We start from the raw sequence: 461,373 nt of genomic DNA, 5'->3' as shown, positions 1-461,373 counted from the left end.
GTACCCGCCTAAGACCAGTGCAGGCCATATCCATCGATACGATTCAGGCAGCAGATAGAATGCCGGGATGAAGAGCACCGGGAAATACAATATACACTCCACTAATCCCTGCAAAAAAGCCCTTATAAATCCGGAGCCTCGGCTGGTCATGCGGACTCCTCCTTCGCGGGAGAAGGCACGTCGCTGAGAAGGAATACCTGGATCGTGTGCCCGTTATCCCGGAATCGCTGAAACATCTCTTCCAGCCTGGGACTGACGTAAGTGCTCAGAATGAGGATATCTTTAGCTTCTTCATGCCGCGACAGCTCGTGGGCCAAATAATCATGAAAAGAAAGCCGGCGGGTCAGCTCCAGCCTGGCCAGCATTTCGAATATCAGCTCCTGCTGCATCATGCCGCCTGCGACCGGAACAAATGCTTCATCGCTTGAATCCTCGCCAAGGGTTCCATTGGTCCCCATCCCGATCTCCATGCCCTGTGACAATAAATGCGCCGTAATGCCGGCAGCCAGGCGGATGCCATATTCAATGGCCTCCGGACGCGTTGCCTTGCTCCACATCTGCTCATGATCTTCAATATTCAAATAGATGAAGAGCCGGCTGTCCGCGGTCGTATCCCGCCTGTGAACCTGCAGGGTTCCCGTCCGTGCAGTCGCTTTCCATTGGATATCCTTCAGCGGATCACCGTCCCGATATTCGCGAACGCCCGATATCAGGAACGGATCCTCCATGATCCATCTGCGGACCAGCATCTCCCCCATCCAGGTCTGAACCGGGAGCTCCATGTCCGACGCATCCATCGGCATCGGATACACGATAATTCCGCCGGACAGGGTCTTGCTCTGGACAACCGACTCCATGCCGACCAGATCCCCTGTCGTCATCGATACCGTTCCCAGCTTGTACAAACCTCTTCTTTTCGCGGTAATTCGATGTCTTCGAAGAATCTTGGTCCACGGCAGCAGACTGAAGAAGCTTTTATGGTTCTGATTGAATTGCCCCTCGCTGATGTCCAGGTTCAATTGGTTATCGAACGCCAGACCCGAGCGGAACTGGGATTCTACCCGAAGCCAGGGCACCGGCAGCGCTTTACGGTTCTCGATGATTTCGATCAATTCCACGGAATCTCCCTCATAGCAGGTCGATACCTTGAAGGAACGGCTGTAGTTCAGCTTTTGGAGTGCCGTCCGTTTGAAAATCTTGCCCTGCACGACTACAACTACAGCAGCGATCAACAATATCCAGTAGGCTCCCATCGCCATCGCCCCCTACGACGAGATGCCTTCTTCTGTCGGTACGGCAACCTGCTGCAGCAATCGTTGGATCACTTCTTCTGACGCAGTCGCGCCGCCGCGGTTGTGGAGCGTCCCCCGCAGCTTCAAGCGGTGCGCCCACGTCGGCACGGCGAGCTCCTTCACGTCATCAGGCGTAACGAACTCTCTCCCGTTCAGGACGGCCTGTACCTGCACCGCCTTCAATAATGCCTGGCAGCCCCTCGGGCTTACGCCGGAGGCGACGGCTTCATCCCGTCTCGAATGCTCGGAAAGTTCGACTATATAAGCCAACATCTCATCGCTGACATGTACTTTGCTGACGATATGCCTGGCTTGTACGATGCTGTCGGACGCTGCGATGGCCGTCAGGGATTCCAGCGGCTGTTCGTCTTTGAAGCGCTTCAAAATATTCACGCTTTCCTCCGAGGTAGGATACCCCATGTTCAGTTTGAATAAAAAGCGGTCCAGCTGTGCCTCCGGCAGCGGAAACGTTCCTTGCTGCTCCAGCGGGTTCTGCGTGGCGATGACCAGAAACGGTTCTTTCAGTTGATGGGTTACTCCGTCGATGCTGATCTGGCGCTCCTCCATGCACTCGAGCAGGCTGGACTGCGTACGAGGCGTGGCCCTGTTGATTTCATCAGCGAGCAGGATATTGGTGAACAGCGGACCGGGACGGAATTCAAACGTCGCGGATTGTTGATTATAGAAATAAATGCCGCTCAGATCGGACGGCAGCAAATCCGGCGTAAACTGTACTCGCTTAAACGTGCAATCAATCGACCTGGAGATGGATTTGGCCAACAGCGTCTTCCCGGTTCCCGGAACATCTTCCAGCAGAACATGACCCGATGTGACCATGGCAATAAACAATCTGTCGATCAACTGCTCCTTGCCTACCATAACTTTGGAAACGTTTGCCCGAATGTCGTCGGCAAGACGGCGGACGCCATGATAATCTGTAATGATTGTAACCACCCCTTATGTAGTTTAACTTAACAACAAAGTTCGTCACGACATCCCATAATTCCTGTTATTCGGGACAAAATAAGACCGATTAGCCAAGTTTGGCCAAGCCTTCAATGACCAGGGCGTGCCTCTTCCAATAACGCCAAGAAGCCGTCCAAGGACGGCTCCCGGGAAATCACCCTCAGTAGGGGATACTCATGCCGTGTTGTATTAGCCGATAAAATGAAGCCCATTTTATTCTGACGGCCTGTTTTCCTCGGCGGAATCCGAGCCGCTTTCCGGAATCAACAGTTTAGCCAGCTCCGATTCCGCCTGCTCTCGGCTGTCGATCCGGATGTCGATATAATGCTTGACCTCAGGCGCCTTTGCATAAAACGGTTCCAGAGAGGCAACCCATTTCTTATAGTCCGGGTGCCCGCGGAAGCCGATCAGGTGATCCTTAATGCCGCTCCAGCGGACAAGGAATATATATTCATCCCGGTTCTCCACGCACTTGTGAAGTTCATGGCCTACATACCCCTTTTTGGATAACAATACGCCGGAAGCCTCCCGAAAGGCACTTTCGAATTCGCTTGCCAGCCCAGGTTTAATATAAAGAATGGCTGATTCCAGTATCATAACGTTCCCCCTCTTTCGACATCGATCCGATCAACGGTAAGGCAGCGCTTCAGACTTCGCAGCACCAGGCTATGAAAACAAGTAGGTGCAGTCAAGTATATGCTGGTATAATGAGAAGAATGAATATACGAATGAGGATGAGACTAACATGGCATTCGGCATCTCGAAGCAGGAATTACAGCAATGGAAACAGAAAGTCGCCAAAGGCGATATCGCGTTTTTAACCCATTATTGGTACGACAAGCGGTTTCCGGAGTTTCATACCGTAACCAAAGTAGGCTGCTCGGATATTCAGCGCCTGAAGGACTGGTGCATATCCAATGGATTAAATCCGCAGTATATCCATCACCGCCAGCCATACCCGCATTTTGACCTGATCGGTCCCAAGCAAACGGAATTGCTGCAAAAATATAAACTCGAAGATCATATCACGAGATTCGGTCTGTCATAACGTCTAGTCGCTCGACTTGAATTCAAGGTGACAGTCCGCTGATAGCACAGAAAACCCGCCTTGATCCACGGTATCGCTCCATACATTCCGTGCCCGATCAGGCGGGTTCTTTAGTCATCATGTCAAGGCCTGGACCATGCCAATATTCCAGCCTGGCTCATAACATTATGTTACGGCTTGGCTTGTCATCTTTTTCAGCGTTTTATGGATCCAGATCGCAGCCGTTGCGCCTTCCCCCATCGCCACGGTGGTTAATTCGGAATGGACGCCCAGGTCGCCTGCAGCCCACAGCAGTTCGACGTTCGTCATTTTGGATCGGGGATCGGTCTTCACATGCCGGTTGTGCTCCAGTTCCGCCCCCAACTGCTCGGCCAATTCGGAATAGATCATGTTCCCTCCAAAGGAAATGAAACCGCGCTCCGCGCGGATGATGCTGCCGTCTTCCAGCACGACAGCCGATAGGATGCCCCCTTCCTCCTGAATTTCGGTTACTCTTTTCTCTATATACGGAATCCCAAGATTCGCTAACTGCGTCATGTTCTCGGACGAAGCCGGCTGTCCCTCATGATTGACATAGATGATTTCCTTCGCCCGCTCGGATAACAAAATGGACATATTGGCACCGGGATCGCCCGATCCCAGCACAACGGTTTTTCGATCCTGAATTTCATACCCATCGCAATCGGGACATACAAAAACGGATGTGCCTAGCGTAGACATCAGGCCCGGCAGCTTGGGAAAGCGATCCATCAAGCCTGTTGCAAGCAGCATGCTTTTTGCCCTGTACCTGGTTCCGTCTTTACCGGTTAACACAAAACACTTCGCTTCATCCCGTTCGGCCTTCCGTATATCATCGGCTGCAAACGCAACGCCCACGGCCTCCGCCTGCTTCCGCCCTCGCTGTCTGAGCTCTTCACCGGACACCCCTTCCGGCCATCCTAGTATGTTGCGGTAGCTCTTGCAGATGGTGGAACGCCCCGTTCCCCGGTCGATGACCAGTACATCGTAGGCCGAATACCGTCCCAGTTGTATAGCTGCCTGCAGACCTGCAATTCCGCCGCCAACAATAATGCAATCTTTCACGTCTCTGTCCATCATGTAGGTTTATCCACTCATTTCTGTATCGAATTAAGAGCTAAAAACTCTTGTGATCAACGCATGCTTCCCGAATAGAGATACACCCTAATATTTAACCAATCCGATGCGATTTACTCCTGATCAATCAAATAACCCCCGGCACATCATGCCGAGGGCTATTCAATAAGGCCTTTACAGGAGAAACTGTCCTGCTAATGCGCCAATGATGACAACTAGCCACGGGGGACTCTTCCAGAACATCAGCATCCCGAACAGTCCCGCGCCGATCACAAATTCAAGCGGGCCGTGGATGGAGGAAGTCCATATGGGATGGTACAAAGCGGCCAGCAGAATTCCGACCACAGCCGCGTTCATGCCTGTCAGCATGCCCTGCAGTTTCGGGTTTCTTCTGATAAAGTTCCAGAATGGCATGGCTCCTACAATGAGCAGAAATCCGGGCAGAAAGATGGCAAGCGTGGCAACGATGCCTCCGGGTATTCCCTGAATCAGGACCCCAAGATAAGCGGCAAATGTAAACAACGGGCCAGGAACCGCTTGTGTCGCCCCGTAACCGGTTAGAAAATCCTCTTTAGACATCCATCCGTTCAGTACCGTCTCGCTTTCCAGCAGCGGAAGAACGACATGCCCTCCGCCGAATACAAGCGATCCGGCACGGTAGAAGCTGTCCACAATGGCTACCCATCCATTATCGGTTATCCCTTTAAGGAGCGGGAGACCTACTAACAGAACGACAAACGCTCCCAGGCAAAAGAGTCCGGCTCTCCGTCCGATCGGCATTTTCATCTCGGGTGTTGCCTCTTCGTTTGCTTGACGTTTGAACAGCCACAATCCCGATAGGCCGGCTAGAGCGATCACCGTCACTTGAGACACGGGACTCTGCCACAGCAGCACGACGGCCATGGCGATTAACGCTAAAGCTGCCCGGACAGGGCCTGAGGCCAGCTTTCCTGCCATACCGAGCACCGCTTGCGCTACGATGGCTACCGCGACGATTTTAAGTCCCTGAATCCAGCCTGCCGAGCCGGGATCGAAGGTTTGCATCAGATAGGCAAAAATCATAAGCATGAGCACGGACGGCAGCGTGAAGCCGAGCCAGGCGACAAGTCCGCCCCAGAGTCCGGCTCTCATAACCCCAACGCCAATGCCTACCTGGCTGCTGGCAGGTCCGGGAAGGAACTGGGCCAAGGCCACCAGATCCGCGTAGCTTTTCTCATCCAGCCATTGTTTGCGCCGTACGTAGGTCTGGTGAAAGTATCCGAGATGGGCAATCGGCCCGCCAAATGAAGTAAGTCCCAGCTGCAGAGCAGTCCACCAGGTTTCGCCGAGCGCACGCCACCTTCCGGACGGTTGTCTGTTGCCAACTTGAGACTGTGTTTGCTCTTTATGTGTCTGTAGATTCAAGATACCATCGCTCCCCGTTTGCTTGGTGTAATGTGATAGAACTCTTAACCCGTTCAGTCTTAAGTATACAGATCATCTTTATCAAATTTCAGAGTATACCATATTCTCATGATCAATCTACCCATTTATGTAAACGCAATGTAAATTTTTCAGACTTGAATGCTTCGCGTGAAAGTCCGCACATGCATTAAAAAAAGAGCGATCCAACTGGAGTATCTCCATGGATCGCTCTTCATATCGTTCTAATAGCATGATGCATCACCAGATGCTGACTTCTGCAGCTTTAAGCCTCCGTCTTCGTTTCGTCCGGAACGGACAGATAACCTGGCTTCGCTGCCCCAAAACCAAAGATGAACAACACCACGACGACGGCGGACAGCACCGTCAGAGGCACCTTCCACCCTCCCGTTGCGTCATGCAGGAACCCGATCAGCATCGGACCGACGGCAGCCAGCAAATAACCCAGCGACTGGGCCATGCCCGATAACGCGGCGGCTTCGTGGGCCGTTTTGGTACGAAGGGTGAAGAACATCAGGGACAAACTGAAATTCGCCCCGCCCGAAATACCTACCAGCATCACCCATAGGAGATTCAATGAAGACATGCCGGATAACAAACCGGCATAACCGATCAGCATGGACAATGCAGAGATCGTTACCAGTACGCGCTGGTTCGGATTCCGGCCGGCCAGGACTGGAATGATGAAGGAAAATGGCAAGCTGACAAATTGGAGAATCGAGAGCATCCATCCTGCGGCGCCGTAATCCATGCCTTGGCTTCTCAGAATTTCTGGCAGCCAAGAGATGTTCACGTAGAACGTAAACGATTGAAGCCCCATAAATAAAGTAATATACCAAGCAAGCGGCGACTTCAGCACGCTCTGCTGCTTTCCGACAGCCGAACTGACCTCAGCGGTTTTTCCGGAACTGCTGCGTTGGATCAGCCATACGATCATCGCCAATATGGACAAGGATCCCCAAATTAACAGGGAGCCCTGCCAACCAAGCCCGGCTTGGGTAGCCAGCGGAATGCTGACCCCCGATGCAATCGCGGCGAGCAGGTTCATCGAGGCGGAGTAGGTGCCTGTCATCAAACCGATATGGCGCGGGAAGTCCCGCTTGACCAGACTCGGGAGCAGCACGTTCCCGACGGCTATGGCCATACCTAGAAATGCGGTACCTATCAACAGCGTGTAGGGAGACGATATCGAGCGTATGCCGATGCCGAAAGTCAGCACGACCATACTCAGCAGAAGGGTTGTCTCCAGTCCCCATTTTTTGGCCATGGCCGGCGCCATCGGCGACAGTAAAGCAAAGGCTAATAGCGGCAGCGTTGTCAGCATGCCTGCCAATGTGTTCGAAATTCCCGTATCCTCTCGAATAATTCCGATCAGCGGACCTACCGAAGTAATCGCCGCCCTGAGGTTAATGGCAATAAGGATGATGCCTGCAAAGATCAACCATGTGCGCCCTGTGGAATTGGTGTTTGGATCTATCGATGTTCTTGATGTCATGACATGGACTCCTTACTTTTCATGCGATATGTAAAAATAAACTTATCCGAGTTTATCACAAACCCGGACTTTAGGCCATAGCCCCGGGAGGTCAACATCCTGGCGGCAATGTCATGTAATAACGCATGGACGCACGAAGAGCCCTACACAATCGGGCTCCAGGCATACACGGATAATTTTTGGACATCGCGAATCAGTTCATTATACCGTTTTAGTATATCCTCGGTTGCAGCATGGCGGAACTGCTCAAAGATCCCCATGCACCGCAGCATCCCTCTGTCACTATTGATTTTTATCGAGTACTCCATGCTGTCAACGATATAAACTAAACCACGGTTAAACTTTTTGGAGTTCAAATAGTATATGCCTAGCTCGGTAAGGAGGCGAGCATGTTGATTCATCGTAACTTGCTCACTTACCTTGCCTAGTTGATTTCGTTGTGGTTTATATATTAGATACTCCCGAAACCGCTCTATAATATAATCGATGTTGATGCGATGTCGATTAGCTGCTACCACAATATTGCATAAGGCCGGAAAAATTTCATCAGTTCTAGATTCAACATAGTTTACATATTCAGAAAGAGCGTCAGAATGTCCAGACATTAACCTATATAGGTAGCGATTCGCTCTCGCCCATTCTTTAAACTGTTTAATAATTATTATTTCCTGTTCTGAGGGTGTCTTTATCCAATCCGGGTTCTCATACAGGGACAGGTAACTTAATGCTTCTCCAAAGTTTCCAGATTCACGACAGACACTCGCCAGAATGAGAAATGAATAGAGTATGTAAAAAACTATAGGCTTTTCCTGTTCATCATTCATGATTGCAGAGTTAAAGTTATTCTTATATTGCAGTCTTGCTATTTGACCCATTTTTTTAGCCAGGACTTCCACAGTATCCCACCGTAGAAGTGAAATGTTCACATTAATAAGTTTTCTATATGCGTCTAATTGGTAATTTTCATCTAACCTATTGATATATTGCTCAAATGATACTGCCAGTTTTAAGTTATCATCCACGTTATCACTTAACCCCACCATAAAGAGACGATAGTGACATAGTGCAAGCCTTTCTGAATGTTGGAATTTTTCACTTTCAGCCACACATTCATAAAGCAATGCAGCAGCTTTATGCTTTTCTTCTTTAAAAAACAACTCCGCCATATCGAAAAGCATTGGTACGTAAATGATATTTTCCAACGTCATTCGTGCTGCTCTATGCAAACAATCCAATTTATCCAGTTCAGCACACCGCTCAAGAAAAGGCCCAAGCCTCCGCCAATCCGGAGTGGTACGAAAAATACTTTCCGTTATGTAAAGTTCATAGAAGTGCCCCTCTTCAAACTCCATCCCTTCGGTAATCCAGTCTAACTGGTTCATAGACATGGGACGATTACCATTCAAGATATTACTAAGTGTTCCGCTGTTGATGCCGGATATCCTGGCGAATTGGTTAATCGTCATACGATGATTCTGCAAATACCTTACTATTTCTCCGCGAATCGTGGCTGTCGTCTCCAAGTAACAACACCCCCAGATGGAAAACCAAATATTAGTAATTAAATGCTATTATTTTATAACATTAGAATCAACCATTTTTAAGAGGTAAATCTGAAATAAATAGTTTAGATTCCTTCCTCACTTCAATGATCAAGATACAAATAAAAGATGACTTCAGAATATCCGAAGTCATCACATTATGAAGATCATCTTCTATAAAATTATGTAGATAGCTAAAAGCAAGCATTAAAAACTTAAGTTGTTCCTATTCCATGATTACTTAAAGACTTCATCATTTCATTATTAGGGATATTACTTTCTGCATTTACAATTAAACTTGGAGTTGCAATCGTTAAAATAATGCTACAGAGGATAAATAGAGAAGCCAATCTTCTTTTCATTAATGTATTCACCTCGCAAATTGATTTTATCGCATTTTTTGTTCAATCTAGTGGAATACGACGAAACTTCGCAAATATTCACGAATTACGCCTTGTATAATTGTAATAGAATCTACCAGGCTTTCCAAGATAATTATGCTACATTATGATAACAAAAATCTAGACTGAAGATTAAGATAAGAGATTTTCTTAGTTAATACTTAAGGGCAAGACCTATTTTTTCTTCATTCAACTTCTGTACTTCACATACTAATTTTCTATATTTTTGTTGTAAGTCAATTGTAGAAAACTCTCGGAATTGTTCAAATAATGCCATACATCTTAACATTCCATTGTCATTGTTTATAGCTATTGATTGCTGTAAACTTTCTAAAATAAATTGTAACCCTTTTTCAAAGTGCTTTAAATTCAAATAATATATTCCCAATTCTGTTAACAACCTTGTATATCGATCAGCAGTAATTTGTTGAATAATTTCCCCTATATGATTCCGTTGCTCTTTGAATTCAATATATCCCTTAAATCTTTCTAAAATATGGTCAACTTGCAGTTGATATCTATTTGCAGCAATCATGATATTACAAATTGCAAGAAATATTTCGTCTTCCTTATCAGCAATGTAATTTACATATTCAGAAAGAGCTCCGTTATTTCCAGCCATTAGTTTATAAAGAAATCTGTTTGCTTCCGCCCACTCATTAAATTGATTAATAATACGACGCTCTTCTTCATTTGGCTGTTCTTTGAGCCATTCCGGTTCGGAGTACATTGAAACATATTCCAATGCTAAATCAATTTCTCCACGTTCATAACAAACAGTGGCTTTTACTAAGTATGAATATAACATATAGAACACAACTGGTTTCTTCCCACTAACTTCTTGTCCAACCCTTCCTACTTCAAATTGATACTGAATTGAGGCAATTCTTCCCATCTTATGGGCTAACTCTTCAACTTTGCTCCACCTATTTAACGATACATTTAAGTTAATAAGCTCTTTTAGCGCATAAACTTCATCTAATCGATCAATATAAGGTTCGAAGTATACTGCAGCCCGCGAATTCATTTCCTGATCATCCGTAAGCCCAAGCGTAAACAACCGATACTGACAAAGGGCCAGCCGCTCCGAATGCTGGAATCTTTCGCTCTCAGCCACACTCCTGTAGAGCAGCACGGCCGCCTCATGCTTTCCCTCTTTGAAAAAAACCTCGGCTGTTTCAAAGAGCAGCGGGGAGTAAGAAATATTATCCATCGTCATTCGGACAGCCTTGTCCAAACAATCCAGCTTCCCCAGTTCCGCGCACCTGTGAAGAAACGGTCCCAATCGACGCCAATCCGGCGTAGCATGAAAAATACATTCATCTATGTACAACTCGTAGAAATAACCCTCTTCCAGACCCATGCCTGACGTAATTCGGTCCAGTTGCTGCATGGAAATCGGGCGGTTCCCATTCAGAATATTGCTGAGTGTGCCGCTGTTGACCTCCGATATTTCTGCAAACCGATTAATCGTCATTTCGTTCTTATGTAGAAACTCTTCCATTTGTTCGCGAATCGTGGCTGTCATTTCCAAGCTAACACCACCCTCCAGGATCAGAACCCAAATATTAGTATATTTCTCTATACAGTAATCATATTGATTAATATTCCAGCGGTCAATACTTATTTACGTCATTTTTTTACATAAAATACCCAATAAGATTTAAAAATGCCAATTTCCTTGCAAATCTTATTCTATTTATATATCGTCAAATGAAATGACACGATGAGAAAAAGCGCTCCGAAATTTTCGGAAGCGCTTTTTTTGCTGAATTTATGAACATCTTATTAATCATCTGATCAAAGATTCCTTGTCTTGAAGTAGAATTTCACCCCAGAACCAAACGATCATCGGACAGCTTGTGACCGCTAATCTGCTCAAATTCCCCAAGCAGCTGCTCCACGGTCAGGGATTTCTTGCGCTCTTCGTCCACATCCAGAATGATGCGCCCCTTATCCATCATAATAAGGCGATTGCCAAGACGGATGGCTTGCTCCATGTTATGTGTAACCATGAGCGTGGTCAGCTTCATGTCGCGTACGATGTCATCGGTTATTCGGGTAATCAGCTCCGCACGAGCCGGATCGAGCGCTGCCGTATGTTCATCGAGCAGCAGGATTTGGGGCTGCGTGAAGGTTGCCATCAGCAAACTTAACGCTTGACGTTCCCCTCCCGACAGCATCCCTACTTTGGCTCGGAGCCGATCCTCGAGTCCAATGCCAAGCCGCTCTAAATGTTTGCGGAAGCCGGCCCGCTTGGATGCTGTAACGCCTATGCTGAGCCCGCGGGATTGGCCGCGACGATATGCCATCGCCAGATTCTCTTCAATGGTCATATGCGGCGCTGTGCCCGCCATCGGATCCTGAAATACCCGGCCGATCCAGCGGCTGCGACGGAATTCCGGCAGATGGCCGATCGAAGTGCCGTCAATGCGCACTTCACCCGCGTCCGGCTTCATTACCCCGGAAATGATATTCATCAGCGTGGATTTGCCCGCACCATTACTTCCGATAACCGTCACGAAATCCCCCGGCTTCAAGTGAAGGTTGACATCCATCAAAGCGATCTTCTCATCCACCGTCCCCGGGTTAAACAGCTTGGACACATGGTTCATTTCCAGCATCAGAGCGCACCTCCTTTGGTCTTCCCTTGCGTAGCTAACAGTTCGGTTGAGCGCCTCCGTGCCTGTGAACGCTGCTTCATCGCCCGATTGATGGTCGGAACCACGAGAGCGATAATGACGATGATCGCCGTGATCAATTTTAAATCCGAAGCTTCGAGCCATGGAATCTCATAAGCAGCAGCAACGACAATCCGATAGATAATCGAACCGCAGACGACAGCCAGCGTTGTCCGGAATACCGAGCCGGTTCCCAGAACAGCCTCACCAATGATAACGGACGCCAAGCCAATGACAATCATTCCAATACCGGAGCCGATGTCCGCAAAACTTGATTGCTGGGCAACCACAGCGCCGGATAAGGCCACCAGCCCGTTCGAGATGCTTAGCCCCAGAATGGTTGTCGTGTCCGTGTTGGCACCAAAGCTGCGGATCATCCGCTTGTTATCGCCGGTCGCGCGGAGCGCAAGGCCAAGATCCGTGCGGAAGAATGCATCCAGCAGCAGCTTGCCGATGATCACAATCACTAACATAATATAGATCGGATCAATGGATCCGAAGATATTCGCTTCCTGGCTCAACGAAATATTAGGCTTGCCCATGATCCTCATATTAATCGAGTACAGCGCAATCATCATAATAATGCCCGAGAGCAAACCGTTGATTTTACCCTTGGTGTGCAGCAGGCCTGTACAGATACCGGCTAACATACCTCCGGCAAATGCGGCCAGCGTGGCAAGCCATGGATTCACACCGTTGGTAATCAGAATCGCCGCAATCGCCGCGCCTGTCGTAAAACTTCCATCCACCGTCAGATCCGGAAAATCCAGAATCCGGAACGTAATATACACGCCAAGTGCCATCAGCGCATACAGCAGCCCCAATTCAATCGGACCATCCAGCCTCATCACGAAATCCAGCATGTCATGACCTCCTTAAGGATTAAGAAGTAAGGCGCGGGCTGTTATCTCCGCGCCTTACCGTTACTCGATGATGTTGTTGTCCGGGTCCTTGACTTCCTGTTTCATGGCGTCGGTCACTTCAATTCCATATTCAGCCGCAACCTTCGTGTTCAGGATCAGATCCAGCTTATCCGGCTTCGTGATTTCCATGTCCCCCGGGTTCTTGCCGTTTTTCAGTATCTCTACGGCCATCTGGCCGACTTGATATCCATGATCGTAGTACTTGAATCCAACTGTTGCAAAAGCTCCCTTCTCCACCGTATCGCGGTCACTGGAAAAGAACGGTATTTTGTTTTTTTGTGCTGTCTGAATAATTGTCTCGACTCCACTTACCACGGTATTATCCAGCGTGATATAAAAGGCATCGACTTTACCGACTAGCGATTCCGCTGCTTGCTTCACTTCCGAAGTATTGGTAACGGCAGCTTTCACAAGCTCGATTCCATGCTCCGAAAGCACCTCTTCTGCCGTGTTGGCCATAACAACCGCATTTGCTTCTCCTTCATCTAAGACCAAACCAATCCTCTTAACATTTGGAAAATGAGTATTTACAAAATTCATCAATTGTTTGGTTGCTTCCGGGTTCGTGTCAGATGCCCCGGTGATGTTGCCCCCTGGTTTCTTCAAATCGCTGACCAGCTTCGCATCGAGCGGATCTGTTACAGCTGCGAACAAGACCGGTTTCTCCTTCACGTTCTGCGCCACAGCCTGTGCCGAATCTGTTGCAATTGCGATCACCAGATCCGCTTTCGTATCCTTCAACTTCTGTCCGATCGAGAGGTTGTTCGCCGGGTCACCTTGTGCATTGTTGTAATCAATCTTCAGCGTTTTGTCATCCTCCGAGATTCCAGCGTCCTTCAATGCTGCCAGAATGCCTTCCCGCGTTGCATCCAAGGATGGATGCTCTACGATCTGCGAAATCGCGATGCTGTAGGATTTCTTCTCGGCATCTCCGCCGCTGCCCGTTTGAGTCGTTCCGCCGCCTTCCGGCTTGTCCCCGCAGCCTACTGCCGTAACCAGCAGCGCGGAGAGTGTAAGTGATAACCACATTTTTCTCTTCATTATGAATCCCCTCTCTTTTATTAACCGCTTCAATAATTTTCTACATAAAGCGACAACGCTTCCCCGCTTTCATAGACGAAAGCATTAAAGTCAAAAAATAAGTCGTTCCTATTGAACAACGGTCTATTATGAACATTTTATATGTACCCAATTGTATTCGTCAATCAAGATTTTCTAAGGGAGGATGCTTTCCATAAAGAACATCCCCGGATGTCATACGTCTCCGGGGATGCCAGTATAACGAAACCATATTTATATAGTAGAAAAAATCTTATAATAACCTCTACAGAATGGAACGGCCCTGCATGGTCGCAAGCCAAGCATCTGCCATAAGAGCATGCCCTGCAGGCGATGGATGCACGCCATCGGGCGCCCAATAACTCATCTCAATCTTGGAGCTGGCCGCAGCGAATATGCCGTCGAGCGGAACGTACAAGGTTTCAAATTCGCGCGACAATTCGCGAACGGCCTGAATTTTGGGATCCAGATCTTCTCGCCATTCCTTCTTCGCTTCCGTAACGGGCAGCAGGAAGGGCTCCATGAGAATGAAACTGGCGCCGGTCAGCTCGCGGGTTTGGATTAGCAGCTCCCTGTAGCCTTCATAATAAGCTTCCACGGACGTGGTTTCGCCGCGATTAAACCTCCTGCCGGTTTCATTGATGCCGACCAGGATGGATACCCATGTCGGATCCAGATCGATGCAATCTTCCTCCCAGCGCCCCCGCAGATCGACGACCCGGTTGCCGCTGATTCCCCGGTTTACAAAACGCAGCCTTTTCAAAGGCAGCTCCATACCAAGCCGGGCAGCAGCCATCAGCGCGTATCCATGCCCCAAACTGTCCGACTCCTCGTAATTTCGCCCGCAATCGGTGATGCTGTCGCCTTGAAACAATACGAGTGCATTTTGCTCGATATGTACCATGCTGTTCAACGCCTCCAATAATGAAAGTGTTCACCTGCTCACCCCTTCATCATAACCGCTTTCAAGCATTCGTGAAACCCCTTAAATTCACATAACATGGCAAACTTTCTATACATTTAAGTTGACTATGTGGAATGAATTCACTACAATTCTATAGGTATACGTATGGCTGAATCTTAAAAAGAACAGGTGATTAAATCATGTCAGAGCAACAGAACTATCAGATCCTTCTCTATTATAAATTTGTTCAAATCCCGGACCCTGAAGCGTTCAAAGACGAGCATCTGCAATACTGCAAAGATCTCGGGCTTAAAGGACGCATCCTGGTTGCCTCCGAAGGCATCAATGGTACGGTATCCGGTACGGTTGAACAGACTGAGCAATATATGCAGGATATGCACGCCAATCCGCTATTTGCGGATATGGTGTTTAAGATTGACCCATCCGAAGGGCATGCCTTCAAAAAGATGTTTGTCCGTCACCGCGAAGAACTCGTTACGTTCCGTGTCGAGGATGAACTCGACCCTAACGTGGTCAGCGGAAAACGCCTATCGCCCCAGGAATTCTTTGAACACTTGCAGCGCGATGATGTCATCGTCATCGACGGACGGAATGATTATGAGTATGATATCGGCCATTTCCGCAATGCGATAAGACCCGAGGTCCAATCCTTCCGGGAGTTTCCGGAATGGATTCGCGAGAACCTGAGCGAGCACAAGGATAAAACCATCCTGACTTACTGCACAGGGGGCATCCGCTGCGAGAAGCTGACCGGCTTTATGCTCAAGGAAGGCTTCAAAGACGTTGCCCAGCTTGAGGGCGGCATTGTCACCTACGGGAAAGATCCTGAAGTACAGGGCCGTCTCTTCGACGGAAAATGTTATGTATTTGATGAGCGCATTTCCGTTCCGATCAATCAAACGGACGAGGATGTTATCGTGGGCAAATGCCATCATTGCGGAAAGCCCGAAGATCGGTACATCAACTGCGACAATGACGCCTGCCACCTGCAGCATGTGTGCTGCGAAGAGTGTGAGGAGCTTCATCATGGCTGCTGCTCCGCGGAGTGCGAAGAAATTGTTGCTGCAAGCCACAATGCTTCCTAATCCAATCAAGGCATGTATCAATAACCAAACGAAAGGGCAAGGCGCGAATCATTCGCGCCTTGCCCTTTTACTATACGTTCTCGTCTGCATGCAGACGTATTAAATATCGTGGAAAACAGCCAATTCAGCTTCGATAGCAGCTTTGATCTTCTCGACGCATTCTTCCGTCGTTGCCGCGAATACACGTTTACCATTCACCAGTGCATATGGCCGCAGCTTGCATAGACCGCAAAGATTCATGCAATCCGCCCGCAGGACAGCGATTTCGGGATACAATTCCTCAAGATGCTCAAGTTCCAAAGCACTCATCAAGTTGCTGTCGCATATTTCCACAACAACAATCCCCATCCCCATCTTTATCACCACTATTCATTTGACAATTCGTTCATTCATTATGAGGAAAACGCCCGGATTTGTCAAATCGATCGTAGGGTTTGATCAATGGATGAGGGATTCCGCACCATCGATATAAATTTCCGTACCGGTAATATGGGAAGCATCATCCGATGCCAGAAAGGCTACGAGCTGAGCAACCTGTGATGGCTGTCCCGGTCCGTCCGCCAAAGGCTGGTCTCCCTCAGGGTATTCAATCGGAATCGTCACCTCGTCCAGCTCCGGCTTCGCAATGGTGCTCTCATCAATATTCGTTGCAATCGCACCTGGGCAAATAGCGTTCACCCGGATTTTGTAACGGGCGAGCTCCAGCGCCGCCATCTTCATGAAGGCCACCTGTCCCGCCTTCGTGGTGCTGTATGCGGAGAAACCAAACCCGGTAAATACCCGGTTTCCGTTAATGGAGCTCGTAATGATGATGCTGCCGCCATGATCCTTTAAGTAAGGAATCGCGTATTTTACCGTAGCAAACGTTCCTCTCAAATTCGTGTTAATGGTAGCATCCCATTCATCCAGCTCCATGATCTCGATCGGAGCTTTGGTCCCATTAATACCGGCATTCGCAAATACGATATCAATCTTTCCCCACTGCTCGGTGGCTTGACTGAAGCAATCCTTCAGCGATTCCGCTTTGGAAATATCGCAGTTGCCCGTGAGCACTTCGCCCCCGCCATCTTCTATGGTCTTCTTCACTTTCTCTACGCGTTCACGATCGATGTCGATCAACAGGAGTTTAGCTCCTTGCTCTGCCATAAGAAGGGCTGCGGCCCGGCCGATTCCGGAACCAGCACCGGTAACGATGGCTACTTTACCATCCAAACGTTGATTTGTTGTCATTGCCACAACCTCCTCGTTTAAGTTTTCATGATTATAGATAACCCAACGAGTCCGTATCTGAATCTTGGCAATCCGAGCCTGCCGTGCAGCAAGCAGCAAGCAAGCATATCCCAGCGGTAATGCCTAACCCGATGAAAAAAAGAAATCGTCCCCCGCCTCATGGTAACACCTTACCACACGAGCCGTAAGAACGATCTCTTTGCATTCATTTCCTATGAGAGGATCAAGTCTTCCAGGCCTATTGTTGGAATACCGCAGGTTTAACGCATACCGGCTTGGATTGCGAAACCGTATACCCGGTAAAGTCAAGCTTGCCGTCTTCCGGATTCACGTTAAACAATACCAGGTTATTCCCGTCCCGATTGGCAACGATGAGGAATTTCCCCCCCGGCATGAGCGTAAAATGACGCGGATGGCCGCCCTCCGTCGAAATATATTGCACCGGGCTTAAACGACCGGTATCTTCATGCACGTTAAATACTACAATGCTGTCGTGTCCGCGGTTCGATCCGTATACCGTTTTGCCATCCGGGGACACGGCGATTTCGGCACAATAGCTCTCCCCGTCAAAATCCGCAGGCAGTGTCGATACCGTTTCCAGCACCTCTAAACGTCCCGCTTCTTGATTGTAGCGAAGAACCGTGACACTGGAATTCAGCTCGTTGATGACATAAGCATAGGCACCGCTGGGATGGAAAGCCAAATGACGGGGCCCTACGCCCGCGTCCAGCTGGGTTTCGCCGTGAAAGCTCAGCTCTTGCTTATTCTCATTTATCGTATATGCAAGAATCTTGTCCAATCCCAAGTCCTGTACGAACACATATTGACCATCCGGACTGTAAAATGCCGAGTGCGCTCTGGATTGCTGATCATCACGCACTGTCACGAGATCCGTATGTTTCTTCTCATCCAGCAGTTTGCCGGCTTGTCCATTCTCATCGATCGAATGAAGACCTACCAGGCCTCCATGATAACTCGAAACAATCAGATACTTGCTGGATTCATCACGCTGAATGTGGCAAGTGGAGCTGCTGACACTGCGGGTACGATTCAATTCGGTCAGTTTGCCGGCCTCCGGGTCAATTTCAAAGCTGATGACCTCGGCTGCTTTGCCGCCTTGATCTGCAATTTCGCCGATGGCATACAAACGTCCGTTATCCGGATCGACGTTCAAGAAAGTGGGATTTTTAATGCCGGATACTTCATCAAGCAGCTTCAGCTCGCCGCTGTCCTCGTTAAATTCATAAACACATACCCCGCTTTGATTATCTTCCGCATACGCACCTGTAAACAGCAGTGTGCGCTGTGATGGATTCGCCATAAAATCCGATCTCTCCTCTCGTATATCTATCATTTCATGTCCTATGTAGTGATGCTTTCAGTTACCATGTTAACTTCAACCCTGATGAAAATCAAATGACTCGCCGTTTGCAGCCTGTTTGTCTTTTGCCATACCGGGTATGTATGTATTACATTGACTGAAGGAGGTATTCCCATGAAACAACCGAACAGCGAAGAAGTACGCAATCATCAGGACACGGAGAACGACTCCCAGGAACAACGCGACAAGGTGAAGAAGCATCAGGATGTGGAGCCTCAGGCTGAGAATTGGAATCCCCGGGATCTTCCCGATCCAGACGATAAAAATCAATCTAAATCCTAATCGCGCAATAAGAAAGGCCGCATGGACACTGCCATGCGGCCTTCTTATATAGGTGAGTCTCTTTGGCTTGGATGATTATCCTTCCAGAAGCAGCGACTCCGGATCTTCGAGGAGCTCTTTCACGGTTACCAGGAAGCGAACCGCCTCGGAACCGTCAACGATCCGATGATCGTAAGACAATGCGATGTACATCATCGGACGATTTTCCATGCGTTCAGCATCAATCGCTACCGGGCGAAGCTGGATTTTGTGCATGCCGAGGATACCCACCTGAGGCGTATTCAGGATCGGCGTAGACAACAGCGAGCCGAAGACGCCGCCATTCGTAATCGTAAACGTACCGCCTTGCAGCTCAGACAAGGACAGCGCGTTATTGCGGGCTTTGGCAGCCAGATTGCCGATTTCCTTCTCAATCTCGGCAAAACCAAGACGATCGGCATCGCGAACGACCGGAACGACAAGCCCTTCTTTGGCGGATACCGCAATACCGATATCATAGAATTTCTTCACGACGATATCGACGCCGTCGATCTCGGCGTTCAGATGCGGGAATCTCTTCAACGCACCCACAACCGCTTTGGTGAAGAAGGACATGAAACCGAGCCCTACGTCATGCTTCTCTTGGAATGCTTGCTTACGACGCTTGCGCACGTCCAGGATCGCGGTCATATCCACTTCATTGAAGGTCGTCAGCATGGCAGCCGTATGCTGCGCTTCGACCAAACGATTCGCAATCGTTTGACGACGGCGGGACATGCGGGTACGTTCAACCGGTTTGCCATACTCGGCAGCAGGTGCTTGTGCTGCCGGTGCAGGCGTTGAAGCTGCCGGCTTGCTAGGTGCCGCAGACGGCTTAGCTTCGTTATGATTCTTCACATCATCATGGTAAATCCGACCGATCGGGTCGCGGCCCTGTACCTGGTCCAGATCAATCCCGCGTTCACGAGCCAGTTTGCGTGCGGATGGCGATGCAGTCAGACCTGCTCCTTCCTCGTTCTGAGCCGGTACCGGAGCTTGCGGTTTCGGTGCTTCTGCGGCGGGTGCCGAAGCAGCTTCCGTTTGCACGGAGGCTGGAGCTTCAGCCGCCTTCGGCGCCGATGCACTTGGAACGCCTTCCTGCGGAGAAATTTGACCGATCACTTCGCCGATCGTTACGTTCTCCCCTTCTTGACGAAGGATTTTTTCCACAACGCCTTCAGACTCTGCGCTAATTTCAAGATTAACCTTATCCGTTTCTAACTCGAGCAGCACATCACCGATGTTGACGCTATCCCCTTCTTTTACGTGCCATTTGAATATCGTTCCTTCGGTGATGGATTCGCCCATAGCTGGTACAGTAATTTCGCTCACAGCCGCTACCTCCCCAATGAGATCTCTTGATTTATAGTTTTACGATTAAGGGCAAAAGAAATGATGGTCTGTTGCTCATAAGCATGAACATCCTGATATCCGCTAGCAGGGCTCGAACGCTCAGGACGTCCGCTGTAACGGACCTCTGTGCCTTTAGGTGCAATTTCACGAATTCTCGGCTCCATGAAGCTCCAGCCGCCCATGTTCTGAGGCTCTTCCTGAACCCACAGAATCTCTTTCAGGTTCGGATACTTCTGCATCACACGGGAAATTTCTTCTTTAGGGAAAGGATACAGCTGTTCCACACGAAGAATGTGGATCCAGGATTGGTCCTCACCCTTCTGCTTATCCAGCGCGTCTTCCAAGTCGATCGCGATTTTCCCCGAGCACAATACAAGGCGTTCCACCTTCTTAGGTGTTTGACCTAGACCCGGCTGTTCCATTACCTTCTGGAAACCGCCCTCGCTAAACGCGTTCACAGGCGACGCGACACGCGGGTTACGGATCAAGCTCTTCGGAGCCATGACCACCAGCGGCTTGGCATCGTCCGTGTTGGTCAGGGAAGCCTGTTTGCGCAGCAGGTGGAAATATTGGGCGGCCGAAGTCAGATTCGCAACCGTCCAGTTATCCTCGCCGCTCAGCTGGAGGAAGCGTTCCAATCTAGCACTGGAGTGCTCTGGGCCGTTTCCTTCATAGCCGTGAGGAAGCAGCATCACCAAGCTGGACTTCTGTCTCCACTTCGAACGGCCCGCCGTAATGAACTGGTCGATGATCACCTGTGCACAGTTGACGAAATCGCCGTACTGCGCTTCCCAGATCACCAAAGTCTCGGGAGAGTACACATTGTAGCCATATTCAAATCCAACGACCGCAGCTTCGGTCAGCGGGCTGTTGTGGATCGCGAACGATGCCTTGGCTTGCGGCAGCCGGTGCAGCGGGCAGAAGGTTTCTCCATTAACCGCATCGTGAAGCACCAGGTTTCGATGGGCAAACGTTGCACGTTCGGCATCCTGTCCCGTGATCCGGATCGGCTTGCCGTCAGCGAGAATCGTAGCGAAGGCCAGCGTTTCGGCATGACCCCAGTCCACCTTCTCGCCCTCGTCCAGCGAATTGCTACGCCGCTCGAGGATGCGTTGAAGCTTTGGATATACCGTAAAGCCTTCAGGCCACTGCAGGAGCTCGCGGTTAATGCCGCGCAGCACCTCTGCAGATACATTCGTCGCGGCTTCCGTCTTGGATTTGCCGTCCGTAGGGTTCAGTCCGAGCAGAATCTGATCAACCGGATCCTTCGTCTTCACGTTCTCGTAAGAGTTCTTCAAGACCTCCACGACGCCGTTCTTCAAACCGTCCACTTGTTCTTGGGTCAGAATGTTTCCATCCACCAGTTTCTTCATATAAATCGTGCTGACGGTTGGATGGTTCTTCACCTTCTGGTAGATCAGCGGCTGGGTCGTTTCCGGATCGTCCGTCTCGTTGTGGCCATATTTCCGGTAGCCGACAAGATCGATCAGAATGCTCTTCTTGAACTTGTTGCGGTAATCGCTGGCAAGACGGGCCACTGCGATACACGCTTCCGGATCATCCGCGTTCACGTGGATAATCGGAATCTCATAACCTTTTGCCAAATCGCTCGCATAATGGGTCGATCTGGAATCCTTGCCTTCCGTCGTGAATCCGATGCGGTTGTTCACGATGATGTGAATCGATCCGCCCGTACGGAACGCCGGCAATTTATTGAAGTTCAAGGTTTCCGGCACGATGCCTTCGCCAGGGAACGCGGAATCGCCATGAATCTGAATGCTCAGCGCTTTGTTCACATCCTGCTTCGGATAACCCGCTTCGCTGCGATCCTCCTGGGCGGCACGAGCAAAGCCCTCTACTACCGGATTGACGTATTCCAGGTGACTCGGGTTGTTCGCAAGCGTGATCCGAACCTGCCGGGCTTCATCCTTCTTCAGGTAACGGTCCGCGCCCAAATGGTACTTTACGTCGCCCGTCCAGCCGTAGTTGATGCCCATGGAGCCTTCGGACGGCACCAAATGTTTATTCGGCGAGTGCATGAACTCCGAGAAAATCTTGCCGTAATCCTTGCCCAGCACATGAGCCAGAACGTTCAAACGTCCGCGGTGCGCCATACCCACGAGAATGGAGTTGACATCCGCTTCGGCCATTTGGCGAACGATCTCGTCGAGCAGCGGCACGAGTGCCTCGTTGCCCTCAACCGAGAAGCGCTTCGCGCCTACGAACGTGCGATGCAGGAATTCCTCGAACTGCTCGGCTTCGAGCAGCTTCTTCAACAATCCCCTGCGCTCTTCAACGCTCATGTCGGACAAGTAGCGGCCTGATTCGGCCTGCTGGTTGAGCCACTTGCGTTCTTCTTCATCGTGGACGTGGCTAAATTCATAGGCAATGGAGCCTGTATATAGTTGCAACAGCCGCTGGATTGCCTCTAAGCCGTTCTTGATATCGCCGGGAGCCTCCTCCCAGACGATCTCTGCAGGCAGGGCGGCCAAATCCGCTTGGCTGAGTTGGTAGCTTTCCGGTTGAAGCAGACGCGTGTCGGCTTCGTTTCCGATTCCAATCGGATCAATGTCTGCGGCCAGATGACCGTAGGTTCTAATGTTCCACACCAGTTTGCCGGCAGCTACCCCTTTTTTCATCAATTGCGGGTCGTAGCTTACACCTTGTCCCTGCGAATCCGCTTTCTTTTCATTGTTTTCCAAAGATGGAGGCGGTCCCCAGCTTGCGAACAGCTCGCGGTATCCTGGCTCCACAGATTGCGGGTCTTGCAAAAACTTCTCATACTGATCTTGAATGTACCCCAAGTTCGGACCGTGATATTTCTGCCATGGTCCCTCTGTCATTCTGTCAAGGGTCTTCATCGCTGACTCCCTCCGTCAGATTATTTTGATTGCTCAAGGACGGAATTTCTAATTTTACATTTTGCATACTACATTTTACATTAAATAAACGTTTTCTTACGATTACATTATAATACACTTGGCCTCAATACCGAAAATACCCTTTATATATAATAATGATCTCAGAAACAGATGAATTTGCGTCAATTTTTTGACGATTTGTCCGCTCGTTCACCAGTTCCCTGTATGGGGTTCCATTTAAACCCATTTATTCGGAAAAAATATCCTCTTCCAGCCAGTCCATCTGCCGCAGCGGCTCGGGGCCGGTGTTCATCCCCAGCAGTTGAAGAAGCTGTTTGGCGTTGTCGGAAGCATCGCCTCCCGAATTGTTGTTGAAGATAATCCAGCACTGCTTCGCTTTCTTTAGCAATTGCTCTATCCATCCTCTCAGCTGTTCCAATTCTTCCGGACTGTAACGGTACAAATACCGGACCTCTCGCCAGTTGGGCTGACCGCTGGAATGCCACCCATCGGCGTTTCGTCCGTGCATCCGGATCATCACGGCCTCCGTGCCCGATGTCTCAAGCACGACCGGCACCGATCCGATACCGGCTTGCGGCTCGTCGGCTATGCTGTGGATCCAGCCCTCGCTCCGCATAAATTCGAGGGTCTTCTCACGAAACTCCGGCGCATACCAGCTCTGATGGCGAAACTCCAAGGCTACCGGAACGTCCTTCATCCATTCCCGCGTACGCTTCAGAGTGTCCACATGCTTGCGTTCGCAACCAAACCATGGCGGGTATTGGAATAGCACGGTCCTTAATTTGTCCGCCGCTCGCAATTCTTCGACCGATGCAAGCAAATGATCGAACATCGCTTTTACGCTGGGATATCTGTCCTTGCCCTGTCCGCGGGCATGTCCTGTCATGCCCTGATAGGCCTTTACAATAAAACCGAAATGGTCCGGGACGGCTGCCGCCCATTTTGTCATTTGTTCCGGGGAGGGTATGGCATAGAACGAATTGTCCATCTCCACGATGGGAAAATGCCTGCTGTACATTTCCAGCTTATCTGCAGGCCTTGCCCCTTCGTCGTACAGCTTGTCATGATCCCCCCACCCGGACAAACCTACCTGAATCACATCTTTTTGTTTATCTTCCTTTGACATAACAATCCTCACATCCACATGATTTACCATATCGGGGACTTCTATTAATTAACCTGATACGGGTGATTTCAAAAGCAGGCAGCCCCATACTGATTTTACCAATGCCTTGATTTCGTTCACTTCCGATCATAAAAAACATGATGGGCTTCCAGGTTACCGTCCAGGATCTCGATCCTTCCATGCGAATAACGGGGCTGCCGCCTTTTATCCGTAGCGGAACCGGGATTGAACAGCAGGACCCCCTGTACATCTTCTTTAAAGGGAATATGGGAGTGGCCGAACAAGATGCAGTCCACCTCCGTATCTGCAAAAGCTTTTCTGGCTCGTGATGGCGTCGTTCCGCCTTGACCGTGTCCGTGCACAATCCCGATGCGCTTGCCTTCGATTTCAACCAGTCTTTTATACCCAAAGCGTTCCACGATCCGCGCGTCATCCACATTCCCGGCCACGCCATCCACGGGAGCATATTGACTTAACAGCTCGTAGAGCGCCCAATCGGACCAGTCTCCGGCATGAACAATAAGCTCCGATTGCCGTAAATCTTCAAGCAGCGGGTCTGGCAGTTCCTTCGCCTTTTTGGGCATATGGGTGTCTGACAATACCGTAATCCGATATGGGCGACTCATTGGGATGCACCTCTTCTTATGGTTATGTAATGCTGCAATACCAGCCATCTGACATTCATCTATATCCTATCAAATAAACGAAATCAAATAAAACCGCGCAGGGAGCTGCGCGGTTTTTCACGTCTTTTTAAGGCAGAAAAAATTCCCAATCCAGTTTTAGTTTGTCCGCCTGCCGAATACAATGTACGAGCAAGCAGGTACAAGCTGTGGTATCCATGTTCCAGACGAGAGGTGGAAGTTGATGAGTATTCTAATTAGCTACATGATCCTTGGCCTTTCCCTATCAGCCCCCGTTGGTCCGATTAATGCGGCGCAGCTTGATAAGGGGATCAAGAAAGGGTTCTGGCATGCTTGGCTGTTCGGCATTGGTGCGGTCCTTGCGGATATCCTGTATATGGTCCTCGTCTATCTCGGCGTTGTACATTTTCTGAATACGCCGTTCATGCAGACATTCCTCTGGCTGTTCGGCGCTTTTGTCCTTATCTATTCCGGGCTGGAAAGCATCCTGAACGCCAATAAAGTGACGATCAGTCAAGAAAAAAGCGATGATTCGTTATGGAAAAGCACGCTCTCCGGGTTTCTCATGTCCGTCTCGAATCCGATGACGATTCTGTTCTGGCTCGGCATCTACGGCTCCATCCTGGTCAAAACGGCTGCGGACGAAGGGTCCGGGAACCTGTTTCTCTACAGCGTTGCCGTCATCGCCGGGGTCGTGCTGTGGGACTTGTTCATGGCCGCGCTCGGCAGCGTATTCCGCCGATATTTAAACGAGCGGGCGCTTTCTCTCATTTCGGTGCTTTCCGGGATCTCGCTAATCGTGTTTGGCGTTTATTTCGAAATTCGAGCTCTGGCATTACTTTACCCGCTCGTATTCTAACGGGCCGGTTTGGGGCTAAGCTTGCGCTTTTCCCTCTCCATCGCGCGGCCCTGACCGGATTTCTTCCACACGGAGCGCATGCATAATACGACCAGTCCGATTAACAATATGAACCCGAGACTGATCCAGAGTCCCGGCCGACTCGTCGGGTGCAGGGCGGTTCCGCTGACGGCAGCCGCTATGAGTATCATACCGATGTATCTTTTGACCTTGCCCCATCCCGTAAGCTCCATCAGCCGGCCGGCCGATATCAGGATAAAAAACCAGTTATACAGCAGCATAAGGCCTGCCGCAGTTGTCAGATACTCGTAAATCTTGCCGGGCATGAGCAGAGACAGCACGATGGATACAATCAACCCGGCGGCGGTTAGGGAAAGGGAGAAGATGGGCGTATCGCGCTTAAACATTTTTCTGGAAAACAGCTTGGGCGCATCCTTATCCTCGGATAACGTGACCAGCATCGTGGTTACGGCATACAGCGAGGCAACCATCGTCGAGAATCCGGCAATGATTAAGACCGCATTGAATATATGGGGGATAAAAGGCAGCTGATACGAGCTAAGCGCCACAACGAAGGGGCTTTTCGTCGTGGAGAATCGATTCCAGATTACCATCATCACGGCCATGCCAATAGACAGTACATATACGACGGACAGCAGGAGAATCATCACCTTGCCCGATTTCGGCGCTTCCTTCGGATTCTTCAAGCGGACGGCCATCACTCCCATGACTTCAATTCCGCCGAAAGCATAAAACGCAAAGATCAAGGACGACCATACGCCTTTACCGCCCGTCGGGAATAAGGCGTTCATGCTGCCCGGAACATGGGGCTTATTCCCGCCTTTCAACCATCCCATCCAAGCGGCGGCGGCAATGACAAGAAACATGACGATGGCAGCGACCTTAATAACAGCCAGCACATTCTCCAGGCGGTCGAAGCCCTTGGTGCCGATCCATATGACAAAAAGCCCCAATACGGCATAACCTGATGCGAATATCCACATCGGAACGCCAGGAAACCAAAAGCGGGAGAATATCGCCAGCGCCGTCATCTGGCTTCCCATGATCAACACTTCGGAGCACCAGTACATCCACCCTGTTGAGAAGCCTGCCCACCGGCCGTAGGCTTTTTTGGCGTAGGTTCGGAACGAGCCTTTTTGCGGATCCTCCGCCGTCATTCGCGCCAGCACATCAAACACGAAGTAGGTGGCCGTCGCCGCCAATATAATAGAAAGAAGAAAAGCCGGGCCCCCAAGCCGGATACCCAGCGCGGATCCGAGAAAATACCCCGTGCCGATCGTTGATGCGACTCCCAGCAGCGATAGCTGCCACCACTTCAGATTCCCTTTTGCTTCCCCTGCCTCCGTTTTCGCTCCTCTGTTCACGGTTATGTCCTCCGGATATCGTGATGTGTTCGATCAAAACTTTCCTTATTATGAAGGGATTCTCCGTGATTTATGTACCACGCCGCCGAGCCTAAAAATGCCTTTTAAGTTCATGATGAAAAAACGAGCAAACGGTTCATGCAGCCCGAGGCTGGATGCTCTCGCATATTTTGGCTGTTCCCCGAGAAGTATAAACGGAAGAAAGCAGAATTGGGGGATCACACACATGTCATTAGCTCGCGGTATTCCAACGAATCAGGCGTTTATGATTATGATGCTCACGGCAGGTTTGACCAATCATGTCATGATCATCCCTGTGCTTCTGGAGAAGTCCGGACGGGATGCTTGGATCACCATTCTCGTGTCGGCCGTGTTATTCATGCCCTGGATTCTGCTTATTTATGGAATCATCAAAAAAGTCGGCTCCCGTTCGATCAAGCAAGCGTTGGACGAAAGCAGCGGCAGGGCGGTTCGCATCGTTGCGATGGGCATGTCCGGCTTGTATTTCTTCGCTTTTGCCTTCTATACCTTGAAGGAAGTCATCGATTGGACGAAATCGACCTACATGATCCAAACCCCTGTCGTTGCCACCGCATTCGTGCTCATGATGCTATGCCTTATCAGCATTAACCACGGGATCAAAACCATCGGCGTTGCCGCCGGCATCTTGCTGCCTTGCGTCGTCTTGCTGGGCATATTCGTATCCGTGTCCAATCTGAAAGTGAAAAATTACAGTTACTTGCTGCCTGTCCTTGAGGACGGCTTCATGCCGGTTCTCAGCGGAGTTCCTATCATGCTCGGAGGGCTGTCCCAATTTATCCTGATCTTGTTTCTGCGACCTCACCTGCAGAAAAAACCCGGTTTTCTTACGATCCTGCTCATCCATCTGGTTCTCATCTTCCTCACGTTTGGACCCACGATCGGCGGCATTGCCGAATTTGGTCCGGAAGAAATGAAGCTTCAGCGGTACCCCGCCTATGAGCAATGGCGTCTCGTGAAGCTGGGCAAATTCGTGGAACACGTCGATTTTTTATCCATCTTCCAGTGGCTTAGCGGAGCTTATATCTCCATTTCCATTTCGATTTTTTTGCTCTGCGAAACCCTTCTTCCCAAGTCCAGACAGAGCGTTGGCGTATTAGCCGTCACCACGCTGCTCATCATACTGTGCGCCTCACCGATCAGCAATTTGAAAATGTATTATGCCATGGCCGATTATTTCTTGCCCGCATCCGCCGTTTATATCACCATCCTAAGCCTCCTGTTATTCTTCCTGATCCGCAAACCGAATCAGCAAGAGCCGCAGGATGCCAGTTCCACGAAAGGAGAAACGCCGCAATGAACATGACCGAACAGCAATTGCGCGATCGTTATGCCGATTCCGATGACGTCTATATAACGTCCTACCCGGGAATGGATGAAGAGCCTTGGGCGATTATGGTTTACAGCCCGATGATGTGCGATTCGAAAGTGTTGTCCGAGGTCTTTTTGCCTGTCATCAGCAAGGAATGGAATACTTCCGTTTCGCAAAAGCATCCGTTTGACCCGACCAACCTTGAATATTATCTTACGCTGGATGTCGCCGATGCCGATTTGGAGTCCGTCGATGACATTGTTTATTCCGGCTACGTTGCCCTGTATTTCCCTAAGGACGATAAGCTGTATTCGTACAGCGCCGGCAAAACCATCGGCCGAACGCCGGAAGAAAGCGCCACGGAAACCTCGGTCAAAGGACCTCGCGACGGGTTTGTCGAGGAATTGGATATCAATGTAGCACTTATCCGCAAAAGGCTGAAATCACCGGGACTTGTCTATTCCTCCTTTAAGCTTGGAGACAAAAGCAAAACCACCGTCGGCATCATGTATTTAAAGGACAAGGTCATACCGGAGACCGTCACGGCCATCGTGGACAAGCTAAACCATTACGCCGGGGATCCTCCCGTAGGGATCGGCGAGCTTGCGGAGCATCTGACTCCGTACAGGTACAGCGTGCTTCCCATGTTTGACTACACGGGGCGGACGGACCTGGCATACGACTCTCTGACTCGCGGCCGTTTGGTCATTATTATGCAGGGAAGTCCCGTCCTATTGATCGCGCCTGCGAGCTTCATGCAGCTGCTGTTCGCTGCCGAAGACCCCCAAATGCCGTTCTATTTCGTGATGCCCTGGAGAATTCTGAGAATGTTCGGGTTCCTGATTTCCATTTTCCTTCCCGGCTTCTATATAACGCTATTAGCCTTTCACCAGGATCAAATCCCTTTTCCGCTGCTGGCAACGGTTGCGAATACCAGGCTCGGCCTTCCGATCCCGACCGGGTTTGAGATGCTGATCATCCTGTTTCTCCTCACTCTGCTGCGGGAGGCCGGCATGCAGATGCCTTCTCCGATCGCGTCGACCATTACGGTGGTTTCCGGTATCATTATCGGCGACGCAGCTATTCGGGGCGGTTTTTTCTCGCCGACGATGACCGTCATCGGCGCCCTATCCTTTGTGGCGGGGTCTACCCACTCCAATCAGGATTTTGTTGTCAGCCAAACGATCTTGCGTTTCTTTGTCCTTACCCTGTCCTCGATGTTCGGGTTATTCGGTTTCTTCATATCGGTCTTCATGATCGTTCAATATGCAGCCAACCATAATCCGTTCGGGCAGCCGTACCTTGCCCCTTTCTCGCCCTTCTCCATATCTAAAATCCTGGGCAATCTCTTGCGATTTCCGGGGAAACGGAAAAAAGGCGGCGCGTTATGAAGCGGGTATGGATACTCGTATGCCTGACATCTCTGCTGCTCTCAGGCTGCTGGGACAACAATGAAGTCCAGGATATCAACTATATCACGGCTTTGGGCGTGGATTACAAGGACGAGAAATATATCATATACGTGCAGATGCTTGACTTTGCCACGATTGCCAAACAAGAATCCAACAAACAGACGGAGAAAGCGCCTATCTGGGTTGGCCGTGGAACCGGCACCACGTTGACTGAAGCCCTCGTTGATCTGTACACGTCGAGTCAGCAGCGGGTCTCCTGGGGTCATGTGACGGCTTTGGTGCTTACGGAAGCCGTGTTAAAACCTAAGCAGTTGTCGCAAGTGTTCGACCTGACCAACCGCTCGCAGGAAATCCGGTATACGAAATGGATATACGGGACCAAGGATAAGATGGAGGATCTCTTTACGGTGTCGCCGTTCTTTCAGCTCTCCCCCCTGCACTCGCTGCTTCATGAACCCAGGGAAAGCTATGTCCAATTCTCGTTTATACGTCCGATCCAATTCGTGAACTTTATTCGTCTCTATCGGGAAAAAGCTGCAACCGTTCTGCTTCCCTCCCTTCATATTTCGACGCAGAACTGGTCGGAAAATCTGAAGCAGCATCCGATATTGGAAGTGAACGGCGGATTTCTGATCAAGAACAAAGAATTGATGGGCTGGCTCCCACGATCCGATCTGCTGGGGACCCGCTGGTTAGCATCGAATAATACTCACGCTGCCGTCGTCGTTCAGGCGGACGGTGAAGCAGTCGGGAGCATTCGGCTGGAGAAGCCCCAATCTACCATCGAAGTCATCCGGAAGCCAAACGATGCTTCGTATCGAATCAAGCTGAACGTCATTGGCACGGTACAGAATATATACAAGCAGGTGGGGATTAAGGAAATGAAGCGATTAACGGAAGATACCCTGCGTAAGGAATTGCAGAACACCTTTCATAAAGCAGCATTGATCCACGCGGATCCTTATGAACTATGTCTCCAATTGTACCGAACAGACCCCATGCTTTGGAAGAAATTAGTGGAACAGAAAAAGGAAATCTACGACGAAACGCCGCTTGAGCTTGATGTCAATGTCAACATCCGGTATTGGGGACAACGTAAAAGCCTGAACCGATAATGAACCTGTGCAAAAAAGAGAAACCCTGTGCTTGGAATAGCACAGGGTTTCTCTCGTTAGCAGCAGCTGCCGCCACATTTACATCATTTTTTTGATTTCGTCTTTAATGGATTCCGCCTGCGGTCCGAATACGACCTGAACCGCGCCTTGACCCAGACGCATGACACCGGATGCGCCTAATTTTTTCAACTCCGAATCCTTAACGGCCTTCTCGTCTTTAACGACGAGGCGCAGACGCGTGATACAAGCATCGATGCTGGTAATATTATCCGCACCGCCGATGTTTTGCAAAACCTTGGCCGCTTTGGACTCATTGGATGCCGCGCCGGATGGAGCCGGGGCAGCTGTATCGCCATCGTCAGAAACCGTATCCATGTCGTCGTCTTCCTCGCGTCCAGGCGTTTTCAAGTTCAGCTTGACAATGAGGATTCTGAACAGCAGATAGTAAACGACTCCGAAAGCCAAGCCGACCGGCAGAAGCAGCCAAGCATTGGTAGACAGCTTCAGATTCACCAGGTAGTCGATCAGGCCCGCCGAGAACGAGAAGCCCAAATGCACATCCAGGACATACATGATCAATCCGGAAAGACCTGTCAAAATCGCATGCACTACATACAGTACCGGAGCAATGAACATGAACGCGAATTCAAGCGGTTCGGTGATCCCCGTCAGGAACGACGCCACTGCCGAACCGATAAAGATGGAGCCGACGAGCTTGCGTTTGGACGGCTTGGCGGTATGCATAAAGGCCAGCGCCGCAGCCGGCATCGCAAACATCATGATCGGGAAGAAACCGGACATGAACATGCCTGCCGTCGGGTCTCCCGCAAAGAAACGCCACAGGTCGCCGTGAACGACTTCGCCCGCGGCATTCGTGTAATCGCCGATCTGGAACCAGGCGATGGAGTTTAATACGTGATGCAGACCCAGAGGGATCAGCAAGCGGTTAGCCGTACCGAAAATGAACGAACCGATGCCTCCCAGACCGACAACCCAGTTGCCGAAGGCGGAAATGCCATCCTGGATCGGACTCCAAATCATGCCGATCAGCACTGCCAGCACCATCGTGGAGGCCGCCGTGATGATCGGTACGAAGCGTTTACCCGCAAAGAAGCCCAACCAATCCGGCATCTTAATGTTGTGGAATTTATTATACAGGTAGGCGGACCATAGACCGACAAAGAAACCGCCAAGAACGCCCATATTCAGCTTTACGTCATCCGGTATAAACGGCATTTGCAGCGGCACCTGCGCCAGCACTCTTGTAAGCACCATGTACCCGATAAGAGCGGAGAGACCCGCAACGGCATCCCCGGCGAATCCGATCGCAACGCCGATCGCAAAAATAATCGGCAGATTATCCAGAATGGCAAGGGCGCCTGAAGTCATGAACGGAGTTACATATTGATTCAAAAAAGCTCCGAGAGCTCCCAATGGTATGTCTTTTTGATAGTCGATCAATCCAAGCCCCTGCAAGATACCTGCCGCAGGCAATGTGGCCACCGGCAGCATAAGGGACTTACCCAGCTTTTGCAATTTAGCCAGCATGTCAATCATCCTTTCAACTTCAATAATTTAGCTTCTGCTGAAACCGTTTACATAATGCGTCGATATAATAACCACTTCTTCCCATTCACTCCGGAACAGAAATACCTCAGAAAATCCTCCTCCTTGCGGGCTCTTGTATTCATCATTTTAAGGCGGCATGGAAACCATCATCATTCGAAGTCAACAAAAAAAGCCAAGAAGAACGGCGACTATGCATTAAATAGTCCGTTTCTTCTTGGCTCATGCCCATGTTTATGGTAACACGCCTTAAACGTATTCATTTGATGTTGTTATCTTAATTCACGTCTTCACGTTTTGTCAATAACCAATATTTATTTCCTTATCGAATGAAAACTATTTCAATTCGATGGTCAAAACAGGATTTTGGCCGGACACGACGTCACCGGTCTGACCGTCCACCTTGGAAGCCACTTCATCCGCATTGGTTACGATAATCGGCGTAATCGTCGGATAACCGGCGGCCCGGATCGCAGCCATGTCGAATTCGATGAGCGTCTGGCCCGACTTCACCTGGTCACCGGCTTGAACATGGCTTGTAAAGCCTTCACCCTTCAAACCGACCGTGTTAATCCCGATATGGAACAAATACTGCAGGCCGGTTGCGGGATCCTCGAGCATGACGGCATGCTTGGACTTGATGACATGCGCAACGGTCCCGTCAAACGGCGCGATTAATTTGCCCTCGGAAGGCTCGATGGCGATGCCTTGGCCCATGTGTCCGGCAGCAAACGCCTCATCGGGCACTTGCGATAAAGGCACGGCTTTACCCGACAATGGGGCTGTGAGTTGAATGACAGTAGCTGTTTTTTTCTTTTTCCAACGATCAAACATGTTAAGATTCCTCCCTGGGTTGATTCTTTTGCTGTAGTCGGCCTGTGAAGAGCCGGTATAAATGCATAGCCAGAAAGCAGACCTCCGCTTCGGGCACTTTCTTGCCAAGTTCTTTCTCCATCATGCCTGCGAGACGTGTTGCCAATCCGTATTCCTGCGTGAACTTGGAGCGGATCTGTTCCGCGAACGGATTATCGACATGGATTTCCTGATTCAGAATGCGGTCTACCGAGAACCTTAAATGCATGAGCAGACGAACATAATCCATGCTTCCCCGGTCAAAGGCGACCTGCCGCTCCTCTTCAATATACTTCACCAGGCTTCCCACCACGTTCGATGCCTTGACCAGATGGCCAACGGGTACATGACTGACGGCCGAATACACATGATAGGTCAAGAAGCCAATCTCATCCTCGGGAACCTCTATATCGAAGGTCTTGCCGATCAATTCCGCTGCCTTGGCTGCGATATCATATTCTTTTGGGAAGCTGATCCGGGTTTCTTCAAGGAAAGGATTGATAATATCCATGCCTTTGCGGATTCTGTAGATCGTAAACTGGATATGGCTTGGAAGCGCCAGGTATACCTTATCATTCAATGTGCCCGGAAATTCCTGTCCGATGAGATTCAGTATTTGATCCGTAATCTCCATCACCTGCGGATCAAATTCTTCCAGCAGATGGTGAGCTTGGCTCCACTGCTCCCGATCCTCCAGCCTGAACAGCTTTTCAATCCGCTTATCGTCCGAAGCGATCGTACCGCCTATTTTTGCGCCGAAGCCAATGCCTTTGCCTAAGATGACATATTCCGATTCTTTTTTGCCGCCAGTAACCATCACGACATTGTTACCAATAACACGAACGACTGTAAACAACTCGATCCCGCTCATTAACTTCCCCCTTTCCTTTAAGTTTAAACAGTGTTCCGCCATAGGATTCATTTGCGGAGAAATACTCCCACCGCATGAACATTGAAAAAGCCAAGAAAAGACCCCCTTAAATAAAGATGTCTCTTCTTGGCTCATGCCCTGCTTCAGGTAACACGCCGTTTTATGTTTCTACTATGTTTCCATCATAAAACAACCCGCTTGCATTCGTCAACTTACGACATGCCCTTGCAAGGAACAGCACATTAGCGCCGTCATATCCGGGACTTGACTTGATCGCTTATTACCCTATCCATTTCTGAAGGATAAGGATGACCTCGCGGAGTTGGAGCGGCTTGTGAAGATAGCCGTTCGCACCTTCTCCAAGGTATTGATCCGAATCCCTCATCGCATTCGAGCTCATGACGATCAGTGGCAGATCGCTCCACTCCGGGTTCTCCCGAATCCGCTTCATCGTTTCGACGCCGTCCATTTCAGGCATGACCGTATCCAGCAATACCGCATCGATGGATGAATGTTTGCTTAACAGCTCCAAGCACTCGAAACCGTTCTGGGCTGTGTGCACGGTCAACTGGAGTTTCTCCAGCGCATTGGTCAAAGCGTACACATTCCGTATATCATCATCGACGATCAATACGGTTTTGTTCTCCAACCGGCTAAGCTCCTCCTGTTCGTACTCTTCCATCCGGATATCGTTCAAGCTGTTGTCGCTTGCCGTGGCAGCCACTTCGGGCAGCATAAACAGGCTGTCGACTGCACCGCTCTCCGTGACGAGCGGCAAATATAATATAAAGGTGCTGCCGATTCCTACTTCGCTCTCCACGGTTATATACCCGCCAAGCAGTTTGGCTAAATGCAGCGATATGGATAAGCCGAGACCCGTGCCTCCGAATTTTCTGGCGGTGGTTTCTTCGCCTTGCTGGAATGCTTCGAAGATCGGCTGTAGATGCTCTGCCGCAATCCCGATGCCGGTATCCTCAACGGAAAAAGCAATGACGTCGCCGCTGATAATGAAATCCGAAGTGACAATCGAATTCATTTTCTTTACCTTCAGCTTCACGCTGCCGCTCTCCGTAAACTTAATCGCATTGGAGAGCAGGTTGCGCAGGATTTGATGAAGGCGCATCCCATCGCTGTACATCATGTCGGGCAGGTCATCCGCCATCTCGATATCAAATTCCAGATTTTTGGATTCCGCGCTTTTGGAGAAGTATCCTTCCATCAGCTCCGGCAGCTCCGTCAAGTTCACCAAGTCCATTTCGATCTGCATCTTACCTGCCTCGACCTTGGACAGATCCAGGATATCATTGATCAAATTCAACAATTCACTGCCTGAATTATGAATGACGGTAGCGTAATGCTGTTCTTCCTCCGTCAGATTCCCCTGCTTATTCTCCGCCAAAATCTGGGAGAGGATGAGCATGCTGTTCAGCGGCGTCCGCAGCTCATGGGACATATTGGCCAGGAACTGCGATTTATATTTAGAGCTCTTCTCCAGCTCCTTCGCGTATTTTTCCAATTCGCTGGCTGCGATTAAAGCCGCTTCCTTTTGGGCTCCCAACCGTTCATTCAACAGATGCATTTCCACGGAGTGCGTTTGAAGCTCCTCGGTCTGCGCTTGCAGCTCTTCGGTCTGGCTCTGCAGTTCCTCGTTCAGCGTTTGTGATTCATGATACAGCTGTTGGATTTCCATTTTGCTTTGAATCGAATTCAAGGTCACTCCAAGCTGAAAATTCAACTGTTCGATCAGTTGAATCTCCAGCTCATCGAAGGGTTTGAACTTGGCCAATTCGATCACGCCGAGAACTTGTCCCTCGAACATCACGGGCGCCAGCAGCAGCGTCGAAGGCTCGGCATCGCCGAGTCCAGATTCGATTCGCACATAGTTGGGCGGTATATCGTCCAGTATGATCATGCGCTGCTCCAGCATGCACTGCCCCACCAAACCTTCGCCCGGCAGGAAGCGATCCCTGACCTTGTTCCAAGGCTCTCCGTCCGGGTCGGCAAAAGCAGCAGCCTTAACCAGTTCCGATCCTGACCGGGTAATAAACACCGCCCCGTACGGAAGCTTCATGATCAAAGCCAGCTTATGGATGAAAAATTGCACGGCCGTCTCCACGCGATCGGACGATTGAAGAATCGTCGACATGACCGAAACATGGTCCTTGGCCCAGTTCTGCCTGCCAACCTGTGCGAGCAGTTCGTTGGTTGTATCGGCCAACTGGCCGACCTCGTCATTGGAATGCACATGGATTCGCTGGGAGAGGTTTCCTCCCTTGACAATGTCGGAGATGACGTTGGTTACTTGATTGATCGGCTTTACGATGCTTTTCGAAATGACCCAAGCCGCACATATGGTGATCAGTGCCGCTCCGGCCCATAACAGGTACATCGTGTACAATAAACGGGCATTGCTCTCCTTCATTTCTTCGATTCTGCTGGTTGTCAGTTCACGTTCCTTGCTTCGAAAGGAGAGGAACAGCTCATGAATGGAATTCATCGCTTGCTTTCCGGGATCGTTAATAAAGAAATGAAGGGCCTCTTCATCCTGTCCCAGCTGCATGAGTTGAACCGCAGGCTGTCCGGCGTTGGTAATCCACTCTTTGATATTCTCCTTAATATTTTCCAGATGATTGGCTTGCTCCGAGTTATCGCTCACAAGCTTGTACAGCTTGTTATAATTGATCTGCCAGGACGACAGCGCTTGGTTGAACGGCTCCAGGTAGGTTTCATCGCCCGTAATGACATACCCTCTCTGGCCGGTTTCCATCTCCAGCATATTCTTCTCGATTTCATGCGTGAGATTATGTACTTCGATATCATGTTTCTCTATAAAATCCGCTTCTTGCTGCAGGGAAGAGATACGGTCGGAGACAATCCAGAGAAAAGCTCCAAGACACATTAATATCAATAAATAGCCGATGACAATCTTGCTGCGGATGTTGAATTTCAGGTTGTTAGACATACGGCTAACCTCCCTTGTTATCGATCAGTATAAGTCTGCTCATATTCTCATAGTAATTGTTATGAAAATGGTTTACAAGCAAAACCAGTTTTCATGACATTCAATGATTCTTTAGTCGTAGGCAGTCAGATTTATAAACGTTTGGGCATATATTGTTAGGGGACGTGCTTGTACACTTTTTAATATATTCCAGCTAAAAAAAGGAGGACCGCTCATATGAGGAACGTCACAGCGTTTGCGGAGACACTGCGGTGACAAGGCATGTATATCATTCCAGGAAACAGGCTGAACGTACTGCCGGTCGAGGAGCAGCGAACGTGTCGTCCCTGGAGCTGCCCCTTCTGCAGGGCATGTTCATGTCGGAAATCCATCTCGGCCGCGGTGAGGGGCTTCCGCCTCACGGCCATCCGGATACCGATGAATTGTGTTACATCATTCAAGGAGACATCAGTTATTCCCTGGTGGATCCCGCAAGTCACCGGAATCTCGTGTTTCAAGCCGTACCCGGTCAGGTGGTACATGCCCCGATCGGTTGGTGTCACTGGATTACATCGCTATCCCCCGGGACAATCCTGCTCTTGATCTATCGGACCGGGCATCCGCACCAAATCGATTTTGCACCGTTATGGCCATATTCGCTTTTCGAAGAAGATGCCTATGAAGGTAACGACCCGAACAAGCAGCTTTACTCGAAGACACTCCTTACGCCCGTCCCGCTGCAAAACAGGATCGAGAGCGTGACTCCGGAGAAGCCTCTGCCGGGGCCGCCATGGCTCAAAACCGGGCACCTAAACAACAAAACCACACGCAGCCGGTGATCGGCCGCGTGTGGTTCTTGTTGCTGGGACACTTCTTATGTAATGATTTCGCTCGCATCGTATGGCATTAATCAATATAGAATCTTTGTTCTGGGCGGATCTGCTTCTTCAGAAGCCGCAAGTCGGCTTCCAGCTTCGCCACCGTCTCTTCGATCTCTTCGGGATTCAGTGCCGGACGCTCAGCTTCTGGCTTAACGCCAGCCCTCAGATCGCGAATGGTGATCTGCTGCTCCTGCCATTTATCCATCAGATCGGAGATGGTGGCATAGAACCGCTCATAATCTTGAATCACTTCGTCCAGAAAGGAATCCACTTCCTCCTGATCGTAACCCCTCAGTTTATTCGAAAAATTCTTTTCATGGATAGACAAAGCGTCCAGTTGAATGCCTAGCTGACGAAAAAGCTTTTTCTGTTTATCCAATCGGCGTTTCATGTGTTCATCCATAATGATTTACCTCCAAATATTGGTGCAGCCCTTCTTCCTAGCCTTCTCTCTATCATTGTTTATATCATATTAAGCACCGTGATTAAAACACTCCGGGGCTTTTTTGGAGAATGTTCCAAAAACGGCAGGCCGTCATTCCCATGCTTCATGTGATTGTTACCAATCCATTTCGGGTATTGAATTTACATAAGAAGTTTCTATTGTGCACATAACCCAGAAAGGAGCGACTATTCCTATGACCAGCATGACAAAACAACAATACAGTGAACTAAGACAACGGTTGCTCAGTGATAAAGAACGGTTGGAAAATCAATTGGAGTCCCGGGAAGACACCAACAAGGATCTTTCCCTGCGAGACTCCACGGGAGAGCTGAGCGCTGCCGACAACCATCCCGCTGACGTGGGCACCGAAGTTTTCGAACGCGGTCGGGATTTGGCCATTCAGGAGACGCTCGAGCGTGAATTGGAGCAGATTGATGCTGCCCTGCAGCGTATGGACCAAGGCGAATACGGAACCTGCGCCGAATGCGGACGGGAAATTCCGTATGAGCGGCTGGAAGCTTTGCCTTATACGGCCTATTGCCTCGAGCATACTCCCCGAAAAGACATCAACGACAACCGTCCGGTTGAAGAGGATGTCATGACCCCGCCCCCATCAGGCGCCGGCGTCAACCGCCAAGCAGCCGACGGTAAATTTGATGACGCCGGCGCCTGGGATGCCGTGGAAGATTACGGAACCTCCACATCGCCCGGCATGTCCATTAAACCAGGACAAGACGATTATAAGAAGAATGTATGAATTGATTTGGCAAATTAGAAGGGAAAGCTGGTACCTTACGTTCGGGTACCAGCTTTTTTTGCGTAATCAAGATTCTTTATGGTTCCGAACATTGGAAGCAAAAAACTCGTATTCGTCAAATTCTTCCCCGCGCTTCTTTTTATAAGGGGTCAGCATTTTATCCAGCTCAACAAATAACTCGCGCGCTTCATCTTCGCTCATATACAAGGTGGTATTGGTCAACATGGACGTCGCTTCGCCATCCTGGCTCATATTTTTAAAGAAACGGTCTCGATTCTGGTCGAACAGCTCGGATAATAATTTGTTCGTTTCGGATCGAATCAATTCCTTGATGACCGGCTCGTCGGAATCCGCCCCACGCTTGATCTTTACCGTACCGACAAAAGGCTCGTAATATTTAGCGATAATTCCGTTGATCTCTTTCGTCGATACGATCTTGACCAGGCCGATCCGCTCCAGCTTCTTCATATGATAATGAACCTTCGCAGGCACATCCCCGATCTTGTCCGCGACCTCCTTTACGGTTGCCGGACGATCCATCTTGTTTAATACATTCAAAATCTGGAGCCGATAGGGATCTGAATATATTTTGATCTCTTCCAGTGTAGTCAATTCCTTCGTTTCCACACCGTACACCTCAGCTTCACGTTAATTTTTCACCTTTTCATTATAGGCCGAGAATGTCGAAATTACAAAAACGGCGATGGGTTCAGATGGCACGGAAACTCTTCTTTCGAATCAGGAACAGCACGGGCACCAGCATGACGAATCCCATCAACGAGAAGAGCGCGGGAGGGGATTGATGCTCTGCCACAACGCCCGTTATCAGGCTTCCGACAGGAATTGCAGCCGTGCACACTACCGTCATCAGGGCGCCAATTCTGCCCAGCATATGCCGCGGCGTTACTTCCATCAGATACGTCGAGATCGGGGCATTCAGCATGGAGACGGCAAAACCGGCAACAAACATGCAGACCGCCGCGGACTCCACGCGCCACGCCGGGAGATGTCCTGGAATCCCTAATGCAAAATATCCGATCCCGAGCATGATCGATCCTGACATGATCAAGGTGCTCTTTTTGAAACTTTTGCCGTAGCGACCAATCCATAGCCCGCTGCAAATCATACCGATCAGAAGCGCCGTTCCCATTACGCTCAGACCTCCCGCTCCGGCACCCAATGTCTCCTTGACGTAGACCGGCTGCAGCACGTTCAACGGTGCCAAGCAGAAATTATTGATCATCGCCAGAACCGTCGTGATGAGAAGCAGCGAATGCTGCTTCACAAACAGAAGCGCCTCTTTGATGTCGCCGAGCACCGTTCTGTTCTTCTCAGGCACCGGTCCAGGGAATTCGGACTTGTCTTCGGCCTGTTCGGCCGCTTCCGGATTCGGCATGAATGCAATAATAACCGCGGCAATTAGAAACGTCACGGCATCGATCAGGATCGTTCCCGAGATTCCGATCAAGGCGATCAGGGCTCCGGCAATGGACAGACCGATTAATTCAGCGCTGCGGCTAACGGATGTGGAGAAAGAATTGCCCGCGAGCAGCTGTTCCTTGGGGAGCAGCCGGGGAACGATGGAGGTTTCGGCGGGTCTGGAGAAACATTCGAGCGTTGAATTCAGGAACGTGAAGACAAACAGATGCCAGACTTGAAGAGAACCGATCGCATACAGAAAGGCCGTCAGAGACACCACGATGCCGCGGCTGAGGTAGGTTAAGGCGAGGACTCTTTTCTTAGGCCAGCGGTCTACAAAGGTTCCCGTAAACAAACTGAAAAGCAATCCCGGCAGAAAGTTAAAAGCGAACAAGGTCCCCATTAACAGCTCTGAGCCTGTGAGCATATAAACCATCCAGCTGTAAGCGATGGAATCCAAGGAATCCCCTAATCGGGTAATGGCTTGAGCAGATAAATAAATCAGGTACGGGCGGATTTTCAACAGTTGGCCAAAGCCTTGTTTTTCCAAAACGGCGGCATTTTGCATGTTTCTTTCTCCTCTTCGTTATGAAATGTTTTCATTAAACTTTTTTGCTCGTTAAAATTATGATTACGTTAAATATTTTTTAACGTTAAGTTTATTTTAATGATTTTGAAGAGGAATGCAATAGGCAAAAAAAATAAATCGCCATGTTGGCGATTTAAGGTCTAACGTTTATATTTGATAGCGCAGCTTTATTTAATTTCCACCCGTGATGAAGATCTCGCAGCTTGAATGCATGCTTCGATGGCTCTGATATTGCTGATGGCATCTTCCGGACCGTATGGCAATGGCGCGCCATCCATCACGGCAGCAGCCATGGCATCCGCTTGCAGGGCAAAATGGTTGTATATCCCCACTTTCTCCTCGCGGGTTCCCTTGGCCGTATGAACGAATATCTGGGCCATATCCTCCATTCTCTCCCAGCCGAAGGCGGAGGGCAGCTCAATCCTGCCGTCGGTTCCTGCAATCTCTAACGAGCATCTGGAGTATGTCCACATTCCGCAGTCGAATGTCAGGCCCAGTCCATTGTCAAATTCCATCATTCCATGGACCATCATGTCCACGCCGTCATGCTCCTCGGAGAAAAAAGCGTGGGCCGTCACGGCTTTAGGCTCCTGTCCGTATATCATTCTCGCCGCCGAGATGGGATAACATCCCACGTCGTAGATCGAACCTCCGCCCATGTCCTTGCTGTAGCGGACATTGCTTTTATCCTCCGCATTGTTGAAGGTGAACGACCCGTGTATTCCGCGAAGCTGGCCGATTTCGCCGCTTTCGATGATTTCGCGTACGCGCGCGTGCTTCGGATGGTAGCGGTACATGAAGGCTTCGGCGAACAGCACGTTGTGTGCTTGGGCTGCCTCAGCCATCTCACGGACATCCGTTTCCGTCAGGGCCGCCGGTTTCTCGCACAGGACATGCTTTCCAGCCTCAGCGGCCTTGATGGTCCAAGGTTTATGCAGGTGATTCGGCAACGGAATATACACCGCATCAATGTCGGGATCCGCCAGAAGCTCATCGTAAGAACCATAGTATGTTTTAATATGGTATCGTTCCGCGAGCTCCCTGGCTTTATCGGCATTGCGGCTTGCGACGGCCCCAACCTCACAGCGTTCCGATTTCAATATGCCGGGTATCATTGAATTTCTTGCAATTCGAGCGGTACTCATAATCCCAAAGCGCAGTTTCTTGCTCACGAGGTCATTCCTCCTTTGGCTGCATTCCGGATCGATATTTAGTAATTGTCGTTTACGGCTTTATGAAGGATCCCCAAGCATCGATCCAAATCGGTCTTAACCTGTTTTTTATAGAGTTTGGCCTTCTCGGCACCTTCGTCCGTAAAATGATAAAGTACGATTTCCTGGAAATCGACCCGCGGATCGTTTCCTTTCAGCTGTTTGGTACGGTATAGAACACCCTCCTGCACCAATTCATGCAGCGCACGATAGATTTCGCTTTGCGGCGGCGAATATCCATGGCTCTTGAATTCCTGCCGAAGTTCTTCGAGCATCTGATATCCATATCCGCGCTGCTGCTCCACCATGGTAATAAGATATACCTTGATAAAAGCGCGCTGCGCGATCATAAATGCCATTCGGACGCCTCCTCCTTCACGAGCTACTTGTCCCATAATATACCTTATTATAACCCACAGTTTCCCAGTTTGCACAATAGGAAGCATCCTTCTCTTTTTAAACCAAGAAGGCGTGGATTGAAACGTTGGCAGGTGATGGTCGCAAGGGAATGAGGCAGGGAGCGCATGTTTTTCCTATTGTGAATTTTTCATATGTTGCAATTGTATAATGTTTAGTTTTTCAACTGTTGTTGGTTCGGTCGTTTGGTCGTTTGGGTCTTAGGAACGATGGCGCGAGCCCACGAAAAAGCCCACCCTAAAGGGTGGGCTTCATTTTATTTTCACATGCCGGTGGTTGTCCCGGCGGATGGATGCGATTTGCCGTATGGCCGAATAGAGCGAGGGTTCCGTGCACCCGCGATGCCGACGAGCCATTTTCCGAACGGCAGCTTTGCAAGCAGGCGCGTTGCGGCGTACGCTATCGCCACGCTGATGATCCATGAAGAGAGGATCCTCACCAGAGATGGCATGCCGATCAGCAGATACTCATCGACTGCATAGCTTATCCGGAGCGTTAATAAATGCATCAGGTAAGCTCCGTACGAATAGACTCCAATGGAGGTCAGGAGCGCATTCGTCCGCGCTCCGGCATGCCGGGTAATCCAGCCGGCCGTATCGTACATGACCATGATGGAGCTAATCAGGAAAAGCGCCATCATCGGCCGCAGCAGCGACAAGGAATAGAACGTGATCGCTCCATCCTCCGCTGAACGGATTTCATTCACGGCCTGCATGAGCATCCAGCCGAACGTAAATGCAAAGACCAGCCATATGGCCGGCCGGGCCTTCCTGAGCCATTTTATCCAAGTGGCATGATATAAGCCGGCTGCTGCCCCAAGCGCAAAATAGAAGAAATAATAAAGTGCATTCCGATCCGCATAGGTTGTGAACAGCTCGCTCCACACCGGTATGCTCAAACTTCCCATCCAATGTCCGATATCGTTGATAACTCCCGTTAAGCCCACGTACAGCAGCCCGGAAAGAACCAGTATCGTAAGCTGCGTCCGTATGCCGCATCGTTCCTTGATTCCCAGTATAGCGGATCTGAAGAGTGGATACAGCAAATAAAATTGGAACAGCATAATAATATACCAAAAATGCGAGCTGGCTTTTCCGGTTAACCATACTTCCCCAAGATATTTCCAGTCCCCGATCAATGCGGGATTAAACTTATGATTGATTAATAACGTGATCAGGGTCCATACCGCAAAAGGAACATAAATGTCGCCGAATCGTCTCTTGATGAACCTGCCGTAATGTAAACGGCCTTTATCATTATAAAACAGCACCATGCCGGTAATAAAAATAAAGACGGGCACAGCGAATTTCGTCGCCATCAGGAGGAAGCCCATCATCAAGCCATCGTTTGCCGTCATCCCCGGCGCTACCGAATAATGCGCGATGGAGTGCTGCAAAACCACAGCCAGGAAGGCCATTCCTCGGAGGCGCTCGATTTCCGGAATTCTTTGTCTGGACATACTGCTCCCCCTTCATGCTGGCTTCGTATAATCAACCTCATTGTAAGGGACTTCTCCCTTGACGGGCTAATCCAATTATTTACTGGGGCATGACGGCTGGCTCCATACCTAGCATTCATCCGTATGATTATGTATATATTGAAAACTTCTATCGGCGTGCGTTCACGGAAGACTTACCGCGGGTAGCGACCTCATGGCTAAACGAATATCTCCATGGCACAAATGAGGAAGTGTTGCTTTCTGACCACAAAAAAAACCGGTTCCGAATCGGAACCGGTTCAAGCGCCTTTACAGCAGCGTAGTTCCTCGAGGAGGCAATGTGTCGACCCGGTCTGGATCAACCGCACCGTATCGCCCCTCGTTTCTGTAATCGTAATCGCGGAAAATATCGTAAATGCCGGTATTCTCTTGATCGGCATCAACCAGGACGAGAATCCGTCCCTGCTCGACATAGGACTCATATTCCTTCGCCTCATCTTCCGGGATGCCAAGGCCGATAAAACCTCCGACCAACCCGCCGGCTCCCGCACCGACTGCTGCGCCTGTAAGCGTCGCTGCTATCGGTCCGGCCGCAAGAATCGGGCCGATGCCGGGAATGGCGAGGGCTCCCAGTCCAGCCAGCAATCCTGCCGTGCCTCCAAGTATGCCGCCTGTTGCTGCACCCGCAGCTACTCCTTCGGGAGCCATCGTTCCCGTCTGCTCGGCTATCATGTCCGCCTCGCGTTTATCCTTCGCTATAATGGAAATGGCATCGTTCGGAATTCCGTGCCGCTGCAGCTGCTCTATGGCTTGAGCGGCCTCCTGTTCCGAACGAAATACCCCAACAACTTTCTTCTCCATGATAAACCCTCCTCATCGGTGGTCGTTCATATTTAACATTACCCGACGGGAGGGGAAATTAAACGTGGCGCTGCCTTGTTATGCCTTGGGTCTGGTCCGATTTGTTGCGATCGCCTCCAGCGGATCATCAGGCCAATAATGCTTAGGATATCTACCCTTAAGATCCTTTTTCACCTCGTAATACCCGTTTGCCCAAAAGCTCGACAGATCGGAGGTAACCTGGACCGGTCTCTGCGCAGGCGACAACAAATGTAAGGTCAGCGCAACGCGCCCGCCGGCAATTCGCGGCGTGTCCCGCATCCCGAACATCTCCTGCAGACGAACGGCCAGAAACGGCTGTTCAGGATTGCTGTAGTTGATCGGGATCTGCGATCCGCTCGGCACCTTGATATGCGTCGGCGCTTCTTTCTGAAGCTGCTGCTTCTGCTCCCAGCTGAGCATATGCTCCAAGAGCGTTCCGGGTGCCAGTCGCCTGATATCATTGCGATTCCGCAGCCCGTCCAAATAAGGAAGCAGCCACGCTTCCGCGCGATCCAGCAATCCTTCGTCCGATACATCCGGCCAATCCCCTTCGGCTTCGTGCCGGAACATAAAGGCCATCCGTTCTCTCAGCTGCACGGCCGCCTTGCTCCACTGAAATAAGCCAAGGCCCTCCTGCCTGATCCCTTGCAGCAAGGCGCGCGCTATTTCCTCCCCTGTCGGATTGGGATAGGCTTGTTCCTTGACAACGATGGCTCCCAGCTTCAGCTTCTGCCTGGCCCTGATGCTGCCGGAAGCTGTATCCCATGCGACTTCTTTCTGCTGTTCCATCTCGTCAAGATAATACTGCTCAAGCCAGGCTTCATCCATTTCGGAAGCCAGCTGGATATTCCCGTCTGCACCTTGATCATCTACGGCTGCGGCCACAATGTACCGGGCACGGCTCATAGGCTGAACCGCAGCCAGCTTCACGCCCCTGCCGCTGCGCATGAGAAACCCGCTGCTTCCCCTGTTCTTCGCGATCCGATCCGGATAGGCAAACGACAGCAGCAGGCCGCAGAGATTCAAGTCACCGTCAGCTGCATATTCGATATTCAGCTGGGCTTGGAGCTTCCGAATCTCTTGTTTCATCCGCTGCAGCACGGCTTCGTTCGCCGTGTCCTGCTGGGCGGATCGCTGTCCATGCTGTTCAAACAAGAGAAGCCGTTCCACGCGCGAACGCAAATCCTGGTCCCGAAGCGCTTCGCTTCGGCTCAGTATATCGCGCTCCTGAAGCAGAACGGCGATTCGGATGGCTAGCGGGGCCTCGCCGATTTCCTGTGCCTTCAGCAGCATGTGAGCCAGCCTCGGATGAACTCCAAGCAGCGCCATCTCACGGCCGTGCCGGGTGATGCTGCCCGCATCATCCAGAGCCGATAGCTGCTTCAATAACGCTTGACCTTGCGTATAGGCCAGCCGAGGCGGCGCGTCAAGCCAAGCGAGCTGCTCCGGATCACGCGCACCCCATACGGCCAATTCCAAGGCCAGCGGCGCAAGATCGGATTCGCGGATCGCCGGAATGGTACTCTCCGGCAGATGGCGGTGCTCTTCCTCACTCCACAAGCGATAACACACGCCGGCCGAGACGCGGCCTGCCCTGCCCCTTCTCTGATCGGCGGACGCTCTGGACAGCCGCCTCGTGATCAATTGCGGCAGTCCCGTTCTCGGGGAGAATACCTCTGTTCGCATATAACCGCAGTCCACGACGGTTTTGATCCCCTGAATGGTAATGCTGCTCTCCGCGATGCTTGTGGACAGAACAATTTTACGCCTTCCGTTCACATCGCGTTTTATGGCTTCATCCTGCTTCTCCGCTGAAAGCGCGCTGTATAATTCACGAACGACGACTTCTGCGCTTAAGCCCGATCTTAATAATTCATTCGCGGTCCGCCTGATTTCACGAGCACCTGGCAAAAATACGAGTATGTCGCCTTCCTGTTCGGAGAGCGCGCGCGTAATGGCGTTAGCCGCACCTTTATGTATCTCATCCAGTGGGAACGAGCGCAGATAGCGAGTCGTTACCGGAAAAGCACGCCCTTCGCTGACGATGACCGGTGCGTCTCCAAGGAGCTTTGCAACCGGCTCGGCCTCAAGGGTAGCGGACATGACCAGCAGCCTTAAATCCTCCCGCAGCACCGCTTGGGATTCCATCGCAAAAGCCAGTCCGGCATCGGCCTGCAAATTCCGCTCATGAAATTCGTCGAATATAATCATGCCGATGCCGGTCAATTCCGGATCATCCTGCAGCATCCGCGTCAAAATGCCTTCCGTGACGACCTCGATCCGGGTGTCCCGTCCGATCTTGCTGTCCATCCGGACCCGGTACCCGATCGTTTCTCCTATCGCTTCTCCCAATGAGGACGCCATAAATCCAGCCGCTGAGCGGGCCGCGATCCTTCTGGGCTCCAGCATGATGATCCGTTTGCCGGCAAGCCAAGGTTCATTCAGAAAAGCAAGCGGCACTTGCGTCGTCTTCCCTGCACCCGGTTCGGCGATCAACACGGCATGAGTTCCTGTTGATAAAGCCTTTTTCAATTGCGGTAATACTCGGTGAATCGGTAGTTCAGTCATGGATATCTCTCCGTCATCCTATCGAATATCAATATAATCCCTTAATTATATTAAACAGCCGATTTACGTCAAGTAGGCCATTGGCTGGCGAGAATCGATGCATATGCGCTACAATATGAATATCATTCCCATGGAAACATCAAGATTCAATTAGTCGGAAGGTGAAATGTATGGAGCAGCAAGCCACATTTCGCGGCCGCTTTGCCCCTACGCCATCAGGTAAGATGCATATCGGCAATGCTTTGACCGCTTTGCTTGGATGGCTGCAAATGAGGAGTATGAACGGTCAATATATACTCCGAATCGAAGATATCGATGTGCAGCGTTCCCGCCAAGAGCTCGCAGACGAGATCATGAGAGATCTGGAATGGCTCGGATTGGATTGGGATGAAGGCCCCGGCGTTGGCGGAGCCTGCGGGCCGTATCATCAGGCTGCTCGCCACGCGTTGTACGAACGGGAAATCGACAAATTGAAGGAATCCAGTATGTTGTACCCCTGCTATTGCAGCCGGGCGGATATAACGGCAGCAGCCAGCGCACCGCATGGCATTGCATCGGAGGGCTTTCGCTATCCGGGAACCTGCCGAGAGCTGACCCGGGAGGAAGCTGCCCTGAAAGAGCTTCATAAGAAACCTTCGCTGCGCATGAAGGTGCCGCACAGAATCGTTTCCTTTGTTGACGGCATTGCCGGAGTGCAGCGCTACCGGCTATCCGACGGCGGAGATTTTGTCGTGAGGAGAGCCGACGATATCATTTCGTATCAGCTCGCGGTGGTGGTGGATGACGCGCTAATGGGCATAACCCATGTGCTCCGTGGAGCTGATCTTCTGGACTCCACCCCTCGTCAGCTGCTATTGTATGAAGCGCTGTCCTATCAGCCGCCGCAGTTTGCGCACACACCGCTGATGGTGGATGCGGAGGGCAAACGGCTGGCCAAGAGAACCCGCGGGCTCAGCCTCTCCTTTCTGCGCGGCCAGGGCATCGGGCCGGAACGCTTAACTGGCTGGCTGGCATGGACAGCCGGGCTCCTGGACCACCCGGAAGCAGTAACTCCTGCGGAATTGATCCCTGTTTTTGATTTATCGAAAGTTTCTTCATACCCCATAAAAATTACGGATCCTGTCAAAAACCGGCTGTTCGAGCTTTAACTTTAGCGAAAAACAATCAGCGCCAGCCCTTTCATTCTCAAGGCGAGAAGAAAGACTGGCGCTGTTATGTTATTCCTTACCGGTCAATCGTTCCCTGACCTTGGACTCATACTGCGTAAACGCGCTGTTACCGCTTAGCCCCCGCTGTTCCAGCAGCAACTGCAGCCTAAGGTGCTTTTCGTTCAGCTTGCGTTTGAGCTGCTCCTGCTCGCCTTCGTTTCGGGTAGCGCCGAGCAAATCATAGAGCTGGACGCATTCCTTCCGAAGCGTGACTTCTTCAGGAACGTAACCCGCGTTTTTCATGATGCGGTAGGACATCCTCAAATCTTCCGGGATGTGCGAAAGATCGTCGATCGGGAGTTTTTTGCCGGCAAGAGGCAGGTTATCGAATTCTCCGTTGCGGATCGCTTCCTCGATCTTCTGCTCAGCCAATCTGGAAAAGATGCTCATGTAAGTCCAGCCTCCTCCTGTTCCTTCGTCCTCTCATCATAAATCAGCTCGCGGGATATTCCAAGTTCTAAATGTAGGGGATCACACGCAGGTACATCCGATCCCTTACAACATTTCGACATTACAACAGCGATTCCGCTCCATCTATGAAGATCTGCGCCCCTGTAATATGTCTCGATTGGTCGGAAGCGAGGAACGCCACCAAATCGGCGACCTCTTCCGGCGTCCCCGGTCCGTCTGCCAGCGGCTGACTTCCTTCCGGATATTCAACCGGTATCACGATTTCCTCCAAATCCCCTTGCTTCTTCGTGCTTTGGTCGATGTTGGTGGATATCGCGCCGGGACAAATCACATTGACTCTGATCTTGAATTGAGCCAGCTCCAGCGCAGCCATCTTCGCAAAAGCGACCTGTCCCGCTTTGGTTGTGCTGTAGGCGCTCATGCCAAAGTTGGAGAAGGTTCGAGTGCCATTGACGGAGCTCGTAATGATGATGCTGCCCTGCCCCCTCTTCTTGAGATGCGGAATTGCATATTTGACCGTCAGGAACGTCCCGTTCAAATTTACGTTCAGCGTCTTGGCCCATTCCTCCAGCTTCATTTCATCGATCGGCGTCATGACGCCGTTGATCCCTGCATTGGCAAATACAATATCGACGCCGCCAAATATCTCCACCGTTTCAAGGACTGCCTTTTCCACCCGGTCGGGATCGGTTGTATCCACGTCGAATGCTCTGGCCGCCCCTTCGCGGATGGAGTTGATCTCCGATTCCGCTTGATGGGTCCGGTCATCCAACAGATCGAATAAGGCCACATTCGCGCCTTCCTTTGCCAGCTGAATGGCAGCCGCCTTTCCGATGCCTGATCCGGCACCGGTAATGATCGCCGTTCTCCCATGAAAACGTCCGTGTCCTTCATTCATGTCCAACACGCTCCTTTTGTCGTTATCCGTTATGCGTTCATCTGTCACAAGATTACCCAAAAGGAGTTGTTTTATAATCATGATTTCTAATTTTTTGCAAGATCCGGTTGGACTTACACGTCCGTGCGCGAAAAGATATAGGCTGAGAGCTGATATGAAGCGAAAACCACCAGGCAGGATATGCCGAGTCCATACCAAAGATAATCGGTTTGCAGGCCATCCGACCACAGCGTATTGATAGCCATCGTAATCGCGAACAACACCGCTACCAGCACCAGCTTCAGCGTTTGTCCGCCCTTGGGTCCCAGCCAATAATAGAGAGGATAGTACACGGCTATAAACAGGATCAAGGAAATGCCGGACACAATATTTTGATAAAGAACAGCGCCTTCTCCATCCCCGCCTAACCAGATATAAGCGATTTGGACCAGGAAACCCGCCAATAACCCGATCAACATAAACAAGAGGGAAGAGACATACTTGCTCAACACAATCTCCCGGCGCGGTATCGGCAAGCTCATGGAATATTTATGGAACGGATGCAAATCGGTATTCGATATGACGATGATCATCATCCCGGCCACCATATAACCTAGGATGCCGACGGCATTGCCAAACGAAAACAACGCCAGCCAGATCGCAAAGAGCCAAGCATATTTACGGATGACCATCCAATCCTTATGAATGAGGGGAACGATATGACTCATGAACAGCGTCTCCTTTCGAAGTGTAATACATAATTTCCTCCAGGGCAGGCCGCTCGTATAACACGCTGTCTCCGAACAGCTTGTGCGCGGATTCCCGGTTTGCCGAGAGAGCCTCGAACCCGTACGGCGTTTCCTTGAGGCCGGTAAACTGCTTGCGGACATCCGCGTCCAGCAGGTCGCTGCTGCCTTTGACAATGACATATTTGTCGATAATTTCATCCTTGCCGTTACTGAACACGATGCGTCCCCGGTGAATAAAGGTGATGTAATCCGCGATTCGATCCAGATCATCCGTATTATGCGTCGAGAATAGGATCGTCCGGGTCTCATCCTGTATAAAATCGCTCAGCAATTGCAGCAGCTCTCTGCGAAATACCGGGTCAAGACCCGCTGTCGGCTCATCCAAAATCAATATTCGCGGATCATGGGCCATGGCCATCGCAATGGAAAACTTCATTTTCATGCCTTTCGAGCAATCCTTTAGTTTCTTTCTGCCGGGAAGCTCGAACATCCGCATGAGCTGATCCATTCTGGTGCTGTTCCAGCGTTTATAAAAAGGGGACGTCATCCGGATAATTTGATTCAGCGTTAAATACTCATAAAAAATATTCTCGTCCGAAACAAAACCGATCTCTTCCTTATAACTTGCATCGTCCGAGCGAAGCCGCCGGCCATTCACGACGATCTGGCCTGAATCCGGGACAATCATCCCCATGATGGAGCGGATGAGCGTGCTCTTGCCGGCTCCGTTGGGGCCGATCAATCCGGTAATGTATCCCTTAGGGATAAGAAGGGAAATGTCGTTCAGCGCAAACGACGGATATTTCTTGCTCAGATGGTTGATTTGCATTGCAGGTTGATCCTGATCCTCTATTCCGTCTACATGCTTCATTCGGATTCCTCCTTGTTTATTGTATGGATCATCTCAATCAATTCCTCGGTCTCTATAGGAATGCTCCGGCATTCTTCGAGAATGTCCCTGATTTTATCCTCGATCAGGCGCAGGCGCTGCTCCCGAATCATATCCTGATTGCCTCCCGATACGAAGGAGCCTCTGCCCACCATCGACTCGATCAAGCCCACGGCTTCCAGCTCGCTGTATGCCCGCTTCGTCGTAATAACGCTGATTCCCAAATCCTTGGCTAGCTGCCGGATGGAAGGAAGCGGCTCGCCCGGCTTCATCTCTCCGCGCATGATGCTCTGCCGGATCTGTCTTTCAATTTGCAAGTAAATCGGCTCGCCGCTGGAATGGGATAGAATAATCTGAATCATCGCAATAATTTTTCACCGCCTTTTTAGTGCCTGATATTAGGATTTTGTATGTTGATGATGTGTATATAAAGTATTCATTGTATATATACAATATACACATTTAATAATGCCCCGTCAATTCCGTTTATCTTCGAATCCAAATAAAATAAGCCGGACCTCATGGGTCCGGCTCGCGAGATAATCGGTCATTTCTGTACTACCATACGATCTCCAGAAAGGAAGCATCATCTTCCAGGCCGCCTGTATGGCGGGCATTCATTAATACTTGCACTTGCTCATCGGGAATCGGCTCCTTCATCGGGTCCAGATCCGTAAGCCCGTCGCTGTATAATTGAAGACGATAACCGGTCTCGGGTTCCAGCTTGCACGTAAACACGTGAGGACTGCCTCCGATCGGTCCGGTGCGGGAAGACCAGCGTTCGGCCGTTCGGAAGCGGTCTCCGAATATCGAACTAATCTCGTCCTGCTGACGCCATAATCGTACCCTGGAGTCTCCCTGCCAGGCAAGCCACAGCCTTCCTTTTCGACGAAAACCCGATGACCGCTCGATGCGTCCGCATATGTACATGGCTTCGCTTCCCTTGCGCTGCTTCTCCTCCAGCACTTCACGCAGCAGCTTGGGGGTTTCGGAGCTCAGCGAATGCGTCCGAATTTCCCGATCTGCTTCAAGCGTTAGTTCCTTCAGCTTGCGCTCCAGCGATGAGGACGTGGGCTCTTCAACCGTATCCAGCCAGTTCATCAAGCCCTGACCGAGCAGGCGCGAAGCCACATCGCCTCGGTAACTCAAGCCGACGCCGTCACACAATACAAAATGGCAGACCTCTTCATCCATTTTCAATGCAATGAAATCCTGGCCCGTCTCGGAGAGCATGACGGATTCCGCCGCTCTGCCATACGCATAACGACATGTGAACAAATCCCTAATCTTCGTAAGCGGCTCTTCCCCGGTCTGCTTGCTTTCGTAATAAAACGACGCTGCTTGAGCCTTCCGCTTGCGAATCCCCAACGTTTCCATGCTTCTAGCGTATGATCGCTTCATGTTGTGACCTCTTACCTTACCGGCGTGGCGGCTGACATCTGGAACCCGATGGACACCAGCTCGGAGCATGTGCCCGGAAGCATCATCAAGGCCCCCGGACTCAGCTGATAATCCGCCTCAACCAGCATTTCTCGATAGCTTTCGGGAAGAACGGAAGACATCATCTTGAGTTTGCGCGCATGTTCATCCTCAAGCTGCGTATCAGCCAATATCCCCTTCCAGCGGCGTGGTTCGGAGATCGGCTGGTTCATCAGATGGTCGGAGATGAAAATATTCTCCACCAGTACGTTTCCGTCCGGAACGCTCATATTCATGATACGGCGGGCAATCGGTTCCGGGTCCTCTCCCGTGGCCACGCCATCCGTCATATGGCATACGAGCGGCGCAGGGCAATCCTGCATGTTGGGAATCTCCGATTGCAGAATTTTCTCGGCCTGAAGAAACGCTTTGGCCGAATCGGAGAAACGCTTCGGCGTCAAATCCGGAAGCGAGCCGATCGCCGCAATTTCGTCAATGCCCTTGATCCCGTTTAACAAATCATATACGTCATCGCTGTATGCAAGGATGGCGATCCGGTACCTCGGCGTCAGCCGGTTCCCCTTGGTGGAACGAAACACCATTTGCCGAATGGCTAAGGATAATGCTTCGTAAACAACATCAATCCTTCTTCGATCCTCCATCAGCATATTCATGGACGCGCTGATATCAATCAGATATATAATGAGCGCTGGCGTGCGCTGCGATGCTTGAATGGTATAGTTCATCGTGAATAACATTCACCCCTGCAATTTGTCATGTTTACTTCTTTACAGTTTAGGTATCCAGTGGCTGTCGTCACTGATGAATTGCTGCAGATTGTTAAGGCGGCTGCTCATTTTGCCAACCGTCTTGTAATAGGATTTGTCCTTGTTATATAGCGCTATGAATTCACGGGCGGCATTCTTCGCGCGGTCCTTGTTGCCGGCCACCTGCGCATTATACGCCTTGTTATACAAGGCAACCAGTTCGACAACGTTTTGGGACCGCTGCTTCTGAAGCTGGGCGGCTTGCGCTTGCTGGGCGGCCCGCGCTCGAGCCTGTCGTTCCGCCTCCGCCTTGGCCGCTGCCTCTTCCTGAGCCTGCTTTTTCTTCTTCTCTTCCAGCTGGGCTAAATACGCCTCGTATTTTGCCTGATTATCATATTTCTCCTGGAGCGCCTGCTTCTTCTTTTTCTCCTCAAGCGATGCCAGATAAGCTTCATACTTCGCCTGCTTCTCATACTTTGCCTGAAGCTCGGATTTCTCCTGCTCCTTGCGCGCCAACTCGGCTTCCTCGGCCTTCTTCGCCTCTTCCGCCTTCAGGCGTTCCTCTTCGGCTTTTTTGGCCTCCGCTTCCTTCTTTGCAGCCTCCTCCTGCTGCTTCCGCGCTTCTTCCTCCTGCTTGCGCGCAGCCTCTTCTTTCTCCTGGGCCTGCTGCTCCGCTAAACGCTGGGCATCCATCTGGCGGCTCTCGGCCTTCTCAGCCAATATCTGATTCACCGTAATCGCGGAGCCCGCTAAGATCACGATGGCCGCAGCGGTAGAAAGCATGAATTTGCGGGATGACAACAAAGCTTTAATGCCTTTGTTGGATGATTCTTCAGCGGGACGCAGTTGTTCCTCCAGCCCCTGTATGGCGGCCGCAAGCTCCACTTCAAGCGGACTGTCCTTCTTTACGAAGTGATACGCCGAACGGAATATCTCCAATGCTCCGGAAAGATTGCCTGCCTTCTCCAAATCGCGCGCCTGATGAAACAAGCGTCCTACTACATTGTCGTTAACCTCTCGCGTGCCCGGCTCGATTCCAAGCGATGCCATGATGTCAGCAGGCACCTCCCGGGAACGTTCAGATCCGGATTCATCCGAATCGTCCTCCTGGGCAGCCGCAGCGGCAGTGGCGGCGGCAGCCGGAGCTTCTTCCACCACTTCTTCCTCACTTACCGAGGATAAAGCGATGAGCCACTCGCCAAAGGTAGGGCAGCTGCTCAAATCCTGACTGTCCCAAGCTCTGCCGAACAGATCCGAGATCCGTGTGCCCCAACGCTGACCCAGCGATTTTTTAAGCAAAAAATAACGTTCGCACGGAGTCTGCATTTCATGCTGATCAAAATAGCTTTCGCCCCATGCCCGATTCACGATAGCCGGATCGCTCCACCCCAGCATCTCGGCAATGATGACGGCCCCTGCAAAACGATCGGCATACGCACTCCATAAACCGCTGTGCACCGTTCGATGCGCCGCATATCCCGGCGAGCCGGCGAGCAAAACGTCGGGACGGTCCATTTTTGGACTGTACATCTGCTCCACATCGACAAGCTCCACGGCGGCAGCACCTTCCGGCAGCTTCACTTCCGAAAAAAACGGAAGCATGACATTGGGCGCAGACAGATCGCAATGCGCCAATCCACGCTGCTCCATGCTTGAGCCGATGGCTGCCAAAGCCTTGGCCAGCATCAGGCTTTCGGAACGTCCCAGATTACGCTGATCGCTTATAACGTCAAACCAAGTACATCCATGAATCCATGGCATGATGACCGCGTAGAGCAAATCCGGATATTCCGCTATCAAATCTCCGTTTCTTTCGGGAGTGAGCACCTCTCGACTGCTTACCTGCAAACCCGGTATCTCGCGATAATTCCCCATATGCTCGGATTGATAAACCATAGCCGGAATTCTGAACTTAGGAAAAAACACTTTAAGTGCTTTGGCTTCATGCAGCTCCCCATTCACGGGGATCAGCTGGTAGACGATCCCTTGCCTCCCAGCCTGGGCATAAGCTACGCCAGGTGCCGCCGGATGCTGTCCTACCGTATAAGCCGTTCCATTAACAACGATCCCATCGCCCGGGTTTGGCTGAAATGTCATGAACTTCACCCTCTCTTAACTCCATTACCTTGCTATATAACTCTATTAACCGATTGAACCGCGATTGATTCACGATTAACTACATTCTAAATATCCAAAATTGCAAGAAAACCGGGTTGCCTACCACCCGGTTTATTTTGCCTATTAAACTATTATAATGCATCAGAAAGCAAAAGTCTCCGAATGATATTAACGGGATTCGTCAGCCATACGGAATTTCTGAGCGATCGCCTTCAGCTCATTGCTGATGCTGTCAAGCGTTTGTACGAAGGAGTTCATCAAGCGGCTTGCTTCCTGGAATTCCTGGAAGAAGCGCTGCTTCGTCATACCATCCCATTGACCTTCCATTCCGTTGATCGATTGCGTCAGGCTGTTAACGATTTGCTGACTTTGATCACCGCTCTGTTTAAATTGGTTCGCTACTTGCTCCACTTGTTCTGGCGTAATTAAAATACGTCCTGCCATTTATGTAACCTCCTTGAAATTCGTTTTCTGGTGACACTTGACATCTTAGCCCAGAAGACTCGGTTTATCAAAATGTCCTCAGACCTAATTTCGAGTTACCCTATACGTCCCAATTTGAAACATTTTCCATCCCGAATTTCCCAAATGGAATAGGGATTTAGTTGGCAATCCCAAACGAAGACGGATCGGTAAAGGTCCAGCTCTGCCCGGCTAATGCGGCCTGTTTAGCCGCTCCCCCGTTGTCTCCGCTGGTCATGCCCACGGCTGCGGCTGCCGAACTCGGGTTCGATATAACCGTGCCGGAGTTACCATATTCCGGAAGTATGGACGAGCGCCCATCCATCCCGGAAGCGGCGAACAGAGCCGTCGGTGATACGGTGCTTACGATAGCATGCTCCAAAATCGTATGGTATTGATGATCCGTTTCTTGAAATTGATCGGCTTTGCTTTGAAGATGCTTGCCCAGCTGAGCAAGAAGAGCTCCCAGATGCTCTCCAAGACTCCGGGCAGACTGCCATTCATCAATAACCGCCGCTTTGAGAGACGTCTCCCAAACAAGGGATTCCATGGCTTGGTTGAGCGTTCTCGTTATCGCTAAATATTCATCGCCACTATGCTGCAGCTGACGGCTTAACGTCCGGAGAGACTCCGGCTCGACAGAAATACGCATTGGTCCTCACCTTTCATACAGGCTCTGTTACTGTTTCAGCCACATGAGTAACATATGACGAAACTGCTCTTTGGTCGCTGGCGCTGCGGTTAGCCAGTCCTGGTCTCCCTCCAGGCTCATACGCAGCAGCCAATTCATGGACTCGTTCACTATAAATGCTGCATTTTGACTTTCCCAGCTGATTCCGTTCCAAATCGACAGCTGGAGTTCCCCCGAAGATACCTTGTTCTTCATGCATTTCGCCAAAGCGATTGAACCTTCCGCATCGTCCGTCAATCTGGCCAACCGATCGCCGATATCGTCGCAATTATGCTCGGTAACCGAGGTATAGATATCGCCGAATTCCTTCCGGCTAAGCAACAATGCCGGAATATCTCCCCAGTTTTGGTCGCTGAGGGCCAGATCCTGCACCAGTTGATCGCAGGTTTGTTCGATGGTACCGAGTTCGCTAAGCATGTAACACCGGTTGTCTTCATCGCTTCTGCATACTTGTATTACCCGTTCGTCAGTAACATGCAAATATCCTTCAAACGCCGAATCCTGATTTTCATATTTCAACCAGCACGCACGTTCCGCAAGACCGGCAATAGCCACTCGTGAGAAGACTTCGGGTGGGATCGACAATTCCCCGCCTTCCTCTTGAATCAAATATTGCTTGCTTAGGAGCGATTGTTTGGTTTTCTCCCACTCAACCGCGATTTCTTCCGTTAAATATCCTACAAAAGGATCTTCAACACCAAGTAATCGGTCCGATCCGATAATTCCAGCCAAGAAGAAAAATTCCTTGTCATTCAGCGTGATCGTTTCTTGTTTGGAAGCATGAATTGTCAACATTATGAGCCACCTCCCCTCAAACTACAACATGCCATCGGTCGCGAATTTCTGTGACCCATCTTTGGGCGTTCCATTCCTCATCGAACGGAACTGCGCCTTTTATTCTGGAAAATTTACGTTTTACGTAGTACCCCTGTCCCGGCGGAAGTATTTTTAGTCCTCCAGGACTATTAGAAGATTCGGAAAAAGGAATCCGGAAGAACGATAAATCGTTGGAATCCAAGGTTCCGAATAAAAATCCGTTTTGAGCAGCTTTGATATCGGTAAACCAGTCGACGCCATACGTCGGGAAATCCGCCGGCACGCCGGCAATGACGACATGAACCCTGCGGTCCCTTCCCTGTCTGACGATGGCCGACAGCTGGTCCTTCAAGGTGAAATCCGAAAGCTGCTTGCTGAGAACGTCGGCGTCATCAATCATGAGCAGGATGGCCGGGTCCTCGCTCTCCTTCGACCGGGTCTGTACCCGCTCATAAAGGCTCGTAATAAGCGGCCCCAGATCTTCCTCATTCTCCGCGTGGCCGCGGACATGCGGGAGATGGTTCATCCGGCTCAGGCCGCTGCTTCCATAGCGCGTATCCACCGTATAGATCTCCAGCTCATCCGGAGAAGTATGATATGCGAGCGATAGCATCCAGCTAAGAAGGAATGACGTCTTGCCGCCTTCCATTGGACTGGCCACGATAAAATGCGGCCCATCCTCCAGATTGATCGCAAAAGGAGTCAGATCATCCGTAGCCACCCCGACGGGCACCTGATACTTCACCGTTGCGGCCGCTTCATAAGGCTTTTGCACCTTAAGCAGCTGATGGAGCGGAATCTTGTCCGGCAGCGATTCGATCCGCGGGGCTTCCTCGCCATGCCATGATTCATGGTGTACCCGAATCCTGTCGCGAAGGGCTGCCGAACGGTCCCCCTCCTCCTGGCCGGAAGCCGGAAGTGCCGTCTGGAATTCAAGCGGAGGCACCTGGCCTTTGACCAGCCCTCTTCCTGGCGGAAGCTGGCTCGGGGCTCTCGTGGGACGACCCACCGCGTAATAATAGTCGGCCGGATCGGCAAGCTCGTACGATACCGCTTGCGAGATATTGCTCCGCACCTTCTCGAACATATCCGAAATCCGGTTCGCCGTGATGATAAACGTGATGCCCAGACTGCCGCCTTCCCGCAGCAGGTATTCCAGCATATCATTCTCGTCCGGATAGGAATTCCTAAAGTTCAGATAACCGTCGATAACCACGACCAGCTGTGGAACCGTCTCCGTGCTGCCACGGCGGTAGGACGCAACGGTCTTCACGCCAGCCTCGGCGATCATGTCTTTGCGTACAGCGGCCGTTTTCGCAAGAAAACGGAACAGGCGCTTGATCCGGTCATCTTCCTCTGCCGTCATGACTCCCCCGATATGCGGCAGTCCTGCAAAGTCCCGCATCATTCGGCCCATATCCACGATATATCCATGCCAAAAGTCCGGGGTATATCGACTTGCCAACGACATGAGCATCGTTTGAATAAAGGTCGTCTTTCCGAGTCCTGGCATCCCGTATACGGCCCAGTGGCCTTGCTCCAGATTGAGCACCAGCGGCTTCTGGCATTGGTTTGGCAAATCGTCAACCATTCCGACATAGGACACGAGTGCCGAATCGCCGAACGCAGCCGGCTGTTCAATGCTGGATTGCACTGTCTCCAAATCCAGGCTCTCCGGAAGCGGCGGAAGCCAAGGCCCCTGCAGCCGTTCGATCCCTTGCGCTTCGGCCACTTCCGCTACATGGTCAATAAACACCTGCAGCTGTTTGGGCACTTCCAGATGCGCTCCCAGGGATGGAGTCGACGCAAGCAGCGGTTCCGTCTTCCCGTTGATCCGGACCTCTCGGATCGAGACGGCGCCTGGCGTATCCTTCTCTTCAACGTAAGGAGCGCCGCTCCAAGCAAACTGCATTTCTTCAAACACTTCATCGCTGCCCACCTGGAAGTAGCCTCGTCCGGGCTTGTTGATCCAGGCTGCATTCGGAATCTTCAGCATGTCGCGGCTGTCGCCCTCGCTTTGTACCCGAAGACAGATGCGGAAGCGAGAATTACTCCAAATTTTATCGTCCACGACGCCGGCCGGCTTCTGCGTCGCCAAGATCAGATGGACACCCAGCGTTCGCCCGATTGCGGCGATGCTGATCAGTTCATCCATAAATTCAGGCTGGTCTTTCTTCAGCTGTGCAAATTCATCAATGATAATGACGAGATGCGGGAGCGGCTCGCCATGGCGATTGCGCAGCAGCTTGTAATACTCGTCAATGTGCTGCAGATTTCCCGCATCGTTCAATATTTTCTGGCGGCGGACCAACTCGGCTTTGAGCGACACCTTCGCCCGCTCGATCAGATTGTTGTCCAAATTCGTTATGGTGCCCACGACGTGCGGAAGGTTCACAAACGTATTGGACATGCCGCCGCCCTTATAGTCGATTAGCATGAATGCCAGATCATGAGGGTGAAACTCCGATGCCAGGGAAGCAACGATGGATTGGATAACCTCGCTTTTCCCGGAACCGGTCGTTCCCGCGATCAGGCCATGCGGTCCATGACCTTGACGCTCTATTTTATCATGAAGATTCAAATTAATCTTCTTTCCGCCCGCTCGCACACCCATGGGAACGGGCAATGAATCCGGATATCGGTTCTGCTGCCAGCGTTTATATACATCCAAATCGTCGATTTTCTGAATATCCATCATCTCGAATAGTGCCAAAACGCTAGGAATATCGGATGCAGAAGACCGCTTCAGCCGAATCGGCGCCATATACCGGGCCAATGCTTCGATCTGTTCCCTGCTGATGTGATGGGATTGGAAGGATTGCTTGGAAACGGTGCCGTCCGGTTTCTTGATCGTGTACGCCGCCTGCTCCCGATCGACTTCGACGATAAGCTGGCAGTGCATCGGCAAGCTTTCTTTCCGGTCGGATAGAATGATGGTGACGGCGTCAGCCGCATCGGCATCTTCCATCAACAGAGGCAGCAGAGGTTCTTCCTCAATCAATTGGGCTGCGGATAGGATCACGACGTAAGCCGGCGTCTCAATCGATTTTTTTCCATGTTCGGAGCGATTGTTTTTACGCCGGTATAAATGGGTAAATATTTCATCAGCAAGCTGATGCGCATTGCTCCGTCGATCTGCAAGATAGCGGCTGGAACGGTCATCATCCCACGTATGGGGCAGCCAGCGCAGCCACTGCCATTCGCTTGCTTCCCTCTCCTCGTAGAAGGCGGCGATTTTCACTTCGTCAGGCGAGTGCCTGACGGCGGTTTGGGCCATCATGACGCGAAGCATGTTTAATACGCGTTCTCTTCCGCCGACGATCCCGATGACCTTGGATTCGAATAACGGCAGTGCAATCGAGGCATCGTCGACCGTCTGGAACTCGGATGACAGCAATTCGGCCGCTTCGATTAACGGGTCCTTATCATACCCGTCCGCACGGGGAGGCTTCACGTTAATGTGAAACGGCACTTCCCCCTTGCCCACGCAAATCTCCAGAAAATCCTTATCTTCCGGGGAACGTTCCCATAAACTGCTGCTCCGGTTCTTCACAACGTTGTAACAGACGTCCGGATCCCCATGGATGTCAAACAGAATATGGACCTGATCCTCCTGCCGCTCCTTCAGTTCTTCCCGATGCACGTCAAGCTGAGCCCGGTACTTCTGATTCCGTTCGGCCAGGTTCTTCTGATAGGTCTTCTTGTTGCTTAAATACATGAAGAACGGCAGCGTGTAGGATGTCAGCATCATAAAGATGGAGAGCATCTGGAACATCATGTAATTGGGATTCCCCATCTTACCGCTTACGTTCATATAGACATAGAAACCGATCGTCGCCGCCGTCATAATAATCGGGATAATGATGGCAATCATGGAAAACGACGGCTTGCTTGGCTCGGACGGTGGTCTCAGAATTTCCAAGTCTTCATTCGGTAAAGCCGGTCTAATGCGCGGCGAACGTTGGTACAACACGTTCATATGTCACTTCCTCCTAATCCAAAGCATCTGAAATGTACAATTATGTATTTGGCTGTTTCAGTTAAAACCAATGGGTTACTTACCCATTTTCAACTCTCTTGAAACAACGATCTTCTGCCATAGACAGGAGCTTCATCGGTGGTTGTCGAGAATGCGCGCTGCAACCGAACGTAGGAGCCTTCCCTCAATCCCGCTTCAACCAGGTTAGAGTGGCCGCCTACCGTAAACCACAAGCCTTCCGGGAATTTCGCTTCTAATATATATTGAATCCCTTCACTCGAGGGTTCGCGAAAAAGACGTAATCCCAGCAGCTCGTTCAACCGTTCAATGGAGCATTCATCGGGTACGTCGATATCAAACCAATCATCTTCGTTTCGACCGCTGATCACGGTGAGTATCATCTGGTCAACCTGCCTTCCTCAAAATGGTAATCCTATGTTTATTCCATATTGAAAGCCCAATCACCTATTTCAATAGTTGCAAAAAATAGTTACATTATTGTAACTATATCATTCCAGGGTCTGTTCTGTCAATTTGTGTCATATTTCCTATTTCCTATTTTCGATGCGGATTTGTTGGTTCCGAGGAACTATTTGTGTATTCATTATAGGGGAAATCCGGGTTTTTCGACGGTAAAATCCCGTCGTTCACAAAAATGTCACGCTCATAAAAATGATGCTGATTAATTCTATGAATTTAAGGTTATTTTAAGATTGGCAATTTATAATGCAAATATCATGAAAAAACTTTCGTGAGGTGATTGATATGAAAACACTGATCATGTTCCAAAACAAGCCGGTTCCCGTTTATTTTACTACGGATAGCAAGCAGCCGGTTCAAAAGGTATTGAAACTGCTAACCAGCGCGCTTGACCATAAAATCCAAACCGGCAAAAAGGCGCTGCAAAAATGCCTCAACTCCCTCATCAGCATTGAAATCGAGGGATCCGAGGCAATTCTACACAGCAAAAGCGAAAACGACTCTCTTGCGCTATCTCTCTTTTAATAAAAGAGGGGTAGCCCTTTTTTTGTTTGTCTCCATTATAACCCGTAATAACGATCCTCGGCTATCTGCGCCCGCTGAATTCGGATCTGGAACAATTTCACGAGATTTCTCCGCGTTGTGATCTCCTGGCAATTACTCAGCTTTTTTAATATAAACCGATCGATGGACATACTGTTCATCCCTCCATTCTTGTCTTGGAAAAACGACCCTATGTTCTGATAACTTCTATTAACCGTGCCTTTTCAAGATTAAACGAGACTTCCGCCCTTATACAAAGCTTCTCGTTCGACGTTTTTTGATGCTAACCCATTTTATGATCAGTACCTTGCATTATTCAGTACTAAGTGATATCTTATTGTAGATCACTACTGAATATTAATTACTACCTCGTGATAACAGCATGAACATGAATTTACGAAAGGAGGTATCGCCGTATGAATGTCAGTATTCAATTCAAAAAAGGCGTTCTTGAACTCTGCGTGCTTGTGCTGATCCATCGCAAGGACCAATATGGCTACGAGCTGGCTCAAGCCGTCTCCCGGCATATCGAGGTAGCCGAAGGCGCCCTGTACCCTCTCCTTCGCAGGCTTGTTAATGAAGGCTACTGCACCACCTACCTCCAGGAATCGAGCGAGGGCCCCCCCCGTAAATATTATAAGCTGACGGACAGCGGAGTGATTTATATGCGATCTATGGTGAAGGAATGGCAAGCATTTGTAAGCAACGTGACCAATTTGATAGAGGAAGGGAATTTGTATGACTAAAAAACAGTTTATTTCGATTTTGGAATCTCGCCTTGCCGCGCTTCCTCCGGGGGAACGCCGGGAATTCATTCAGGATGTAGAGTCCCATTTTGTCATCGGCATGCAGAATGGGCGTTCCGAAGAGGAGATTGCCCGGGAGTTGGGAGACCCTTTTGAGATGGCGAAGGAAGCTTTAGGCGACCGGTACGTGGATATGGAAATGCCTGCTCCCTCGGCGGTCAGAAGACCGTTTGCCATAGGCAAATATGCGGTGGGAACCGGTTTGTTCTTCTGTGCATTAGTGACCGTCCCGTTCCTTGCGGCATTATGGTCCGGTGGCGTCGCCATCGCTCTGGGAGCCCTGGCAACCTTGCTGAGCCCGGTGCTCGTTCTGCTCGATTACATCCTGAATGGAACGTTTTATCCGGCTAAATTATTCTTATCGATCTCCTTGATCGGAATCGGCATCTTCCTCGGATATGCCACACGCTCGGCCATGGTTGGATTGTTATCGTTAACCTTGAGGTACTCCAGATGGAATACACGTTTGTTGAAGGGTCGTGACGCACAGTGAACAGAAAATGGTTGTTCAGCTTAGCAATCGCACTTATATTGGTAGGAATCATCGGCATGGCTGCGAACAAGTTTAAATTCGGGGAAGAACTGGTCAGCTACCAGAACCGATGGGATCTGCAGGATGCCGTGAATTTGAAGAATTTAACAATCACCAGCAATATGAATGTCAGTTTCGCTTTTGAGGACAGCGGCGATGATAACGGGTATATCGCTTTTGACGGCAAATTAAAGCCGGATCATGTCGATATCCTTGAAGCTTTTAAGCCTGCAGGTCAAGAAATCGATTTGGATCTGACTACGGCTGATTCGTTTCAGTTTATGAGCGTGGACTTTCATTCGCCGAAAGGGAAAATAACCATTGTCCTTCCTTCAAGCACGAAACTCGAGGAGCTCGATTTATCAACGTTATCCGATAACATCCAGGTAAGCGGAGCTTCGTCCAAGTCGATTGCCATTTCCGTAAAGTCAGGCAATATCAACATGAACGGAATCGTAGCTGACCAGTTGAACGTAGAGAACATTTCGGGCAGTATTCGCGGCTCCGACATTCAGGCCTCCGCTCAACTCGTCAATCATTCAGGAGACGTCGAATTGAAAGATATGGAAGGCCCCGTGGACATCGAGGTCACTTCCGGCAATGTAAACGTAGGATTGCTCGGCGTTTCGTCGGTGAATATCCTGTGCAGATCGGGCAACGTGAAAGTGCAGCCTGACCCTTCATTCCGCGGTTTCTATGACCTTAAGTCGCTCACCGGATCGATATCGGCGCCGGAGTCATTGAAGGAAACAACCGATACCATCCAAGTGGAAACCTACTCCGGTAATATCGATATCGTACACTGAGGCATTGTTGACAAACGATAGAAATGAAATATACTATAATTTATAAAGTAAACTATACAACAAGGAGAGTCTTCATACATGTCGAATGTACTATTCATCAAAGCTAACAACAGAGCGATCGAGCAATCGGTCAGCGTAAAAATGTACCATGAGTTTCTGGAATCCTTCAAAGCAAGCCATCCGGAAGATCAAATCACGGAGCTTGATCTGTTCGCAGAGAATCTTCCATATTACGACGGAACAGCCATCAACGGTATGTTCAAAGCTGCCAAGGGTTTGGAAGCTACTCCTGAAGAGCAAGCGGCTGCTGCCAATGTCAGCAAATATCTTGACCAATTCCTTGCCGCAGACAAAATCGTGCTGGCTTTCCCATTGTGGAACATGACCGTCCCTGCCGTTCTTCATACCTATATCGATTACCTGAACCAAGCAGGCAAAACGTTTAAATATACACCGCAAGGCGTGGTAGGTCTCGTGACCGGCAAAAAAGTCGTCATCCTGAATGCACGCGGCGGCAACTATTCCGAAGGTCCTATGGCTGCAGCAGAGATGGCTGTCAACTTCGTTATGGGCAATCTTCGTCAATGGGGCGTGCAGGATATCGAAACCCTCATAATCGAAGGTCACAACCAGTTCCCTGACGAAGCGGAAATGATCGTTCAGAACGGTCTTGAGCTTGTTAAAAAGGCCGCTGCCGGATTTTAATTGAACTTATACGTATTCATTCATATAGCACTTCGCAAAAGCTGCCTTCACTGACCCAATCAGTGAAGGCAGCTTTTTTGCTTTCGTTTAGAGCGCATCCCACTGCGTCCATTCCTCGCGCGGGTTAAGAATATAGATTTCCTGATCCCGGCTCATAAATCGATGATTGATAAATTCTCGCCGAATCGTCGCATAATCCTCGTGAAAGCGCTTGATAAACGCATTGATGTCCTTTTCCGGATATTCCCTCCCCGCCTCCAACTGCTCCACCAAAAATTCCATGATGACAAGCTTCTTTTTATACTGTGCCGGGATGGACCGCAAGGATCCGTCCTTAGCAATAAAACTGCGAAGAACGGATGCTTTGTAGGCTTCTCGGGCAGTCTGTTCCATGCTGGACTCCTCCTTTTCGACAAACAATTTAACGAATCTCTAATTTAATGTTTATCTAATTAGATATTAATTAAATTACAATTGTTTGTCAATCTCTTTCTGCATTTAGGCCCGCTCGGACGGGAGTGCGATCGCCTGCATTCTGGATTTATCGCGATAATTGCTGTAGGATTATAATGCTGATAGATAGCGTAAGGTTAATACATAAGGAGGTTCATCATGCTCGACGTCTTAATTATCGGCGCAGGCCCATGCGGTCTAGCAGCTGCCATTGAGTGCGGCCGCCAGGGCCTCAGCTGCGAGATCATTGATAAACACAACGTAGTCCATTCCATTTATCTCTATCCGACCCATATGCAGTTTTTCAGTACGGCTGAAATGCTTGAAATCGGAGAAGTTCCGTTCGCCATATCGAATGACAAACCGTACCGGCACGAGGCGCTGGCCTATTATCGCCGGGTCGCCAAACATTTTAACCTGAATATTTCCCCATACGAAGAAGCCCTCACCATTGCCAAGCAGCCTGACGGCGGCTTTCAGGTAAAGACGCGGCGACGCGGCGGTGAAGAGACCCTTCGACAAGCCAAACACGTAGTCATTGCTACGGGTTATTTTGATCATCCGAATTATATTGGCATTCCTGGTGAAGACTTGGAGAAAGTAACCCATTATTTCCGGGAAGCCCATCCTTATGCCGGCATGAAAACGGCGATCATCGGCGGCAGCAATTCCGCGGTGGATGCGGCCATGGAGCTAATCCGTGTCGGGGCCGAGGTTACGATGGTCTATCGGGGCGAGGAAGTCTCGCAGAACATCAAACCTTGGGTTCGGCCCCTGTTCGACAGCATGGTTCAAAAAGGGCATATCCAGCTTCATCTGAACTCCCGCGTCGTTCAAATCGCGGAGTCCTCCATTACGGTGCTTTCGAATCAGGGACAGGAATCGATCATCGAAAACGACTTTGTATTGGCATTGACCGGGTTCCGTCCTGATCGCAAACTGCTCGCCTCTTCCGGCGTTCAGCTCGACGAAGATATGGAGAAACCTCTCTATAATCCGGATACGATGGAGACCAATGTTCCGGGACTGTACGTCGCCGGCGTAATTGCGTCCGGCCGCAATGCCAATGAGGTGTTCATTGAAACCGGCAGGCTGCACGGCCGATTGATCGCGGAGCATCTGGGCACAAAGGTGTAACCAACGTCTTCCAAAGCGTACATTCCGGGAAGACAACCCGCGTGCAATTGATGTTTATTGCGATATCAGGAAGGCTTGCTCATCGGTAATTCATACTTTCTGATATCTAAATCATAAGGAGTGATCTCCATTGGACGTAACCTCGCTCATTCTGCTGGCTATGGCGGGCCTGGGCATTATCAGCAGCAATTCCGCCGTGACCATAGCCATGCTGGCATTGCTGCTCATCCGCGTCACCGGCTTCCAGCAAGCCTTCCCATGGCTTGAGAAATACGGGCTGACCCTCGGCATCATAATTCTCACCATCGGCGTGATGTCTCCGCTGGCGAGCGGCAAAATGAGTCTCCAAACGATCGGCGAATCCTTCCTGAATTGGAAGTCGCTTCTGGCCATCGCCGTCGGCATGCTTGTCGCATATCTGGGCGGACGCGGAGCCACGCTGATGGGCAGCAACCCTACGGTAGTCGCCGGCCTGCTCGTCGGCACCGTGCTCGGGGTAGCCCTGTTCCGCGGCGTGCCCGTCGGCCCGCTTATTGCCGCCGGCCTGCTGTCCTTACTTATCGGCAAATCGTGAAGTCTCACGGAACAACTGTTATTTATATAGGAAAATAGGATAAAGGCCAAAAACCTCCCTGCCGGTTTCATGAACCTTAAGGGAGGTTTATTTGTTCTATATTTAAGTACCATGCCGGACGGGCCGTTACCATATATAGTCTATTTTATGGTATGATAGCTATCGTATTTTAACGGCTTTTCCCGTAATCCCCTAAGAATTAGGATGTATCAGGAGGTAACACAATTGTCTTCAACGAATACCGAATCGGCCGCTGCCCCGTTAAAGCAGCTTCCCATGCTGCTCTTCAGGCAGCTAAGGCCGAAGCAATGGACCAAAAATTTGTTAATATTTGCAGCCCCCCTCTTCTCGTTTGAAACGGTAAATCCGGGGTCGCTTGTTGAAACCCTGATCGGTTTCTTCCTGCTGTCCTTCGTTTCGGGCTGCGTCTACATTGTGAACGATTATGCCGATCGCGAAGCTGATCGCAACCATCCGGTGAAGAAATACCGGCCCATGGCCTCGGGAGCACTCCCGCCTAAGCTGGCTGTCGTGTTCGGCATACTGCTGCTGATCGCTTCGCTGGCCGTCTCTTATCTGCTCAATCCGCTGTTTACCGCATTACTGCTGCTCTATTTTGCCATGAACGTAGCTTATTCCTTCCGGCTGAAACATGTTGTCATCATCGACATCATGATTATCGCGGCCGGGTTTGTGCTGCGCGCGATCGCAGGCGGGCTCGTCATTCACGTCCCGTTCACGCCCTGGTTCCTTTTATGTACCATGCTGCTATCGCTCTTCCTGGCGATCGGCAAGAGACGGCATGAGCTTCATCTGCTGCAGCATGACAAGGGCTCTCACCGCAAGGTGCTTGATCAATACTCGTTTGATCTGCTCGACCAGATGAGCAGCATCGTCACAACGGCAACCATCATCAGTTATTCGCTCTTTACCTTTACGTCCGGCAGGACCGTTCATCTTATGTGGACCATTCCGCTCGTCATCTACGGGATGTTTCGGTATCTTTATCTGATTCATATCGAGAAAAAGGGCGGTGCCCCGGACCGGGTGCTCCTGGAGGACTCGCACATCCTGGTCACCGTGATCCTCTATGTCATCAGCGTTATCGGAATATTGATCTATTTTGAGTAATTAAAAAAACGGCAATTGAGGGAAATTTCATGAATCAGAAATTCGCTATTTTTGACATCGACAAAACGGTCATCCATACGGACTCCATGTTTCGATTTTTGAAGTACGGCATACGAAAACACCCAACCACGACATCGGTCATCCTGAAAGTCGTGCTGCATTCCGTGCTCTACAAGCTCCGTCTCCTGGAAGCCGAAAAGGCAAAAAGCGCTTATTTTCATGCGATGCGCCATATGGATGACGCCGACCTGAAGCATTTTTACGAAACGGAATTGAAGCCTGCCATCTTCCCGGATGCGCTGAAGGAAATGCAGCTAAAAAAAAGCGAGGGTTATCATGTCCTGCTCGTAACCGCGTCCCCCGACGCTTACATGAGATATTTTGCGGAGCTGCCCTGCGTCGACGCGGTCATTGCCACGAAATTATCCGTTCGGGATGGGCGTTTCACGTCGATGATTGAAGGAAACAACTGCAAGGGGGAGGAGAAAGTGAACCGGATTCAGCAATACTTAAGCGAGCAGCGGCTGGCCATTGATTACGACTCTTCCTGCGCGTACTCCGATTCCTTATCCGACCTGCCGATGTTTCGGCTTGTTAAGCACAAATATTTGATCAATCAAAAGTCCGCCCATGGATGCGAGGGATTAACATGGAACAAGTAAAAGCGCAGAGTGCCCCGCGCCACCTAGGCAAGCTGTTTATGGTCTTATCGGCTTTTTTGACGGCGACCGGCCAGCTGTTCTGGAAATGGGGACACGCCAATTTGGTGTATATGGGAATCGGATTTGTCTGTTACGGCCTGGGAGCCATCCTCATGATCAAATCGTTTTCCCTGGAGAAGCTGTCCGTTGCTTATCCCCTGATGTGCATCAGCTATATCGTGGCTTTGTTTTACGGGGATTTCTTTCTGGATGAGCCGTTAACCTTGAAAAAGCTGGCCGCCGTGGCCCTGCTTGGAATCGGGGTGACATTAACCTCCTATGAAAAGTGACGTGCCGCTGTACTTGCTTCTGCTCCTAATGACCTTGCTGGGCTCGCTGGGCAGCGTATTCTTCAAAGGATATACCGCGGGTAGACGAATCAAGCTGCTGCTGATCGGTTTTCTTAGCTACGGTTTGGGAGCCTTGTTAAACATTTACCTGCTGGGGAAACTTCCGTATACGCTGGTGATGCCGGCCAATGCCCTTACGTTCCTGTGGGCGCTGCTGTTTGCCAAACTGGTGTTCAAGGAAACCATCGGCATTCGAAAAATCGCCGGCGTCGCCTTTATCATATCCGGATTGCTGCTGCTGATCTGGTAAACGAATGCCGCTAGGCCGAATCTCAATACATATCACGGATAGATTGGTGGAACGAAAAACATGACTTTTTTCAGTTATTTATTTGGAAATAGAAAAGATAATTACACGGCGGTCGGGCTAAGCGTCTGCCTTGCCTTATGGTATGTATTCATGAACCTTCCCTTCGTGACATACATCAAGGATCACGCAGCCGAATTGATGCCTCACAGCCCCTTCTACGGTGCGCCCTTTACGCTGAATCTATTTAACTTCGACCCTTCGATGGAATATGGACCGGAAAATATTTCGATCATCCATCCGTTCATTAATTTCCTGACGAGTCCGCTAACAACGATGATCGGGAGCTCCAACCTCCCTTATCTTCTGATTCAATCCGTCTTGAACGCCTTTAGTGCAGCTTTGGTTTATTACATCGTTCGGCGAAGCGGAGCCGGCTGGCTGCTGTCCTTCGTAACGGCGGCTTTCTTCGGTATCAGCTCATATTCGCTGTTCACGGCATTCATTCCGGATTCATACGCGTATGCCCAATTCATGATCATTTTGTCGGCCGCTTATTTGCACTACAGCCGGTTGGAGGACCGGTATGCCGTCATGCCGAATGCCTCCCTGGCCCTGATTAATTTCGGGATCACGTCCACGAATGTGGCAACGTTCGCTGGAGCGCTGCTGATCAGCCTGTTCGATCGACGCCGAATGGATACGTTCAAAAGGTTTATCATCATTATGCTGATTTTTCTGGGAATGGTGGTGATCGTCACCCTGCTTCAGCACTTGCTGTTCTCCGGTAAGTCATGGATCGCGAACGTGTTTTCAAGCGTGCAGAATGGTGCGCTCAGCTATGTTTCGCCCTTTTCATGGGAGCATCATTCCCGGGTCTTCTACATGCTGTTTGTAAGCCCGATCCTGTCGCCTGAGCTTGCCATGATCGATCCGGGAATCGCTGCGTTCGTGACAGATCTGGCCAAACCGTATCCGATCCATGTCCATATCGTCGGGATCGGGGTACTGCTCCTAGCCGTTCTGTCCTTCATCAAGGGCATCCGTTCCCGGGATACCTGGGCATTTTCAATCTATATTCTGTTCGCCATTCTGCTGCACATCATCGTGGGGTTCGGTTTGGCCACATATGCTTACGATCTCTACCTCTACGCAGGACATTATCTGTTTGCGCTGTTCGTGCTTGCTGCGCTGTTCATTGCCAAGACGAAGAGCCTCCGGCTTCAACAAGTCCTCACCGGCATCATGGCTCTGTTCCTGCTCATCACGCTCGTCAACAATATCGTGCTGCACGGTCAGTCGCTGGACTATATTCAGACGACCTATGATACGGTGTTCAAACATATCGAGAAATAAGACTGTAAAAAAATCAAAAGACCCGTCCCCTGAAGCATGGCCGAATACCATGCCTAAGAAGGACGGGTCTTTCGTGTAATTAAGTCTCCAAATGCTGCACGTTGTACAGTCTGGCGTAGCTTCCATCCAGAGTCATCAGCTCGCCGTGCGTGCCCTGCTCCGTAATTCTTCCATTCTCCAGCACAACGATTTGATCGGCGTGCGTTATGGTCGAAAGACGATGGGCGACGATCAATGTGGTGCGGTTATTGGATAGGGATTGAAGCGCCTGCTGGATCAGATGCTCGGACTCCAAATCCAGCGCCGAAGTCGCCTCATCCAGCACCAGAATGTCCGGATCCTTGAGAAAGACGCGGGCGATCGCCAGCCTTTGCTTCTGACCTCCCGACAGCTTGACGCCGCGTTCGCCCACTTCCGTGTCATAGCCTTGCGGCAGCTGGGTAATGAAGTCATGGGCATTGGCGGCTTGGGCAGCGGCGACGATCGCGGCTTCATCCGCCTCCGGATTGCCGAACAGAATATTTTCTCGGACGGTGCCGCTAAACAGGAAGTTGTCCTGCAGGACCATGCCCACCGATCCGCGCAGGCTGTCCAGCGTCAAATCCCTGACATCGTGGCCGTTAATCTTCACCGCGCCCTGCTGCACATCGTAGAATCTCGGAATCAGTCCGATCAGGGACGATTTGCCGCCGCCGCTCATGCCGACGAACGCAATCGTCTGTCCCTGCCGAATGGTCAGGTTAATATCTTGAAGCACCCATCCCGCAGCGTCATTGTATTTGAAGGAGACACGGTCGAATTCGATCTGTCCCGCGGTCTTAAGCGTTTTGGCATTCGGACGGTCCACGATGTCATACGGCTCGTCCATTAGCTCCTTGACCCGCTCCAGCGACGCTGAGGCCTGCGTCAGCACCGTTGAAGAGTTAATCAGGCGGCGAAGGGGCGCATACAATCTGTCGAGATAACCGAAGAAGGCAACAAACGTACCTAATGTCAGATCTCCCTGGATCACCCGGTAGCCCCCGTACCCGATAACCAGAATAGGCGCAATATCGGTCAGCGTGTTAATCACCGAGAAAGTCAATGCATTCCAGCGCGTCTGGGCCATCGCTTTATTCAGGAAATTTCCGTTGATGCCTTCGAATTTCTTCTGATCATAACGCTCCAGGGTAAAGCTTCGGATGACCGAGATCCCTTGAATCCGCTCATGCAGGTATGCCTGAATGCCCGCGAGAGCCTGCGACCGGTCTTTGGTCAAGCGCTTAAGCCGTTTATAGAGTAAGTTCACCGCTAGTCCGTAGAGAGGCAGAATCGAGATGGCAACCAGCGTCAAAACGGGATTCATGAAGAGCATGACCACTAATACGAACAGCAATGTGAACATATCCAGCCAGATGTTCATCATGCCGACTTCCACCAGGTTTTTCGATTGCTCCACATCATTGATAAAACGCGATATCGCCTCGCCGACCTTGGTATTCTGGTAGTAACGGAGGGACAACCGCTGCAGATGCGCATACAGCCGGTTACGCATATCAAACAAAATACGGCTCGTAATGAACTGCGCAAAATACTGCCGCAGGTATTCCACCGGACCGCGAACGATGACAAACAGCACCAGCGTCCCCCCGAGAATCCACATCAGATCCTGGATTTTCTGCTCGATGCTCATCTGCTGATTGATCAGCAGATCATCCACGACATATTTCATGATCATGGGCAGCAATAACGGGATCGCGAATTTGATCATGCCGATGATGAGGGTGAGAATGATCCACTTCATATACGGCTTAACGAACGGATAATAGATTTTCCATGACTTCAAAGGTGAATCACAGCCCCTTTCTTCAGGTTATAGAATGCACAAAGTTTTCTGCGAAGGTGAACCCCTTCGATAATCGCAAGAAAAACGCCCTTCTAAACGCTGTCTGCCTTCTGTAAAGGTACATCGATGGAGGTTTTTCTCAAGGGACATCCATCTTGTGACAGACGAAGAGCAGTTGACATTTGAGAGCTTCAATGCTTTATTAGTTCTAAACTCATGAAATGTATCATGTCTGCAGGAGGATTTAGTCATGACCAGAATTTTCGTGACGGAGGCGGTCATGCTGGCCATTTACGGTCAGCTGTTAGTACCACCCAAACCCGTCGAATACATCATTCCATACACCACGATTTTGGAATTATATGAGCTTCATACCACGGAGGAACATCTCATGAATAGCAGTGCTGATGACCAGCACGTCAAAATAAAGATCGGCGAATTGATATCATATTTCGAAGAGCCGCTGAACAAAAAGAAAATCGAGCGGGCCCTCCAGGTTCCCTGGTCCAAAAGCCCGACCATTCCCGTTAGCGAAACCACTCGGGTCTCGGTCATGAACACCATGGACACCGCACCGTACGGAGAGTCCTTCGATCCCATTGAGACCGAGCTGCTGCTGGCTTCCCAAAAAGCGGAGGCTCCCATATTGACCGATCAATACGAGTTGATTCAGCGCATCGTTGAAAGCGCTCTTCCCGTACAGGTCTATGATATCGACGATTTTGACTTTGCGCTGGAGGTCCCGTTATCCGGGCAGCCGTAAGGTGTACATGCATACACAAGGCAAAAGGAGTCCCTGCCCCGGTTTGAATGGGGCAGGGACTCCTCATGTTGACCGAAAAAAATTCCCCGTACGGGGAATTTAAAGCATGCACATCTGCCTCCACGAACGAGCCTCAGCTCTTCTTTTTTATCTTATCGAGCAAGCGGATCGTGATCGCATCCATAGCGGGCAATGCCTGGAAATCAAAATATTTAAGAGATACTTCCGTATTCGGGGACAAATGAATGGCGCTGTGCAGACCGGTTGCCGCGTAAACGCCGATTACATAATATACCTCATCTCCACCAAGCTGCTTCTTCATATACTCCGGACCTGATACAAGGTCCAAGAGTCGCATATCGTCCGCGGTCAGGCCGCTCTCTTCCCACAGCTCTCTGGAGGCTGTGTCTTCAAGAGCTTCGCCGGGCTTCAGGTTTCCGATCGGGAGTCCCCACTCGTCCCTGTTCTGACGTTTCAGGAGAAGAATCTCTCCGTTATCGTTCAGCACAAGCACCGCCGCTTTCACACGGACCACCGAACGTTTGCCGATATACTGGCGAATATCACGGTGATATACGCTCATCTTGGGAACCTCCTTTCCCTAGATGGCGCGCAGTCTCTCATCAGGTTAATTTACTGCGCCCTCTTCTTCATAAATATACGAAATGTCATCCAAGGATTCCTCATATTTCACGCGTAGCGTATACCCTTTCAAATACCACAGATCCTGCTCTTCCATATAGAAAGTTACCTCTTCCGAACGCTCCGTCAGTCCTGCTTCCCTTGGCTCTTCTACCGAAATACCGAGCGAAAAGCCGGGATGGAGCCCGCCGCCTGAGCTATAGCGTGGAAAGAAGCGAACGAACGTGCCGGCTTGAAGGTCGAGCTCCTTCTTGTACCAACGTGCTGCCTGATCGCTGACTTGAATTTGCATGTGTCGTGCACCCTCCTTAGACGTTATTTTATGTTGATCCCTATCTTTTTGGCAGACCGGAGATCATAGGGACGGTATCCATATTTAGCTGCAATATTATCATAACGCATACGCACGTTAGGATACAAATCATTTTGATAATTAAATAGTGACATAAGGTTCCGGCCTTCCTTCACTATAAGAATGACTCGCGGGGATCCGAAAAAATAAGTTTGACACATTCCAGTTCATGGTGATAAAATTCAGTCCATACGAGATCGATTTGAATAAAATGTAAAATGACGAAGAAAGGGTGAGTGACATGCTGAAATTGTTTGCGATGGATAAAGATCATCTGGATCATCATTCCCTACAATTCAATATGGATCGACTCCCCGCTGGTGCTGTCTCATCATCATCAAGCCTCGTTCGTTCGTTATCTGAATGAATTAGAACGAAGCTGCTGACCTTTGCGCGGAAGTCATGATCACCGTGCGTATGATAAGTTCAAAATTAATGAAGCATATCGTCCGTCGTCGGATGATGTGCTTTTTTTGGTTTTTGCGGATGATATGATGCCAGAACGATACGAAAGGAAGGGATAATGTGTTTGCCGTACTTAAAAATTTAGGCTGGTTTTTCAAGCGTGAGAAAAAACGTTATTTGATCGGCCTGGCGCTGCTCATCTTTTGCGGATTGGTTGAGCTTCTGCCGCCGCTCCTGCTCGGAAACGCCATTGACGATATCGTCAGCAGTTCCATAACCTGGGCGTCCCTCGTCCAATACCTGCTCATGATTCTCGGCATCGTTGCTGTCGTATATTGTGCCACGTACATATGGATGCACCGTTTATTCGGAGGAGCAAACCTCGTGGAACGCCTGCTCCGTACCCGGTACATGAACCATTTGCTGCGGATGCTTCCTCCGTTTTTCGAGCGCAACCGTACCGGGGACCTGATGGCCAAGGCGACGAATGACCTTCGCTCCGTGGCTGCAACCGCCGGCTTCGGCATGCTCGTCATGACGGACTCCACCATCTACTTGATCGTCGTCCTGTTCGCCATGGGTTTCATCGTCAGCTGGAAGCTGACGCTGGCGGCGATTCTGCCGATGCCGATCATTGCCATCGGCATGGTGATCTACGGAAGAGCCATTCATAAGCGCTACACGCTGGCTCAAGATGCCTTTGGAGACATGAACGACCAGGTGCTGGAGTCCGTAGCCGGCGTGCGCGTCATCCGCGCTTATGTGCAAGAACGCGCCGATCAACAGCGCTTCCAGGATATTACGGATGACGTATATCGCAAAAATCTGGCGGTTGCCAAAGTGGATGCCTTATTCGAGCCGACCATCAATTTTTCCATCGGTCTCAGCTACGTCATCGGTTTGGCCTACGGGGTGTACCTCGTGTTCCAAAATCAAATCACGCTCGGAGATCTCGTATCGTTCAATATGTACCTCGGGATGATGATTTGGCCGATGTTTGCGATCGGGGAATTGATCAATATCATGCAGCGGGGTAACGCCTCGCTGGATCGGGTCAACGAAACCTTGAAGACGCCGCCGGATGTTGCCGACGTCGCGGATCCCGTAGACGTGAAGGTTCCGGACACGATTCAATTTAAGGATGTCACCTTCCGTTACCCGACCTCGACGATCGAAAATTTGCAAAATATCAGCTTTACGCTGCAAAAAGGGCAGACGCTAGGCGTTGTAGGACGCACGGGCAGCGGTAAATCGACGCTGCTGAAGCAGCTTCTGCATGAGTATCCGACCGGAACCGGGGATATCCTCATATCCGGCGTGCCGATGGAGAGGCTCGCGACCGATCAGCTCCACGGCTGGATCGGGTATGTGCCGCAGGAGCAGATCCTGTTCTCCAAGACGGTGCGCCAGAACATCCAATTCGGCAAGAAAGATGCCAGCGACGAATTGATCATGGAGGCGATTACGACCGCTGCGTTTGACCGCGATCTGGTCACCCTGTCCGATGGTCTTGATACCGTTGTCGGCGAAAAAGGCGTGGCGCTGTCCGGCGGGCAAAAACAGCGGGTATCCCTGGCCCGGGCTTTCATCGGCGATCCTGAAATCCTGATTCTGGACGATTCCTTGTCCGCGGTGGATGCGCGCACGGAAGCCAGGATCATCGATAATATCCGGAGCAAGCGCGCCGGTAAAACGACCCTGATCTCCACGCATCGCCTCTCGGCGGTCCAGCATGCCGATCTGATCGTCGTGCTGGAGGACGGCCGAATCACGGAGCAGGGAACCCATGATGAACTGCTGGAACTCGGCGGCTGGTACCGCGAGCAATTCGAACGCCAGCAGGTGGAAAACAATCTGACCTCGGAGGAGGTGTCTTAATTGACTCCAAGCGATACAACCATCTCGAATGAATCCGGAATTGCCAAACGACTCTTCCGCTATGCCTTAACGGCTAAGGGCACCTTCATCACCGCCCTGATTCTGCTGGCCATCGGCGTTGCCGCGGAGCTGGCAGGGCCCTTCATCGCGAAAACGATGATCGACGAGCATATCCTGGGCATCGAGCGTCCCTATTATGAGACGACGCAGGCTCAGGGTGCCGCATCCTATAACGGAACTTATTATAAACGCGAGGATCGCTTTCAGGAAGGCGAGACGCGAGGCCGGGAAGTGCGCCTCGTTCAGGCAGGCCGCAGCTTCTATTTCATTGATGAGCCGGTAACCCGAACCGAGGGAAACCGTTCCTTCCAGGATGGCGTATTGACGATTTCCTACGCCTCGGAAGAGCTGCAATACCCGGCCGTCAAATTAACCAAGGAACAGCTGTTTGAATTTTACAAGCCCGAGCTGCCCAGCATTTATAAACTCGTCGGCCTGTTCCTGATCTGTCTTCTGATCTCCATGATAACGGTATTCGGCAGAACGTACTGGCTCCAATCGGCAGCCAATCGGGTCATCCAGAAGCTGCGTACCGATGTATATGCCCATATACAGCGCTTGCCCGTCAACTTCTTCGATAATCTGCCGGCTGGCAAAGTCGTATCCCGGGTAACCAATGACACCGAAGCGGTAAAGGACCTGTTCGTTGCGGTATTATCCAACTTCAGCTCCGGCGCCGTCTATATCACGGGTGTTTATGTCGCCCTGTTCCTTCTGGACGTCAGACTGGGCTTGATCAGTTTGTTTGTCATCCCGATGCTGATTGTATGGACCATCCTGTACCGTAAATTCGCAACCAAATACAATACGGTCATCCGCTCCCGTCTGAGCGAGATTAACGCCATTATCAATGAATCCATTCAGGGTATGGCCATCATCCGTGTATTCCGCCGCCAAAAAGCGACCCAGGACGAGTTCGAGGCGCTAAACGCGGATTACATGGCCCATCAGAACAAAATGCTGAATCTGAATTCCTTCACCACGCACAACCTGGTCAATGTGCTGCGTAACGTTTCCTTTGTGGTCGTGCTCTGGTATTTCGGTTCGGCATCGCTGAACGGTGCCGGGATCGTTTCGATCGGCGTGCTGTACGCCTTCGTCGATCTGCTCGGCCGCATGTTCCAGCCGATTACCGGCATGGTCAACCAGCTGGCCGCGCTCGATACCTCCATCGTCTCCGCCAAGCGGGTATTCGAGCTGATGGATGAAACGGGCGAAAAAGTAACGGACGGCTCCATGCCGCGATATTTGGGGAATGTGGAGTTTCAGGACGTATCGTTCGCTTACAAGAAGGACTACGTGCTGAAGAACATTTCGTTTGAAGCGAAGCAAGGACAGACGGTTGCGCTTGTCGGGCATACGGGCTCGGGCAAAAGCTCCATCATCAATCTGCTGTTCCGTTTCTACGACCCGCAAAAAGGCACCATCACGATTGACGGCCAGCCTGTCACCGATATTCCGAAGCAGTGGCTCCGCAAGCATATGGGAATCGTGCTGCAGGATCCGTACCTGTTCACCGGCACCATTGCATCCAATGTCAGCCTGGGCGATCCGGACATTACCCGTGAACAGGTAGAGCAGGCCCTTCGCGACGTAGGTGCAGATCGGCTCCTGGCCCATCTGCCGCAAGGCTTTGATGAGCCGGTGCTGGAGAAAGGCAGCACGCTTTCCGCCGGTCAGCGCCAGTTGATCTCGTTTGCCCGTGCATTGGCGTTCAACCCGGCCATACTGATCCTTGATGAGGCCACCGCTAACATCGATACCGAGACGGAAGCCTTGATTCAAGACGCGCTGGAGGTTCTGAAGCGCGGACGTACAACGTTTATCATCGCTCACCGCTTATCCACGATCCGCAGCGCCGATCAGATTCTGGTCCTTCACCGCGGAGAAATCGTGGAGCAGGGTTCCCATGACGAATTGATGGCCTTGGGCGGAAGGTACTTTAAAATGTACCAGCTCCAGCAAGGAAGCTCGCCTTCGGTTCCGGAGAATAAGGAAACGGTGCTGGCCGCTTCCAACAGCAAATTGGCCGGAGGGCATTTATAGATCAAGTTAGGCAAAGCTAACGCAGTCATTGAAGACAGACCGAGGTTAATCGTAGTTTTTCTTGCGATATCCGGAAGTTCCAAGCTTCGAAGTTTATACTTTCCGACGCTATAAAAAGGCTGTCCCTGTCGAATGTATCATTCGCTTGGGGACAGCCTTCTTTTTTACATCGTATTCTGGCGGCACATGACAAGAATTACTTTGCCGAATCAAGAGTACCGGCTGCTTTGACCGTGATTTTGGTGTATTTGGACGGCACGAGCACGTCATCGGACGATTTTGAGATGACCTGCGGGTACATTTTGTCCGGATCGGGTTGCACCACCTTGAAGTAGATTACGGCTTCGGTGTCGCTTACATAGTCGACCGAAGTAATTTTAATGCCATATCCCGGATTCGGCAGATCTTCCTTGGTTACCGTGACTTTGTTCTGCGATTCGTCCACCTTGACAACGCTTGTGCTTACATCCGGTTCAGATTGCGCCGGCTCTTCGGGTGTCATGTTCTTCTGATGCTCCTCAATGAAGCGAATGGAATTGTATACGAGCTCTGCGGCTTCGATTCGCGATAAACTCTTCGTTGGATGGAACTTGTCGTTCGCGTCCAGCTTCGCGATTTTGGTTAACAGCAGGAATTGCACGGCCCCCCGGCTCTCCTCTTTCATCAGATCCTCGTCGGCCACATGCAAATACATCATGATCACGGGATAATTCCCGGTCTTCTGAATTGCTTCCGAGAGCAAGGTCGCGAACCCTTCGCGCGTGATCGGCTCATTCCATTTCATGTCCGCGGATACCGACAATCCGTTCTGAGCCGCAATGTTCACGGCTTCGGCAAACCAAGCATCCTTCGGAACACTGTCGAACGAGCGGCCCGTAAAGTTCGGCTGCACCTCCAGGCCGGCCGCATTCACGATCATTTGCACCGCCTGAGCGGTCGTTATCGTCTTGGACGGAGCGAATTTGTCGGCGCTGATGCCCTGGATAATCCCTTTCGATTGCAGTTCCTTCACCATTTGCAATGGCTTCTCCTCTTGTATATCCGTAAAAGCAGAGGCGGCGCCGGCACCGAGCAATGACGAAGTGACAAGCATAGCGGTTAATAATTTGGTTGTTTTTTTCATAGTTACACCTCCTATTATTCCTGACGCAGAGGTGCTGGAATATGTTTCATCTGAAGCGCATTTTCTTCTACACGCTTTTTTCGCTATCCAGGCCCAGCTTTATATACATCTCGCGGGAGTAACCTTGAAGCTTCTGCTCCAGCGCTTGGGCTTGGTCCTTAAATGCCGTCAGCTCCCGAATCATTCGGGAACGGCCGGCCGGGCTAAACGTCTCATGGATCCGTTCTTTGAAATAATCATGAACGATATAGTTTCGCTGCTTCCATACTTCTTTTAATTGAAGCGTCTCTTCCTCGGAGAACGGAAAGTAATGCTGGATCTCATGGACCAGCTGGCCCAGGGAGCTGCTTAGTTTCCGCTGATATAATTGGGTGAAATCTTCCTCTGAAGGCACATTCCCTTGAGAAAGCTTGATCAGCATCAACAAATTCGCGAGCTGCTGCTCAAGGGCCTGTGAATAATACACCGCTAATCCGAAATAGGCAAACAGCTCTTTGGAGTGGTCACTGTCCAGCAGTCGAGTTTGTTTCATGGTATCCTCCTCTAGTATTGGCTGTCTTTACCGTTTCTATTTGTGTATATTCCTATGGTAAAGGAAGACTCCTCCTACTTCAACCTACTTTTCGGATCATGGACGCCGCATCCTTGCGGGAAGCCGTCCATAGATAAACAGCCAGTAATATAAATCCGTAGATGAAGGAATAGGCGATCGTCAGGAGTTTGACGGCCGGTGACCGCTCGTCGGCATGCATGAACAGGTCCATCATGACGGAGACAGGCGGCAGCAAGTAAGGGATGATTCCCCAATAAGCATGATCGAACTGGACAATGGATTGACCGGCCAAGGAAACAATGATCACGATGAATAGTAACCCTGCCGCTCTTCCCTGGTTCTCCATGAAGCCGAACTGAAAGAAAACGGACAGCGAAATGCCCAGCAAGGACATTGCGACATGTCCCGCATAACCAAGTGCAAGCTCGGAGAATGTAATCGGCTTATCGAACATCCCGAACATGACAGGATAAAGGACAGCGAATGCACTGAATAGGATGGACAGAAGACTTACCGTGATATATTGGGCGGCATAAAACCGTAGGGCCTTGCCGCTATGAACAATCAGGAGCATCGTTTGACGCCCTAGATCGTGATTGTGGAAATTCAACCCCAGCCAAGCTGAGCCGACAAACAGAAAGACTGCCGTCACGGCATAACTGTCCATGATCGGGTTAGGCCGGTAGGAGTAGAGGAACACCACCGAGATCAGCATGAATGCAATCGGAGCGAAGTATCGATAAGATCTTGTGTAACTGGCAAGCAAGTAACGAATCAGGGATCCCATCATGTTCCCTCCCCCTCCATAGGCTGGCCCGAACCCGGGCGCTCGGGCTCTTTCATCTCCCCGCGCCAAGGCTCAAGCCGTATCAGCGAACCGCCAGACTGCAAAATTTCCAGCAGCATGTCGTCCGTTGCCTGCCGCGTAACCATCATCGATGCCGGGTTGCCTCTGGATATCCAGTAGAGAAACCCGGGGCGGCGTTCAAGCTCCAGCATGTTGTCTGGCGAAACGTGCGTGAATTCCAGCTTCATCCGCTCTAAATGCGGACTCCTTTCAAGCAATCCGTCCCGCTCGATCCGCCCCTGCCGCAGCCGCGTCTCCCGGTCAGCCAGCGATGCAATAAGCAGCGGCTCGTGAACGGACATCACGATAGCCGTTCCTTGTCTTTTGATCTCGGTCAGAATGCCGATCATCTCCATCTGGGAGGACTCGTCCAATCCCGAAAGCGGCTCATCCAGAAGCAGCAGATCGGGCTGGCTAAGCAAGGCCTGCATGATATTGACCTTTTGCAGCATCCCCTTGGAGCATAGCGTCATCTTCATGTCCTGCAATTGAAACACATTCAGCATGGCATCGATCCGCTTCGCGGCTTCTTGTTTGTCCATGCCCTGAATGCCGGCCATATGGCGCAAATATTCGGAAGGGCGAAACCGCAGCGCAGGAAAACGTTCCGGTACATAGCCGACGCGCAGCGATGTCCCATATTCGATCCTGGACCCTTCAGACGGGTTAGCAAGCCCCGCTATCACATGCAGCATGGTGCTCTTGCCTGCGCCATTGCTTCCCGTTATCGCAACGCACTCAGCGCGGGAGATGCTCCAGGTGATGTTATGCAGGACGGCATACTTGCCGAAACGCTTATGTACTCCGTTCAATTCCAGCAGCTCCTGCAAACACTTCAACTCCTGTTCACGTATTCTGGTGTTTGTATTTCGTTCAGGTATTTTTCGAACACGATCGTGCCGGCGCCTATGACGCCCGCATACTCTCCCAACTCGGATGGCTGAAGCACGATTTTATCGTGAAAGCTGGACAAGCTTCTGTTATATGATGTTTCTCTTACATATGTGAAGTAATCCGGGTACCGGTTCGCAAGGACTCCACCGATGATCATCGTTTCCGGGGTTAGCAGGTTAATGACATTAGCCAGGGATATACCGACATAACGAGCCGATTCGTTCAGCATATTGGCAGCCAATGGATCTCCGTCCAGACCGGCCGTGATCACATCGGTGATGTCCAATCCGTGATCATTGCCATCAAACGAGGATTGAAGAGAACTGACAGCTCCGCGCCGCAGCTCTTCTCCGACCCTGCGGACGATGGCCATACCGGATGCGATCGCTTCCAGGCAGCCGGTATTGCCGCAATTGCAGCGCGGACCGTCAATATCGATCGTGCAGTGCCCGATCTCACCGGCTCCATAAGGGTAACCCTGATATATTTTCTGGTTGAAGATCAATCCGCTTCCGATCCCGATATCCGCATCCACATATACCAAATGGTTGAAATGCCTGCCGTTTCCATACCATAACTCACCGAGTGCCATCACGTTAGCGTCCTTCTCGATTTGCGTCGGAAGCTCCGTATTCTCCTCGATCAGTCCCTTTAATCGTACCTGATGCAGTCCGGGAAGGTTCGGCGGAGACAGAATCTTGCCTTGGACCGGATCAAGCGGTCCCGGTGCTCCTACCCCTATACCGATGATTTGGGACTTCAGGCCCGACTCGTCCAATACGTCTTGGATCGTGGAGATTATGACATTCACCACGCTGCCGCGATTGGCGTTATTTTCAAAGGAGGAACGTTTCTCCATCATCGCTTTCCCCTGCAAATTAATGACAGCCGCTCTTACAGAGGAGGCGCTGATATGAACGCCAACCGTGTAAATATCACCGGGATTCAAGGAGATGAGTTTGGGCTTCCTGCCCCGGCTGGACTCGTCGTAAAACCCGGCTTCAGCAATCAATCGATCCTTCATCAGCTCATCCACCAAATTGTTCACGGCGGTAAACGTCAAATTCATCTTGGCCGCGATTTCCGCTTTCGTTAAACTGCCGTAGTCGCGGAGCAGCGCGATTATGCCGATACGATTCAGGTTTTTGACATGCCGATTGTTCTTGCCAACGGAACTGTTCATCTTACAACCTCATTCTTTTTACCCATATTGTTCTTCCCTCTCACACATCTATCATAGGGGAAAATTCGGAGTTAGTAAAATCCATTACTCGAACCGCAAATGAAAAGCCTGACCTCCTAATCGGAAATCAGGCCTAATTATATCACGCATTAGAAACTTGTTAGATTAAACGTGGCTCAGCATTTCGCGGCATGCCTCGGCACATTTCCGGCATGCTTCCGCACATTGTTTGCAATGCTCATGATCATGCTTCTCGCACTCTTCCGCGCAAGCCAGGCATGCCTTGATGCACAGCTCGCAAATCTCCTTAACGTAAGGGCTTTTGCGGGACATGGCTTGAGCCGCAAACGCGCAAATATCCGCACACTCTCTATCGAGTGTAATACAATCGCGAAGCATGGCCAGCTCGTATTCTTTCAGGCAGGATACATAGCATACATTGCAAGCGTTCATACATTGGAGACATGCTTCGATGCATTCTTTATATTTGAGTTCATTTAACATTGGATAGATCCTCCTTGTAGTTATTACGCTATGCCTTTGTATTAAACGTTCGACTGCCCTCTGAATCAAACCCGGCCAGAAAGTCCCAAGGTACAATTGCCCAGAATGGTCAGGCAAAAAATGGCTGACTTATGCCCGGCTTGTCTTCCCCTCCAGCTGTTCAAGCTGCTCCCTTAGCAGCGATTTCTGAAAATGCTCCCCGATAAACACCACCACATCCGGCACTTGGCCCTGGGGCGTTATTTTCATGAAATCGGATTCGCGAAACGCGTACTGGAACAAAAAACGGCTGTTCGTATCGCTGAAAGTGAGAATGCCCTTCGCCCGGTATACATCTCTTGGCAGCCCGGCTATCAATCGTTCGAACTCCACGCTGTTTACCGGATGGCTGAAGTAGTATGTGTACGACATGACATGATCATGGGAGCCATGTTCATGTGTATGGTTGTGGTCATGCTTATGGCTGTTGGCTTGCTCGTTCTTGTCTGTGTGCTCATGGGCATCCCCGGCCTCGCGATGATGTACAATCGAATGCTCGTTCCGTTCCCCGGGATCGCTTTGCAGCAAATCTTCAACATTCAAGTCGCAGCGCACCGAAGGAACAATCGGGGCATGCGGATTCCACCGCTTCACCAGCTCTCGAATCGTCTCTCTGTCCCGGTCCTCGACCAGGTCCATTTTATTAAGGACAAGCGCGGAGGCTGCGCGAATCTGCTCCTGCATCAACCGGTAGGTCTTTCCCTTCTGCTCTATGTTCAAATGCAGCAGATGCGCGGCATCCACGACGGTGATCAGTTTTTTCACGTCAATTCTCATATATAATGAAGCTTCCGCGGTTGCGTCCAGAATCTCCATCGGATTGGCGATCCCCGTCGCTTCGATAACGATGACATCCGGCCGCTCCCGCTGGATCAGCATCGCGATTTCGGATGATAAATCGGAACGAATGGTGCAACAGATGCAGCCGCTCAGCATCTCTGCAGTCGGCACCGCTTCATCGGCTGCCAGCCCTTCAATGTTAACCTCGCCGATCTCGTTCATGACAATGGCCGGCCGCAATCCCTGCTGCTTGAAGGAGGCAATGAGGCGGCTAAGCAATGTCGTTTTTCCACTGCCGAGAAAACCTGATAAAATATAAATGGGTGTTACGTGCTCCACGTTCCATACTCCTTTGCGCACATTGTTTATTATGCTAGCGAGTGTACTACATTTCATCCGTCAACCGCAAGCGTCCCGCCATTAACTGAACAGGAGTTGTCATAACGCATGAATTCGACGCAAGAACATAAACAGCAATCCCCCGCTTCCGTGAACTGTATGGTGATTACGGTTTCGGACACGCGAACGAAGGACACGGACAAGAGCGGCAAACTGATGATCGGCTTGCTTGAAGAAGCCGGACATGCGGTCGTGTCATACAGCATTGTTCCAGACGACTACGAAACGATCCGTGAAACGATTTATTCCGCGGTCAGCGCTCCGGAGATCGATATCGTGTTATTAACCGGCGGAACAGGCATCTCGAGCCGGGATACCACCTATGAAGCGGTCTCTTCGCTGCTGGATAAAGAACTCCCGGGATTCGGAGAGATCTTCCGCTTCCTTAGCTTCACCGAAGATATCGGGTCTGCGGCTATTTTAAGCCGCGCGATCGGCGGCACGATAAGCCACACGGCCGTCTTCTCGATGCCGGGTTCCAGCGGCGCCGTAAAACTTGCGATGAACCGTATCCTCCTGCCTGAGCTGCGGCACGTCAAATATGAGCTGGATAAACACCGATCATAACCAACTCACGCCTGGCACCATGCAAAAGGCCGGATGCATATGGGCATCCGGCCTTAGCTGTATCCTAACTGCTGGCGCGTCGTTGATGTTTGGCGAGCAGGGAGGGCGCTATTTTTTTGACCTGATCATAATAGTTATCCGTTTTGTCGCCCGTCGACGTATATACGATGGACGTTTCCTTGTCACTTATGATCAGATTATGCCCGCCGGCCGCATTGGCATCCCCTTCCGTTACGCCATAGATTTCCTTGAGCCCTTTTTCCCTGGCCGCTTGATCCTGATAGACATACACGGTAATAAACTGGCTTGCATCATAATTGATCCGGTATTGATACGTGATATTGCCGACGTTGTCCTCTACATAGGTTTCGTTGGTCAACGGCATATTGGCCTGGTTGAACGAGGCTTGGAGATCCTCAAGGAATTTTCCGTTCATGCCCCGGCCAGATATCCGGGCCTCTCTGGAGCCTTCCTCGTAAGCCCTCATGTTATATAGGCGCATCTCGTCCTTGGCCACCTGCTTGGAACAACCGACCGATATGGCAAGAATGGAACAAAGCAATAAAGCGGTGACGATTCTGCGATAATTCATGTTCACTCACCCTTCCTTAGGTGTCAGAGGTTGCCTTCCCTTAGATTGCCTGAGGATGAGGAACATTATGCGTATGCGAAATCAGGGTAATATTACAAAGCGATGACGCTTCTTCCAACCGCCCCGCCTTTAAGAATGGTGTTCAGCACTACAGGCAGATCGGTTAGTCCGTAATCGGTAATTCCTTCTTGAAGCACGGATGCCGGCTTCCATTCATCGGCCAGCTTCGACCATACTGATCGGCGGTAGGCCATTGGGCAGTACACCGAGTCGATGCCCAGGAGATTGATTCCCCTCAGTATGAACGGAAACACCGTCGTTTCAAACGCACCGCCGCCCGTCATGCCGGAAACGGCGACGCTTCCGCCGTATTGTACGCTTTTCAGGATGGCGCCCAAGTGATTACCACCGACGGGATCTACCACGGCTGCCCATCGCTCGGCAGAGATGGCCCCCTTGGAGGCAGCCGCAGCTTCTTCCCTGGATATCACTTCATGGGCTCCCAGCTGTAAAAGCCAGTTCCTCTGACTGGATTTTCCTGTGGATGCCGTCACGTGATAGCCTAACTGGCTTAGGATGGACACTGCGAAGCTGCCTACTCCCCCCGTTGCTCCCGTAACTAGGACGGAACCCTGTTCCTGCCGCAGTCCATTCCGTATCAAGGCTTCTATCGATAATGCAGCCGTAAACCCTGCAGTTCCGATGGCCATCGCATCACGCGGTGACAAGCCCTGCGGCAGCGGGACAAGCCATTCTCCCTTTACCCTCGCATATTGGCTGAACCCGCCTTCATGAGATACCCCTAATTCATAACCGGTACAAAGAACGGCATCGCCCTCCTTGTAATCCGCATGAGCGGAATGCACGACCGTCCCTGCCAGGTCAATGCCCGGAATGAACGGGTACCGGCGGACAATTTTTCCTTCCGGTATGCTGGCCAGCCCGTCTTTATAGTTAACCCCGCTGTATAACACCCGCACGATAACGTCGCCTTCGGGCAGCCGATCCAAACTCATGTTCTCCACGCTGCCGCGAACCCCATGCTCATCTCGACGAAGCACATAGGCTTGAAATTCGGTTTCGTTGTCCACACATATCACTCCTTGGGTTAGTTTAGGTGCTGTAAAGCAATCTGGATTGGCACCATGAACAAGTCGAAGCTTTATACATGCTCTCGGAATATGGCGACTTATGCGCTTTCCCGAGAAATGATCCAGTATCGTCTTTTATAATCAGAATTGTGTTATTATGGAAAAAAGAATACTTTTATAAAAAAATTATCAGCTGGAGTTGAAATCCACGTTATGACTCATTTTGATTATGGATCTAGACGTAGATCCTTCCGCTTCTCATTCTGGCTCACTCTGGTGACACTATTTCTGTTACCGGTCGTCCATAAACCGATCAACCAGATTTTTGGATTCCTTGGTATACATACACAATCAGGGGGCATTGCCGGCTCGTTTCTCGTTTTCTTTCTAAGCTTGGGTCTCGTTCTAACGCTGTTTAGACTCGTCTTCTGGGTTTTCCCTTTAATTACCTGGCCTGGTCTCAAAGTGTACGTACTAATCGGCCTCCTCTTCATATTAATGACAGGGATCTACGAATACACAAGCACACACCGCTCGATCGAAGCGGCGGTATTCGAGGAGAAACATGCTTTTTTTGAAGCACCTTACAGCATTAATCATGCTGAAATCATACAATCCGAATTAACCTCTGAGAAGGCTTATTCTTTCGTGGTGACATCTAGAGCGGGACTACAATTATCCGTCTATACCAAAGGATGGTTCGGATGGAAGATGTCCGCCGTATCTATATTATACCCTTCTCCCAAGAATCCCTCTTCTCCGTCCGTATTCTCGGAGACAAGCATGGATTCATCACTCGTCTTTGGCCTGTATAGAAGCACAGAGCCCATTCGGATTCATGTAAATGGTCAGCCGGCACATACCATACCCTACCAACAACTGAGGCCGGATGTCAGTGAAGATTTGTACATATGGTATTACGAACGCCAGCCCGACATGCTAGAGAACAAGGACAAGGTTCATCTCACCGCGCGTGACGTCAACGGAAGCATAGTGGATCGACTTGACCTATAGGCCAAATACCAAAAGACGCTCCCTTCTCCTGCCAAGCGGCAAGATTGGGGAAGCGTCTTTTTCATTGGTGCATTTTATATTCTAATCTTCATGCTGTTCCATGAACTCGGCCATCATCCGCTGTTTCACTTCCCAGACCTCTTCGCTCAGGTTCACGCGGTATATCTCCGGATTCAGCTTACGCAAATACTCGGGCCAGAACTGTCCCAGCTGTGCGTCATGATAGCTGCGGATTTCCTCCAGCTCCGGCAGTACATACACCAATTCGCCATTCTGGAATATCGGTTCCAGCATGGACACCGCTTCAAAGTTCTTCACGTTTTTGCGCATGTAAGGATGCAGCGGATTAAATAGCTTCAGCTTGCCGCTTTCCGGCGGCATTTCCTCTTCCGGGAAGCAGATGTAATCGGCGATCGCTTTGCCGCTGCCCTTGGATATGATGCGGTACACGTCCTTTTTGCCGGGGGTGGACACTTTTTCAGGGTTGCCCGAGATTTTGATGGTCGGTACCATTTTCCCGTCAACCTCCCGCTCCACCAGCTTATAAACGCCTCCGAGCGCAGGCTGGTCGGCTGCCGTGATCAGCTGGGTACCGACGCCCCAAGTATCCACTTTAGCCCCCTGTGCCTTGAGATCCAGAATCGTTCCTTCATCCAGATCGTTGGAAGCCACGATGCCGACGTAATGAAGACCGGCCTCATCCAGCATCTTCCTTGCCTGAATCGACAGGTAAGCCAAATCCCCGCTGTCCAGACGAATGGCATTCATCCGCTTTCCTTGGGCCTCCAGCTTCTTCGCTGTCGCGATGGCATGGGGAATCCCGCTCTTTAACGTATCGAAGGTATCCACCAGCAGCGTCACTTGATCCGGCATGACCTCGGCAAAAATATCAAATGCCTCCTGCTCGCTCCGGAAGGTCTGCACCCAGGAATGCGCATGCGTGCCTTTGGTCGGAATGCCGAATTTCTCGCCGGCCAGCATATTCGAGGTAGCATGGAAGCCGGCCAGATACGCTGCACGGGCTCCCCACACGGCCGCATCCGCTTCCTGCGCGCGTCTTGTGCCAAACTCCAGCAAGGTATCGCCGCCGGCCACCTGACGGATGCGGGAGGCCTTGGTCGCGATCAAGGTCTGAAAATTCATGAAGTTCAGGAGCGCGGTTTCGACCAGCTGCGTCTCGAAAATGGTGCCTTCCACCCGAATGAGCGGTTCGTTCGGGAATACCAGCGCCCCCTCCTTCATGGAATGAATATTCCCTTGAAACCGGAAGCGGCGAAGCTCCTCCAGAAATTCAGGCTTATACTTCTCTTCCTGTTTGGCCAGATACGCGATATCCTCATCCGAGAAACGCAAGGACTCGATATAATGCACGATCCTTTCCAGTCCGGCAAAAACGGCGTACCCGTTACCGAACGGCAGCTTGCGGAAATATCCCTCAAACACCGCACGCGTACGATGAGAGCCGTTAATCCAATGCGCATACATCATGTTGATCTGGTATTTGTCCGTATGTAGTGCTAATCCTGCTGTCAGCATCACGATCATCCTCCAGTATGACCCGGTTCATCCATGCTTCCGGGTAGTTCGAGCTGTCTATCGATTAAGAAATTCTTCGCTTCGCACAACGGCTGCCCCGAGACTGCCCTGAAAGTGGCTTAACGCCCACTTATGCCCCTCCGGATTGAAGCTGGCAACGCCATCCTCATAGACCGTTATTTTGTATCCGTAATTATACGCATCCACGGCAGTATGCAGCACGCAGATGTCGGTGCATACCCCGACAAGATCGACTTCGGTAATCCCGCGTTCCCGCAGCTTCTGGTTCAGATCCGTACCGCAGAATGCGCTGTATCTTGTTTTATCCATCCAATAGATCGTATCCTTGCGATCCTCATAGACCTGTTGTAACTCGCCGTATAATTCCCGCCCCCGGGTTCCCCGGATGTTATGCGGAGGAAACAGCTTGGTTTCGGGGTGAAAAGCGTCGTCCTGCTCATGCAGGTCCACGGCCATGACGACAAAATCTCCGCGATCGCTGTATAATCGGGTCAACTCTGCAATGGTCTTCTGAATGTCGATGGCGGGCTTCCCTACCGGCAGGTTACCATCCACGAAATCATTCGTGAAATCTATCACGATTAAGGCTTTCATCTGACACACTCCTCTACGATATGATTAATGTGATCGATAAAATAACAGCGGTTGAATCATAGACCTGCTACGTATAAATCGATAGCAGCGGCGCATGATCCGTAAATCGGTACAATTGGGCCGGACGTTGGGAATATTGGTTGGAGCTTAGCGGCTTGCCGTTCTCATCCCGCGCTTCTTCCAGTATCCCCTGTCTGCTGCGGGTCGATGTGATTTTACGGATAAAGTTGGGTTCGTTGAACTCGGGCACAACCGTCTGGATGACCTGGTATAACTCGCTCAGCGTAAAATGCTCCGGCAAAAACTGCCTGGCAATCGTCGTTTGCAGCATTTGCAGCTGAATCTTGCGGTAAGCATCCATAATAATATCCCTGTGGTCAAAAGCAAGCTCCAGCTCCTCCAAAGCTTCCGCGACCGTAAACAGGCCAACCTCTTCCGCGTCATCGGCAGCCTGGCGGTGCTCCAGCATCCACTCCTCTACGAGCGCATAGAAGGCATGGCTGATAATCCAGCCTCTTGGATCACGTCCCGGCGCGCTATACACGCCCAAGTACTCCAAGTGTCCGCCGTCCACCCCGGTCTCTTCCTTCAGCTCCCGTTTGGCGGCATCGTAAATCGACTCGCTTTCACGGCAAAAACCGCCGGGAAGCGCCCACATGCCGGCACAAGGCCATGACCTGCGCCGGATCAGCATCACCTTAAGCTCCCGAATGGGCAGTGTCTTGGTAAAGGTCTTCCGTTCCCGCTTCGTCAGGGTAAACATCACGATATCGGCGGGCACACCGTCCGGTGTTCTGTATTTCTTGGCACTGCTCTTTGGCGCCTGTTCGCGATCCGTCATTTCCATCACCATAACTATTAATTTGATAATTTCATTATGACATATTTAAAAATGATGTCAAGGATTTCCTAGCCCAATCTCTATATAAGTTTACTATGCCCTATCCATCCTCATTCTGTGCATGCCTTAACAAGAACAGAAAAGGTGCGGAACCATTCCGCACCTCGTTTCCTCTATCCGCAGCTGCTTGGCGGCGTATCTTTGCCTGTTTCCACGTTCACTTTTTCCGAAACGGTATCGTGAATCACGGACACGACCAGCTGAAGGAGATAATTAATGTCGCTCTGACTTTGCTGGAACTCCATCACGAGCGGAATGCTGTCAATCTCCTCCTGCAGCTCTTCGATCTCGCGTTCGATTTTTGCTACCATGTCCTTGTTCTGGAACGTTTCAAAAGCTACGATTTCTTTTTGCTTTTTCTTAATGGTTTTGATCAGGTTTTGGACCCGTTCGTGATTCTGGATCTTCTCTTCCGCTTGCTTAAACATCTGAACTTCTTCGCTTGTGGATATTAAATTCGCCAGCTCGCCGGCTTTCGCCAGAATATCGTCGCGTATAATCAATTCACGCGTATTGTAAGTGGACATACCGTAGGTGTTGGTACGAACATGATCATGTGCCAAGGTTCATCGCTCCAATTCTTCATCATCTATATGGGTATATGCAGGCATGGATCCATTGCGGTAACGGTCTATGCTGCATTGGCATGCTTCTTGCCCCTCCATTATACCGCATCTGAGGCAGGAATCGCGTCCGGGATCATATCCCCTTTGATATACCAGGTCTTCGTATCCGTGATCCGTACATTCACGAAGCTGCCTACGAGTTCCGTTGAGCCTTCAAAATGCACCAGCTTGTTCGTGCGCGTGCGTCCGGACAGCATGGAATCATTGTTCTTGCTGACTCCTTCTACCAGGACCTCCACCGTAGATCCAAGCAGCCTGTCGTTGCTCTTGCGGCTGTATTCATTAATGGCGGCGTTCAAGCGCTGCAGACGCTCGCTCTTAACCTCCATCGGCACGTTATCCTCCATCACCGCTGCCGGCGTTCCTTCGCGCGGAGAATAAATAAAGGTATACGCAGAGTCATAACCTACTTCCCGTACCAGGGACAGCGTCTCCTCAAACTGCTCATCGGTTTCGCCGGGGAAACCGACAATGATGTCGGTGGTGAACGCTACATTGGGAATCGCCTTCTTAATCTTATGGGCCAGTTCCAAATACGTCTCGCGGGTATATTTCCGGCTCATTTTCTTGAGCACTTGCGAGCTTCCCGACTGCACCGGCAGATGAATATGCTCCACCAGGTTGCCGCCCTTCGCCAGCACCTCGATCAGATGATCGTCGAAGTCCCTTGGATGGGATGTCGTGAAGCGAACGCGCGGGATATCGATTTTGTGAATATCATCCATCAGATCGCCGAAGCGATACTGGATATCTTCAAAATCTTTGCCGTACGCATTCACGTTTTGACCGAGCAGCGTAATTTCCTTATACCCTTGACGGGCCAATTCGCGAACCTCGGCAATGACGTCCTCCGGACGCCGGCTGCGTTCCTTGCCGCGGGTGTAAGGGACGATGCAGTATGTACAGAATTTATCACAGCCGTACATAATGTTGACCCAGCCGCGGAGACCTTCCCTTTTCTTCGGAAGATTCTCGACAATGTCGCCTTCCTTGGACCACACTTCAACCACCATTTCCTTGCTGAAGAGCGCTTCCTGAATCAAGTGAGGCAGACGATGTACGTTATGCGTGCCGAAGATCAGATCCACGAAGCCGTGCTTTTGGAGAATTCGATTCACCACCGATTCTTCCTGCGACATGCAGCCGCAAACCCCAAGCAGCATATCCGGCTTTTCCGTCTTCAGATGCTTCAGGTGGCCGAGTTCGCCAAACACCTTGTCCTCCGCATTCTCACGAATGGCACATGTGTTGAGCAAAATGATGTCCGCCTGCTTGCGATCCTCGGTTGCCCGGTAGCCCATCTGCTCCAGCAATCCCTTAATCGTCTCGGAATCATGCTCATTCATCTGGCATCCGTACGTATACACGATGTAATGCTTGCCAGCCCCGATGCTTCGGAACTCCTCAGGCAGCTCGGTATCGTACAGGACTTCGACACTCTGTTTGCCGCGTTGTTTTTCCTGTCTATGATTAGGCTCCGAAAGAATGTTGATTTCCCGGCCGTTGATGCGAATTCTCTTCCCGTGTTCGTCTTCCGAGAGAACTTTGGCTCCTGAAAAATCAAAATACTTGGAGTAGTCCTTACTTTCTTTGGACATGCTAGGTCACTCCTTAGATCCGCAAAATCTCTGGTTTACATGACAATATTGCTTAATAGGCACTGTTTTAAATTATATCATGATCTTTATGCCTAAGCTACCACCCTGGTGCTATTAGAGCGTTCCTTGGCCGTTGATTTTCTTCTCCGCATGTTCGGCAGCACGCCGCCCGTAAACTTGGAATTTCCAAAAAAGAGCCTGGCATCGATGAATCGATCCAGGCTCTTCTTGACTGCGAACTTGTAAAAGCTGCGCATGCGTGACACATACAGTATGTTCTTATGGCTTTCTAAAGCCGCGGATTAATCAATAATTTCAGCAGTGTCTCCGGTTTTGGCGCCGGCTGCGTTGGCCTCATCGGTGTCGATGTGCATGTCGAGCGCAAAATTGTCGGATACGCGGGCAATGACGTTCTCCAGCACGAGGCCGCGTTCGCCGCCTAGGCGCACTTTGAGCAGGTCCTTGTCCTTGATGCCCCACTGCTCCGCATCGGATGTATGGAAGTGAATATGACGAGCGGCCACGATGACGCCTTCGTCCACCGTTACTTCACCTGCCGGGCCTTTAATCGTGATTCCCGGGGTTCCGGCAATGTTTCCGGATTCGCGCACGGGTGCTTTCACGCCGATGGCAAAAGAATCCGTACGTGAAATTTCCAGTTGGGTTGCAGGACGCGCAGGTCCCAATATTCTTACTTTATCGAATTGTCCCTTCGTTCCAATGACCGCTACCGTTTCGTTGGCCGCGAATTGTCCTGGCTGGGACAAAGGTTTGAACTCTGTAAGTTGATATCCAGGGCCGAACAATGCCTCAATATGCTCTTGGGTTAAATGAATATGGCGGGCGGATACACCCACGGGTACAGTTTTACTCATCTGTCTCACTCCTTGTTTTTCTCTATATGCTGTACATGCCATCACCTATTATACTCTCTATTACCCAAAAATAAAAAGGCAACCCGCGTGTTTCAGGCCGCCTTCTTTGGTTTCTTGCGCGATCTGCAACAGGATTGTCATAGTTACCCTCGAATCCAGGATGTTATGCGTCATGTTCATATTCTTGAACCGGCGATGCAGGCAAATGCTGTTCAAGAAAACGCAGCGGATTATCCGACATCCAGCCCTTGACCGTCGATTCGGGATAAAACTTGAGCAGCAGCTCCTGAAAATCCGGATACCGGCCCGGATGCTCCAGCCCTTCGATCCACTGATCGATTCCGTCGAAATCCGACCCGAACATGATGTGCTTCTCTCCGCCCAGCTCACAAATCTTCTCGATGTGCGGCAGGACGTCCTCCGGCGTCACTCGCTGGACACCGCTGCGGATAAACCAGGGCACAAACGTGATGCCGATCATGCCGTTTAACGCTATCAGTGCCCGTATCTGTTCATCGCTCAAATTCCGGGGATGCGGGCAAATGGAGTAGGCATTGGAATGCGAAGCAATGACGGGCCGCTGAGTCAGCTCCGCCAGTTCCCAGAAACCGGCCTGGGACAGATGGGACACATCCAGAATGATGCCTGTTCTATGACATTGTTCGATCAGCTGACGTCCCCGTTCCGTAAACCCGCCGTTTCGCTGCTCCAGCACGCCATCCGCTGCCCAGTTGGCATAATTCCAGGTAACTCCCATCAATCGTACGCCCATATCAAATAAAAGCTGAACATAATACAGATTGCCCTCCAGCCCGTCAACGCCTTCCAGCGACAGGACGCCGTACCGCTCCGTTTTGCGTTGTCTCATCTCCCGGACTTGTTCCCGCCAGAGCAGGGGCTTCAGATGACCCGCGTTCACGATGCGGCTTCGGAATACATCCAATTGGGCCAGCACGCGCTCAAAGGAGGGCCTCCCGAATTTTTCCGACAAGAACACAGCGAATACCTGAAGCGCCAGATCCCCGCGCTCCAAACGCTGCATCGTTACATCCAAATGCGGGCCGTCCACAAAAGAGGCTTTGGGATCTTCCCACATTTTGCTCAAAACATCGCAGTGAAAATCAACCGTCCGCATCGTGCCGCTCATCCCCCTTCTGACCTGTCACAGCGTTTACGCTAAGCAGAGTAAACAGGCTCATCCTCAACATTCGAAATTTATCTAGGTTCCACGATCAATTTAATTGCCGTCCGGTCTTCGCCATCAATCACAATATCCGTAAAAGCAGGGATGCATATCAAATCCACCCCGCTCGGTGCTACAAATCCCCGGGCAATCGCTACCGCTTTAATGGCCTGGTTCAGTGCTCCCGCCCCAATCGCTTGCAGTTCCGCTCCGCCCCGCTCCCGAAGAACTCCAGCGAGCGCCCCTGCAACCGAATTAGGATTGGATTTTGCTGAAACTTTTAATACTTCCATGGTAAGTACCTCCCCTGGGAATGTTGAGTGATGGTTTGCTTCCGCTTACTAGATGTTATTCGTGAGAGGGGAAAAAATTCCTGCTTTTTACCATCCGTACCTAATTTAATTAAACGGATTTTGACGTTTTTAATCCATCCGCCATTCATCTTCGTACATGCGGATTTTTTGGATCTTCCGGGCTTTTCCCGTCTCCTCATCCATGTCCACGCATACGGCGTGGAACTGCCATTTGCCTTCGTCGACCTGGAAACGGGCAGGAAGCTGGGTCTTGAATTTATACATGACCGCATCGCGCTGCATGCCGAGGATGCCTTCCTTTGAGCCCACCATGCCGGTATCCGTAATGTATGCCGTTCCTCCCGGGAGTATGGTATCGTCATTGCTCTGCACGTGGGTGTGCGTGCCGACCACCATCGAGGCACGGCCTTCCAGATGCCTTCCCATGGCAATTTTCTCCGAGGTCGCTTCAGCATGAAAATCCACAAGGATGCATTTGTGCTTTTGGCGCAGTGTATCCACGATGTCATCGGCGGCCCGGAACGGGCAATCGATGGCTGGCAGGAATGTCCGTCCCTGCAGATTCACGATCGCCAGCTGTTTGCCGTTCGCTTTAATGACGGTGTATCCGCGGCCGGGCGTGCCGGGCGGAAAGTTCGCCGGGCGAACCATGCGGGGTTCGTCGTCGATAAATTCAAATATATCCTTGTTATCCCACGTGTGGTTTCCCAAGGTGATGCCATGAATGCCCCAATTGAAAAATTCATTGGCGATGGCCGAGGTGATGCCGCGTCCTGAAGCCGCGTTCTCCCCATTGGCAATAATGATGTGCGGATTATATTTGGACTTCAGCTCCGGAAGGGAAGCTTTCAGCGCCTTGCGTCCTGTGCTGCCGACAATGTCTCCGATGAATAATACTTTGATGTCAATCACTCCTTCAGGGGGAGCCTGTCCTGTCCTGACTTGATCCCAGGCAGGTCGGTTCCCGATTCATGGATAGTCCGATATGTATTTTCGGATATCTTAAAGATAAAAAGTGGCCGGAATGCGGCCACTTTTTAAGGTCCAAACTCTATTTCGCGTAATCGACCGCACGGGTTTCCCGGATAACGGTGACTTTAATATGACCCGGATAGTCCAGTTCATTTTCAATCGTTTTGGTAATGTCGCGTGCCAAGCGGAATGCTTCGGCATCGTCGATTTTTTCCGGCTGTACCATGACGCGAACTTCACGTCCTGCTTGAATGGCGTAGGATTTCTCAACGCCTTCAAAGGATTCGGAAATTTCCTCGAGCTTCTCAAGACGACGGATGTACGTCTCAAGCGTCTCTCTGCGTGCTCCCGGTCTGGCAGCGGACAATGCGTCGGCTGCGCCCACCAGCATGGCGATAACCGAAGTTGCTTCGCAATCACCGTGATGGGAGGCAATGCTGTTGATAACCACCGGATGTTCCTTATACTTCTTCGCCAGCTCCACGCCGATTTCAACGTGCGATCCTTCCACTTCATGATCCAGCGCTTTACCGATGTCATGCAACAGTCCTGCCCGTTTCGCAAGCACGATGTCTTCGCCCAGTTCGCCGGCCATCAGGCCAGTCAAATAGGCCACTTCCATGGAGTGTTTCAACACATTTTGTCCATAGCTCGTACGGAATTTCAGTCGACCCAGAATTTTGATCAAATCCGGATGCAAACCGTGTACGCCAACCTCGAAAGTGGCTTGTTCCCCATACTCGCGAATGCGTTCGTCCACTTCCTTGCGGGATTTCTCCACCATTTCTTCGATACGAGCCGGATGAATCCGTCCGTCCGCCACGAGCTTTTCCAAAGCCGTACGGGCAATTTCACGGCGAATCGGATCAAATCCGGACAGAATGACAGCTTCCGGAGTATCATCGATAATAAGGTCAATCCCTGTAAGGGTCTCAAGCGCACGAATGTTTCGGCCTTCACGTCCGATAATCCGGCCTTTCATTTCTTCGTTCGGCAAGGTGACAACAGAAACCGTGGTCTCAGCTACGTGATCAGCCGCACAGCGTTGAATAGCCAGCGTGATGATCTCGCGTGATTTCTTATCTGCTTCTTCCTTCGCCTGCTGCTCGATTTCTTTGATCATCTGAGCGGTTTCATGACGAACTTCTTGCTCGACATTGCTGAGAATGATGCTGCGGGCATCCTCCATCGTCAGGTTGGAGATGCGCTCCAGTTCTGTCGTTTGCTTCTTGTAAATTGCATCGATTTGCTGCTGGGTTTCCTCTATTCGTTTCTCTTTGTTCGCCACTTGTTCTTCTTTACGTTCCAAAGATTCTATTTTTTTATCCAGCGACTCTTCCTTTTGCAACAATCTGCGCTCCTGCCGTTGAATTTCATTCCGGCGCTCGCGAGTGTCTTTTTCAGCTTCGGCTCTGATTTTATGAACTTCGTCTTTAGCTTCGAGAACCGTTTCTTTCTTCAATGCTTCTGCTTCCTTCTTCGCACTTTCGACGATCTGCAAAGCGGCATGCTCGGCACTGGAAATTTTAGCTTCTGCAAGGGATTTGCGAATAAAATAACCGAACCCAAAGAATATAGCGGCTACAGCGAGAACGATTATGATCCAGATCCAAGTTTCCATCTGTTCACCTCCTCGTTGTTTCCTCCAAGGCATTCCTTGGGAAAATGTGCAATTGTCAGGTTACTCATTCATACATAAAATTTTCCGGCAGTGGAAGCTGCCGTCCATACTGCGCACGCCATAATGATCGTACGCAAATCCCGCCTTAGCCAGCGGAATACATTTCACTATGAATTGGCGATTTAAGAATCTTTCACAAAGTAGTCACTTTTTTGGAAGGAAAAAGGATTCTAATTTATGATAAAAAGATTCATATTTATTTTAGTATTTATAAAAAGATATTGTCAAGGGAAAGCAATGGGTAAACGTCAGTTTCATCCAGTGAAACCATTTCTTTTAGCGAAAAAATGCACACCTGCTTGTGCTTTATTCAAAATCATACGGCTCTTCGTCCCATTCGCCTTTCTCCTGCTCCTCTTCGATCAGAATTTTGAGTGCCTGGCGCACAGGCTCTCCCCCAAAACCCCTACGCATTAAATATGCTCCGGTTTTACGTTTGCGATCCAGCAGCTCTCCTTGGGTTTGCTGCCATTTTTTTCGTCCCACGGCCAGGCAGCTCTCCAACTCCGATTCTGCGCTGATCTCGCCCAAAGCCTCCGAAATCAGCTCGGTGCCGATTCCCTTCTGCCTCAGCTCCTGCTTAACCCACAGCCGTCCCTTCTTATGGCTGGTCATGCGCTGCTCTGCCCACATCTTAGCGTACAGCGCGTCATCCACCAGCTTGTCCTTCTCGAGGCGTTCCAGCGTCGTCTCCACGCTGCTGGGCTCGAACCCCTTTTGCTGCAAACGCTGCGTGATCTCTTGCGTCGTCCTTGGTTTCCGCGCCAAATGATTCAGCGCTTCCACGTAAGCCCGCTGCCGCTCATCTGCCACGACAATCTCCTGCAGCTCTTCCTTGCGAAAAACATTTCCCTTTAACATGCGATATTTAAGCATCACGTCTTCATGAACGGTCATAAGGTACGGACCGAACGCGATTTGATACCGGTGTTTGGGCTTTTTCAGCATTTCGACAGAGGTTATGACCAGATCCTCGTCTTCCGGAAAATGTCCAATTCCCGAGGAATCCGCCTGCCCCGACATTCCTTTATTCTCTATATCCATACGACGCTCCCTTCACGGCTGCACGCTTCTCGACACATCGTCAAGACCAATGATTCGGCAGAAATAAATGCAAAGAAGACCGTCTGGCGTTACCCACACCGGACGGTCCCCAACACTGTCATCGTTAACCAGCGATTTATTACTCTACCTTAAACAACTCTTGCTCTTCCAATTGCTCTTGTTCCTTCTCCTTATCGGAAGCCTCAGGAACAACGGTCGTCAGGTTACTCGCTTCACGGATCTTGTTCTCGATCACGCTGGCGATCTCCGGATTCTCCTTCAAGAATTGCTTCGCATTCTCGCGGCCTTGACCAAGACGGTCACCGGCATAAGAATACCATGCTCCGCTCTTATCCACGATATCCAGTTCCGTACCGATATCGATCAGGCTTCCCTCTCTAGAGATGCCTTCGCCGTACATAATATCAAGCTCGGCCTGTTTGAAAGGTGGAGCTACCTTGTTCTTAACAACCTTAATCCGTGTGCGGTTACCCACCACATCGTTGCCCATTTTGATGCTCTCAATTCGACGCACGTCCAAACGAACCGTGGAATAGAACTTCAGAGCACGTCCGCCTGGGGTTGTTTCAGGGTTACCGAACATAACGCCAACCTTCTCGCGAAGCTGGTTGATAAAGATGGCAATCGTTTTCGACTTATTGATGGCACCCGACAATTTACGAAGAGCCTGGGACATCAGACGGGCTTGCAGACCCACGTGGGAATCACCCATGTCGCCTTCGATCTCGGCTTTCGGTACAAGCGCGGCGACCGAGTCAATAACGATGACATCGACGGCGCCGCTCCGTACCAGAGCTTCTGCAATTTCCAGCGCCTGCTCGCCCGTATCCGGTTGGGAGAGCAGCAATTCATCAATGTTAACGCCCAATTTGTTTGCATAGGATGGATCCAGAGCATGCTCGGCATCAATAAATGCAGCTTGTCCGCCAGCCTTCTGAACCTCTGCGATAGCATGCAGGGCTACTGTTGTTTTACCGGAGGATTCCGGTCCGTACACTTCAATAATCCGGCCTCTAGGCAAGCCGCCGGTTCCTAAAGCTATATCCAATGCCAACGATCCGCTTGGCACAATCTCTACCTGCATATGGGTGGATTCACCCAGTTTCATGATGGAACCTTTTCCGAACTGTTTCTCTATCTGGCGAAGCGCCATTTCCAGCGCAGCACGACGATCTGACAATTGTTCCACAACCCTTCACTGTTGATAGTCTTATCATACCTTGTTTTGACACGTTTGCCAAGCTTTTTTTCGAACATACATTCGTTTTTTTTATTCAGCTCCCCTTCCCGTTCATGCTCCGAACCCTATGTATAAAGAACAAGAACCGTGGCAACATCAATCGATATGCCACGGTTCTTCCGTATTTCCCATTATACTTGGAACGGTTCCTGAATTCAAGAACAGCTATTTAGCAAGGTGTAAATTTTTTACTTTTCCAAATACTCGGTCGCCTTTGGCCACGAAGCCTAAGCCTGCTCAGAGGCTACGAGACGCTGCCAAAGCCGGTATAACAGCGCCTTGGTTGCGCGGAGCCGGATCGTTTCGCGGTTGCCTTGGAGGTTCAGCTCATGCACTTCCGTTTCTTTGCCCCTTTGGGACAATCCGATGTAGACCAGCCCTATAGGCTTGCGTTCCGCGTAACCCGGACCTGCCACGCCTGTCACCGATAAACCGAAGTCGCTGTCGGTTACCATCCGGACATGATCCGCAAGCGCTTCAGCAACCTCCGCACTGACGGCCCCCGGCGCATCGTCCCCCTCCAGCAGCGCATGCGGGATATGCACAAGCTTCTCCTTGATCTGGTTGGTGTAACAGATGATCCCCCCAAGAAACATCGATGCGCTTCCGGGAATGGAGGTCAGGGTCTCCGCTACAAGTCCTCCCGTGCAGCTCTCCGCCGCGCTCAGGGTCCAGCTTCGATCTGCCATCATGTCCACGATGACCTTTTCGATGGGCACATCCTCGTTGGCATACATAAATTCAGGCCCTCTCTCCTGGATCCTGGCTTCGAGTTCATTCAGCCGGACCATCGCCTCAGACTCGCTGGAGGCCTTCGTGGAGATGCGGACGGTGACCTCCCCATCCTTGGCATACAAAGCAATCGTCGGATCGGTCTGGGCCGTAATCAGGTCCTCCAGGCGCTGATCCAGCGCGGACTCCCCAATGCCCGCGAATTTGAGCATCTTCGAATAGATGGGAAGCTCATCCGTGAGCACATGCTGCAGAAGCCAAGGCTTGGCCTCCTGCTCAAACATCGGCATCAATTCTTTGGGCGGCCCCGGCAAAACGATATAATGAGTGCCTTCATAGGATACCGCGTTCCCGACGGCCAGGCCTGTCTCGTTCGGAAGCGGGGTGCCTCCCTCGATGGCGAGAGCCTGGCGCCGATTGTTCTCGGTCATGACGGATCCCCGCTCATGAAAGAAGCGTTCAATCCGGTCCATGGCCATCCGGTCGATATGCAAGGAACGATTTAGAAAGGAAGCCAGCGCATCCTTCGTCAGATCGTCCTGCGTGGGACCGAGACCGCCGGACAGGAGTACAATATCGGCTCTGCTGCTGGACAGGCGCAAGGCCTCCTTGAGCCTCTCCAGGTTGTCCCCGACAACGGTTTGATAGTACACGTCGATCCCCATTGAAGCAAGCTGTCTGGACAAATACTGTGCGTTGGTATTCACGATCTGTCCGAGGAGAAGTTCTGTTCCAACTGCAATGATTTCTGCTTTCATGATTCATCGATCCTCCCGTATCTTCTATCTCTTCGTTAGTAGCTGCCTTCGTTATTCTTACCCGGCGGAAGAAAAAAGCAATAGGATGGCTCCTATTGCCGTTATGCCCCGGTACCTTTGAGAAGGTGCCTGTTCTGGACAAAATATTCGATTCCCGAATAGATCGTAATCAGCGCGGCAGCCCAGATCGCAATGACATCAAACGGAATCCCCAAAAATACAAACGGGAAATTGTTGATCAGAAGCGCGACAATCGCCACGATCTGAATCACCGTCTTGATTTTTCCGGATTGACCTGCTGCGACTACCGAACCTTCCAGAAGCGCAATTTGTCTCAAGCCAGTCACCGCAAATTCCCTGCTGATGATGACAACAGCAATCCAGGATTCGCATTTTCCCATCTCTACAAGCGATATGAGTATGGCCGCAACCAGCAGTTTGTCCGCCAGCGGATCCAGAAGTTTACCCAGATTCGTCACCATATTGTTTTTCCGGGCCAGATACCCGTCAATGCCGTCCGTGCTTGCAGCAAGTATGAATATCAGTGCCGCAATCAATTGGTTATAGGGCAGGACAAAATCATTCCACACAATGGGATCCGGATAAAAATCAAAATCCACCAGCAGGAAAATCATCATGACAGGGATCAAGCAAATGCGGGCCAACGTGATACGATTGGGTAAATTCATGGGGCAACCTCCCTTGCAACGGGTTGTCTTATTAACTCGGCAGACCCTGCAGCGGTTATTCTTCTGCATGTCATCAGGGTCGCTCTTCCCAAGAGCCTAAAGGGTTTGAAGCGTGCATCGCTGTCTGTCATTTTCATCCCCCAGTAATCTATGTATACGTTAATCCTTATATATCGTTTTTTAGTATAATATTTCCGTTGACGCCCTGTCAAAAGAAACAAACCAGCCGAGCCCACCCCTTATTGCTTGGAGGGAGAGGAGCGTTTATTTAAAATTGGTGAATTGCAGATCCAAGGAAAGGTCGGCTTTGCGAAGCAGCTGCATGATCTGCTGAAGATCATCCTTGCTTTTTCCGGTTACCCGAATCTGGTCGCCTTGAATCTGGCTCTTGACCTTCAGCTTGGAATCACGGATCAAAATATTGATCTTTTTGGAATTCTCCTGGTCGATTCCCTGCTTCAAGGTCAGACGCTGACGGACGGTACCCATGGAAGCCGGCTCGATCTTACCGTACTCCACATTTTTAAGCGACAAGCCCCGCTTCACCATCTTGGTCTGCAAAATATCGATAACGGCGTTGAGTTTGTACTCGTCATCGGAGGCAATGACCAGCGCGTCCTTGTCCAGCTTCAAGCTGCTTTTGCTGCCCTTGAAGTCAAAACGGTTTTCGATCTCGCGCTCCGCTTGATTAACCGCATTGGTAAGTTCCTGCATATCCATTTTGGATACGATATCAAATGAGCTTTCTGAAGCCATGGTGAATCCTTCCTTTCATTTGGCGATAATGCTTCTATTATAGGTAAAACCGAGAGACAAGTCTAATCCTGTAAGGAATCCGAGATGGATCAGGAACGAAAAAGACTCCGCTTATCGCCAACATCATCCGGCGAAAACGAAGCCCGCTCCCTCAACTGCTAGCTTTCTCATCATGCACCGGACGGCGGAACATACTCAGTATGCCGAGTAAAATATGTGCCAGCCCAAAGCCTAATATGCCATACCCCCAGCTGCTCGGAATCAAATAATAGCCTAAGAGGCTGACGATAACGCCTAGTCCGAATATAATCCAATTGACCGTCACAGAGCATCACCTCTTTCGGGAAGTGAAATAACAGCATGCAGCTGCATGCTGTTATGATGACCTGGGGGACAGGCAATTATTCGAAGTCGGTGGTATCCGATGTATCTGATGTATCCCCGGTACCCGTATTATCCATGGTGCTTGCGGAACCATCGGCCGGCTCCAGCACGATGCGCGACGTGGACTTGCCATCCGTTACGGGCTGGCCGCCAACCGTAATGGTCGTTGCAGCGGAATTCCCCGATTTCACGAAGAGTCCCTGGCTGTCCATGTCAAAGCTCAGCGAAGCACCGTTCTCGAGCATTTGGAAAGCCAGCTTCTCCCCGGAAGTATTGTTTCCGCGGTATACCTCGACCCAGCTCTTGCCTTCGCTCGTGGCCACAATCTCAACCTTCACGGACGAGCCCGATACCTTAAATACGGTGTTCTTGCCTTCCGTCCGGTCCTGCGTCACCGTAGCCGTTCCAGGCGTTGAATCACCCGGTTCATCGATGTCCGTTCCGTCTGTGCCTTCTGTTCCGTCCGGGGTGTCAGTTCCTTCTCCGTCCGTGCCTTCGTTAACCGTGCCGTCCGGAACATTGTCGCCGCCCTGCGCTCCGTCGCCTGGCGTCCCGGAATCCGTGTTATCCGGAGTTTGCGGGTTCTGCGCCTGATCGGTCTGCGTCTGATCATTGTTGCTGACCGGCGGTTCGTCCTTAGGCTCATTCGAATTGATGGCCACCAAATATATGACAACAACGATCAGGATCGGGAACGTCCACATCAGCAGCGTAGGCAGCCATTTCATGTTCCGTTCGGCTGTCGGTCTGCTGGCGCGCTTTTGAATAACCGGCTCCATGGTCGCTTCCGGTTCGGATTTAGGCACATCCTGTTTGTGCCCTTCAAGCAGTTCGTCCGGGTCAATCCCCACCGCTTCCGCATAGGTTTTGATGAATGCCCGCACGTAAAAACTGCCGGGAAGTACTTTGTAATCCCCTGCCTCGATGGCTTCCAAGTATCGCTTGCGTATTTTAGTCATTTCCTGCACATCATCAAGGCTCATCCCTTTTTGCAGACGCGCCTCCCTTAATTGCTGTCCCAGTTCGGACATGCCATCACCTCCTACTTTAGAATTTCGTGGTCAAAGTCAAACAAAAATATTACAAATCGTCACTATAAGAGCCCGTGAACGTATCATAAACGATTTCCTCTTCCGGATTGTTTCGCAATTCGATGATAATGTCGAAATCATCGTAGGAATATTCGGATTCGCGAACAAAGATATCGGGATGCTCGATCACCTTCGTGCTCTCCATTCCCATGATATCCTGCAGGAGCTGATAGTGGCGTTCATTGGACCGGATCGTGCTCACAATGCCGTCAATGATAAAAATGTTGTTCGTATTCATCTCGTCCTCGGAGAGTTGACTGCGAATGGTTTGACGGAGCAGCGTAGAGGAAACGAAGGTCCAGCGCTTCATCGCGCAGACGCTGCCGGCGATAATGGACTCGGTTTTGCCCACGCGTGGCATCCCGCGGAGGCCGATGACCTGATTACCTTCCCTTTTGAACAATTCACCCAAAAAATCAACAAGTAAACCGAGCTCATCACGCGTAAAACGAAACGTTTTACGATCATCCGAGTCCCGGTCGATATATCGTCCATGACGGACAGCCAGAATATCCACCAGTTTCGGGGGCCTCAAGGCTGATACCGTAATATTTTTCATTTTGTTTAACATTTTACCCATCAGAACAATTTTTTCTTCGTCATCCGTCTCGAGCAGCATTCCGCGGGTTTGGCCTTCCACGCCGTTAATGGTCAGTATGTTCACTTCGAGCATGCCCAGCACGGATGCAATGTCACCGAGCAAACCGGGCCGGTTCTTATGTATCTTATATTCCATGTACCATTGATTCGATTCCACAAAGACACCTCTTTGCACTTCTTTTCCATCAATATTCGACAAATTCCAGCGAAAATTGCACGCAAAAACAGGTCAAATGAAAAATGGGTCACGTTAATGATATATAAAATAAAAATGAAAGGCAAGTATTAACGGTGACATGAAAATTACATTCTTTTTTCTTGACAAAAAGCCCCCATTGTCGGGGGGCTTTTTGTTAATGGATTATGCGTTGTTCTTGGCCAATTTCACCATCAGACGCGCGATAACGTGGCGTTCTTCCTCGTTACCTACATCCCACAATTCTTTCAGTGCCCGGTTGGATGAGTTTTGCGGATCAACCTTCTCATCGAGGAAATCACCGATCTCATAAGCCAGCTGGGAAATGGTGTCTTCACTCATGCCCGCTTTCTCGGCTTGAACGACGCGCTCGCCCAGGAATTTCTTCCAGGAATCAAAGTTTTTGATTACGGATGACATGAATTAAATCCTCCTTTTGCGTGGTGGCAATTCAGATTTAAAGTAACAATAGTAATATGTCCCCGTAACCAATACCTTATGAGTGGTGAATTGCACCACGAACGAGATCTAGGTCACCCATCCTCCGTTCGGGCTGATCACTTGCCCGGTAATGTAGCCCGACTCGGGCAGCGCCAAAAAATACACCAGCGACGAAATCTCATCCGGCTGCGCCAATCGGCCGACCGGAATTTCATCCTCCAGCATGCGAATTTCATCCGACTCCAGATGCCCCAGCATGGACGTATCGACCGCACCGGGCGCCACGGCGTTCACCGTTACGCCTGACGGGGCAAGCTCCTTCGCGAGGGCCTTCGTAAAGGCGTTAACGCCGCCTTTGCTTGTCGAATACAATACCTCGCAGGAGGCTCCGGATAACCCCCAGATCGAGGATACATTGATGATCCTGCCAAAGCGCTGGGAAACCATGCGCCCCATAAAAGCCTGGGAACACAGAAACATCCCACGCAGGTTAATGGACATCAAAGTATCCCACTGCTCTTCCGTCACGTCGGACAAAAGCCCGTAATGGGACACGCCCGCGTTGTTAACCAGAATATCCGGCTCCATACCATGACTCTGCAGTTTCTCTTTCATCCGTAATATCTGCTCTTTGTCGCGCAGGTCGGCGGATACGGTTAATACCTTGGCTCCATAAGCCATGCAGCGGCGAGCTACTTCGTTGGCCGTCTCGTGCGAATTCATGTAGTGGATGACCACATTCATGCGGACCGAGGCAAAGCGTTCGGCGACAGCCGCCCCTATGCCTCTGCTCGCACCCGTAATCAATACCGTCATTTCCCCGATCGGCTTCAATTCTCTTCCCATGTCTTGCTTCATTACGGACTCACGACGATCGATACAGCCAGCTGGTTCCAATCGACATGCTCCTGCAGGCGGCGGTTGACATCCTCCAGGGTGATGGATTCATAAACCGGCAAAACGTTGAAGAAATCGGCGCCGCGGAACTGATAGCGAGTAAATTCATGGGCAATGTTTTCCGGGGAATTGAGCATACGCAAGTATCCGCCCATTTTCTTCTTGCGGGCCCGTTCAAAGTCCGAGGCTTGGAATCCGGATGCCTTTAGCTTATCCACCTCGGTACGGATGCGCTCCAGCAGTTGATCCGGATCCTTCGTGTCCCCGCCAACCGCGGAGAACGCATACTGGGGCGAGCTGTTATATTCATGACCGAAGCTGTCGGAGATCAAATCCTCATCGTACAGCTTCTGATACAACTCCGTACTGGAGCCAAACAGGAGATCCATCATCAGCTTGGTCGTCAGGTCGCGGCGCAGCTGCTCATCGGCCGATAAACCCACCTGCTTCTCCTTGAAGCCGAACAGGCATTTCGGCAGCGATACGGCCAAGCGACTCTCCCTCCGCTTCTCTTCGACCCCATGCGGCTCCGGATCGAATAAACGCTCAATGGAACCTTGTTTGTCGTACGATTTTCGGGCTTGGTTCGATCGGATCAGGTTCATCGTTTCCTCGGGATCGACGCCCCCCACCACGAACAGCAGCATGTTGCTCGGGTGATAGAACGCATTGTAGCACGTATACAGATCTTCTTTCGTAATCGTCCCGATGGATTCCACCGTGCCGGCGATGTCGATATGCACCGGATGCACCTTATACATCGCTTCGATCAGTCCGAAGTACACGCGCCAATCCGGGTTGTCTTGATACATGTTGATTTCCTGGCCGATGATCCCTTTTTCCTTCTCCACGTTCTGGTCGGTAAAATATGGATTCTGCACGAAATCGATCAGCGTCTCCAAATTTTCATGAATGTTCTCCGTGGCCGAGAAGAGGTACACGGTCTGGTCAAAACTGGTAAAGGCGTTCGCCGAGGCGCCATTGGAAGCAAACTTGGCAAAAATGTCGCCTTCCGGCTCCTCAAACATTTTGTGCTCGAGAAAATGCGCAATTCCGTCCGGAACCCGGGTCTCGGACTCGCCTTGGACCTTGAAATGGTTATCGACCGAACCGTACTTGGTTGCGAAGGTCGCATAGGTTTTCTGGAAGCCGGGTTTAGGCAGCACATACACGTGCAAACCGTTATCCATCACTTCGTAATACAGCGTTTCCTGCAGGTTGTCATAATGAATGCTCTCCACCGGCTATTCCTCCTTTTGACCTTTCAGGAAATAGATCGTATCCAGGGAAAATGCCGAAGCCGCCTGCTTCACATCGTCCACTGCAATGCCCTCGACCTGCTTCAGCAGCTCATCCGGCGTACGTTCCCGTCCCGACAGCGTGCGGTTAAAATCATACGCAATCATCTCGAAGGCCGAATCCTGCATTTCTTTGATCACGTTGCGGATCATGGCTTTCGTCTGGGTCATTTCGATGTCCGAGATGGCACCCTTGGCCATGTCATCGAGCTGTTGGCGAATGATGTCGACCGCCTTCTCGAAATTTTGTACCTCGATCCCGGATTGAATGGTAGCAATCCCTTTATGACCGTCATATCGGGAGGAAGCGTAATACGCCAGACTTTCCTTCTCCCTCACGTTAACAAACAGCTTCGAATGCGGATACCCTCCCAAAATCCCGTTATACAGGAGCGCAGCGGCATATTCATCATCTCCGTACGTAATCGTGCTTCGAAGGCCCATGTTGAGTTTGCCTTGATTGATGTCCAGCTTCTCCACGACCGTCTGCGTCTCGTTAGCGGCCGTCCGCGTGATAGAAGGAACATAATCCCTGCTTTCCGTCCGATTCAGTTTAAAATGCTCCTCGACGAGCGTCTTCACCTCATCCAGACTCGTATCGCCAACCACGTACAAATCCAAAACGGACTCTTGGAGCCATTTCTGATAAGATTCATACAAGCCCTCTGGCGTGATGCCGTCAAGGTCCTTCCGCTCTCCGAGCGGATGCAATCGGTACGGCTCGTTCTTGCACATAACCTCAATGCAGCGCTCGGCGGCATAACGGATCTTATCGTTTACGATAGACTCCAGCTTCTTGCGGACCGTGTCGCGCTCGGTCTGCACGTAAGATTTGCGGAATGCGCCATTCTCCAGCACAGGCTGGGTGAATGCCTCGCCCAGAAAAGCAAATGAGGAGCGCAGCAGGCTCTCAGGGCTCTTAACAAAAGAGTCATTGATCGTGTCCATGCGGAAGTGCACGATCTGATAATCGCCGCGCTTATACACGTCAAAGCCAAACCCGGCGCCGTACAGCTGCTCCAGCTGCTCGCGGAATTCTCTGGTTTCCGGGTAAGAAACCGTCCCTCTGCGCAGTACAAAAGGCGTAAGCGCGGTCGAGGTCACGGTTTCCTCCGCTAACGGGCTTCCGGCGTAAAGCGATATCGCAAATGTCTTGAATCGGTTTGTCGGCAACACGTGAATCCGTATCCCTCCGGCAGTACCGTGTTCAAATTCCGTTTTCGTCAAGGTCCATATCCCCTTACATCATGGATTGTCGTTGCCATAATTTACTTCATAGATAACTTACATTCTAACCCATCGCAAAGTGAAGAAGCAACCGAAGACAGGCCCCGGTTGCCGTTGGTTGAGCTACATACAGAAGATATGTTGACCGATGGTTTTGACTTGAGGACGCGTCCAAATCCATGGCGAGGTGGCTGTTTTCGGATTGAAGTAGTACAAGCATCCTCCTGTAGGATCCCAGCCGTTCAGCGCCTGCTCCACCGCTTTTCGAGCCTGCGCGTTCGGCTCCAGCCATATTTGGCCGTCAGCGACCGCGGTAAATGCTCTCGGCTCGAATATAACCCCATGCGGCGTGTTCGGGAAGCTTGGCGATTTCACCCGGTTGAGAATAACGGCCGCTACGGCGACCTGTCCCTCAAACGGCTCTCCGCGCGCTTCGCCGTAAACGGCATTCGCCATGATTCTCAAATCATTGTCGGACAGGCCCATAGTATTCGATGAGGCTAAGTTGTTATTCCCTTGATTAGTACCGCCGCCGTTTCCGCCAGCACCGGCCGCTGCACCTCCGCCTTCATGAAGCTTCGGAGCGGTCGGACGGAAATCCTTGGTGGCGTTATACAGTTTCAGTTTGACCTTCGGCCCCACGATGCCGTCCACCTTCATGCCGAACTCGGATTGGAACCACTTGACGGCGCCTTGGGTCTTGGAACCGAACACGCTGTCGATTTTGCCGTGATAAAAGCCTAGGTACTTCAGTCGCCCTTGCAGCTCATACACGTCTTCGCCGGTGGAACCGAATTTGATGGTCTGCTGGCTAAAGGTCGGCAAAGCTTCCTGTTGACTCGAACTGTGATCCGCTTTCAGCCTTCCCTGGGCGAAGACGACGGCAGATAACAGTATCGCAATGCTGATCAGAATCCAGATTCTTGAGTTTTTCATGCTGCGCTCTACCTTTCTCTTGTGGTTTAACAAGCCTCGCTACCGTTATTATGACAAGCCTGCCAATATCCTATGCACCTATTCCCTGAGGACGGCATGAGCGCAGAAGTTCCTATAAGCGCAAAGAGAGCTGCTCCTATGAGGGAACAGCTCCTTAAATGTTCTGTATCAGTTGCAGCGTTCAAACACGCTTTCATCCGTCGCTTCTGCCTAGCTCTACGCACGCCATGACCAACGCTCCGACGCCATGAAGGTCATTTTCGCATTGCTGCCTTTCCACATAGTGCTTGTAATCGCCTACCCCCGTGCCGATGCAGATGTGGGGCATGACCAAATGTCCCTTGTCATTGCGATATACGCATTGGACCAGGCCTTGATATCCCTGTCTCGCATACGTCATAAAAGAAGGATCCAGATAACCCAGACGGACTCCTTTTGCCAAGGTATAGGTGAAAAGACTGGAGCAGGAGGTTTCGAGCCAATTGTCCTCCCGCCCCCCTTTGTCCACAACCTGATGCCACAGACCGGTAGCCGGATCCTGATAACGCACCAGCGCTTCGCTTAATTCACGTAGCGCGGCAGCCAGCTCTTCCCTCGCCGAATGATGCTCAGGCAGTAAATCGAGGAACTCGACAAGCGACAGCGCATACCAGCCTATGGCGCGTCCCCAAAATTCCGGAGACTGCCCGCTGACCGGATCCGCCCAGGGCATCGTTCGGCTCTCGTCCCAAGCATGATAATACAAACCGGTAGCCTCATCCTTGGTATGGGAGCGCATCAGCTTCTCCTGGAACAATACCTCGTCAAATAAATGCGGCTCGTTATACTGCCTCGCATAGTTCATCGTAAATACGCCGCCCATATACAGTCCGTCCAGCCACATCTGGTATGGATACCGGTCCTTATGCCAATAGCCGCCTTCGGTGGTCCGGTTCAGCGTGGACAGCAAGCGGAGCAGTTTATCTGCTGCGGCCCTGTAGCGGTATTCGGGAAACACAGCATCCAATTCCATCAGGAGCAGGCCCGCTTGAACGGAATCCAGCTCCCCCCGCTCCAGCAGCAGGTTGCCGTTAGCGTCCACCAGATGATCAACATAGCCTTTGATATAATTCAAAAACTTGGCGTCCCCGTTAAATTTCCACAATTGAGACAACCCAACCAAAAATACGCCCTGATGGTAATGCCACCTGCCTGCAGGCGGAAGCTGCTCGGGCAAATACGTTTCCATGATCGATTGGCACGCCTTGGCGGCGAGTTCTATTGGTAACAAAGCGGACTGTGCCTGCTGCTGTACGGGATTGGACATACGTGCTCCTCCTCTTTCTAATCAATTACTAAAAAGCGATTGAATTTATAGAATAACGCCATCCTTGAAAATGGATATTTCCCGAAAGCCGTTCCGTTCATTTTGCGTCTTCTCAACGCCTGAGGCCAAATGAACGATGACCTCCAAGAGTTCCGCATGAAGCTCATCCATGCTTTTGCCCTCCAGCAGAGCTCCCGCATTATAATCGATCCAATGCTTTTTACGTTTGGCTAGTTCGGAATTGGTCGCGATTTTGACGGTTGGTACAGGCCCCCCAAACGGCGTCCCCCTTCCGGTCGTGAACAGCACGAGGTGGGCGCCGGCTGCAGCGAGTGCCGTAACCGATACGAGGTCATTGCCCGGCCCCTCGATCAGGTTCAGTCCCGGCTTCGAAGTTCTTACGCCGTAACGGAGCACATCGGATACGGTTGCAGTCCCCCCTTTTTGGGTGCATCCCAGCGATTTCTCCTCTAAGGTCGTGATGCCGCCGTCTTTATTCCCGGGAGACGGATTTTCATAGATTTCCTGTCCATGCGAGACGAAATATTGTTTAAAGTTGTTGATGAGCAAGGTGATATCCTGGAACACCTGCTCGTCGGCAGCCCGATCCATCAGGATCGTTTCGGCTCCGAACATCTCCGGCACCTCCGTTAGAAGAGCGGTGCCTCCATAGGCGGTAATCGTATCCGCGATGCGGCCCGCCAGCGGATTGGCCGTAATGCCCGAGAGGCCGTCCGACCCGCCGCATTTCAGCCCGATCTTCAGTTTGGAGAGAGGAACCTCCGTTCTTTTGAAGGTCTCCGCATATTCCACGAGCTCGGATATAAGGGACAACCCTTCCTCCAATTCGTCCTCCATGTCCTGGGCACGCATATATTTGATCCTATTCCCGTCCTGCTCCCCGATCATGGCCTGCATTTGATCGATCTGATTGTTCTCGCAGCCGAGCCCGATAATGAGCACGCCTGCGGCATTGCCATGCTGAGCCAGGGAGGATAATAGGCGCTGGGTATGGCTCAGATCATCTCCGAGCTGCGAGCAGCCGTAAGGATGCGGAAAATGATAAATCCCATCAATCCCTCTCCCTTGAAACTGCTGACCTGCCATTCGTGCCAGCAGCTCGCAGGTTTTATTAATGCAGCCGACGGTGTTGATGATCCAGATTTCGTTGCGGATTCCAACCTCGCCGTTCGGTCTGACATATCCTTGGAAAGTTGACGAGCCGTGGCTGGCAGCTGAAGGCTCAAGCCCTTGATTCGCGTTTGGCTTATACTGATACTCCACTTCACCGGAGAGACCTGTTTTCAAATTGTGGGTATGAATCCAGGTCCCCGGCAAAATGGCTTCCTTCGCCAGACCGATCGAATAACCGAATTTGAAAACATGGCTACCCGCCTCAATCCACCGCAGAGCCACCTTATGACCCTTCGGGACGTCCTCCGTTAATTCGATGGCATGCTCCTTCCCGTTCAAGATCCCGATGGCATGTTCTCCTGCCGACAAAGGACGAAGCGCAATGCCGACATCATCCTTGCTGTGAAGTATGACGATGTCACTCATGTGTGTTGTTCAGCTCCATTTCTTCGATATAACTGCTTATCGTTTCATGAAGAGCGGGAATTCGGTTCAGATCCTCGCCCCATATCCTCTGGTTACCAAGAATGGAGGCCACAAGCTGACGTATAGTCCACTCCCCGCCGTCTACCTTTTGCCAAGCTTGCTGCAGTGTCATCAGGTTATCCGGATCATCTCTTAACGGCAGCCGTTCACCATCAAGTCGCGTGCCGTACCATTGCCCCTCTTTTGTGCCGATATGATACAGACGGATCAAGGAAGCCAATCCAAGAGTAATGGTGCTTGGCAGCTCATTATGCATTTTGATATATTCCTTTAAGCTCGGCAGAACCCGAACCCTAAATTTGGACATGCTGTTCATGGCGATGTCCTGAAGCCTGTGCCGAATGAAGGGGTTGCCGAACCGCTCCCACACGGTTGCGGCATATGCTGCAACCTCTTCCGGCGGGAGGGGCACCCCCGGGACGATCTCCTCGAGCATCGCGTTTCGGATGCGGTCACCCCATTCAGGACTTTCCGTCATCTCCTTCACTTCGTTCAAGCCATGGAGCAGGCCTATCGAAGCCATAAGGGTATGCGTTCCATTCAAGATCCTTACTTTTCTAACCTGATACGGAGTCAGATCGGATACCCAGCTTACCTGAAGGCCCGCCGACCGTAGAGGCAGTCTGGACTCCAGTGACGGATCGCCCTCAATCGCCCAGAAATAATAGGGCTCGGCCGTGTTGAGCAATCGGTCCTGATGACCCCATTTATCAAAATAACGCTCCGCTTCGTCCGGATAGCCGGTTACGATCCGGTCTACAAGCGAGTTCAGGAACAGATTGTGCTCCGCCACCCAGCTCTGAAAGGCGGGCGAAAGCCCCCAATCCTGGGCATGCCGCAAAACAATGGATCGCAAGATATCCCCGTTTCGTTCCAGAAGCTCGCAGGGCAATATCATCAAGCCCTTGTCCGGAGAGCCCTCATAATGTTTATAACGCCGGTACAGCAGCATGGTCAGCTTGCCGGGATACGACAACACCGGTTCGTCCGGATTCCATTCACTGCGCTGATAATCGAGGCCCGCCTCGGTGGTATTGGAAACGATGATATCCAGGGAATCCAACTCGGCGATCCTTAAGAAGTTCTCCCATTCCGCATAGGGATCCACGATCTTCGAGAACACCGGAATCCACTGCTCCTTCTCAACTTTTCGTCCATCCTGCAGACCTCGGGTCAGCAGGCCGTATATCCCTTCCTGTTCCCGCAGCTGCTCCAGCTTGGGCCTTCCGCCGGGTCTTGGCTGACTGACCGCGACGCTCCCTTGAAACAGCCCCTGCCGGTTGCATTCATAGATCATCCAATCGAAAAAGCCCCTGAGAAAATTACCTTCGCCGATTTGCAGCACCTTCACGGGGAAGTTCAACATCTCCGAGTCCTGGCGTATATCCTGCTGCTGGAGAAACTTCCGTCCGACCAACTTCAACGATCCGCTTCGGTCCGTGCTCGTACCCATGGTTTATCTCCCTTCCGTCTGGCCAAACCGGAAATAACGCTCGGCGTTGTTGTAACAGATATCCTGCACGATGCCTCCGAGCCACGGAAGATCATCCGGCGCTTCGCCCCGCGTAACCCACTCGCCGAGAAGATTGCAAAGAATACGGCGGAAATACTCATGCCGGGTGTAAGACAAAAAACTTCTGGAATCGGTCAGCATCCCGACGAATCGGCTCAACAGGCCCATATTGCCGAGTTTGCTCATCTGCTCGACCATGCCGTCTTTGGTGTCGTTGAACCACCACGCCGAGCCGAACTGGATTTTGCCCGGAATGCCGTCTCCTTGAAAACTCCCGATAAGTGCTGCAAGGATATCGTTATCGCTGGGGTTGAGCGAATAGAGTATCGTTCTCGGAAGCGCCGACTCTTGATCGAGCCGATCCATCAGCTTAACGAGCGGTACGGCGATCGGACTATCGTGAATCGAATCATAACCGGTATCCGGACCCAATTGTCGGAACATCCTTGTGTTGTTGTTGCGTTGGGCATTGATATGGAACTGCATGACCCAGCCGAGCCTGGCGTAGACACGGCCGAGATGAAGCAGCGTATGCGTCTTGAACTGTTCTTCTTCTTCCCGGGAAACCCTCTCCCCTTGAAGCGCTTTCAAGAAAATGTCGCCCGCCTGCGCCTCGCTGACCTCTCGATAAGGCACGTAATCCAGCGCATGATCGGATACCCTGCCGCCAACCGAATGGAAAAATTCCGCCCGCTGCTCCAGCGCTGCCAGAAATGCCGGATAATCCGCTATCTCGATCCGGCTTCGCTCGGCGAGCAACTTCACCCAAGGAACGAACGTCTCCCGGTTAATCTCCAGCCCCTTGTCCGGACGGAACGACGGGAGCATCTGAAATCCGGCATCGCCTTCCTCTGCCAGCTTGATATGATATTCCAGGCTATCCGCCGGGTCATCCGTCGTACACACGACCTTCACGTTGCTTGACGTAATCAACCCCCTGGTCGTAAAATCATGTTCCTGTAGGCGCTTGTTTGCCGCCTCCCAAATTCGCGGAGCAGTCTTTTCCTGAATGATATCCGATATGCCGAACAGCCTTTGCAGCTCCAAATGCGACCAATGGAATAAGGGGTTGCCAATCGTCATCGGCACGGTGCGGGTCCAAGCCAAGAAGCGGTCATAATCGTTCACGCCCGGCCCTCCCGTGATGTAGGCCTCTTCCACGCCTGCAGCACGCATCGCCCGCCATTTATAGTGGTCACCGTTGATCCAGGCTTCCGTTAAGTTCACGAACCGGTGATTGTCAACGATCATTTGCGGACTCAAATGACAGTGGTAGTCGATGATTGGCATGGCTTTAGCATAATCGTGGTATAAGATGCGAGCAGTCTCGTTATGAAGCAAAAAATGTTCATCCATAAAAGGTCTCATGATTTCACCGTCCGTTTCTGTAGATTATCTACTATGTTACGGCATCATCAGTTGGATTTCTTCACGTTTATTGCGAATATAGAGGATTATTCAACATATCTTGCTTTGTTTTGCAAGAAGAAGTTGATACAATATAGCTGTATATATTGAAAAAGCTCCAAGATGTTATGATCTGAACGAAGCGGGGGCGATTGTCATATCCAGCGAAACCCATACCGTATCCTACGGAGAAGAAGAAGGCGAATTTTACTATCATCGCATTCACCGCACAAAGCCCTTTGAACGGAATAACCATTATCACGGAACTTATGAAATCTACTATTTGGTTTCGGGAGAACGCCATTATTTTATCAAAGAGAAGCTGTACTCCATACGGGCGGGGGACCTGATTCTCATCAATAAATTCGATGTCCATAAAACCTCGGGCCATGGAGACCCGGAGCATGAGCGTATCGTCATTAATTTCAGCGATTCCTTTCTCGGTAAAGGCCATCCCTTGCTGGCATCGGGATTGCTCGGCATGTTTAACCAGGATCGGCCGCTGCTGCGTTTAACCGTGCCGGAGCAGGCCATCATCATGCAAATTCTGAATAAAATGGCCGATGAGATCCGGGAACGCTCCGCTTCGTATGAGCATATGCTGCAGGTGCTGCTTACGGAGTTATTAATCAAAACCTATCGATTAACCCATTCCGCCTCACTGCCTGCCAACGTCTCCATGAATCCGCTCCATCAGAAAATCACGGACGTGGTGAAGTTTATTCACGTCCACTACGCAGACAAAATCACGCTGCAGGGATTATCCGAAACCTTCTACATCAGTCCGTTCTACCTGTCCCGGATCTTCAAAGAGATTACGGGCTTTACCATCATTAATTACCTCAACCTCACCCGGATTCGCGAGGCGCAGCGCCTTCTGACGGATACGGATCTGAAAATCGTGGACATCGCCGAATCGATCGGCTTCGAAAGCCTCACCCATTTTGACCGGACCTTCAAAAAAATCATGAACATGACGGCAAGCCAATATCGCAAAATCAACAGCGTCCCCTGAACATGCAAAAAAGGAAGCGAGCCACCAGGAGTCCAGGTTTGTTCGCTTCCTTTTTTAGTTGTGATCATACAATGAGTCGCTTAGCTGATTCGATTCTGCTGCTGCTGATATTGCTCGATGGACATCAGCACTTCCCGCGGCTTGCTGCCCTCATAAGGACCGATCACTCCGCGCGCTTCCATGGAATCGATGAGGCGGGCGGCACGGGTGTACCCTACACGCATTCTCCGCTGCAGCAGCGATACGGATGCCTGCTTAGCTTCCAATACGATGGTCACCGCCTGTTCATACAACTCATCCAATTCTTCTTCGTCCGCGCCTGCAGATTCCTCTATTTCAGGCACCAACGACTCGTCATACTCCGCTTGTCCTTGATCCCGGACGAAATCCACGATGTTCTCGACCTCATGATCACTCATAAAGGCTCCCTGAACGCGGATTGGCTTGGAGGAGCCCATCGGCATAAACAGCATGTCCCCGCGGCCAAGTAGCTTCTCGGCGCCCGCCATATCCAGAATGGTTCGGGAATCGACCTGCGAAGACACGCCAAAGGCAATACGCGACGGGATGTTCGCTTTAATGACCCCGGTGATAACGTCGACCGACGGACGCTGCGTCGCGATAATCAGATGGATTCCGGCTGCACGCGCCATCTGGGCCAATCGAGTAATCGCATCCTCCACGTCGTTGGCCGCAACCATCATCAAATCGGCCAACTCGTCCACGATGACAACGATATACGGCAATACCGCAGGCAGATTATCCTTCATCAGATTGTTGTAGCCCTCAATATTCCGCGTTCCCGACTTGGAGAACAGCTCATACCGCTTCTCCATCTCCACGACGATTTTCTTAAGCGCTAAGGAGGCCCGCTTCGGGTCGGTTACCACCGGCGCCATCAAATGCGGAATCCCGTTATAGACATTGAGTTCGACCATCTTCGGATCGACCATCAGGAACTTAACCTCATCCGGCTTCGCTTTATACAGGATGCTGGTAATAATGCCGTTGATGCATACGGATTTACCGGAACCCGTGGCGCCTGCAACTAGGAGATGGGGCATCCGTGCCAAATTACCGACAATCGTCTGGCCCGAAATATCGCGGCCGAACGCGATCGACAGCTTCGATTCCGCGTCCTGGAACGTCGGCGTTTCCATAACCTCACGCATGGTGACGAGCGAAACTTCATTGTTCGGCACTTCGATCCCGATGGCGGACTTGCCTGGAATCGGCGCCTCCATCCGAATATCCTTGGCCGCAAGCGCGAGTGCGATATCATCGGTCAGATTCACGATCCGGCTGACCTTGACGCCGATGTCCGGCTGAATTTCATAGCGTGTTACCGACGGACCCCGGACAACCTCCAGAACCTTGGCCCGAACGCCAAAGCTTTCCAGCGTGGCCTCCAGCTTTCGCGCTGTCTGCATGTAATCGTTCTGGTCTCCGCCTTTGCCGCCGTTGTTCGGTTTGGACAGCAGCCGGAACGGAGGCAGCTTGTACGGCTTGGGCGGCGGAGCCGGAGGCGCTGTCGGTGCCGATCCTTCTTGCCCACCAGTATCCGCCATAACAGCTGAATTCGTCTCGCCGTTCAGCGTCTCCGGGTCAACCATGGCATCCGAACTTGATGCCGCGTTCCCCGAAGGGTCCTCATGTGCCGGAGGCATCACCGCTTCGTGATCGTCTTGATCGTCATCCAATCGACCTTCTTGCTTCACCTGCTCAAAGAAATCGCGAATAATCGGCGAAGAAGGCACAGGATCCGGTGCAGAAAATGCAGCATCCGTCCCCTCCTCCGTTTGATCCGCTCGGCTGAACAGTACGACCTCGCCCTCATCATGCTCACCATGTCCGTTGCCAACCGTAAATACCGGAGCCGACTCATCCATAACATCCTCTGCCTCTTCTGCGGCTTCGTTCCGCTTGTTGCCCTTGGAACCAAACAGTTGGAAGAATTGCGGCGCTTTACGCTTCGGCAGCCGCATGCCTTCCATATCGTCGAGGTCATCGTCTTCATCCAGATCCTCCGGCAGCTGTATGCGTTGCTCCTTGGCGCTTGCCTTCGCCGCCGCCTTTGATTTCGTCTGCTGGCTGTTCATTTTCTTTTGGATTCGTTCCCCGGCTTTCACAACCCTGACGCGGAACATCCGCATTAAATCGACATAGGACAGATTCGTAATCAGCATGAAGCTGATAAACAGCATGACAATCACAATCAACTTTGCCCCGATGCTGCCGAACAGCATCAACAAGAGGGCAAACTGCAAGGCTCCAACATAACCCCCGCTGATATCCCGGCCCATGACGGGATGACGTCCGTCATCCGCCCCGGCATGAAGGAGCTCGCCCTGCAAATCACTATGTATCTGGCTCATCGCACTCGATGCATTCAATTGTCCGATCGGAGCCAATTTGGACTCCAGACCTGCAATACTGCTCATTAAGGTGAGCGATAATACCAGGAGAAGGACACCGGTACGCCTGCTGTTCCACCGTTTGGGCCATTTTCGGTGAATCATCACCATTAACCCGTAATAAATGCCGATTAGGGGGATGATAAAATAATACTTACCCAGCAGATATCCCGACATCTTGGACAGGGAACGCCCCACCGGTGCTTCTCCGGATAACGCGATGACCGAGAGTGTCATCAATACAATTCCATAAATTTCATATTTCAATACGGCTGCAAAGGCTGCCTTCTTCTTTCTTTTCCGCTTTGCCAAATGTGTCACCCCCGAATCCATATTATAGCATAATATTCGGTGGCGTACCTATGTTCTGTTTTCAGCCTTTAGCCTCATTTTCGACGGTCGGAATATAGCGAATCATGGTCCCTGGCGCGTAGCGCGGGTTCAAGTAATCATGAAGCCCGCAATCCAATAAACGAACGATTTTCGCCTGTTCTTCCGTTACAGGCTTCACTTCCATCAAAATGCCATCGACTCGAACTTCCCTGGACATGACCTCCTGCTCCACTTGAAGCAGCCCGGTCGTCGGATCCAAGGGCATGACGCTGTACCAAGTCATTGCGTAATCCCCCCGGGCTGAATCGTTTTACGCTCGGCGATCATGCTATTCAGTCGGCTTAATGCCTGTCCGATTCCACCCACTTCGTTCATTAAGCCATACTTTACGGCGTCTGTACCCGAAACCGCAGTACCGATATCTCTGTTCAATTCGCCGGTCTTGAACATCAGATCCTTGAACTGTTCCTCCGTGATCCCCGAGTGGCTCGTCACAAAGCGCACGACGCGTTCCTGCATTTTCTCCATGTATTCGAAGGTTTGCGGCACGCCAATGACTAACCCGCTCATGCGAATCGGGTGAATCGTCATCGTTGCGCTCTCTGCGATAATCGAATGGTCTGCGGCAACAGCGATAGGCACGCCGATGCTATGACCCCCTCCTATGACAACCGTTACCGTCGGTTTGCTGAGCGATGCAATCATTTCGGCAATGGCAAGCCCTGCTTCCACATCGCCGCCAACGGTATTCAAAATGATCAAGAGTCCCTCGATTCGCGGATTTTGCTCGGCTGCCACTAGCTGTGGAATCATATGCTCGTATTTGGTCGTTTTATTTTGCGGCGGCAGCACGAGATGACCCTCGATTTGCCCAATAATCGTCATGCAAAAGACGTTGGATTCTCCGCCGGTCGGAAGCCCCGTCTGTCCCAGCTGCTGAATGGTTTCCGTCACGGCCGCTTTCTTGCCTTCCTCGGTCGGAACGACCGGAGGCGCCTCCGTCTCGCCGGTCCACCCCGCTTTTCTGTTTCCCGTCATCCGTTGATCGTTGTCCATCGCGCATCCCTGCCTTTTATTCTTAATGTCTAGCTGCTGCAACAAACACATAGCTAACCCTTAGTATGGCAAATGACGCGGCTTTTTTATGCTTGTGCAGAACATTCAGCATTAGGCCTTGCTCATAACAAACAAAAAACTCCTGCCGAACCAATCGGGAGAAGTTTCAATGATTTCCATATAAATAGCCCCTTTTTCGCGGAAACCGTCCAATTATTACCTGCGAAAAAGGGGCGACTGTGTGCCTGATTTATTGTATTGTCTCGTATCAGACTTCCATGATGATCGGCAAGATCATCGGTCTGCGACGTGTTTGTTCATACAAGAAGCGTCCCAAAGCGTCTTTCACGCTGGTCTTCAGTGACGCCCATTCATTCACGTTTTCGCTCATCAGCTTCTGAAGCGTGCTTGAAACGATACGGTTGGCTTCATCCAGAAGCCCTTCGGATTCTCGTACGTATACGAATCCACGGGAAATAATATCGGGACCGGAAACGATGGAGCCGTTTTGTTTGCTCAACGTAACGACAACGACCAGAATTCCGTCCTGGGACAGAAGCTTGCGGTCGCGCAGTACGATGTTCCCTACGTCCCCGACGCCAAGTCCGTCAATCAGCACATTGCCTGCGGTCACTTTGCCGGCTTTGCGGGCCGAGCCGCCTTGAATCTCCACAATTTCTCCGATATCGGTAATAAAGATGTTGTCCGGATCCACGCCAACGGATTCCGCAAGCAGGGCATGACGGCGCTGCATCCGGTACTCGCCATGGACAGGGATGAAAAATTGCGGTTTCATCAGATTCAGCATCAGCTTAAGCTCTTCCTGGCTGCCGTGACCCGACACGTGGACGCCCGAATTGGATCCGCTGTAAATGACGTCTGCTCCAAGACGGAACAACTCATCGATCGTACGACCCACGTACTTCTCATTTCCTGGTACTGGAGTCGCGGCGATGATGACCGTATCTCCCGGCAGAATGTCCACCTTGCGGTGAGTGGAACGTGCCATGCGCGTGAGCGCTGACATCGGTTCTCCCTGACTGCCCGTACACAATACGACAACGCGGTCCGCTGCCATTTTATTTACCTCTTCGGGTTCGATCAGCATGCCGTCCGGAATGTGCAGGTATCCAAGCTCTGCAGCAATGGATACAACGTTAACCATGCTTCTCCCGATTACCGTGATTTTGCGTCCGGTGGACTCGGCTGCGTTGACAACCTGTTGAATACGGTGCACGTTCGATGCAAACGTTGCAACTACAACCCGCTGCTCGGCTTTGCGGAAGATGTCTTCCAGCACGATGCCTACGTTTTTCTCGGAAGGCGTAAAGCCGGGGCGCTCTGCGTTTGTACTGTCCGACAGAAGTGCCAATACTCCCTTGCTTCCGATCTCAGCCATACGCTGCAGATCCGCATACTGGTCATTGACCGGAGTATGGTCAAATTTAAAGTCCCCCGTGTGCACCACATTGCCTTCCGGCGTTTCGATACAGATCCCCACGGAATCCGGAATGCTGTGATTGGTTTTGAAGAAGGTCGCTTTCAATGTGTTTCCGAGTTGAACTTCCGAATCCGCATGGATCAGAATCCGTTTCGTCTCACCAAGCAAATTCGCTTCTCTGAGCTTGTTTTCCACCAATCCGAGCGTCAATTTCGTTCCGTATACAGGAACGTTCAAGTGTTTCAATACGTAAGGGAGGCCGCCGATATGGTCCTCGTGACCGTGAGTCAGCAAAATCCCTCTCACTTTGTCGCGATTTTCCGTTAAATAGCTAATATCAGGAATAACAATATCAATCCCAAGCATATCTTCTTCTGGGAACTTCAATCCCGCATCCACGACAACGATGTCGCCTGCATACTGGATGACATACATGTTCTTCCCGATTTCACCGACGCCGCCCAAGGCAAAAATCGATAGTTTATCGCTGCTTATTTTCTTAGACAAATGTATCTAACCCTCCTATAGTTTTGGACGTCGTACCATTGTTATATTAAATTTCAAAAAAATACCGCACCCAGTCACTTGAATTCATTATACATGATGAAAAAGTGAAAACACAAGTCAGCCACCTTCGTGAGCCATAGGATGCCCAGAATCAAAAGGGTTTAAAACGAAGAAAGCCACCGCCTTCGATGAAGGCAGTGGCCCTGAAAATAGGTAAGCGGCAGCTTACAAGGAAGACAGCATATTACGGATAAAAGCAGCCTCGTTCTCGCTTGGAGCAACGAGCGGCAGGCGAACCCCGCCGACTTGATAGCCGCGTTCGTTCAAAGCGAATTTTACCGCCGCAGGATTCGGAAGCGGGTCGGGACATTCAAAGAGGCCTTTGAACAGCGGGAATAAGGATTGATGAAGCTTGGCAGCTTCCTTCACGTTCCCCTCCACGTAGGCTTCGATCATGTCCTTCATGCGGGCACCTGCAATATGGCTGGCCACGCTTACGATTCCATAAGCACCCACCGACAATGCAGGCAATGCCGCGGAATCGTCGCCGGAATATACAATGAATCCTTCGGGAGCACCTGCTGCAATGCCGGTAACCTGGTCAATCGAAGCGCATTCCTTGGTCGCAACGATGTTCGGAATTTGTGCCAGCCTTAACGTGGTGGACGTGCTTAGGCTGATGCCCGTTCTTCCAGGCACATTATACAGCATGACGGGCAAGGAGGTTGCCTCGGCAATCGCCTTAAAATGCCGGTAGAGTCCTTCCTGGTTCGGCTTGTTGTAGTAGGGTGCAACAAGCAAAATGCCGTCGACGCCGCAGCTTTCGGCTTTTTTCGTCAATTCTGCGGAATGTGACGTATTGTTGCTGCCGGTGCCCGCGATGATCTTGCTCCGTCCGCCCGCCTGTTTCACAGCGAACTTAAACAATTCAAGCTTTTCGTCTTCGCTAAGCGTTGGCGATTCGCCGGTCGTTCCAGCAATGACCAGGGAATCCGACTTCTGTTCCACAATCAGGTGCTCAATCAATCTCGCAGTCTCGTCCCAATTGATCTGGCCGTTCTGATCAAAAGGGGTTACCATAGCCGTAATCAGTCTTCCGAAATCCACAATGATTCCTCCTTAAAGCATTCCCGTGCGGGAATGCTTCCTTCGTAAGTAATCTTATCTATATTATTTCCTATCAAACGCTTTAAGGGAATATCCGTCTTTAGTAACTTTATCGGTGAAGCTCAAATTTATGATGAAGTGCGCGCAGCGCTTGAGCCATATCCTCTTTTTTAACCAGTACCCATATCGTCGTATTCGAATCCGCGGATTGCAGAATCGGAATGTCGTGCTCGCTCAAGGATTCCACGATTTTGGCCATGATGCCCGGAACGCCGTTGATGCCGCCGCCAATGACGGACACTTTGGCACAGCCGGATAAGCTTTTCGGTTTCAGGTCCAGGCTCTGCAGCACTTCGATCGCCTTCTCCGAATCGCTGTCAAACACCGTATAAAGCACTCCGGTAGGGGTAACATTAATAAAGTCCACGCTGATGGAATGCTCGGCCATCGATTTAAATACCTTCAGTTGAAGACCTTCCGTGCGATCGCATTCCACCGAGATTTGCGTTATGTTGCTTACATAGGCAACTCCCGTCACAAAGCGGTCCACGATTCCGGATTGAATATCTCTGAAACCTTCAGGCTGGGTTACCAGCGTGCCCTCATTATCCGAGAAGGTCGACCGCACTCTGACCGGAATTTGGGATTGCATGGCAATCTCAACCGCTCTAGGATGAATGACCTTTGCCCCTTGATGAGCCATGTTGCAAATCTCCGTGTAACTTACGTAACTAAGCGGCTTCGCATCCTCGACGATGCGGGGATCCGCCGTTAGAATGCCGTTGACATCCGTGTAGATATCTACCATTTCAGCGCGAAGCGCGGCACCGAGCGCTGTAGCCGAAGTATCGCTTCCGCCTCTGCCCAGCGTGGTAAAGTCGCCGGAATCGGTCTGCCCCTGGAAGCCGGTTACGATGACAACCTGATGACTCTCCAACTCTTTCAAAACCCGTTCAGGTTTTACGTCCTTGATACGTGCATTTCCGAAGTGATCGTCTGTGAGAAATCCGGCTTGTGCACCCGTCAGAACCGTTGCGGTTATCCCCTCATGCTGAAGGAGACTGCACAGCGTTGAAGCCGAGATAATTTCACCGCAGCAGAGCAGCAGATCCCGTTCTCTGTCTGGAAGCGCGTTTCCGTTATGCCCGATCCAGTCCAGGAGCGTGTCTGTCGCATAGGGCTCCCCTCTGCGTCCCATAGCCGATACGACCACGACCAATTGGTAGTGATTGGCCAGTTCACGCTGGATGTGCCCAATAACATGGGTTCTTGCTTGCGGTGTAGACAATGAGGTGCCGCCGAATTTTTGAACTAAGATGCGCATAAAATATTCCTCCGTTTATATATGCCCAGGAGACGTAAATTGCGGGCCGACCGACTGAAACGGCCGGCTATTAAGCCTGGCCGTTCCGTTGTTGATGATGATTTCTGCGATTTGCACAGCATTTCCATGCTGCACCCTTCAGAAGAGATCTAGCGATGAACTCCAGATCATAGTCCTTCTTGAATTCAACGTACATGGATTTCGAATGCCCGTTAACGACCGGGATGCGTACACTAGCAGCCGTCACTTCAATGGATTCGTCGCCCATCATTTTTTTGGTCTCGCGGACCATCTTCATTTCTTCCAGGGTATAACCGTTCTCTGTAATTTTATCGAGAATATTCAACGATCATCGGCTGGAGCTGTTTCCCTTCCAATGCCGCATAACAAGCTTCCGGAATCAGATTCATTTTGGCGACAAGCGAGTTCGGTTTCTGCTGCGGATTATCCTGTCCGTAAGGGACGAAATATATGTTTTTGGTAACCAGCAGCTTCGCGATATTGGCCGCATTCAGTCCAAGGCCGTCATTCGTTGAGATCGCCAGCACCAGCGGTCTGCAATTTCTCATCTGCGCCTTGGCTGCCATTAAGACAGGACTGTCAGTCATCGCATTGGCCAGCTTGCTGGTCGTGTTTCCCGTGCAAGGGGCGATAACCAGGACGTCAAGCAGCTTGGATGGGCCCAGCGGTTCCGCCTCCACAATTGTAGAAATAATATCATTCCCGGTTATATCTTTCAACTGTTTCTGCCAATTTTCCGATGTGCCGAATCGGGTATCGGTCGTCATGATGGTGCTCGATACAATCGGCACCACATTCGCTCCCCCGTCTTTGAATCGCTGGATCAGCGGCATCACTTCTTCGAGTGTGCAGTGCGATCCTGTCAGGGCATAACCCACTGTAATTCCATTCCAATTCATTTACGCATCCCCCCGAATCTTGATTTCTTCAGAAATCAGCTCCACCAGCGTGTTGGCCATGATGATGCCGGCTGTTTTTGGAGCCACGATTCCGGGTAGTCCGGGTGCGAGCATGGCTTTGATACCCCGTTTCTCGGCATAGCGAAAATCGCATCCGCCGGGTGCGGAGGCAAGGTCAATAATGACAGCCTCCCGAGGCATTTTCGAGATGATTTGTGCTGTGACTATCATAGTTGGAATCGTGTTAAAAAGCAAGTCAATATCCGACACATAAGAACCCAGATCCCTTACCAGGAAGGGCTTCCAGCCCATTTCCTCAGCTCTTGCGTAGTGCTCCGATTTACGTACCCCCATCCGAATTTTGGCACCCAGTCCCTGCAGGCTGCGAGCCATTGTAAATCCGGTCCGTCCCATGCCGAGCACCATGCTTGTAGATCCGTGGATCGTAAAATCCGTGTTTTGGATCGCCATCATGAGTGCGCCTTCGGCGGTCGGAATGGAATTATAAATAGCCACATCGTCCCTCTCCAATATCTCTACCAGCTTGATCTTATATTTGTCACATAGCGAGCGCAAATAGGGTTTCGCCATGCCTGTATAGATCACTCCATGTCCGGGCATCGCCGCGATATGTTCTTCCTGCAGTCGCAGCGGCCCTTCCGAGAATAGCGCGCTGACACGTCCCTCATCATCACATCCCACTACAGGCAGGATCAGAGCATCGGCGTCCGATAACAGCTCTGGCGTAAGCGGCTCGCGAGTCACTCCCTGAAAAGAATCCTGCAGTTTCTCAAACCCGGCGATCATGACGGAGGCATCCATCTCAGCGCATTTGCGAATCACTTCAATTTGCCTTGCGTCTCCTCCAACAAAGACGGTCCGGACTCCAGTCAGCATGGAAGGCCTCGCTCCTTTCTTCAAACCAACGTATAAAGCATCTTATGCTGCCGCCTATGGGGAGGTGAGCGCATTTCCCTTAAACTACCGCCTTAACGCAGTAAATAACGTTAGGAGAGATAAGTCCGGCTCCATGTCCATCCTGCTTGAAGACCAACGAAAAAAACACCGCTCCGTTTCAACCGGAGCGGTGTTCATGCTGATATCATGATCCTGATGATACCCTTAAGTTTCCCAGGGTATGGTTTATTTGCCGGTATGACCGAATCCGCCCGCCCCGCGTACCGTATCGGACAGTTCGTCAACTTCCGTAAATTCTACGGCAGGCACGGATTTGAACACCATTTGGGCAATCCGCTCATTACGCTCAATCGCAAAAGGCTCCTGTCCCAAATTGATAAGCAGCACCTTGACTTCCCCGCGATAATCGGCGTCAATCGTACCCGGAGCATTCAGGCAAGTAATGCCATGTTTATAGGCAAGACCGCTGCGCGGACGTATTTGCGCCTCAAGCTCGGCCGGCATGGCAATCGCAAAACCGGTCGGGATTAATTTGCGTTCACCCGGGTTTAGCACCACCGGCTCTTGAACGGCAGCGTGCAGGTCGAAACCCGCGGCCAGCTCGGACATTTTCACCGGAAGTTTCACATCTTCATTTCCTGGCAATCTATTGATTTGAACGTAGTGCAACAAATTCATTCCTCCTAAGTACATTCAGTGCTTTATCTGAAGTTCCTACCATCGCTAGTGCATATGGAGTCCCAAACATACGGTCAAGAACCGCATTGACATCCTTCATGTCGACCTGCTCGATCCGTTTAATGATCTCGTCCAGACTGAAATGGCGGCCCAGCATCAATTCGTTCTTGCCCAAGCGATTCATGCGGCTGCTCGTGCTCTCCAGACTTAGGATGAGACTGCCCTTCAATTGTTCTTTTCCTTTGCGCAGCTCTTCCTCCGTCATCCCGTTCTGTGCCAAATCATGAAGCATTTCCGTGGTCAGCTGAAGCACTTCTTTTGTCTGTTTGGGCGCTGTGCCTGCATAGATGGTAAACATGCCGTTATCCGCGTGGGAACTGTGGTATGAATATACCGAGTACGCCAGCCCGCGCTTCTCCCGAATTTCCTGAAACAAGCGTGAGCTCATGCCGCCGCCAATGGCGTTATTCAGCAGAACCATCGCATACTGAAGCTCGTCGCCGATCGAGCAGCCGGGAAACGACATGCAGATATGATTCTGCTCCGTTTTCTTCTTGCGGAACTGCACGCCGTCCAAAAAGGCCGGTACCGCCAGCGGCTCCGACGTTCCATGGTTGGCAAAGCCGCCAAAATGGCGCTCCAATAACGCAATCACTTCATCATTGATGTTGCCGGCGAGGGCAATCACCGTGTTCTCAATGGTATAGTGCCGGTCCATGTAGGATCTCAGCGCTTGCGAATCCATCGACTCCAGCCGCTCCTTCGTGCCGAGAATCGGATAAGCAAGCGGGTGGTCACCGTACACCGACAACGACATCAGATCATGAACCAGATCATCCGGCGTATCTTCATACATCGCAATCTCTTCAAGAATGACATTCTTCTCCTTGGCTAACTCGCCCGCATCCAGCTTCGAGTTGAAGAACATGTCGGACAGCACGTCAACGGCAATCGGAAAATGCTCATCCAGCACCTTGGCATAATAACACGTATATTCCTTGGACGTAAAAGCGTTGACGTTACCGCCGATGGCATCAAATTCTTCAGCTATGGCACGGGCGTCAAAGCGCTCCGTCCCTTTGAACATCATATGCTCTATAAAATGCGTAATCCCGTTGATGTCTTCCGATTCATTGCGGGATCCGGTTTTCACCCAAATGCCGAATGAAACCGAACGACTTGTCGGGATTTGCTCCATAACCACTCTCAGGCCGTTAGACAATTGTATTTTTTTCACGAATAGGCCCCCCTAACTGTTCCATCAAAGGCTCACTTCGGCTGACAATCAGCCTCATGCCATCCATTCATTCTATCAAACTTTACCATGCGGCTCAACTTCCCTTTGGCATGATTCGCTCCGGTGAAAGCGTCTGGCTGACGGTCCCGATCTCCAGTCCCTTGGCCCGTATTCCGTCAATCATTCCTTTTAATGCTTGGGAAGAGGAGTCCGTTGGATGCATCAATATCAAAAATCCCGGCTCCACCTTCGACGTAATCTTCTGAACGACGGCATCCGGCGCCGGATGCTTCCAGTCAACCGTGTCAAGCGTCCACAGCACCGTCTTCAATCCTCTTGCATGCGCGATGGATACGGTCTGCTGATTGAAATCGCCGGAAGGCGGTGCAAACCACTTATTTACTACGCCCAGGCTTTCTTTAAGCAGATCCTGCGTCTTTGCGATTTCCATCTCCGCCCGTTCCCTGCTGAGACGGCTCATGTTTGGATGCGTAAAGGCATGATTCTCCACCTCATGGCCTCGTTTCACGATCTCGGCGGCCAGCTCCGGGTTTTTCTTCAGCCAGCTGCCATCCAGGAAAAACGTAGTTTTCACCTTCTCCGCATCGAGCGTATTCAGCATCGGCACCAGAAATTCATTCCCCCACGCCACGTTTATCATCATCGATACCATCGGCTTGTTGGGGTTCCCTCGATAGATCGGTTGTTCCCCCAGATCATCGAGCGTGACTTTAGCCGGTATCTGCCGGTAAACGTAGGGAATGGCATCGCCGGCTTTACGTTTTTTCGACGATGCTGCTTGATATGTAGCTTCGATATCGACTTCGAGTCCATTGTATCCGGGAATCGCTTTCCACACCGAGTCCACCCTGGCATCCACCGGCTCGATACGCGATTTAGCCGCAGCGGCTTCAATTTGACCCAATAAATCCAGATCCACTGCCGTCTCTGAACCACTGACGAGATGCGCCTCCGGTTTGTTCTCCAGCCCCGATACGTATTTCCAAGCCCCGCTGAACACAGCAACAGCCGACACCATTGCGGCACCGGTCAGCAGCACGGCCATCTTTTTTCCATTCATGGGCATATCCATCCTCCCTAGAGAAGCTTTGTCCCATTTTATGTGCGATCTGACGGAAATATGTACCGAAACATAAGGCCTTAAGCCGTGTAAGCCTGACCCGATGCTTATTCCGAAGCAAAGAACATAGGGAGTCCGGCGTCTGATGAGCAAAAAAGAGCCAGAATGATAGGTTCTGCCTCTTTTCCTTCTATCGATATGCGGTTAAACCGGCAAGCGCGAATTAAGATCCGCTCTTGCTGGCTTCGGTTGTCAACACGGCTTTGCGAGACAGGTTAATCCGTCCCTGCTGGTCGATTTCGGTAACCTTCACGGTAATGACGTCACCGATTGCAACCACGTCCTCTACCTTCGCTACGCGCTCAGTCGAGAGTTGGGAGATATGCACAAGCCCGTCTTTGTTAGGCAGGATTTCAACAAATGCACCGAATTTCTCAATCCGTTTTACAGTACCTGTATAGATTTCGCCAACAGCCACCTCACGCACGATGCCTTCGATAATCGAAAGAGCCTTCTTGTTCATCTCATCGTTGGACGATGCGATGAATACGCGGCCGTCTTGTTCGATATCGATCTTCACGCCGGTCTCTTCGATGATTTTGTTGATGATTTTGCCGCCGGCCCCGATAACATCGCGGATTTTATCCGGGTTGATCTGCATCGTAATGATCTTAGGCGCATATTGGGACAGCGTTTCTCTTGGCTTTTGAATGGCTTCCGCCATTTTTCCAAGGATGTGCATGCGTCCTTCTTTTGCCTGCTGCAGCGCTTCCTGCAAAATCGCGCGATCGATGCCGTCGATCTTGATATCCATCTGAATGGCGGTAACCCCGTCAGGCGTACCTGCCACTTTGAAGTCCATGTCGCCGAGATGGTCTTCCATCCCTTGAATGTCCGTCAAGATGGAAACGTGGTCTCCGTCTTTAATCAAGCCCATCGCCACGCCGGCTACAGGCGCTTTGATCGGCACCCCTGCGTCCATCATGGCAAGCGTGCTTGCGCAAATGCTCGCTTGGGATGTCGAACCGTTCGATTCAATCACCTCGGACACGAGGCGAATCGTGTACGGGAAATCCACTTCATTCGGAATGACCTTCGACAATGCACGTTCACCCAGTGCACCGTGACCGATTTCACGACGGCCCGGAGCGCGAAGCGGACGCGCTTCCCCAACGCTGAACGGCGGGAAGTTATAATGGTGCATGAAGCGCTTGGTCTCTTCCAGATCGATTCCATCGAGAATTTGTACATCGCCTAGAGCACCTAGTGTACATACGCTAAGAGCCTGGGTTTGTCCACGCGTAAACAGACCGGAGCCATGCGTTCTAGGCAGCAGGCTGGTATCGCAATCGATAGGACGGATCTCGGACAGACCGCGGCCGTCCGGACGAACTTTATCGTGCGTGATCAAACGGCGAACTTCTTCTTTCACGATATCGTGAAGGACCTCTTTAACATCCTTCAACAACTCGGGTGTCTCGAGGTATTTCTCTTCGAACACGGTGTATGCTTCGTCGTTGATAGCGTCAATCGCATCTTGGCGAGCGTGTTTCTCCTCAATGCGAACGGCTTCAACAAGACGGGCTTCCGCAAATTCGCGCACTTCGCGATTCACGGTTTCATTGACCGCATGAAGCTTAACCGCCATTTTCTCTTTGCCGCAAGCTGCCACCAGCTCTTCGATCTTGGCTACGATTTTCTTGATTTCCTCATGCCCGAACATGATCGCTTCCAGCATGACTTCCTCAGGAACTTCGTTCGCTTCGGCCTCGACCATCATGATCGCGTCTTTGGTGCCGGCGACGACCAGATAAATATCGCTTGCTTCCTGCTCCGCAATGTTCGGGTTCACGACAAAGTTGCCGTCAACGCGACCCACCGCAACGCCGCCGATCGGACCGTTAAAAGGCACGTCCGAGATGCTCAAGGCAGCGGAGGTACCAATCATGGCCGCAATTTCCGGCTCGCAATCCTGATCAACGCTCATCACCAAATTCAGAACTTGAACGTCATTCCGGAATCCTTCCGGAAACAGCGGACGAATCGGACGGTCTGTCAGACGGCTGGCAAGAATCGCCTTCTCGCTTGGTCTGCCTTCGCGTTTGATGAATCCACCCGGAATTTTACCGACTGCGTACAAGCGCTCCTCATAGTTGACCGTCAATGGAAAGAAATCCAGATCCTTCGGTTCACTGGAAGCCGTCACCGTACACAGGACTGCCGTTTCGCCGTAACGAACCATAACAGCCGCATTAGCCTGCTTCGCAAGGCGCCCTGTTTCGAACACGAGGGGTCTTCCGCCAAGCTGCATTTCAACACGTGTTTCCATGTAATCCCTCCTCATGGGGATAAATTTTTTTAAAATCCTAATCATCAGCATGTTTTTGCCAAACGCTGTCCACATTTCCTAACCAGAGTCATCGAAGCGGTCGAATATCACGAACCTATGTACAGGAACAACCCGAACCGTATAGAAAACATTCTCCGTATAGATTGCCCCGGTTATACCATGAAGTGAAAATTAGCGAACAGACCACGCCTACCATCTATCAAGAATCTATATTAAGATAACCCCACAAAGTGGAGTTTAGGCTATGAAGCGTACGCAGTACTTTGTGGGGAAGCTTTCGTAACGGTAAATTGTACAATACTTAGAAAAGAGCCCGGCTGTGCCGCTGTCGTTCCAAGAAGGACAGTGGACAACCAGGCTGTTTTCGGCACATCTTATGGATGATTAGCGACGCAATCCAAGCTTCTCGATCAAAGCACTGTAACGTTTAACATCCTTGTTTTTCAAGTATGCAAGCAACTTACGGCGTTGGCCGACCATTTTCAACAATCCGCGACGGGAATGATGATCCTTCTTGTGCGTACGCAAGTGGTCAGTCAAGTTCGTAATGTTTTCCGTTAGGATAGCGATTTGCACCTCTGGGGATCCTGTATCGGACTCATGAGTTTTGTGCTCGTCAATCAGTTGTTGTTTACGTTCTTGAGTTAATGCCATCCTGTTCACCTCCCTCATTATAATCGCCGTTGGCCCAGGTACCGACGGTGAGATCGAACATCCAAGCCAAGGTTAGAATTGCCCGATCCTCGGGCAACCTCTAAGAGTATAGCATACTTTACCTGAAAAAGAAAATCCGTTTGCGAACAATTTGTCCCAAAACGTTTTATTCGCTGACATTCAATATTTTGCGGGCCTCGACGGCATCGCGCTGAATCCATTCCACAAGCTCCTGAACCGATTCGAATTTATGCTCCTTGCGGATATATTGAACGATATCCACCGTCATGATCTGGTCGTACAGATCCCCTTCGAAATCAAACAGATGGACCTCGAAGATCGGTTCAGTAATCCCTTCGTGGAACGTCGGCTTCACGCCGACGTTCATGACGCCCGGTATCCAGTCGTAATGCTTATCCGTGCGGGCACGGACGGCATAGACGCCCAATGCAGGCGCCACGAATGGATCCGTCAACTCCAGGTTCGCGGTAGGGAAACCGATCTTTCTTCCCCGCTTCTCCCCGTGAACGACCGTACCCCGGATGTGGTAATTCCGTCCGAGCCAGCGGTTTGCGTCCGACAGCTGTCCAGTTTTCAAGGCAATCCGTATGGATGAACTTCCTACCTTCTCGCCGTCGACCAGGAATGGCGGTACCGTAACGACCGACATTTTGCCTTCCCCGAGTTCCTGAAGTTTAACTGCGTCTCCTGCGCCTTTATGGCCGAACCGGAAATCAAATCCGACTACCGCCGTTTGAAGATTCAAGGGAAAGAGCATTTCTTCAACAAACGCTTCCGGACTTACTTGGGAAAATTCTTTATTGAACTCGACGACGTACAGAATATCGATGCCCATCTGCTCAAGCAGCTGCTGCTTGTCAGGCTGGGGAGTCAGATAGCCTTCGTAGCTCCCCTTACCGATCACGTCCTTCGGATGCGGATAGAAGGTAATGAGCGCGGCCGGCACTCCATTCTCCCGAGCAATGCTGACAGCGGTCGAAAGCACGCTGGCGTGTCCCAGGTGAAGACCGTCGAACTGGCCGATTGCCGCTACCTTGGGCTCGGCAGCTTCTCGTACGATGTCGGAAGATACAGGATAAGATAATGAAACAATCCTCATGATTTCTCACCTCCACTCACTAAATCCAGTCATGCTTAGGAAAATACTTTCACGGGAACGATAGCGCCCGTCTCTTCCTGACGCTTATAGATGCCCAGAAAGTTTTCCTTTATATCGTACAAACGGATAGGCTCCGAACTGTCGACGGCCGGTTCTACCGCCCTGGAGGACAAGCGTTGCCCCTTCAGCGCGGCCTCCGCCTTCTCTTCGGAAACCGTATGCTTTGCTAGATGATGAATCGCTTGATCCACCGGAATAAGCCGGGTTTGCAGCGTTTCATCCTTCATGTACTGCTCAATTTGCTCTAGGGTCAAGCACTGCGCCTCGGTGATTCCCGCCGATATCGTACGTACCAGCTTAACCATGACGGACGGCAGGCCGAGCTTCCTCCCGATATCCACACAAAGCGTGCGGATGTATGTACCTTTGGAGCACAGTACACGGAAAGAAATTTCCGTATACTCCCCTTCCGCATCAAAGTCCGTCATCTCGATTTCATGAATCGTTACGGTACGGCTTTTGCGCTCCACCGTCTTGCCTTCTCTGGCAAGCTCGTACAATCGTTTGCCGTTGATTTTGACGGCGGAATACATAGGAGGAACCTGAGAGATCTGGCCTGTAAAAGATTGCAGCGCTTCAAGCGCCTCGTCTCTGGTCACGCGGACTTCATCCGCAGTCTCCACCACATTCCCGGTAATATCCTCGGTATCGGTCGAGTATCCAAGGCGGAGGACCGCATGATACTCTTTAGGCAGCTCCTGCAGATATTCGACGACCCGCGTAGCTCTCCCCAAGCATAACGGAAGCACGCCCGTCACTTCAGGGTCCAGCGTCCCGGTATGTCCGATCCGCTTCAAACGAACCATTCCCCGAACTTTGGCTACCACATCGTGGGAGGTCCATCCGGCCGGTTTGTGAACGGCCAAGATGCCTTCTAATTGCGTCATAGCTTTAATCTCACCTGCTCTACTACTTTAGGGATGATGTCTTGAAGGGAGCCTTCCATGCTGCACCCTGCCGCCCGGACATGGCCGCCACCGCCAAAAATTTGGGCCAACGCGGCAACATCCACTTTGCCGGCTGAACGCAAACTCGCCTTGACCATTCCGGATCTCAGCGATTTGAACAGAATCCCGACTTCGACTCCCTGAATGTTTCGGGGATAATTGACGATCCCTTCAAGATCCTCGCTAACGGCACCGCATAGTTCCATATGCTCGGGGGTTACGTACACCCAGGCTATTTTACCGTCATCCGACAGACTCAGCGTGTTTAACGCCTGAACCAACACCTTCATCTGCGGGAGCGTCATTTCCTCAAGCAGCGTTTCCGCAATTTCGGGGCCGTTCACGCCATAGGATAACAGATCGGAAGCCATGCTCATGACCTTGGGCGACGTATTGGAATAACGAAAACCGCCGGTATCCGTTAACAATCCGGTATAAATCGCAGTGGCGATTTCGGCATCCCAATCGATTTCAAACAAATTCAGCAAATCATAAAGGATTTCTGCGGTTGCAGCCGCCTCGGGCACAACCAGGTTAACGGCTCCGTAACGATCATTCGTTGGATGATGGTCAATATTAACGATGCTCGCATGATCGGCAAACACCTGCTGCGTATAACCTACTCTCGCAAAATCCGCGCAATCCACGCAAATGACGTTTGAAAACGTCCTTCCCGGCTGCTGTTCGGACAGATTGAGAATGTCTTCTGCATGCCACAGCTTTTTCATGCGCTTCGGGATAGGCCCTTCGTTGATCATCGTGAATTTCTTGCCCAGACATGAGAGAAGCCAGCCCACCGCAAGGGTGGAACTGACTGCATCTCCATCGGGCTGAACATGCGACACAACCAAATAATCATCGTGCTCCAGCAGAAACGATTTCACCTGCTGCAGCTCTTGTTCATAGGTCTGCATTCGCCCTCTCCTTTATAAACAAAAACTACTCTATTTCTCTTCGCGATCCACGATTTCAGTCAGCAGCTTCTCAATATGGCTGCCATAAGCAATGGATTCGTCGAATTTGAAGATCAGCTCCGGAACATGCCGGAGGCGAATCCGCTTGCCCAGTTCGGATCGGAGGAAGCCGCTTGCCTTCTCCAGCCCTTTCAAGGAAGCCGCCTTCTGCTCGTCGTCCCCGAGCACGCTCAGGTATACCTTCGCTTGGGACAGATCGTTAGTTACATCCACGCCGGTCACGGTAATAAAACCGATTCTCGGGTCTTTCAATTCCGTTTGGATCAGTTGGCTGAGCTCTTTTTTAATCTGCTCGCCTACGCGCCCAGTTCTGATTTTTGCCATGGTCTGATCACCTCATTCGTTAGCGCTCTACCGTCTCCATGATGAAGGCTTCGATTACGTCCCCTTCTTTGACGTCGCTATAGCCTACCAAGGTAATACCGCACTCGTAACCCTGTGCCACTTCTTTAGCGTCATCTTTAAAGCGCTTGAGGGAATCGATCTTGCCTTCATGAACGACAATGCCGTCACGGATCAAGCGAGCTTCTGCGTTACGCGTAATTTTACCGGATGTCACCATACATCCTGCAATCGTACCCACTTTGCTCACTTTAAAGGTGTTGCGGACTTCCGCATGACCGATCACGGATTCTTTATACTCCGGATCGAGCATCCCCTTCATAGCTTGCTCAATTTCCTCGATTACATTATATATTACACGGTGCAGACGGATATCAACCTTCTCCTGCTCGGCGGTTTGCTTCGCTTGAACGTCAGGACGAACGTTAAACCCGATTACGATCGCGTTAGAGGCAGCTGCCAAAATAATATCGGATTCGGTGATGGCACCGGCACCGCTATGGATAATCTTGACGCGCACGCCTTCCACTTCGATTTTGTTCAAGGAACCTTTCAGGGCCTCGACGGAACCTTGCACGTCACCTTTGATAATCACGTTAAGATCCTTGATTTCGCCGTCTTTAATGTGCTGGAAGAGATCATCCAGCGTCACCCGCGTATTCGTGTTCAATTCGGACTGACGATGGGTAATCGCACGCTTATCCGCGATATTACGCGCTTTACGCTCATCCTCGAACACCATGAACGGATCGCCGGCGCCCGGAACTTCAGTCAAACCGGTAATTTCGACCGGCGTAGATGGTCCGGCTTCTTTTAAACGACGGCCTTTATCGTTCACCATGGCGCGAATACGTCCAAAGCAGTTGCCGGCTACGAAGGCGTCGCCCACTTTCAACGTACCATGCTGAACGAGGATGCGGGCTACCGGTCCTCTGCCTTTATCAAGCTCAGCTTCAATCACGGTACCGCGCGCGCGTTTATCAGGGTTTGCTTTATATTCGTTCACTTCTGCTACCAGAAGGATCATTTCAAGCAAGTCTTCCAGACCCATCCGCTGTTTCGCCGAAACGTTAACGAAGATGGTATCTCCGCCCCACTCTTCAGGCACTAACTCATATTCCGTCAATTCTTGTTTGACTTTATCCGGGTTAGCGTCCGGCTTATCGATTTTGTTCACGGCAACGATGATCGGCAAACCTGCCGCTTTAGCATGGTTAATCGCTTCGACCGTCTGTGGCATCACGCCGTCGTCGGCCGCAACCACGATGATCGTCATATCCGTTACTTGCGCACCGCGGGCACGCATGGCCGTAAACGCTTCGTGACCCGGTGTATCCAGGAACGTAATCTTCTTATTATTGATCTCGACTTGGTAAGCACCGATATGCTGCGTAATTCCGCCAGCTTCGCCACTAGATACGTTCGTGGAACGGATCGCATCCAGCAGCGTCGTTTTACCGTGGTCAACGTGACCCATAATCGTAACGACCGGTGGACGCTCTTTCAGTTCTTCCGGAGCATCGTTTTCTTCAACGGTCTCAAAACGATCTTCCTCTACCGGAATTTTCACTTCGACTTCTACACCGAATTCGCCAGCGAGCAATAGAATCGTATCGATATCCAGCTCCTGGTTGATGGTGGCCATCACGCCGAGGAAAATCAGCTTCTTGATGACTTCGGAAGCGTCCTTATGAAGCAGCTTCGCCGTTTCACCGACGGTCATGTTGCCACGGACGATAATTTTCTTCGGCGTGTTGTCGATTTTCTCACGAGGCGGCTGCTGATTATGTTGATTCCGGCCGCGGTTGTTCTTGCCACCGCGATTGTTTCCACGGAATCCTCCCTGACGGTTGTCATCAAAACGCTTGGAGTCTGAACGATTGTTATTGTTGTTTCTGGAACCGCGGTTCTGGCCGTTGCTGTTATTGGATCCTGAGAATCCGCCTCCGGTTCCACCCGGCTTGCTCTGAGGACGCGCTCCGCCTTGGTTGTTGCCGCCCTGCGGACGCGATCCTCCTTGATTATTGCCTTGCGGACGCGATCCGCCCTGATTATTGCCTTGCGGACGCCCGCCGCCTTGACCTCCGCCTTGTGGACGGGATCCGGTCTGCGTGCTGCTGCCGCTCGGTCTGGAGCCTTGGCTGCGATTATTCTGCTGGCTTCCTTGTGCGGAGCCAGATTGGTTTCTTCGGGTATCCTGCCCTCCTTGGGGACGCTGGGAACCTGAAGCATGTTGTGTGTTTGAATTCGTTCTACTATTCATACCTACCTGCTTTTCCTGTTGTTTTTTGGGCTGGCTTTGACCTTGTTGTCCTGATACTCGTTGTCCTGAATGACGCATACCGTCCTGCCCATTACGGTTGCCGTCTGCACTCACGTTAGTGGAAGTGCCTTCTGTTTTAGCATTGGATACGGATGCGGCTGCATTCGCTCCGGAACCCGAAGGTTTGCGGTTCTCGGTTCGAGGAGCGTCGCCACTGTCCCGCTTGGCTGCCGCATTCGATTTGATATCTTTGAAGAACTGCTCTACCTTCGACACCGTATCGTTTTCCATTACGCTCATGTGGTTATTGACCGGAACGTTCAAACGCTTAAGGATCGTGATAATTTCTTTACTGCTCATGTTCAACGATTTAGCATATTCGTACACTCGAAGTTTATTGTCTTTGTTTTCCTGTTTACTCAATATACTCCACCTCCGACATTGTCTCCATTTTCTTGGAGATCATTTCTGCGAATCCTTGATCCGTAACTGCCAGCACAACCCGCTCGGGTTTACCTACACTTGTGCCCAGACTTTCCCGGTCAAATCCGATTACCAGAGGGATATTGTAAGAACCGCATTTGTCGCGGAACTTCTTTGTTGTATTATCTGAGGCGTCACCCGCCAGAATAACCAATTTTGCTTCAGAAGACCGGATGGCTTTGAGCACGATCTCATCTCCGGTAACCACCTTGCCTGCCCTCATGGCCAGGCCGAGCTGAGAAAGCGCCCTATTCATCATCGGCAGCACTCTCTTTTGCAGCCAGGAATTCATCCTCAACCTTGATGAAATCCTGTGCCAACTGTTCGTAGATCTCAGGCTTCACATGTTGTTTCAACGCTCGATCCAGTGCTTTATTTTTGTGTGCCAGCTTGAAGCAGGAAACCTTGCCGCATAGATACGCTCCCCGTCCCGACTTTTTGCCGGTGAGATCGATCAGGACAGCGTCATCGGGAGTCCTGACAATCCGGATGAGCTCTTTCTTCGGCATCATTTCCTGACACGCCACACATTTACGCAGCGGTATCTTTCTCTGTTTCAAGACGACAACCCCCCGTCATTTGGAATTAATCGACAGAGACGGAATCCTGGTGCATTTCACCTGATTGGGACTTCGGTCTGCCAAATTCCTGCTCCGCCTGACTTTCGCTCTTAATATCAATCTTCCAGCCGGTCAGCTTCGCCGCGAGACGAGCATTCTGGCCTTTGATCCCTATCGCCAGCGAGAGTTGGTAATCCGGAACGATTACGCGCGCCATCTTCTCATCTTCAAATACTTGGACTTCAAGCACTTTGGATGGGCTCAGCGCATTGGCCACGTATTCTTCGACCTGGTCGGAATAACGCACGATGTCGATTTTTTCGCCGCGAAGCTCATTGACAATCGTTTGTACGCGCAATCCCTTAGGCCCTACGCAAGAGCCGACCGGATCGACTTCATCGTTGCGGGAATACACCGCAATTTTGGAGCGGAATCCCGCTTCGCGCGCAACCGAGCGAATTTCCACGACGCCGTCGAAAATTTCCGGCACTTCCAGCTCGAACAGGCGCTTCAAAAGGCCCGGATGCGTACGGGACAGCATAATCTGCGGCCCTTTGGTTGTGTTCTCAACCTTCGTAATGTACGCTTTGATCCGGTCGCCATGCTTGAACTTCTCGTTGGGCATAAGCTCGGTAAGCGGCAGCGCCGCTTCGATCTTGCCAAGGTCGATATAGATGTTGCGCAAATCCTGACGCTGCAGCGTACCCGTAACGATATCGTCTTCCTTGTCAATAAAAGCGCTGTAGATCAGGCCGCGTTCGGCTTCTCTAATGCGCTGGGTAACAACCTGCTTTGCCGTTTGAGCGGCGATCCGTCCGAAATCACGCGGCGTAACCTCGATTTCCGCTATATCTTCGATCTGAAAATGCGGATTGATCTCACGTGCGGCATGCAGCGAAATTTCAGTGCGCGGATCCAGAACCTCGTCCACGATCAGCTTCCGTGCGAACACCTTGATAACACCCGTGTTGCGATTCATGTCTACCCGTACATTTTGCGCGGTGTTGAAATTGCGCTTGTAACTTGAGATCAGTGCCGCTTCAATGGCTTCAAACAGCACATCCTTGCTGATGCCCTTCTCTCTTTCCAACTCATTCATCGCTTCAATAAAATCCATACTCATTGAAAATCGGTTCCCCCTTTCAAAACTTCCGTTTAAAAAATGATGGCCAATCTGGCACTGGCTACTTTTGCATATGGAATCACGTGCTGCTTCTTCGCGGTCTGAATGACCAGCTCCTCGTTATCAAAGGATTCCAGCTTGCCTTCAAACTCCTTCAACCCGTTAATCGGCTCGTATACCGTAACAAACACGTTCTTGCCGACCGACTTCGCAACATCCTCTTTTTTCTTCAGGGGACGTTCCGCGCCAGGAGAAGAGACTTCAAGAAAATAAGCCGTCGGAATCGGATCGTTCTCGTCCAGCTTCTGGCTCAGGTGTTCACTGATTAAACCGCAATCGTCAATGTCAATGCCGCCGTCCTTATCAACAAACACGCGCAAGAACCAGTTGCTTCCTTCCTTAACGTATTCCACATCTACCAGTTCAAAGCCGTGTTCGTCCAAATACGGCTGCACCATTTCTTCCACAGTCGTTTTAATCTTTGATGTGCTCAAAGAACATAACCTCCAAGTTGATTTCCTATATACCAAAGAGTAAAGAGTGGGTTGCCCCACTCTTTACACAACGGTTTTATCTCCATGATTACCAAAAAAATTATAACATAGTCTGGTAATAGTGACAAGTATGACTCCTTGACTGTCAAGGCGTCACGGCCATGAAAGAATGACAAGAATCAGAACAATGACAACTGGTTGCTCTCCGGCAGACCGCGGAAGCATCCCATTTGGGTCAACAGCTCCACGGCGGTTTTGCTTGCCTTCGATTTTTGCTGGAAATCCTCGATGGAGAGGAATTCTCCGAATTCACGCGCGGCGGCAATATTGCGGGCAGCGTTATCGCCGATTCCCGCAAGCGCCGAGAACGGCGGAATGAGCGAGTCTCCATCCACCTTGAATTTCAAGGCGTCGGATTGATACAAATCGATGTTCTTGAATGAGAAGCCCCTTGCCGTCATTTCCAGCGCCATCTCCAGAATCGGCAGCATGCCTTTTTCCTTCGGGCTCGCCCCGAAGCCGAGCTGCTCGATCTCTTCAATCCGGCGATAGATCGCCTCATAGCCCTGACAGCATAATTCGATATCAAAATCCTCGGCGCGGACCGAGAAGTAGGTTGCGTAATATTCAATCGGATAATACAGCTTGAAGTAAGCCGTTCGCACCGCTGAAATAACATATGCGGCGGCGTGGGCTTTCGGGAACATGTACTGGATTTTGAGACAGGAATCAATGTACCACTGCGGCACTTTGCATTTCTTCATCTCGTCGATCCATTCCTGGGACAACCCCCGGCCTTTACGCACGCTTTCCGTAATCTTAAACGCGAGGCTCGCGTCCATGCCGGCCTTGTAAATCAGGAACAGCATGATGTCATCGCGGCAACCGATAACGGTTTTGATGTTGCAGGTTCCATTCTTGATGAGCTCTTGTGCGTTGCCGAGCCATACGCCGGTTCCGTGTGAAAGTCCCGAGATTTGCAAAAGGTCAGCAAAACTCGACGGCTGCGACTCCACCAGCATCTGGCGCACGAACTTGGTCCCCATCTCCGGCACGCCGAAGGTGGCCACCGGCGAGCGTATTTGCTCCGGCTTCACGCCCAGCGCCTCCGTTGAATTGAACATGCTCATCACTTTCGGATCGTTCATCGGGATGGTCGTTGGGTCCACTCCGGTCAAATCCTGGAGCATTCTCATCATCGTCGGATCATCGTGTCCGAGAATATCCAGCTTGAGCAAATTCGCTTCAAAGGCATGGTAATCGAAATGCGTCGTTTTCCACTCCGCGTTGACATCATCGGCAGGGTACTGCACAGGCGTTATCTCTTCAACCTCGATGTAGTCCGGCACAACGACAATACCGCCGGGATGCTGGCCTGTGCTTCGCTTGACGCCGGTACAGCCTGACGCCAGCCGGTTTAATTCCGCGCCGCGCCAGCGCTTGTTGTTGTGCTCCTCGTATTTCTTGGCAAAGCCGAACGCCGTCTTCTCCGCCACGGTGCCGATGGTACCGGCACGGAATACGTTCTTCTCGCCGAACATCTCCTTGGTGAAATTATGGGCATGCGGTTGATATTCGCCGGAGAAGTTCAAATCGATATCGGGAACCTTATCCCCTTTGAAGCCCAGGAAGGTTTCGAACGGGATATCCTGTCCTTCGCCCTTCATCATGTTTCCGCATTCCGGACAAGCCTTGTCCGGCAAGTCGAATCCGCTCGGCACGCTGCCGTCCAGGAACCATTCGCTGTGCTTGCAGTCGCTGTTCAAGCAAATGTAATGTGCTGGCAGCGGGTTAACCTCGGATATGCCGAGGAACGTCGCAACGACGGAGGAGCCAACGGAACCCCGGGAACCAACCAAATAGCCGTCCCGATTCGATTTTTTCACCAGCTTCTCGGAAATCAGATAGTTCGCGGAGAAGCCGTATCTAATAATCGGCTCCAGCTCTTTCTCCAACCGGGCCACAACGACCTCGGGCAGGTTCTCCCCATAGATCGACTTGGCCGTGTCGTAGCAGGTGTTGCGAATTTCTTCGTCGGCTCCCTCCAGGATCGGCGTAAACAGCTTATCCGGGAACAGTTCCAAATCTTCAAAACGGTCGGCCAATTCGCTTGTGTTCGTCACCACGACTTCATAGCATTTGTCCTGACCCAAAAACTCGAACTCTTGCAGCATCTCTTCCGTCGTCCGAAAATGCGCGTCTGGCTTGCGCATATCCTTGAGCGGGCTGAAGCCGGTAATGCCATGGATGGTGATGTCCCGGAACAGCTTGTCCCGCGGTTCCAGATAGTGCACATTCCCTGTAGCGATGACCGGTTTGTTCAGCTTTTCGCCGATGCGCACGACTTTGGAAATCGCGGTTTTGATCTCTTCGGGGCTGCCTACCAGGCCTTTGTCCACCAAATGCATATACATCGTCAACGGCTGGATTTCCAAAACGTCGTAAAAGCCTGCAATCTCTTCGGCTTCCTCCTCCGTCTTGTTCAGCACCGTTTCGAAGAACTCCCCTTTTTCGCAGCCGGACAGCACCAGGAGTCCGTCCCGCATCTCTTGGAGCTTGGATTTCGGGATGCAGGGCACCCGCTTGAAATATTCGGTATGCGACATGGAGACCAGTTTGTACAGATTCTTCTTGCCCGTCATGTTCAAAGCGTAAATCCCGCAATGGAACGGACGGGTATTGGACAGGTCCATGCCCACGTAATCATTAAGACGGTCCAGCATCTTCACGCCTTTGGTTTTGTCTACGTCGCTGAGGAGCCCGTTCAGGATTCCCGCCAGCGCAATTGTATCGTCGATCGCGCGGTGATGGCTTTCCAGCAGCACCTTGTACTTATCCGCCAATGTGTTAAGGCGGTGATTCTTAAGTCCCGGATGCACCAGTCGGGCCAGCTCCAAAGTATCCAAATACGGATTCTCCAGCGTGTCCATGCCTGCATTCTTGAGTGCTGCCTGAATGAACCCCATGTCAAACCGCGCGTTGTGAGCCACGAGCACGCCATCGCCGACGAATTCAACAAATTCCTTCAGTACCGGCTCCAGTTCAGGAGCATCCTTGACCATATCGTCATTGATGTTCGTCAATTGCTGGATATGATACGGAATTCGCTCGTGCGGATTAACAAACGTGGCGTACCTGCCAATCTCCTTGCCTTCGTGCATCTTCACGGCTGCAAGCTCGATGATCTTGTTCGCGGTGATGGACAAACCCGTGGTTTCAATATCGAATACCACGTAAGTCGCGCTGCTCAGCTCAATCGGCTGTGCCTGTTCCACGATGTTGACGGCATCATTCACGACATTGGCCTCGATGCCGTACATCATTTTGACTCCATGTTTCTTGGCGTTCTTGGCTGCGTCAGGATAACACTGCACGCCGCCGTGATCACTTACGGCAATCGCTTTATGTCCCCAGGCGGCCGCGGTTTTGATGTACCGGTCGATCGGCGTGACCGCATCCATCGTGCTCATAGTGGTATGGAGATGGAATTCCACCCGCTTCTCGGCAGCGTTATCCTTGCGGGAAGGGGGCGCCTTGACTTCATTGAGGTCGGACGGGATCATGACCAGCTCCGGCACCTGCATAAACCGGTCATATTCCACGCGTCCGCGTGCCTTCACCCATTTGCCGTTCTCAAGAAGGCTCAGGACCTTCAAGTCATCCTTCGTTTTGCCAAACATCTTCATCTGCAAGGAATCGCTGAAATCGGTTAAGTTGAAGGTAAACAGCGTGCTGCCGTTTCGGAGCTCCTTGCGGTCCAACCCGAAAATGGTACCCTGGATCGTAATTTTCTTCTCTTCGTCCTGGATCTCCTGGATCGAAACCGGCTGATCCTTGATATCATATCCGACCTGCAGCCGAATCTCGCCTTCTTCCTCGTCCTCGGCATCCAGCTCCGCTTCCATGCTGCTCATGATCTGTTCGATAACCTCGCGCTCTTCCTCGCGCTTCCTCTGCTCGAACTCCTCGTAAGCGGCCTGGCCGTTATCGCCGACCTGCATCTTCACACGAAGTGTCAGATCGAAGTACTGCCCGAAGAATCGGGTTATGGCGGTATCGATCTGTTTCTTGCGGGCAAGTTCAAGCGACATGCCATCCGACATGGAGAGAAGGACCTGCCCGTCTTCCACCTCGTGTTTCGCCCTAGTCATCCAGCCATTGACCGATGGAATCTCCCGGTGTGCCCACTCCAGAAACAAGCCCCAATACTCCTGCACGATATCGGCCTCCGGAACGCCGCTTCCATACCGGAACACAAATTTGATCTTAGCGATATGTCCCATCTTCTCCTGAATCCTCAGGCAAAATGTGCGATAAACTTCGGCCGGGACCAAGGTCTCCTTCTGAACGGTTATCCTCCAGTCCTTGCTGTTCCTGCTGGTCTCTACTTGTTCAATCACACCGTCTAAAAAATAGGGTTCCACCAGATTGGCCGGAACTTCTCCCTGCTTGATCAGCAGTTCAAATCGCTTCCTTTTATCTTCAGTCGTGCCCATGGTTCCCTCCCCCTGCATAACATAAAGCTGTAAGAAAAACTTCTATCGACCTACATCCACAGAAGACAGACCGCGTTTAGCGGATAAAAAACAGAATAAAGCTTCCGCCGGCAGCACTCCATCGTCCTGCCCCGAGAAAGAGAGCGTCCGTCATACTGCCATCCGGAAGCTTACTCCAGATGATGAATCCCCGACGCGGACGAAAAATTGCCCTTCGTCATGCAAGTCGGAAACTCATAATATCGAATTCCTAGTACGCTCTCGCGAACAGCACCGTATGCTTCGCATCCTCGCCGCATACGAGACACTTCGTTTTGTTCTCGGCCGGTTCAAACGGAATGTTTCTGCTCGTCGCGCCGGTTTCTTGCTTCACGGTGTCTTCGCAAGCTTCCGAACCGCACCATCCTGCCAAAGTAAACCCGCGCTTGTCCTCCATGCTGTCCTTCATTTCATCCAGCGTCTCCACGGAATAGAAATGATCCTCGCGGAACTGCTTTGCACGATCGAACATTTCCTGATGCACCTGCTCCAGCATGCTCTGCACTTCCTGGATCAGGTTGGCCTGCTCCACAACCTTCTTCTCGCCCGTAATGCGGGAAACGAGCACGCAGACGCCATTCTCCATATCACGAGGCCCGATCTCCAGACGAACCGGAACGCCGCGCATTTCGTACTCATTGAATTTCCAGCCTGGACGCACATCCGGATTGTCGTCCACCCGTACGCGGATCCCGGCGGATTTCAGTTCACGGAACAGCTCGTCCGTACGGCCCACGACGGCGTCTCTCGTCTTCGGAGGCCCGATTGGAATCATGATTACTTGAGTCGGCGCAACTTTTGGAGGAAGCACCAAGCCCCGGTCGTCCCCATGGACCATGATCAAGGAGCCGATAAGACGCGTGCTGACTCCCCAGGAAGTCGTATGTGCGTATTCCAGCGTATTTTCACGGTTCAAATATTGAATATCGAAAGCTTGCGAGAAATTGGTACCCATGTAGTGTGATGTGCCTGCTTGTACAGCCCGACCGTCTTTCATCATCGCTTCGATGGAGAACGTGTCCACGGCACCCGCGAATTTCTCCGAAGGCGTCTTCTGCCCCTTGATCACCGGAATCGCGAGATAGTCCTCTACGAATTGCTGATAGATATCGAGCATTTGCATGGTTTCCCCTCTTGCTTCCGCTTCCGTTTCATGAGCGGTATGCCCCTCTTGCCATAAAAACTCGCTGGTGCGGAGGAACGGCAGCGTGCGTTTCTCCCAGCGCACCACGTTGGCCCACTGATTGATCAGCACAGGAAGATCACGATAGGATTGAATCCATTTGGAATACATGTGCCCGAACATCGTTTCGGAAGTCGGACGAATAGCCAGACGCTCTTCAAGCTTCTCGCCCGCCGCTTCGGTCACCCAAGGCAGCTCTGGATTGAAACCTTCCACATGCTCCTTCTCTTTCTGGAAAAAGCTCTCCGGAATGAACAACGGGAAATAAGCGTTCCGATGTCCCGTTGCCTTAAAGCGCCGATCCAGCTCCGCCTGGATATGCTCCCAAATTTCATAACCGTCCGGTTTAAAGACGATGCAGCCCCGGACTGGGGAATAATCCATCAAGTCCGCTTTTTTGATGACATCGATGTACCAGCGCGAGAAATCTTCTCCTTGCGGCGTGATCTCCGTCACGAATTGTTTATCCTTCGATTCCTTAGACATATAAATCGTGTTCCTCCCATTAATAAAACGCGTGGTCTAAGCCGTTCATTCAGGCGGCTTGACTGGACGTTATTGGCGATATGTGTGAACGGGCCGCGGCTATAAAACCCGCCCTGTGTTATAGAACTCCATGCTGGATATCGTTATGCGTGAAACTCTGCTAACAATAGAAAAAGGTACGGCTTTCGTCGCGGCTGGCGCACCGAGCCGTACCTTAAGGTCTATCCGTTGATCAAACGCAAAATATCGTTATAGGTGACGGCAATCATTAACAGGAACAGCATCGCAAACCCGATGAAGTGAACCATGCCTTCCCTGTTCGGGTCAACCGGCTTGCCCCGTAATGCCTCGATCCCCAAGAATACGAGCCGGCTTCCATCCAGCGCCGGAATCGGCAGCAGGTTGAATATGCCCAGGTACAAGCTTAGAATGGCCGCCCAATAGGTCAGCTGTTCGATACCCTGTTTGGCGATTTGACCCGTGACCTCAAAGGTGCGCACAGGACCGCCTAAATCATCCATGGAAAACTTCTGAATCAACTGTCTGAAGCCCTGGAAAATAATATTGGTGGTGTCAACCATCGCCGTCCCGGAGCCGGTAATCGTCTCTCCAAGCCCTGCGGATCGGGTAGGAAGCTCAGGAACGATCCCGACCTTGCCGCCTTCCTGGCCCTCCATGGTCCGAGGCGTCAACGTCAAATCGAAAGATTCCTCTCCTCGACGTACGGTCCATTCCATCGGCTTGTCCTTGGAGGCCGCAATCAATTCGATCATCTTCTGATAATCGGCCCCAATCGCCGTTCCGTTGATGCTCTCGATGATGTCGCCCTCTTTCAGATTGGCTTCGTCTGCTGGCATGCCTTTCGTAATCTCGCCTATCTGTACGTAGGTTGGATTCTCGACCGGTATACCGGCCATCTGAATGTGAAGGGCAAACAGCACGAAGGCCAAAATAAAGTTCATGACAGGGCCGGCAAATATCGCAAGCGCTCTTTGGCCGACGGTCTTGCTGCCGAACTGGCGGTCTCTCGGTGCGATCTGCGTCTCGACACCTTTAGCTACCGTTAATGCTTGCTGATGGATCTCGTACTGCTGAAATTCACCATCCACATCAAGCCTCACCGACAAACGGTCCACCATGTCGATAAACTGGACTTCGCCGCGAATGACATTTTTACGGTTGTCGAGTTGATCCAGATAAATCTTTTTCACTTGATTCTCTGCATTCACTCGAACCGCAATCGTCTGACCGGGCTGAATCTCGACAAGTTCCGGATCTTCCCCGGCCATGCGGGCATATCCGCCGAACGGGAGAAGACGAAGCGTGAACTGCGTTTCATGGCGTTTATATGAGAACAGCTTAGGACCAAATCCAATCGCGAACTCGCGTACCAAGATTCCGGCACGCCGGGCAAAATAATAGTGACCCCATTCGTGCACGGTAACGATCACAAAAAACATGAGCACCGTTAAAAAAACGACCCGAACCATTTCCAATTCTTTACATCCCCCTTTTCCTCTGAGAACGCAGTATGTCCCTATAGATTATCATTATTCTCCTGTCGTCCACAAGAGAATCACAAGCTGTCCGCTTTTTTTCAAGGGAGATTTCAAAAACACTTCAAAACTTATAGTCGGGAAGCTATTTCACGTGCAATCCGATCATTCTCTTCAATCGTCTCCAGCGCCGGTTCCGGCACGTTATGGTGACTATGCAGCACTTCCTCGATAATCTCTTCGATTCGCAGAAAAGAGATTTCGCCGCGGAGAAAGCGGGCGACCGCGATTTCATTGGCCGCATTGAATACCGTTGGCGCTGTACCACCCATTTTACCACATTCATAAGCGAGCCTTAAACAAGGAAAACGCTCAAGGTCCATTTCCCGGAAGTGCAGCTTTCCTGCTTCTGCCAAGGAGAGCCTTGGTGCAGGCGAAGACCACCGCTCGGGATAAGTCAGCGCATATTGAATCGGGACCCGCATGTCCGGGTTGCCGAGCTGCGCGATAATGCTGGAATCGCGGAACTCCACAAAAGAATGGATGATGCTTTCCGGGTGGAGAAGCACGGAAATATTGTCGTACGGTATGCCGTACAACCAATGCGCTTCAATGACCTCAAGCCCTTTATTGACCATGGTCGCGGAATCGATCGTGATTTTGGCGCCCATGGACCAGTTTGGATGCTTGAGCGCATCCTCCACCGTAACGCTGACCAGCTGATCGCGGGTGTAATCCCGGAACGACCCGCCGGAAGCGGTCAGCGTAATCCGTTCGATATCTTCATGCCGTTCTCCGTTCAAGCATTGGAATATGGCGGAATGCTCGCTGTCGATCGGCAAGAGCTTTACCCCTTTTGCAGCGGCTTGAGCGGTAACCAGGTGACCTGCGGTAACCAATGTTTCCTTGTTGGCAAGCCCGATCGTCTTCCCCTCGTTAATGGCCGCAAGCGTAGAAGAAAGGCCCAAACTTCCAACGACCGCAGTAACGACCAGCTCCGCGTCTGTCGCTGCCGCAATCTCGATCAGGCCTTCATGGCCATGAAACACTTCGGTTCCGGCAGGAAGATCATGCCTTAAACTGTCAGCAAGCTCTTTCGTCGCAACGGACACTTTTCGCGGAGAAAACTCCTGAACCTGCTGAAGCAGCAATTCCTTATTGCTCCCCGCAGCCAAGCCTTCAATCTGAAATTGTTCCCGGTGCTTCCTCACCACATCCAAGGTTTGGGTGCCAATGGAGCCCGTGGAGCCGAGTACGCTGATCTTCTTCATGCTCATCTTTCCTTTCATCAGTAAGGCAGGAGACTCAATATATGTACAAACGGAAATACGACGATCCAACTGTCGCATCGATCCAGTATTCCTCCATGTCCCGGCAGCAGCTTGCCCGAATCCTTGATGTCATACACCCGTTTATAGGCGGATTGCACCAAGTCGCCGAGCTGGCCGATAACGGCGCAGGAAAGCCCAATCAGAACCGCATGTCCAGCCGTCAGGATTCCATCTGAGTAGAATGAAAAGAGCAGCGACGTGAACACGGCGATGATCACACCGCCGAGCGCACCCTCCACCGTTTTGTTCGGGCTTATGGAAGGCCATAATTTATGGCGCCCCATGGCGCGGCCGACAAAATACGCGCCCGCATCACTTGCCCAGATCGAGGCCAGCAGCAAAAAAGTCCAAAATACGCCATGCCCGTCCGGAGCATGCCGAGATTCGGCTATGAAGGAAAATCCGATGCCGATATAGACCGATGCCAAAAACAATAAAGAGATCCGCTTGATATCTATCGTATTTTTCGTGGTCACCGTCGCCAGCAAAAATAAGAGCAGCAGGAGCCAAAGCACATGTTCCCATGGGATCGGAAGTTTCAGATCAAGCGGACCCCATGGAAATACAAGCAGCAGCACTCCCGCATACCCGATCCATGCCGTTCCCCCGAACGGTGCCGTATGGGTCATGCGCACAAACTCATAGTAACCGACTAGCGCCATCGCCAGAATTAGAAGATGGTACCACAGACCGCCTATGAAACATAATCCTAAAAAGACCGCTCCCGCTATAATTCCGGTAATCAATCGCTGTTTCAAAACGTTCCATCCTCCATCGGCTACGACAGTCCACCGTAGCGCCTAGTTCTTTGTTGATAATCGGCTACGGCCTCCACCAAATGGTCTTTGGTGAACTCCGGCCAATAGGCATCCGTAAACCATAACTCGCTGTACGCGAGCTGCCACAACATAAAATTGCTCAGCCGCAGCTCGCCGCTTGTGCGGATCAGTAAATCCGGATCCGGCAATTCGCCTGTGAGGAGCCGCTGGCCAATCAGTTCCTCTGTAATGTCCTCAGGACGGAGAATTCCGTCTCGCACTTCCCGTCCGAGCGCCTTGACACTTTCGGTGATCTCTTTCCGGCTGCCGTAATTGAGCGCAAAGTTAAGCACAAGCCCGTCATTGCCGGCAGTTTTCGCGACAGCTTCTTCCATCGCAGACACGGTATGGGACGGAAGGTCTTCCGGATGCCCCATCATGCGGACCTGGACATTTTTCTCGATCAGCTCTTCCAGCTCAATAGCCAGAAACTCCTGCGGAAGCTTCATAAGAAAATCGACCTCATCCTTCGGACGCGTCCAGTTTTCCGTAGAGAAAGCATACATCGTCAATATTTTGATTCCCAACTCATCGGCGGCTATGGCGGCTCTTTTGACAGCCTTCATGCCATTCTGATGGCCAACGATCCGCGGCATGCCGCGCCGTTTCGCCCAACGCCCATTGCCATCCATGATGATGGCAACATGATGCGGGATGTTGTCCGGAGAGAGCTGATGCGTCTGCTGACTGTCCTCCTGATTCAACCACGATCGAACCCGTTTGATCATTCCATTTCCTCCAGGCATCTTTCTGCAAAAAAAGAGACAAACCCCACCATTGACAGGAGGGGCCACAAGTCTCTTATACTTCCATAATCTCTTTTTCTTTAGCAACGAGGACTTTGTCGACTTCTGCGATAAATTTATCCGTCGCTTTTTGGATATCTTCCTGATGTCTCCGGGACTCGTCCTCGGAAATATCCGTTTTCTCCAATTTTTTGATGTCGTCGTTGGCATCACGGCGAATGTTGCGGATGGCCACTTTCGCTTCCTCGCCGAATTTCTTCGTCATTTTCACCAGTTCGGTTCTGCGTTCTTCCGTCAATGCAGGTACGACGAGACGAATTTGATTACCATCGTTCGCCGGTGTCAATCCGATATCCGATTTCATGATCGCTTTCTCGATATCCGCCAAGGACGACTTGTCCCAAGGCTGAATCATGAGCGTTCTGGAATCCGGCGTGCTGATGTTAGCCAGCTGATTCAGCGGAGTTTGCGCTCCGTAGTATTCCACCGTGATCCGGTCGAGGAGCGCCGGCGCTGCCCGCCCTGCGCGCAGAGTTGCCAAGTCACGTTTCAAAGACAGGATCGCTTTTTCCATGCGTTCTTCTGCATTCTTTTTCACCGATTGCGGCATTAGTCTACACTCCCTTTAACGATCGTTCCGATTTTCTCGCCCAGAACGACGCGCTTGATATTACCTTGCTCCGTAATAGCGAAGACGATGAGCGGGATGTTGTTGTCCATACATAACGATGAAGCTGTAGAGTCCATTACCCCAAGGTTTTTGTTCAATACGTCTAGATACGTCAGCTGCTCGTACTTCTCGGCAGTTTCATCCTTAAATGGATCAGCGGAGTACACTCCGTCCACCTTGTTCTTCGCCATAAGAATCACTTCTGCTTCGATTTCCGCGGCGCGAAGCGCTGCAGTCGTATCGGTGGAGAAGTATGGGTTCCCTGTTCCTGCCGCAAAAATAACGACACGGCCCTTTTCCAAATGCCGAATGGCTCTGCGGCGAATATACGGCTCGGCGATTTGCTGCATGGAGATCGAGGTTTGCACCCGGGTCGGCACATCGATCTGCTCCAAAGCATCCTGAAGGGCCAAAGAGTTCATCACCGTTGCGAGCATTCCCATATAGTCCGCTGTCGCACGGTCAATTCCGTTCGCGCTGCCGGCAATGCCGCGCCAAATGTTGCCGCCGCCGCATACGATCGCGACCTCCACACCAAGCTCGACAACCTCGCGAACCTGCTCAGCGATCGATGAGATCGTCTCAGCATCAATACCATATCCATTCTGCCCTGAAAGGGATTCCCCACTGACTTTCAATATCACTCGTTTATATACAGGCTGTTCCAAATGATAACCCTCCACTTTAAGACGGCGCCTTAAGTATACGACGCCCGTTTGAAAAACGACAGACAGACACACCGGCACTGCTTGACGGTTTATAAAAATCGGGTAAAAACATCCGTCTCAAGTAGAAACTTCTGGTCGTCTAATCAAGACCTAAGTCCATTCTTTCTTGTGAGATAAGGGTAGCCTTTACTCCGAATTTATAACAATCTTATCTCTCTTATGCCTTTATATCTCTTAAAAAAGAAGGAACACAGGTGTGTTCCACTCTTTTCTATAACTTATATTAGCCTATCCGGCTTATTTATTCACCTGGGCCATAACTTCTTCTACGAAGTTGTCTTGTTTTTTCTCCAAGCCTTCGCCCAATTCGAAACGGGCAAAACGACGAATGGAGATGTTCTCGCCGATTGTGCTGATTTTTTCGTTAAGCAGCGTGCTGATCGTTTTGTCCGGATCCTTGATGAAAGGCTGCTCGAGCAGGCAATACTCTTCATAGTATTTGTTGATGCGGCCTTCAACCATTTTCTCAACGATTTTTTCAGGCTTGCCTTCGTTCAGGGCTTGGTTTTTCAAAATTTCTTTTTCTTTCTCAAGCTCGTCACTAGGTACTTCTTCACGACGAACGTATTTAGGGTTTGCAGCAGCAATATGCATTGCGATATCGCGAGCAAACTCTTTAAATTGATCCGTTTTGCCTACGAAGTCTGTTTCACAGTTGATTTCCACGAGAACGCCGATGCGTCCGCCACCGTGAATGTAAGACTCGACAACGCCTTCCGTTGCAACGCGTCCAGCTTTGTTAGCCGCTGCGGACAAGCCTTTCTCGCGAAGCACCGCGATCGCTTTTTCGATATCACCGTTTGTTTCGTCGAGCGCTTTTTTGCAATCGAGCATGCCCGCGCCTGTTCTTTCGCGAAGTTCTTTTACCGCACTAGCTGTTACTGCCATTAGAATTCCCTCCATATTGGTATGATCAAGTTTGGCGTTCGGATCTGAAGCAGCCGTCCTTCGACGTGCCCTCCAAGAAATCCGTACGCTTAAGTATTTGTTTCCCTTGCCCTGCCAGAAGCCTGATGTTTCTACCGCAATCCGGCCTGACATCTTAAAAAAAGGGCAGTGAGAGGTTATACACCTACCAACCACCCTTTTCATTTAATTCATGGTTTATACGTTTAATCCCGATTAAGCTGTTGTTTCTTCGCCTTGGTGAGCTTCAACAACGGCATCGGCCATTTTACCAGTCAACAATTTGACAGCGCGGATCGCGTCATCGTTACCTGGAATTACATAGTCGATTTCATCCGGATCGCAGTTCGTATCAACGATACCAACGATTGGGATACCCAATTTGCGAGCTTCCGCAACAGCGATGCGCTCTTTGCGAGGATCGATAACGAACAATGCGCTTGGAAGGCCCTTCATGTTCTTGATACCGCCCAGGAATTTCTCAAGACGATCTTTCTCTTTGCGGAGAAGGATGACTTCTTTCTTAGGCAATACTTGGAACGTGCCGTCTTCTTCCCAAGTTTCAAGCTGCTTCAAGCGGTTGATACGCTTTTGGATCGTTTCGAAGTTAGTCAGAGTTCCGCCGAGCCAACGTTGGTTGATGTAGAACATGCCGCAACGCTCCGCTTCTTCCTTCACGGAATCTTGAGCTTGTTTTTTCGTGCCGACGAACAGGATCGTACCGTTCTCACCAGCTACGCTTTTTACGAAGTTGAATGCTTCTTCAACTTTCTTGACCGTTTTTTGCAGGTCGATAATGTAGATACCGTTTCTTTCAGTGAAGATAAATTTATCCATTTTCGGGTTCCAGCGACGAGTCTGGTGACCGAAGTGAACGCCAGCTTCCAAAAGCTGTTTCATGGAAATTACTGCCATCTTCACGCACCTCCTAAGTTTGGTTTTTGTGTGTCCCTCCGCCAAGATCATTTTCCATTAAGACTCCCATTCCAGGAAGCACCCTCAACGGAATCACTCTGGCGTGTGTTTTAACACCGTCAATTACTATAACATAACCATGGGCAGGTTGCAATGTCTTTTGTGTGCATGACCAGCTCAAGCCAATCAGGGGCTTGAAGAGTTACGCTAAAGAAAAAAACCACTCTCAACCGGAGTGCTAGTTGGAGGGTTTTGTCGTGATCTTCGTGATAATCGAATTGTAGCTCTCGCCGATCGTAAACGAGTAAGTACCGCTCAGGATTCTGGTGTTGATTTTATTCTCGGTAGCTTTTTTGATGAATGACTGTTTGTTGTCAATGACCCCGGCATTCAGAAGGCTGTTTGCTACATCGCTGAGATTGTTTCCGGATGGAATCTTTACTTGAATAGAAGCTTCGGCTTTAGCCGGTGTTTTCGGTTTGGCCGGATTCGTTACCTGGGAGGAAGCTTCCTGTTTCTTCTGCGCGTCTTCTGGTTTCTCCGGGCTCTCCGGTTTCTCCGGCGCCTCAGGCTTCGTCGCTTCAGGCTTATCGACCGGTTCGGCACCTTCGGACTCGCCTTCTCCCTCGCCCAGCTTCTTCTCTTCCCACTGCTCCGCCGTCATCAGCTCGTCCGTACCTTCGACGACCTGCATATCCAAAGCCTCCGCTGCAGCCACCAGCTGCTCCTTCGTTAACTCCTTTGTCTCCGAAGCGGTTGCGCCTTGGCCGATCCACATCAGCTGCAGCAGCACAGCGGCGATCACAAGACCGCTCCCGAGGCCCATCATAAACATTCGGTTCTTGATCACACGGATTCCTCCTGTTTGGCCAACTGAATAATGAGTTGAACTTCGCCTCGCTGAAGTCCCATGGACTTGGCTATCATATCGATAGATTTGCCTTGTTCATATAAATCAAACAGTTCCGCGTATCTGGATTTGATGGAATGGACCGGAGGGGCATGATCCGCCTCCGATGACGCTGCAGCCGCTCCTGCAGACAAAGAAGCCGCCGCAGCTGCCTGCGCCAGCTTCTCTTCAGCCGTTCGAAGACGCGTTTGCGATTCGGTCATTTTCTGCTCCATGGCCAGCATGCGCTGCCGCAAATCGCTGACCTGCTCCTGATGCGCTTGCTGTTTGGCATCAAGTTCTTTCTTCATTTGACTAACCAGCTCGACCAGCTGCTCGTTCTCGTTCTGGATTTCCGCCATGTATCCTTCAAGCGTGTTCTCGACTTCCTTTACAACCCGCTCGCTGGACACGGTCTCTTCCCGGCGTTTCGGCAGCATGAAAGCATACAGCACGGCCGCAATGCCTAGCAGCACGATATATATCCACGGTTTCAAATCCATTAACTCCTTTGTGCCTATAAATTATCTAGAGCGAAACATCGAAATTTTTGCCTTTATAGGGGTGCTCCGCCGGCTGTTCCAAAGTCTCGCCCGCTTCTGCAGACCCCCGCCCTTGCTGCTGGCCTGAGGACTGGCGGCTCCCGTCATCCCGCACGGCTGTTTCGGCCGTCTCGCTCACTTCCGTGCTTCGCTGGGCTTCGGCCCGGCTGTTCTTGGTTTGTTCACCTGCTAACAGCATCTGTTCGTTCTGCGGCCGCTGCTGGAATTCGTTATGAACCTTGCCCGCTTCATTGGTTCTCGGGACCGCAATTTGCATCTCAACCGATTTTAAACTCAATGGAATCACCTCATGGTATAGGGATCATGTCCACAAGCATTGTGAATGTCTTTCATTCCTACAACAACGGAACCATGGTGATATCTCCTTCATGATAGTAAAAAGAGACCCGCTGCGTGGGATCCTTAACAAATCGGGTGTACCGCCCGATGACGATTTTGGCGCCGCCGTAGATCGTCTTTACCACATTCACTTTGGCTTTGCCGGTATCCTCCAGCATCTTCTCGATTTCCAGCATGCGTTCCTTGATGTCGGCTTGCTCTGCCATGTTGGATTTTTTGGTCGCATTCAGCTTGATTCGCAGCGCCAGCTTGTCCGGCGACAATTGTCCGGAGGAAGCCAACTGGTTCAAGAGATAAAGCGCTTTATCGGTTTTGTCCATGCTCTCTAATGAAAGCTTCAATTGGGCTCTTAGATCCGCCAGTTCATTCCGCAGCTCGGGAAGAACGCCCACTTCAATGACGGTAGCCGTCGACATGCTGTTTCCGATCGTGCGCGCAACGACCTTTTCCCCGGCTTGCAGAATGCCGCCCACTACGAGCCCTTTCATCCCGTTGCATTCGATATTCTGGACAGCACGTATATTGGAATGCATGATGCTCTGCGACACGAATACGCTGGCGCCCGCAACGACGTTGCCATCCTGAATGAACGAGCTTTTGACGTCCTGGCCCGCCTTTACGTAACCCTTGTTATAGCCGATGATCCCGCCTGATATATCAATGGATCCTTCAGCCTCCAGCTCGGCACCTTCCACAAAGCCCGTGACTCGAATGTCCCCTGCCGCCTTGATTTTGAACCCGGTCAGCACATTCCCGCGAATGACCACCGTACCGACAAAATCGATATTGCCAATGCTGTAATCCACGTCCCCGTTAATCTCATATACCGGGAACACATTGATTTTGCCTTTTTCGGTTTTGGTGAGCAGTCCGTCAAGCGCGGCGTACATGGCGCTTTTCTCGGCGTTGACCACCACGTTCTTCCCCACCTTGAAATGTGCTTCCTTTCCCGGCTTGCTCGGTATCTCTTCGCCGGTGACCGCAGTTCCAGGCACACCCTTCGTAGGCGGGATTCGGGTAGCCAACAGCTGGCCCTTCTTTACATTATTTAAACGAATCACTTCTTTGAAGTCCACTTTGCCGTCCTCGTCCTCCAGCGGCTTCAGATTCGTCTCATTCCCGAAATCGACGGTAAACTGAATTTTACCGTTCTGTCCGTGCGTCGGTTCCGTTCCCATGGCAATCGGCGTTCTGCTATATTGATATTCCTCCCCATGGTCCGCGATTCGCCGCAAGGTATCATATTGAATGCCATACCGAATCTGATGGCTTCTGAGAAACTGTTCAAGAGCCTCGACGGAGCAAGAAAAATCCTTCTCCCACTTGGTGAACTGTATATAGGCGACGACCTTGTCATCCGATAGCGAAACGCTAAAGTATTGATCCAATGCATAATCTACAGACAATCCAGGAACCCCCTTCATAAATGGCAAGCGTCAATCGTTTTGCATCAGCAAATCCCGATCTTTATCGAGCGCGCCCCGAAGTCTCAAAATCGCTTTGGAATGAAGCTGAGATATTCGTGAAGGTGATAGCGACATCACTTCAGCTATTTCGCTGAGTGATAAATCCTCATAATATAATAAGGAAACTACGGTCCGCTCTTTCGGGGTTAATTTACCGATACCCTTCATCAGGGCTTCTCGCAGATAAAATTCATGGACCTTGTGATCCGGATTCTTCGCTTTCTCATCAACCAGGAGCGACATTCGGGTCTCAGACTCCTCCTCGCGGATCGGATCTTCCAAAGATGTCAATGTCATGACCGCCACTTCCTGCAGCATGTGCCGGAACTCCTTCTCGGTCACGTCAAGGTAATCGCTCATCTCGGAATCACTGACGCTGCGTAAATACTTCTGTTCCAACTGCTGATATGCAGTTTCAATCTTCTTCGCCTTCTCACGGACAGAACGCGGTACCCAATCCCCTTGGCGCAGCGAATCCAGAATAGCACCCCGCACCCGCCAAGAGGCATAGGTTTCGAATTGCAGCCCTCGTTTGTAATCGAACTTCTCGATGGCGTCAATCAGACCCATTACCCCATTGCTGGCCAAATCTCCCTTAGAAACGTTCTTCGGAAGACCGATGGCCAATCGGCTTGAAACATAGTCAACGATGTGCAAATGATATTCGATAAGTTTCTTCTTCGCTTCATGGTCTCCATCTTCCTTCCATGCGCTCCATAAATCCGCATGGTTAAGGACGGAAGTTTTACGTTCGTCCAATTGCCTTCACCCTCCTTATTTTTCCGTAAGGTGACGAACGGCCTTGGCCAGTTCTTCAGGATCTTTCGTTGAAACCAGCTTAGGAGGATTCAGCGGTACAAAGTCTCCATTCTCTTTGCTGCTGGATTCGGCATGGATCAAATCCATCAATTCCCGATCCTCATCAGGCGTGGATAAGTCAAGAACGGTTCCTCGGTCCTGCTCCCGCTGCGAGCCTGCGTCCCCTTTTTCGGCTGCTCGCGGCCCCGTAATGGCAGCAAACATCCAATTCAGCAGGAACGCCAGAAGAAACCAGATCGCGCATGCAATCAGCGCCCGATACATGCTAGTCATCCACAAATTGTTACGTATGGAGAAAATAAATGTGAACACAAACCCGGCAATTCCGGTAATCAGATAAAAACGGAGTTTTCCCATCATCGCTACAATTCCTTTATGCCCTTTTGTACGCTTCGTATTGTAAACTTACCCGTTGCGCAGTCCAACTCAACGGTTCTCCCGTAATTTCCTCCGGTGTCCTCGGCTATCAGCGTGATTCCCATCTGCTCGAGTCCCGCTTTGCATGACTCCACATTCCGGGGACCGATGCGCATCGTATCGCCCGAACCCGCAAAAGCAAACATCTGAGCCCCTCCGGCCATTTTGGCTACCATCCGCGCCGGAGACGCCCCCAAATTCCTCATCTTGTTCAGCAGGATCGGAAGAGCCGTATCGGCGTATTTGGCCAGATTCAGCTGCCCCTCCCTGGCAATCGCCGAGGATGGCAGCATGACATGCGCCATGCCGCCAATCTTCGTGACCGGATCATATAACGTCAGTCCTACGCATGAGCCGAGTCCCGTTGTACGCAATATACCGTTTGGACCTGCGACGTTCAGATCCGCCATGGCTACTTTCACTATTGCTTGTTCTTCAATCATGCTCTAAAGGCACTCCCAAAGCTTCGAATATTTGAGCAAATGATTGTGGATCAGGTATGAGGAAGAATTGGCCTTCCACCTCGTTTTGCCCTTCCAGGAACGTCGTGTTGATTAAGAGGGCATCGTCTCCCATTTCTCCGAATTGCAGCAATCCATAACTCAGGATGGCACCTGCCATATCCATTGCCAATGCCGGCACCGTGGGTGTCATGGACAGATTGGTGAAGTCAGCGAGCGACGATAAGTACGAGCCTGACAAAATATTTCCGATCTCGCATAAGGCGGACTGCTCCATCTCGGAGAATGGCTCCTCCTCCGATACTTCAATGCCCGCCAGATTCAGCAGAAGGTTCTTCCCCGCTTCCGGACTCATAATAAAGAAGAGATTCCCCGGAGCGCTTCCTTCAACCCGTAAAAATACGGCAAGTACGAGCTGTTCGCTCCCCCCGACGCTTTCGGCAATCTGTTCGAACGGCAGGAGTTGAACCTTAGGAACCGCCATATCAATAGGCTTGTTAAGCAAACGGGAGAGGGCGGTTGCCGCATTGCCCGCTCCGATGTTTCCCACTTCCTTCAAAACATCCATTTTGATTTCTTTGCCATGCTTAAACAGCTCCACTGTCTACTCCTCAAGGCCTTCCAGCTGAATGATCTCACTCTTGTTCAACACTTCGGACAAATTCAGCATGACGAGAAGGCGCTCCTCTCCTACCTTCGCGACACCGCGAAGGTATTTCGCTTTAATTCCGCCGACAACCTCAGGTGGAGAGTCAATGCTGTCCGTATTCAGATCGATGACATCACTTGCCGAATCCACGATAAAGCCAACCTGCATATCATTGACCGCTACGATAATAACCCGTGTCTGATCGGTTGCTTCAACCTCTTCCAGACCGAATCGGCCGCGCAGATTGATCACTGGGATGACGACGCCTCGTAGGTTGATAACCCCTTTTACGAAAGCAAAGGTTTTGGGAACGCGCGTAATGGGCATCATTCTTTCGATGGTTTGAACCTTGTCCACCTCGATGCCGTATTCTTCCTCGCCAAGTCTAAAGACGATAACCTTGATTTCTTCTCCCATGAATAAGTCCTCCTTCAGAATGTGTGGCCTGCCGTGCTTGATAGCAACCCATTATTTGATAAATGCATTTGCGTCGATAATAAGAGCCACTTGTCCATCTCCAAGAATGGTCGCGCCGGATACCCCTTGTATGGCAGGCAAATATTTGCCCAGGTTTTTAATGACGATTTCACTCTGTCCGATAAAATCATCGATGGTGAGCGCAGCCAAACGATCCCCTTTGCGGATCACAACAATCTCCGTTTCCTCTTCCCGCTCCTCATCAAAATCCGGAACTTCAAACAAACGGCTAAGCGAGATCACCGGTATCATCGACTCCCGGAACTGAATCATGCGGCTTCCGTGCACATGTTTGATTTGCCCGCGCTTGATGATGCCCGTTTCAACGATGGAAGACAACGGAATCGCATATTTCTCCGATCCCATCCGGATCAGCATGGCTGCAATGATGGACAGCGTTAATGGAAGCTGAACCGAAAAATTAGTGCCTTTTCCCGGGGTGGAGTAGATCGTGACGTTACCGCCCAAGGCAACAATCTTCGATTTAACGACGTCGAGCCCTACGCCGCGGCCGGATACATCCGAAATTTTCTCGGCCGTGCTGAATCCGGGAGCGAACAGCAGCTGATTCACCTCGTCATCGGTCATGGACGCTGCCTCGGTCTCCGTGACGACGCCTTTGGCCAGCGCATTCTTCAAAATTTTATCGCGGTAGATGCCGCGCCCGTCGTCTTCAATCTCGATGAACACATTGTTGCCGCTATGGAACGCGCGCAGGTGCACGGTACCGGTCTCCGGTTTACCGGCTGCTATGCGGTCGGCAACAGGTTCGACGCCATGGTCAGCCGAGTTCCGCAGCAAGTGGACCAGAGGGTCGCCGATCTCGTCGATCACCGTGCGGTCCAGCTCCGTGTCGGCCCCGGTAATAATCAAGTCGATCTTCTTGTCCAATGTTTTGGCAAGGTCCCGCACCATCCTAGGAAAACGGTTGAATACCGTATCCACTGGCACCATGCGCAGCTTCAGGACGATATTCTGCAAATCGCTGCTTACGCGGCTCATATGCTCAACCGTGTCCGTCAGCTCCTGGTTCCTGGACTCGCTGGCCAGCTGCTCCAGGCGCACCCGGTCAATCAGAAGCTCGCTGAACAGATTCATCAATACATCCAGCCGTTCGATATCGACCCGGATCGTTCTGGAAGGATTGCCTCCCCCCGCATTACGCGCAGGTGCCTTGGATTCTTTGGCAGGCGCCGGAGCGCTTTTGGCTTCCGTTGAAACCCCGGCCGCCGGAGCTACAGAAGGAGCTTCGGGCTTTACCGCTTCGGCTGTAGCCGCGCTCTCCTGAACCATTTGCTGCAAGGATTCATGATCGAGCGCCACCACTGTCGCAGCTTCAATCTCTGAAACGCCCAGAATCTGGCTTTCAATATCTTGCGTTTCTCTTTGCGTTATGTAATACAACGAAAATACGCGATCGAATTCACCTTGTTCAATCTCTTGAACGTCCGGATAGGTCTTGACGATTTCACCGGATCTCTCCAGCGCTTCGAATACCATGTAGGCCCGAACCGCCTTGAGTTGGCAATCCTCTCGCAATGTCACTTGGATATATAGAACCTTATGACCTTCTGAAATCGATTGATCCAGCACGGAAAATTGAAACTCATCCAATTCGATTCCCTGAACGGCCACAGCGGCGTTATTCCCTTCGACAGATCCCCCGTTAGCCGAGGCGCCTTCTCCGCGCACAATGGACTGCAAGGAAGCTACAATAGCGGACACGTCCGCCTTCCCGTCGCCGCCTTCGGTAATATCCTGCACCATCGATTCAAGAGCGTCCAAGCTTTTGAAGAGCGTGTCAAAGATAAAATCCTGCATCTTAAGCTTTTCGTTCCGGACAAGATCCAGCACGTTTTCCATCTGGTGGGTAAGAGAAGCCAGATCCTCAAATCCCATCGTTGCCGCCATGCCTTTCAACGTATGAGCCGATCGGAAAATAATCTGTACGATCCCGATATCGTCCGGGTTGCTTTCTAATTGAAGCATGTTTTCATTTAATGATTGCAGATGATCATTTGACTCATCAATAAACATTGTCAAATATTGATTCATGTCCATTGAGAGACACCTCCTCTTCAAGTTCACTTTCCGTTATTTACAGCTTGAACCATCCTCGGTGCAATTTCATGAAGCGGCAAAACGTGGCTTACGCATCCCAGCTCGACGGCAGATCTCGGCATCCCGTATACGACGCAGGTTTGCTCGCTCTCGGCAAAGGTGGATGTCACGCCGGCATCGTAAAGCTCCTTCATCATTCTCGCTCCATCGCTCCCCATGCCGGTCATCAGAATGGCGTGCCGCGTGACCGAGGTCAACGGCAGCAGGGATTCGAACAGCACATCCACCGACGGGCGATGGCCGTTGCGAGTCTCATCCTGGCTTATCCTGATTTGGTATGCACCGCCTTCCGAGCGATGAACCCTCATGTGGCTGCCGCCCGGAGCAATGTATGCCTTGCCCGGCTCTAATACCATGCCGTGTTCTGCTTCCATGACCTCCAGCTGACTGAATGAATTCAGGCGCTGGGCAAGCGATTTGGTGAAATTCGGCGGCATATGCTGGACGATGACGATCGGGGCATGGAAGTCGCCGGGAATTTTCTCGAGAAAAGCTTTTAATGCTCTTGGGCCACCCGTTGAACAGCCGACCGCCACCAAATCTTTCAGGTCAGTTGACGGCTGGGCATTTGCCTCTCTCGGCGGGCGGCTCTCGTTCTTGGGAAGCACGGCTGGGGCCGACTCCGCTTCATTTTTGCGTTCAACCCGTTTTCGCTTGAAACCGGAAAGCTCCGGTACATCCGGGAGAGCCGCCTTCTCCCCGGCCGAGCGGGAAACCGGCATGCGAAGCGGTTCAGCCGGCTTGCCGCGCTGATCCGTTCCTTTGGCCGCCGGTCTCGTTTCTTTCACCTGCGGCTTCTTTTTCGGCGTCGTCTCAGAAGGCTTTGGCGAAAGAGGAAGCGTGATGTCCGCACTCCGCCGTTTCTGCTCTTCTTCTTCCCACAAGGCCCTCCGCTGTTTAGCCTGCATCGCCGCATTCAGCTGCTTCATCAATTCGGAACGCACCTGCTCAATATCAAGCGCATTCGATATGGAAGGCTTTCGTATAAAATCAAACGCTCCTGCCTCGAGGGCAAGAATGGTCTCCCTCATGCCTTGTTCATTAAGGCCGGATAACATGATAACCGGACGGGGTCCCGCATCCATAATGAGTTTCAAAGCATCCAGCCCGTTCATTTCCGGCATTTCTACATCAAGCGTAATGACGTCAGGATTCAGTTCCTTTACTTTCTCAACAGCGTCAAGCCCGTTCTCGGCTGTCCCGACAACCTGGAAAGACTTGTCGCGCTCGATGAAATCGGAAAAGATTTTCCTCATAAATGCGGAATCGTCCACGACGAGCACACGAAAAGGCTTCATAGATGTCCACTCCTATTTCCATTAATCCAACCGAAGAATCATTTCGTACGTTTAAGCCATCGATGCATAAATCCTTTGATTCCCTTCGGGGTTTCCGGCTCCGCGGCAGCAGGAACGGCCAAGTAACGAAGAGCGATCCGTCTGATATCGCTGGAAGCGTTGCACCGTGGATAGGCTGCCGTAAACGGAACCTGCCGCTTGACGGACTGGACTACATGCGTATCATCGGCAATCGAGCCGAGCAGCTTGATGTCGATGTCCAGAAAACGCTGGGCCGTCAAAATAATTTTGCCCGCCGCCTCACGAGCCTCTTCCTCGTCCCCTGCACGGTTGACGATCAGGCTGAACGGAACCTTGCTTTCCGTGCCGTGGACCACCTTGATTAACGCATAGGCATCCGTGATGGACGTCGGCTCCGGCGTCGTAACGACAAGGCATTGATCAGCGGACGTAATAAACTTCATGTTTTCCTTGGATAGCCCGGCCCCTGTATCGAAGATAATGTAGTCCATCCCGGAAGCAATGCGCTCGATCTGGGATATGAAATAATCCATCTCTTCCTCGGACAGGGACATCATGTCCGCCAAACCCGAACCTCCGGCAATGTAAGGCAGCTTGTCCGGCCCATGCTGAATCACTTCTTCTATGCTCTTCTCCCGGCGAATGAGATGATACAGGCTGTACCGAGAGCTTACACCCATCAGAACGTCAATGTTTGCCATGCCGATATCGGCATCAAAGACCAGAACCCTTTTTCCCATCGATTGCAAAGTCAATGCAAAATTCAACGTGAAATTGGATTTCCCAACCCCGCCCTTGCCGCTGCTGACCGTTATGATCTTGGCGGTTCTTGCGGAGGTCGCCTTGGCGCTCTCCCCGGGCTGCTGGGCCGAAACCAACTGGCGAAGCGAGTGAGCTTGATCCGTCATGTACGACTCTCTCCCAGCAGCAGACGGCATAACCGTTCAGGGTCGGCCATCAACAGATCATCGGGCACATTTTGACCATTGGTCATATAAGACAGGCGAAGGTTGTGGGCATCGATCAGATTAAACAAGGCGCCGTAGCTTCCGGTTTCATCCATCTTCGTGAAAATAACCTTATCCAGCTCGTATTTGCTGAAATGATCCGCGATTTCGATCATATCGCTGCTCTTGGATGTGAGGCTGAGGACAAGATAAGTTTCGCTTTGATCGGAATGGGAGAACAGGCTTTGAAGCTCGGAAACGAGCAGCTCATTCCGATAGTTCCGGCCGGCCGTATCCATTAATACCAAATCGCAGTCCTGGAGCTTCTGAAGGGCTCGCTGCATGTCGCCGGGCGACTGCACGACTTCCATCGGCACATTGAGAATGGAAGCATAAGTGCGAAGCTGTTCAACGGCGGATATCCGATACGTATCGGACGTAATGAAGCCTACCTTGCGTTGATTGCGGAACAGCTGCTCTGCAGCGATCTTCGCAATCGTGGTTGTTTTGCCGACCCCCGTTGGGCCAGCGACATATACGATCCGCGTCCCGGGCTGAACGCCGTCGCCGATACGCCCCTCAAGGAACGCCTCGGCCTGCTTGTAAATCACGTTCAGAAGCTCGGTCTCGCTCATCTGCATTTGGCTGGCTTTCCAGGCATCTTCCGCGGCCGCGAGCCACTCTTCCGCCAGCTTGGCCGATAAATCCTGCTTCAGGAGCTGATCCCGGATAACATGCAACGGCTCGGGAAGATGCTGCGCCTCCAGATTCTGCCTGGATAATCGCGCGATCCATTCCTTCATTTCCTTAAGCTCTTCAAGGACTCTCTGTTCGGATTCGCTGATTCCCAGTCGTGAACTTAACGACTCCTCCTGTCCCCCGCGGGATGGTTTCTTTGCTTCAAGAGAAGCAGCGGCTTCCGTTGAATCGCTGCGTTCCGCTGCCGGATCAGCCTCTGCAGGCTGCTGCGTCTGGCTGACCCCGTCCTTTTGCCTGTCCACAACCTCCTCGGAAGCTGCCACCTGGCTAAGCAACTCGGCAAAGCGGCTATAGTCGGCCTCTTGCCGCGCATCCGCTGCGGCATCCGCGTTATTCACTGGAAGCGGGGAGGTTTTAGGGCCTTGCTTTGAAATTTCAGCCGTTCGCTGGTAGGCTTTGGGTACCGCCCCTGATGGAACAGAAGGCGTAACTTTGGGCTTGACCGGCGCAGAGCCCTTGGGCTTTTCCGCCTGCTCTACCGCCGCGATCACCTCTATTTTCTTGCGGGTGAACATCCCGAGGAACCCGCCTACCTTGGTTTCCTTCGTGCTCAGTATGACGGCATCCGCACCCAAATCCGTACGAATATGCTGCATCGCCTCAGGCATCGTGTCGACGATATACCTTTTCACTCTCATAAGTTCACCACTCCGACACTTTGAATTTCGACGTTAGGCTCCAGCTCGCTATAGGACAACACCGGGATATCCTGCATGCTTCGTTCTATGACCTGCCGCAAATACATTCTTATGGCCGGCGAGGTCAGAAGCACGGGCTGCTGTCCCATCTGAATAATACGATTGACCTGCTCACTGAGCTTTTGAAACACGCTCTGCGTGGATGCCGGATCCATCGCGAGATAGCTTCCTTGGTCGCTCTGCTGAACGCTCTCGGCGATCTTCTTCTCCAGCTGCGGTCCGACCGTGATGACCCGCATCGCCTCTCCTTCTTGAGCGTATTGCTGTGTAATCTGCCGTGAGAGGGCTTGCCTTACATATTCGGTAAGGACATCAGGGTCCTTCGAATAATGCCCGTAGTCGGCAAGGGTCTCGAGAATCGTAACCATATCGCGGATGGAGATCTTCTCGCGAAGGAGCTTGGCCAATACCTTTTGCACTTCCCCGATGGTCAGCACGGAAGGAATGAGCTCGTCCACAAGGACCGGATAGCTTTCTCGAATATTGTCGACCAATGCCTTGGTTTCCTGGCGTCCGATCAGCTCATGGGCATGTCTCTTAATGAGTTCCGTCAGATGGGTAGCAACGACGGACGGTGGATCCACAACGGTATAACCGGCCAGATCCGCCCGTTCCTTCATGGCTTCGTCAATCCACAGTGCAGGAAGCCCGAACGCCGGTTCCGTCGTTTCGATCCCTGTTACGGAATCGTCCTCGTATCCCGGGCTCATGGCGAGATAGTGATTTAATAATAATTCACCGCCGCCGACAGCATTCCCTTTTATTTTTATGACATATTCGTTCGGTTTTAGTTGAATATTGTCGCGAATTCGGATGACCGGCACGACGAGTCCCAGTTCAAGCGCGCATTGTCTCCGGATCATAATGATACGGTCCAATAAGTCCCCGCCCTGCTGAGCGTCTGCCAGCGGAATCAACCCATATCCGAATTCGAATTCGATAGGATCGACCTGCAAGAGGTTGATCACGCTTTCCGGGCTTCGCACCTCTTCGATCTGCTGTTCCTCTTCCAGCTGCTCCACTTCCACCTGCTTGCGATCCAAATTGTTCTGCATCGTCCGTGCCGCGATAAATAGTATGAGTGCAATCGGCGCGGTCGTGATCAGATGAATCGGTGTGAAGATTCCCAGCAGCAGGACGGTTCCTGCAACGATGTACAACAGATGGGGATATGAGAAGAGCTGCCCCGTCAGATCCTCAGCCAGATTTCCTTCGGATGAAGCACGCGTAACAATCAGGCCCGCGGCCGTGGAAATCAGGAGAGCCGGAATCTGGCTGACCAATCCGTCCCCGATCGTCAGGATCGAGTAGGTGCTCATCGCGTCTCCGAACGACATGCCGTGAATCGAGATCCCGATAATAAATCCGCCGATCAGGTTGATGAGCATGATGACGATCGTGGCGATGGCATCACCCTTGACGAATTTACTCGCACCATCCATGGCGCCGTAAAAGTCGGCTTCGCGCTCGATCTTGCTGCGGCGCTCCCTGGCTTGCTGCTCATTGATCAGACCCGCGTTCAGATCCGCATCGATGCTCATCTGCTTACCCGGCATCGCGTCGAGGGTAAATCTTGCCGCAACCTCGGCTACCCGTTCCGACCCTTTGGTAATGACGATGAACTGTACGACGACGAGGATCAAGAAGACGATGAAGCCAACCGCAATTTCGCCGTTGGCAATCCATTTGCCGAACGTGGCAACAACTTCGCCTGCGTTAGCTTCCGACAGGATCAGCTTCGTTGTCGATATGTTAAGCGCTACTCGAAAGAGTGTCGTGATGAGCAATAAGGAAGGAAAAATGGAGAAATCGAGCGCTTCCTTCGTATTCATGGCCACCAGCAAAATGATGAGCGCCAGCGAGATGTTGATAATCAGAAGTACATCGAGCAGCCATATCGGGATCGGAAGAATCATCATGAGTACGATGCCAATGACACCCGCAAGGACAGATAGATCTTTTATTTTCACTGCACAGACGCCTCCGGTCCCTAGTTATTTCGCTTTACCTTTTAGTTTATATACATAGGCCAGCACTTCCGCTACGGCCTGGAACAGGTCTCCCGGAATCGAATCCCCGATTTCCGACCGTTGGTACAAAGCGCGTGCCAGCGGCTTGTTTTCCATCGTTATAATTCCGTGTTCCTTCGCGATTTCCTTAATCCGCAAGGCCATGAAATCTTGACCTTTTGCAATGATTTGCGGAGCTTCCATCGTGGACCCGTCATATTTGATCGCCACTGCAAAGTGGGTCGGGTTCGTGATGATGACGTCGGCATTCGGAACTTCCTGCATCATCCGCTGAAGTGCCATCCGACGCTGGCGCTCCCTGATCTTTCCTTTGATCAGCGGATCGCCTTCCATTTTTTTGTACTCGTCTTTGATGTCCTGCTTGGACATCCGAATGTTTTTCTCGTAATCGTATTTCTGATACATGTAATCCAGAACGGCCAGAATGATCAGCCCGATGGCAATCTTAAAACCGAGCGACATGGTGATATCGGCCACGAAATGAAAGATGGTATCGGGTCCCATCGTCGATAAGGAGGATAAATCCTCCCTGGCAGCCCACAAGGTGCTGTACACGAGGTAACCGATAATGGTCAACTTGATGACCGATTTCAAAAACTCGACCAATGAACGCATCGAGAATATATTTTTGAACCCCTTGATGGGGTCGATTTTGCTGAACTTCATTTTCAGCGTCTCGCCGGTTAACATAAACCCGACCTGCAAATAATTAGCGACCAGCGCTATAACGAAAATCGAAATGAACAAAGGCGCGAGCAGAAGCAAGATTTGAACGCCATATTCCCCGAACAGCTGCATCACATTATCTTTCGTTACATTCATGGAGAGCCGATTAATGTATATATCGGTGAATAGTCGAACGGTGCGGTCCCTCATATAACCGCCAAAGATTAACAGGCAGAAGAAAGCCGCCAGCAAAACCGATGCACCCGATACCTCCATGCTCTTGGCAACTTGGCCCTTCTTACGCGTATCCTGGCGCTTCTTCGGTGTGGCTTTCTCCGTCTTTTCGCCAGCGAACAGCTGTAAGTCGACCGGATACCGGTATGACATCCGCTTCACCTCCATCTTCCTTAAGTCGGCTCGTCGCCAAGAACGCCGAGCAGCTCGCGGAGCGCTTCAAACATTTTGGCAAACAGATGATCAAACAGGGACACCAGCATCGGCATGAGCAGCATCAGCAGCACGAGCCCAACGATGATTTTGATAATAATCCCGATGACAAACACGTTGAACTGCGGAGCCGTCCTTGCCAGAAAGCCAAGCCCGACATCGGTCAGGAACAGGGCTGCCACCAGCGGAGCCGCCATTTGAATTGCCAATACAAACGAGTGCGAGAAGGTCCGAACGAGAAAATCCGTTACGTTACCCTCATGTATCTTCCCAAACACGTCACCCGTGATCGGGATCCAATCATAACTGTACATAATCGCATCAAACAAATAATGGTGACCATTCATGCTCAGGAACACCAGCAGAGCGAGATAATACTTGAAGTTCCCGATTAATGGGGTGGACGTCCCCGTAAACGGGTCGATGACATTCGCCATGCTGAAACCGATCTGAATATCAATTAATGCCCCGGCGGTTTGGACGACAGCCATGATGAGATAAGCAGTGAAACCTAGAAGCAGTCCCACCAGCACTTCCTGGACGATTAAGATGGCGTAAGACAGATCTTGCGGAACCACTTCCCCGAGCCCGAACGATAGATAGACGATCAGGGCGATAATGGCCGACAGGGCTATTTTGTAAGAAGAAGGTATGCCGCGCGAAGCAAACACTGGCGATATTACAAAAAAAGATGTTATTCGACAAAAAATAAGCATGAAAACTGGTAAACTTTGCTGCAACCATTCCATGGACACTCAGCCTATCCGATATATTTGTAGAGATTGTCCAAAATACCGTGCGTAAAATCCACTAACGTCGTTAATATCCAAGGACCAAACAGCAGTAACGCTACAAGAACGATGATGATTTTTGGTACGAAAGCCAGCGTCTGTTCCTGGATTTGTGTTGTCGCTTGAAAAATACTGATGATTAGTCCCACAACCAGTGCGAGAACCAGCATCGGCGCGCTCACCTGGAGCACAATATAGACCGCTTGTCCTGCCAGACCGATAATAAATTCAGCGCTCACGGCTTAGTCCCCCTGTATTCGAATTGCTTGCCGCTTATTGCTACGGGTTAAAGCTCATCAGCATGGATTTCACTACCAGATACCAGCCGTCCACCAAAACAAAGAGCAGAATCTTGAATGGCAGCGAGATCATGACCGGCGGCAGCATCATCATCCCCATTGCCATCAGCACGCTGGCAACCACGATATCGATGACCAGAAACGGGATGAAGATCATAAAGCCCATTTGGAAACCCGTCTTCAGCTCGCTAATGGCAAATGCCGGAACTAAAACCGTTAATGGAATGTCCTCGTAGGATTCGGGTTTCTCCGCGCCGGTGTAATTCATGAACAGCAGCAGGTCCTTTTCCCTTGTGTGCGCGAACATGAACTTCTTCATCGGGTCTTGAGCCTTATCCAGTGCTTCCGCTTGAGTGATCTCTCCTTTGAGGTAGGGCTGCAGCGCGACCTCGTTCATCGAGGATAACGTGGGAGCCATAACGAACAAGGTAAGGAACAGCGCCAGGCCGATCAACACTTGGTTTGGCGGTGTTTGCTGTGTTCCGAGCGAAGTACGGACAAAGCCGAGCACGATAACAATCCTTGTAAAACTTGTCATCAGCACCAGAATCGCCGGTGCAATACTAAGAATGGTGATCAGGAGTATCAAGGACAAGGAGCTTGTCCCCGGTGCATCTCCCTCATTACCGATTTGAATATCAATGTTCGGAATCGGATCCGCGAATGCCGTATGGGAAAACAATAATCCAAACATGATGAAAATCGTGATAGCGTACGAGATCTTTTTATTCATGAATCCTTATGATCCTCCCGCAGCAATTCTTCGACCTTTTCTTTCCGGTTCGGTACGCTGCGCAGCTTGGATTCGAACACTTCATGGAAAGAAGATGTATCGTCCAACTCCATTTCTTCCGGTGGTTTGTCTTTACGGAGTTTTGCCGCCAATTTCGTTATAAAAGGCGGCAGTGCCCCATTATGTATTCCAGAATCCTGTTCAAATGCAGCTTGGATAAGCGCAACTTCAGCCGGATCAGAAATTTTGTCCACCAACCGGACGTCTTCGCCAACTCCGATCACATAGATGCTGCCCCCAATTTCGACGAGCTGAAGGGATTTGTTAGGGCCCATACCAACCGCACCCAAAGTACGAATGGAGCGGCCCTGCATCCAGCTCTGATTCTTTTTGCCTAGAAAGCGAATCAGGAACACGATCAACGCAATGATGATGGCAAGTACGATAAAGACATAAAACAACTGTAAATAATACCCGGTAGTACTACTTGAGCCCAATCTGTCAGAAGCTGCCATCATCATAAGAAGAATCCTTATACGCCAAGCGTCTTGTTGATGGCTTCAATAACTCTGTCCGATTGGAACGGTTTAACGATGAAGTCTTTCGCTCCGGCTTGGATTGCGTCAATAACCATCGCTTGCTGACCCATGGCAGAGCACATAATTACTTTGGCATTGGCATCTACTTTTTTAATCTCTTTAAGCGCTGCGATACCATCCATTTCCGGCATCGTAATATCCATCGTAATCAGATCTGGACGAAGTTCCTTAAATTTCTCGATTGCTTGTGCACCGTCCTGTGCTTCCCCCACAACCTCGAATCCGTTCTTGACCAATATGTCACGGATCATCATTCTCATAAATGCAGCATCGTCCACGATCAGAATTCGGTTAGCCATTGATAAAAATCCTCCCTAAAATGTTTGTGCTATTGTAATTTTTGAATCCGGTCCCATTGGCTTACGATATCCGTCACACGCACACCAAAGTTCTCATCGATGACAACGACCTCGCCTTTGGCAATCAGTTTATGATTGACGAGGATGTCAACAGGCTCACCGGCCAGCTTGTCCAGCTCGATAATCGAACCTTGCGACATTTCCAGGATATCCTTAATTTGCTTTTGGGTCCTCCCTAATTCTACGGTGACTTTAAGGGGAATGTCCATCAGTAAGTTCAGATTGTTTTCATCCACCTGGGTGTACGGTGCAGATTGCAGATTAGCGAACTGCACGGGCTGTACATTCACATTGCGATTCGGCATGCCGCCATACTGTTGCGGCTGTGCTTGGTAAGGCATCTGCGGCTGACCGTATGGCATGGATTGCTGCGGGATGGGCCCGCCATGTCCTGGCATAGGCTGACCGTAGCCTTGTCCATAATCGTAGCCTTGACCCATGTCTTGGGTTTGTGCCGGATTAACCGGTGCTTGTGCCGACTCCTGGGCACTGGCCGGCGCTTCCACCGCTGGAGCAGCTTCCTGCTTCGCAGGCTGCGGTTCTTCTGTCCCGTTGATGAGCATGTGAACCATATCCTTGGAGAAATGAACGGGCAGCAGCTGCATAATGGTTGAATCAATAAGTTCACCGATAATTAATCGGAAAGAAATCTTAATCAGCGTTTCATCCGGCGGCAGGTTGTTGACCCCTTCCCCGTTCGCCATGTTGAGAATGTCAATGCCCGGCGGCGATATATTGACAAACCGGTTGAAAATCGTCGACATGCTTGTTGCGGAAGACCCCATCATCTGGTTCATCGCTTCCTGAACGGCACTGATATGAATCTCATTGAGTTCCTCTTCCACCGGGTTGCCTTCCCCGCCTAACATGAGATCGGCAATGACCTGCGCATCGCGTGTCTTAATGACCAGCGAATTAATTCCTTCAAATCCGTCCACGTACTTAACGTGTACCGCAACATGCGGCTTCGGAAATTCTTCCTCGAACTCGCTTCGCTTAATGATCGAAACTCTGGGGGTCGTGATATCCACTTTTTTGCCCAGCAAGGTGGACAGGGCGGTTGCAGCGCTGCCGAAGGTTATGTTACCGATCTCACCCAGCGCGTCCTGCTCCAGAGGTGTTAATACGTCATCGACAGTCGCCGCCGAAGGAATTGATGCTGGTGATGCCATTTCCGACTGTTTTAACAAAGCGTCGATTTCTTCCTGGGATAAATAATCTTTACTCGTCAAATTCTTCAGCTTCTTTAGATGACAATTTCATCGATTTGTACAGCAACCCGGTCTTTTATCGTTCCGGGACTGCCAATAAACTTTAATTTGTCGCCGACCTTGATGGATAGTCCGTCATGCATCGGCTTGTTTAACGAAATAACGTCGCCGACGCTCAGTCCTAAGAACTCGGACACGGTAAGCTGCGAAACGCCCAGCTCGGCAACGATCGGAAGCTTGGCTTTGCTTACGCGCTGTTTAAGAGCATCCACTTCCTCCGGAACGCTCGCTTTTTTCTCCGAGATGAACCATTGATGCGCGGACAGCTTGGACATGATCGGCTCCAGCACCACATGCGGTATGCACAGGTTAATCATGCCCGTGGTATCGCCGATTTTTGTGCTAAGGGAAATTAGCGCAATGGTTTCGTTCGGAGACACGATCTGCATGAATTGCGGATTCGTTTCCAATGCTTCGAGGCGCGGGGATATATCCAGCACCGTTTTCCATGCCTCCTGGAGGCTATCGAACGCCCGGCTGAATATGCGCTCCATGATAATCGTTTCGATTTCGGTCATCGAGCTGATGGAAGACGGAGCAATGCCCGTGCCTCCAAGCAATCGGTCCAGCATCGCGTAGGCAATGTTGGGATGGACCTCAAGCACCATCCGACCTACGAGCGGTTCGGCTTCAAATATATTAAGAACTGTCATTTTTGGTATGGAGCGAATAAATTCATCATACGGAAGCTGTTCAACCTGCACCACGTTGATTTGCACAAAAGTACGTAACTGCGCCGAGAAGTAGGTCGTCAAATAGCGTGCAAAGTTCTCGTGGATCCGAGTCAAGCTTCGAATATGATCCTTCGAAAAACGGAGGGCCCTCTTAAAATCGTAAGAACGGATTTTCTTTTGCGTTTCCTCTTTTTTCAGTTCTTCAGCATCCATTTCCCCTGAAGAGAGAGCGGCCAATAAGGCATCGATCTCATTCTGCGATAAAACATCAACCATCTACTCACCCCCTTACAGGTCGTCCGACGAACAGTCTAGATACCTACGATCATTACTTCTGTCATTTCGATTTGAATCAAGTGACCGGACGTTAACGACTTATTGATCAGGTTTTGCAGCTTGGCAATAAACTGTTCGCGCCCTTTGGAATCATTCAGTAATTCGGGTTTCGTGTCGGCCAGCGTTTTGATAATAATTGGTTTGATCTTGATTTCCTTGATTTTATCGAATTCTTCCTTTGCTTTTTTATCGTTAAGCTGAAAAGCAAAGGCCATCTGGGCAACAAATTCAGGATCTGCCAGATTCGTCTTGATACCGGTTATTTCCGATGTCATCTTTACGATCTCGTCGGCCGATAACTTGGATAAAGCCGCGGCATTGGCCGAAGCCTGACTTTTTCCGTTATCGCCAAGCAGCTTGTCCGACAACAGAAAGATGGCCAGGACAATCAGCGTAATCGATAACAGGATCGTAATTAACCAGGGGAGCATCTTTTTCATGAAGGTTCCTCCAATTGCTGCACTTTAATGGTGGCTTGATGAATGCCTACCTCGTGGTGATACGCCTTAACGGAAGCGATGATTTCATTTGCACTTTCAAGCACAATCATTCGCTTTCCATTAATCAAAGTAATGTAGGTGTCAGGAGTCTCCTCAACCATTTCTATCAACAGCGCGTTAAGCCACAACTGCGAACCATTTAACCTCGTTACCGATATCATGGATAGCCTCCTTGTTTAATTAGGGAGGGGAAGGCCCCTCCCTATCCATCCTTATCGTTTCAGATTGACAACTTCTTGAAGCACTTCATCCGAAGTCGTGATGATCCGGGAGTTAGCTTGGAAGCCGCGCTGAGCGACGATCATTTCAGAAAATTCGCCTGTCAAGTCAACGTTGGACATTTCAAGCTGACCGGCAATAATCGCACCGGTTCCTTCTTCCGCGTTGTTCCCTTCAAACATGACGGCAGCCAGATCGCCATCCGGAACTGCATTCAGGGTCACGCGATACATATTGCCTCCGATTTTTTCCAGGCCTTCCGGATTCGGAATTTTCGCAACGCCGATGATGGCTCCTTCTTCCGTCGTTCCGTCACTCATCTTCTGAATGATGGCGCCATTCTGAGCAATTGTGAATGCCGTAACCTCTTCGTCCAGCTGTATTGGGTCACCCGCCGAATCGAGAACGAGCATACCGTCCGAAGTGACCAGGTTACGCGCTACGTCGACATGAAAGTCGCCAGCACGAGTTAAGAAAGGCACTTCTTGATCCTCGCTGAGCTTTACCATGAAGAATCCGTCTCCGTCAATTCTCAGGTCTGTCGGATTATTGGTTGTCATTGCACTGCCTGGCGTATGCAAAGTATCAATCGAGCCGATGGATACGCCGAGACCGATCTGCTTCGCGTTTACGCCGCCGGATGGATCGTCGGTTCCCGGCGTAACGCCGGACATCGTTTGGCTGAGGATATCTTTAAACATGACACGTCCCGCTTTAAACCCAACCGTATTTACGTTGGCAATGTTATTACCAATGACGTCAAGTTTGGTTTGGAAACCTCTCATTCCGGAAATGCCGGAATACATGGATCTTAACATCGATTTTCCTCCTTCTGTTATGGACCGCTTCTGTCGATCAGCGGCCGCCTGGCTTCCTCACGGGCCAGCCAGATTTATGAAATAATAACTGCACTATCGATTTGCGTGAACACGTTGTCTTTCATCGCCTTGCCATCCATCGCCGTGACTACGGTCCGGTTCGGAATATTCACGATAAGGGCCATGTCCTTCATCAGAATGAGCGATTCCTTGCTCCCCTTCGCTGCGGCTTTGTCCACCGCACTCTGGATCTGTTCCAACTGATCACCCTTCAATTCAATGCCGCGCTGCTGTAGTCTCTTCGCCGCATGATTGCTAATTTTCAGGAGATTCTCATTTAAGAGCTCCTGGAACGTCCCGGGTGGAGGACTATGTTGAGCTTGCGCTGTTTTTCGTTCATTGTGAAGCGCTGCGGGATGTATTTTCCCGGGAAATAAATGCCCGATCATCATACGGTCACTCATGGTGAGGTTCCCCCAGACTCTTCATCTTGTCCCGGGTCTCCGGCTTCAGGCTCTCCCGGATCCGGATTGCCTGCTTCAGGTTCGGAAGGAACAGGATCCGTTGCTCCTGGATCATTCTCGGCCATAGCGTTCTCGATTTTCACGATCTGATCAAGCGATACTTCACTTTCACCGACTTTTGCGTAATGGACGCCTTCGCGTACGATGATGGAATCCACAAGACCGCTCTTCATGACGGAGTCCGAGCCATCCTCCGGTTTGAACATCCAGCTGATCTGTTTACCGATCAAACTTGAAGCAGCACCCAAAGACTGGCTCATTGCCGTCAATTGAGTATTGATATTCATCAGCTGCTCCAGGGAAGTAAACTGGGCCATTTGGGCAATAAATTCCCGGTCCTGCATCGGCTGAAGCGGATCCTGATGCCGCAATTGCGTAATCAGAATGCTTAAGAACTGGTCCTTCCCAAGCTCTTGGCCGTTTCCGTTTTTAGTGCTGACGTTCCCTTTGGCATAATTGGGCCACATATTTTTCGTAGATACCGGATTTGTTGCCATCCAAGCTCACCTCCTCACTGTTAGGCTTTCGCGGTAAATGTTCCTGCTTGCAAGTTCTCATCGTCGGCTTGATGCTCGGCAATCCAATCGTTCAATTCTTCCGTCAAATTCGCGGCAAGAACGGCATCGTCGGAAGGCCTATCTTTTTCCTTCGAGCGGTGCTGCGGCTGCTGCTGTCCTGATCCAGGCTGACGTCCATCCTGATAAAGATTGGCATTGGATGGCTGGCTGCTCTGCGTAACCTCAATTTTCTCGACCTGAAGTCCTTGGGCCAGCAATGCGCTTCGAAGCTGTGCCATTTGCTGGTCAATCAGCTCTTTAGCATCCGTCGACCGCGTCATGAACTGTGCGATCAACTGGCCGTTCTGCATCGTTAGCTTGATGTCCACTTGGCCCAGATGTTCCGGATTCAAGGAGATTCTCGCTTCGGTAAAACCGGTTTGCTTCACGATTTCGAGCTTATTAATAATGAAGGAAGTCATTTCGTTAGAGAAATTCTCAACAGGCACCGGCGGAGCTGCAGGTTTAACCGTAACTTGGGTTCCGGAACGCAGGGCCAGCTGACCGGCAGTAACCGTTCCTTGCTCCAGTAGGGAATCTCCTTCGTTTAACGCGAATTCAGCTGCTGTGCCGTCAACCGGGGTACTTGTGGCCAGAGTAGACCATTTAGCGTTCGCTTGCCCCGTTGTCTCAGATGAAGCCGACTGTCCTGCAGTATTCGCTGCAATGTTAGGCTGTACCGCATCCGGCTGCTTTTGGCTTAGGATGTTGGCAAAACTGCCGCTTGCTTTACTTTCTCCAGTCCCCGTTCCTTGACCAAGCAAACTTTGGAAGGACTGGACAAGCTGTTTGACGGCTGCCTCCGTCTGGAGGTCTACCTGACCCGATTTGGATAGCATCGAAGCCAGCTGGCTGATCGTGTCCTGTACCGCAAACCGAATCGTTTCCGGATGGGAAGCCAATGGCGACATCTCATTGCCGTCCGCGTTACCTTGGGCTTGAGGAGCTGTTCCGCTCAACAGAAGGTTCGCTTGCGTCAGCCAGTTCTGCAGCTCTTGCAATAACGATGGATCCTCTTCTAACGCCTGGTCCATGGTATCTAGCTCCTGCAGCAATCCTTGAAGCAGCTCCATTAAGCCTTCGACCGATTCGTCGGTTTCCGCTGTATACTGCGCAAGCAGGGATTCCAGCTTGGCCGCGACTTCTGTTGAAGTTGTTGCAGCGCCGCTGCCGCTGCCGTTCATCTGGTAAGTCAGCGTCGCATCAAAGGAAACACCCGCTGTCGCTTGACCGGCTGCGCTGGTCTTTCCGCTTCCCGCGGTACTGCTGACGGAAGAAGACATACTGCTTTGTACCGTTATTGTCATCGTCTATTTCACCTCCTTTCCTGAGGATGGAGATTCATTTCAGAGCTTATTTAGAGCCCATCAGGCGATTCAATATTTTAGCTGCCAGCTCCGCGTCTTTCGAGGACATCGCATTTAAAATTCGCGAACGAGTAGCATCGTCCACCGTATTTAGAATGGTCATCGTTTTCGCGGGGCTGATCTTGTACGTTTGCATCAGCAGGTCCGCAGCGTTGGCAGGCGTCATTCCGGCAAAAGTCTGATTCAGCTGGCTTTTATCCAGGTTCTCGGAGGTTTTCTTCTGCGCAGCCTCCGCGTCGTTCTTCTTCAGCCTGGATTGCAAAGCGGCAATGGCCAGATCTTCGGAGGTCTCCGCGTCTTTCAGCATCATGGTTGCATCCGCCGCCGTTTTCGGATCCATCTTCTGAAGGATGGCAACCCGGTTGCTGCTCTTCATTTGGCTCAGCATTAGCACCATTTCTTCCAGCGTCAGGTTCTGCATGATCGGTGCGGCTTTGCTGGGACTCATGTCCGCATAAAGCTTGGACAGCTCACGAATCTGCTTGGTGTACGCGTCTTCCTCTTCCGCCTCGCCGTCCGTGGATGTGCTTTGCATCGATTCTATTTGGGTTTCCAGCTCTTTCACCTTGTTTTCCTGCGTTGCTTTTTGCTCCGTTACTTCGTTTAACGTTTCTTCTTTCTCGGCAAGCTGCTTCTTAAGTTCCACGATCGTCGCTTCTGCGCTTTCTTCCTGCTGCTTCGCCTCTTTGAGCTTCTGCTCTTCCGGGGTCAACACCGGGTCAGGGACCCAGTTCTTAACGACCGGAATTTTATTGGCTACTTCGAGCAGCCCATCCCGGACATCGGCTCTGAAAAATACGGCGAGCGCTCCGAGCAGAACGATCGTGAATATAGCAGGTACCAAAATCAACAATATCCGTTCAAATCCACCGCCTGATTCTTCCTTATCAAGCGGCATGTCTTTTCGTGCCACACTCATTCCTCCCTCGCGGTCATACCCACCGGTGTTTGCAAACCTTAACGGGCTCTGATCGCAAAACGTACCGTCGCCATTTCGTCCAGCTCGTTTTGTTCCCGAAGGAGACTTTCATGCCGGAACTTTTCTTGGGATTTGTCTCTTGCCTTCAGCCACACTTTTTCGTCAAGCATTTTGTCGGACAATACCTTTTGTTTCTTCGTTACATTGACATGGGCGATCCGTATGTCATCCCGTTTCCGTTCAATGCATTCTTCCAGGTGCTCTGCATAGACCTGAATGTTTCGGATTTCTGCGACAGGCACGCACCGCGACGCCGCTTCCTGCTGAGCGCGGTACATTTGATCCCGCATCTCATACAGCTCATTCAAGCTTTTCTCTTCCGCCTGCAGCTTCCCGATGGCGCTTGACAGCATCCATTCCGCTTGCGTTTTCTCGTTGCTTTTCAGGTCTACGATTTTCTGGAATGCATAATGAAATTTCATTCTTCAAAGTCATCTCCTTGAAAACTCGGAAATCAAACGTTCCTGAACCTCATCCAATGTGGTCTTCTCATTCACTTTTTGTTTCGTAAAATCCCAGATTCGGCCGATGTATTCGATCGATTCATCGATGTCGGCATTCGAGCCCTGTTGGTAAGCTCCGATATTGATCAAATCCTCCGAGTCCTTGTAGATCGCCATCAAACGCTTTACGTTCTCGGAGGCATCGATTTGTTCCTCAGGCGAGATGTCTTTCATGACCCGGCTAATGCTGGCCAGCACGTCGATCGCCGGAAAATGGCCTTTGTTCGCGATATTCCGGTTGAGGACGATGTGACCATCCAGGATCCCCCTGACCGCGTCCGCGATCGGTTCGTTCATGTCGTCGCCGTCTACCAGCACCGTGTAAAAAGCGGTGATCGAACCCGTCGGACCCGTGCCTGCGCGTTCCAGAAGCTTCGGCAGACTGGCAAATACCGACGGAGTGTAACCGCGCATCGCCGGCGGTTCCCCTACGGCAAGCCCGACTTCGCGCTGCGCCATCGCATAACGGGTAACCGAATCCATCATCAGCATCACGTTCAGGCCGCGATCCCTGAAATATTCGGCGATCGTGGTAGCGATCAAGGCCCCCTTAATGCGGATGAGCGCCGGTTGATCCGAGGTGGCCACGATCACAACGGACCGTTTCAAACCTTCGGGACCCAGGTCTCGCTCGATGAAATCTAGCACCTCTCGTCCCCGCTCACCGATCAAGGCAATGACATTGACATCGGCTGAGGTGTTGCGTGCGATCATCCCCATCAGGGTACTCTTCCCGACGCCAGAGCCGGCGAATATGCCGACACGTTGGCCTTTGCCGATGGAGAGCAATCCGTCAATCGCCCGGACGCCGATGCTGATCGGCTCCTGAACCCTGGGCCGATTAAGCGGGTTCTGCGGAACGTTATGGGTGGAGTAATGCGGCATGCGTGCCGGAATGATGGATCCGTCGAGCGGTTGTCCCAATCCGTCCAGCACTTTGCCAAGCAGTTCCGAACCGACCTGCACGCTCAGCGGTTTGCCTGTGCCCACTACATCGCAGCCCGGGCCAATGGAGTGAAGCTCGCCGAGAGGCATCAGCAGCACTTTATTATCTCTGAAACCCACGACCTCCGCCTTGAGCGGCTTGGATTGCTTCGTGGGATAGATGTAGCAAACGTCGCCGATGCTGGCATCCGGCCCTTCGGACTCCACCATCAATCCGATGACCTGCGTAACCTTGCCGTTGATGCGGACGGGATCCAGATGTTTCAGATGGTCCATGTAACGGGCGCTATTCAGCTTCTTCATCTTGATTTCTCCGTTCCTCGACATCAAGGGCGATCCGTACGAGTTCTTTTTTGATCTCGGCCAGCTGTGTATCGATGCGTGCGTCCACGCTTCCGAAGGAAGACCGGATGACGCAGCCGCGATCCTTAACCGTGGAGTCCGGCAAAATTTGAAGCTCCGCCTGGGAGTCGATCGATAATCCGAGCTCTTCCCGCGCGGCGTATACGAATTCGAACTGATCAGGAGCTACGCAGAGGGAAATGATTCCTTTTTCCCGTTTGCGCGCCAGGTTCTTTCGAATCAGTTCCAGCGTGAATTCCGGTTCGATCGTAAGCTGACGATCCAGCACCTTCTCCGCAATGCTGCAGCTGAGCTCCACCAAAAACGGCTCTGCTTCCTGGATCAGATCTTCCTTGGCTTGGTGCGCGAGCTGAAGCAGCTCGCTCGCTTGCAGCGTCGCCTGCTCCATCAGTTCCTTCATCTCAAGCTCCGCCTTGGCAGAGCCCTCCGTATATCCTTGATTAAAACCTTCCATTTTCAGCGTTTCGGACAAATCTTCGTCCTGAAGTCTTCTTTCGGTCCACCAAGCCTCAATCTGCTCCTGCGCTTCGGTCAACAGACGCTGCGCCTCTTCCGAGGCCTCCCGGATTTGCCTCTCGGCAAACTCTTGAGCGTCCTTCAGCATTTCATGTTTCAAACGTTCGGCTTCAGCCAGCGTTTGTACAGCGGCCGGCTCGGCCGTCGGCGGTACAGGTTCCTCTACCGTTTCCTCGGTTGGCGAAGCGTAACGACGAGCAAGATCCAACTCTTTCAACACATCCATCGGTTTATAGTGGGACGATTTGATCAAGTTAGACAATGATGTCATCTCCTCCGCCGCGGGCAATAATAACCTCGCCCGCTTCTTCGAGTCTCCGGATCGTGCTTACGATCCGAGTCTGGGCTTCCTCCACGTCACGCAGCCGCACCGGTCCCATATATTCCATTTCTTCGCGGAAGGTTTCGGCCATCCGCTTGGACATATTGCGGAAAATAACGTCCCGCACCTCTTCGCTTGCCACCTTGAGCGCAAGCTGCAGGTCCGCGTTCTCGACGTCGCGGATGATGCGCTGTATCGAACGGTTGTCCACGTTGACGATGTCTTCGAACACAAACATCCGCTTCTTGATTTCTTCCGCAAGCTCGGGATCCTGGATTTCCAGGGAGTCGAGGATCGTCCGTTCCGTTCCGCGGTCTACGCCGTTCAGAATTTGAACGATGGACTCGATGCCGCCCGCACTGGTGTAATCCTGCGTCACCGTAGCCGACAGCTTCTGTTCCAGCACGCGCTCCACCTGAGCGATGACTTCCGGCGAGGTGCTGTCCATGACTGCAACCCTGCGCGCAACTTCCGCCTGCTTCTCTTGCGGGAGCGAAGACAGGATCGCGGATGCCTGCTCGTATTGAAGATAAGACAATACGAGAGCGATGGTCTGGGCATTCTCATTCTGGATAAAGTTCAGGATTTGGCTCGGATCCGCTTTACGGGCGAAGTCAAACGGTCTTACTTGAAGCGTTGCCGTCAGCCTGTTGATCACTTCCATCGCTTTTTGCTGTCCAAGCGCCTTCTCCAAAATCTCCTTCGCGTAATTGATGCCGCCCTGCGAGATGTATTCCTGGGCCAGGCAAATTTGATGGAACTCCTGAATAATGCTATCTTTCTCGACGCTGTCGACTTTGCGAACATTCGCAATCTCGAGCGTTAATTGTTCGATTTCTTCATCTCGAAGATGCTTAAATATTTGAGCAGACACTTCCGGGCCAAGTGTAATGAGCAGTATAGCCGCTTTTTGACGTCCGCTTAACATTTGGTTATTTCCCTTAGCCAATGCTTCCACCTCTATTCCTCAGCTAGCCATGTGCGAAGTAAATTCACGAATTCATCTGGCTTCTTCTTCGCCAAGGTTTCGAGCTGCTTACGAACCTGGCTTTCATTGGTTATGCTTTCGAGATTAATCGACGGGAATTCCGTAACGGGCGGAAGCTGAATGTCCTCTTCAAGCTCCTCCTGCTGCTGTCTGCGTCTGCGGATGAAGAAATAGGTTCCTCCCGCAATCAATGCCAACGCAGCGATACCGATTCCCCATAATACAGGCTGTGAAAATACGGATTTCGGATTTTCATCCGCATTTACATTAAATACCTGCGAAATAACCGAAACTTTTTTGGACAAATCAGCGTCTGTATAAGTAGAGTCTGAATCCGAAAGCGATGCTCTTACAATATTGACCAGGATGTTCTGAATAGCCGTTCTTGTGGCATCATCCAAAGTTTGTTGCCCGGCAGGTGGTTCAACCGAGACATTAATGGTTAAATCTTTAACAGTATATGGACTTGCAATGATATCCTTCGTAATCCGGTTAACCTCATAGTTAACGGTTTTGGAGAGCTCTTCCGAATTCGTTTCTCCGCTTCCAGAATCGCTTGGATATCCCGGAACTGCCTCTTCGCCTACGCCGGCCACGCCGCCTGTAGGACTGCCGGTTCCCGAATAGTTCTTCTGGATCTCCTGAACGCTGAGCTCAATCCCCTTCATTTCTTCTTCATCCACAGGGGTTACGATGTTTTCCTTGCTTTGCACCTGATCAAAGTTCAGTTTGGAAGCTACAAGAACATTGACTTTATTCGAACCCATGTATTGCGAGAGGAATTGCTGGACATTTTGCCTTACGTCGTTTTCGAATTTTTTCTGAAGCGCGAAATTTTCTTCCACCTTGCCGATCAATCCGCCTTGACCGCCTTTAGCTGTTGCGAGCAGCTCGACTTCGTCATTGGTGATCGTAATGTTCTCGATCGGCAAATTGGGAATGGCCGTTTTCACGAGGTTGTAGTAACCGTCTATGACTTCCTGATTAGGACGATAGCCCGGTTTAAACTGTACAACCACGGAAGCGCTGGCCTGATCTTCGTTTCCGTTTTTCGCGAACACACTTTCTTTAGGCAGGTTCAATAATACCGTTGCGTCCTGAACGCCCTGCATCTTCTCCAGCAGCCGTTCGACTTCGCCGTTCAGTGCATTTACATATTTCACTTCGAATTCGTTATCCGTCATCCCGATGGCTGACGCATTCTTTTCGAAGGTTTCGAATCCGATCGTGCCGTTCTGCACCAGTCCTTGTGATCCTACATCGATCTGGACTTTAGCTGCGCTTGTGCTCGGAACCAGAATGCTTCTACCGTCCTCGCTCAGCTTGTAGGAAATCCCCTGGGTCTCCAGGTGGCTGATGATGCCTGCGGCGTCGCTGGAATTCAGATCCCGGAACGCTACTTCATACTTCGTCTTAGAGAACTGCATCGTTAGTACGACTAGAGCAATTAGAACAAATGCTACGGTAGCGATTAACATTATTTTTTGTTTGTTGCTGAATTGGTTCCAATACTGGGTCATTCTCTCCCGATATTGGGTAATTCTCTCGTTCACATTGTCACCCCATCCGAAACTTTGCTAGAAACATTTAGATTTGCGTGCGCATGATCTCTTGATAGGCTTCTACCACTTTGTTTCGGACCTGTGTCGTGAGCTGGATGCTCAACAGAGCCTGTTGGGCGGATATCATCGCCTGATCTACGTTTACTTGTCCAATCATTAATTTATCGCTCATCACGTGCGCGTTCTGTTCCTGCGCGGCCACGGAGTTCAGTGCTTCATTTAGGTAAGAGCCAAAATCTCGAATCGATTCGGAAGGAGTCGCACCATTTTTCACTTGCTCCTGCATTTGCAGCGGCTGTACACCCTGAACACTGAACATTGCATTCTGAATCATCTCTCTCTCCTCCTACTATGCTGGTCTATGTATATATCCTCGTCTTATCTTCCAATCTCCAAAGCCTTCATGATCATCGCTTTCGAAGCGTTTATCGCCGTAACGTTAGCCTCGTAAGAACGGGTAGCTGCAAGCATATCCACCATTTCCTTCGTAATATCGACGTTAGGCATAAAGACATAGCCTTCAGCATTCGCATCCGGATGTGTGGGGTTATATACCTGCTTCAACGGGGATTGATCTTCCCGCACCTGCGCAACCTTGACCCCTTGCCCTGCATTCTGACCGTTCATCTGGGCTCTGAGAAGCCCTTCGAAGGATTCCTGCTGCGGCTGAAACACAACCGTCTTTCGGCGATACGGAACGGCTTGTCCATTCTCGATTCGCGCGCGCGTGGTTTCCGCATTGGCTATGTTGGAGGAGATAACATCCATTCGAAGCCGTTGTGCCGTTAGAGCTGATGCATTAATTCCGAAGCTATTGCTAATATTCATGAATCCCTATCTCCCTTCAATAGCTGTACGCATCATTCGAATCTGCTCATTTACAGCTTGTATGTACGAATTATAACGAAGCTGATTCTCTGCAAGCAGCGACATTTCTCTGTCTGCATCGACATTATTCTGGTTGTTATTCATGGAACTGCTGCCGTCCTTTATGACCGAAGCATCCGGGATTGACCCGGTTGGACCGATGACAAAATGCCTGGGATCCGTTCTTCTGCCCTGAAGCGACAACTGGGCTCCATCCATTTCTTTCTTCAGAAGACTCTCAAAGGATACTTCGGATCTCTTAAAATGAGGTGTATCCACGTTCGCGATGTTGTTTGCAATCACGTTGTTCCTGAGATTCGCTGCATCCAAACCGCTTTGAAGCCGTTGAAAAGAACTATTATTCAACAGATTCACTAGCTCATTCCTCCTGACTGGATTTGCCGAAAGGTATTCCACTCTTCCTAGCTAAACCCTCTTTTTTCGACAAATAATATAATCCGTACGAACTAACCTAGGTCTTAAGTAGAAAAAGACAACATGATGTCACATAAACTAAGTTTCTTAAAGATTGGGACTTTTTACAATAAGAAAAAAGCCCTATCTTTTACCAAAAAGAAGGGCTTTGTGTTCATTTTTATCCGATTTTTTTCTATATTATTGCAAATCGTACCACTAAATCTGTAAATTTTAAGTGAATTTACCCGCTAGGTAGGTCCTGTTCCCATCCTGAATATTCACAAAAAATTGCGAAATCCGTCCCGTTCCCTTCCAACATGCGAAAGCGCTTCGACATCCAGCAAGAAAGGCCGGGATGAATATCGACAATTATCTCCTTTTTGCATACCCGGCAGATAGACCTATACGAATGCAACTACAGAATATACTGGCTCAGGTCCCGATCCTGGGCGATGCCGGCAAGTTTCTCCCGGACATACTGCGGGGTGATCACCATCCGGTCCAGCGTCAATTCAGGCGCTTCAAACGACAGATCCTCCAGCAGCTTCTCCAATATCGTATGGAGCCTCCGTGCGCCGATATTCTCCGTGTTCTGGTTCACCGAAGCCGCGATTTGGGCAATCTCCCGTATCGCTTCCGGCGAAAACTCGATTTCCAGGTCTTCGGTACGAAGCAGATTGACGTATTGTTTGGTCAATGCGTTTTTCGGCTCGGTCAAAATGGAAACAAAATCGTCGAGCGACAAACTGTTCAGCTCTACCCGAATCGGAAAACGCCCCTGAAGCTCGGGAATCAAATCCGACGGCTTCGCGATATGGAATGCGCCAGCAGCAATAAACAGGACAAAGTCCGTTTTTACCGGCCCGTATTTCGTCATGATCGTGGAGCCTTCCACGATAGGCAGAATGTCGCGCTGCACGCCTTCCCTGGACACATCAGGACCCGATTGACGTCCCTGGCTGGCAACCTTGTCGATTTCGTCGATGAAAATAATCCCGGATTGCTCGGCCCGTCGTATGGACTCCTGGATGACATCATCCATATCAATGAGCTTGCCTGCTTCTTCCTGCGTAAGCACTTTTCTGGCTTCCTTGACGGATAGCTTGCGGCGCTTCGTACGCTTCGGCATCAGGTTGCCGAACATTTCCTGCATATTCATGCCCATCTGATCGTTGCCCTGTCCGGCAAACATGTCGAACATATTCGGTGCGGCATCCTCCACATCGATCTCAATCGTTTCGTCTTCAAGCTTGCCGGACAGCAGGTTAAAGCGCACCTGTCTCCGCTTCTCTTTAAGACTAACGTCCTTATCGTCCGCCTCTTCCTCATCGGCCTGGGTTTCGTTGTTTCCACCGCCAAATAGCATCTCAAAGGGATTACGCTGGCTCTTCTGGCCTTTGGTTGAAGGCGCCAACAGCTGAACGATCCGCTCGTTCGCCATTTCCTCGGCTTTGTCCTTAACCTTCTCCGTACGTTCCAGCTTCACCATCCGGATCGCGGTTTCCACCAGATCCCGCACCATGGACTCCACATCACGGCCGACATAACCAACCTCGGTAAACTTCGTTGCCTCGACCTTGACGAACGGTGCATGGACCAGCTTGGCAAGCCTTCTCGCAATTTCCGTTTTGCCGACGCCGGTAGGACCGATCATCAGAATGTTCTTCGGTACGATTTCATCCCGCTCGTCATCGGTCAGCAGACTCCGGCGATAACGGTTCCGAAGTGCGACAGCGACCGATTTTTTAGCGTCCTTCTGGCCTACGATGTATTTATCCAGCTCGGATACAATCTGTCTAGGCGTCATCGATTCTTTACTCATCGCGAATACCTCCACCCCTGATATGGCTATATGTTGCTGCATGGCCCTCTTACAGCTCTTCAACAATAATGTTGCTGTTGGTGTAGACACACACCTCAGAAGCGATCTGAAGGGCTTCTCTGGCGATGTCTTTCGCTTCCATATGCCCTGCATGGCGTTTAAGCGCACGTCCGGCAGACAAGGCAAAATTGCCGCCTGACCCGATGGCCAGCACATCATCATCAGGCTCGATGATTTCGCCGCCGCCGGAAATCAGCAGCATCCCCGTTTTGTCCATAACAATCATCAAGGCTTCAAGTTTGCGAAGCACCCGGTCTTGACGCCAGTCCTTCGCAAGCTCGACAGCGGCCCGCTGCAGGTTTCCATGGTGCTCCTCCAGCTTGCCTTCGAATTTCTCAAACAACGTGATCGCATCCGCCACAGAACCGGCAAAACCGGCGACAACTTGTCCCCGGTAAAGACGGCGCACTTTCTTGGCGGTCTGCTTCATGACTACACTTTCACCGAATGTGACTTGGCCATCGCCGGCTATAGCTGCCGTGCCATTGTGCCGCACTGCGCAAATCGTCGTGGCGTGAAAAGTCATTTCCATGATGGCAAGACCTCCCTAAGAAAATAAGATTAGATTGTATTTAGTTCATGCTCGCTGATAAATACGCGTACCCCGTCAAGAGCACGGTTCGCAAGCGCTTCGTTCTTTTCCTTTTTGTTGCGAATCCGCTTCTCTAGGCCCGGAAGAAGACCGAAGTTCGCGTTCATCGGCTGGAAATTATCGGGATCCGCATGGGTTATGTAATAAGCCATGCTCCCGATGGTCGATTCCTGAGGGAATACGATCCCCTCACGCCCCTGAGCCGCCCTTGCCGCATTAATGCCAGCAATCAATCCGGACGCCGCCGATTCAACATACCCTTCGACGCCGGTCATTTGTCCCGCCAGGTACAAATTCGGCCGTGTTTTCACCTGATAGGTTTGTTCCAGCAATTTCGGCGAATTGACAAACGTATTGCGGTGCATGACGCCGTATCGCACGATTTCGGCGTTCTCGAGGCCCGGAATCATGGAAATGATGCGCTTCTGTTCGCCCCATTTCAAGTGAGTCTGGAAACCGACAAGATTATAGAGGGTTCCTGCCGCATTATCCTGACGGAGCTGCACCACAGCATGCGGCAGCTTGCCCGTATGCGGGTTCACCAATCCAACAGGCTTCATCGGGCCGAACAAGGCGGTTTGTTTGCCACGCTTCATCATGACCTCGATCGGCATGCAGCCCTCGAAATAAATCTCCTTCTCAAACTCTTTCAACTGTGCGACTTCCGCATTGATTAGAGCGTCATAGAAAGCGTCAAACTCTTCTTCCGTCATGGGACAATTCAGATAAGCCGCTTCGCCTTTATCATAACGGGATGCCAGATAGACCTTGCTCATATCAATAGAGTCTTTTTCCACGATCGGAGCAGCCGCATCGTAAAAATAGAAATAGTCTTCGCCCATCAGCTCGCGGATTTGCGACGACAATGCCGGCGAAGTCAGCGGTCCCGTAGCAATCACAACGATGCCTTCTTCAGGTATATGCTGAATTTCTTCATTTACGACCTCGATTAACGGATGCTGATGCAAGGTTTCCGTAATTTCTCCGGAGAAGCCGTCGCGGTCGACGGCCAATGCGCCGCCAGCCGGGACGGAATTGCGGTCAGCCGATCCGATGACGAGGGAATTCAGCATCCGCATCTCTTCCTTCAATACGCCGACCGCATTGGTTAATCCGTTCGCGCGAAGCGAATTACTGCATACAAGCTCGGCGAACTTGTCCGTATGATGAGCCGGCGTCTTTACGACCGGCCGCATCTCGTATAGTGTAACGGGTACGCCTCGGCTGGCGATCTGCCAGGCAGCTTCACTGCCAGCAAGTCCTGCCCCGATAACCGTAACCCTCTGTGAATCTGTCAACGTCATTACCCCCTGTATGCCTTACAAATCTGCTGCTTCGTCCTGTTCCTCGACCATTTCGGAATAATCGCAAGAGGTACACTGAAGCTTGATGCCTTGCTTGCTTTTCTTCTCTACCATTAAACTGCTACAATTCGGACACGGCTTCGTTGACGGTTTATCCCATGATACAAAGTCGCATTCGGGATACCGGTCACAGCCAAAGAAGACGCGCCCCTTCTTGCTCCGGCGTTCCACGACATGGCCTTCCTTGCATTTCGGGCAAGATACGCCGATGTCCTTCACGATCGGCTTGGTATTCCGGCATTCCGGGAACCCCGAGCAGGCAAGAAACTTGCCGAAACGGCCCAGCTTATAAACCATGGGCTTGCCGCATTTTTCGCAGATCTCATCGGAAACCTCATCTTCGATTTCGATTTCCTTCATTTCTTCCTCTGCTACTTCAAGCCGCTTCTCAAAGGACTCATAGAACTCTGCCAATACCTTGACCCAGTCCTCGGAGCCTTCCTCCACATGGTCGAGATCCTCTTCCATGTTCGCCGTAAACTCCACATTGAGGATTTCGGGGAAGAACTGCTCCATCTGCTCGATGACAAGCTCGCCGAGCTCGGTCGGCATGAATTTTTTCTCTTCGATGGCAACGTAGCCTCTCTTCTGGATCGTCTCCAGCGTCGGCGCATACGTACTTGGACGCCCTATGCCGAGCTCCTCCAGCGTTCGGACAAGACGCGCTTCCGTATAACGCGGAGGCGGCTGCGTGAAGTGCTGCTTCGGCTCAATGTCCTGCTTCTCCAGAATGTCTCCGGAATGAAGCTCCGGCAGGTATTTGTCTTCCTCTGTCGTTCCGTCGTCATTGCCTTCAACGTAGACCTTCATGAATCCAGGGAAACGGACCTTCGAACCGGTCGCCCGGAAGACCGTATTCCCGGCAGTGATGTCCACGGAAAGCGTATCCAGTACTGCAGAAGACATCTGGCTTGCCACAAAGCGTTCCCAGACCAGTTTGTACAACCGAAGCTGGTCGCGGCTCATATACGGCTTCATGGATTCCGGATCGCGCAGCACGGACGTTGGACGAATCGCTTCGTGCGCATCCTGGGCGTTTGCTGCTTTTTTCGAATAATGTCTCGGGCTCTCCGGCACGAACGGATCACCGTACTTTTCGGTGATGTATTCTTTCGCTTCTTCTTGAGCCGTGCCTGAGATCCGCGTGGAATCCGTACGCATGTAAGTAATTAAACCGACGGTGCCTTCCTTGCCTAACTCAACACCCTCGTACAGCTGCTGGGCTACCGACATGGTCTTGGCGGCACGGAAACCGAGTTTACGCGCAGCCTCCTGCTGCAAGGAACTCGTCGTAAACGGCGGCGACGGGTGGCGCTGACGCTCACGCTCTTTCACTTCGCCGACCTTAAAGGAAGCATCCCGAATCGCCTCGAGGATTTCATTCACTTCCTGCTCATTGGTCAGTTCCTTCTTCGCGCCGTTTAGCTGCGTGAATTTGGCTTCGAATGCGGAGCCTTTAATCGCCAGCTTAGCCGTTATAGTCCAATATTCTTCCGGAACGAAAGCGCTTATCTCATTCTCGCGGTCGAGAATGATTTTGACGGCTACCGATTGAACCCGGCCGGCCGAAAGACCCTTCTTCACTTTCTTCCATAGAATAGGACTGATCTTGTAACCAACCAATCGGTCCAAAATACGTCTGGCCTGCTGCGCATTAACCAGATCCATGTTAATTTTGCGCGGCGTTTTGAAGGCATCCTTCACGGCCGTTTTCGTTATTTCATTAAATACAACCCGCAGGCTTTGAGTATCATCCAGCTCCAACGCATGCGCAAGATGCCATGCAATGGCTTCCCCTTCGCGATCGGGGTCAGCTGCGAGGTACACTTTTTTCACCTTTTTGCTAGCATCCTTAAGTTCCTTTAAGACAGAACCTTTTCCGCGGATCGTAATGTATTTCGGATTGAAGTCGTTTTCCACCTCAACCCCGATCTGGCTCTTCGGCAAATCGCGAACATGACCCATCGAAGCCTTCACGATATACTTGCTGCCGAGATATTTGCCAATCGTTTTCGCCTTGGCAGGCGACTCTACGATGACGAGTGAATCCGCCACAGGTTCATCCTCCTCTCCAACATTCAAACTTTCCCATTATATGATTTTATATATAGCACCGGGTAATTGGGTAATCTGCTTTTTTATGATTAAAGATAACAGAACTGAATGCAAATGTCCAAAATCCCACCGGGTACGCTCGATCATCTCATCCAGCGACCCGGGACCCTGTTCGAGCATATGGTATATTTGTCGTTCGTCATTTGTCAACCCGGCTAGTTCATCCGGACGCTCCTGACGAGGGGCCCGCCGCTCCTTATTGTATGTATCCGAGACCCCTTTTGGCAACCAGGAATCATATTCTTCTATTATATCCCCGGCTTCCGTGACCATCTTGGCCCCTTGCTTGACCAAATCCAAGGTCCCTCTGCTCTTGGGTGAAGTGAGCGGTCCCGGAACGGAAAACACGTCCCTTCCCGCCTCCAGGGCCAAATCCGCCGTAATCAGCGATCCGCTGCGGGCATCCGCCTCCACCACCACGGTTCCCAGCGTCAGCCCGGCGATGATCCGGTTTCGCTGCGGGAAGAATCCCGGCAGCGCCTTGGTACCCGGCGGGTATTCGGAAATAATAAGCCCTTTAGCTGCGATCTCTTCATAAAGTGAGCGGTTCTCCGGCGGATAAATGACATCGATGCCGGCTCCGAGAACGGCCACCGTCGGCCCGCCGCTTCGCAAAGCGGTTTCGTGCACGACGCTGTCAATGCCTCTGGCCATGCCGCTGACAACCATAAGCCCCGCTCGTGTCAGCGCCTCCGACAGCATCGATGCAACCTTGCGCCCGTAGCCGGTAGGCATTCTTGTGCCGACCATCGCGATCCCCGGCGTGGACAGCAAATGAGGATCCCCGATGCAATACAGAACCCAGGGCGCTTGCGGCGACGATTTCAACATGTCCGGATAGACAGCATCAAGGGCTGTTATAATACGTATTTTTGTGCGGTTTGTCAAATTCCATACCTTGTCTTCCTCTTGTCGAAGCTCGACCTCCTCGTCATTCGACAGTTCGACACGCTTTCTTTCGACGGCGATAGGGAATTCTTTAGCCAGCTTGTTTGCTTTTTCGACAGGCAGACCGCACGCTCTCCAATCCTGCGCATCATAGGACAGCAAGCCTTCATGCAGCTCGCCGTTCAATACCATTCGGTTTATGGTCTTCCATCCGATGCCTTCGCTTTCATGCAATGCAATCAGAATTAATCTGTCCAGCCTCATCACGCGACCTCCTTAAAATATAAAATCATAAACAAAAAAGCAACCCTTCATTTCCTAATCAGGAAATAAAAGGTTGCTTACCTTAAGTTATAACGTAAATCTGGCCTATCAATGGATAGGTTTAAGCCTTAGTGCGTTGTGCAGGACTCCAAAAGCCCCTTCTCTTCCAGCACGCTAACCAAGGTCGAGCCCATTTCGGCAGGCGTAGGAGCCACTTTGATGCCGCATGCTTCAAGCACAGCGATTTTTTCCTTGGCTGTTCCTTTACCGCCGGAAATGATCGCGCCCGCGTGGCCCATACGTTTCCCTGGAGGCGCTGTTGCGCCGCCAATGAAGCCTACCACCGGCTTGGTCATGTTCGCTTTGATCCACTCAGCCGCTTCTTCCTCAGCGGTTCCGCCGATCTCGCCGATCATGATCACCGCTTTGGTATTCGGATCTTCGTTGAACAGTCTCAGCACATCGATAAACTCCGTCCCTTTGACAGGGTCGCCGCCGATTCCTACGGCGGAGGATTGTCCGATGCCGCGGGCCGTTAGCTGATGAACGGCTTCATAGGTCAAGGTACCGCTCCGCGATACAACCCCGACATGTCCCGGCGTGTGGATGTAACCCGGCATGATGCCGATTTTACATTCACCCGGCGTGATGACACCCGGACAGTTAGGTCCGATCAAGCGAGTCTTCTTGCCTTCCATATAACGGGATACCTTTACCATGTCGAGCACCGGAATGCCTTCCGTAATGCAGATCACCAGATCCATCTCGGCATCAACGGCTTCCAGAATGGAGTCGGCCGCAAAAGCAGGCGGTACATAAATGACGCTTGCGGTTGCGCCTGTTTTGGCTTTGGCTTCCTCAACGGTGTTGTAAACCGGCAGTTTGACGGTTTCGCCGTTCTCCAGCGTGATTTCAACTTCGGTTCCGCCTTTGCCGGGCGAAGTTCCGCCGACCATCTGCGTACCGTAATCCAAGGCGCCTTTTGCATGGAACAGGGCTGTTTTACCTGTAATCCCTTGCGTGATAACTTTTGTATTTTTATCGATCAAAATACTCACGATTGATTCACATCCCCTATTGTTATTTGAAAATGAAAGCAACCGCACGGCAGGGCTAAGAAGCCCATCGTGCCATGCCCCTTCAGGAATGAAATATTACTGAACGAGGGAGACGATCTTCTGTGCTCCGTCGGCCATGGAATCAGCAGGCACGATATTCAGACCGGACTCAGCCAAAATCTGCTTGCCGAGGTCTACGTTCGTTCCTTCCAAGCGTACAACAAGCGGACGAGTCAGTCCCAGCTGTTTCGCTGCTTCGACAACACCGGTAGCAATAACGTCGCAACGCATAATGCCGCCGAAAATGTTGACAAAGATTCCTTTTACTTGAGGATCGGACAAAATAATCTTGAAGGCTTCCGTTACCTTCTCCGTTGTTGCGCCGCCCCCAACATCAAGGAAGTTGGCAGGGTCGCCGCCATAATACTTGATGATGTCCATCGTAGCCATGGCAAGACCTGCGCCGTTAACCATGCAGCCGATGTTGCCGTCGAGAGCTATGTAACTCAAGTCGTATTTGGACGCTTCGATTTCCTTCTCGTCTTCCTCATCCAGATCGCGCAGTTCCAAGATGTCCTTATGACGGAACAACGCATTGGAATCGAAATTGAGTTTGGCATCGAGAGCCATGACGTTTCCGTCACCGGTTACGACAAGCGGATTGATTTCAGCGATAGAGCAATCCTTCTCTACGAATGCCTTATACAAGGCCAGCATGAACTGAACGGCTTTACCTACCAGTTCATTCGGAATATTAATGGAATACGCTAATTTCCGCGCTTGGAATGTTTGAAGTCCGATCGCCGGATCCACGACTTCTTTGAAAATTTTCTCAGGGGTTGCTGCTGCAACCTCTTCGATTTCGGTACCGCCTTCCTCGGACGCCATCATGACGACACGGCCGGTAGCGCGGTCAACGACCACCCCGATATAGTACTCTTTGCGAATATCGCAGCCCTCTTCAATAAGGAGACGCTTGACTTCCTTGCCTTCCGGACCCGTTTGGTGAGTCACCAACACCTTGCCCAGAATTTCTTCGGCATAAGCACGAACCTCGTCCAGGTTCTTCGCCACTTTAACGCCGCCGGCTTTACCGCGGCCGCCTGCGTGGATCTGCGCTTTGACAACGGTTACGGGACTGCCCAAAGATTGCGCAGCTTCAACTGCTTCTTCCACCGTAAACGCTACCTTGCCGTTCGGAACAGCTACTCCATATTGCTTCAGTACTTGTTTTCCTTGATATTCATGGATATTCATTCTCGAATCCTCCTATCAACATGACTGGAACAAGGCTGGCTGACACGCAACCAATCTATGAAAGTTGGCACTGTCAACCTTTATATATTAAACCCAAGCTATTGTAACATGTTTTTAAAACGCTTACCTTAAAAAGTTCACCGTTTATCCACTCGATTTGGCATGGGTATGATTCCTTCCAGATATAAATTGGAAATATATGTATGCTTAATTGTTTTTTCGCGCGTAATGTATCAAACCTATAATGCCTAACACCACAATGGCAATGCCAAGCAATCCTGCTGCAAGCATAATTAAGATATTTTCCCATAATATCGTCATTTCGATTCCCCCTCCATTCCTCATAGAATTAGTTCATTCGTTACTATTATACCATTAAATCCCTTTTTAGTAAGATCAAACTGTGACGCATTATAAAACTCTTTATCCTTTCTGTGCGATCCGGTAGAATGATTTGGAAAGAGAAAGACAAGTAGGCGTGTTCATAAGGAGATTCAGCATGAAATGGTTGAAATCGTTTTTTCCGCTTCATTCATTATTCGTCAAAATGTTGGTCTATTTTCTCGTCGTGATTATCCTGCTCTCCTCCTACAACCTATGGTCGATGACCTTCTATTCCCGCAATGTGAACAATGAGATCGTCAAATATAATCTGACCCTGATTCGAAACACCGTCGACAATTTCGAGAAGCAATATTCCACCTGGAAAAGCCTTCTCCTCAACCTTCAGCATAACGAATTCGTCGGCAATATCAGCAGGCAGGCCGATGCCGGCGGAAAGAAAGGAATCGATTATCTGCAGGTTGAAATGGTGACGGATCAGATTCGGACCCTGGTCAGCCAGCCATACTATCACTTGAATAATGTCATGATCTACTACCGGAATCATGCCTTCCTGCTTGAACGGGACGGCATCGTTAACGATGACCGCATGTTCAAGCATTATTACATCAGCAATTCCTATCCGTACGAGTTCTGGAAAAAGACAGTGCCCGCCAATGGGTTTATGCAAATGCTTCCCAGCAGCGCCTTCTCCATCGGGACCGAGAAGAGCGAGGTGCAGCTGCTGCCGTTAGTCGCTGATGTGCAAGGAAGCCCCTGGCAAATCATAGCTTTCGTAAATATGAAAAGCTGGTATGAATCCTATAAAGGAATGGCCGGTTCCCGTTTCGTGCTGTTGGACCCGAAGGGAACGAAACTGTATGAATCCTCGCCGGACACGGCTTCCCAGCCGCTGCCGGAATGGGACGGCCAGTCGGATTGGATCATGGAGAAGGGATCGTACTATTTTTTCGAAAAAGGGGCACGCTCCGGTCTTACCTATATCTCCATCATTCCGCACAACGAACTTAATCAAAGCATCAGCCGCATGAACTGGATTGCCGTGCTGTTATTTGCCGCCACCCTGCTAATAGGCACGTTGGCATCGTGGGTCTTCTCTCGCAATATCAACCAACCGCTGAAGAGAATGGTGACGGGACTGGGCCAAACGGAGATGGAGCTGTATCAAGGAAGCATCGCCGAATTCAGCGCCATTTCCAACCATCTGAAGGGATTGCAGCACGAGCGCAAGATGATCAAGGAATGGATGGACCAAACCAAACCGCTCTTAACCAGCTATCATTATTTGGCACAGTTCAAGAACATTGCCATCGATACCGCCGCTTCCAAAGAACTTTGGGTCGGCGAAGGAGCATTCATGGTCATCGTCTATCAATTGAGGTACCGTCATAACCCGACTCTAAAGCTCGATGCCTTGATGACACGGGCAACCGGCAAAATCAAGGACATTATCACGCTGCAGATCCAAGAGGCCTTTCCCTTGTCGCACACCCTTCAGATGGAGGGCAAACAAATCTTATCCATCGTGTACACGCAGGAAAAATCAGACACGCTGCAGCAGAGCCTCAGCCAGCTCAAACGGATATTTGATCACGATCAAAGCGCCTATCTCGTGAATATCGCGGTTTCATCCGTCTTCCAGCAGACCTCGGAGTTCGATCAAGCCTATGCGGAAGCCATGTCGCTCCTGCTTCAAGCCCGGCCGCTTGAGGAAACCCAGATTATCTGGGAGAAGGAACTCCGCGGCGATGCAACGGGCTTCACCGCCGAGCAGGAACACGAGTTTTACGTGAATTTGCAGGCGGGCAACGAGAGCAGCTGCCAAATGCTGATCGATCGGGCATTGGAACGGTTGCAGCGGCAGGAGGCTACGGCGGATCAGCTGAGCCATTTTGCCAAATCGGTCTCGGTCCGCATGAGAAGAACCGTCGAACTGCTGAAGATCAATACCGACGTGCTTCCGGATTATGCCGATATGCTTGCGTACAGCGTAACTCCCGCCCAATACCGGGAAGTCCTTCTGGGCGAGCTCGCCCATGCAACCCAAGCAATCCGCCGGAAACGGGAGGAGCATTACGATATCATCCAATATGTCATTCAGTACCTGGAGTCCCATTACAACGAAGAAATATCGCTCGAGCAGCTCGCTTATAAACTCAACATGTCACCCACCTATCTGTCCGGGTATATTAAAGAGAAGACGGGGAGCAACTTCAGCGATCAATTGAATGCCATCCGGATAACAAAAGCAAAAGAGCTTCTGGAGACGACGAACATGCCGATTCAGGAAGTAGGCAACCGGATCGGCTACCGCAACGTCACTTCCTTTATCCGCATGTTCAAAAAAATAACCGGCCAAACACCAGGCGATTACCGGAAAACCAACTGGATCCGGTAAGTCAGGTGAGCGGCCGGCCGCTTAACCTTTGACGGAGCCGATCAAAGCTCCTTTTACGAAATATTTCTGGATAAACGGGTAAACCAGCAGGATCGGCAGGGTGGACACCATGATGGTAGCGAACTTCAGACCATCCTCCACCACCACGATATCGCCTACAACAGGCCCATCCGTTCCCGTCAATTGGCCCGACAGCACGATGTTTCTTAATATCACCTGCAGCGGCTGCATATCGGCATCCCGCAAATACAGCAGCGGACCCATGAAGTTATTCCACATCCCCACCGCATAATACAATCCGATGGTGGCAAGCACCGGCTTGGAAAGCGGAAGCACAATTCGAAAGAAAATTCCGATCTCGGACAGACCGTCGATTTTGCCGGATTCTTCAAGCTCTTGGGGCATCCCCATGAAGAAAGTCCGCATTATCAGCAGATTCCAGGTGGCTACGGCTCCTGGGAGCACCATGCCCCATATGGTGTTGACAAAGCCCAGCTCCTTCACGACCAGAAACGTCGGAATCATGCCTCCGTTGAAAAACATCGTAAACACGATCAGCATCAATATCGGTTTACCCATGACCAGCTTGGCCTTGGACAGCGAATAGGCCCCCAGCGCCGTCACCAACAAGGAAATCGCCGTACCGAGAACGACATATATCAGCGTATTCTTGTATCCTTTCAGCACCCGTCCGTCCTCGAACACATACTGATACATATCCAGGTTGAAGCCCTTCGGCCACAGCCAGACCTCCCCCGAGGCAATGGAGGCGGAATCGCTGAGGGACACGGCCAGCATGTAGACAAACGGGTATAAACACGCCCCTACGACCCCAGTCAATATCAAGGCATTCAGGGCATCAAACCAATTCCATTTCGGTTTCATCACGTTCCTCCTCTACCAAATGCTGCTTCCGCTGACTCGCCGGCTGAACGCATTTGCCGCGATAATGAAAATAAAGCTGATGATGCCGGTAAACAGATCGATCGCCGTTGCATAGCTGTAGTTGCCTTGCGTTAAGCCTACTCTGTATACGTAAGTAGATATGATATCGGCCGTCTCGTAAGTAGCGGGAGTCGCAAGCAGGTATACCTTCTCAAAGCCGATCTCCAATATTTTTCCGATGTCGAGTATCAGGATGATCACAATCGCCGGGGCGATGCCGGGCAGCGTAATGTTCAGCGTCTGTCTCCACCGGTTCGCTCCGTCCATGCGCGCCGCTTCATAGAGCTGCGGATCGATGGCCGTCAATGCGGCCAAATAGATAATGGTCCCCCATCCAATATGCTGCCATACGTCCGTCGTCACATAAATCGACCTGAACCAGGAGGCTTCCACCAGAAAGTTGATCCGTTCAAGCCCAATGGCATTCAGCAGCTGGTTGACCACCCCGCCTGTAGGCGACAGAAACATGACCGCGATCCCCGCGACAACCACGTTGGATATGAAATGCGGAAGATAACTGACCGTCTGGACAAACCGCTTCAAGAAAGATTTGCTCACTTCATTAATGAGCAACGCAAGTATGATGGGCGCGGGAAAGCCGAAAATCAGCTTATACAACCCCAGCAGAAATGTATTCCGGAGAACAGGCCAGAAGTCGGGCGTATTAAAAAACATGCTGAAATATTTGAACCCCACCCAATCGCTCTCCGCGATTCCCTTAAACAAGTTGTAGTCCATGAAGGCGATCGAAACGCCGAATATGGGAACATATTTAAAAATGATGTAATACAGAGCACAGGGAAGAAGCAGCAGCAGCAGGTATTTATCCCGCTTCACTTTGGTCAAGAAACTCGAATGCCGTGCTTGCAAAAAACGTATCCTCCTTTAGCAGCGAAATCCATGCGGTATCCATAAGCGGCACCCCCTGCGGGCCGGAACCAGGCATAACGAGCATCCGAAGAGCCGATCCGAAAAAGAGAGCCGCCCGGTTCCTCTGGCTGCATGGCGTTCAGGTTAAATTACTTGGCTTCGTTCAGGAATTTCTGCGTCCGTTCATAAGCGCTTTGATGAACATCCAGCACCTGCTGCACGCCAAGTTTGTTCACTTCTTGCACGTAAGTGTCCCATTCATCCATCGGTTTCTGTCCCAAAATGAATTTCGCAATCTGCTCCTCATGGAATTTCTTCACGGTTTCACCGACCATGCTCAGCACTTCATTCTCTTCATTCGTATACGCAAGCCTTGGCTGCGGCATCGTTTCATGGTCTGGTGCGATTTTCATCGCTTCCCGCATTTTTGGTGAATACATGGACTCGTATGCGGTCATGTCCAATACTATGTGAGCGCCGATCGTCGCGATTCCCGTTTTGGTTCTTAAGTCGCCAAACTCTTTGTAATCATCGTTGAACGTGCGAACCCCGTTCTCCGTCGTGAACGTCTCGCCTTCCCTGCCCCAGGTTGCCAGCTCAATCCCTTCGGGGGAGAACAGGAAATCAAGGTACTGCAGCAGTCGATCCCGCTCTTTGGAATTTGACGCTACGGCAAAGCCGTCACTCTGTAATCCGGCAAACACGTTATGGGACTTGCCATCCGGCGTGCCGATAGGCGGAACCATGTAATCAAGACTGAACTCAGACGATGCATCCCCCAGCATCAACGGCAGCTCATCCATGATGCCGATGTAGTCGCTGGCGATAAACGATTTGTTCTGAAGCAGCAGATCGTTAAATTGCTTGCGTTTATGTGCCATGAAGTCAGGCGCAACCAAGCCCTCCGCGTAAAATTTATTCATATATTCGACCATTTTCTTGTAGTTGTCTTCTGTCGGTCCGTAGCGCCATTCGTTCTTCTCGAAATCGTAATAATAGCTGCTGTTGGTATTAAACGCAGGTGCCATATTAACCAGCGGGCTCAATCCGTTGAACACGGCAATCGGGAAGCTGTCCGGGTACAGTTCCTTCAACTTTTTCGCAACGGTATACAGTTCGTCGTAAGTCGTGGGCGGCGTCAGATTGTGTTTCTTGAATATATCGTCCCGGTAAAGCCAGGAACGCCTGGATTGCTGCTCAAGTCCGTACAACGGCATAAAATAATTTTTTCCCTCGGGAGACAGTATAGCGGCCTTTACCTCCGGATGATCATCAAGAAACTTCTTGTAATTCGGCATCTGATCCAGATGCTCGAAATAGTCGACGAACGCGCCGCTGGCCCCGTGCGTGTTGGCAGCATTCAGGCTGTTGACCATCATGAGATCCGGGATCTCGCCCGAGGATATCGCCAGGTTCATCGTGGTGGTGTAATCGCTCATGACGGGTTGCACCTTGAAGGAGATGCCGGTTTCCTCTTTTAAGTACTTATAAATCGGCCAATTCTCCTTGTACGGCCAATTCGTATGGGAAAAGGTCATCATCTCTAACGTGATTTCCTTCCCAGTATCAGCGCTTTCATGATTCCCCTCGTTTGCCGCGTTATCTTTCGAGCAGCCGCTCAACAATGCGCCGGTCATGACGGCAGCCAATGCCGCCAGCCCCAGCTTTCGGTTCCAAATTTTCACGCAACCCTCTCCCTTATGTATGATTATGTAACGCTCGACGCTCAACCCGTCTTGACGTTTACGGATTTGATTGTACCTGCCGGAGCCGCTCATTGACCATTCACAATCCTTCCCGTTATTGGCCAGACCTCAGAATCTGAAAAAGTGGCAATCATCTGAAATACGGTACATTCATCGCCGAAACTCCGTATCCTGTCCGGGTTCCTGCCTGTAAGACGGGGCTTTTAGTATATGATCGCGAATTGACAGACAGGAGGGAAACTTTTACAATACGGACTAGAATCACCCTGCGAAAATGAGGAAGCACCCTTTTCGAATCTTGGATGTTCCTTCTTGTTACAATCCACTGATATCTGAAAAGAGGTGCTTTTCTTATGTACGGAAAACTTCATAGCGCCTGCTTGCACGGCATCGACGGCGTCATCATTCAAGTGGAGGTGGACCTCGCTAACGGGCTGCCGCAAACCGCCATCATCGGGCTGCCCGATTCCTCCATCCGCGAATCCGTCGAGCGAGTACGGGCGGCGATTAAAAACTGCGGTTTTACTTATCCACTGAAACGGGTGACCGTCAATCTTGCCCCTGCTGACCTGCGCAAGGAAGGTTCCTCCTTCGATCTGGCGATCGCCGTCGGCATTTTGCTGACAAGCGAGCAGTGGGCCTTCTCGGATGCCGATCGAATATTGATCATCGGCGAGCTTGCACTCGATGGCACGCTCAGGCCCGTGACGGGAGTTCTTCCGATGGTGGAGCAAGCCCAAAAAGAAGGGTATGCCGGCGTTCTTCTTCCGCGGGAAAACGCGGCGGAAGCTGCTTTAATCGGAGGAATCGAGGTCTATGGGCTCGGTCATTTGAATGAGCTCGTCCCGAATCCACCAGCAGAAACCACTCGCCGTAGTGATGCAGCAGGAGATGGCACTGTTACCGTTTCGCTCTCACAGCTCCGGTACGACCGATCGATGAATGCAAGCAGATCGCAAGAAAGCAGCGATCAGGGCAAACAGCTTGAAGACTATAGGGACGTGATCGGGCAGCAGCATATCAAACGCGCCCTGACCATCGCCGCGGCCGGCATGCACAATATCCTTCTCATCGGGCCCCCCGGTACCGGTAAAACGATGCTGATGAAGCGCCTTCCCACCATACTTCCGCCGCTGGCCGACCAAGAAGCGTTGACGACGACGAAAATATTCAGCGCTGCCGGGAAGCTAAAACCATCCGATGGGCTGATGAAAAGACGTCCCTTCCGGTCTCCCCATCATACCATCTCAGCCGGCGGCCTCATCGGAGGAGGAACCATTCCGAAGCCGGGAGAGGTCAGTCTGGCCCATAAAGGCATTCTGTTCCTGGATGAGCTTCCCGAGTTCTCAAGGCATGTGCTGGAGGTGCTGCGTCAGCCTCTGGAGGATCGTGAAGTGACCATAAGCAGAGCACGGGCGGTTTTTACCTTCCCGGCGCATTTCATGCTGGCTTGTTCGATGAATCCCTGTCCGTGCGGTTACTACGGCAGCGACCATCCTCATCAGCGATGCACCTGCAGCGTTTCGCGGATCGCCCAATACCGGGCGAAAATCTCGGGCCCCTTGATGGATCGGATCGACCTTCAAGTGGACGTGCCTCGCCCCAAGGAATGGCCGGGAAGCACGCCGCCCCTATCCTCCGAACACATGCGGGATCAGGTCTATGCGGCACAAGCAATTCAATTGAAACGCTATGACGGGCTGCCATTCGGCTGGAACAGCGAACTGTTCGGCAGCTTTCTGAGAAAACATGCGAGCCTGGACAAGGAGTCGGCAGAGCTCCTGCAAGCAACCATCGATACGCTGGGCCTGAGCATGCGCGCATATGACCGAATCCTGAAGCTGGCCCGAACCATCGCCGATCTCGAGGCATCCGACGGCATTCAAAGCCGGCATGTCGCCGAAGCGATTCAATACCGACAACTGGATCGCCAATATATAGCAACCGAAGAAACCCACCGTTTATGAAATGGAGTCGATACCCTATGATGATCAGACAGATGACCAATGAAGATCTAAATGTCCTTATCGAAATATGGCTGGCCGCTTCCAAAGAGGCGCATCATTTTATACCCGCCGAGTATTGGGAATCCAAGCAGGAGGACATGCGGGAGGTATACCTCCCGATGGCCGAAACTTATCTATTGGAGGAATCAGGTCAAGTCCGAGGCTTTGTCTCCCTTGTAGGCGAGGATTTAGCGGCATTGTTCATCGATCCAAGCCGCCAAAATCAAGGATGGGGGAAAGCCCTTCTTCGCTATGCCATGGACCTTCGAGATACGTTGAAGCTTCGGGTATATGCGGATAACCAAAGGGCACTCCGCTTCTACGCGAAGAACGGTTTTGAACGCCTTGAAGAAACCGTGGATCCCGATACAGGGCAACAAGAGCATATTATGATTTGGAGCAAGAAAAAAGCCGAGAGGAAGGATAGCATGAGCGTTTCCATATTTCAGCATATCGACACCGTCTTTGTCCCCACGAGGAATATAAAAGCTGCTAAAGAATGGTACACAGGCGTTCTTGGGGGCAGAATCGGCTGGGAGAGCGAGCAAGGGGAGTATCAATGCATTCTGTTCGGACAAACCTCCCTTACCCTTTTCTCAACAGAAGAAGAGAGATACTTTGAGCGCCGGCATGCCCTGTTTAATTTTTTCGTTCCGAACGTGGAGGACGCATATCGGCATCTGAGGAAACAAAACGTACGGGTCGATACCATCCTGGAATACGGCGCAACCTATTTTACATTCTATGACCTGGACGACAATTGTCTGGAAGTATGCTCGTATTAAAGAGAACGGCCATTATGCAGAAACAGGTGAGGGATCAAGGGGCCCTCACCTGTTTCTATGGTTATTCTTATCGATTCGGATCAGATCCAACTTAAAATGCATTCTCGATATGATCCATCGAATCTGCCGTCATGTCTTCCCGGAGCATAACCGAAATGACGTCGAAACGTATCGTCCGTTCGTAATAACGCTTCTGGTGAACATACTGCTGGGCCGTGTTACGGACCTGCATCACTTTGCGGGCGTTCACGGACTCGGAGGGCGTGCCGAAGCGGGTCGTACCGCTTCGGCTCCTTACCTCGATCACCACAAGAGTCTCCCCTGTTTCCGCCACGATGTCCAATTCTCCAAAACGGCAGCGCCAGTTCCGGTCCAGAATCCGGTATCCTTTTTTAATCAGGGCGGCGGCCGCCAATTCTTCGGCAGCCGCTCCTTTTTGCTTGCGGTTGTCCTTTTTTCCGGATGGCGAGGTCATGACGGCATCATCCCTCCGTCCTTCGCTTGACGATCCGCACGATAAACATACGTCAGCACTTCCGCAACCAGCTGGTACAGCTCCTCCGGAATCTGCTGATCCAGATCCAGCTTGGAGAGAATCTCCACCAAGGCAGCATCTTCCTGCACGGGAACGCCATGCTCTTTGGCTTTATCCAATATAGACTCCGCCAGTTTGCCTTGTCCCTTGGCAACCACGACCGGCGCTTCGCTTTCGCCGGGCGTATATTTAAGCGCAACCGCCTTTTTCATGGCGGTGATTGACCCTTCCTCTTTCTCTAGCTTGCTCATATCCGCATGTCCACCCCTTTATAAACCTGAGGGGTGTATTCGGCTGCCGTTCCCTGCACGGAATCTTCTGCTGCCGGCAGCGAATCCAGGGGCAGCGGTTCTGTTTTGACGCTGAGCAATTGGTAGCCGATCGACGAAACGGCTTGTGCCAACTCCTGATTGGTCCCTTCGAACAGCTCCGCGGCAAATGGCTGATCATTCCGAAAGTTAAGGCTGACGATCCGGTCAACAACCTGCACATCGATCAGGGTCTGCCCCAGAAACTTCATATCCAGGTCGAACAACAGCCTGCAGTTGGTTGCATCCAGCTCGCCTTTACGGCCTCTGCGGGATTGAATATGTACGGACGCGGTCTGTTCCCCGTCGGCGCCATGCAAAGGTATGAACAGCGTGATCTGAGCGAACGGCGCCGTTCGATCGGTATTCAGCAAGAGCTGCTGGCCCGTTAAATGCTGAATGACCTGCTGGGCCGCTTCCTTCAGCGCCGGAGGCGCATCCTGGCTGGACAGCACCTGAAGCAGCACCCCTTTCAGGGTATCCTGCAGGGCAAGCGACGAATCCCCCGATGGCCCTGAAGCCATGGCGGCCGGATGCACGCCTTGGGTTATTTGCTGCTGTACGGTTGACGTTACCGGGTGCGTCAAGCCCGGCTGATTCGCGGCGCCGGTCTGAGCATTCGGAATACCCGGCTGATTCGCGGCGCCGGTCTGAGCATTCGGAATACCCGGCGCCTGCTGGTTCGCGTTTGCCGCATTCCCTGGCGTGGCGGAGGCTCCTGGCATGTTCGCTGCTGCGCCCCCGCTGCCAGAGGCAGGAGTGGCGGGCAGGGAAGCTTGGGCTGCCGCAGCAGCGGTTGGCTGCGCTGCGGCCGGAGCCGGTACAGTTGCGCCTGCTGCCGTTGGAGCAGCTGCCGATGCGGTCACGGCCGCATTCGCTCCGGGCGCGGCGGCGCCGTGAGCCGTGCCCGCGGCCGTGCCGCTTCCGGGCGTCGCGGCAGGCTGCCCTGCTGGCGCTGCCGGCGCGGTGCTGCCACTGCGCGCCGCTTCACCCGCGGGGGCCGTCCCGGCCCCGCGCAGGGCCTGCTGCTCGTGCTCCGCACCGAGCAGCTTCAAGAGCCGCCCCACCCACGGCTCCGCGCCGGGGGTGGGCAGCTTTGGCGAAGGGCCTGCGGCCCCTTCGCCAAGAGCTGCCGCCGGCCCTGTGGGCACGGCGGCGGGTTGTCCGGCGGCTGGCGCTGCCATGCCGCCGCTGGCCCATGGCTGCGCGAGCTCGCCGCGCAGCTGCTGCAGCAGGCCCTGCAGCTTGGTCAGCAGCGCCTGCTGACCTGAGCCGGCCTGCGCGGTACCTCCAGCAGTATGGTTCGCCGCTACTGCTTGCTGCTGCGCGGCAGCGGTGCCCTCTGCGCCAGCAGCCGTCGGAGGCGCAGCGGACGCTGCATTTTTCCCGGCAGCCGCTGCGCCTCCGATACCGTTGCTTAGAGCAGACGTCAGCTGCTGCTCCAGCGACTGCAACAGCTGATGCAGCTGGGGTCCAAATACGGCCTGATGCAGTCCCTTTACGCTTTCAGGGCTAATCGGCAGTCCGCGGTGAAACGCGATCGCAGCCGACTCCGCCCATTCCGCGGCCGGGATCTGAGGAGGCTTTACGGCCAAAGCCTCTCGGAACATGGCAATATTGTCCTTCGTCAGGGGAACTCCCGCGTTCTGCATGCCCCGGATCATTTCGCGGTTTTCCTTCGTATCCGGTAGACCCGCAAAATCCAGCACCTCAGCCATGGATGAAGGGGACAACGGCTGTCCCGGCGTTTGGCTGAGAGGCTTAAGCACGGCTGTCCCTCCCTCTCCCGGCGGCTGAACCTGCAGCAGAGCCGTTTCCCCGGCTCGGAGCGGCGTTTCCAGCTTCGCTTTCACTTGAACGCCCTGGATCTGCACCACCGCTTCCTGCCCGTCCTCCGATACGTTCATAACGACACCGCGAACGACTTGACCCGGCTTAAGTTCCAACGTCTTGGCGTCTCCCGGCTTCTGCTCGCCCAGGAGTCCGCGAATCAACGATCCGATGTTCACGATAGTTCCTCCCACACCTTCTGTTTACCTTATATATCGGCAGCAGCCCGCCTTTTGACGAGGGCGGGCTGCATCGAAATCTAGAACAAGGACAATTGCTCAATCTCCATATTTTTCAAAAAGCTTCTTCTATGCATGGCGGTAGGTCCGTGCAGCTGCAGCTGTTCCCGGTGAAACTTGGTAGCATAGCCTTTATGTACGGCGATTCCGTATTCCGGATAACGCGCCTCCCATTCCCCCTCGCACAGCCTATCGCGGGTGACCTTGGCTATAATGGAAGCTGCCCCAATGGACTGGCTGTTGGCGTCCCCTTTAATGATGGCACGCTGGGGAATATCGCAATCCACCTTCTCGGCATCAACAAGCAGAAACTGTGGGGGAACCGCCAACTGCTCGATCGCCTTCTTCATCGCAAGTCTTGCCGCTTGTTTAATGTTAATGCGGTCAATCGTTTCCGCATCCACCAAACCGACGCCGACCGCCAGCGCCTGCTCCATGATAAGGTCGTATAGGGTTTCCCGCTTCTTGGCACTGAGTTTCTTCGAATCGTTAATTCCTTCAATGACCAGCCCCTCCGGCATAATGACCGCCGCAGCGACCACATCGCCGAACAAACAACCGCGGCCGACCTCGTCGATGCCTGCAATATGTATATAACGGCTCCAATACTCCCGCTCGTACATTAATAAATCTGTCATAGGTTTAACCCCTTTGGTTCCGAATTACCGTTTGTTGCCTATTCGTTCACACGGTGTATCGCATCTATTCTATCAATCTAGTAACTCTTCTAGAGTATCATACTCGCCAGGGAGCGTCACCCTTTTATCCCGTTCCGCATCCCGGCAGGAATGGGTTCGTCCATCGGCGAACCATCGGTTATACTCCCCGAAAAAAAGAGCCGCCGACAGCGGCAGCTCTTCCCTTTATTCGATTTATCGATCCTTGGCTTCAAAGCCCAAGCCGCCATCGCTGACGATCCGAAGCGGCATCCGGCTCATTCAATTCCAGCCCCGAACCGTCAGCCTTTACGGCAAGCGCCCGTCCATCGTGGACGGATCGGATGGTTACCGTATCATCTTCCTGACGTTCTACTCTCCACCGCTGATTGTTATAACCGAGATACGTGTATAACTGAATCCGGTTCAGCCCGGTATCCATATCCAAAGCCTTCCCTTCCGGCGTGCGAATGGAATACGTGCCTTCTTCTCCTGTCGGTACCCATACCCATAGCAGGTTGCCCGTACCCGTTGATTCCTTCACGGTAACGGGTTCGCCGTTTACGGATTTCTCGGTATGGATCGCCTTGTTCACGGCTTCGTTCGTGATGCTGGTTTTCGTCAGTCGAGCTTCAGACGAATGACGGACGTAGACATTTTGATAGGAAGCCTGTCCGCCGAACACATTGACCCCAAAATGTCCTTCGGCAAATGTCCCGTCCATCACATCGATTACCGTCTTCCCGTCCACGCCGACTTGAATATGCGGACCTTTCGCTTCAATCCTCAGGTGATAGGCTCTTCCCCCTTGGATAAAGTCGGGGACGCTGGCCAGGACTTGACGTTCCTCGAATCGACCTTCGACCATGTAGAAGAGCCGAATCGACTTCAAACCAGGATCCAAATTCAGATAATATCCGCTGCGGCCGTCCCCGCTTGCCCGAAACAGCATGGATCCGGCACCGCCCGCTTCCCCAAGCCGCATGTCTCCCTCGAACGTGAAGTCTCCTGCCCTCTCTTGCGCCATATAATTAGCATCACTCGAATGGCTGCCCCGGATTCCATGCTCGGTAAGGACCCACTTCGAGGCCTTAAGATCCGGTTTCCATCCCGTCAGATTCGTTTTGAATGTTCCGCTCGAGACCAACACGCGGGTGCTCGCCGATATTTTTCCGTTTGGGGTTGAGGCCGTAATGACGGCTTCTCCCGCATTCGCCGCTTTCAATACGGCATGGGTCTCATCGGATGAAATAATCCGGACCGTCTCGGGATGACTGGATGTCCATACCAAAGGTTTCTTCCCGTTGCCCGGGACACGATCCACGGCAGCGTACAACGATTCGGTCTGTCCCCGGGACAGGTCCAGCTCGTATGAATCCAGCAGGATGCGGGAAGCAGGTTCCGATGGATCAAGAGGCCTCCACACAGAATCCAGCTCATGCACCTTCAGGGATTTCAGCTTTACTTGGCCGCCTAGAGTGTAAAAGCTCATCCCCCGTCTGGCCAGATCCGGTAAAATAACGTCCGAGAACACAATGTTTCCGTCATTGCCGAACACCTCGACGGAAGATTCATCGACATAAATACGCAGCTTGACCACTCCATCTACGGGGTGCAGCAAAGCTTTGTGTTCGGTCGAGAACAGACTGGAGAAATCCGTGGTTCCCGATGCCGAACGGTCAATGAACATGTGATGCGCGGAGTTGTTATAACCGACCACCGTCTGTTGTCCGCCGCCTTCCCGCAGCCGGAAGCCGAATTCCAGCTCGCTGCTGTCTGTCGGAATCTCGACTTCCGCCTCGATTTCAAACGCGCCGGCCTGAATCCCCTTTAACACATTCTGCGAGGTCTCCGTCACTTGCCTGTTATTCACATGGATTACCGTATTCCGGAGGGTCTCTAGCTCAGAGATTGGAGACTGGTGCAGACGTATCCCCTCACTCGTCGTTCTGAGCGACAGCTCTCTAGGGATGGTCAGCTGACCTTTCCAGCCCGAAGTCGGAAAACTGAAGGGGTAATCCCAGTTCGTCATCCATGCCAGCATGATTCTTCGATTGTCCGGCAGGTCGGAGAAAGACATGGAGGCGTAGAATTCCTTGCCCCAATCCGTTCTCAGCACGGTCCCCGCCGTATGATCATTCATAAATTTGCCGTCTGGCGTCACATCGCCGATAAAATATTCCGCATCGGAGCCTTGGGTGTTCGGATTAGCGCCGCTGCTGATCATCAACACCCATTTGCGCTGACCGGAGCCGTCCACGGCAAGCTGAAACAGATCCGGGCATTCCCACACGCCTCCACGGATATATTCCCCATACCCGAAACGGTCCGTTAAGGTCCAATCGACCAGATTGTCGGAGGTAAAGAAACGGATATGATCTCCCCCTGATACCACCATGATCCAGCGGTTGTTGGCTTCATCCCGTACCACTTTAGGATCGCGAAAATCCCATCCTCCCGGATCCTCGCCCTGTTTGCCCGGGTTCTCGATGAGGATCGGCCGTTCTTTCGAATACGTCCAGGTCCGTCCGTGATCGGTGCTGTAAGCAAGTCCGATCTTCTGATTCCCGCCCGGCCGATCAGGATTGAAGGATGTGTAGTAGGCAATGAGCCCTTTGCCTCCAGAATCCCCGAACAGGCCTGAAGCGTTCGTTGTATCGGCTACGGCAGAACCCGACCAGACATGTCCGAGATCGTTCCAAGGCAGTGCGATCGGCAGCCGGTTCCAATGCACCAGATCCCGGCTGACCGCATGCGCCCACTGGCCTCCGTCCTGATGGAAGAGATGATATTCCCCCTCAAAATAGACCAATCCGTTCGGATCGCTTGCCGAGCCTCGGATTGGGCTATAGTGATACTGCGGGCGATATTCCTCTGTATAATAATCCGCCATCGGGGTTACGTAAACGTCCTGAAAGTAAGCCGTTCCGGACTTTACCTTCATCCCGATCGATCCGCCCGCGTAACTTCCGTCGGATACGCGGATCGCAGCGGGTTCGTAACCATCTACAACCATTTGAATACTGTCTCCGGAGACGTGGATCTCCACATGATGCGCACTTGTTGGCAGGCTTGGATAGGTACGGCTCGATGCGCCAATCACCTTTCCATCCGAGGTTTCCAGCGTTACCCGGACCTGATCATCCTCTCTCCTGAATACGGCTTCGTATCCCTCCGTTCCTTGATCGTTCCCTCTCCAATAGAACCCGGCTTCAGCCTGTCCCCCTAAGGTGATATTGCCTTCCAGCACATAATCCGCAGCCGCATTCTTATAGATCCTGTAGGCTTCGAGCCCCTTCGATGCCGATCCCTTAAGCCCTTTGATGTCAGGCTGCCAGTCCCCGCTCGTATTTGCCGGTCCGAACAGGTTGCCTTTCCACTCGCTCACCTTGATATTTTGAAACAGGGCGGAACCGTCCCACACATGAAGACCCAGGTATCCTGTGGAATAAGCCGTATCATCGACTTCAATCATCGGTTCATATTGGCTTCCCCAATATACCTTGATATTGCTGCCTACCACCTTGACCTTAAGGTGAACGATGTCCCCCCGACTCAACGCGACCGCTTTTTCCACCTTCAATCTTCCATTCCCTTCGCGGGCATCCTTGAGGCGTACCAAGCCTGCGCTGGGCACGATTTGCAGCATATACGATGACCAGCCGTCAACACTTGAACGAAAGACCAGCGAAGCATCTGCTTGCATATCCGTAATCATCACATCGGCTTCATAGACAAAATCATCCGCTCTGGTTGCGGAAATCGCCGCTGCGTTCTCACTTGAATCGGAACTAAGCCGTAAACCTTCTGCCGTTTGTTCCATCCTGCCGTTGCCCTTCAACTCCCACCCCTCGAGGTTGGTATTTACATTGGATGCGCTTTCAAAAATGTCGTTTTCTCCTTTCCCCTTCAAAGCTGCATTCTCTTCATGGATCGCTGACGCCGCCCATGCCGAATCCGGAACGACGCTTGTCGCCAGCAACAAGGTCATCGTGATCGTAGACATCGTGCGCAGCAACTTTGTATGTACACCTTGCGGTAATTTCATATATCCACCTCTTTTCGATTCTTTACCCCACGTTATATAGGTAGGAAGGAACAGCCCGAACAATCGGGCTGATCTCCTGATGACAGACCTGTTTAGGATTGCGAATCTTGCCATGCCCGGATTCCCAGAGCCAATGCTCCGCATAACCCGGACTGAGTGCCTAATACTGGGGGAACTATATAATGTTCGATATCATGTACAATTTCGTCGGCAAGCACATATCCGTTCAAATTGCGCCTCACCTCTGAACGAATGAGGGGATACAGCTGAGCCTGCTGCATAACGCCGCCGCCCAGTATGATCTTCTCCGGGGAATTCGTCAGAATCAGTCCGGTGATGGACTGCGCTATATAATAGGCTTCGATTTCCCAAGCGGGATGGTCGGCCGGCAGCAGATGTCCTTTCAACCCCCATCGGGCTTCAAGCGCCGGTCCAGCTGCCAATCCTTCCAAGCAATCGCCATGGTAAGGACAGGTTCCTCCAAAGGCATCTTCGGGATGGCGTTTCACGGGAACATGCCCGCCCTCCGGATGTACCAATCCATGAACCAGCCGGCCTTCGGAATAAAGGCCGATCCCAATACCTGTACCCACCGTATAATAAGCACAGCTGTTCAGCCCCTTGGCCGCTCCCCAAGTCGCCTCGCCCAAAGCAGCTGCATTGACATCCGTATCCCAGCCAAAGGGAATATCCATATGCGACTTCATGTTACCGAGGACATTGATCTGCGACCAACCATGTTTCGGTGTTGACGTTACATACCCGTATGTCGGGCTCTCCGGCTTCAGATCGATGGGTCCAAACGATCCGATGCCAATGGCTTCCACCTCATGATCCTGGAAATAGGAAATGGCTCTGGATAATGTGCCCTCCGGCGGTCCTGTCGGAAAGCTGATGCGATCCTCGACGATTCCGTTTTCATTCCCGATACCGCAGACAAATTTGGTGCCGCCCGCTTCCACTGCTCCAATACGCATAACGCCGAATCTCCTTATTACTCATTCATCGTACTTTTACTGGCCACTAGATGAAGAAAACTCATAGACTTGCAGGGACTCTATCACCTTCCGGCCATCATCGGCAAATACGGTTATTCCCGTTGAAGCAGGATCAGGATAAATCAAATCCGTGATCACCGCCTGCCCGCGATCCGCGAACAGTTCCACGGACGAACGATCCACGAAAATCCGCATCTCCAGAATAGAGCCCGATGTCTGCAGCGGTGCCGAATGCTTGCCCGGGAAATCCTTATGGAAATCCGCCTGCCCTGAACGGCTGCGATCCACGTAAACCTCGGCAGCTCTTGCATCCCAGCCAACCAAGGTCTCTTGCCCTAATCCTGTCCTTACTTTCAAACCAAGCGAAAATGCAGCATCAAAGCGGACAAGGATCTCGCTGCTCTCCAACTGCAGATCGGCTAACCGGACAGCGGCTTCATCCACAGCGATACCATGCAAGGAAAGCAACTCGGTGCGGTGCGCTTCCATTTCGCGAACCGGCTGCTGCGTTAGCATGACTTCGCCTTCCAGCGTCTCCAGCTTGAGTTCCCGGACCAAGGTCATGGCTCCCCTCCAACCATCCGTTGGCGTCAGGTTTGCGTATTTCCAATTGCTCATCCAGCCGATGAACAGCCTTCTGCCATCCGCTGCCGGAATGTCCGACCAGCTGACCCCGGCATAATTATCTCTGCCGTAATCCAGCCACCGCACTTCACCTTTGGAGCGTTCATCCGGCATAAACGTTGTCCCGTCAAAATCTCCAATGAAATATTGCGTCCTGGAGCCCTCGACGTAGGCCGGATCATCCCCAATGCTGACAAGCATGACCCATCGCACTCCACTGTCTTCCGTTGCAAGAGGGAACAGGTCCGGACATTCCCAGACCCCATCATGAAATCCGATGCCCTCTCCAAACTCGCTGGCAAATACCCATTCCTTTAAGTTTGAAGATCGATAGAGACATACCGTCTGCCCGCATGCCACAATCATCACCCACTGCGACGAAGGCTCATGCCAGAACACTTTGGGATCCCGAAAATCAACATAGCTGTCATGGCTAAGGACCGGATTGCCGTCATACTTCGTCCACGTTCTTCCTTCGTCCTTGCTGTACGCCAGACTTTGGTACTGCATCATTTGCTGAGCGCCCGGCACATCATGATGGTGCGTGAAGATCGCCACAAGCCCGGGCTCTTCGTCGAAAAATCCGCTGGTATTGTCCCAGTCCACAACCGCACTGCCTGAGAAGATCGTGCCATGCTCATCCGGCGCTAACGCAATGGGGAGCTCTTTCCAGGAAACCAGATCCTTGCTGACCGCATGTCCCCAGTGCATGGGTCCCCATGTGGTGCCAAATGGGTGATGCTGATAAAACAAATGGTATTCCCCATTAAAATAGACCATGCCGTTAGGATCATTCATCCAGTTCTTCTGAGGTGAAAAATGGTAGGCATTCCGATAGTTTTGCTGTTCCGTGTTCGTCATTTGTGATCTCCTTCATCATCGTTATCATGGATTTACGACCGTACTTCAACGATATGCAGGAACGGCCGCTCGATTCCACTCGGTTACTTCATGTTTCTGTCGTATCCCGTTTGTTTGATCGTCAGCCACTCCTGAAGCCCAAGTCGATCCAATTCCTTCAGATAAGCATCCCATTCCTGATCTACTTTTCCATTCTGATACCATTCGGTGCGCATTCTTTCCACGTAAGGGAACAAGTCCGCTTCAATCGTGGATAAGCGATCCAACTCGTCGATGGAGAAGAATACTTTGGGGTATGTATTCTCCGCTTTCATGTGCGGTACCATGACGTCTTTCATGAGTTTGAGCCTCCACGCCGCATCATCCGGCATCGTGGTGTATTTTCCATAATACTCGTCCAGGATCGCAAGCGGCCCCGCGATGCTTGTTTTTTGTCTAAGCTCTACCGGAGCCGTGCCTTCAAGCGGAAGGTGCTTCAGCATCCCTTTGGCTTCATCCAGCTCAAAAATATTCTGCTGGGTATCGTCGCCGTAAGTTCCCCAGTTGTTCTGAACCGATTGGAGCGGTTCATACATGGCATCTATCCATTTTGCCGTTTCTTCCAGCTTCTTGTTGCTGCTGGTAATGACCAATCTTCCCCGGTCCAGTCCGATTCCGTTCGTCCTCGTTACATTGATCTCGCCGGTTGGCCCTGCAAGCGGCGGCATCAGATCATACGTATCATTCATGCCCGTGATGTTGGCTTTATCCCACGTAAAATACATGCCGTACCGATGGTCTTTTCCCTTGGCCAGGTAGGTATTCCAATCCTGCTGGAATGCTTCGATGTCGATTAATCCCTCTTCATACAATTCGTGAATGAATGCTATGGCTTCCTTATATCCTTCCTCTGCGGCGGTGAACACCACCTTGCCGTCATCCGTAACAACGGTGTGATCCCAGTTCTCGCCCAAGCCGAATGAAGCAAACAGGAATGTCAGATCTTCGCCGCCCGGCTTATTAATGAAGGAAAGCGGTATTTCGTCAGCCTGCCCGTTGCCGTTCGGATCTTGGGTTTTGAACGCCTTTAATACGGTTTTCAGCTCTTCCGTCGTAGTTGGCATATCCAACCCCAGGGCGTCGAGCCACTCCACGTTAATCCATGGGAAGTTATCCACCGATTGAATCCGCTCTTTCCCTGAGCCCAACTCCTCGATCCATGGAAAGGAATAAATATGCCCATCCGGCGCCGTAATCATGTTGACGTATTCCGGTGCTTCCTCCAGCACTTTTTTCAGATTGGGCATATGCTGTTCGATTAAATCCTCCACGGGAATGATGACTCCGTCCTTTGCCAGCTTCAGCAGATCGTAATCTCCGTACCCCGCATCGAAGATGGCATCGGGCAAATCTCCGCTCGCTACGGCCAGATTGCGTTTTTCCGCAAATACATCGCTTGTATAATTCTTCCACTGGATGTGAATGCCCGTCTTCTCCTCTAGGCGCTTGTTGATCAGCTTCTCGTTAGGGTCGGCAGGAGCCAGCGGCGAACTTTGCGTCAGGACGTTCAAGGTGACTTTACCGTCCGGCGACTCATTTGAGGCTTCCCCGCCCTTGCCGCACCCGGACAAGAGCAGCACGGCTGCCAGAGCTGTCAGGGTTACCGCTTTTTTACGGTTATGTTTCTTGGATCTCTTCGTATTCATATCAATGACCTCCCGAATCCTGTATTTGGATAACTATGTTGAAGCGGCCCGCTATTTGAGAGAGCCTACCATAACACCTTTCTCGAAGTACTTTTGGAAGAACGGATACATAATCAATAGCGGAAGGCTGGAGATCACGATCGCCGAATATTTAATCATTTCCGAGAGCCGTTTCAGTTCCGCCATCGCAAGCTGGTCGCTGATCATGCCCGGCGCAGCCTGGTTTTGAATGAGAATCGATCGTAGAACGAGCTGCAGCGGGTGCAGCTTGGGATCGTCCAGATAGATCATGGCATCGAAGAATGCGTTCCACTGGCCCACGAAGGCATACAGCGCGAGCACAAAGATAATGGGTTTGGATAGCGGCAGTACGATCCGGACAAAGATTTTCATATCGGAAGCCCCATCCACATTGGCTGCCTCTTTCAATTCATTCGGCACTCCTTTGAAGAAGGTTCGTGACAAAATGATGTTCCACACATTCACCGCGCCGGGGATGATCACGGCCCATACCGTATTGAGCATGCCAAGCTCCCTTACAAGCAAATACGTAGGGATCAGTCCGCCTCCGAAAAAAATGGTGATAATGAACAACGTCATGAAAAAATGGCGTCCGGCCAGCCGGTTCTCCGAAAGCGCGTATCCCGCACAGACCGAAACCGTTACCGTGAGAAGCGCAAATGCCGTCGAATACAAAACGGCATTGCCAAATCCGCGGAGCATCGCGGGATTGGACAGAATCATCTGATATCCTTCCAGGCTCCAATCGGAGATTTTAAAAGATAGTCCTTGATTCAGCAGCACGGTGGGATCCATGAAAGAGGCCACCACAATGTAAACCAAGGGAACGACAACGACCAGTACGGCAAGCGTTAAAAAGATCGCGTTTAATGACAACAGAAAGCGGTCGAAGCGAGAATGTTTGACGGCCATGAGTATGACTCCTTTCCTAGTAGAGGCCTTCGCCTTCATTGAGTTTTCTGACAATAAAGTTCACCGTTACGAGCAAAATGACATTGATGACGGAGTTGAATAAACCAACGGCTGCCGAGTACGCATAATCGCCTGACTGTAAGCCGACCTTGTATACATAGGTAGCGATAATCTCCGAAGTAGGAAGATTCATCGAGGTTTGCATCAGATACGCCTTTTCAAAGCCTATGGACATAATGCCACCCGCCGCCAGTATGAAGACGATCGCCATAATCGGCCTAATCGTAGGCAGATCGATATGTCGGATGCGCTGGAGAAGGTTAGCTCCGTCCAGGCTGGCCGCGTTATGCAGCTCGGGGTCCACATTCGCAAGAGCAGCTACATAGATGATGGAGGCCCATCCGGCACCCTGCCATATATCTGATAGAATATAAATCCACCTGAAGTATTCCGGCTGCGACATAAACATCAGCGGACTTCCCGTCATCCAAATGACCAATTGATTAATCGGCCCCGTCGGGGACAAGAAGATAAACAGCATCCCGACAATGACGACCACCGAGATGAAATTGGGCGCGTACAGGAACAATTGAATATTTTTCTTGACTGCCGCTTTGCGAACCTGGTTTAACATGAGCGCAAGCAGGATCGGCACCGGAAAGCTAAAGATAAGACCAAAAAAACTCAATTTAAGCGTATTCATAAAAATGACGTCAAAATTTGGCGAGGCGATAAATTTTTCAAAATGCTTGAGCCCGACCCACTCGCTCCCGAGGATTCCTTTAATCGGGCTGAAATCCTTAAATGCGATAACGGCACCGTACATCGGAACGTACTTGAAAATAAGGGTCAATATAAGCGCCGGGGCCAGCAGTATGTACAGAAAATAGTTTTTCTTGATGAAAGCGAGCGTTCGACCTGCGGAGCTCCGTCCCCTGATTACCCCTGCCCCCTGATTGGCTGGTTCCACTGAATGTCTCAAACCTGTTCCCCCGTTCTTTCTAGAGAAGTTTACATATTGCTTACAGAAAAGGCTTTCATTTTTCACTTATGTTGATTGTCGCTTTTACAATTTATCAAATGATGTAACATCAGTCAATAGTATTTGTAAAATTTAATTTGTGCAATTGACAACATTATTTGTTCATTTATTTCCTCTTCCATTCATAGAAATGAGCAACAGAAGCTCTTTTCCTTATAAAGTTGGAAGGATTTATTATTTTTTTCCTTGTTAGATGATGTTTCAGCCAATATAAATAAATGGCAACCAGGAAAATGACAAAACCTCTTCTGTTTAAATGTTAAATATATTGTGCATTTGTAAAGTCAAGGTTGCTATTTGGGCTAATCTATTATACATTTGATTTAAGATATTCAGAGGTCATAAGCGACTGGAAGAAACAGCGGACCTTCGCATGAACTTGATCATTTGAGGTGAAATCAGATACATGACGAAAGAAAAAGTCACAATTCAAGATATTGCCGATGCACTGGGGATCTCCAGAAACACGGCATCCAAGGCTCTGAACGGAAGCGAAAGTATTCCGGACGAGACGCGCAGCAAGGTTATCCGAAAAGCGATTGAACTGAAATACAAACAGTTTGCTTTCATGGAGACGGACAATCTGCTGACCAAAAACCCGGGAAACATCGCTCTTCTGACGGCGAATCTCCCAAGCACCTCCCATTTTGGCTCGCGATTAATCAGCGGGCTTGAGAAACGAATCAGCGCGGAAGGATATAACCTGTCCATTCATATTGTCCGTGACATCGATCGAAGCTCTCGGACGCTGCCTAACAATTTTGAATCCTCCAAAGTGGATGGCATCATATGTATCGAGTTATTTGATATGGACTACAGCAAGGAGCTCACAAGCCTGGGCCTGCCTACCGTATTTATCGATTGTGCCGCTGACATGTTCTACCCGGACTTGCAGGCGGATTTGCTTCTGATGGAGAATGAACACAGCACCTGTCATATGACCAAGCAGCTCATCGAGCAGGGCAACGCATCTTTGGGATTCATCGGGGACATCCGGCATTGCAAGAGTTTTAACGAACGCTGGGTGGGATTTAATCGGGCTTTGACCGAGATGGGGGTCCGGCTGGATCCGGAACAGTGTGTCCTAAACCCGGACCGCGAGTTTTTCTCCGAGTCCGACTGGATGGAGAAGCGGCTGAAACAGATGAAACAGTTGCCGTCCGCTTTTGTATGCGCCAATGATTTTATTGCGGTCAATGTGATGAAAGCCTTGAAGAATAGCCATATCGCCATCCCCGGCGACATTGCCGTATGCGGCTTTGATAATGCGCCTGAATCGCGCATCGTTGAACCCCATTTATCAACGGTACATATTTATAGCGATGAAATGGGAATTGCTGCGGCTAATATGCTGTTGTCCCGGGTGAAGGAACCGGCGCTGCCCTATCAAGTCACCCATATCCAAACCAAGCCGATCTTCAGGGCATCTACCGAAAAAACAGACTAGTTTTATCCTTTTTAAGAAAAAAAGAACCGTTCTGCCCGCATTCGGCAGAACGGTTCTTTCGGTTTAATGGGGTTGGGGAGGCAGTGCATTCTCCCTTAAACGAATCAATAAGGCGATTCCATGGAATACCGCCCAAGCTTCCCTGCGCGAAGCTCACGCAGGAATAGGCTTGAGGCTTTTTCCAGATCGACTCTTCCGCCGCTTACGATACAGCCGCGTTTTCTTCCGATCGCCTCCATGACCGCGACGATTTCATCCGGGTTGTCCAGATCCGTCGGGCGCTCCTTCAGGTCAAAGCGCTCGCTCATCGTTTCCCAGTAATAGTTGGCGAAATATTTGATCGCAAAAAAGGCAATATCCTCTACGTTCAATATTTCCTCTTTGATGGCACCGGTTACCGCTAAGCGGTATCCTACATTCTGATCCTCGAACTTCGGCCACAGAATACCGGGGGTATCCAGCAATTCCATCTCCCCCCCGGCAACCTTGATCCACTGCTGTCCTTTCGTGACGCCCGGACGGTCTCCCGTCTCCGCGATGTTACGACCGGCAAGCCGGTTAATCAGCGTGGATTTGCCAACATTCGGTATGCCTACAATCAACACCCGCATCGCTCGCGGGTTCATGCCCTTGGCGATTTGTTTGTCGATCTTCTCTTTCAGCAGCAGCTTAATCTGGTTCGGAATATCCTTAACGCCTGTCCCCGTGGATGCATCGACGGGAAAAGCCGTCAGTCCGTTTTCTTTAAAATAGGCCTGCCATTGTCTTGTAACCTCAGGATCGGCCAAATCGGCTTTATTCATAATAACGAGCCGCGGCTTGCCCTGCAAAATCTCGTCGATCATCGGATTTCGGCTTGAGAGCGGAAGCCTCGCATCGATCAGTTCTATAACGGCATCGATCAGCTTCAGCTTCTCCTGAATTTGACGGCGCGCTTTGGTCATATGTCCAGGAAACCATTGTATTGTCAAACGTCGTCACCTCTACTTTGCTCTGCAAACTTTCATCGTTTCTATAGCGCCATGCGGCTGGCTAATGGTTGATGAGCCCTATGTCTTTAATCGGCCAGAAAATCAAGTCTGCTCGACCGATAATATCCCCCAAAGGAACATATCCTATCATTCGGGAGTCGGTACTGTTGGAGCGGTTATCCCCCATCACGAACACATGGCCCTCAGGGACAACGCCGTCCTGAACAAACGAGTTCGGAAAATCCGTGTTATTGTATAATCGATTTTCAGCATGGGCTTGATCAATTGCTTCCTGTATGTAGGTTTCATTCACAGGTTCCCCGTTGACAAGCACTTTATCGCCTTCCACTTTAACCGTATCACCGGCAACCGCGATCACGCGTTTAATGAAATCCCTGCCCTCGTCAGGAACATGGAACACGATAACTTCGCCACGCTCGGGTTTGCGGATATCATATAAAATCTCGTTGACGATCAGCTTCTGATTCGAAACAAAGTTAGGTTCCATCGATGGTCCCTGCACAATAAACGGTTTAAAGAGAAGCCAGCGAATGAGAACGACGAGAACCAGCGCAATGAGAAGAGCCTTCAGCCATTCTACAAGCTCGTTCTTAGCCTTTTTGGCCGGTTTTCCCACGTTGGTTTCAATGGCCTCCTGGTGTTGATCTTTCTCCATAATCCACCGTCCTTCCCTATAGATCGCTTTCGCATGATAACGATTTTTGGATATACAAAAGGGGCTTGTATACACGCACAAGCCCCTTTTACCGCCTTGTAATTAACGACGAATTTCTTTAATTCTCGCTGCTTTACCGCGCAGTTCACGAAGATAATAAAGCTTCGCACGACGCACTTTACCACGGCGAGCCACTTCGATTTTATCGATTTTAGGCGAGTTGATTGGGAAAGTTCTTTCCACACCAACACCGTAAGAAATTTTACGAACGGTAAAAGTCTCACTGATTCCGCCACCGCGACGTTTAATTACTACACCTTCAAACAACTGGATACGCTCACGAGTTCCCTCGATAACCTTAACGTGTACTTTTAAAGTATCACCAGGACGAAAGCTCGGAATATCTTTACGAAGTTGTTCTTGAGTAATCGCTTGAACGATATTCATCTAGGACTCCCTCCTCTCACACAGGTGTTCTTGCATCTTCCGGAAACTCTATGTATTTCCTTCATTATCCGCAGCGGACCACCGTATTCACAACAAAAGAAATAATAACATATTTTGCTGACTGAATCAAGTATTTTATCTTTACACCCTCATCTATAAACCCGCTCAACGCTCACTGGTCTTTAAAAAACCACTTCCAGCATGAAGATCATGCCGGAAGCGGTTAGGCTGAACTTAATTTACGCTTTCTTTCGAGTCATGCAAGCCTTTGTGGCGTTTGCCATAGTATTCAAGGATGTCGTCTACCGTTTGGAATTGAACTTCAGTTTGGTTTGTTTCTTCTATTTTTGCTTCCTGTTGTTGTCGATGTTCTGTCATGACATGATGCCTCCCAGTAATCTCAAGTGTTTCTCCAGATACATATTACCCACCGAAGGAGACGATGCATCAACCATATTAAAAAAATTGACACTGAAGTATACAATACTGGGCTATGAGCCAATTCTAAAGATAGAAATTCTTGCAGCGGTTTGCGGTGCCGTTATCGATTTACTGACCGGCGATAAATTATAGAGCCCAACGGTATTACCTGCACTTAAATTGATGACGGCAGATCCTGATACTTCGGCGTTGGTTGAATTCGAGTTCATGTTCGCCGTATTTGTCGTATTACCGTTAACAACAATTCCGAAAGTATTAGGCGCCGTCGAACCCGTTTCAAGCGATATCTGCCAGTCAAAGTAGTAGAAGCCAGCTGTCACGATGGTCAGCGTCGTGGTACCGTTAAAGGTTACACCTTGAAGTGTGCTTGTTGAAAAAGTAACCGGCGAGTTGGTGGCCACATTTTGTATGACTCCATTGCTGGCATAGATCACACTACCGCCCACGAGGGTAGTAGACCCGGTTGGACCCGTCGGGCCTGCCGGACCTGTTGCTCCCGTTGCTCCTGTTGCCCCCGTTGCTCCTGTTGCCCCCGTTGCTCCTGTTACCCCCGTTGCTCCTGTTACCCCTGTTACTCCCGTGGCTCCGGTTGCTCCTCTTTCTCCTGTTGCTCCTGTGGCTCCGGTTGCCCCTGTTACTCCCGTTGCTCCTGTGACTCCCGTTGCCCCAGTTACTCCCGTTGCTCCCGTTGCTCCTGTGACTCCCGTTGCCCCCGTTGCTCCTCTTTCTCCTGTCGCTCCGGTTCCTCCGGTTGCCCCTGTTACTCCTGTTGCTCCCGTTGCTCCGGTTGCACCAGTTACTCCTATGGCTCCCGTTGCTCCCGTTGCTCCTGTTGCCCCCGTTGCTCCTGTTGCCCCTGTTACCCCCGTTGCTCCTGTTACCCCTGTTACTCCCGTGGCTCCGGTTGCTCCTCTTTCTCCTGTTGCTCCTGTGGCTCCGGTTGCCCCTGTTACTCCCGTTGCTCCCGTTGCTCCTGTGACTCCCGTTGCCCCCGTTGCTCCTCTTTCTCCTGTCGCTCCGGTTCCTCCGGTTGCCCCTGTTACTCCTGTTGCTCCCGTTGCTCCGGTTGCACCAGTTACTCCTATGGCTCCCGTTGCTCCCGTTGCCCCTGTTACTCCAGTTGCTCCCGTTGCCCCTGTTACTCCAGTTGCTCCCGTTACCCCCGTTGCTCCTGTTGCCCCTGATGCTCCTGTTACCCCTGTTACTCCCGTGGCTCCGGTTGCTCCTCTTTCTCCTGTTGCTCCTGTGGCTCCGGTTGCCCCTGTTACTCCCGTTGCTCCCGTTGCTCCTGTGACTCCCGTTGCCCCCGTTGCTCCTCTTTCTCCTGTTACTCCGGTTGCACCCGTTGCACCAGTTACCCCTGTTACTCCTGTTGCTCCCGTTGCTCCGGTTGCACCAGTTACTCCTGTTCCTCCGGTGGCTCCTGTGGCTCCTGTGGCTCCTGTGGCTCCCGTTGCCCCCGTTGCTCCTCTTTCTCCTGTTGCTCCTGTGGCTCCTGTGGCTCCGGTTGCCCCTGTTACTCCCGTTGCTCCCGTTGCTCCCGTTGCTCCTGTGACTCCCGTTGCCCCAGTTACTCCCGTTGCTCCCGTTGCTCCCGTTGCTCCTGTGACTCCCGTTGCTCCCGTTGCTCCCGTTGCTCCTGTGACTCCCGTTGCCCCAGTTACTCCTGTTGCTCCCGTTGCTCCCGTTGCTCCCGTTGCTCCTCTTTCTCCTGTTGCTCCTGTTACCCCCGTTGCTCCTGTTACCCCGGTTGCTCCTGTTGCACCCGTTGCTCCTGTTGTTCCGGTTGCTCCTGTTACCCCGGTTGCCCCTGTTACTCCAGTTGCACCTGTCGCTCCTGTTACCCCAGTTGCACCCGTGGCTCCTGTTACTCCTGTGGCTCCTGTTACCCCGGTTGCCCCTGTTACCCCAGTTGCTCCTGTTGTTCCTGTTACTCCTGTTGCTCCTGTTGCACCCGTTGCTCCCGTCTCCCCAGTGGCTCCTGTTACTCCTGTGGCTCCTGTTGCTCCTGTTGTTCCTGTTACTCCTGTTGCTCCTGTCGCACCCGTTGCTCCCGTCTCCCCAGTGGCTCCTGTTACTCCTGTTACTCCTGTTACTCCTGTTGCCCCTGTTACTCCTGCCGCTCCAGTTGCTCCTGTCGCTCCAGTTACCCCAGTTACTCCTGTATCTCCGGTTGCTCCTGTCTCTCCGGTTGCTCCCGTAGCTCCTGTTCCTCCTGCCGCTCCAGTTGCTCCTGTCGCTCCAGTTACCCCAGTTACACCTGTTGCTCCTGTTACTCCCGTTGCTCCGGTTGCCCCTGTTTCTCCTGTCGCTCCTGTTACCCCAGTTGCTCCTGTAGCTCCTGTTGCTCCTGTGGCACCAGTTTCTCCTGTAGCTCCAGTCTCTCCTGTGGCTCCCGTTACCCCTGTTGCTCCCGTGGCTCCTGTCGCTCCTGTTGTTCCGGTTGCTCCTGTTGCACCAATTTCTCCTGTCGCTCCTGTTACACCAGTTGCTCCGGTTGCTCCTGTTACTCCCGTTACCCCAGTTGCTCCTGTTGCTCCGGTTGCCCCCGTTGCTCCCGTGGCTCCGGTCGCTCCCGTTACCCCGGTTGCTCCTGTTGCTCCGGTTGCTCCTGTTACCCCCGTTGCACCAGTTTCACCTGTAGCTCCTGTCGCTCCTGTTACCCCAGTTGCTCCTGTCTCTCCGGTGGCTCCTGTTGCGCCTGTTGCTCCGGTTGCTCCGGTTGCTCCTGTTGCTCCTGTTGCTCCTGTTGCTCCTGCTGCTCCGGTTACCCCCGTTGCACCTGTTACACCAGTTTCACCTGTAGCTCCTGTCGCTCCCGTTGCTCCTGTTGTTCCGGTTGCTCCCGTTACCCCTGTTACTCCTGCCGCTCCTGTCTCTCCGGTTGCCCCCGTTACACCTGTCGCTCCCGTTTCACCTGTAGCTCCTGTTGCCCCTTTTTCTCCTGTCGCTCCCGTGGCTCCTGTTTCACCGGTCGCTCCTGTTGCTCCCGTTGCTCCCGTCTCCCCAGTGGCTCCTGTGGCTCCTGTTACTCCTGTCTCTCCGGTGGCTCCCGTTGCTCCCGTTGCTCCTGTTACTCCTGTTGCTCCTGTCTCTCCGGTGGCTCCCGTTGCTCCCGTTGCTCCTGTTGCTCCGGTTGCTCCTGTTGCTCCGGTTGCACCAGTTACTCCTGTTGCTCCCGTGGCCCCCGTTGCTCCTCTTTCCCCAGTCACACCTGTGGCTCCGGTTGCCCCTGTTACCCCGGTTGCTCCTGTTGCTCCGGTGGCTCCTGTTACCCCGGTTGCCCCTGTTACTCCTGTTGCTCCCGTGGTCCCCGTTGCTCCTCTTTCTCCTGCTACTCCCGTTGCTCCCGTCGCCCCAGTTGCTCCTGTTACCCCGGTGGCTCCTGTTGCACCCGTTGCACCTGTTGCCCCTGTTACTCCAGTTGCTCCCGTTACCCCCGTTGCTCCTGTTGCCCCTGATGCTCCTGTTACCCCCGTTGCTCCTGTTACCCCTGTTACTCCCGTGGCTCCGGTTACTCCTCTTTCTCCTGTTGCTCCTGTTGCACCCGTTGCACCAGTTACTCCTGTTGCTCCTGTTGCTCCGGTGGCTCCTGTTACCCCGGTTGCCCCTGTTACTCCAGTTGCACCTGTCGCTCCTGTTACCCCAGTTGCTCCGGTTGCTCCTGTTACTCCCGTTACCCCAGTTGCTCCTGTTGCCCCTGTTACTCCTGTGGCTCCCGTTACCCCTGTTACTCCTGTGGCTCCTGTGGCTCCTGTTACTCCTGTTGCTCCTGTCTCTCCGGTGGCTCCCGTTGCTCCTGTTGCTCCGGTTGCTCCTGTTTCTCCTGTCGCTCCTGTTACCCCAGTTGCTCCTGTAGCTCCGGTTGCTCCTGTAGCTCCTGTTGCTCCTGTGGCACCAGTTTCTCCTGTAGCTCCAGTCTCTCCTGTGGCTCCCGTTACCCCTGTTGCTCCCGTGGCTCCTGTCGCTCCTGTTGTTCCGGTTGCTCCTGTTGCACCAATTTCTCCTGTCGCTCCTGTTACACCAGTTGCTCCGGTTGCTCCTGTTACTCCCGTTACCCCAGTTGCTCCTGTTGCCCCTGTTACTCCTGTGGCTCCCGTTGCTCCGGTTGCACCAGTTACTCCAGTTACTCCTGTTGCTCCTCTTTCTCCTGTAGCTCCCGTTGCACCAGTTACTCCTGTTGCACCGATTTCTCCGGTTGCACCTGTTGCACCTGTTGCACCTGTTGCCCCTGTTACTCCTGTTTCTCCCATCGCTCCTCTTTCCCCAGTTACACCTGTTGCTCCCGTGGCCCCCGTTGCTCCTCTTTCTCCTGTTGCTCCCGTTACACCAGTTATTCCTGTTGCACCCGTGGCTCCTGTTACTCCTGTTACTCCTGCCGCTCCAGTGGCTCCTGTTGCTCCTGCCGCTCCAGTTGCTCCTGTTGCTCCTGTTGCTCCTGTTGCTCCTGTCTCTCCGGTTGCTCCCGTTGCTCCGGTTGCACCAGTTACTCCTCTTTCTCCTGTTGCTCCCGTTGCACCTATTGCACCCGTGGCTCCGGTTGCTCCCGTTGCTCCAGTGATACCTGTTGCTCCGGTGGCTCCGGTTGCCCCTGTCTCTCCGGTGACTCCCGTTGCCCCCGTGGCCCCTGTGGCTCCAGTCGCTCCTGTTACTCCTGTTGCTCCTGTTGCTCCCGTTGCTCCTGTTGCACCCGTGGCTCCTGTTGCACCAGTTTCTCCGGTTGCTCCTGTTGCTCCCGTTGCACCCATTGCACCCGTGACTCCTGTCGCTCCGGTTACCCCAGTTGCTCCCGTGGCCCCTGTGGCTCCAGTCGCTCCTGTTACTCCCGTTGCTCCTGTCGCTCCGGTTGCTCCTCTTTCTCCTGTTGCCCCCGTTGCTCCTGTTGCACCGGCTGCTCCCGTTGACCCTCTTGCGCCTGCTGCACCCGCCGCTCCTCTTGCACCTACCGCTCCTCTTGCTCCCGTCGCTCCCGTTGACCCCGCTGCCCCAGGAACACCCGGTACTCCTTGGGCACCTGTAGCTCCAGATTCGCCCGTCGGTCCCGTTAGATCTTGTACATTTTCAACGAAATCCTGCATCATCATACTTTGAACGCTCTCGGCACTTATTCTTGAAACAGATAACAAAGAAAACAACAACCCATTCCGATCAGTTGTCGGTATATCCAAAGTTGTTACCGTTTCTCCAAGCATATTGGTATAATTCATCAATCGATCATTCACTTGCATCGGAGACGCGCCTTCCACCAGTGATGCTATTACGTTCTGGGACGCTGTCTGCAGAGCTTCCCGCTGCGCTGCAGAAGCGCCCAAACGGGATACTTGTTGATTGATATCTTCAAAAACAACTCCTAATCTATTCGCGGATTCCATCCCTGGATTCGTCACTGCGTCCGCAATATATAACGGGAGATTATCGACCAAGTTGTGTAATGGGATCAAATCCATTCTTTCTTGTGCATAACCCCATCTGTTGAGCGAACTGCTAATTTCAAGAATGGATGATCTAATCAATCTTCCTATTCCGATGCGCTCGGCATAAGAAAGGATAAGTACTGCAAAAAAGTTTATTCGATCTATAATTTCTCTGCTATTGTTCATATTAGAAATAACTAATACTTGCTCAGCGGCCATTCGGATAAATCGCTTTTCGCTTTTAGATAGTGACATATTGGAAGACAACAACATTTTTTGGATCCGTCGAACTTGTCTTTTTAGACGAATGAAGTTTTCATGTACCGGTTGCTCAATGAATATGCGGACAAGTGCTCTCAATTGGCGAAACGACCAAACCAGGCGACTCAACCAAAGCTCTCTTAACCTCGTTCGCCTGGGCGCTATTTTTCGTGAAGGCGTGCACTTCAATTTGCCGCGATTTCCTCTCCGTGGGGAATCCAATATGCTTCACTCCTCGTTCTGCTTCTCTACGACTCAGCAAACACCCATATCTGCAGATTATTCACTGGGCGAACAATAGGTTCGAAATCTTACAGTTGAGCCGCAACAAAAAAAAGAGAAGGCCCATTTACGAGAAGCCCTCTCTTTTCGTCATCCAAGTTATTCGTTTCATTTTGCCTTGCCGCTTTGGGCACGTAATTTCTCAAGATACGCCGTATCCTGTTTCGAAAGCTCCAGTCCCTCCAATAATTCAGGGCGTCTTTCCCATGTTCGTTTAAGCGCTTGTTCACGGCGCCATACATCGATATTCGCATGATGACCGCTTAGCAAAATATCCGGCACTTTCCAGCCGCGGAACTCCGCCGGACGTGTATAGTGCGGGTATTCCAGCAGGCCCGTACTGAATGAATCCGTCACCGCCGAGGTTTCATTCCCAAGTACACCCGGCAGCAATCGGACGACGGAATCGATGACCACCATGGCCGGCAGCTCTCCGCCGGTAAGCACGTAATCTCCGATGGATAACTCATCCGTCACGAGAAACTCGCGGATTCGTTCATCGTAACCTTCGTAATGCCCGCATATAAACACCAGATGCTCTTCTTGAGACAGCTCTTCCGCCTTCTTCTGCGTAAAAGTCTCTCCTTGCGGGCACATCAGAATGACTCGCGGAGGCTTGGCTGGGCCGGTGATATCCGCCGAAATCTCTCCTGCAGGATGAGCTCCCTCCCCATGATTCGAAATCTCATTCGGATCCGAAGCGAGGATGTCCTCTACCGCAGCAAAAATCGGGTCCGGTTTTAACACCATTCCGCCACCCCCGCCATATGGCGTATCGTCGACCTGCCCATGCTTGTTCCCGGCATACTGGCGGAAGTTGATGGCATTCAGGTTCACGATTTCTTTCTCGGCCGCTTTACCCAGAATACTTGAATGGAACACGCCATCAAACATTTCGGGAAACAGCGTCAACACATCAATCCGCATGGACTATAACAACCCTTCCATAAGATGCACGCGGACAAGCTTCGATTCCTTGTCGACATCCAGTACGACATCCGGTATGGCCGGGAGTAGAATTTCTTTTCCCTTAGGCGTTTTGACAACCCATACGTCATTGGCGCCCGGCGTCAAAATCTCGGAAATCGTGCCAAGCTCCTCAGCCGGTTCCTCATCCGTCATCACCTTGCAACCAATGATCTCGTGGAAATAGTACTCGTTCTCCGGAAGCTCCTCCTGAAGATCCTCGGTGATTTTCAGCAGCGAGCCCTTATATTTTTCAGCCTCGTTAATCCCATGAAGCTCCTTGAATTTCAGGACATACATGTTTTTATGAAAGCGGGATGTTTCGACCGTTACTTCAATCTTATTCCCTTTGTCGGGAACGATATACAGCTTGCTCTTCGCGGCAAAACGCTGGTCGGCAAAATCCGTATGCGGCATGACCTTAACTTCGCCGCGAATGCCGTGCGTGTTCACGATTTTGCCTACGGTATACAACTTTTCAGACATGGTCTTCCTCCTGCATCACTTAATGAACGTTCTAAGCTGGTATGACCGGCTGATTTCTTCAGCATGTACGAAAAAGGGCTAGGACATGCATCCTAACCCCCTTTCGTATATTTTAAGAAATGATATCAACGGTCACCCGTTTATCCATTTTAACTGCCGCCGATGTAACGACTGTACGCAATGATTTGGCGATACGCCCTTGTTTGCCTATGACCTTCCCGACATCGTCAGGATGCACGTACAGTTCATATACAATCAAGTGCTCCTTCTCAACGGTTTTCACAGTCACATCTTCTGGATGATCCACTAAAGCCTTAGCAATAACGCGAACTAATTCTTCCATAGATAACCCTCGCGATCAGTCTTATTTCTGATGCTTCAGCTCATGAAACTTCTTCATTACGCCCGCTTTGCTAAGCAAGTTGCGAACCGTGTCAGATGCTTGCGCACCATTTTGAAGCCAGTTCAGTGCTTTCTCTTCATCGATCTTAACTTCAGCCGGTTGAGCAACCGGATTGTAATAACCGATTTCCTCGATAAAACGGCCGTCACGTGGGGAACGGGAATCAGAAACCACCACGCGGTAGAAAGGAGCCTTGTGAGCACCCATGCGTTTCAGACGAATACGTACTGCCATTTGAAAATTCACCTCCTTCAAAAAATGTCCATTCGATATAACCGGGGCTTAACGGAACGGAAACTTCATGCCTTTTCCGCCGGTCAGGCCCTTCAGCTGCTTCAAGGCCTTGTTCTTGCCGCCTTTAGGACCCATCATATCCGAGAACTGTTTCATCACGCGGCGCATTTCGTCAAACTGCTTGATGAGCCGGTTCACTTCAGCCAGCGAGGTTCCGCTGCCGGCCGCAATCCGTTTACGACGGTTGTGATTGATAATGTCAGGCTGCTGCTTCTCCGCCGTTGTCATGGAGTGGACGATAGCCTCGATGCGTCCCATCTGCTTCTCGTCAACCTTGAGATCCTTGGCTTGCTTCATCTTGCCCATGCCTGGAATCATATCCATCAGCTGATCCAGAGGACCGAGCTTCTTCACTTGATCCATTTGCTCCAAGAAATCCTCAAACGTAAATTCGGCATTGCGCATTTTACGTTCCATTTCCTTGGCCTTGTCCGCATCAATGTTCGATTGTGCTTTCTCGATAAGAGACAGCATATCGCCCATGCCGAGGATCCGCGATGCCATCCGTTCCGGATGGAACGGCTCGAGCGCATCAATCTTCTCCCCGAGCGCCGCAAATTTAATCGGACATCCGGTAACGGCCTTAACCGAGAGGGCAGCACCGCCTCGGGTGTCACCGTCCAGCTTTGTCAGCACGACGCCCGTGAGCGTCAGCTGCTGGTTGAAGCTTTCCGCGACATTCACCGCATCCTGACCCGTCATCGCATCAACGACAAGCAGGACTTCATCAGGATTCACCACGCTGTGGATCTGCTTCAATTCTTCCATCAGCTCTTCATCGACATGCAGCCGGCCGGCGGTATCGATAATGACATAATCGTGGCCGTTATCTTTGGCATGCTGCAGGCCCTGCTTCGCGATTTCAACCGGGCTTGTCTTGTCTCCTAAGGAGAATACCGGCACATTGATCTGATTGCCGAGCACTTCGAGCTGCTTGATCGCAGCGGGGCGATAGATGTCGCCTGCCACGAGCAGCGGTCGGCTGTTCTGCTTCTGAAGCAGCTTAGCCAGCTTGCCCGAGGTCGTTGTCTTACCGGCACCTTGCAAACCGGCCATCATAATGACCGTCGGCGGTTTATTGCTCTTCGCCAGCTTGGCTTGGCTTCCCCCCATCAACTCCGTCAGCTCTTTGTTAACGATGTCGATGATCACCATGCCGGGCGTAAAGCTGTCCATCACTTCCTTGCCGATGGCCTTCTCTTTTACTTTGGATACGAAATCCTTAACCACTTTGAAGTTAACGTCGGCTTCCAGAAGCGCGAGTCTAACTTCACGCATGGCGGCTGTTACATCTTCTTCGGACACCTTGCCTTTACCACGAAGCTTGCTGAACACATTCTGTAGTCTGCTGGTCAATCCTTCAAACGCCATATCCGCCACCTCCGTTCATACTTAATCCCATACTTTTAATCGTTCGACCATATCGGTCATTACATGCTTATCTTGTTCGTCCAGGTCGCTAGTCTCCACCATTTCCCGGAACTTATCCAGCTCTCGGACACGCGCCTCATGCTTGCTCAGGAGTCCCAGCTTCTCTTCATAAGACTCGAGCACCTGCTCTGCGCGCTTAATATGCTCATAGACGGCCTGACGACTAATCTCAAATTCGCCGGCGATTTCACCCAGGGAAAAATCGTCATGGAAATAATATTTCAAAAAGGTCTGCTGTTTCTCTGTCAGCAGCTGCTCATAGAAATCGAACAGCAAATTGATCCGGTTCGTCTTCTCGAGCCGATTCTCCTGACTCATTTAAGGGCACCCCCCTCGTCAAGGAAAAACACTTTACAGTTCGCTTAACGAACCTTATCATACAAAAAACGAAGAAGGATGTCAAGCCATTTCCCTTGTCATCCTTTATCATGCGCAGAAAGCCGTCTTCCCAGCGGTTCAACCGATAGGCAGAAGGTATATCAGTATCGCAAAAAAGTGGAGAATCGAGCCCGCCAGCACAAACAAATGCCAGATGGCATGATGGTACGGGAAGCCTCTCCATACATAGAAAATGGTACCCAGCGTGTACAGCACGCCGCCAAGAACTAGCAAATTCATGCCTTGAGGCGCGACTACCGCCGTTAACGGGTTCCAGGCAATGACGATCAGCCAGCCCATCGCAATGTAGAAAATCGTGGAGAGGAACAGAAACTTTTTGACAAAAAACGCTTTAAATACGACGCCGAACAGCGCAATGCCCCATACGATTCCGAAGAGACTCCAGCCCAGCGGCCCCCGGATGGCGACCAACAGGAATGGCGTATAGGTCCCCGCGATAAACAAATAAATGGAAGAGTGGTCCATAAACTCAAAGAAATCCTTGGCTTTCCCGTCCCTCAAGCCGTGAACGAGCGTTGAGCTCAAGTACAGCAGAAGCATCGTGGATCCGTAGATCGTAAAGCTCACAACATGCCAGGCTGTGCCCTTTAAGCTTGAAAAAACGATCAGGAGCACCAGCGCGGCAACGCTTAGCGCGGCTCCTATGCCATGCGTTATTGCGTTCGCTATCTCTTCTCTGCGCGGATAAGTGTAAGTATTGGCCATAACAGGTATCCTTTCGCTCTGAAATCTTATAGAGGTTGTTCAAAAAGTCATCTTTTGATCACGCAGCAGCACATGAAGCGACTTTTTGAACCCAACTTATACTTCATTATAAGCTCTGCCTGCATGCAAAATCCAGCGGACGCCCATATCAGCTTCTTTGCGGTAGGAACGAGCTCCGAACGCAACAAGTACCTTCTTGGAATTCGCGAACCTTCACTCTCCCTCGTTTTATATGAAAAGACAGGACCGAAACGTCATATTGAAGGCAATATATAGAATTTAATAGATTCGTTCCGGCCAGGGGAAAGCCTGTAGAAATCAACCATTTTTCAGCGATTCGGCGCATTCGTCCAATTCTATGAAGCTAGCATTGCATATATTATCCGGAGTACAAAGAAAGGAGGAAACCTCTTGGCTGTCATCATTTATCCGAGAACGATGAACTGGTCGTACATGAAACAGAGACCGCAGCAACTTATGGCGCAATTGGGCTCGCTTGGTCATCAGGTTTTCTTCGAAAACCTGGCCCCGCTCGATAAGGAGTTCAAAGAAATTGAACCGAATGTGTATCTGTTCACCGATACCAAAACGTTTCTGCACAAAAAGCTGCCTGCCCTCCGCAAAGAACATCCCATTGTCGTCTGGACCACCTGGTCTAAGCTCCGGACGCGCATTTCCACGCTTTTCAAGCCCGATATTACGATCTACGACTGCTGTGACGAATTTCCGCATTGGGCTAAATATGAACCGAAAATGATTGATGAGGCGGACCATGTCGTGTGTACCGCAGAGGTGATCCACACCCGGTTGTCCTTGGCTTATCCGGATAAACCGCTCACCCTGATCCCGAATGGAGCTGACTCTTCATTTTTTCATATTCCATTCAGCGAAAGACCCGCCGATCTCCCTCCGGGTCCTGTTGTTGCTTATATCGGAGCCTGGGCATATTGGGTGGATCATGAGCTGTTCGCTAAGGCCGCCCTTCGGTTTCCGAACGTCCAATTCGTTTCCATTGGTGCTCCTTACGGCAGCTCCGGCGATTATTCGAAGCTACCGAACGTGCATATTCTCGGGGAAAAGCCGCACCAGGAGCTGAAGCGTTACCTTACTCATATCGACGTTGCGTTGATTCCCTTCCAATACCATCCGATTACGCTCGCTACCAATCCGGTCAAAGCATACGAGTATATGGCTTCCGGCGTCCGGGTGCTGTCGACGGCGCTGCCGGAATGCATTGCCATGGAGCCGCACGTCACCACAGCGACGACCCATGATGATTTCTTGGGCAAGCTGGAAGCCATGCTGGATCTCCCCGATTCAGCAGAGCACAAGCTCGCCCGCATAGCCTACGCCAGAGAGAACCGCTGGGTTGAACGCGGATTGAAAGCCGATCAAGTCATCCGGCAAGCCATCATGGACAAAAGCATGAATGCCCAGTGATCCCTTACGCCACGATCCGTACGCAGCCGTTCGGCTATAGGTCCACCGATGCCGCATCTTATCGTGAGCGGGTCATTCAGGAAGTATCAGGGACAGACCGCGAGTGGATTTTATGGAGCTGCAGCTTGTCGTTTACCCATCGAGGATCGTCGGCTCTGGTCCCAATGCCGCTTCATATACCGGACCATGTCGTCTGTATATGTAGGAGCGGTGCCCCGATCTATTGGAGAAGAGCCTGGCTGCTTGCTGCCCTCGCCCGCTGGAATGACAAGCTTCCCGCTGCCAGATTTCTGCCTTATGATCTCCTGCCAGTCGATTCCAGCCTAACGTTACATCTGAAAGCTGCGCATTACCCACCGTATCAGAAGGAACTGGAGTATATTCTCCCCGTACTGTCTGCAACACGGAGGCAAGATAGCGCCGCTGGCCCCGAAGGGGCTTTATCTTCCAAACCGCCTCAGCAGCCAGAAGTCTCCATTCTCATGAGCATTTATAACATGAAGGACACTTTAGGCTGGAGCATTCGTTCCGTATTGGCGCAAACGAACGAAAACTGGGAGCTCTTAATCGGCGATGACGGCTCGGAGGACGAAAGTCTGAAGGAAGCCTGCGCTTTTCATGACGGTCGAATAAGGGTGATAACACAATCGCGTAACCGAGGAAAGGCGATCATGATGAATCGCCTGCTTACGGAAGCAAAAGGTCAATATATTCTGGAATTGGATGGGGATGATTGGCTGGCACCCGAAACGGTTGCTCTCCTATCCAAGGCGCTTGACAAAAATCCGGACGGGCTGATCGCCACGGGCAGATACGGATGCTGGGAACGAACCCGGCAGCTCGGTCCGTTATGGAGAAGGAATGTTGACTCCGGCAAGCTATATTCGATATACTCTCCGTCCTTCAATCGATCGCATGAACACGACCACCCGCTCGTTCCCCGAATGTACCGCAAATCTTCCCTGGTCGCCGTTGACGGCTGGTGGAATCGCGAGGATCGTTTCGGACGCATCTTCGAAGATATCGATGTGACCGCACGCGTTCTTAAACAAAGTTCGCCGATCTGTGTGGATGCGCTGTTGTATCATCGCGTCGTTTATGGCGGCAGCACCAGCCAACGAAGCCGCAGCCTCTACGAAGCCTGGTATCAGCAAACCATGCAGGGTTAGCGATTGAAAAGGAGGTGATACGTCATGCATATTGCCGCTTCCGGCTACTATGGAATGGGAAACTTCGGCGATGATTTGTTTCTTCACACCCTTCGACAAGTATTCCACGAACACCACGTCTATCCTTGGAATTCCCGACTGGATCCCCGTCAGACGGATGCCTTTATCATCGGCGGTGGCGATTTGATTACACCTTACTCGTTCAATTCGTATTACTTCCCTCCGCAGCTCAAAGGACAGCCTACCTGGGTTTACGGCGTCGGCATCGTCGATGCCTACCCGGAACACACCTGGCCTAAAGAGCAGGTATCCGCCTACCGGGAGATGATCTCCCAGGCAAAACGCGCGGTGTTCCGGGATGAACGATCGTCGGCCATCGCCAAGCGGGCTGGCTTTCACCGAAACGTCGAAACGGCCCCAGATATGGTATTCGGCTACCGTCAGCCCGACATCCCGGTAAAACGATTCTCGAAGCGTCCAACGATTGGCGTTGTTGTGTTTTCCTATGAATCGTTCCCGATGGATAATATGACCAAATTGCTGGGTCATCTTGTCGCAGCAGGCTATCATGCCGTCCTTATTCCGGTCATTCATCATCCGGGGAACGCGTATTCCGATTACAACACATGCCTGCAGTTACAGCAGAAGGTAAGGGAGCTAACGCCTGGCGCTTCCATTGAAACGCTGCCGTTTCTCATGGATATTGAGCTCACCTACAGTTTCATACAATCCGTGGACTATCTGATCTCGTTCAAGCTTCATCCTTCGCTGGCCGCTTTACGCGGAGGCAAGCCCGTACTGGCGCTCAGCACCATGGGCAAAGTGCACAGCCTGCTGAGCTCTTTTCATCTCGGCCAATACTTTACGGATTACCGTCAGCCGCTTGATGCGCTGGTGGATAGAACCGAGAGCTTCCTTAAATACGGCCCTGGTCACGTGCAGCAGATGATGCCGCTGATCCGGGCAGCCGAGAAAAAAAGCACAGCCTCGCTCCTCGATTTAAAGAATCACATCGAAGAGCACAACCGTTGGTAATACAGAAAGGAGAATGAGTATGTGTTGCTTCCTGTTCTGCAGAAAGCTTGCCGGACGAGTAAAAAAACTAACGCGGCAGGTCGAGCTTCTAAGCCAGGAAACCAGACAATTAACCGTTAGGGTGGAATCGCTGGAGAGCCAGGTGCTCACGGGGCTAACCATTAATCCGGAACTGACTCAGTATTTCGAAGTCCGCACCGGTCAACAGGTTAGAGTAAGCACAACGTTTGTCACCTTGGAGGGGATCGTTTTGGCCACCGCCGAAGACGGCGTTCAGCTTCGTGAAGCATCCGGTGACCTTGTGCTGATTCCATTCGCCAATATTACTTCCGTTCAGTAATCCCGCTTAGGGATGCTGAAGATCAACTCCAAACTTTCATTTACGGCAAGGAGGTTAACCGATATGCGCTACGTGGATTGGCTTCAAGGATTTATCGGCTCGGAAACCGAAGTAACCGTGTCGGGAGATGTCATCATCGGCACGCTGAACAAAGTGGGCGAGGGAACCATCACCTTAAAAGTACCGCCGATCATCTATGGCCCGCCAACCGATACCGCCATCATCCCGCTTCGCTCGATTGAATTCGTTCGAATCGTCTCTTCATAAGAATATGTATGCATGGCTCTTGGACCTAACAGAACATGAAAAAGGACCGAAAGTATATCTTTCGGTCCTTTTTGTATACCTGCTCGTTTTCGCTAGACAAGGGTCTAGTCTTGTTGTTCTACAGCATTCTCTTCTTCTTTAATCAAACCCGCAAAGAGAGCATGCACAAACTGCTCCGAATCGAAGGTTTGGAGATCACCCATCTTCTCTCCCAAGCCCACCAGCTTCACCGGCAAATTCAGCTCTTGACGGATCGCGATGACGATTCCGCCCTTAGCCGTACCATCGAGCTTGGTTAACACGAGGCCGGTCACGCCGCTCTTCTCGCCGAACAGCTTCGCCTGGCTAAGCGCATTCTGTCCCGTCGTCGCGTCAAGGACCATCAGCACCTCGTGCGGGGCACTTGGAATTTCGCGTTGAATGACGCGGAAGATTTTGTTCAGCTCTTCCATCAGATTCGTTTTGTTCTGAAGGCGTCCCGCCGTATCGCAGAGCAGGACATCCGCCTGCCGCTGCTTGGCGGCTTGAACCGCATCAAACATGACGGCTGCCGGGTCTGAGCCGGGCTGCTGTTTAATGACTTCTACGCCAACCCGCTCTCCCCATACCTCCAGCTGCTCGATCGCACCGGCCCGGAAGGTGTCTCCCGCTGCGAGCAAAACCTTCTTGCCCTCCTGCTTGTAACGATGCGCCAGCTTGCCAATCGTTGTTGTTTTGCCGACTCCGTTAACGCCCACGAACAAGATGACCGTAATCCCGTCCGGATTCTCCCGCAGCTCGTTGCTGCTGTCATCACGGAGAAGTCCCATCAGCTTCTCGGACAATACCGGCTGCAAATCGGCAGCGTCCTCGATCCGCCGTTTTTTCACCTCGGCACGAAGATCGTCCATCAGATCCATCACCGTATTGACGCCGACGTCAGCGCCAATCAGAATCTCTTCCAATTCCTCGTAGAACTCCTCATCGATCTTTTTCCGGCGAATCACCAGGTCCGATACTTTCTCGATAAACCCCTTCCGGGTTTTCTCCAATCCGTCGCGGAACTGTTTTGTTACGTTTTCCGTTTTGCTGGAAATGCTCTCTTTTAACCTCTTAAAAAAGCTCATACGTACCCTCCATGTCGTTATGTTAAATTAGGCAATCTCCGCTTCCTCATTCTCAAGCTTGACGGATACCAGCTTCGACACGCCGCCTTCCTCCATCGTGACGCCGTACAGCACGTCCGCCTCTTCCATCGTTCCTTTGCGGTGGGTGACCACAATAAACTGCGTTTGTTCAGAGAATTCGCGCAGATACTGGGCAAATCGTACCACGTTCGCTTCATCTAGCGCCGCTTCGACTTCATCAAGCACGCAGAACGGAACCGGCTTCACCTGCAAAATGGCAAACAGCAGCGCCATAGCCGTTAATGCACGTTCTCCGCCGGAGAGCAGCTGCAGATTCTGCAGCTTCTTGCCTGGAGGCTGGGCGACGATATCGATCCCCGTCTCAAGCAATCGTTCCGGATCGATCAGGATCAGGTCGGCTCGTCCTCCTCCGAACAGCTTCGTAAACACCGTGCCGAACTCGCGCCGGATGGCATCGAAGGTCTGCTTGAAGCGCTTGGACATTTCATCGTCCATTTCCTTAATGACTTGGTAGAGCGTCGTTTTCGCTTCTACCAGGTCCGCCTTCTGCTCGCTCAGGAAGAGGTATCTCTCATTGACGCGCTGGTATTCTTCAATGGCCCCGAGATTGACGTCCCCCAGGGAAGTGATGGACCGTTTCAAATCACGAACTTCGTTCTGAGCGGCCGTGATGTCTTCCGGAATCGGATACCGCTGCTTGGCAAGCTCGTAGCTCAGCTCATAGTCCTCGCTTAACTTCTTCAATATATTTTCAAGCTCGACATCGAGCCGGTTTACCCCAATCTCGGTCTGGCGCAGCTGATCATCCACGGACCGCAGCTGGGTGCGCTGTTCCTTGGTTTCGCTCTCTTCCAGCTCCAGCTTCCGGCTTAGCGCGCTGCGTGCCGCCCGTTTGAATTCGAGCTGCTGCGTGGCTTCTTCCTTCTTCAGCTTGTACTGGTTCAGATCCTCGATCTGCTTGACGCTCTCGCTTTCGTTCTGACTTAGGTCCGCTTGAACGGAGGCCAGCATCGTGCGGTTCTGCTTCTGTTCCTTCTCATGGTTGTCAACATCCGATTGCAGGCGTTTCAGCTGCTCCTCAAGCGAGAAGGTTTCCTGATCCAGCTTTCCTTCGCGAACCTTGAGGGTTGTCAGCTGGCTCTGAAGCTCTTCCTTGGCCGATTCATTTGCTTTTCGGGCAAACTCTGCCGCTTGGATGGCCAGATGGGTGGACTTCTCTTCTTCCTCCAGCTCAGACAGCAGCTTCTGCGCGCGTTCACGGCTTTGCTGAATTTCCTTGGCTTCCTTCTCTTGACTGCTCTTCTCTTCGCCTGCCAGCTCGGCTTGCTCGAGGACGTGCCGCAGCTCATGCTCAAGCTGCTTGCGGTCGCCCGCAGCCTGCTGTTCCTCGATCCGTTTGTCGTCTCCAGCTTTGCGAAGCTCGTCCAGCTTATCTTGAGATTCAACCATTTGATTCCGAACGCCTTCTATGCCCTGCTGGAGCTTCTCCAGCTGCTTCTCGGTTTCCGAAATTTCCTGATCGAGCTGTTCCAGCTGCCGTTTGCGTCCCAGCAGGCTGCTTGTCTTTTTATGCTGACTGCCGCCTGTCATGGAGCCGCCTGCATTGACGACGTCCCCCTCTAGGGTGACAACGCGGAATCGATAGGAGAATCGCGCCGCGATTTTATTCGCTTGCTCCAGGGTCTCGGCGATAACGACATTGCCAAGCAGACTGCCGACGATGTTGCTGTATCTGGAATCATACTTCACCAGCTCGGAGCCAAACCCTACGAACCCGGCCTCCCCTTCCGCCAAGTGCCGGTCGGATGCCGATACGTTCCTTGGACGAATAACGTCCAAAGGCAGAAATGTCGCACGGCCTAACTGGCGCTGTTTCAGGAAGGAAATCGCCTGCCTCGATACGGATTCGTTCTCCATGACGATATGCTGAACCGACGCGCCAAGGGCGGTCTCCATCGCAAGCTCTAGCTTTTCCGGCACGCGAATAAGCTCGGCCACCGCACCATGGACGCCATGGAGCACGGATTTGCGCGAAGCCTTCAGCACTTCCTTAACGCCCAGCATAAATCCGTCAAAATCGTCCTGAAGCTCTTTCATGGTATCGCGACGGGATATTTGCGCTTCCCGCTTCTGCTCCCATTTCCGAAGGGCTCCCTGCGTCTCCTCCTGCAGTTTCTGCAGGGACTGATACCGCTCGCTTTCGCTGATGTAACCGCTGCGAAGGTCCGCAATTTCTTTGCCGAAACGTTCAATGCTTCGATCGATGCTATCTTTGCGACGAAGCAGATCTTCTTTCAAGGCTTCCCATTTGCCGGATTCCTCCTGCGCCCGGTTCATCCGCCGGTCGAGCGCTTCCTGCTGCTGGTCCGCATACCGGATTTCATTCCGCGCCTGCGCCATTTGGTTCATAAGCTCCAGCAAATTCCCCTTCAAGCTCTCTTCCTGCTGCTGGCTGATACCGCCGGTTACGCCAACCAGCTTCGCTTCTTCTGCCGACAGCTGATCCCGAACCAGGGTAAGCTCCTGCTGCAGATCCTGCAGCTTGCTCTTCATTCTCGCGAGCTCGCCTACACGCTCTTCCAGACGATGATCGCCCGAGTGCAAGCTTTCTTCCAGCTGCTCGCGCGTACGTTCCAGGTTGCGGCGGCGTTCCTTGAGCACCTCGCCATAACCCTCGCTCTTCTCGAACAGCTCACTGAATTGAAGCAGCTGACTTTGCAGATCCTCAACTTCCTGCTCCAGCTGGCGAAGGGCCGATCGGTCACTCTCCAGCTTGGCATCATGCGCGGATACTACGGTGGATAAGGCAAGCTGCTCTTCCTTCAGCTGTTCAAGCTTGGCATTAGCCTCGCTCCATGAGGTATGTATCTGTTCGATCTGATACACATACAGCGAAATTTCCTTGTGCTTCAGCTCCTCCCGGAGCTCCTTGTAGCGAATCGCCTTCTCGGACTGCTCTTTGAGCGGTCCGATCTGATCCTCCAGCTCGGTGACCAAATCATGGATGCGAAGCAGATTTTGCTCCGTTTCATCCAGCTTGCGCACAGACTCTTTTTTACGAGACTTATATTTAACGATCCCGGAAGCTTCCTCAAAAATCCCCCGGCGATCTTCTGATCGTGTACTCAGAATTTCCTCAATGCGGCCTTGTCCAATGATGGAATAGGCTTCTTTGCCGATCCCGGTGTCCATGAACAGCTCCGTAATATCCTTCAACCGGCAGGACTGCCTGTTAATGAAATACTCGCTGTCCCCGCTGCGGTGCACCCGTCTGGTTACGGTCACCTCGTTAAAATCCAGCGGCAGCACATGGTCCTCATTGTCCAGCGTAAGGGAAACCTCCCCATAATTGACCGCTTTACGCGCATCGCTTCCGGCAAAGATAATGTCCTCCATCTTGCCTCCGCGGAGGGATTTAGCGCTTTGCTCGCCAAGCACCCAGCGGATCCCGTCGGAAATATTGCTCTTGCCGCTGCCATTCGGACCTACAACGGCCGTGATTCCCCGGACAAACTCCATCTCCGTCTTGTCGGCAAACGATTTAAATCCTGCTAACTCGATCCGTTTCAAAAACATATTCGAACTATCACCTCTCCTGCTATTGTACCACAAGTAGAATCGGCTTCACCGCCGTCTTTGGACGAGGCCCATCAACGTTATAAGCAGCTGTCCCCTTTAACAAAAGACAGACAACGAAAAGAGCAAAAAACAGTCATCCTATCCGGGTCCGGTTATCCGCTTGACTGCTCTTTGCTCTTTGTTTGTCATCACATCAGCGAAGCTTTAGGCATCCGCACGTTTCAGCTGCTTTAAGGCTACCGCCGCTGCCTGCTGCTCGGCTTCTTTCTTGGATCTGCCGCTTCCGCGTCCAAGACATTCGCTTCCCATGTATACCTCCGAGACAAACTCCCGCTCATGCGCCGGTCCTCGCTCTTCTACGATACGATATTCCAGTGCGCCCATGCCGTGATGCTGGGTCAGTTCCTGAAGCTCGGTCTTATAATCGCTCATCTGCGGTCGACCGTTGACGGTCACCGTAGGGAAGACGTGGTCGCTCAAAAACCGGCGAACCGCTTCCAATCCCTGATCCAGATAAAGCGCCCCCACAAATGATTCGAATACGTCCGCAAGAAGTGCCGGGCGGGTTCGACCGCCCGTCATTTCCTCTCCTTTGCCTAGCAGAACGTATCGTCCAAAGTCCAGACTTACAGCAAATTGCACCAGGGAGGGCTCGCATACGATAGCGGCCCGCAGCTTGGTTAATTCGCCTTCCGGACGGTCCGGAAAAAGGTTGTACAAGAATTCGCTGACCGTCAGTTCCAGAACGGCGTCTCCGAGAAATTCAAGTCGCTCGTTGTCCTGGCTCTGACTGAAGCGATGCTCGTTTACATAAGATGCGTGGGTAAAGGCCTGCTTCAGCAGCATTGCATTGCGAAACTGGATTTGAAGTTTATGCTGTAACTGCTTCAGATCTCCACTCAACACACTGTCCCCTTACTCGGCGTATTTTTTCAGGATAATCGTGGCATTATGCCCGCCAAACCCGAACGAATTGGACATCACGACATCCAAATCGGCTTTACGCGGGTGATTCGGCACGTAATCCAGATCGCACTCCGGATCCTGATCCTCCAGGTTAATCGTCGGTGCAATGGTCTGGTTCTTCAAGCTCAATCCGCAGATAACCGCCTCGACACCGCCGGCGGCCCCAAGCAAGTGACCTGTCATCGACTTGGTCGAGCTCACGGCCACTTTGTATGCATGGTCGCCAAGAGCCATCTTGACGGCCTTCGTTTCCGAGCGGTCACCCACCGGCGTAGATGTCCCGTGTGCATTAATGTAATCCACGTCTTCCGGCGCAATGCCTGCGTCGCGGATCGCCATCTTCATGCAGCGGGCTGCCCCGTCCGGATCCGGCTCGGTAATGTGATGGGCATCGGCGCTAAGGCCGTAACCAACCACCTCGGCGTAGATCTTGGCTCCGCGTTTCAACGCGTGCTCAAGGGATTCGATGACGAGCACGCCGGCACCTTCACCCATGACAAAACCGTCGCGGCCGGTATCGAATGGCCGGCTGGCCTTCTCCGGCTCGTCATTGCGGGTCGACATTGCGCGCATAGCGCAGAAACCAGCCATCCCCGTCGGACGAATGGTCGCCTCCGCCCCGCCGCAGATCATGACGTCGGCATCACCGCGCTGAATCAGGCGATAGGAATCGCCGATCGAATGCGTTCCGGTAGCACAAGCCGTCACTTGGGTGGTGTTCGGCCCTTTGGCTCCCAGATTGATGGACATTTGGCCTGAGGCCATGTTGGCGATCATCATCGGAATAAAGAAGGGGCTTACACGTTTCGGGCCTTTTTCCAGCAGGATGTTATGCTGATCCTCCCAGGTTCCCAAACCGCCGATACCCGATCCGATGGAAACGCCGACCCGCTCTGCATCGGCATTCACGCCGATATCAAGACCGCTGTCCTCCAGCGCCTTCGAACCAGCCGCCACAGCTAGCTGCACAAATCGGTCCATCTTGCGGGCTTCCTTGCGGTCCATGTAATCCTCCGGGTTGAAATCCTTCATGGACGCAGCGATCTGCGTGGTGTAATCACTCACGTCAAACGCTTCGATTCGGGATACGCCGGACTTGCCTTCCATCAAACTGTTCCAGAATGTATCAAGATCTTGACCAAGCGAGGTCATGACTCCCATTCCTGTTACAACGACTCTTTGTTTCAAACAGACTCACCTCTATGTGGACTGCCCGTCCATCTATGAAACCGCAAGGACTCAAGATGAACCAAGGCAGTAATAATCTATCACTTGTTAGAACTAAAGCTTTGATTGAATGTGGAGAAGTCCCGCCTTGCTAAAGAACGGGACTTAACTGTAATGACTTAGGTATGAGATTGTATGTAGTTTACAACTTCACCTACGGTCGTAATTTTCTCCGCATCTTCATCAGAGATCTCCATATCAAACTCATCTTCCAACTCCATCACCAATTCAACTACATCGAGAGAATCAGCTCCAAGGTCGTCTTTGAAAGATGCTTCTAATGTTACGTCGGCTTCGTCAACACCCAGGCGGTCGATAACGATGCGTTTTACGCGTTCCAATACATCGGACATCCGGCTCACCTCCTCTTGGTCATTATACGAGATATGACTTCAAATTGCCATAGAAGGCATTTGAAAACGATTTAGCGCCCGGCGCGTCAAGCGCCGGAACAGCAGCGGCTCTACATGTACATGCCGCCGTCCACATGCAGCACCTGTCCAGTCATATAAGACGCGCTGGAAGATGCTAGAAAAGTCACCACGCCGGCAATCTCTTCCGGCTGGCCAAGACGGGCCAGCGGAATTCCGCCAAGCAGGCCTTCGCGCATGTCCTCGGGAAGTTCACGGGTCATGTCGGTATCGATAAATCCTGGCGCTACCGCATTTACCGTAATGCCACGGGAAGCCAGCTCCCTCGCGGCTGATTTGGTCAGACCGATGACGCCGGCTTTGGCCGCGACATAATTGGCCTGTCCCGGATTGCCAAGCGCTCCGACAACGGAGGATATGTTGATAATGCGTCCATAGCGCTGCTTCATCATGGGACGCGTCACCGCTTTGAGGCAATTGAATACCCCTTTCAGATTCGTTTCGATCACCTGATCGAACTCCTCTTCCTTCATGCGCATGATTAGATTATCTCTAGTAATCCCCGCATTATTCACCAAGATATCAATTCGACCAAAAGTCTCTAACACCTGCTTAACCATCGCATCGGCTTCCTCGGTCCGTCCGACGTTGGATTTAACCGCGATCGCCGAAACGCCCTTTGCGCGAATCGCCTCCACAACCTCGGTTGCGGCCGCTTCGCTTCCTGCATAATTGACAGCAACGTTCGCGCCCAGATCGGCAAGTGCGAGGGCAATGCTCCGGCCGATTCCTCGGGAAGCACCCGTAACAAGCGCAGTCTGTCCTTTTAGAGCTTCACTCATACCTGTTCCTCCTTTCCAGAGTGATCCGGTTGGCATCAAAAGCTGTTTAAACAACCGTCTCCAAATTATTGACGCTCTCCAGACTATTCACATTCATGACTTTGACGGATTTATCAATTTTCTTGATCAAACCGCTGAGAACGCTGCCGGGACCAATCTCAACGAAGGTGTCCACGCCTTGAGCGATCATCCACTCCACGCTGTCATGCCACAGCACAGGGGAATAGACCTGCTCCACCAGCAAACCGCGGATGGCAGCCGCATCTTCCACCGGACGCGCCGTCACGTTGGCAACCACCGGTACGGAAGGTGCGTTGAATGAAGCCTGCTCCAGTTTGCCGGCCAGACGCTCAGCCGCCTCCTTCATTAAGGAAGAATGGAAGGGGCCGCTGACTTCCAGCGGGATGGCCCGCTTGCCGCCGGCTTCCTTGACTCTTTCTGCAGCAGCTGCAACGCCTTGAGCCGAACCGGAGATGACGATTTGCCCCGGGCAGTTCATGTTCGCAAGCTCTACGACATGCCCCTCTGCCGATATGCCCTTGCACAGCTCGGCCAGGGCCTCCCGGTCTGCGCCGAGAACTGCTGCCATGGCGCCTTGTCCTCCGGGAACGGCAGCTTCCATGTATTCGCCGCGTGCTCTAACGATCGACACGGCTTCTTCGAACGAGAGCACGCCTGCGCACACAAGCGCACTGTACTCGCCCAGGGAATGGCCAGCAACGTAATCCGGCACGATTCCTTTGCCGCGAACGGCTTCCAGATAAGCCATGCTGGTTGCGAGCAGAGCCGGCTGCGTGTTGACGGTTTGCTTCAAATCTTCATCAGGGCCATTAAAAATAATGGAGCTGAGCGGAAATCCAAGCTGAGCATCCGCGGTTAGAAATAAATCGCGTGCGGAAGGAACCGCATCATAGGCGTCTTTTCCCATTCCGACGGACTGAGCGCCCTGACCCGGAAATATAAATGCTGTTTTACCCAAAATCGTTGGCTCCCTTCTCTTCTTTCACTAGTCCTGTTAAATCCATTCGGTTTACCAGATGAGTACGGAGGAACCCCATGTCAATCCGCCGCCAAAACCAACCATCAACACCTTGTCCCCTTCTTTCAGGCGGCCGGACTCCTGGGCTTCCACGAGCGCCAGCGGCACGGAAGCGGCCGAGGTGTTGGCATACTTGTCAACATTGATGACGACCTTCTCCTCCGGAAGCTCCAATCGCTCCATGGCCGACTTGATAATCCGGATGTTCGCTTGATGAGGAACGAATAAATCAATATCTTTCTTGTCGATGCCTGCTTTGGATAAGACGGCTTCCGTGGCAGTGCCCATGACCCGCACCGCAAACTTGAACACTTCGCGGCCGTTCATGTAAATGTAGTGTTTGTTGGTGTTAATCGTTTCAGCGGACGCCGGCAATCTCGAGCCGCCTGCCTCGATATACAGATGGGCCCCGCCCGCGCCTTCCGCGCCCAGATCAAACGCCTGGAAGCCGCGGCCTTCCGGCACTTCGCCGACGATCGCCGCTCCGGCGCCGTCACCGAACAGGACGCAGGTGTTGCGGTCGGTATAGTCGGTAATCCGGGACAAGCAGTCCACCCCGATGACCAGGGCGTTGTTGTACATGCCCGTTTTCACGAAGTTGGTGGCAGTGGCCAGGCCGTATACAAATCCCGAGCAGGCCGCGGACAGGTCAAATGCCGCTGCTTTCTTGGCTCCAAGCCGATCCTGGAGCAAACAAGCGGTCGATGGAAAGAACATATCCGGCGTAATGGTCGCCACAATAATCAATTCCAGATCCTCAGCCTGCATGCCGGCGGATTTCAACGCATTCACAGCAGCGTGATAAGCCAAATCCGAAGTCGCTTCGTTCGGCGCGGCAATATGCCGTTCGCGGATCCCCGTCATCGAGACGATCCATTCGTCACTAGTATCTACCATTTTCTCTAAATCGCTATTGGATAAAATCTTTTCAGGCACGTATTTGCCTGTGCCAATAATACCGACCGGACGCAAATTGTTCATTTCCTCACTCACTTCCCGCTGATTTCATTCGAAATACTCTCTACCAACCGGTTCTGCAGCGCCGTACGCGCTTGACGAACCCCATTCTTGATGGCGTTCGCATCCGACGAACCGTGGCTCTTGACAACCAGGCCGCCCAGACCAAGCAGCGGCGCTCCGCCATGCTCCTTATAATCGAGCGTCGATTTCAAGCTGCGAAGCTCCGGCATCATCAACGCGGCCGCCATCTTGGTCTTAAGGGACTTGCCGAACTGCTCCTTCAACAGCGAAAAGAGTGCACCGGCTGTTCCTTCAATCGATTTTAACAGAATATTGCCCGAGAACCCGTCGCAGACGAGCACGTCGCAAACGCCGTTCATGACATCGCGCGACTCCACATTGCCAACAAAATGAATAGGCAATTCCTCAAGCAACGGGTATGCGTGCTTCGTCAATTCATTGCCCTTGCCCGGCTCGGTGCCGACATTTAACAGCCCGACGCGAGGTTTGGCGATACCGTGCACTTTCTCGCGATACAGGCTGCCCATCAGCGCATACTGCTGTAAATGCTCCGGCTTCGAGTCCATATTCGCTCCGAGGTCCAAGGCGAGCATCCCCTTGCCGTCGAGCGTCGGAATCATAGGGGCCAGCGCGGGGCGCTCAATCCCTTTCATCCTGCCCACAACGAGCAATCCGGTCGTCATGAGCGCTCCCGTGTTACCCGCCGAGATCATGGCATCCGCTTCGCCTTCCCGAATCATCCGTCCCGCCACGACCATCGACGCATCCTTCTTCCGGCGCACGGCCTTAACGGGCTCATCCTCCGCTTCGATGACTTCGCTCGCATGAACCACCTTCAGATTGGACGGCTGGTCCTTCAGAAGGGCTCCAATCCGGGCCTCATCCCCGACGAGGATGATCTCGGTGTCGCTCCATTCCCGTGCGGCAATCAGCGCGCCGTCGACGTTGCTCTGGGGGGCATTGTCCCCGCCCATCGCATCAACCACAATTCTCATGCCAAATTTCCCCCTTCACTTATGTCATTCTCCTGCAGATCGGTAGATTACGAAATTTCCCTGAAACACCATTTCATCAGCGACATAAGTAAACACTTCCACCTTGGCCTTCCCCTTCTGGCCGGCAATGGACCTGACGTAGGCTTTGGCAATGCATTTCTCGCCGAGGCGCACCTGTCTCAAAAACCGTATATCCGCTGAAGACGTCAAAGCGATTTCTTCATTGATCACGGCAATGGCAAGCGAATTGGCCTGAGCGAACACATAATGTCCGCGGGCAATCCGCGTTTTGCTGAAAACATGTTCCTCACGGATTTCAAATATCGATATTCCGCTCTTGTCCAACTGCAGGTCAACGACATCCCCGATCACCTCTTCAAGCGACAAGGAACGAACCTGGTCATAGGAATGCTCCGCCATCTGCTTCATTCGCTCACGGAGCTCCGGGATGCCCAGTTCCATACGGTCGAGGCGTATCGTTTGAATGCTTACTTTAAGCTGGCGAGTCAACTCGCGGTCCGTAACAAAGGGATTCTCGTCGATCAGCTGAATCAGCCGCTGGTGACGGTCTTTCTTGGATAAACGATCGATGACGAAACAACTCCTTCTGCCGCTATGGTAGCCGCCAATCTTCAAACATACTTATATGTAAATTAGTCGCAAATATTAGAACCTGGTACTAATGTTAAGTATAAATCATGTCACGTTAAAAAGAAAGAGGGACTTGAGACAAAAAAAATAGCACCTCACCAAAGATGAAGTACTACTTATTTAGAAACTATTGTTTGATGATCTCTCTTGCTTTATACGTTCCGCACACTTTACATACGCGATGAGCAAGCTTCAATTCACCACATTGCTCGCATTTCACCATGCCTGGCACAGCCAGCTTAAAATGAGTACGACGCTTGTCACGACGTGTTTTGGACGTTCTACGTTGAGGTACTGCCATGTTCCCACCTCCTTATCAATTCAACCCGCTGAACACGGGTGCCATATCCATCATCATTTAAAGAAGTCCTTCAGTCCGGCTAGCCTAGGATCGATCACTTCCGTATCGCAGTCGCAGGCGCCTTCATTCAGGTCCTTGCCGCAATTCGGGCAGAGTCCCTTGCAGTCGGCTTTGCAAACCGGAGCTAGCGGCAGGTGGAGCAGAAATGCTTCTTCTACATAGGGAGTGAGATCCACACTCTCACCCTGCACGTATGTAGTATCGTCATCCTCATCCTGAACCACAGATTCAGGATCTTCCACCGGCTGGAACACTTCATGAAAAGGGATGTGCACGTGCTCGCTGATCGGCTTCAGGCAGCGGGAGCAATTCATCTCCAGCTCGCCTTCTAATCGTCCGCGAACATCCACCGAACCGGTAACCGACGGAGTTGCTTTCAAATCCACGTCTAGTGGCTTAACCGCAACAATATCCTTCCGGTCCTTAATGGCATTGCTTACATCCACGGTTTGATGGAACTGTAACGGTTGATCGCTGGTTGTCAATTTACGAAATTGAATTAGCATATCCATCACTCCAAACAAACAAAGATTATTATACCGATTCCCAGAGAGTTTTGTCAACAGGATAACCCTAACAACCTCTATATTGTTACCCGATATTTCTCTTCATACTACCAGAATTATAACACTCCCGGGAGGGGCGCTTATGGTTGCAGGAACGTCATGCAATTATGTTATATTCTAATCAAGGAGTTGAAACGAATGAAAACGGTTGGCATAGTCGTTGAATATAATCCCTTACATAACGGTCATGTACTGCATTATCGCAGTTCCAAAGAAGTATCGGGGGCAGATGCCGTCGTTGCGGTGATGAGCGGTCCGTTTCTCCAGCGAGGCGAACCTGCCATCGCTAGCAAGCGCGCTCGGGCGGAAATGGCCCTTGCCATGGGCGTTGACCTGTGCCTCGAGCTGCCGGTAACCTATGCCGTGCAGCCTGCGGAATGGTTCGCGTTCGGTGCGGTAGCCATTCTGGAAGCTACGGGGGTCGTGGATTGCCTTTCCTTCGGATCCGAAAGCGGGACGCTGGAGCAAATCCTGCCGTTGTCCCGTTCGCTCGCAAACGAAACCGGCGAGCTTCGATCCGAAATCGAAAAGCGCCTCCGGGAAGGCATGAACTTCCCATCTGCCTACGGCGCTGCCGCCGCTGTCCTTTTCGGTGAATCCGGTCCTGCAACGGCAACGACAGAGCTGCAAGAGCTGCTCACGCAGCCGAACAACTCCCTGGGGCTGCACTATCTGATCGCACTCCAGCGCCTCGGCAGCCGCATTAAGCCCTATACCATTCCAAGAGTAAGCGCACATTACCACGATCCGCTGCCGGGAACGTCATCCATTGCCAGCGCAACCGCCATCCGGAACATTATTCTGTCACAAGGCTTGGAAGCGGCCAGACCCTATATGCCGGAATTCACGTACGACATCATGGAACGGGAAATCAAGAGCGGACTAGCTCCGGTCCATTGGGAGCAGTTTCGCCAGCCGCTGTTCCAAGCTCTGCTCACGCATACACCCGCTCAGCTTGAAAGCTTCCTCGAAGTAACCGAGGGCTTGGAGCATCGTGTTCAGCGCTCGCTATCGCAGCTGGAACAGCCGACGGTTGACGCCCTTCTGGAAGCCTTGAAGACCAAGCGCTATACGCGTACCAAGCTTCAACGCATGCTGATGCACATCATGCTGAATCATGACAAGGCATCGATGAATCGTGAAGAGCTCGCCAAAGGTCCGGGATATATCCGGGTCCTCGGCTTCAGCGAGACGGGGCGTTCGCTGCTGAAACGAATGAAGCGAAGCGCTTCACTCCCCGTCATTCATCAGCCGGCTAAGCTGGAGCATCCTCAGCTGGAGCGTGACCTGGCGGCAGCCGCCGTCTATGCTAACGGGCAACCTAGGCCCCAAATCGGAAACTACTACAGCGATTACCTGCTGCCGCCGCTCACCCCTTAGGCGGCAGCTCCTCCAAATAATCCACGGCATCCTGCAGGTCATCGACCGGGATCAGCTTCATATCCGTTTTGATCCGGTCCGCGCGCTTTTTGGCCTCATCGTAATTTTTTTGAGGCACAAAAAAGATATCGGCTTCCTTCCGGTCGGCAGCCACGATCTTGTGCTTCACGCCGCCAATGGGGCCTACGGCGCCTGATTTATCGATGGTACCCGTTCCGGCTACCCGGTAACCCTTGCTTAAATCCCCTTCGGTAAGCTGATTATAAATCTCAAGGGTGAAGATCAGTCCGGCTGACGGTCCTCCGATGTTGGTATTCGCAAAGTGAATGGTGTGATCGGGATCAGCCGGCTCCACGTTCTGCATCGTGGCAATCATGACGCCTAATCCCGGACGCTCCGCGCCGGTCTTCTCATCCTTTATACTTACAAGCTTCACCTGTTCCTTCACGGTTTTCCCCTTGCGTTCAAGCTCCACGGAAACCTCTTCTCCGATGCTTTTCCCGCTTAACAGGCTGGCGATCTTCTCATTATCCTCTGCAGGCTGACCATCGATCTTGATCAATTTATCGCCAGGCCGAAAATGCTCGGCATTGGCCGAATTCTCGGAGATCGACATCACGAAGACGTAAGCGGGCTCGATGCTGTAATCGATTCCGGCCTCCTGATAAGCGGCTTCCATCGCGGAAGACTGTGAAGAATTCATATAATACACTTGCGTGGCCGCATATTCGTCCTTGCTCTGATCGCCCATTTTTTCGGCCTTCTTCACGACCTCTGCATTAGGATTAAACGCGGACAGCATTAACAAAGCCATATTGGCATAGCTTGCCGACACGGTAGTCATCATGAACGTACCCTCTTCCGCCGGATCGCCCTTCTCGACATTGATCATGGGACGAACCTCTTCGGCACTCCCGGGCTGGTATACAAGATAAGGGGTCGGCATATAAACGACAACGTACAGCATGACCCCGACCAGCAACAAATACAGCGCAATTTTTAAGCCATTCGGTTTTACGGACTTCTTCATGGTTTTCCTTCCCTCCGCCTCATATATCCAGCCTTCCACCAAGTTTGGTCTGACGGTTGTCTCCTCTGCATAAAGTTGTACTAGCCATGTTTACGCCGAAAGGAGATTCCTTATGAATAAAGACAACGCCGTCAAGTCATCCAACGGACTGTGGAACACCATTCTTCTCGGTGCCGCCGCGTTCCTGCTTGTACTGGCCGTCGTCAGCGCGCCCGAACCCGCCTTCCAAGCCACCCTGCAAGCACTCAAGCTGTGGTGGAATATCGTATTTCCATCTTTGCTGCCTTTTCTCGTGCTGGTGGAAATACTCATCGCTTACGGCTGGGCCCACGGGGTTGGCGTACTGCTGGACCCTATGATGAAAAAAATATTCAAACTCCCCGGTACTGGCGGCTGGGTTCTTATAACAGGAATGACAGCCGGGTTCCCGGCAGGCGCTCAGGCCGCGGCCGGCATGCACAAACAAGGCGAGCTCCGTGCCGTTGACGCCGGCAGGCTTGCCGCTTTGGCCCATTTTTGCAATCCGATGACCATCCTCGTTGTCATCGGAACCGGCCTGCTGCATAAACCGGAAGCCGGTTATCTGCTGCTGATCGTCCACTGGATATCCGGCCTGCTGGCCGCATGGACATTCAGTCTATTCAGCAAATCGCCCTCTGCAGAAGCCGGGAAGCAGGGCGCACCCGTCGATAATGACCGGATGAACGAATGGGCGAAGCGTCCGATTCTTCGACGGGCAGCCTCCGCCGCGCTGGACGCCCATCGACGGGATGGGCGAAGCTTCGGCAAACTCCTTGGCGAATCCGTTACCCGTTCGGTGCAGACCTTAATGATGACGGGCGGCTTTATCTTGTTCTTCGCCGTTCTTACTAGAGTATTGACCGGCCAGCTGCTGCCCCAGCTTCCATCCTATCTTGTGCCAGGGATATTGGAAGCCCATCTGGCCGCCCAATCGATCAGCTCCTCGGTGTTTCAAGCAGGGGCTCTGCAGCTGGCAGTCCTGTCCGCCGCACTGGCATGGAGCGGAATCAGCGCCCATCTGCAAAGCCTGTCGCTGATGCGGGAAGCCGGTCTCTCCTGGCGTTACTTTATGGCAAAGCGATTCCTGCATTCGATACTCGCCTTTGTCATTACATTGGCCATATGGAAACCGGTCAGCACCCTTTCCGCTGGCATCGTGCCGGCATTCCGAACGGAACCGATCGATCATGCCGATACGGAACAATTCTTCAATTTTTGGAGCGGACTGCCTTCTTTCCTGCAGGTTCAAGGCATGATCTGCTTGTTATTAATAGCGGCTTTCTGGCTGTGCTCCCGTTTTATCGGGCGTGATCCCCGCTGAATTTGCGGCGCAACGCCGCATCGACCTCGGGGCTGACCAAATCTGTAGTGTCGCCGTTAAAATGCGCGATTTCCTTCACAAGACTGGAACTCAAGAACGAATATTTCGGATGCGTCATCATAAAGATGGTCTCCGCATCCGGATTCAGCTTATGGTTGGTGGATGCCAGCTGAAGCTCATATTCAAAGTCGGTCACGGTCCGGATCCCGCGTACGATGACCTGGGCGTTCTTCTGACGGATATAGTTCGCCAAAAGGTCGCGGAAGCTGTCGATTTCCACATTCGGCAGATGCGCGGTCGCCTGTCTCAGAAGGTCCTTACGCTCGTCCACCGTGAAGAGCGGGTTCTTGCTTAAATTATTGAGAACGGCCACGATCAGCAGATCAAACTGCTTCGAAGCACGTGTGATGATGTCCATGTGTCCCATGGTGACCGGATCAAAACTTCCCGGGTATACGGCAACGCGGTATGTACTGGTATTCTCATTTGTCATCGTGTAATTCCTCCTCATCAAGCTCCGTCGCTTGATCTTGCGCTGTGTCATAACGGTATATCGATATAGCGGTTTCGCCGTATTTCGCGGTTCGGATACAATGAAAATCGCCAATTTCCTCAGCATAATTGTAACTTGATTCGTATTCCAATACCACCAAGGCTGAATCCTGCAGCAGCCCTCGCTCGGCCATATCCAGCATCAGTTCATCGCCGTTCTTGAACCTGTACGGCGGGTCCAAGAAGACCAGATCGAAGCCATAGCCTCGCTTTTCAAGCGCTTTAAGCGCCCGTGCCGCATCGTTGCGATATACCTCTGCGCTTTCCTCAAGCCGGGCCGCTTTCAAATTATCCTTGATCGTGCTAATGCTTTTCGGTTCCACATCAACAAAAACAGCACGATCCATCCCCCGGCTTAACGCCTCAATGCCAAGGCCTCCCGTGCCTGCGAACAGGTCAAGCGCGATTCCTCCCTCAAAGTAAGGGCCGATCATACTGAATATGGATTCTTTCACTTTATCCGTCGTCGGACGGGTGCTTGTACCCGGCACGCTTTTGAGCGGCCGGCCTTTTGCACTTCCGGATACTACTCTCACTGCTTCATTCACCCGTTTCATTATCTATAAATTAGATGCCCAGACAACGCCATGGACAGTGATTATCGTAACACAATCATCCCATATATGAAAAATGAAACGTAACAGCTCCCAACTTTTTTTCAGAGCAAGGTATATTTCTGCACCAGCCGGGCATCCTTGAAATATCGACATCAATGAATGTCGTAGACAACCGCGGAGAAGACTTACGTTTCCCCATAAGCTCTTCGTCCGGTTTCTCCTCTCCCATGAGGGAGTCACTTCGGTGGCTCCCGAACAAAAGCCCTGTAATATCAACATTCTGTTACGGGGCTTTTGTTCTTTTTTTATGTTCAGCCGCCAACCAAGTTGAGTGGCATTGTGTCATGTCAATCTGTTCCTTCCAATCAGACGATGCACTTACCTGTGTAAAAAGCATAACCAATCCCTCTCAGCGAACGTTCTAACAATAAAGGGCATGGTGGGGGGAACACGTGATGAACCTGTTTTTATATGCAGGATTGGCTTGCCTGGCGATTGCAGGGCTTCTATCCGGAGCGTTTATTACTACGGATTACCAACAAAGAGACTACTTCTTTACTGAACCCCATGACGACCGCGCATCCAGGGAGAAAGTATCCATGTGGTTCTTACTAGCGGGTTTTGTATTTCTTGCGGTCGCCGGTATTGTGTATTTGTTCCGCTAAGTTGACATTGTGAACATTTACTGCACTCTCCGCCGCGGACGAGTAAAGGCACAGAAGCATCTGTCTCTAGGGGAGGTTCTGATTCATGAATTTTTTTGTTAGCCATGAAGATACAGGAGTAGAACGAACGAAAATGAAATATGCCTTGATCGTTTTAATCTCGGTTCTTACGTTCAGGAAACTCGCCAAAATCGAAACGTTGAAGAATGATTTATATGCGGCTCTATTGCTGTTGAAGGGAACTGATCTTACTTAATCAAGTTTCTGCCACCTATATTCCCCTCGGTAGTCCCTTAACTAAACTCCATTAGGTCGAGACAGTTCATCGAACTATCGCGAATTCAACCGGACAAGACGCCCCGGATATCGGTGGGCGTTTTTTTGTTCCTTTTTAATCAACGCTCCCCTAAATCTTGCAGGAATAACGCCTATTTTGTCGAAAACAATGAGGTTGTTTGAAAAATATTCCTATTTGTACAGTAAAGAGAGGTCATGTAAGTGAAAAGAACGTTGTATGTTCTCCTGTTGTTCAGCATGCTGGCAGGGCTTGGTTTTGCGGGGACGACGCAAGACATCGCTTCTGCCGACGGGGCCGAGCTCCGGATCCAAGACATTGCCGGAAGAAACACCTATCTGATGAGCGACGGCTCCATGTGGTCCCTGATTGACGGGCGCCACGCCATTCGAACACCAGGTAACGTCGCAGCCATCAGCGGTTATGAATACGGCGGCATCGGCATGACGCAGGAGGGCCGCTTAGTAGAGTGGGACATCGGCAAGGGGCCCCAGGTCGTTCCGGGAACAAGCGGCGTGAAGCAGATAGCCGGTTCCTACTGGCTGAAGTCGGACGGTACCGTATGGGCCGGCGATGAAAAAGCGAAGAACCTCAGCGGCATATCGCTGATCGCCAATGCGGATCAGGAATTCGCTGCATTATCCTCCAATGGAGAGCTGCTGCTCCAGGATAACTACAAAAAGGGGCAGTTCAAAAAGCTCGGGATCCTGGAAAACCCGGCAGCCGTCAAATCCATGACGGTACACAGCGGACGCGTTGCCCTGCTGCATGACAACGGCGACGTTGTCGTGTACGAAACGTCCAACTTCGACGATAACGGGCGGATCATACCGGTTACCGTGGCCCAGAATGCAGCTCATATCGTCTATGCATCGAGTGAGCCGACGGATCTTCTCATTGTAACGCTCCAGGACGGAAGCGTATGGACTACCGGCGAGTATAAAGACCGCTGGAAACTCAAAGAGCAGATTACCGGACTTAGCGGGATCGTAAAAACATCCATCTATGGGGATGCAAAGGATTTGTCGGAAGGCTTTTATGCGCAGCGGAGTGATGGGAGCTGGGTACATCATAAGGAGGGACAGAATAAGAACATCGATGTACCGGTAGTCAAGAATTTGTCCGTTGCCATATCCGATGCGACGCCTTATGTAGGAGAATCGCTGGAAGTGAGCATCCAGGAAACCTATACGAACGGGGCGAAAATCAAGGTACCGGTTAAAGACGCCGTCATCGATATCGAGAAGCCGTATTTGTTGAGTATGCAGAAGAATGGGATGCTGAAATCTGCCGGCGTTGGCAAAACGCAGATTACGGTAACCTCCGGCGGCCAGTCCAAATCGGTGACGGTATCGTCCAGCCTGCGCAACAATTTGAAATATGCAAAACAGGTCAACGGCAACGTCATGGTACCGGCTAAATCCGTCATCCAGGCACTGGGCGGCACCTTCTCGGCTAAAAACGGAAGCGTGGAGGCGAAGTTCGGCCAGACCCTGCTTTCGTTCAAAGCAGGCAGCAACCAGGCCAAGCTGAATGAAAGCACCATCCGACTCAAAGCCGCACCCGTGAACGACAAGGGCGAGCTGCTCATTCCGGCCTCCGTGTTATCCGATGCTCTGGGAGCTAAAACCACCTGGGATGCCAAGTGGAAGCAAGCGCAAATCTCCCTCGGCGCGGATGCGGCCATGACCGTCGTCTCCAGCGAAACGGCTGGATTGATCAAAAAAGCGATGCAGGGCAATTTGGTTAAGTATATCGGCCGAACGTATTGGGTGAACGAATTCGAAGATTTGGAACGCTTCTCGAAATTGACCGTTACCGACATTTTGCCTGACGACAAGGGCGAATTCAACGTAATCTTCAAATCGGCAACGGGGAAAACTATAAAAAGTTATCCTATGCGGTCTTCGGAAGTGACGCAGCTGTTTGCGGACCGTTCCTCGTTACTAACTTACGATCCCTATAAAAAACACAAATGGTCCGCCTCCGTCTGGAAGCAGATCAAAGCCGGGCAGGTTTCCCTCGGCATGACGAAAGAGCAGGTACAGCTTTCATGGGGGAACCCGGCTGCCAAAGACATTACCTCCGGCGGCGGAAAAACCATTGAAACTTGGGGGTACTCCAATTTCAATATCGTATCTTTCGTAAACGGGAAAGCCATATTGATCATGATGTAGCATGAAGGGGACACAAATTAATAAAGCTCGTTATTCATAAAAAAGACCGTCCTAAGAAGCAGCAATGCCTCTTAGGGACGGTCTTTCCTTGTGACTGCTCATGGTGCCTGGTATTTTCTTATTGATTCATTGGTTTTGTTCGCTCAAAAGATGGATTAGATAAATGCGCGAGTAATGATCACCAACAAGATGAACAATACCAAAATAGCACCTACAGAAGAGCCATATCCATAGCCGCCGCCGTAGCCTTCTCCTACTCCGCTCACAACAATCCCTCCTTTTTTGAACATACCACATGTTATGTCGTTTCCGCTAAAATGAACTGGGCTGCCGCCTGTTCGCGATAAGAATAGTGAACCCGCCCAAATGCGCGCATCTGCGGGTATCTATACGCCGATTTTCCATGATTCCCATATGAAAGAGGCGTGGTGGAACCGTCGTTCAACCACGCCTCACTATAATTACTGTATTTTCTGCAGCTGCGGAACCTGTACTTTCTCATTCCGTTCGTTGTCATGGTCTGGATGCACGATTCGTCTGCGGCGATCGACCAAGCCTTCTTCTCCCAGCTCCCGATATTTGCGCATCCACACTTTCAGCCGTCCGATGTCTGATATTTGTAAGGCGGATGCCACTTCTTTCTTCGTCATGCCTTCCAGCCGCATGGCGACTGCCTTTTTCTTTGTTTCGAAACTGTAATGATGGAATGTCTGTCCCTTTTTCGCCATGATTATCACCTCTTTACTACCTATATCGGTTATCACCTGGCTACTTTCAATACCTGCGACCTATTCCGACATGCGCATCCTTTTAAGGTCTATAGAACCGACTGCATTTCCCCCTAAATAAATCCATGATATGGTATAATTTGGGCTAATACATTACAAGGAAATAGAGGGATTTATTTGTTTAAACTCATTATTTTCGGATTTTTGTTTTACATTTTCGGCAATCCGATAACGGCGATTCTGGTGCTGCTTCTTATCGTGTACGTGCTGGATCGCCGTTTTGTCGGGGTATTTCCCAGTGTGACGAAGCCGTTCAAGCGTGCAAGGGCTATATCCAAGCTGCGCAGACAGATTGCGGTCAGCCCCAGCGACGTATCATCCCGGCACGAGCTTGCCCGATTGCTGCTCGAGCGTCGCAAGTATGGAGAGGCCCTAAAGCTCCTGGAAACCATGGAATCCAGTTTAGAGGATTCCGCCGAATTCTGGGACGATATCGGAAGCGCGCGTCTGCATACCGGCAGCATCGCTCAGGGAGAGGCGGATATCGTCCGGGCCCTTCAAATCAATCCGAGGGTCAAATATGGCCGGCCTTACCTTAGGCTTGCCGAGGCGTTTCGGGATTCGGATCGTGAGAAGGCACTCCACTATTTGGAGCAGTTCCATGCCATCCACTCTTCCTCCAGCGAAGCCTTTTATTTGCTGGGGTATATGTATCAATCGCTGGGAAGGGCCGAAGATGCCAAGAAATCCTATCAGGAATCGATGGACGTGTATCGATCGCTGCCCAAATACAAAAAACGGCAGGAACGCAAATGGGCGGTTCGAAGTTGGTTCAGGAACTTATTCTAAGCGTTAATAATGGCTTAAACCAAAAGGACGTCCGTTAGAGGTCATGGGACCCGGGGACGTCCTTTTTTTGATGAGAATTTCCGTTTCTTATGCAAGTGGCTTGTACCCAAGCCGGTTTAACTGTTCCGCGATCACCCGGTACCCTCGGCCATTCGGGTGTAAACCGTCCACCGACATCAGTTCCTTCTCCCGGCCAGAAAATTGTGCGTAAATATCCGCAACGCGAAAATAGCCGTCGCTCAACCCCATCAAATGCCGATTGAACCGAATCACGTATTCCGTTGCCTCCGTCCAGGCCGGATATGGATTATACAGACCGATAGCGCGAATAAAATAAGGCTTGCTGGCCGGTGACTTTATTTTGCGGATATGTTTGACGATATTAGCCACATGGTTCTGGCATCGATACAAGGCGGTGTCCAGCACCTCCCGATTCGGTCGACCTCCCGTGGACTTCACCGCACGAATCAGGTCATTGCCGCCGATCGACATCGTGATAATCTGGGCCTGCTGCAAATGATAGCGATACGTTGGAAGCTGAACGACCCGATCGTATAATTCATCCGAGGTTAATCCATTGACCCCGAGATTCTCATGGGCCACGAATTGGCGAAGCTTCTCCTCCGCCATCCGACGGTATAACGGAACAAAACCGCTGCCAGGCATCGCCCCAAACCCAAAGGTCAAGGAATCGCCGACAGCGGTATAATGGTACACCAACATGTTCACCCCCTGCCCCGCTCGTTACGACATTATATGAGGAATGCCTCCGGTGCGAAACGGGTATATGAACTTGAATGGCAATTTTAATTCCAATCGGAGACGCAACATGCATCCATAGGAATGACTATTCTTCGGATTCCTCCACCTCATAAATGCAGCGGAATCTTTCAACGCCCGGGTACTTCTCTCCCAGGCTGTAAACCTCGAAACCGATACTGCGGTAGAAGTTCACGGCCTCTTCGTCCGTTTCCGCAATGACTCGTTCCGGTTTAGGCTGCACCTCGAGGAGCAGCTCCAAAATCAACCCGCGTCCGTATCCCTTCCCCCGATTCTCCGGCAGGACCGCTAAATGCCGGATGATAAGCTCGTCCTCCATCACATCAAAACCGATGACTCCCAGAAGAAGTCCGTCCTCCTCGTAGCCGAACAACCGGCTGTCGCCGCCCTGATAAAATGCAGCTGCCTCGTCCACCGCCTCCGGATCAGGGAAAACCGAGTAACTGAGTAGCTCCTTGATTTCGGGCTGCGACGCTTGCATCGTTATATCTTTAAGCATACCTATCTCCAATCTAAACTCATGTAGGACTACAGCATCTTCTCTGCGCTGATCCCCAGCTTGCGCAGCAGCATGGCCGCCTGCGCTCTTTCCTCGTCAGACAATCCGCTAAGCACCTTCACCATCAATTCCTGATGCTGAGGAAAGATGGCCTCGAAAAATTCCTTCCCCTCTGCGGTCAGCTCGGCATAGATCACGCGGCGGTCCTCAGCGGAAGCCCGGCGAACAAGCAGGTTTTTCTTCTGAAGCTTATCGACCACGTATGTAATGTTACCGCTGGAGATAAGCACCTTCTCCCCTATTTTTTGCAGCGGCTGCGGACCTTTGTGGTACAGCACATCCAATACCCCAAATTCGGTGGAATTCAAACCGTGGCTGTTGATGCTTCGATGCGAATGCGTCATCACTGCGTTATAAGCTCTGGCCAGGACTACCAGCAAATGCAGCGGGTAATCCTCGTGTTCTTGAAAATCCGACATACTTCACCCTCCGAAAGATATCATGTATTTAAGGTTAATGAACGCCGGATCAACTGTCAAATGTATTCTTGGCCTGCATGCTCGCGGAATGCAATATCCGTACCGAACCGTCCCGGCAGCCGATAATCGCTTGGTCGGCCATGCCGATGAACAGACCATGTTCAACCACGCCGGGTACAGTGCCTAAACGGGAGCTCAATTCCTCCGGCCCCGAGATTTCCTGGAACCGGCAATCAGCAATATAATTCCCGTTATCCGTTACATACAACCCTTCATCCGGCTGACGGCGCAATTGGACCGAACAACCAAGCTGTGCCAGGGACCGAATCGTCCACTCATAGGCAAAGGGGACAATCTCAACCGGCAGCGGAAAAGCACCCAATTGTGCTACCGCTTTTGCCTCATCCGCCACAATCACGAGCCGTTCGCTGTGATAAGCCGTGATCTTCTCGCGAAGAAGGGCTCCGCCTCCTCCCTTGATTAACCGCAGCTGATCATCCAGCTCGTCAGCCCCGTCGATCGTCAAATCCAGGCGATCGATCTGGTGTACGGGCGTCAGGGGTATTCCTTGTTCCATCGCCAGCTTCTCCGAAGCCTCAGAGGTAGCCACGGCCTGGATCGAGAGACCGGACCTGACCAGCTCCCCGATTTTGAGAATGGCGTAATAGGCGGTGGAGCCTGTGCCCAGACCGATCTTCATCCCGTCCTGAACATACTTGGCGGCATGCTCAGCCGCTATTTTCTTCATATTCATTTCACTCGTCATAGGACCCGCTCCTTCGTCTTAAGCTGAATCAAATGTTATAATATGGGGTACAGTGATCATTTTCATGCCAAAGGAAAGGATTATACCATGCGAACAGAGAACCAGATCAAATCCAAAATCAATGAACTTTCGATGCAAAAGAAAAAACTGCAAACCCGACTGGCAGCTCTCGAAGAGAACAGCCCTGAGCGCGCTTCCCTTCTCAATCAGGATGCCCGTCTTGACGACATGATTACCATGCTGGAATGGGTGCTGTTTGAACCAAGCGGTTCCTATCATATGTAATAAACTGCGAATAAACGGCAGGGGCGCACATTTGCGCCCCTGCTTTTTATTAAGGTTATAGAATACACCACCTTCCTGATATCGCAAGAAAAACGTCCTATACATGCGGTCTGTCTTCTCAGAATGTACGTCGATAGAGGTTTTTCTTTAGATCTCAGAAAGTATGAACTTCGAAGCGTGGGCCTTCCTGATATCGCAAGAAAAACGTCCTATACATGCGGTCTGTCTTCTCAGAATGTACGTCGATAGAGGTTTTTCTTATACTTGCGCCTCCTTCTCCTGCGTGAACCGCTCCAGCCAACGGACATAGAGCTCTTCATTCTCGGGAGAAAAGCAAACGAAATCAACCCGCTCCAGCCGGTTATCCGGCAGATCTTCCTCAAGCAGCTTCGTCACCGCCTTTAACGCCACGTCACATGCCGGAGCTTTAGGATACTCGTAGATACCCGTGCTTATATTAGGAAAGGCGATGCTTTTGGCACCGACCTCGATTGCAAGCAGGAGACTGTTGCGGTAGCATTCCGCCAGCGTATGCTCCTCGCGCCTTCCGCCGCCCTCCCAGATCGGGCCGACGGTATGAATGATATGCTGGGCAGGCAGCCGGCCTGCTCCTGTAATCACGGCGTTGCCTGGTGGGCAGCCGCCTTGCTGCTTGCGAATTTCCATGCACTGCTCCATGATCTCCGGCCCTCCGGCGCTATGAATCGCGCCATCCACGCCTTTTCCGCCCAGCAGTCCCGAATTTGCAGCATTGACGATAATGTCGCCCGTCCATGTCGTTATATCGCCTATAAAGACGGAGACCGATGTCCTTCCGATTTTAAATGTTTTCATTTCGGAAAATCTCCTTTCGGTCTTTTATTTCTCTATTACCCCGCAGGAGGGTGGATTGACCCGGTTCGACCTATTCTGTCCTCGCCTTTTTTTTCGCGGCTGCAGACAGACGGTCGGTTAAGCTCTTCTCCTCCGGCCCCTGCAGCGCTTCCTCCAGGGTCCGATAAAACATCAGCGTGCCGGTGTCCCTGGCCTTGGTCAGATGATGAAGAAACACGTTGCCGGCTTGCTCCAGCTTCAAGTCTTCGGATTCATTTCTGACCCGGCAAAGATATACCTTCATCAAGCCTTGCGGATCGCGAAATTCCATGACGCCGATCGGACTCAGCGTCCTTTTGTCCTCCTCGGTGAATTGAGGCGTCATATAAACGGTATATTCCGAAGCAGGCGGAGGAATGTATGCTTCCCGCTTTTTATCCGCAATTAATTTGGAATTCATAAACGCGATGTAACCCGCTGCCGCGAACAATAGGATGCAGGCAGCGATTGCGATATTCTGCATGAATGTCTCTCCTTGTACATAATCAGTCCGTGAGGCATCAACCTAAAAATCTTCTGTTATATAAACACCCGCAATACGGCAATAGCCAGTAAATGCAGCGGATAAAACGAACGCCATACCCAGCGGCTCACACGGACGGACTCCAGTTTTCTCCATACATGAGGGCCATAAGCTATCACGGCCGTCGGGATCACGCTCCACATCTGCAGCTCCCAATCATTAAGGAACCAGAACAGCAGGTTCAATAACATATGAAGCGGAACGAGCCAGCCGGCCTGAGCATATCGGAAAATCAAGATCAACAGCAAGCCGTAGGCTCCGTAATCAAACGGAAACTCGCTCATCAACGCACAGGCTGCAACAACCACCATCCATGATAGCAGCCGGGAATCCGATCGTTCCAGCACATAAAGAACCAAGGCTCCGGCCAACAAGGTTACGACCACGTTCAGCCCTTCGGGATCCAGCGCAAGCTGGTACGGAATTTGGGAGACCGCTGCAATAACGGCCAGCCGTGCGATATACTTGGGTCTCGATGAAGTGTAGCGGTGTCCCTGCACGAGAGCGTAAACATAGATTGGAAATGCGATGCGGCCGATGATTCTCCACATCTCCTGATGCGGAAAAAACACAAGCCCGATATGATCAATCAGCATCGTCAGCATGGCGATCCACTGCATGATAACCCCCTCCTCGCGCGGTAAGATGAACATTCGTTATGTATGTGGAATCGATATATCTATTATGGGTTGCAAACAGGGGACTTGCAAGCGGAGAAAAGATGAAGAATTGGGTATCCGGCATCCATGTCCGATATCCTATATAATAAGAACAAAGGCAGCTTGAGGACGAAGGAAACGCTGGTTTGAATCCTAGTATCAACATCTTCTCAGATGGAGGTGACTGCCCGATGGAAAAGAAAAAAAACAACATGACCTTAGGCATATGCATGGGGATCGGCGTGGGCGTGGCGATTGGAGTGGCAATGAATAATATTGCTATTGGCATAGCAATCGGTGTTGCCATCGGCATATCGTTCGGCTCCGCCATGACAAACAAGAACAAAAGGTCGCCCCAAGAATAAACGAAAACGCCAAAGAACAAGGAATAGACCACCCGGCTAGAATCGGGTGGTCTATTCGGGTTCCGTCAAACTTACCTCATGACTGCAAGAATGGACCGGATGTTTCCGTTACGGACTTCATGGGCCCACTTGCCCGTAAGGAGGGGGCCATCAACCTCGAAGGTGTCTCCTCCCGCCGTCGTCAAGGTGAACCGCTGAATCGCAACGCCGTCCTGTCCGAACGTATTTGCCGCGCGCTCGCTGCGATACGTTACCTTGACGGAACCGAGGAAGGTGAACGACACCTCCTGCCGCTCGTCAAACAGCCAAGCCGGAAGCACCGGGTTCAGATGAAGCTGAAGCTCGTTGTCCTCATAACGGAATACTCTTTTTCCGGCCATCATCATAATCCACATGCTTAAGAATTCGGCCGTCGATCCGCTCAGCCTTGCCACAAAACCGCGTCCGTGCACATGGGGATCCGGATTGACGCTGCTGGCGATGAACGATGAATTTTCCAGGGTGCTGCGTCCATAAACGGCCGGGTCCAGAAATGGGATAAGCGATGTTTTGATTTCCGAGAAAAACTCGTCGTACAGTCCCGCTTTTAATAAGGAAAGCAAGTATTTATAGGTCATATGCAAAAATACGGATTCCCGCTCCAGCCAGCCGGCCGTGAATGCGCGGATGCGTCCGATTTCATCGCCTTCCCCTTCCAGGCTGACGGACGTCTTATACATCCCCAGCGCGGCATCATATAAATCGGAAGCCTTGATCCGATCATACATCGCTCTCGCCTGGCCTTCATTGGCGAGCTTCATTCCACGGGCCGGGGCTTCGAGAAAATGCGGAAGCGCATATGCTTTGAATTCCAACACTTTGGCGGCAGGCAAGCCATAGCGGGTGATGACCGGGCTGCCCTCCGCATCCCGGATTTCTTCGAACCGCTCCGCTTCAAAGCGGAAGTACGTTGGAACGATTCCGCCTCCCAGCTGCTCGGCACGCTGAATCCCTTCTTCAATCTTGTCCAGGAAAGCCGCGTATATCCTCTTTACGTGTTTCACCGGAATCTCGACCTCCAGGCCGCTGATGCCGTATCGGACGGATGCCCGATAAGACTCGCGCTGCCCAGCTACCCGATCCCAATATCGGAAGGAGTCCAAAACGCCGGTTTGATATTGCTGCACGGCATCATATACGCCCTCTAAATAAGAGGCGATTTCCTCCGGCACCATCACCGTATGATGACCGAACCGCTCGGCAGCCTCCACAATGAATGCCACCATACGCTTCAATTCCATCGTTTCGCTCATCCCGGAGCCGAACAGACCCGGCAATCCGTTCATCGCGTCATTCCAGCCCGGCTTGTTTGCCTCCATTTCAACGCCCATCCCGTAAGGATCGAGCGTTGCCATTTTATTGAGGGATAACGAGATCATTTTGACAAACAGATTCGTACGGTAAATGTCGCCTTGTCCGCCATTCACCCGCAGCCATTCCGCCGCGTTCCGCTTTCTGCCGAGCTTATTCAGCTTCTCCTCGTCCTCCAGCAGCGCGCCGTACTGGCGAACCTTGCCCCGGCTGATCACGACCTTCTCGCTCCGTGGGAGCACATATACCGGGCTATCAAAGAATGTATAGGCATTCTCGCCAAACAGCAGCTCTTCATATCGGTCGGGATAAATATCCAGGAAACCATCAACCAAATCCATGTTATAGGTCCAGTGGTCCGACCAGAAGCCTTCGCCGAACGAAGCCGCAAAATGCTGTTCGGATATCGTCAGCAATCCCGATAAGAACCGTTCCTCGTCGATCGCCAGCCGAATGCCTTGATCCGATATCGCGTTAATGATTTTGCCCGGGGTGAAATCCCCGGCGCATGCCTTCGCGAGCTTATCGTAATCCTCCCGAGCCGCGGAGGCTTGCAGCAGCTCCTCCAATTCCCCCTCCATGCCTGGGGCTACTCGAAACCTCGTGCCTTCTACGCTAAGGGGATTATAACCGTCGGCTTGAATGAGGCTGAAGAACATCCGGATGTTGAACGTGCCCACCTTCGGAATGAAAAACACATCATTTCGGCGGTTCTGATTCATGTCCCGGAAATTGCCGTTCCCTTGTGAATAATATTCCGGGGCCAGCGAGAAAAAGTTATAGTCCCGCTCCGGATCCCCGTGCTTGCGGGAATAGAGGTGGACGACCGCGCCTTCCTTCCCGTTATCGAATATGAACGGATAACCGCCCCGCAGGAAATTGTCCAGATAGGACTGCCGGCTGTATTCATCAAATATAGGCAACCCTGTTTGGGTAGCTACGTCATCGGTTAATTGCCGGGTCAATGCCGATGCCTCCTTCCGTTTATCGAGGATATAGGCAGGCGAGCACAAATCTTTCGAGCGTTTGTTGATTTTGCCGATATCGTTCACATGACCAACCAGCGTATACACCGTTGCCGTCTCCCCAGGCTCAAGCCGCGCCGATAATCCGCTGAAGCCGCATGGCACTTTGTTCACAGGATACGGCGTGGCTTGCGCCAAGGATTCGATCGAACCCGCGGCAAATCGATCGGGGTGGATCAATGAAGTGTTTCCGCCGAATATCAGCTCAAAATCTACGATCGGTTTGATCAAATTCCCGTGCTGATCAAACGACAGATAGAAATGGCCGTTCGTAACTTCGGTAACCTCCGCCTCATCATGCGTACTGGAGCGAACCTTATAGAATGGTATGCCCCGGTCCAGATTCTTCACTTCCATCCAGCTTCGCAGCAGATTGCCGACCTCCTTGTACCCGCTGTTCTCGACGCCGTAAGGCAGAATCTCCGGCATACCGTCCAGCAGTTCAAGCGATTCCGTCCGGGCCCCGATATTCGTCACGCTGACCTGGCGGACGAGCGCGGCAAAATCTTCACCGGGCAGCTGGAAATACGACACCGATGTTCGAAGCCCTTTATCTGCATGCTCCTCCTCAATGACTAGCTCATTCTGACGAATCAGCATCGTTCTCCGTGCCTTCGTGTCCGGCTGAAAGGATTGGAACGGCTCATATACGGCCGGCGTCCCGGCCATCTTGATAAACGTGCGGAAGCCGGTGGCGGATACGTTCTTATACGAGATATTGGCCGGCGAGAATTCCATGATCGGCGAATTCTTGTCGCGTATGCCGAAACTGCTTATCCCTTGGCCCCGATTGACGTAAAAGGTCCACATCGGTATCCCCTTCAATCCGGCAATCCCCGGCAGGAAGCTGGAAAACGGCTTGGCGAGATCATACTGCTCGATAACAAAGGCATCCTTCTCAAAACGATAATTGGACATGTTCAAATCCTCCTTAAATGAGTGCATCATTCGCTGAAATCAAGAAGCCGCCCGTTTCGAAACCGGTTTCGAAACGGGTTAAAAATGAAACCTGCTCTTTAGGTTCACCTTAGGTGACCGGGCGGCAGGACTCCCGGATCATTAATTCGACTGGCAGCATAACCGACTTCACGGCGGTATCCCGCTCTTCGATTGAAGAAAGAAGGATCTCCGCGGCAACCTTGCCAAGCTGCTCCGTATCCTGGCGGACCGTCGTTAATGCAGGGGTAATGTAGCGGGACATTTCAATATCGTCAAAGCCGATGACCGACACGTCTCCCGGCACGCTCAGGCCATGGTCCAGCACGGCTCGAATCGCTCCAAGCGCGAGCAAATCCCCAGCGGCGTAAACGGCTGTCGGCCGATCCGCGAGCGCAAGCAGCCTCTTCATGGCTTCGTATCCGCTCTCGGTGGAGTAAAAATCGCTGCCGGTTATGTACTCTTCCCTTAGGTTCAGATCCAGCTCACGCAGCGCTGTTTCATAGCCATGTTGGCGCTGCTCGCCTGCAAACGTATTCAATCCGCCCGAAATATGGGCAATGCTGCGATGTCCAAGCGAGTGCAAATACCGGATTGCCAGCATACTGCCTCCGATATTGTCGGAGTAAACCGAATGCACGTGCTCCGGTGACGAATCCAGAATGACGCACGGAATGCCGCTATCCAGCAGCTCCTGGAAATCGGGATCATCGTTGCTCGACAGGATGACCACAACGCCGTCGACGCCCCTGATTTTGCAATGCTCCACGTAACTGCTTCTTCGGCCGCCGACATCCTTGGAAATGAACATCAGGTCATACCCTTTGGATACGGAGATTTTCTTAAAGCTTTCGATGACGGCTCCAAAATAGGGATGCCGAATTCCGGCTCCCGTGGCTTCAACAAAAAGAATGCCGATAGTCCAGGATCGCTTGGTCGTAAGTGACCTGGCATTGGCGTTTGGAAGATACCCCATTTCCTTCGCGGTTTCCAGGATCTTGACCCTCGTCTTTTCCCGGACGTCCGGATAATTGTTGAAGACTTTGGATACCGTCGTAGGCGAATAACCTGTTTTCTTCGCAATATCGTAAATCGTTGTCAACCTTGGAATCAGCTCCTGCCCTTCGCCGACATAATCTAAAACCATCTCTCTGGTATTAAATTCTACCTGTGCCGGCAGGCACTCGTCAATGTTATTCCGCACATCCGGGCAGGAGCTAAAACTCCCGGTTTTCCAAATGACAACGGCTAGGACAAGCTGGCGGAGGCGTTCTGCGCTTTAGCGGATTGATCCGTTTCCTGATGACGAATCATCAGCATGCAGATCAGCGCAAGCAGCATGCTGCCGGCGGCGCAATAAAACAGGATCGAATACCCCATTCCGTCAATAAGCTTGCCCAGCAGAGGCGGCGACGATATCGCCGCCAGCGAAGATACCAAATAGTACATTCCTGTCCGCGTTCCGATGCTGTCCTCCGATCCGGTCGATACGATGAAAGGGTAAGAATTGATATTGATGCAGGCCCAAAACAATCCGCCAACGGTCAGCAGTACGCGAAGCAGCAGCAGCGATTCTACCCATGGGACGAGCGCAAAGACAATCAGCAGCCCGCTGACGCCGATCAGGATCAGCCGTTTCTTCCCGAATTTACCGCCAAGCCATCCGCTGGGAATCGCAAACAGAACGAAGGCGAGCGAAAAAAACGTCAAGGAAAAGGACGCCTGCGATTCCGTCAGCCCCATCTCATTCTTCCCGTACAGCGTAAACAGCGTCTCCACCCCTTGGTACGCCACGAACCAGAAGAATATGGCCGCCAGCAGCAGCACCGTCGTTCGATTGATTTGGCTTTTAAAGGAAATTTTGGCCCTGGCGGCCGTCTGGGCTTGATAGCCCGGAGCGTCGCGTTTCTCTTGGATGAACGTCTTCAGAATGAACAAAGAGACAAGCGTTACGCCGGCAGCTGCAATGAAAGGCAGCGACGCATGGGCGCTGTACAGCACCGAGCCCACGCCGAATGCCAATATGGACCCCAAGCCGCCCATGAAGTTGATGATGCCGTTGGCTCTGGTGCGCCGCTTCTCTTCCGTTATATCCGGCATCAATGAAACGGTTGGCGAACGGTACAGGCTCATGGCCAGGTTCATGAGGACCATGAACAGCAACAACGTCGCCATTCCGTTATGAAACGGAATCATGGCCGTAAACAAAGCGCCTAGCGGCATTCCGATAAGCAGGTAAGGCATTCTTCTGCCGTACCGGGTGTGGGTACGGTCGCTTCGGCTTCCAATCCATGGCTGCAAGAACAAGGCAAAGTAATTGTCGATCGTCATAAAAAAACCGATCCATGCGACACTGGATATGTAATCCTCCAGAAAGTAGGGCACAAACGCATTGTACAGCGCCCAGGTAATGCTAATGCTGAAAAAGCCGAATCCCAGCAGCCATGTTTTCCTCACAAAGTCACGCTCCCTTGGTTTGCAGCAGTCCGTTCAGCACATCCGGATAATCCGTAATGATGCCCGCAACGCCCGCATCCATCAACTCTTTCATCCGTCCCTCGTCATTCACGGTCCACGGATGATAGGCGACGCCATGCTGCTTCGCTTCCGTTACCCACTCCGGCAGAACCGCCCGATGGTATGCGTGCAGGGCATCCGCTTTAGCCAATTTGGCGTATTCCCACGGCTGGTACAGCCCTTCGCCGTACAGCAGCCCGGTACGAATTTCTGGATCAATAAGTTTGCATTCCACCAGGGAATAATGATTGAAGCTCGAAATGACGATTTGCTCCGCCATGTTGTAATGCCTTACAGCCTCAATCACGCGCTTTTCCAGCTCGGGATATTGGATCGTTCCGTTCTTCAGCTCGATATTAACAATCGTGCCGCGGTTTTGGGTCAATTCCAGCAGCTCTTCCAGCAGCGGAATCCGTTCGCCTTGGAAATCGGCACCAAACCATGAGCCTGCGTCCAGCTTGGCCAGCTCGTCGTATGTATAATCCTTGACAAGCCCCTCGGCCCCCGTCGTGCGGGCGACGCTCTCGTCATGGATCAATACCAGCTTTCCGTCCTTCGTCATTTGGACGTCGGTTTCGATCCCGGTAGCTCCCTGCTCCAAGCCTTTGGCAAAGGCAGCCATCGTATTCTCGGGGCATATGGCCGATGACCCGCGGTGCGCGAAATTGATCAATTGTGACATTTGTACTTCCTCCTGAGTGATTAAGTTTTGGTTTTGTACTATAAATATAGCTCGCAAATGTTAGAGCTATGTTATCATTCCATTTTTCATATTCCACATCGGTTGATGAAACCCTGTCATGTCCTAATTAATTTTTCAAATGATTGACCAATTTGCATGTCAGGCATATAATTGTTTAGACAAGTATTTTTGAAAACCTGAAATGAAAGGTGTGACTTTTTCTTGAAAATACCTAAACGCAACCCTTCCATCGGTTTTCATCTGGGTTACACCTATCGGCGCGCATCCCAATTGTTTGCCAATGCCCTGAAGCCCTATGACATCACCCCCGAGCAATGGCTGGTTCTGTACCACATCGGCGAGCACGAGGGCCTGAATCAGAAGGAAGTTGCCGCCAAAGCGGACAAAGACCAACCCACGACAACCCGTATTCTGGACCTGCTCGAGAAAAAAGGATACACTCGCAAAGCCGTATCGGTTAACGACCGGAGAGCTTTTCAGCTCTTTTTGACAGATACAGGCAAGGAACTGATTGAAGCGACCACAGCCATCGAAAGTCAATGCGGAAGCCAATTAATCGAGGGCATTGACGAGAAGCAATTGGAGATGTTCTGGGACACACTCTCGCGCATCAATGCCAACATACACAACTTACACAACAACAGGAGAGATGTTCCACATGAATGATATCAACACGAAACAACCGCTATGGACCAAAGAATTCATCACGTTGATGGTCAGCAACCTTTTTCTGTTCCTGACCCTGCAGATGATGCTGACCACGCTGCCCGCATACGCCAAGGAGGCGTTCACGGCAAGCCCCTTGCAGGTGAGCCTCATAACCAGCCTGTTCGCCTTCAGTGCGATCGCGTCCCGCTTCGTATCAAGCAAAGCGCTGGAAAAAGGAAAGCTGAGGCTGCTGCTGTACGTCGGGCTGCTGATTTCCCTGGCAGCCACGCTCGGTTATTACTGGGCGAGCGGCATAGCCTTCCTGCTGCTGATGCGCATATTGTTCGGCATCGGCTTTGGGATGACAAGCACCTCGTTTCCAACCATGGCATCGGATGTCATTCCAATCAAACGCTTGGGCGAGGGCATGGGGTATTTTGGGCTATCCACTACGCTTGCCATGTCGATCGGTCCCATGATCGGCTTGACGCTGCTGCAAAGCGGCGGTTTCACTCCGCTCGTGTTCATCACGGTCTTCATCAACCTTCTGATCTTCCCTCTCGCCTACCTCCTGACATCAAGAGCGGCTAAACGGAACGCGGAGCGCCCTGCAGCGGTTCAACCCCGAGTTGAGGATAAACCGAAGGGCTCCTTCAACAAAAAGCTGATCCTTCCCAGCGTCCTCAACTTTTTGATGTCGATTACGTACGGCGGATTGCTGAGCTTCATGGCATTGTTCGGAGCGGAGGCTCACCTCCGGAATCCCCAGTACTTTTTCTTGTTCAACGCCATTGCCATCATTCTCGTACGGCCGTTCTCCGGCAGAATTTATGACCGGTACGGACATAAGGCGCTTGTTATACCCTCTGCGATTCTGATGGTATCCGGCTTGCTCCTGCTTACCTTCGCCACATCGACGGGATCCATGCTGTTATCGGCACTTTGCTACGGCATAGGCTTTGGGGCGATGCAGCCGTCCATCCAGACCTGGATGATTCAGGAGGTTCATCCGCTGCAGCGCGGCATGGCCAACGGCATGTTCTTCAACTCCCTGGATTTCGGCGTGGCCATCGGCTCGATCGCGCTCGGCGCCATCGCCAAATCCACATCCTATGCCATCATGTACCGATACTCGGCGATTGCGCTCGTGCTGTTGATCCTGATTTATATCATCATGCAGGCAGCCGGCAAGTCGCGTTCCCAATCCACCACGGCAGTCGAGGACACCGAGGCTACCGCGGCAGGTTAACGAACAAAGCGATAACGAAAAAGCTTCGTCAGCCGGAATGCACGAAAACCGGGATGATGCTTGGCCACAAGGAAAGGGATCGGCCATCCAAACTGACCCGGCATATGAGAAAAGGTCTTGTCCATTATTTATGGACAAGACCTTTCTTTTTCAATCCTTGCGGTTTCTTGAAATCGACCCGGTATGAATTCCCTCCGGAATCGTCCTCTTTTGCCTCCGGCTTCACCGCGAACAACGTAAGCAGGCCGCCTACAGCCGCCACGGCTGCCAGCGTGCCAAACATCACCCAGTGGTTCGCGCCCAGCAGGAGAGAAACGACCGGCGGCCCCAGCGATACCCCGATAAAACGCATGCTGCTGTAAAGCGAGGTGATGGTGCCGCGCTGCTCCTTCTCCACGCCTTCCGTCAGCAGCGTATCCATACACGGCAGCACCATGCCGATTCCGATACCGCCAAGCGTCATCATTCCGACGACAAAATAGATCTGTTCGTTAAAGCCGGTGACGATCAGGGAAGCCGTCAAAATAACCATGCCGGCGAAACCGGTCCACTTCTTTGCCGCTTTGTTTTTGCCCGTAAATTTACCGGCTAAATAAGAAGATAGGCATAATAAAGCCAGTGGAATTGCAAGCACCAATCCTTTTACTACGCCATGTAATTTGTAAGTGCTTTCCAGCGTCTCCGACAAATAAAAAAGAACGCCGAATACGCCAAACATTGCGATGCCGCCGATGGCGAATATCGCATACAACCATCTTCCCTTCTCATGCAAAACCCCCTTGGTCGTTTTCAAAAACTCACGCAGAGATTGTTTATCATTGTTATTCGACTTTGGCGTCTTCACGAGAAAAATGACGAGCACGAGTGAAATCAGGCATAGAACCGGAATCGATATGAAGGGCAAGAACCAGATGAAGCTTCCCAGCAGCGCACCCAATATCGGACTGACAACCTTACCGAACGTGTTGGAGGTTTCGATGATTCCCAGGCTTTTGCTAACCTCTTCTTCCTCTTTGAACATGTCGCCGACAAGCGGGATGACGATCGGGAAAGCCCCCGCTGCGCCGATTCCCTGTAGAAACCGGCCGGCTAATATGACATAATACGCCCCTGTCCCGCTTAGCAGCCAGGCAGCTACCGCGGACACAGCTCCGCCTAACGCCGCAATAATCAAGCTCGGGATGATGATCTTCTTTCTTCCATACCGATCCGACAAATACCCGGCGATCGGAATCAGCAAGATGGCTACAACGGCATACACCGTTATCAGCATACTCACTTTAAAGGAGCTGATCCCTAAAACTTTGGAAATTTGCGGCAAAATGGGAATCAGCATGGAATTGCCTAACGTCATGATGAGTGGTATGGATGCTAGGGCAACCAGATCCCATTTCTTGTTTTCCATGAGAGAAGACCACCTTTGCGTTATCTGTCATCCATATTGTAGGTTCTTTCGCCCAGAATATGCATGACGGCAAGGTGGCCGTTTTTTCCCATATGCAATTTTTCCTTAATTATACTTTAAAGCCGGACATCAACTGACGAAGCTTGCCAGACATCACGTTAAGATCTTCAACGGAATTTGTGATTTCTTCCATGGACGCCAGCTGCTCTTCCGTTGCGGCACTGACGCTTTGCGTACCGCCTGCCGTCGTCTCCGTGACCTCCTGGATTCGACGGATCGCGTGAACGAGCTCCCCGGCTCCCGAATTCATCTGTTCGGTTGCAGCGGTGACGCTTTGAATCTGACCGTTCAATTCGCCGACCGACTGCTCGATTTCCTTAAAGGCTCGCTCGGCTCCTTGCGCCACGTTCATGCCTTCGGTTACTTCGCGGGTTCCCTGTTCCATCACGCCGGCCAGATTCACGATGTCTTGCTGCAGCTCGTGAACGAACTGTCTAATTTCGACGGAGGAGTTCGATGCCTGATCAGCCAAATTCCGGACCTCTGCGGCGACGACCGCAAAACCTCTGCCATGTTCGCCAGCCCGAGCGGCCTCAATGGAGGCATTCAAGGCAAGCAGTGAGGTCTGCTCCGCAATTTCGATGATGATCTGTCCCATCGCCCCGATGTTGGAGGCCTTCTCTCCGAGCGCACGCACGGATTGCGCAGATTGGTCCACGCTGGTACGGATGCCTTCCATCTGGGTTAGCGTATGTACAAGTGCCTGTTCCCCTTCAGCCGCAAGCTTGTTCGCCGCTGCCGCCAGCCCGGAAACGTCTTGGGCTGCAAGCGCGATATGCTTCATGCCTTCCGCCATATCCGTAACGGTCGCCGTCGTTTCCTCCGTATCCTGCAGCTGGTTCTCTACCCCGGCAGCCAGCTCTTCCATAATCCCGGACGTTTGGTGGGAGGCTTGACGGATTTCCTCTGTCGTCGAATGCAGCGTCGAAGCAGCGATACCCACTTTACCTGCAGTATCCTGCACTTGGACGACCAGCTCCCTGAAGCCATCGACCAATTTATTATAAGCATCGGCTACATCCCTGATTTCATCTTTCGTTGTAATGTGTAATCGGGTAACCAGATCACCCCCGCCTTCGGCAATCTTCAGAAGCTGACTGCTCATCTGGTTCAACGGACGGATCGAACGGGTCAGGAGATAGCCCTGTATGGCAAAATAAACGACGGCGGCCGCTCCGATCAGCATGATGATCAAATTCTGAAACCGGCTGCTGGCCGCAATCTGATCAGCCTGCTTCGCCAGGGTTTCATTTTTATGTACCGTAAACTTTGCGATCAGCTCGCTAAATGACTTGCGCACTTCCCGCTCCTTGTTAAAGGCAGCTTCGTACACCCGGAAAGGGACCGCCTTGTAAAAACCGGTGTCATACCCCAATTTGTTCAATACCTCGGCAATAGCCTCGGAGTATACGACATAACCGGCTTCAATCTCGTTAAATACCTTCTGGTCTTCTTCTGCCGTCATTAAGCCTTTGGTTTCGGCCATGAGTTTGACGACGGACTCCTGTTTCGATTTCAATGAATCTGCAAAGGTCGAATCCCCGGTCAATAAGTAGCCCCGCTCATCATTGGAAACGCCAGTCAACAGGGTCTCCAATTGCGTCAGGTTATAAATGACCTTCTGGTCCTCTTCAATAATCTTGCTGAACCTCTTCTCCGTCATATTCGATGTGATAAACGCAATGATTACGATAACCGCCGTAACCGTCGCAAGTATCGTAGACGAAAGAATTAATTTTGTTTTTATCTTCATCCGCAAGCACCCGACCTTTGATATAAGTAATATACCCCCATTCCTTTTTTCGTCAAATTTGTGTCAAGAGTGAATAGGCAGGACTACCGTGAAATCGCTTAACTCGAAAATAATTGAAAAAAATTTATTAATCACCGGTCAAATGTTGATAAATTTTGGATAACTCCCTCCTTATGGTATAACAAATGCCATAAATTACTTACAATACTACATTCCATTTTTTACCTCCGCTATGAAAACGGGTTTGACTTTCATATAGTCATCATGCAAAAAGAGGCCCGCCTGAGACGGGCTCAGGCAGACCTTTTTCCTTTAAGCTTGATCGGAGATAAAGTGACTCTTCTCCCCGATATGATAGACATGCAGTTTATGCATGGCACGCGTACATGCCGTGTAGAACAGCTTACGATCGCTTTCCCGGTGGTACACGTCCTCGGCGCCGTTATAGATAATCACCGCGTCAAACTCCACGCCTTTGGCCAAGTAGGCGGGAACCACCAGCGTTCCCTTTTCAAAGGCCGGCGTGGTTTTGGTGATTAAGCGGGCGGAGATATCCGCCGACAGCTGCTGATGTACGCGCCTGCTCTCCTCTTCTGTCCGGCAGATCACCGCAACGTATTGGAATCCCTGCTCATGAAGCTCGCGGATATCGGATACGATCGCGCCATGAAGTTCTTCTTCATCGTTCACCCGAACGACTCGAGGAGCTTCGCCTTGCCGGTTGAAAGGAACGATCCGCTCCCCGCCCGGTATCATTTGTCGCGTGAAGTTAACGATTTCATACGTCGACCGGTAGCTTTGGGTCAGATTAATGACCTCCGTATCCTCTTCGCCATACAGACTCACCAGATTCTCCAAGCTTCCGAGTGCCTCTCCATGAGCATAAATGGCTTGGTTGAGGTCCCCCAGCACCGTCATTTTGGCCCGCGGGAACAAACGCTTCAGGAACTCCAGCTGAAATGCGGAATAATCCTGAACTTCATCGACAATGACATGGCGTATCGACGTATTCGTACGGAACCCTTGCAGCAGTTCCTTCAAATAGAGAAACGGCGTGGCGTCTTCGTAAAGCAATGCTTTGTCGTCCAGGGACGCAACGGTAAGATTGCATATTTCATCCCAATGTTCAGGGAGCGTCTCCAAATTTCCCGCCGCCCGGCGGAATAAGGATTCGTCCGTGTACAATTTACGGTACATACCCTTGACGTCCACATACCGGAACCGCTTGATCCAACGTCGAAGCGGCTTGAGCCGGCTGCTGACCACCATTTTCGCAAGGACGTCTTTTTCCTTATCGAAATCGTCAAACGTGTCTGCCTTCCGGTTTTGCTTGCGTCTCATCGTTTGAAAGGCCCGTTGGTAATCTTCCGTATCCAGCAGCTGGATCTGCTCCTCTACCCACGGGGCATCTTTCTCGGTCTGGGCAAACTCCGACAGGCGCTTAAGCATCCATTCCTTCATCAGATCAATGCGGCCAGCAAGCTTAACCGCCGAATCATAGCCATAGAACTGCGATGCCATCTCCTCCGAGCTGACAATCACCTTCCCCTGGAATACGACCGGCTTAAAGAGCATGCCTCCCTTTTCCAGCAGCTCCTTGTATCGTCTGATGGTGTCCAGATAAGCCCCCGAGGATTTATACGATATGCTCTCCAAGCGTGCCCGGTAACGCGGCGAATCATCCGCATTCAACAGGGTTTCCATTTGCGTGAACACGTCTTCGAGATCGAACTCCTTACCGAGCCGGTGCTCCAGATAGGACTGGAAGGTCGTCTGCTGCATATTGTCCTCGCCGAGCTCGGGAAGCACCGTGGACACATAGCTGTTGAACAGCGGATTCGGGGAGAACAGGATCATCTGGTCGGCCCGGAGCGTCTCCCGGTACTTGTACAGCAGATAAGCCACCCTTTGCAGTGCAGCCGAGGTCTTTCCGCTTCCGGCAGCCCCCTGCACGATCAGCATGCGGGTTTTGTCATTTCGGATGACCGCGTTCTGTTCCTTCTGAATCGTAGCCACGATACTCTTCATGCGGTCATCCGCGCTATGGCTGAGCACCTGCTGCAGCAGTTCATCTCCGATGGTCACGCCGGTATCGAACAGCACCTTGATCTCGCCGTTATGGATGACGAATTGGCGCTTAAGCAGCATTTCGCCCTTGACCGTACCCGAAGGCGTCTCATATTGGGCAGGGCCCGGCGCACCGTCGTAATACAGGCTAGAGATGGGTGCGCGCCAGTCGTAAACCAGAAACGTCTCCATCTTTTCGTCCAAAAAAGAACCTGTTCCCAAATAAATGGTTTCGGTCTCCGCAGTTCCATCCTCCTGAAAGTCAATGCGTCCGAAGTATGGGGATTCCACCAGCTTCCTGTACTTTTTAAGCAGCTTGCTGGACTGCAGATGAGCATGCTCGCGTTCGGCGAGCACCTGCGACTGCTGTCTCAGGTTGGTGGACGTTTCGCCCAAATCGTCCGGGTTGCTGAAGTTTACCGTAACTTCGTCCCAGAAGTCCTTCCGCATGTCAATGACGACTTCACGGATATCGCCGACGCTCGCTTCCAGCTGGGATATTTTATTTCCGATTTTTGCTGTTACTTCCGTTACCCGCGCCTGTTCCTCTTTCCAATCTTGATCGCTGATAGCCATTTGTTCATCCCCCTAATATACCGGTTGACAGCGTTAGTTAATCGTGATAAAATACAATTGTGATATTCTAACCACATATCAATAATTTAATGACAAAGCATTGTTAATTATAGCAAGCTGCCGTACATAATTCAACATGGAATTTCAGTAACCGACCCGCCGGGGCGGTTTTTTTTATGTTCATATACCATACCATTCCCGAGCCTCAAATGCCAAACTTGCTGCTTGCTGAGTTGTATAAAAACAGCCGATCAAATGTGAAATCTTGATCGGCATCCTCATGGCGAGCTCCCTTATTTTCGCAGCCACGAGAACATGGCATCCTCTTGCTCCTTATCATCCACGACTCGGCTGATTTGATCCGCCACCCGATTCAACCGGTCAAGCTGATAGCCGTAGTCGTACATGGAGGCGGCGACCACCGCCAGCCGAAGTCCGCCGGGATTTGAGCCGGGCCCGCACATCACCTGCTCCATGAAAGCTTCATTGTTCTCCGCCATGGTCTCGGCCTCATCCTCGTTCGGCTTAAGTTTATCTTCGAATTTCCACAAAATATGCTCATGGTACTTCATTAACCGCTCCAGATTGTGATCAAACTGTTCGTCGATTTCATCGGATCGATCCGCCTGGAAATAGTGGTTCTCCACCGCATCCAGCACTTCATACCCCTTGCGAAGGGATTGGAGCAGCTGCTTATACACCACGAGCTGTCTTGCTTGACTGTATTTCGCCCGCTTCAGCTTCTTCTGCTCTTCCTCAAACAAATTGTATTTGTCGGACAACGATTTGATGGCCGATTCCAGTTCTTTCTTCTCCGCACGGTAGACCGAATCCTTCATTTCATGGGAGATCGCCGTGCGCAGCAGCAGCGACATTTTGCCAAATACAATATGAATCCGCGTGATGTACTGTTCCTTCGGTTTCGGTGGAAACACAAGAATATTGATGAGGAATGCAGATATGATGCCGATAATCGTCAGAATAAAGCGATTGAGGGCAAAGTCCCATTGTCCGGAAGCTTCCATCACGGATATGACCGTAACAAGCGTAAGTCCGATGGTCTCGCCCATTTTCAGCTTCATGCAAATCATGATCACTAGAATACAGACCAAACCGACGGAAATCGGTTGATTCGATAAAAAATACCCTCCGAGCATGGCCAGAATCGCACCGAGCGTACTGGTCTGCAGCTGGTCCAGAAAATATCTCCACGACCTGTATATCGATGGCTGCATCGCGAAAATCGCGGCGATGGCGGCTACGACAGGTGATTTAAAGTCAAACAGCATGGCTAAATAAAGAGCCAGCGTCACGGCTAGGCCGGTTTTGAACATTCTTGCTCCAAACGCCACGGACAGCCCTCCTTACGCAACCCAATTTCACGTCTATGCCTACACACCATGATACATACTCCTCCGTTTGAACCGCTATTACATGAATTACCCTTACGCTTCCAATGTTATGCAGTCTCTTCATTGACATCATCCGGGTTGGCCCGCTTCCCCATCCTTTTCTCGTAAGATCGGATCATGAACCCAAGCCAAGCGCAAGAAGCCAGGTATCCGCCAACGATGTCGCTCGGGTAATGGACGCCGAGATAGATCCGACTAAGTCCGATGCTTAGAATCATCGCGATGGAAACGGCAATCAACGTCCCTCTCCCCGCTCTGCTGTCAATATGTCTCCACAACAAGTAAGCGAGCACGCTGTAGAACGAGAAGGCTCCCATCGAATGGCCGCTGGGATAGCTGTATCCCGTTATTTCGATCAGGCGGTTGATGTCCGGCCTTGCACGTTGAAACACCCATTTTAATAATAAATTCAGAATAGATGAACCGAAGACGACCACAATAAGGAGAAGAATCTCCTTGCGGTGGCCCAGAATCCAATATAGCACGGCGATCACGATCAGGCTTAACACGATCACCGGTCCGATGGAGCCTATGAATGACAGCCCGATGGCAATATCCGTAAGCAGCGGATGTTCAAGGGCTTGTACCGTCGTAATGATCGCCAAATCAAGCGCTGCCAGGCTTTCCCGCTTTACCAGCGCCGCCAGAATGACAAATCCGATGAAGCTGATCATCGAAATGAGGAATATCCAGCGTTGTCTTCCTGAAGCAGGGTATATCTTCTCTCCGCTCAACTCTCTGTTCTCCTTTGACCTTGTTTCGAAACCGTGCGATTTGGTGAAAACAAGATAATATCATTTTCCTGTCATAAAGGAAAGTCCCAAAGGGATTACATGCCAAATATCCCGTAGTCTATGTCAAAATCGCAGGGATTACTCTTTACGAGAATATATACCCAAAAGAAAAGGAGCATGTCATGATGAAGGTCCTAGTGGCCGGCGCGAACGGCCAGATTGGCAAACAGCTTACATTTCTCCTGCATGAGCATGATGCCTATAGCGTAAAAGCCATGGTTCGGAGGGAGGAGCAGGCAGCCTATTATCGAGAAGCGGGAATAGAGTGCGTAATCGCGAATTTGGAAGGATCGGTCAAGGAACTGGCGGAAGCAGCACGAGATTGCCAGGCAGTGGTATTCGCGGCTGGTTCTGGCGGAGCTACCGGATACGACAAAACGCTGCTGATCGATCTGGACGGAGCCGTCAAGATGGTGGAAGCTGCCGAAGAGGCGAAGGTCCCGCGCTTTGTGATGGTTAGCGCGATTGGGGCCCATCATCGAGAATCTTGGAACGGGGACATCAAACCGTATTATGCCGCCAAGCATTACGCGGATCGAATGCTTCGTCACAGCAGCCTCTCCTATACGATCATTCGTCCGGGAGGACTTTTGAATGAGCCTGGTACCGGCCGCATTACGGCTGCGGAGAATATCAAGGGCGGCTCGATTCCGCGCGAGGATGTGGCGAAAACGATCATGTTTGCGCTGGACGAAGAACATACCTTCCGGCGTTCCTTCGACCTGATTTCAGGCGAAACGCCTATCTCGGAAGCTCTATCGTCACTCTAAGAGCATTTCATATTCAAAAGCAAAATCGCCCCTCAAGCAAAAGCGATACCTTCGTATCTGCTAATGCTTAAGGGGCGATCTATCGTTCTATTCGAATCAGGACCGGATCGCAAAATAAAGAGAAGACATAGTGGAACTCCTTCTCGTTACGCACTCAACCGATCCTGGCATTTACGCGCCTGTCTTGTGCAGCATTCGGCTTCGCAGTATGTCTTTTACGGCATCCACCGCTTCTTCTACCCGATCTACCGCTACAACGATAGGAGCGTTGTCCTCATATTGACTGAAGGAGTAATTATATTTGGGATCATAATAATGCTCAAGCAGCAGCTGTATTCCCTGAGCATACCTTCCCTCCTCCAAAGACTTGCCAATTTCCGCGGCGATCGGAGTGTGGATTCGGTTCTTGATTAATTGAAAGGCCGCCAAATATTGCTCTTTATAAGCCGCAGGGTTGTAATCCTCCAGTATCTGGCGAACACGCTCCGCCATCGGCAATTCCAATACGATGGCTGCCCCCGACTCCTTCTTCTTCATCAGGAAATCGGGAACGACGATTTTGCCGATCCGTTTGCTCTCGGCCTCAAATAACAAATAAGGCGAATTTTCCAATTGCTTCAGCCGTTCAACCAACTCCGCATCGAAAGTCTTCTGATTGTTGGACGGCAGTCCGATATGCCCGAAGATCGAGCCGCGGTGGCCTGCGAGCCCTTCCAGGTCCACGACGGGGTAGCCTTCCTGCTGAAGCTGCCTTAGCACTGCCGTCTTGCCCGTACCCGTCAATCCGTGAAGGACAAACGCTTCCGCATCCAGACTCTTCTGCTCAAGCGTATCCAGCACATACTTCCGGTAAGCCTTAATCCCGCCCGTAATCCGATTGACATGGATATCCATCAGGGACAGCACCGTTGCAGCCGTTCGGCTGCGCATGCCGCCGCGCCAGCAATAGACCGCCTTATCTCCTTCGATCTCTTTGAACTGCTTCACGAAGCTGGGTAGCTTGGCCGACATGATGGCGAGCCCCCGCTCTTTGGCCGCATCCACGCTCACCTGCTTGTAAATCGTCCCGATCTCCGCCCGTTCTTCATCATTGAAGACCGGAATGTTCAGACTCCCCGGAATGGTGGAGTCCTTGTATTCCGAAGGGGAACGGACATCAATCAAAGTAATCTTCTTGCTGTTTTGCAGTTCCAATAATTCTTTTACGGTGATGTCTTGAAACATGTCTGTTCGCTCCTTTATGGTTACACAAACAAAACCCGGCTCATGTTACGCCTCAACGACAATGCGATTCGGATGGTCATGTACGACTTCTCCGATTCTGCCGGCTTCCAGCCCGGCTTGGCGAAGCTCTGCCAGTAATGGTTCGGCCTGCGAGCCGTCAACGGCAATGAGGAGTCCCCCTGACGTCACGGCATCGCACAATATCCATTTATCGATCTGGTCCATGCTATCCGGGAAATCCACGTCGTTTTTCACGTGTTCATAATTGTTTTTGGTGCCGCCCGGAATGACGCCCCCGTCGGCCATTTCCCGAACCCGTTCCAGAACGGGAACGGAAGGCTTTGAAATCCGGATGCCCGTGCCGCTGCCTTTGGCCATTTCGAGTGCATGGCCAAGGAGACCGAACCCCGTCACGTCGGTGCAGGCATGCACATCGTAAGGCTCCATCGTCTCGGCAGCCGTTTTGTTCAGTGCCGCCATGACGGCGGTAACGCGGCGAATCTCATCTTCAGTTAACAGATCCTTCTTAATGGAGCTCGTCAGGATGCCCACGCCAATCGGCTTCGTAAGAATCAAGGCATCGCCCGGCTTGGCTCCGGCATTGGTTCTTACCCGGTCCGGGTGAACGGTCCCCGTTACGGCAAGGCCGAACTTCGGCTCTTTGTCATCGATGGAGTGTCCGCCAACCAGGGTAACCCCCGCTTCCTTCAATTTATCTCCTGCACCTCTCAAAATATCCGTCAAGACCTGCTTGTCCAGCGTCGAAATCGGGAATGCTACGATATTCAAGGCGGTCAGCGGTTTGCCGCCCATGGCATAGATATCGCTGATGGCATTCGCCGCGGCCACCTGACCGAAATCATAAGGGTCATCCACGATCGGCGTAAAGAAATCGACGGTCTGCACCATGGCCAGATCATCCGTGAGACGGTATACGCCCGCATCATCGCTGGTATCCAGACCAACCAATAAATTAGGATTCGGCTCGGCTTGCGGAAGCTTGCGGATGACCTGCGCCAGATCGGCAGGTCCGATCTTGCAGCCGCAGCCACCTTTGGAGGAATACGAGGTTAGTTTTATTTTGTCCGATTGACTCATCACGGATCTTCCCTTCGTCTTAAGAGTGATTTTAGGCAAAGCACATGCAACAACCCCGGCGTGGATGCTTGGATAACGTCTCATCTACACCGGGGATCATCTGATATTCATCCGTTTAGCTAACACTTGTTCAAGCACACAATATCTATATTATATGGAATCGGCTGCTTCAAGTCTAACGGTCTTCCTATTTCTTGCAATTACCGGGAATATCTTTCTGCAATCTGCCGGCAATGTGATATACTATTTGATTGGATATGTAAATAATTTCACGATACATCGGGGGAGTACAGATTATGAATCACTCAAGCGACGGTGGAAGGGCCTTGAATCATACGGATCGCAGAAGAACCGTCTGGCTCATCACCATCTTCATCATCATAGCAGCAACAGGCCTTACCTATGTGAAGTGGTGGCCTTACTACGATAAAGCGCTCAAAGCTATTATGGAACACAGCATCGGCTCTTCCATATTAGGCATGGATCCGGCCGATGCCGCCCCTTCTTGGCAGGCAGCCTGGAATTATGCGCTCACCTATTTTAAAGCGGTTTGGAAAGCGGCGGTGCTCGGCATTCTGCTCGGGACTCTGGTCCAGTCGCTGCTGCCATCCCAATGGCTGCTTCGGGTCCTTGGCAAAACGACCTTCGGCAGCACGGCGATTGGAGGAATCGCCTCCATTCCGGGCATGATGTGCTCCTGCTGCGCCGCACCGATCGCGATCGGTCTGCGCAAGAAAAAGGTGTCGGTCGGCTCTGCTCTCGCGTTCTGGATCGGCAATCCAACCATCAATCCGGCAACGCTCGTATTCATGACGTTTGTTTTATCATGGAAATTCACCGTGCTGCGATTGATCTTCGGCATCCTGCTAACTTTCGGCGTCAGCTACCTGGCAAACCGCTTCGCCAAGGAAGCGGATCCCGTGGAGATCGATGCGCCTCAGAGCACGGATCAAACCGATGAGCGTCCGCTGTGGAAACGCTGGTTAACCAGCATCGGGCAGATGCTGGTTCGGGTGGTCCCGGCTTACTTTATAGCCGTTCTGCTCCTTGGCGCCATGCAGGCATGGATGTTCCCGCATTTGGGAGCGGCAGCGGGGAACACGCTCTTGGCCGTCATCTTCTTCTCCGTGATGGGAATGCTGTTCGTCATTCCGACCGCGGCGGAAATCCCGATCATCCAGGCCTTTATGGCAGCGGGCCTGGGGGCGGGTCCGGCCGCGGCGCTGCTTCTGACGCTGCCGGCTGTCAGTCTTCCGTCTCTGCTTATGGTGAGGCGTTCATTCCCTAAAAGAGTTTTGTGGTTTGTTACTGCCTCCGTCGTCCTGCTTGGGATTCTTTGCGGCGTGGCGGGAATGCTGATTCTGTAGGCAGGAACCACTTTTCCGTTTATATTTTCAATTTTTATTTTTTCTTAAGGTAAACCATAGGCTTATCTGGTAAAGTGATAAAAGAATGAACAACTCATTATTATATGCAGTCGAAGGGAGTCAATCATTACATGAAAGATAACGATTTGCAGCCAAACCATCCGGGACAGCCCGAGGATGATCAGGGACAAGCCCAAGAGAAAGAGAATAACCAACAAGATCAAGGCGGCTTGCCTCATGAAGAAGAAAGAATAGATTCCACCTATCCGGAGTCCGACGAGCTGTACAAGGATGAGAACGAACACCCAGCCGTTATGCATTCGGGAGATCAACCGCATTACGATGAACAGCCACCTGCAGATGGCGGCGGCAACGGAAGCAAAGGTTGGATGATCGCGTCGCTGGTTTTGGCGGCTGCCTTAATCGTCGTCCTGATCGTACCTCCGTTTGCCAAGGGATCCGGCAATGAAGCTATAGCTAAAGTCAACGACGTTAACATTACCAAGGATAATCTGTACGATGAGCTTGTCAGCGTAGGCGGCAAACAAACGCTGAATTCCATGATCACAGAGGAATTGATCCAGCAGGAACTGAAGAACAAGTCCATTACGGTGACCGATGCCGATGTGAATAAAGAAGTGGATGCGCTGAAGGCCTCCTTCCCTTCCGAGGAACAATTCAATATGGCTCTGCAGCAAAACGGCATGACGCTCGACAACCTGAAGGAGCAGACCAAAACCCAGGTTGAGCTTAAAAAGCTGATGGCCGACAAAATCAAGGTAACCGACGAAGAAGTCAAAGAAGTGTATGACCAAAACAAAGAAAGCTTCGCAACGCCTGAGCAGGTTCGCGCTTCCCACATCCTCGTTGAGACCAAGGAAGAAGCCGAAGCCATCGTGAAGCAGCTGAAGGAAGGCGCTGACTTCGCAACGATTGCTAAAGAGAAAAACCAGGATGCAACCAAGGATACCGGCGGCGACCTGAATTTCTTCGGACGCGGCGAAATGGACCCCGCATTTGAAGAAGCGGCGTTCAAACTGAAGAAAGATGAAATCAGCGAACCGGTGAAGAGCTCCTTCGGATACCACATCATCAAGGTTACCGATCGTAAGGAAGCAACGAATCCTACCTTGGAAGACAAGAAGGAAGAAATCCGCAGCCAGCTTGAGAACCAGAAGGTCTATGCCGAATCCACAGCCTACATTCAAGAGCTGAAGGATAAAGCTACCATCACGAATACCCTGGAAGAAGCTCCTGCTGAAGCTCCAGCAGAAGCTCCGGCTGATGCTACAGAGACACCTTAACACCTGCTGCGCCTTGAACACCAGGCAAAGCCCCTACCCTCGCGGTACGGGGCTTTTTTTTCATGCAAAATAAAAAGTTCTTTAAACCCCAAGCAAAACATGTTAGAATGTAAGCGTTATCAAATGTTGATCTTGGAAAAGGGGGAAGCAGAATGATGAAGCACGTATCGGAATCCCGCAACATGTATGAGGACTTCGTGGTGGAGACAGACATTCTGTTCTTTAAAACCGGATCGCACGGTTTGGTCAGCTTTCACGGCAGGAACTATAATATTAAAAAGAGAATGACTGCCGAAAAAATCGCATCCCTGCTGTCCGGTAAACAGTTCTATCATGTCGGCGGCAACTGCTACGTCAACGTAGACAAAATAACTACGGTAGAGCAAGGCATCGTTTATTTCGGGGAAAAGGCGCCTTCCGCTAAACATCTTCGCATTCCCAGATGGAAGCAGGAATCGCTGAAGCGCCTGGTTGCTGAAGTCAAACAGCCGGTTTGAGCGAGCAGCGGCGTATACCTTGAATCTGGCGCAGGACAAGAGAAGATCCCGTATCCGTTACATTCGGAGGCGGGATCTTCTTGCGTTGGCATGATTTTAGCAGCCTTTTTGTTCTTGGCGTCTGTTCTACATAGATACGTTAGCGACGCGGACGATTTCCTTCCCCAACGCGCTTCGGGTATATATGAATAACCCACATTATGGTAATATCGAATAAAATCTTATGTACATTCAAAAAGGAGTGGTCATGCATCGAATCCTATTTTGATCCGCAATACCCGGAAGCGTTTGCTGCCTTTTCCGTTGAACATTGGATAACCATTGGCATATGCATCATCCTTGGCCTGCTGCTGTACCTGTTCAGGACTGCCATCGCCTCCAAGCCTTCTCTGCAAAAGACCGTAAGATGGGGCCTGCTCGCTGCCCTTGCGTTGCCAGAAGCTTCCCTTCATGTCTGGTATGTGTCAACGGGAATATGGGATCCAGCCACTTCGCTTCCCTTGGAGTTGTGCAGTCTGACCCTGTTTCTCTCCATCGCCATCCTGCTTACGGATAAACGCCGCTTATACCCGCTGGTTTACTTTGCGGGAATCGGGGGAGCCCTGCAAGCTGTATTAACCCCTAATTTGGGATACCCTTTTCCGCACTTCCGGTTCTTTCATTTCTTTGTTGTCCATATCGCGATCATCATGACGGCATTGTATATGACATGGGTTCGGGGGTACCGTCCCACCTGGAAATCCATCGCCTGGACGATGGTCTTTCTTAACGTGTCCGCACTTTTAGTCGGTCTGGTCAACCTCGCTGTCGGTTCGAACTATATGTTCCTGATGCGCAAGCCGGATACGGCTTCGCTGCTCGATCTGCTGGGGCCGCATCCCGTTTATATTGTTGTAGAAGAACTTATCGCGCTATCGCTGTTTATCCTCATGCATCTCGCCTTCTTCGTCATCCCGGATCGGATGAGGCGCAGCCGCCGACGCAAACACGGGCCGGCTTCCTTGTCTTCGACAGGCGGTTGAACAAGGCATCATACAAACATAAAGCGTATGGATCGTTAACACCCCTGTCGTTTCGGGTGCTTCCATCCATACGCTTTTTTAAGGAAGGGGTCCTTCCCCTAATTCTTAAGATACAAACGGGAGCTTGCCTCCCAAATCTCGCCCGGCGCCAAACCGAACAAACCGATCTCGTCCGCAGGCAAGTCCGTGTTCGGTGCATTAACCAGGTTGATCTGCGGTTCAGGACAGAAAAATTTGCGGGACGCTTTGCTGTTCCATACCATCCACTGCTTATACGAGTTGCCGACATCGTAAACGAATGTTTTGCCTAGCTTGGTATCCGTCAGCTCCATGCGGTTTCTGCCGTTTTGCGGAACGGCCGTATAATGGTTGTCCATCGAATCGAAATAGGGATTCACGCCGCTCGTGCGAAGCAGCTTTTCCTCTGCCGTCAGCGCTTGGAACTTGCCGGTCGGCAGCATCCGGTCGCTCATCTCCCACCGCTCGCCAATGGTGATTCTCACGACGCAATCATCCGCCGTGCTTTCCGGGGCATAGGGAGCATTGATCGCCGTATGGAAGGCTAGCAGGCACGGCATGCTGCTGGTACCCTGATTCCGTATAAACACATGCTGGGCCAAGCCGTCCTGATTCAGCGTGTAGCGAAGCCGGAAGGTGAAGCGATGCGGAAGCATGGCGTACACCGGATGATGCTCGTCAACCGTGACGGAGACCACCACATAACTCTCGGTCTCGCTGCTGCCATAATCCTCGACACTCCAAGGGGTCGTATGTAAAAAACCATGGAGGTGATTGCCCGTCTCTTCTTCATTTACCGGGAATTGATAGGTTTGTCCGTTCCAAGGAAACCGTCCGTCCTCATATCGGTTAGGCGGAAACAGAACAGGAATGCCGTGAACGCCCGGACTGGCTTTGAACGCTTCCATTTCGTTCTCTTCCGGCTCGCGCAGGAACCGGTAACCGCTTACGTTATCCCTGAAAGCGATGAGATTGCCTCCGATTTCAGGCAATATCGCCGCTTCATAAGGGCCATGCTGGAGCCAAACCGCACGCTCTCCCTGATACGATCCTTCATACGCTTTGTGGTTCATCGGGTGATCTCTCCTCTCAAGTGTGAACGTATATAGATTATCATACCAGTGCCCTTACTTCTATATGTTCGGGGTAGATGGGCTGACCCATCCCCCCTCTCACGGCCGGCCGGTTAAGACGAAAGTTTGGCCTTTGGAGCGTTTGGCGGAATCGGTGCCTGGGCCGGCGGTTCGTTAGCGGCCGGCTGCGCGGCCGAAGCCAGCTCCTCATCCAGTTCCCTGGTGTACTCGGTTCTCTGCTGTTCGCTCCAGCCCAGTACGGTAGCCATATAATTGATCACGGGCACCTTCCATTTTCTCGTCCAGTCGATATGAAACAAGAGAGACCCCGTGCGGCGGATAAAAAAGTCGGCCGGCTTCGATGCCATCTCATGCTCAATGGCATACATCAGCGGAACCAATACCGACACCGGAAGCGCCGATGCCTCCGCCTGATCGGAGCCTTCCTTGGCCAAGCGGAACAATTCCGCTGCGTTTGAGCCGTACATTCGCGCCCAGTGCTCGGCAAGCTTACGGTCAATTCCTTGCGCCGCGCCGATCTCCGTCTGCTTGCGGACAAAATCCGGGAATTGGCTGGAACCGCCAACCTGACCGCCGGAAATCGGCAGATTTTTCGTTACGCTGGCGCCATATGCCTTCCCGCCGCTTTCTTGAATCCGTTTCGCTACCAGGTCAACGACGGTGTCCGCCATTTTCCGATACCCGGTCAGCTTCCCTCCCGCAATGGTGATCAGGCCGGAGGGGGATTCCCAAATTTCATCCTTGCGGGAAATTTCGGACGGGCTCTTGCCTTCCTCCAGAATCAGGGGCCGGACCCCGGCCCATCCCGATTCAACGTCTGCCGGACTTAGCTTTACGCCCGGAAACATGTAATGGATGGCCTTCAAAATATAATCCCGGTCTTCCACCGTGATCAAGGGACGTACGGGATCCGCCTTATAAACCGTGTCGGTTGTGCCGACATAGGTTTTCCCGTCCCGGGGAATGGCAAACACCATCCTGCCGTCGGGCGTATCGAAGTAGACCGCCTGGCGAAGCGGGAACCTGGATTGGTCGATGACCAGATGAACCCCTTTGGTCAGCTGAAGCATTTTTCCCTTCCTGGACTTATCCATTTCGCGCACTTGGTCCACCCAAGGCCCGGCCGCATTTACGATTTTGGTGCCGGAGACGGACTTCACAGCGCCGCCGAGCATATCCCTTACCGTAACCCCGGTAATCCGCCCATTCGCATCATAATTCAGCGACTCCGCCTTGGCGTAGTTAAACAGAACCGCCCCTCTGGCGGCCGCCTCCTTCATGACCTCCAGCGTCAGCCTGGCGTCGTCCGTCCGGTATTCCACGTAATAGCCGCCGCCCTTCAGGCCCTCCTGCTTCAGAAGCGGCTCCCGCTTTAACGTCTCGAAGGCGGACAGCATGGATCGCCGTTCTCCCCGCTTCACGCCGGCCAGGAAATCATACACCATCAAACCGATGGAGGTGCTAAACTTCCCGAAGGTGCCGCCCTGGTGTATCGGCAGCAGCATCCATTCCGGGGTCGTTACGTGCGGCCCGTTCTCGTACACCACGGCCCGTTCTTTGCCTACCTCGGCCACCATGCCGACTTCAAACTGCTTCAAATACCGCAGCCCGCCATGCACCAGCTTGGTGGAACGGCTGCTCGTTCCCGCGGCAAAATCCTGCATTTCCACCAGCAGCACCGACATGCCGCGCGTGACCGCATCCAGTGCAATCCCCGCTCCGGTGATTCCGCCGCCGATCACGATCAGATCGTAGGTGTCCTCTGCTATTCTTTGAAATCGATGCCCGCGGTCCAAACTTGAAAACGACTGTGACTGCTCCACATTGAATCCCTCCCAGTATGCTTTACCCTGTTTTTATCTATCGTTACCTTTCCCATGAAAAAAGACAGCAAAAAAGAGACCACGAAACACGCGGTAACAACCCCATAACATGAGGTATCCGCGCCTAGTGGTCTCTCCAAGTCTCCAGACATCTATTCACTTATTGATCATTATACCATATAAAATGCTAATGAAAAGCCATTGCCGCATAAACGGCTTTTTTCCAGCCGCTGTATAATTGCTCCCTTGCGCTTTCCTCCATGGTTGGTTTGAAGCTTTGCCCCATGCTCCACTTGCTGCATATCTCCTCCTGATCCTTCCAGAAGCCGACTGCGAGCCCTGCCAGGTAAGCTGCACCGAGCGCCGTTGTCTCCGTAATGTCCGGCACTTCCACCGGGACGTTCAGGATGTCGCTTTGGAATTCCATAAGAAAGGTGTTGGACACCGCTCCTCCATCCACCCGCAGGGATTCGATATGAAAGCCCGAATCCTCTTCCATCACGGAGAGCACATCGCGCGTTTGATATGCAAGCGACTCGAGGGTTGCACGGATGAAATGCTCCTTCGAAGTGCCTCGCGTCAGGCCGAAGACCGCCCCCCGCACATCGCTGTTCCAATACGGACTGCCAAGACCGACAAAAGCCGGCACCACATAGACGCCTTCGGTGGATTGGACCCGTCTTGCATAGGGCTCGCTGTCCTTGGCTTCGCGGAACATTCGAAGCCCGTCGCGCAGCCACTGTATCGCGGAGCCCGCCACGAAGACGCTGCCCTCAAGCGCGTATTGTACGCGGCCATCCAGGCCCCAGGCGATCGTGGTGATCAGCCCATGCTCGGATTGAACCGGCTTATCGCCGGTATTCATCAGCATAAAGCTGCCTGTTCCGTAGGTCGTCTTCACCATGCCTTCGGAGAAGCAGGTCTGGCCGAACAGCGCCGCTTGCTGATCGCCGGCCGCTCCGGCAATCGGAACCTCTCGCCCGAAGAAGTGATAGGATGCCGTATTGGAATATATTTCGGATGACGGCCTGACCTCAGGCAGCATGCCCTTGGGGATGTCCAGCAGCTGCAGCAGCTCCTCATCCCATTTCAATTCGTGGATGTTATAGAGCATCGTACGCGATGCGTTGGAATAATCGGTTACATGCACCTGGCCGCCCGACAGCTTCCAGATCAGCCAGGTGTCGATGGTCCCGAATATAATCTCTCCTCGCTTGGCCCGTTCGCGCGCACCGTCCACATGATCGAGGATCCATTTGATCTTCGTTCCCGAGAAATAGGGATCGATCAGAAGTCCCGTCTTCTCCCTAACCGTGGCGTCATGGCCTGCTGCAATGAGCTCCTCGCATATGCCGGCCGTCTGGCGAGATTGCCATACGATGGCGGGATAGATCGGTTCACCGCTCTTGCGGTCCCATACCACCGCGGTCTCCCGCTGATTCGTAATTCCGATGCCGGCAATCTGCTCCGTCTTCACGCCCGCTTCGGATAAGCAAGTCGCAATGACCGCCAGAATCGAGCCCCATATTTCGTTGGCATTCTGCTCCACCCAACCGGGCTTCGGAAAATACTGCGGAAATTCCCTTTGAGCGGAGTGAACGATTTGCCCTTCGCGGTTAAACAGGATCGCGCGCGAGCTTGTCGTTCCTTGGTCAAGCGCCAGAATATACTTCTCCAAGCATCTTCTCCCCTTTCTGCTTATGCATTTAACCAAAGATAACGTGCAGATGGAAACGTTGTCAAATCCATTATTCCATCAAAGAGAAGCCCAGCAGGTCCTGCAGCAGGACCGAAGCCGCACCCATCAGCTTGTCCTCCTCGCCCAGGGAAGCCAAGCCGAAAACCATGTCATCCTTCAGAATCGGCATCGCATGCCGGTCGATATATGCGCTGACCATGTCCAGCAATTCCGGATTACCATGCGCCAAATCCCCGCCTAATATCAACGCCTCGGGATTAAACATGTTCACCAGGTTGACGATGGCCGCCCCCAAGTGTTCGGCCACTTCTTCATTCAGATCCCTTGCCAGCTTGTCCCCCTTGCGAAGGGCTTCCTTGAATGCGGACGGAACAATTTTACTGTAATCCCCTCCGCTCAGCTCCTGGATCAGCGTCGGCCTTCCCGTTGCGATTGCCGTAATAATGCGGGAATACACGGCAATCCAGCTGATATAGCTGTCGAGGCAGCCTGCATTGCCGCATTCGCAGCGGATTCCGCTGCGATTCACGCTCGTATGCCCGAACTCCCCGGCACCGCCATGCTTGCCTCTTAGGAGATGATCGTTAATCAATATACCGGAACCAAGCCCGTCCCCGATGGATATATAGATCAGATTCGCGAACGCGTAATCGCCGAACCGGCGTTCGGCAAGCACAACGGAATTCATGTCATTCTCAACCCAGGTCCGCATTCCGTAGCGGTCTTCAAATATCCGTTTCAATGGAACATTCGTCATCCGCAGTTTCGTGTTATAGTGCACGACGCCCTGGCTGTCGCTCACAATGCCGGGCACGTTAATGGAAATACCGACGCACCGTTCCAGATCCTCTTGACCTGCCATGAAATCATCCATCAGCTGCAGCAGCCGTTCGATAACCGCTTCTCCCTGGAGTCCGGCTATAGGGTGCGTTTCCTTCGCGAGCACCTTCGCCTCCAGATTCATCCGGGCCAGGATCATGACCGAATTCGTTATGCTTACGGCTAACAGGAAGTGATTATCCGGATTGAATTTAAGCAGTATGGGTTTTCTACCGCCGCTGGAGGAGCCTGTTCCAATTTCCGAAACGTAGCCTTCCCTGATCAGTTCTTGAACGGCCGATGCCACCGTGGAGGGACTCAGCTTGTTTTTTTTGGCCAGTTCGATTCTGGATATAGGGCCTTCCGTACGGATCTTGTTCAGCACCTTGGACCGGTTTAGCGCCTGGATCAGCTTGTGATTGCCTTTTTTCATATTGTTCAAGCAAGTTCAACCTTTCTATGGGTTCTTCATTGTAGTGCGACTTTCTGTATCGGAAAAATGAGGTTAGAACCACTATAACATTTTCAACAAGCGGATATAAACTTATTCCATCCATCGAAATAACATACGGCGTAAGATTTGATAATGACTCTCTCATATTGTGAAAAAAAGAATTTAAAAGGATTTGAAATCGCTATCTTGAAAAATAAACAAGGTAATTATATAATCTTTCGCAATAGAAGCTGGTTATTCTGTCAAGATAGATAGCATATGGATGTTAACTTTTTTCGACAATTGGAATAACTATCGCTTTTTATACTCAAACACAAAGGGGGCGCTTTGGGGGATCGATTCACTTCGAACAAGCCACACGACCATCAACGCTTGATCAAAAACCATGTGAATTCAAGGAGGGTTATTTGATGAAAAAAAGAATGTCTGTCCTGATTTCGATACTGTTCGTGTTCTCCGCCCTGCTGTCCGCCTGCGGGGGCGGCAATGCCTCCGGAGGAGATAATGGCAAGAAGGTCATCAACGTTGCCCTGTGGGACGAAAATGTGCGGGACACGCTGGACAAATCCATCAAAATTTTCAATGAGAAGCACCCCAATGTACAGGTGAAGGTGACCTACACCCCATGGGCGGATTATTGGACCAAGCTGAAAACCAGCCTCGCCGGCAACAGCGGTCCCGACGTCTACTGGATGAACGGACCCAACTTTCACTCGTATGCCTCCTCCGGTCTGATCAAAGACCTGTCCCCCCTGATCGAGCAAAGCGGGCTCGACACCTCGGTTTATACCGAAGCGCTCGTCGATATGTATACCTATCAAGGCAAGCTTCACGGACTTCCTTACTTCCAGGATTCCGTAGGACTATTCTACAACAAAGAATTGTTTGACAAGGCCGGGCTGCCCTATCCGGACGATACCTGGACCTGGGAAACGGTAGAAGAGAACGCAGCCAAGCTGACGGATAAATCGAACGGAATCTACGGCTACATTACGCCGATCGACAGTCAAATCGGTTATTACAACTATATTGCCCAGGCCGGCGGATTCGTGATATCCGACGATAAAAAAACGTCCGGTTACGATACGCCGGAAGCTCTTTCGGCATTCAAATGGCAGCAGAGCCTGATTGAAAAAGGCTACTCTCCGAATGCGCAGCAGCAGCTTGAAACCAAGTCGCGCCAGCTGTTCGGATCGGGCAAAGCCGCCATGTTCCCGGGAATCTCCGTCAACTCTCCGGAACTGCACAAGCTGCTTGGCGACAAGCTGGGCGTCGCGGTTCTGCCCGCCGGAAAGGAAAAGGCGTCCATCGTCCATGGGCTCAGCTGGGCCATCAACGGCAAAACCAAGGTCGAGCAGGAGTCCTGGGAATTGATTCAGATTCTATCCGGCAAGGAAGGACAGGAATTGCTGGCCGACTCGGGCTTCTCGATGCCTGCTTACAAAGGCACGGAGGGAGGATGGCTGAAATCCATTCCTTCGCTTGATCTGCAAGTGTTCGTCGACAGCCTGGAGTTTGCCGTCCCGTATCCCGTATCACAAAAAACCGCAGAGTGGCAGGACGCGGAAGTGAAGGAAATCCAGGCCGCTTTCCTCGGCAAGAAAACGTTTGAAGAGGCGTTGAAAAATGCGGGTGAGCAGATGAATGCCATCCTTGCGACGGAAACCAATTAACGAACAGCCCCTTCCAATACGGAACCTAAGAAAGGACGGTGCAGCCTGTGAGCTCTCCCATCACTGTGACCACGAAACCTCCTGAAACGACGGCCAAGCGAAAGGTCGGGAAACTTGCCTTTCACGAAGCCATGTGGGGATACATCTTCATTCTGCCTGTCGTTCTGGGCCTCGGTCTGTTCTACATGGCACCTTCCGCCGCCTCCCTGTTTCTGTCGTTCACTTCCTGGGACGGATTGACTGCCCCCCAATTCATCGGGCTCGATAACTTCGCGAATTTGATGAAGGACGACAAATTCACCGGCTCCATGCTGAACACGATGCTGTATACCATCGGTACGGTACCGTTATCCGTTGCACTGGCAACGGTGCTGGCGGTGCTGCTGAACCAGAAGATCAAGGGTATGGTCTTCTACCGCACGTTCTATTTCATTCCCGTCATCACCATGCCGATCGCGGTCGGCATGGTGTGGAAATGGTTGTACAATTCCGAATTCGGATTAATCAACCATGTGCTGGGCGTCATGAACCTGCCGCAGCCCAACTGGCTGTTTGACGAGAAATTCGCCTTGTTCTCCATCGTGCTTGTCAGCGTGTGGAGCAGCATCGGTTATAACGCCGTCATTCTGCTCTCGGGTCTGCAGGGCATCTCCGGCAGCTACTATGAAGCGGCTTCGCTTGACGGAGCGGGGACGCTGTATAAGTTCTTCCGGATTACGCTGCCTCTGCTCACGCCCAGTTTGTTCTTTGTTTTGGTCATGTCCTTCATCAATTCGTTCCAGGTGTTCGACCTGATCTTCATCATGATGGATCAGCAGACCACGATGCTCGAGTCCACCCGGACGGTGGTATACAGCATCTGGGAAGACGGATTCAAATACTTCAACATGGGGTACGCTTCGGCGCAAGCCTTCATTCTCTTCGTGGTCATTCTGATCATCACCATGGTTCAGATGTACATTCAGAAGCGCTGGGTCCATTACCAATAACAGGAGGTGCGTAGACGTGACTACTTCAACCCAAGCTGAAAAAGCAAGCCGCCTGGCGGTACACATCCTGTTAGCCGTCGGGGCGCTGCTCATGATCATGCCGTTTCTGTGGATGATCTCGACATCCTTCAAGTCCTTTGCCGACTCCATGTCCGTTCCGCCGAAATGGCTGCCTGTGGAATGGCATCCGGACAACTACCTTCGTGTCATCCAAACCATTGATTTCGGCACTTATTATTTGAACACCGTCATCGTGACGGTGGGTCGCACCGCGGGCCAGCTCATTCTGTGCTCGCTGGCAGCCTACGCATTCGCCAGCTTGAGGTTCCCGTTCAAGAATGCCATTTTTCTCGCCCTCCTGGCCGTATTGATGGTACCTTCCCAAGTCGTTATGATTCCGAGCTTTGTCATCATGCGCGAGTTCAACTGGCTCGACACGTTTTACGTGCTCATCGTACCCGGCATATTCAGCGCCTTCGGCACGTTCTTGTTAAGACAGTTCTTCATGACGCTGCCGAAGGATCTGGAGGAGGCTGCCAAAATCGACGGCTGCAGTTATTTCCGAATTTACTGGAATATCTACTTGCCGTTATCCAAGGCCGCACTCGTCTCGTTGGCGATTTTCACCATCTTAGCTTCATGGAACGATCTGCTGTGGCCGCTCATTATGACGAGCTCCGAGGAGATGCGCGTCCTTTCGATCGGGATATCCAGCTTCCAGGGGCAGCATTCCACCGATTATCCGCTGCTGATGGCCGGGGCCTTGATGGCCACCCTTCCCATCATCATCCTGTTCATCTTCCTTCAGCGGTATTTCATTGAAGGCATAGCCATGAATGGGATCAAAGGATAACGGCTGAATCAGCCCACCAAGTAAAAAAGGAGTGTACGATAAATGTTACACGTGTTAGTCGTTGGGGCAGGCGCCATGGGAAAAACCCATGCCGCCGCCTATGCTTCGATGCCGGGAGTGAAGCTTGCCGGCATCGCCGATATCCGGCTGGAGAAAGCGAGGCAGCTTGCGGACGAATATGAAGCAGGCGCCTATCGTTCGTTCGAAGCGGCGGTAGAGGATTTGGGTGCAGGGCAGATTGATGTCATCGACGTCTGCCTGCCAACCCCGCTTCACAAGGACTACGTTGTCAAAGCGGCGGACATCGGCAAGCATGTCATATGCGAGAAACCGCTGGCTAGAACCGAAGAAGACGCGCGATTCATGATCAACTACTGCCGTGATAAGGGCGTGCGCTTGTTTGTCGGTCATGTGCTGCGCTTCTTCCCGGAATACGTGAAGGCCAAGTCGCTGCTCGATCAAGGCAGCATCGGGAAGCCTGCCGTCATCCGGGCTGGCCGCGGCGGCGGTTATCCGATCGGCTGGAACCATTGGTACAGCGATTTTGGAGCGAGCGGCGGCATTACGCTGGATGCGATGATCCATGATTTTGATTACCTGCGCTGGTGCTTCGGAGAAGTTGAGCGCGTCTATGCCAAGGGGCTGAACGGCCGCCTCCAGGCTCAGCTGGATTATTCGCTGGTGACCCTTCGCTTCCGCAGCGGCGTCATCGCTCATGTTGAGGGCACCTGGGCCCATGACGGCTTCTCCATGAATTTGGAGATGGCGGGCACCGGCGGCATCATTGACTACGATAGTGCCAAGGACAGCCCGCTTCTCTTCAAATCGCGGAGCAGTGCCGCGACGATTCCCGGCGTCGCCGTTCCGGAAAGTCCGCTTGAACGAAGTCCCTATTACCGGGAACTGGAACACTTTATGTCGTGCATCCGCGACGGCAGCGAACCGCTGGTTTCCGCCGAAGACGCATATGAAGCGCTTCGCATCGCACTTGCCGCTTTAGCCTCCATGGCTGCAGGCGAGCCGGTGGTTGTCGGGCACGCTGCGCTTACCCTCGCCTCGACATGAAATAAACGCGATCGATGTATTATCTGGAGAGCCCGCATCCTGCAGATTTTGTTGCTGGATAAGGAGGGCAAGCCTCTGCGGGATATACTTTCATATCACTAAACAAGGAGAGAAAGCCATGAAATTGGGAGTGATCAGCTTTGCGCATATGCATGCGTTCAGTTATGCCAAAGCCCTTCTCGGGATTGAAGGCGTGGAGCTTGCCGGCATCGCCGACCCTGTAGAGGAGCGCGGCCGGAAATACGCCGAGCATTTCGAAACCGCCTATTATCGGGATTATCGCGAGCTGCTGGACCAAGGCTTGGACGGCGTCATCGTGACGTCCGAGAACGCGCATCATAAGGAGCACGTGCTGGCCGCCGCTGCGGCCGGGGTTCATGTGCTCTGCGAAAAACCGCTCTCGACCAACATACAGGATGCACAGGACATGATTGATGCCTGCAAAGCAAACGGCGTGCTGCTGCAAACGGCGTTCCCGGTGCGTTACAATACGACGGTCGTGCGGGCCAAGCAGATGATCGATGAGGGAAAACTAGGCCGCATTCTGGCCATGAAGGGAACCAACCGCGGACGCAATCCCGGCGGTTGGTTCATCGATCCGGAGCTCTCCGGCGGAGGAGCCGTCATTGACCATACCGTGCACGTCGCCGATATTATGCGCTGGATCACCGGTGCCGAGGTCAAGGAAGTGTACGCCGAGGTCGACCATCTCATCTCGGAAGCTCCGATTGATGACAGCGGCATCCTGACCATGGAATTCGACAATGGCGTATTTGCTACGCTGGATTGCAGCTGGTCCCGCAACAAGGAGTTCCCGACCTGGGGTGACGTCACCTTGGAAATCGTCGGTTCCGCCGGGACCCTTAGCGTCAATGCCACCAGTCAGAAGCTGCACGTATACACCGATGAATCCGGATACCGCCATCAGGCTTGGGGTGACAGCATGGATGCCAGCCTGATCAGGGATTTCGTGGATGCCATCTCCTCCGGCGCCGCGGAGGCATCCGTTACCGGCGAGGACGGGCTTCATGCGCTGGCCGTGGCCGTAGCCGCCTACCGATCGTCCGCGGACAAGCGGACGATCGCGATGTCGGAGCTGTGATTCGATAACCGGCACAGAAGTCGTTTTCTCGTCGTATACGAGAAGGCCTTCTGTGCTTTTTCTCATAGCGGATCCGTGAATCCGGGCCCAAATGAATGCTTGAATAATATGGATGGCGGGGCTATAATCACGTGTGAGTAATCGAGTTACCGGAACTTGGAGCCAACATTTATACGATCGGGAGTGAAGCAATCTATGATTAAAGCAGGCGTGATGGGAGCGGGCGGCATGGGCGCCGTCCACATTAAAAATCTTCACGGGAACGAACATGTCCAGCTGGCCGCGATATGCGATACGAATGAAGCGTTAGCCAAACAGCAGGCCGAGCTTTACGGTGCGGCCTATTATACGGACGGCAGCACGATGCTGGAGCAGGAGCCGCTCGATGTGCTGTATGTCTGCATCCCGCCCTTCTGCCATGGCGACATTGAAGAGCAGGCAGCTGCCAAGGGCATTCACCTGATGGTGGAGAAGCCGCTGGGACTGGACGTCGAGTCCGTTCGCCATAAAGCCAAAGTCATTGCTGAAAGCGGAATCATCGCCGCCTCCGGTTACTGCCTGCGGTACCTGGATACGGTGGCGATCGCCAAGGATTTTCTCAAGGACAAAAAAATCGGCATGGTCCGCGCCCACTACATCACAACGCCTGTGCCGACTCCATGGTGGCGCAAAAAGGCATTGTCCGGCGGGCAGCTGGTTGAGCAATCCACGCATACCATGGACTTGGTCCGTTACCTGTGCGGCGACATCACCCGCCTGTATGCCGATATGAAACTGCTGCTGGTCAATGACATCCCGGATCTGGACATTCCGGATGTGGGCGCCATCCAATTCGTCCTGGATTCCGGAGCCGTCGGCCATATGCAAACCGGGTTTATCCAGTTCGATCACCGCAGCGGCATCGAGATTATGGGCCGGGATTTCCGGGTCGTCCTGGACGGAACCACGCTCTCCATCGTAGACAAGGAGAAGGAAGTGGTGTACCGCAGCAAGACGGACTTTTACAAAAATCTTACCAATGCCTTTATTGACGCTATTCGGAGCAATGACCCGAGCCTGGTGCTGGCATCCTACGAAGACGGCTTCAAGACGCTGGAAGTGACGCTGGCGGCCAATGAATCCGCCGAGACCGGCCAACCTGTAACGATTCAGCCATAATGCAATAAGGGCGTTCTCGCGGTCTGCAGACTTTGAGGACGCCCTTTTACTTTTCGTTTAACAACAAGTTTCGTTCTGTTCATGCAGCGCAGTAAGCTGCCGCTTCCCTGTCAGAGGCTTCTTTCCGCTTGCGCTATCACTGGGAGCGTGAAGATGCCGGGTTCCACTCTTATAATCCAAGCGAAATGTATTTTACCTCCAGGAACTCCTCCATTCCGTAATGTCCGCCTTCCCGGCCGAGCCCGCTCTCCTTAAAGCCGCCGAACGGCGCTTGCGCTGTCGAAGGCACCGGATCATTCACGCCTACAATCCCGTAATCCAACGATTCGGCAATGCGTACCGCTTCACCCAGATTTTGCGTAAATACATAGGCGGCCAAGCCATACGGACTGTTATTGGCACGCTGCACTGCTTCGTTTATCGTTTCGAAAGTGGTAATCGGCGCAAGGGGGCCGAAGGTCTCCTCGTTCATGCACTCCATGTCGTCCGTAGCGTTCATGATGACCGTGGGCTCCACATAATTGCGGCCGAGCTCGGGCAGGGCTTGACCGCCTGCCAAGACGATGCCGCCTTTCTCTTTCGCATCCTTGATCTGTCGTGCGACTTTATCCACGGCTTCCCGATTAATCAAGGGACCGATATCGACCCCCTTCTCCATTCCGCTGCCCACCTTCAATTGCTTGACAAGCTCAGTAAACTTCGCAGCGAATTTCTCCGCGATCCCTGCCTGAACATAAACCCGGTTGGCACATACGCAGGTCTGTCCCCCGTTGCGGAACTTGGAAGAAATCAATCCCGCAGCCGCTTGATCCAGGTCCGCCTGATCGGTCACGATAAACGGGGCATGGCCGCCAAGCTCCAACGATATTTTCTTGACGTTGGCCGACGCGCCGGCCATCAGCTGTTTCCCTACTTCGGTGGATCCCGTAAAAGACAGCTTTCTAACCCGGCTGTCCTCTTGCCACACGCCGGAAATGTCGCTTGAAGACCCGGTTACGATGTTAATGACCCCGGCTGGAATGCCGGCTTGATCCGCTAGCTCCACCAGCTTGATCGCCGTGAACGGCGTCTCGCCGGATGGTTTGATCACCACGGTGCACCCCGCCGCCAAGGCCGGCGCTACCTTACGTGTAATCATGGAGGCCGGGAAATTCCATGGCGTGATGGCGGCAACGACGCCAACAGGCTGCTTCGTGACAATGATGCGCTGGCGGCTGGATGATCCGGGGATGGTCTCGCCGTAGATTCGCTTGCCTTCTTCCGCGTACCATGCCACGAAACTGTTGGCATATTGAATCTCGCCCGCCGCTTCCTTCAGCGGTTTCCCCTGCTCCGTGGTCATAATCCTTGCCAATTCGTCCGTATGTTCCGCGATCAGCTCATGCCAGCGGCGCAGCAGCTCTCCCCGCTCGTTCGCCGTTCTGCGGGACCATGCCGGAAAAGCATCGGCGGCCGCATCGACGGCAAGCCGGGCTTCCTTCATTCCGCCTTTGGATACGGTACCGATAACCGTGCCGTCCGCCGGGTTATATACATCCATCTGCTCCTCGGTCTGAATCCATTTTCCCGCGATATAGATTTGATTTTGAAACATAAGAATGACCTCCTAATCGATTCTTCTAAGCTGCGATTATTCGATATCATGATTGACTAACATCTATTTAACGTTAGGGTCTGTTATCCGATATCCACTTACCCTAATGCAAAAAAATAAAACACCGGAGCTTCGTCAAGAAACTCCAGTGCTTCCATATTCATAGCTTAGCGCCCGCCTATTTAACGGCTGCGTCTACTTCCGTGATCATTTCGGATACGGATGTCAATCCGCCGCCGGACAGATACCAGAAGTCAGGGTTCAAATACACGATGTTGCCCTCTTTCGCGGCATTGGTTGTGTTGACAAGTTCGTTCTCGACAACCGCTTTGGCGCCTGATTCTCCTTCACCCGTGGCTACCGCTGCACCGCGGTCCACAACAAAGAGATAATCCGGGTTCATCTCAACGATGTATTCATTCGAAATATCTTTACCATGCGTGCTGACTTCAATGTTAGGATCGACGGCACCGAAACCGAACACGTCATGCAGAATGCCGAAACGGGAGCCTGGGCCGTATGCGCTGATTTTGCCTTCGTTCGCCAGAATGATCAGGGCTTTCTTGCCGGTTGCAGTAGCTTTCTCGTTCAAAGCCTTGATGTTTTCGTCGATCGTGGCAAGCTCTTTTTCAACTTCGGCTTCTTTACCGAAAATTTGACCCAGCGTATTCATGTTCTCTTTGAAGGATTCCATGTATTTGCTTGTGTCCACGCCCAGGAAGATCGTCGGGGCAATTTTGCTGAGTTCCTCGTATGCATCCTGCTGTCTGCCGGAAATAATGATCAGATCCGGATCGATGCTGTTGATTTTCTCAAAGTCAGGCTCTTTCAGGCTGCCCACATTCTCATATTTCTTGTCTTCGAATTTGGACAGGTATGCCGGGATATTCGCTTGCGGAACGCCCAAAACCTCAACGCCCAATTTATCCACGGAATCCAGAATGCCAAAATCGAATACGACGACGCGGGAAGGATTTTTCTTGACAGGCGTTTCGCCCAGCTTATGGGTAATCGTGATTTCTTCGGACGAAGGCGGCGTTTCTCCCGCAGCGTCGCCTCCACCCGCACCGCTAGTTTTATCGTCCTGCCCACAAGCCGCGAGCACAAGCGTGAACATTGCTACCATAAATAAAGCCAACCATTTTTTCATTCCTAACACCCCATTTTTTATATTTAAAATCTTTATGATTCAACATATATTTGAATTTATGGTTGAATATGTAATTCAATTTGGACAGAAGAAACCATGCCGTCCTTTGACCAAGGCGGCCTAGTCCTTGTGCAGGGAGTGAAGCTCGCACGCTTCATCAGCATCTCCCGGAGTCCATATCATATTTTCGAATCCCGCTTATCGATTAACCGTAGTATACGCACACCCGATTGTCGTTAATCTCTTCGATCTCGATGTCCATGTCGTAGATGCCCCGAAGAACATTGCTCTGAATGATGTTCTCGGTTTTCCCTTCGCTTTCAATCGCTCCGTCCTTCAATGCCACGATGTAATCCGAATAGAAGGAAGCGAAGTTGATGTCATGAATCACGATCACGATCGTTTTGTTCAGGTCGGCGACAAGCTTTCGGAGAATCTTCATAATCTGTACGGAGTGTTTCATGTCCAGATTGTTCAGAGGTTCATCCAGCAGGATATACTCCGTGTTCTGGGCGATGACCATCGCGATATAAGCACGCTGGGTCTGACCGCCGCTGAGCTGATGAAGATATTTATGCTGCATATCCTCAAGCTCCATATAGGAGATGGCTTCATCCACGAATTTCTCGTCTTCCGCGTTCAATCGGCCTTGGGAGTATGGAAAACGCCCGAAGGATACAAGCTCGCGCACCGTCAGGCGGAGGCTGATATGGTTCGATTGCTTCAGAATCGAAACCTTCTTCGCCAGGTCCCCGCTTTTCCATTGGCTGACCTCTTTGCCGTCCACCGTAATTTGACCGCTGTCCTTGCCCGTTAGTCTGCTTATCATGGACAGCAAAGTACTCTTACCGGCGCCGTTCGGGCCGATAAAGGACGTAATTTGACCTTTCGGGATCGTAACCGACACGTTATCAACGACTTTTTTGCCGCCATAGACTTTCGATACGTTCGTAACCTGGATCATGCTTTACTCTCCTTTAGTAGCAGGTATATGAAGTAAACGCCGCCGATGAAGTTGATGATGACGCTTAGCGTAGTAGAGAACGTAAACACCCGCTCTACCACTAGCTGGCCGCCCACCAAGGCGATAATGCTAATCAGAATGGACGCCGTGATTAAGTGTGAATGCCGGTATGTTTTCATGAATTCATAAGCGACGTTCACCACAAGCAGTCCAAGGAACGTGATCGGTCCTACCAATGCGGTGGCCACCGAAATGAGAACCGCGACAACGATCAGAAGCCTCTTCACAACGTAATCATAGTTTACGCCAAGGTTGATCGCCTGATCACGACCCAGCGACAGCACGTTCAAGTACTTGGCAAACCGGGCAAAATACAGCAGGGTCAGCGCAACGACAATGACGGACAGGATGAGAAGCTCGGTCTTCACATTGTTGAAGCTGGCAAACATCTTGTCGGACACGTACTGGAACTCGTTCGGATCGATCAGCACTTCCATAAAGGAAGACATGCTGGAGAACAGGGTTCCAAATATCATGCCGATCAGCAGCAGGAAGTAAATGTTGTTTCCTTCCCTCTGAAACAAAATCTTATATAGGATCCCGGCGAACAGGATCATCGCGCCGACATTGATCAAAAAGTTAACATTGCTGCCCAGTTTATACAGCGTGAAGGAGCCGAAGACAAAGATCACGGTCGTCTGGATCAGGATATACAAGGAATCCAATCCCATCACGCTTGGCGTCAGTATCCGGTTATTCGTGACCGTTTGAAACACCGTGGTAGACAGAGCGATCGCCCCGCCGGTCAGAATAATGGCAAGAACCTTCTTGATTCGTCTTGGAAGGGCGTAATCCCAATTGCCGCCAAGATCAATGAACAGAAAGACTGCCACCAGGATGATTGCCGCCGCGGCCAACAGGCCGAGTTTGGCTTTATAAGTCATAAGCCTTTCTCCTCATCAGTAAGAAAATGAATATACCGCTTCCGAGTACGCCCACGGTCAGACTAATCGGAATTTCATAGGGATAAATGATGATCCGGCCAAGGATGTCACAGAACAGTACGAACCCGGCCCCCAGCAGCGCGGTATGCGAAAGGCTTTTTTTCAAGTGGTCCCCTAAGTACAGACTAACAATATTAGGTATGATCAGACCAAGGAACGGAATCACGCCGACGGTCAGCACAACGGAAGCCGTAACCAGCGCAACGATGACCAATCCCAGGTTCACGACTCGCCGATAATGAAGTCCCAGGTTGGTTGCGAATTCCTCTCCCATTCCGGCTACCGTAAACTTGTTGGCAAACAGGTAAGCCAGAATCACAAGCGGGATACTGAGATACAGCATTTCATATTGGCCCTTCATGATCATGGAGAAATCGCCCTGCAGCCAAGCCGACATATTCTGTATAAGATCATATTTGTAGGCAAAGAAGGTCGCGACCGAGCTGACGATATTACCGAACATAAGCCCTACCAGCGGGATGAAGATCGCGTCCTTGAACTTGATCCGATCCAGTATCTTCATGAAGATAAAGGTTCCTGCCAGTGCGAATACGAATGCCACGAGCATTTTGATAAGCGGGCCGCTTGTCGTAAAGACGAGCATGGCAACCAAGATCCCCAATCTGGCGGAGTCCATAGTGCCCGCCGTCGTCGGCGATACGAACTTGTTGCGGCTGAGCTGCTGCATGATCAATCCGCAGATACTCATGCTGACACCCGCCAAGATGAGGCTGACAAGCCGTGGAATCCGGCTTTCAAGCATAATATGCTGTTGTTGTTCTGTCATCGAGAACAGTTCCAGTGGCGAGATATCTTTAACTCCAATAAATAACGAGATTATGGAGAGTACCACAACGGCTGCGAATAAGTATCTAATCTTCATGGTTCTTCCTTCTATGCGTATGTCTGTCGAAACTCCGGCAGTCAGCAATTCCCCAACCATTCTCATTGAGATTGATTATCAATTGCGTTCTGATATGGATTATATCATTCTCATTCTCAGTCGACAAGTATAATTGAGAATCAAAATCATTTAATTTGTTCATCCAAGTATCATTTGTTCATGATTTGTTCATAATATGGAGTTTCGCAGAGATAAACTTTATATCACCGAGGCTGAGCCGCTTGGATTCGCGGTTCCCGAAATACATACGTATGTAGAAGCTGATTTAATTCTCAGTAACCGGGTATAAAAAATATAAATTAACTTTCCTTCGAAGCGTTGACAATCCCTCTAAGTTATATTAATATGCTAACATAATTATTATTTCTAACTAAACGTAAGTTAATGTGAAATGATAATTCAACGACAGCAATTCAACTCAACATGCATATTTGCTTGAATTAAAGGACATCTTTGTTATCAGGCTTATGCAAACATGATTACATCAGGAGGTTTTTTTCAATGTCTAAAGATTTTTCAGCAGCACTTAAGCATCGCCGTTCCCATTATGCCATCAGCAAAGACCCGGTCATTTCCGACGAACTCATCCAGGAGATTGTTAATGAAGCCGTTAAATATACTCCGTCTTCTTTCAACTCCCAAAGCGCACGCGTCGTTGTACTGCTTGGCGAACAGCATGACAAACTGTGGAACCTGACCGAAGGCATTCTGAAAGAGGTTGTCGGAGACGAAGAGGCTTTCAAATCCACAGCTGAAAAAATGGGTGCATTCCGTGCTGGATACGGCACTGTTCTCTTCTTCGAGGACAATAACGTAGTTGCCGACCTGCAGCAAAAGTTCGCGCTGTATGCCGACAATTTCCCTGTCTGGTCGAACCAATCCAACGGCATGCTGCAATTCGTGGTATGGACGTCCCTCGAGGCAGAAGGCCTGGGCGCATCCCTCCAGCATTACAACCCGTTGATCGACGAGAAAGTGAAGTCCGAATGGAACATTCCGGAAAACTGGAAGCTGATCGCTCAAATGCCTTTCGGCAAACCGGTTGCAGATCCGGGTGAAAAAGAATTTGCGCCGCTTGAAGATCGCGTGAAGGTATACAAGTAAGCCATAGCCGGCCTAAGCCGCCTACCCAAGCCCTGAGGATTGGAATAGGCGGCTTTTTTATGGTGCCCTGCCATTGAAAACCTGCCGGCAAAACGATACAATAACACAGGAAGCAGGCCTTTCGCCTTCTGATCTTCGGAAGTTCTTGGAGCCGGCTTGATACCAACTGCATATTTGATGTTTGGCTGTACTAGGGGTGCCATGTGCTGAGAGACGGCGGACCGCCGTTAACCCTTATCACCCGATCTAGATCATACTAGCGTGGGGAAGTGTAGCATTTATGTTTATTTCTTTGCGTAGGCATAACTGCACTTCTTCATGGGGTGCGGTTTTTTTGCGTGGACTTATACAATGGGGAGGAAAAAATTTATGAATGAGCTTGTATGCGGAACCAGCCGGATCGTGGGTTGCCGGTTCTCGGTATTTCCCATGACGGATCGGTTCGTTGAAGTGATCACGGAAGCGCTTCGTTCCGTGGATTCGGATAAGGTCTGGATCCAAACGGATGATGTAAGCACTTGTATTCGCGGCCGTGCGGAGCATGTGTTTGATGTGACGAGAGCAATATTCGCTTATGCCGCGGCTAGCGGCGTGCACACGGTGTTTAACGGTACTTATTCTATCGGCTGCCCAGGCGATACGGATGCCGATGCGTATATGAATGAGGATTCGACCCGCTTAAACCACGATATCGGGGAACGCGCCGATATCGAAACGGCCTGCCAATTCGCGCTTTACCCGATGGGTAGCGCCAATTACATGGATGTCATTTACGCAGAAGTGGATCGTGCGAAGGCAGCGGGCACATTCGGTGGAAGCGTACATTACGCCAGCCGATTGGACGGGGCGTTGTCCCGGGTGTTCGGATCACTCGAAGACGCGTTCCAACATGCGATTCAATCCGACAGCAGCCATCTGGTCATGACCGCGGTGGTTTCGGCCCACAGCCCATCCCCCAAAGCCAAAACTTAAGGTCCTTTCCAACAGATAAAGGCCCGGCACGCGCCGGGCCTTTATCAATTGCAAGCAAGAATTTGACGGTGTTTAAACCCAAGCACTCAAGATGATTACGAGCAGGATAAAGAGAACCAATATAGTTCCTACTGAATTGCCCCATGCGCCGCCGTATGCTCCGCTCATGAAGATCCCTCCTGGATTTAAAAGAATGACGTGAGTTAATCACGTTATTATCTTATTGCTTATGGCGGGCGAGCGTCACGGCTAATGTACCCCCCTCTTTTTTATGCAGGGCTTATTTATTCCTCATAACCGACCAGCAGCCTGCCTCCGTACGGGCTGAGCGCTTCCTCCGTCACTGCAATAAGGTCCGCAGGATCGTCCTCCCGATAAATCGCCAGAAGCGCTGCCTCCAGTCGATCCCCCATAGCTGGGCTATAGCGGTTGAATAAACGAAACAGCATCTTCCCTTCACCCGTCCACTCCCGGTTTGCCCTCAGAACGAATTCGCATAGAGTCGACGCTATTTTGTGTACAGTAAACCATTTTTCGCCTTCCCTGCGGGGACTTGTCAAGTCCAGCAAAAACTCGGTCAGGATGTAGCGGTATTCGGCAATATCGCTCGACGACAAGGGCATGGGGCCGTAATTCAAATCATTCCGGGCATCCGCCCGCACCTCTTCTCCCTCAGGCAACGAACGCAGCACCGTACCTTCGGCGACCATCCGCTGCAAAGACGGATTCGCCGCCAGCACTCCCTCGTCGAAATATTCGCGATAGGAGGATAAAGACAATATGAATATTTCCGCGATCCAGCCATGCGCCTCGATCGTCTTCCTGCTGAAGTCATATCCGTCCCGTTCAATGACGATGATGTCCAGATCGGATTGTTCATTATACTCACCACTACTCGCGCTGCCGCCAAGTACGGCAAGCAAGCAGTCGGGATAATTTCGTTGCATGACGCGTATCGCTGCCTCCGTCGGTTCCAGTCTCATGGCCGTTTCCTCCAGTAATTCTCTCATCCGCCACAAAAAAGGGCTCAAAATATTAAATTCAACGAAAACCCCAAACGTACCTGAATCATATGGTAAATAAACGATTACCCGCATTGACGATAAGGAAGAAGGGATAGATGAGATGAATTACATTCACATGCTCTCCAGATTAGGCATGGGCAGTGCCCACCCGGGAGGATTCGAGGCAACCCTCAGAATGCTGAAGAATTATCCCATTCAACCGGGCAGCCGCATTTTGGAGGTAGGGTGCGGAACCGGCAGAACCGCCTGTCATCTTTCGGAGATGGGTTATCAAGTGACCGCCATTGACCTGAACGAAAATATGATCAAAAAAGCCCGCGCAAGAGCCGAAGCCATGGGTATGGACGTGGAGTTCCTGCAGGCGGATGTATGCGCGCTGCCTTTCGAAGACAACCGGTTTGATCTGATCATGGCCGAGTCCGTCACCGTATTTACGGATACCTCGAAATCGCTGCCCGAATATTACCGCGTTCTGGATCGCGGAGGCGTCCTGCTGGACAGGGAACTGCTGCTGGATAAGCCGATGCCGGAGCCGAAGCTTAAGGAGCTGCTCGAATTCTTCGGCATTCCTAATCTGATGATGAGGGAAGAATGGGCGGGGTCCCTTTTGTCTTGCGGTTTTAAGCAGGCTGAATTTTTGGAGTACAACCACTTCAACGAGCAATTAAAGGAAGAGCAAACCCGTCATCTGGATGCGTTTGAGCAGCGCGATAAAGGACTCCTGTTCGATGCTGCGCTCTGGGAAACGCTGTTCAAGCATGACCGCATGATTCTGGATAATACGGATTATCTCGCTTCCGTCTTATTTCGTGCGGTGAAATAATCCGGCTTCATCTCTATGCATCAAGAGGGGATCTGCATATGGCTATGCTTCCCCTCACTCCCATCACATTCAGTTCTTTCGACCTAATTCAACACTTTTTGTCAATTCGTTATATCTAGTTTAGCCCGTCGATGCTATAATCATGGTAAATATATCCTATGTTGTTGAGGAGGACTCATTCTTATGGCATGGTTCAACAGACTCCCTATGTCTCAAAAAATCACCGCAGCCTGTTATCTCATTGCCGCTTTGTTTGCGGTACCCATGCTGCTTGCGTTTATTCTGATGGGTAAAGCAATCATTGGCGTGGTCATCGTCGTGGTACTAACCGGGCTTACTTTTCCTCTTTCTCGCCTCATTGAGAAAACGCTTACGAACTCCTTCGCGGAAATCTCCAGCGTTTCCGCCAAAATCGCCAAAGGCGACTTCACCTTCCAGGTGGAGGAGGTGGGAGGCATGAACGATCTGAGCAGAACCTTCAACAGCATGGTGGACAAGCTTCGCAAAATATTGCAGGAAACCTCGGATATCACCCGTCAGGTGATGACGTCAAGCTCAAGCATCTCGATTAAAAACCAGGAGCTTATTCAAGTGATGAATCAAGTCTCCCTTTCCTCCAACGAGCTGGCCGTCGGCGCCAACGAAATTTCGGAAGACGTATCCGAAATGACGCATTCCATCCGTGAGATCGAAGAGAAGGTCAGCAATTATACGCATTCGACTCAGGAAATGAATACCCGCTCGATCGAAACGCTGGGACTGGTTGAACAAGGAAGGGATTCGGTAGCCAAACAGTCAGCAGGGATGCAGCGAAACATTGAAGCGACAGCCAAGGTTTCGGAATCCATCGATGCGTTGGCCCAAAGCGCCAGGGGAATCACGAAGATTACGGAGACGATCTCCGAGCTTGCCGATCAGACCAACCTGTTGTCCCTGAACGCATCCATCGAAGCGGCCAGAGCTGGCGAGCATGGCGCAGGCTTTGCCGTTGTCGCCCAGGAGGTGCGTAAACTGGCCGAAGAATCTACGTCTTCAACCCGGGAAGTATTCAATCTCGTTCGGAGCATCGAATCGGACATCAAACACGCGTCCCAAAACATCAAAATCAATGAGGAGGTCGTCAGGCAGCAGACCGAGATGATCCGCGAAGCAGAGCTTGTGTTTATGGAGATCGTAAACAGCGTGCAGTATATTTCGGAACAGATCGCCGCTTTCTCCAAGGAAAGCCAGTCCATGCTGGATAGCGCGCAGAGCATTTCTTCCGCGATTCAGAATATATCCGCGATCACGCAGCAATCCGCTGCCGGAACGGAGCAAGTGTCGGCCTCCATGAACGAAGGCATCTCGTCGATCCAGAAGATGGCTGAAGAAGCAGAAGCGATGAATAACGCCGTTTTCCGACTGCAGAAAACCATCAATATTTTCAAATTTTAAGCAGCGAAGCAGTCTACATAAGCTCGCATTTATAGTAACTAAACTTAAAGGCCAAGAATCTATCGAGATTCTTGGCCTTTTTATCATCCTTCCTCTTGATGCTCGCTCCATAACCGCGCGAGGTTCACAAGCCGCCCTTCCTCAAATTCGGCGCGGTAAATATCAGGCAATGTGGTTCCCAGCCAAAAATGATAATCGAAGCGCTCATCATAATGCTGGAGCATGAGTGTCATGATATCGCCGTGCGTCCCGATCGCTACCCGCTTGCCTCCATATGCATTCAAAATTATCTCGAAGGCCCGGATCGCACGGCTTTGCGCGGCTTTACCGGATTCTCCTCCGGGGAAGGAGAAGGCCGAATCCTGGAACAGTTTCTTTTTGGCATCAAGGAAGGAATGTCCCTGCAAATCGCCGGCCATCCGTTCTCTTAAGTCCTCCTGCTCCGCAATCGGTAATCCTAAAGCGTCCGCCAATGGTTGGACCGTGTCCTTCGCTCGCTGATAAGGGCTCGACAGGATCGCGTCAATCCCTTCATCCAGCAGCATCTCCTTCACTCGCTCCGCAGCATGAGATCCCTGCGCCGACAATTCACGAGACCGTTCCTTCCCCTCGATAAATGGGGATTCCGCATGTCTCACAAAATATATAATCGTCATTCTTCGATCCCCGCTTCTGGATTCGTCTCTAATTCGGGCTCCATCATCATCTCGACAAACGGCGTTAACGGCAGCAATCCCAGTGTGTCAATCGGAATCCATTTGGCTCCCAAGGAGTCTTGACCGTCACCGTCCGTTTGGATTCTAGCTTGATCATCCAGCAGCTCGACATCATAAATAATGCCGATATGATGCAGCTCTTCCATCTGATTCGCTTCATACTGATACACGATCGTATAAGAGACGGCCGTCCGAATGCTTCCCTTAATTGAACCAAGTCCGGTCTCCTCCATAAATTCGCGCTGAAGGGTATGCTCCGGCTCTTCGCCGAACTCGATCGAGCCGCCCGGTAAATCCCACTTCCCCTTATGCGGCCCTCTCGCTTTCTGGATCAACAGGATATGATCATGCTGAACCAGTATTCCATAAACGCCGAGATGCGTATGTTTCACCATGGTCCATCCCCTCCCTTTCTCGCAGTGAAGGTCATCCATTGACTTCGGAAAAGAACGTCTCTCCCCTCCTTCACTTCTTGAATATCCTGCTGCACCTGCCGCCTCGTTAAGATTTCCCATTCCGAATACAGCTCATCAAGGATGGAAAAGGCCCTTTCGGTCGACAGATTCAACTCGATTAACCCCTTTTCCTCCAAACCAGTCTTCCGATCGATTTCCTTCACTTCCGTACTCATCATGATGCAGTGAATGCCCTGGTCCACGGTTCCAGCCTGCATTTGTTTGACCTTACATACGAAGGCTTCTTCCGAGCTCAAATGCTCCAGGCATGAACAGGTAATAATGTAGTGATAAGTCGCCTCGGCAATTTCGTAATGCTCTACGTCTGCTGCAAGTGCCTCGATGCTTGAGCTTACGCCGTACAACGCGGCATACTGCACCAGCTTGTCGATAGCCGATGGCAGCAAATCCACGCAGATGACCTGCCCGTTCCCCGATTGGATCCGCTGCGCAACCGGGATACTGTTACGCCCGACGCCACATCCCAGATCCAGTACCCGCAGATCCGGAAACGGCAATAAGTCCAAATAATCCAGAACGGTCTGAACGGGCTTGGCTAACCAGCTCCCAGGTTCAAACAATACGGCTTCTTCATACAATTTCTCGTGATACGACTTTTCCTTTTCACGCGCTCGGTCGAATATGTTCAATGTTATAACCCCTTGTTTCTGCCGTTATCAGCCGCTTTCTAACAAATTCCACATAAGAATGCCTAAATCCTTGCCGATCGTATCTCTTACTCGGCAAACTCTAATCTAATCCTCGATGATCGCTAAACGCGGCCACTGATCCTTCCATTGTTTCTTGCGTACCCGTTCCAAGTAATAGCCCCGTTTATCAAAGTTAGGACTTCTTCGAACCCGAAGCGCGAATAAATCATCCAATCCGTAAGGACAGCAAAGCTCAAGCTCCCCTGCGACGTTCAGTCTGGCCCCGACCGCGGTGGCCGTCTCCGGCCAATGGGTTAGCGCTGCATGGGTTGAATGATAGGGCTCGTCTCCATTCTTGGCATGCATTCTGGCCTGATTCTTGACCGACCATTTCGGGTTCGCCGTCGAGGTCCTTAAGTGCAACTCCAGGGCAGCATCCCGTTCTTCGGACACATCATCCGGATCGAAGTAAACGACATCGATATCGGTATGCCGGTCCGTCCCGTCTAATCCATGCAGGATGTCCCATACATAATTTCGAATGTAACCCGCGGCAATATAACATTGCGGCAGGGCTAAATCCCGAACGATGCCCAAATCCGCCATCAATGGCTTGTGCTGCCTTATGTATTCCTTTAACCGTTCCTCTAACATGCCTTCACCGCCCATGAATGGTTGATATGAATCCCAGCTTGCTTGTAATCGCGTCGTCTCCAGGTCCCTCACGTTTACGAACCCCGCCGAATATGCGCGAGTATGCCCCAGAGAACCTTGATCCGTGTAAAAAAGCATAGACCGCTTCACGAGGAAACCGGCCTATGCACGCTTAGATAAAACTATTATATTCCAAATAATCCCTGACTTCTAGTCCTTCCTTGGTATCGGGAAGCTGCTTACACAGCCGCATCCACCCGCTCCTGCGATGCCCCGTCGCAGCGCTTGCACACTTTCAGGGCAGTTCCGTCCGATTTGGTCCGAGGATACAACAGTTTGGTCCGGGTACTCTTGCACACCGGGCATGTGCCGCGCGCGCGAGTCGGTAAGTGCCATAAGGATTTGCCTCTTTTTTGTTTTGCCATTTGCCAGATCCCCCATTCCATAGATTCATTATCGTCACTCTTACATATATGAAAGGGTTCGGCATAACATGTCGGCAGCTCCCATGGAATCTTGCATTATACAACAAAAAGAGAAGGCATCCGTAAACGCCCTCTCTTTAGCAGCATGATTCATGTATTCATAAACGCCACAATCTCTTCCTTAGCCGGTATGGAGGATTGAGCACCCGGACGGGTCACCGTCAATGCAGCAGCTGCGGTCGCAAACCGCAGCGCTGCTTCCGTATCCAGCCCCTCCGTGCAAGCTGCCGCATAAGCACCGATGAAGGTATCCCCTGCCGCCGTGGTATCCACGGGTTTGACGCGGAAAGCCGGAACGTTAAAACGCTCTCCGCGCGCATTCCCATAGAAGCACCCTAACTCGCCAAGGGTGATGATCACGTTGGAGGTGCCTCTTCCGATGATCGATGCTGAAGCTGCCTCGGCCGAAGCTGCGTCCTCCACCCTCAGCCCGCTAACCACGCTTGCTTCCGTTTCGTTTACAATCAATGTATCCAGCAGCGGAAACACCTCGTGCGGAATCGTTCGCGCGGGGGCCGGATTCAGCCAGACGCGAACGCCTGCCTTGCTGGCCGATCGGATGACATGCTGTGTCGTCTGCCACGGAATTTCATTCTGCAGCAGCACCGCATATACGCCGTCCCAGTTCACTTCGGCGGCAACATCCTCTTCGGTCAGCCGCCCATTGGCTCCTTCCGAGAGCACGATATAGTTCTCGCCTTCTTCGTTGACCGTGATGATCGCGATTCCGGATGTGCCTGCCTTGGTGAGAACGGACGAGACGCCAACGCCGCGCTCCTCCAAGGAAGCAACCAAAGTGCTTCCAAAAGGATCCAGGCCCACGGCGCCGACCATGCTGCAATCGGCACCTGCCAAGGCTGCGGCCACAGCCTGATTCGCCCCTTTGCCTCCGGGAAAAAACTGTGCGTCCCTGCTGTGAATCGTTTCCCCCGGCTGGGGAAACTGCGCTACATTACTCACAACATCCATATTGATGCTTCCAATGACAACCAGCTTGCGCAAAGTTAACCCGCTCCCTTCTGTTAAACCGGCTTCGGCTCGAATGTACGGACGCGAACTTCCTTGATCGCGTTCTCGCCATCCTCCAGACAACCAAAACCGAACATGCCGTGAGCATAGGCGGTTTCCTTGCATTCCAGCACATTCTCTCCATTAATATACAAGATGAACCTGTCCTTCTCGGACACCAGCTTCAGGCGGTATTCTTTACCCAATGCCCAATCGTATTTTGCCGTAATCAAACGCTTGATCCCGAAATCCTGTTTGATAAACGATACGGAGTTCGGGCCGTCGAAGCCGGCCAGATAATGACGCATGACGCCTTGCGCCCTTGCAATAACACAATGGCTGGTACCGGATATCGGTTTGATGGTCGCCTCAATCTCCATATCTCCGGCATAATAATTGCCGGAAAAGGAGGAGGTATCCCCTTCTGAGGAACAATGCAGGGCACCGTCACGCAGCTCCCATTTCCCTCGATGATGCGAGAATGGGGTGACGGAAGCGAACTCTTTGGCCTGCTTGGCAAAATCGATCGTATAGTCTGAAGCCCCCGTGATGCGGAATTGCCCGATGAACAAACTTCCGATAGCACGGTTCAAGAGCGGCGACGGGCTCTCGAGTATCCAGCCGATCTCATCGATCATGGCACCATCCGTATCCGGGATGACGAATTGCACCGCGTTCCACTCTCCGCACATGGGAGTCAACGCAGCCAAACGCACGTCCTCCTGCGTATAGGTATTGCGCACATACGGAGTCAAGGTAACCGGTTCGCCTTCCCACTGATCCACATAAATGCGGGCGGATACGGTTTGTCCGCTATAGGCCAGCGGCGCAAAGGTCGGCTTATACTTCTCATCGTTGAACTCGGCGCGCCGGTAGAACGGTTTGAAATAGATTTTGCTGCTGTCGCCTTCAACCAGTCTGTCAAAAACCACTTCCAGCGATCCTCTGCTGTCATAAACCTGTTTCGTCGAATGGCGAACGACCGGGGTTTTGAAGGAATGGCTCGTCCGGAAGCCATGCGTAGATCCCGGCAGGTCGAAATCGAAATACACCTCGCCCTGCTTCACCCGACGAACCAGCTCTTCAGGTGCTTTCTCTCCGTTAAGGCGATAGCCAAGCAGTGCAAGCTCTTTGGCGAATGTCGGAAAATCCACCAGATTCAAATAGCCGGACACGCTGGAAGCCACGATGAAGTCATTGATCGGCTTGCGGTAATGATCCGGGATTCCCGCCAGACCTCCGTAAACGCCGAGGATCGTTCCCACATTGCCTGCGTTGCAATCGGTGTCCCAGCCGCACATCGACGCGATCTCCACCGTGCGCGCAAAATCTCCCTCGCCATACAGAAGGGCAAGCACGCACACGCCCGCATTCGGAATAATGTGGCATACACCCGTATATTTATCGTATCCCCAGTGGTCCTCCAAATACTGGCGGCAAGCGCGGAAATCGGAAGGCTGCTCCCGGTGGAAGTCCATCACCGCATGGACCACTCGCGCATAGGTGGAGTCATCCGGAATCATGCGCAGGCCTTCCGCGATAATCTCATCCATGGATGAAGCATTAAAGGCTTTGGCTATGCAAGCGGCCATGAAGCGGGCGCCATACAGCCCGTTGCCGTCATGGGAGACGCTGGCCGCTTTTTCCGCGTAATCCGCTGCTTTCTCCGCTTGCCCCGGGAACAGCAGGCCCCAGGAATCGATGAAGATCTGGCCGCCGATCTGCTCCGCCATCTCCGTGCCGTTGACCTCGATCGAACCGGAACGAGGAGCCGGGATGCCTTTGCGCAGATTCACATAGGCGCGGTGCTCGGTACTGATATCCTCGCCGCCCCACCAGAACATGCCGATCCCTTCCCTAGCGTAATTGAGCCATGCCTTGCCCACGTCCTCCGGCGAAAGCTCACGGTCCGTCGCATCGTCATACAGCGCGCGAATAAAGAAAACCGGACCGTTTGCGTCATCGTCCGCGGCAAAGGTTTTGTACGGCTTCACGTAATCCCGGATATCGCCGTATACGTCCCGAATGCGTTCATACGTCCAAGCTACCGGTTCGATGGGAGCACCGAGCCTTATGCCAATGTTCATGCCGATGAATCCCGCATATACCGTCTCTACATAATGTTTAGGTATCATTTGCTCTCCCTCCTGTATCAACCATTCCTCTACATCCGCTGGGTTCCAATAGCTTGCAAAAAACTATGAGCTCACAATATTCTTCCGAGATTCATTGATGCGAAGATCCTCTTCGATGATCTTCGCGGCAATGCCGCTAAACCGGTCGGCGATGGCACACAGGTCCAAACGATTCACCTTATTCAGCTGCTTAATATCTTCCTTGCGGATGACCTCGCTGCCATACATGGCGCCCAGGATCACCCCGGCCATGACGCCGATCGAGTCCGTATCGCGCCCGGAGTTAACCCCGTCCAGAATCGAACGGTAGTACTCTCCGTCATTGAGCACGATGAACGCCAGTGCCATCGGCAGCTCTTCAATCGACCATAGACGGCTTGGCGTATAATGGTTGCTCGGGATGCCGACCTTGTCGATATGGCGGCTCACGTCATCGCCCATCGGCGAATATTTAAGCATGATCGCTTGCAATACCTCGATCACTTTGTCCATGTCATCCCGCTCCTGCCGCAGATCGCGCGCGGCTTGCGTCATCTCCACAATGGCCGCTTTCGTGCCGTCTTTCGCCAGACTGATGGCGGTGCGGACAATATCGTCCACACTCACCCCTGGCTCAAAGGCCTTCGCCACGCAAGCGGCCAGCACGCCCGCGGCTTCCAGGCCGTAGCTGCTCTGATGACCCATCGCAAACAGGATGGCTTCATCATAGGCCGCCTTGGGATTGCCCGCATTGACGATCCCGATCGGGGCGATGTACATTGCCGCCCCGCAGTTCACCATATTCCCGATGCCGCCTTCTCTCGGATCGCAATTGGCCAGCACATGACGCATGAAGATGTATTTTTCCGGATAGAACAATCGGTCAATAATCAGCGTCTCCTCATTCAGCTCAGGGACAAACGTCTTGCGGAACGCAATCTCCTTCACGAACTCGTTGCCCATATCATAGGCATCCAGATGCCTGCCCTCGGTAAGATACACGTTCATGAGCGCAATGGTCATCAGCGTATCGTCCGTGACAATGCCATCGCCCCTTACCCGGCCAAGCCGGACGTCGGGGGGCAGGTCCATCTTATGCCATCTTGTCATGAGGGATTCCACGCGTCCGTACTTGGACTTGATCTCCCCGTACGTCAATTTCTCGATTGGAGCTCCCATTGCGTCTCCGAGCGCGGTGGATATCACCACGCCCCTCACCCGGTCACGAAACGAAGTCATAGTTATAGGCTCCTTACTTGATGTTTTCGTTGGCGTATTTCGTTATCTCTGCTCCACCTGCAGCATTCCAGGCTTCAACGAATTGGTCGAATTGGGACAAATCCTTCTTGCCTGTAATAAAGTCCGTCGAATATTCCTTGTACAGATTGTTCATCGCATCCCAGTTCGCAATGAATTGCTCAGGGATGATGAAATTATTGTCTTCCGTGTAGAAATCGCCAGCCATTTTCAACGATTCGGTTCCAGGCTCACCCAATAGCGGCGTTTTCAAAGGCGTTTCGGATTTGATCTCGGTCGGCTCCCAGAAACGCGCATACCATTCGCTGTAATATTTCTCGTTCAGCTCGATCTCGCCGTCAACGACTTTATAATGCTCGTCTTCGAAACCGAGACGGTCCAGCATTTGCCCCTTCGGACTTGCAAGGTAATCAAAGACCTTGAACGCCACGTCTTTATGCGGTGACTGGGAAGAGATCGCAAGTCCTCTGGATTCCTTCGTTACATCGGTTGCCCCGAAGCCTTGAGCTTCACCCTTGGCAGGCGGCAGCACGATCAGGTTAGCGTCTTCTCCGCCAAGCTCCTGCATTCTTCCGTCATACAAATCGATGATTTTGCCGGCTGTGCCCGTAATAACGGCAGCTTCCCCTTTATAGAAGGCATCTTCCTTGGTATCCCACTGCTTCGTAATGAATTGCGGGTCCAGCAGCCCTTCCTTGTAGAGCTTGTTGTAGAACGTCAGCTTTTCTTTTTCATTCTGGGAAACCTTGGAGTACTCATAAGTGCCGTCTTCCTTCTTAAGCCAAGTCGTATCCAAACCGAAAGCCGTATTGAAAATGAAATTGATCTCGGCAATATCGCCTGCTGCCGTCAGCGCGTAGCTCGGCTTGCCTTCACCCGGCTTCTTCTCCACCAATTCCTTAAAGAAGGCGTAATAATTGTCGACGGTCGGATTCTCCATCAAGGCCTTGGAGCTATCCATGGCATTAAACCAGTCGGCCCGGATGACCGGTGTCTTCGGTGCGAGCGGTTTGATCCACAGCAGATACGGATAGCTTGCCATCCGCGTTTGGTTATGCGGCTCGATGATATCTTTAATGTAAGTGGATTTTTCAATGTAAGGCGTCAGATCCTCCAGCAGGCCTTGTTCGGCAATTTGCTGGTCGCCGCCTTGGAAGTAGATAATATCCGGAATGGTTCCGCCCAACAGCAGCAGATTCAGGTTCTCGGCATAACTGCCCTGTGCCAGATCCACTAGCTCGAATTTCACGTTTAAGCCTTCGTCTTCGGCCAGGGATTTCTCCAAGGTCTCGAAGAATTTAACGGAAACGGGATTCGCCGTTCCTTCATCCTTGTACACGATCTTCAGCGTAACCGGATCACCGCTTCCTTCAGGCTGCGCGGTCCCGGGCTCGGTCTGGCCCGCTCCCGGCGTCTTCGAATTCGATGTACATGCCGACATGACCATAACCAGCATGGCAACGATTAATAACAGGCTTAATTTTTTCATGTTCATCTTTCTCCCCTTTTTTGAATTTGAACATTCATGCCTTAAGTTAAGCTGCCTTCCTTAGCTTAATCCTTGACTCCGCCCTCCAGTTCGCCTTTGGCGTAATATTTCAAAATGAACGGATATAGGAATAACAGCGGCACAATCGCGATCATGATCGTACCTGCCTGCAGGGAAGCGAAATCAAAATTGATCGAGCTGTCGAACATGTTCTGGTTCCCGATCAGGGACGTATTGTCCTTACGGACAACAAACTGCCTGAGCACGACCTGCAGCGGCCATTTGGTCGGGTCCGAAATATAGAGCGTCGCCCGGAAATATTCATTCCAGTGATACACCCCGTAGAACAAGCCCAAGGTTGCCAGCCCCGGTTTGGAGAGCGGCAGGATGATGCGGCTGTACAAGCGGAAATGGCCTGCGCCGTCGATTCGGGATGCCTCCAGAATCTCCTCCGGGATGTCCTGAATGAACCGCATGAGAATAAAGAGATAGTATACGTTGATCGCTTTGTACAGGATCAGCGAAGTTAACGTATTCATCAGTCCGAGATCCTTCACGAGCAGGTATTCGGGAATCATGCCCGGCTCGAATACCATAATGACGATTAAGAAAAACAACACGACCTTTTTCCCGATAAACTCGGTTCTGGCCAGCACGTACGCTGCCATGGAGGTCAGCAGCAGATTCAGGAATGTGCCTGCCACGGTAATCCATACCGAATTCAGAATGCTGCCCGTGATCAAGGGATTGGACAACAGCAGCTGGTAGTTGATCGTTGAGAATCCCTTCGGTATGATGTCCAGACCGCCCATCAGATGGGCTTTGCCGGGGTCGGTCAGAGACAGCGCCAGCAGATTCAGGAGAGGAACCAAGACCATGAGCGTAAATACAAACAACATCAGATAAATGACGATTTTGGAAATTTCAAGCCGTCTCATCGTAAATCCCTCCTTTACCAGACGCCCTTGCCCGAGAAGCGCTTCGATATGAAATGCGTGCCCAGGATGAGAATGATGCCGATCACGCCCTTGAACAGGCTCGCTGCGGTTGCATAAGCAAACTGCCCGTTTCCGATACCGATCCGGTACACATACGTGTCCAGAATATCGACCACGCTGATGATGGAATCGTTCATAAAGTTAAACACCTGATCGAAACCAGCATTCATGAAGAAGCCCAGATTCAGAATGAAGACGGTTACAACTGTGCTGTATAAATGAGGAAGCGTGATGTACCTCATCTGCTGCAGCCGGGTCGCCCCGTCGATCTTGGCTGCTTCATACAATCCTGGGCTGATCTTCATGATGGCTGCCAGATAAATGATCGAATCCCAACCCGCGCTTCGCCAGATTTCGGAGAATATGAGCACCCAACGGATATGTTCCTTGCTGGTCATGTAATCCACGGATGGCAGTTGGAAGAAATTCGCAATCAGATTGACTCCGCCTTCGGCTGGGTTCAAGAGACTAATCCAGATCCCGGCAATCACGACCCAAGACAAGAAATGCGGCAGATAAACCACGGATTGCACATATTTGCGGTATTTCGAGCTCCGAACTTCATTAATCAGAAGCGACAGCATGATCGGAATCGGGAACACGAATACGATTTTCATCAAACTGATGATGATGGTATTCTGCAGCACGCTCGTGAAGGCGGGGGAGCTGAACAACGTCTTGAAGTGCTTCCACCCGACCCACACATGATCCCCGAGAATCCGGTAATCCTGAAAGGCGAGTTTCATGCCGTACAGCGGAATGATGTGAAAAACAAAAAAGTAGAGCAGAGGCAGCGACAGCATCGCGTATAATACCCAATCCTGCCTTAAGCGTTTTAACACCTTCATGGCTTACCCCTCCTCCCCATGTTCGATGGATAACTTCATGAGGGGAGCATGCTGCTGGGCACCATACACGTCGCGGTCGCCGACGCTGCCCGACGATATGTCCCGCGACATCGTGATCTTGAAACCCAGCGCCTGGTCGAAAAACACCAGATGATGAATCTGCTCCTCCCGTATCTGATACAGCTCGCATATGGTCCGTTTCGATATGATGCCGGACTGTTTCACTCTGTCATATTGCTCCTTGGAATCAAACAACACGTCTAATGTAATTTCGAAGGGGCCCGAGTTTTTGCTTCGCAGCACCTTCGCCAAATCGCCGAGTTGAGTCATGGTTTGATCCTCCTTATCGATGCTCTATACGAAAAGCATTATTTTTCATTTCCATCAGGTGGTAGACGGAGAATTCATACACAGGACCGAACTCGATGTCGCTTGGCGCGAATGGAAAAGCGAGATTGCCCGCCGTTGATTTCCGGCCTTCGTAGCCATAGTGCAGGAAGGTGGATCGCACCGTTGCGCAAATGCTGTTTGCCAACTCCTGCGTTTTGGCCACCACTTCGAACATGACGCCGATCTCGTGCCCGTCGAACGGCTCGGGCTCCTTGCTTCCGAGAACGCCGTTCTTGCCGTAGTTGTAGAATTGAATCCGATAATCCGATTCCGGAATTTCCCGGTAATATTCCCGCGCCTGGTTGCGCACATATTCTTCAACCTCTTCCAGCTTCCCGATCAGGATCGGGTCCCGGATCCCTGCGACCACAAAGGTCCGATACGCGACGCGTCTTGCGCCTTCCAGCTTGATGAAATATTTCTCCGCCGGAAGGAATCGGCTGCCCGTCACGCGAACGACGCCTTTTTCCACTTCCTCGAATCGGCAGTTCTCCAAATCAAGCGTGAATCCGGGACCATGCAGAATATACGGATGTTCCTTCTCATAGAAGGTATGGGCGGCAACGCTGGTCGGGCTGCACGTCCGGTTCGGGTTAAGCGATTGAACGGTAAACGAATCATCGCTTATCGTGCCAAGAATGCTGTCCTTGGTTGTGCCAGGTTCGGCGCACAGTGCGCCGCATTCCAGTATTTTGCCCAGATGATAGGAAAGCCCAGGGTCCTTGCCATGATAGATCCCGATCGCCGCGAATGGAGACGGATCATAAGCCCGGCCGCATACGATAATGTCCCCGCCTTGTTTAAGCGCTTCCACAATAGGCTCGTGTCCCATCTGAGCAACGATGCTGTTCGTGGAATCAATCCGCTCGCGGGTCAGTGGCGGAATGTTCGGGCTCAGTCCCTTGATTCTCCCTTCTTCGCTTGCCAAATGGATTTCCTCCTGCGTAAAATCCGCCCAGATAACGGACACCTTGGCCTGAAGACCCCGCTCATCCAAAATCTCATCAATGATATCCAGCGTCCAGTTCACATGGGTCCTTGCTCCCGAGCCGCCGGCCGATCCGATGATAATCGGAATTTTCCGAGGCACGCCCTGGGTGATCATGATGTCCAGGTCTTTCTTAACCGCGCGCTTGCTGACGATCGATACGCCGGCGCCCAGCTTATGCGGTCCGCCATCCGTAGATCCTGCATCCACGACGATGCCGTGCAGTTCAAACTCCAGTCCGTTCATAAAGGATTGTTCAGGAAAGCCATATCCCAGCATGCCGCAGGGTGATAGAATTCGAATGTCTGTATTCATCTGCAGTCCCTCTCTACCCACATATTCACCCATGACCATTGGATAATTGGATTATCCAATTTGTGCTAAAAGGGGTGCATTTTCCCCCTCTTAAACATGAATGTGGTTTTTCTGTATGTTTTCTTTGACCCGGCTAAGATGGTTCAGCAAAGCCAGCTTCGCTTTTACCGGATCCCGTTCCTTAATGGCTTGCATAATAAGTAAATGTTCTTCGTAGACCTCGCTCTTTCGCCCCGGAATCTGCGCTGTTTTGCTCAGCGTCCGCTGAAGCAAATCCATATGCAGTTCAATCATATTGACGAGGACCACGTTATGCGTGGCTTTGGCGATCGACAGGTGAAATGCCTGATCCGGCTTCGAGCGATCCTCCGCGTTCTGATCGATCTCCCCCCACGTTGCGAAGGCTGCCTCAATCTCGGCGATATCTTCATCGGTTGCCCGCTTCGCCGCCAGCTCCACGATTCCCGTCTCGAACAATTCACGCGCCTCTAACAACTCGATGATGGTAGCGCGTTCAATGTTGTCCAGAATTCGGCTGCGATCCTCGGCAACGTCCAGGGCCTTGCTCAGGAAACGTCCGCCGCCCGGTCTGGCTTCAATCAATCCTTCGCGCTCCAGAATACGAAAGGCTTCCCGCAACGTTCCGCGGCTAATGCCGAAGGACTGGGCCAACTCCCGTTCTGTCGGCAGGACATCACCCGGAGCCAGATTCCCTTCCAGAATCAGATTCTTGATCTGTTCGATAACATCCTCGTACACCCGATGATATTTAATCTTCTTAATGGTCATATGACTACCCTCTCTATCCCTACTTGCGCAAACGATAATTGGGTGATCCAATTAACCGCACGTTTAGCATAAACGCATCTGAATAGGCTGTCAAGCATAAAAATAGCGCTTTCATCGATAAAATTACGGTAGTTTTGACCTATAAGGCAGTGGAAACCGGATAATTGGGTCATCCAATCATCCGATATATTGGGCGATTGAGCGCCTCTAGACGGCGATCCATGGAACGAAATAAATAACCCTGCCGTGGACGAAAATCCATGACAGGGTTTGTGCTCTAAGACTTCAAATTTATGACTGCGATCTCCGTTTGGTCCATTGCCATCTTATGCAACCATATAAGCCGCCCAATAGAACGAAGCCTCCGATCGCTGCTGCTGTTTGCCACCCGCTGCTCCGCTCCATCATTCCAAACGTTACCTGGGGCTGCAGGGTTTCCATCCGTTCATATTGCTTGGCCAGATCCAGATCCTGCGCATGTCTCTTTGTTAGCACCATCCCTTGCAGCATCATAAATGCAAAATAGCCTATATAGATCGCTGCGGCAAACAGCACGGATTCCATCGCCAGTCGTTTACGCGTCATCATGATCCCCTCCTCTCTCGTTCTTGTTTTCTAACCAATACCACCGTCTTTATATCCATTTCACGATCTCACTGATGACGTAAGCCGCCGGAATAATCACGAGCTGGGCCAGCATCGTTCCGAAAAACCGCGAAACCATCAGCATCGTATACACCTTGCCCAGCTGTTCCCTCGCTTCCTCATTACGGGTGGCTTTGTCCGTAATCAAACCAAGCTGGGGATCGATAAATATCGTTAAGATAATCGTTGCCATCCCGTTGATCAGTCCGGATGCTTGGGAGGCCATCGTGCTGTACTGGGGAACGAGATGCGCGGCATACAGGGATGCCAGGACACCTACCGTGTAAAAAGCCGTAACCACGATATTCAGCAAAATGAACCGTTTAGGTACGCCTAAGTAGCGAAACTGGCTCCACTTCAGATTCGGCTTCCTGATGTAATGCCGCGTATTCTTGAGCTGACCGATGGTCACGCTTGATACAAGCTTCGGAATGGATCCGGCGACCTCCAGTTTACTGATAATGCGGCTGAACAGATTGACGAAGGTAGGAAACAATGCGATCGCGACAATCGTTCCGATGGATGCGGCCAGCAATATCGCCCTGAAATAGGAGAGCACGTCAAACGAAGGGTCCTCTCTTGCATAATCTACGAATTTGGCCGTCAGCGGAGCTTGAACCAGGTTGGACGTCCGGGAAACCAGCACAATGATTCCGGTCAAGGATAACGCCACCGCAATTTTGTTCAACTTTACTCCGGCATATCTCGCAGAGTATGACAACGTCTCTGCCGTATGAATAATCATCGTCAGGACAAACACAACGATCAAGCTCTGTATCATAGAGGGTTCCTCCCCACCTGAGGTGCAAGCTAAGTCGTGCCATATCATGTCACCGATTGAATCTGCAGTCTGTTTCTCCCTATATGTCTATCGCGTTTACGGCCGAATTAGTACGTGCCCTCCCTGCTCTTGAAGCATGAATGCCGTCCGGTCATAGATCTGCTGCAATTGCTGCCGAGTGATCAGGCTTGCGTTATGTTCAAACGTCACATGGAACCGTGAATTACGGGCGGCAACGTATTGCAAATAGGCATAGGCTTCTCCATAGTTCGCATCATGATCATGCTCCGGCAGCACCGGCAGATGATGCGTGAACTTGTCCTTCTCGTACCATACGTTACTGTAATGGACCAAATAAATCCGGGACGCCATCCGATCAAGAAATGGGTATGGGTCAAAACCTCGAAAGGCCCTGCGAGTAATATCTAGCCTGGCCGTATCCAGCACAAACCCGATGTCGGGATAAGCGTGAAAGCTATCGATCAGCACATCCCCGTAATCTCCAAAGAAATCATGCTCTAGCACAATGCGCTGCCCATAGCGAAGCTGGAGTTCACAGAGAAACTCAAATAACCGCTTCGACATTTCCCGAAATCTTTCTTTGCTCAATTGGCTGTAACTGTAACGCTCCTCAGGGCTAGGAAGTCGCGGGTACGGCGTGAAAGGCTCCTGAAAGACCGGATAAAACGGATAATGAAACAGCATATAATCTGCCCCCATACTGGAGGCTAACCGAACCTCGGCCGAGATTTGTTCAAGCGCTTCCCGAAAGACCTTGGGTTCGGGTGCATTGACTTGTGGCAACCGATATCCCGCTTCACGAAGAATCGGGGCATGAACACCGAACGCGATCCGCCGGTTACGGCAAAAATCGCTGACTTCAACCAACGCCTCCCGATTCAGAAAGCTGCATATTTCCATCCCGCTGATATGCTTGTCCGCAAGCCGTTCCCATCGCTCTTCCGTAAACTGATCCCACATGCCTATCTGTAAACGACTCTGAGTCATGTGCTCAGCTTCTTTCGAATAAGACGAATTTGCCCGCGATGGTTGATCTCGTCCTCAAAGACGTGGAACCACATAAAATAGTAATTTGCGTGCTTGTTATACCAGAATGGCTGCTCGATATAAAGCCATTCATCCGTAACCGACCGGAACAAATCGAAGGTCCGGTTTCGGACTTCGTTTAACCGCTCGATATAATAATCGAGGGCATGACCTCGTATCGCGGCTCTGCCTTCATCGCCCAGGTTGAGGGCGGGCCCCCATATCCGCAGCTCATCCTGGCTTAATTCGCGCTCTTCGAACGTGCTGACCTGATAGGCATATTCCACGGCGGCAGCATGCAGCAGCAATGCTCCGATCGAATTCCCCCCTTTTTCTGCGACGAAATCGAGCTGCTCCATGGTTAAATCCTTGACCTCTTGCAGCGTCGTGAACCTGGCATAATTCATCATCGACAGTAAGCGGCTAATATCCGGTGAATAACCGGGAAGGTCCGCGATGAGCAAATGCGGGTCATTGTGAAACATGTCCATCACCTTCGTTTCTTGGTTATGTACTTTCCTTACCGGGGCCGGCACGGAAATCACGACTCAGCCTTTATTCGCCCAAACTTATTTTAACATTATTTCCCTCCTGCGTATCCCGTTTCCTTGAGCAAAGCACAAGGTTCAACGTTCCATGCACTCGCGTGACGATATGCAAGAGGGTAAGGAAACGGTTGCCTTTCCCTGGAACGGTGAAACCGTGTTTTAAGTTTAAACTGCTGCTGCATCGATAATAATGGAACTAGAAGGTCTATTTTTGAAACTTTGTTGCCTGAAGAGGGGGATTCACATGTGGAAAATGGTGCTTTCCTACATTCCGGAATGGAAGGTTTTTATGCAAGGTTTCATCGCTTTTATGGTTCCATATATCATCTCAAGGTTTTTTAAATGGGTTCATCACTCAAAGGAAGACTGAGGAAATGGCAGGTATCCACAATGAAACATCATGACCATGAAAATAACAAATCATTGGATCCTGCTCAAACCCGATCACTTGAGCATTTCACGGGGAAATTCGCCTTGGATCTTGAACTGGTGAGAAACGAGATCGGTCATAACTCGGATGTGCGCTTTAGGGAGTTTTACATTGGAGGCACAGGCATTTATGCGGCCATCGTTTTCGTAGACGGACTGTCGGATAAAGAACTCATCGACAAACACATTATGAAATCGCTTATGGCGAGCTTCTTCGAAAAAAATGATCGGGGTCCCTCTCTTGAGCAAGGTGTCATTACTAAAGAGTTTATTAAAAATCAAGTTCTTACCATTAGTGAAGTAACAGAAGCCCATCATGTTCATGATTTGGTGTCCAAGATATTGACAGGTTCGACTGCACTGTTAGTGGATGGCGTGCAGAATGTGCTCATTCTCGGTACGACCAAAGGGAAATCGCGCAATAATGAAGAACCGTCATCAGAGCCATTGGTTCGAGGCCCACGGTTAGGATTCACAGAATCATTAAGTGATAATACCGCCCTTTTACGACAGCATGGTGATAACAGCAGCTTATCCATCATCAAGTTTCAAGTAGGAGAACGTTCTAAAAAAGAACTTGTCATCGCCTATATCAAAGATATGGCGGATCCTGCTTTGGTGGAAGAGGTTCAGAACAGAATCAAAAAAATCAATATAGATGATGTACCGGAATCAGGCTATGTAGAGCAGCTGATCGAGGATAATTACCTCAGTCCTTTTACACAAGTACAGAATACGGAACGTCCCGACCGCGTTTACAGCGCCTTGATGGAAGGACGGGTTGCCATCTTGTTGGATGGGACGCCTTTCGCTTTGATCGTTCCGGTTTCATTAAGTATGATGCTGCACTCGCCAGAAGACTATTATGATCGTTGGTTGCCGAGTTTTCTCATCCGCTTGTTACGTTATTTCGCGGCCCTTATATCGCTTTTTGGTCCCTCCTTGTATATTTCGTTTGTCTCGTTTCACCAAGGGTTGATCCCTACCAAACTGGCCTTGTCGATCATGGGCACAAGGGAGGGCGTACCGTTTCCCGCCATAATCGAAGCCCTGATCATGGAAGTGGCGATCGAGATTCTGCGGGAGGGTGGTCTGCGATTGCCTAAACCTATTGGTCCGGCCATGGGTATCGTTGGCGGATTAGTCATAGGGGAAGCAGCCGTACAAGCGGGGATTGTCAGTCCGATTATGGTGATCGTGGTGGCGTTGACTGCCATTTCTTCCTTTGCCGTCCCTCAATACAGCGCTGGAATTTCGTTTCGCATGCTTCGTTTTGTAGCGATGTTTTTCGCTGCTGTGTATGGGTTGTACGGGGTCGTTCTGTTTTTCCTTTTCCTTTGCAGCCATTTAGTGAGGTTGAAGAGTTTTGGTGTTCCCTTTATCACTCCGGTCGTTCCTTATCGAGTAAGTGATTGGAAAGACTTTATGATTCGAATGCCCCTTCTGAAGATGAAACGCTTTCGGAAGGCGATACATAAGAAAGATTCCATCCGCTAAGGATAGCTCTTTATGAAAGGAAATAAAACAACATGATGGGTAGTTCAAAGGGCCAGATTACGAATGTGCAAGCAGCGGTTATCCTCGTCAATTATATTCTTGCAGCCGGGATCCTCACCCTCCCTCGAACTTCCGTGGAGAAAGTGAAAACGCCTGATGTGTGGATCACCGTTATTTTGGGCGGGATCATCGCCATGATCGTAGGGCTGATCATCGTGAAATTAAACCAGCGATACCCCGAAAAAACCTTCTATCAATACAGCCAAGAAATTGTAGGAAAATGGATGGGCGGGTTCCTCAGTTTACTTATTATCGGTTACTTTTTTACACTTTCTGCATATGAAGTCAGAACAATGGCAGAAGTAACCGGCCTTTTTTTGCTGGAAGGTACCCCCACCTGGGCCATCATCCTTCCTTTTATGTGGATAGGTCTTTATCTGATCATAGGCGGAATAAACACGATCGCCCGTTTGTTTGAAATCATATTCCCTATTACCATCGTCATTTTTTTACTGGTTGCCTTTTTGAGTTTAGGCATATTTGAGCTGGATAATCTCCGTCCCGTGTTAGGATTGGGAATTGTCCCTATGCTAAAGGGAATAAAGACAACCGCTCTCGCTTTTTTAGGTTCTGAAATTATGCTGCTCCTTGTAGCGTTTATGAAAAAGCCGGACAAAGCCGTTAAAGTCGTTCTAATTGGCGTATTCATCCCCTTGCTCTTTTACGTCATCACCGTTGTCATGGTCATCGGAGCCCTATCGATCGATGGAGTGGTTACGAGTACATGGCCCACGCTTGAGCTTATGCGAAGTTTTGAGATCCCCGGTTTGATCTTTGAACGGTTTGAATCTTTCTTGCTTGTCATATGGATCATGCAAATATTCACGACCTTTACCATTACCTACTATGCGGCTGCTCTAGGGCTGGCCCAACTCTTCAAAAAAAAGATTCATCCATTTGTATATGGCTTGGTTCCGATAATTTACGTCATTGCCATGGCTCCCAAAAATATCAATGACCTATTTAAACTTGGGGATATGGTCGGCAATGTTGCGTTATTATTATTTGCCGTACTGCCAGTAATCTTACTTCTAGTCTCAAGAGTGAGAGGTGGAAAAGCTTGAAGCATATTACGATACGAACCCTCTTGAGTGCGCTGTTGGTTCTTATACTCCTTCCTCTTACGGGATGCTGGAGCAATAAAGAAATTGAGGATTTGGGCCTGATTGTAGGTACTTCGTTGGATTTGGAAAAACAGGGGGAGCCAAGGGAAGAGTCTTCGGGACAAGCAGGCGGGCCTCCTCACCGGGATCGGATTACGATAACCAATCAATTTGTCACCGCAGAGACAACAGGCAAAGGAACAAAAACCGGTACTTCACAACAAAAAGCTTATAACAACGTTTCCGAAACAGGAGATACGATCCTGCCGACCTTACGCAATATGGTATTAAGAATCGAAAAACGCGCATTTGCCGAGCATTCAAAAGTGATTATTATAGGCGAGGATCTTGCACGCACCATGGATCTGCAAAAGATTTTGGATTTCTTTATCAGGGAACAGGAGATGAGACCAAGCGGCCTCCTTCTCATCGCTCAGAACCGTGCGAGCAAAATACTAGAATCGAAAAAGCCGATGGATATTCCAGCGTTAAAGCTCGTTGAAATGACGCACGGTCACGGAAGAACCACCAAGATTTTACCACCGACTACACTGACCAAGATCGAGGGGAAGCTGCATTCAGGAGCCAGCTTTCTTTTGCAAAATGTCGTCTCGCCGTCGAATGGAGACATAAAATTTGCAGGAGCTGCCGTTATTGAAGGGAAAACCAGAAAATTACGCGGTTTTTTGAATGAAAAGGAAATCGAAGGCTTAACGTGGATAACCGGAAAGGGGAAAGGCGGATTGGTTAAAAGCGTGGATAAAAAGACAGGTCAGCCAATCATATACGAAATATTGTCAATGAAAAGTAAAATTAAACCTCATGTTGACGGGAACAACATCTCGTTTGATATAAAAATCGAGTCTGAAGGAAGAATAGCCGAGCATTGGGTGGTCTCGGAGAAAACCATGGAAACTGAATTTTTGAAAAGAACGGAAAAAGAGATTGAAAAAGAGGTTGAGCGTTTGGTAAAGAATGTACTCGATAAAATTCAACATGAATACAAGACAGACGTTTCCGGTTTCGGAAACAAATTGAGAATCAAGTATCCTCATATATGGAAGACAGTCAAAAAAGATTGGGATCAAACCTTTAGTGAGGTTCCGATCAAGCATGAGGTCAAAATAACGATCAAGGACTATGGGACGTCCGATGAATGAGTTCGCTGTATATTCTTCTTCATCCCAATGGTGAATCGCTGAAAGCCCAGTTTCTCGTAATACGGTTCCAGTCCTTCCTCACACATCAGTTGCGGGAAGACACGGGACTTCTCGCAATGTTCAACCAATCGACCGAGGATCCGTCGGCCTATCCCTCTGGACTGATAATCCGGATGTACGCCTAATCCGCAAATAACGCCGGTGATCACCCCGTCGGAAATCACACGTCCCATGCCCACTAATTTCTGTCCTTCAAACGCATAGACGGCATACCAGCTATTCAAGCACATCATGTTCAATTCGGTAACGGATAGATGGATAGAGTTCCAACCAAGCGAAGCGTACAAAGCCTCCAGTTGCTGAAAATCCTCTGGGGGCTCTGAGGTGTAGATCACAGTCTGTGTCATACAATCACCATCCTTTAAGATCTGCTTACCGGGTACGCCATCACGCTCATTAAAGCATTCTCCGCCTGAGTGGAATCGAGTCGGCTGTATTGAACGAACACAGGTGCACTGCTTGCAACTTCCATGGCATAGGGAATACCCGAAGGAATGCCTTTCCCTTCGTCCGTTTGAAGCGAGCTGGTCCGTATGTGCTTGGTTCTTCTTGCTGGCACGATGGTTTCCATTCCTAGCAATGGATCACGATCCTCGAAGTAAGCATGAATCGTAACCACTACGTCCTGCTCGGTTAAGTTCAACACACAGACGGATTCATGACTGGTTAGTTCTCCGCTGCTTTCGGGAGGGATATACCCGTCGGGGATAATCCATTGTTTTTCACCTTTTGACATGCGTTTCGCTCCTCGCTCGTATGATTTAGGGTGTTTTGAATAGATTCGCTGCGGGTGCCAAAGTTCCTCTTTTTCAGGTTCGGGACCCGGCATGTTACCGCAGAAACAGGGACAACGGCTGGAGTCCAAGACTCTTCAAAGCCCCAACCACCATATCGGCCAATTGGGCCGCTCCGCGCTGTTGAAAATGGGTATTGTCCATTACCCCCTGCGGGAACCGAAGAAATTCCCCCGGCCTCCCCCACATAAACACGGATTTGGTCCCTTCCGGACCCAGCCGGTTAAAATACTCCAGACTCAGCGCCGCCAAATCGACCAAGGGCACCTTCTCCTCCGCGGCCAGCTCCCGAACGGCCGTAATATAATCGCCATGCGTGTCCTCCAGCCTTCCCTTACCATCAAAGCAACGGCGGTGAACAGGGGTAACCAGGATCGGAGTTGCCTGTTTCTCCCGGCAAACGTCCAAGTACCGTCTTAAAAACTCCCTGTATGTCGAGTTAGGTTCCGTATACCTCCCCTCGTCGCGCTTCTGATCGTTATGGCCAAACTGAATCAGCATATAATCATGGGGTTTCATCTTCTCCCGGATTTGCTCCAGGATTCCCTCCGCAATAAAGCTCTTGGAGCTTCGGCCGGAACGTGCATAATTGCTCACGGCCGCATCCGCTTTTATGAATGCGGGCAGCATTTGCCCCCACCCGGCATAGGGATAGCCGTCCACAGGCTGGTTTGTTACCGTCGAATCCCCAGCCAGGAACACCTGGCACGCATGCGGTGCAGGCAGCACTTCCAGTGCGTTAATTCGGGGAGCCCGCCCAGAAAAGTACAATACGATTTTCCCTTGAACCGCTGGCACCGTCATACTGTAACGTTCAAAGTGGCCTGCCGGGATGAGTTTCCCTTCCAGCAGCATCTGTCCTTCCGTCCCCCGAATGGAAGTTTCCGTATCAAACCAGGCATCGCCCATCAACAAATGCAAAGTGTACAGGCCATCCGCCACATCGACCTGATACGCAGCATTCAGCGGTATGATAAAATCACCCGTTAATGCCTCTTCCCCCGCCCGATTCACGGCGGAGACGCTGGATAGGGAATGGAATCCGTAGCCAAGCTCAGGGCTATATAAGGTCTCAGCGGTTATTTTGATATGTTCATGGCCTGGCGTTTCCGTACCGAAATCGAATTTATACATGGTTTGCAACGACCTTCACCTCTCCCGGTCGAAATTCATCTAAGTCCATTATGGAACGGTAACCGCCGAACATACATTCAAATAACCGTCCTCCGTGTTCAAATAACCGACTAAATAAAGAAGAGCCGCACCGATTATCCCGGGTATTGGAATAACCTCGCATGTATTGACAGCGTTTACAAGCCGGTACATAATGTGTACACAACATTTTAGGACCCGTGCAAGGAGACGTTGCCGTGCAAAAATGGATGACGATCTATAAAAATATGAAAATCAAAAACAAGCTTTCCCTTCTTATCAGCCTAATCGTTGCCATGGCATTTGCGTTCGCCGTCATCGTCCAGCAGTATGCCTTCTCCATCTACGACGAGCAGCTGTACCTCAAATCATCCCAGGTCCTTCACCTGTCTTCCTCCGCGATTGAGTCAGAGCTCGAGCGGGTCGAACAGTTATCCTTTAATATCATTACGGATACCCAGATCCAGAATATATTGCGTTCCATCGCCGGGAGCGAATCCGATTATGACAGGCTCATCCTCCGGCAGCATTTGGTAGACCGCCTCCTGAATTATGTCGGTTCCGAGCCCATGCTCTACTCCATTCACCTGATCGATTCATATGACCATCAACAGGACGTCGGCAGCGTCGTCCCGATTGATCCTGCCAAGAAGGAACGGATTCTTCAGCTTGCCGGGGACGCGGATGGAGAAGAACGCTGGATATACCCGGACGAAAGTGATTCGGCCCTTCTACTTTCCCGGGAAATAAGATCCTATTCCGGCACATTATTCGATCTTAACTACTTGGGCACCATCATCATTCGCATCAATATGGACAAAATCGTTCGGAAATCCGCCGGCGGGGAAGGCGACCTGATCGTGACCTCGGGTGCGGATGTGATCTATCCCGCAACGCCGCACTTCGATCCGGCGGTCATTCAATCCTCCCTGTCAACCGGAAACGGGTACCTTACCCGGGAAATCGATGGCCACACCTACTTCATTGCGCATAACCGATCGGGCAACACGGGCTGGACATATATGAATGTCACGCCCTTTAACCAAACCTTCAAGCAAATCATATTCATTAAAGAGCTTGTCATCATCGTATTTACCGTTATTTTCGCGGTTGCGATTCTGCTCGGCATCAGGTTCAGCCGGGGACTGACACGTCCTATCGAAAGTCTCATTGCCCGGATGAAACTCGCGGAAAAAGGAAACTTCGCGGAAGCCAACGTGCTGCCTCAGGACGCAGCCCCCGTCGCCATGAACGAGCTGGGACTGCTGCATCGCACATTCCGTCTCATGATCGAGCGAATCAACGCCCTCATTACCGAGAACTATTCAAACCGGCTGTTGATCAAAGAGACCGAGTTTAAAGCGCTGCAAGCGCAAATCAATCCTCACTTTCTGTATAACACGCTGGAATCCGTGAACTGGCTGGCGAAGATGAACAAGCAGTCCCAAATCTCCGACATGGTGCAGGCATTAGCCTTCCTTCTCCGAAACTCCGTCAGTTTGAAAGAGCCCATTCTGACATTGGGGGAAGAATTGGAGATCGTCCGAAACTACGTCATCATACAAAAATTCCGGTTCGAAGACCGCTTACAATTTACGCTGGATGTACAAGAGCAGGATCTGCACCGCAAAATACCCAAGCTGTCCCTTCAGCCCCTGCTCGAAAATGCAATTCATTACGCACTGGAGCCATCCGTTGACCCTTGTCGAATTACGTTGTCCTGCAAGGAGACGCCTTCCGCATTCTGCGTCATCGTCGAGGATGACGGTCCCGGCATGGCGCCGGATACCCTGACGCGGCTGCGAAACGGCGATTTGGCCACCGGCGGCAACGGAATCGGACTGTTAAACATCGAAGAACGGATCAAGCTGGCTTTTGGCGACCATTACGGTTTATCCATCGACAGCGGACCGGGTCTTGGAACCCGCGTGATTCTGTCTTTACCCAAATAACGGAGGGATTCGAATGTACAAAGTACTTCTTGTGGACGATGAACGGATTATTCTGGACGGCATATCTCAGATGGTGGACTGGTCGGCATACCGAACCGAGCTGGCGGGTACCGCCCAGAACGGAATTCAAGCGTATGAAAAAATCGTCAGGGAGAGCCCGGATATCGTCGTGTGCGACATTCGCATGCCCGGACTCGACGGTCTGGAGCTCGTTGCCAAGACCCACGCCTCCCATCCTCATATCAAATTCGTGCTGCTGTCCGGCTTCGGCGAATTCGAGTATGCTAACCGCGCCATGCAATACGGCGTGAAGCATTACCTGCTGAAGCCGACCGACGAGGACAAGATCGGTGGAGCGCTGAAAGAGGTCATCGACGAGCTGATCCAGGACCGGAACAAGGAAACGTTTGTCCAGGAGATGAAGGACCGGCTCCGGAAGGTGCTGCCCCATGTCAAAGAACAGGTGCTCAAGGAGTTCGTCACCAACAAGACCTATGGGCGCCATGATCTGGACGAGTACCGGAGCCTGTTCGAATACGATTTCGATCAGCCTGTGCGTCTTCTGCTGTTCCAGCTGGAAGGCTCCGTCGAATTCGAGCATCAATTCGCCGTGAAGAACATCGCCGAGGATCTGCTGGACACGACGCTGCTGAGCACGACCATCGGGCAGCAGGTCCTGGTGCTGATCGAGGACCGTAACGATCAGCAGCTGCTTCATCAGCAGCTCCAGGATATCCGCTGCATTTTTAAGCAGTATTACAAAATGGACGTCACGATCGCGATCAGCGATCCCGGGCCTGTTACCCAGGCGCGGAGGCTGTACCGGGATACGCTGCAGTGCCTGAACTACCGATTCTACTTGGACGAAAGCGGAATGATCACAACCGAGGATACGCTGCACGGCAGCGGTATGGAAGGAAGCTTCGTCCTTGATGAGGAGCGGCTGTGCATGCCCGTCCGATCCGGCCATCGAAACGAAGCGGAGCATGCCCTGACCGAGTTCGTTCAGGAACTGAAGCGTGCGCAGCTGAGCATCGAGATGACCAAATCCTATATCATTCAGCAATACGTATCCCTCATCCGGCTGACCGATCCGGACCAGATGCAGGAACGTTACGCGCGAATCCCGGAAATCGCCGAGATGAGCACGCTCCAAGCGATTCAAGGCGTACTGGAAGAAACGGTTCGGGAAATCACGCTGCGAAACTTTGAACGGAACAAGGTCCAATACAACGCCATCGTGCGCAAGGTGGTGGAGATCATCGAGAACCAGCTGGGCAACTCGGAGCTTACCCTCAACCTGGTCGCAAACGACATGCTGTATATGAACGCCGACTATCTTGGCAAGCTGTTCAAAAAGGAGACCGGCGAGAAGTTCTCCAATTACGTGATGAAGCTTCGGATGAAACGCGCAACCGAAATGATGCTGAGCGATCCCGATATCAAAATTTTTGAAATGGCGGAGCGGCTCGGTTTTGGCGACAATCCTCAATATTTCAGCCAAGTGTTCAAGAAACAGATCGGCTGCACGCCCTCCGAATATATGAAAAAGAGCGATTAACTTGTACGTACATCTCTGCTTTTTAAACAAACTGCACGGTTTTTTTCCTTACTCTTTCTCCTCGAAAACTAGATAATTGGGAATGTAAGCACTAACATTTGAAACGATGATTCGTGGTCCATCAACAAAGGGGAGGAAATGGAATGAAAAAAGTGTTAAACGCGGTCCTGATGTTTTCCCTGCTCGGAAGCTTGATCGGCTGTTCGGGCGGAGGCGCTGCCGAACCGCCGGCAAACGGCGGAACCGGAACGGAAACGCCGCCGGCTGCTGCAAGCGATAGCAAGGAACCGGTCAAGCTCCGCATTGCGTGGTGGGGCGGTCAGTCCCGGCATGATTATACCTTGAAGGTCATCGAAATGTATGAGTCCCAGAATCCGCATGTCACCATTGAACCGGAATATGCCCCATTCGATGACTATTGGAAGAAGCTTGCTCCCCAAGCGGTGGCCGGCGGACTTCCGGACATTATCCAAATGGACATCTCCTACCTGAATCAATATGCAGGCCGGAATCAGCTGGCGGATTTGAAGCCGTTCACCGAGAGCGGCGAGCTGGATGTCGCCGACGTCAGCGAGAATGCGCTGAGCGGCGGTGAGGTCAACGGCAAGCTGGTTGCCATGAACCTCGGCGTGAACGCACTCCAAACCACGTTTGACGTCGAGACGATGAAGAAGAACGGCATCGATATTCCGTCCAAGGAATGGACCTGGGACGACATGGACAAAATGGGGGCCCAAGCCAAAGAAAAAGGCCTGCAAATCGGAGGTTTTGCTTACCGGCATGACGTCTTCTTCCCGTACTATTTAAGAACCATCGGCCAGAAAATGTACAGCGCTGACGGCAAAACGATCGGGTACAGCGACGACCAGCCCTTTATCGATTACTTCACCCGCTACCAGAAATGGTACGACAACGGATATATCCTGTCTCTCGACAAGGAAGCCCAGAAGAAAGGCGTAGCGGAGGAGGATGAAATCGTCCTTGGCAATTCCATCTCGGGCACCGGCTGGTCCAACCAGTTCCTTGCCGTGGCCAATCTGGTAACCGACCGTTCGTTGGAGTTGAATCCGATGCCGGGTCCCGGAACGAAGGACGGTCTCTTCCTGAAACCTTCGATGTATTTCTCGGTCACCGAAACCTCGAAGCACAAGGAAGAAGCCGCCAAATTCATCAGCTTCTTCATCAACGACATCGAGGCCAACAAGCTGATCAAGGGCGAACGCGGCGTTCCCGTATCCGCCAAGGTAAAGGAAGCGCTGAAGCCGCTCCTCTCCGAGAACGAAGCCAAAATATTCGACTATGTCACTTGGGCTGAGGCCAACAGCACGCCAGGCGATCCGCCTAACCCGATCGGTGCGGTAGAGATCGAGAAGCTGCTGCGAGATCTCAGCGAACGCATCCTGTTCAAGAAAATCTCGATCGAAGATGCCGCGGCCGAGTTCCGCAAGGAAGCGAATGCCATCTTGGCCAGATCTCAGCAATAACCAGGATACGGCTAGACAAGGCATCTCCCGCACGTCTTTCCCGTGCAAGAGATGCCTTTTTACATCAGTGACCCCTGCACGGGGCGCAACCAAATCTGAATCGTAGGGGTTGAAGTCTATGAAGAGGCTCCGCGAGAACGAGCACATCACCGGTTACGTATTTTCAGCGCCGTTCGTTCTTGGTTTTCTCATCTTTACCTTATATCCAATCCTGTCGTCCCTGTATTATTCGTTCACCAATTACAATCTGATGGAAGCGCCAAGATGGCTGGGCCTCGGGAATTATGAGCGGTTGTTTCTGGAGGACGACAAGATCGGCAAGTCCTTTCAGGTCACGTTCACCTATGTATTCGCCAGCGTTCCCCTGCGCCTCATATTCGCCCTCTTCGTTGCCATGATTCTGAATACCGCAACCAAAGCCGTAGGGTTGTACCGCTCTGCCTTCTATCTGCCTTCTCTCATCGGCGGAAGCGTGGCCGTGGCCATCATGTGGCAGCAGATCTTCGGCGATAAGGGACTCGTGAACTCTGCCCTGTCCCTCTTCGGGATTCACTCCACCACCTCTTGGATCGGGAATCCGAGCACGGCGCTGTGGACGCTCATCGCATTGTCCATCTGGCAGTTCGGCTCCTCGATGATCATTTTTCTGGCCGGCTTGAAAAATATTCCGAAGGATTACTACGAAGCCGCCAGCGTGGACGGTGCCAATGCGGTCCATCGCTTTTTCAAGATTACGCTGCCTATGCTCAGTCCGATCATTCTGTTCAATCTGACGCTTCAGACGATTTCGGCGTTCCTGACCTTCACCCCCGCCTACATTATTTCGCGCGGCGAAGGCGGCCCGCTCGATCAAACGCTGCTCTATTCGCTCTATTTATACCGCAAGGCGTTCTCGCATTTTGAAATGGGTTACGCGTCGGCGCTTGCCTGGATCATGCTCATTATCGTCGGTGTCCTGACCTTGCTCATCTTCAGATCATCCACCCGCTGGGTTCATTACGAGTCGAAAGGAGATTGACGGTTATGACCACATCCAGACGTGTTCTCTACCATACCCTGGTCGGATTGTTCGCCCTCGGCATGACCTATCCGATTCTGTGGCTGGTCGCCAGCTCGCTTAAGCCCAATCATGAAATATTCACGACGGCTTACAGCCTGATTCCGAGCCGGCTGGAGTTCTCGAATTATGCTACGGGCTGGAAGGGATTCGCCGGGACCACCTTCGGCACCTTCTTCAAGAACTCGTTCATCATTGTCATCATCTCCACCATCGGTGCCGTCGCCTCTTCGGCGCTTGTCGCCTTCGGATTGGCCCGGACCAAGTTCTTCGGCCAGCAGTTCTGGTTCGCCTGCATGATGATTACGATGATGCTGCCCCATGACGTCGTGATTGTCCCGCAATATGTCATGTTCGCCAAATTCGGCTGGCTGTCTTCCTTCAAGCCGTTAATCGTTCCCCAATTCTTCGGCATTCCGTTCTTCATCTTTCTGATCATGCAGTTTATCCGCACGATTCCGAAGGAACTGGATGAAGCCGCCAAGATTGACGGATGCAGCAAGTACGGGATTTTCTTCCGGGTCGTTGTGCCGCTGATCGTGCCTGCTCTCATTACGTGTTCGATTTTCTCCTTCTACTGGAGATGGGACGATTTCATCAATCCGCTCATTTATTTGAACAACCCGGAGAAATATCCGGTGTCACTTGCCTTGAAGCTATTCCTGGACGGGGAATCGCTTAATAACTGGGGCGGCATGTTTGCCATGGCTACCTTATCGCTGCTGCCGGTCGTCATCGTCTTCTTTATCTTCCAGAAATACATCGTGGAAGGGATCAGCACGACGGGATTGAAAGGGTAATCCATACACATAGATTCAATTGAATATGAAGGGAGTTTCTCATCATGCCTGCACTTGTATTTGATGATCAACAGATTGAGTTTGCCATAGACCGGGTCGTTGACCGGACCTTTCGCATGGATTTCAGCTGGGATTGGCCGGGCGGTGTCGCCTTTTACGGGGTATGCGAAGCCTACAAGGCCACCGGCAAGAAGGAATATCTGGAACAGCTGAAAGCCTGGGTCGACGAAAATATGGAGGAGGGGCTGCCGAAGCTGTCCGTCAACGGCGTCTCCATCGGCCACTCCCTCCTGACGTTGTACGAGGTTTATGAGGATCAGCGGTATATCGAAACGGCGAAGGAAATGGCCGAGTATCTCACGCATGATGCACTGCGTTTCGGCAACGGCATCTTTCAGCATACGGTGAACTCCGAAACGTATAACTTTCCGGAGCAGGCGTGGGTCGATACGATGTTCATGGCAGGCTACTTCCTGCTTCGGATCGGCGTGATGCTGGACCGGGAGGATTACTTCGAGGATGGTTTGAAGCAGTATCACGGCCATGAGGATTGCCTGCAGGATCCCGTCACGAATCTGTATTACCACGGCTGGGACAACATCGCCGGCAACCATATGTCAGGCGTCTTCTGGTGCCGGGGCAATGCCTGGGCTGCCATCACGATGGCTCGTGCCCTGGAGCTTGTGCCGGTCACGCATCCGTCCTTCATGATCATCGAAGGCTCGCTGCGCGACCAGCTCAGCGCCCTGGTCCGGCTGCAGCATGAATCCGGCCTGTGGCATACGATTACGACCGATCCGCAATCCCCGCTGGAAACATCCGGCTCGGCCGGCATCGCCGCCGCCCTGTTGTCCAAAGGACGCATCTATAATAAGTACACGCAGAAATCGATTGACGGCATCTTGGCCAAAATCACCGAGGATGGTACCGTAACCGGCGTATCTGCAGGTACGGCCGTCATGAAGGACGCCGCAGGTTACAGAGGCGTGCCCGATAAGCGAATCCAGGGCTGGGGCCAAGGCCTAACCTTGACCTTTCTCGCAGAAGTGCTGAAGATCAGGAGCAATCCTTATTGATTAAATAAGATACAAAAAAGGCAGGATGGAGAGGATCAAGTTCGCCTCTACAGCCTGCCTTTTCGTTATATGCGTTTCCACAAGCGAATGGTATTGATTAATAATGATGAACATGAACCGACTGCACCCGATATACTTTCATCCCATATCATTGGTTTAGTCTCCCCGTCTCCCATCGCTAATCTTCACGATTCCGCGTCTACGCTGTTTATTCATTGTCCCCTGTCTCGTCTTCTCCGTTATCCTTAGCTTGATCTTCGGTTTTCTTCGGATGCGGCGTTCCGTCAAGTCCGTAGATTTCGTCGTAAGCGTCGAATATCTTCCTCGCAATCGGCGCGGCGCTTTGCGAGCCGAAGCCGCCTTCCGGCACAACGACGGCCACCGCCAGCTTCGGGTTGTCGCGCGGAGCAAAGGCGATGAAGACGCCGTTATCAATCTTCTGCCACTTCCCATTCACTTTAGCTTCCTGCTCGGAGGTTCCCGTTTTGCGGGCGAAGTCATATTTAAAATCATCAAAGGCTGCGAGACCCTGCGTATTCATCCCCCGCTTAATGGTCTGCCAGTACGTTTTGGGGAATTCGACCTCATTCAGGATCTCGCGCCCGAATTCCTTGACCACATTGCCATCCTGGTCCGTGATTTTGCTGACCAGCTGCGGCTTGATGCGCTTGCCTTCATTCGCCAGCATGACGGTGTATTGAGCAAGCTGTAGAGGGGTGTATTTCCCCTGCTGACCGAAGGAAGCGTAGGCTAACGCCGCCAGATTACTTCCCGCTGCTTTGGTATCGGTATAATTTTTCAGTCCTTTATGCTCGTTGGGCAAGCCGCTCCCCGTTACGACGCCAAGACCAAACTTCTCCATATATTCATCCCAGACCGTAACGCCCTTCTCCCCGCCGTACTTGCTGACTAGCCTTTTGCCGATCATATCAATCATAAAAGCATTCGAGGATTGCTGAATCGCTAACTGCGGCTTGATGGGTCCGTTTCGATGACCGCTCGAGTTGGAAATTCTCGTTTCGCTTCCTTCCCGACCTATGGTGGCGTACCCTTGATCAGGATAAGTGTCATTAATGCCAAATAACCCCTCATTAAGCCCGATCAGCACCGTCAGCGGTTTAATGACGGAACCGAGAAAAATCATGGATTCAAAGCCGTTTCCCGAGCGACCTGATCCATAGATCGTAATCGTGCCGTTTCCCGACGCGTCCACGACATCCTGCGTAATTTTGCCACCATTTACCCGCACATTCGAGTCGTAATCCGGCATGCTCGCCATCGCAACCACATGACCGGTATCCACCTCCATGGCGACCGCATATCCAGTTAAGGCATCCTTATGTAACTTACCCGATACCGGATGAGTATGAAGATATTGAAGCTGATCCATGATGGCCTGCTCCGTGGCAAGCTGAATGTCTTTATGAATCGTGGTGTGAATATCATGGCCTTTTTCAGGAGCGACCATCGTCGGTACGCCGTCCACCATATTCTGCGGATTGATCGGAATGCTGAGATACCCGCTCTTGCCGCGGAGTTCTTCCTGAAACATCCGCTCCAAACCGTCATAGCCAATCCACTCTTCTTCGGTGTAGATCAAGCCGGGATTCTTCTGATCCTTGTTGCTCTGATCAATAGCCTCATAATCCTTAAGATCTTTGGAGCCTCTGAACTTCTTTAGAAATCCGATCGTCTGAACGGCCACTGTATCCGGATCATAATGCCTTACATTCTCCTCCACGATCTGGATGCCGGGAAACTTGGCGCGGTTCTCCATGAAATAAGCGATCTCTTCCTTTGTCAAATCGGATTTGATGCGTCTGGGCTCATAACCATGCTGCTTGTTATATTCCAAATCCAGGTCGTCCATCACTTTTTTGACGGTGATCGGTTCCAGGTTCGGATCCCCATATTTGTTAAACGCCTGGACAAGCCGCTTCGCCATCTCCTCCGCTTCCGGCCGGTTTTCTTTTCCTTTGTCCGTCTTTTTGCTGTAATCCTTCATGAGCGTGATATATAAAGAATTTGAAGCCGTAGAGTATGCAAGCTTGGTGCCGGACGCGTCGATGATGGACCCCCGGATCGGCTGCAGCGGGAAATGCTTCTGCTCCCCCCCGGTTTCCTGGCTTGCCAGCTCCGGTCCCTCTACGAACTGTAATATGGCAAGGCGAACGATAATGACGCAAAAGATTAAAAATGCGCTGAAAAAGAAAATATTGATCCGTCCATGGAATTTACGCCTGGTTTCTGATTCATCCGGTACGTCTTTATAAGGTTTAAAGCCTATCACATTGTCTACGCTCCTTTGTTATATGGTTTAATCCAGCCAAGTCGGCAAATGCGGGTCGTTCTCGAATTCGAAAATTCTCTTCAGCTGTTCCTTGGTATTCCGTTCTTCGGACAACGGCGGCAGTTCGTCCTGAGGGAAAAAACCGACCGCGGACGTTTCGGTCCCCACGCCTGCGGCTCCGCCCGTAATGTCGCACTGAATGAACATTTTGTACACGTGGAAGGCCGAGGGCGGATGGTTATGAAATTTCTTGTCCAATACGGCCAGCAGCCTCCCTGCACGCACGTCGTAACCGGCCTCTTCCTTCACTTCCTTCACCACGACCTCCGCAGGGGATAAGCCGATGTCCGCCCATCCTCCCGGCAGCGCCCAGGCCCCGTCGGCCTTTTCCTTCACCAGCAGCAGCTTTCCGTCTTGAAAAATAACGCCGCGGACATCCACCTTCGGCGTCTGGTATCCGGTTTCACTCGCAAACAGCGTACGGATCTTCTCTTCGCCTGCTTCGGTATACTCCTGCATGATCTGGATGCTGAGCTCCCTCAGCTGCTCAAACCGTTCCTTGTCGTAAACGTCCCTCGTATACTCCAGTCCGGCCTGGCTGATGGCCTGCATCTCCTTGGCCCACGCTAACCATTTTATTGTCATAGGTTTCATCCTCTTCAAAGAATCTCATAATATATAACGCCTGTTATCCGTGATTGGTTTATAATGGAAGTGGCTGATTTCAAAATTATAACATATTTTCTAGCAAGTTATGAGACAAAGGATATAAAGGGGGGGACAGCTGGACATGAAAAAAATGCGGCCGGTGTTATACATCTTTCTTCTAATCATGGTGTTCGGTACCGGGTACTACATCGGATCCAGGTCCGAGAACGTAACGCCGATCTCGAAGGAAAATGCCCGCAATGCCGTTCAGACCCTGTGGGTGAAGGCCGCCGAACCTCCGCTGCCCAAGGTCAGCATTGACGGCACCGAGATCAATCTGCAACGTGGCGGTTATTCCTGGTGCAACGGGGTTAACTGCGCAACGACGGATGCGGCCCGTCCCAGGCTCGAGGATATGACGCCGGTTGTGGTCCAAGGCGGTGCCGACATTCAATCGACGCCGCCCGAAGGAATACATGGCTTCACCATCCTCAACCTGACGGATTCAGGTAACGATGGATATACCGTGCCAGCGAAAGCCGGCTCGTACCTGTACGAAATTCACTGCACATGGCCTCTGGATCAAGGAGAAGCCCGCTTTTATTTTGCGGTGACGGTTGAATAGACCTGCTCTGGATCGATTAACCAAGCATTTCCGCATCCGAAAAAGAAACAGCCCCGGCGCCAGGGCTGTTTCTTCGTTTCCATTATGAATTTGTTGTCTTCTTCTCTTCCCTTTGATTCGTACGGATTAAAGCATACGCCAACTGTCCGACCATTCCGAGGAACAAGCCTGTCCCGACCACGATGTAAACCATGGTGAAGGTTTTTCCGAGCGGCGTCTGCGGCACGAATTCCGGATGCCCTACCGTGCTCAAGGTCACCACGCAGAAATAAAGGGCATCCAGCACCGACAAGCCTTCTTGCCTGGTATAAAACATCGTGCCCGATAACAGCATGATGACGATCAGCACAAACAGCGCCATGAAATACCGCTGCTTGAACGCTCGAAACAAACCGCTGAGGAGACGTTTTAACGTTAATAAAAAAGAGATCATCCGAGAACCGTCCTATTCTATATCTGGAGTAAATGCTGCATACATCACATACATCCTATTATATCAGCGTTTATGCTTAGCGCCCATCCGCTACGGTTGAACGGAAAGAATATTCCCTTCGGCATCGATGCTCCGAAATATGAAGCCGCCGGTCTGGTCGGCTGGCAGCTGTTCATAATGGATGGCGTAGCCTTGCTCCACGTCGATTTCCATGTAAATCCCTGCTAAAGCCTTCACCTGTTCCAGATCTTCGATCGGTTTATCGTCCCAAGGCTCATTGGTGACGATGATTTTCTTGCTTTCGGATTCCGACGTCTCCACCGCCACCAGGGTGTCATAGATGCCGTCACCACGATGACTGGCAGACCAGGTTCGTACAAAAGGTTCATCTTCGGACTTGGGTTCCAGCGCGACTCCGTTCGTAATTTTATGCAGCAGTCCCCATTTACTCTCCAGGACGTTGACCGTCTTTACATTCCCATCTTGCCAGACGATCAGCATATGATGATCCTCTGACTTCTCGTACAGCTTATCCCCGGTATACGCAGGGTGAACGCGCCGTATCGCCTGCTCTTCATTGTATGCATAGCCGTCCAGGAACAGTGGCAGGTAGCTGATGACGACCACAACGGCCGCCAGTATGAGAAACATGGCTTTTTTCAAAACAACAGCTCCTTGTATCCTTTGGAACGCGTATCATCTTATCCGGCCGATTAGCCCTGAAGGGCAAGCAGCTCCCGAATTTCCGCTTCGGACCAGCTTGAAAGCGACTCTTCCCCCGGCTGAACCAGCTCCTCGATCAGATCCTTTTTCTTCTGCTGCAGAGCCACCATTTTATCCTCGATCGTATCTTGAGCAACGAAGCGTATGACCTGCACAACCTTCTTCTGACCGATACGGTGCGCCCGGTCCATCGCCTGCTGCTCGACTGCCGGATTCCACCACAGGTCATACAGGATCACCGTATCGGCCCCGGTCAGATTGAGCCCCGTTCCGCCTGCCTTCAGCGATATCAGGAATACCTCGCGTTCCCCCTCGTTGAAGCGTTCGCACAGCTCCACCCGCTCCGATCCCGGCGTCTGTCCGTCCAGGTAAAAAAACGGAATCCCCCGATATCCCAGCTCCCCGGCGATCAGGTTCAGCATGCCTGTAAACTGGGAGAATACCAGCATCCGTCTCCCTGCAAGACGACATTCCTCGATCGTTTCCAGCAGCTGCTCAAGCTTGGCCGAACCGCCCTCGTAGCCTTCCACGAACAGAGCCGGGTGACAGCAGATCTGTCGCAAGCGGGTAATGCCCGCCAGGATGCGGATCCGGTTCTTCTGGAAACCGTCCTGTGCCAAATGCTTAAGCGTCTCCTGCCGCAGTTTCGCAAGATAGGCGGTATACAGCTTCTTCTGTTCGATCAGCAGGCCTGAGGCCTGAATCGTCTCGATTTTCTCCGGCAGCTCCTTAAGCACGTCCGATTTCAGCCTGCGGAGCAGGAAAGGACGCACCCGTTTCACCACCGCTTCTTTAGGCAGTTCATGAAATGCTTTACGGTCACCGAAAAGAGCCGGGAAAACGGCATCGTAGATGGACCATAATTCCTCCAGGCGATTCTCGACCGGCGTGCCTGTCAACGCAAACCGATAACGGGCATGGAGCGTTTTTACGACTTGAGCCGTTTGCGTCGCGTAATTTTTGAAGGCTTGGGCTTCATCCAGAATCAAGGTTAAGAAAGGCAGTTTCGCATATCGCTGGATATCCCTGCGGAGCAGCGGGTAAGAAGTGATGACAACATCCGCTTTGCCTATATTCTGGATCACCTTCGCGCGCTCGGACAGCGTGCCATCGGCAATGACGGCCTTGATCTCCGGCGCAAACTTCTTAAGCTCGTTAAACCAGTTATAGAGCAGGGAGGCAGGAGCCACAATGAGCGCGGGTTCTTTGCGCTCCCGGATCTCAGGCAGCAGCGACAGCATGAAAGCGATGCTCTGAATGGTTTTGCCTAGTCCCATATCATCGGCCAAGATGCCGCCGAAGCGGTAATGGGCCATCGTCTTCATCCACTGGAAGCCGAACTTCTGATAATCCCGGAGAACCGTTTCCAGGCTGGCCGGCACGGCAAAGTCCAAATGATCCGGATTCTTCACATTCTGCAGCATCCGGCGCAGGGAACGGCCAAGCTGGACCGATGATCCCGAATCCTCCCAATCCAGCAGTTGAAGTCCTTGGACCGCCGGCAGTTTAAACCGCGTCCCCTCCCCTTCGTACAGCCAAGGTCCCACCCGGTTCATTAAAGCAACCATGGCCTGGAACTCCGCACTTTCCAGCGGAAGCAGCGCTCCGTTTCGCAGCCGATGATATTTGCGCTTTTCTTCGAGCGATTTGACGATTTCCCGGATTTCGGCTTCGCGAATCCCCTCCATGTCAAACTTCAGTTCAAGCCAATCCGTCCGTTCATCGACCTCCACCCGAACCTTGGCTCCCATCGGTTCAGTGAGCACCCGCTCCTTCACCGCCGTCGTTGCATAAACAACCAGCAGCTTCTCCAGCTGCGGAATCGTATGATACAAAAATTCATATTCGGCATCCTCGTCATTCATGAAGAAACCGCCGTCAGTCCTGGCAAAAGAGGCGTTCTCCATGAGCTCCAGAATCCGCTGCTCCGTCTCTCCATCGCGTACAAGAATCGAGCTGCTGCTGCGTTTGGCGCGGTGTCCCTCCAGCGGATTGATGATGATGTCGCCGTATTGAAATTCGAGTCCGGCCAATAGACGGCCGCGGACACGGTCCAGAAACAGCTTCGCTTTCAAAGGCGTTTTGACGATGCGGTCGGACACGGTCTGCGCCACATGCACGCTGCCCAGTTTCATCAGCCCCGGTACCACCCGCTCCATGATGGACTCCATCATCTCCGGCTGTATCCGAATATGCGGTGTGTTGGAAGGTTCAAGCAGCAGCTTCATCTCGGCGAGCCTTTTGCAAGCATCCATCTCAAGCTGTATCAGCCTGCCATCCGCAATGACGACCCCGTACCCCTCCAGCACGGTGATCCGCTCCAATCCATCGATCTTCATCAGATATTGATCATCCGCAGCCTCATCGAACTCGAATTGCAGCGGGATCGGTTCCTGAGCGAACTCCAGCTTATCCGTCATAATTCCATCCATAGACAAGAGGGCACGATCCGAAGAACCGAGCGCCTCCCGTACTTGAGGCCAAAAGGCAGGAGGAATGATCAGCATTCGGTCGCCGTTCCCCTTTTTGCCAGGCGAAGCGTAAATGTCCAGTGACTGTTGATACATGCTCTCATGATCGGAAATACGGATCAGCTCCTGCAGAAGCGCGTCATCCTCCCTTTTGAAGCTGTGCACCTCCGGATCGTAAGTGAAATTCTTCGTGAACACGCAGGCTGCGCCGCGTTTCACGCACGCTAAGAACTCCCGAATCCGCTGTACGATGTACAAGCGTTTGTTCCCTACTCGCAGCTCGACGCCGAACAGGTATTTCCGGTCCCCGTGCGGATATAGCTTGAAAATGCACTCCATCTCCAGAACCTCTCGGGTATCAAAGCGGGATGTCGCCGCAGCCCTCCTGCCGCCGGAATACGTGAACAATCCGAGCAGCTGGCTGCTGAGCAGCGCATCCCGTTCTCTTTCGCCCGAGCTTCTGCCATATTCCGGTGAGTGCCGGGGCGTTAACTGTCCTTCTTCCATGTTCACGTTGGCGGAAGGATGTAATAATGATGGAAAGGGGCGCATCGGAGCTTCAACCGTTTGTTCAATATCCCGTATGTTCAGGAGGAGAGCCGCAATATGCCTGCACCGCTTTCGGGAAAATCCGTAATCGATGCAGCTGCATTCCGTGTATACGTCCCCGTTCGAGTCAATCTCCGCATAGGCGATTCCCGAGTCCTGATCTTTCACTTCAGCCTCGTATTTTCGAGCGTCCGGATCCTGCTTCAGCATCGATACATAACCATCTCTATATAAAACCCCGCCGCGGTCGTAGGAGGTTTTTCCGCATAACAGTTTGATCACCCGTTCAGTCAGCTGGTAACCCATAACCACATTCCTTTCTCTATTGCCTGTTAAAAAACAGTATACCATTTTCTCATATCTTCAAAAAAAAAAGAACTCACCGCTACGGCAAGTTCCTGCGCTCTTTGTCATCGACCTTGGTCATCCTTTCATATCGCTTGTTATTCCCTTTCCATGCCCCGTTGGATACGATAAAGCCCACCGCGATATAAATGGGAAAATAATCTTAGATGCGCTTGTAATACAGCACCGTTCCGGCAAGCTCACCGTTAGAGGATATGGCATAATCGGGTATAACTCCAGCTTGGATGTAACCCAGAGACTGATACAGCTTGTTGGAAGGGTCCCCCTCCCGGGTATCCAAGACCAATAGGGTTCTGCCCTCTGCCTTGGCTTTCGGCTCCAGATGCAGCATCAGCGTTCTGCCGATACCTCCGCGGCGGGAAGCCGGATCTACCATCAATTTCGCCACCTCGGCCCGGTGTCTGCCATTCGCTTTCGTTGCGCATTGCAATTGAACCGTGCCGATCATCTTCCCATCCTGCATGGCTGCCCACAGGGTAACCCCTGCGCCAAGCGCATCCTTCCAGTAAGCGGAAGCTTCATCATAAGACAGCGGAGCTAAGAATCCCACCGAGGCCCCATCTTCTACAACCCGAATCAATAATTCCGTTAATTGATGATGCGTGTCGGTATCTAATCGGTCGATCTCCACAATCGTAAACTCCTGATTCATGTTCGGACACCCCTCTCTCATCTATTAAACCCATTCTATCCGTTCTGTTGCCATATGTAATCATTTTCTGCAAAGTCAAGCCAGGGCGCGCGTTCAGAATCCCTTATCGTTTCAAGATGTCGGCCAGTGCTTTATTCAGCGTATCGTACGCAAAATGAAAACCTGCCTTGCAGAGTCTGTCCGGAATCACCCAGCGGCTCTTCAGCACGAGTTCCGTTTCCGTACGAATAAGCCCGGCCCCTATCTCAAGCAGCCATTTAGGCGACGGCAATCCTATTCTGCGATTCAACGCAAGCCGAAGCTGCTCCATCAGTTCCTTGTTCGTCACCGGATAGGGAGAAGCACCGTTGAAAACCCCGCTCAGCTCTTCCTTCTCCTGCAAAAACAGAATCATGCGGTACAGATCCTCCACATGAATCCAGCTGAACCTTTGCTTCCCCGTACCTTGAACGCCGCCGAGCCCGAATTTTACCAAGTTAACATAAGGCGTCATAACGCCTCCGCCAGGTCCCAGCACAATGGCAATGCGCAGGGCGATTTGCCTCGTCTGAGGCAATCGGAATGAGAAGAAAGCGCGCTCCCATTCCTTGGCAACCTCGACGGAGAAGCCTTCGCCGATCTCGCCCTGCTCCTCCGTCATCGGCTTATCTTCGGCATGGCGATAAATCGTGGCCGTGCTGGAATTAAACCAGGTTCGCGGAGGAATACGGCAGGCCTCGACGGCGCTGCCGAGTATGTTCGTTGTCTCTGTTCTCGATTTCAGAATAAGCTCCTTGTTGGTTTCATTGTAACGGCAATTAACGGATTTGCCCGCTAAATTAATGAGCATATCCGCCCCCTCCAAGGCAGCGACGATGGCCTCGCGATCGTTCCATGCGATATGACCCTGCCGTCGGGAGATCATAAGTACCTGTGCTTGCAGCTCATTCGTGAATTTTTTCGCAAGATAAGTTCCGATAAAACCAGTTCCACCAGCTAAAACGATCTTTTTCATAGAATAGAATCAGCTCATTTCTCTATGTTTTATCCGCATCATATACTTCATTTGACCTTCGTTTCTTCCAATATACCATTTTTTCAATAGAGAATAAAAAGAAAACACCCTCCTCATAGAAGGTGCTCCATTCATACGAAACCTACTTCCTTGGCATCGAAAACAAATACGTGGAGAAATCACGGTTAATGTAATCCTTAAAATGCCTCTTGTCAGCTACGGGAAAACGATCCAGTTCCTCTGTTGTCCACTCGCTCAAATGGGTCTCGAACTCATTGCCGTATTCAGCGCCCTGCGGCCAGTCTGTTCCAATCGGAATATTAAGCAGGACAAAGCGGGATTTTTCAATGCAGGTCTGCAGCAGGATGAGCGCCCGCTCTTTTGTAAAATGCTCCAGAACGTCACCCAGAATGATTAAATCGAATTGTCCCGGCTGGACTTGCGTTTGCAGATGATCGTAAGCATCCGCAACGTGGATTTTATTATAGAAGCATTCGTGGTAGGTATCGATATTGACAGGGTAAATCTCGATTCCTTCGATCCGCGTGTTCCAATACGCGCGAAATACGCGTCCTTCCCATACGTCCAAATACTCCCGGCAGATCATGCCCCAGCGGCCAAAACCTACCCCGATATCCAGAACGGACTTGGGAGCTACATAGCGGATCAGATCCACGCAATACGATAAATTCTGCCAGTTTGACGTCCCCATTCCCATACCTCCATTCGGAATCTTAACGCCTCAAATTCATCATCATATTCATCATTCGATAACGCTTGATTCATGAAGCTACCCGGCTCTTCCATTCCAACCTAATCCAGTGTATTCCTGGCTTACCATTCCGGACTCGTCAGTTAACCATTTTCGCTGCACATTACGCTCATAATCAAAAAAAAGATCCCCGAAGGGATCTATCCTTTTAATAATGAGGTGATATGATTCTTCATGAACTGATAGCTGCCCTGATCATCCTTCTTCGCATAGAAACGAAGCCCGTCCAGCGCACGAAATAGCTGATAGCACAGCAGCCTTTCTTCAAAATAAGGAATCCTCTCGCCCTGCTGCTCCATCGCTTCCTGCAGCCGCTTGGGAAATCCCAGCATCGGATACCACATATGAATAACGGAGACGTCCATCATGAAATCGCCGAACATGGCCATCTCCCAATCCACGATACCGGTTACGTTTTCGTTCTCTCCAAGCATGTTGCCCAAATGGAAATCACCATGGACAAGATAGCGCTCCGATGGCGAATAGCGAACAAGTTCGATCATCGTTTGGTAGATCTCTTCGAAAAATGCTTTTTCCAGAAAACTGTGCTCATACAGGCTCTGCCATCCATGGTAGAAACCTTCTTGCTCCGCATCGAATACAGACGTCAGGTAGTCCAGCCATGAATGATGAGCAGCCTTGCCTTCGGGAGTAATCCACCCGAACCCCTCATGGGACTCCCCGATCGGGATCTGAAGGATCCGCATGAATTGCTGGACGATGTCGGTAACCAGCCCTCGAATCTGTGCCGGCTCAAGAGCGCTTATCGGCGTACCGGGTACTTTATCCGAAATCGAGTAATGGATATTCCCCACGCTTCCGATCTTATGGATTCGAGGAATGGGCAAGGATTGATCACCGTACATACTGTAGATTTTGTTTACTTTATGAAGGCTGTCCCCGTTATCTTTAAAATGAATGACATAATCGGCATCGCCTTTACGATAACTGAATACCTTGCTTAATTCTCCCATCTCGATGGGGGTGACATTCAGCACCGCTTCTCCTTCAATCTGCCGGAGATGGCTCACCGCCTTATCCAAAGTCATCTCCGGCTTGAATGTCTTCATAACCCTTGCCCCTCCTTCATCTCCGTATTCAGGTTTTTGGACGCATTCCATCTTCGATATAACAGAGGAAACAACTCATACAGATTACATGAGATACTTGATGCGGATATATGGATGGCAGAACCCGTCATGCCTTTATTCAAACTCATGAGCTTCCTTTTCCAGGCGGGATGCCTGGACATCAAAAGTTCAGGATCATATACATCGATCCCTATAAACTTCTCATTCTTAATCTGATAGATGTGAATGTTCTTGATTTCGCTCCACGCGACGGCTCCGGCGCTCGCATAGGAGGATTTATCAACGATTCCCTCCCGATGGATCAAGAGCGCCGGCTCCGATTGAACAAGCTTGACGATGGAAAACACCAGTCCCATGCCAAAAAACAACGCGCAAATGATTCCAATTAATACGATAAAGACGTTGTCCGAGGTTAACCCTCCGTACACTAACCCGCTGCCTACCAACACAAATGCCAGGGAACCCACCAGCATTTTGGTCACCTTGGGATAAATCTTGATTTCTTCTTGTTCCTGCATTACTTGCACTCCCTGTTTCTATTCACAATATCTTGATGATATTATCCGATCGTTATGAATCATAGCTAACCTCGAATTCTTTGACGAATACAGCCGTACCGGAAATATAGACGTCCATGGTCTCTTCAAAGCGATTCACTTGAACATCGACTCTACCGTCTTTCCCCATTTCCTTGCCTTGTTCAACGATAAATCGTGCGGAGGGCGCCTCGGGATTCAAATAGGTTAAATAGTAAGCTCCCATTACGCCTGACGCGGTTCCTGTTACCGGATCCTCGACGGTGCCTGAGTACGGTGAAGAGAAATGTCTGGCATGCATAAACGAAGACTCGTCGATCGTTTCCAGGCAAAAAGGGTGCAGAGAAGCTTTCGGATTGTCCGTTAATATATCCGGGAACATGGCATTATGAGGCACCATCCGCCCAAACGGCTCCAGCCCCTTAATCGGTACCAGCAATGTCCATATTCCCGTGCTTCCATATACGATCGGCATTGCGAAATCCAAATCCTCGCGTTGCAGACCCATGGATGCTGCCAGGCGTTCAACATCTCCCTCAAAGGGCAGGAATTGAGGATGATCCTGCTTCATCTTCATGGTTAGCTTTCCCTGGGCATCCTGAAATTCGATCGGCAAATTGCCCACTCTTGTCTCAATCCACACGGTTTCTTTGTCAGGGAGCAGCCCCTTGGTCTTCAAGGCATACATCGAAGCCATGGTGGCATGGCCGCACAAATTCATCTCATGTCCGGGCGTAAAATATCTTAATCGGACATCTGCTCGCTCCGATTTTACTATGAAGGTCGTTTCATTGAACCCTACGCTATGGGCGATGGCCTGCATCTCCTTGTCTGTCAGCTCGTCTGCGTTCAAGACCACGCCGGCAGGATTACCCATATTAGGCTGTAAGGAGAATGCATCATAATGAAGTACGTTTATGGATTTCATGTCCTTAGATTCCTTCTTTCCAATAATGACTTAAACGGAGAACAAAATTTGAGAAGATTTTACCATTGGACATGGGTTAAATCCAGACCAAATTTACAATCAGCAGCCTTCACCCGCCAAACTTCGTTTCGCCAGTCCCTGCTGTTCGACGAGGTGCAAGCCAAAAAACGGTCTATGTGACCGTTTTTTGTCAGCCGCTTTAAAAAACGAGCTTAAAGAAGCGATATTCGTCATTTTTTGATACGCACGGGTTCAATTTGGCGCTCGACGGTTCATTTCGTACGCCGACCTGAATATATATCTGGCATATTCTTTGGAATGGACTATACGCGGGGGTGATGTATTGATCGCTATCAGCCTATGCATGATCGTAAAAAATGAGGAACATCATTTGAACCGCTGTCTGTCCCGGATTGCAGACATCGTGGATGAGATCGTCGTTGTGGATACAGGCTCCACCGATCGCACGAAAGAAATCGCCCGGGCCTTTCAGGCGGCCGTTTATGATTTTGAATGGATCGACGATTTTGCGGCTGCGCGAAACTTTGCTTTTAGCAAAGCCACCCAGGACTATATCCTGTGGCTCGATGCCGACGACGTGCTGCTTGAAGAAGACCGGCTGAAACTAATAGCGCTTAAAGAAAACCTTGCGCCCGACATCGATTCCGTGACCATGCTCTATCATTTGAGCTCGGATGAATTCGGCAATATCACCTTCCGTCTGCGGCGCAATCGTCTTGTCAAACGGAGCAGGGCCTTTCGATGGATCGGGCCCGTCCACGAATATTTGGAAGTCTACGGTCATGTTATGAATAGCGATATTGCCATTACCCATCTCAGCTCGAATCATGATCCGGACACCGGCCGGAATCTCAGAATCTATGTGCAGCGCGAGGCAGCCGGCGAATCGTTCACCCCGCGGGATCTGTTCTATTATGCGAATGAACTAAAGGATCACCGTCTTTTCGAGAAAGCGATCGATTATTACGAACGATTCTTACATACGGAAAAAGGCTGGATCGAGGATGTTCTCTCGGCCTGCAGCAGGCTGTCCGATTGCCATCACGAGCTCGGAAACGGGCAAGCCGCATTTGAATCCTCTCTCCGATCCCTGCAATATGCGCCGCCGCGGTCCGAATTCTGCTGCCGCATCGGTTACCATTTTCTCGAGAAAAACCAATATGATACGGCCATCTACTGGTATAAGCTGGCTACCGAGCTTGAGCTGCCTCCGGATTACATGGGATTTCATAACCCCTCCTTCTCCACATGGCTTCCCCATCTGCAATTGGCCGTTTGTTACGACCGAATCGGAGCTTATGCGATTGCCAATCAGCATAATGAGAAGGCGCTTGCCTACCGACCGGGCGATGAGACCATGCTGGCGAACCAAGAATATTTTCGAAACAAGCTGCAGGAGCTTCAGCGTGACGATGAGAGGCAGAGCTCATGACGACCCAGGGGCGCAGACGCGTTTTGATCGGCAGTCCTGTACGGCAGAAACCGGAGATTCTGGACCATTTCCTAACCTCATTGCTGCGGCTGGAGCAAAATTCCTTGGAGCTTTGCTACTTCTTTATCGATGACAACAACGATGAATTATCCAGCGCCAGATTGAGCCGATTTATGAAAGAAGTTAACCGGGTGGTTATCCACAGCGCCCATACGCCTGATGATCACGAATATATCCGCGACGAGACAACCCATTATTGGAACGATCGATTGATTTGGAAGGTAGCCGATTATAAGAACAAGATCATTCAATATGCGCTTGACTTACGGTTTGACTATCTGTTTCTGGTCGATTCGGATTTGCTGCTGGCACCGCAGACCCTGATTCACCTCATCGCCACCGACAAAGAGATCATTTCGGAAATCTTCTGGACCCGTTGGCAGCCGGACTCACGCCCCCATCCCCAGGTGTGGCTCAAGGATGAATATACCCAATACGAACAACAGGCGGGCGAAACGTTGGACGAAGCCCAAAAGGAACATCGCTATCAACAATTCGTGAGCCGGTTAGCGGAGGCCGGCGTGTATGAAGTCGGCGGACTCGGAGCTTGCACTTTAATCAGCCGCCGGGCTCTTGTGCGCGGGGTTAACTATAAACCCATCTACAATTTGTCCTTCTGGGGAGAGGATCGGCATTTCAGCATTCGGGCGGCTGCGCTGGGGTTCACCTTGTATGTAGATACGCACTACCCGGCTTACCATATCTACCGTGAAAGCGATCTTCACCATGCCGGACTGTTCCTGAAGGCAACGGATAAGACTACATCCATCCCCGAGGTTACTCGAAGCTGCCTCGAGGAACGAGAAGAGGGCTGTCTCAGCCCCATTGATGCGAATCGCCGCACGGCCCGCCCATCGCTCACCCTGACGATGGTTCTGAAGAATGAAGGCCAACGCTATCTGCGGCAAGCGCTTGAACGGCATCGGGACTACATTGACCAAGCCGTTATTATCGATGATGCAAGTACGGATAACACGCTGGATGTATGTATGGAAGTTTTGAAGGGAATTCCGCTGCGTCTGATCAGCAACGAGGCATCCCTGTTTCACAACGAGGTTGAGCTGAGAAAGCAACAATGGCGCGAAACCTTGAACGTTCATCCCGAATGGATTCTGAATTTGGATGCGGACGAATGGTTTGAGTCTTCCTTTACGGCTGAGCTTCCTTCCATGCTGAAGCAAAACGAGTTCGATTTGTACTGTTTTCGGCTCTATGATTTTTGGAACGAAACCCATTACCGGGACGATGAATTCTGGAGCTCGCATAGAACCTATCGCCCTTTTCTTCTGCGTTACCGTCCCGAAATGAAGTATTGCTGGAAAGAGACGCCTCAGCACTGTGGACGGTTCCCGGCGAATGTATTCGATCTTCCCCACCATCTTTCAGCCATTCGCCTTAAGCATTACGGGTGGGCCAAACCGGAATACAGGCTGGAGAAGCTCAGGCGTTATCGTCAGCTTGATCCTGAAGCAGAGTTCGGCTCGAAAGAACAATACGACTCCATTCTGGAGGAATCGCCTACGCTTGTTGAATGGATGGAATAACGAATAACCATAAGAGGAAGCGATGGAATTGAAGATCATTCATACCTTGCCCTTATTCATTCGGGAGAGCTCGCGCGAGAATGATTTACACATGGCCAGCCTGGCGTTAAGCAGTCTGCGGCGCTCCCGGGAGCATAGGACGGTTCTGTTTAATCAAGGATGCCTTACGAATGAAGAGCTGCAAGAATGGCTGCAAACGTTAGGCCTGTCCGGTGTTATTCTCGGGAACGGAGCGAATATCGGCATCGCTGCCGCCAGGCAAGCGTGTTTTGAATTCATATGGGGGCACTTCCCAGAAGCGGGGTACATCTCCGAAATTCATGTCGACATGCTCTTTCCTCCGGATTGGCACGAACCTCTTCTTCGTTATCTGGAATGTAACGACGAACCTATGGTATCGCCCGGCATCGTTACTTCAACCGGAGAACTGCAGCCCTTGGGTGAGTTCATTGTTCTTCCGAAAACACCGGGTGAGCTCAGCGAAACGCTCCAGCGGCTGTCAAGAGAAGGGATTGCGGATGGATTCGTGCATCCGGTCGTTCACCGTGCGGAAGCCCTTCGCCATATTGGAGGTTATGATACTCGATTCTTATCCGGCAAGCAGGGCTATGAGGATGACAGTCTGCTTCTGGGCATGCGGTATTATATGGGAACGCGCACGGCATGGAGGCCGAAATGCTGCCTGGCCTCCTGGGTATACCACGCAACCATGGCCCAACGCATGTCGATGCCGGACAAATACACCGAATTTTCCATGAACGAGGCTGGCCTGTTTCATCAATACGGGGCGTACGGATTGAGAGAACTGGCTGAGATTCACAACGGCTCCGGTGAGTTCCACCGGCTGTTTCGCAAGTACACGCCAGAACACAAAGGGGTGACCGAATGATATGCTGCCGGATGAACGCCAGAAGAAGATTTGGGATCAGCTATGGTCCCGGGAGATATCCTATCACTGGGATTCACTAAGCCAAACCATCTACGATAAGATCATGGAGGTTACAGGAGGCATCGAAGGGAAGCGAATACTCGAGGCCGGTTCCGGAACGGGCAAGATTTCGCTGCGCCTGGCTGCTGAGCATGCGGAAGTGACGCTGGTCGATTATTCCGAGAATGCGCTGTACAACAGCCGGAGCGCCTTTTACAGCGCCAAGGTTCCGGGCACCTTTGTTCTCTCCGATATTAGGGAGATGCGGCTTCCTGACCAGCACTTTGATCTAACCTGGAATGCGGGGGTGCTGGAGCATTTTGAGGAAGAAGAGCGGATCGCGATATTAAGGGAAATGAAACGGGTTACCAAGCCGGGAGGAACGATGCTGATCCTCACCCCTTTTGCGGAATGTTTGCCGTATCGTGCGGGAAAAGAAGCCGCCGAACAGCTGGGCACCTGGATGTATGGCATGGAGCATCCCGCCTCCACGCTCAGAAATCAATTTGAGCGGTGCGGTATAACGTTGATCGAGGAGAGCAGCATCGGCTTTTTGGACAGTTTGGATTTTCTTGATTTCATCCGGGATTCCCAGACCGTCAAGCATTGGCTGACGATGTGGTACCATAGACTCCCTGAATACGAGAAGCGCAATGTGCCCGGATACCTGCTCGTCAGCGTTGGAACGGTCGGACCGTTACCCGAGGCTGCCGAGCGGCAATGCAGGCAGCCTTTTGATGATGATCTATCGCCTGACGAGAAACTGTCCCGTGCCCAAACGATCATCTCTTCCTATCATGCCAAGCGGAATGGGAGCCACTATCTGTCGGTATACAAGGATGAAGAAGCCAGCTACTGGTACCCGCTGCTTCCGATCCTGGACTCGTTGCTTGTGAACCGGGGCGCCAAGGTGCTAGATATCGGCGCTGCTTACGGTACGCTGCTAATGTACAGCGTATTGTCCGGAGCTCAAGCACACGGCTTGGATCACATGGCGGATTACTGGTCCGTGGAGCTGGAACAGGACTACGGGATCCGGTGGAGCCAGTGCAATGTGGAAGCCGAGGATATTCCGGGAAACGAACGGTACGATATCGTTCTCTTTACGGAAGTGCTCGAGCATATGAACTACAATCCGATACCGGTTCTCCGCAAAATCCATGATAAACTGATGCCTGGCGGAAGCCTGCTCATCTCAACGCCGTGGAAACGGCATTTTGCGCCTTCTCGTCACGATCCTGATCTCCTGGATATGCCTTACTACCGGATAGGAGACGGTTTTGTTGATGCCGAGATGAAATATTATTCGATCGATGAAATATATGTACTCGCCGAAGCGACGAATTTTCAGGTGAAATCGCTGGAGATCTATAACGGTCATATACTTGCCTGGTTTCTGAGAACGCAGCAGCCTGGAATTTGACCTCATCCCGCTTTACCCAGAAAGATTCTTATGAACAGACAACAGCCCGGCTCATCTTTAGAGCCGGGCTGTTGCAGCATGCTGTTCTAACTATTTAACAGAGACGGTAATGGTTACGGTCTTCGAATTGTACTGCCCCTTAATGCGGGCGGTTCCCTTCGCGATCGCTTCAATGCGTCCGTTCGTTACTTTGGCCACGCTGGAGTTGCTGGTTGTCCACACGGCGGTGTCCCCAACACTCGTTTTTGCGCCGGTATCATATTCGGCCGTAACCGTTACGGTTTTGACGTCACCGGGCTTCAAGTTCAGTTTCTTCTCGCTGGCGATCAATTTCGTCATCTTCGGAACCACGTTTACCTTAACGGTGACTTCTTTCCCTTGGTATGAACCCGTAATCGTTGCTTTACCCTCGGCAACCGCTTTAACGGAGGTTCTGGATACCGTTGCAATCGCGGTGTCCGAAGAACTCCAATTCATCTTGGATGAGAGCGAAACCGTTTTGCCGTTGCTGTAGTAGCCTGTAACTTTAATCGATTTGGATTTCTTGATGTTGAGGTCAATATTCTCCGGGTCTACGACAAACTTAACGACTTCCTGTTCAACCACGACCGGAATCTTGACTTCTTTGTTCAAATAAGTGCCTTTCAGCGTTGTCGAGCCTTTCGTTAAGCCCTTGATCGTACCGTCTTTAATGACAGCCGCAGATCCTGTCAGCGACCATTCGATGGAAGAGGTCACATCGCTCTCTTCGCCATCCTCGAATACGGCATTTACTTTCGGCAGCGCGTTGCTTCTGCCTATAACCAGCTGGTACTCCTCTACATCCGGCAGCAGCACCAGCACTTTTTCGTTAACCGTAACCGGCAGCGTCGCTACTTCTCTGGAACCGATCTTACCGGTGATTGTTGCTGTACCGGCATCGATACCTTTGATTTTGCCGTCTTCGGTCGTTACCACGTTCTCATCGCTCGAAGTCCAGGTCACCGCGCTGCTGAAATCCTCTTCCTCGTCGTCCAGAAGCGTTCCCGTCACTTTAGGGAAGGACTTGGATTCGTCTTTCAGCACGTCCACCTTCGTGTCCTCTGTTTCAAACTTGGTTACCGTCGGATAAACCTTAACGGTAAATTCTTTGCTGATTCCGAGGTAACTCACCTTGATGGTGGAGGTTCCCTTGGCTCTTGCTGTGATCACGCCACCGTTGACGGATACCGCCAGCGGATTGGATGAGGTCCATTCCCCGGCCACGTCGATGGATTGGGAAGCCGCATTACGAACCTTGGCTTTTACCGTAATCGAATCGTTCATAAACAGAACCGGATTCTTGACGAAATCCGTCTGATCCAGTATCAAAGCTTCATATGGATTGCGCACATACACATCCAGCTTGGCAGTCGAACCCAAATAGCTCACGCTGATCGTGGATTTGCCCAAAGCCACCGGCTTCAGCTTGCCATCCTCAATCGTTGCTACGGAAGTGTTGGACGATTTCAGCTCTACCTTGTCCGTTACGTCCGTACCCGCATCGGTCTCCGACTGCTTGGCGAATACTTTAAGATCCACAGGCGCATCACCGACTAGCAGCTCCTGATCCTCGCCCGGAACGATCGCAAGCTTTTGGTAAGGAGCGACGACTTTGACCGTAAAGGACGCCTTGAGCCCTTTGTATTCCGCAGTCACGGTTGCGCTGCCCAGACCTACGAGGGTCAGTTCCCCTTTGCTTACTTTCAGTACGCTGTCATCGGAAGTGGTCCACTTCGCTTCCGTTGTCACGTCGTTCGTTCCGTCAGCCAACGCTTTAACGGTTAAACCTTCCGTTCCAAGCTTGTGCTCCACTTTATCCGGTTGATCCAGCTTGAACTCGTCGATGGCAAATTTGACGTCGACATCAATCGTTTTGATTGCGCCTTTGTATTTTGCCGTAATACGGGCCGTACCCTTCTCCAGCGGAACAATGAGACCGCCGTCAACCTTGACGATTCTCGTGTTGGACGAAGTCCACGTCGTCTCATTGGTTACGTCCTTCTTCGTGGAAGATCCTTCAATGTTAGCCAATACGCGAAGTTGTTCCGTTGTTTCATTAACGGTTAAGTAAATTTTGCTCTCGTTCGTATCAAATTCAATCGATGTTACGTCCCCGGAGGCGGCGAATACGCTGGTTGGAAAAACCATCGCCAACATCATCACAACGACAAGAAAAATCTTCGTTGTCTTTCTGTTTAAGCTCATTTATTTCTCTCCTTTGTACCTTCTGTCTCGCAGGCTTTTTTTCCAGTCTATCTGTATATCGACAGTCCCGGTTCAAATCGTTACCTTCCGAGCCCAAAATGGGCACAAAGTAGGATATTTTCCCAACTTCGGTTGTTCAAAAAAAACTACTCTTCAGCTAAGTTTAATGAGTTTAACATTGTTCAATAAATAATGGATGCCTGAGTAAATCGTTAAGGCTACTGCCGCAAGCATGAGCATCTCGTCCACTTGGACCATCCTGATGAACGTAAACGGAGCGTTATCCAGCAATACCGCTGCTATGGCAGTGACTTGAAGGACCATTTTCAATTTGCCGAGCCTATCAGCGGACAATGCGATTCCCTGCTCGGAGGCGACCATCCGAAGTCCCGTAATGACGAATTCCCGGGCGATGATGGCAACGGCGATCCAAGTCGCAACCATGCCGGATTGAACCATCATGATTAAGGCGACCGATATGAGCAGTTTATCTGCGAGCGGGTCCAGCAATTTTCCAAGGTTCGTGATTTGGTTCAATTTCCGTGCAATGTAACCGTCCAGCTTGTCCGTAGCCGACGCAAGAATGAACACGCCCAGCGCGATGTAGGTTCCATAAGCATGAATGAATCCGAAGAAGCGGCTGTTCTCGGTCAACCATAGTGGATACTCGGCAAAAAATAAAATAAATACGGGAATCAATAACATCCTGGCTATCGTTATGCGGTTGGCAAGGTTCATCGTCTCATCTCCTCTGGAATTGGAATCGTTCCTCTCCCAACTACTCGGTATCGTAAAAGATCATATGCTCTTTGTCCGTTCGGTAATAGTCCAGTCTGTCCTGCAATCCGCCCGTATGAAACTCGAACATGTGGCCGTCCGGATCCAGGAAGTAAATCGACTTCTTATCCTTCTCGTCCCTTGCCCTACCCGGCAAAATCTCCACTTGGAGCGATTGAAGGCGAAGCAGCGTCGGTTCCACATCCTGCTCATCGATGGTAAATGCAATATGCGTATAGGCTCTGTTTGCCGTGCTTCGGTCCACGTCTTCTTCGTTTAGAGCAATCCACAGCCCGTTCAGATCGAAATAAGCCAGCTTTCGCCCTCTGACCAGAAGCTTGGCTCCAAACACGTCCCTGTAAAAATCAATGGACCGTTCCAAGTGCGAAACTGAAAAGCAGAGATGGTTAATGGCCTGCAGATTCATTGTTCGGCGGCTCCCTTTCTATTATAGATTCAATGATGTCCAGCACATGCAGCGGTTGACGGATCTTCTCATACCCGCTCTCCATAAACGTATTGTACCAATAGGCGTGATATGGCCTTAATCCGGCACTCCCCGCGCCTCTCAGCTCATCTGAACCGCCGTCCCCGATAAACAGGGCATCCTCCGGTCTTACGGATAAGCGCTCACAAGCCAAGCGATAGATTTCTGCATTCGGCTTGGCTACCCCAACCTGATAAGAGAAGATAACGTCATCGAAGTAGGGGGCCAATCCGCTCTGGCCAAAAGAAACCACCTCTTCTTCCGAGCAATTGCTGATCAAGCCCAGCCTCAGTCCCCGTTCACGCAGAAGTTCCAGCAGCCTGCAGATCTCCTTCGAGATTGTTTGGAAAGGAATTTTCTTCTCGCCGACTCTCGACTGATATAGGAATTCCACGTGTTCCTGAGGATAGGGCAAACTGCGAGAATCCAGAATGTCACGGATCACCGAATGATAGTCGGGAAAATGCCCATTCATTCTTCGCTCCGAACGAGTGCTCCACTCCTGTTTAAACTCCGCGTCCGAAAGCCCGAGTCTATCCATATAGTCATAGGATCTCTTGGATACCCGCTTGCCGTCTGCGAACTCCGTGATTAACGTCTCATATAAATCGAAGAACACCGCCTTGACCGCCATGCCGCAACGCTCCCTTCGTTAATCGGCGAGACCTGCCGCCTGTGGTATTCTTGCAGGATACCGCCTGACCATTTCCTCCAGAACGTGTCCTGTCTGCTCATCCCATATCTCGCTTAATTCAAACGTCCCCTCTTCGAAAAACAAAGGAAACCTTCGTTTAAACCAATCCTGCATGGGCAGTTTCAACGCCTCTTCGCGATCCACCCATAACAGCTCCCCTTCGGGAGGATGCTCCAGCAGCTCCCCTTCAAAGGAAGTGGCCAAATAATTAAATACCATGTACCGAAGCCCCGTATTCGGTTCACAGGATTCTTCAAGGCCTTTATAGATGATGTCCTTCACAATCAAGCCGGTTTCCTCCCGAACCTCCCGAATGGCTCCGTTTACAATGCTTTCCGGAAAATCCACCTTGCCGCCGGGGGCAATATATCCGGGGAAACCTTTGTCATCCGGTCTGTTCATCAGCAAAATTCTGCTTCCGTCTTGGATCATGCACATGGTGTACAGCTTCACTTCGGTCTGCAACCTCATCCCTCATTCCTGTCCGATCTGCTTGGTTATAGTATACATCCCCAAGGGCTGGAAGACGATACGATGGACGGAGATTCATGTATATCGGTTGTCCCTATTCACCGGTTGTTAATCCTCGTCAAAAAAGGCCGGAGCAGCTTCTGCTCCGGCCTTAACGGCAATGTATGATCCACCTGGTCGAATCTTCGCTTTACGCGGCCATTCGCATGTCGGCCGAATACCCGCCATACATCATATAACTCGCGGTCGGCGATTGAACCTCCATCGGAGCCATGCTTCCAATGGCCGATGCCCCGCTGCTGTTCCATTGAATCAGCCTAACGACAGCTTCGACATCCCCGGATTGGTATGCCTCTGCCAATGCCTGAAGATTCAGGGTCATCTCTGCCTCTTCGGGCATAGCCAATCCAAGCTCCTCTTCCTCCGGGTTCAACGATTGCAGCACCTTTTGAGCTCGATGAAGGGCCGCTTTTACCGCTCCGTCCGTCGTTTGCAGCATATTCGCGGTTTCCGAAATGGAATATTCGTACACTTCACGGAGCAGCAGCACCGTTCGCTGCAGGGGCGACAAATGTTCCATCAGCCATTGAAAGGCGAACTCGATGTTCAGCTTGCCGTCCTCGTTCGAGGCTTCTTCTTTAGGCAATACGTGTTCCAGCTTCTCATCCAGAATTCGTCGGTAGGTCTGATCCCGGCGGACCCGGTCAATCCATGTATTCTTGGCGATCCGAAGCAGGAGAGCTTCGGGATTGGCATGGCTCCGCTGCCGCAAATGTTCCAGCGCCTTGATCCATGTGTCCTGCACCAGATCATCGGAATCCCATGAGGAGTTTGTAAGGGACAGACAATACCTGTGCAGGGCAGCATTCAGCTCCGCCAGGCCCTGGTCGGCCGCCGTGGTGGCGCTCGGTCGATAGATCGTCATCGGAATCCAACTCCTTTCCACATCTCGGTAGGATATCTTATAGGTAAACGAATGAAGCGTGCTTTTCGTTACTCGGTCATCAAAAATATATTTCATGGTTTCTTTCGTATCTTTTGCAGCGGTCTCTTCGTTTACTTGCTGAATCACGAAAACCTTACGAAGATGGAGGATGAAACCATGAATATTGTTCCTTATGTTGTTGAGCAAACCAACCGTGGCGAACGATCATACGATATTTATTCCCGACTGCTGAAGGATCGGATCGTCTTTGTGGGCGCAGCCATCGATGACGCCATCGCAAACAGCATTATCGCACAGCTGTTGTTTCTTGCGGCCGAGGACCCTGAGAAGGATATCCACATGTACATCAACAGTCCGGGCGGCTCGGTATCCGCGGGCTTTGGCATTTACGATACCATGCAGATTATCAAACCTCAAGTCAACACCATCTGCACGGGATTCGCCGCATCATACGGTGCGATCCTGCTGCTGGCCGGCGCCAAAGGCAAGCGCCTCGCTCTGCCGAACAGCGAAATTATGATCCATCAGCCGCTGGGCGGTGTACAGGGGCAGGCCACCGATATCGCCATTACGGCGAAACGCATCCTGAAAACCCGTGAGAAGCTGGCGCATATTATATCCGAGCGCACAGGTCAGTCCGTCGAACGCGTCGAAAAGGATATGGAGCGGGATTATTTTATGTCGGCGGAAGAAGCGAAGGAATACGGGATCATTGACGACATCGTCACCAAACTGTGACGCTATCCGATGAATGCCCATGATCCGTTTAGCCCCGATACTCTATTTTATTCACAAGGAGTGAACCGTATATGCTGAAAAATTTGCTGAATCAGGAAGTGAGCATCTATTTTACGGATGGAAGTTATGTGCGGAACGGCACGCTGGAGGAAGTAGGCGAACAATTCATCCGATACAAAGATGAATACGAGATGCTGTATGTACCGTTAACCGCGATCCGCTACGTTTCGGTGAATACCAAGGAACGGGACAAACCGAGAGTGGGATTTGCGCCAACTTCTTGATAAGACAACAAGAACCGCATGGGCTCTTAAGCTCATGCGGTTCTGTTTGCATCATGCTTTATTTTGTCTACTATGAATGAAACCATGCGCTGTTTGCAGGCCTCGTTCCGCTCCCTCTGATGATGGCCGATAAAAGCCAGCGCATGTACGACGGAATAAAAATCAATCAGTGCCCGCTGTTCCCGGTCCGCTCCCCAATGCCTGCATAACGCCTCCACGTAGGCCATTCCCCGGTCTCCGATATCAGAGACCACCGCCGTTTGGGTGAGGGCGATCATGTACAGCGGATCTCCATAACAGACCCAATCGAAATCCACGATACCTTGCAGCGTGCCATCGGACACAATCACGTTCTTGATCGTGAGATCATCCAGGAAACAGACAGGCTCTATCCGGTCGAAATCAGGCTCGTATCGCCGCTTGATGTGCTGCAATTGAACGATGATGTCCGGGGCAACCTCACCGGTAATGTTGCCGATATGATCGCGGATATCACGATCGATGATCTCCGCCCAGGATGTAAAAGGCCCCTGCTCTCCGATCGGAACCCATCCGAACCCGGTGCCCAAGGGAAGCTCGGACACCTTGCGCTGGAAAACGATGATCTGTCCGGCGAGATCGTCCAATTGTTCATCCGTCATGCCCTCAAGCTCATATCGCAGATCACGGCCCGGAACATGCTCCAGCATCATGTATGCATAGGGGACCTTCTGAAGGGACACATCCGTTCGAATCACGCTCGGTACCGGCAAGCCCAGCGATGATAGGATCGCTATGTTGTTTGCAGTATGCTTCAGGACGTCGGGCTTGCGATTGGTTCGGAGAATGATTTGCCGGTCCGGAAATGTTACGCTGTACACCTGATTGGTATGGCCGAATGACATGGGCTCGACCTTAAGCGGCAGAATGCCGTATACCTCTGTCATCAACTCTTCGACGTTCAACATGAACACCTGCCTTAACGGTTATTGATTCGCCTCCCGGATACGTCCCAGCTGTCTGATATGCAGGGTCTCGTGTATCGCTATAAAATGGGCCCATTGTTCAGCATTCAGCTCGAATCCATACGGGTGAGGATCGTGCAGATCATTCGTATTTCGCTCATCCAGCTTCGTTATGATCTGCTTCGTTGTTTCCCGTACTCGATTCAGCTTATCCATCGTTTCATCATAAGATAATATACCGGTGGGCATGGCTTGTTCAGAGGCTTTAAAAATAATGCTTCGATTCACACCTCTTCATAATGTTCTACAACAGGGAACGGATCGTAAAAGTGATGCAGCCGTTGTTTCCAGTCCTGATATTCCGCGGATTCCCGAAAACCTATCGTGTGATCCTCCAGGGTCTCCCATTTCACCAGCAGAATGTACTTATGATCATCTTCCAAGCAACGCTTCAGCTCATGATGGATGTAGCCCTTCATCTTCGAGATGATTCCTGACGCGACTTGGAAATTCCGTTCAAAATCCGACGTTTGTCCTTGCTTTACCTGCAGCATGGCGACTTCGAGTATCATACATGCCTCCTCCTTTGGATTATGTTAAGGTATGACGGCCTTTCTATCCTTTATACTCAAGCTCAGGAGAAGCCTGGAACGCAAAAGCGCCGTCCTTATCCGCCTCCAAACGATAAACCTTCCGGACCGCATTCAGGTTTAACCCGCCATAAATATGCGGATACAGCTGATTCAGCTCATATAAATCCTCAAAAATGATCTCCGCGTCCACCTGATCTTCTTGAATCCCCAGAACGATCAGATCGGTTCTGCCAGTGTACATTGTGTTAGCTACGCCGCTGACTTGCGCCTCGGTCGAGCAGTGAATAAATCGGTCCGTCTGCAGGCTTGGCGGCTCGTACATGTCCTTGCCTTGCGCTTCCATCCATGCTTGCTTCGAAATAATATGATAGATCATTCCGTCCAATCTCCTCCGTCTATTTTCCGTTTATCTTGACACACTTGCGATAGAAAAACCAGATCCCCGATACGTTATTTCAAGGTGACCTTCTTTTCGGATGAACTATAAAAGAAGACATCCTTCAAGATGTCCTCTTCACAATCGTATATCGGTCCTCGTCAAAATCCTCGTAGGTTACGGTGTAGACGGATTCCCCCAACGAGGACGCCAGCTGTCCATTGATAAAAACGGCGCATGCCTGCTCATCAATGCCGATGCCGTAACGCACTTTCCTTGTTTTCATTCCTTGCAGCAGGTTGGACTGGTCGTCCCACTCCGTATAATGGACGCTGATCAAGACATTCGAGAACAGCCCTACGCCTTGCTTAAACATCATGATGCCTTGTTCATTATCAAGCGGGGATATCAGGCATGTCTCCGGAAGAATTAGGGCACCTGCCGAATTGCCAGCAATCGGAACGCCGTTCTCGTAGCGGTCGATTAACAGCTCTTTAAAAGGCCCCGTCGCGTAATAGCGATGGTATTTCTCCGTGTTTCCCCCGCCAATAAATATTCCCGTGGCCCATGACAGCACCTGTTCAGCTTGTTCCATGTCCAGATTCCCGTCTTCATCGGGAACGATCACGCTCACGTTCTGGGTCATTCCCGCTTCAGTCCACATCTGCTGAAACAACGGGACATACTCCTCCCAGCCCGACCGGTTCATGATGCATAACGCAATCCTGGCATGGGAACCGCCCGCTTGCTCTAGAAACCGTCGATTGGCTTCGGCTTGAAAGGAATGACCGCCAAGCAAAAATAGATATCGATCCTTCAAGATATCCCCCCTTACTTTTTCTTTCCCGAATCCCGTTTGTAAACAGAGTACAGCAGTACGGATATAAAATAGATCGGCAGCAGGATGATGCCAATCACGGCGCTTAACAGAACGATGGACAGTTGGCCGCGCTCAGCGATATCGTCATAATTCATATAACCGTATACAATCCAGACCAGCCAAACCAACGTAACCGCATAACCTATTTTATAAGGTAATCTCACAGCATCCATCACATCCTAGAAGTTGTTTGCTTGGCACATTTATAAACATTTCGAATACAACATCTCAACAAACTCATGTTGATTCCGTTCCATCCATTCTTTTCTGATCATAAGTTGCTTCAACATTAGTTGAAAATAGGAGGCGATGTTCCTTCCGGCCAAATGCTGTCCGATATAGATGCTTAATAACGAAACATAATATAACTGCATGGTATAGGGAATCCAATCGATCTCTGCACGGGTTAACCTCATATTTTTTCGATACTCATCTAAAAATAATTCGACCTTCGTCAAGGTCTGGTCCTCATGCTGAAGAAGATGGTTCAGACAGATGGATAGTTCCCATATCCGTATGTCCCTAGCGGCAAAATCAAAATCCAATACACCACTCATCTCCCTGGACTGGGGATCGATCAAGAGATTGAAAACTAAAATATCATGATGGACCATTTGCTTTGGCAGCACATTCAATTCAGGTGCACGGTTAAACCCACATTCATAGTATCCTTGCAAAACCGCTATCTGTTCGGCATCAATCTCAAATGGAGGGCATACCAAAAACTCATTAATTTTCGTCTGATTGGCTAGAGAATGGAGGTTGTAAAAATCATGGAACGCAATCGCAGGATAAGCTACATCAACGGAATCCGATTCGAATTGTTGAAGAGCATATGATATTTCCCCAACTGTCCGCCCATAACTAAGCACATCGGACATGCTGGATAGGTCAGGTACCTCTCCTTCGATAAACCATGTCAGGGAGCCCAGGGAACCATCCGATAGAACCACGTACTTGGCATCATCCTTACTGGAGACGAAACATGGAACATCAAACGATAAGCAACAACTCTCCAGATAGGCTGTTAGTCCAACCTCAAACTGTAATCTCTCTTCATTCTTCGTGTGACGATTGTATATTCTCGCGACGTATTTCTTTTGGTTCATTACGACAATTCGGGAATCATTCGTCATGCCGAAAGGCACGGTCTCGATCGAAGACACAGGGCCATTAAAATAATGCTGTAAAAGCTCCTGAAATAAGTGTTCCAATATCTACACCTCTTTTCTGAACAGCGCGCTCCCCCTATGATCGAACTTATAAAACCCATCCTGATTCATGGTCTCACTCAGCAACTGCCCCTCGATTCGGGGAAATTTGGGGGTGGAGTTCCTCATGCAACATATTTCTCAGACGACCATTAAATGCCTTGCTCCTCCCTATAATGACTGACATCCCCATGCAGGAGGATGGAAGGGACGTCATCGGTCAGCTCGATCTTGCTCAGGCATGTCGGATGGATGTAAGGCAGATCCCACAACCGATCCTCCCTACCTAGTGAGTCATCGTCGATTACTCTAAGCGGTCACCTTGTCGTATGGTATATGCCAGCTTGTAAAGATCCGCGATATCCTGCCTGCCCGTCTCCTCCAATCGTCTTACGGCTACCTCCAGATAAACCGCCTCCACTGCGATGACCTGCTCCCCATCCACGGGATTCAGCGGCTCCCCAACGATGCGTACATCCCCGTACCCAACCAATCGGACAAATTGAGGATGGGGAATATGCGGCCGATAAGGCGTCTTGCTGCTGGACTCGCAGCGAAACTGGCCAAAGACCCGGTATGACTCGAGTTTTGCGCCAAGCTCCTCCCTAACTTCCCGCCGGAGTCCCTCGATATAAGACTCGCCAGGCTCCAGGGTTCCGCCAGGAAGCTCCCAGCTGCCGTCCGCTATCTGAAAAATAACGCAGCGTTCCCCGGCGAATGGAATAATCGTGACATTGCTGACCATCGATTCTTCGAAATCTTCGCCCAGGGCAAAACGGGCTCGCACCACGCCCCAATGGATATCGTTCGATAGGGCCGGATACAGGGTTAGATCCGTGCTTTTTTTCATAAGCGTAATTCCTCCAGCCTTGCAGATATTCATACAACCTATGTAGCGTTGTAGTCGCGGACCATAAGCACCTGCTCCATCGAGCTGGCGAAACCAAGCGCCTCCAGCACATCCACCAATTCCTTATGCGAAGCCCTGATATTGAATGCGGATCGCTTGCAAGTGGAACCAGGCTGCATCATCTCGAGCGCGGCTGCTTTCAACACGGCTTTGGCTTCCCGGTAACCAGGAGCGGCTTCACAGCGGAATAGCGTGGTGGCCTGCAAACGGCCCGCAGCATCGAACGCCCGCTTGAACAAACCGTAGCCCACAAGTTCTTCCCCTTCATAAACAAGCACGCACTCGCCGTCCTTGATACTGGCAGCGTCTGTCTGCCAGACTTCGCCGGATCGATAGAAGTCTGCGGAGGCAGCCTCCGCGGCTAGGCCTCTGACCAACGTAAACGGAGTCGATGCATTCTGATGATCCTGCGTCTCTAACGATTGATCATTTGTCATGATGAGCAGCCGATCGATGATTTCATATCCGACGCTTTCATAAAGGCGAATCGCGGCCGCATTCGTGCTAATCGCCTCTAAATAGGCACGGCGCACGCCTTGCTCCTTATAGAGGTCGTCGTTTTTCTCCATCATGGATTTGCCGATCCCTTTGCCCCGGAAATCCGGAGCTATTGCCGTCCCTCCGTTACGCGCAATGGATTCGCCGCGATCCAATCGAAAGCTGTTCATGACGATGCCGGCGGGTACGCCATCCACGTAACAAGCGAGTGAGCGCTCCAGACATAAAGCGTCATTCCCGATCCGGGCAATGAAGCGGTCCAGCGGCATGGAAGCGTTCACCATGTAGCCTTCAAACGAGAGATTCCAAAGCTCGGATACTTCCCGGATCGGAAGCTCGCTTAACGGTTTGTACGTAATCATGGTCTTTATTCCTCCTGGTTTATGGGCATTAAAAAGTGAGCCGCGTTTTGAGATGCTCACTATGAAAAACATGCAGGAAACACCTGAGTATGTACCCACTCGTGTGCTCCTGCATGTCTTTGCATAACTTATTTACGATTTAAAGAGCTGTATCGTCCACGCTGTCCAGCCAAGCTTCGATGCTGCCGATGACGGAAGTGACGCAGCCATCCTCGAATGGAGAGATCAGTCCTGCGACCTTCACCAATTCAGTGAAGGATTTGCTTCCGCCTTGACGGCACAGGTGCAGATAATCCGCCCATGCCGCGGATTGGTCCTCGTGCATCTTCTTCCAGAATTGGAATGCACAGATTTGAGCCAGCGTATAGTCGATATAATAGAACGGCGAATTGAAGATATGTCCTTGTTTATGCCAGAAGCCGCCTTGCTCCAGATACGTATTATCATCATAGTTCCGGTGCGGCAGATATTTCCGCTCGATCTCGCGCCATGCCTGTTTCCGTTCCGCCGGCGTAGCATCCGGATTTTCATAAACGAAGTGCTGGAATTCATCAACCGTCACCCCGTAAGGAATGAAGATGAGTCCGCTCGCCAGATGGTCGAAGCGGTATTTATCCGCCTCGTCCTCGAAGAAGCGGTCCATCCACGGCCAAGTGAAGAATTCCATGCTCATGGAATGGATTTCGCATGCCTCATAAGTCGGGAATCCATACTCCGGCACCTCGAAACCTCTGCTCTCGTACACTTGGAACGCATGACCGGCTTCGTGCGTCAGCACGTCAATATCGCCGGAAGTCCCGTTGAAGTTGGAGAAGATAAACGGTGCGCCGTACTCGCTGATATAGGTACAGTATCCGCCGCTCTGCTTGCCTTTTTTGGCAACCAGGTCCATAAGGCCGTTCTCCTGCATGAAGGTGAAGAACTCGTGAGTTTCCGGAGACAATTCCTCGTACATCTTCGCGCCGTTGTTCACGATCCAATCCGGGTCGCCCTTCGGCGTGGCATTCCCCGATTTGAAGGAAAAATTCTCGTCGTAGTACAGCAGTTGGTCCACATCGATCCGCTTCTGCTGACGTTCTTTCAGCTTGGACGCAACCGGAACGATATGCTCGAGCACCTGGTTACGGAAATTAGCCACCATCTCCGCATTGTAATCCGTGCGGGCCATGCGGGCATAACCCAGCTCTACGTAATTGTTGAAGCCAAGCTTCTTGGCAATCTTGGTTCTCACCTTGACCAGATCATCATAGATGCGGTCGAAGGTGGCTTCGTTCTCGGCCATGAAACCGCTGGAAGCCTCCATTGCGCGTTTGCGCATATCGCGATCCGTCGATTGCTGGAACGGAATCAGCTGCGACAGGGTGCGTTCTTCGCCTTCGAACTGGATTTTTGCAGAAGCGATCAGCTTCGCATATTCCGTGGTCAGCTTGTTCTCCTGCTGCAAATCCTCGATGATCTCAGGGCTGAAGGTTTTGAGCGATAACTCTGCCAGCTGGAACAGCTGCCGTCCCCATTTGTCCTCCAGCTGGGCTCTGAATTTCGAATCCACGAGGGCGCGGTAATAATCCGTTATGTATTCCTGGATGACCGGTCCGTTCTCGTCGAAGAAATCCTGCTCTGCCTTATAGAACTCGTCGTTCGTATCAATCGAGTGGCGGATGTACACCAGTTGGCTCAGGGTATCCATCTCGCTGCGAAGTTTGTTAATACGGGTCATCGCCTCATCCTGTTCCTCGTACGTGCCGGCGGAGGTGAAGGCGTTCAGTTGTTCCTTGAACTTTTGCTCAAAAGCTTTTACGTCGGGGCGTTCATAGCGATACTCGCTGAATTTCATAAGATACACCTGTCCTTTCCAAAATAAAAAATGCATCCTGGCGTTTGATTGCATAGCTTCAAATCACCAAACTATATGTAAATTCTATATACAAATCCGAATATCCTTCACAGTCTATGAAATTCTGTACGCCCCGACTGGTTACGTCATAATCTTAAGTCCGATGGCTGAAGCAAGAATCAAAGCGATGAAGAACATACGACGCCATTCCTTCGGTTCTCCGAACGCAAACATCCCCAGCAGCGTGCTTCCTGCCGTCCCCATTCCCGTCCAAATCGCGTAGGCGGTTCCCATGGAAATGAAATTCATCGCATACGTCAGCAGCAGGAAACTGGAGCCAAGCGAACAGGCTAAAAAAACGTAGGATCCCCAGCTGCGATTCAGGGTTACCCGTCTTAAGGCAATGACACCCAGTACCTCGCACAACCCGGCTGCAATCAGAGCGATCCATTCCATTAGACGCCACGCTCCTTCGCTTGACGATCCGTATCCTTCGTGACCAGCTTAAGCCCCAGCACGCCTGCGGCCAGCATGCCAATCAGTAGGAGCTTGACGGGATTCGCTTCCTCGCCAAACACGAGAATCTCCACCAGCACCGTGCCGGCTGTGCCGAGTCCCGTGAAGATCACATAGACCGTGCCGATGGGAAGCTTCGCCGCGGAGTCCAAAAAAACTTTAAAACTGAATACGATCGATGCGATGGTGATGACCCACTGCCACCATACATCGGAATGTTTTAAACCGGATACCCAGACAACCTCCAGCGCTCCCGCCAATAATAAGAGCCACCATGCCTTCTTCATCCTCCAACATCCCTTCCACTCTGTATTTGTTTAAATCGGTTTATGATGTCGTTGTGATTGTAATCCAAATTTGGCATGCTGTATAATGATCATTAATAATGATGCCATCATTTTTAGTGATGTCTGAAGGAGAGGAGTGTTGGCATGGAGCTTACTGATCTAAGGGTTTTTCTCAGGATTGCGGAGGAAGGTAACATCACCCGCGCCGCGGAGCAGCTTGGGTATGTGCAGTCGAATGTAACGGCACGGGTCAAAAAACTGGAGAATGAATTGGGGGTTCCCTTGTTTAACAGGCACTCCAATGGAGTCACCTTGACGGAGAAAGGGCGTATGTTCCTGGACTATGCGTGTACCATCATCAACCTGACCGAAGAAGCAGTGAGAACCGTGCAGGAACAGCCGTATCCAAGCGGTTCATTAGCCATTGGCGTCGTGGACACGGTTCATTGCGGGCACTTCATTCAATCCTTGTCCGACTATCAAACCAAGTACCCTGACGTCACGCTGTCCCTGTTGACCGGCAGCTCCTCGGAGCTGATTACTCAAGTTCTGAACTATCAGCTGGACGGGGCTTTTGTGACAGGAACCATTCCGCCGAAGCTGGTAGCCGATTATATAGAAGAGGATGAAGTCATGCTGTTGACCAAATCCAAAGAGCAGCCCTTTCCCGATCTTGCGGTAACCAAATGGGCCGTAGCCCCCGCGGGATGCCCGTTTCGAAGCGCCCTTGAAGCATGGTTGCTGAGCGAAGGCATTCCGCTAACCAATATGATCGAGGTCTCCTCGTTGGAAACCCAGCTCAGCATCGTGCGGTCAGGACTTGCGGCTGCGCTGCTCCCCAGCTCCGTCTTAAGCGGAGAATATGCCAATCTGGGCAGCTACTCGATCCCGGAAGCCTTCCGGCACACCTCGACAAGCCTGGTCCGGCGCAACGACCGGTTCAGGAACAAGGCGTTATCCGCTTTTGCCGAGCTGGTTAAGGTCAATTTTGAGATGAAGGGAAGATCATGAGTTATAAATAACGACGGAGGTCTGAACATCACGCTGAGATTTAACCAGCCGTGAGATGCAGGCGATAGTTCCTCTTGAACAAACCGTCCGGCCGTTGAAATGTTTCGTAATGTTCTTCTCAAGCCTAATCAATATTCCCTGCAGCTAAAAGCTCCTCCATTTTGAACAGGGAATGCAAAGTAAGACCGGCTTCCTCCAGTTTCTGTCTTCCTGCCGGATTACGTTCAATGACGCAAATGACATGCTCGACGACCGCTCCAGCTTCTCTCAAATCGTGAACGCTTAACAAGATTTGTCCTCCTGTCGTCACCACGTCCTCAATCACACATACGCGTTTACCCTTAATGTCCGCACCTTCCGCCAATTTGCAGGTGCCGTATTCCTTTGCTTTTTTTCTTACAAATGCGGACGGAGTGCCTGACTTCAAGGATAGCGCAGTTGCAATCGGAATTCCTCCCATTTCAAGTCCTGCTAACACTTCCGTGTCTTCAGGGATAAGCCCGACCAGCTCCTCAGCTACTTGGGCCAGAATAGCGGGATCTGACTCAAACATGTATTTATCAAAATACTCATGAGACGTTTGACCCGAGCGTAAAGTAAAGGTTCCTGTTAAATGGGTTACATCATAGATTTCCTTTGCCAAATTCAACGTCATCATGATCCTCCCAGTGTGGATATAATCGTATGCTCTCCCGCCAGTTCCATCTGCTGCTCGATATAATGCGCCACGCCATCCAGCTCATTCGAGTCGATAGTATGATCAGCCAGCTGCTGGATTGTCTCGTGCGCATTCCGGACCGCGATCCGCGTGCCTCCGGCCTCGAACAAGCCGACATCATTGATGTGGTCGCCGAACACCACCGTGTTCTCCAGATCAATCCCCATGTGGGCGGACCATAATTGGAGGCCGTCTCTTTTGTTTGCTTTGGCATGGCTGAATTCGAGGAAATAGTGGTTGCGAATGTAATAATCCGGCATCATATGAGCATGAATCACGTCGCCGTATAATGCCGTGACCTCTTGCCGAATCGGCTCCAATTCTTCATGTAATCCGATGTAGGTAAGAGCCAACGTCCGGTAATCCGGTGGACAGTTCAAGTTCTTCACTTCCAGGAATCGCGGATCATGGGGGCGGCCGGCATAGAAGGTCATCTCTCCCTCTCTGCGCAGCGTCTCATGCAGAACACGCTCCCGCTGGTCCTTATCGAGCGAGAAATAAAAGGGTGTAATGCCGTGCTTTTTCCCAACGCAGATAATCTCATTCGAAATGTCGCGCTCCAGCCAGTATCCATCCACAACGGTTTGATTCGACCCGTCATATATCAAAGCGCCGTTATATAGAATCACGGGGTATTTCCACGGGATATCCGAAACGACGCTTTGAGCGCTAATATAGCCGCGGGCAGTCGCATACGTGACGATCAAGTCCCGCTCCAATGCATCCGTGACAACGTTCATCGTATAGGGTGATAAGGTTTGATCCGATCGCAGAAGCGTCCCGTCGAGATCCGTAATATATGCTCTTTTTTTCATAGTGAAGCAGTCCTCCTTCGCCGTCCGGTATGTGACAAAACCCAGCCTTAGAATAGCTCATGCCAAGACTGGACCATACGTGTGAGTTAGACGTCTTCCATGATTATACAACTTCCGGGATGAAGATGGTAAAGCTTAATTGCTTATTTCGCTTCAATGTGCGTTTATTTCTGAGCCAGGGCTGTTAGCGCCGCATCGGGAAGGCTTCACCGCTCGGAATGAAGGCCCCGCCGGGCAAATGAAGCCGTTGAATCCTAGTACATCGGGTGTTGGATACATTGTTTGCAGGCATTGGGAACGAATGAACGGAGAGCAGGCATGACTTGCCCTTTCTTTGGTAACCTTACACACCGAGAATCAGGTATCCCAGTGTCATGTATAGAAAAAGAAATAATAGCAGTACGGAATGCCCTACAACGGCTGTGATACCGGTTCGTGATAGTTCACCACGAGTCATGCTAATGAGTGCCAACAGAATCCCCACGGGCGACAACAGAAGAATCGACGCATACGACAGTCCCTGTAAGGGACTGCCTGCATCCGGCGGAAACATGAAGCTGTACAGCGTGAACAAGGTGATGCAGATAAATAATGTCAGAGACACATGGGACAAATACCATCTCATCACATAACCTCGGTCAGCATGCCCGACAGAATACCGGCTCTGCGAACGACCTCATTCTTTTGAGGAATTTCCCTTATAAAACTCAGCATAGGGTTGGCACCTCCAAGATTTATTTAGTGATACGCGGCTGAAGATACCCCAAGACTTCTTGTATGTCCTGAATCTCGGCAAACGGAAAAACTCCCATGCGGTTCATTTTGGCGATGTCCCCACGATATGCGATAAACGGAATTCCGGCGCTCTCGGAGGCCTTGCCGTCCACCCAGGCATCTCCGACAGACAGCCATTCCTCCGGCGATGTATGGTGAAAATGCCTCAGCACCGCCATATATCCATCCGGTGCAGGCTTTAATAAGCCCATGGCTTCCCTGCCGATAATGAGATCGAAGTAATGAGCAATCCGGTTCTCTTCGAGTGCAGTCATCGCTGCTTCCACCGCGTTATTCGTCACGATAGCAAGATGCAGCTGTCCATATAATTCCTGGACGAGCTCCATAGCTCCATCTTCAAGTTTTGCTCCCGTCATCCCTTGGATCTCATGGTCCTTGGCGATATCCCACATCATGCAGCTCAGCTCTTCCGACAGCTGCCCCGTATTCATGGCTTCAGCGATGACGGTCGAGGTGGTATGGGTATCCATGGATAGGCCGGGGGGCAGAATGCTATGACTGCACAAAAAGGCATAGATGTCTCTTTTCATCGCTCCAAAATCAATGCTGGAATGCAGCAGCGTATTATCCATATCAAAGGCAATCCCTTTTATTTTAAACTCGATATCTAATCAACTCCCATCATGGTAACGCCATGAATGGCTGCTCCGCTAGGTAATCCTGATTTGCGTATGGCGACCAAGGATGTGACGCTTGCCTGGCCGGGGTAACCCTCTGTCCCATCATCCTCATAAGAAGATAAAGTGATGTATAGATGATTCTTTTGATCCCCTATCTTTTGGTCGGTCATCTTCAAGGATGCAATCCGAAAACCTTTTGCCGAAGGAAGCTGCCCCCCGCTGACCAACAGATAAATTTCCTGATCCGTTTCCTTAAGCACCCATCCTCCCGGAGCCCTATTTATGCCGTCATCATAAAGCTGTTGAGTATCCGGATCAAGGTGCTCAACCGAACGGTGCTCCCAGGTGAATTCCGGAGCCGTTTTGGTATATAGGAGCTGCGTGTACGGAACTTGCATGTATTTGATCTCAGCGGCTTTGCGGGCTTCCTCCGTCAAAGTTTGTGCTTCATTGAAATCATTACTTCTCTGTCCATGGCACCCAGCCATCAATAACATGGTAGCAATCATGGTGAGCATTAGCCTTCCGCTGATACTTACTCGCATATCCTTGTTAACCCCTTCATTCCCTAATCATATACAACTTCCGTACCGGCGATAAAATCGTGCAGCGAACGTTTATCCTCGCGCAGCGCAACCATAAAAATGCTCACAATAAGCCCGATTCCTAACGTTAACGCGTATACGATACCCGCCACGAGATTCCGAAGCAGCATCGTCCCGAGGCCCGGCGGCTCAAGAAAATCGAATTTGCGGATACGAATGCCGCACATGCGCTTACCGATCGTATACCCATTCCAATACACCGGCACCAGGATACCGTATAAACCAAATATCAAGTTACTGATCGGCTCATTCTCATAATTCCCCGTGATAAGTCCAGCTATGATCGTTAGCGGAAGCGACACAATAAGTCCATCCAGAATGTTGGCCCCTAGCCTGATCCAAAAGCCGGCCACTTGGTTATCGGTCATCTCGACTCCCCCTTGAATTCACTCCATACTCAAAAAAGACTTCCTGCCGACACTTCATTTGTTATTAGGCGGATCGAATTCCTTCCAGTTCTTCTTGATCTTATTCAAATCTTCCGAATTCCATTTGCCGATGCTCGGACCTAAGAAACACAAGATGCCGACAATCAGGCTGATCCAGCTTAATACCAGCGGGCCTTTGCCTACATAGGTCAACATCGAATCAAACATCTCTTTGCTCCATGACGTCAAGTTGGATCCGAATATGGCAGCTGCCAGATACCGGACAGCATACAAGAACACCGAAATGCAGATAAATATCATACCCATCGTTTTATGGTTCATCGAACGCCTCTCTTTCCACACAACATTTTCCAAATACCTGATATCATTGTAAGCTTCGGTTCCCGATCGAACAATAGTTTTTCCGCTTTTCCCCATTCCGTTGTCATCATACCAAGGAGTAAATAACCTTTACACGCAACAACATTCGCCACATAAAAGAAAGGAATGACTTCCTACGTTGTAGTGAAGCCATTCCTTTCTGCTTGTTATACACTATTGTGCCGTTGGCCGGATTATGCAGCTATCCGCTCCTCCATTTCCTGACGACTCCCAGCAATTCACGAATATTTGTCCAAGACAAAATCCTCGATCATTTCAATATTTCTGCGACCCATAGCGTACTGTCTGATGTGTTTCTTAATATTCGGATACAAAATAATGTCGTCCAGCTGCTCGAGCGGTATCCATTTCACATCGGTTTGATTCGGATCTGGCACGGCCGGAAGCTTCGGAAATGACCCTTCAAGCGGATAACATTCGAACACGATGTATAACGTATGGATGCCCGATATGTTATCTCTGGACTGTTTATGCGGAGCATACTCGTACACGAATGCGACAGGCCCCACCTGCGCCTCCAGCGTGGTTTCCTCACGCAATTCCCTCAAGGCTCCCTCCACGATCGACTCCCCCGGCTCGGCCCCGCCCCCTGGCAAATTATAATGCAATCCTTTCTCATCTACATACTCGACTAATAACACAGACTCATCCCTCAGAACCAAGGCTGTCGGTCTCACCCGAATGTGATACGTCATCATAACCACCTCTCCCGGCTTACAAAAAACGGCCGAACGTACTTGATCTGTCTATCATACAATCAACGCGGCCGATATGGAAATATGATGCATCCTTTCCTCAGTATATCGCTAGTCAGTATATCCCGTGTTTGTTCTGCTATCATTCACTTCGATCGCTATCATCCAGTCTCACGTTTTCTCCCGTTTCGCGGGAAACATTCGCCGCCTCCAGAAAACGAACGATCTCCAGCGTTTCGGATAAGGGAACATCGGAAACCCCCGTCGTGAACATCTTCATGATCTGATCCAGCAGACTGGCATAATAGGGCTTGGGGTGCTCCATGATGTCCACGAAGCTGCTGGCCTCCGCGCGATGAACGGTCAACCCGAAGCGGTCGTTGCCTGCCCGATTGCCCCGTATCGTTCCGATCCTCCCGTCATTCCAAACCGCCGTTAACACCTCGTGCAGCTCCGTTGCGGCTACATGGACGCTTACGCATCCGGGTCCAAGAACACGGTACAGCATTTCAGCCGCATGAATGCCGTACCAGAAAAATCCCGGCTGCGTAGGTTGAAGGGGAAGCGGTCCTGCGCAATCCACGCCAATGATATTATCCGCCCCGCCCCGAGCCAATTCATCCTGTAATCCTTGAGCATACCGGAGAGACGAGCAACTCATAACGGTCACCTGATACTGCTCCGCCAATTCGGCAATTTCCCTTGCGTCCTTACTGCTCACCGCAAACGGCTTATCAATAAATACCTGTTTGCAATAAGGAGCAATCGCGCGAAATAAAGACAGATGCGACCTTCCGTCCACCGCTTCCAGCATGACGGCATCGACCTGTTTGGCCACGTCTTCCGGACTCTCCAATATCTCCGTTCCCCATGCCGCGAGTTCCTTTGTATATCCCTCCACTCGGTTTATGCTCAGCTCAAAGTCCGGCGACCCTCCGGGAAAAGCCGCCGTCACCCGTGCACCAGGAACGTAATATGCATGCGCCTTGTCATGGAGCATTTTCGCGAAAATGGAAACATGGGATGTATCCAAACCAATCATACCGATCTTCATAGTCATAAGTTCATTCTCCTTTACCTTCAGCATTTTAGATGATCACGCTGATTTTCCACTCACTACATTACTGAAGATATCCAGCTGCCGGACATAGGCTTTTCTTTCAATCATCATATCATCCTGTTCGACTAAAGGACGTGACTTTAAATCGTCTTTTAACCTGCACCTGGATCCAATACAAAAAGACCGCCTCCATCTGTCAACCAGATGAGGGGCCGTCTTTCGCATGAGCTTATAAATGTGTTATGCAATTGCATAATGCGCACTTTCAATATACTATGGCTGCATCCTCCACTTGATCACAAAGAAGCGGTTGGCCATAGCCACGATAGCGAACACGATGGCAAAGGTTATTAAACCAGAGTCGATCAGGCAAGCAACCGCGGTCGCAAAAATGAAGAATTCAATAAGCAGCACGACGGCAAGCGGCAGCTTGACCCTTGCCTTCGGCGATATGGTCATGCCCCAGATGACGGCTGCCAGCAGCGGCAATCCGATCCCGAGAACTGCCTGTGCCAAGAGCCCAGTGCCATAATGAAAGCCCCAGTAACCTATCGAAAATAACAGAATCAATTCCAACATAAATCGGAGGGCGAGATTCAGTACTTTGAACATGGAGGGACACCTTCCGTTTCAGTCATGCGCTTATTTTTACCGCAGGCATCAAAGCTCGATTTGCTCCAAATGATGGATCAGGTGATCAACATAATCGTTAAACAACCACTCCAGCGTGACCTCCGTTTTATCGGGCAGCACGCATTTCTTCTGGAAGTCGGATGAATCGGCTCTTTGCATGACCCGCAGAATCATCCGGTTAACCTGCTGCCACAGTGCCAGGACATCCGATTGATCATATCGATTCTGGTAATCGTTCACCCGGACCCAATCGTTCTGCGCGTAACCTTGAATCGCGATAGGGTAATCCGACACCAATATTTTCACAAACCGGATATGGTTATTGACCGCCGAATCGCACAGATGGCCCAGGATCTCCTTCTTGGACCATTTATCAGGCGTAAGCTTCAGATTGAATTCCACCTCGTCGATTGCCGTTACAATCTCCGTTACTTCAGAGATCAAAGATTCTAGCTTCATAATGGATTCCATGCGTTATTCCTCCTTCTCGTTCATGATTCTATTCGTGTAATCGGCAGGCCCATGAAATCACTGTAATGTTTAGCCGCCTCCCGAAACTTCTCTTCTCGATCGCCAAGCGGCGAGAACGGGCTTAACGTGATTTCGATGCCGCTGCGCTTGATCTCCCGCTTCCAGATACCGACCACTTCTCCCCCTGCGACCATGATGGGTTGGAAAACCCCGTTGCGAAAGGGAGCGATTTTGGCATCATGCTCTGACTCGATAATTGCGCTGCGATCCTTGTACCCCAAGTAATATTCATCAAATCCCGGAAGCAGAACCGCCGAATCCGTATCAGCGGACGCGGATGGCCCAGTAACAGAGCTCCAGTATTCCGTGCCGTTGACAAAATCTAAACGAAGATTGGATCGGACGGCCTCAAAGCCTCGTTTAGCTTCTGTCAGCGTTAATCCGACCCACCATGCAAAATCCTGGATCGTTGCAGGCCCATGACCTGTAAAATAGCGGAGCGCAAGCTCCGCCAGCGATTCTTCTAGCGATAGCTCCCTTGAATTCGGGACCCACTCGTCGAGCAGCACGAAGCTTTGCTGTTTGCCTTCATGCGGGCCGAAACAGATCATGCCGGTCCGCCCCAAATATCCGAGAATGTAATAGCCGCGGCCATTCTTGGTGCTGATCCCCGCTTCCTCCAGCAGCTCCATCAGTCTGGGTCGGGATACGGGTGAACAGCCTCTCAGCGCGTTGCCAATGATCGTACGGCATTGATGGAGCGTACCTTCGTCAAGCTCAAGTTCGGCCTGCTTCTTCTTATCATTCGTGTGCAACCGCGATGCCGTCAGCCTCAGCATCCACTTGGCATCCTCCGCAGGCACGAAGAAAATCGTTCCGCGCATCGGCCAAGTCAGCACGATTTTGCGATCGATCACGGCCTGCTCCACATCGGATATCTTGGCGGACTGCGTACGGAGACCGATTCCCCATACCGCTTGGTGGTAATCCTGTGCCTGAACAGCGCCTAATTCTCTTACTGCTTCTACCGGGCTCACATGCTTCATCCCTGTTATGCGCTGATTGTAGAGCCGTTGATTCGCTATGGTGTGACTTAGCACATCTATCCACTCTCCCAGGCCATGAATATTGTCGGACGCAAAGCTTCTATTTCAAGTCCGGAATGGACATCCATGCCCGATCATTCTGCCAGCTCACCTCGACCGGCGTCTCAAAGAACGAGGTCAAATTGTCGCTGGTCAGCATGTCCCGGGAACGTCCCTTTCCGAAGACGGTGCCCCGGCGGATGAGCAAGGAGTGCGAGAAAATCGGCAGGATTTCTTCGATATGATGCGTAACGAACAGCAAGGTCGGCGCATCGGGCTTTGAAGCCAGTGCCGTAATGCTGGACAGCAGCGCTTCCCTCGACAGAAAATCCAGTCCGTTGCAGGCCTCGTCCAGTATCAACAGCCTTGGCGAAGCCATGAGGGCCCGGGCGATCAGCAGCTTCTGCTTCTCCCCTTGCGAACAAGTTTCATATGTACGCCCCAGCAGATGAATACAATTAAAATCCTTCATCAGCTGCTCGGCCCGTTCCCGGTCTGCTTCATCCACCTTCTGATACAGTCCGATCGAGGCGTGTTTGCCGCTAATCACGACGTCCAGCGTGGATTCGCTCGGGCGGATTCTTTCCTGCAGCGAGGAGCTGACCCAGCCTATCGATTTACGCAGTTCTCTTAAATCCACCCTGCCAAAGCGATGCCCGAGCACCGAAACCGTGCCGCTGGTCGGCCAGATGTAACCGTTAATCATATTCAAAATGGTTGTCTTCCCGGAGCCGTTCAGTCCGAGCACCGCCCAATGCTCCCCTTGCTGCACGGTCCAATCCACGCCTGTAAGAACGGTCTTTTGCTCCCGTCTCCAGGTTACGTCATTCAGTTCAATCATCGTGCTCATTGCCGCTCCCTCTCCTTCTTCAATCTGCTGCGCCATTTCGTTTCTCTTTTCAAGGATTATACCAGCAATTACATATTCCTCAATAGGGAGATGAAACCCCGCCTTGTGATCCGCCTACGACTTGGAATCATGCGAAGTATGCCAGGCAGGACATTTCATGCCTAAACGAGGATTTTAGTTTCATAAATTAAATATTGACAAATAATTATTTTTATGTTATAATAAAATATTTTTCTGTTTACAAAGGTTTGTTGATTTGATAATCTACTTCTGCTCGTTCTTCTCTGGACATTGAATTTGGGAGAAGACATTCCAATATAGTGGAGGTATGTAAACATGCTACTAATCGATCAAGGCATTGCCATGCTGGAAATTTCCGCAGCCATGATGGGACGTACCGAAACGATCCACCCGACATTCCTCTGGGATCATCAGAATCGGGTGCTTGTCGATACTGGCTATCCCGGTCAGCTCCCGCTGATTCAGGAGCAGATATCGGACTGCGGCTTTTCCGTTCAGGATGTAAGCAAAATTATTATAACACACCAGGATTTGGATCATATCGGCAGTTTGCCAGCTATTATCCAGCACTGCAAACAAGCCCCGGAAGTCTTCGCCAGCGAAATCGAAAAGCCTTATATCGAAGGAGATACAAGGCTTGTCAAATTATCGCCCGAGGCTATCGCGCAAGCGCTGGCTTCGTTGCCGGATAACGTGCCGCCGGAGTGGAGGAACGCGTTTAAACACACGCTGGAGAACCCGCCCTCAGCACCCGTGAACCGCATGTTGCGCGACGGCGAAGAGCTGCCGTTTGGCGGCGGTATCATCGCGATCCATACGCCGGGCCATACCCCCGGCCACACCAGTTTATATCATATACCAAGCAAAACCCTGATTGCAGCGGATGCGCTGAACGTCAGAGAGGGGCAACTGATCGGGCCGGATCCGGCAACTACTTTTGATTTGGCGTTCGCCCGGCTCTCCTTGCAGAAGCTCACTCACTATGATATCCGCAACGTGATCTGTTACCACGGCGGATTATTTACGGACAATCCCAACCAGCGCATTCGTGAATTGGCTTATGCTTAAGCGATTGCCGGTCCACTGTCGATCAAGAAGACTTCACTTCGTTCTTCTGCCGTTAATCCAGCTAATCTCAAGGTACCACGTATACGTGCCGCCGGCCGGCACTTCGGCCGCTGCCTGACGATGCATGGCATACGAGAGATCATCGAGCAGCCCCGTCGCAGGCTCAAGCGCAAGATGATACTGTCCCTGATAGCCGCCATAGTTCGCCCATATCGCTAGATAAGGCACCTGCTCTTTAGGAAACATCATGCGTAGTCCTTCACCTGCAACCGGATCGTAAATGGATGCTGTCCCCTCCGGCAGCTCACCAGCAAAATAAAACTTCTCCGCCGATGCTTCAAGCCTGCTGGCGGTACGATTCAAGCGGACATGGGGGTGTTCCTCCCATGGCTGCGGCCATTTCCGAATATCGCCGGATTCTCCCAATCGACCGTTCGCCGAGTACGATACGATGATCTCCCTCAGCTCGTGTGGAACGATAATCTCTGCGCCTTCATCGATTTGAAACAACGGATGCGCAGCCCATAGGAAAGAGAATGAGAACGGACTCGCATTATGAACGGCATAATCGATCCGTAAGGTATCTTCACGGGGGAAGGAGTAGGTTTTGCGCAGCCGATAAGGAATTCGGATTCCCTGCACGCTGCAGTGAAGCTGTTCTTCCTCGCTGTGCGCCTTCCATGGAATGGACCATACCTCGCCATGATCCGGAAGCTCCGTTCCTTCCCATGGATGCGCGGGATACCGGCAGACATTGATCGTTGGAAACATTTCGTCCCAGCCGCTGCAGTCCCGCTTTCCGAAGGAGCTTGCATACCCATTCTTTTCCAGAACTCCAGCAGGCTGCACCAGCCATTCCCGGCCTGTCATTCGATTGCGAAGCGAGATGACCCTGCTTCCGAGTTCAGGTACCACGACCATCTCCATCACCTCCGTGCGCCCTTTCCAAACCTCATATCCATCCAGCATCCCTTTGCTCCAGATCATCATCGTCATCCCCCTCCGTTTAGTCAACGCATCACCCGGAATGCACAAATTCTCAAGGACCGTTCGTAACGGCCCTTGAGAATGAAGTGTCAATCTCTTACACCAACGTCTTGCAAAGCGCCAAATGCAGCGCAGCTCCTTGATGGTGAGACTCCAGCTGCAGCACCTCGCGGAACAGGGTTTCCGCGGACTGCCGGTCACCAAGTCCAAGATGACCGAGCCCCATCATATAGCGGCAATGAATTTCGTTCCTTCGGTCCAGATCTTCATCAAACACCAGGAAGTCCGGAAGCGATACGGCAAAGTAATCAATGCTCTGAGGCTCGAATATATGCTTCTCCCCGTAATCGATCAGCTTGTTAAACCGGCTGCGGGCTTCATTCTCCCGGCCCAGCCTATGCAGCGCGGCCCCTTGATAAAAAATCATGTGCGGCGGCTGATCGTTGTAATACATCGCGCTGGTCGGCTCATCCAGCCCCTCCGAAGCTTTCAGGAAGCACGCCTCCGCCTCTTCGGACAAGCTCAGCCCCTCGTATGCGCAGCCCAAGTAATAATCGATGTTATTCTCCTGCGCTCCCGTCAGCTTCCCTTCATTGATGTTGAGCGGATATTGCTTGGCAGCAAGCAGCTGCTCTACGGCTTCCTCATAGCGGCGATCCTGAAGCAGCTGCTTCGCTAGCTCCACGCGGGCCAATACATACTGGGCCGGCACCTTGCCCTCGCCGCCTTCCCAAGGGTGAAAGTTGCGTTTCAGAATCAATCCGAGCGCCTCTTCATAACGATTCAGCGTATTGTGCAGCGTCAAATATTCCAGATATACATCATCCCGCTGCTCGACCAGCTCCAAGTGCTCCTCCATCGCTTTCAAGCGATCAGCCGGAGCATGACCGAGCTTTTTATACAATTGGTCAAGCTCGTAGAAGATCCTGGCATCCGCCGGATTCAGCGAGAAAGCGGTTTGCAGGGATGACAATGCTTTATCGTGGTCCTGCCTCTTGTTATAGTAAGCGAGCGCCAGATTCCGATGCGGCGTAGCGAAGCTGCCATCCAAAGCAACCGAAGCTTCCCAGCTGCTTATGGCCTCCTCGCAGCGCTTCTTGTCGTACAGCAGATTCCCTAAGTAGTACAACGCCTTCGCATCCTGCGGCTGTACGCTGAGCGCCTGCTTTAACGTCACGTAGTCATGCAGGGAATTCGGGAAGCAGTACGAGGGATCGGCCTCCGAAGCCAATCGGTAGCAAGCGGATGCCTCTTCCGCCCGGTTCATCTTCATGAGTGCACTGCCTTGGTAGTAATAAACCATCGGATAGACGGCTGATGCCGTAAGGCGTTCGATGCGCTGCAGCACATCCAAAGCGTCGCCATATTGGCCTGCATCCGCATAGTCCTGAGCTATGGCAATATAATGGTGCGGATTATCGCGCAGGCGCTGGACAAGCGATTCGTAGACATGCCGGCTCTTGTCCTCTTGCTTCAGTTCTTGATATACGGCTGCCTGCTCGTTCATCGCGCCCGCATCCATGGGATCCAGCTTGAGCGTTTCCTCAAGCCATGATGCCGCATCCGCCAAGCGTCCCAGCTTTCTTAAGACGATACTCTTGAGATGCCGCGCCTTATAATTACGGTACTGGGCAGCCAGGGATCGTTCGATCAGCTCGAACGCTTCCTCATATTCCCCCTTCCCGCAGGCAATCTGGGCCAAAGCCAGATATCCCGCCCCTTGCCATGCCCCCGACCAGACCGATTTGTACAGATAAGCGTACGCTTCATCCAAACGGCCCTGCCACTTCAAGGCTTTCCCCAAATGATAGAACGGTTCGCTGTCATAGGGCCGGGCGTTATGTCGGGTCAAGGTTTCGATCGCTTTTCTAAAATAAACCTCACTCTGCGTAAAGCACCCTCTGCGCAGCAGGAGCAAACCATAGGCATTGTTCAGCCTTGCATCTCCCGCATCGCGCCTTAGACCTTCCACATAATAGGCTTCCGGTTCATAGGTTGCGTGCCGGTACTGCTCCAGATGCTGCCCAGCCAAGAACAACGCTTCGGTATTCTTCAGTTCCTCCGGCTTGCCAATCGCCGTAGCCGGGGCCGGCGTTCGCTCCAAGGTACGCGGCTTGGGCTGGTAAGCGACCAGCTCTCTGCCGTCCGCAGCGAGTACCGCGACCCGTACATCTTCCTCCCTCATACCTGAGGCAAGTTCGATCTCGGCCTGGAAGGTGTCGGCCGGCGACAGCTTGACCTTTCGATCCAAGCAGATGCTTCCCGCTCCGGTCACCAGAATGCGAGCCTCTTCGATAACCGAGGTTGCATAAGCATGTACGACGGCGTTGCGGCCGTGGACTTCGAGATTCACGGCGGCGTCAATGGACGCATTCTTCACGAGCCCAATGTCTTTATAGGGCATGAAGTACTGCTTGAAGCTTTTCTCCTCATACGGCGCCAGCCAGGTGAAATCGGGCTGGTTATCGGTATACACGCCGGTCATGAGCTCGATGTACGGACCGTCTTCGTCGGTCAGGTTGCGATCCCAGGCCTGGCCGAATTCGCCGTGCCCCCACGTCCACTGTTTTTTGCCGGGAGATATATGTTTATTGGCGACATGCAGAATCCCCGCTTTCAAGCCATGGTCATATCCGCCGACGAAATCGTAATCCGAATGATAAGCCATATAGGAGGTCGGAACGGGAATGTTGCGGTACATGGAAATATCGACGCCCGCCGAATAGTCCTGCTTATAGTACGTGCCGGTTGCGATCGGGAATTTGGACACGTCCCGCTTCCCATGATCGAACACCGCATGAACGTCCGGCGGAAATACGGATTGGGTATGATCGTTGACCGCTACGGCCGGATTCGCCCACCACAGAAAGGTCTGCGGCTCCGAAGTCCGATTGTACATTTGCGCGTGAATTTCAAGATACGCCTTGCCCGGATACAGCGTGAAGCCGGTAGACACCTTCGTGCCGTACATCCGGTCGATCTCGCCGACCCATACCGTCTTGCTGCCGTCCGGGTGATCCGTTAGACTCCACTCCACCTCGCCATAGGTGTTCGGACGGTGATGCTGCGGCCAGTTGAACTCGATTCCCCCGGATATCCATGGACCCGCAAGGCCAACCAAAGCCGGCTTGATCACTTGATTGTGGTATACAAAATCATAGTTGTTGGTTTTATCGATGGCCCGGTAGATCCGGCCGCCAATCTGCGGCATGATCTGAATCTGCACGTACTCATTTTCAAGGAAAATGATCCGGTAGGGCTTTACTACTTTCTCATCGTAAATTTTATCGATGACCGGCAGCGGATAGACACGCCCCGAGCTCCCCTGATACACCCGTTTCTCCAAAAACATCGGGTTCAGGTCCGGCTTCCCCACTTCATACGTGGGAATCTCCACGGTCTCTTCCCGTACGCTCACTTGCCGTTGTTTTGTCATGAGTCGTCTTCCCTCCATTAGCATCCGCGTTGGCTGCGTTATGTCTCTATCTTATAAGCCGGCCTGCCGAAGAGCCATTGACGATATCATGTTGATGATGGATTATATTCTGATTATTGGGCGCTCCATCCGGTTGACAACAATTCCGTTCCGATTCATAGTAAAGCTATGGATACCATACGAAAACCAGACGGATTCGAGTCCCAGAAAATCATTGTCCTCCCGGATCATATTATGAAAGAGGCTGCCCGGCATCCGCTTGTGGAACCACTGCACGTAACCGACGTCGGGTACTTTCCGCGTGCGCTTCACCACTACCGGGAACGCCCGGAAGGCAGCGGTGCGTACATCTTAATCTACTGCGTGGAGGGGGAAGGCTGGTACCGGTTGAACGGCGGCAAAACCTATTCTCTGCTCAAGGGGCAGGCGGTTGTCATTCCGCCGGATACGCCGCATGAATATGCTTCATCGGAGTTTCATCCCTGGAGCATTTACTGGTGGCATATGAAGGGGGCGCATGCAGGTTTATTGTTCGAGGGCTTTACCGGCGCAGCCGAACCCGCCATCGTTCCGGTCGACCAGTCAAGGAGCATCGCGGAGCTGTTTCAGGAAAGTTACGAGCTGCTGCAAAAAGGATATACGCTGAACCATATCATCCATGTCTCGCAGCTCGCCGGCCACTTGGCGGCCATCATCCGCCTCGCCCGGCTCCAACCGCAGCGGGGGCAACACCAGCACAACAAACATGACATGGAACAGACGCTTCGGTTCATGACCGAGCATCTGGAGGGCCATGTGAGCTTGAAGGAGCTGGCGGCCTACGCCAATCTGTCCATACCGCACTTCACCTTCCGGTTCAAGGAAGCGACGGGCTACTCCCCCATCGATTACTATCTGCGGCTCAAAATCCAGCGGGCCTGCCAGCATCTGGACCTGACCGGCGAGAGCGTCAAGGAGATCAGCCACCGTCTCGGCTTCCAGGATCCCTACTACTTCTCGCGGCTGTTCAAAAAAATCATGGGGAAATCCCCTTCCGAATACCGAGATACCCGGAAAGGGTAGGATTTCCTGGTTATTTCCTTATACTGAACCCAACCTTTCGTTCGATTGAGCACACTATTTTTCGATTGGGAGGAAATCATGATTAACAAATTCATACACTGTCTAGTCATGTTTGCCATTATTATTTGTGGATGCAGCAATAACAGCAAAGAAAAAGACGAGCCTGTGAATAAATATGTAGGGTACGTCGTTCAAAAAGAAGAGGGTAGGATTTTGGTAACCCGTTATGATGAAAAATCAGATTTGAACGACGCAATATGGATCAGAACCAAAAGAAAAATAGAGTTAGGACAACAAGTTTCGATCGAAATTGACGGAGGTATCGAAACCTCCTATCCAGCTCAAGCTTCAGCTAAAGACATAGATATCCTGACAATCGAACGTCCTAAATCTTCCAAATTCGGTCAACAAGAAGTAATCGTTATGACATTGGAGCATTTTGATCAAATTGAAGTACCTTTCATTAAGTCTATACACTACTCCGATGTAAACAACGTTTGGACTGTCGTCATTCTTGACGGCATATCGGATTCCAAAAAGGAAATGGAATTTACGATAGAGGGCTAGCATGACAATAAATAGAACATGGACCCATTTCCTAAAACAGAGAATCCAATATGGGTAATACTTATACATTGTATAGTTCAACCGCAAAGAGCGTCGTATCGCGAAAGGCAATACGACGCTCTTCTATTTCATCTCATCCCTGTCTCTGAATCCGGTACGCCAAGCTGTCGAAATCCCCGCGCAGCGGCAGCTCGATCCCGATGTTCATGAGCGCCCTGCCGCTCCATGTACCGGCCAACCCCTCAATGGCATACGACTGATCGGCTTGCAGCCCGGTCAGCCGCAGTCTCGGCAGCGGCTCGCCCAGCTTCTGGCTGTGCAGGAACGCAAACAGCACGTTGTCGCTGCCGTCTTCGCTGCCGTACTGCACGGCCGTTACGCCTTTATGCCGAAGCGAGTCCAATCGATGCTGGCTGCCGAACTGAACCAGATGGCGAATGGATTTATACTGCGCCACATATTCGGCCGATTCCGCAATCCGCTCATCGCTCCACTCATTCAGGTTGGAGCCGATGCCGAGCGTTCCCATCATGGCGCTGTGGAAGCGGTATTTCAGGGATACCTGTCTGCGATTCATCCCTGTCGGCGACTCCGTCACCCAGCAGGTCATCATCCGCGGAGCATACGCGTACGAGAAGCCCTCCTGAATGCTGAGGCGGTCAAAGGCATCGGTGTTATCGCTCGGCCAGGATTGGTCGGCATACCGGAAGATGCCAAGGTCGATGCGCGCTCCGCCGCCGGCGCAGGTTTCGAACGCCACATGCGGGAATTTGCGCCGCAGCTCCGCCCAAATCTCGTACAGGCTCTGAACATGGCGAATCCAGATCTCCTTCTGGCGGTGAAGCGGATGGTCCTTCATGCCGGGTTCAGTTACGGTCCGGTTCATGTCCCATTTAATGAACTTGATGTCATGCTTCTCCAGCAGGTCCGTCATAAACTGCAAAATGTAAGCCTTAACCTCCGGCTTCGAAATGTTCAGCAGCAGCTGATTGCGAAGCTCCGAGCGCTCCCGCGTCTCGAAATGGTACACCCAATCCGGGTGCTCCCGGTACAGGTCGCTGTCCGGATTGACGGCCTCCGGCTCCACCCAGATGCCGAAATCCATGCCGAGCTCATGCACCTTGTCAATCAGCTCGCCGAGACCGTTCGGGAACTTCTTCCGGTTCACGAACCAATCGCCAAGCCCGGCGCGATCATGGTTGCGCCCGCCGAACCACCCGTCGTCCACGACGAACAATTCCACGCCCAAACGCGCGGCTCTTTCGGCCAAAGCCATTTGATCCTTGGCATTGACATCGAAGTACGTCGCTTCCCATGAGTTATACAAGACCGGTCTCGTTTCGCGGCCCGGCAGGACATCCGAATACTGATAGCGGTGCAGCCGCCGGCTCATCCCGCCGAAGCCGCCGCTGCTGTATCCCCCGACGAAGCCGGGCGTATCGAAGGCTTCTCCCGCTCCCAGCACCCACTCGCTGTCGAAATCATTGATGCCTCCGGTCACCCGAACATGATCGAAGACCGTCCGCTCGGCCGTAATCTTCCAGTTCCCGCTCCAGGCCAGCGCCCCGAACCAGACCTGCCCCGCCGACTCCGTGGCATGTCCGTCATCAATCGCAAACCACGGGTTGACATGGCTGTCCGTAAAACCCCTGCGGGATTCCAGCACCTTCTTTCCTTCGGTGAGGAAGGTGCTGCGCAGCTGAAATTCGCCGGACCATTTTCCCGTCACGTGCGTGAGGCGGTAATCCGCCAGATAGGGGATGACCCATGCCGCGGATTGCGCGTTCTCCAGCACGATATCCGCCTCGCCGCGGTTGACGATCCGGGCCGAACGTTCGATCAGGTCGCACTCGGGAATCGCCCGGTAGGACAGCTCCACTTCAAGCGGGTACGCTTCGTCCTTCATAACGATGATCAGCGTCTCCCTGCCTTCCGTCTGCAGCGTGCGGTGCCCGGCATAACGAACCGCCAAATCGCGGACGCCATCTTGGATGCGGACCTTCAGGCTGGGCTCGCTGTATTTGACTCCGCCCCAGAAGCTGTATTCCTCCACCTCCGAATGGACTTCCGCGTCAAACGAGCTGTGCGATCTCGGCCGCAGCAGCGGCGCCGCGTCTTCGATCGCGATGGACTCTCCCCAGTATAGATGCTGCAGGTTGCCGCTGTCGTTGATGCCGAACAGATAGGAGCTGTTATCGGTTTGTATCGCAAACACGCGAAACTGTTCTTGGTATTGAATGGTCACAGAATATCATCCTTCCGATTCGTGTTGATATCGTTTTTGCCTGTTCAAGAAAAAAAGGGGAGCCAAAAGACGAAGCATCTTTTGACTCCCTTTAGCCAGATTATTTGCCCCACAGCTCTTGACGTTTGTTGAAGTTGTCCGTATAAATCTTTTCCAGCTTGGCCAGGCCGGCCGCCTCGATCTCGGCCATCATCTGGTTATAGGATTCCACCACTTGGTCCTCGGACGGCGACAGGGCCATCTTCAGGAAATATTTATTGATGGTGTCGTTCACCTTCGTTTCCATAATGGCTTCCGGCGTTCCGCCAGCCGGACCCAGGTTATCGTACGGTGCCGTATCAAACGACGTATCGGCCAGGTTCTTGATCGCCAGATCCGTGACCGGATCGGTCTGGTAACGGCCCATCAGGTCATACGGGGTTCCGTCCTCGCCGGGACCGTTCTTGATCATCCAGGTCCACTTGCGAATGCCCGTCGTACGGGAAGCTTCGTCCCAATTCTTCTTGAAAGCGTCCAGCACTTCTTGTCTTGGCACATGCTTGCCGTCCTTCATGTCCCAATGCTCGCCCTCTACTCCCCACATCAGCAGATACTGGCCTTCCTCGCTGGCCAGGAAATCCAGCAGCTTCATCGTCCGGACCGGATCCTTGTTGGAGCGGCTGATGGCGACGCCGTCCCAGCCCAGGGAGCTCTTCGGTCCGTAAGTGGCCTCTTCCGGCTTCACGCCCGGAGCCAGCACTTTATATTGGTAGAACTGACGCTCTTCCTCCGTGGCCTTATCGGCTGCCTCGGTTTTGAGCAGCGCATTCGCATTGCCTACATTCCAGAGCGCTTCCGCCGTGGCAAACACGTTGCCGTTGCCGAGCTTCTGCTCGAACTGCTTGGTCTTCATCGTTGCCCATTCTTTATCGAGCAGGCCTTTGCGGTAAAGGGAATTCAGAAATTTGACCATTTCGAGATAGCGCGGATCGCGGACGTCCTTCTTCAGCTCTCCGTTCGTTTCATAATACGGCATCATGCCGTACATGCCCTTGAAGCTGCCGGTCACCGCTCCGACATTCTCGCCGTTGAGCGTCATCGGAATGCTTTCTTTTCCGTCGATGGCCTTATATTTCTCCTTGAACTTAACCAGCAGCTCTTCGAATTCCTCCGCGGTAAACGGCTCGCCGTTATTCACCTTATCGCCGACGCCCAGCTCCTTCATGATGTCCATGCGCATCATAAAGCCGAATACCGGGTACTGCTCCAAGCCGTACCAGTTGGAGAAATAATAATTGTTGCCGTCCTCGCTTCGCGTTTTGGCGAGCGTGTCGCCGTACATTTTTTGGATATTCGGTCCGTGCTCTTCAATCAGGTCATTCAGCGGGATCACCGCGCCCGAGGTAATATACTTGTTCATGATATCGCTTCCACGACTCATCAAAATAACGTCCGGAAGATCGCCGCTGGCCAGCATCAGATTCAGCTTCTCGACCGGATTGCCCGTAGGCTGCTGGATCTCGACGGTCACGCCTGTTTTTTCCGTAATCACTTTAGCGACCGGATTGGTAAAGGCATCCCCCGTGTTTTGGTCAAACCAGGTTAACGTGATCGGCGCGCTGCTGTCCGCATTCGTACCGCTGTCTCCGCCCGATGCCGCCTTCTGGTTGCCGCCGCAAGCCGAAAGCGTTGTCATAACGAGCGCTGCTGCCAGAATCAATTTTAGTTTCTTCATTCCCTGAACCCCTTTCTAAGGTCGTCATATTCATGTGCTCGAATATATCTATCATTGTAAAAATCGGGAGTTCATTGATCTATAACGCAATCTTACAATCCATGATGCAAAATGTCTTTCATTCAGGGTAACGCCTGCTGCGGGTACTGTTCGTTTGCAGGATGCCTATCGGAGATTACAGGTATCCGAATGGTCACCGCGGTTCCGATGCCGAGCCGGCTGAAGATGCTGACGCCATATTCCTCTCCGTAGGTCAGTTTGATCCGGTCATTCACGTTTTTCACGCCATATCCAGACAGATTATCCGATTTGCTCAGCGCGCGATCGAGCTGTTCGGGGGTCATTCCGATGCCGTCGTCGATGACCTGGAGCAAGATGTCGTCTCCCTCCTGCCTGAGCTTCACGTTAATGTTGATTCCCGATTCGTCCCCAATGGCATGATTGATGCAGTTCTCGATGAACGGCTGCAGAATCAGCTTGATCGTTGTGTTCCCGAACAGCTGCTCATCCAGGTCGTAATGCATATGAAGCTTGTCCCGGAACCGGATCTTCTGGATCGCGACATAATTCTTCACCAGATTGATTTCCTGCTCCAGCAGAATGATGCGCTTTCCTTTATTCAGCGAAACTCGGTAATACTTGGCCAAATAATTGACCATCTGGTACACCTGCATAGCCCCTTCTTTGATCGCCAGGGAAGAGATCGAGGACAAGGTGTTGTACAGAAAATGGGGGTTGATCTGGGCCTGGAGCGTATTCAGCTCCGACTCCTTCCTTGCGATTTCCTTCACGTATACGTCATGGATCAGGGACTGTATCGTCGAGGCCATCTTATTGAACGCAAAAGACACCTGACCGATCTCGTCATGCCCCATCGGCTTAATCGACAGCCGGAAATCTCCGCGCTCCACCTTCCGGATCTGCTGCAGCAGCACCTCGATCCGCTTGGTCATGACCTTGGTCGTAAAATAGAGCAGCAGGATGGCAATGCCAATCGCCAGTACGGAGAACCAGATAACGTTCTTGGTCGCCTGATTCGCATTGGCCAGCAGCTCGTCGTAGGGCACGGTGATGACCGTGGACCAGCCGTTGCTGAGCTTTTTATACGTGAAAAAGCGCTCCTGGCCGTTAATCTTCATATCGAATGAGCCCGCATCCCGGGTCATCCGCTCCTGAATCGGAAACACGTCGAACAGCTGGTTCGATGGGAGGTTCTGATCCCCCGTGCTGATCACGCCGCCAAACTCGTCGATAATATAGACGCTTTTGTTGTCGTTCTCCATTTTGATCAGGGAGTAGAATTCGTTCGCGTTAATGTCCATGGTCAATATCCCGTACGGATGCTGCAGGCTGAAATAACTTAACGAACGGGCAATGGTGATATGTGCATCATCGGCCTTGAAATTCCCGGAATGGAAGTACACCGTATTGCCGGCGGCATCCAGCACCTGCTCCTCCATCGCCCGGGGCAGCTCTTCCGTATATTTGACGTATTGGCCGTCGGAATAGAGGGTATGGTTCCCCGTATAAATCGTGATGCCCAGAATGTTGGCATTCAGGGTCATCAGGGACGGCAGCGTCCGGTTGATATATTGGAAGGCATCCAGATAATAGTACGCCTGCTCATAATCGGTAGAGAGATAATTGCGGAGCTGGGCATCCATGTAGAGGATGTTCGACAGCTGATTGTAATACTCCAGCCGCTTCTCCACGTTGGTGTTAATCTGTGCCAGCGATCCGCCCAAGGCCGTATAGGTATGCTCCGTAATCGTGCTGCGGGTCGAAGAATACGAATAATAGATCAGCAGCGAGAACGGAAGGATGATCACGATCAGAAAGATGAAAAAGAACTTGTGCCGGAGCCGCCAATTGGTGTATGCGCGTAAGTACGCGAACGGGAAAGCCCCTGCCAGCCGGCTCCACGGGCCGGACGGGCTAGATGTTTTTGCGGTATTCATTCGGCGTAACTCCTTGGCTTTTTAAGAATAAGGAAATGAAGTAGGATGTGCTCTCATAACCGACCCTTTGGGCGATGTCCTGCACTTTGAGCGAATCGTCGGCCAGCAGCTCCTTGGCTTTGTTCAGCCGGATTCTCGTTAGGTAATCATGGATCGTCATGCCGGTTTTCTCCTTAAAGATGGAACGCAGGTAGTTGGGAGACAGATACACCTGATCGGACAAGCTGTTGATCGTGATGGCCTGGTGATAGGTCTGGTCGATCGTCGTGCGCACCTGATGCACCAGCCTTGCATTTTTGTCCATGAACCGGTGTTCCAGCGTCCGAATCGCATGCCCGGCAAAATCCATGATGATTGCTTCGATTTCGATAATGGTTCGGCACTGATAGATGGCATGGTAAAGCTCCGCCCGCTTGTGGCTCTCCGTGATCGGTTCGTGGATCCCCTCCAGCAGAGACTCCACCAGTCCGATGGCAAAGTCGCACACTTCGGTTTTTCGGATTCGCAGCATGACCAGCCGGTTGAAGTAATCCCGCAGCTTCTGCGCGGCCTGCTCGGACGCCAACTGATGAATATCCTCGAAATAGGCCGTTTCTTGGAAAGGAGGAATTTGCCGGCTCTCCAGCTGCCGCAGCACGTCCTTGGCATAGATGACTCTCCCGTTGCCGACGTAAAACATCTCCTCCAGCATCTGCCGCGTCTCCCGGTATATATCCTGGATGCGGGACAGCTCCTCCGGCTCCTCGTTCACGGCCGCAGTCATCGTAAAGCCCAGCGTATGCTGCATCTGCTTCAGCAGATCCTCCCACGTAAAGCGGCTCAGATGGCTGGCGGCATCCATGAAGATGCCCAGCTCGCCTTCCCGGCAGACGACCAGATCCGCCTCGAGTTTCTTGTCCGCAAGCCACTCCTCCATAAACGTCTGGAGGCGCGCCATGCCATCCTCGAGGGACGGTCCCGGCTGTGCAGCGTGCGGAGCATCGATGCCGAGCAGCGTAAGGGTATACGTTCTCGGCTCCGTATGGCGGGACAGCTTATGGTAGCTGGCAGCGAGGTTTCGGAATCGCTCCTCGTTCTGCTCGAATATCATCTCTCGTACAATATTGGATTTGGTCACGCGAATGGAGCGGTTCTTCATCCGCACTTCCTCGCAGCGCCGCTTGACTTTATCGATAACGCTTACAATTTCGCTCAGATCCAGCGGCTTCAATAAATAGCCGACGGCTCCCACATTTAAGGCCGACTTCACATAATTGAATTCATCGTGTCCGGTCAGGAAGACGAACTGAATCCAGTCGAATAACTCACTCACCCGTTTCGCCATATCAAGCCCGTTCATGACGGGCATCTGGACGTCCGTCAGTACGATATCGGGCTGAATCACCTCGATCTTCTCCAGGGCATCCCTGCCGTTCAGGGCTGTTCCGGCTACATATATCCCCATCTCTTCCCAACGAATATAATCTCGGATCATCTCAAGCTCCAGCTCTTCGTCATCTACGAGAAAAATGCTATACATGCTCATACCCCCTGTGTCGGCTTTATCCCTTAATATTATAGCGATTTCGTTTTTTTAACTATGGGAATTCGCGATGTAAGTCATTTTCAAGCATCTTTCGTTACATTGTCATATCGACACTCATTTTTTCCGAGTCTTATAATTTGAGTTAACTTGAGATGCGAGGTGCCCCATATGAAACCTGCTACAACCTTACAGACGCGGAGTGACTTGAACTTAAGTCCTCATCGAAAAAGCCGCTGGGCCATGCTGAAGCAGCAGAAGTATCTATTCCTGATGATGCTGCCCGGACTGATCTGGGCCATTGTGTTTGCGTATACGCCCATGGTTGGCCTATACATGTCCTTCGTCAATTACCAGCCGACGCTCGGCGGCTTCTGGTCGACCCTGTTCACGAGCGAGTTCGTCGGCCTGGAATGGTTCCGTTACTTCTTCAACAACGGCGACTTCTGGATCGTCATGCGAAATACGCTGGCTTCCACGCTGATCACGCTGCTCTTCTCCTTCCCGATGCCGATCCTGATCGCCATCGCGATTAATGAGATCAAGAACGTGAAGTTCAAAAAGACGGTGCAAACCGCCTCCTATCTTCCCTATTTCATATCCTGGGTGATCGCGGCCAACATCATCGTGACCCTGCTCTCCTCGGACGGCGCGATTAACGGCATATTGAAATTCCTACACATTACCGATGAAAGCGTTTTATTCCTGCAGAACGGCAAGTATTTCTGGTGGATCGTCGCGCTCGGCAATACGTGGAAGGATATGGGCTACAGCTCGATCATGTATTTGGCGGCCATCTCGTCCATCAACCAGGAGCTCTATGAAGCGGCCAAGGTCGACGGCGCCAACCGTTTTAAGCAGATCCGGTACATCACCCTGCCCCACCTGAAGCCAACGATTGTCATTTTGCTGATCCTGGCGCTTGGCGGCATCCTGAACGCGGGCTTTGACCAGCACTTCCTGCTCGGCAATGACCTGACGCGGGATTACTCCGACGTCCTGTCCACCTATTCGTTCCGCTACGGTATCCAGAACGGCATGTTCTCCTATGCGGCAGCCGTCGGCATGTTCAGCTCCGTGGTGGCATTCATCATCGTGGTTATCGTCAACTATACGGCGAAGAAGCTGAACGGGCAGTCCCTATTCTAAACCATAAGGAGGTACATCCATGTTAAGCAAAAAAACCGTGCCCGAGCGTATCTTCGATGCCTCTTTATACCTGTTCCTGACCGGCATCTTTCTCGTGACCTTCTATCCGTTCTGGAACATCCTGGTCATCTCCTTGAACGATGCGACCGATACGATGCGGGGCAACCTGTACTTCTGGCCGCGCGTGCCAACCATCGAGAGCTACCTGACCATCTTCCGGAATCCGGAGATCTGGAGCGCCATCAAGATCACCGTGCTGCGTACCGTCGTCGGGACGGCGGCATCCATCTTCTTCATCACACTGCTCGCTTATCCGCTCAGCAAGCGCAATCTGCTCGGGTGGAAATACTTCTCCTTCTTCTTTGTGTTCACGATGTATTTCGGCGGCGGGCTGATCCCGACGTATATGATCATCAAATCCCTGGGGCTGATCGACTCCTTCTGGGTCTACATCTTCCCTGGCTTAATCGGCGTGTTCCTGATGATTCTGGTGCGCACCTTCATGGAGCAAATCCCCGGCGAGATCGAGGAATCCTCCAAAATCGACGGCGCCAACGACCTGCAGACGTTCTTCCGCATCATCATGCCGCTGTGCGTGCCGGTGCTCGCCACGATCGGCCTGTTCCTGGCCATCGGCCACTGGAACTCCTGGTATGACTCCTATGTGTATACCTACAAGCCGGAGCTGAAGACCCTGCAGGCCGTCTTGGTCAAAATCCTCAACCAGTTCCAGACCGCCGGCATGATGTCCGACGCCCAGCAGCTGGCGCAGGGCTCCAAGCGAATCCCGGTCTCCAGCGAAAGCATCCGGATGGCGGTGACTATGGTCGCTACGCTGCCGATCATTATGGTGTATCCTTTTGTGCAACGGTATTTTGTGAAGGGGATTATGATGGGGGCGATAAAGAGTTAGGGGTGTGGGGGAAAGAAGAGCTATTACTTAAGATAAAAATTGAAGGAGGAAAAAGAGACCTCTTAGAACACTTCTTATCGATTTCATAAAAGTTAAACACTTAAAGGCACCGGTACCCATCCGGTGCCCCTGCTTGAAGTCTAATCGACACTTAATGCTCACTAGCTTTTTCCTATACTGAGTGTGAGAAATCGTAGTCATTTAATACATCACGTATATCAAGCGGATATTCAATACCTCTCAGTATAGAAATTAACAAATCATGATATAACGAAAAACTCTTTTCTATTAAGAAAGCTACTTGTTGAGATATGTCTGTATAACTGTCCATGGATACTATAATCCCAACCAGCAGAGACTGAGCCATAAGGTTGTTGATTTTCAATGCGATTGTCATTAAGATTTTTATGGCGTTAATTTGTAAATTTTGATTTCGTGATCCATTGTAGACACTATCAATAAGAATTGATATCTGATCCCAATCTACTTCCTTTGAATCCATTACATTGTTTATATTTTTTTCAGCAATATACATAAAAGGAAACATTACTGTGTCATTTTTTACACACTCTACAAAAATTTCAATTGGAATTGATGTGAATGGTGTTATGAATTTTTCAAGAATTTCGTTAGGTGTCTCAATCTCAGCTGATGAGATGCAATTTAAGACTTTTTTAACATCTGCGGGAAATTCCTTGTACTCATATGTTTTTAAACTCATAAATGAATACTCTCTATCGGAAACACTTCTCCTATTCATCAGTAGAATATCAGCCATTAATTCTTTTACTGTCTGATATCGTTTAGAACGATCTTCCTCCATTGCTTTTAGAACAATAAGTTGATATTTAACAGTGGATCTGTATCGTTCTTCTGGTGATTTTCCATTTAGTAAAAAATATAGCAATGCCCCTAATGAGTATATATCTGATAAATGATCAGCATTTTTCAAACTACTTATTTGTTCTGGAGCAGTATAACCTGCTCTTCCATACCCATTAACAAATAATCCGGTTGATGCGGAAAGCGACCGGTAATCCTTAGCTAGTCCAAAATCGGCAACTTTAGCAAAAAAAGCCCCATCTTTGTTTTTGAACAAAAGGATATTATGAGGTGCTAGATCGCGATGACTAATTTTGCAGTCATGAAGATAAGCTACACCATTTAAAATATCTTTAAAGATACTTAATCTCATATCTTCAGATAACTGGGGATACAATGCCAAGAACTTTTCTAAAGAATAGTCTGCTAAAGGCATAGTGAAAAAAGCCGGCTCATTTACAAGTTGAGTCTTGTTAATTTGAATAATGTTCTGATGAGATATCTTTTCTTTTAAAAACTTGACTTCTCTTTTGAATCTGAGATAATAATCAGCTCCCTCTTTTTCATATTTTTTTAAAAAAAGTGACTCTTCAAATAGAACTTTACATGCCATCTCTTTTTTTAATACTGGATCAAAGACTCTGTATACTTCTGCAAAAGATCCCTCACCAATCTTATATAATGGAATTACCTGATAATTATCTTCCTCTTGATTTTGTCCATCTAAAATCCACAAACTATGCATTATTCTATGAGCATCTGGGCAAAATAAGATATTATATCTTAGCAAAATCGCCTTGATTTGTTCTTCATTTGGCTTTGAAATGAGTTCAGTATTGGAATTTGAATGATTCAATACCTGTAATGCAAATAACATCATTCTACCGCCATCAGATTTAGGGGACAAGGCATAATAATCTTTGGTAAGTTCATAAGCCAGTATTGGCAAATAAGTACCTTTTTTTAAAGGTAAGTAATCAAACAATTTATTAATCAGTTTAAGTAAATACTTAAGAAGTTCAGGATTTTTTTTGTACATAATATGAATGAATGGTGCATTGTTGTAATGTTTTATAAATGAAATAAATTTGTAAAAAGAACTACCTGAATTGGCTTGATTCAGAAAACATTCGAAAAATCCTCTCTTTTTTTCTTCTCGATGTTCATTAAACTTCCGCTTAGTAATAAGTTGCTTTTGAAAATAAGCTTCGAGCAGGGAGTGCAAGTCATAAGAATAACCCGCTTGCTGAATAGCCTGTTCGAAAAACGTTGCCTTTACAGTCATCTTGAAATTTTCTACTCTAACTTTACGACCCATCAAACCAACAAAAGCATCTATTTCAGATTTCGAAGGGTTAAGTATTTCCACTTTTCCAAACGAACCATAGCTACGATATTTTTCTTCAAACAGACGTAGAAGTTTATCAAACTCTGGTTGACTCTGTAGTAACTGCAGCAATTTCTCAAGCTCGTTCTTCGACATAATATTCCTCCAGAAAATTCCCATTTGGAAGATCATATTTGTCTTCCCCATCCCAATAATATCGACCAAGCGCTAATGTCTTTTCGTTCACTCTTCTCAGAATTTCCACAATCGATAATTCTTGTACGGTTTCATATGTCCCCCAAAGGATCTGAGAATTCATTAAATAGTCAAAATCAAACTGTGAGATCAGCCCAAATATATTCTCAATATTTTCATGATCGATCCCCGCAAATGCTTCATCTAGCGAGAACAAGCGAGGGGAATCAGGTGCCGCGTGTGCATATTTTGCAGCTGCTGCAGCAAATAATGGACTATACATAGAAATGCCTTTTTCTCCTCCACTCATAGTCTCAAATGCTTTGACATTAAACTCTTCAAAATCTGCTTCCCTGTCTTTTTGATAGTACAACACGAACCGATACCACTTACGATAATCTAGCAGCTCCTTCATTTTGGCAGTTAACGAAAAGCGCGTATCCTCTTTCGCCAAGGCCCGTGCTTGCTCGACCTTGGTTTTGAAATGTTCCGCGATTCGCTCAAGATCATGGTTATTCAGCCATTGGGTTTTCTTCGAGAGAAGTTCGACTAGTTTGTCCGTCGACAACTCTCCCTGTTCTTTCGCAGGATGGGGTTTCCACTTTAGCCGCATTCGAACGGTGGTATCGATGTTTGAGAGAAAATAATTAGCCTCATTTTCCCATTCTTTCGCTTTTTCTATCAACCCACGGATAGTCGAACCGATGTCATCGATTAACACTTTCTCATACAATACTCGTTCCTTTTCTTGAATAGCGAGCGCCGTCTCATCTCGGGTCGCTTTCAATTCTTCAAGTAATTGAATAGGTTTTGATTCAATATAACTAGGCACGAACGTGACGAACTGTCGATCGGTCCACTGTTGAAGCAGTTCCCAGTCTCTACCCTTACTCATGTTTCTAATCTTTAACTTATGTCGGGTTTGCTTCATCTCTTGGTCCATTAGTTCACGTTCGGCATCGTAAATCGCTCGCTCCAATGCCCCGTGCACATCACTCCTCTTTAGCTCCTTATGCGTTGATTCTAAATTGTGAACTGCCACAAGCGTAGTCCATTTGGGATCAGTAAAACCAAAGCTTTTCTCCTCTTGAAATAACGATTCCCACTCTTGCTTGAGTTCTTCTAGTTCTAAAATAGTGGGGCCTTGGGTTTCGATATGATTTTTAAGTCCTGAAATAGCTGACCGTAAATCAGCTCGACGTTGAATACCTTTCTCTCTAGCTTCTTCATTTTCTTTTTTTTTCAAGACAACCTCATCAATACGCACCAAGATATTCTGCTCATCATCATGAGTTAAGATAAGATTCAATATCGTGTCCAGCTTGGCTTTTTTAGTCTTAAGATCCCTATATACATCCACCCTTTGCTCTTGAAGATCATCTAGTTCATTCTCTAGATCGTCGATCCTATTCGAAGTATCATACACTTTTTCCGTTAGTATTTTTCTGTCCGATATGAGGTGAAAAAAGCTTCCGAGTTGTTTACTGTATTCGTTGAGCTCGTCGAGAACGTTCTGATAAGCAACCGATGTTCGTTCAATCCGGTGATAAGGTGCAGACTTTAACAGAAATTCATTAATGATCGGCTGGTTTCTTTGCTTCAAAGCTTGGAGATTCGCTTCTTGTCGTTCCACTTGATCGTTGGCTACTTTTTCTTCCGTGTCCAATTCTCTGCGCTGCTTTTCCACCTTTTTCATGGGTTCAAGAGAAGGAAAATTTAATACATCGGCTTTTAATCGACGTATTTGATTTTGAAGAAACGATACTCGGTCTTCTGCCTCTTCAACACGATTTTGCGAAGATTGAATCTCCGCTTGTAAACTCAAAATACGCTTTGCTCGAATAGCTTCTCTCGCATCTTTACCGATGAGCCGTTCCTCTTGAATAGGAGCACTTCCATGAATAAACCCATTTTGGAACTCCCCAGTATGCATGATGAAGGATTCATCAGATTTTGAAATGGATATTCCTTGAAGCAACCTCTCAATTCTGGATTGTGACAAAGCCTCATTCGGTACAGCTACTAAATACTCCGTTAAATTTAGAGTCTTGATCTGCTGGTTTCGGACAATGGGGAGCATTGCAAAGACGCGACCCTCATCTTCTTCTCTAACCAAAAGGGCGGTTAGGAGACCTGACTTTGAAATGGCTGCTTCAATGTTTGCCCGAGTTTGTTCGTCCACTTCAGGGCGAAAATCAACAGCTTCATAAAAGCTTTTAAATAGAATGCCTAGTTCACGAAGGGCGTTGCGACGAATTTGTTCGTCTTTAGAATAAGCAGGTTCAATTTCAGGTTGGTTTTGAAGTTCCTCGATTTGCTTTCTCCAAATCGCTTGCTGACTGTTCTCATGATTTATGGCAAATCGATGCCCTTCAATTTCTTGGATGATGGGTTTTTCCTGTAATTGCTTCTTATCGTTGCACCAAAACTCTATTTCACGTGATGCCTCCTCTATCTCTTCATAAAGAAACGCTTCAAAAAAACCAATTAGTTGTTGTTTGGATTTCTCTTCAAGCACAAAGACTTGTGTTTGGGTTTGCCATATTTCCAAATTTCTATCCAAATTCTCACGAACGTATTCGGCCGTTTTTTGCAGTTGCATTCTCTTTTGTTTGACGACTTCAAGCTGTTGTTCTGAGCGATCTACTGCCTCTTCAGCATCTTTTTCACGTAGTCTGCAAGTCTCAACATCTTGAGCTAATTTTCGAATTAAAGAAAGTTGTTTTTGGTAAGCCTGCAACTCTTCTTCCCAGTCTCTTCGAAAAATGGCCAATTCTCCATCAGAGTTCTCTTCCAAGTGCGATACGAACCGGTCGTGCACCAAAAAAAACGTTTGCTTGGCAAGTTGCGTTAACTCATTGGCCATTTCGGTAATATTATTCTCTGTCTTTTCTTTCTCGTAGGCATATTGTTTTTGATAACGAATTTCCGAGTTGAGCTTCCTACTTTTCGTATTGTAATGATCCTCCAGCGATTTAATGTTTTTTTCAAATTGCTCAATTTCCTCTTCATATTGGGCCTGTTGCTTCCGAAGCCCAAACACCTTGTGGCCTCTAAGATGTTCCTCTTCAACATCCAGTGCTTGCTTTTCAGTATCAAGACGTGCCAGAAGCTCAAGAAATCCAGCATGTTCATTTTCGTATTTCTCTAATTGCTTTCGATCCCTATCAGACATTTGAATCGAGCGATGAAGTTGTTTTTCAATCTCTATATTTTCTTTTGCTATTTCGTACACTCGATGTTCGTTATAGGTTTGATAAGCCGTCTGAAGTGCCTGGAGGTATCGAAGCGAATGCTCCAGTTTTTCGAGTTTTTCTTGATGCGCATCAATCGTTCCGATCGTCTGGATCATCGGCAACAAATCCTCATCTGTGAGTTCAGGTAGTGAATCCGATAATAGATTAGTTACATCTGTTGGCTTGGTATCTCGAGAAAGTTTCGGACTCCGTAGTTGAATCAAAATATGAATCAACTCTTTAAACGTTTTAACAGAATCAAAACCGAACAAGTATTGATTTACCATTTCGGTATATCGTGTTTGGCTTGTTGTAAATTCCCCACCCCGTCCAATTTTTTCTTCTAACTGCTTTTTAGTGAGTGGAAATTTTTTAATCTCCCCGCGGACATTTTCTTCAAAATATAAAAAGAAATCATGTCCGACCCGCCTGTCGTTATTAATCATAAAATACCAATAATCGATTGACCAATATAGGAACCGCCATCGTTGTTGTTACTGATTTCCCGCTACCATTTGCACCCCGAACAAACAATTTCCCATTAGCAAACTCAAATACCGAATCCGTGTGATACCAGAAATTAAAGAGTCCCAGACGATTGGGCTGGTAACGATGGACAGCCATTAATTCTCCTCCTCCAAATATTCGCCTGTAATTCGACCCGCTAGATCATAACAATATATTTGTTTGTCCCCAATCGATCTAACGATTGAAAATTGTTCTAGAACCTCAAATACCATCTTCCACGCTGCTTCTGATGATTTTATTAGTGTGAAATCTTTATTCCATCCATAGTGAAATTTTTCTTTCACCGTAAGAAATATTTGAAACGCTTCGCGCTCATGCATTCGAATTCGGCCGTATAAATCAGGGATAATTTCCCCGCTCCGAACCTTATCAAATACCTCTGTTGCCCACTGAATAGAGGCATTCATTGTTTGGTTATAACGAACATACGGGTAATAGTGCCCATAATGATATTCACTATGAACGATCATGCTCATGGATTTATACCGTTCAACATGCATAAAATCAAACTGGCTCTCAATTTCCGCTTGCCATGATTCGATCTCACAGTCCAAGGCTTCGCGCTCTTGAGGTGTAAGTTCTTCATGACGAAGGGCAGATTCTAAAAACCAAGTTCTCATGATCCGCTGCTTCGGTGTCGTGGCTTCTTCAATTTCTTTTTGGACTGCACATTCAAACTCCTCGATCGTTTGAAGCTTGGAAAGGTCACTAAAATACAGGGTCAAAACACGTCGAAACATCGAAGTGGTTTGGAGTAATACCTCGTGATCGGCTTGATCGCGGAATCCTTCAATTTGCTGATCAATCTCTTCTATTATGTGTTGATCTCGGCAAAACCTAAGCGCTTCCACAAATGCCTTTCGCGTGCTTTTATCTTCCCATTTAATGGCTCCTGCTTCTTTAGGTGCGTAGTTGAGTATTGCTTCACATGCATCTTGAAGAAGAAATTGTTGATCTTCTCCTTTATCTTCAAAGTAAGCTAGCAAACATGCGAAAAACACATAACTTTGCTCCCTTTCGAACTCTAAAATACCCATTGAAGGCCGTGCAATAAACGGAATTTTTTCGAGCTTGGCAAAAGTACCATCAACAATCAGATGATACCGAAATTGGGTGCGAAAGTAGGCTTCCAAATCGCCTTCCTGTTTCTTAATAGCATAAAACATTTCCGGATCATCCGCTTGACGTATCCAATAACGATCAAATAATGCTCGTACGCAATCTTGAAAAGGGATAATCTCATTCATGAGTTACCGCCTCCAATTTGCTCTAATTCTAAATCTTTCATCTTTAATGTTCCGTCCTTAAAGCGAACCTGGATCCAATGTTCTGAGCGCTCTTTCAATTGGAATTTGGCCCCAGTATCTGTTCATGCGATCTTTTTGCTCGAAGCACTGGCTTGTCCTATGAGATCAAGTAAGGTATTTCTAATAATCGGATGAAGGACGGGCAACTCTTCAAAGACGATTTTTCCATCAACTGAGAGTTCATCTAAATAACGACGGATAATTGCTTGTCGCTCTTGGTGTTGCTTTAAAAGTTCGTACTCTCTAAGGGGATTTTCATCGAGCGCTTGCTTGATCTTCCCTTCCCGACGCCCAGGTTTATTTTTGTTTAGAGTAATTTCATGTGGATCATACTCCCAAACCGTATCATAATGGTCGTCCGAACGTTTTGGTATTGTATAGAGATGATATGTTTGCTGCACACCAAACACATATGCTGAAAGACGGTGACACTCTTCAATCGTTCCTACGCTTGCAAATAATCGAGCAAGCTGCAAGCAATCGTTTTTACGGCTTTTGAAATGGTTGTAGCGATCAGTTATTTGCTCGGCAATTTTAACGACACGAACAATCGTGTTCTTAGCCTGATCAATTAAGAAGCGAACGCCTGGTTTTTTTCCGTTGATCTCTATGAACCACCCTTTTAATCCTTGCCATTCTGAAAGACGCACAGATCGGGATTCTTCGGCATGAAAGTCGCCAGTTAAATCCGTCTCTGCTTCTTTAGTTACGATGAGTTCAACAATACGTTGAATGACATCATCCGGTATGTCATGGATATATTGCCGGACTTTTTCTTGTTTATCCATAATAACTAAAACAAAATTTTGAAGCATTTGTACAAATTTTTCCTTATAGGCTAAAAATGAGGCGGTTCGCATCAATTCTTCGTTGGAAGAAGATCGACTGATTTGGGCAAAAAAATTAGAAGATTCGGTTTGTAGCGATTTAAACCGATCCATGAGCTCTTTCCAAACAATCCGCAAATCAAGAGTTTGACCTTCTTTCCAATTTTTTAACTTATCGAGTTCCTCCATCATGCGATCAGGAATATGCCGTTCAAATTCGATACCTCGAATAGACTGAAGGCTATTTTGGAGCTCCCCAATCATGCGCTCCAACTCAATAGTAATGTCCGTAATGCTATATAGTGATCGTCGATTTTTCAATTCTTCGATTCGTTTAGCCTTTGAAGTATCTTGATGACTTAGTACATTCCCCCATTTTTCTAAGCTTTTCAGCGCATCATCAAGCTCCTTTTCTGTAAGGTCCATAAATCTACCTTCAAATTCTGTCCGTTGTTTCAAATCAGCTAAGATTTCCGAAACTGTGTACATGCTACCATGAAACTCTAATGCAGTTTTCTGGAACAAAAGTCGACAAATCGGCCGATATATATCCGCCTTACCTTCAGATAAATATTTTGTTTGTTCAATTTTATCAAATAGGGAATACATCTCTTTACCTCATTCCTTTTGTCAGCACCAATAGTAACGACGAAACATGATTTGAAAGTAATTTGACAGTGATATAGTACTAGTACTTTCGACATAATTCATCACTTCTCCTGCTTCTTCCATATTTAGAATCATTCCGGATAAATGATATTGGGCAAAATTATTAATATCAGGTTTCTCATCCAATATCATAAAATCCAAAATCCTCCCTCCCCCCATAAAACACCCGCACACTCCCATCCTCATTCCCCTTCACCCTCGCCTTAACCAGCTTCCCATCTTCCCAGCTCATATCCACCTCAATATTCCCTTTCGCCTTCAGCCCTTTCACACTGCCTGTCGGCCACATCGTCGGCAGTGCAGGCAGGAGATGAATCTCGCCCTCGTGGCTCTGCAGCAGCATTTCCGCAATGGCGGCGGTTCCGCCGAAGTTGCCGTCGATGACAAAGATGTTGGCCTCGGCTCCGGCTACGCCGGGTTTGGAATAGGTGAGCATGTTGTCGAAGCACAGCTCCCCGATCAGGTGGGCGATATGCTGCACGGCTTGGTCTCCGTCATGCAATCGGGCGTAGAAGAGTCCGAACAGCGCTGCGGTAAATTCGATATCCTCCAGGTCGGCCCGGCTGTTCCGGTTCTCCAATGTCACTCGGGCTGCCGCAGCGAGTTCCGGCGTATGATGCGGCGTGATTTGGCTGCCGGGATACAGGGCATACAGATGCGACAGATGGCGGTGCTCCGGCTGTGCCTCCTCATAGTCCTCCAGCCATTCCTGCAGCTGCCCCTTCTTGCCGATCATCAGCGGAGGCAATTGATCCAGCGCCGTCTGCCACTTCTGCTGAAGCTCCTCATCCACGCCCAGCGTCTGTGCTGCCTTTATACAGAACGCCAGCAGATCCCGGACCAGGACCTGATCCATGGTCGGGCCCATGGACAGCTGCTGGTGCCCATCCTCCGGATGGCCGGTATAAAAGCTGTTCTCCGGCGAATTCGACGGACCTGTCACCAGCCAGCCATACTTCGGATGTACCGTCATATAATCCATGAAAAAGGCTGCGGCCTCCTTCAGGACGGGATAAGCCAACTCCTCCAGAAAAGCCTGATCGCGGTTGTACGCGTAGTGCTCCATCAAATGCGTCGCGATCCACAGTCCGCCCGTCACGTTCAGCCCCCAGGAGGTCCCCCACCCCGGCGACGCAAATCCCCAGGCATTGGAGAATACATGGGCCACCCAGCCTTCGGCATCGTAATAATGGCGCGCCGCCGAGCGTCCGGCCTCCGATAGCTGCTGGATATACCGCATGAGCGGCTCATGGCTCTCGCTCAGGTTCGCGGCCTCCGTCGGAAAATAGTTCATCTGGGTGTTCACGTCAAGGTGATAGTCACAGCTCCAGGCCATTTTGTTGGCTTCGCCGTCATTCCATATGCCTTGCAGATGCATGGGCAGAATGGAGTCTTGTCGTGACCCGCTAATGGTCAAGTACCGGCCGTATTGATAAAACAACGCAAACAACGCCGGATCATCCCGCTTGCCCTGCTTAAACCTGCCGATCCGCTCGTCCGTAGGCAGACTGGCATGTTCGGAGCTTCCCAGGTCCAATCGTACACGGGCATACAGCGGCTGATAATCCGCCAGATGCTTGGCTCTCAGCGCGTCATATCCCAGCAACACAGCCTGTTCCAGCTGCAACGCGCTTTTCTCACGCCAGCTCTCACCTTCTTGACGGTAATCCGTATTCACCGCAAAATAAATCGCCGCCTCATCCGCCCCGGATACGCTTATGGTGTCATCCGTGCAGCTCACCTGCCCGCCTTCCGTTACGACGCGCAGCTGGCCTTGGCAGGACACCCCGCACTCCCCGTTGCTATGTACGCTTTCCAGCGCCTGTCCCTGGAATTCGATCGTATCCTTCCCAGTAACGACAGCATGAAAAGGACCATTCTCCCCTCGAATCGAAATGCGGAATGACACGCCTAACGAGCCATGGCTGCTGCGAATCCGCGAAACGATGACCTGATCGGCATGGGAAGCAAATACCTCTCGCGTCATCTCGGCTCCATCGATCTCGTAAAAAGAACGTACCACCGCCTCCTCCAGATCCAGTTCCCGATGGAACAGCGGCTCAGCTGCTGCATCTTGTCTCCCGCCTTCGGATGGCTTCACGTTATGGTCAAACTCCAAAACGACTTGGCATAGTCCCAGATTGGTGCCAAAATTCAATTTTTCCGGCTCCAGGTGCTTCTTGGCTAGTCGATCGCCTTCGCGAAAATCGCCCTGGAAGAAGTGTTTCCGCATCTGTTCCAAATCCGCTTTGCTGTTGCTTCGCCCTTGAGCCGGCTCCGGCTGGCCGGACCAATAGGTGGTTTCGGTGATATTCCATATTTCTCTGTCAGGAGTGGATACCACCACGTTCCCCATTCGGCCATTGCCGATCGGCAACCCTTGCGACCAGCCCTGGGCCGGTTTCGTATACCAAAGCTTCATATCTGACATGTTGTTTTCTCCTCTTCATTTGATTTTCCAATATCGCGACAAGCACTACCCTTACAGCAAAAGCAAGAAATCGCGATCCCCGGATGAAGCCGGGAACCGCGATGAACTTGCAGATGTACATGATGAATCGATGATTTCTTGTTATGGATTAGGGACGATTTTATAAAGCTTGGATTCGGCCGCTTTTAGCGTCACATCCAGCGAAGAGCCAGACGCCGTCTGAGATTGGCCGCTCCAAACATCCGTCACCGTATAGGACGCCGCCCCTTCCGAAGCGATACCGGCACGAACGAGATCCACGGTGTGCTGTGCCGCATTTTGTGTATAGTTAAACACAGCTACGTAGTGGGTTCCCTGATCGTCCAGCACGAATACGTTTGCTGCCTGGGTGCCCGTGTTGCCTTCTACCGGCCGGAACGCCTTGCCCTTCATCGCCAGCCCGTTTACTTCCGGGTTGGTCAGCAGCGTTTCCATGTACTGCCGTGCCGTCGCATCCGTGACGTCATCCGAATTCAGGAAGACCGTACCGGAGATCGCGGCCGCATGGACGCGCGACTGCGCGCCTTCCATCGATCCGCCTTTGGTTAAGTGCATATAGTCCGGATCGGTATAATGGTAGATCGTTCCGTTCTGCCACCAGCCGTATGTGAGATTGTTCAGCTGGTATTCCGTGCTGCCGATGCTGCCGTCGATATCGCAGGAGATGCGGCGGCTGTGCGCATATTGGCTAGGGAACAGCGGCGCGATGGAAGCGCTGATGAACATGGAGCCGTCCAGCACTTCATTCACGTAAGCCATCCCTTGGTTATAGGCCTGGATGCCGGTTTGAACGTTGGCATCATAATGCTTGCCTTCCATTGCCCCATGGCTCAGAAAATCGATTTTGATATATTCAAAGCCCTTGCTCTTGAACTTATTCATGTAATAATCGATCCGCTGCTTCACGCCCGGATGCGTCGGATCCACGGCATAAGCGCCGTCCAGCGTCGGCAGCACGTTGCCGTCCATATCGCGCAGCACGATATCGCCGTATTTATATTTGCCGTTCGTCCCTTCGACTTCCTGCTCCATATTGTTGCCCCAGTACACGAACGGCGAATAATAGATGCCGGCCTTCTGTCCATTGCTGTGAATGAGCTGAACCAGATCCGTCAGCTGCTGATCCGTCATGTTATCCCAATAGGAATCGAGATTGATGTAGATATGGCCTTCATTGTTGAAGGAATGGTTCTGAATATGGTCTTTAACATAATTCGAGACCGAAACCGCCTTGTCAAAGCTTAAATCGCTGGCATACGCTCCCCAGCTGTTCCAGCCGACCGGAACGCCTTCAGGAATGTCCTCGCCAAAGGCTAACGGAGGCTGGATCGCTGCATTCACCTGGCCAAACGCCTCCATCCCGGTCCGGTAGTCCTCGAAAAATCCGACCATGATTTTCGGCGAAGCAATTTGCTTGCCCGTTACCTTTCCATGCGGGATCGTGTCCCACGTAGAGGTGGATGACGTAAATCCGCCATATACGCGCAGTTTGTTCAATTTGTCATTCGAGCCGCTCCAATAGATGCCGGTCTTCCACGTGTCATGCGTCACCGATCCGATGACGAGGCCGTTCCGGCTCGTATTGTCATAGATGGCCGTCAGCTCAGAGCTGACATACAGGCCGTTGTTGAGGCCGGTATTCATCGACTTCGCTTGGTATCTGGACCAAGCATCATTGTCGAAAGGAACGACGAGGACCCGGTTATCGTCATAGCTGCCGATGTCGATGCCGCCTCTCGCTTCCATCGCGATAGGTGCGATGTTCCCCGTAGAAATTGCGGAATGATGGGAAGCGACCGTTTCCGTAAGCAGATACGGCCCGTCTTCATAGACGTAATAGATTTGGCTGAGCGATGGCATTCCCCCATCCTCATTCACGACCGTCACCTTGATGCCCTTGCCGGTGGCATCCTGGAATGGGACCACTTGATTTTTATAGAATTTATGATGTTTATAATCTGTACTTGCAACCATCCGGTCGAGCTGGATCTCGCTGTATAACCCCTTGGCAACCGGTTTGCCGTTCCAATTGTATTGCGACAATCCGGTCGAGGTGCTGTACAGCAGCTCATACGTCGGATTGGATACCTTGAAGCCGTTGGCATATTCGGTTAAGGTGATGGAGCCATAGCTCGTGGCTTTCTTTTGCTTGCCTAAATCGCCAATGCTGCCATCCGGGCCTGATCCGTTTTCGCCGGCTGAATCAAAGGTCAGCTCAATCTTGTCAAAATCGGGCGAGTATCCGCCTGCGTCATCGAACAGAATCGTGTTGCTGCCCTGATTCAAGTAAATTTGAATCTGATAGGTGCCGATCGTGTTCCAATCCGCCGTTTTCGGAAAACTGAAATTCTCCTTCTCCGCCCCGTTCACGGAGATCGAAGCCGCGCGGGAATCCCCGGAGATGTAGAACATGTTCATATTGTAGATACCGGCCTTATCGGCCTGAATCCCGTTCAACGTCAGCGTGGAACCGCCGTATAGATTGCCGGCTTTTTGCCCGCCTGAACAGAAGCCGCAATCGACCGCTCCTGCATTGCCGGTAAACGTGTTCTGAGATGCCTCGGCCTCGTAGGAAAGGATGCCTCCGGCCGTTTGACTCGGCCGCTGCGGTTCTGCCGAAGCCAAGGAACTTCCTAGCCCAGACACCGCTAACAGAATCGATAAGAAGAGCATGAATGGCTTTTGGAAGAATTTGAACGGATGAATACCCACTGAACCTCTCCTCCTTATTGATTTCGAATTAATTTCAAGATTTTCGATTCGGCTGGCGCCAGCTCGACCACAAGCGTGCCTTCCGATTGACCTGCCGTTCCTTCCCACACATCCAGAACCGTATAAGATGCGTGCGCCTCGAGGCCGCAGCGTCCCAAGGAAACCGTCTTCAGCACGGACTCGGCCCCGTCAAAGTTAAACACGGCAATATACGTCGTTCCCGCTTCGCTCGGATGGGTCAGCACAAACGTATCCGCAGCCTGTTTCCCGAGATTCCCCTCTACGGGCACAAAGGTTCTGCCCAGTCTCGCAATCTCGATGATCGCCTCATTTCCCAGCCAGTTCTTGGCGCGCCATGCCGCTTCCTCATGCCGGAAGTCATCGCCCAGCAGCAGCACCGTTCCCGAGATCACGGACGCGGTCAGACGGCTTCGCCCTTCATGGCGGGTCGTCGAATCCTGGTTGAAGCTTTTATAGATCACGGCATGGTCCGGATCGTTAAAACGGTACAGCGTATCGTTCATCCACCACCCGTGCGTCAGCGAGTTCAGCAAATATTCCGTATCCTGGATCGTTCCGAACACATCGCAGGAAATTCTGCGGCTGTGCGCATAGGAATAAGGGAACAGCGGGGCAATCGACAGGTTGATGAAGAACGGTCTGCCGATCCGCTCCGGGGAGAGTTTATCCGTCAGATACGACAATCCGTAATTGTATGCAGCGATCCCCGTCGTAATATCCGGGTCGTAATGCTTGCCTTCCAGAGCCCCGTGAGCCATGAAATCCAGCTTGATATACTCAAATCCCTCGGAGACGAATTTATCCATGAACCAATCGATTCGCGCCAGGTTCCCGGGATGCGTAGGATCAATCGCAAGTCCGCCGTCGACATCCGGCAAAATCTCGCCATCCTGGTCGCGAAGCAGGATATCGCCATAGGTGTACTTCCCATCGGTGCCCTCCACGGGGCTGCCGAACCCAGCCGGACTTCCCCAAAACGCAAACGGTGTCCAGTATGTACCGGGTTTGTGCCCGTTCTCGCGGACCCTTTTCAAGGCATCCTCCATCTCGGCAGGCGTCAGGCGATCCCAGAACGCATCGAAATTCATGTACAGGGTATCCTCGTTATGAAAGCCCTGCTGCTGAACCTCCCGCTTCAGAAAATCGCTCGTCGCCACATAGAGATCGTAATCCAGCGTGCTCATGGCGGCCGACCAGCTGTTCCAGCCGATCGGGACGCCGCCGTTCCAGCTCAGAGCAGGCGCTATCTTCGTATTCGCTTCCCCATACGCTTCAAGCCCTGTCCGGTAATCGTCGTAATCCCCGACCATAACCAGCGGAGATTCGACGCGCGTTCCTCTTACGTAGCCATGCGGTTGGGAATCTCGGGTCATGATGTCGGCCGCGCCAGCGTACAGTTCCAGTTCATCCAGCTTGCCTGCGGTTTCCCCTTTCACGCGAATGCCGGTCTTCCACACGTCATGACTGATCGATCCCAGAATCAATCCATTGCGGCTATCCGGCTGGAACAAGGCCGTCACTTCGTAGCTTTCCGTTTCCAGCGGGGCCGTCTCCGTGAGATAGCGCACCCATTTGTCATTGTCATACGGCACGCGCAGTACATGCAGCGATTCTCCCGGAACCGTCTCGCTCCCGTTCGATACGCTATCGGTTTTCACCACCGCGATGCGGTTTACCTTTAATTCCTCTTGGCCGACAATGACGACCCGTGTGATGAAAGATGAAGTTCCCTCATAGACGTAAAAATGCTGTTCCAGGCCTGGGAGCAGATCGGATTCATGCTTAATCACGGCATGGATTCCCGTACCGAACGGATCTTGGATCTTCTCCGGCTGTCCCATCATATAGTGGCGGTCGTAATGTCCCGTATGGTATTCCCGGCCCTGCCATCGAAAGCCGCTTCGTACTTCTTGCAGAGCGAATCCTCTGCTGCCTGCGTAGGCGTAACCGCCTTTTTCCAAATCCACCTCAATGGCCACCAGGCCATTCGCCAAGCGAATGTGAGTTTCGGCATTCACCCCCACGTTCACCGCCGTATCGCTGCTTCCTAACATCTGTGGATTGCCTCCTTCTGCGTGCATCTGTGCTGCATTCAGGCCGTTATCGCATCAAGCGCCTTTTACAGCTTGCTACCATTATAGAAGCGAGGGTAAAGCGCTTACTATACAACGATCTTCCGATCCATATCGGGATATAACGCATCTGGAGCGACCGATTTGTTAAAATGCAATATGGCCACTTTCCGCCGATTGCTGACAATAACCCGTTCAGAAAAAAAAGGTTATCGCAGGGCGACTTAGCACCCCGGATAACCTGTTTCCGTATGGATTTTGATAGAGAGAACATCAAATTGCATTCCAATCACGCGCCGAAGCAGAGAACAGTTATGGATTCTCTGCATAAAAATCATAACTGCCCTGCCATGCGAACTTCTCTCCTTGCTTTAGTTCCGGTGTCGTCCCTTTGATCTGCAAGAAATAGGTCTTGCCGTATTCCTGCGTGAAGATGACAGGCATATGGTCAGCGAGATTTGCCAAAGCTCCTAGCCCATATTGTCGATCCAGTCTTACACGCAGTTTGTGCTGGAACCCACCCTGATCGCTAGAGCTAAGTAGATAGCTGTCGACATTCGGTTTCACGGCTTTCGCGCCCGAATCGCTATATATATTCGCAGGGCTTGAAGCAACTTCCTGATCGCCTGCGAAGTAGCGAACCGTTTCGTTCCATGCGCCATTCACCGACTGAAGTCCGTAATACGTATCGAACGTGATGTCTTCCAGCGCCTCGATTTCATTATGGACCTGTATATGGCCGTTCGAGATCTCGTACGTAACGGTCTCCTTAAGCACAGGTCTTCCGGAACCATCCGCCTCTTTCGTGTTATAGGCTTGGATCAGATTGACCACTTCGATCTTCGTATAAACGCTCGCCGTCACGGTGCCGTCAGCTACTTCCACACCGTCCGCCCAAACGCGGAACGAATCCGTCGTTCCCGTAGGCGAACTGGTGCTGCCGCCATCATAGTTGTGGTTGCCTCCCGTGAAATCCCAAGCATTTCCGTTTCCGTTCGCATTCGCTCTAACCACGTAGGGCCCAATCCAGTCCGATACATCCGCCTGAAGAAGCGTCGATGGACGAGACATATCCGGATTCACAGTCGTTCCCGTATTCTCGGCCAGTCGCCACTCCTTAAGACCTTCCAGCTTATTCGCACCAAAACGGTCGAATACGATCCACATATCGCTTTGGTCATTGTATTTGTGAGCAATCGTAATTTCGGTGCCGCATTTCACGACGTATTGCGTCGCATCCGAAGCCACGGGACCTTCCGGCTGTTTAGAGCAAGGTTTTGGCTTCGCATACGTCCCTTTCACGAACTGAACCATGAGGTCGTAATTCTGACGAACCATCGGGTCCGTACTCTTGGCACTGCGGAGTAATGAAGCCGTACGGCCTTGATCGAATGCCAACAATGCTTGACTCATATAGCCATAGTCAATGCCTCCGTTCAGCAAATCGACGTATCGTGCCTGCTTATCAGTGTCGGTATTGATCTGTTCATCGAACTCCAGCTCGATTCCCATCTGATATTGCTTCGCTAAGACCGCGGCATCCTCTACTCGCTGCGGAATAGCGGAAGCGTAAGCGCCCGACTCTAGCAGCGCGGCGTCAAACCCCAAATACCTCCAATCATAATTCCGGTTGCCTTGGAAGCTTGGAATCCAGTAGAAGTTCATATCCTGCTTATGCACTTGCTTACTCGTTGCCTGGATTACATTCGTTTCGTTCAGATCGGTCATGCTAATGCCTTTGCCGCCCCAATAGATGCCGTTCAGCTTCAGATTTGAGTACTTCTCTTCCTTCCAACGCTGCTTGAGCTGCTGAATCCACCAGGTAACCGCCTTTTGCTTATTGGCGGAAGCCGCTTCGGCGCCAATGGCGGTGGAATTAAAATTCTCAGTCACACCATCGCCATCCACATCGCCGAAATCCGTCACGGTATCACCCGGGTTCGGCATCATCAACACGACGTTCACCTTATGACCCCGTTCTCCCAGTTTCCTGCCCGCTTCGGTCACCGCTTCGTTCAACTGCTGCAGATCGCCCTGATCCGCGAACATCTGGTCTAAATAACCCTTCCAATCGCCGAAGGTAGCAGTTCCTTTCGTGAAATCCTGTCCACTCGGTGACAACACGCTATGGAACAGCACCCCCTCGAACAACCAATCCTCCGGTTCACCTTGTTCATTCACGTAACTGACGTAAGGGATTAGGTTATCTTTCGTCCACCTATCAGCCCCACTCGGACCATTCTCGTTATTCAATAGCACGAGATTACGCATTCCGCCTGTTGCTTTCCCAGGTTCGTGATATGCAAGCCGATCCGCAGATACCTGCTTGGCTTTGTTCAATTTGCCATCCGTCCCCCAGATCTCGATCTCATCCAAAAACACGAACACATCGGTGGTAAATGTAACTTTGACATATTGGGCATAGGCCATTGTCGCATTGGGGTGATGCTGAACCAACCCATCCTCGCTGCCGTCCCAGATATAGTTTTGAGCGCCTGCCGGAACTTCTGCCCATCTCACTTCACGGCTAGGGATGTGCGCGAGGGTTCCCCACTGCGAGCCATCGTTGGACGCATACATGGACACCGTGTTCGGATAGGCAATTCCGACCGAAGAATCTTGGAGGAAATGCGCTTGAATCCGAGCGATCGATTTCTTCTCCCCTAGGTCGAAGATGACGCTGCGCGTGGACTTGCGGAGATGTCCTGTCCATGCCGGATCCGTGAAGAGCGTCGAACCGTACTTCCCGTCCGTTAACTTATTCCCCGCATCCCCATAGCTTGGTTCCGGCTGCTCCGACCATGTGTACCCGATACCTGCAGCGAGGTTTCGCAATTCAGGCTGGTCTTTGGCCGCCTCGGCTGTCGGCAGCCATAACAGTACTATCCATACTGCAATAACTGCGGCAATCCCTTGCCTTCTGTTTCGTTTCATTCATTTCCCTCCCGACTTGGATACTGGTTCATGAATGCGGTTACATATGTGACTTGGTAATACTGTGCCATACATAGCGTAATTCCCACCATCAGCCATTTGAACCAAATGGAAATTTTGGATTGCCGTCGAATCGTGTGGTTTTATGTGCATGATTGCAGATTAAAAAAGGACACCTGCTATAGGCGCCCTTCGTCAGACCTATTCATACCTAAAGTTACCTAGCCGTTATTCTTGACATAAGAAGACCAACCTTGCGGAATGACCCACGATAGCCACTGATCTAAAGCATTGCTAACTCATCGAAAGATCACGCCAATCACCTTCGCCACGACCACGCACTCCATGACGAAGATCAGTAAACAACAAAAATAGAAAACGGACAGCTTGAGCTCCCCGAACTGATCCTTCCAAAAACGTCTGCGGAACAAGGAGATAATATCCGGCGTTAACGAATACTTCACCGACTGCTTCAGATCATCCACGTCATCGAATATCCGTCTAAAGATCCACTTATAGATCGGAATATTCAGGATGAACAACGCGACATAGATTAGAAGCTCCACGTGGCCGCGTCACCTCCTAGTTAAACATGCTTCCACCAAACCCCCGCGCACTCCGGCACCGTTGACCATTGGTTCGCTATGATCTTGTCCGTTAACTCTTCACCGAAAAAGAAGCCTGTGTTTAGCAATGCCTCCTCTACCGTATCAAAAACATAATCGGTCCGAATCCACTGATGGCTGAATCCGTATTGCTGCTCCAATTGAGCGTAATAACCGGTTAGGAAGTCGGGAGGATTCGGCGTCTCCGTTCCGGTTCCCATCGTTTCCAGTATCAAGATCGTCCCCCCGGGTCTCAAAACTCGATGCAGCTCCGACATCACAAGTTCAAGATTCTCACGCCATTCCTCGTGGCTGGAATCGGCCAGATAACTAATGCTCCAGCCCGATACAATCAGATCTACACTCGATGAAGCAACCGGGAGATTGCGATGATCAGCAACCATGGTGGTCCAATTGCGAGCATCTAAAGCTTCAGAGCATTTATCGTCCAAAATATCGAGCATGGGTTGCGATATGTCGGTACAGATCAATGATCTAGCGTCGGCGGCAAGCAGCATGGATAATCGGCCTGATCCTGCCCCCAAATCAAGGACATCCAGTCCTTCGTACGGTTTGACCCTATGGATAAGTTCAGATAAATCAGGCTGTCTGCTAACCATGGCCTCATAGGCTTGAGCCTGCTTGTCGTAAATTTCATCAATAGACACAATTTGTCCCCCTATCCAGCCCGCTTACGGAATTAATTCTCCGCGGATGTTCCTTGTCTTCTGTTCATGATGTGCTGTATCAGTTTGTACATGAAGCACAGCAGCAGCGAGAAGGCAATCATCATGAAATACGTGTTCCAATTGAAGAATTGATTGTTCATATGTATCGAAAGGAGTCCGCCGGACGTTATCGATTCGATGTGATCCCAGTCCGTTTGGCCCCACCTCAATTGGAAAGCCTCGGCTAGGATTTCTCTATAGATTTCGAGTCGATGAAGCTGATATGCATAACCCGCTGTGATATAGCCAGCCAGAGCTAAGATCACGAGGCTTAACCAGCTGAGAGGCATCTTCAGGTCTTTAAAAATACGAATCCATTGATAGACCAACATAAGAAAAAGAATGCTTAAAGGGATGAGCAGCAGGATGGCAGGATTGCCGTTTCCGGAGCTGCTGCCAGGTCGAGGCGTCATCATATTGCCGAATAGAACCACGCCTAGCAAGGCAAGCGCAATGATGATTAAAGCGGCAAAACGTCTCATTTTCATATCGGCACACCTCGCTCAAGCTTCCTTGCAAAAGCCTATAATCTCTTCATGAACGAGCTCCGGCATCTCATGGTTAATGGCGTGACCCGCCCCGTTAACGATGCGGTAGCGCATCCCGTTCGTCTCCAATCTGGCAACCGCTTTCGGATAATGACTAAGCAAATCCCGCTCGCCAATGACGAACAAGGACTTGCTGCGAATAGCCTGAATGTCGGCAGGCGAATGGATCGTAATCGCATGCTTCATCATGGAGCGATTGTTGAAGTACTTCAGCAAGTAGAACCAGTGCTGCATAAGCTCCGGGTTGTTCTCAAATGCATCTGCATGGGTACCGCACAGCTTACGAAGCAATGAACGCACATTCCGTTCCGAAGGGAATAAGGCTTCCGGCAGAAAAGCCCGCATCATTTTGCTCATCACTTCAAACTGGCTTCCGGCAATGCTTCCAGCCAAACATACAATCTTGTTCACACGATCCGGTCTGACGATGGCGTAATGATAGGCCAGATAAGCTCCGTAGGATACGCCCGCGATATAGACAGCGTCCACGTTCATTGCCTCAAGGACCTCGTCCAACCATGTTGCCTGATTGAATTCGCGAGCATACTTGTCGTTCGGCTCGCTCTTCCCGGACCCTCCGATATTATCCACCGCGATGATATGAAAGTTACGGGATAGCTCCTCCACGTTATATATCCACATCATGGCGACGTTATCGCCCGTTCCATGCAGTAGCAGCAGCGGAGGAAGATCCGAAGAACCTACTGTTATAACGTGGGTCATACCGTAGGAAGTAGAAATATTATGCTGCTCATACGGTACCGTCCACGCTGACAGCAGGCGGTCGTAGGATGCATAGACGAGCTTTTGTCCATGATTGCTTTTGAATCGCTTCAATGCCTGCACCTCCAATGACATAAACTTTATCTTATGCACTTGCCTTCATGCTGTTCGGCATAGATAGGAATCAATTGTTCCAGCTTATGTATGGTCCTGTATGGCTTCACGTCCAAAGAGTCGTCCCATCTCCCGTCTCTTGTATACCAGATGGCTTTGATACCGCATTGTGCGGCCCCGATTACATCGTTATGCGGATGGTCTCCGACGTACCATGTTTCTGATGGCGTCGCGTGAAGTCGGCTCAGAGCTCTCGTAAAGATTGCCGGATCCGGCTTTTTGACGCCAGCCTCTTCGGAGATCACGATAGAATCGAAGTATTCCCGAATCCCCAGCTGATGGATCTTGCCCTCTTGGACTTGAACGGTTCCATTGGTGATAATGCCAAGCTTAAGTCCCCAAGTCTTCAACTCGCGCAGGACGGAAACCAGCTGATCCATCGGCTGGATACAACTGGCGATTTCCCGTCTGAAAAATGACAGGTATTCATCCGCCTTCGGGGGATTCACCCACGGAAGCTGCTCGACCAGCATCTCATACACTTCGCGCTTATCCCGATAGCCGTAATGATCCGCTTCCTTGAATCGATTGGCTATCATCATTTGGGCAGCTTCATCGGAGTCGGGAAAGTACCTGGCAATCAATCGCTTGATGAACGTGTTAATCGCTGCCCTTCTGTCCGTTAATGTCTCATCCAGATCGAAGATGATCGATTTTACTGTCATAGGCGCCTGCTTTCTATTAAAAATGGGCTCTCTCTCCATTTCCCTTGATGAAGATAGGTTCCGGATATTTCAAAGCCGTCTGTGGCCGCTGATCCTCCGGATAGAACGCCAGCTCCGCAAACTCGTCATTCTCCGGGTCCAGCTCACCGCTCACAACGCTGCACTCGAACACAATGGTCAGGTACTCCACTTGGTGCCCATTGCTGTATGTATATCGGCGTTCTTTTCCGCCATACACCCCAATGATTCGCTCAGGATTGATATCAAGCCCCGTCTCTTCCTTCGCCTCGCGAATCATCGCCTCCGCCGGCGACTCACCCAGCTCGATGGCACCTGCTACAAGGCCCCATAATTCTTCCTGATGCTTTCTTCCGAACAAAATATCATCCTGATCATTTCGGATAATGCCTGCAACGGACGGCATGAATATCAGCTGATCTCCGATCTTGTCTCTCAAATCTTTATAGTAATCCGACATTCCCATGGCTTTACGCTCCTTTGGTTTTGTTCTTCATGCTGACATAGAAGGCTTAGAATCTACCTTCTTCTGCCTGGATCTCCAGCTCAAATGGGCTCACTCCTTATGTAACTTCACAGTTTCGAGGTTCGCTATGGATCTAATCTGTGCGATATGATGCTGGTTGTGCCATACGAATCGCTGCAAGGCGATGTCCAGGGTAAAGTTGCCGAGCACTTGGGTTCTCATGGTTCTTTTGAAATCCTCGGGATGTAGATCCTTAAGCAAGATAAGAAAACGAAAATGGAGTGTTTCCAGAAGCGAGAGCGAGTTCTCCACGGGAACTTCCGTGTAATCGCTCAGCTCAGCCCATAAATCCTCCCGGTACGAGCTTGCCAGCGGCTCATCCTCGGTCAATGCCCGTTTGAATCGCAAGTAAGCGTTCATGTCGTTATCGGCGAGGTGGTGCACGATTTGCTGAATGCTCCAGCCACCTTCACGGTATGGCATGTGCAGCTGGGAAAGAGGACACTTCATGATGATTTGCCGAAGCGTCGGTACGATTGAAGGGATCTGCTGCATAAACTTCTGTCTGTCCTCCAAAGTTGGCTCCACCAATGGCTCAAAGGAGCCCAGGGGATAACGGATGCTGACCACCACTTCCTTACCTCCTCAATACATCATCGTACCCTTCATATGTTTCTAGTCGCAGATAGATCGAATAAACAATACACCGGATAATACGGAAAGCAGCATGTGTATTTCCGGTTTCCCGAACATCTCAATAACAAACAGCCTTCCAAGTCCAAACCACTCGATCCAATAAACACCAGGAATAAAGATGATAACTGTAAGTATAGCAGCGGGCAATAACAGCCACCTTAATCGAACTTGCCCCTGAATTAAACTACCCAGTGCTCTCCACTCTATTAAAACTCCGAACAGGAATCCGTATAAACTCATCTTTAATAACGAGAATTGCTGGGGAGATAAATCTGTATAGGCCCTTTGAATTTCATTATGAGTTTCTGTCATCAGGTAGAGCAGCATGACCATACCGATCACAACAAATCCGCCAAAAGCCATTTTTTTAGGTTGGATCATCCCTCTTTCGCTCCTTTATTCGAAAAAATAATACGAAATATCCGCTAAGAATTATGATTATGCGATGCCCCCGAAGTTAGAAGCGTTAAGACGGATGAAACAGCGCAAGCGGGTGCTGTACGCCTTTTTCGAGGCTCTCCACAATCCGCCTCATAACTTCGGCATCCCGGAATATCATGCTGTCATCCGCGAAGATATCAGGCAGCGTGACCCAGCGGCAATCCTTGATCTCGTCAGCTCCCAACTCAAGCGATCCCCCCGTCACGATTCCGGTAAAATGAAACATGACGACATGGTAATTCAAACTGCTGATGAACTGATAAACCCCTGTTGTGCCCGTCAGTTGTACTTCATACCCTGTTTCTTCCTTCACTTCTCTAATAGCCGCCTCAAACATCGTTTCCCCAGGCTCGATGCGCCCTCCCGGGAAGTTCCAGGTATCCCGAACCGAAGGTTTATTTTCTTGGATAATAAACACTTGATCTCCCTGTACGAGGGTAACGCTGACCACAAGCACGATCCCATTTTCCGTCATATCCACAATCCTTTGCACATGATCTACATAAACAGAACCCGCCTTTGGCGTTAACCACGAGGAGGGTTCTTGGATGAAATATCTGGTAACTCCCCTTATTCTACCGTTAACGCACATAACACGCAATCGAACGACGTTGTTGAGCCTTCAACTCGAATGCCTCTCCTTCCCAAGCATTTGGCCCACCGCTGCTAGAAGTCTTTTTTAAAGATAGAGTCACGCGTCGGGTCAAGCTAATAAGGCAGAGAGTATATTATTGAATACTGAATGCTCCAGAACATCGCCCCATGATCATGATGTCAAATTCTCCGGTTACCCTTCTGAATGCCAGTATTGCAAGAAGCAAGCATGTTCTACAGAACATTCCCATCGGAGATTTTTCTACCTATTTATTTTCTTCGAAATAAGGAAACTACGATAAATTGGAGGTTGAGCGATGTCCGGGTATGTAAATATTGATGTCCCGATCGAACTGCTGTTCACGGATCTGATTACGGAGGAAAGAAAAAAAGATATTCCCAACTACACCGATAGCTGGTACGAACATCATAAGCTTTCCGCTGATATGCCGATCATGCGTTTTGATTCGCACAAGAGCCTGTACCGATATTTCATGAACGAACAAGCCAGCCCGTCCAAGTACCTGGATTGGTATAAGAAGATCTTTCTCACCAGGGGAATCGACCCGCCTTTACAGGATGAAGAGGTCCTCTCCTTTAGGAAAAATCAGTATCACATGATGAAGGTGGATCTGTCGTCCAATAGCGCTTTTTTTCACCAAGACCCGCCTTTGGTGAAATTTAATCGCGCAGGAGGTTATTTTAACCTGAGGGACGGACATCACAGGTCGACTTTTTTGTATTGCCAAGGTAAACGGAGCATGAAAGTCAAAATGTCCAGCGAAGATTATATGGACTGGATGAATATCGAAGGGCTGTCAGAGGTTGCCGATTCTTTTCAGAGATATCAACGGAGCCTTATTTATACCCCCATACTGCACCCTTCCTATCTTCATTTGAAGAGCGAGCGCGATCAAGCCTATCCGACAAGACTTGATGTCATTATGGATTTCTTGGGTACACGTTCTCTTCTCGGCACGAAAGTGATCGATATCGGCTGCAATATCGGATATTACGCGCGGCATTTCGCCCGCCAAGGTGCGCACGTGACCGGACTGGAGCCGCTGGCTGAGCATTATGATCTGGCTTTGCGGCTGAATCGGCTGGAAAGGGTGAACTTTGACCTGCTTCCGGACCGCTTCGAATCTTCATCAAGACTTCAGCGGTATGAGATCGGCCTCCTGTTAACCGTTTTTTATCATCATATGGGAGACCAAGATATCCGTAACGCTTTTATGCGGAAAATCAATCAATGCATTACCGATATGCTCTTCTGGGAATCAGGCGGCGAGCCGGAAACGGAAAAATCGTTGCTGCTGCAAAATACGCATTTCACCAGGTATGTGAAGCTGGCGGTCACATCGGGCACAGGGAAAGTAAGGGAACTCGGCGTATTCTTAAAAACCTGAAATGGGTGGTTACAAAAAATTCGGGAGCCTGTGCTTCTTGAGGCGTTATTTACGTTCATGACGGTATTGAGGTCAAAGGGGCCTGCAGCTACAATGGTCTTCTTGGCCTCTTACTTGTGCCGTACCACCGCGGAGCCGGAAACAACCGGAGAGGCGGAGCTAGGTTTACATATTACGAACAGCCTGATGGACTTCATACCGCCATCATCTCTCCATATTAATATTCTCTTCTTTCCCGAGTGGCCTCTTCCAGCCATGACATAAGCCCCATTCTGCTAATGTAGATCTCATTCTGCACCACGATATAAGGAAATAATGTACCGCCCCCGGATCCATATTGCTCTCTTAAGGCATTCTCGGATGAGATCATATTCTTCACCTGATACTCGGTAAGGTTCAAGAACTCGGCCGTTTCTTTAAGCGTCATTAAAGGACGTTCCGATTGCACCATATTGGCTTCTTCCGTATTAGCCGAAATCGCTTTTGAACCCACCGTCCCCTGAAGTATAAAGCTTGCTGCAACGATGGACAGCCCAATGATCAAAGAACTGATCAATGTGTTGTAATTCAATGTTTTCAAATCATTTCACCTCGATCCTAAATGGTATATTCCGGATACCCTCATCCATTTCCTCCACGAATAACCAAAACAACAGCAAAAACCTAAAAAAATGTAAATACGCAGCCCGCTAAAAATACGATATGATATGGGCAATTCAGGAAGGGAGGACAAGTGACCTGCTTAGCAACTATTAGGAATATATTCTTGCACATGACAAAGGAGGAATTTTTATGAGAATCCCCAAAATCACCAGCCTGTTCATGATGCTTACATTTCTGACGACGGCATCGCTATCCGCTTCCGGCGAAATGGGAAGCACCGCGGAAGCATCGTCCGGTCCTTTAAAGGTTATGAGCTTCAACCTGCGGTATGCCGCCAATGACAGTCAGCCATGGGAGAACCGCCGCCCAGTCACCAGAAACCTCATCCTGGAGCATCAGCCGGACGTCATTGGAACGCAGGAAGGACTTCACCGGCAAATCGTGGATCTGGAGAATGATCTGCCGGGATATGATCGGATCGGAGTCGGACGTGAAGGAGGGAGCCTAGGGGAATATATGGCGATTTTTTATAATACGGAACGGCTGAGGCCACTGGAGCAGTCTCACTTTTGGCTGTCCGATACGCCCCAGACGATCAGCTCGGCCAGCTGGGGCAACCAAATTCCGCGGATGGCAACCTGGGTTCGCTTTCAGGATCTTCGAAACGGCAAAACCTTCTATATGGTGAACACGCATCTGGATCATCAATCCGAGGTTTCCCGGCAGAAGAGTGCGGCACTTATCGTTGATAAGATGAAGGCATTTGACCCGGATATCCCCGTTGTAATCACCGGCGATTTCAACACGCTTCCGGGGAGCGATACGTATTCGATTTTTACAAGCAACGGGTTGTCGGATGCGCATGTCACGGCCAAGAAGCGAACCAACGATGATCTGGGAACCTACCATAACTACAAGGACCCTACGGGCGGCGGCAGCGGAAACCGGATCGACTGGATTCTGCACGGCCAAGGTTGGAATGTCCTGCACAGCGAGATTATCAACTACAAGGAAGACGACCAATACCCTAGCGATCATTATCCCGTCATGATGGAGGGCACCCTGCAACAATCCAACAAAACCATCGGAGAAACGGTGCCCAAGCAGCCCTTGACCACGGCTCTGCATATCACCGAAGTGGTCGCCAACTCGAACGAGCAAGGGAATTACAATTATGTGGAGATCTATAACCCCACGAACCGGGAAATCGACCTGGAAGGGTATCAAATCTACTATTATTACGACCCTGCCCTTCCGTTCGACAAATCCAAGTCCAACCGCTGGACCATTACGAAGGATCGCTACAGCACCAACACCCTTATCGGCCCGAATGAAACCAAGGTGGTCTGGATCAAGAAGCAGCCTTGCTGTTATGACCTGAGCTTGGAGCAGTTCCTTGCCAACTATCATGCCGATGGGGATGAGCTCTTACCGTCTCAGATGCTTGCCGTCTTCACGCCGGGCAACAATCAGGGCCTGAACGGAACCTCCACCAGCGGACGTTCCTTGGGTATTTCATCGCCATCCGGCACGCATCTCGTAGGGGTCCAGTTTAATAACGGACAGCTGGATGCCGGTGTGAACGAATCGATCACCTATCAGGAGCCTGCGCCGCTGATGAGCATTATGCAGAAAAAAGACACATTTCAGCGCCCTTCCCCTGGTAAGCCGTAAGCTTCATCCTCCAAAAAAACAGATAAACCTTCCACATGCCATGACTCAGGCTCATGGTGCGTGGAAGGTTTTTTAGGTATTCACCCTCAGAAATCTAGTTCTATGTAATTAATTTTATCTTTTTGTGTTATATAACATAACATAAATATTGTTAAACTTATCCTTCTCCATGTATAATGCTGCTAGATTGATAATATGCACAGGATATGGGGGAGATAATATGTCGTCAGGGAAAAGAAATACTCGCTTTCATTCCATCACCGCAGCTTTATGTACGATTTCCTTGTTCGCCGCTGTACCCGCGCAAGCCGCTGCCCTCGATTCGTTTCCCATCCTGCAATCCACCAGCAATGAGCAACTCGGAGCCGATTATTATATCCCCAGCACCGTAGAGAATATCAGTTGGGGGTATTTACCGAATCGGGACAGCAAATCCATCATGACCGTCACCTCCGGCAGCACCGTCACGTTTGATACGCTATCCCATGAAGGCATCCTTGAAGACCAGGGAAGGGATCCGGAGAAGTACTTTGCTTCCTTCGGCATCCGGCCGGATCAAGTGCTAGATGACGCTAAAGCGGTTGCTGCCTCTGAGCTGCAGCATGATTTTGACAACGATGGACCGCATGTCGTTACGGGACCGATCGGAATCCAGGGAGCAGAACCTGGAGACGTGTTGAAGGTCGAGGTTCTTTCTCTCACCCCCCGGGTACCCTACGGCGTCATATCCAACCGGCATTATAAGGGTGCCCTTCCCGGCGAATATCCCGAGAATGAAGGGCGCAAGGAAGGAGCAAGCGCAGCAAATCCGGAGTTATACCAAAATATTTCCAAATTCACGCCGGTAGAAGAAATCAACGGTAAACTCTATGGCGTGCTTCCCGTTGAACAGGGCGGGCATGTCCGCTTCCCGCTCAAGCCTTTTATGGGACTTATGGGCGTCGCACCGGATACCAGTGAAAAAGTTAGCAGCGTCCCGCCGATCGAAACCGGAGGCAATATCGATATCAATGAGCTTGGCGTCGGATCTACGCTGTATCTTCCGATTCAGGTGAAAGGCGGACTCTTCTATACCGGCGATCCTCATTTTGCACAGGGAGACGGCGAGGTTGCCTTGACCGCAATGGAGGCCTCCCTTCGCGGCACCTTCCGGTTGACGGTGCTGAAAGCTGGCGATCCATCCTTGCCGCGTACAGAGCTCAAGCAGCCTTTTGCCGAAACGGAGGATTACTGGATTCCCGTCGGTCTCGATCCCGATCTGGATGAAGCCATGAAGGAAGCGGTGCGCGAAGCCCTTGGCTTCTTGAATGAGAAGCTGGGCATGGATCGCGCAACGGCTTACGCTTACATGAGTGCCGCTACGGACTACGAGGTCTCCCAAGTAGTGGACAAAACCAAAGGTATACATGCGTTGATTCATAAGCGGCATTTTATCAACAATCTTAAGCTGTCGATCGCCATCAACGGTTCGGCCCTGGGCTCCTCCATCATCGGGGATGAATTCTATGTTCCCCTCCGTCCGCTCGCTGAAGGTTTGGGATATGAAGTGGAGTGGGACCCTAAACGGCATGCGGCCTTAGCAACCGCCCCGGGCAAAAACTTAACCGTCCCGATCGGACAGTCAATCTATGAAATGGATGGCAAGGCGGTGTACAACAGCGAAGCGGCCATCATGAAGAATGGCATAACCATGATTCCCATCAAAACAATCCCTGCTCTGTTCGGAGCCCATGTGAACTGGACCACCAGCGGGAATGTGCTGAAAGCCAGCGTAACGCCTTCCCTGAATTAATCTTGTGCACTTGTCTATATAATTGTACCGAAAAAAGGCCCCTTTAGCTGGAAACGCCATCTAAGGGGGCTCGTTCATTAGATCGATGTGGTTTTATATTGAACCGTCAAACACTGCTTGGCGATATAAAAAATTTGACCCATATGCTCCGAATAATGCGTAGCGCACTGATGCAGGATGTCGAGATTGCTCCGTTCTTTTCCCCGGACCGATTGAACCTGTTCAAAGTCCTGACTCGACATGGATTTTACCGTATCGATCAGGAACTGGAACCGATTCTTCACAATCTGGATCAGATCATCCCTGCTGACAAATACCTGGGACAACTCCTGCTCCCGGTTTCGCGGGGCAACGTCTTGTTGCAATATCCCTTTCATGACCCGTTCTTGAATGTTGCCTTCGATGTGCCTGATCAACGTAGATATGCTCAGACTGGAATGATTGGGCCGCCAATTCACTTGCTCATCGTTTAACTGCACCAACGCTTTCAAGATACGGCTGCGGATGTTTTCAAATTTGTCCTCCAGCCACTTCCGGTTGAACTCATGATCCATATCGCACACTCCTTATTCGGTATGATAAAAGATCCTTGATTCACGCCTTCATCGCTTTCCAGATATATTTGTGCTCGCGGACTCCAAGCCGGCCGTCGATCTGGTTCTCCCGTATCCTGGCCTCGAGCTCACCCTTCATTTCCGGTAAAGTATAATCGGGATTGCCTGGCGTATCCGACAGGTTTAATGCAAATTCGTGGGCATTCGGGAAGTACATAATCGCTTCATTATACTCCTCAATCTCGACATTCATGTAGCCATTCTCCGACAATCGCCTTCGAACGTGAGTCACATCGGTATGTATCCCGAAGATGGTGCCGCCTGAAGCTAATATCCTGGGATGTTCCAGGATAGAGGTAGGTCCTCTGCGGTCATAGATAAGGTCGAATTGCCCGTCTTGAAAAGGCATCTGTGTCTTCGTCGTGGCAAACACGAATTCCACATTCCGGGTTCCGCTGCTCTCGAGCAAGGATTGGGAGATTCGAATCATCTCCGCGGAATTGTCAAAGCCAATGATTTTCTCAGCATGTCTGGACATCCGAAGCGTGAACTCACCATGCCCGCAGCCTGCGTCCAGCACGGAATGATACTGCGGCAGCATCTCCACCAGCCGCTCCTCAAACACTTCTTCCGCCGATCTTCCGACTACGGTACACACCGCTCTTCCTCTATAACCGCCATTCCTGCGCGCGATCATGTCATACCAGTCGATTCCCATGCGTTCCCCCCTCCGTGATAGGCTGTACTGCATTCACAATCCAAGATGGCACAACCCTGTCGTTACATGATCTTGTGCATGCCAACAGGTACCGAATCAACGAATCAACCGCTATTGCTAATGTCTTAAAATATTACCATTTTGTTCCGCAATGTCAACGGTTACATTTAAATTACCCGTCGAAATTCATCCACTTTCAATCGATTTCCCCGGCATTCGTCTTCGCGTCCAATACGCTTCGGATCAAAAACAATGCAAACCGACTCTTTTTTTTCAATAGGTAAGGAGGACTAAAAAAGCATTGCTATTGTCATAATTTGTCGTCTACAATGGAGGAATATTCATCCAATCTATCGATACATACAGGAGGATTTCATGTTTTTAAAAAGGTGGCGTCAATTATTATCTTTAACCCTTATTTTATCGTTTTGCATGACATCCGTGGCAAGTGCGGCGGAATCTGGTCAAGCCAAGTATGCATGGGCCAATGAGTCCATTGACTTCCTTAGATCCCATGGAGTTTTTGAGAACATGGAGTATCGGACAAAAACGTTAGGCAGGATGGTGACCAAAGCCGATCTTACCCTTATGGTTCACCGGCTGTTTACCGATTTTCGAGTCGATGCCGATAAGAAGTTCAACATTCCCGGCGTCCCTAACGGGCACCCATCCTACCAGATTTTTATGGATGTTTATGGCAGCATACCTTCAGCGCCGAACGGTTTAATCGGAGCCGCAGACAGAATCAATTACAACGATGAAACCTTCAAGTATATACCGGAGAAAGTGTTAACACGCTGGGACTTGTTGATTACGCTGAATACGCTGTTCGATGATATTGGTTATTCCTTGGAGTTATCGGACGCTGAGGAAATGGCGAGATTGCGGGCGATTAAAGACCTGCCCAAAAGATATTTCAATACCTACAAGGATTATGACAAATGGAAGTATGCCTATCAGCCACTGGCACCCGAAATCGGATTGATGCAAGACAAAAAATACGGGCCTTCCTTAGCCTCCGATCTGGATTACGTCAAAGCCTATGCACTGCTCGGCTTTGCCGAGGCCGGCATCATGAAACCCGACGCCAAAGGCTATTTTCGCCCGAATCAAAAGGTAACGTTAGCCGAAACGGCGGTCGTCCTGCATCGAATTTACGACTATTTTGATGGTGGCAGCTATGTCCGGGAACCATCGCCTGATGATCTCATTCCGAATGGCACAAGAAACTTTATCTATGCGGGTTCCCCATCAGGACACGGACAAAGTCCGGTTTATGACTTTGCTTTGGTGAATTCCGATGCCCTGCCGGTATTCTATCTGGCCTTGAAGGCTTCGGAGAAAATCGACCTGCAGATCAACGTGAACGGGGAGCCATCCTATTATACTTACGAGCAGTTGAGCGACCCTAAGCAGCCTGTTCGAATCCCCTTGAATGGCGCATACTATGCGGAATTCATCCCCATTATCCGAAGCAAGGGTCAAAAAGCAACCGGCGAAAATAACAACATTGAAGTTATGTATTATTACGCTGATACGTTCCAGGACTTTACCCAAGCCGTATGGTATGAACCCAATCTCCAATTAAAATGACACAAGGGAGTGCATAACTGTTGCATACAGTATGCACTCCCTTTTTTGTCATACAATGCTTGTCGTCCCATCACGCTTTTTTCGAACACCACTAAGTTGATGTCTCAGAGCCCCAGCTTCGCTACGGATTCACCACCCGACCACGGCATAACGCCGATTTCCTCAAAACCCGCTTTGATGTACAACTGTCTGGCCCGTTCGTTCTTCGGATCAAAACTTAGCATAAGGACATCTGTCCGGTCATGCTTGTTTCGGATTTCTTCAACGATGTATCGCAAAGCCTCTTTCCCGTAGCCCTTTCCTTGGAAATTCCCGTCGATCATGAAACGGTAAATCCAATAGTTGCCGTCATCGGCGTCCAAGCCATATAACGCGAACCCGACCATCGTCTGATCATCATAAATGGCCATCGCTTCAAAATGATCAAGAAATTGATACTGGGCAATCGAATACAGATTGGAGGCAATGAAGCCTTCTTGCTCCGGTTTCGCTTTCAGTTTAATGCATTCGGTCCAATTATCCTTATCTACAGGCTGCAGTCTAATCATGTCAAGCTCCTTCGAATCGTTGTTGATGTTCACACTGGTTTACGCCAAATGTTTAACAAAATAATAGTGCTGATGACCCCTTGGGGCATCGTCAATGCGAGTTATCTCTTGAAATCCATGTTTACGGTAGAATGCCGGCGCCTGAAAGCTGAAGGTATTGAGCTTGATGAAGGTGCATTGCTTTTCTTTTGCGATCGTCTCAATCTCTTGTAGTAATCTTGAGCCATATCCCCGCCCTCGATATCGATCATCGATCCACAGAATATCGACCTCAATCCAATTCCAGCAAAATACACTGTTGATGCCGCCTGCGATCTCTCCATGCTCATCTTTTATATGTAAGTTGATCTCCTCGTAATTCTGCTGCAAATCTTCTGCGATAAACCGTGCATTAAATTGAATCAGGTTCGTCCGTACCGCAAGCGCTTCTTCCGGGCTGCTTCGATTGATGTTGATTTGCGACAATGGGTCACTCCCCCTTCTCTTAACCTCTTGCTTGGATTGAACATTCAGCTTCATAACTTCCTCATCGCCGAACCAGTTCCCCGTTTCAACAAAACCTAGATTGCTGTACAAATTTTTCGCTGTCCGGTTATCCTTATGCACGGTCAGGCGTATTTCCTCGCATTGCGGAAATTGGCTTTGGATCCATGTAATCATCTGGAGTAAAGCTGCTTTGCCATATCCCTTACCCTGTTCCCCCGCATCTATTAAAAAGCCGTTAATCCAATACATATCGGATGAATTCATCACATAGGCATGCATGATAAATCCAACCATTCGGTTCCCCACGTATATCGCAAAGGGAAGGTATTCGACTTCATCACCGTCCGGTTTGATGTGGATCTTGGCGAGAGATACGGCTACCGCCGGCACAAACCCCTGCTGTTGGACCGAAACCTGCATTGCCAATGCTTCTTCCCAGTTCTTTCGGTCAACCGGCTTCAACTCCATGTCCATATCGTAGTCCCCCCAAGCGAGCATGCATTAACCCAAATAATACCATATAAAGAAACCCTATTTCCGGGATTAAACGACTTTAGATAAACTTTTCCTAAATACTTCTAACCTTATCAACTATAATCTTCTATCACGGCGATCCTACCGTTTTTAAACGCGAATACGGACTTTCCCTTCATATGAATCTTCTCCCCGGCCTTCATACCGTTAGGTAGATCCTTAGCGAGGATACCCTCGTAGTCAATCTCAATCTGAACCTTGCCATCTTCAAACGAATAACCAACGATAGTCTGACAACGGTGGGAGAATAACGACTTGGACCGTTCGGCTATTTCCCGAAATTCCTCAATGCCTTTTGTCTCCACGTCCACCGATCCGCTAGAACTATTTCTGAATTCGATCTCCTCATGCAGAAGAGCTATCATCCCGTTAATATCAAACGAATTATAGGCTTCTACATACTTCTCAACCATGTCCCTCATTTTCATAGGATTCATACGATTTTTCCCCTTTCGTCCCTTGTTGGGCGTCAACCCTGTTTTTGAAAAACTCCGCCTTTCGCTTTGCACATTTCTCATCAACTTGTCATTTAATATACGGACTCTACTATAGTATAAGAGGTGATTTGAATGGGTCGTATCACTGCTGTTCCTCAACCGGATTTAGTATTAATCAGCTGGTCAAGAAATCCTCTGGTTGCGGGTTCTCCTCGCAGAATTGTTGCTGCCCGCGTCATCGGCAATGCTTCACCTTGCCGGGCTGATTTGACGCCGAATGCATTGCTTAGAACCGCCTTGGCCTGCTTGCAGGATCATGATGTAGGTTTCAAAATCGTATTTCGTCAAAGAACATCCAACATTAGCGGATACCTGTTATTGCAGCGCAACTAATGAAACGATGGGAGGAGCAGCGTCTTGCTGCTTCTTTTTTATCTACGAGTTTCTAATATGAAAAAGCTCGCAGGCTATTCCGTTCACCCTGCAAGCTTCCTCGTAAGAACCTCTATTTCCTTTTTCATATCTGAAATATATCTCTATCACCTTAGAATTATCTCTATCTTTATTTCAATTGGGCAACGCTTACTGCAACCTTCTCCAGCTGCGCTTTGCTTAAGGAATGATCCGGAGAGCTGATCGTCACGAAGCGGTCATTGATCTGAAATCCCAGCATATCCGTGTCATCCGGTGTATACCATTTCGCTTTAACCCCATTGGACAATGTAACCGGTTTGCTGCCATATCCATGAGAGTAGTCTCTTGGAGAGATGTACACCGTCATATGGTTGAAGACCATGTTCACGCCATCTGCCGATGCGCCCGTCTTTTGATACACATCGCCTTTTACCATCTGACTTGGAGCGTACGGTGTTTGGAAACCATCAAATTTGGCGAATGCGCTTTTGATCTCTTTTAGTTGGGTATCGCTGTATTTCACGTTGGTCAGCTCGATCGTCTGACCGTTTCCAGGATTACTTCCGATTAACACCTGGTTATTCTTCGCATCGTATCGCACAGGAACTTCCAGCACATCGGCAATCGCGCGTACCGGCAAGTACGTTGTATTCTGATACGCGATCGGAGTCAATTTCTTGCCCGTGTTATAGACGGTACCGTCCACTTTGATGCCGATGCTGTGATTCAGGTAAGCCGAGATTTTCTCCAGGTTGGCTCCCGCATAAACACCTGCCGCTCCCGTTAAGGTCATTCCCAGCACGGCAACCGCCGCGATTGATTTTTTCAACTGTTTCATTTCATTCATCCCTCTCGTTTGTCTCACCAACCTTCCAAGTCGATGAGTCATAGTATGAAGCGCAATAACTTTATTGAAAATCAATGACATGCGTCGCAATTAAAGCTTCTTTATCGTCAATCGTAATTCCCAGTCTTTTTCCAGATGGGCTCCAAGTCAGCGGGTAGACCGGATGGGCCGCAGGATGCACCGCTGAATAATAGGGCGCCATCCAGCTTACTTTCCCGGAAGCCGTATCAAACACATACACGCCGTTCATTCCGCTTTCATTCTCCGAGTACACATCAAAGGCTAATCTGGCAGAATCCGGCGACCAGGACGGGTAAGAAATCAGATTGCCTTTTCCGATTAGCGATCCTTGCAAGCTGCCGGCTGCGTCATAGATCAGTAAATTGCTGCCTGAGTTCCCTTCCGTGTTGGTTGCTGTGGAGACGGCAATGTACTCTCCATCCGGGGAGATGGTGAAGCTCCATACATTTTCGATGAGCTGTACCGGCTTCGACTGCCCCGGTTCAACCACCTTAAGCACCTGATTCACATCGGTATAATAGATCCGGCCTTTACTCGCTCCGAATTGGTTGTAAACTTCAACGTCCTCATCCTCAATGGCGGTGGTGGTGTAAGTACCGTCCGTGGAAATGAGACGAATCTCTCCCTTGCCGCTCATGGAGCCTGCCGCAAGAACATAGGTATCCGCATCGAGCCAACCGCCAATTTCCATGTAGTTGTCCCCTTTTACCGGAATGCTCTTGCCGGTATTAAGATCCTTCATGAAATTGTCTGCCGTGTACTTATCCCTCCATTTCTGTACAAAGCTATATTTACCGTCCGGCGAGACCTCTTCCTTGACCAGATGTTGGCCTGGATGCGACGCTTCATGATTCGTGAGCTCACGCTGCTCGCCCGTGCTTACGTTCACCTCTTCGGTGGCGTACGCATATTTCGGTTCTTCCGTTGCGGTTGCTTCCTTGACCATTTTGGTGGTAGTGACCCTGACCATATCCTCCGATATCCACGTCTCGATGTTGGACGAGGCAATCCGGTGCGTCTGATTCACGACCACTTCCCGACCGGCTTGCCCGCTCGCCCCGTCAACGACCGTGAGCTTGCGCTCTCCCGGTGTCTTACCTCCTCCGGCATTCGATACAGGCGGCTGGCTGGTTTGACTGCCCGGTTCCACGATCGTCAACCGATCCTGGGACTGGCAGGCCGCAAGGGCTGCAGCCACAGCAACGATAGACAGCAACTTGATCCCATGCTTCCCAAATCTATGTTTCATAACAGGTTTCCTCCAATGCTTCTCCCCCAAGGAGCTTCGGCAGCTGCAACTCATGTGACTTGTCATGCCGCCTCTTTCCCTGTTGAACTCAGTATAGAATGCGAATATCTCGATACGATATCGAGCTTGTAACGAACTTGTAAACAAAGATGTACATTTTAAAAAGAGCCCAGACCTATTCCAAGTCTGAGCTTTCTTCCACCGAATGAACCTCCTGGGATTGCGGCCGTTCCATCGGCAAGGTGACCACAAACGTAGAACCGTTTGGGCTGGATTCAGCAACCTCCACATAACCGCGCTGCTTCTCCGCCAAATTGCGAACCAGGGATAATCCTAAGCCGGTACCGCCATGTACCCGGGAGCGGTCGCTGCTCACCGTATAAAACGGATCAAAGATCCGTTCCCGGGCTTCGTCCGGAATTCCGATTCCGGTATCGCTTACCTTAATGACCATGCGATCATTGCCTTGTGGATCCCGGTCCACTTCATTCGATAGCGTAACGGTCCCACCGGGCCTGTTATATTTAATGGCGTTATCCAGCAGATTCAAAATCATATGCATCAGATTCTCCGGATCGGCCCATACCTTGCCTTCGGATAATGAGGATCGCAGCGTTATGCCCGATTGCTCTGCTTTGGCCTCCAGCCGGGCTGCCGCCTCTTGCAGAATCGGCATGAGGTTTACGTGTTCCGCGTGGGTTTCGAATTCATATATATCCATGGACGATAACTGAAGCGCCTTTTCTACCAGGCGATATAGCCGCTGTGCTTCCTGGCTGATCTGTCCTCGGGCTTCCTCGAGCAGCGCGGGATCGTCGCGATACATCTCAAGCAGGTCCGCGTAGGCCAGTATGGAGGTCAGCGGCGTTTTCAACTCATGGCTGATATTCCCGATAAACTGCTTCTGCTGCTGTTCCAGCTCCCGCAGCCGATCAATGGCATCCAGCAGCTTCTGTTTCTCTTCCGTGAGCTGGTTCACCGACAAGGAAATTCGCCCGCTCATTTCATATATCCCTTGCGCCAGCTCGCCGAGCTCATCGTTTCGCTTCACCGTCGGCTCACGAAGATAGACGCCTTCGCCGATCCTCTGCGCAGCCTGGTTCAATCTGCTGATGACATGCACCTGCCGCCACACGTACAGAAAACCGATCAGGAACCCGGCGGCCAGCACCGCAAGACCCGTCACGATAAACATTGTCTGGATCCGGTCATAGAACGCATGCTGCTCGGCCAGGGAGGCGTGGAATTGAATCGTTCCGATCGGCTGCTCCATATTCCGAAGCGGGGCAAGATATAACAGCTGGTCGCCCTCGGTAATATAGGCGGAACGCCCTTGCGCCGTGTGAGCAAGCGCGTCCTGTACATCCATTTTCGGCTGGAACGGAAGGGAAGTCCCCGTGAATGTACCATCTATCTTATACAGGGTCACCGGCATACCGCTCTGGGTTCCGAGATCGACGGCCAGACGTTGGCCGACATTTTCCATAAAATCATCCGGCTGCGTTTGAGGATTCGTCAGTAATTCCTGATGAATCCTGAGATTGGCTGCTTCTGCTTCCTGGGCGAAGGTTTGCTCCAGGCGCACCCGCTGGTCCTCCCGTATCCCGGCAAGAACCAACGTGCTTAGAACAACCACAACGGCGATCAGCAGCAGAGCGAGAAGCAGTGCGACTTTCCACTTTAAGCCGAAACGCACTTTTCCTTTGTTCATGATGGAATCTCCGTGCTTTTATACCCGATGCCATACACGGTCTGGATCACTTCATGCTGGTTTCCCAGCTTTTTGCGCAATCGCTGGACGTGAATATCTACCGTACGCGTGCCGCCGGCAAAATCCATGTCCCATACCTGTTCAAGCAAGGCTTCTCGCGAATATACCCGCTCCGGATTCCGGGCCAGGAGAGCCATGAGGTCAAACTCTTTCGGCGTCAGTTCAAGAGGCTTGCCTTCGGCATGAATGGTTCGATTTAACAGGTTAATGGTAAGTCCGGCTATCCGGATCACATGCGTTTCGGGGGCTTGCTTCCCGGCTGCCTCAGGAGTACGGCTTCTTCGGGACAATGCCTTTACCCTGGCGATGATCTCCCGCATGTCAAAGGGCTTTGTCATATAATCATCGGCACCAAGCTCCAGCCCGAGCACCTTATCCACAATATCGTCCTTCACCGTCAACAGCAGAATGGCAGGACGCTGCCGATCCCCGAGCCTGCGACAAACATCGTACCCGCTAAGCTTCGGCATCATGACATCGAGCACCATCACGTCAGGATCAAACGATTCCACGCGCTCCAGCGCTTCCTGCCCGTCCCCTGCGGTCTCTACCGTATATCCTTCCCTTCGCAGCGCATAAGCAACTGCGCTTGAGATACTGATCTCATCATCTACAACAAGTACCTTCGTCATCGCAGATACGACTCCTTTACTGGCCGATTACACATTTGCTAATTCCATGATGGTAACGTATCCGGCATCATATTTCAACAGCGGTCCCCTGCCGATTTCATTACAATTGTAACTATGAACGCTTTCGTCCGGTGGCCATAATAAAGCTAAGCACTCAAGCAAAGGAGGATTCGGATGACAATCGCTACCATGAACCATATCATTAAGCGCTATGGGCATCAGCTTGTCCTGGACCATGTCCATCTAGAAATCAGGCAGGGAGAAATACTCGGCCTTCTTGGGCCGAATGGTGCAGGTAAAACCACATTGATCCATGCGTTATCCGGCTTAATTGGCATCGATTCCGGAAGCATCGAGCTGTTTGGGGAACGGCCAAGCGGCCCTATGCTGGAGGTTAAACGAAAGATCGGACTGGTTACGCAGGATATCACCGTTTTTGAGGATTTAACCGCTCACGAGAATCTCGCCTTTTTCGGCGGAATCTATGGGTTAAGAGGCACGGAATTGAGAAGGCAAATCACGGAAACGCTCCAGTTCGTCGGACTAACGGATCAAGCCCATAAACGTCCTTCCAAATTTTCCGGAGGAATGAAGCGGAGACTGAATATCGCCTGCTCTATCATTCACAGACCCAGGCTCCTGATCATGGACGAACCTACGGTTGGAATCGACCCCCAATCCAGAAATCACATCCTGGAATCGGTCCGCGAGCTGCAAAAAAGGGGGACGACCATTCTCTATACTACCCATTACATGGAAGAAGTGCAGTCCCTCGCATCCCGCGTCGTGATTATGGATCAAGGCCACGTCATCGCGCAGGGGACGATCGATGAGTTGGTAAAGAACATCCACCATGAAGAGAAGATCAAGCTGGAAGTCGTGGAGCTGACGAAGGATCTGATCGATAACATCAAACAGCTGGATGGAGTCAAGCACGTGGTTTTGAATGGAGCGCAAATTCAGATCATATCACGGGCGGGTGCAGGAAATCTGGATCGCATCCTGTCATTGGCCAAAAGCGCGGGCGGCGTCTTATCCATCCATGCGGAGAAACCTACGCTTGAAGACGTATTCCTTACGCTTACCGGTAAGCAACTACGTGACACGGAGGGGACTTAACATGCTTGTATTCAGAATGACGTACTTCTCCTTGCTGCGCCTGATACGCGAACCCATCGGGCAGCTGCTTCTGGTGGGTCTGCCACTGGTCGTCATTACCGTGCTGGGTGTCGTTATTGGACCCTATGAAGGCATGAAGGGGGTTCCCCCGCTGGAATTGATGGCCGTTACGACCATTATGGGCGTTCAGTTTTTTGGCGGCACGTATTTGATGAGTTATTTGGATATCGATTTACTTAAAACCCGGAAATGGAGAATCTATTCGCTCCCTATTAACGTAGCGGTTTATTCAAGCTCTCTTATTCTTGCCTGCACGCTCTTCAGCACTTTGCAAGGGTTGGTCTTGGTGCTTTTCACAACCTGGGTGTTCGGGATCACGTGGGGATCGCTCGGCTGGGTCTTGCTGGTATTAATTATTTATTCCTTCTTTGCGCAGTCCGTACATCTGCTGCTGACATTATCCATCCATAACATAAAATTGGCTGAAAGGGTATCTGAAGTCCTTGGAATCGGCTTCATCATCTTAACCGGATTAATGTTTCCTCTCCCGGATCATCGTTTCTTTGAGTTCATGTCGTCCTATGGGAATCCGGTATCCCTCGGAAAGATGGCCGTCCTGGAGATGCTTGTCGATGGCGGGCAAGATAAAGCGTACCTAAGCATACTATTGCTGTTAGCCTTAACCGTGATATGCATGATGATCAGCGCATGGCTTGGGAGGAGGAAGCTCGCTTGACGATATTTAACTTCGCGCTCATCCGGAGCGTCCGCAGCTTGCCCAACCTTATCTTGCTGTTAGGCCTTCCTGCAGCCGTCGTTGTCCTCCCGGTGGGCGGTTGGCATGGCTTACCGCTGGGGTATCACTTCTATGAAATCCTGCTGTTATTCTCAGCCTCCAAACTCGTTCATATGGTCATGGAGGATCGAAAGAATAAAATGATGACCCGGATCGGCGTTGCACCTGTGACCCACTTCAAGTATTTAGCGCAGAATCTGCTTGCTTTCGCTCTGCTGCTTGTAGGACAAAGCGTCGTGGTCACATTCAGCGCCTGGTTGCTGCATGCCGATGTTTTTGGCAGTCTGATTCAGCTCTTCTGCATGTTCAGCGTGTTCTCGGTCACCGCGATTAGCTTCTCTCTCGCGTGGTGCTCCATGTTCCGCCAGCCTGAATCTTCTACAGCCGTTATGCTGGGAATCATCTTGATCATGGCAGTGCTCGGAGGAACCTTTTTTCCCATTCAGGCTATGCCTGCATCCCTGCAGAAAATCGCCATGTTATCCCCTACCTATTGGTTCCATGAGGGAATCATGCTTGCTAAGAACGGAGGCTTGTTCGCGGAACAACTCACTCCGCTCGGGATCCTGCTGTTGTTTGCGATCGCTTTTATGCTGGTTGGCAGCCGAAGGAAACTGGCTTGAAAAATATGTTACGATATGGGGAAAAGAGTACGTATGCCATGGGAGGTTTTCATGAGAAGCTATACCGATTCGTGGTCCCCAAGCATAGCGGTCGTGATTTGGAGAATGTTTGCCCTGCTGCTTCTGGCCGCTCTGTGGTTTATGGGAGATGCCGGGACCGAAGGGTTCGTCCTGGTCTTCGCCTTAGCGATCCTGGCAATAGCCCGATGGCGGTTTTCCCTTCCTTCATGGACAACACTGGTCGACCAGATTCTATGCATGTCCATCATTCCATACTGGCCGGAGGCCGGCTTCGGACTGGCTCTGCCGCTATTTGAAACCATGCTTGCCGGTAAACCGCTGTTTTCCCTGCCCATCCTGGCAGCGCTTGTCATCGGTTATGTCGATCCGGACCTCCCGCTTCTTCTCATGCTCGTTCAAGCTTCATTTGCGGGGTGGATCGTTTTTTGTTGGTCCAAGCAAATCCATCAGTATCGATTGGAGGCAGATCAGGAGCGTCGCGATCGCTACGAATTGGAAATATTGAAAGGTGAGCTGCTCATGGCCAATGTCCAAACGGCTCAGCTTGCTGAGCTGAGAGAGCGTCATCGAATCTCCCAGAAGCTGCACGATGAGGTCGGCCATGAATTAACAGCCGCGTTGTTAGCCTTTCAAGCTTTTGAAACATTATGGAGGGAGAATGACCCGCAAGCGGAAGACATGTTTGCTCAAGCCCAGATGCGTTTGTCGAGGAGCGCCCTGGAGCTGCGGGAAACGGTCCATAATATGCAGCCTGTCCAAGCGATCGGCATTCGGAGCCTGGAGGAGATCTGCCGCAATTTCAAAGCGATGCCTGTACAGCTGCAAATTTATGGAGATACATCCCGTATAGCTGCCCATCTGTGGGTCATCCTGAATGCTTGCCTCAAGGAAGCCTTGACCAATGCGGTGCGTCATTCCAAAGCCAAACACGTTGAAGTATCGTTGGACGTCAATGAACATATCGTGCGGTTAAGCGTCCAAAATGACGGCGTTTTGGATTCCTCCTCGCTGCCTGGAACCGGACTCCGCAACCTAAGGCAAAGAGCCCAGGCGGCAGGCGGGAGCATCTCCACCAATACATCCAGCGGCTTTCAATTGGTCTGCGTATTACCTATGGAAAAGGAGGGCATTCGATGAACATTCTCATTGTGGATGATGATCCATTGATATGTCAGAGTCTCCGGCTGCTTCTATCCAGAGAACCGGATATGGAAGTAACGGCCACTGCGAATGACGGCGCTGCAGCCATTCGATGCTGTGAAGAGGTCCTGCCGGACATCGTCCTCATGGATATTCGGATGCCTGGTATGGACGGAATCCAAGCGGCAAGGCAAATCAAGCAAAAATGGCCCCAAGTGCAGATTATGATGCTGACCACGTTTCAAGATGAGCATAGTATCCGCCTGGCGCTGCTAGCCGGAGCCGAAGGGTATATGCTGAAGTCGACGCAGGTCTCCAGTATGGCACAACAGCTTCGTGCTTTGGCCTCCGGCAGTTCCGTTGTGGATGCCAATGTGCTGAAGACCTTGATGCTGCCCGAAAAAGAAAATCGTTCCGACCTTACCCCGCGGGAAAACGATATTCTCGAGCTGGTTGCCTTAGGCTGCTCGAATCGGGAAATTGCCGAGCAATTGTTCATCAGCGAAGGAACCGTGCGCAATACCCTCTCGATCATTCTTGATAAGCTGGAGCTCCGGGACAGAACCCAATTGGCGATCTATTATTGGAGGCAGTCGTTGTGATGTCTTACCCATCCCCTTTTCATAGGGCTCCTTACGTACGTTTATTCTCGGCTAACCGTGCCAAAAGAAATCTTCATATTCGGCGCGTAAGTCAACCACGAATCCCTATCAAACTTCTGGAATAGCTTGAGTTCAGCGGCATATTGGGCTTGTGCTTCCTCCGCTGTTAAACCTCTCCGTACCAGCTGCTCCATTGTCATTGTAGGTTCATCGGGCTCTTGCCCAATCCCCTCTTCTCTTAGGGATTGATACAGCCGTTCTTTGCTAGCATCGTCCATATGCCGATCCAAAAAATTCACTTTATCGCTTACTCGACATTCAACATTCCGTAACCCCAGCTGACTTAGAAGAATAGGGAGCTTCATGCCGATGTTTCCGTCTTTGCCGCTGCGGCTGGCGTCCACCTCATACAGCTTCTGTAATACGCCCAGACGGACCACTTCGGAATGCAACATTCCATCATCGAAGCCAAAATTCGCCGCATTGGCAATCCAATGGGGCTCAAAACAAATGACCCGGCCGCCGTTCCGCACACTGCCGATCATTTTTTGAAGGATATCTCGGGGATTCTTCATATGTAATAGAAACGCGTGACAGAGCGCAATGTCGTACTGCCGATGCACTTGGATTTCTTCGATATCCCCTTGAATCAATTCAACGGAATATGGCAGCTTGTCAAAGATTCCCCTTGCTTCCTTGATCAAATCTTCACCTTTGTCTATACCTGTGTAGGTTGACCCATCGGGTAAAAGCGGGAGAAGCTTTAATGCTAGATACCCATAACCACAACCGTAATCCACCATGTTAATGGGCGTATTCATTTTCCAGACGTTCTTAACCAAAAACTCCAGGTAGTCGTCATTGTAATATAACCATCTGGTATTCCTCAGGTATTCGATTTTGGAATCCCAGTAATATTCGGACATCCTCTTTACGTCCTCTCTGCATCAGGATTCTAACTCTGTTCCAGCCTTGCCTTACGGATCACTTCACGAATGAAATCAGCCTTGCCGTTCGTATAGGCTACGCGGTCGTGTTTATATTGATTTTCGAGTGCTTTTTTCAAAGCATAATATCGATCCTTTATTTCCGGATGTTTCTTTAAATACTCCCTGAATAAAATCTGGTCAATCCACTGTTGGCCCTGGTACTTGTAAATATGCAGATGATGCGTTCCTGCCCGCCATTGCCCTCTTCGAAAGAACAGCCGCTCCGGAAACTCCGGTTTAACAACATATTCGTAGCCGATCCCAGCCAGATTCTCAATGTAATACTCATCGACTTCCTCTAGGCTAAGAACGCCAGCCATCATATCGATGGTCGGTTTGGAGCCTAAACCCGAAACGGACGTGCTCCCGATATGTTCCATGTGAACGTCGAGGCCTTTCAGTGCCGACTCAATTTTCGCTTTTTCCCGGTTGTACTCATCCTTCCAGTCCGGGTTGTATGGTGTGACAATCACTTCTTCCATGGGACGTTTCCTTTCGATAGCAGATAGTAAACCTCGAATGCCTATATATTCCGTCTCAGTTTAACTTCAAACTCCGGTTTCGTGATATATTCCATATAGACGAGGGCTCGGTTAAAATCCAAATAAGCCTGGAAACGCGTACGAATGGCCGGGGCCGTAATGTATTGAAGCACTTCATCCTTATGGATCCAACGACAGTCCGTCGTTTCTTCCGAAGTCCTCAGCTCGCCGCCCGTAGGCTTACACACGAAATCCATCATCACTTTCGTTGGAACCACGGCAACTCCGCTGTGTCCCGGATAGGTTGATGTATTGGAATAGACGCCGATCAGATGAGAGACGATGGTCTCGATCCCGCTCTCTTCTTTTATCTCCCTAATCAGCGCATCCATGAGATTCTCTCCGGCCTCCACCTGTCCCCCCGGAAACACCCATCCGTTACGATCCTTCACCAATAGAATTTCACCGCGTTCATTCTCAACCACGCCGCCTACGGCAACAATATGCGTTGGCATCATCATGACAACAGCCTCCGATAGATAAGATATCCCACAAACTATGACAAGTCCCGTTAGTATTCGTTAGCGTATCCTAGAAAGATAGCTTCATAAATATATACTGCTACTTCTTCACCGCGGGCATGAGCTTTACCTTTATCTTCCTCCAAATGGAAAAGGACTATTTTTCCCTGAACGCAAATCTGCCCGTTGTTATCCGATATTCATGATCGGCAGGAATAGATCGCAATCGGTAAGAAATCATGATCGGAGTGATTTGATACAATGACATTACATTCTAGTAACTGTGATGAAGGAGTTGGGATGATGAAGAATAGAGTCCAGAAGATATCCCCTAACTTGTGGTTTGATCACCAAGCCGAGGAGGCAGCGCAGCATTACGTTTCGATTTTCAAAAACTCGGGGATCGAACGATTTACGCGATACGGCGCAGAACGCAACGATCACTCGCCATTCGCCGAAGGAGCTATAATGACGGTGGAATTTCAATTAGAGGGACAACATTTTGTTGCGCTCAACGGCGGTCCGCATTTCAAATTCAACGAAGCTATTTCGTTTATTGTGCATTGCGATTCGCAAGAAGAAATTGACTACTATTGGGAGAAACTGGCCGAAGGCGGTGACGAAAAAGCGCAAGTATGCGGTTGGCTGAAGGACAAGTTCGGCGTATCGTGGCAGATCGTTCCGGCTAACTTAAACGAAATGATAACCGATCCCGATCCGGCTAAATCGGAACGCGTGATGAAGGCCTTACTCCAGACGAAATCAAAAATCGATATGCAAACGCTACAGCAAGCCTATGAAGGATAGGGAAGGCTGCCTTCATGGCAGCCTTTTTTATGCTTGAATGTTCTATCCATTTGAGACGGGGCAACCATGATTTCATCATAGCACAAGTTCATGCGTGACCAATCCACCGTCGGCAATTTCCCGAAAACCTAGATTCTTATAAAATGCAGACGCCTTGGGATTGTCTGTTTTTAATACGAGTTTCGTATAATGGCTGCTCGCCATACGAATCACAGCTTCAACCAGCCTTCTCCCGACTCCTTGACTCCGGAATTCCTTTAGTACATATAATCTGCGGATCCTGCCTATGCTTCCGTTCGCATACGGATCCCGATTTAACCCGCAGATGCCGATGACTCTATGGCCAACTCGACATTCAAACAAGGCTTCATTTTCATGATGAAAGGTATTGATACCCTTATGATACTCATGCACTAATCGATGGATATTCCTGAATCCTTCTTCCTGGCTTTCAGTCAAGAGTTCGGTAAGATCTACGGCACCGAGATCGGTAACTTCATGAATGATCATGTTGTTTAATCTCCCTCTTGAGCCTTTCGACTGTATGTTCAATTCCAGTATTTACGCATGTAATTCCATGTTCCTTTGACAACCATCTGTTATAAATGGCCTCATTCGCTTTAGATTCGAACTCGATTTCCAGAGTAAACTTCGACACTCTACTAGTCATCCACTCGTCACTTCAATCCATCTAGCAATAACGGCTTTTAACTGTTCCTTCTTTTGCTCCAAATCGTCTGTATCAACGATTTTCACGATGGCCCGATCATGCGACGCCCATTCCAATAACCCCGCCGCATCCTCAGTCAGTGTTCCCTTTATATCATGGTCCTTTACCTTGGCTCCACAATGAAAAATCAACCGAATGAAACCCTTCCCCTGCAAATTCAAGGTGATCCGGTCTTCGCCCTGAACGCAAAAGCTGGGTGCATTCCATTTGATATGCTCCGTGATTCGATCATCAACACTCAGAATGAAGCTTCGGACCTCCTCGATTTCTTTTTTCAAGGGATGCTCAAGTTGCTGAAGATACTCCTCGACTTGTTCTTGACCCCGTAATTGTGCCATTCTTAACTCCTCCTTTTATACTGGATTAACTCATCCCGCCTTATTGGCCTATGTCTATGCTCCTGGCTTCCTTGCCGTAACGATCGGCTGATAAAAGCCAGAATCTGAAGGCACGTGCCACTGGATATCGATGAATCCCGCTTCCGCCAGCAAACAGCTTAATTCTGATCGCATTAATGCTCTATAGGATGTGCTGTTGACTTGGGTATGCCATGCTCCATCGATTTCTTGCATAATAAATTGGTTCGTCTCATAGTGAAATCCACCTTCCGCCCAGTCCCAAACTTGAAAAACCATACGTTTTCCTTCATCCAAGATTCGTGGAACCGTTGCACACTGGCGGTTCTGAATAATAGCGTCGTAGTCCCGAATGGACACTACAAGCAGACCCTCGTTACGAAGTTTGGCATACAGGTTGCGGCATGCCTGTCTTAGCTCCTCATCTGACAATAAATGGGGGATCGCATTGTCAGCAGACAATACGACATCGAATTGCCCAGCAATATCTTGCTCTAGAGACCGAAAATCGGCGATTCCAAAATCAATGGGAATCCCCAGCTTCTCGGCTTCCTTTCTGGCCCGCTCCACCGACTTGGGACTCAAATCCGTAGCCGTTACGACAAAATCATGCCGTGCCAATCCCAAAGCCTGCGTCCCTATTCCGCATGATGCGTCCAGGAGATGGAACCGAGCCTCAGGGTTCTCGTCATGTAACGAACGAATAAACCGATTGAAGAATTCACCCTGCCATCTTACCGCTTCATGCCAATCCTCAAAAATCAAATGATATGTATCCGCAAGGTCTTCGTAAAAATCAAAGCTGGAATCCTTCAACCGTTATCCCTCCGATGCGCTTTTTAGTTCACTACTTCCATATGCTCCTCGTACAACTGGATAACTTCCACATCTGGAAACCTCTCCTGCAGCTTCTGGGCGAGCGATCGTACGCCGAAAATTTCGGTAAACGTATGACTGCCCACGATGAGATTCAATCCGACGAACCTGGCATATTGAACCGTATAGAGCGTTTTTTCCCCGGTAATGTAAACATCGCAGCCATGGTCCAAGGCCTCTTTCAACTGATTCGTGCCGTTACCTGCTCCGGTTATCATGCCGATCCTTTGAACAGGTTTATTGCTATTCTGCTGATAAAACACGTGTTCGCCCAAAGCGGAGGACATGGTTTCTACAAGCTCTTCCATCGAGACCGGAGACTCCAGTTCTCCGATACCTATCGAGCTATTCCCCTCCATATGCCGGGATGATTGGACAATATGTTCCGCCCCCAATTCACGCAGCAACGAATTGCAGGTTCCGAACTCGGCATAATCCAAGGGAAGATGGATATAGAAATGAGCGATGTCATGCTCCTGCAGCAACTCTAAACACCGTTCCTTCATCCCGTACACGAAGCTCCATGCATCATGATGCGTGATAATCAGATCGACCTTTTCGACTGCCGCTTGTTGGACAACCTCCGGTGTCAGATTGGTGGCGTAGCCTATCCGTAGATAGTGGTTCGATGAAAAAAGATGGTAGCCATACTCGTCGTCTTCCTCAAAATCATTCAATAACGAGCCGAAAAGCTCATGGATATAGGATTTGAATTGTATCGTATCCATCTTTACTCCTCCCTCGGTAAGCTGGATCCACCTGGTAAACCTCAATCTAATGTTACCACCTTTAAAAAGTCAGCCATCAAAGTATTGGATACACGCAGCCCCTCCTCTCTGCTGCTAGCCGGTCCGGCAATCATCATCCCACGTGTGGCCTCCCACGACTTTGTATTTGTTTCTCCATTCTCGGTTACATGTTTGGCTATAGCTACGCTGCTAAAATCCTTATCGATAAAAATCAATCCATATGAATTCAGTTTAGGAACTCCATTGGCTGTTTCATCATAGACCAGGACTCCTCCCCCACTTAGATTAAATACGATTTGGGTATAACTTTTCTCGTCTGTAAGTCGTTTGTCATCGCTAAATAGTTTGATTGAGCCGTCAAAACGCTTCTCTCCAGTGATGGACCGTGCCAGATGACCATCGATTTCGATACGAACTGGCATGATCGTCTGCTCCGCGTTCTTTCCTAATTGAAACTCTACTGCTTCTATGTTCTGAACAATTTGTCTGGGATGTGTATACCACTTATAAGACAAAATCAAAAAAATCGAGAAAACCATGATGGTTGGAACGATCCATTTTTTCAAACCATTCAGCACCTTCAAAATTTTTTCATTCTTCGAGTGTATGTACATTGATGCTCTCGTTAGCCTGCGTACGCCCATCCATGCCTAAAGCTTGAACAGATTCGCATGATTCCTCCCGCATATAACAACAAAACCCGCCTAAGATCATTCCAATCTGAGTCGGGTCATGTGGTGTGATAGATTTTATGCCAGGTTAATACCTAACCTGTTCTTCTAGATATTTCTTAAATAATTCGGCTCTTATCTCCTCGTTCGTTTCAACCATAGAACTTATCTCAACCGATGTGTGCTGCAGTAGTTTACCATCCTTATACGTACAATGATGTTCGTAACAATTCGGATCATTCAATATCAGCTCGAGCGACTTAGGGATATTGGCTGCGATTCCGGCATTTCCTGCAGTCAGAATCCATTGCGTGGATTTCCAATCCAAAATGCCCTCGTCCGTCTTTATTGGGGTCTCATAAATGTAGTCCTCAGGTACTTCGGCAAGATAAAGGTACATTCCTCCCAAGCTCTTGCCTTCCGATGTCCAAGTGACAAGGCCTTTGAAGGTTAATCGGCAATCCTTATCCCGAATGTTCGTCTCCTCATACAGCTCACGTATCATGGAGTCTCTGGGCGCCTCGTTATATTCAAGCTTGCCCCCCACTCCATTCCAACATCCCATCCATGGTGCTCTATCACGGTTTAATAATAAAATCTCATCACCGCGTCGAACGAAACAAATATTGTATTTCATCATCGATTGTTTTCTCCCATTCTGGTTACACCGCAATCCATCATATCATCGTAAATTTCTGATTTTCTCTTCGATCGGCTTCTGTCCATCTTCATCCCAGACAATGGAGATTTCAAAAGTCCCCTCTTCAAAGTAAAGGGGGAATCTTCGTTTGAACCAGGGCTGCATAGGTAAATCCATCGCTTCTTGAATCGGTACCCAAACGAGCTCCCCTTCTGGCGGATTCGCTAAGAGTTCACCTTCGTAAGAATCTGTCAAATAGTTAAATACCATGTAACGATAATTCGTCTGGGGAACCACATACTCATCTATGCCTTTATACTCCAGGTTGTTAACAATCAGCCCGGTTTCTTCATAAACCTCACGAATTGCACCTTCCGATAGGCTCTCCGGGAACTCCACTTTTCCTCCAGGCCCAAGGTAACCGGGAAAACCGAGCTGGTCCGGACGATTAATAAGCAAAACCTTGTCGTCATTCCGAATCATGCACATTGTATACATGCCATAGGTTATTTGCGGATTTGTCATTTCATTTCTCCTTGAGCGGATCAGCAATCCGTCACTATGTAAATTGGATACAAGAACGTCAGGTAATGGATCTCATTTATTCCCTCGAATACAAAAGCGCACCGCCAGACCCCAAAATAACGAAATGTTTGCCCGACGGTGAAAAACCACATTTTATTTTTCCGTCCAGCCGGTTCAAATCAATCATCGTGGCTTGCTTCAGATACTCATAATTAGGGACGAACACCTGGTCCAAAATAACGGAAGCCCTTGGCCACCAAGGATGAATGACTTCCAGCATCCAGCCATCGTTTGTTGCGTGAATCCCATCCCCCGACTCAAATCCAAAAATCGAAATGTCCTGTCTGCTGAGCGGAATACGAAAACTTAAGTGGTCTCCGCTCATATGATCTTCCGTTAGGTCGGAATCCCGGTCTCTGTGAATGACGGTTCCGGTTATGGCCTGCGTCAAACTGTAACCGGAGCTGCTGATCAGAACCAGATTCTCATCGGCATCCCAACCGCAAGCGATGCATCCGGAAGCCGGAATGATGACCTCAGCCGTCCAGGGGCGAGGCGGTTTTGTAGGTTCTTTCGCTTGGGCAAAGCGCAGCAAGTCGATCTCAAACGTTGTTCTGATTTCTTTTTTTGATTGATTAAAAGGGTTCATATCATACACCTGCCGTTTGATAGGTTATCGCTTGGATTCATCATTATTCATTTCATGTATTCTCATATTAAGCTCATCCAGAGAACGCTGCATGCGCTCCATTCTTCTCAGGGCAGAATATTGATTGCTGATAATCCCGGCCAAGCCGACAATCAAGATAATCACAATGAAACCGATCATAGATAGCGTGCATCCTTTCCATTTTATGATTGAACTAATAATCCCTGTTATCGGGTAACATCGATGTATTCACCCAGTCTTCGAAGCTGCTGAACAACAAGGTCTTCGGCCAATCAGCCGACTCTTCATGCTTCCAGGTTAAATGCACCTGCGCATACATACCCGGTTGTTCTATTAGAGAAAACAAAAAATCATCCCGATCGCATCTTCTTGCTAATGTCTTCACTTGTACTCCAAACAATATATGCTCGCTCGAAATTTCCTTAGATAACTCATCCGCGAATCGATCCGAAGTCTCGTCTTCCCAGGGCTCTAAGTAGGTGAAATCTTCCGGTATCGTCGTCACTATAACACCTCCGCTGCTTATCTTTTCTTATACTCAACGGTCGGCCTCCAGTTTCCCTATCCCTCAATCTCCCTGTATATGCTGAGCGCTTTCTCCATCTTCTGAGTATACTCCGCGGATTGGCTTGAATTTAGCAGCTTAACATCCTGACTCCCGCTGGAGCTGAGCAGATCCTGGCCGCTCAATACTTGGATGAGTCTGTTCACGGTACCTTCGCTGCCATCGATAATTCGGATATGATCCGGCAGCAGATCCGACAAAATCCTTTTGTAAAAAGGATAGTGCGTACAGCCCAAAACGATCGTTCCATACTCATTCAGATCAAAGGCTTCAAACTTCTTCGTGAAGTATGCGTTCATGATCTCGGGGTCGAAATTCAAAGCCTCACAGTGCTCGACCAGCTCCGGTAAAGGCAGGGAATCCACGATATGCATGCTATCGACTCGCCGGACCAGGTCCTTATACTTCGACTCCTTCAGGGTCAGCGGCGTGGCAAGCACCAGGATCCGCTTCCCGCTGGCACGGTTAATTTCAACAGCCGGCTTTACGGCAGGCTCCATCCCGATAACCGGAATCGGATAGGCCTTCCTTAAATCGGAGATCGCCATGCTTGTAGCCGTGTTGCACGCAACGACGATGGCTTTGACCCCTTCCTGCATGATGGTTTCCATCGCTTGATGTATGTAAGCTTTCACGTCTTCCTTAGCTTTGGTGCCATATGGCACATGGAGGGTGTCCGCAAAAAATAAAAAGTCTTCATGGGGCAGCTTTTTCATAGCCGCCCTTAACACGGTTAAACCGCCTAAACCTGAATCAAAAAAAGCTATTCTCATTGTTTTTCACCTGTCGTTATATGTTGGTCTGTCCGTATCATTGCAATCGATGTCCTTATACATTATACTCCACTTCCCGGAAACGCGCAGAGCCATCTGAGCATTAAGCGTTTCAAAATAAACAGACCCGGCCAAGTAAGGATCTCGGGAGGCCGGGTCTGACGTGTTGTTCTTTTGCATAGGGAAGAATGATTAACTTCCTTCATGATCATGAAAAAAACGCAATCCATTTACTCAAAGCATTTCAGCAAAGCCAAAGCCTCTTCATGATCGGGCTCCAGAACGAGCGCCTCGCGCGTATATTCCAGAGCCTCCTCGTCCAGGCCAAGCTCGTAACAACAGATCGCCAAACAGTATAATACCGTTGGCACCGGCTCGTCTTCATCCGTGTCCACGGATTCCTTCAGGAAGAACTTGGCCTCCTCGTACATATCCATCTCAAACAGCACCAGTCCCGCGTCCAGAGCCAGATCATAACGCTGTTCCATCACATAATACGATGACCACATCTTGAAGATGCCTGCACGGATATCCAGCATTTCTTCGTCATTGGCCTCCGGCAGCAGATTCGAGATGCGCTTCGCGCTCTGAATGAAGAACTCGGCGTCATACCCGCCCAATCGCCAGAAGGACAAAATTTGCTGCAAGCCCATGCTTTCAATATTCCGGTCGACCCATTCCTTCATACTGAAGAATTCATCCGGTCCGAAGCGTTCGATGAATTGACGGTAAGCGAGCCGGGTATTGGCATAACTAGCCGGTGCTTCCAGCATGAGAATGCAGCCGACGTTAATATTCTTATAATGCTGCGTAGGGAACATGGCCAGTGCGCCTCGCTGTTCGAACACATGCTGCAGCGCGTGATAATTAGCCGTTAGCGAAAAGCTGCCATGGTAAATTAATTGCGGCGGCTCGGCGAATTTCCAATTATCGATGCGATGATCTCCTTTATCCGCCGTGAGGAGCATGAAACCTGACGTGGATAACCGATTCAGACGTTCCAAGCAGGTCAAGCCCACCTCCGGAAACAGGATATGCGAATCCTCCAGTTCTTGCTGGTAATGAGCAATCACATCGCGATAAGGGTAAGTATCTTCTTCGTATCTTGGTGCCCGGCGGTGCTCGTAAGCCAGCTTCATGCGTTCCAGCGCTTCAGCGGGCTTGAGCTTATGGTGCTGCTCCGGAAATTCGATGACTACATCGCTCTCATAAATCTGGCCTTCCCCGACGTAGATCAATTCTTGCGGAATGCCGTCAAAAAAATAATTGGCGACGATCAGCAGCGGCTGCTTCAAATCCCCGGGACTTATCGTGGTCTTCGACACTACCAAGTTCAATTCCGTATCATGCACGGCATCGAACCTCCCGAAGTCCAGCAGTCCCTGCTCAATATACGATTGCATGGCAGGATGCTGCTGCCATGCCGTCACATTCTTCATCGGCAAATCCGTCATGACATAGCGGAAAGGAGGCAGCGCTATCCCCGTATCATCTCTCAGCTCGCACAGCTTGTGCAGCACATGGTAACCGAGGCGTCCGGCTCCGGCGCCCAATTCCAGAATCGTCACGGGTTCGATGATATCGCCCCGATCCGCGCGATCTCGAAGGAATCCGAATATCATTTCTGCGTAAGCCGTAGCAATCATGGGGTTGCTCGTAATATACTGCGGGACCTGATCATTATTCCACGCCTTCATCCCCAGTTCTTCATAATATGTCCGCTGTAGTTCCCAGATGGGTGCTTCACTGAAACGGAAGCGTTGTTGATTATTATCCGTCATTTCTATTTAACCCTGCCCTCTATGTATCTTATTAGTACAATCTGAAACCTCGAATGCTTTTACACGGTTAGACCAAAGACCAATCCATTGTCTATAGAATGGTACCATATAACTTGGTTCTTCCCAAACCTTCGAAGTCAGGAAATCCCGCGGACTCTCTTCGCTTGATAACCGTTTGACAAACCAACGGGCAATAGGCACCTTTCCTTCCTCTCCCTAATATAGTGTAGGAGAACAGAAGGGCGGGATGTACATGGTTGCGAGCACGGAGCAAGAACAATGGGCCATTTTCC

440 protein-coding genes, 4 pseudogenes and 1 riboswitch (2 of these 445 running past the window's edge) are annotated in these 461,373 nt (G+C 51.0%); of the genes and pseudogenes, 95 read left to right on the top strand and 349 right to left on the bottom strand.

Annotated elements, in window-relative coordinates; genetic code table 11:
- The 4 genes from JNUCC32_RS05850 to JNUCC32_RS05835 form a co-directional block, all read right to left on the bottom strand.
- Positions 1–150 carry the beginning of a DUF4129 domain-containing protein gene (locus JNUCC32_RS05850; protein WP_192571348.1) on the bottom strand. 1,155 nt of this gene lie to the left of the window's left edge, so 150 of the gene's 1,305 nt are visible here — the first part of the coding sequence; its start codon is at positions 148–150; its stop codon lies beyond the left edge, outside the window.
- On the bottom strand, positions 147–1,253 hold the full coding sequence (locus JNUCC32_RS05845) for a DUF58 domain-containing protein (protein ID WP_192571347.1): 1,107 nt from the start codon (positions 1,251–1,253) through the stop codon (positions 147–149). Before JNUCC32_RS05845 ends, JNUCC32_RS05850 begins: the two co-directional genes overlap by 4 nt.
- 12 nt (positions 1,254–1,265) lie before the next feature.
- The gene (locus tag JNUCC32_RS05840; RefSeq protein WP_096774418.1) at positions 1,266–2,246 is read right to left on the bottom strand and encodes an AAA family ATPase; all 981 of its coding nucleotides are present in this window, start codon (positions 2,244–2,246) and stop codon (positions 1,266–1,268) included.
- Between the two features lie 225 nt (positions 2,247–2,471).
- Positions 2,472–2,855, bottom strand: a complete 384-nt coding sequence (locus tag JNUCC32_RS05835; RefSeq protein ID WP_015736198.1) for an antibiotic biosynthesis monooxygenase family protein — start codon at positions 2,853–2,855, stop codon at positions 2,472–2,474.
- Positions 2,856–3,003: 148 nt separating this feature from the next.
- On the opposite strand from JNUCC32_RS05835, the gene JNUCC32_RS05830 reads away from it, so the two are divergent.
- A complete protein-coding gene (locus tag JNUCC32_RS05830) occupies positions 3,004–3,306 on the top strand; it encodes a hypothetical protein (protein WP_096774419.1) in 303 nt (100 codons plus the stop codon).
- A 165-nt stretch (positions 3,307–3,471) separates the two neighbouring features.
- Here JNUCC32_RS05830 and JNUCC32_RS05825 read toward each other — a convergent pair whose 3' ends face one another.
- The 10 genes from JNUCC32_RS05825 to JNUCC32_RS05780 all read right to left on the bottom strand — a co-directional run bounded on the left by JNUCC32_RS05825 (position 3,472) and on the right by JNUCC32_RS05780 (position 14,827).
- A complete protein-coding gene (locus JNUCC32_RS05825; RefSeq protein ID WP_192571346.1) occupies positions 3,472–4,404 on the bottom strand; it encodes an NAD(P)/FAD-dependent oxidoreductase in 933 nt (310 codons plus the stop codon).
- A 171-nt stretch (positions 4,405–4,575) separates the two neighbouring features.
- A complete protein-coding gene (locus JNUCC32_RS05820) occupies positions 4,576–5,805 on the bottom strand; it encodes a chromate transporter (RefSeq protein WP_192571345.1) in 1,230 nt (409 codons plus the stop codon).
- A 283-nt stretch (positions 5,806–6,088) separates the two neighbouring features.
- Positions 6,089–7,318 (bottom strand): CynX/NimT family MFS transporter, encoded by a 1,230-nt coding sequence (locus JNUCC32_RS05815; RefSeq protein WP_192571344.1) that lies wholly within the window; start codon positions 7,316–7,318, stop codon positions 6,089–6,091.
- A gap of 143 nt (positions 7,319–7,461) precedes the next feature.
- Positions 7,462–8,841: a helix-turn-helix domain-containing protein gene (locus JNUCC32_RS05810; RefSeq protein WP_192571343.1), complete on the bottom strand. Its 1,380-nt coding sequence runs from the start codon at positions 8,839–8,841 to the stop codon at positions 7,462–7,464.
- A 233-nt stretch (positions 8,842–9,074) separates the two neighbouring features.
- On the bottom strand, positions 9,075–9,221 hold the full coding sequence (locus JNUCC32_RS05805) for a hypothetical protein (RefSeq protein ID WP_155989858.1): 147 nt from the start codon (positions 9,219–9,221) through the stop codon (positions 9,075–9,077).
- Between the two features lie 193 nt (positions 9,222–9,414).
- Positions 9,415–10,794: a helix-turn-helix domain-containing protein gene (locus JNUCC32_RS05800; protein ID WP_192571342.1), complete on the bottom strand. Its 1,380-nt coding sequence runs from the start codon at positions 10,792–10,794 to the stop codon at positions 9,415–9,417.
- Positions 10,795–11,089: 295 nt separating this feature from the next.
- Complete coding sequence (locus tag JNUCC32_RS05795; RefSeq protein WP_009590664.1) at positions 11,090–11,884, bottom strand: ABC transporter ATP-binding protein; 795 nt, start codon at positions 11,882–11,884, stop codon at positions 11,090–11,092.
- The gene (locus tag JNUCC32_RS05790) at positions 11,884–12,804 is read right to left on the bottom strand and encodes an ABC transporter permease (protein WP_036661509.1); all 921 of its coding nucleotides are present in this window, start codon (positions 12,802–12,804) and stop codon (positions 11,884–11,886) included. The genes JNUCC32_RS05795 and JNUCC32_RS05790 overlap by 1 nt, the downstream gene beginning before the upstream one ends.
- Before the next feature lie 60 nt (positions 12,805–12,864).
- On the bottom strand, positions 12,865–13,905 hold the full coding sequence (locus JNUCC32_RS05785) for an ABC transporter substrate-binding protein (protein WP_192571341.1): 1,041 nt from the start codon (positions 13,903–13,905) through the stop codon (positions 12,865–12,867).
- A gap of 283 nt (positions 13,906–14,188) precedes the next feature.
- Complete coding sequence (locus JNUCC32_RS05780) at positions 14,189–14,827, bottom strand: SGNH/GDSL hydrolase family protein (RefSeq protein ID WP_096774429.1); 639 nt, start codon at positions 14,825–14,827, stop codon at positions 14,189–14,191.
- A gap of 200 nt (positions 14,828–15,027) precedes the next feature.
- Here JNUCC32_RS05780 and JNUCC32_RS05775 point away from each other — a divergent pair, with 200 nt between their 5' ends.
- The gene (locus JNUCC32_RS05775) at positions 15,028–15,933 is read left to right on the top strand and encodes an oxygen-dependent tRNA uridine(34) hydroxylase TrhO (protein WP_009590706.1); all 906 of its coding nucleotides are present in this window, start codon (positions 15,028–15,030) and stop codon (positions 15,931–15,933) included.
- A 99-nt stretch (positions 15,934–16,032) separates the two neighbouring features.
- Here the strand turns inward: JNUCC32_RS05775 and JNUCC32_RS05770 are convergent, their stop codons facing one another.
- The 3 genes from JNUCC32_RS05770 to JNUCC32_RS05760 all read right to left on the bottom strand — a co-directional run bounded on the left by JNUCC32_RS05770 (position 16,033) and on the right by JNUCC32_RS05760 (position 18,484).
- Positions 16,033–16,281 (bottom strand): YuzB family protein, encoded by a 249-nt coding sequence (locus tag JNUCC32_RS05770; RefSeq protein ID WP_015736210.1) that lies wholly within the window; start codon positions 16,279–16,281, stop codon positions 16,033–16,035.
- A 90-nt stretch (positions 16,282–16,371) separates the two neighbouring features.
- On the bottom strand, positions 16,372–17,163 hold the full coding sequence (locus JNUCC32_RS05765) for an SDR family oxidoreductase (protein ID WP_192571340.1): 792 nt from the start codon (positions 17,161–17,163) through the stop codon (positions 16,372–16,374).
- A gap of 238 nt (positions 17,164–17,401) precedes the next feature.
- Positions 17,402–18,484, bottom strand: a complete 1,083-nt coding sequence (locus JNUCC32_RS05760; RefSeq protein WP_192571339.1) for a lactonase family protein — start codon at positions 18,482–18,484, stop codon at positions 17,402–17,404.
- A 174-nt stretch (positions 18,485–18,658) separates the two neighbouring features.
- Here JNUCC32_RS05760 and JNUCC32_RS05755 point away from each other — a divergent pair, with 174 nt between their 5' ends.
- On the top strand, positions 18,659–18,826 hold the full coding sequence (locus JNUCC32_RS05755) for a hypothetical protein (RefSeq protein WP_176502423.1): 168 nt from the start codon (positions 18,659–18,661) through the stop codon (positions 18,824–18,826).
- A 75-nt stretch (positions 18,827–18,901) separates the two neighbouring features.
- On the opposite strand, the gene odhB is transcribed toward JNUCC32_RS05755, so the two are convergent.
- From odhB to JNUCC32_RS05735, 4 genes are all read right to left on the bottom strand, one after another.
- Positions 18,902–20,176 (bottom strand): 2-oxoglutarate dehydrogenase complex dihydrolipoyllysine-residue succinyltransferase, encoded by a 1,275-nt coding sequence (gene odhB / locus JNUCC32_RS05750; RefSeq protein WP_192571338.1) that lies wholly within the window; start codon positions 20,174–20,176, stop codon positions 18,902–18,904.
- 5 nt (positions 20,177–20,181) lie between these two features.
- On the bottom strand, positions 20,182–23,058 hold the full coding sequence (locus tag JNUCC32_RS05745; protein WP_096774433.1) for a 2-oxoglutarate dehydrogenase E1 component: 2,877 nt from the start codon (positions 23,056–23,058) through the stop codon (positions 20,182–20,184).
- A 247-nt stretch (positions 23,059–23,305) separates the two neighbouring features.
- Positions 23,306–24,205, bottom strand: a complete 900-nt coding sequence (locus JNUCC32_RS05740) for a DUF72 domain-containing protein (protein WP_228468884.1) — start codon at positions 24,203–24,205, stop codon at positions 23,306–23,308.
- A gap of 116 nt (positions 24,206–24,321) precedes the next feature.
- Positions 24,322–24,831: a metallophosphoesterase family protein gene (locus tag JNUCC32_RS05735; protein WP_192571336.1), complete on the bottom strand. Its 510-nt coding sequence runs from the start codon at positions 24,829–24,831 to the stop codon at positions 24,322–24,324.
- A gap of 241 nt (positions 24,832–25,072) precedes the next feature.
- Between JNUCC32_RS05735 and JNUCC32_RS05730 the strand changes: the two genes are divergently transcribed.
- Positions 25,073–25,708, top strand: coding sequence for a LysE family transporter (locus tag JNUCC32_RS05730; RefSeq protein WP_192571335.1), 636 nt, complete (start codon positions 25,073–25,075; stop codon positions 25,706–25,708).
- On the opposite strand, the gene JNUCC32_RS05725 is transcribed toward JNUCC32_RS05730, so the two are convergent.
- Positions 25,705–27,093 (bottom strand): amino acid permease, encoded by a 1,389-nt coding sequence (locus JNUCC32_RS05725; protein WP_192571334.1) that lies wholly within the window; start codon positions 27,091–27,093, stop codon positions 25,705–25,707. The genes JNUCC32_RS05730 and JNUCC32_RS05725 overlap by 4 nt on opposite strands.
- Positions 27,094–27,319: 226 nt before the next feature.
- On the opposite strand from JNUCC32_RS05725, the gene JNUCC32_RS05720 reads away from it, so the two are divergent.
- Genes JNUCC32_RS05720 through JNUCC32_RS05710 form a run of 3 tightly spaced genes read left to right on the top strand, consistent with a single transcriptional unit; the run spans position 27,320 to position 30,971 of the window.
- Positions 27,320–28,432, top strand: coding sequence for a GerAB/ArcD/ProY family transporter (locus JNUCC32_RS05720; RefSeq protein WP_192571333.1), 1,113 nt, complete (start codon positions 27,320–27,322; stop codon positions 28,430–28,432).
- Complete coding sequence (locus tag JNUCC32_RS05715) at positions 28,429–29,835, top strand: spore germination protein (RefSeq protein ID WP_192571332.1); 1,407 nt, start codon at positions 28,429–28,431, stop codon at positions 29,833–29,835. The genes JNUCC32_RS05720 and JNUCC32_RS05715 overlap by 4 nt, the downstream gene beginning before the upstream one ends.
- Positions 29,832–30,971 (top strand): Ger(x)C family spore germination protein, encoded by a 1,140-nt coding sequence (locus tag JNUCC32_RS05710; RefSeq protein WP_192571331.1) that lies wholly within the window; start codon positions 29,832–29,834, stop codon positions 30,969–30,971. The genes JNUCC32_RS05715 and JNUCC32_RS05710 overlap by 4 nt, the downstream gene beginning before the upstream one ends.
- A gap of 78 nt (positions 30,972–31,049) precedes the next feature.
- Here the strand turns inward: JNUCC32_RS05710 and nagE are convergent, their stop codons facing one another.
- The 4 genes from nagE to JNUCC32_RS05690 all read right to left on the bottom strand — a co-directional run bounded on the left by nagE (position 31,050) and on the right by JNUCC32_RS05690 (position 37,222).
- On the bottom strand, positions 31,050–32,519 hold the full coding sequence (gene nagE, locus JNUCC32_RS05705; protein ID WP_119847568.1) for an N-acetylglucosamine-specific PTS transporter subunit IIBC: 1,470 nt from the start codon (positions 32,517–32,519) through the stop codon (positions 31,050–31,052).
- A 354-nt stretch (positions 32,520–32,873) separates the two neighbouring features.
- Complete coding sequence (locus tag JNUCC32_RS05700; RefSeq protein WP_192571330.1) at positions 32,874–33,371, bottom strand: PTS sugar transporter subunit IIA; 498 nt, start codon at positions 33,369–33,371, stop codon at positions 32,874–32,876.
- A gap of 1 nt (position 33,372) precedes the next feature.
- Positions 33,373–34,260 (bottom strand): PRD domain-containing protein, encoded by an 888-nt coding sequence (locus JNUCC32_RS05695; protein WP_096774442.1) that lies wholly within the window; start codon positions 34,258–34,260, stop codon positions 33,373–33,375.
- Between the two features lie 280 nt (positions 34,261–34,540).
- The gene (locus JNUCC32_RS05690; protein ID WP_192571329.1) at positions 34,541–37,222 is read right to left on the bottom strand and encodes a CHASE3 domain-containing protein; all 2,682 of its coding nucleotides are present in this window, start codon (positions 37,220–37,222) and stop codon (positions 34,541–34,543) included.
- A 251-nt stretch (positions 37,223–37,473) separates the two neighbouring features.
- Here JNUCC32_RS05690 and JNUCC32_RS05685 point away from each other — a divergent pair, with 251 nt between their 5' ends.
- On the top strand, positions 37,474–38,040 hold the full coding sequence (locus JNUCC32_RS05685; protein WP_192571328.1) for a cupin domain-containing protein: 567 nt from the start codon (positions 37,474–37,476) through the stop codon (positions 38,038–38,040).
- Between the two features lie 67 nt (positions 38,041–38,107).
- On the opposite strand, the gene JNUCC32_RS05680 is transcribed toward JNUCC32_RS05685, so the two are convergent.
- Entirely contained in the window at positions 38,108–38,485 is a 378-nt protein-coding gene (locus JNUCC32_RS05680) for a DivIVA domain-containing protein (protein WP_009590687.1), read from the bottom strand.
- 235 nt (positions 38,486–38,720) lie between these two features.
- Here JNUCC32_RS05680 and JNUCC32_RS05675 point away from each other — a divergent pair, with 235 nt between their 5' ends.
- Positions 38,721–39,284 carry a TraR/DksA C4-type zinc finger protein gene (locus tag JNUCC32_RS05675; RefSeq protein ID WP_015736229.1) on the top strand — a complete coding sequence of 188 codons (564 nt, stop codon included), beginning with the start codon at positions 38,721–38,723 and terminating at the stop codon, positions 39,282–39,284.
- A 66-nt stretch (positions 39,285–39,350) separates the two neighbouring features.
- Here the strand turns inward: JNUCC32_RS05675 and JNUCC32_RS05670 are convergent, their stop codons facing one another.
- The 7 genes from JNUCC32_RS05670 to hrpB form a co-directional block, all read right to left on the bottom strand.
- The gene (locus JNUCC32_RS05670; RefSeq protein WP_096774444.1) at positions 39,351–39,911 is read right to left on the bottom strand and encodes a winged helix-turn-helix domain-containing protein; all 561 of its coding nucleotides are present in this window, start codon (positions 39,909–39,911) and stop codon (positions 39,351–39,353) included.
- A gap of 82 nt (positions 39,912–39,993) precedes the next feature.
- A complete protein-coding gene (locus JNUCC32_RS05665) occupies positions 39,994–41,271 on the bottom strand; it encodes an MFS transporter (RefSeq protein ID WP_192571327.1) in 1,278 nt (425 codons plus the stop codon).
- Between the two features lie 188 nt (positions 41,272–41,459).
- Positions 41,460–42,464, bottom strand: a complete 1,005-nt coding sequence (locus JNUCC32_RS05660; RefSeq protein WP_192571326.1) for a Gfo/Idh/MocA family protein — start codon at positions 42,462–42,464, stop codon at positions 41,460–41,462.
- 38 nt (positions 42,465–42,502) lie between these two features.
- Positions 42,503–42,862, bottom strand: coding sequence for a replication termination protein (locus JNUCC32_RS05655; RefSeq protein ID WP_009590710.1), 360 nt, complete (start codon positions 42,860–42,862; stop codon positions 42,503–42,505).
- Between the two features lie 320 nt (positions 42,863–43,182).
- Positions 43,183–44,379 carry an acyltransferase gene (locus JNUCC32_RS05650; protein WP_192571325.1) on the bottom strand — a complete coding sequence of 399 codons (1,197 nt, stop codon included), beginning with the start codon at positions 44,377–44,379 and terminating at the stop codon, positions 43,183–43,185.
- Between the two features lie 288 nt (positions 44,380–44,667).
- A complete protein-coding gene (locus JNUCC32_RS05645) occupies positions 44,668–45,219 on the bottom strand; it encodes a general stress protein (RefSeq protein WP_096774448.1) in 552 nt (183 codons plus the stop codon).
- A 78-nt stretch (positions 45,220–45,297) separates the two neighbouring features.
- Entirely contained in the window at positions 45,298–47,808 is a 2,511-nt protein-coding gene (gene hrpB / locus JNUCC32_RS05640) for an ATP-dependent helicase HrpB (protein WP_192571324.1), read from the bottom strand.
- 170 nt (positions 47,809–47,978) lie between these two features.
- Between hrpB and gluQRS the strand changes: the two genes are divergently transcribed.
- Entirely contained in the window at positions 47,979–48,956 is a 978-nt protein-coding gene (gene gluQRS / locus JNUCC32_RS05635) for a tRNA glutamyl-Q(34) synthetase GluQRS (RefSeq protein WP_192571323.1), read from the top strand.
- Positions 48,957–49,025: 69 nt separating this feature from the next.
- On the opposite strand, the gene JNUCC32_RS05630 is transcribed toward gluQRS, so the two are convergent.
- The 13 genes from JNUCC32_RS05630 to JNUCC32_RS05570 form a co-directional block, all read right to left on the bottom strand.
- The gene (locus JNUCC32_RS05630) at positions 49,026–49,406 is read right to left on the bottom strand and encodes a DnaJ family domain-containing protein (RefSeq protein ID WP_009590658.1); all 381 of its coding nucleotides are present in this window, start codon (positions 49,404–49,406) and stop codon (positions 49,026–49,028) included.
- 121 nt (positions 49,407–49,527) lie between these two features.
- Positions 49,528–50,325 carry an SDR family oxidoreductase gene (locus JNUCC32_RS05625; protein WP_009590728.1) on the bottom strand — a complete coding sequence of 266 codons (798 nt, stop codon included), beginning with the start codon at positions 50,323–50,325 and terminating at the stop codon, positions 49,528–49,530.
- Positions 50,326–50,438: 113 nt separating this feature from the next.
- Entirely contained in the window at positions 50,439–51,032 is a 594-nt protein-coding gene (locus JNUCC32_RS05620) for an ABC-2 transporter permease (protein WP_192571322.1), read from the bottom strand.
- Complete coding sequence (locus tag JNUCC32_RS05615) at positions 51,004–51,924, bottom strand: ABC transporter ATP-binding protein (protein ID WP_192571321.1); 921 nt, start codon at positions 51,922–51,924, stop codon at positions 51,004–51,006. The genes JNUCC32_RS05620 and JNUCC32_RS05615 overlap by 29 nt, the downstream gene beginning before the upstream one ends.
- Complete coding sequence (locus JNUCC32_RS05610; protein ID WP_192571320.1) at positions 51,921–52,304, bottom strand: GntR family transcriptional regulator; 384 nt, start codon at positions 52,302–52,304, stop codon at positions 51,921–51,923. The genes JNUCC32_RS05615 and JNUCC32_RS05610 overlap by 4 nt, the downstream gene beginning before the upstream one ends.
- A 196-nt stretch (positions 52,305–52,500) precedes the next feature.
- The gene (locus JNUCC32_RS05605; protein WP_192571319.1) at positions 52,501–53,343 is read right to left on the bottom strand and encodes a hypothetical protein; all 843 of its coding nucleotides are present in this window, start codon (positions 53,341–53,343) and stop codon (positions 52,501–52,503) included.
- An 11-nt stretch (positions 53,344–53,354) separates the two neighbouring features.
- A complete protein-coding gene (locus tag JNUCC32_RS05600) occupies positions 53,355–54,107 on the bottom strand; it encodes a vWA domain-containing protein (protein WP_036661656.1) in 753 nt (250 codons plus the stop codon).
- 42 nt (positions 54,108–54,149) lie between these two features.
- Positions 54,150–56,225, bottom strand: a complete 2,076-nt coding sequence (locus tag JNUCC32_RS05595) for a protein kinase family protein (protein ID WP_192571318.1) — start codon at positions 56,223–56,225, stop codon at positions 54,150–54,152.
- Between the two features lie 189 nt (positions 56,226–56,414).
- Positions 56,415–56,690 (bottom strand): WXG100 family type VII secretion target, encoded by a 276-nt coding sequence (locus JNUCC32_RS05590; RefSeq protein WP_006211202.1) that lies wholly within the window; start codon positions 56,688–56,690, stop codon positions 56,415–56,417.
- Between the two features lie 157 nt (positions 56,691–56,847).
- On the bottom strand, positions 56,848–57,360 hold the full coding sequence (locus tag JNUCC32_RS05585; protein WP_015736242.1) for a WXG100 family type VII secretion target: 513 nt from the start codon (positions 57,358–57,360) through the stop codon (positions 56,848–56,850).
- 27 nt (positions 57,361–57,387) lie between these two features.
- Positions 57,388–58,194: a hypothetical protein gene (locus JNUCC32_RS05580; RefSeq protein ID WP_015736243.1), complete on the bottom strand. Its 807-nt coding sequence runs from the start codon at positions 58,192–58,194 to the stop codon at positions 57,388–57,390.
- Positions 58,195–58,210: 16 nt separating this feature from the next.
- On the bottom strand, positions 58,211–62,194 hold the full coding sequence (essC, locus tag JNUCC32_RS05575) for a type VII secretion protein EssC (RefSeq protein WP_192571317.1): 3,984 nt from the start codon (positions 62,192–62,194) through the stop codon (positions 58,211–58,213).
- An 89-nt stretch (positions 62,195–62,283) separates the two neighbouring features.
- Positions 62,284–62,595, bottom strand: a complete 312-nt coding sequence (locus JNUCC32_RS05570; protein ID WP_009590697.1) for a hypothetical protein — start codon at positions 62,593–62,595, stop codon at positions 62,284–62,286.
- Between the two features lie 364 nt (positions 62,596–62,959).
- Between JNUCC32_RS05570 and JNUCC32_RS05565 the strand changes: the two genes are divergently transcribed.
- Complete coding sequence (locus JNUCC32_RS05565; protein WP_006211206.1) at positions 62,960–63,199, top strand: hypothetical protein; 240 nt, start codon at positions 62,960–62,962, stop codon at positions 63,197–63,199.
- A 35-nt stretch (positions 63,200–63,234) separates the two neighbouring features.
- Here the strand turns inward: JNUCC32_RS05565 and JNUCC32_RS31680 are convergent, their stop codons facing one another.
- A complete protein-coding gene (locus tag JNUCC32_RS31680) occupies positions 63,235–63,369 on the bottom strand; it encodes a hypothetical protein (protein ID WP_260871389.1) in 135 nt (44 codons plus the stop codon).
- 264 nt (positions 63,370–63,633) lie between these two features.
- On the opposite strand from JNUCC32_RS31680, the gene JNUCC32_RS05560 reads away from it, so the two are divergent.
- From JNUCC32_RS05560 to JNUCC32_RS05545, 4 genes are all read left to right on the top strand, one after another.
- The gene (locus JNUCC32_RS05560; protein ID WP_009590638.1) at positions 63,634–63,963 is read left to right on the top strand and encodes a PadR family transcriptional regulator; all 330 of its coding nucleotides are present in this window, start codon (positions 63,634–63,636) and stop codon (positions 63,961–63,963) included.
- Positions 63,956–64,516, top strand: a complete 561-nt coding sequence (locus tag JNUCC32_RS05555; RefSeq protein ID WP_096774456.1) for a DUF1700 domain-containing protein — start codon at positions 63,956–63,958, stop codon at positions 64,514–64,516. Before JNUCC32_RS05560 ends, JNUCC32_RS05555 begins: the two co-directional genes overlap by 8 nt.
- The gene (locus JNUCC32_RS05550; protein WP_192571316.1) at positions 64,513–65,361 is read left to right on the top strand and encodes a DUF4097 family beta strand repeat-containing protein; all 849 of its coding nucleotides are present in this window, start codon (positions 64,513–64,515) and stop codon (positions 65,359–65,361) included. Before JNUCC32_RS05555 ends, JNUCC32_RS05550 begins: the two co-directional genes overlap by 4 nt.
- A 78-nt stretch (positions 65,362–65,439) precedes the next feature.
- Positions 65,440–66,066, top strand: a complete 627-nt coding sequence (locus tag JNUCC32_RS05545) for an FMN-dependent NADH-azoreductase (RefSeq protein ID WP_009590690.1) — start codon at positions 65,440–65,442, stop codon at positions 66,064–66,066.
- A gap of 87 nt (positions 66,067–66,153) precedes the next feature.
- On the opposite strand, the gene JNUCC32_RS05540 is transcribed toward JNUCC32_RS05545, so the two are convergent.
- Complete coding sequence (locus JNUCC32_RS05540; protein WP_096774458.1) at positions 66,154–66,459, bottom strand: DUF2087 domain-containing protein; 306 nt, start codon at positions 66,457–66,459, stop codon at positions 66,154–66,156.
- Positions 66,460–66,678: 219 nt separating this feature from the next.
- Here JNUCC32_RS05540 and JNUCC32_RS05535 point away from each other — a divergent pair, with 219 nt between their 5' ends.
- From JNUCC32_RS05535 to JNUCC32_RS05505, 7 genes are all read left to right on the top strand, one after another.
- Complete coding sequence (locus tag JNUCC32_RS05535; protein ID WP_192571315.1) at positions 66,679–67,656, top strand: YpdA family putative bacillithiol disulfide reductase; 978 nt, start codon at positions 66,679–66,681, stop codon at positions 67,654–67,656.
- A gap of 130 nt (positions 67,657–67,786) precedes the next feature.
- Entirely contained in the window at positions 67,787–68,230 is a 444-nt protein-coding gene (locus JNUCC32_RS05530) for a DUF441 domain-containing protein (protein WP_015736251.1), read from the top strand.
- A gap of 276 nt (positions 68,231–68,506) precedes the next feature.
- Positions 68,507–69,361: a decaprenyl-phosphate phosphoribosyltransferase gene (locus JNUCC32_RS05525; RefSeq protein WP_249732810.1), complete on the top strand. Its 855-nt coding sequence runs from the start codon at positions 68,507–68,509 to the stop codon at positions 69,359–69,361.
- A 29-nt stretch (positions 69,362–69,390) separates the two neighbouring features.
- The gene (locus tag JNUCC32_RS05520) at positions 69,391–70,023 is read left to right on the top strand and encodes an HAD family hydrolase (protein ID WP_192571314.1); all 633 of its coding nucleotides are present in this window, start codon (positions 69,391–69,393) and stop codon (positions 70,021–70,023) included.
- Positions 70,011–70,352: an EamA family transporter gene (locus tag JNUCC32_RS05515; protein ID WP_145037666.1), complete on the top strand. Its 342-nt coding sequence runs from the start codon at positions 70,011–70,013 to the stop codon at positions 70,350–70,352. The genes JNUCC32_RS05520 and JNUCC32_RS05515 overlap by 13 nt, the downstream gene beginning before the upstream one ends.
- Complete coding sequence (locus tag JNUCC32_RS05510; protein WP_192571313.1) at positions 70,342–70,662, top strand: EamA family transporter; 321 nt, start codon at positions 70,342–70,344, stop codon at positions 70,660–70,662. Before JNUCC32_RS05515 ends, JNUCC32_RS05510 begins: the two co-directional genes overlap by 11 nt.
- Positions 70,663–70,722: 60 nt before the next feature.
- Positions 70,723–72,015: a DUF6080 domain-containing protein gene (locus JNUCC32_RS05505; RefSeq protein ID WP_192571312.1), complete on the top strand. Its 1,293-nt coding sequence runs from the start codon at positions 70,723–70,725 to the stop codon at positions 72,013–72,015.
- A gap of 79 nt (positions 72,016–72,094) precedes the next feature.
- Here JNUCC32_RS05505 and JNUCC32_RS05500 read toward each other — a convergent pair whose 3' ends face one another.
- A complete protein-coding gene (locus JNUCC32_RS05500) occupies positions 72,095–73,840 on the bottom strand; it encodes an ABC transporter ATP-binding protein (protein ID WP_036661601.1) in 1,746 nt (581 codons plus the stop codon).
- A gap of 250 nt (positions 73,841–74,090) precedes the next feature.
- Between JNUCC32_RS05500 and JNUCC32_RS05495 the strand changes: the two genes are divergently transcribed.
- The gene (locus JNUCC32_RS05495; RefSeq protein ID WP_009590651.1) at positions 74,091–74,603 is read left to right on the top strand and encodes a hypothetical protein; all 513 of its coding nucleotides are present in this window, start codon (positions 74,091–74,093) and stop codon (positions 74,601–74,603) included.
- A 133-nt stretch (positions 74,604–74,736) separates the two neighbouring features.
- Here the strand turns inward: JNUCC32_RS05495 and JNUCC32_RS05490 are convergent, their stop codons facing one another.
- Positions 74,737–75,186 (bottom strand): NUDIX domain-containing protein, encoded by a 450-nt coding sequence (locus tag JNUCC32_RS05490; RefSeq protein WP_009590665.1) that lies wholly within the window; start codon positions 75,184–75,186, stop codon positions 74,737–74,739.
- Positions 75,187–75,231: 45 nt separating this feature from the next.
- Entirely contained in the window at positions 75,232–75,537 is a 306-nt protein-coding gene (locus JNUCC32_RS05485; protein ID WP_009590696.1) for a HesB/YadR/YfhF family protein, read from the bottom strand.
- A gap of 585 nt (positions 75,538–76,122) precedes the next feature.
- Here JNUCC32_RS05485 and JNUCC32_RS05480 point away from each other — a divergent pair.
- Complete coding sequence (locus JNUCC32_RS05480; protein WP_192571311.1) at positions 76,123–77,880, top strand: ABC transporter ATP-binding protein; 1,758 nt, start codon at positions 76,123–76,125, stop codon at positions 77,878–77,880.
- Positions 77,881–79,986 carry an ABC transporter ATP-binding protein gene (locus JNUCC32_RS05475; protein WP_192571310.1) on the top strand — a complete coding sequence of 702 codons (2,106 nt, stop codon included), beginning with the start codon at positions 77,881–77,883 and terminating at the stop codon, positions 79,984–79,986.
- Positions 79,987–80,182: 196 nt separating this feature from the next.
- On the opposite strand, the gene JNUCC32_RS05470 is transcribed toward JNUCC32_RS05475, so the two are convergent.
- From JNUCC32_RS05470 to JNUCC32_RS05440, 7 genes are all read right to left on the bottom strand, one after another.
- Positions 80,183–81,109, bottom strand: a complete 927-nt coding sequence (locus JNUCC32_RS05470) for an S-layer homology domain-containing protein (protein WP_192571309.1) — start codon at positions 81,107–81,109, stop codon at positions 80,183–80,185.
- A gap of 67 nt (positions 81,110–81,176) precedes the next feature.
- Positions 81,177–81,641, bottom strand: coding sequence for a hypothetical protein (locus tag JNUCC32_RS05465; RefSeq protein ID WP_015736261.1), 465 nt, complete (start codon positions 81,639–81,641; stop codon positions 81,177–81,179).
- 79 nt (positions 81,642–81,720) lie between these two features.
- Entirely contained in the window at positions 81,721–82,452 is a 732-nt protein-coding gene (locus tag JNUCC32_RS05460) for a hypothetical protein (RefSeq protein WP_192571308.1), read from the bottom strand.
- The gene (locus JNUCC32_RS05455) at positions 82,449–83,339 is read right to left on the bottom strand and encodes an ATP-binding cassette domain-containing protein (protein ID WP_192571307.1); all 891 of its coding nucleotides are present in this window, start codon (positions 83,337–83,339) and stop codon (positions 82,449–82,451) included. Before JNUCC32_RS05455 ends, JNUCC32_RS05460 begins: the two co-directional genes overlap by 4 nt.
- A 5-nt stretch (positions 83,340–83,344) precedes the next feature.
- The gene (locus JNUCC32_RS05450; RefSeq protein ID WP_192571306.1) at positions 83,345–84,586 is read right to left on the bottom strand and encodes an ROK family protein; all 1,242 of its coding nucleotides are present in this window, start codon (positions 84,584–84,586) and stop codon (positions 83,345–83,347) included.
- A 165-nt stretch (positions 84,587–84,751) separates the two neighbouring features.
- Positions 84,752–85,090, bottom strand: a complete 339-nt coding sequence (locus tag JNUCC32_RS05445; protein WP_009590455.1) for a four-helix bundle copper-binding protein — start codon at positions 85,088–85,090, stop codon at positions 84,752–84,754.
- Positions 85,091–85,219: 129 nt separating this feature from the next.
- A complete protein-coding gene (locus JNUCC32_RS05440) occupies positions 85,220–86,248 on the bottom strand; it encodes a CobW family GTP-binding protein (RefSeq protein ID WP_192571305.1) in 1,029 nt (342 codons plus the stop codon).
- A gap of 108 nt (positions 86,249–86,356) precedes the next feature.
- Here JNUCC32_RS05440 and JNUCC32_RS05435 point away from each other — a divergent pair, with 108 nt between their 5' ends.
- A complete protein-coding gene (locus JNUCC32_RS05435; protein WP_192571304.1) occupies positions 86,357–86,875 on the top strand; it encodes a MogA/MoaB family molybdenum cofactor biosynthesis protein in 519 nt (172 codons plus the stop codon).
- A 64-nt stretch (positions 86,876–86,939) separates the two neighbouring features.
- On the opposite strand, the gene JNUCC32_RS05430 is transcribed toward JNUCC32_RS05435, so the two are convergent.
- From JNUCC32_RS05430 to uxaC, 29 genes are all read right to left on the bottom strand, one after another.
- Positions 86,940–87,467, bottom strand: a complete 528-nt coding sequence (locus tag JNUCC32_RS05430; RefSeq protein WP_096774472.1) for a hypothetical protein — start codon at positions 87,465–87,467, stop codon at positions 86,940–86,942.
- A gap of 92 nt (positions 87,468–87,559) precedes the next feature.
- Positions 87,560–88,558, bottom strand: coding sequence for an NADPH:quinone oxidoreductase family protein (locus JNUCC32_RS05425; RefSeq protein ID WP_192571303.1), 999 nt, complete (start codon positions 88,556–88,558; stop codon positions 87,560–87,562).
- Between the two features lie 1,095 nt (positions 88,559–89,653).
- Positions 89,654–91,108 carry a nicotinate phosphoribosyltransferase gene (locus JNUCC32_RS05420; RefSeq protein ID WP_192572602.1) on the bottom strand — a complete coding sequence of 485 codons (1,455 nt, stop codon included), beginning with the start codon at positions 91,106–91,108 and terminating at the stop codon, positions 89,654–89,656.
- Between the two features lie 57 nt (positions 91,109–91,165).
- Positions 91,166–91,723 (bottom strand): cysteine hydrolase family protein, encoded by a 558-nt coding sequence (locus tag JNUCC32_RS05415; RefSeq protein WP_015736271.1) that lies wholly within the window; start codon positions 91,721–91,723, stop codon positions 91,166–91,168.
- Between the two features lie 67 nt (positions 91,724–91,790).
- A complete protein-coding gene (locus JNUCC32_RS05410; protein WP_015736272.1) occupies positions 91,791–92,576 on the bottom strand; it encodes an NUDIX hydrolase in 786 nt (261 codons plus the stop codon).
- Between the two features lie 161 nt (positions 92,577–92,737).
- Entirely contained in the window at positions 92,738–93,187 is a 450-nt protein-coding gene (locus tag JNUCC32_RS05405; protein ID WP_015736273.1) for a YlbF/YmcA family competence regulator, read from the bottom strand.
- A gap of 101 nt (positions 93,188–93,288) precedes the next feature.
- Positions 93,289–94,848 carry a tRNA (N6-isopentenyl adenosine(37)-C2)-methylthiotransferase MiaB gene (gene miaB, locus JNUCC32_RS05400; RefSeq protein WP_015736274.1) on the bottom strand — a complete coding sequence of 520 codons (1,560 nt, stop codon included), beginning with the start codon at positions 94,846–94,848 and terminating at the stop codon, positions 93,289–93,291.
- A 302-nt stretch (positions 94,849–95,150) separates the two neighbouring features.
- Positions 95,151–95,723 carry a phosphate propanoyltransferase gene (gene pduL / locus JNUCC32_RS05395; RefSeq protein WP_096774477.1) on the bottom strand — a complete coding sequence of 191 codons (573 nt, stop codon included), beginning with the start codon at positions 95,721–95,723 and terminating at the stop codon, positions 95,151–95,153.
- Between the two features lie 163 nt (positions 95,724–95,886).
- Entirely contained in the window at positions 95,887–96,858 is a 972-nt protein-coding gene (locus JNUCC32_RS05390; RefSeq protein WP_192571302.1) for a dipeptidase, read from the bottom strand.
- A gap of 80 nt (positions 96,859–96,938) precedes the next feature.
- Positions 96,939–97,199, bottom strand: coding sequence for a stage V sporulation protein S (locus JNUCC32_RS05385; RefSeq protein WP_006211249.1), 261 nt, complete (start codon positions 97,197–97,199; stop codon positions 96,939–96,941).
- A gap of 129 nt (positions 97,200–97,328) precedes the next feature.
- Positions 97,329–98,132 (bottom strand): TIGR00282 family metallophosphoesterase, encoded by an 804-nt coding sequence (locus tag JNUCC32_RS05380; protein WP_323373590.1) that lies wholly within the window; start codon positions 98,130–98,132, stop codon positions 97,329–97,331.
- Between the two features lie 139 nt (positions 98,133–98,271).
- Positions 98,272–99,813 (bottom strand): ribonuclease Y, encoded by a 1,542-nt coding sequence (gene rny / locus JNUCC32_RS05375; RefSeq protein WP_009589303.1) that lies wholly within the window; start codon positions 99,811–99,813, stop codon positions 98,272–98,274.
- 366 nt (positions 99,814–100,179) lie between these two features.
- Positions 100,180–100,917, bottom strand: a complete 738-nt coding sequence (locus JNUCC32_RS05370; protein ID WP_192571301.1) for a regulatory protein RecX — start codon at positions 100,915–100,917, stop codon at positions 100,180–100,182.
- 139 nt (positions 100,918–101,056) lie between these two features.
- Positions 101,057–102,118: a recombinase RecA gene (recA, locus tag JNUCC32_RS05365; protein ID WP_096774482.1), complete on the bottom strand. Its 1,062-nt coding sequence runs from the start codon at positions 102,116–102,118 to the stop codon at positions 101,057–101,059.
- Between the two features lie 287 nt (positions 102,119–102,405).
- Positions 102,406–103,668: a competence/damage-inducible protein A gene (locus JNUCC32_RS05360; RefSeq protein WP_015736280.1), complete on the bottom strand. Its 1,263-nt coding sequence runs from the start codon at positions 103,666–103,668 to the stop codon at positions 102,406–102,408.
- Between the two features lie 101 nt (positions 103,669–103,769).
- Positions 103,770–104,357, bottom strand: coding sequence for a CDP-diacylglycerol--glycerol-3-phosphate 3-phosphatidyltransferase (pgsA, locus tag JNUCC32_RS05355; RefSeq protein WP_009589313.1), 588 nt, complete (start codon positions 104,355–104,357; stop codon positions 103,770–103,772).
- 264 nt (positions 104,358–104,621) lie between these two features.
- On the bottom strand, positions 104,622–105,113 hold the full coding sequence (locus tag JNUCC32_RS05350; protein ID WP_009589306.1) for a YajQ family cyclic di-GMP-binding protein: 492 nt from the start codon (positions 105,111–105,113) through the stop codon (positions 104,622–104,624).
- A 151-nt stretch (positions 105,114–105,264) separates the two neighbouring features.
- Positions 105,265–105,438, bottom strand: coding sequence for a hypothetical protein (locus JNUCC32_RS05345; RefSeq protein ID WP_009589315.1), 174 nt, complete (start codon positions 105,436–105,438; stop codon positions 105,265–105,267).
- A 76-nt stretch (positions 105,439–105,514) separates the two neighbouring features.
- A complete protein-coding gene (locus tag JNUCC32_RS05340) occupies positions 105,515–106,528 on the bottom strand; it encodes a helix-turn-helix domain-containing protein (protein ID WP_192571300.1) in 1,014 nt (337 codons plus the stop codon).
- Positions 106,529–106,577: 49 nt separating this feature from the next.
- Positions 106,578–107,345, bottom strand: a complete 768-nt coding sequence (locus tag JNUCC32_RS05335) for a DUF3388 domain-containing protein (protein WP_009589314.1) — start codon at positions 107,343–107,345, stop codon at positions 106,578–106,580.
- A 204-nt stretch (positions 107,346–107,549) separates the two neighbouring features.
- Positions 107,550–107,804, bottom strand: coding sequence for a DUF3243 domain-containing protein (locus JNUCC32_RS05330; RefSeq protein WP_009589302.1), 255 nt, complete (start codon positions 107,802–107,804; stop codon positions 107,550–107,552).
- A 108-nt stretch (positions 107,805–107,912) separates the two neighbouring features.
- Positions 107,913–108,683, bottom strand: a complete 771-nt coding sequence (gene ymfI / locus JNUCC32_RS05325) for an elongation factor P 5-aminopentanone reductase (RefSeq protein ID WP_192572600.1) — start codon at positions 108,681–108,683, stop codon at positions 107,913–107,915.
- A complete protein-coding gene (gene yfmH, locus JNUCC32_RS05320; protein WP_192571299.1) occupies positions 108,683–109,963 on the bottom strand; it encodes an EF-P 5-aminopentanol modification-associated protein YfmH in 1,281 nt (426 codons plus the stop codon). Before yfmH ends, ymfI begins: the two co-directional genes overlap by 1 nt.
- Positions 109,964–109,966: 3 nt before the next feature.
- Entirely contained in the window at positions 109,967–111,247 is a 1,281-nt protein-coding gene (gene yfmF / locus JNUCC32_RS05315; RefSeq protein WP_192571298.1) for an EF-P 5-aminopentanol modification-associated protein YfmF, read from the bottom strand.
- Between the two features lie 123 nt (positions 111,248–111,370).
- On the bottom strand, positions 111,371–112,183 hold the full coding sequence (gene sleB, locus JNUCC32_RS05310) for a spore cortex-lytic enzyme (protein ID WP_192571297.1): 813 nt from the start codon (positions 112,181–112,183) through the stop codon (positions 111,371–111,373).
- A gap of 193 nt (positions 112,184–112,376) precedes the next feature.
- Positions 112,377–113,489: a glycoside hydrolase family 88/105 protein gene (locus JNUCC32_RS05305; RefSeq protein ID WP_192571296.1), complete on the bottom strand. Its 1,113-nt coding sequence runs from the start codon at positions 113,487–113,489 to the stop codon at positions 112,377–112,379.
- A 45-nt stretch (positions 113,490–113,534) separates the two neighbouring features.
- On the bottom strand, positions 113,535–115,049 hold the full coding sequence (locus tag JNUCC32_RS05300; protein ID WP_096774489.1) for a UxaA family hydrolase: 1,515 nt from the start codon (positions 115,047–115,049) through the stop codon (positions 113,535–113,537).
- Entirely contained in the window at positions 115,042–116,562 is a 1,521-nt protein-coding gene (locus JNUCC32_RS05295) for a tagaturonate reductase (RefSeq protein ID WP_192571295.1), read from the bottom strand. Before JNUCC32_RS05295 ends, JNUCC32_RS05300 begins: the two co-directional genes overlap by 8 nt.
- 3 nt (positions 116,563–116,565) lie before the next feature.
- Positions 116,566–117,990 (bottom strand): glucuronate isomerase, encoded by a 1,425-nt coding sequence (gene uxaC, locus JNUCC32_RS05290; RefSeq protein WP_192571294.1) that lies wholly within the window; start codon positions 117,988–117,990, stop codon positions 116,566–116,568.
- Positions 117,991–118,180: 190 nt separating this feature from the next.
- On the opposite strand from uxaC, the gene JNUCC32_RS05285 reads away from it, so the two are divergent.
- A complete protein-coding gene (locus JNUCC32_RS05285; RefSeq protein ID WP_015736289.1) occupies positions 118,181–119,044 on the top strand; it encodes a helix-turn-helix transcriptional regulator in 864 nt (287 codons plus the stop codon).
- Positions 119,045–119,124: 80 nt separating this feature from the next.
- On the opposite strand, the gene JNUCC32_RS05280 is transcribed toward JNUCC32_RS05285, so the two are convergent.
- The 77 genes and pseudogenes from JNUCC32_RS05280 to sucC all read right to left on the bottom strand — a co-directional run bounded on the left by JNUCC32_RS05280 (position 119,125) and on the right by sucC (position 198,240).
- Positions 119,125–121,791, bottom strand: a complete 2,667-nt coding sequence (locus JNUCC32_RS05280; protein ID WP_430623451.1) for an FtsK/SpoIIIE family DNA translocase — start codon at positions 121,789–121,791, stop codon at positions 119,125–119,127.
- 40 nt (positions 121,792–121,831) lie between these two features.
- Entirely contained in the window at positions 121,832–122,074 is a 243-nt protein-coding gene (locus tag JNUCC32_RS05275; protein ID WP_009594714.1) for a YlzJ-like family protein, read from the bottom strand.
- Positions 122,071–122,847: a ClpP family protease gene (locus tag JNUCC32_RS05270; RefSeq protein WP_009594727.1), complete on the bottom strand. Its 777-nt coding sequence runs from the start codon at positions 122,845–122,847 to the stop codon at positions 122,071–122,073. The genes JNUCC32_RS05275 and JNUCC32_RS05270 overlap by 4 nt, the downstream gene beginning before the upstream one ends.
- Before the next feature lie 268 nt (positions 122,848–123,115).
- The gene (locus JNUCC32_RS05265; RefSeq protein ID WP_009594732.1) at positions 123,116–124,795 is read right to left on the bottom strand and encodes a ribonuclease J; all 1,680 of its coding nucleotides are present in this window, start codon (positions 124,793–124,795) and stop codon (positions 123,116–123,118) included.
- 225 nt (positions 124,796–125,020) lie between these two features.
- The gene (dapA, locus tag JNUCC32_RS05260) at positions 125,021–125,902 is read right to left on the bottom strand and encodes a 4-hydroxy-tetrahydrodipicolinate synthase (RefSeq protein ID WP_192571292.1); all 882 of its coding nucleotides are present in this window, start codon (positions 125,900–125,902) and stop codon (positions 125,021–125,023) included.
- Between the two features lie 109 nt (positions 125,903–126,011).
- On the bottom strand, positions 126,012–127,226 hold the full coding sequence (dapG, locus tag JNUCC32_RS05255; protein ID WP_015736294.1) for an aspartate kinase: 1,215 nt from the start codon (positions 127,224–127,226) through the stop codon (positions 126,012–126,014).
- Between the two features lie 130 nt (positions 127,227–127,356).
- Positions 127,357–127,563, bottom strand: a pseudogene (locus JNUCC32_RS05250) (Asd/ArgC dimerization domain-containing protein); the annotation flags it as partial.
- Complete coding sequence (locus tag JNUCC32_RS05245) at positions 127,556–128,146, bottom strand: dipicolinate synthase subunit B (RefSeq protein WP_192571291.1); 591 nt, start codon at positions 128,144–128,146, stop codon at positions 127,556–127,558. The gene JNUCC32_RS05245 and the pseudogene JNUCC32_RS05250, both read right to left, overlap by 8 nt.
- Positions 128,147–129,043, bottom strand: coding sequence for a dipicolinate synthase subunit DpsA (gene dpsA, locus JNUCC32_RS05240; protein WP_015736295.1), 897 nt, complete (start codon positions 129,041–129,043; stop codon positions 128,147–128,149).
- Between the two features lie 246 nt (positions 129,044–129,289).
- Complete coding sequence (gene dut, locus JNUCC32_RS05235) at positions 129,290–129,736, bottom strand: dUTP diphosphatase (RefSeq protein ID WP_192571290.1); 447 nt, start codon at positions 129,734–129,736, stop codon at positions 129,290–129,292.
- Complete coding sequence (locus JNUCC32_RS05230; protein ID WP_009594719.1) at positions 129,711–130,979, bottom strand: M16 family metallopeptidase; 1,269 nt, start codon at positions 130,977–130,979, stop codon at positions 129,711–129,713. The genes dut and JNUCC32_RS05230 overlap by 26 nt, the downstream gene beginning before the upstream one ends.
- Before the next feature lie 94 nt (positions 130,980–131,073).
- Positions 131,074–132,066: a polysaccharide deacetylase family protein gene (locus tag JNUCC32_RS05225; RefSeq protein ID WP_015736298.1), complete on the bottom strand. Its 993-nt coding sequence runs from the start codon at positions 132,064–132,066 to the stop codon at positions 131,074–131,076.
- A 217-nt stretch (positions 132,067–132,283) separates the two neighbouring features.
- Complete coding sequence (gene pnp / locus JNUCC32_RS05220; protein WP_192571289.1) at positions 132,284–134,389, bottom strand: polyribonucleotide nucleotidyltransferase; 2,106 nt, start codon at positions 134,387–134,389, stop codon at positions 132,284–132,286.
- 405 nt (positions 134,390–134,794) lie between these two features.
- On the bottom strand, positions 134,795–135,064 hold the full coding sequence (gene rpsO, locus JNUCC32_RS05215; protein WP_006211281.1) for a 30S ribosomal protein S15: 270 nt from the start codon (positions 135,062–135,064) through the stop codon (positions 134,795–134,797).
- A gap of 166 nt (positions 135,065–135,230) precedes the next feature.
- Positions 135,231–136,184 (bottom strand): bifunctional riboflavin kinase/FAD synthetase, encoded by a 954-nt coding sequence (locus tag JNUCC32_RS05210; protein WP_096774498.1) that lies wholly within the window; start codon positions 136,182–136,184, stop codon positions 135,231–135,233.
- A 35-nt stretch (positions 136,185–136,219) separates the two neighbouring features.
- Positions 136,220–137,131, bottom strand: coding sequence for a tRNA pseudouridine(55) synthase TruB (gene truB / locus JNUCC32_RS05205; protein WP_192571288.1), 912 nt, complete (start codon positions 137,129–137,131; stop codon positions 136,220–136,222).
- Complete coding sequence (locus JNUCC32_RS05200) at positions 137,128–138,105, bottom strand: DHH family phosphoesterase (RefSeq protein ID WP_096774500.1); 978 nt, start codon at positions 138,103–138,105, stop codon at positions 137,128–137,130. Before JNUCC32_RS05200 ends, truB begins: the two co-directional genes overlap by 4 nt.
- Before the next feature lie 30 nt (positions 138,106–138,135).
- Positions 138,136–138,489, bottom strand: coding sequence for a 30S ribosome-binding factor RbfA (rbfA, locus tag JNUCC32_RS05195; protein WP_090908225.1), 354 nt, complete (start codon positions 138,487–138,489; stop codon positions 138,136–138,138).
- Between the two features lie 19 nt (positions 138,490–138,508).
- Positions 138,509–141,193, bottom strand: coding sequence for a translation initiation factor IF-2 (gene infB, locus JNUCC32_RS05190; protein WP_192571287.1), 2,685 nt, complete (start codon positions 141,191–141,193; stop codon positions 138,509–138,511).
- Positions 141,186–141,509, bottom strand: coding sequence for a YlxQ family RNA-binding protein (locus JNUCC32_RS05185; protein ID WP_175320809.1), 324 nt, complete (start codon positions 141,507–141,509; stop codon positions 141,186–141,188). Before JNUCC32_RS05185 ends, infB begins: the two co-directional genes overlap by 8 nt.
- On the bottom strand, positions 141,502–141,813 hold the full coding sequence (rnpM, locus tag JNUCC32_RS05180; RefSeq protein ID WP_009594698.1) for an RNase P modulator RnpM: 312 nt from the start codon (positions 141,811–141,813) through the stop codon (positions 141,502–141,504). The genes JNUCC32_RS05185 and rnpM overlap by 8 nt, the downstream gene beginning before the upstream one ends.
- Positions 141,814–141,838: 25 nt before the next feature.
- Entirely contained in the window at positions 141,839–142,936 is a 1,098-nt protein-coding gene (gene nusA / locus JNUCC32_RS05175; protein ID WP_009594773.1) for a transcription termination factor NusA, read from the bottom strand.
- Between the two features lie 32 nt (positions 142,937–142,968).
- Positions 142,969–143,430, bottom strand: a complete 462-nt coding sequence (rimP, locus tag JNUCC32_RS05170) for a ribosome maturation factor RimP (protein ID WP_009594781.1) — start codon at positions 143,428–143,430, stop codon at positions 142,969–142,971.
- 179 nt (positions 143,431–143,609) lie between these two features.
- The gene (locus JNUCC32_RS05165) at positions 143,610–147,926 is read right to left on the bottom strand and encodes a PolC-type DNA polymerase III (protein ID WP_192571286.1); all 4,317 of its coding nucleotides are present in this window, start codon (positions 147,924–147,926) and stop codon (positions 143,610–143,612) included.
- A 250-nt stretch (positions 147,927–148,176) separates the two neighbouring features.
- A complete protein-coding gene (gene proS / locus JNUCC32_RS05160) occupies positions 148,177–149,634 on the bottom strand; it encodes a proline--tRNA ligase (RefSeq protein WP_009594764.1) in 1,458 nt (485 codons plus the stop codon).
- Positions 149,635–149,855: 221 nt separating this feature from the next.
- Positions 149,856–151,124 carry an RIP metalloprotease RseP gene (rseP, locus tag JNUCC32_RS05155; RefSeq protein ID WP_430623461.1) on the bottom strand — a complete coding sequence of 423 codons (1,269 nt, stop codon included), beginning with the start codon at positions 151,122–151,124 and terminating at the stop codon, positions 149,856–149,858.
- Between the two features lie 137 nt (positions 151,125–151,261).
- Positions 151,262–152,401, bottom strand: a complete 1,140-nt coding sequence (locus JNUCC32_RS05150) for a 1-deoxy-D-xylulose-5-phosphate reductoisomerase (protein WP_192571284.1) — start codon at positions 152,399–152,401, stop codon at positions 151,262–151,264.
- A 17-nt stretch (positions 152,402–152,418) separates the two neighbouring features.
- Entirely contained in the window at positions 152,419–153,219 is an 801-nt protein-coding gene (locus JNUCC32_RS05145) for a phosphatidate cytidylyltransferase (RefSeq protein ID WP_015736308.1), read from the bottom strand.
- A 20-nt stretch (positions 153,220–153,239) separates the two neighbouring features.
- Positions 153,240–154,007, bottom strand: a complete 768-nt coding sequence (locus tag JNUCC32_RS05140; protein WP_009594721.1) for an undecaprenyl pyrophosphate synthase — start codon at positions 154,005–154,007, stop codon at positions 153,240–153,242.
- Positions 154,008–154,080: 73 nt separating this feature from the next.
- A complete protein-coding gene (gene frr, locus JNUCC32_RS05135; RefSeq protein WP_009594750.1) occupies positions 154,081–154,635 on the bottom strand; it encodes a ribosome recycling factor in 555 nt (184 codons plus the stop codon).
- The gene (pyrH, locus tag JNUCC32_RS05130; RefSeq protein ID WP_006211297.1) at positions 154,635–155,363 is read right to left on the bottom strand and encodes a UMP kinase; all 729 of its coding nucleotides are present in this window, start codon (positions 155,361–155,363) and stop codon (positions 154,635–154,637) included. Before pyrH ends, frr begins: the two co-directional genes overlap by 1 nt.
- Before the next feature lie 297 nt (positions 155,364–155,660).
- A complete protein-coding gene (gene tsf, locus JNUCC32_RS05125) occupies positions 155,661–156,311 on the bottom strand; it encodes a translation elongation factor Ts (RefSeq protein WP_009594741.1) in 651 nt (216 codons plus the stop codon).
- Between the two features lie 234 nt (positions 156,312–156,545).
- Positions 156,546–157,244: a 30S ribosomal protein S2 gene (gene rpsB / locus JNUCC32_RS05120; RefSeq protein WP_009594753.1), complete on the bottom strand. Its 699-nt coding sequence runs from the start codon at positions 157,242–157,244 to the stop codon at positions 156,546–156,548.
- Between the two features lie 238 nt (positions 157,245–157,482).
- Entirely contained in the window at positions 157,483–158,094 is a 612-nt protein-coding gene (locus JNUCC32_RS05115; RefSeq protein WP_192571283.1) for an endolytic transglycosylase MltG, read from the bottom strand.
- Positions 158,091–158,636, bottom strand: a complete 546-nt coding sequence (locus tag JNUCC32_RS05110) for a DUF6115 domain-containing protein (RefSeq protein ID WP_192571282.1) — start codon at positions 158,634–158,636, stop codon at positions 158,091–158,093. The genes JNUCC32_RS05115 and JNUCC32_RS05110 overlap by 4 nt, the downstream gene beginning before the upstream one ends.
- A gap of 25 nt (positions 158,637–158,661) precedes the next feature.
- Positions 158,662–158,973 (bottom strand): hypothetical protein, encoded by a 312-nt coding sequence (locus JNUCC32_RS05105; protein ID WP_015736311.1) that lies wholly within the window; start codon positions 158,971–158,973, stop codon positions 158,662–158,664.
- Positions 158,974–159,031: 58 nt separating this feature from the next.
- A complete protein-coding gene (locus JNUCC32_RS05100) occupies positions 159,032–160,441 on the bottom strand; it encodes a flagellar assembly protein A (RefSeq protein WP_096774505.1) in 1,410 nt (469 codons plus the stop codon).
- A 30-nt stretch (positions 160,442–160,471) separates the two neighbouring features.
- Positions 160,472–161,260: a FliA/WhiG family RNA polymerase sigma factor gene (locus JNUCC32_RS05095; protein WP_009594718.1), complete on the bottom strand. Its 789-nt coding sequence runs from the start codon at positions 161,258–161,260 to the stop codon at positions 160,472–160,474.
- 15 nt (positions 161,261–161,275) lie between these two features.
- Positions 161,276–161,680 (bottom strand): hypothetical protein, encoded by a 405-nt coding sequence (locus tag JNUCC32_RS05090; protein ID WP_009594747.1) that lies wholly within the window; start codon positions 161,678–161,680, stop codon positions 161,276–161,278.
- Positions 161,681–161,682: 2 nt separating this feature from the next.
- Positions 161,683–162,180, bottom strand: coding sequence for a chemotaxis protein CheD (locus JNUCC32_RS05085; RefSeq protein ID WP_015736313.1), 498 nt, complete (start codon positions 162,178–162,180; stop codon positions 161,683–161,685).
- Positions 162,173–162,766 carry a chemotaxis protein CheC gene (locus JNUCC32_RS05080; RefSeq protein WP_285857496.1) on the bottom strand — a complete coding sequence of 198 codons (594 nt, stop codon included), beginning with the start codon at positions 162,764–162,766 and terminating at the stop codon, positions 162,173–162,175. The genes JNUCC32_RS05085 and JNUCC32_RS05080 overlap by 8 nt, the downstream gene beginning before the upstream one ends.
- A 36-nt stretch (positions 162,767–162,802) precedes the next feature.
- The gene (locus JNUCC32_RS05075; RefSeq protein WP_009594767.1) at positions 162,803–163,264 is read right to left on the bottom strand and encodes a chemotaxis protein CheW; all 462 of its coding nucleotides are present in this window, start codon (positions 163,262–163,264) and stop codon (positions 162,803–162,805) included.
- A 51-nt stretch (positions 163,265–163,315) separates the two neighbouring features.
- Positions 163,316–165,385 (bottom strand): chemotaxis protein CheA, encoded by a 2,070-nt coding sequence (locus tag JNUCC32_RS05070; protein WP_192571281.1) that lies wholly within the window; start codon positions 165,383–165,385, stop codon positions 163,316–163,318.
- Positions 165,386–165,408: 23 nt separating this feature from the next.
- Positions 165,409–166,743 carry a protein-glutamate methylesterase/protein-glutamine glutaminase gene (locus tag JNUCC32_RS05065; protein ID WP_192571280.1) on the bottom strand — a complete coding sequence of 445 codons (1,335 nt, stop codon included), beginning with the start codon at positions 166,741–166,743 and terminating at the stop codon, positions 165,409–165,411.
- A 38-nt stretch (positions 166,744–166,781) separates the two neighbouring features.
- Entirely contained in the window at positions 166,782–167,672 is an 891-nt protein-coding gene (locus JNUCC32_RS05060; RefSeq protein ID WP_096774509.1) for a MinD/ParA family protein, read from the bottom strand.
- Positions 167,669–169,108 carry a flagellar biosynthesis GTPase FlhF gene (gene flhF / locus JNUCC32_RS05055; RefSeq protein ID WP_192571279.1) on the bottom strand — a complete coding sequence of 480 codons (1,440 nt, stop codon included), beginning with the start codon at positions 169,106–169,108 and terminating at the stop codon, positions 167,669–167,671. The genes JNUCC32_RS05060 and flhF overlap by 4 nt, the downstream gene beginning before the upstream one ends.
- Positions 169,105–171,138, bottom strand: a complete 2,034-nt coding sequence (flhA, locus tag JNUCC32_RS05050; protein WP_009594696.1) for a flagellar biosynthesis protein FlhA — start codon at positions 171,136–171,138, stop codon at positions 169,105–169,107. The genes flhF and flhA overlap by 4 nt, the downstream gene beginning before the upstream one ends.
- Before the next feature lie 24 nt (positions 171,139–171,162).
- Complete coding sequence (flhB, locus tag JNUCC32_RS05045) at positions 171,163–172,251, bottom strand: flagellar biosynthesis protein FlhB (protein ID WP_192571278.1); 1,089 nt, start codon at positions 172,249–172,251, stop codon at positions 171,163–171,165.
- 20 nt (positions 172,252–172,271) lie between these two features.
- Entirely contained in the window at positions 172,272–173,060 is a 789-nt protein-coding gene (fliR, locus tag JNUCC32_RS05040; RefSeq protein WP_015736320.1) for a flagellar biosynthetic protein FliR, read from the bottom strand.
- A gap of 11 nt (positions 173,061–173,071) precedes the next feature.
- Positions 173,072–173,341 carry a flagellar biosynthesis protein FliQ gene (gene fliQ, locus JNUCC32_RS05035; RefSeq protein WP_009594725.1) on the bottom strand — a complete coding sequence of 90 codons (270 nt, stop codon included), beginning with the start codon at positions 173,339–173,341 and terminating at the stop codon, positions 173,072–173,074.
- Positions 173,342–173,381: 40 nt separating this feature from the next.
- On the bottom strand, positions 173,382–174,134 hold the full coding sequence (gene fliP / locus JNUCC32_RS05030; protein ID WP_009594726.1) for a flagellar type III secretion system pore protein FliP: 753 nt from the start codon (positions 174,132–174,134) through the stop codon (positions 173,382–173,384).
- Complete coding sequence (locus tag JNUCC32_RS05025) at positions 174,131–174,655, bottom strand: flagellar biosynthetic protein FliO (RefSeq protein ID WP_192571277.1); 525 nt, start codon at positions 174,653–174,655, stop codon at positions 174,131–174,133. The genes fliP and JNUCC32_RS05025 overlap by 4 nt, the downstream gene beginning before the upstream one ends.
- Before the next feature lie 11 nt (positions 174,656–174,666).
- The gene (locus JNUCC32_RS05020; protein WP_006211317.1) at positions 174,667–175,032 is read right to left on the bottom strand and encodes a response regulator; all 366 of its coding nucleotides are present in this window, start codon (positions 175,030–175,032) and stop codon (positions 174,667–174,669) included.
- A 29-nt stretch (positions 175,033–175,061) separates the two neighbouring features.
- Positions 175,062–176,324 (bottom strand): flagellar motor switch phosphatase FliY, encoded by a 1,263-nt coding sequence (gene fliY / locus JNUCC32_RS05015; protein WP_192571276.1) that lies wholly within the window; start codon positions 176,322–176,324, stop codon positions 175,062–175,064.
- Positions 176,314–177,313: pseudogene (gene fliM, locus JNUCC32_RS05010) on the bottom strand (flagellar motor switch protein FliM). The gene fliY and the pseudogene fliM overlap by 11 nt, the downstream one beginning before the upstream one ends.
- Positions 177,314–177,348: 35 nt before the next feature.
- Complete coding sequence (locus JNUCC32_RS05005; RefSeq protein ID WP_009594755.1) at positions 177,349–177,813, bottom strand: flagellar basal body-associated FliL family protein; 465 nt, start codon at positions 177,811–177,813, stop codon at positions 177,349–177,351.
- Entirely contained in the window at positions 177,810–178,034 is a 225-nt protein-coding gene (locus tag JNUCC32_RS05000; RefSeq protein WP_009594749.1) for a flagellar FlbD family protein, read from the bottom strand. The genes JNUCC32_RS05005 and JNUCC32_RS05000 overlap by 4 nt, the downstream gene beginning before the upstream one ends.
- A 51-nt stretch (positions 178,035–178,085) precedes the next feature.
- A complete protein-coding gene (locus JNUCC32_RS04995) occupies positions 178,086–178,910 on the bottom strand; it encodes a flagellar hook-basal body complex protein (protein ID WP_119847462.1) in 825 nt (274 codons plus the stop codon).
- Between the two features lie 74 nt (positions 178,911–178,984).
- Positions 178,985–179,374, bottom strand: coding sequence for a TIGR02530 family flagellar biosynthesis protein (locus JNUCC32_RS04990; protein ID WP_192571275.1), 390 nt, complete (start codon positions 179,372–179,374; stop codon positions 178,985–178,987).
- The gene (locus JNUCC32_RS04985) at positions 179,371–179,931 is read right to left on the bottom strand and encodes a flagellar hook capping FlgD N-terminal domain-containing protein (protein ID WP_192571274.1); all 561 of its coding nucleotides are present in this window, start codon (positions 179,929–179,931) and stop codon (positions 179,371–179,373) included. The genes JNUCC32_RS04990 and JNUCC32_RS04985 overlap by 4 nt, the downstream gene beginning before the upstream one ends.
- 20 nt (positions 179,932–179,951) lie before the next feature.
- Positions 179,952–181,298, bottom strand: coding sequence for a flagellar hook-length control protein FliK (locus tag JNUCC32_RS04980; protein ID WP_192571273.1), 1,347 nt, complete (start codon positions 181,296–181,298; stop codon positions 179,952–179,954).
- Between the two features lie 46 nt (positions 181,299–181,344).
- Entirely contained in the window at positions 181,345–182,277 is a 933-nt protein-coding gene (locus JNUCC32_RS04975) for a MotE family protein (protein ID WP_015736327.1), read from the bottom strand.
- Positions 182,278–182,315: 38 nt separating this feature from the next.
- Positions 182,316–182,759 (bottom strand): flagellar export protein FliJ, encoded by a 444-nt coding sequence (fliJ, locus tag JNUCC32_RS04970; protein WP_009594763.1) that lies wholly within the window; start codon positions 182,757–182,759, stop codon positions 182,316–182,318.
- A 9-nt stretch (positions 182,760–182,768) separates the two neighbouring features.
- A complete protein-coding gene (gene fliI, locus JNUCC32_RS04965; protein ID WP_009594717.1) occupies positions 182,769–184,088 on the bottom strand; it encodes a flagellar protein export ATPase FliI in 1,320 nt (439 codons plus the stop codon).
- Positions 184,072–184,926, bottom strand: a complete 855-nt coding sequence (locus tag JNUCC32_RS04960) for a FliH/SctL family protein (RefSeq protein WP_192571272.1) — start codon at positions 184,924–184,926, stop codon at positions 184,072–184,074. Before JNUCC32_RS04960 ends, fliI begins: the two co-directional genes overlap by 17 nt.
- Positions 184,919–185,935 (bottom strand): flagellar motor switch protein FliG, encoded by a 1,017-nt coding sequence (gene fliG / locus JNUCC32_RS04955; protein ID WP_015736330.1) that lies wholly within the window; start codon positions 185,933–185,935, stop codon positions 184,919–184,921. The genes JNUCC32_RS04960 and fliG overlap by 8 nt, the downstream gene beginning before the upstream one ends.
- A gap of 11 nt (positions 185,936–185,946) precedes the next feature.
- Positions 185,947–187,527, bottom strand: coding sequence for a flagellar basal-body MS-ring/collar protein FliF (gene fliF / locus JNUCC32_RS04950; RefSeq protein ID WP_009594716.1), 1,581 nt, complete (start codon positions 187,525–187,527; stop codon positions 185,947–185,949).
- 34 nt (positions 187,528–187,561) lie between these two features.
- The gene (gene fliE / locus JNUCC32_RS04945; RefSeq protein WP_009594713.1) at positions 187,562–187,870 is read right to left on the bottom strand and encodes a flagellar hook-basal body complex protein FliE; all 309 of its coding nucleotides are present in this window, start codon (positions 187,868–187,870) and stop codon (positions 187,562–187,564) included.
- Between the two features lie 44 nt (positions 187,871–187,914).
- Positions 187,915–188,364 carry a flagellar basal body rod protein FlgC gene (flgC, locus tag JNUCC32_RS04940; protein WP_009594707.1) on the bottom strand — a complete coding sequence of 150 codons (450 nt, stop codon included), beginning with the start codon at positions 188,362–188,364 and terminating at the stop codon, positions 187,915–187,917.
- Positions 188,365–188,370: 6 nt separating this feature from the next.
- Positions 188,371–188,778, bottom strand: coding sequence for a flagellar basal body rod protein FlgB (gene flgB, locus JNUCC32_RS04935; protein ID WP_015736331.1), 408 nt, complete (start codon positions 188,776–188,778; stop codon positions 188,371–188,373).
- A 457-nt stretch (positions 188,779–189,235) separates the two neighbouring features.
- Positions 189,236–190,642, bottom strand: coding sequence for an ATP-dependent protease ATPase subunit HslU (gene hslU, locus JNUCC32_RS04930; RefSeq protein ID WP_096774516.1), 1,407 nt, complete (start codon positions 190,640–190,642; stop codon positions 189,236–189,238).
- A gap of 49 nt (positions 190,643–190,691) precedes the next feature.
- Positions 190,692–191,234 (bottom strand): ATP-dependent protease subunit HslV, encoded by a 543-nt coding sequence (gene hslV, locus JNUCC32_RS04925; RefSeq protein WP_006211334.1) that lies wholly within the window; start codon positions 191,232–191,234, stop codon positions 190,692–190,694.
- A 29-nt stretch (positions 191,235–191,263) separates the two neighbouring features.
- Positions 191,264–192,598, bottom strand: coding sequence for an FADH(2)-oxidizing methylenetetrahydrofolate--tRNA-(uracil(54)-C(5))-methyltransferase TrmFO (gene trmFO / locus JNUCC32_RS04920; RefSeq protein ID WP_375120308.1), 1,335 nt, complete (start codon positions 192,596–192,598; stop codon positions 191,264–191,266).
- 15 nt (positions 192,599–192,613) lie between these two features.
- Positions 192,614–194,713 carry a type I DNA topoisomerase gene (topA, locus tag JNUCC32_RS04915; protein WP_192571271.1) on the bottom strand — a complete coding sequence of 700 codons (2,100 nt, stop codon included), beginning with the start codon at positions 194,711–194,713 and terminating at the stop codon, positions 192,614–192,616.
- 36 nt (positions 194,714–194,749) lie between these two features.
- A complete protein-coding gene (gene dprA / locus JNUCC32_RS04910; RefSeq protein ID WP_192571270.1) occupies positions 194,750–195,925 on the bottom strand; it encodes a DNA-processing protein DprA in 1,176 nt (391 codons plus the stop codon).
- Positions 195,926–196,053: 128 nt separating this feature from the next.
- Positions 196,054–196,983, bottom strand: coding sequence for a succinate--CoA ligase subunit alpha (gene sucD, locus JNUCC32_RS04905; RefSeq protein WP_009594770.1), 930 nt, complete (start codon positions 196,981–196,983; stop codon positions 196,054–196,056).
- Between the two features lie 96 nt (positions 196,984–197,079).
- Entirely contained in the window at positions 197,080–198,240 is a 1,161-nt protein-coding gene (gene sucC, locus JNUCC32_RS04900; protein ID WP_009594712.1) for an ADP-forming succinate--CoA ligase subunit beta, read from the bottom strand.
- 499 nt (positions 198,241–198,739) lie between these two features.
- On the opposite strand from sucC, the gene JNUCC32_RS04895 reads away from it, so the two are divergent.
- Positions 198,740–200,980 carry a helix-turn-helix domain-containing protein gene (locus JNUCC32_RS04895; protein WP_192571269.1) on the top strand — a complete coding sequence of 747 codons (2,241 nt, stop codon included), beginning with the start codon at positions 198,740–198,742 and terminating at the stop codon, positions 200,978–200,980.
- A 21-nt stretch (positions 200,981–201,001) separates the two neighbouring features.
- On the opposite strand, the gene JNUCC32_RS04890 is transcribed toward JNUCC32_RS04895, so the two are convergent.
- The 3 genes from JNUCC32_RS04890 to JNUCC32_RS04880 all read right to left on the bottom strand — a co-directional run bounded on the left by JNUCC32_RS04890 (position 201,002) and on the right by JNUCC32_RS04880 (position 204,480).
- Complete coding sequence (locus JNUCC32_RS04890; RefSeq protein ID WP_119847452.1) at positions 201,002–201,865, bottom strand: carbohydrate ABC transporter permease; 864 nt, start codon at positions 201,863–201,865, stop codon at positions 201,002–201,004.
- 12 nt (positions 201,866–201,877) lie between these two features.
- Entirely contained in the window at positions 201,878–202,795 is a 918-nt protein-coding gene (locus JNUCC32_RS04885) for an ABC transporter permease (RefSeq protein ID WP_015736338.1), read from the bottom strand.
- Between the two features lie 149 nt (positions 202,796–202,944).
- Positions 202,945–204,480, bottom strand: coding sequence for an ABC transporter substrate-binding protein (locus JNUCC32_RS04880; protein WP_228468882.1), 1,536 nt, complete (start codon positions 204,478–204,480; stop codon positions 202,945–202,947).
- Between the two features lie 374 nt (positions 204,481–204,854).
- Between JNUCC32_RS04880 and JNUCC32_RS04875 the strand changes: the two genes are divergently transcribed.
- Positions 204,855–206,468 carry a YifB family Mg chelatase-like AAA ATPase gene (locus tag JNUCC32_RS04875; protein WP_192571267.1) on the top strand — a complete coding sequence of 538 codons (1,614 nt, stop codon included), beginning with the start codon at positions 204,855–204,857 and terminating at the stop codon, positions 206,466–206,468.
- Positions 206,469–206,485: 17 nt separating this feature from the next.
- Positions 206,486–207,292 carry an N-acetyltransferase gene (locus JNUCC32_RS31530; protein ID WP_228468881.1) on the top strand — a complete coding sequence of 269 codons (807 nt, stop codon included), beginning with the start codon at positions 206,486–206,488 and terminating at the stop codon, positions 207,290–207,292.
- Positions 207,293–207,383: 91 nt separating this feature from the next.
- On the opposite strand, the gene JNUCC32_RS04860 is transcribed toward JNUCC32_RS31530, so the two are convergent.
- From JNUCC32_RS04860 to JNUCC32_RS04815, 10 genes are all read right to left on the bottom strand, one after another.
- The gene (locus JNUCC32_RS04860; protein ID WP_192571266.1) at positions 207,384–207,767 is read right to left on the bottom strand and encodes a YraN family protein; all 384 of its coding nucleotides are present in this window, start codon (positions 207,765–207,767) and stop codon (positions 207,384–207,386) included.
- Entirely contained in the window at positions 207,764–208,078 is a 315-nt protein-coding gene (locus JNUCC32_RS04855; protein ID WP_015736344.1) for an EscU/YscU/HrcU family type III secretion system export apparatus switch protein, read from the bottom strand. The genes JNUCC32_RS04860 and JNUCC32_RS04855 overlap by 4 nt, the downstream gene beginning before the upstream one ends.
- Positions 208,075–210,144: a hypothetical protein gene (locus JNUCC32_RS04850; RefSeq protein ID WP_192571265.1), complete on the bottom strand. Its 2,070-nt coding sequence runs from the start codon at positions 210,142–210,144 to the stop codon at positions 208,075–208,077. The genes JNUCC32_RS04855 and JNUCC32_RS04850 overlap by 4 nt, the downstream gene beginning before the upstream one ends.
- 80 nt (positions 210,145–210,224) lie before the next feature.
- Positions 210,225–210,842 (bottom strand): ribonuclease HII, encoded by a 618-nt coding sequence (locus JNUCC32_RS04845; protein ID WP_009590921.1) that lies wholly within the window; start codon positions 210,840–210,842, stop codon positions 210,225–210,227.
- Between the two features lie 250 nt (positions 210,843–211,092).
- Positions 211,093–214,908, bottom strand: a complete 3,816-nt coding sequence (locus tag JNUCC32_RS04840; RefSeq protein ID WP_192571264.1) for a GH32 C-terminal domain-containing protein — start codon at positions 214,906–214,908, stop codon at positions 211,093–211,095.
- 92 nt (positions 214,909–215,000) lie between these two features.
- Positions 215,001–215,885 (bottom strand): ROK family protein, encoded by an 885-nt coding sequence (locus JNUCC32_RS04835; protein WP_192571263.1) that lies wholly within the window; start codon positions 215,883–215,885, stop codon positions 215,001–215,003.
- Positions 215,886–215,921: 36 nt separating this feature from the next.
- Positions 215,922–217,391: a glycoside hydrolase family 32 protein gene (locus JNUCC32_RS04830; RefSeq protein ID WP_192571262.1), complete on the bottom strand. Its 1,470-nt coding sequence runs from the start codon at positions 217,389–217,391 to the stop codon at positions 215,922–215,924.
- Positions 217,392–217,474: 83 nt separating this feature from the next.
- Positions 217,475–219,076 carry an ABC transporter substrate-binding protein gene (locus JNUCC32_RS04825; protein WP_192571261.1) on the bottom strand — a complete coding sequence of 534 codons (1,602 nt, stop codon included), beginning with the start codon at positions 219,074–219,076 and terminating at the stop codon, positions 217,475–217,477.
- 51 nt (positions 219,077–219,127) lie between these two features.
- The gene (locus JNUCC32_RS04820; protein WP_009590918.1) at positions 219,128–220,009 is read right to left on the bottom strand and encodes a carbohydrate ABC transporter permease; all 882 of its coding nucleotides are present in this window, start codon (positions 220,007–220,009) and stop codon (positions 219,128–219,130) included.
- 16 nt (positions 220,010–220,025) lie between these two features.
- The gene (locus JNUCC32_RS04815; protein ID WP_228468976.1) at positions 220,026–220,949 is read right to left on the bottom strand and encodes an ABC transporter permease; all 924 of its coding nucleotides are present in this window, start codon (positions 220,947–220,949) and stop codon (positions 220,026–220,028) included.
- A 508-nt stretch (positions 220,950–221,457) separates the two neighbouring features.
- On the opposite strand from JNUCC32_RS04815, the gene JNUCC32_RS04810 reads away from it, so the two are divergent.
- The gene (locus JNUCC32_RS04810; RefSeq protein ID WP_096774534.1) at positions 221,458–222,498 is read left to right on the top strand and encodes a LacI family DNA-binding transcriptional regulator; all 1,041 of its coding nucleotides are present in this window, start codon (positions 221,458–221,460) and stop codon (positions 222,496–222,498) included.
- Between the two features lie 104 nt (positions 222,499–222,602).
- Here the strand turns inward: JNUCC32_RS04810 and ylqF are convergent, their stop codons facing one another.
- The 12 genes from ylqF to trhA form a co-directional block, all read right to left on the bottom strand.
- Positions 222,603–223,469 carry a ribosome biogenesis GTPase YlqF gene (gene ylqF, locus JNUCC32_RS04805; RefSeq protein ID WP_192571259.1) on the bottom strand — a complete coding sequence of 289 codons (867 nt, stop codon included), beginning with the start codon at positions 223,467–223,469 and terminating at the stop codon, positions 222,603–222,605.
- Positions 223,470–223,530: 61 nt separating this feature from the next.
- Positions 223,531–224,145 carry a signal peptidase I gene (lepB, locus tag JNUCC32_RS04800; protein ID WP_036663956.1) on the bottom strand — a complete coding sequence of 205 codons (615 nt, stop codon included), beginning with the start codon at positions 224,143–224,145 and terminating at the stop codon, positions 223,531–223,533.
- A gap of 102 nt (positions 224,146–224,247) precedes the next feature.
- Positions 224,248–224,592 carry a 50S ribosomal protein L19 gene (rplS, locus tag JNUCC32_RS04795; RefSeq protein ID WP_015736355.1) on the bottom strand — a complete coding sequence of 115 codons (345 nt, stop codon included), beginning with the start codon at positions 224,590–224,592 and terminating at the stop codon, positions 224,248–224,250.
- A gap of 234 nt (positions 224,593–224,826) precedes the next feature.
- Entirely contained in the window at positions 224,827–224,970 is a 144-nt protein-coding gene (locus tag JNUCC32_RS04790) for a hypothetical protein (protein WP_192571258.1), read from the bottom strand.
- A gap of 113 nt (positions 224,971–225,083) precedes the next feature.
- Positions 225,084–230,930 (bottom strand): collagen-like repeat preface domain-containing protein, encoded by a 5,847-nt coding sequence (locus JNUCC32_RS04785; protein WP_192571257.1) that lies wholly within the window; start codon positions 230,928–230,930, stop codon positions 225,084–225,086.
- Positions 230,931–231,098: 168 nt separating this feature from the next.
- Positions 231,099–231,917 (bottom strand): tRNA (guanosine(37)-N1)-methyltransferase TrmD, encoded by an 819-nt coding sequence (gene trmD, locus JNUCC32_RS04780; RefSeq protein WP_096776715.1) that lies wholly within the window; start codon positions 231,915–231,917, stop codon positions 231,099–231,101.
- A 3-nt stretch (positions 231,918–231,920) separates the two neighbouring features.
- On the bottom strand, positions 231,921–232,442 hold the full coding sequence (gene rimM, locus JNUCC32_RS04775) for a ribosome maturation factor RimM (RefSeq protein WP_009594996.1): 522 nt from the start codon (positions 232,440–232,442) through the stop codon (positions 231,921–231,923).
- Between the two features lie 112 nt (positions 232,443–232,554).
- Positions 232,555–232,785 (bottom strand): KH domain-containing protein, encoded by a 231-nt coding sequence (locus JNUCC32_RS04770; protein ID WP_006211360.1) that lies wholly within the window; start codon positions 232,783–232,785, stop codon positions 232,555–232,557.
- Positions 232,786–232,806: 21 nt separating this feature from the next.
- On the bottom strand, positions 232,807–233,079 hold the full coding sequence (gene rpsP / locus JNUCC32_RS04765) for a 30S ribosomal protein S16 (protein ID WP_006211361.1): 273 nt from the start codon (positions 233,077–233,079) through the stop codon (positions 232,807–232,809).
- Positions 233,080–233,127: 48 nt separating this feature from the next.
- Positions 233,128–234,510 (bottom strand): signal recognition particle protein, encoded by a 1,383-nt coding sequence (ffh, locus tag JNUCC32_RS04760; protein WP_009594989.1) that lies wholly within the window; start codon positions 234,508–234,510, stop codon positions 233,128–233,130.
- 21 nt (positions 234,511–234,531) lie between these two features.
- Positions 234,532–234,888 carry a putative DNA-binding protein gene (locus JNUCC32_RS04755; RefSeq protein WP_096776717.1) on the bottom strand — a complete coding sequence of 119 codons (357 nt, stop codon included), beginning with the start codon at positions 234,886–234,888 and terminating at the stop codon, positions 234,532–234,534.
- Positions 234,889–235,026: 138 nt separating this feature from the next.
- Positions 235,027–235,674, bottom strand: coding sequence for a PAQR family membrane homeostasis protein TrhA (trhA, locus tag JNUCC32_RS04750; RefSeq protein WP_015736361.1), 648 nt, complete (start codon positions 235,672–235,674; stop codon positions 235,027–235,029).
- Between the two features lie 411 nt (positions 235,675–236,085).
- On the opposite strand from trhA, the gene JNUCC32_RS04745 reads away from it, so the two are divergent.
- From JNUCC32_RS04745 to JNUCC32_RS04725, 5 genes are all read left to right on the top strand, one after another.
- A complete protein-coding gene (locus JNUCC32_RS04745; protein WP_096776718.1) occupies positions 236,086–237,114 on the top strand; it encodes a glycosyltransferase in 1,029 nt (342 codons plus the stop codon).
- On the top strand, positions 237,111–238,283 hold the full coding sequence (locus tag JNUCC32_RS04740) for a glycosyltransferase family 2 protein (RefSeq protein ID WP_192571256.1): 1,173 nt from the start codon (positions 237,111–237,113) through the stop codon (positions 238,281–238,283). Before JNUCC32_RS04745 ends, JNUCC32_RS04740 begins: the two co-directional genes overlap by 4 nt.
- Before the next feature lie 24 nt (positions 238,284–238,307).
- The gene (locus JNUCC32_RS04735) at positions 238,308–239,318 is read left to right on the top strand and encodes a polysaccharide pyruvyl transferase family protein (RefSeq protein WP_192571255.1); all 1,011 of its coding nucleotides are present in this window, start codon (positions 238,308–238,310) and stop codon (positions 239,316–239,318) included.
- A 13-nt stretch (positions 239,319–239,331) separates the two neighbouring features.
- Positions 239,332–239,658: a hypothetical protein gene (locus tag JNUCC32_RS04730; RefSeq protein ID WP_228468880.1), complete on the top strand. Its 327-nt coding sequence runs from the start codon at positions 239,332–239,334 to the stop codon at positions 239,656–239,658.
- Between the two features lie 63 nt (positions 239,659–239,721).
- Entirely contained in the window at positions 239,722–239,925 is a 204-nt protein-coding gene (locus tag JNUCC32_RS04725; RefSeq protein WP_015736366.1) for a hypothetical protein, read from the top strand.
- A 104-nt stretch (positions 239,926–240,029) separates the two neighbouring features.
- On the opposite strand, the gene ftsY is transcribed toward JNUCC32_RS04725, so the two are convergent.
- From ftsY to JNUCC32_RS04665, 12 genes are all read right to left on the bottom strand, one after another.
- On the bottom strand, positions 240,030–241,031 hold the full coding sequence (gene ftsY / locus JNUCC32_RS04720) for a signal recognition particle-docking protein FtsY (RefSeq protein WP_015736367.1): 1,002 nt from the start codon (positions 241,029–241,031) through the stop codon (positions 240,030–240,032).
- A 27-nt stretch (positions 241,032–241,058) separates the two neighbouring features.
- Positions 241,059–244,628, bottom strand: coding sequence for a chromosome segregation protein SMC (gene smc, locus JNUCC32_RS04715; protein WP_096776722.1), 3,570 nt, complete (start codon positions 244,626–244,628; stop codon positions 241,059–241,061).
- A gap of 207 nt (positions 244,629–244,835) precedes the next feature.
- On the bottom strand, positions 244,836–245,534 hold the full coding sequence (gene rnc, locus JNUCC32_RS04710) for a ribonuclease III (protein WP_036663972.1): 699 nt from the start codon (positions 245,532–245,534) through the stop codon (positions 244,836–244,838).
- A 12-nt stretch (positions 245,535–245,546) separates the two neighbouring features.
- On the bottom strand, positions 245,547–246,785 hold the full coding sequence (fabF, locus tag JNUCC32_RS04705) for a beta-ketoacyl-ACP synthase II (protein WP_015736369.1): 1,239 nt from the start codon (positions 246,783–246,785) through the stop codon (positions 245,547–245,549).
- Between the two features lie 158 nt (positions 246,786–246,943).
- A complete protein-coding gene (gene acpP, locus JNUCC32_RS04700; protein ID WP_006211375.1) occupies positions 246,944–247,177 on the bottom strand; it encodes an acyl carrier protein in 234 nt (77 codons plus the stop codon).
- Between the two features lie 110 nt (positions 247,178–247,287).
- Positions 247,288–248,037: a 3-oxoacyl-[acyl-carrier-protein] reductase gene (gene fabG, locus JNUCC32_RS04695; protein WP_009594984.1), complete on the bottom strand. Its 750-nt coding sequence runs from the start codon at positions 248,035–248,037 to the stop codon at positions 247,288–247,290.
- 46 nt (positions 248,038–248,083) lie between these two features.
- Entirely contained in the window at positions 248,084–249,016 is a 933-nt protein-coding gene (fabD, locus tag JNUCC32_RS04690) for an ACP S-malonyltransferase (protein WP_192571254.1), read from the bottom strand.
- Between the two features lie 51 nt (positions 249,017–249,067).
- Positions 249,068–250,057 (bottom strand): beta-ketoacyl-ACP synthase III, encoded by a 990-nt coding sequence (locus tag JNUCC32_RS04685; RefSeq protein ID WP_009594985.1) that lies wholly within the window; start codon positions 250,055–250,057, stop codon positions 249,068–249,070.
- A gap of 8 nt (positions 250,058–250,065) precedes the next feature.
- Positions 250,066–251,052 carry a phosphate acyltransferase PlsX gene (gene plsX / locus JNUCC32_RS04680; RefSeq protein WP_192571253.1) on the bottom strand — a complete coding sequence of 329 codons (987 nt, stop codon included), beginning with the start codon at positions 251,050–251,052 and terminating at the stop codon, positions 250,066–250,068.
- A gap of 24 nt (positions 251,053–251,076) precedes the next feature.
- Positions 251,077–251,688, bottom strand: a complete 612-nt coding sequence (gene fapR, locus JNUCC32_RS04675; protein WP_015736373.1) for a transcription factor FapR — start codon at positions 251,686–251,688, stop codon at positions 251,077–251,079.
- Positions 251,689–251,830: 142 nt separating this feature from the next.
- Positions 251,831–252,004 carry a 50S ribosomal protein L32 gene (gene rpmF / locus JNUCC32_RS04670; RefSeq protein WP_006211382.1) on the bottom strand — a complete coding sequence of 58 codons (174 nt, stop codon included), beginning with the start codon at positions 252,002–252,004 and terminating at the stop codon, positions 251,831–251,833.
- Positions 252,005–252,057: 53 nt separating this feature from the next.
- Positions 252,058–252,570, bottom strand: a complete 513-nt coding sequence (locus tag JNUCC32_RS04665; protein ID WP_096776724.1) for a YceD family protein — start codon at positions 252,568–252,570, stop codon at positions 252,058–252,060.
- A gap of 198 nt (positions 252,571–252,768) precedes the next feature.
- Here JNUCC32_RS04665 and JNUCC32_RS04660 point away from each other — a divergent pair, with 198 nt between their 5' ends.
- Entirely contained in the window at positions 252,769–254,010 is a 1,242-nt protein-coding gene (locus tag JNUCC32_RS04660) for a nucleotidyltransferase (protein WP_192571252.1), read from the top strand.
- Here JNUCC32_RS04660 and JNUCC32_RS04655 read toward each other — a convergent pair.
- The gene (locus JNUCC32_RS04655; protein WP_036673913.1) at positions 254,000–255,040 is read right to left on the bottom strand and encodes a SepM family pheromone-processing serine protease; all 1,041 of its coding nucleotides are present in this window, start codon (positions 255,038–255,040) and stop codon (positions 254,000–254,002) included. The two genes, JNUCC32_RS04660 and JNUCC32_RS04655, sit on opposite strands and share 11 nt — an antisense overlap.
- Before the next feature lie 112 nt (positions 255,041–255,152).
- Here JNUCC32_RS04655 and JNUCC32_RS04650 point away from each other — a divergent pair, with 112 nt between their 5' ends.
- Positions 255,153–256,382 carry a nucleoside recognition domain-containing protein gene (locus tag JNUCC32_RS04650; RefSeq protein ID WP_192571251.1) on the top strand — a complete coding sequence of 410 codons (1,230 nt, stop codon included), beginning with the start codon at positions 255,153–255,155 and terminating at the stop codon, positions 256,380–256,382.
- Here the strand turns inward: JNUCC32_RS04650 and coaD are convergent.
- Both coaD and rsmD read right to left on the bottom strand, forming a co-directional pair.
- Positions 256,360–256,875 carry a pantetheine-phosphate adenylyltransferase gene (coaD, locus tag JNUCC32_RS04645; protein WP_009595333.1) on the bottom strand — a complete coding sequence of 172 codons (516 nt, stop codon included), beginning with the start codon at positions 256,873–256,875 and terminating at the stop codon, positions 256,360–256,362. The genes JNUCC32_RS04650 and coaD overlap by 23 nt on opposite strands.
- Positions 256,865–257,470 (bottom strand): 16S rRNA (guanine(966)-N(2))-methyltransferase RsmD, encoded by a 606-nt coding sequence (gene rsmD / locus JNUCC32_RS04640; RefSeq protein ID WP_192571250.1) that lies wholly within the window; start codon positions 257,468–257,470, stop codon positions 256,865–256,867. The genes coaD and rsmD overlap by 11 nt, the downstream gene beginning before the upstream one ends.
- Before the next feature lie 476 nt (positions 257,471–257,946).
- On the opposite strand from rsmD, the gene JNUCC32_RS04635 reads away from it, so the two are divergent.
- From JNUCC32_RS04635 to JNUCC32_RS04625, 3 genes are all read left to right on the top strand, one after another.
- Positions 257,947–258,156, top strand: coding sequence for a DUF5316 family protein (locus JNUCC32_RS04635; RefSeq protein WP_192571249.1), 210 nt, complete (start codon positions 257,947–257,949; stop codon positions 258,154–258,156).
- Positions 258,157–258,241: 85 nt separating this feature from the next.
- Positions 258,242–258,412 carry a hypothetical protein gene (locus JNUCC32_RS04630; RefSeq protein ID WP_192571248.1) on the top strand — a complete coding sequence of 57 codons (171 nt, stop codon included), beginning with the start codon at positions 258,242–258,244 and terminating at the stop codon, positions 258,410–258,412.
- Positions 258,413–258,654: 242 nt separating this feature from the next.
- A complete protein-coding gene (locus JNUCC32_RS04625) occupies positions 258,655–260,628 on the top strand; it encodes a stalk domain-containing protein (RefSeq protein ID WP_192571247.1) in 1,974 nt (657 codons plus the stop codon).
- Between the two features lie 155 nt (positions 260,629–260,783).
- On the opposite strand, the gene JNUCC32_RS04620 is transcribed toward JNUCC32_RS04625, so the two are convergent.
- The gene (locus JNUCC32_RS04620; RefSeq protein ID WP_015736381.1) at positions 260,784–260,894 is read right to left on the bottom strand and encodes a hypothetical protein; all 111 of its coding nucleotides are present in this window, start codon (positions 260,892–260,894) and stop codon (positions 260,784–260,786) included.
- A 195-nt stretch (positions 260,895–261,089) separates the two neighbouring features.
- Positions 261,090–261,356, bottom strand: a complete 267-nt coding sequence (locus JNUCC32_RS04615; RefSeq protein ID WP_015736382.1) for a helix-turn-helix domain-containing protein — start codon at positions 261,354–261,356, stop codon at positions 261,090–261,092.
- 177 nt (positions 261,357–261,533) lie between these two features.
- On the opposite strand from JNUCC32_RS04615, the gene JNUCC32_RS04610 reads away from it, so the two are divergent.
- A complete protein-coding gene (locus JNUCC32_RS04610) occupies positions 261,534–262,205 on the top strand; it encodes a tetratricopeptide repeat protein (protein ID WP_036663981.1) in 672 nt (223 codons plus the stop codon).
- An 87-nt stretch (positions 262,206–262,292) separates the two neighbouring features.
- On the opposite strand, the gene JNUCC32_RS04605 is transcribed toward JNUCC32_RS04610, so the two are convergent.
- From JNUCC32_RS04605 to rpiA, 4 genes are all read right to left on the bottom strand, one after another.
- The gene (locus tag JNUCC32_RS04605) at positions 262,293–262,928 is read right to left on the bottom strand and encodes a GDSL-type esterase/lipase family protein (RefSeq protein ID WP_009595336.1); all 636 of its coding nucleotides are present in this window, start codon (positions 262,926–262,928) and stop codon (positions 262,293–262,295) included.
- Between the two features lie 124 nt (positions 262,929–263,052).
- Positions 263,053–263,484 carry a GNAT family N-acetyltransferase gene (locus JNUCC32_RS04600; RefSeq protein WP_090908142.1) on the bottom strand — a complete coding sequence of 144 codons (432 nt, stop codon included), beginning with the start codon at positions 263,482–263,484 and terminating at the stop codon, positions 263,053–263,055.
- A 29-nt stretch (positions 263,485–263,513) separates the two neighbouring features.
- A complete protein-coding gene (locus tag JNUCC32_RS04595; RefSeq protein WP_096776733.1) occupies positions 263,514–263,963 on the bottom strand; it encodes a MarR family winged helix-turn-helix transcriptional regulator in 450 nt (149 codons plus the stop codon).
- A gap of 49 nt (positions 263,964–264,012) precedes the next feature.
- Entirely contained in the window at positions 264,013–264,729 is a 717-nt protein-coding gene (gene rpiA, locus JNUCC32_RS04590; protein ID WP_277746414.1) for a ribose-5-phosphate isomerase RpiA, read from the bottom strand.
- 87 nt (positions 264,730–264,816) lie between these two features.
- Between rpiA and JNUCC32_RS04585 the strand changes: the two genes are divergently transcribed.
- A complete protein-coding gene (locus tag JNUCC32_RS04585) occupies positions 264,817–265,014 on the top strand; it encodes a hypothetical protein (protein WP_015736388.1) in 198 nt (65 codons plus the stop codon).
- A 258-nt stretch (positions 265,015–265,272) separates the two neighbouring features.
- Here JNUCC32_RS04585 and JNUCC32_RS04580 read toward each other — a convergent pair whose 3' ends face one another.
- The 3 genes from JNUCC32_RS04580 to JNUCC32_RS04570 form a co-directional block, all read right to left on the bottom strand.
- A complete protein-coding gene (locus JNUCC32_RS04580) occupies positions 265,273–265,848 on the bottom strand; it encodes a macro domain-containing protein (protein WP_015736389.1) in 576 nt (191 codons plus the stop codon).
- 70 nt (positions 265,849–265,918) lie between these two features.
- Complete coding sequence (locus JNUCC32_RS04575; RefSeq protein ID WP_192571246.1) at positions 265,919–266,350, bottom strand: hypothetical protein; 432 nt, start codon at positions 266,348–266,350, stop codon at positions 265,919–265,921.
- A gap of 56 nt (positions 266,351–266,406) precedes the next feature.
- Positions 266,407–267,030, bottom strand: coding sequence for a TraX family protein (locus JNUCC32_RS04570; RefSeq protein WP_009592213.1), 624 nt, complete (start codon positions 267,028–267,030; stop codon positions 266,407–266,409).
- 230 nt (positions 267,031–267,260) lie between these two features.
- Between JNUCC32_RS04570 and JNUCC32_RS04565 the strand changes: the two genes are divergently transcribed.
- Positions 267,261–267,434: a glycine zipper domain-containing protein gene (locus tag JNUCC32_RS04565; RefSeq protein ID WP_192571245.1), complete on the top strand. Its 174-nt coding sequence runs from the start codon at positions 267,261–267,263 to the stop codon at positions 267,432–267,434.
- A gap of 71 nt (positions 267,435–267,505) precedes the next feature.
- Here the strand turns inward: JNUCC32_RS04565 and JNUCC32_RS04560 are convergent, their stop codons facing one another.
- The 4 genes from JNUCC32_RS04560 to JNUCC32_RS04545 all read right to left on the bottom strand — a co-directional run bounded on the left by JNUCC32_RS04560 (position 267,506) and on the right by JNUCC32_RS04545 (position 273,944).
- Positions 267,506–270,727: a cellobiose phosphorylase gene (locus tag JNUCC32_RS04560; protein ID WP_192571244.1), complete on the bottom strand. Its 3,222-nt coding sequence runs from the start codon at positions 270,725–270,727 to the stop codon at positions 267,506–267,508.
- A gap of 109 nt (positions 270,728–270,836) precedes the next feature.
- Positions 270,837–271,847, bottom strand: a complete 1,011-nt coding sequence (locus tag JNUCC32_RS04555) for a LacI family DNA-binding transcriptional regulator (protein WP_015736394.1) — start codon at positions 271,845–271,847, stop codon at positions 270,837–270,839.
- 146 nt (positions 271,848–271,993) lie between these two features.
- Positions 271,994–273,202 carry an SLC45 family MFS transporter gene (locus JNUCC32_RS04550; RefSeq protein WP_192571243.1) on the bottom strand — a complete coding sequence of 403 codons (1,209 nt, stop codon included), beginning with the start codon at positions 273,200–273,202 and terminating at the stop codon, positions 271,994–271,996.
- Between the two features lie 4 nt (positions 273,203–273,206).
- Entirely contained in the window at positions 273,207–273,944 is a 738-nt protein-coding gene (locus tag JNUCC32_RS04545; protein WP_096776738.1) for a glycerophosphodiester phosphodiesterase, read from the bottom strand.
- Positions 273,945–274,166: 222 nt separating this feature from the next.
- Here JNUCC32_RS04545 and JNUCC32_RS04540 point away from each other — a divergent pair, with 222 nt between their 5' ends.
- On the top strand, positions 274,167–274,631 hold the full coding sequence (locus tag JNUCC32_RS04540; RefSeq protein ID WP_036663997.1) for a MarR family winged helix-turn-helix transcriptional regulator: 465 nt from the start codon (positions 274,167–274,169) through the stop codon (positions 274,629–274,631).
- Positions 274,624–275,862: an MFS transporter gene (locus JNUCC32_RS04535; RefSeq protein ID WP_192571242.1), complete on the top strand. Its 1,239-nt coding sequence runs from the start codon at positions 274,624–274,626 to the stop codon at positions 275,860–275,862. Before JNUCC32_RS04540 ends, JNUCC32_RS04535 begins: the two co-directional genes overlap by 8 nt.
- Before the next feature lie 124 nt (positions 275,863–275,986).
- Here JNUCC32_RS04535 and JNUCC32_RS04530 read toward each other — a convergent pair whose 3' ends face one another.
- The 5 genes from JNUCC32_RS04530 to JNUCC32_RS04510 form a co-directional block, all read right to left on the bottom strand.
- Positions 275,987–277,267, bottom strand: coding sequence for a bacillibactin exporter BcbE (locus JNUCC32_RS04530; RefSeq protein WP_192571241.1), 1,281 nt, complete (start codon positions 277,265–277,267; stop codon positions 275,987–275,989).
- A 109-nt stretch (positions 277,268–277,376) separates the two neighbouring features.
- Positions 277,377–279,080 (bottom strand): methyl-accepting chemotaxis protein, encoded by a 1,704-nt coding sequence (locus JNUCC32_RS04525; RefSeq protein ID WP_036664013.1) that lies wholly within the window; start codon positions 279,078–279,080, stop codon positions 277,377–277,379.
- Between the two features lie 312 nt (positions 279,081–279,392).
- A complete protein-coding gene (helD, locus tag JNUCC32_RS04520) occupies positions 279,393–281,723 on the bottom strand; it encodes an RNA polymerase recycling motor HelD (RefSeq protein WP_192571240.1) in 2,331 nt (776 codons plus the stop codon).
- 293 nt (positions 281,724–282,016) lie between these two features.
- Entirely contained in the window at positions 282,017–283,075 is a 1,059-nt protein-coding gene (locus tag JNUCC32_RS04515; protein WP_015736402.1) for an FUSC family protein, read from the bottom strand.
- A gap of 107 nt (positions 283,076–283,182) precedes the next feature.
- On the bottom strand, positions 283,183–283,869 hold the full coding sequence (locus JNUCC32_RS04510) for a phosphatase PAP2 family protein (RefSeq protein ID WP_192571239.1): 687 nt from the start codon (positions 283,867–283,869) through the stop codon (positions 283,183–283,185).
- Between the two features lie 185 nt (positions 283,870–284,054).
- Here JNUCC32_RS04510 and JNUCC32_RS04505 point away from each other — a divergent pair, with 185 nt between their 5' ends.
- Positions 284,055–284,699 (top strand): SDR family oxidoreductase, encoded by a 645-nt coding sequence (locus JNUCC32_RS04505; protein WP_192572595.1) that lies wholly within the window; start codon positions 284,055–284,057, stop codon positions 284,697–284,699.
- 171 nt (positions 284,700–284,870) lie between these two features.
- On the opposite strand, the gene mnmH is transcribed toward JNUCC32_RS04505, so the two are convergent.
- The gene (gene mnmH, locus JNUCC32_RS04500) at positions 284,871–285,923 is read right to left on the bottom strand and encodes a tRNA 2-selenouridine(34) synthase MnmH (RefSeq protein ID WP_096776746.1); all 1,053 of its coding nucleotides are present in this window, start codon (positions 285,921–285,923) and stop codon (positions 284,871–284,873) included.
- A 45-nt stretch (positions 285,924–285,968) separates the two neighbouring features.
- Positions 285,969–287,021 (bottom strand): selenide, water dikinase SelD, encoded by a 1,053-nt coding sequence (gene selD / locus JNUCC32_RS04495; protein WP_192571238.1) that lies wholly within the window; start codon positions 287,019–287,021, stop codon positions 285,969–285,971.
- A gap of 296 nt (positions 287,022–287,317) precedes the next feature.
- Between selD and JNUCC32_RS04490 the strand changes: the two genes are divergently transcribed.
- The 4 genes from JNUCC32_RS04490 to JNUCC32_RS04475 all read left to right on the top strand — a co-directional run bounded on the left by JNUCC32_RS04490 (position 287,318) and on the right by JNUCC32_RS04475 (position 291,211).
- A complete protein-coding gene (locus tag JNUCC32_RS04490; RefSeq protein WP_192571237.1) occupies positions 287,318–288,388 on the top strand; it encodes a permease in 1,071 nt (356 codons plus the stop codon).
- 131 nt (positions 288,389–288,519) lie between these two features.
- Complete coding sequence (locus JNUCC32_RS04485; protein WP_015736408.1) at positions 288,520–289,692, top strand: peptidyl-prolyl cis-trans isomerase; 1,173 nt, start codon at positions 288,520–288,522, stop codon at positions 289,690–289,692.
- Positions 289,693–289,844: 152 nt separating this feature from the next.
- Positions 289,845–290,189, top strand: a complete 345-nt coding sequence (locus tag JNUCC32_RS04480) for a LytTR family transcriptional regulator DNA-binding domain-containing protein (protein WP_009590070.1) — start codon at positions 289,845–289,847, stop codon at positions 290,187–290,189.
- Between the two features lie 200 nt (positions 290,190–290,389).
- Complete coding sequence (locus tag JNUCC32_RS04475) at positions 290,390–291,211, top strand: YwaF family protein (protein WP_192571236.1); 822 nt, start codon at positions 290,390–290,392, stop codon at positions 291,209–291,211.
- A gap of 98 nt (positions 291,212–291,309) precedes the next feature.
- Here JNUCC32_RS04475 and JNUCC32_RS04470 read toward each other — a convergent pair whose 3' ends face one another.
- The 4 genes from JNUCC32_RS04470 to JNUCC32_RS04455 all read right to left on the bottom strand — a co-directional run bounded on the left by JNUCC32_RS04470 (position 291,310) and on the right by JNUCC32_RS04455 (position 297,097).
- Positions 291,310–292,302, bottom strand: coding sequence for an aldose 1-epimerase (locus JNUCC32_RS04470; protein WP_192571235.1), 993 nt, complete (start codon positions 292,300–292,302; stop codon positions 291,310–291,312).
- 113 nt (positions 292,303–292,415) lie between these two features.
- Positions 292,416–294,146 (bottom strand): glycerol-3-phosphate dehydrogenase/oxidase, encoded by a 1,731-nt coding sequence (locus tag JNUCC32_RS04465; RefSeq protein ID WP_192571234.1) that lies wholly within the window; start codon positions 294,144–294,146, stop codon positions 292,416–292,418.
- A 187-nt stretch (positions 294,147–294,333) separates the two neighbouring features.
- Positions 294,334–295,824 (bottom strand): glycerol kinase GlpK, encoded by a 1,491-nt coding sequence (gene glpK, locus JNUCC32_RS04460; protein ID WP_192571233.1) that lies wholly within the window; start codon positions 295,822–295,824, stop codon positions 294,334–294,336.
- Positions 295,825–295,894: 70 nt separating this feature from the next.
- Positions 295,895–297,097, bottom strand: a complete 1,203-nt coding sequence (locus JNUCC32_RS04455) for an ROK family transcriptional regulator (protein ID WP_228468974.1) — start codon at positions 297,095–297,097, stop codon at positions 295,895–295,897.
- A 431-nt stretch (positions 297,098–297,528) separates the two neighbouring features.
- Between JNUCC32_RS04455 and JNUCC32_RS04450 the strand changes: the two genes are divergently transcribed.
- The 6 genes from JNUCC32_RS04450 to JNUCC32_RS04425 all read left to right on the top strand — a co-directional run bounded on the left by JNUCC32_RS04450 (position 297,529) and on the right by JNUCC32_RS04425 (position 303,958).
- Positions 297,529–298,791: an ABC transporter substrate-binding protein gene (locus tag JNUCC32_RS04450; protein ID WP_192571231.1), complete on the top strand. Its 1,263-nt coding sequence runs from the start codon at positions 297,529–297,531 to the stop codon at positions 298,789–298,791.
- 47 nt (positions 298,792–298,838) lie between these two features.
- Positions 298,839–299,780, top strand: a complete 942-nt coding sequence (locus JNUCC32_RS04445; protein WP_090908115.1) for a carbohydrate ABC transporter permease — start codon at positions 298,839–298,841, stop codon at positions 299,778–299,780.
- 16 nt (positions 299,781–299,796) lie between these two features.
- A complete protein-coding gene (locus JNUCC32_RS04440) occupies positions 299,797–300,633 on the top strand; it encodes a carbohydrate ABC transporter permease (RefSeq protein WP_009589889.1) in 837 nt (278 codons plus the stop codon).
- 42 nt (positions 300,634–300,675) lie between these two features.
- The gene (locus JNUCC32_RS04435) at positions 300,676–301,698 is read left to right on the top strand and encodes a Gfo/Idh/MocA family protein (protein WP_192571230.1); all 1,023 of its coding nucleotides are present in this window, start codon (positions 300,676–300,678) and stop codon (positions 301,696–301,698) included.
- Positions 301,699–301,816: 118 nt separating this feature from the next.
- The gene (locus JNUCC32_RS04430; protein ID WP_096776756.1) at positions 301,817–302,800 is read left to right on the top strand and encodes a Gfo/Idh/MocA family protein; all 984 of its coding nucleotides are present in this window, start codon (positions 301,817–301,819) and stop codon (positions 302,798–302,800) included.
- Positions 302,801–302,995: 195 nt separating this feature from the next.
- Entirely contained in the window at positions 302,996–303,958 is a 963-nt protein-coding gene (locus JNUCC32_RS04425; protein WP_009590016.1) for a Gfo/Idh/MocA family protein, read from the top strand.
- 169 nt (positions 303,959–304,127) lie between these two features.
- Here JNUCC32_RS04425 and JNUCC32_RS04420 read toward each other — a convergent pair whose 3' ends face one another.
- The 5 genes from JNUCC32_RS04420 to JNUCC32_RS04400 all read right to left on the bottom strand — a co-directional run bounded on the left by JNUCC32_RS04420 (position 304,128) and on the right by JNUCC32_RS04400 (position 309,553).
- Positions 304,128–305,552 carry an NAD-dependent succinate-semialdehyde dehydrogenase gene (locus JNUCC32_RS04420; RefSeq protein ID WP_192571229.1) on the bottom strand — a complete coding sequence of 475 codons (1,425 nt, stop codon included), beginning with the start codon at positions 305,550–305,552 and terminating at the stop codon, positions 304,128–304,130.
- 178 nt (positions 305,553–305,730) lie between these two features.
- The gene (locus tag JNUCC32_RS04415; RefSeq protein ID WP_096776758.1) at positions 305,731–306,702 is read right to left on the bottom strand and encodes a siderophore ABC transporter substrate-binding protein; all 972 of its coding nucleotides are present in this window, start codon (positions 306,700–306,702) and stop codon (positions 305,731–305,733) included.
- Positions 306,703–306,907: 205 nt separating this feature from the next.
- Entirely contained in the window at positions 306,908–307,666 is a 759-nt protein-coding gene (locus tag JNUCC32_RS04410; RefSeq protein ID WP_009589818.1) for an iron ABC transporter ATP-binding protein, read from the bottom strand.
- Positions 307,663–308,610, bottom strand: coding sequence for an iron chelate uptake ABC transporter family permease subunit (locus JNUCC32_RS04405; RefSeq protein ID WP_009589942.1), 948 nt, complete (start codon positions 308,608–308,610; stop codon positions 307,663–307,665). Before JNUCC32_RS04405 ends, JNUCC32_RS04410 begins: the two co-directional genes overlap by 4 nt.
- Positions 308,600–309,553, bottom strand: a complete 954-nt coding sequence (locus JNUCC32_RS04400) for an ABC transporter permease (protein ID WP_192571228.1) — start codon at positions 309,551–309,553, stop codon at positions 308,600–308,602. The genes JNUCC32_RS04405 and JNUCC32_RS04400 overlap by 11 nt, the downstream gene beginning before the upstream one ends.
- Positions 309,554–310,075: 522 nt before the next feature.
- Here JNUCC32_RS04400 and JNUCC32_RS04395 point away from each other — a divergent pair.
- Both JNUCC32_RS04395 and JNUCC32_RS04390 read left to right on the top strand, forming a co-directional pair.
- Entirely contained in the window at positions 310,076–310,678 is a 603-nt protein-coding gene (locus JNUCC32_RS04395; RefSeq protein WP_192571227.1) for a nitroreductase family protein, read from the top strand.
- Between the two features lie 182 nt (positions 310,679–310,860).
- A riboswitch (TPP riboswitch) is annotated at positions 310,861–310,963 on the top strand.
- 84 nt (positions 310,964–311,047) lie between these two features.
- Positions 311,048–311,650 carry a YkoF family thiamine/hydroxymethylpyrimidine-binding protein gene (locus JNUCC32_RS04390; RefSeq protein ID WP_192571226.1) on the top strand — a complete coding sequence of 201 codons (603 nt, stop codon included), beginning with the start codon at positions 311,048–311,050 and terminating at the stop codon, positions 311,648–311,650.
- 72 nt (positions 311,651–311,722) lie between these two features.
- Here JNUCC32_RS04390 and JNUCC32_RS04385 read toward each other — a convergent pair whose 3' ends face one another.
- Together JNUCC32_RS04385 and JNUCC32_RS04380 are read right to left on the bottom strand one after the other, a co-directional pair.
- Positions 311,723–311,818, bottom strand: a complete 96-nt coding sequence (locus JNUCC32_RS04385) for a hypothetical protein (RefSeq protein ID WP_015736424.1) — start codon at positions 311,816–311,818, stop codon at positions 311,723–311,725.
- Positions 311,819–311,934: 116 nt separating this feature from the next.
- Positions 311,935–312,633, bottom strand: a complete 699-nt coding sequence (locus tag JNUCC32_RS04380; RefSeq protein WP_192571225.1) for a nucleotidyltransferase domain-containing protein — start codon at positions 312,631–312,633, stop codon at positions 311,935–311,937.
- Between the two features lie 142 nt (positions 312,634–312,775).
- On the opposite strand from JNUCC32_RS04380, the gene JNUCC32_RS04375 reads away from it, so the two are divergent.
- Both JNUCC32_RS04375 and JNUCC32_RS04370 read left to right on the top strand, forming a co-directional pair.
- On the top strand, positions 312,776–313,498 hold the full coding sequence (locus JNUCC32_RS04375) for a class I SAM-dependent methyltransferase (RefSeq protein WP_096776762.1): 723 nt from the start codon (positions 312,776–312,778) through the stop codon (positions 313,496–313,498).
- A 183-nt stretch (positions 313,499–313,681) separates the two neighbouring features.
- A complete protein-coding gene (locus tag JNUCC32_RS04370) occupies positions 313,682–314,932 on the top strand; it encodes a methyl-accepting chemotaxis protein (RefSeq protein WP_015736427.1) in 1,251 nt (416 codons plus the stop codon).
- 83 nt (positions 314,933–315,015) lie between these two features.
- Here JNUCC32_RS04370 and JNUCC32_RS04365 read toward each other — a convergent pair whose 3' ends face one another.
- The 18 genes from JNUCC32_RS04365 to JNUCC32_RS04280 form a co-directional block, all read right to left on the bottom strand.
- A complete protein-coding gene (locus tag JNUCC32_RS04365) occupies positions 315,016–315,588 on the bottom strand; it encodes a histidine phosphatase family protein (RefSeq protein WP_096776763.1) in 573 nt (190 codons plus the stop codon).
- Positions 315,585–316,043, bottom strand: coding sequence for an NUDIX hydrolase (locus JNUCC32_RS04360; RefSeq protein WP_096776764.1), 459 nt, complete (start codon positions 316,041–316,043; stop codon positions 315,585–315,587). Before JNUCC32_RS04360 ends, JNUCC32_RS04365 begins: the two co-directional genes overlap by 4 nt.
- Positions 316,037–316,753 (bottom strand): class I SAM-dependent methyltransferase, encoded by a 717-nt coding sequence (locus JNUCC32_RS04355; protein ID WP_192571224.1) that lies wholly within the window; start codon positions 316,751–316,753, stop codon positions 316,037–316,039. The genes JNUCC32_RS04360 and JNUCC32_RS04355 overlap by 7 nt, the downstream gene beginning before the upstream one ends.
- Positions 316,754–316,858: 105 nt before the next feature.
- Positions 316,859–317,407: a nucleotidyltransferase family protein gene (locus JNUCC32_RS04350; RefSeq protein ID WP_096776843.1), complete on the bottom strand. Its 549-nt coding sequence runs from the start codon at positions 317,405–317,407 to the stop codon at positions 316,859–316,861.
- A gap of 239 nt (positions 317,408–317,646) precedes the next feature.
- The gene (locus JNUCC32_RS04345) at positions 317,647–317,832 is read right to left on the bottom strand and encodes a hypothetical protein (protein ID WP_081746334.1); all 186 of its coding nucleotides are present in this window, start codon (positions 317,830–317,832) and stop codon (positions 317,647–317,649) included.
- A gap of 150 nt (positions 317,833–317,982) precedes the next feature.
- Positions 317,983–318,894 (bottom strand): ribokinase, encoded by a 912-nt coding sequence (gene rbsK, locus JNUCC32_RS04340; RefSeq protein WP_096776766.1) that lies wholly within the window; start codon positions 318,892–318,894, stop codon positions 317,983–317,985.
- Positions 318,895–318,914: 20 nt separating this feature from the next.
- Positions 318,915–321,035, bottom strand: coding sequence for an ADP-ribosylglycohydrolase family protein (locus JNUCC32_RS04335; RefSeq protein WP_192571223.1), 2,121 nt, complete (start codon positions 321,033–321,035; stop codon positions 318,915–318,917).
- Positions 321,036–321,098: 63 nt separating this feature from the next.
- Entirely contained in the window at positions 321,099–322,253 is a 1,155-nt protein-coding gene (locus JNUCC32_RS04330; RefSeq protein WP_192571222.1) for an ADP-ribosylglycohydrolase family protein, read from the bottom strand.
- A gap of 13 nt (positions 322,254–322,266) precedes the next feature.
- Entirely contained in the window at positions 322,267–323,760 is a 1,494-nt protein-coding gene (locus JNUCC32_RS04325) for an extracellular solute-binding protein (protein ID WP_096776769.1), read from the bottom strand.
- A gap of 65 nt (positions 323,761–323,825) precedes the next feature.
- Positions 323,826–324,698 (bottom strand): carbohydrate ABC transporter permease, encoded by an 873-nt coding sequence (locus tag JNUCC32_RS04320; RefSeq protein ID WP_009589953.1) that lies wholly within the window; start codon positions 324,696–324,698, stop codon positions 323,826–323,828.
- A 14-nt stretch (positions 324,699–324,712) separates the two neighbouring features.
- Positions 324,713–325,606: an ABC transporter permease gene (locus tag JNUCC32_RS04315; protein ID WP_192571221.1), complete on the bottom strand. Its 894-nt coding sequence runs from the start codon at positions 325,604–325,606 to the stop codon at positions 324,713–324,715.
- 3 nt (positions 325,607–325,609) lie between these two features.
- Positions 325,610–325,936 (bottom strand): DUF4387 domain-containing protein, encoded by a 327-nt coding sequence (locus JNUCC32_RS04310; protein WP_009589826.1) that lies wholly within the window; start codon positions 325,934–325,936, stop codon positions 325,610–325,612.
- Positions 325,937–325,949: 13 nt separating this feature from the next.
- Positions 325,950–327,299: an acyclic terpene utilization AtuA family protein gene (locus JNUCC32_RS04305; RefSeq protein ID WP_228468879.1), complete on the bottom strand. Its 1,350-nt coding sequence runs from the start codon at positions 327,297–327,299 to the stop codon at positions 325,950–325,952.
- A 90-nt stretch (positions 327,300–327,389) separates the two neighbouring features.
- Entirely contained in the window at positions 327,390–328,088 is a 699-nt protein-coding gene (locus JNUCC32_RS04300) for a FadR/GntR family transcriptional regulator (protein WP_015736438.1), read from the bottom strand.
- 291 nt (positions 328,089–328,379) lie between these two features.
- The gene (locus JNUCC32_RS04295) at positions 328,380–328,676 is read right to left on the bottom strand and encodes a hypothetical protein (RefSeq protein WP_192571219.1); all 297 of its coding nucleotides are present in this window, start codon (positions 328,674–328,676) and stop codon (positions 328,380–328,382) included.
- 46 nt (positions 328,677–328,722) lie between these two features.
- Positions 328,723–329,514, bottom strand: coding sequence for a lipid II flippase Amj family protein (locus JNUCC32_RS04290; protein ID WP_192571218.1), 792 nt, complete (start codon positions 329,512–329,514; stop codon positions 328,723–328,725).
- Between the two features lie 96 nt (positions 329,515–329,610).
- Positions 329,611–330,522: a sugar phosphate isomerase/epimerase family protein gene (locus JNUCC32_RS04285; RefSeq protein WP_192571217.1), complete on the bottom strand. Its 912-nt coding sequence runs from the start codon at positions 330,520–330,522 to the stop codon at positions 329,611–329,613.
- A complete protein-coding gene (locus JNUCC32_RS04280; protein WP_192571216.1) occupies positions 330,519–331,046 on the bottom strand; it encodes a DinB family protein in 528 nt (175 codons plus the stop codon). Before JNUCC32_RS04280 ends, JNUCC32_RS04285 begins: the two co-directional genes overlap by 4 nt.
- Before the next feature lie 453 nt (positions 331,047–331,499).
- Between JNUCC32_RS04280 and JNUCC32_RS04275 the strand changes: the two genes are divergently transcribed.
- From JNUCC32_RS04275 to JNUCC32_RS04265, 3 genes are read left to right on the top strand one after another with little or no spacing between them, the layout of a single operon-like run.
- Entirely contained in the window at positions 331,500–333,035 is a 1,536-nt protein-coding gene (locus JNUCC32_RS04275) for a spore germination protein (protein WP_192571215.1), read from the top strand.
- 32 nt (positions 333,036–333,067) lie between these two features.
- Entirely contained in the window at positions 333,068–334,159 is a 1,092-nt protein-coding gene (locus tag JNUCC32_RS04270) for a spore germination protein (RefSeq protein ID WP_192571214.1), read from the top strand.
- Entirely contained in the window at positions 334,156–335,358 is a 1,203-nt protein-coding gene (locus JNUCC32_RS04265) for a Ger(x)C family spore germination protein (RefSeq protein ID WP_192571213.1), read from the top strand. Before JNUCC32_RS04270 ends, JNUCC32_RS04265 begins: the two co-directional genes overlap by 4 nt.
- On the opposite strand, the gene JNUCC32_RS04260 is transcribed toward JNUCC32_RS04265, so the two are convergent.
- From JNUCC32_RS04260 to JNUCC32_RS04250, 3 genes are all read right to left on the bottom strand, one after another.
- A complete protein-coding gene (locus JNUCC32_RS04260) occupies positions 335,337–335,765 on the bottom strand; it encodes a GNAT family N-acetyltransferase (protein ID WP_096776778.1) in 429 nt (142 codons plus the stop codon). The genes JNUCC32_RS04265 and JNUCC32_RS04260 overlap by 22 nt on opposite strands.
- A 14-nt stretch (positions 335,766–335,779) precedes the next feature.
- Positions 335,780–336,154, bottom strand: a complete 375-nt coding sequence (locus tag JNUCC32_RS04255) for a sensory rhodopsin transducer (RefSeq protein ID WP_096776779.1) — start codon at positions 336,152–336,154, stop codon at positions 335,780–335,782.
- 94 nt (positions 336,155–336,248) lie between these two features.
- Positions 336,249–337,355, bottom strand: a complete 1,107-nt coding sequence (locus JNUCC32_RS04250; protein ID WP_228468878.1) for a rhamnogalacturonan acetylesterase — start codon at positions 337,353–337,355, stop codon at positions 336,249–336,251.
- Positions 337,356–337,582: 227 nt separating this feature from the next.
- On the opposite strand from JNUCC32_RS04250, the gene JNUCC32_RS04245 reads away from it, so the two are divergent.
- From JNUCC32_RS04245 to JNUCC32_RS04220, 6 genes are all read left to right on the top strand, one after another.
- Positions 337,583–339,316 carry a cache domain-containing sensor histidine kinase gene (locus tag JNUCC32_RS04245; protein ID WP_192571212.1) on the top strand — a complete coding sequence of 578 codons (1,734 nt, stop codon included), beginning with the start codon at positions 337,583–337,585 and terminating at the stop codon, positions 339,314–339,316.
- A 13-nt stretch (positions 339,317–339,329) separates the two neighbouring features.
- A complete protein-coding gene (locus tag JNUCC32_RS04240) occupies positions 339,330–340,877 on the top strand; it encodes a response regulator (protein WP_192571211.1) in 1,548 nt (515 codons plus the stop codon).
- Between the two features lie 143 nt (positions 340,878–341,020).
- On the top strand, positions 341,021–342,361 hold the full coding sequence (locus JNUCC32_RS04235; protein ID WP_192571210.1) for an ABC transporter substrate-binding protein: 1,341 nt from the start codon (positions 341,021–341,023) through the stop codon (positions 342,359–342,361).
- Positions 342,362–342,479: 118 nt separating this feature from the next.
- A complete protein-coding gene (locus JNUCC32_RS04230) occupies positions 342,480–343,379 on the top strand; it encodes a carbohydrate ABC transporter permease (RefSeq protein ID WP_009589786.1) in 900 nt (299 codons plus the stop codon).
- A gap of 5 nt (positions 343,380–343,384) precedes the next feature.
- On the top strand, positions 343,385–344,218 hold the full coding sequence (locus JNUCC32_RS04225) for a carbohydrate ABC transporter permease (RefSeq protein WP_096776785.1): 834 nt from the start codon (positions 343,385–343,387) through the stop codon (positions 344,216–344,218).
- Positions 344,219–344,262: 44 nt separating this feature from the next.
- Positions 344,263–345,294, top strand: a complete 1,032-nt coding sequence (locus JNUCC32_RS04220) for a glycoside hydrolase family 88/105 protein (RefSeq protein WP_192571209.1) — start codon at positions 344,263–344,265, stop codon at positions 345,292–345,294.
- A 208-nt stretch (positions 345,295–345,502) separates the two neighbouring features.
- Here the strand turns inward: JNUCC32_RS04220 and JNUCC32_RS04215 are convergent, their stop codons facing one another.
- Positions 345,503–347,584, bottom strand: a complete 2,082-nt coding sequence (locus JNUCC32_RS04215; RefSeq protein WP_192571208.1) for a peptidoglycan D,D-transpeptidase FtsI family protein — start codon at positions 347,582–347,584, stop codon at positions 345,503–345,505.
- Between the two features lie 27 nt (positions 347,585–347,611).
- Positions 347,612–348,229 carry an NUDIX hydrolase gene (locus JNUCC32_RS04210; protein WP_015736453.1) on the bottom strand — a complete coding sequence of 206 codons (618 nt, stop codon included), beginning with the start codon at positions 348,227–348,229 and terminating at the stop codon, positions 347,612–347,614.
- A 145-nt stretch (positions 348,230–348,374) separates the two neighbouring features.
- On the opposite strand from JNUCC32_RS04210, the gene JNUCC32_RS04205 reads away from it, so the two are divergent.
- Positions 348,375–348,857 carry a hypothetical protein gene (locus tag JNUCC32_RS04205; protein ID WP_192571207.1) on the top strand — a complete coding sequence of 161 codons (483 nt, stop codon included), beginning with the start codon at positions 348,375–348,377 and terminating at the stop codon, positions 348,855–348,857.
- 82 nt (positions 348,858–348,939) lie between these two features.
- Here JNUCC32_RS04205 and JNUCC32_RS04200 read toward each other — a convergent pair whose 3' ends face one another.
- From JNUCC32_RS04200 to JNUCC32_RS04160, 9 genes are all read right to left on the bottom strand, one after another.
- Positions 348,940–349,290, bottom strand: a complete 351-nt coding sequence (locus tag JNUCC32_RS04200) for a potassium channel family protein (protein ID WP_015736455.1) — start codon at positions 349,288–349,290, stop codon at positions 348,940–348,942.
- A 90-nt stretch (positions 349,291–349,380) separates the two neighbouring features.
- Complete coding sequence (locus tag JNUCC32_RS04195; protein ID WP_192571206.1) at positions 349,381–349,953, bottom strand: hypothetical protein; 573 nt, start codon at positions 349,951–349,953, stop codon at positions 349,381–349,383.
- A 50-nt stretch (positions 349,954–350,003) separates the two neighbouring features.
- Positions 350,004–353,339: a DEAD/DEAH box helicase gene (locus JNUCC32_RS04190; RefSeq protein WP_192571205.1), complete on the bottom strand. Its 3,336-nt coding sequence runs from the start codon at positions 353,337–353,339 to the stop codon at positions 350,004–350,006.
- Positions 353,340–353,541: 202 nt separating this feature from the next.
- Positions 353,542–354,051: a GNAT family N-acetyltransferase gene (locus JNUCC32_RS04185; RefSeq protein ID WP_192571204.1), complete on the bottom strand. Its 510-nt coding sequence runs from the start codon at positions 354,049–354,051 to the stop codon at positions 353,542–353,544.
- A gap of 103 nt (positions 354,052–354,154) precedes the next feature.
- Positions 354,155–355,045: a TIGR01777 family oxidoreductase gene (locus tag JNUCC32_RS04180; protein ID WP_192571203.1), complete on the bottom strand. Its 891-nt coding sequence runs from the start codon at positions 355,043–355,045 to the stop codon at positions 354,155–354,157.
- Between the two features lie 142 nt (positions 355,046–355,187).
- Positions 355,188–355,757, bottom strand: coding sequence for a methyltransferase domain-containing protein (locus JNUCC32_RS04175; RefSeq protein WP_192571202.1), 570 nt, complete (start codon positions 355,755–355,757; stop codon positions 355,188–355,190).
- A gap of 200 nt (positions 355,758–355,957) precedes the next feature.
- Positions 355,958–356,887, bottom strand: coding sequence for a phosphotransferase family protein (locus JNUCC32_RS04170; protein WP_192571201.1), 930 nt, complete (start codon positions 356,885–356,887; stop codon positions 355,958–355,960).
- Complete coding sequence (locus tag JNUCC32_RS04165; RefSeq protein WP_192571200.1) at positions 356,884–357,426, bottom strand: STM3941 family protein; 543 nt, start codon at positions 357,424–357,426, stop codon at positions 356,884–356,886. The genes JNUCC32_RS04170 and JNUCC32_RS04165 overlap by 4 nt, the downstream gene beginning before the upstream one ends.
- Positions 357,427–357,478: 52 nt before the next feature.
- Entirely contained in the window at positions 357,479–358,372 is an 894-nt protein-coding gene (locus tag JNUCC32_RS04160; protein WP_192571199.1) for a PhzF family phenazine biosynthesis isomerase, read from the bottom strand.
- A gap of 343 nt (positions 358,373–358,715) precedes the next feature.
- Here JNUCC32_RS04160 and JNUCC32_RS04155 point away from each other — a divergent pair, with 343 nt between their 5' ends.
- From JNUCC32_RS04155 to JNUCC32_RS04140, 4 genes are read left to right on the top strand one after another with little or no spacing between them, the layout of a single operon-like run.
- A complete protein-coding gene (locus JNUCC32_RS04155) occupies positions 358,716–359,825 on the top strand; it encodes a glycosyltransferase (RefSeq protein ID WP_192571198.1) in 1,110 nt (369 codons plus the stop codon).
- Positions 359,822–361,429, top strand: coding sequence for a glycosyltransferase (locus JNUCC32_RS04150; protein WP_192571197.1), 1,608 nt, complete (start codon positions 359,822–359,824; stop codon positions 361,427–361,429). Before JNUCC32_RS04155 ends, JNUCC32_RS04150 begins: the two co-directional genes overlap by 4 nt.
- Positions 361,430–361,451: 22 nt before the next feature.
- The gene (locus tag JNUCC32_RS04145) at positions 361,452–362,318 is read left to right on the top strand and encodes a hypothetical protein (protein WP_192571196.1); all 867 of its coding nucleotides are present in this window, start codon (positions 361,452–361,454) and stop codon (positions 362,316–362,318) included.
- A 1-nt stretch (position 362,319) separates the two neighbouring features.
- Positions 362,320–363,780: a methyltransferase domain-containing protein gene (locus JNUCC32_RS04140; protein WP_192571195.1), complete on the top strand. Its 1,461-nt coding sequence runs from the start codon at positions 362,320–362,322 to the stop codon at positions 363,778–363,780.
- Positions 363,781–363,870: 90 nt separating this feature from the next.
- Here the strand turns inward: JNUCC32_RS04140 and JNUCC32_RS04135 are convergent, their stop codons facing one another.
- The 6 genes from JNUCC32_RS04135 to JNUCC32_RS04110 all read right to left on the bottom strand — a co-directional run bounded on the left by JNUCC32_RS04135 (position 363,871) and on the right by JNUCC32_RS04110 (position 369,360).
- Positions 363,871–366,006 carry an Ig-like domain-containing protein gene (locus tag JNUCC32_RS04135; protein ID WP_192571194.1) on the bottom strand — a complete coding sequence of 712 codons (2,136 nt, stop codon included), beginning with the start codon at positions 366,004–366,006 and terminating at the stop codon, positions 363,871–363,873.
- A 153-nt stretch (positions 366,007–366,159) separates the two neighbouring features.
- Positions 366,160–366,744, bottom strand: a complete 585-nt coding sequence (gene pgsA / locus JNUCC32_RS04130; protein WP_096776802.1) for a CDP-diacylglycerol--glycerol-3-phosphate 3-phosphatidyltransferase — start codon at positions 366,742–366,744, stop codon at positions 366,160–366,162.
- Between the two features lie 40 nt (positions 366,745–366,784).
- Complete coding sequence (fosB, locus tag JNUCC32_RS04125; RefSeq protein ID WP_192571193.1) at positions 366,785–367,210, bottom strand: metallothiol transferase FosB; 426 nt, start codon at positions 367,208–367,210, stop codon at positions 366,785–366,787.
- Complete coding sequence (locus JNUCC32_RS04120; protein WP_192571192.1) at positions 367,191–367,904, bottom strand: HAD family hydrolase; 714 nt, start codon at positions 367,902–367,904, stop codon at positions 367,191–367,193. The genes fosB and JNUCC32_RS04120 overlap by 20 nt, the downstream gene beginning before the upstream one ends.
- Before the next feature lie 18 nt (positions 367,905–367,922).
- Positions 367,923–368,435, bottom strand: coding sequence for an 8-oxo-dGTP diphosphatase (locus JNUCC32_RS04115; RefSeq protein WP_192571191.1), 513 nt, complete (start codon positions 368,433–368,435; stop codon positions 367,923–367,925).
- Positions 368,436–368,625: 190 nt separating this feature from the next.
- Positions 368,626–369,360, bottom strand: coding sequence for an RNA polymerase sigma factor (locus JNUCC32_RS04110; RefSeq protein ID WP_096776806.1), 735 nt, complete (start codon positions 369,358–369,360; stop codon positions 368,626–368,628).
- Between the two features lie 177 nt (positions 369,361–369,537).
- Between JNUCC32_RS04110 and clpP the strand changes: the two genes are divergently transcribed.
- Positions 369,538–370,119: an ATP-dependent Clp endopeptidase proteolytic subunit ClpP gene (gene clpP, locus JNUCC32_RS04105; RefSeq protein WP_036664303.1), complete on the top strand. Its 582-nt coding sequence runs from the start codon at positions 369,538–369,540 to the stop codon at positions 370,117–370,119.
- 71 nt (positions 370,120–370,190) lie between these two features.
- Positions 370,191–370,403, top strand: coding sequence for a hypothetical protein (locus tag JNUCC32_RS04100; RefSeq protein ID WP_009590043.1), 213 nt, complete (start codon positions 370,191–370,193; stop codon positions 370,401–370,403).
- Positions 370,404–370,435: 32 nt separating this feature from the next.
- Here JNUCC32_RS04100 and JNUCC32_RS04095 read toward each other — a convergent pair whose 3' ends face one another.
- The 12 genes from JNUCC32_RS04095 to JNUCC32_RS04035 form a co-directional block, all read right to left on the bottom strand.
- Positions 370,436–371,350: a phosphotransferase family protein gene (locus JNUCC32_RS04095; RefSeq protein WP_228468877.1), complete on the bottom strand. Its 915-nt coding sequence runs from the start codon at positions 371,348–371,350 to the stop codon at positions 370,436–370,438.
- Between the two features lie 18 nt (positions 371,351–371,368).
- On the bottom strand, positions 371,369–371,563 hold the full coding sequence (locus JNUCC32_RS04090) for a DinB family protein (protein WP_249732761.1): 195 nt from the start codon (positions 371,561–371,563) through the stop codon (positions 371,369–371,371).
- A gap of 68 nt (positions 371,564–371,631) precedes the next feature.
- The gene (locus JNUCC32_RS04085) at positions 371,632–371,919 is read right to left on the bottom strand and encodes an antibiotic biosynthesis monooxygenase family protein (RefSeq protein WP_096776807.1); all 288 of its coding nucleotides are present in this window, start codon (positions 371,917–371,919) and stop codon (positions 371,632–371,634) included.
- Positions 371,920–371,962: 43 nt separating this feature from the next.
- Positions 371,963–372,316, bottom strand: coding sequence for a DUF952 domain-containing protein (locus JNUCC32_RS04080; protein WP_192571190.1), 354 nt, complete (start codon positions 372,314–372,316; stop codon positions 371,963–371,965).
- A 124-nt stretch (positions 372,317–372,440) separates the two neighbouring features.
- The gene (locus JNUCC32_RS04075) at positions 372,441–373,136 is read right to left on the bottom strand and encodes a cyanophycinase (protein ID WP_192571189.1); all 696 of its coding nucleotides are present in this window, start codon (positions 373,134–373,136) and stop codon (positions 372,441–372,443) included.
- 11 nt (positions 373,137–373,147) lie between these two features.
- Positions 373,148–373,369, bottom strand: a complete 222-nt coding sequence (locus JNUCC32_RS04070) for a hypothetical protein (protein ID WP_015736480.1) — start codon at positions 373,367–373,369, stop codon at positions 373,148–373,150.
- 30 nt (positions 373,370–373,399) lie between these two features.
- Entirely contained in the window at positions 373,400–374,410 is a 1,011-nt protein-coding gene (locus tag JNUCC32_RS04065; protein ID WP_192571188.1) for a phosphotransferase enzyme family protein, read from the bottom strand.
- Between the two features lie 301 nt (positions 374,411–374,711).
- Positions 374,712–375,257, bottom strand: a complete 546-nt coding sequence (locus JNUCC32_RS04055; RefSeq protein ID WP_192571187.1) for an NUDIX hydrolase — start codon at positions 375,255–375,257, stop codon at positions 374,712–374,714.
- Between the two features lie 38 nt (positions 375,258–375,295).
- Entirely contained in the window at positions 375,296–376,177 is an 882-nt protein-coding gene (locus JNUCC32_RS04050) for a GNAT family N-acetyltransferase (RefSeq protein WP_192571186.1), read from the bottom strand.
- A 139-nt stretch (positions 376,178–376,316) separates the two neighbouring features.
- Positions 376,317–378,011 (bottom strand): M3 family oligoendopeptidase, encoded by a 1,695-nt coding sequence (locus JNUCC32_RS04045; protein ID WP_192571185.1) that lies wholly within the window; start codon positions 378,009–378,011, stop codon positions 376,317–376,319.
- 141 nt (positions 378,012–378,152) lie between these two features.
- Entirely contained in the window at positions 378,153–378,467 is a 315-nt protein-coding gene (locus JNUCC32_RS04040; protein WP_192571184.1) for a DMT family transporter, read from the bottom strand.
- Positions 378,467–378,814, bottom strand: coding sequence for a DMT family transporter (locus JNUCC32_RS04035; RefSeq protein ID WP_096776813.1), 348 nt, complete (start codon positions 378,812–378,814; stop codon positions 378,467–378,469). The genes JNUCC32_RS04040 and JNUCC32_RS04035 overlap by 1 nt, the downstream gene beginning before the upstream one ends.
- Positions 378,815–378,958: 144 nt before the next feature.
- On the opposite strand from JNUCC32_RS04035, the gene JNUCC32_RS04030 reads away from it, so the two are divergent.
- Positions 378,959–379,825, top strand: coding sequence for a LysR family transcriptional regulator (locus JNUCC32_RS04030; RefSeq protein WP_192571183.1), 867 nt, complete (start codon positions 378,959–378,961; stop codon positions 379,823–379,825).
- 124 nt (positions 379,826–379,949) lie between these two features.
- Here JNUCC32_RS04030 and pyrE read toward each other — a convergent pair whose 3' ends face one another.
- The 13 genes from pyrE to JNUCC32_RS03965 all read right to left on the bottom strand — a co-directional run bounded on the left by pyrE (position 379,950) and on the right by JNUCC32_RS03965 (position 388,942).
- Entirely contained in the window at positions 379,950–380,483 is a 534-nt protein-coding gene (gene pyrE / locus JNUCC32_RS04025) for an orotate phosphoribosyltransferase (RefSeq protein ID WP_374705869.1), read from the bottom strand.
- Positions 380,480–381,358 (bottom strand): HAD family hydrolase, encoded by an 879-nt coding sequence (locus JNUCC32_RS04020; protein WP_192571181.1) that lies wholly within the window; start codon positions 381,356–381,358, stop codon positions 380,480–380,482. Before JNUCC32_RS04020 ends, pyrE begins: the two co-directional genes overlap by 4 nt.
- 343 nt (positions 381,359–381,701) lie before the next feature.
- Positions 381,702–381,983, bottom strand: a complete 282-nt coding sequence (locus JNUCC32_RS04015; RefSeq protein ID WP_192571180.1) for a hypothetical protein — start codon at positions 381,981–381,983, stop codon at positions 381,702–381,704.
- Positions 381,984–382,092: 109 nt separating this feature from the next.
- Positions 382,093–382,725 carry an HAD family hydrolase gene (locus tag JNUCC32_RS04010; protein ID WP_192571179.1) on the bottom strand — a complete coding sequence of 211 codons (633 nt, stop codon included), beginning with the start codon at positions 382,723–382,725 and terminating at the stop codon, positions 382,093–382,095.
- Between the two features lie 35 nt (positions 382,726–382,760).
- Complete coding sequence (locus tag JNUCC32_RS04005; RefSeq protein ID WP_228468876.1) at positions 382,761–383,318, bottom strand: hypothetical protein; 558 nt, start codon at positions 383,316–383,318, stop codon at positions 382,761–382,763.
- Between the two features lie 23 nt (positions 383,319–383,341).
- On the bottom strand, positions 383,342–383,746 hold the full coding sequence (locus tag JNUCC32_RS04000; protein WP_090908012.1) for an RDD family protein: 405 nt from the start codon (positions 383,744–383,746) through the stop codon (positions 383,342–383,344).
- A 54-nt stretch (positions 383,747–383,800) separates the two neighbouring features.
- Positions 383,801–384,088 (bottom strand): hypothetical protein, encoded by a 288-nt coding sequence (locus tag JNUCC32_RS03995; protein WP_015736495.1) that lies wholly within the window; start codon positions 384,086–384,088, stop codon positions 383,801–383,803.
- Between the two features lie 278 nt (positions 384,089–384,366).
- Positions 384,367–384,843 (bottom strand): NUDIX domain-containing protein, encoded by a 477-nt coding sequence (locus tag JNUCC32_RS03990; protein WP_192572591.1) that lies wholly within the window; start codon positions 384,841–384,843, stop codon positions 384,367–384,369.
- 142 nt (positions 384,844–384,985) lie between these two features.
- Entirely contained in the window at positions 384,986–385,903 is a 918-nt protein-coding gene (locus JNUCC32_RS03985) for a Gfo/Idh/MocA family protein (RefSeq protein WP_192571178.1), read from the bottom strand.
- Positions 385,904–386,176: 273 nt separating this feature from the next.
- Positions 386,177–386,515, bottom strand: coding sequence for a YrdB family protein (locus JNUCC32_RS03980; protein WP_192571177.1), 339 nt, complete (start codon positions 386,513–386,515; stop codon positions 386,177–386,179).
- A 48-nt stretch (positions 386,516–386,563) separates the two neighbouring features.
- Positions 386,564–387,007 (bottom strand): DinB family protein, encoded by a 444-nt coding sequence (locus JNUCC32_RS03975; RefSeq protein WP_015736499.1) that lies wholly within the window; start codon positions 387,005–387,007, stop codon positions 386,564–386,566.
- Between the two features lie 20 nt (positions 387,008–387,027).
- Complete coding sequence (locus JNUCC32_RS03970) at positions 387,028–388,107, bottom strand: winged helix DNA-binding domain-containing protein (protein WP_192571176.1); 1,080 nt, start codon at positions 388,105–388,107, stop codon at positions 387,028–387,030.
- Between the two features lie 46 nt (positions 388,108–388,153).
- Positions 388,154–388,942, bottom strand: a complete 789-nt coding sequence (locus JNUCC32_RS03965) for an ABC transporter ATP-binding protein (RefSeq protein WP_192572590.1) — start codon at positions 388,940–388,942, stop codon at positions 388,154–388,156.
- Between the two features lie 336 nt (positions 388,943–389,278).
- Between JNUCC32_RS03965 and JNUCC32_RS03960 the strand changes: the two genes are divergently transcribed.
- A complete protein-coding gene (locus tag JNUCC32_RS03960) occupies positions 389,279–390,031 on the top strand; it encodes an MBL fold metallo-hydrolase (RefSeq protein WP_192571175.1) in 753 nt (250 codons plus the stop codon).
- 33 nt (positions 390,032–390,064) lie between these two features.
- Here the strand turns inward: JNUCC32_RS03960 and JNUCC32_RS03955 are convergent, their stop codons facing one another.
- Complete coding sequence (locus tag JNUCC32_RS03955; RefSeq protein WP_192572589.1) at positions 390,065–391,018, bottom strand: aldose epimerase family protein; 954 nt, start codon at positions 391,016–391,018, stop codon at positions 390,065–390,067.
- Positions 391,019–391,115: 97 nt separating this feature from the next.
- On the bottom strand, positions 391,116–394,454 hold the full coding sequence (locus JNUCC32_RS03950; protein WP_192571174.1) for a tetratricopeptide repeat protein: 3,339 nt from the start codon (positions 394,452–394,454) through the stop codon (positions 391,116–391,118).
- 168 nt (positions 394,455–394,622) lie between these two features.
- Here JNUCC32_RS03950 and JNUCC32_RS03945 point away from each other — a divergent pair, with 168 nt between their 5' ends.
- Positions 394,623–395,516 carry an AraC family transcriptional regulator gene (locus tag JNUCC32_RS03945; protein WP_096776826.1) on the top strand — a complete coding sequence of 298 codons (894 nt, stop codon included), beginning with the start codon at positions 394,623–394,625 and terminating at the stop codon, positions 395,514–395,516.
- A 78-nt stretch (positions 395,517–395,594) separates the two neighbouring features.
- Entirely contained in the window at positions 395,595–396,083 is a 489-nt protein-coding gene (locus JNUCC32_RS03940; RefSeq protein WP_192571173.1) for a DUF3221 domain-containing protein, read from the top strand.
- A gap of 133 nt (positions 396,084–396,216) precedes the next feature.
- Here JNUCC32_RS03940 and JNUCC32_RS03935 read toward each other — a convergent pair whose 3' ends face one another.
- From JNUCC32_RS03935 to JNUCC32_RS03920, 4 genes are all read right to left on the bottom strand, one after another.
- A complete protein-coding gene (locus JNUCC32_RS03935; RefSeq protein WP_192571172.1) occupies positions 396,217–398,328 on the bottom strand; it encodes an alpha-galactosidase in 2,112 nt (703 codons plus the stop codon).
- A 100-nt stretch (positions 398,329–398,428) separates the two neighbouring features.
- On the bottom strand, positions 398,429–400,042 hold the full coding sequence (locus JNUCC32_RS03930) for an ABC transporter substrate-binding protein (RefSeq protein ID WP_096776838.1): 1,614 nt from the start codon (positions 400,040–400,042) through the stop codon (positions 398,429–398,431).
- Positions 400,043–400,164: 122 nt separating this feature from the next.
- On the bottom strand, positions 400,165–402,000 hold the full coding sequence (locus tag JNUCC32_RS03925) for a cache domain-containing sensor histidine kinase (RefSeq protein ID WP_192571171.1): 1,836 nt from the start codon (positions 401,998–402,000) through the stop codon (positions 400,165–400,167).
- Positions 401,978–403,519 carry a response regulator gene (locus tag JNUCC32_RS03920; RefSeq protein WP_192571170.1) on the bottom strand — a complete coding sequence of 514 codons (1,542 nt, stop codon included), beginning with the start codon at positions 403,517–403,519 and terminating at the stop codon, positions 401,978–401,980. The genes JNUCC32_RS03925 and JNUCC32_RS03920 overlap by 23 nt, the downstream gene beginning before the upstream one ends.
- Positions 403,520–403,693: 174 nt before the next feature.
- Between JNUCC32_RS03920 and JNUCC32_RS03915 the strand changes: the two genes are divergently transcribed.
- A complete protein-coding gene (locus JNUCC32_RS03915; RefSeq protein WP_076325175.1) occupies positions 403,694–404,671 on the top strand; it encodes an ABC transporter permease in 978 nt (325 codons plus the stop codon).
- A gap of 19 nt (positions 404,672–404,690) precedes the next feature.
- Positions 404,691–405,584 (top strand): carbohydrate ABC transporter permease, encoded by an 894-nt coding sequence (locus tag JNUCC32_RS03910; protein WP_096776841.1) that lies wholly within the window; start codon positions 404,691–404,693, stop codon positions 405,582–405,584.
- A gap of 172 nt (positions 405,585–405,756) precedes the next feature.
- Here JNUCC32_RS03910 and JNUCC32_RS03905 read toward each other — a convergent pair whose 3' ends face one another.
- The 18 genes from JNUCC32_RS03905 to JNUCC32_RS03825 all read right to left on the bottom strand — a co-directional run bounded on the left by JNUCC32_RS03905 (position 405,757) and on the right by JNUCC32_RS03825 (position 430,243).
- Positions 405,757–407,889, bottom strand: coding sequence for a protein kinase domain-containing protein (locus JNUCC32_RS03905; RefSeq protein WP_192571169.1), 2,133 nt, complete (start codon positions 407,887–407,889; stop codon positions 405,757–405,759).
- On the bottom strand, positions 407,870–411,610 hold the full coding sequence (locus tag JNUCC32_RS03900) for a TIGR02680 family protein (protein ID WP_228468875.1): 3,741 nt from the start codon (positions 411,608–411,610) through the stop codon (positions 407,870–407,872). Before JNUCC32_RS03900 ends, JNUCC32_RS03905 begins: the two co-directional genes overlap by 20 nt.
- Complete coding sequence (locus JNUCC32_RS31525) at positions 411,603–411,788, bottom strand: hypothetical protein (protein WP_228468874.1); 186 nt, start codon at positions 411,786–411,788, stop codon at positions 411,603–411,605. Before JNUCC32_RS31525 ends, JNUCC32_RS03900 begins: the two co-directional genes overlap by 8 nt.
- Positions 411,788–412,939, bottom strand: coding sequence for a TIGR02678 family protein (locus JNUCC32_RS03895; RefSeq protein ID WP_192571168.1), 1,152 nt, complete (start codon positions 412,937–412,939; stop codon positions 411,788–411,790). The genes JNUCC32_RS31525 and JNUCC32_RS03895 overlap by 1 nt, the downstream gene beginning before the upstream one ends.
- A 122-nt stretch (positions 412,940–413,061) precedes the next feature.
- Positions 413,062–414,435, bottom strand: coding sequence for a TIGR02677 family protein (locus JNUCC32_RS03890; protein ID WP_228468873.1), 1,374 nt, complete (start codon positions 414,433–414,435; stop codon positions 413,062–413,064).
- 178 nt (positions 414,436–414,613) lie between these two features.
- A complete protein-coding gene (locus JNUCC32_RS03885) occupies positions 414,614–416,926 on the bottom strand; it encodes a glycoside hydrolase family 95 protein (protein WP_192571167.1) in 2,313 nt (770 codons plus the stop codon).
- 141 nt (positions 416,927–417,067) lie between these two features.
- Positions 417,068–419,677 carry a carbohydrate-binding protein gene (locus JNUCC32_RS03880; protein WP_192571166.1) on the bottom strand — a complete coding sequence of 870 codons (2,610 nt, stop codon included), beginning with the start codon at positions 419,675–419,677 and terminating at the stop codon, positions 417,068–417,070.
- Between the two features lie 14 nt (positions 419,678–419,691).
- On the bottom strand, positions 419,692–421,752 hold the full coding sequence (locus JNUCC32_RS03875) for an alpha-galactosidase (protein ID WP_192571165.1): 2,061 nt from the start codon (positions 421,750–421,752) through the stop codon (positions 419,692–419,694).
- A 330-nt stretch (positions 421,753–422,082) separates the two neighbouring features.
- Complete coding sequence (locus JNUCC32_RS03870; protein WP_192571164.1) at positions 422,083–424,704, bottom strand: DUF4855 domain-containing protein; 2,622 nt, start codon at positions 424,702–424,704, stop codon at positions 422,083–422,085.
- A 299-nt stretch (positions 424,705–425,003) separates the two neighbouring features.
- Complete coding sequence (locus tag JNUCC32_RS03865; RefSeq protein ID WP_096775901.1) at positions 425,004–425,270, bottom strand: hypothetical protein; 267 nt, start codon at positions 425,268–425,270, stop codon at positions 425,004–425,006.
- 20 nt (positions 425,271–425,290) lie between these two features.
- Positions 425,291–425,977, bottom strand: a complete 687-nt coding sequence (locus JNUCC32_RS03860; RefSeq protein WP_192571163.1) for a class I SAM-dependent methyltransferase — start codon at positions 425,975–425,977, stop codon at positions 425,291–425,293.
- 32 nt (positions 425,978–426,009) lie between these two features.
- A complete protein-coding gene (locus tag JNUCC32_RS03855; protein WP_096775903.1) occupies positions 426,010–426,525 on the bottom strand; it encodes a hypothetical protein in 516 nt (171 codons plus the stop codon).
- A 15-nt stretch (positions 426,526–426,540) separates the two neighbouring features.
- Positions 426,541–427,431, bottom strand: coding sequence for an alpha/beta fold hydrolase (locus JNUCC32_RS03850; protein WP_228468972.1), 891 nt, complete (start codon positions 427,429–427,431; stop codon positions 426,541–426,543).
- 17 nt (positions 427,432–427,448) lie between these two features.
- On the bottom strand, positions 427,449–428,147 hold the full coding sequence (locus JNUCC32_RS03845) for an HAD family hydrolase (protein WP_192571161.1): 699 nt from the start codon (positions 428,145–428,147) through the stop codon (positions 427,449–427,451).
- 16 nt (positions 428,148–428,163) lie between these two features.
- Complete coding sequence (locus JNUCC32_RS03840) at positions 428,164–428,631, bottom strand: NUDIX domain-containing protein (RefSeq protein ID WP_096775906.1); 468 nt, start codon at positions 428,629–428,631, stop codon at positions 428,164–428,166.
- Positions 428,632–428,721: 90 nt separating this feature from the next.
- Positions 428,722–429,264, bottom strand: a complete 543-nt coding sequence (locus JNUCC32_RS03835) for a YfiT family bacillithiol transferase (protein WP_192571160.1) — start codon at positions 429,262–429,264, stop codon at positions 428,722–428,724.
- 42 nt (positions 429,265–429,306) lie between these two features.
- A complete protein-coding gene (locus JNUCC32_RS03830; RefSeq protein WP_192571159.1) occupies positions 429,307–429,708 on the bottom strand; it encodes a hypothetical protein in 402 nt (133 codons plus the stop codon).
- Between the two features lie 85 nt (positions 429,709–429,793).
- Positions 429,794–430,243 (bottom strand): NUDIX domain-containing protein, encoded by a 450-nt coding sequence (locus JNUCC32_RS03825; protein ID WP_192571158.1) that lies wholly within the window; start codon positions 430,241–430,243, stop codon positions 429,794–429,796.
- A 436-nt stretch (positions 430,244–430,679) separates the two neighbouring features.
- Here JNUCC32_RS03825 and JNUCC32_RS03820 point away from each other — a divergent pair, with 436 nt between their 5' ends.
- Positions 430,680–431,771 (top strand): class I SAM-dependent methyltransferase, encoded by a 1,092-nt coding sequence (locus tag JNUCC32_RS03820; RefSeq protein WP_192571157.1) that lies wholly within the window; start codon positions 430,680–430,682, stop codon positions 431,769–431,771.
- 217 nt (positions 431,772–431,988) lie between these two features.
- Here the strand turns inward: JNUCC32_RS03820 and JNUCC32_RS03815 are convergent, their stop codons facing one another.
- On the bottom strand, positions 431,989–432,351 hold the full coding sequence (locus JNUCC32_RS03815; RefSeq protein ID WP_192571156.1) for a hypothetical protein: 363 nt from the start codon (positions 432,349–432,351) through the stop codon (positions 431,989–431,991).
- A 212-nt stretch (positions 432,352–432,563) separates the two neighbouring features.
- On the opposite strand from JNUCC32_RS03815, the gene JNUCC32_RS03810 reads away from it, so the two are divergent.
- Entirely contained in the window at positions 432,564–434,048 is a 1,485-nt protein-coding gene (locus tag JNUCC32_RS03810) for an endonuclease/exonuclease/phosphatase family protein (RefSeq protein WP_192571155.1), read from the top strand.
- Between the two features lie 220 nt (positions 434,049–434,268).
- Complete coding sequence (locus JNUCC32_RS03805) at positions 434,269–435,840, top strand: acetamidase/formamidase family protein (protein WP_192571154.1); 1,572 nt, start codon at positions 434,269–434,271, stop codon at positions 435,838–435,840.
- 77 nt (positions 435,841–435,917) lie between these two features.
- Here the strand turns inward: JNUCC32_RS03805 and JNUCC32_RS03800 are convergent, their stop codons facing one another.
- Complete coding sequence (locus JNUCC32_RS03800) at positions 435,918–436,394, bottom strand: DinB family protein (RefSeq protein ID WP_192571153.1); 477 nt, start codon at positions 436,392–436,394, stop codon at positions 435,918–435,920.
- Positions 436,395–436,434: 40 nt separating this feature from the next.
- Positions 436,435–437,112 (bottom strand): class I SAM-dependent methyltransferase, encoded by a 678-nt coding sequence (locus tag JNUCC32_RS03795; RefSeq protein WP_192571152.1) that lies wholly within the window; start codon positions 437,110–437,112, stop codon positions 436,435–436,437.
- Between the two features lie 531 nt (positions 437,113–437,643).
- Here JNUCC32_RS03795 and JNUCC32_RS03790 point away from each other — a divergent pair.
- Positions 437,644–438,705 (top strand): S-layer homology domain-containing protein, encoded by a 1,062-nt coding sequence (locus JNUCC32_RS03790; protein WP_228468872.1) that lies wholly within the window; start codon positions 437,644–437,646, stop codon positions 438,703–438,705.
- 104 nt (positions 438,706–438,809) lie between these two features.
- Here JNUCC32_RS03790 and JNUCC32_RS03785 read toward each other — a convergent pair whose 3' ends face one another.
- The 4 genes and pseudogenes from JNUCC32_RS03785 to JNUCC32_RS03770 form a co-directional block, all read right to left on the bottom strand.
- Positions 438,810–439,253, bottom strand: a complete 444-nt coding sequence (locus JNUCC32_RS03785) for a GNAT family N-acetyltransferase (RefSeq protein ID WP_192571150.1) — start codon at positions 439,251–439,253, stop codon at positions 438,810–438,812.
- A gap of 39 nt (positions 439,254–439,292) precedes the next feature.
- Positions 439,293–439,589 (bottom strand): annotated as a pseudogene (locus JNUCC32_RS31830) (GNAT family N-acetyltransferase); the annotation flags it as partial.
- A gap of 174 nt (positions 439,590–439,763) precedes the next feature.
- Positions 439,764–440,213 (bottom strand): annotated as a pseudogene (locus JNUCC32_RS03775) (GNAT family N-acetyltransferase); the annotation flags it as partial.
- Positions 440,214–440,326: 113 nt separating this feature from the next.
- On the bottom strand, positions 440,327–440,710 hold the full coding sequence (locus tag JNUCC32_RS03770; protein WP_192571149.1) for a nuclear transport factor 2 family protein: 384 nt from the start codon (positions 440,708–440,710) through the stop codon (positions 440,327–440,329).
- A gap of 132 nt (positions 440,711–440,842) precedes the next feature.
- Here JNUCC32_RS03770 and JNUCC32_RS03765 point away from each other — a divergent pair, with 132 nt between their 5' ends.
- Positions 440,843–441,103 carry a hypothetical protein gene (locus tag JNUCC32_RS03765; protein WP_096775918.1) on the top strand — a complete coding sequence of 87 codons (261 nt, stop codon included), beginning with the start codon at positions 440,843–440,845 and terminating at the stop codon, positions 441,101–441,103.
- Positions 441,104–441,272: 169 nt separating this feature from the next.
- On the opposite strand, the gene JNUCC32_RS03760 is transcribed toward JNUCC32_RS03765, so the two are convergent.
- The 4 genes from JNUCC32_RS03760 to JNUCC32_RS03745 form a co-directional block, all read right to left on the bottom strand.
- Positions 441,273–441,962 (bottom strand): stalk domain-containing protein, encoded by a 690-nt coding sequence (locus JNUCC32_RS03760; protein ID WP_192571148.1) that lies wholly within the window; start codon positions 441,960–441,962, stop codon positions 441,273–441,275.
- A 70-nt stretch (positions 441,963–442,032) separates the two neighbouring features.
- Positions 442,033–443,241: a WD40 repeat domain-containing protein gene (locus tag JNUCC32_RS03755; protein ID WP_192571147.1), complete on the bottom strand. Its 1,209-nt coding sequence runs from the start codon at positions 443,239–443,241 to the stop codon at positions 442,033–442,035.
- Between the two features lie 175 nt (positions 443,242–443,416).
- Positions 443,417–444,952, bottom strand: a complete 1,536-nt coding sequence (locus JNUCC32_RS03750) for a sensor histidine kinase (protein ID WP_192571146.1) — start codon at positions 444,950–444,952, stop codon at positions 443,417–443,419.
- Positions 444,949–445,644 (bottom strand): response regulator transcription factor, encoded by a 696-nt coding sequence (locus JNUCC32_RS03745; RefSeq protein ID WP_096775922.1) that lies wholly within the window; start codon positions 445,642–445,644, stop codon positions 444,949–444,951. The genes JNUCC32_RS03750 and JNUCC32_RS03745 overlap by 4 nt, the downstream gene beginning before the upstream one ends.
- 174 nt (positions 445,645–445,818) lie before the next feature.
- On the opposite strand from JNUCC32_RS03745, the gene JNUCC32_RS03740 reads away from it, so the two are divergent.
- The 5 genes from JNUCC32_RS03740 to JNUCC32_RS03720 are packed head-to-tail and all read left to right on the top strand — an operon-like array spanning position 445,819 to position 449,945.
- Positions 445,819–446,763 carry an ABC transporter ATP-binding protein gene (locus JNUCC32_RS03740; protein WP_192571145.1) on the top strand — a complete coding sequence of 315 codons (945 nt, stop codon included), beginning with the start codon at positions 445,819–445,821 and terminating at the stop codon, positions 446,761–446,763.
- Position 446,764: 1 nt separating this feature from the next.
- Complete coding sequence (locus tag JNUCC32_RS03735) at positions 446,765–447,499, top strand: ABC transporter permease (protein ID WP_192571144.1); 735 nt, start codon at positions 446,765–446,767, stop codon at positions 447,497–447,499.
- Positions 447,496–448,182 carry an ABC transporter permease gene (locus JNUCC32_RS03730; RefSeq protein ID WP_192571143.1) on the top strand — a complete coding sequence of 229 codons (687 nt, stop codon included), beginning with the start codon at positions 447,496–447,498 and terminating at the stop codon, positions 448,180–448,182. Before JNUCC32_RS03735 ends, JNUCC32_RS03730 begins: the two co-directional genes overlap by 4 nt.
- A 51-nt stretch (positions 448,183–448,233) precedes the next feature.
- A complete protein-coding gene (locus tag JNUCC32_RS03725; protein ID WP_192571142.1) occupies positions 448,234–449,340 on the top strand; it encodes a sensor histidine kinase in 1,107 nt (368 codons plus the stop codon).
- Entirely contained in the window at positions 449,337–449,945 is a 609-nt protein-coding gene (locus JNUCC32_RS03720; RefSeq protein WP_192571141.1) for a response regulator, read from the top strand. The genes JNUCC32_RS03725 and JNUCC32_RS03720 overlap by 4 nt, the downstream gene beginning before the upstream one ends.
- Before the next feature lie 41 nt (positions 449,946–449,986).
- Here JNUCC32_RS03720 and JNUCC32_RS03715 read toward each other — a convergent pair whose 3' ends face one another.
- Genes JNUCC32_RS03715 through JNUCC32_RS03705 form a run of 3 tightly spaced genes read right to left on the bottom strand, consistent with a single transcriptional unit; the run spans position 449,987 to position 451,937 of the window.
- A complete protein-coding gene (locus JNUCC32_RS03715; RefSeq protein WP_192571140.1) occupies positions 449,987–450,871 on the bottom strand; it encodes a class I SAM-dependent methyltransferase in 885 nt (294 codons plus the stop codon).
- Positions 450,872–450,900: 29 nt separating this feature from the next.
- Positions 450,901–451,416, bottom strand: coding sequence for a GrpB family protein (locus JNUCC32_RS03710; RefSeq protein WP_090907906.1), 516 nt, complete (start codon positions 451,414–451,416; stop codon positions 450,901–450,903).
- Positions 451,417–451,457: 41 nt separating this feature from the next.
- On the bottom strand, positions 451,458–451,937 hold the full coding sequence (locus JNUCC32_RS03705; RefSeq protein WP_192571139.1) for an NUDIX hydrolase: 480 nt from the start codon (positions 451,935–451,937) through the stop codon (positions 451,458–451,460).
- A gap of 303 nt (positions 451,938–452,240) precedes the next feature.
- On the opposite strand from JNUCC32_RS03705, the gene JNUCC32_RS03700 reads away from it, so the two are divergent.
- Positions 452,241–452,744 (top strand): VOC family protein, encoded by a 504-nt coding sequence (locus JNUCC32_RS03700; protein ID WP_096775931.1) that lies wholly within the window; start codon positions 452,241–452,243, stop codon positions 452,742–452,744.
- Between the two features lie 75 nt (positions 452,745–452,819).
- Here JNUCC32_RS03700 and JNUCC32_RS03695 read toward each other — a convergent pair whose 3' ends face one another.
- The 12 genes from JNUCC32_RS03695 to JNUCC32_RS03640 all read right to left on the bottom strand — a co-directional run bounded on the left by JNUCC32_RS03695 (position 452,820) and on the right by JNUCC32_RS03640 (position 461,080).
- Positions 452,820–453,254 (bottom strand): GNAT family N-acetyltransferase, encoded by a 435-nt coding sequence (locus JNUCC32_RS03695; RefSeq protein ID WP_192571138.1) that lies wholly within the window; start codon positions 453,252–453,254, stop codon positions 452,820–452,822.
- A gap of 156 nt (positions 453,255–453,410) precedes the next feature.
- A complete protein-coding gene (locus tag JNUCC32_RS03690) occupies positions 453,411–453,812 on the bottom strand; it encodes a DUF1801 domain-containing protein (RefSeq protein ID WP_192571137.1) in 402 nt (133 codons plus the stop codon).
- A gap of 54 nt (positions 453,813–453,866) precedes the next feature.
- Positions 453,867–454,646 (bottom strand): class I SAM-dependent methyltransferase, encoded by a 780-nt coding sequence (locus tag JNUCC32_RS03685; protein WP_192571136.1) that lies wholly within the window; start codon positions 454,644–454,646, stop codon positions 453,867–453,869.
- 23 nt (positions 454,647–454,669) lie between these two features.
- Positions 454,670–455,434 (bottom strand): Nif3-like dinuclear metal center hexameric protein, encoded by a 765-nt coding sequence (locus tag JNUCC32_RS03680; RefSeq protein WP_192571135.1) that lies wholly within the window; start codon positions 455,432–455,434, stop codon positions 454,670–454,672.
- Between the two features lie 41 nt (positions 455,435–455,475).
- Entirely contained in the window at positions 455,476–456,021 is a 546-nt protein-coding gene (locus JNUCC32_RS03675) for a hypothetical protein (protein ID WP_228468871.1), read from the bottom strand.
- Positions 456,022–456,214: 193 nt separating this feature from the next.
- Positions 456,215–456,766, bottom strand: a complete 552-nt coding sequence (locus JNUCC32_RS03670) for an NUDIX hydrolase (RefSeq protein WP_192571134.1) — start codon at positions 456,764–456,766, stop codon at positions 456,215–456,217.
- A 42-nt stretch (positions 456,767–456,808) separates the two neighbouring features.
- Positions 456,809–457,291, bottom strand: coding sequence for an 8-oxo-dGTP diphosphatase (locus tag JNUCC32_RS03665; RefSeq protein WP_192571133.1), 483 nt, complete (start codon positions 457,289–457,291; stop codon positions 456,809–456,811).
- Positions 457,292–457,367: 76 nt separating this feature from the next.
- Complete coding sequence (locus JNUCC32_RS03660) at positions 457,368–457,940, bottom strand: hypothetical protein (protein ID WP_192571132.1); 573 nt, start codon at positions 457,938–457,940, stop codon at positions 457,368–457,370.
- Between the two features lie 24 nt (positions 457,941–457,964).
- A complete protein-coding gene (locus JNUCC32_RS03655; RefSeq protein ID WP_176502513.1) occupies positions 457,965–458,120 on the bottom strand; it encodes a hypothetical protein in 156 nt (51 codons plus the stop codon).
- 34 nt (positions 458,121–458,154) lie between these two features.
- On the bottom strand, positions 458,155–458,466 hold the full coding sequence (locus tag JNUCC32_RS03650) for a hypothetical protein (protein WP_192571131.1): 312 nt from the start codon (positions 458,464–458,466) through the stop codon (positions 458,155–458,157).
- A 56-nt stretch (positions 458,467–458,522) separates the two neighbouring features.
- Complete coding sequence (gene murI, locus JNUCC32_RS03645; protein ID WP_192571130.1) at positions 458,523–459,299, bottom strand: glutamate racemase; 777 nt, start codon at positions 459,297–459,299, stop codon at positions 458,523–458,525.
- A gap of 230 nt (positions 459,300–459,529) precedes the next feature.
- Positions 459,530–461,080 carry a tetratricopeptide repeat protein gene (locus JNUCC32_RS03640; RefSeq protein WP_192571129.1) on the bottom strand — a complete coding sequence of 517 codons (1,551 nt, stop codon included), beginning with the start codon at positions 461,078–461,080 and terminating at the stop codon, positions 459,530–459,532.
- A gap of 253 nt (positions 461,081–461,333) precedes the next feature.
- Here JNUCC32_RS03640 and JNUCC32_RS03635 point away from each other — a divergent pair, with 253 nt between their 5' ends.
- A protein-coding gene (locus JNUCC32_RS03635; RefSeq protein ID WP_192572586.1) for a lipase family protein crosses the window boundary here: on the top strand, positions 461,334–461,373 show its beginning. The gene runs 767 nt beyond the window's last position; only the first 40 of its 807 coding nucleotides appear in the window; its start codon is at positions 461,334–461,336; its stop codon lies off the right edge, out of view.

It is taken from the genome of Paenibacillus sp. JNUCC32, from assembly GCF_014863545.1.
Taxonomy (GTDB): domain Bacteria; phylum Bacillota; class Bacilli; order Paenibacillales; family Paenibacillaceae; genus Paenibacillus_AQ; species Paenibacillus_AQ lautus_A.
This window is presented reverse-complemented; position numbering and strand designations above follow the sequence as displayed.

What these genes read in the sequence shown, in the direction of transcription:
- JNUCC32_RS05790 (WP_036661509.1), bottom strand. Translation starts at nt 12,804, where the DNA reads ATGCTGGATTTCGTGATGAGGCTGGATGGTCCGATTGAATTGGGGCTG.
- JNUCC32_RS04395 (WP_192571227.1), top strand. Translation starts at nt 310,076, where the DNA reads ATGTCTAAAGATTTTTCAGCAGCACTTAAGCATCGCCGTTCCCATTAT.
- JNUCC32_RS04225 (WP_096776785.1), top strand. Translation starts at nt 343,385, where the DNA reads ATGACCACATCCAGACGTGTTCTCTACCATACCCTGGTCGGATTGTTC.
- rimM (WP_009594996.1), bottom strand. Translation starts at nt 232,442, where the DNA reads ATGTCTGAAAAGTTGTATACCGTAGGCAAAATCGTGAACACGCACGGC.
- JNUCC32_RS03975 (WP_015736499.1), bottom strand. Translation starts at nt 387,007, where the DNA reads ATGGAATCCATTATGAAGCTAGAATCTTTGATCTCTGAAGTAACGGAG.
- flhF (WP_192571279.1), bottom strand. Translation starts at nt 169,108, where the DNA reads ATGAGAGTGAAAAGGTATATCGTCGACACGATGCCTGAGGCGATGCAG.
- JNUCC32_RS03825 (WP_192571158.1), bottom strand. Translation starts at nt 430,243, where the DNA reads ATGACGGAAAATGGGATCGTGCTTGTGGTCAGCGTTACCCTCGTACAG.
- JNUCC32_RS05435 (WP_192571304.1), top strand. Translation starts at nt 86,357, where the DNA reads ATGAATTCGACGCAAGAACATAAACAGCAATCCCCCGCTTCCGTGAAC.
- nagE (WP_119847568.1), bottom strand. Translation starts at nt 32,519, where the DNA reads ATGCTGGCTAAATTGCAAAAGCTGGGTAAGTCCCTTATGCTGCCGGTG.
- essC (WP_192571317.1), bottom strand. Translation starts at nt 62,194, where the DNA reads ATGAACGTGTTGTACCAACGTTCGCCGCGCATTAGACCGGCTTTACCG.
- JNUCC32_RS05535 (WP_192571315.1), top strand. Translation starts at nt 66,679, where the DNA reads ATGCTCGACGTCTTAATTATCGGCGCAGGCCCATGCGGTCTAGCAGCT.
- JNUCC32_RS04310 (WP_009589826.1), bottom strand. Translation starts at nt 325,936, where the DNA reads ATGACTCAACTCGGCGATTTGGCGAAGGTGCTGCGAAGCAAAAACTCG.
- JNUCC32_RS03870 (WP_192571164.1), bottom strand. Translation starts at nt 424,704, where the DNA reads ATGAAACGAAACAGAAGGCAAGGGATTGCCGCAGTTATTGCAGTATGG.
- JNUCC32_RS05390 (WP_192571302.1), bottom strand. Translation starts at nt 96,858, where the DNA reads ATGCGGACGGTTGATTTTCACTGCGATGTTTTGAGCAAAATGTGGGAA.
- JNUCC32_RS04790 (WP_192571258.1), bottom strand. Translation starts at nt 224,970, where the DNA reads ATGACAGAACATCGACAACAACAGGAAGCAAAAATAGAAGAAACAAAC.
- hslU (WP_096774516.1), bottom strand. Translation starts at nt 190,642, where the DNA reads ATGAGTAAAGAATCGATGACGCCTAGACAGATTGTATCCGAGCTGGAT.
- JNUCC32_RS04630 (WP_192571248.1), top strand. Translation starts at nt 258,242, where the DNA reads ATGAATTTTTTTGTTAGCCATGAAGATACAGGAGTAGAACGAACGAAA.
- JNUCC32_RS05675 (WP_015736229.1), top strand. Translation starts at nt 38,721, where the DNA reads ATGACCAGCATGACAAAACAACAATACAGTGAACTAAGACAACGGTTG.
- JNUCC32_RS05185 (WP_175320809.1), bottom strand. Translation starts at nt 141,509, where the DNA reads ATGAATAGGGCGCTTTCTCAGCTCGGCCTGGCCATGAGGGCAGGCAAG.
- JNUCC32_RS04565 (WP_192571245.1), top strand. Translation starts at nt 267,261, where the DNA reads ATGGAAAAGAAAAAAAACAACATGACCTTAGGCATATGCATGGGGATC.
- JNUCC32_RS03710 (WP_090907906.1), bottom strand. Translation starts at nt 451,416, where the DNA reads ATGGAAGAAGTGATTGTCACACCATACAACCCGGACTGGAAGGATGAG.
- JNUCC32_RS03980 (WP_192571177.1), bottom strand. Translation starts at nt 386,515, where the DNA reads ATGTTCAAAGTACTGAATCTCGCCCTCCGATTTATGTTGGAATTGATT.
- JNUCC32_RS05815 (WP_192571344.1), bottom strand. Translation starts at nt 7,318, where the DNA reads ATGACATCAAGAACATCGATAGATCCAAACACCAATTCCACAGGGCGC.
- JNUCC32_RS03900 (WP_228468875.1), bottom strand. Translation starts at nt 411,610, where the DNA reads ATGATTAATAACGACAGGCGGGTCGGACATGATTTCTTTTTATATTTT.
- JNUCC32_RS05060 (WP_096774509.1), bottom strand. Translation starts at nt 167,672, where the DNA reads ATGACGGATCAAGCTCACTCGCTTCGCCAGTTGGTTTCGGCCCAGCAG.
- JNUCC32_RS04260 (WP_096776778.1), bottom strand. Translation starts at nt 335,765, where the DNA reads ATGACACAGACTGTGATCTACACCTCAGAGCCCCCAGAGGATTTTCAG.
- JNUCC32_RS05505 (WP_192571312.1), top strand. Translation starts at nt 70,723, where the DNA reads ATGACTTTTTTCAGTTATTTATTTGGAAATAGAAAAGATAATTACACG.
- JNUCC32_RS04890 (WP_119847452.1), bottom strand. Translation starts at nt 201,865, where the DNA reads ATGAAACCGAAATGGAATTGGTTTGATGCCCTGAATGCCTTGATATTG.
- fliE (WP_009594713.1), bottom strand. Translation starts at nt 187,870, where the DNA reads ATGATTCAGAATGCAATGTTCAGTGTTCAGGGTGTACAGCCGCTGCAA.
- JNUCC32_RS04405 (WP_009589942.1), bottom strand. Translation starts at nt 308,610, where the DNA reads ATGACTTATAAAGCCAAACTCGGCCTGTTGGCCGCGGCGGCAATCATC.
- JNUCC32_RS04875 (WP_192571267.1), top strand. Translation starts at nt 204,855, where the DNA reads ATGTACGGAAAACTTCATAGCGCCTGCTTGCACGGCATCGACGGCGTC.
- fabG (WP_009594984.1), bottom strand. Translation starts at nt 248,037, where the DNA reads ATGAGTGAAGCTCTAAAAGGACAGACTGCGCTTGTTACGGGTGCTTCC.
- JNUCC32_RS04980 (WP_192571273.1), bottom strand. Translation starts at nt 181,298, where the DNA reads ATGACAATAACGGTACAAAGCAGTATGTCTTCTTCCGTCAGCAGTACC.
- JNUCC32_RS04810 (WP_096774534.1), top strand. Translation starts at nt 221,458, where the DNA reads ATGACGAAAGAAAAAGTCACAATTCAAGATATTGCCGATGCACTGGGG.
- JNUCC32_RS03810 (WP_192571155.1), top strand. Translation starts at nt 432,564, where the DNA reads ATGAGAATCCCCAAAATCACCAGCCTGTTCATGATGCTTACATTTCTG.
- flgC (WP_009594707.1), bottom strand. Translation starts at nt 188,364, where the DNA reads ATGAATATTAGCAATAGCTTCGGAATTAATGCATCAGCTCTAACGGCA.
- JNUCC32_RS04820 (WP_009590918.1), bottom strand. Translation starts at nt 220,009, where the DNA reads ATGGCCGTCAAACATTCTCGCTTCGACCGCTTTCTGTTGTCATTAAAC.
- JNUCC32_RS04570 (WP_009592213.1), bottom strand. Translation starts at nt 267,030, where the DNA reads ATGCAGTGGATCGCCATGCTGACGATGCTGATTGATCATATCGGGCTT.
- JNUCC32_RS04535 (WP_192571242.1), top strand. Translation starts at nt 274,624, where the DNA reads ATGAATGATATCAACACGAAACAACCGCTATGGACCAAAGAATTCATC.
- rny (WP_009589303.1), bottom strand. Translation starts at nt 99,813, where the DNA reads ATGGAAACTTGGATCTGGATCATAATCGTTCTCGCTGTAGCCGCTATA.
- JNUCC32_RS05540 (WP_096774458.1), bottom strand. Translation starts at nt 66,459, where the DNA reads ATGGAACAGACTGCCCGAGAAGCCTACAAAGCATCCGTTCTTCGCAGT.
- selD (WP_192571238.1), bottom strand. Translation starts at nt 287,021, where the DNA reads ATGAGTCAATCGGACAAAATAAAACTAACCTCGTATTCCTCCAAAGGT.
- JNUCC32_RS05360 (WP_015736280.1), bottom strand. Translation starts at nt 103,668, where the DNA reads ATGAAAGCAGAAATCATTGCAGTTGGAACAGAACTTCTCCTCGGACAG.
- JNUCC32_RS03700 (WP_096775931.1), top strand. Translation starts at nt 452,241, where the DNA reads ATGAAGAATAGAGTCCAGAAGATATCCCCTAACTTGTGGTTTGATCAC.
- JNUCC32_RS03745 (WP_096775922.1), bottom strand. Translation starts at nt 445,644, where the DNA reads ATGACGAAGGTACTTGTTGTAGATGATGAGATCAGTATCTCAAGCGCA.
- JNUCC32_RS05385 (WP_006211249.1), bottom strand. Translation starts at nt 97,199, where the DNA reads ATGGAAGTATTAAAAGTTTCAGCAAAATCCAATCCTAATTCGGTTGCA.
- JNUCC32_RS04410 (WP_009589818.1), bottom strand. Translation starts at nt 307,666, where the DNA reads ATGATCCAGGTTACGAACGTATCGAAAGTCTATGGCGGCAAAAAAGTC.
- pduL (WP_096774477.1), bottom strand. Translation starts at nt 95,723, where the DNA reads ATGAGTAAAACTGTACCCGTGGGTGTATCCGCCCGCCATATTCATTTA.
- dpsA (WP_015736295.1), bottom strand. Translation starts at nt 129,043, where the DNA reads ATGCTGACTGGAGTCCGGACCGTCTTTGTTGGAGGAGACGCAAGGCAA.
- JNUCC32_RS04325 (WP_096776769.1), bottom strand. Translation starts at nt 323,760, where the DNA reads ATGAAAAAATTAAGCCTGTTATTAATCGTTGCCATGCTGGTTATGGTC.
- JNUCC32_RS05070 (WP_192571281.1), bottom strand. Translation starts at nt 165,385, where the DNA reads ATGGACATGAATCAATATTTGACAATGTTTATTGATGAGTCAAATGAT.
- JNUCC32_RS03845 (WP_192571161.1), bottom strand. Translation starts at nt 428,147, where the DNA reads ATGACAGTAAAATCGATCATCTTCGATCTGGATGAGACATTAACGGAC.
- JNUCC32_RS03800 (WP_192571153.1), bottom strand. Translation starts at nt 436,394, where the DNA reads ATGGATCATGAGTTCAACCGGAAGTGGCTGGAGGACAAATTTGAAAAC.
- JNUCC32_RS04585 (WP_015736388.1), top strand. Translation starts at nt 264,817, where the DNA reads ATGCGAACAGAGAACCAGATCAAATCCAAAATCAATGAACTTTCGATG.
- JNUCC32_RS03985 (WP_192571178.1), bottom strand. Translation starts at nt 385,903, where the DNA reads ATGACTATGAAGATCGGTATGATTGGTTTGGATACATCCCATGTTTCC.
- JNUCC32_RS04385 (WP_015736424.1), bottom strand. Translation starts at nt 311,818, where the DNA reads ATGAGCGGAGCATACGGCGGCGCATGGGGCAATTCAGTAGGAACTATA.
- JNUCC32_RS05740 (WP_228468884.1), bottom strand. Translation starts at nt 24,205, where the DNA reads ATGTCAAAGGAAGATAAACAAAAAGATGTGATTCAGGTAGGTTTGTCC.
- JNUCC32_RS04115 (WP_192571191.1), bottom strand. Translation starts at nt 368,435, where the DNA reads ATGAGGTTGCAGACCGAAGTGAAGCTGTACACCATGTGCATGATCCAA.
- JNUCC32_RS04005 (WP_228468876.1), bottom strand. Translation starts at nt 383,318, where the DNA reads ATGCGAGTAAGTATCAGCGGAAGGCTAATGCTCACCATGATTGCTACC.
- JNUCC32_RS04560 (WP_192571244.1), bottom strand. Translation starts at nt 270,727, where the DNA reads ATGTCCAATTATCGTTTTGAGAAGGATGCCTTTGTTATCGAGCAGTAT.
- JNUCC32_RS04580 (WP_015736389.1), bottom strand. Translation starts at nt 265,848, where the DNA reads ATGAAAACATTTAAAATCGGAAGGACATCGGTCTCCGTCTTTATAGGC.
- JNUCC32_RS03895 (WP_192571168.1), bottom strand. Translation starts at nt 412,939, where the DNA reads ATGAATGAGATTATCCCTTTTCAAGATTGCGTACGAGCATTATTTGAT.
- JNUCC32_RS04240 (WP_192571211.1), top strand. Translation starts at nt 339,330, where the DNA reads ATGTACAAAGTACTTCTTGTGGACGATGAACGGATTATTCTGGACGGC.
- JNUCC32_RS04150 (WP_192571197.1), top strand. Translation starts at nt 359,822, where the DNA reads ATGACGACCCAGGGGCGCAGACGCGTTTTGATCGGCAGTCCTGTACGG.
- JNUCC32_RS04235 (WP_192571210.1), top strand. Translation starts at nt 341,021, where the DNA reads ATGAAAAAAGTGTTAAACGCGGTCCTGATGTTTTCCCTGCTCGGAAGC.
- JNUCC32_RS05625 (WP_009590728.1), bottom strand. Translation starts at nt 50,325, where the DNA reads ATGAATGAAGGACACGGACGTTTTCATGGGAGAACGGCGATCATTACC.
- ffh (WP_009594989.1), bottom strand. Translation starts at nt 234,510, where the DNA reads ATGGCGTTTGAAGGATTGACCAGCAGACTACAGAATGTGTTCAGCAAG.
- JNUCC32_RS03925 (WP_192571171.1), bottom strand. Translation starts at nt 402,000, where the DNA reads ATGAATACCGCAAAAACATCTAGCCCGTCCGGCCCGTGGAGCCGGCTG.
- JNUCC32_RS05245 (WP_192571291.1), bottom strand. Translation starts at nt 128,146, where the DNA reads ATGAATTGGAATGGAATTACAGTGGGTTATGCCCTGACAGGATCGCAC.
- JNUCC32_RS03840 (WP_096775906.1), bottom strand. Translation starts at nt 428,631, where the DNA reads ATGGGAATGTCGGATTACTATAAAGATTTGAGAGACAAGATCGGAGAT.
- nusA (WP_009594773.1), bottom strand. Translation starts at nt 142,936, where the DNA reads ATGAGTATGGATTTTATTGAAGCGATGAATGAGTTGGAAAGAGAGAAG.
- JNUCC32_RS04120 (WP_192571192.1), bottom strand. Translation starts at nt 367,904, where the DNA reads ATGGCGGTCAAGGCGGTGTTCTTCGATTTATATGAGACGTTAATCACG.
- JNUCC32_RS04525 (WP_036664013.1), bottom strand. Translation starts at nt 279,080, where the DNA reads ATGAAGATAAAAACAAAATTAATTCTTTCGTCTACGATACTTGCGACG.
- JNUCC32_RS04200 (WP_015736455.1), bottom strand. Translation starts at nt 349,290, where the DNA reads ATGATCTCTTTTTTATTAACGTTAAAACGTCTCCTCAGCGGTTTGTTT.
- JNUCC32_RS05000 (WP_009594749.1), bottom strand. Translation starts at nt 178,034, where the DNA reads ATGATATCGGTAACGAGGTTAAATGGTTCGCAGTTGTGGCTTAACGCG.
- dprA (WP_192571270.1), bottom strand. Translation starts at nt 195,925, where the DNA reads ATGAGGCTGGACAGATTAATTCTGATTGCATTGCATGAAAGCGAAGGC.
- lepB (WP_036663956.1), bottom strand. Translation starts at nt 224,145, where the DNA reads ATGGAGAAAGATCAACACCAGGAGGCCATTGAAACCAACGTGGGAAAA.
- JNUCC32_RS05760 (WP_192571339.1), bottom strand. Translation starts at nt 18,484, where the DNA reads ATGGCGAATCCATCACAGCGCACACTGCTGTTTACAGGTGCGTATGCG.
- JNUCC32_RS04420 (WP_192571229.1), bottom strand. Translation starts at nt 305,552, where the DNA reads ATGTTTCAAAATCAAATCTATATCGCGGGAAAATGGATTCAGACCGAG.
- JNUCC32_RS04605 (WP_009595336.1), bottom strand. Translation starts at nt 262,928, where the DNA reads ATGTTGGTGTACCATTATACCGCTGTCGGCGATTCCTTGACCTTTGGG.
- JNUCC32_RS05490 (WP_009590665.1), bottom strand. Translation starts at nt 75,186, where the DNA reads ATGAGCGTATATCACCGTGATATTCGCCAGTATATCGGCAAACGTTCG.
- JNUCC32_RS05700 (WP_192571330.1), bottom strand. Translation starts at nt 33,371, where the DNA reads ATGTTTGATCGTTGGAAAAAGAAAAAAACAGCTACTGTCATTCAACTC.
- JNUCC32_RS05415 (WP_015736271.1), bottom strand. Translation starts at nt 91,723, where the DNA reads ATGAAAGCCTTAATCGTGATAGATTTCACGAATGATTTCGTGGATGGT.
- fliP (WP_009594726.1), bottom strand. Translation starts at nt 174,134, where the DNA reads ATGAATAAAAAGATCTCGTACGCTATCACGATTTTCATCATGTTTGGA.
- JNUCC32_RS05555 (WP_096774456.1), top strand. Translation starts at nt 63,956, where the DNA reads ATGACTAAAAAACAGTTTATTTCGATTTTGGAATCTCGCCTTGCCGCG.
- JNUCC32_RS03660 (WP_192571132.1), bottom strand. Translation starts at nt 457,940, where the DNA reads ATGAACCCTTTTAATCAATCAAAAAAAGAAATCAGAACAACGTTTGAG.
- JNUCC32_RS04140 (WP_192571195.1), top strand. Translation starts at nt 362,320, where the DNA reads ATGCTGCCGGATGAACGCCAGAAGAAGATTTGGGATCAGCTATGGTCC.
- JNUCC32_RS04505 (WP_192572595.1), top strand. Translation starts at nt 284,055, where the DNA reads ATGAAGGTCCTAGTGGCCGGCGCGAACGGCCAGATTGGCAAACAGCTT.
- JNUCC32_RS04170 (WP_192571201.1), bottom strand. Translation starts at nt 356,887, where the DNA reads ATGAAGACATTCAAGCCGGAGATGACTTTGGATAAGGCGGTGAGCCAT.
- hslV (WP_006211334.1), bottom strand. Translation starts at nt 191,234, where the DNA reads ATGGAAATGACTTTTCACGCCACGACGATTTGCGCAGTGCGGCACAAT.
- JNUCC32_RS04770 (WP_006211360.1), bottom strand. Translation starts at nt 232,785, where the DNA reads ATGGAAGAATTAGTTCGCGTTATTGCTAAGGCTTTAGTGGATCATCCA.
- JNUCC32_RS04180 (WP_192571203.1), bottom strand. Translation starts at nt 355,045, where the DNA reads ATGAAAAAGATCGTTTTAGCTGGTGGAACTGGTTTTATCGGAACTTAT.
- helD (WP_192571240.1), bottom strand. Translation starts at nt 281,723, where the DNA reads ATGGCTATCAGCGATCAAGATTGGAAAGAGGAACAGGCGCGGGTAACG.
- JNUCC32_RS04045 (WP_192571185.1), bottom strand. Translation starts at nt 378,011, where the DNA reads ATGAAATTCAGCGAGTATCGCTATGAACGCCCCGACGTAAAAGCTTTT.
- JNUCC32_RS05150 (WP_192571284.1), bottom strand. Translation starts at nt 152,401, where the DNA reads ATGAAGAAGATCAGCGTACTCGGCTCCACGGGCTCCATTGGCACCCAA.
- JNUCC32_RS03750 (WP_192571146.1), bottom strand. Translation starts at nt 444,952, where the DNA reads ATGAACAAAGGAAAAGTGCGTTTCGGCTTAAAGTGGAAAGTCGCACTG.
- JNUCC32_RS05600 (WP_036661656.1), bottom strand. Translation starts at nt 54,107, where the DNA reads ATGAACTATACCATTCAAGCATCGCAGCGCACGCCAGCGCTCATTATA.
- JNUCC32_RS04315 (WP_192571221.1), bottom strand. Translation starts at nt 325,606, where the DNA reads ATGAAGGTGTTAAAACGCTTAAGGCAGGATTGGGTATTATACGCGATG.
- JNUCC32_RS04085 (WP_096776807.1), bottom strand. Translation starts at nt 371,919, where the DNA reads ATGATACTCGAAGTCGCCATGCTGCAGGTAAAGCAAGGACAAACGTCG.
- JNUCC32_RS03680 (WP_192571135.1), bottom strand. Translation starts at nt 455,434, where the DNA reads ATGGATACGATACAATTCAAATCCTATATCCATGAGCTTTTCGGCTCG.
- JNUCC32_RS31525 (WP_228468874.1), bottom strand. Translation starts at nt 411,788, where the DNA reads ATGGCTGTCCATCGTTACCAGCCCAATCGTCTGGGACTCTTTAATTTC.
- JNUCC32_RS04030 (WP_192571183.1), top strand. Translation starts at nt 378,959, where the DNA reads ATGGAGCTTACTGATCTAAGGGTTTTTCTCAGGATTGCGGAGGAAGGT.
- JNUCC32_RS04655 (WP_036673913.1), bottom strand. Translation starts at nt 255,040, where the DNA reads ATGAAGAAGTCCGTAAAACCGAATGGCTTAAAAATTGCGCTGTATTTG.
- JNUCC32_RS05755 (WP_176502423.1), top strand. Translation starts at nt 18,659, where the DNA reads ATGAAACAACCGAACAGCGAAGAAGTACGCAATCATCAGGACACGGAG.
- JNUCC32_RS04450 (WP_192571231.1), top strand. Translation starts at nt 297,529, where the DNA reads ATGAAAAAAAGAATGTCTGTCCTGATTTCGATACTGTTCGTGTTCTCC.
- trmD (WP_096776715.1), bottom strand. Translation starts at nt 231,917, where the DNA reads ATGCGGATTGATGTGTTGACGCTGTTTCCCGAAATGTTTGATGGCGTG.
- JNUCC32_RS04430 (WP_096776756.1), top strand. Translation starts at nt 301,817, where the DNA reads ATGAAATTGGGAGTGATCAGCTTTGCGCATATGCATGCGTTCAGTTAT.
- JNUCC32_RS03770 (WP_192571149.1), bottom strand. Translation starts at nt 440,710, where the DNA reads ATGAATCCTATGAAAATGAGGGACATGGTTGAGAAGTATGTAGAAGCC.
- JNUCC32_RS03760 (WP_192571148.1), bottom strand. Translation starts at nt 441,962, where the DNA reads ATGAAACAGTTGAAAAAATCAATCGCGGCGGTTGCCGTGCTGGGAATG.
- JNUCC32_RS04400 (WP_192571228.1), bottom strand. Translation starts at nt 309,553, where the DNA reads ATGAAGATTAGATACTTATTCGCAGCCGTTGTGGTACTCTCCATAATC.
- smc (WP_096776722.1), bottom strand. Translation starts at nt 244,628, where the DNA reads ATGTTTTTGAAACGGATCGAGTTAGCAGGATTTAAATCGTTTGCCGAC.
- pyrE (WP_374705869.1), bottom strand. Translation starts at nt 380,483, where the DNA reads ATGATGACGTTGAATTTGGCAAAGGAAATCTATGATGTAACCCATTTA.
- JNUCC32_RS04615 (WP_015736382.1), bottom strand. Translation starts at nt 261,356, where the DNA reads ATGGCGAAAAAGGGACAGACATTCCATCATTACAGTTTCGAAACAAAG.
- trmFO (WP_375120308.1), bottom strand. Translation starts at nt 192,598, where the DNA reads ATGACGTTGACAGATTCACAGAGGGTTACGGTTATCGGGGCAGGACTT.
- JNUCC32_RS05835 (WP_015736198.1), bottom strand. Translation starts at nt 2,855, where the DNA reads ATGATACTGGAATCAGCCATTCTTTATATTAAACCTGGGCTGGCAAGC.
- JNUCC32_RS05560 (WP_009590638.1), top strand. Translation starts at nt 63,634, where the DNA reads ATGAATGTCAGTATTCAATTCAAAAAAGGCGTTCTTGAACTCTGCGTG.
- JNUCC32_RS05090 (WP_009594747.1), bottom strand. Translation starts at nt 161,680, where the DNA reads ATGATGGGAAAACTCCGTTTTTATCTGATTACCGGAATTGCCGGGTTT.
- JNUCC32_RS05775 (WP_009590706.1), top strand. Translation starts at nt 15,028, where the DNA reads ATGTCAGAGCAACAGAACTATCAGATCCTTCTCTATTATAAATTTGTT.
- JNUCC32_RS04015 (WP_192571180.1), bottom strand. Translation starts at nt 381,983, where the DNA reads ATGAGATGGTATTTGTCCCATGTGTCTCTGACATTATTTATCTGCATC.
- JNUCC32_RS03725 (WP_192571142.1), top strand. Translation starts at nt 448,234, where the DNA reads ATGAGAAGCTATACCGATTCGTGGTCCCCAAGCATAGCGGTCGTGATT.
- murI (WP_192571130.1), bottom strand. Translation starts at nt 459,299, where the DNA reads ATGAGAATAGCTTTTTTTGATTCAGGTTTAGGCGGTTTAACCGTGTTA.
- JNUCC32_RS04145 (WP_192571196.1), top strand. Translation starts at nt 361,452, where the DNA reads ATGGAATTGAAGATCATTCATACCTTGCCCTTATTCATTCGGGAGAGC.
- JNUCC32_RS03820 (WP_192571157.1), top strand. Translation starts at nt 430,680, where the DNA reads ATGTCCGGGTATGTAAATATTGATGTCCCGATCGAACTGCTGTTCACG.
- JNUCC32_RS05655 (WP_009590710.1), bottom strand. Translation starts at nt 42,862, where the DNA reads ATGGCATTTATGATCGCGCAGCGCGCTTTTATCAAGGTATATCTTATT.
- JNUCC32_RS03805 (WP_192571154.1), top strand. Translation starts at nt 434,269, where the DNA reads ATGTCGTCAGGGAAAAGAAATACTCGCTTTCATTCCATCACCGCAGCT.
- rpiA (WP_277746414.1), bottom strand. Translation starts at nt 264,729, where the DNA reads ATGACGAGTGAAATGAATATGAAGAAAATAGCGGCTGAGCATGCCGCC.
- JNUCC32_RS03765 (WP_096775918.1), top strand. Translation starts at nt 440,843, where the DNA reads ATGGGTCGTATCACTGCTGTTCCTCAACCGGATTTAGTATTAATCAGC.
- JNUCC32_RS03855 (WP_096775903.1), bottom strand. Translation starts at nt 426,525, where the DNA reads ATGAAAATGAGACGTTTTGCCGCTTTAATCATCATTGCGCTTGCCTTG.
- fliI (WP_009594717.1), bottom strand. Translation starts at nt 184,088, where the DNA reads ATGAAGAAGCTGAATAGCGCCCGTTACATGGACCATCTGAAACATCTG.
- JNUCC32_RS05830 (WP_096774419.1), top strand. Translation starts at nt 3,004, where the DNA reads ATGGCATTCGGCATCTCGAAGCAGGAATTACAGCAATGGAAACAGAAA.
- JNUCC32_RS05665 (WP_192571327.1), bottom strand. Translation starts at nt 41,271, where the DNA reads ATGCAAAATGCCGCCGTTTTGGAAAAACAAGGCTTTGGCCAACTGTTG.
- JNUCC32_RS05520 (WP_192571314.1), top strand. Translation starts at nt 69,391, where the DNA reads ATGAATCAGAAATTCGCTATTTTTGACATCGACAAAACGGTCATCCAT.
- JNUCC32_RS05720 (WP_192571333.1), top strand. Translation starts at nt 27,320, where the DNA reads ATGTCATTAGCTCGCGGTATTCCAACGAATCAGGCGTTTATGATTATG.
- JNUCC32_RS05805 (WP_155989858.1), bottom strand. Translation starts at nt 9,221, where the DNA reads ATGAAAAGAAGATTGGCTTCTCTATTTATCCTCTGTAGCATTATTTTA.
- JNUCC32_RS04530 (WP_192571241.1), bottom strand. Translation starts at nt 277,267, where the DNA reads ATGGAAAACAAGAAATGGGATCTGGTTGCCCTAGCATCCATACCACTC.
- JNUCC32_RS03670 (WP_192571134.1), bottom strand. Translation starts at nt 456,766, where the DNA reads ATGATGAAATACAATATTTGTTTCGTTCGACGCGGTGATGAGATTTTA.
- JNUCC32_RS04285 (WP_192571217.1), bottom strand. Translation starts at nt 330,522, where the DNA reads ATGACTCAGAGTCGTTTACAGATAGGCATGTGGGATCAGTTTACGGAA.
- JNUCC32_RS04685 (WP_009594985.1), bottom strand. Translation starts at nt 250,057, where the DNA reads ATGAACAATTTGCGTCCGGTCGGTATTATTGGCACAGGCAAATACGTG.
- JNUCC32_RS05210 (WP_096774498.1), bottom strand. Translation starts at nt 136,184, where the DNA reads ATGAGGATTGTTTCATTATCTTATCCTGTATCTTCCGACATCGTACGA.
- JNUCC32_RS03735 (WP_192571144.1), top strand. Translation starts at nt 446,765, where the DNA reads ATGCTTGTATTCAGAATGACGTACTTCTCCTTGCTGCGCCTGATACGC.
- JNUCC32_RS05470 (WP_192571309.1), bottom strand. Translation starts at nt 81,109, where the DNA reads ATGAAAAAAACAACCAAATTATTAACCGCTATGCTTGTCACTTCGTCA.
- JNUCC32_RS03705 (WP_192571139.1), bottom strand. Translation starts at nt 451,937, where the DNA reads ATGATGATGCCAACGCATATTGTTGCCGTAGGCGGCGTGGTTGAGAAT.
- JNUCC32_RS03695 (WP_192571138.1), bottom strand. Translation starts at nt 453,254, where the DNA reads ATGATCATTCATGAAGTTACCGATCTCGGTGCCGTAGATCTTACCGAA.
- JNUCC32_RS05370 (WP_192571301.1), bottom strand. Translation starts at nt 100,917, where the DNA reads ATGGATATAGAGAATAAAGGAATGTCGGGGCAGGCGGATTCCTCGGGA.
- JNUCC32_RS05495 (WP_009590651.1), top strand. Translation starts at nt 74,091, where the DNA reads ATGACCAGAATTTTCGTGACGGAGGCGGTCATGCTGGCCATTTACGGT.
- JNUCC32_RS05510 (WP_192571313.1), top strand. Translation starts at nt 70,342, where the DNA reads ATGAAAAGTGACGTGCCGCTGTACTTGCTTCTGCTCCTAATGACCTTG.
- JNUCC32_RS05280 (WP_430623451.1), bottom strand. Translation starts at nt 121,791, where the DNA reads ATGGATTCGGGGGTGACACATTTGGCAAAGCGGAAAAGAAAGAAGAAG.
- JNUCC32_RS04055 (WP_192571187.1), bottom strand. Translation starts at nt 375,257, where the DNA reads ATGAAAAAAAGCACGGATCTAACCCTGTATCCGGCCCTATCGAACGAT.
- JNUCC32_RS04335 (WP_192571223.1), bottom strand. Translation starts at nt 321,035, where the DNA reads ATGATACCTAAACATTATGTAGAGACGGTATATGCGGGATTCATCGGC.
- JNUCC32_RS03720 (WP_192571141.1), top strand. Translation starts at nt 449,337, where the DNA reads ATGAACATTCTCATTGTGGATGATGATCCATTGATATGTCAGAGTCTC.
- JNUCC32_RS04845 (WP_009590921.1), bottom strand. Translation starts at nt 210,842, where the DNA reads ATGACAGATTTATTAATGTACGAGCGGGAGTATTGGAGCCGTTATATA.
- JNUCC32_RS05615 (WP_192571321.1), bottom strand. Translation starts at nt 51,924, where the DNA reads ATGAAGCATGTAGACGGAATAGAGGATCAGGATCAACCTGCAATGCAA.
- pgsA (WP_096776802.1), bottom strand. Translation starts at nt 366,744, where the DNA reads ATGAACCTTGCCAACCGCATAACGATAGCCAGGATGTTATTGATTCCC.
- JNUCC32_RS04100 (WP_009590043.1), top strand. Translation starts at nt 370,191, where the DNA reads ATGCTGAAAAATTTGCTGAATCAGGAAGTGAGCATCTATTTTACGGAT.
- rpsO (WP_006211281.1), bottom strand. Translation starts at nt 135,064, where the DNA reads ATGGCATTAACTCAAGAACGTAAACAACAACTGATTGACGAGCACAAA.
- JNUCC32_RS05690 (WP_192571329.1), bottom strand. Translation starts at nt 37,222, where the DNA reads ATGTCTAACAACCTGAAATTCAACATCCGCAGCAAGATTGTCATCGGC.
- trhA (WP_015736361.1), bottom strand. Translation starts at nt 235,674, where the DNA reads ATGGCCAATACTTACACTTATCCGCGCAGAGAAGAGATAGCGAACGCA.
- rbfA (WP_090908225.1), bottom strand. Translation starts at nt 138,489, where the DNA reads ATGGCAAAAATCAGAACTGGGCGCGTAGGCGAGCAGATTAAAAAAGAG.
- JNUCC32_RS04190 (WP_192571205.1), bottom strand. Translation starts at nt 353,339, where the DNA reads ATGGGTTACCAGCTGACTGAACGGGTGATCAAACTGTTATGCGGAAAA.
- coaD (WP_009595333.1), bottom strand. Translation starts at nt 256,875, where the DNA reads ATGACAAATGAGAATACCAGTACATACCGCGTTGCCGTATACCCGGGA.
- JNUCC32_RS05450 (WP_192571306.1), bottom strand. Translation starts at nt 84,586, where the DNA reads ATGAACAGTTCCGTTGGCAAGAACAATCGGCATGTCAAAAACCTGAAT.
- JNUCC32_RS04730 (WP_228468880.1), top strand. Translation starts at nt 239,332, where the DNA reads ATGAGTATGTGTTGCTTCCTGTTCTGCAGAAAGCTTGCCGGACGAGTA.
- JNUCC32_RS05305 (WP_192571296.1), bottom strand. Translation starts at nt 113,489, where the DNA reads ATGTCCAATCCCGTACAGCAGCAGGCACAGTCCGCTTTGTTACCAATA.
- JNUCC32_RS04470 (WP_192571235.1), bottom strand. Translation starts at nt 292,302, where the DNA reads ATGAACCACAAAGCGTATGAAGGATCGTATCAGGGAGAGCGTGCGGTT.
- JNUCC32_RS04280 (WP_192571216.1), bottom strand. Translation starts at nt 331,046, where the DNA reads ATGTTTCACAATGACCCGCATTTGCTCATCGCGGACCTTCCCGGTTAT.
- JNUCC32_RS05825 (WP_192571346.1), bottom strand. Translation starts at nt 4,404, where the DNA reads ATGATGGACAGAGACGTGAAAGATTGCATTATTGTTGGCGGCGGAATT.
- JNUCC32_RS05085 (WP_015736313.1), bottom strand. Translation starts at nt 162,180, where the DNA reads ATGATTGAAGAACAAGCAATAGTGAAAGTAGCCATGGCGGATCTGAAC.
- JNUCC32_RS04635 (WP_192571249.1), top strand. Translation starts at nt 257,947, where the DNA reads ATGAACCTGTTTTTATATGCAGGATTGGCTTGCCTGGCGATTGCAGGG.
- JNUCC32_RS04490 (WP_192571237.1), top strand. Translation starts at nt 287,318, where the DNA reads ATGAATCACTCAAGCGACGGTGGAAGGGCCTTGAATCATACGGATCGC.
- dapG (WP_015736294.1), bottom strand. Translation starts at nt 127,226, where the DNA reads ATGCGCATCTTAGTTCAAAAATTCGGCGGCACCTCATTGTCTACACCG.
- JNUCC32_RS05770 (WP_015736210.1), bottom strand. Translation starts at nt 16,281, where the DNA reads ATGGGGATTGTTGTTGTGGAAATATGCGACAGCAACTTGATGAGTGCT.
- JNUCC32_RS05420 (WP_192572602.1), bottom strand. Translation starts at nt 91,108, where the DNA reads ATGCTGACAGCAGGATTAGCACTACATACGGACAAATACCAGATCAAC.
- JNUCC32_RS05630 (WP_009590658.1), bottom strand. Translation starts at nt 49,406, where the DNA reads ATGAGCATCTTTTCCAGATTGGCTGAGCAGAAGATCGAGGAAGCGATC.
- JNUCC32_RS04985 (WP_192571274.1), bottom strand. Translation starts at nt 179,931, where the DNA reads ATGGCAACAAATCCGGTATCTACGAAAAATATGTGGCCCAATTATGCC.
- JNUCC32_RS03715 (WP_192571140.1), bottom strand. Translation starts at nt 450,871, where the DNA reads ATGTCCGAATATTACTGGGATTCCAAAATCGAATACCTGAGGAATACC.
- plsX (WP_192571253.1), bottom strand. Translation starts at nt 251,052, where the DNA reads ATGAGAATTGTGGTTGATGCGATGGGCGGGGACAATGCCCCCCAGAGC.
- JNUCC32_RS04660 (WP_192571252.1), top strand. Translation starts at nt 252,769, where the DNA reads ATGAAAACGGTTGGCATAGTCGTTGAATATAATCCCTTACATAACGGT.
- pgsA (WP_009589313.1), bottom strand. Translation starts at nt 104,357, where the DNA reads ATGAATTTACCCAATCGTATCACGTTGGCCCGCATTTGCTTGATCCCT.
- JNUCC32_RS04650 (WP_192571251.1), top strand. Translation starts at nt 255,153, where the DNA reads ATGAATAAAGACAACGCCGTCAAGTCATCCAACGGACTGTGGAACACC.
- JNUCC32_RS05780 (WP_096774429.1), bottom strand. Translation starts at nt 14,827, where the DNA reads ATGGTACATATCGAGCAAAATGCACTCGTATTGTTTCAAGGCGACAGC.
- JNUCC32_RS04035 (WP_096776813.1), bottom strand. Translation starts at nt 378,814, where the DNA reads ATGAAGAAGGCATGGTGGCTCTTATTATTGGCGGGAGCGCTGGAGGTT.
- JNUCC32_RS05445 (WP_009590455.1), bottom strand. Translation starts at nt 85,090, where the DNA reads ATGTTAAATGAACTCAAATATAAAGAATGCATCGAAGCATGTCTCCAA.
- JNUCC32_RS04290 (WP_192571218.1), bottom strand. Translation starts at nt 329,514, where the DNA reads ATGATACAGAGCTTGATCGTTGTGTTTGTCCTGACGATGATTATTCAT.
- JNUCC32_RS05735 (WP_192571336.1), bottom strand. Translation starts at nt 24,831, where the DNA reads ATGAGTCGCCCATATCGGATTACGGTATTGTCAGACACCCATATGCCC.
- JNUCC32_RS04475 (WP_192571236.1), top strand. Translation starts at nt 290,390, where the DNA reads ATGGTAATATCGAATAAAATCTTATGTACATTCAAAAAGGAGTGGTCA.
- rpmF (WP_006211382.1), bottom strand. Translation starts at nt 252,004, where the DNA reads ATGGCAGTACCTCAACGTAGAACGTCCAAAACACGTCGTGACAAGCGT.
- flhB (WP_192571278.1), bottom strand. Translation starts at nt 172,251, where the DNA reads ATGTCATACCGGTATCCGGTCGACTTACAGCTGTTCGCTGGCGAAAAG.
- JNUCC32_RS04300 (WP_015736438.1), bottom strand. Translation starts at nt 328,088, where the DNA reads ATGACCATTAAGAAGATTAAATATCATCGGGTGTACGAGGATGTTATC.
- JNUCC32_RS04830 (WP_192571262.1), bottom strand. Translation starts at nt 217,391, where the DNA reads ATGACGAACACGGAACAGCAAAACTATCGGAATGCCTACCATTTTTCA.
- JNUCC32_RS04855 (WP_015736344.1), bottom strand. Translation starts at nt 208,078, where the DNA reads ATGAGCAAGCTAGAGAAAGAGGAAGGGTCAATCACCGCCATGAAAAAG.
- JNUCC32_RS04435 (WP_192571230.1), top strand. Translation starts at nt 300,676, where the DNA reads ATGTTACACGTGTTAGTCGTTGGGGCAGGCGCCATGGGAAAAACCCAT.
- JNUCC32_RS05295 (WP_192571295.1), bottom strand. Translation starts at nt 116,562, where the DNA reads ATGGGTACGAGCACGGACCGAAGCGGATCGTTGAAGTTGGTCGGACGG.
- JNUCC32_RS05460 (WP_192571308.1), bottom strand. Translation starts at nt 82,452, where the DNA reads ATGATGGGATCCCTGATTCGTTACTTGCTTGCCAGTTACACAAGATCT.
- JNUCC32_RS04175 (WP_192571202.1), bottom strand. Translation starts at nt 355,757, where the DNA reads ATGGGGACGTCAAACTGGCAGAATTTATCGTATTGCGTGGATCTGATC.
- JNUCC32_RS04320 (WP_009589953.1), bottom strand. Translation starts at nt 324,698, where the DNA reads ATGAGACGGCTTGAAATTTCCAAAATCGTCATTTATCTGATGTTGTTT.
- frr (WP_009594750.1), bottom strand. Translation starts at nt 154,635, where the DNA reads ATGCCGCAATCGGTGAAAAAGAATGCAGAAGAACGCATGGAAAAAGCG.
- JNUCC32_RS05200 (WP_096774500.1), bottom strand. Translation starts at nt 138,105, where the DNA reads ATGCAGACCTATGAACAAGAGCTGCAGCAGGTGAAATCGTTTCTGCTG.
- pnp (WP_192571289.1), bottom strand. Translation starts at nt 134,389, where the DNA reads ATGGAAACACGTGTTGAAATGCAGCTTGGCGGAAGACCCCTCGTGTTC.
- JNUCC32_RS05025 (WP_192571277.1), bottom strand. Translation starts at nt 174,655, where the DNA reads ATGATGATGGCAGCTTCTGACAGATTGGGCTCAAGTAGTACTACCGGG.
- JNUCC32_RS05525 (WP_249732810.1), top strand. Translation starts at nt 68,507, where the DNA reads ATGCTGCTCTTCAGGCAGCTAAGGCCGAAGCAATGGACCAAAAATTTG.
- JNUCC32_RS05785 (WP_192571341.1), bottom strand. Translation starts at nt 13,905, where the DNA reads ATGAAGAGAAAAATGTGGTTATCACTTACACTCTCCGCGCTGCTGGTT.
- JNUCC32_RS04020 (WP_192571181.1), bottom strand. Translation starts at nt 381,358, where the DNA reads ATGAAAAAAAGAGCATATATTACGGATCTCGACGGGACGCTTCTGCGA.
- JNUCC32_RS03665 (WP_192571133.1), bottom strand. Translation starts at nt 457,291, where the DNA reads ATGACAAATCCGCAAATAACCTATGGCATGTATACAATGTGCATGATT.
- JNUCC32_RS04270 (WP_192571214.1), top strand. Translation starts at nt 333,068, where the DNA reads ATGATGGGTAGTTCAAAGGGCCAGATTACGAATGTGCAAGCAGCGGTT.
- JNUCC32_RS05570 (WP_009590697.1), bottom strand. Translation starts at nt 62,595, where the DNA reads ATGATACTCACCGTGATCAGCGGTCGAAACGAAGATGATTGGTTTGAT.
- JNUCC32_RS03930 (WP_096776838.1), bottom strand. Translation starts at nt 400,042, where the DNA reads ATGAAGAAACTAAAATTGATTCTGGCAGCAGCGCTCGTTATGACAACG.
- JNUCC32_RS03915 (WP_076325175.1), top strand. Translation starts at nt 403,694, where the DNA reads ATGAAACCTGCTACAACCTTACAGACGCGGAGTGACTTGAACTTAAGT.
- JNUCC32_RS03740 (WP_192571145.1), top strand. Translation starts at nt 445,819, where the DNA reads ATGACAATCGCTACCATGAACCATATCATTAAGCGCTATGGGCATCAG.
- JNUCC32_RS04220 (WP_192571209.1), top strand. Translation starts at nt 344,263, where the DNA reads ATGCCTGCACTTGTATTTGATGATCAACAGATTGAGTTTGCCATAGAC.
- JNUCC32_RS04230 (WP_009589786.1), top strand. Translation starts at nt 342,480, where the DNA reads ATGAAGAGGCTCCGCGAGAACGAGCACATCACCGGTTACGTATTTTCA.
- JNUCC32_RS03995 (WP_015736495.1), bottom strand. Translation starts at nt 384,088, where the DNA reads ATGAACCATAAAACGATGGGTATGATATTTATCTGCATTTCGGTGTTC.
- JNUCC32_RS04135 (WP_192571194.1), bottom strand. Translation starts at nt 366,006, where the DNA reads ATGAGCTTAAACAGAAAGACAACGAAGATTTTTCTTGTCGTTGTGATG.
- JNUCC32_RS04835 (WP_192571263.1), bottom strand. Translation starts at nt 215,885, where the DNA reads ATGCGTATTGGAGCAGTGGAAGCGGGCGGCACCAAATTTGTCTGCGGT.
- JNUCC32_RS04185 (WP_192571204.1), bottom strand. Translation starts at nt 354,051, where the DNA reads ATGAATCAGGAGTTTACGATTGTGGAGATCGACCGATTAGATACCGAC.
- ymfI (WP_192572600.1), bottom strand. Translation starts at nt 108,683, where the DNA reads ATGAAGCAAGACATGGGAAGAGAATTGAAGCCGATCGGGGAAATGACG.
- JNUCC32_RS05795 (WP_009590664.1), bottom strand. Translation starts at nt 11,884, where the DNA reads ATGCTGGAAATGAACCATGTGTCCAAGCTGTTTAACCCGGGGACGGTG.
- JNUCC32_RS03945 (WP_096776826.1), top strand. Translation starts at nt 394,623, where the DNA reads ATGGATACCATACGAAAACCAGACGGATTCGAGTCCCAGAAAATCATT.
- JNUCC32_RS05430 (WP_096774472.1), bottom strand. Translation starts at nt 87,467, where the DNA reads ATGAATTATCGCAGAATCGTCACCGCTTTATTGCTTTGTTCCATTCTT.
- JNUCC32_RS03755 (WP_192571147.1), bottom strand. Translation starts at nt 443,241, where the DNA reads ATGAAACATAGATTTGGGAAGCATGGGATCAAGTTGCTGTCTATCGTT.
- mnmH (WP_096776746.1), bottom strand. Translation starts at nt 285,923, where the DNA reads ATGTTTCAAGACATCACCGTAAAAGAATTATTGGAACTGCAAAACAGC.
- proS (WP_009594764.1), bottom strand. Translation starts at nt 149,634, where the DNA reads ATGTCTAAGGAATCGAAGGATAAACAATTCGTGACGGAGATCACGCCG.
- JNUCC32_RS05110 (WP_192571282.1), bottom strand. Translation starts at nt 158,636, where the DNA reads ATGGATTTGAAACCGTGGATATATATCGTGCTGCTAGGCATTGCGGCC.
- JNUCC32_RS05330 (WP_009589302.1), bottom strand. Translation starts at nt 107,804, where the DNA reads ATGTCATCCGTAATCAAAAACTTTGATTCCTGGAAGAAATTCCTGGGC.
- fliR (WP_015736320.1), bottom strand. Translation starts at nt 173,060, where the DNA reads ATGGAATGGTTGCAGCAAAGTTTACCAGTTTTCATGCTTATTTTTTGT.
- truB (WP_192571288.1), bottom strand. Translation starts at nt 137,131, where the DNA reads ATGACGCAATTAGAAGGCATCTTGGCCGTTCACAAACCGGCCGGATGG.
- rpsB (WP_009594753.1), bottom strand. Translation starts at nt 157,244, where the DNA reads ATGGCAGTAATTTCCATGAAACAGCTTTTGGAAGCTGGCGTTCACTTC.
- JNUCC32_RS04000 (WP_090908012.1), bottom strand. Translation starts at nt 383,746, where the DNA reads ATGACCGATAACCAAGTGGCCGGCTTTTGGATCAGGCTAGGGGCCAAC.
- gluQRS (WP_192571323.1), top strand. Translation starts at nt 47,979, where the DNA reads ATGGAGCAGCAAGCCACATTTCGCGGCCGCTTTGCCCCTACGCCATCA.
- JNUCC32_RS03965 (WP_192572590.1), bottom strand. Translation starts at nt 388,942, where the DNA reads ATGAGCACGATGATTGAACTGAATGACGTAACCTGGAGACGGGAGCAA.
- JNUCC32_RS05710 (WP_192571331.1), top strand. Translation starts at nt 29,832, where the DNA reads ATGAAGCGGGTATGGATACTCGTATGCCTGACATCTCTGCTGCTCTCA.
- JNUCC32_RS04090 (WP_249732761.1), bottom strand. Translation starts at nt 371,563, where the DNA reads ATGGATAAGCTGAATCGAGTACGGGAAACAACGAAGCAGATCATAACG.
- JNUCC32_RS04575 (WP_192571246.1), bottom strand. Translation starts at nt 266,350, where the DNA reads ATGCAGAATATCGCAATCGCTGCCTGCATCCTATTGTTCGCGGCAGCG.
- clpP (WP_036664303.1), top strand. Translation starts at nt 369,538, where the DNA reads ATGAATATTGTTCCTTATGTTGTTGAGCAAACCAACCGTGGCGAACGA.
- JNUCC32_RS03890 (WP_228468873.1), bottom strand. Translation starts at nt 414,435, where the DNA reads ATGTATTCCCTATTTGATAAAATTGAACAAACAAAATATTTATCTGAA.
- JNUCC32_RS05730 (WP_192571335.1), top strand. Translation starts at nt 25,073, where the DNA reads ATGAGTATTCTAATTAGCTACATGATCCTTGGCCTTTCCCTATCAGCC.
- JNUCC32_RS03905 (WP_192571169.1), bottom strand. Translation starts at nt 407,889, where the DNA reads ATGTCGAAGAACGAGCTTGAGAAATTGCTGCAGTTACTACAGAGTCAA.
- JNUCC32_RS04040 (WP_192571184.1), bottom strand. Translation starts at nt 378,467, where the DNA reads ATGGAATGGATCGCTCTGATTGCAGCCGGGTTGTGCGAGGTACTGGGT.
- JNUCC32_RS31530 (WP_228468881.1), top strand. Translation starts at nt 206,486, where the DNA reads ATGATGATCAGACAGATGACCAATGAAGATCTAAATGTCCTTATCGAA.
- JNUCC32_RS04455 (WP_228468974.1), bottom strand. Translation starts at nt 297,097, where the DNA reads ATGAAAAAAGGCAATCACAAGCTGATCCAGGCGCTAAACCGGTCCAAG.
- JNUCC32_RS03920 (WP_192571170.1), bottom strand. Translation starts at nt 403,519, where the DNA reads ATGTATAGCATTTTTCTCGTAGATGACGAAGAGCTGGAGCTTGAGATG.
- JNUCC32_RS05350 (WP_009589306.1), bottom strand. Translation starts at nt 105,113, where the DNA reads ATGGCTTCAGAAAGCTCATTTGATATCGTATCCAAAATGGATATGCAG.
- JNUCC32_RS05715 (WP_192571332.1), top strand. Translation starts at nt 28,429, where the DNA reads ATGAACATGACCGAACAGCAATTGCGCGATCGTTATGCCGATTCCGAT.
- JNUCC32_RS03830 (WP_192571159.1), bottom strand. Translation starts at nt 429,708, where the DNA reads ATGATCCAACCTAAAAAAATGGCTTTTGGCGGATTTGTTGTGATCGGT.
- JNUCC32_RS05005 (WP_009594755.1), bottom strand. Translation starts at nt 177,813, where the DNA reads ATGAAAAAGATGCTCCCCTGGTTAATTACGATCCTGTTATCGATTACG.
- JNUCC32_RS04255 (WP_096776779.1), bottom strand. Translation starts at nt 336,154, where the DNA reads ATGTCAAAAGGTGAAAAACAATGGATTATCCCCGACGGGTATATCCCT.
- JNUCC32_RS03875 (WP_192571165.1), bottom strand. Translation starts at nt 421,752, where the DNA reads ATGTTAGGAAGCAGCGATACGGCGGTGAACGTGGGGGTGAATGCCGAA.
- JNUCC32_RS05065 (WP_192571280.1), bottom strand. Translation starts at nt 166,743, where the DNA reads ATGAAGCCTTTTCGTGTGCTCGTCGTGGACGATTCCGCATTTATGAGG.
- acpP (WP_006211375.1), bottom strand. Translation starts at nt 247,177, where the DNA reads ATGTCCGATGTATTGGAACGCGTAAAACGCATCGTTATCGACCGCCTG.
- JNUCC32_RS04160 (WP_192571199.1), bottom strand. Translation starts at nt 358,372, where the DNA reads ATGAAATCCATAAACGTACTTCATTATGATGCATTCTCCTTACAGCCT.
- uxaC (WP_192571294.1), bottom strand. Translation starts at nt 117,990, where the DNA reads ATGAGACCTTTTATGGATGAACATTTTTTGCTTCATAACGAGACTGCT.
- hrpB (WP_192571324.1), bottom strand. Translation starts at nt 47,808, where the DNA reads ATGACTGAACTACCGATTCACCGAGTATTACCGCAATTGAAAAAGGCT.
- JNUCC32_RS03910 (WP_096776841.1), top strand. Translation starts at nt 404,691, where the DNA reads ATGTTAAGCAAAAAAACCGTGCCCGAGCGTATCTTCGATGCCTCTTTA.
- JNUCC32_RS04095 (WP_228468877.1), bottom strand. Translation starts at nt 371,350, where the DNA reads ATGTTGAACGTCGAAGAGTTGATGACAGAGGTATACGGCATTCTGCCG.
- JNUCC32_RS05745 (WP_096774433.1), bottom strand. Translation starts at nt 23,058, where the DNA reads ATGAAGACCCTTGACAGAATGACAGAGGGACCATGGCAGAAATATCAC.
- JNUCC32_RS05545 (WP_009590690.1), top strand. Translation starts at nt 65,440, where the DNA reads ATGTCGAATGTACTATTCATCAAAGCTAACAACAGAGCGATCGAGCAA.
- JNUCC32_RS03990 (WP_192572591.1), bottom strand. Translation starts at nt 384,843, where the DNA reads ATGACGTATCACATTCGGGTGAGACCGACAGCCTTGGTTCTGAGGGAT.
- JNUCC32_RS04755 (WP_096776717.1), bottom strand. Translation starts at nt 234,888, where the DNA reads ATGAGTCAGGAGAATCGGCTCGAGAAGACGAACCGGATCAATTTGCTG.
- JNUCC32_RS05270 (WP_009594727.1), bottom strand. Translation starts at nt 122,847, where the DNA reads ATGGACAACGATCAACGGATGACGGGAAACAGAAAAGCGGGGTGGACC.
- JNUCC32_RS04365 (WP_096776763.1), bottom strand. Translation starts at nt 315,588, where the DNA reads ATGACGATTATATATTTTGTGAGACATGCGGAATCCCCATTTATCGAG.
- JNUCC32_RS04735 (WP_192571255.1), top strand. Translation starts at nt 238,308, where the DNA reads ATGCATATTGCCGCTTCCGGCTACTATGGAATGGGAAACTTCGGCGAT.
- JNUCC32_RS05580 (WP_015736243.1), bottom strand. Translation starts at nt 58,194, where the DNA reads ATGTTGACAATTCATGCTTCCAAACAAGAAACGATCACGCTGAATGAC.
- JNUCC32_RS05695 (WP_096774442.1), bottom strand. Translation starts at nt 34,260, where the DNA reads ATGAGCGGGATCGAGTTGTTTACAGTCGTTCGTGTTATTGGTAACAAT.
- JNUCC32_RS03960 (WP_192571175.1), top strand. Translation starts at nt 389,279, where the DNA reads ATGCTACTAATCGATCAAGGCATTGCCATGCTGGAAATTTCCGCAGCC.
- JNUCC32_RS05620 (WP_192571322.1), bottom strand. Translation starts at nt 51,032, where the DNA reads ATGAGTCATATCGTTCCCCTCATTCATAAGGATTGGATGGTCATCCGT.
- JNUCC32_RS04425 (WP_009590016.1), top strand. Translation starts at nt 302,996, where the DNA reads ATGATTAAAGCAGGCGTGATGGGAGCGGGCGGCATGGGCGCCGTCCAC.
- JNUCC32_RS04295 (WP_192571219.1), bottom strand. Translation starts at nt 328,676, where the DNA reads ATGATGACGCGTAAACGACTGGCGATGGAATCCGTGCTGTTTGCCGCA.
- JNUCC32_RS04360 (WP_096776764.1), bottom strand. Translation starts at nt 316,043, where the DNA reads ATGGTGAAACATACGCATCTCGGCGTTTATGGAATACTGGTTCAGCAT.
- JNUCC32_RS04895 (WP_192571269.1), top strand. Translation starts at nt 198,740, where the DNA reads ATGAAATGGTTGAAATCGTTTTTTCCGCTTCATTCATTATTCGTCAAA.
- JNUCC32_RS05845 (WP_192571347.1), bottom strand. Translation starts at nt 1,253, where the DNA reads ATGGGAGCCTACTGGATATTGTTGATCGCTGCTGTAGTTGTAGTCGTG.
- JNUCC32_RS03640 (WP_192571129.1), bottom strand. Translation starts at nt 461,080, where the DNA reads ATGACGGATAATAATCAACAACGCTTCCGTTTCAGTGAAGCACCCATC.
- JNUCC32_RS04165 (WP_192571200.1), bottom strand. Translation starts at nt 357,426, where the DNA reads ATGCAGGAACAAGAAGAAATCAAGATTTATCCCAAGGTGACCAAAATG.
- JNUCC32_RS05515 (WP_145037666.1), top strand. Translation starts at nt 70,011, where the DNA reads ATGGAACAAGTAAAAGCGCAGAGTGCCCCGCGCCACCTAGGCAAGCTG.
- JNUCC32_RS04485 (WP_015736408.1), top strand. Translation starts at nt 288,520, where the DNA reads ATGAAAGATAACGATTTGCAGCCAAACCATCCGGGACAGCCCGAGGAT.
- JNUCC32_RS04110 (WP_096776806.1), bottom strand. Translation starts at nt 369,360, where the DNA reads ATGACGATCTATCGACCGAGCGCCACCACGGCGGCCGACCAGGGCCTG.
- JNUCC32_RS04080 (WP_192571190.1), bottom strand. Translation starts at nt 372,316, where the DNA reads ATGATCTATCATATTATTTCGAAGCAAGCATGGATGGAAGCGCAAGGC.
- JNUCC32_RS05680 (WP_009590687.1), bottom strand. Translation starts at nt 38,485, where the DNA reads ATGGATGAACACATGAAACGCCGATTGGATAAACAGAAAAAGCTTTTT.
- JNUCC32_RS04375 (WP_096776762.1), top strand. Translation starts at nt 312,776, where the DNA reads ATGAATTACATTCACATGCTCTCCAGATTAGGCATGGGCAGTGCCCAC.
- JNUCC32_RS04600 (WP_090908142.1), bottom strand. Translation starts at nt 263,484, where the DNA reads ATGCTTAAAGATATAACGATGCAAGCGTCGCAGCCCGAAATCAAGGAG.
- sucC (WP_009594712.1), bottom strand. Translation starts at nt 198,240, where the DNA reads ATGAATATCCATGAATATCAAGGAAAACAAGTACTGAAGCAATATGGA.
- JNUCC32_RS05275 (WP_009594714.1), bottom strand. Translation starts at nt 122,074, where the DNA reads ATGACTTGGTACAGCGTCATGCCCTTGGATCCGACGACCGGGCTGCTT.
- JNUCC32_RS03655 (WP_176502513.1), bottom strand. Translation starts at nt 458,120, where the DNA reads ATGATCGGTTTCATTGTGATTATCTTGATTGTCGGCTTGGCCGGGATT.
- JNUCC32_RS05595 (WP_192571318.1), bottom strand. Translation starts at nt 56,225, where the DNA reads ATGACATTTCAGCCAAACCCGGGCGATGGGATCGTTGTTAATGGAACG.
- tsf (WP_009594741.1), bottom strand. Translation starts at nt 156,311, where the DNA reads ATGGCAGTAACAGCTAGTGCGGTAAAAGAACTTCGCGAAAGAACAGGC.
- rpsP (WP_006211361.1), bottom strand. Translation starts at nt 233,079, where the DNA reads ATGGCAGTACGTATTCGTCTGAAACGCATGGGTGCTCACAAGGCTCCT.
- JNUCC32_RS03785 (WP_192571150.1), bottom strand. Translation starts at nt 439,253, where the DNA reads ATGATTAGACTGCAGCCTGTAGATAAGGATAATTGGACCGAATGCATT.
- JNUCC32_RS05340 (WP_192571300.1), bottom strand. Translation starts at nt 106,528, where the DNA reads ATGTCCGAACTGGGACAGCAATTAAGGGAGGCGCGTCTGCAAAAAGGG.
- JNUCC32_RS05300 (WP_096774489.1), bottom strand. Translation starts at nt 115,049, where the DNA reads ATGAGTGACATCGTCATACTTCACAGCAAGGATGATGTCGGCATTGCG.
- JNUCC32_RS03690 (WP_192571137.1), bottom strand. Translation starts at nt 453,812, where the DNA reads ATGGCACAATTACGGGGTCAAGAACAAGTCGAGGAGTATCTTCAGCAA.
- JNUCC32_RS05465 (WP_015736261.1), bottom strand. Translation starts at nt 81,641, where the DNA reads ATGAAACAAACTCGACTGCTGGACAGTGACCACTCCAAAGAGCTGTTT.
- fosB (WP_192571193.1), bottom strand. Translation starts at nt 367,210, where the DNA reads ATGAATCTGCAGGCCATTAACCATCTCTGCTTTTCAGTTTCGCACTTG.
- JNUCC32_RS04350 (WP_096776843.1), bottom strand. Translation starts at nt 317,407, where the DNA reads ATGTTAGAGGAACGGTTAAAGGAATACATAAGGCAGCACAAGCCATTG.
- JNUCC32_RS05485 (WP_009590696.1), bottom strand. Translation starts at nt 75,537, where the DNA reads ATGCAAATTCAAGTCAGCGATCAGGCAGCACGTTGGTACAAGAAGGAG.
- rplS (WP_015736355.1), bottom strand. Translation starts at nt 224,592, where the DNA reads ATGAATATCGTTCAAGCGATTACTCAAGAACAACTTCGTAAAGATATT.
- JNUCC32_RS05605 (WP_192571319.1), bottom strand. Translation starts at nt 53,343, where the DNA reads ATGAAGCGATCATACGCTAGAAGCATGGAAACGTTGGGGATTCGCAAG.
- rseP (WP_430623461.1), bottom strand. Translation starts at nt 151,124, where the DNA reads ATGGTTCGGGTCGTTTTTTTAACGGTGCTCATGTTTTTTGTGATCGTT.
- sleB (WP_192571297.1), bottom strand. Translation starts at nt 112,183, where the DNA reads ATGAAAAACTCAAGAATCTGGATTCTGATCAGCATTGCGATACTGTTA.
- JNUCC32_RS03885 (WP_192571167.1), bottom strand. Translation starts at nt 416,926, where the DNA reads ATGTCAGATATGAAGCTTTGGTATACGAAACCGGCCCAGGGCTGGTCG.
- ftsY (WP_015736367.1), bottom strand. Translation starts at nt 241,031, where the DNA reads ATGAGCTTTTTTAAGAGGTTAAAAGAGAGCATTTCCAGCAAAACGGAA.
- JNUCC32_RS05410 (WP_015736272.1), bottom strand. Translation starts at nt 92,576, where the DNA reads ATGGTGATGGAAATGACGGATCGCGAACAGGCGCCAAAGAGCAGTGCC.
- JNUCC32_RS05140 (WP_009594721.1), bottom strand. Translation starts at nt 154,007, where the DNA reads ATGATCAAACGGGTTCGATCGTGGTTGAATCAGGAGGACAGTCAGCAG.
- JNUCC32_RS04825 (WP_192571261.1), bottom strand. Translation starts at nt 219,076, where the DNA reads ATGAATACGAAGAGATCCAAGAAACATAACCGTAAAAAAGCGGTAACC.
- JNUCC32_RS03955 (WP_192572589.1), bottom strand. Translation starts at nt 391,018, where the DNA reads ATGATCTGGAGCAAAGGGATGCTGGATGGATATGAGGTTTGGAAAGGG.
- JNUCC32_RS04725 (WP_015736366.1), top strand. Translation starts at nt 239,722, where the DNA reads ATGCGCTACGTGGATTGGCTTCAAGGATTTATCGGCTCGGAAACCGAA.
- JNUCC32_RS05225 (WP_015736298.1), bottom strand. Translation starts at nt 132,066, where the DNA reads ATGCCCATGAATGGAAAAAAGATGGCCGTGCTGCTGACCGGTGCCGCA.
- fliJ (WP_009594763.1), bottom strand. Translation starts at nt 182,759, where the DNA reads ATGAAATTTCATTATGCATTCCAGAAAATCGTAGACCTGAAAAGCAAC.
- JNUCC32_RS31680 (WP_260871389.1), bottom strand. Translation starts at nt 63,369, where the DNA reads ATGTCCATCGATCGGTTTATATTAAAAAAGCTGAGTAATTGCCAGGAG.
- JNUCC32_RS04380 (WP_192571225.1), bottom strand. Translation starts at nt 312,633, where the DNA reads ATGAGACTGGAACCGACGGAGGCAGCGATACGCGTCATGCAACGAAAT.
- miaB (WP_015736274.1), bottom strand. Translation starts at nt 94,848, where the DNA reads ATGTCCAAAGAAAGTAAGGACTACTCCAAGTATTTTGATTTTTCAGGA.
- JNUCC32_RS04210 (WP_015736453.1), bottom strand. Translation starts at nt 348,229, where the DNA reads ATGACAATAAAATGGTTAGCGTGGGCCAAGGAGATGCAGGCCATCAGC.
- JNUCC32_RS05165 (WP_192571286.1), bottom strand. Translation starts at nt 147,926, where the DNA reads ATGGGCACGACTGAAGATAAAAGGAAGCGATTTGAACTGCTGATCAAG.
- JNUCC32_RS05080 (WP_285857496.1), bottom strand. Translation starts at nt 162,766, where the DNA reads ATGGATGTTTTGAAGGAAGTGGGAAACATCGGAGCGGGCAATGCGGCA.
- JNUCC32_RS05645 (WP_096774448.1), bottom strand. Translation starts at nt 45,219, where the DNA reads ATGGAGAAGAAAGTTGTTGGGGTATTTCGTTCGGAACAGGAGGCCGCT.
- JNUCC32_RS03790 (WP_228468872.1), top strand. Translation starts at nt 437,644, where the DNA reads ATGGAGTATCGGACAAAAACGTTAGGCAGGATGGTGACCAAAGCCGAT.
- JNUCC32_RS04010 (WP_192571179.1), bottom strand. Translation starts at nt 382,725, where the DNA reads ATGGATAATACGCTGCTGCATTCCAGCATTGATTTTGGAGCGATGAAA.
- JNUCC32_RS04595 (WP_096776733.1), bottom strand. Translation starts at nt 263,963, where the DNA reads ATGTCGGATTTTCAAGAACACGAGGATTACCCGCTGCATTTGCTGGTA.
- JNUCC32_RS04975 (WP_015736327.1), bottom strand. Translation starts at nt 182,277, where the DNA reads ATGAGTGTGGCACGAAAAGACATGCCGCTTGATAAGGAAGAATCAGGC.
- JNUCC32_RS04205 (WP_192571207.1), top strand. Translation starts at nt 348,375, where the DNA reads ATGAAAAAAATGCGGCCGGTGTTATACATCTTTCTTCTAATCATGGTG.
- JNUCC32_RS04390 (WP_192571226.1), top strand. Translation starts at nt 311,048, where the DNA reads ATGAATGAGCTTGTATGCGGAACCAGCCGGATCGTGGGTTGCCGGTTC.
- JNUCC32_RS04275 (WP_192571215.1), top strand. Translation starts at nt 331,500, where the DNA reads ATGAAACATCATGACCATGAAAATAACAAATCATTGGATCCTGCTCAA.
- JNUCC32_RS04345 (WP_081746334.1), bottom strand. Translation starts at nt 317,832, where the DNA reads ATGGCAAAACAAAAAAGAGGCAAATCCTTATGGCACTTACCGACTCGC.
- JNUCC32_RS05590 (WP_006211202.1), bottom strand. Translation starts at nt 56,690, where the DNA reads ATGGCAGGACGTATTTTAATTACGCCAGAACAAGTGGAGCAAGTAGCG.
- JNUCC32_RS03795 (WP_192571152.1), bottom strand. Translation starts at nt 437,112, where the DNA reads ATGGGAATCGACTGGTATGACATGATCGCGCGCAGGAATGGCGGTTAT.
- JNUCC32_RS04665 (WP_096776724.1), bottom strand. Translation starts at nt 252,570, where the DNA reads ATGCTAATTCAATTTCGTAAATTGACAACCAGCGATCAACCGTTACAG.
- JNUCC32_RS05650 (WP_192571325.1), bottom strand. Translation starts at nt 44,379, where the DNA reads ATGTCCAGACAAAGAATTCCGGAAATCGAGCGCCTCCGAGGAATGGCC.
- JNUCC32_RS03950 (WP_192571174.1), bottom strand. Translation starts at nt 394,454, where the DNA reads ATGACAAAACAACGGCAAGTGAGCGTACGGGAAGAGACCGTGGAGATT.
- JNUCC32_RS04480 (WP_009590070.1), top strand. Translation starts at nt 289,845, where the DNA reads ATGATGAAGCACGTATCGGAATCCCGCAACATGTATGAGGACTTCGTG.
- JNUCC32_RS04990 (WP_192571275.1), bottom strand. Translation starts at nt 179,374, where the DNA reads ATGAGTGACCGTATGATGATCGGGCATTTATTTCCCGGGAAAATACAT.
- JNUCC32_RS05585 (WP_015736242.1), bottom strand. Translation starts at nt 57,360, where the DNA reads ATGCGTATTTCTGTCGAGCCGGAGTCTCTCCGGACGTTAAGCCGTCAG.
- JNUCC32_RS04050 (WP_192571186.1), bottom strand. Translation starts at nt 376,177, where the DNA reads ATGATTACGTACAAACCGTTAAGCGAGCTTCCGATCCGGGAAGTATCC.
- JNUCC32_RS04330 (WP_192571222.1), bottom strand. Translation starts at nt 322,253, where the DNA reads ATGACTTCGTTTCGTGACCGGGTGAGGGGCGTGGTGATATCCACCGCG.
- JNUCC32_RS04305 (WP_228468879.1), bottom strand. Translation starts at nt 327,299, where the DNA reads ATGAATACAGACATTCGAATTCTATCACCCTGCGGCATGCTGGGATAT.
- JNUCC32_RS04840 (WP_192571264.1), bottom strand. Translation starts at nt 214,908, where the DNA reads ATGAAATTACCGCAAGGTGTACATACAAAGTTGCTGCGCACGATGTCT.
- JNUCC32_RS05610 (WP_192571320.1), bottom strand. Translation starts at nt 52,304, where the DNA reads ATGATTCAGATTATTCTATCCCATTCCAGCGGCGAGCCGATTTACTTG.
- JNUCC32_RS05765 (WP_192571340.1), bottom strand. Translation starts at nt 17,163, where the DNA reads ATGACAACAAATCAACGTTTGGATGGTAAAGTAGCCATCGTTACCGGT.
- JNUCC32_RS05075 (WP_009594767.1), bottom strand. Translation starts at nt 163,264, where the DNA reads ATGGGAGAAGAAATCAAGGTTATCGTCTTTAGACTTGGCGAGGAAGAA.
- JNUCC32_RS03940 (WP_192571173.1), top strand. Translation starts at nt 395,595, where the DNA reads ATGATTAACAAATTCATACACTGTCTAGTCATGTTTGCCATTATTATT.
- JNUCC32_RS04995 (WP_119847462.1), bottom strand. Translation starts at nt 178,910, where the DNA reads ATGTTAAGATCCATGTATTCCGGCATTTCCGGAATGAGAGGTTTCCAA.
- JNUCC32_RS04860 (WP_192571266.1), bottom strand. Translation starts at nt 207,767, where the DNA reads ATGACCTCGCCATCCGGAAAAAAGGACAACCGCAAGCAAAAAGGAGCG.
- JNUCC32_RS04370 (WP_015736427.1), top strand. Translation starts at nt 313,682, where the DNA reads ATGGCATGGTTCAACAGACTCCCTATGTCTCAAAAAATCACCGCAGCC.
- JNUCC32_RS05020 (WP_006211317.1), bottom strand. Translation starts at nt 175,032, where the DNA reads ATGGCTAACCGAATTCTGATCGTGGACGATGCTGCATTTATGAGAATG.
- JNUCC32_RS04545 (WP_096776738.1), bottom strand. Translation starts at nt 273,944, where the DNA reads ATGTCACAATTGATCAATTTCGCGCACCGCGGGTCATCGGCCATATGC.
- JNUCC32_RS05565 (WP_006211206.1), top strand. Translation starts at nt 62,960, where the DNA reads ATGAAAACACTGATCATGTTCCAAAACAAGCCGGTTCCCGTTTATTTT.
- JNUCC32_RS04070 (WP_015736480.1), bottom strand. Translation starts at nt 373,369, where the DNA reads ATGGATGCTGTGAGATTACCTTATAAAATAGGTTATGCGGTTACGTTG.
- JNUCC32_RS04415 (WP_096776758.1), bottom strand. Translation starts at nt 306,702, where the DNA reads ATGAAAAAATGGTTGGCTTTATTTATGGTAGCAATGTTCACGCTTGTG.